The organism is Nocardioides luti, from assembly GCF_014212315.1.
GTDB classification, from domain to species: domain Bacteria; phylum Actinomycetota; class Actinomycetes; order Propionibacteriales; family Nocardioidaceae; genus Nocardioides; species Nocardioides luti.
Window position 1 is genome coordinate 1,014,221 of the sequence record NZ_JACKXE010000001.1, and the last position, 448,197, is coordinate 1,462,417.

A 448,197-nucleotide genomic window follows, 5' to 3' on the forward strand; every position below is an offset into this window, starting at 1 on the left:
TCGCCGTCGTCGACGAGGCCCACCAGGCCCTCGCCCTCGACGGCCAGACCATGCCCCGCCCCTTCGCCGCGTTCGCCCCCGACACCATCACGATCGGCAGCGCCAGCAAGAGCTTCTGGGGCGGCCTCCGCCTCGGCTGGATCCGCTGCCCCGCCGCGCAGATGGACCGCCTGACCCGCGCCCGCGTCGGCCTCGACCTGGGCGCCCCGGTGATGGAACAGCTAGTCCTGACCCGGCTACTCGCTTCCGGTCCCGTGCTGCCCGATCACATCGTCCGCCTGCGCGAGCAGCGTGCCGCCCTGGTCGCCGCGGTGTCCGAGCACCTCCCGGACTGGCGCTTCCACGTCCCCACCGGGGGCCTCGCGCTCTGGTGCGAGCTCCCGACACCCTCGGCCACCGCCGTCGTCGCCGAGGCCGAGACCCGCGGCGTCATCGTCGCCCCCGGCCCCGTCTTCGCCGCCGAAGGCGGTCTCGACACCTTCGTCCGCATCCCCTGGACCCGCCGCCCCGACGAGCTCACCGAAGCCGTACGTCGCCTGGCCGCCGCTTGGTTGGCTGTCCGCGGCCGGTCGGCCGGAGGTGCCGGACGAAGCGCCGCCCGGGTCATGGTCGCCTAGCGGCGCTACGGGGCGACGGCGGGTCCTTCCGCCCAGAACGATGCAGCGGCAACACCGCGATCTGCCCCATGTCGGATCGCCTGCAGCAACTCATTTCACCTCGTTGGCGACACCTTCGACGAGCTCAGTGATCCTTTCGAGTGCAACGGTCAGCTGCTCCACTACGACAACGAACGCCGGAAACGGTGCCAGGCCCTCGATGCCGAGGCGGCTCCTGGCTGCTCCGGCGCTGGACCCGCCCAGGTGAGCGATCCCGCCGGTAGACCTGAACGTCTGTAGCGCACGGAACGGTTCGACGCAGTCGGCACTGCCGCCGATCTTCTGCACGAACCGATCCAGGAGCCCCAAGGATTGCTCACCAGCCTCGGCACCGCCGAGGAACGCCTTGAGCGGCGACGAGTCGATGCCGTCCACAAGGGCCTTTGTTAGGGTGAGGATAGGTGCCGTCAGTGCGGACGGATCAGTACTGGTCGGGCCGTACAGATGCTCGAACTCTGCACTGGTCTGAGCGTCCAACGACCTCCAGACCGCAGCGCCGAGCAGCACCCGGGTGGCATCAGCGGCCCTCGTGCGGCACCGGCGCAGGTCGCCTTGCGGATCTGGCGACGTGACTATTTGGTTGAGGAAGTCGCGACGGAAACGCCCTTCGTCCATCTCTCCGGCCGGGAGGACGTTGTGCGCCAGCCAGTGTGCCTGCTCTCCAGTCGGAAGAGAGCCGATCTCTTCGAGATAGACCTCGATGAGGCCAGCGGTGTTCGTTGAGAAGTCGAGGCCCCATAGGTCAAGGCACGCAAGGCGGCTGGAACTCAGGCTGTAGCGGCGCGGCTCAGCGGTGTACCGGGCGAGAACCTCGCGTGAGAAGTACACCGGGGTGAGCCCGGGAAGCCGCGTCGAGTCGCGAAAGTCGCCAAGCTGGGAGGGGTCGCTGGTATGGGTCAAGGGGCGGCCCGTTTCGGAGTCGAGTCCGTAGATGTACTCGCCGTACTTCTTGGGTTCGGTTCGTTCGTCAATACGGCGCCGACGAGAGGTGATTGATCCGGCGATGACGTACTTGCCCATCAGGTTCGAGAACGCCGGATGCCCCCCGATGCTGTCGTCGTGCAACGCAAACCAATCGAAACGGGCACCCCCTGCATGGAACCGATGGTCTACTCGGTCGAACGACGGATGCTCTTTCAGGGTGGTGTAGTCCATCTGAACGAGGAGTTCGCGCCCTGCCTCGGCCAAGAAGGTGCGGAGCTCGAGGGCGGCGATCTCTACCTTCCAGCTCTCGGCTCCCATCGTGGTGCGGATGAGCTCCACGTCGCGGCCGGCCGCGTTGAGGTACGACCAGCCTCCAGCTGTTTGGAACGCATCCCAGTACCAGAGAAACACCGGGGTGATCTCGAAGCTCGGATCGACGAGTCGATGGTGCTCGCGGACCGCAGTGAAGAAGTGCATGCTCGGCTGCACCGGGTTCGGGCCGGCGACTAGGCCGTCCGTGAACCGGCCATCGGCCCACACCTCCACTGAGCCGACCGAATGGTGACCTGACCAGCGGGTGTCGTCCAGGACGGCTTCGCGTGCGGTGGGCTCGATCATGATGCTGTGCGTGCCGCCGTACTGATCGTCGCGGTAGAAGTGCTCTTCGACGATCAGCCAGTCCGACGGGTCTGATCGGACACGGCGCAGCAGTTCGGCGGGCCACAAGTCGCCCGGGTAGGCGCGCGCGGGTGCTGCCCACTCTGAGGCCAGGGTCGGTTCGCTACTGAGCTCGTACCCCGGGATGCGAGGGAACCCGGGCATCGGTTCAGGCAACTGATGTCACGACCCCGGCGCACGACGCTTGACTCTGCATAAGTCCACCGTAAACAACGGTACCGACATCGATGCGCCAGCCCAGATCACAACGGGGAGGTCGCGGCAGTCGATGTTGAGGAACGACCCGGCCGGGCTCACCTCAACTACATCCGAAGTTCGGCACTCTCAGGCGTCTGACTGCAGCGATAGCTCCGGATCCGTCGATGGGCATCCTCGGCGATCGGCCGTGGGCACCCTCCGAAAGCACGAGTTTGCGCCCGGTGTCGGAACTCACAGTCAAACTGGAACACATGTCCGATGACTTATTCGACGGCTGCTGGCAGCGCCTCGACCGCGCGGCCGAACACCGCAGAGCCGGCACCGAGCTTTGGAACGAGTACCTCGCACCGCATCCATATGGCTACACCATCATCGATAACCAAGACGGCACCTACGTCGTCCGCGTCACCCAGGACACCCCCGTCCCCGCCGAACTCGGGATCCTCATCGGCGAATGGCTGTACAACCTCCGCGCAACCCTCGACCACGTCATCTGGGCAACCGCCGCTCATGTGGCTGGCACGATCCCGCCTCCGAAGGAGCATGTCCTCCAGTATCCGATCTACGACTCCGAGGACGCCTGGACGAAGAACCTGTACCGGCTCAACGGTCTAGCCGACCACCATCGGCAGATGCTCCACCAGATGCAGCCCTGCAACAGCGACGTCGACGCGAACTACCTGGGCTGGGTGAACCGCCTCGCACGGGACGACCGCCACCGCCGACCCAACGCAATGACCTCTTACATCGCTGACCTCAGGCCCGTCGTAGGCCTCCCACCCGGCACGCGCGCAACCATCCAATTCGGCGAACGCATCATCGACGGCGGAAGTGCCGACTGCGTCCGTCTCACGGTCCGCGATTGGACGCCTGACATGGTCGTGAAACTCAACCCACGGTTCGGCATCGACCCGGAGGTGCTCAACTGGTCGCGATCACCCTTCTGGCGCCGATGGAACTTTACTGAACGCCTAAAGATGATGGAGATCTTCATCGCTTGTGAAGTAGCGGTGTACGAGTACGACTGCACCGGCACCTCCCGCAAACAGGACCTCCTCAGCGATGGTTACAAGGCCGAGTGCGACGCGCGCGGCCACGGCACGGCGCCGGCAAGGGCTCCCCGGGGTGACATTGAGTGGACCGAACCTGAAAGCGGTAAGCCAGCAAGCGCGGAGACGATGAAAGAGGTCGGTTACCCCCGCGGATACGAGCGCGACGACCAGGAATGACCAGACCGTGTCCGATCAGCCGCGATCCTCACAGTCATTCCGCCGCGAGTCGGTCGGCGCCAGTTACCGGTGGATATAGAGCGCATCGACGCCGGTCTCTTGTTCAAACAAATCCAACAGTCGCCGTCTCTGCGTGGGCGAGTGCATGGCGAACAGACCCGTGTGGACAAAGGTTGGCGAGACGACTTGGCTGCCGAGCCTGGTGCCGATCGTCGTCAGGCTCTCGAAGTCGATACCAACCGCGTTGTAGTCAAGGTCGTAGACGGTCCTGTAGGTCTTATGCAGGGGGGCGGGGAAGTGGTCCTTGAAAGTCTTGTTGTACAGCGGCTGGAAGTACCGAATCAACGCGGCCTCCGAAAGGGCCGTTAGCTCAGCAGTCGTCAGGTCAGTTTCGTGCACGCGGCTCAAGTGCTGGCGGCTTTCCTCGGTACCGAGGGCTCCCACCCAAGGGCCGAAGTTGCTCACTTTGTTGTAGGTCGCGAACTGCATCAAGACGATCCAAACTTCAAGATGAGGTGTAGTCTGACTGGTCTCCGCCATCACCCTTTGCAGGGTCGCATGGTTCAAGAGCCGGCGCTCGACAGCGCCCCCCTGATCCATTGACTGCCCCACGTAGACAACGTCGAGGTCAATGATCGACTCGTCTACAGCAGTCGCCTCCATCCGAGTTGTGCCCGGCATCGTGAGCTGGAGGTACATCGAAGCCCACATGCCGCTCGGTGCGCCCATAACGAGGTGTCCCTCGTGGTCATGAAACTCGATCATGGTTTGGGCAGCATTGGAGCTCGCATTGACGACTAGCCCCCCGAAGGGGTTCGGGCCTTCGAGATGCACCGATGTAGAGGCACCCTGACCGTCGTCAGCAACGACCTCAAACGCAACCTTCTCCTCGTCGCAGAACCAGGAGGCGGCATCGATCGTTAGCCGAGGTCGCCTTCCAATCAGATACAAGTTGCACACAGGTAGATCTGGCTCGTGACTCACCGATTCGAGTTGAGCAGGCGACAGGATCCCGGCCCAGTCACAACTAACTGTCAGCGCGTGCTCTACGTCGTACTTGAAGGTCGGTCCCGTGGGCTTGGTCATGATTCATTCTGCCGTCTCGATGAGACGACGCAACTGGTGACAGTTCGCCCAGTGATGCGGAGAAACCGTGGCCACTCGCTCACGGTTCCGGGTTGTCAGCCAGCCACTTCTCAAGCCAGGCACGGTCGCGGCGGCTGAGGGGGGTTGGTGGCACCTTGTTGACGGTGCGCATGATATCGACGCGGCCGCTCTCCATGGCGCGTCGGTACTGCTGAAAGTCAGCGATGTACGTGGTCGTGTGCCCGTCGGCGTAGGTGACCCGATTGCCGGACGAGCTCACGGGCATTGGCTTACCGACTTTCCGCGCGCGCTCTGGGACCTGCTCGCGGAGCGTATGCATCTGCTCATTTTCGGCATCCGCCGCCGCTTCATCGGCTTCGGCCGTACCGCGAATCCACCAACGTTGCAGTCGCACGCGCGTGGGCCTCCAGAACCAGGCTGCGAGTGCTGCTACTGCGAGCACGGCCAAGCCGGCGAAGAAGGCAGGCCAAGAGTCATCCATCGTGTGCTGAGGCTACCTATCCTCGGAGAGCGGCGGGGGTCGCTATGCTTGGGCCACTGACTCACCAGATGTGGCCGCGGTCCGGGCGTTCACGAGCCGCGTCCTTCCATCCGCTTATGACCCAAGGCCTATTTGACCGAGCGTGTGCATCGACGACTTCATCATGGGTTCATCCCGCCCGGCGGGCTGACCCATGCCAAGTTGCGTCCGCCTTCCCCGCCGTTCGGCCTCCTCGTTGCGGATCCGCGACCGTGCCGTCGAATGTCGCCATGCCAACTAGTCTTCCGGCATGAATCACCAGTCTCAAGACAAGCTCTATGCCACAACCCTGCAGACGATCGGAGCGGTCTCCAAACTGCCTGTTGTACGAGTTGACCGTGAAGAGTTCCTTCGCAGGCAGTTCGCGGGCTCACCGCACCTCGACGTGATTCTTCTGAGCGGTCCCCAAGCCGTTTACACCGCCGAGTCATTACGTAAGCGAGCCGACTCGATCATCAGGAGTAGCGCCGCGAAAACTTCTCTCGCTTCGTTCGCGACTGGCTTGCCCGGCAACCCCGCAGTCATGGTTGCTGCGGGTGGGGTAGACGTCGCGCAGTACTTCGGTTTCGCCATCAACTTGGCTCAGCAAATCGCCTATCTGTTCGGGGAGGACGAACTGTTCGACGGTGGCGGGCAACTGTCCGAGGCCGCTCAGATCAGGGTGATCGCCTATCTAGGGGCCATGTTCGGTGCTGCCGGGGCAGCAGCACTGGTGTCGCAAACTTCGAAGCAGGTGGGATCAAACCTCGGTAAGAAGGTCGCGGCGCAGGCGCTGACCAAGACCGCTTGGTACCCATTGGTGAAGAAGGTCGGTGCGCTTGTCGGAAAGCAGGTCACCAAGAAAACTGTGGAGAAGACCATTACCAAAGCAGTGCCGATCGTCGGAGGCGTCGTCTCCGGGAGCCTTACTTACGTGACGTTCCGACCCATGGGGAACCGACTGGCGGACACCCTGATGAAGAACCTGAACGGCGAGTTGGACGGCGAGCTGGAGCTGAACGCTGAGTTCGCAGCCAAGTTCAACGAAGTCATCGATGGCAAGGACATCCACGAGATCGAATAGGCCCGCGCAGTCCGGGATGTGAAGTTGACCGGGGTTGGTGACCCGAAGAGCCGCAATCTTCAGACTAGGTCGACGGCCCGCACGGAGATCGCATCCATCGCGACCTGAATCTCCGCGAGCGCCTCGGTGGGGATGGCGGTGTCGACGGAGAGGGCGACGAGGGCGTTGCCGCCCTTGCCGTCGCGGGCGACCTGCATGCCGGCGATGTTGACGCCGGCCGCGCCGAGGATGCCGCCGACGGTGCCGACCATGCCGGGGCGGTCCTCGTAGTGGAAGAACGCGAGGTGCTCGGTGGGCTCGATGTCGACGTCGAAGCCGTTGACCTCGACGAGCCGCTCCTTCTGGTGGATGCCGATCAGGGTGCCGCTGACCGAGACCTGGGAGCCGTCGGCGAGGGTGCCGCGGATCGTGATCAGGTTGCGGTGGTCGGGGCTCTCGGAGCTCGCGACGAGGCGTACGGCGCAGCCGCGCTCGGCCGCGAGGAGCGGGGCGTTCACGTAGGACACCTGCTCCTCGACGATGTCGGTGAAGACGCCCTTGAGGGCGGCCAGCTCGAGCACCTTGACGTCGTAGTCGGTGATCTCGCCGCGGACCTCGACGTCGATGGACTCGGCGACCGAGCCGGCGATGCCGGTGAAGACGCGGCCGAGCTTCTCGGTGAGCGGGATGCCGGGGCGGACGTCCTCGGCGATCACGCCGCCCTGGACGTTCACGGCGTCGGGGACCAGCTCGCCCGACAGCGCGAGACGGACGGACTTGGCGACCGCGATGCCGGCCTTCTCCTGGGCCTCGTCGGTGGAGGCACCGAGGTGCGGGGTGGCGACGACGTTCTCGAGCTCGAAGAGCGGGCTGTCGACGCACGGCTCCTGGGCGAAGACGTCGAGGCCGGCGGCGGCCATCCGGCCCTCCTTCAGCGCGGCGTACAACGCTGCCTCGTCGACGATCCCCCCGCGCGCGGCGTTCACCAGCACGAGGTGCGGGCGGACCTTGGTCAGCGCCTCGGCGTCGATCAGGCCGACGGTCTCGGGGGTCTTGGGCAGGTGCACCGACATGAAGTCGGACTCCGCGAGCAGGGTGTCGAGGTCGACGAGGCGGACGCCCATCTGGGCGGCGCGGCCGGCCTGAACGTACGGGTCGTAGGCGATCACCTTCATGCCGAACGCCGACAGCCGCTGCGCCACGAGGACGCCGATCCGGCCGAGGCCGACGATGCCGACGGTCTTCTCGTACAGCTCGATGCCGGTGTAGCGCGAGCGCTTCCACTCCCCGCCCCGCAGCGCGGCGTGCGCCGGCGAGACGTGGCGGGCCGCGGCGAGCATCAACGCGACGGCGAGCTCGGCGGCGGAGACGATGTTGGAGGTCGGGGCGTTCACGACCATCACTCCGGCCTGGGTGGCGGCACGGACGTCGACGTTGTCGAGGCCGACCCCGGCGCGGGCGACCACCTTGAGGCGCGACCCGGCAGCGAGCGCCTCGGCGTCCACCTTGGTCGCCGAGCGGACCAGGAGCGCGTCGGCGTCCACGATCGCGGCGAGCAGGGCCGCACGGTCCGCGCCGTCGCAGCTGCGGATCTCGAAGTCCGGCCCGAGCGCCTCGACGGTCGCGGGGCTGAGCTCCTCGGCGATCAGCACGACAGGGCGGTCGAGGGGCTTGATCACGGTGTGTCCTCGGTGGTCGTCGATGGCGGAGATGACCGGTGACCGGTCCTGCACGACGCTGTGCCCGGACCGGGAACTCTACCCCCACGAGGTGACGAAAACCGGTGGCGTCCGCGGCCCGGGAGCGCCTACCGTCGCCGGGTCACATCCCCTCACCACGGCAGGTCCCTTGAACCTCTGAGGTCGCGCCCCTCGCCAGTCCCTGGCACCCGCGCCGGTCGCAGCCCACGGGCTCCCGGCGCTCCTCACGCACCTCAGATCCCATCCGGGGAGACCTCATGCCTGCTGCCATCACCCTGTCCTCCGTCGGCTTCGCCTGGCCCGACGGCACCACCGTCCTCGACGGCCTCGACCTGCTCGTCCCGCCCGGCCGCTCCGGACTCGTGGGCGTCAACGGGTCCGGCAAGTCCACCTTGCTCCGCCTCGTCGCCGGCGCGCTGGCCCCGACAAGCGGGCACGTCGGCGTGGCGGGCGAGGTCGGCTACCTGCCGCAGGACCTGACGCTCGACGTCGCCCAGCGCGTCGAGGACTTCCTCGGGATCGGGGAGGTACGCCGGGCGCTGCATGCGCTCGAGGCCGGCTCGACCGACGCCGGGCTCTTCGACACCATCGGCGACGCGTGGGACGTCGAGGACCGCGCCGCGGCCGAGCTGGCCCGCCTGGGGCTCCCGGCCGACGTCCTCGACCGGCACCTCGGCGAGCTCTCGGGCGGCGAGGTCACGCAGCTCGGGCTGGCCCGGCTGCTGATCGAGCGCCCCGACGTACTCCTCCTCGACGAGCCCACCAACAACCTCGACGCCGCCGCCCGCGAGCGCCTCTACGCCGTCGTCGAGGGCTGGAGCCGCACCCTGCTCGTGGTCAGCCACGACCGCGAGCTGCTCGAGCGGATGGACCGGATCGGCGACCTCCGCGACGGCGCGGTGCGGTGGTACGGCGGCGGCTACACGGCGTACGCCGAGCAGGTCGACGCCGAGCAGGAGGCGGCGCGCCAGGCGGTGACCACGGCGAGGTCGGAGGTACGACGTCAGCGCAACGACGTGATCCAGGCCGAGCTGGTCCTGGCCCAGCGCAAGAGGGTCGCGAAGCGGGCCGAGGCGAGCAGCGGGCTCGGCAAGGGCGCGATCGACTTCAAGACGAACCGCGCCGAGAAGTCGTCCGCGAAGTACCGCCAGACCCACGCCGACCGGCTCGCCGCCGCCCGCGAGCGGCTCACTGGCGCCGAGACCCGGCTGCGCGAGGACCGTGAGATCCGGGTCGACCTGCCCGGCACCGCAGTCCCCCGCGGCCGCGTCGTGGTGACCACCCAGGACCTGGTGCTGCGCACCGGCGCCGCCGTCGAGCTCGAGGTGCACGGGCCCGACCGGATCGCGGTCGTCGGGCCGAACGGGTCGGGCAAGACGACGCTGCTCCACACCATCGCGGGCCGGCTCGACCCCGAGTCGGGCGGTGTGACGACCCACGTCCCGGTGGCGCTGCTGCCCCAGCGGCTCGACGTGCTGGACGACCGACTGACGGTCTACGAGAACGTCGCGGCCGCCGCACCCAGCGCCGAGCCGAACACGGTCCGGGCCTCGCTCGCCCGCTTCCTCTTCCGCGGCGGGGCCGCCGACCACCCGGTCGGCGAGCTGTCCGGCGGCGAGCGCTTCCGGGCGACCCTGGCCTCGCTCCTGCTGGCGGATCCGGCCCCGCAGCTGCTGCTGCTCGACGAGCCGACCAACAACCTGGACTTCGCGTCGTACGACGCCCTGGTCTCGGCGCTGGCGTCGTACCGCGGCGCGCTGCTGGTCGCGAGCCACGACGCGGGCTTCCTGGCCGACATCGGCGTGGAGCGCTCGATCGAGCCGACGGCCTGAGGGATGCTCGTGCGCATGAGCGAGCCTCTCGAGCCGACGGCCGCGCCGGTGCCCGGGCGCAGCGCGGTGCTGGCGCCGCTGCCCGTCATGAAGCCGATCTTCGGGGTGGTGGCGGGGCTGTTCACGCTGGCGCTGCTCTACCAGCCCGTCTACTGGCTGCGCGGCGAAGTCGAGTGGGGCTGGGCGTACGCCGCCCAGCTGGCCGCCCTCGTGCTGATCGCGGCCGCGACGATCGTGGGCGCCGCGGCGGCGTGGACCAACCGGACCTGGGTCGACACCACCGACAACACGCTGCACCAGCGGTTCGTCGGGCGCGAGCAGGTGATCTCGCTCGACGAGCCGACCACCGCCGAGCTGACCTACAAGCCGCCGTCGTTCAACGCCTCGCTGTCGGGGACCTGGAAGGTGCTGGTCCGCCGCCAGGGCGAGCTCACGATGTCGGTCAGCACGCCCTGGGTCGCCGACATCACCGACGTGCTCCGCATCCTGCAGCCCAGCCTGGCCCGCAACCCCGGTCTGCCGAAGGACGACCGGACGCGCGAGGCGCTCGCCAGCCTGACCACACCGTCGCTGCGCGATCATCCCGGCGAGCCCTCCTGAGCCCTAGGCTCTGCGCATGGCCATCGGCGACGAGAAGTACATGTCCTTCACGACCTTCCGCAAGAACGGCGACCCCGTCAGCTCGCCGACGTGGGTGGTCCCCGTCAGCGACGGGCGGGTCGGCTTCTGGACCGCGATGGGCAGCGGCAAGACCAAGCGCCTCAAGAACAACCCGAAGGTCACCGTGCAGGCCTCCGACGTCCGCGGCAACGTCAAGGACGGCTTCCCGCTGATCACCGGCGAGGCCGAGATGGTGCAGTCGGGCCGCCTCTTCGACGAGGTGCACGCCAAGGTGCGCGCGAAGTACGGCTTCATGACCAAGCTGACCAAGGTGATGGGCAAGGTCATGGGCCAGCGCAAGGCCGGGCAGACGTACGCCGACACCGTGGTGCTGGTGCGGCTCGACAGCTGAGCGGTCCCCGTAACGTCATCGGATCCGTGGGCTATCGCGCTTGGAACCGATGACGTCCCGCTGGCTCAGCCGGCTCGTCCGGGTCCGCCGATGATCGCGGAGTCTGAGCCGCGCCCGGTGCGCCTCAGACTCCGCCCTCATCGCTGTCCCCGCGCCAGCCTCCGGAGAGTGAGGAGGTCACGCAACGACCGTCACGAACCCGTTGTGTGGTTGATCAGTGTCATCAGGTGACAGCAATCCACCACACAGAGCTCACCGGGAGCCGACTCGGTCCCCGTAACGTCATGGGATCCGTGGGCTATCGCGCTCGTATCCGATGACGTCCCGCTGGCTCAGCCGGCTCGTCCGGGCCCGACGAGCTCGACCAGCGAGGTGACGACGCTCAGGCGAAGAGCGACTGCGCGACGTACTCCCCCGGCTTGACGCCGGGCGGGACGGCGAAGAGGGCGGAGCCGGTGACCTTGAGGTACTCCATGAGCGCGTCGACCTTGGCCATCCGGGTCTGCACGGGGATGAAGTGGGTGCGCGGGTCGCGGACGTAGGCGAGGAAGAACAGGCCGGCGTTGAGGCCGCCGAGCTGGTCGGTGCCGTCGACGAAGTTGTAGCCGCGGCGGAGCATGCGGACGCCGCCGTTCTCGTCGGGGTGGACGACGCGGACGTGGGCGTCCTTCGGGATGATCGGGCCGTCGCTGCCGGGCATGGCAAGGTCGGGCTCGGTGAACTCGTCGCCGCCGGAGAGCGGGGCGCCGGAGCCCTTGGTGCGGCCGATGAACGCCTCCTGGTCGCCCAGCGGCTGGCGGTCCCAGACCTCGATGGTCATGTTGATGCGGCGGGCGACGAGGTACGAGCCGCCGGCCAGCCACCCCGCGGCGGGGTCGTCGGAGGCGCCGACCCAGACGTGCTCGTCGAGGGCCGCGGCCTCCTGGGCCTTGACGTTGGCGGTGCCGTCCTTGAAGCCGAAGAGGTTGCGGGGCGTGGTCTGGGCGGTCGAGGTGCTCGACGTGCGCCCGAAGCCCAGCTGCGACCAGCGCACCGCGACCGTGCCGAAGCCGATCCGGGCGAGGTTGCGGATCGCGTGCACCGCGACCTGCGGGTCCTCGGCGCAGGCCTGGACGCACAGGTCGCCGTACGAGCGTGCCGGGTCGAGGTTGTCGCCCGGGAAGTGCGGGAGGGTCTGCAGCGCCTCGGGCTGGCGGTCGGCGAGGCCGAAGCGGTCCTTGCCGTCGGCGTCGCGGAAGAGGCCCGGGCCGACGCCGAAGGTGATCGTCAGGCCACCGGGCGGCAGCCCGATCGCCTCGCCGGTGTCGTCGGGTGGCAGCCGGCTGTCGCCGTCGACGGCGCCGATCGCGCCGGCGTCGAGCCCGCGGGTCATCCGGTCGGCGGCCTCGGTCCAGGCCTTGAGCAGCGCGATCAGCTGGGCCCGCGACTTGGTGGTGACGTCGAAGGCCGCGAAGTGCAGGCGGTCCTGGGCGGGGGTGACGATGCCGGCCTGGTGGTCGCCGCGGAAGGGGTACGCCGCGCCCTCCCGGCTCTCCCCCGGGCTGGCCTCGCTGGCGCGGCCGGCCACGAACGCGCCGGCCACCCCGGCGGCGGCGACGCCGCCTCCGATCAGCCCACGCCGGGAGAGCCCGCGGCCGCGCGGGGCCTCGGGCGCGGTGTCCTCGCGCAGCTCGTCGGCGGTCAGGAGAGCACCGCCGCGGTGAGCTCGGACAGCGGCTCGGCCAGCGCGTTCACGGCGTCGGCGAGCTGCTTGACCTGGTCGGTGCTGAGGTCGTCGTACGACACGAAGCCGTCGCCCTGGCGCTGCGCGTCGAGCAGCTTCTGCAGCTCGGCGAAGCGGGAGTCGAGGGTCTTCGCCAGCTCGGGGTCGCGCGACTGCAGGACCGGCTCGAGCAGCTCGAAGGCCTCGTGCGCGCCGTCGATGTTGGCCTGGAAGTCGTAGAGGTCGGTGCGCGACCAGTACTCCTCCTCGCCGGTGACCTTGCCCTTCGCGACCTCCTCGAGCAGCCCGCGGGAGCCGTTGGCGATCTGGTCGATCGTGAACTCGAGCTTCTTGATCCGGCCGTCGAGCGTCTCGGTGTTGGCGAGGAGGTCGTCGGCGTACGTCGCGCGCTGCTTCATCGTCAGGGCGGTGTACTCGTCGGCGCGGGCCGGCCAGAGGTCCTTCTCGAGGCGGTGCCAGCCGGTCCACTTCTGGCCGGGCTCGAGGTCGGCCTCGCGGGCGTCCATCTTCGGGTCGAGGTCGCCGAAGGACTCGGCGACGGTCTCGATGCGCTCCCAGTGGGTGCGGACGCGGGGGTAGAGGTTGCGGGCCTTGTCGTCGTCGCCCGCCTTGTACGCCGCCACGAACTGCGCCGTGCCGGTGAGGAGCTGCGCGGACTCGTCACGCACCCAGTCGGCGTACGCCTTCTGCGCGAGCTGGACCTGCTCGTCGTCGCTCTGCGCGGCCACCTTGGCGCCGCTGTCGGTCACCGTGAAGTCGGCGCGGATGCCCTTGCCCTCCATGCCCGGCTTGCACGCGGTGACGTAGGTGCCGGCGGCGGCGCTGACCGTGAGCTCGCGGGAGAGGTTGGGGCCGACGTTCTCGACCTCGGCGACGATGCGCTGTCCGTCCTCGGCGTAGAGGTAGAACTCCGTGACCTTCGAGCCGTCGTTGGTGATCTGGAAGGTCAGGGTGCCCGAGGGTGCCTTCGTCGAGGAGACCTTGCAGGCGTCGTCGGTGGAGCTGACGGTGATGCTGCGGTCGCCGTCGCCGGCCTGGGTGGTGGCGTTCTCGGTGCAGGCGGTCAGCACGGGCGCGGCGATCAGCGCGGCGACGAGCAGGGGGAAGCGCATCGGGATCCTCGGGGTCGGGGAAGCGGTGGCGGTCAGGGGACGGTCAGTGCGACGCGGTGGCCGGCGCGGGGGCGGCCGGCTGCTGCGGCGCCGGGGTGGCGCGGCGGCGGACGCCGAGGATGAACAGGGTCATCGTCGGGACGGCGTACGCGACCCAGGCGACGGCCTCGAGCACGGTCGTGACGGGCGAGAAGTTGAAGACGCCCTTGAGGAGCGTGGCGTACCACGTGCTCGGGTCGATGGTGCCGGAGACGTCGAAGGCGATGCGGTTGAGGCCGGGCAGGATGCCGGCCTCCTGCAGGTCGTGGATGCCGTACGACAGGACGCCGGCCGCGACCACGATGAGGAACGCGCCGGTCCACGTGAAGAAGCGCGACAGGTTGATCGAGATGGCGCCGCGGTAGATCAGGTAGCCGAGGACGACGGCCGTGCCGAGACCGAGGAACGCGCCGAGCAGGGGCTCCCAGGTCGGGGTGACGGCGCCGGCGGCCTCACGGGTGCCGGCCTGCGTCGCGGCCCAGAGGAACAGCGCGGTCTCGAGGCCCTCGCGGCCCACGGCCAGCAGGGCGACCAGCGCGAGCGACCAGCGGCTGCCCTCGGCGGCCTTGTCGATCTGGCCGCGGAGCTCGCCGCCCATCGCGCGCGCGGCGCGGGCCATCCAGAAGATCATCCAGGTCACGAAGACCACGGCGATGAGCGACAGGAAGCCGCCGATCGCCTCCTGGGCGGTGAAGGTGAGGCCGCGCGGGCCGAAGGTCAGGACGGCACCGAAGGCGAGGCTGACGCAGATCGCGACCGCCACGCCGAGCCAGATCCGGCCGAGCAGGTGGCGACGGTCGGACTTCACGAGGTAGGCGACCAGGATGCTCACGACAAGCGCGGCCTCGAGGCCCTCGCGGAGCCCGATCAAGTAGTTCGCGAACACGGCAGTCCTTGTCGGAGTGAGGCAATGCTTAGTTAGGCGTGCCTCACCTTACACCTGCCGTGCCGCCGCGGGAACGGGGTGTGGGTCACACTCCGGTCCCCCCGGCGAGGGTCAGATCGCGCAGCCGTCTGGCCCGCAGGTCTCGCCGCCACCGGCCGGGCTGGCGACCATGTCGAGGACCGGGTGGCTGGCGGCCCAGGCCTGGTCCAGCACCTGGCTGAACGCCTCGGCCGGCTGCGCCCCGCTGACGCCGTACGCCTGGTCGATGACGAAGAAGGGCACGCCCGTGGCGCCGTACGCCCGCGCCTGCGCGATGTCGGCCTGGACGGCGCCGGCGAACTCGTCGCTCTCGAGCACCTCGGTGACCCGGGCCTCGTCGAGGCCGGCCGTGGTCGCCGCTCGGCGGAGCACGTCGTGGTCGCCGATGTCCTCGGCGTTCACGAAGTACGCCGCCAGCAGGGCCTCCTTGAGGTCGCGCTGCAGCGCGGGGCCACCGGTCTCGAGCGCGAGGTGCAGGATGCGGTGCGCGTCGATCGTGTTGGTGTGGACGTTCTCGAGGAGCCGGAAGGCCAGCCCCTCCTCGGCCGCGGTGGCGACCAGCTGCTGCTGCATCTGGCGCATCTCGGCCTCGCTGCGGCCGTACTTCCGCGCGAGCACCGGCGTGGTCAGCTCGTGACCGTGGTGCGGGGCGCTGGGGTCCAGCTCGAAGGAGCGGTAGACCACCTCGACCTCGTCGGCGTGGGCGAAGCCGGCCAGGGCGGTCTCGAGGCGCCGCTTGCCGATGTAGCACCACGGGCAGACGACGTCGGACCAGATCTCGATACGCATGTCTGGCTCAACCGAGGCCGGCCGCCCGATGTTCCCGGCTGCCGAGTCGGCGCATCTGCAGCAAGAACAGGGCGAGTCGGCGCATCTGCAGCAACATTTCCCTGCAGATGCGCCGACTCGGCGATGGCGGGGGTCAGTGCGCGACGGGCTCCATGCCCTCCTCGGGCTCCTCGACCTCGCCGATCATCTCCTCGATCTTCTCGGTGCTCAGGCCGACGGCCATCGCCCAGTAGTAGATGACCAGGCTCCAGACCGCGACGACGAACATGTCCCAGCCGAAGCCGATGAGCGCGTCGTCGCCCTTCGGGCCGAAGTCGCTGACGTAGATGATCACGCCCATGCCGAGGAGGTACGGGATCAGCCAGGACGCGGCCTTCCAGTCGAGCGTCGGCTTGTGCTCGTTGAGCTTGAAGACCCGGTTGGCGACCAGGATCGCGTAGCCGATGAGGATCGAGACGCCGAGCTTCCACACGGTGTCCCAGCCGGTCCACAGGATGATCAGGTTGGCGATCACGAACGCCAGCGGCGACAGGATCTCGGCCGCCGGCAGGCGGTAGGGACGCTCCGCGTCCGGCAGCCGACGCCGGAAGACGCCCAGCGAGAGCGGCGCCCCGCCGTACATCAGGACCGAGGCGCTCGTGATCAGCCCGACCAGCGACTGCCAGCTCGGGAACGGCAGGAAACAGATGCAGCCGGTGACGAAGGCGGCGAGCAGCCCGACCCACGGCACGTTGCGCTTGTTGGTCCACTCGAAGGCGGAGGGGACGTAGCCGTTGCGGGACAGGCCGTACGCCAGCCGCGAGCTGCCGGTCGTGTAGATCAGGCCGGTGCCACCGGGACTGATGATCGCGTCGGCGTAGATGATCGCGGCCAGCCAGCCGATGCTCAGCAGGCTCGCGATCTCGGCGAACGGGCCGGTGAACGTCGTGTAGAGGCCGTCGCCGACCTGGTCCCAGGTGTCGCCGATCGCGCTCTTGGGGAGCGCGAAGAGGAAGCAGAGCTGGAGCAGGATGTAGAGGATCGTGCCGAAGACGACCGAGCCGATGATCGCGAACGGGACGTCGCGCTTGGGGTTGGCCGACTCCCCCGCCAGCTGGTCGGCCTGCTCGAAGCCGAGGTAGCTGAAGATGATGCCGCCGGTCGAGACCGCGGCGAAGATGCCCTTGAGTCCCTCGGGGTTGAAGCCGTTGGCCGCCGTCAGGTTGCTGGTGTCGAAGTTGGCGAGCGCCAGCACCAGGATCGTGAGCAGCGGGATCGCGATCTTCCACCACGTCGCCGCGCTGTTGGTGGCCGCGAGCTTCTTGACGCCGAGGAAGTTGATGGCCGTCAGGACCGCCATCAGGATGATCGCGACCACGATGCCGGTGAAGCTGAGCACGGCCGTGTCCGGGTTGATCCAGCCGTCCGCGAAGCCGTAGTGGCCGGCGTACGTCAGCATCGCGGAGACCTCGATCGGCGCGACGGTCGCGGCGTTGAGCCACGCGAACCAGCCGAACGACGCCCCGGCGACGCCCCCGAAGGCGTAGTGCGGGAACCGGGCGGTGCCGCCGGAGACGGGATACATCCCGCCGAGCTCAGCGTGCACGAGGGCCAGGACCACGATGGCGACGCCACCGACGATCCAGGAGATGATCGCGGCCGGGCCGGCGGCGATGAGCGCCTCCTGCGGGCCGAAGAGCCATCCGGACCCGATGATCGAGCCCATCGAGGCCCAGGTGAGGCCGATGATGCCGACCTCGCGGACCAGCTTGGTGTTGCGTTGCTTCGGCTGGGGAGCCTCTGTGACTGTCATCCGACCTCCGAGGGAAGGGGCTACAACGAACGAAACCTCTCGTTCGTGCCCACTTCCCCGGGAATTCACACCCAGATCGTGATCGTCGGGCGGAGCACGGTTCTGCGACGGGGGCGCCCCTCCAGCGGCATACTCCGTGACCGTGACCGCCCTCGACACCTCGCCGCGCCCGCCCTCATCCGAGGACACCGGACGGCCGACCCGGCTGCGGCGCGTCGCGCTCGGCGCCCTGGTGCTCGCCGTCGTCGCGGCGGTTGTCGCCGTCGGCTGGACGTGGCGGCACCCGACGGCGTTCGAGCCGTACGGCGGGTGGGGGGTCGGGTCGACCCGCGCGACGGTCGGAGAGACGATGTACGTCGGGGTGACCTACCCGGACGGGCGGGGCGAGTCCCGGGTCCACCTCCACGGTGCGACTCCGCACGGCGTGAGCGACTCGGCCGACTCGAGCGGTGCGACCTTCGACTACTACCTGTGCACGCACGTCGCCGGGGCGTCGTACGCCCCCATCGGCGTCGTCGCGGAGGCGGACTTCCGCCAGGACTGCGCCGACCCCGTCGCGGCCACCGACGCGATGGCCTGGGTCGGGACCCAGCAGCTGGTCGTGGCGATCACGCCGACGCGCGCGGGGACGCTGGTGTTCCACGGCTTCGACCTGGACTACAGCGACGGTTGGCAGGACGGCGCCCAGTGGGTCGGCGGGGACGTGAGCCTGCTCGTGTCGCCCGGCCGCTGATGCAGCAACGCCGAGCCGGCACATCTGCACGGAGGAACCCGTGCAGATGCGCCGACTCGGCGTCGGCGGGGTCAGCGGGCGGAGGAGCCCTCGACGTAGTCGGAGTCGTGGCTCTTGACCCAGGCCATCAGCTTGCGGAGCTCGGCACCGGTCTTCTCGATCGGGTGGGCCGCACCCTGCTCGCGGAACTTCGTGAACTCCGGCGAGCCGTTGTCCATGTCGGTGATGAAGCGCTCGGCGAAGGAGCCGTTGGTGATGTCCTCGAGGACGGCCTGCATGTTCTGCTTCACGCGCTCGTCGATGACGCGGGGGCCGGAGACGTAGTCGCCGAACTCGGCCGTGTCGGAGACCGACCAGCGCTGCTTGGCGATGCCGCCCTCGTACATCAGGTCGACGATGAGCTTGAGCTCGTGGAGGCACTCGAAGTAGGCGACCTCGGGCTGGTAGCCCGCCTCGGTCAGTACCTCGAAGCCGTACATGACCAGCTGCGAGGCGCCGCCACAGAGGACCGCCTGCTCGCCGAAGAGGTCGGTCTCGGTCTCCTCGGTGAAGGTGGTCTTGATGCCGCCGGCGCGCAGGCCGCCGATGCCCTTGGCGTAGGACAGCGCGAGGTCCCAGGCGCTGCCGGAGGCGTCGGCCTCGACGGCCACGAGGACCGGGACGCCGCGGCCGTCGACGTACTCGCGACGGACCAGGTGGCCGGGGCCCTTGGGGGCGACCATGAACACGTCGACGCCCTCGGGCGGGGTGATGTAGCCGAAGCGGATGTTAAAGCCGTGGCCGAAGACCAGGGTGTCGCCGGGCGCCAGGTGCGGGGCGATCTCCTCGGCGTACAGCTTCCGCTGGTGCTGGTCGGGCGCCAGGATCACGACGACGTCGGCCTCCTGGACGGCCTCGGCGGGCGTGAGGACGCGCAGGCCCTCGGCCTCGGCCTTGGCGCGGCTCTTCGAGCCCGGCTGCAGGCCGATGCGCACGTCGACGCCGGAGTCGCGCAGGGACAGCGCGTGGGCGTGACCCTGGCTGCCGTAACCGATGACGGCCACGTTCTTGCCCTGGATCAGGGACAGGTCGGCGTCGTCGTCGTAGAACATCTCAGCCACGGGGGCTCTCCTTCTGGTGGGGACTAATCGGATCTGGGTGAATCGGAGGGGGTACGTCGGGGGGGGGGGGGGGGGGGGGGGGGGGGTGGGTCAGGCCGTGCGGGCCGGTGGCGCCGGGACGGGCACGGGCACGGGCCGGAGCGTGCGCTCGCTGACCGACCGGGAGCCCCGGCCGATCGCGACCATGCCGGACTGCACGAGCTCGCGGATCCCGAAGGGCTCCACGACGCGCAGGAAGTCGGCCAGCTTGGCGGCGTTGCCGGTGATCTGGACGGTGACCGCGTCGGTCGCCACGTCGACGACCTTGGCGCGGAAGAGCTGGACGGTGTCGAGCACCTGGCCCCGGGTCTCGGTGGTGGCGCCGATCTTGACCATCATCAGCTCGCGGTTGACCGAGGCCGTCGGGTCGAGCTCGACGATCTTGATCACCTCGACCAGCTTGTTGAGCTGCTTGGTGACCTGCTCGAGCGGGGACTCGTCGACGCTGACCACGATGGTCATGCGGGAGACCTCGGGGTGCTCGGTCGGTCCCACGGCGAGCGAGTCGATGTTGAAGCCGCGGCGGCTGAACAGGCCGGCGATCCGGGCGAGGACACCGGGCTTGTTCTCGACCAGGACGCTGAGGGTGTGGGTGCTCATCACAGGTCGTCCTTGTCGAACTCGGGGGCCAGGTCGCGGGCGTACTTGATCTCGTCGTTGCTGGTGCCGGCGGCGACCATCGGCCAGACCATGGCGTCGCGGTGGACGCGGAAGTCGACGACGACGGGCACGTCGTTGATCTCCATCGCCTTGTTGATGGTGGCGTCCACGTCGGCGGGGTCCTCGCAGGCGAGCCCGACGCAGCCGTAGGCCTCGGCGAGCTTCACGAAGTCGGGGATCCGCTTCGAGTGCAGGTCGGTGTTGGAGTAGCGCTCGTTGTAGAAGAGCGTCTGCCACTGGCGCACCATGCCGAGCGACTCGTTGTTGATGATCGCGACCTTGATCGGGATGTCGTTGATCGCGCAGGTGGCGAGCTCCTGGTTGGTCATCTGGAAGCAGCCGTCGCCGTCGATCGCCCAGACGGTCGAGTCGGGCATGCCGACCTTGGCCCCCATCGCGGCGGGCACGGAGTAGCCCATCGTGCCGAGGCCGCCGGAGTTCAGCCAGGTGTTCGGCTTCTCGTAGCTGATGAAGTGCGCGGCCCACATCTGGTGCTGCCCCACGCCCGAGGTGAAGATCGTGTCGGGGCCGGAGATCGCGCCGAGACGCTCGATGACGTACTGCGGGCTGAGGCTGCCGTCGGCCGGCGTGTCGTAGCCGAGCGGGTAGCGCATCTTGATGCCGGCGAGGAACTCCACCCAGGCCTGGTAGTCGCCGGTGTGCCCGGCGTCCGCCTCGGCCTTGAGGGCCACGACGAGGTCGCTGATGACCTCGCGGCAGTCCCCCACGATCGGGACGTCGGCGACGCGGTTCTTGCCGATCTCGGCCGGGTCGATGTCGGCGTGGATGACCTTGGCGCCGGGGGCGAACGAGTCGAGGTTGCCGGTCACCCGGTCGTCGAAGCGGGCGCCGAGGCTGATGATCAGGTCGCTGCGCTGCAGACCCGCGACCGCGGCGACGGTGCCGTGCATGCCGGGCATGCCGAGGTGCTGCGGGTGGCTGTCGGGGAACGCGCCCCGGGCCATCAGCGTGGTCACGACGGGCATCCCGGTGAGCTCCGCGAGCACCTTGAGCTCACGCGAGGCGGCGGCGCGGATCGTGCCGCCCCCGACGTACAGGACGGGACGGCGGGCCTCGAGGATCAGCTTCGCGGCCTCGCGGATCTGCTTGGCGTGCGGCTTGGTGACGGGGCGGTAGCCGGGCAGCTGGAGCTCGGTCGGCCACGCGTAGTCGGTCATCGACTGCAGCGCGGACTTCGCGACGTCGACGAGCACGGGGCCGGGGCGACCGGTCGAGGCGATGTAGAACGCCTCGGCGACCGTCCGCGGGATGTCGAGCGGGTCGGTGACGAGGAAGTTGTGCTTGGTGATCGGCATCGTGATGCCGCGGATGTCGGCCTCTTGGAAGGCGTCCGTCCCGATCATCGCGGCGCCCACCTGGCCGGTGATCGCGACCAGCGGGACCGAGTCCATGTGCGCGTCGGCGAGCGGGGTCACGAGGTTGGTCGCGCCGGGTCCCGAGGTCGCCATGCAGACGCCGACCTTGCCGGTCGCGGACGCGTAGCCCTGCGCCGCGTGGCCCGCGCCCTGCTCGTGCCGCACGAGGATGTGGCGGATCGAGCTGTCCATGAGGGGGTCGTACGCCGGGAGGATCGCGCCACCCGGGATGCCGAAGATGTTCTCGGCCCCGGCCGCCTCCAGCGACTTGATCAGGCTCTGCGCGCCGGTGATCTGCTCGCTCATCCCCTTGCTTCCTGTTCCGGTCACCCGCCCCGCGGACGACCTGCTCGTGGTGCTGCCCTGCCCAACAAAAAACCCCTCGGCCGGTGGGCAACGAGGGGTGACGCGCGTGCTGTGGGTCGGTGTCGACTCAGCCCGCGCGCCGCGAAAGTACGAGAATCTCCGTCTGCATGCCAGCACGCTAGCCGCCGCGACCCGGGGCCGTCATCCCGCCCCTCGCGCTGTCTCGTCCACTGAGACGACGATCCCACCAAACGGACGGCCACGGGGAGGCAGACGGGAGGTTGCGCGAATCCTGTTAATTCCTGTCGCAGATCCTCCACAACGGGCAATTTCGCGCTTAAGGTGCCACGGGCCGCATGTCATCCACGTCACACCCGGAACACGCGGTCAGCACCCCCCACACGACAGGGATGTCCTGCCGTCCGCCTCATGCTCGAAAGGGGATCTCGGGTGAACCGATCCCGATCCGTCCGCTGGTCAGCGTTGACCGCGTTGGCCCTGGCTGCCACCACCGCAGCCACGGCCAGTCCGTCCCTCGCCGCTCAGGACACGCGTCCTGCGGCGAAGGCGCCTGCTCTTCACCACGGCAAGCTCCAGCCCGGGGCCAAGGCCTTCACCAACCCGCTGACCGTCGCCGACGGTCGTCAGTCCGTCCTCGTGGAGCTCGCCGGTGCCAGTGGCGCCGACGTCGCCAGCCGCGGCGGCTCGGTCTCGGCCCTCCGGGCCCAGGTCGCGCGCGCTGCGGAGGGTGCGCTCGCCTCGGCCCGCTCGGCCGACAAGCGCGCGACGCAGATCTTCACGATCTCCAACGCCCTGCCGGGCGTCGGGCTGAAGACGACCGCCGCCGGTGTGCGGGCCCTGCTCGCCAACGACGACGTCGTCTCGGTGACCCGGATCGCGACGCAGTCGCCGTCCAACGCGAACGTCGCCTCGCTGGTCAAGGCCGTCGACACCTGGAAGTACGCCGGCAACACCGGCAAGGGCGTCAAGGTCGGGATCATCGACACCGGGCTCGACTACACGCACGCCGACTTCGGCGGCGTGGGCACGGTGGAGGCCTACCAGGCCGCGCTGGCCAGCGACACCGACCCGGGCTGGCGTGCCGCGCTGCCGAAGAAGGCCAAGGCCAAGATCATCGGCGGCCACGACTTCGTCGGCGACGACTACAACGCCGACCCGACGTCGGCGTCCTACCAGCCCGTCCCGAAGCCGGACGAGAACCCCCTCGACTGCAACGAGCACGGCACCCACGTCGCGGGCACCGCGGCCGGGTACGGCGTGGGCGGCAACGGCAAGGTCTTCAGCGGCAAGTACAAGAAGCTCAACAAGAGCAAGCTGCTCAAGATGGACATCGGCCCGGGCATGGCGCCCGAGGCCCAGCTCTACCCGCTGCGCGTCTTCGGCTGCGACGGCTCCACCGACGTCACGATCGCCGCCCTCGACTGGGCGCTCGACCCGAACGGCGACGGCAACTTCAAGGACCACCTCGACATCGTCAACCTGTCCCTGGGCAGCGACTACGGCAACGAGGACAGCGCCGACAACAAGGTCGTCGACGCCCTCGCCCGCCACGGCGTGCTCTCGGTCATCGCGATGGGCAACGCGGGCGACATCACCGACATCGGTGGCGAGCCCGGCAACGCGACCAGCTCCCTGGCCGTGGCGAGCACCGTCGACGCGCTCCAGCAGCGCGACGGCATCAAGGTGAACGCCCCGTCCGGCGTCGCCGGCATCGCCGCCGGCCAGATGTCGGTCGCCTACGACTGGCCGAACAACGGCCCGACCGGCCAGCCGGTCACCGGCACCGTCGCGACCATCCCCGGCGCCAACGCCGACGGCTGCTCGCCGCTGTCGGCCTCCGACGCCGCCAAGGTCGCCGGCAAGGTCGCCTGGCTCGAGTGGGACGACAACGACGCCACGCGTCGCTGCGGCTCCGTCGGCCGCTCGGCCAACGTCAAGAACGCCGGTGCCATCGGTGCCGTCTTCACCTCGGGCCTGAACGTCTTCGGCGCCGGCATCACCGGCGACACGCAGATCCCGGTCTTCCAGCTCCCCAAGGTCGGCACGGACAAGCTCCGTCCCGCCGCCGAGGCCGGCACCCTGAACGTCACCTTCGACGGCGCCCTCCAGGCGACGATCAAGGACGTCACGCCGTCCATCTCGGACACGCTGTCGAGCTTCAGCTCGCGCGGCACCCACGGCTCCATCAACTCCGTGAAGCCCGACGTCGCCGCTCCCGGTGACACGGTCAGCTCCGCGGGCGTGGGCACGGGCAACAAGGTCCTCACGATCTCGGGCACCTCGATGGCCACCCCGGTCACCGCCGGTGTCGCCGCGCTCGTCAAGGCCGCCCACCCCAAGTGGTCGCCGCTCCTCGTCAAGGCCGCCGTCATGAACACCGCCGGCCACGACGTCTACACCGAGCCCAACCACAAGGGAAAGCGCTACGCGCCGGCCCGGGTCGGCTCCGGCCGCATCGACGCGCGCGCCGCGTCCGCGACCAAGGTCCTCGCCTACACCAAGGGCAAGAACAACCCGGTCTCCGCGAGCTTCGGCGTCGTCCCGGTGCCCGTCAACGGTGGCAAGGTGACCAAGACCAAGAAGGTCAAGATCAAGAACGTCGGCAAGAAGACGCAGACGATCAAGCTGGCCTACCAGGCCGTCAACACCTCCCCCGGCGCGAAGTACTCCGTCTCGCCGAAGTCGGTGACGATCAAGAAGGGCAAGGCCAAGACCGTCAAGGTCACGCTCACGGTCGACCCCAAGGCGCTGCGCCACACCATCGACCCCACGATGGCCACCACGCAGACCAACGTCTACTACGACCAGGACCAGGCGCGTCAGTACGTCACCGACGCGTCCGGCCGCCTGCTGGTCAAGCCCGGCAAGAAGGCCGCGCTGCGCGTGCCCGTCTACGCCGCTCCGAAGCCCGTCTCCGTCACCAAGGCGACCGCCGGCGCGACCGGCGTCGACCTCGCGGGCGCGGGCGTCAAGCAGGGCTCCGACTCCACGGCGTACACCTCGCTGGTCTCGGTCCTCGAGCTCGGGGCCACCAGCCCCAAGCTGCCGACCTGCACCGACACCGTCACGACCGGTTGCGCCACCACGCGCACCGAGCGCGCCGGTGACCTGCAGTACGTCGGGGCGGTCCGCACCGGCACCGGTCAGGACAGCCTGCTGACCTTCGGTCTGTCGACGTACGCCGACTGGGTGGACGTGGGCACGGTGAACGTGCCGTTCGTCGACTACGACGTCGACGGCGACCAGACGCCGGACTTCGAGACCTACATCCAGCCGATCGCGGACACCGACCTGCTGTACGCCTGGACGGTCGACCTCGCGTCGGGCGACCTGGTGGACCTCGAGCCGGTGAACCAGCTGCTGGGTGACACGGACACCAACGTCTTCGACAACAACGTCGTGACGATGCCCGTGTACCTCGACGCCCTGGGTGTGCCCACGGGCAACGCCAGCACGCCGATCACCTACACCGTGGGCGTGTTCAACGCGTTCAGCGGCAGCAACACCGACAGCTCGACCCCCGTCGTCTACGACGCCGGCCGGCCGAAGCTGGAGATCGACGCGCCGCTGTACGAGGACCAGGGCGGCACGACCGTTCCGGTCGCCAACACCGGCATCACGCCCGCCCAGGCGCTGGTGCTGCACCTCCACGGTGCCTCGGGCAAGCGTGCCGAGGTCGTCGAGATCCCGGCCGCCACGCCGTGATCGACAGCTCCAACTGCTAGAACCGCATGACGGAACGGCCCCGGTGCTCGGCACCGGGGCCGTTTCGCTGCGTCAGGAGCCCGTCAGTCCCGGCCCTGGCAGGTGGTGATGCAGGCCTTGTTGCCCTCGACGTCCGCCAGCACCCAGAAGCGCGGCGCGTGCTCGTCGGTGACCAGCACCCCGCCGGCCGCCACCGCCGCCGCGATCCGGCCCTCCGCCACTTCGGGCGGCACCCGCAGGTCGAGGTGGAAGCGCTGCCGCGGCTCGTCGTGCGGGTCGGTGGCCTGGAACCAGACCGTGGGCAGTGCGCCGTTCAGGTCGACCAGCTCCTCGTCGTACGACGGGGAGTCGGTGAGCCCGAGCACGGCCCGCCAGAAGGGCTGGATCGCGGCACGGTCGGCGGTGTCGAGGGCGATCTCCAGCACGGAGGCGGCCGACGGGTCGGCGCCGACCCCCTCGGCGGCCGCGAGCTCGCTGATCCGCCGGGCCAGCCGGACGTCGCGCTGCGTCACGCCGTGCACGTCGTGGCTGGTGAGCTTGACGTTGAGGTGGGGGTAGCGCAGGTCGAGGTCGGGGTGGTGGTCCATCGCCTCGGCCTCGGCGCCGATCGCGTTCACGAGCCGCAGCCCGGTGGCGAAGTCGCCGGTGAGGAAGCGGGCGTGCAGGGCGCTGAAGAGGATCCGCCAGTCGTCGAGCCCCTCGGCCTCGACGGCGACGTGCCCCATCGTCTCGTCGCTCACGGCAGGACCACCTGCCCGATCGGGCCGGGGTTCGTCGCGATCTCCCAGCGGAAGCCGTCCGGGTCGCCGAAGTAGCCGGTGTAGCCACCCCACTCGCGCTGGACGGCCTCGCCGACCGGCTCGGCGCCGGCGGCGCGGGCGGTCGCGAGGATCTCGTCCACCTCCGCCTCGGTGCGCACGTTGTGGGACAGGGTGATCGGCGCGACGCCCTCGCCACGGCGGATCGGGCCGACCTCGGCCTCGAACTCGTGGGACACCCACAGCGACAGCACGAGGTGCTCCCCCGCCTGGATCATCAGCACCTCCCCGGGGACGTCGAGGGCGGCCTTCCAGCCGAGGCCGTCGAGGTAGAAGGCGCGGCTGGCGTCGAGGTCGCGCACCGCGAGCGTGACGAAGCTGATCCGTTGGTCCATGCCGACCACCCTGCCACGGCGTCGGACAGTGCCGAGGGGCTGCCGGGATCGCGCCGCTCAGTCGCGACGCGTCGTGCGCGTGCGCCGCAGCGCGACGAGCAGCAGGAGCCCGACGCTGAGCGCCTGGAGCCCGAGCACCCAGCGGGTGGTCAGCTCCCCCGGCGGCAACCACACGAACGCGGCGACCCCGGCGAGGAGGGCGAACAGCCAGCCCCAGCGGCAGAGGGTCTCGCGCATGTCGGGGTCCTGTCGCTCGTCGGCGCGTCGGGTAGCGCCGTCGACCCCAGCCTGCCAGAGCGCGGGCCGCACGGCTGGCCTTTCCGGTCAGGCAGGGGCGTCGGCGACCAGCGCGCTCAACCGGGTCCGCTGGGTGCCGTCGTCCTCGAAGTTGGCCGGGTCCAGCCACCGCTCGTTGCGGCCGCGCACCGCCGGCCACTCGGTGTCGGTGATCGAGAACCAGTCGGTGTCGCGGTTGCGTCCCTTGATCACCATGTGGTGCCGGAAGCGGCCCTCGTAGGTGAAGCCGAGGCGCCGGGCCGCTCGCGCGGACGGCTCGTTGAGGCTGTCGCACTTCCACTCGAAGCGCCGGTAGCCGAGCTCTTCGAACGCGTGGCAGGCCATCAGGTGGATCGCCTCGGTCGCGGCCCGGGTGCGCTGCAGGGACCGCGCGTAGATCACGCCGGCCACCTCGATCGTGCCGTGCTGGGGGTCGACGCGGTAGTACGTCGCCATCCCGGCGGCACGTCCCGTGTCGAGCGGGACGATCGCCAGGGTCACGGTGTCCGGCGACGCGGCCGTCTCCGCGACCACCCGGGCCATACCGGCGACGTCCGTCGGCGGGTCCGTGGGACGGTAGGTCCACAGCGGGGCGTCGTCCGGACCGCAGAGCGCCTCGAACAGCGGCTCGGCGTGCTCCGCGGCGAGCGCCTCCAGCCGCACGTAGCGGCCCGCCAGGGTCACCGGGCCCGGCGGCGTCCGCGCGGTCCACTCCGGCACCTCGTCGCCGACCTGCTGCCCGTGCTCGTTCGTCGTCATCCCCGCAACCTACGACGGCGTACGCCGTGAAGCGGTCGGCCGGCCCTACGCTGCGCAGATGAGCCATTCGTGGGCGCGCCGCTGGCACCTGGTCACGGCCGTCGTCGCGGTGGCCGCGCTGCTGCTCCAGCTCGTCCTGGTGGTGTCCGGCTCCGCGGTCCTCGCCGAGCAGGACCCGCCCGGGCTGGCGCTGCGGCTCGGCCGGTTCGCGTCGTACTTCACGATCCAGAGCAACCTGCTGGTCGCGGTCGCCGCGATCACCCTGGCCCGCGACCCGGCCCGCGACGGCGCCGGCTGGCGGGTGCTGCGGCTGGCCGGGGTCGTCGGCATCGCGGTGACCGGGCTGGTGCACTTCGTGCTCCTGCGCCCGCTGCTCGACCTGGACGGGGCGGACTACGTCGCCGACAAGCTGCTGCACGTCGCGGTGCCGCTGCTGGCGGTCGTCGGCTGGGTCCTCCTCGGACCCCGGCCGCGCGCGAGCGTCCGGACCGCGGCGCTGGCCCTGCTGTGGCCGCTGGCCTGGCTCGCCTGGACGCTGGCCGTGGGCGCGCTCAGCGGGTGGTACCCCTACCCGTTCCTCGACCCCGCCGAGGACGGCGCGGGCGCCGTGGTCGTGGCCTGCCTGGGGATCACCGTGCTCGTGGTCGCCTTCTTCGGCGCAGCGCTCGCGGTCGACCGCCGGGCGGCACCGGCTCCACGGAACTGAACGCCGGACTGACGTGCGGGCCGCCGAGGACTAGCGTGCCCCCATGAGCGAGCGCGCCGGCATCGACCCCACCGTCCCGCCGAGCGGCTCCGGCTGCGTCGAGTGCGACGCCGACGGCGGCTGGTGGGTGCACCTGCGCCGCTGCGCGCAGTGCGGGCACGTCGGCTGCTGCGACTCCTCGCCGGCCCAGCACGCGACGGCCCACTTCCGTGCGACCGGGCACCCGGTGATGCGGAGCTTCGAGCCGGGCGAGGACTGGTTCTGGGACTTCGCGGGCGAGCAGGGCTTCCTCGGGCCGCCGCTGGCGCCGCCGACGGCCCACCCCGAGGACCAGCCGGTGCCCGGCCCGGCCGGACGGGTGCCCGCCGACTGGCAGGACCACGTGCACTAGCCGCGGCACGCCCGAGCGGACCAGCCGCTCAGACCAGCCGGTCGAGCTCCTCGCGGACGGCCGCGATGCCGCGGTCGACCTCGTCGTACGACGTGGAGAGCGGCGACAGCCCGAGACGGAGCCCGTGCGGGTCGCGGTAGTCCGGGACCACGTCGCGCGCCCACAGGGCCGCCGTGACCTCGCGCATGAGCGGGTGGTTCACGGTGACGTGGCCGCCGCGCTCGTGGGACGACCGCGGGGAGGCGACGACGACGCCGAGCGGCGCCAGCACCTCGTCGGTCAGCGCGATCGCGTGCTCGGTCAGCCCGACCGACTTCGCGCGCACGGCCTCGATGCCGGCCTCCTCCACCAGCGCCAGCATGTCCTGGATCGCGAGCATGCCGACGATCGGCGGGGTGCCGGAGAGGAAGCGGCGGATCCCCGCGGCGGGGGCGTACGACGGCCCCATCAGGAACGGCTGGTCGGCCCCGATCCAGCCCCGGATGGGCTGGGTGAGCTCGTCGTGGAGCCGCTCCGCGACGTAGACGAAGGCGGGGGCGCCGGGGCCGCCGTTGAGGTATTTGTAGGAGCAGCCGACCGCGATGTCGACGTCCCAGGCGTCGAGCTCCGTCGGCACCGAGCCGGCGGAGTGGCAGAGGTCCGCCAGCATCAGCGCCCCGGCCTCGTGGGTGATCCGGGTGAGCTCGGCCAGGTCGGCCAGCCAGGCGGAGCGGTAGGCGACGTGGCTGACCACGACCAGCGCGGTCTGCGGACCGACGGCGTCGGCGAGCAGCTCGGCGGTGACGCCGGCCGCGGTGTCGACCTCGATCCAGCGGACGGTCAGGCCGAGCTCGTCGGCGATGCCGGCGGCGAGGTACCGGTCGGTCGGGAAGTTGTCGCGGTCGATGACGATCTCGGAGCGACCCGGCCGGGCGGCCACGGCCGCGCGCATCATCTTGTAGAGCAGCACGGTCGTCGAGTCGCCGACCACGGTCTGCCCCGCCGCGGCGCCCAGGCAGACCCGCGCGAGGTCGTCGCCGATCCGCTCCGGCAGCGCCATCCAGGACTCGTCCCAGCCCCGGATCAGCCGGCCGCCCCACTCCTCGTCGACAAAGCGGGCCAGCCGCTCCCCCGTCGCCCGCAGCGGTCGTCCGAGCGAGTTGCCGTCGAAGTAGACCAGCGGGGACTCCGCCCCCACGAAGCGGCCGCGGAGCGGGGACAGGGGGTCGTCACGGTCGAGCTGGGCGGCGTCGGTCACGGGCTCATTCCTACCGCAGCCCCGGTGCCCGGTCGTGTGAGGCGCGTCATGGGGGCACCGTCGCGCCGTCTCACCGGGGTCGGCTGTCGCCGACCGGGCCGACGGAGGGTCGGCCCGCCACTCGGGAGGAACCACATGTCACATCTCGGAAGCACCCTCAGGGGACGGGCCACCGCGCTCGTCCTGCCGCTCATGGTCTGCCTGTCCCTGGTGCTCGCCACCGCGGGCGCGTCCACGGCCGGCGCCACCACGACCCCCACGGCGCAGAAGCCTGTCGCCAGCTCACCCCAGGGGTCCATGACCAGTCGCATCGTCGGCACCACGGCGACCGGCGACAAGGTCAACGGCAAGTTCACCCCGCTGCACTTCACGAAGAAGAACGGTCACGTCAAGGTGCGTGGCCTGCTCCAGGGCGTCGTCCACCAGGCCGACGGCAGCACCCGGACGTTCGCCGCCATGCGGACGCTCAAGGTGAAGTCGATCAACGGCACGCCGGCCTCCGCGCGTGGGGCGGCCGACCGGGCCGCGTGCGACATCCTGCACCTCGTGCTGGCGCCGCTCGACCTGGACGTGCTGGGCCTCCAGGTCCACCTGGACCGGGTCGTGCTCGACATCGTGGCGCAGTCGGGGGCCGGCAACCTGCTCGGCAACCTGCTGTGCGCGGTGACCGGTCTGCTCGACGGTGGACTGGCCGGTGCTCTCGGCCGGCTGACCACCCTGCTCAACGACATCCTGGCCGCACTCGGCCTGGGCGTCTGACCCGCTGACCGACGAGGGCGCCGGACACGCTCCGGCGCCCTCGTCCACGGTCGGGACGGCGCACGCGGAGCACGCCGTACGGCGTGGGGCCGCTCAGCTCGTGACGGCGCCGTGCGCGGCGGACTGCACGACCTTGGCGTACTTGCCGAGGACGCCGCGGGTGTACTTCGGCGGCTTGGGCGACCAGCCCTCCCTGCGGGCCTCGAGATCGTCGATCTCGACGTCCAGGCGGCGGTTCGCGACGTCCAGCGTGATCGCGTCGCCGTCGCGGACGAACGCGATCGGCCCGCCGTCGGTCGCCTCGGGCGCCACGTGGCCGACGCACAGCCCGGTGGTGCCGCCGGAGAAGCGGCCGTCGGTCAGCAGCAGCACGTCCTTGCCGAGCCCGGCGCCCTTGATCGCGCCGGTGATCGCGAGCATCTCGCGCATGCCCGGGCCGCCCTTGGGGCCCTCGTAGCGGATCACGACCACGTCGCGGGCCTTGATCTCGCCGGCGGCCAGCGCGTCCATCGCCGCGCGCTCGCCGTCGAAGACGCGGGCGGTGCCGGTGAAGACGGACTCGTCGAAGCCGGCGCTCTTCACGACCGCACCCTCGGGCGCCAGCGTGCCCTTGAGGATGGTCAGGCCACCGGTCTTGTGGATCGGCCGGTCGAGGGAGCGGATCACGTCGTCGTCGACGGCGGGCGGGGCGATCTGGGCGAGGTTCTCCGCCATCGTCCGGCCGGTGACGGTCAGGCAGTCGCCGTGCATCAGGCCGGCGTCGAGCAGGGCCTTCATCACCATGGGGATGCCGCCGACCTTGTCGACGTCGTTCATGACGTACTTGCCGAACGGCTTGAGGTCGCCGAGGTGCGGGACCTTGTCGCCGATCCGGTTGAAGTCGTCGAGGGTCAGGTCGACCTCCGCCTCACGGGCGATCGCGAGCAGGTGCAGGACCGCGTTGGTCGAGCCGCCGAGCGCCATGACGACGGTGATGGCGTTCTCGAACGCCTCCTTGGTCATGATCTGGCGGGCGGTGATGCCGCGGCGGAGCATCTCGACGACGGCCTCGCCGGAGCGGTGTGCGAAGCCGTCGCGGCGGCGGTCCACGGCCGGCGGCGCGGCCGAGCCGGGCAGGCTCATGCCGAGGGCCTCGCCGACGGCGGCCATCGTGTTGGCGGTGTACATGCCGCCACAGGCGCCCTCGCCCGGACAGATCGCGCGCTCGATGCGGTCCACCTCGGCGCGGGTGATCTTGCCGGCGAGGCAGGCACCGACGGCCTCGAAGGCGTCGATGATCGTGACGTCCCGGCCGTCGACCTGACCGGGCATGATCGAGCCGGCGTACAGGAAGACCGACGCGAGGTCGAGGCGCGCCGCGGCCATCAGCATGCCGGGCAGGGACTTGTCGCAGCCGGCCAGCAGCACCGAGCCGTCGAGGCGCTCGGCCATCATCACGGTCTCGACGGAGTCGGCGATGACCTCGCGGGAGACCAGCGAGAAGTGCATCCCCTCGTGGCCCATCGAGATGCCGTCGGAGACCGAGATCGTGCCGAACTCGAGCGGGTAGCCGCCGGCCGCGTGCACGCCGTTCTTCACGGCCTTCGCGAGGCGGTCCAGCGACAGGTTGCAGGGGGTGATCTCGTTCCAGCTGGACGCGACGCCGATCTGCGGCTTCTCCCAGTCGTCGTCGCCCATGCCGACCGCGCGGAGCATGCCGCGGGCGGCGGCCTTCTCGAGGCCGTCCGTCACGTCGCGGGAGCGGGGCTTGATGTCGATCCGGTCGTCCTGCGCGCGCTCGTCGGTCATGGGTCGAGGGTAATCGCGTGCGGGAGCCGCGGTCGCCACAGGCTCGACCACCGAGAAGGAGGCCCTAGGGTGCGGCCATGCTGGACCCGACGCACGCGGCCGCCGTCGCCGAGGCCTTCGGCCTGCGCGGCGCGGCCCTGCTCGAGGGCCCGGTCGCCGCGGGGCGGCAGGGCCGGATCTGGCGGCTCACCGCCGGGGGCGAGCGGCTGGCGGTCAAGGACACGGCGCTGGCGCTCGACGCCGACCGGGTCGAGCGGGAGGCGGCGTACCAGGACCGCGTGCGCGCCGCCGGCGTCCCGGTGCCCGCGGTGGTGCGGACGGTCGAGGGCCGGGTGCTCGCGGACGTCGGCGGCCCGGTGCGGGCCTACGCGTGGGTGGACCTGCTGCCGCCGGAACGGCGCCTGGACCCCGCCGAGGTCGGCGAGCTCGTGGCGCGCATCCACCGGGTGGTGGTGCCGACGGACGAGGCCGTCGAGGGGTGGTACGCCGCGCCGATCGGTGCCTCCGCGTGGGGGTCACTGCTCGCCCGGCTGCGGGCCGCGGGGGCGCCCTTCGCCGAGCGGCTCGCGGAGGTGCTGCCCGGGGTGCTCGCCGTCGAGGCGTCGTACGCCGTCGCGTCGGACCGCCAGGTGTGCCACCGCGACCTGTGGGCCGACAACGTGCTGCGGGCCGCGGACGGTGGGCTGGTGGTGCTCGACTGGGAGAACTGCGGCCCCGGCAGCCCGTCGCAGGAGCTGGCCGTGCCGCTGCTGGAGTTCGGCCTCGGGGACCCGGGCCGGATGCGGGCGCTGTCCTCGGCCTACGCCGCGGCCGGCGGGCCCGGCCGCCTGCGCGGGCCGGGCGACCTCACCATGCTGCTCGCGCAGTCGGCGCACATCGCGCAGAACGGCTGCGAGCGCTGGCTGGCGGCCACGACCGACGAGGACCGCGCCGACAACGCCGCGTGGGTCGGCGAGTTCCTCGACGAGCCCTCGTCGCCCGCGTTGGTGGCCTCGATCCTCGACGCCGTGGGGTGAGCCCGCTCAGGCGTCGGCGGTCGCTGCGGCGGCATAGTCCGCCACGAATTCGTCGTCCGTGAGGGTCTCCGGCGACAAAAACGTGGCGGACTATCGCAGCGACGGGTGCTCGGCGGCCGCCTCAGGCCTCGGCGGTCGCCTTGAGCTGGGCGAGACCGCGCTCGAAGTCCTTGCCGATCAGCTTGTCCATCGGCACGACCTTGGCGAAGACGGTGGCGACGCCGGTCTGCTCGCCGGACATCGTCCAGGTCACCTCGGTGGCCTCGCCGCGCGGGACGAGCGTGAAGACGACGTCGCTGGTGGACCGGAACGGCTTGAGGAACTCGAGCCGGATGCCGACCTCCTCGGGCGTCGACCGCACGACCTCCATGCTGCCGCGGCCCGCCTTGCGGTTGCCGGACCACGCGTAGTGCGCGCCGACGCCGGCCTCGGGGCCGGTGTAGGTGCGCTGCAGGTCGTCGTCGAGGCCCTCCCAGGGCGACCAGGCCTGCCAGGCCTGGAGGTCGACGACCAGGGCGTGCACGGCGGCCCGGTCGGCGTCGATCGTGGTCGACCGGCTGACGGTGTAGGAGCTCATGGCGACATCCTCTCGTGCACGCGGCGAGCGTCAGACGGCAGCGGCCCGCACGCACATGACGTCGGGCAGGTCGGCGATCAGCTGGCGCCAGGTCTCGCCCTCGTCGGCCGAGCCCCAGACGGCGCCGTTCCGGGCGCCGAAGTAGAGCCCCGCCGAGGCGTGACCGTCGGCCCACATGGCGTCGCGCATCACCGCGACGAAGAACGTCTCGGGCAGTCCGGAGGACAGCTCCTGCCAGGTCTCCCCCGCGTCGCGCGAGCGCCAGACCGCGGCCTTCGCGTCCGGCGGGTAGCGGCGGTCGCCGCCGTTGATCGGGAAGACGAACACCGTGTCGGGGTCGTGCGGGTGCACCACGATCGGGAAGCCGAAGTCGGCCGGCAGCCCGTCGGCGATGGACTTCCAGACGCCGCCCTCGTCGTCGGAGCGGTAGACGCCGCCGTGGTTCTGGAGGTAGAGCCGCTCCGGCATCGACGGGTGCCGGGTGATCTTGTGGACGCACTGGCCGAACTCGGGGTACTGCTGGCCCTCGGGCAGGAACTCCGCGCGGATGCCCTGGTTGCGGGGCTGCCACGAGGCGCCGCCGTCGGTGGTCTGGTAGACGCCGCCCGTCGAGAGCGCGGCCGTCACCGACTGCGGGTCGCTCGGGTGCGGCAGCACGGTGTGGAAGGCCTGGCCGCCGAAGCCGGCCTGCCAGTCGGGGCGGTGCGGGTGGTCCCAGAGCGCCTGCTCGAGCGCGAAGGTCTCGCCGCCGTCGCTCGAGCGGAACACCGCACCCGGCTCGGTGCCGGCGTACACCATGCCGTCCTCGGCGCCGGGCGCCAGTTGCCAGACCCGCTCGAGCGTGGCGCCCGAGCCCTCCGGGAAGCGGATCGCGCCGTTCGGGGTCTCCTGCCAGGTGGCGCCGAGGTCGTCGGAGATGCGGACCTGGGGGCCGAGCCAGCTCGACGAGGCCCCGGCCAGGAGCCGCGGCGTCGCGCCGCGGGTGTCGACCATGCAGGAGTAGACCTCCTCCATGTCGAAGTGCGGCCCGGTGAACTCCCAGTCGAGGCGGGCCTCGTCCGAGCGTCCGATCCAGAGTCCCTTGCGGGTGCCGATCAGCAAGACCGTGTCCACGTGCGTTCCTTCCATCAGGCGTCCGAGGTCCGGGCGCGCGAGTCCGCCCAACTAGATTGACCGGGTGACGCCCCGATTCTCACCGGTCTGGCTGGTGTTGATCGGAATTTTCTCCGTGCAGTTCGGCGCGGGCATCGCCAAGAGCCTCTTCGACGACGTGCAGCCGACCACGATCGTGTGGCTGCGCCTGGTCACCAGCGCGCTCGTGCTGGCGGCCGTGGCCCGGCCGGCGCTGCGCGGGCGTACGACGCGGGACTGGCTCGTGGTCGTCGGGCTCGGGGCCAGCCTGGGGATCATGAACTGGGCGATCTACCAGTCGTTCGCGCGGATCCCGCTGGGGATCGCGGTCACGATCGAGTTCGTCGGGCCGCTGACGCTGGCCGTGCTGGGCTCGCGCCGGCTGCGGGACTTCGCCTGGGTGCTGCTCGCCGCGATCGGCGTCGCCCTGCTGGGCTTCGAGCGCGCGGACCTCACGCTGGCCGGCGTGCTCTTCGCGCTGCTCGCGGGCGCTTCGTGGGCGGCGTACATCCTCCTCAGCGCGCAGACCGGTCGCCGCTGGCCGGGTCTCGACGGGCTCGCCGTCGCCAGCATCGTGGCGACCCTGCTGCTCACGCCGCTCGCACTCCGCCCGGGCGGCGACAGCCTCGCGGACGGGCACCTGCTGGCGCTCGGTGCCGCGGTCGGCCTGCTGAGCTCGGTCATCCCCTACAGCTGCGAGCTCGTCGCGCTGCGCTCCCTCAGGCCGGCCGTCTTCAGCGTGCTGATGAGCCTCGAGCCCGCCGTCGCGGCCCTCGCCGGCATCGTCGTGCTGCGCGAGCTGCTCAGCCCGCTGCAGTGGGGCGCGATGGCGTGCGTCGTCGTCGCCAGCGTCGGCGCCACCCGGAGCGGTGCGACGCTCGCGGAGCCCGTGCCGGACTGAGCCCGCGAGGCGGCGTCTTTCGCCCTGAGCGAGGAGTGTGAGCCGCACCAGGTACGGCTGAGACTCCTCGCTCCGGAACCCGGCCGCCGTGCGACCGAGTTCACGGGACCGTCACACGACGTTGACTCGCACGACGCGGCACGGGCCTAGGTTCGATGACACGAACTCAACCGGGGAGACCAGATGTTCACCACCGCACGGTTCACCAGACTCGGCAGCACCCCCCTCGTCGCGCACTCCGTGACGCCCCTCGTCCACGCCGTCACCCGTTGGCCGGTCGAGTCCCAGCAGCGGGCTCGCCGCAACGCCATGATCGCCTCCACCGCTCTCGCACAACGGCGTGCGGAGATCGACGACGTCGAGGAGTTCCTTGCCTCCCTCGGCGGACTCCCGGCAGCGGAGGTTGCAGCCCAGGCTGCGCACGGCTGAGTTCACCGGGGTCTCCCGCCTCCCTGGGAGCCCCGGTGAACTCAGCCACAGGTCCCTCCGTCGCGTGGTCCGCTGGGGCACAATCGGGGCCATGCCCGCCTCCGCCGCCCGCGCCGCCACCGCCGAGACGCTCACCTTCCACGAGGTCCTCTCCGACGACGGCACCCGCCTGCGGGCGTGGACGAACGACCCCGACGGCACCATCGACGGCCCCACGGTGGTGCTCTGCAACGGCCTCGGGACGAACCCGTGGACCTGGCCGGCGTTGCTCCGCCCGGAGTGCGGCGTCCGCGTCGTGTCGTGGAACCACCGCGGCACCGGCGGCTCCGAGCGCCCCGCCGACCCGCAGCGCGTCGGGATCGCGGAGTTCGTCGAGGACGGCCTCTCGGTGATGGACCACTTCGGCGTGGACCGGGCGGTGCTCATGGGCTGGTCGATGGGCGTGAACACGATGTTCGAGCTCGCCGTCCGCAACCCCGAGCGGGTGTCCGGGCTGTTCGCGGTCGCCGGCGTCCCCGGTGACACCTTCGCCACGATGCTCGGCCCGCTGCACCTGCCGCACCTGTTCGCCCGCACCCTGACGGTGAACATGTCCCGCGCGCTGAAGCTCAGCGGCCGGCTGCTCACGCCGGTCGCCTCGCGGCTGCCGATCGGGCCGAAGGCCATCGACCTGCTGACCCACACCGGCTTCATGTTCCCCGTGCCCGACCCCGAGCTCGCGGCGGTCGCGGTGGCGGAGTTCCTGACGACGCCGGTCGAGTGGTACGCCCACCTCGCGCTCCGCACCTCCGAGCACGCCCGGGTCTCACTCAGCGGCATCCGCGTGCCCACCGAGTTCGTCGCCGGCACGTACGACGTGCTCGCCGGGGCCCGCGACATGTTCTCCGCCGCCCAGCGCATCGACGGGGCGACGTACGTCGAGCTCCGCGCCAGCCACTTCATCCAGATGGAGCAGCCGGACCGCGTGCACGCGCTGCTCTGCGACTTCCTGGAGCGGGTGGGCTGACGTGCGCCGGAGGGCGGCGCGGCCGGCGCTGCCGATCGTCCTGCTGGTCGTCACCGGGCTGCTCGCCGCCTGCAGCGACGACAGCGAGACGCCCAACCTGACCGTCACCGCCAGCCCGTCCGCCGACCAGCCCACCGGCTCCTCCTCCGGCAGCCCCACCCCCGAGTCCGACTCCCCCCAGCCACCGGGCGCAACCGAGGTCGTCGGCACGATCGCCACGGGCCTGGCGGTGCCGTGGGGCCTGGCCTTCCTGCCGAACGGCGACGCGATCGTCACCGAGCGCGACAGCCAGCGGGTGCTGCGGATCCACGGCCCGCAGCACCGGGTGGAGGTGATCGCGACGCTCGACGACGCCGCTCCGGGCGGCGAGGGCGGCCTGCTCGGGGTCGCCGCCTCCCCCGACTTCGCGACCGACCACGAGCTGTTCTTCTACGTCACGACCGCGACCGACAACCGCATCGCGAAGGCGTCGTACGACGGCGGGCGGCTCGGCCCGCTCGAGGTGATCCTCGACGGCATCCCGAACGGCTTCATCCACGACGGCGGGCGGCTGGCGTTCGGGCCGGACGGCTACCTCTACGCCTCGACCGGGGAGACCGGCAACGACGCGCTGGCCCAGGACACCGACTCCCTCGGCGGCAAGATCCTGCGGATCACGACGGACGGCGACCCCGCGCCGGGCAACCCGATCGACGGGTCGCCGATCTGGAGCTACGGCCACCGCAACGTGCAGGGCCTGGCCTTCGACGACCGGGACCGGCTGTGGGCCTCGGAGTTCGGCGCCAGCACCTTCGACGAGCTGAACCTCATCGAGCCGGGCGACAACTACGGCTGGCCGACCGTCGAGGGACGCGGCGGCAAGGCCGGTCTCGTCGACCCGCAGGTCGTCTGGGACACCGACGTGGCGTCGCCGTCGGGGCTGGCGTGGTCGGACGGCTACCTGTGGCTGGCCTCGCTGCGCGGGCGGCGGCTGTGGCGCATCGACGTCGTGGGCAAGCGGGCCACGGACCCGACCGACTTCTTCGTCGGCGAGTACGGCCGGATGCGGACCGTGGCCGTCGCCCCCGACGGCCGGCTCTGGGTCACGACCAGCAACCGGGACGGCCGCGGGTCCCCGGCGGACGGCGACGACCGGATCCTGGTCATCCGGCCCTGACGGCCCCGCCCGGTGCGGGGTCAGGGGCGGGCGCCGGTGCTGGCGCCACGGTGCCGGTCACGGTCGCCCGCCGCGAGGCGCGCCGCAGGGTGGTCAGCACCGCCGGCCCGAGCACCACGATCGCGACGGAGTTGGTGATCGCGCGGCCGGTGTCGAAGCTGCCGGTGGACGTGAGCAGCGTGTAGACGCCGAAGCGCTGGAGGTTCTCCCAGACCGGTGCGCCGGCGACGTACGACAGCGAGCCGGTGTGGCCGGGCACCTCGATGCCCAGCACGAACGGCCAGCCGGAGAGGTTCATGAGCAGGCCGAAGGCGTACGCCGCCACGATGCCGTAGCCGACCAGCATCGCGATCTCGGCCCGGCCGGTGACGCGGCGCGGCAGCAGGCCGGCGCACATCCCGACCCACGCCGAGACGAGCATCTGGAACGGCAGCCACGGGCCGACGCCCGCGGTCATCAGCGCGGACGCGAAGAGCGACGTGCAACCGAGCACGAAGCCGAAGCCCGGGCCGAACACCCGGCCGGCGAGGATCAGCAGGAAGAACACCAGCTCCACGCCGCCGGTGCCGGCGGAGAGCCCGCGCAGCAGGGCGTTGACGGCGCTGAGCACGCCGAGGATCGCGAGCACGCGGGGGTCCATCCCGCCCTCGCTGATCTCGGCGAGCACGACCGCGATCACGATCGGGAGCAGGCCCAGGAAGAGGAACGGCGGGTCGACGCGGGCGTGGTCGGGCACCTGGAGCAGCAGCGGCCAGCAGAGCATCATCAGCCCGGCCAGGGACGCGACCGCCAGCACCAACGCGGAGCGGCGGCTGAGCGGGACGGCGTTCACGCGGCGGGCGTCCACCCGGGGACCGGCCGCGCTCATGCCGACGCCAGGGCCGCGACGACCTCGTCGACGCGCAGCCAGTCGGGGCCCATCACCTTGGTGACCTGGGGCGCGAACGACGGGGACTCGGCGACCACCCGGCGTACCGGCCCGGAGGAGACGATCTCGCCCTCGGCGAGGACGACCACGTCGTCGGCGGCCTGGGCGACGAACTCGACGTCGTGGGTCGCGACGAGGACGGCGTGGCCGTCGTCGGCGAGCTCGCGGAGAATGCCGGCCAGCACCTGCTTGGCGACGTAGTCGAGACCACGCGTCGGCTCGTCGAGCAGCACGACGTCGGGGCGGGAGACCAGGACCAGCGACAGCGCCAGCGCCAGGCGCTGGCCCTCCGAGAGGTCGCGGGGGTGGGTGGTGGCCGGGATGCCGGGCACCAGTCGGTCGAGGATCGCGCGGCACCCGCCGTCCGCGCTGTCGGCACCACCGTCGGCCGCCGCGCACTCGTCGGCGACCGTCTCGAGGTAGAGCAGGTCGGCAGCGTTCTGGGGCACCAGGCCGACCAGCGCACGACGCCCGGCGGGGTCGAGCGCGGCGGGGTCGAGGGGGCCGGAGCCGGCGTGCTGGACGCGTACGTCGCCGGAGTGGCGTCGCCCGCTGCCCTGCAGCGCCCAGAGCAGGCTGGACTTGCCGGAGCCGTTGCGGCCCATCAGCGCGGTCACCCGGCCGGAGGCGAGCGAGACGCCGACGTCGCGCAGCGCCACGGTCGATCCGTGCGTGACGGTCAGGCCCCGGGTGTGTAGCGCGACGCCGTGGTCGGCCGGGACGGGCACGGGCGCGAGCGGCGCGACGAGGCTGCTGAGGTCGCGGGCCCGGCGGCGGGCGTCGCGGACGCTCAGCGGCAGCGGGTGCCACCCGGCGGCCCGGCCGAGCTCGACGATCGGCGGCACCACGGGCGAAGTCGCGAGCAGCTCGGCCGGCTCCCCCACGACGACGCGGCCGTCACCCGTCAGCAGGCACATCCGGTCGGCGAACGGCACGACCCGCTCGAGGCGGTGCTCGGCGAGCAGCACGCTCACCCCGAGGTCGTGCACGAGACGCGTGAGGGTCGCGAGGACGTCCTCGGCGGCGGTCGGGTCGAGCGCCGAGGTCGGCTCGTCGAGCACGAGCAGCCGGGGGTGCATGGTCAGCACGGAGCCGATCGCGACCCGCTGCTGCTGGCCGCCGGACAGGGTGCGGAGGTCGCGGTGGCGCAGCTCGGCGATCCCGAGCAGGTCGAGGGTCTCCTCGACCCGGCGCCGCATGGTGTCGGCCGGCAGCCCGAGCTGCTCCATGCCGTAGGCCAGCTCCTCCTCGACGGTGTCGGTGACGAAGCCCGCGGCCGGGTCCTGGCCGACGTAGCCGACGGCGTGGGCGCGGTCGCGCGGCGGTCGCCGCACCACGCTGACCCCGTCGAGCAGGACGTCGCCCTCGAGGTGGCCGCCGCTGAAGCGCGGCACCAGACCGGTCACGACGCCCAGCAGGGTGGACTTGCCGACCCCGGTCGGCCCCGAGACCAGGACGAGCTCGCCCTCGTCGATCGTGAGGTCGACACCGTCGAGCACCCGGTGGTCGTCGTAGGAGAAGCGGATCCCGCGCAGCTCGATCATGCCGCGACCTCCTGGGGTCGCCGGGCCGGCTGCGGGACGTCGTACGGCGTGAAGGGGGGCGGTGAGCAGAGCGCGCCGACCATCCCGACGACCGCGGCGACGAGCACCACGCCGCTGACGGTCGGGACGGCGAGCAGGCTGGGGTAGGCGACGGGGACCTGGTGGCCGGAGACCCACCAGCCGGCGACTCCGACGAGGACGCCGGACGCGACGACGGCCAGCTCGGGCCACTGCCAGCGGTCGGGGCGGTAGCGGCTGCGCTCGACGCGGCGACCCGCGCTGAGCAGCCCTCCGGCGGCGGCGAGCGCCCCGACGAGCAGCATGGGCAGGGCCAGCCAGCGCGGGGCGGTACGGTCGAGGACGGCGTAGGTGCCGACACAGATGCCGACGAGGCCGAGCAGCATCAGCGCGCCGGTCGCGCGGCGGCGGGCCGGGCCGAGACCGGTGGCGCGGCCGTAGCCGCGGGCGTCCATCCCGGCCGCCAGGGCCAGCGAGCGCTCGAGGGCGTCCTCGAGGACCGGGACGAGGAAGCGGCGCAGCCGGGCGACCCGGCCGGTCGCCCCCGCCCGCAGCGCCTGGGCGGCCCGCACCCGGCGGACGCTGTCGGCGAACTGCGGGAGCACCGTCACCGCGACGACCAGGGCGGTGCCGATCTCGTAGAGCGCGGGCGGCACCGAGCGGAGCAGCCGCTTGGGGTTGGCGAGCGCGTTGGCGGCGCCGATGCAGATCACGATCGTGGCCAGCCGGAGCCCGTCGTAGAGCCCCGCCAGCAGCGACTCCTGCGTGACCGGGCCGAGCAGGGTGAGGCCGGCGACCCAGTCCGGGAGGGGGACGGCGGGCAGGTCGAGCAGCACGTGCCCGCCGTACGTCCCTCCGAAGACGAGGCGGAAGACCACCCGCACGACCACGATCACGACTCCCACCGTGACGTAGAGCCGGAACGAGCGCGCCCACGGCTGGTCCGAGCGGCGCGCCATCACCACGACCGTCGCGACGCCCACGAGCAGCAGGAGCAGCAGCGGGTTCGTCGTGAGCGAGGCCGCGGTGGCGAGACCGATCGCCCACAGCCACCAGGCCACGGGGTGCAGGTCGCGCGGGAGGCGGGCGCCGCCGGACAGGAGGGTCACGGGCCGGTGGCCCCCGCGGTGCCGCGTCGACGACGGGCCAGGGCCGTGCCACCGGCGGCGGCGAAGAGCGCGCCGACCGCGGCCGGGCCGGTCCACGTGGGCAGGCCGCCGCTGCTGCCGCTGCCGTTGGCCGACGGCGGGTCCGCCGACGTGCCGGCAGGGGCGCTCGAGGCGGTGTCCGTCGGGTCCGTCGGCGCCGTTGCGCCGGAGCCGTCGTCGGTCTTCGTGACCCCCTTGCCCTTGTCCGTGCCGCGGCCCCGGTCGCCCTTGCCGTCGGTGCCGTTGCTCTTGCCGTTGCCGCCGGGGGTGTCCGACGCGCCGGCGGAGGGAGTCGCGGACGCGCCGCCGGTGCTCGGACCGTCGGTCGGGTCGGGCGCCGTGGAGCCGTTGCCGGAGGTGCCGCCCGGGTTCGACGGCTGCGACGAGGGGGACGGCTGCTGCGGCGACGAGGAGCCCGAGGACGGGCTCGAGGACGGCGAGGCGGAGGCGTTGGCCGGCGGGGTCGCACCGGGGGGCGACTTGGTGGAGCTGCCGTTCCAGGAGAGCGCGACCGAGCCGCCAGCAGGCACCTTCAGCGAGTCGACTCCGAGGGAGGAGTAGGTCCAGGTGCCGGAGGTGCCGTTGGACCACCACAGGCCCCAATAGGCGTCGGCGGGCGGCGTGTCGACGCACGGGTCGTCGGCGGGCGCGCCGTCGACCCGGCACACGAAGCCGGGCTGGCGCTGCACCCGCGCGAGCGTGAAGCCGGCGTCGCCGAACTGCGCGGCGGCGTACTTCCCCGCGCCGGAGGCGTCACAGACCTGCTGGACGCCACCGCCGAGCTCGTGGAAGTCGACGACCACGGTCACGCCGGTGGAGGTGGAGCACGCCGCAGCCGGCGCCGGGGCCGGGGTGACGGCGACGCCCGCCGCCGCGGCCAGGAAGGCCGCGGCGACGAGCCGGGTGGTACGACGCAGCATCAGCTCGCGCGGCAGGTGGCCGCACGCAGGTCGAGGAGCGCGGGAGCGGCCTGGCTGGTGGCGCGGCGCCACTGGTCCCGGGTCTCCTTGGTGATGCCGTCGGACTGGCCGGCCTTGAACGCGGCGCGGTCGTAGGCGATCGCACCCTTCTCCCCGGCGAGCGGGGTGCCGCTGACGTCGCCGCGGACCTGCAGGCCCTTGACCCACACAGCCGCGTCCTTCGCCCGGGCGCAGGCTCCGGTCGCACCGAAGGCCCATGCGGCGAGGCCGGTGCTGTTGGTGTTGCTGGCCTCGGTCGCGGGACCGCCACCGAAGCTGCCGTTCTTCTTCTGGGCCTCGCCGAGCCAGTCGGTCGCGTTGTCGATCGCGGCGCGCACGGCCTTGCCGGGCTTCGGGATCGCGCTCAGGTTGATGACGGCGAGCGCGGTCACGTCGGTGTCGGGAGCGCTCTGCTCGGCGGTGCCGGCGTCGCAGCCCTGCTTCTTCTTCGACGGGTCGGCGAAGCTGAGGCGGAAGAACCCGGCCGAGCACTGCTGCTTGAGCAGGAACTTCGTGACCTTGCCGGCCTTCGTGGAGCCGGCGAGCGCGAGGCCGCGCGCGGCGAACGACTGGCCGATGGTGTTGGCGTAGTCGGTGTCCGACTTGTCCTGCACGCGACCCACGATCGGGTCGGCGCCGGCGACGCGCTTCTGGAGGCGCTTCACGAGGTCCACGCCGCCGAAGGAGCGCGGGTCGGCGCCGGTCGCCTGCGCGACCACGACGGCCTTGGCGACCGAGCCCGAGTAGATGTCGGAGCTGCCGAAGTCGGCGCCGGTGGTCCAGCTGTCGACGTTCTTGGCGAGCGCGCGGCGGACGTCCTTCACCGCGGCGTCGTGCCCGCCGAGGGCGACCAGCGCGAGAGCGGTGTCGGCGGTCAGGCCGTAGTCGTTGAAGTCGTACTGCGCGTTGTAGACCAGGCCCTTGGTGAGCTGGTCGTCCAGCCACCCGGCGGAGGAGCCGGCCGGAGCGGCCTGGGCCGACCCCGCGGTGGTGAGGACGAGGGCGCCGGCGGCCAGTACGGCGGCGGCGCGGTGGATGAGCGACATGTGAATCCTTCCCGCTGCACAGCGGGAGGCTCCGGAGCGTCTCTCCGGGGGAGCCACCCGCTGCTTTTCCTCGACAGCGTGTGATCAGGACGCGTCGCAGCAGGCGTTCCGGCTCGCCGCCCCGGAAGGCGGCCTACGGTTGCGGGTCAGCGCCGGATTCGGACCGGCTTCCCCCACTGCGGGCGTGATGAGTGTGCGGGCGCAGCCTACCGCGATGCCGAGTCGGCGCGTCTGCAGGCCCAGGATCCACCGAGTCGGCGCATCTGCAGATCCACGGACCGTCGAGTCGGCGCATCTGCAGCTCCGCGTCTGCAGATGCGCCGACTCGGCGCTCTCAGACGTAGCAGATGCGCCGACTCGACGCTCAGGTCAGCTTCTCGAGGACCAGCTCGCGGACCCGGCCGGCGTCGGCCTGGCCCCGCATCTCCTTCATGACCGCACCGATCAGGGCGCCGGCGGCGGCGACCTTGCCCTCGCGGATCTTGTCGGCGACGTCGGGGTTGGCGGCGATCGCGGCGTCCACCGCCGCACCGAGCGCCCCGTCGTCGGAGACCACGGCGAGCCCGCGGGCGGCCACGATCTCCTCGGGGGTGCCCTCGCCGGCGATCAGGCCGTCGAACACCTGGCGGGCCAGCTTGTCGTTGACCGTGCCGGCGTCGACCAGGGCCTGGACGGCCGCGACCTGGGCCGGCGAGACGCCGAGCGCGGTGATCTCGACGCCGGCGTCGTTCGCCCGGCGGCCGAGCTCGGAGAGCCACCACTTGCGGGCCGCCTGCGGGGAGGCGCCGGCGGCGACGGTCTCCTCGATCAGGCCGACCGTGCCCGAGGCGATGACGTCGCGCATCTCGAGGTCGGTGAAGCCCCAGTCGCCCTGGAGCCGGGCCCGCTTGAGGAGCGGGTTCTCCGGCAGGGTGGCGCGTAGCTCGTCGACCCACTCGCGCGACGGCGCGACCGGCACGAGGTCCGGCTCGGGGAAGTAGCGGTAGTCGTCGGCATCGGACTTCTCGCGACCGCTGGTGGTCACGCCGGTGTCCTCGTGCCAGTGGCGGGTCTCCTGCAGGATCGAGCCGCCCCCGTCGAGCACCGCGGCGTGACGCTGCATCTCGTAGCGGACCGCGCGCTCGACCGAGCGGAACGAGTTGACGTTCTTGGTCTCGGTGCGGGTGCCGAGCACGTCGGAGCCCTTCGGCGCGAGCGAGAGGTTGACGTCCGCGCGCAGGTTGCCCTGGTCCATCCGGGCCTCGGAGACGCCGAGCGCGACGATCAGGTCACGCAGCTGGGAGACGTACGCCCGAGCGATCGCCGGGGCCTTCTCCCCCGCTCCCCGGATCGGCTTGGTGACGATCTCGATGAGCGGGATGCCGGCGCGGTTGTAGTCGACCAGCGAGTAGTCGGCGCCGTGGATGCGGCCAGTGGCGCCGCCGACGTGCAGCGACTTCCCGGTGTCCTCCTCCATGTGCGCGCGCTCGATCTCGACGCGGAAGGTCTCACCGTCCACGTCGACGTCGAGGTAGCCCTCGAACGCGATCGGCTCGTCGTACTGCGACGTCTGGAAGTTCTTCGGCATGTCCGGGTAGAAGTAGTTCTTCCGCGCGAAGCGGCACCACTCCGCGATCTCGCAGTTGAGCGCGAGACCGATCCGGATGGCCGACTCGACGGCCTTGCGGTTCACCGCGGGCATCGCGCCGGGCAGGCCCAGGCAGGTCGGGCAGGTCTGGGTGTTCGGCTCGCCGCCGAAGACCGCCGGGCAGCCGCAGAACATCTTGGTGTTCGTGTTCAGCTCGACGTGGACCTCGAGGCCGAGGGCGGGGTCGTACGACGCCAGGACGTCGTCCCAGTCGACCAGGGTCGCGGCGGTGGCACTCATGCGGATGCTCCTTCGAGAGCGGGGGCCTGGTCGAGCAGCGGGCCGCCCCACTGCGCCGCGAGCGCGGCCTCGAGGGCGGCACCGACGCGGTAGAGGCGGTCGTCGGCGAGCGCGGGCGCCAGGATCTGGAACCCGGCCGGCAGGCCGTCCTCCTCGGCGAGCCCGCTGGGGACCGAGATCCCGGGGACGCCGGCGAGGTTGGCGGGGATGGTCGCGAGGTCGTTGAGGTACATCGCGATCGGGTCGTCGAGCTTCTCGCCGAGCTTGAACGCCGTGGTCGGCGCGGTCGGCGAGACGAGCACGTCGGCCTTCTCGAAGGCGGCCTCGAAGTCGCGGCTGATCAGCGTCCGCACCTTCTGGGCCTGGCCGTAGTAGGCGTCGTAGTAGCCGCTGGACAGGGCGTAGGTGCCGAGGATGATCCGGCGCTTCACCTCGTCGCCGAAGCCGGCGTCGCGGGTGGCCCGCATGACGTCCTCGGCGCTGGGGTTGTCGATGTGCTCGGGCAGCACGCGCAGGCCGTAGCGCATGGCGTCGAACTTCGCGAGGTTGCTGGACGCCTCGGCCGGCAGGATGAGGTAGTAGGCCGCCATCGCGTGCACGAAGCTCGGGCACGACACCTCGACGATCTCCGCCCCCGCCTTCACGAGCAGGTCGAGCGACTCCTGGAAGCGGGCGAGCACGCCCGGCTGGTAGCCGTCGCCCCCGAGCTCGGTGACGACGCCGACCCGCAGGCCGGTGAGGTCGCCGGCCGCACCCTGGCGGGCGGCGTCGACGAGGGCCGGGAGGGGCTGGTCGACGCTGGTCGAGTCGAGCGGGTCGTGCCCGCCGATGATCTCGTGCAGCAGGGCCGAGTCCAGGACGGTCCTGGTCACCGGGCCGGCCTGGTCGAGGGAGTTGGCCAGCGCGACGAGCCCGAAGCGGGACACCCCGCCGTACGTCGGCTTCACGCCGACGGTGCCGGTGACGGCACCGGGCTGGCGGATCGAGCCGCCGGTGTCGGTGCCGATCGCGAGCGGCGCCTCGAAGGCCGCCACGGCCGCGGCCGAGCCACCGCCCGAGCCGCCGGGGATCCGGTCGAGGTCCCACGGGTTGTGGGTGGGGCCGTACGCCGAGTGCTCGGTCGAGGAGCCCATGGCGAACTCGTCCATGTTGGTCTTGCCGAGGATCGGGAGGCCGGCGGCGCGGAGCCGGACGACGACGGTGGCGTCGTACGGCGGCACCCAGCCCTCGAGGATCTTCGAGCCGCAGGTGGTCGGCAGGCCCTGCGTGGCCAGCACGTCCTTGACCGCGATCGGGACGCCGTCCAGCGGCGAGGCCAGCTGGCCGTGGGCGCGACGCTCGTCGGACGCGGCCGCCTGCGCCAGGGCGCCCTCGGCGTCGACGTGGAGGAAGGCGTGCACGGCGCCGTCGACCGCGGCGATGCGGTCGAGGTGGGCCTGGGTCAGCTCGACCGAGGTCACCTCGCCGGCCGCGAGGGCGTCGGCGAGCTCGGCCGCGGTGCGGCGGGTCCAGTCGGTGCCGGTCGTGGTGCTGCTCGGCGCGCTCACTGCTCGTCCCCCAGGATCCGCGGGACGGAGAACCGCTGCTGCTCCTGCGCCGGGGCGCCGGAGAGCGCCTGCTCGGCGGTCAGGCTCGGCCGCAGGACGTCCTCGCGGAAGACGTTGGTCAGCGGCAGCGCGTGGGAGGTCGGCGGGATGTCGTCGCCGGCGACGCCCTGGATCGACGCGACCGACTCCAGGATCACCGACAGCTGCGGGGCGAGGTGGTCGAGCTCGGCGTCGTCGAGGTCGATCCGGGCGAGGTTCGCCAGGTGCGCGACCTCGTCGCGGGAAATGTCAGGCATGGGCCCAATCCTAGGAGAGAGCGCCGGGGCGGCCTCGTGCGGCCGTCGCTGCCGGACCCGGCCCCGCGCGGGCAGGTGCCCGAGACCGCTCCCGGGAAGCGCCACGCTCTTCTACAGTGACGCCGTGACCACCGCCGTCCACCCCGACGACCGCGAGGCGTACTGGCTCGCCGTCGAGGCCGCCGACGAGAGCGCGGCGTACGCCGCCGCCGTCGCCGCCCACGGTCGCGGGGTGCCCCTGGACTCCGTGCTCGTCGACCTGGTCTCGGCCGCGCAGCTGCGCGTCGGCGAGCTCTGGGCCACCAACAGCTGGACGGTCGCGCGCGAGCACGCCGCCACCGCGGTGAGCGAGAGCGTCGTACGCCGCCTGGCCGACGACCTGCCCGTCGACCCCGACGCGGAGCTGCTGCTGGTGGCCTGCGTCGAGCGCGAGTGGCACGGCCTGCCCGCCCTGGTCGTCGCCCAGACGCTCCGCTCCTGGGGGCACCGGGTCGACCACCTCGGCGCCAACGCGACCCGGGAGCGCGTCGTCGAGCGGATCCTCGCCACCCGGCCCCGGGCGGTGCTGCTCAGCGCGTCGCTCTCGTCGTCGCTGCCCAGGGTGCACCGCCAGGTGGCCGCGATCCGCGAGACCGGGACGCCCGTCGTCGTCGGTGGCCGGGCGTTCGACTCCGCGGGCGTGCGGGCCCGCCGGCTCGGCGCCACGGCGTACGCCGGCTCCCCGCGCGATGCGGTCGAGGTGCTCGCCACGCTGCCCCACGAGGTGCCGCCGGCCCCGGAGCTCACCCACGCCGGTGTCGCCGAGGCACGCGAGCTGCAGGCCCGCGCCGACGACCTCGCCCGCGACCTCGTGCTCGGCACCGACACCCGCCTCGGGCTGAGCGGCGGCGGCGAGGCCGCCGTCCCGCCCGACGACTGGCGCGTGGTGCTGGCGACCTTCGCCCCGCACGTCGTCGACTGCGTCGTCGGCGCGCTGCTCACCGAGGACGACACCGTGCTCGCGGACAGCCGGGCCTGGCTGGCCGAGGTGCTCGCCGGCCGCGGTGCGGACCCAGCCGCCGCCGACGCGATGTGGGAGACCCTGGCCCGGCTGCTCACGGGCCTGCCCGAGGCGTCCCGGCTGCTGGGGCGGGGCTGACCGTAGGGTCCTGCAGCGTGACCGACTCCGAGCACCGCACCGACGACCACCTGACCGGCACCGAGCGCGAGCAGCTCGAGGCGTTCGTGCACGACGGCCGGCTGGAGATGGCCGGCGTGCTCGAGGGGCTCAGCGACGAGCAGGCCCGCCGGCGGCTGGTGCCGTCGCTCACGTGCCCGCTGGCGATCGTCAAGCACGCGACCTTCGTCGAGCAGGTGTGGTTCCACGTGTCGCTGGCCGGCCGGACCCGCGCCGAGCTCGGGCTGCCCGAGGCCGCGGAGGACAGCTGGGTACTCACCGACGACGACACCGTGGCGTCCGTGCTGGCGGCGTACCGCACCGCCTGTGCCGAGGCGGTCGAGATCGCCGCCGGCTGCGCGTCCCTCGACGACCTCGCGCGGCACAACCGGCGCGGTCCGCTCACGCTGCGCTGGATCTACGCCCACCTGGTCCGCGAGCTGGCCCGGCACGCAGGCCACGGCGACATCCTCCGCGAGCAGATCCTCGCCGCGGACGCCTGAGCCCGCGCGGCGTCAGAGGGCGTCGGGGCCCGACGCGAGCAGCAGTGTGAAGCCGGCCTCGTCGAGGATCGGGACGCCGAGCTGCTCGGCCTTGTCGGCCTTCGAGCCGGCGCTCTCCCCGACGACGACGTAGTCGGTCTTCTTCGACACCGAGCCGGCCGCCTTGCCGCCCCGGGCCAGGATCGCCTCCTTGGCCGAGTCGCGGCTGTAGTCGACCAGCGAGCCGGTCACCACGATCGTCAGCCCCTCGAGGGTCCGCGGGGTCGACTCGTCGCGCTCGTCGGCCATCGTGACGCCGGCCAGCACCCACGCGTCGACGATCGCGCGGTGCCACGCGACGGAGAACCACTCGATGACGGCGGCGGCGATCGTCGGGCCGACGCCCTCGGCAGCGGCGAGCTGCTCCTCGGTCGCGGCACGGATCGCGTCCATCGAGCCGAACTCGGTCGCCAGCGCGCGGGCCGCGGTCGGGCCGACGTGCCGGATCGAGAGCCCCACGAGCACCCGCCAGAGCGGGACGTCCTTGGCCTTGCCGAGGTTGTCGAGCAGACGCTGGCCGTTGGCACTGAGGACGCGGTCGCCCTCCTCGCCCTTCTTCGCCGCCCGGGTGAACAGCTCGGTCGCGAGCAGCTTCGAGGCGTCCAGGTCGAAGACGTCGCCCTCGTTGGTGATCACGCCGGCGTCGAGCAGCGCGACGGCCGCTTCGTAGCCGAGCCCCTCGATGTCGAAGGCCCCGCGCCCGGCCACGTGGAAGACCCGCTCGCGCACCTGCGCAGGGCACTTCTCGTGGTTGGGGCAGCGCAGGTCCTTGTCGCCCTCCTTCTGCTGGGCCAGCGGCGTCCGGCAGGACGGGCACTTCGTCGGCATCCGCCAGGGCCGCAGGCCCTTCGGCCGCAGCGCGAGCACCGGCCCCACGATCTCGGGGATCACGTCGCCGGCCTTGCGCAGGATCACCGTGTCCCCCGGGTTGCCCGGGCGGACGTCCTTGCGCTTGACGTCGTGCGCGTTGTGCAGCGTCGCCATCTCCACGGTCGAGCCGGCGACGCGGGTCGGCTCCATCACGCCGTACGGCGTCACGCGGCCGGTCCGGCCGACGTTGACCCGGATCTCGAGCAGGCGGGCGTTGACCTCCTCGGGGGGGTACTTGAAGGCGATCGCCCACCGCGGCGCCCGCGACGTCGAGCCGAGCCGCCGCTGCAGCGAGACGTCGTCGACCTTCACCACGACGCCGTCGATCTCGTAGGGCACCAGCGAGTGCCGGTGCTCGCCGGCGTTCTCGACGAAGCCCTGGACCTCCTCCAGCGTCGCCAGCACCCGGACCTGGTCCGAGGTGGGCAGGCCCCAGGCCGCCAGGGCCTCGTAGGCGTGCGACTGGGCCTTCGGCTCGAAGCCCTCCCGGGCACCGATGCCGTGGCAGACCATCCCAAGGTCGCGGGTCGCGGTGACCCGCGGGTCCTTCTGGCGCAGCGAGCCGGCGGCGGCGTTGCGGGGGTTGGCGAAGACCGGCTTGCCCGCGTCGGTCATCGACTCGTTGAGCCGCTCGAAGGCCTGCACGGGCAGGAACACCTCGCCGCGCACCTCGAGCAGCGCCGGGACGGGGAACTCGTCGGACTCCTGCAGCCGGTGCGGGACCGACGCGATGGTCTTGACGTTGGGCGTCACGTCCTCGCCCGTGCGCCCGTCCCCGCGGGTCAGCGCCCGGACCAGGCGGCCGTCCTCGTAGAGCAGGTTGATCGCGAGACCGTCGACCTTGAGCTCGCACAGCAGCGCCGGGTCGGTCACGCCGTCGCGGGTCAGCCGGGTGTGCCAGGCCGCCAGCTCGTCGTACGAGAAGGCGTTGTCGAGGCTCTCCATGCGCTGGAGGTGGTCGACCGCTGTGAACTCCGTCGAGACCGCCCCGCCGACCTTCTGCGTCGGCGAGTCCGGCGTGCGGAGCTCCGGCACCTCGGCCTCGAGCTCCTCGAGGCGGCGCATCCGCTGGTCGAAGTCGGCGTCCGAGAGCGTCGGGTCGTCGAGGACGTAGTAGCGCCAGCGCGCCTCCTCGACCTGCTCGGCCAGCAGCCGGTGCTCGTTGCGCTTCTCCAGCCAGAGATCGGACCCGGGCTCCACCGTCGTGCTCATGCCCCGCATTCTGCCGTCTCCCACCGACAACCGTGACGTTCCCCACCTCCGCCAATCCGACCCGTGCGCGGCTCCGAACACGCCACGTGATGCCAGGGACCGAGCGCGACGAGGAGACGAGGGTGCAGCCGGAGAGGGGAGTTCAGGTGCGTCCGCACCTGACCCGGCTCGACACCCCCACCCCTCCCGTCGGGCTGGTGCTCATGCTGCACGGCGGCAAGGAGGCGTCGACGCAGGTCGTCGACGGCCGCAGTGCGTCGTGGCGCCGGTCGGCGCGCATGCAGCGCACGATCACCCCGCGCGTCCACACCGCCGGGGTGAGCACGTGGCTGCTCGGGTACCGGCAGCGCGGCTGGAACGGGGGTTCCGGCCCGATCGCGGACGCCCGCTGGGCGCTCGAGGAGGTACGACGCGAGCTGGGCGACCTGCCCGTCGTACTCCTCGGGCACTCGATGGGGGCCCGCACCGCCGTGCACGTCGCCGACGACCCGTCGGTCGTCGGCGTCGTCGCACTGGCGCCGTGGTTCCCGCCGGGCGAGCCGCTCGACGCCCTCGTGGGCACTCCCCTGGTCGCCGGCCACGGCCGCAGCGACCACATCACCTCCGCCCGCGCCACCGCGGCGTACGTCGACCGTCTCCGCGCCGCCGGCGGCCGGGCCGACCTGCACGACATGGGACGGGTCGGGCACTACATGTTCAAGCGGCCGTGGGCGTGGAACGACCTGGCTGTGCAGGGGGCGCTGCACCTGCTCGAGGGTGGGGCGGTTTCACCGGGTACCCGGTGAAACTGGCGCTCCTGTCATGGAGCTCCATGACAGGAGCGCCAGTTCCGTGACACCAGCACCCCTGGGCCGACTGGTCCAGACCAGCGCAGAAATGTCGATTTGGGCGGAATGGGTGCCGCGCCTACTCTGTTCCGGATGAAACGAAACCGTTTCGTTTCATCTGTGTAACAGACCAGCGAGGACCCCATGACCCCCAGCTCCGAGACCGCCCTGACCCGTCCGCGGGTCGAGGGCGACCGCGAGCAGGAGATCCTCGACGCGACCCTCGAGGTGCTGGCGGACGTCGGGTACGACCGGCTCACCATGGACGCCGTCGCCACCCGGGCCAAGGCCTCCAAGGCGACGCTCTACCGCCGCTGGAACGGCAAGGTCAGCCTCGTCATCGACGCGCTGCTCTCCGTGAAGAGCGCGCCGACGCTGCCCGACACCGGCAGCCTGCGCGAGGACCTGATCGCGTCGTTCTGCGGGATGGGCGGGCTGACCGACGAGCAGTCGGTGGCCACCTTCGCCAGCGTGCTCACCGCGATCACCCGCGACCAGGACTTCGCCGCGGCCTTCCGCCGCGAGGTCATCGGCCCCAAGGCCGAGGTCGCGCACACGATCTTCGTCCGGGCCAAGGCCCGCGGCGAGATCCCCGACCACGTCGACCTCGAGCTGCTGGCGCCCGCGCTGGCCGGGATCGTCCTGCACCGCATGTATCTCATCGGCGACCTCCCGGACGAGGCGCTGATCACCCGCGTGATCGACCAGATCATCATCCCCGCAGCCACCACTCCGACCACCGAAGGAACCCACCATGGCTGACCTCCAGACCGAGGCCGAGGCCCCGGGCACCGGCACCACCAAGCACCTCGGGTGGGCGCTCGTGCTCATCTCGATCGCCCAGCTGATGGTCGTGCTCGACGCGACCATCGCCAACATCGCCCTGCCGTTCATCGGCCAGGACCTCGACATCAGCCAGGCCAACCTGACCTGGATCGTCACCGGCTACGCCCTGTCCTTCGGTGGACTGCTGCTGCTCGGCGGCCGCCTCGGTGACCTCTACGGCCGCCGCAAGGTGTTCATGATCGGCCTGGCGACCTTCGCGATCGCCTCGCTGCTCGGTGGCCTCGCCACCTCCGAGACGCTGCTGCTCGGCGCCCGTGGCCTGCAGGGCTTCGGTGCCGCACTGGCCTCCCCCGCCGCCTTGGCGCTGATCACCACGACCTTCCCGGCCGGCCCGCAGCGCAACCGCGCGTTCGCGATCTACGCCGCGATGTCCGGTGCCGGCGCGGCCGTCGGCCTGATCCTCGGTGGCTGGCTCACCGGGCTCGACAGCGTCTTCGGCCTCGACATGAGCGGCTGGCGCCTGACCTTCCTCATCAACGTCCCGATCGGCCTGATCGCCGCCGCCCTCGCGCCGCGCGTCCTGGCCGAGTCCGAGTCGCACCCCGGCCAGCTCGACATCCCCGGCGCCGTCACCGGCACCTTCGGCCTGCTCGGCGTGGTCTACGGCCTCTCCCGTGCCGGCCAGGCCGCGCACGGCTGGGACGGCTGGACCTTCGCCGCGCTCGGCGCCGGCATCGCCCTGCTGGTGCTCTTCGCCGTCATCGAGTCCAAGGTGGAGCACCCGCTGCTCCCGGTCCGGATCTTCCAGAACCGCACCCGGGCCGCCAGCTTCGTCGTGATGATGCTGGTGCCGGCCGCGATGTTCGCGATGTTCTTCTTCCTGAGCCTCTTCATCCAGCAGCTCGTGGGCTACAGCCCGCTGCGCACCGGCTTCGCGTTCCTGCCGTTCTCGGTCGGGATCGTCCTCGGTGCCGGCGTCTCGTCGAACCTCGTCAGCCGGGTCGACCCGCGCTTCATCGCCGGCATCGGCACGCTGTTCGCCGCCGGCGCGCTCTTCGGCTTCTCGCGCCTCTCGATCGACGACTCCCCGACCTCGGTCGTCGCGTCGCTCGCCAAGGGCGTCACGGCCGGTGCGGACGTGAACTACTGGACCTCGATCCTGCCGTTCATCGTGATGATGTCGTTCGGCATGGGCCTGGTCTTCGTCCCGCTGACGTTGACGGCCGTGCACCATGTGCGCGCCGAGGACTCCGGCATCGGCTCGGGCGTCCTCAATACGATGCAGCAGGTCGGCGGCGCGCTCGGCCTGGCCACGCTCAGCACGGTCTCGCTGCACTACGTGAACAGCCGCGTCGACCAGGTCTCGCCGGCGCTGCTGGCCGCGACCAAGTCGGCCGGCGTCGACCCCACCGCGCCGATCCCGGGCTCGTCGCTGAACTTCATCCAGGCGGCGTCCTTCCAGTCGACGTTCACCACCGGCGCCACCCACGCGTTCCTCGTGGGGGCGGTGATGATCCTGCTGGCCTCCGCGGTCGTCTGGGCCTTCCTGGACGTCAAGCACACCGAGCTGGCCACCGACGGCCCCGAGGGTGCCCCCGTTCACGTCGGCTGACGGCGTACGACGCAACGCCGGGCCCGGTCACCTCTTGGTGGCCGGGCCCGGCTGCGTGCGGGGGCTGTCGGTTTCCCCGGATATCCGGGGAATTTGGCGCTTTCCGGGTGTTGCAATACCCGGAAAGTGACAGCTTTCCCCGAAAGGTTGGGCCGGGACCCGGCGAATACCAGGCCGAAAGACGCCGGCGCCGACGGACCGGCGCCGCCCTACTTCGAGTACGACGGCCGCGGGGTCCAGTCGCTGACGTCCTCTCCCGCGGCCACCGCGTCAGGACTGGTCCGCACCCGCAGCCACGGGTCCTCGAGCACGGCGACCATGTCGTCAACGGTGACGGCGAGGTCCTCCATCTCGCGCGGGTCGCCGGTGATCTTGGCGCCCGACTGCAGGATGTACGACGACTCGCCCGCCCGCTCCAGCACGGCGTACAACGACCCGGGATCCTCCTCGGTCACCTCGGACCAGTGCAGGTAGATGCGCCCGCCGGGGACATCGGTGTCGAGCACCTCGCAGCCCTCGTCCTGCTTCTGGCAGTGGACGTACTCCTCGCGTCCCGGCCAGACCGCGACGCGCACCAGGTCCCCGTCCTCACCGGGCGACGCCCGGTAGCGCAGGTCGGTCCACCGGATCCCCTTCGGGTCCGACCCGTCGGTGTAGGTGCCCTCCCGGCTCGACGTGTCGTCGGACAGGTGCGCCAGGGCGATCGCCGCCACGGCCCGGTCCGTGATCGGCACCCGGTCAGCCTTCTCCGGCAGCGTGTGGGCGGCGGGGTCCGGGCCGTCGCCAGGGCCCTCCTCCCCGCAGCCGGCGAGCGCGACTGCGGCCGCCGCCACGAGCGGTACGACGACAGTCCAGCGCCGCCGGGACCTGGTCGAGAAGATGGTCATTCCGTGGATCCTTCCGCCTGCAGCGCCTCGAGGTCGAAGTCGACCAGCTCGCGCTGGGTCGTGAGCCCCAGCGTCCTGGTCCGGTTGAGCAGCCCGCGGTCGAGGAACCACTCGGACCTCACCACGACACCGTACGCACGCTCGGAGACGCGGTAGCCACTCTGGTGGATCGCCACGACCTCGTCCGGGCGCACCGCGATCCCCCAGACCTGCCCGTCGTCGCCGGGCTCCCACGCCAGGTAGCGCGCCCCCTTCGGACCGGGCGGCAGCGCGCGGCAGTGGCCGGCGAAGCGGGGCGTCGCGCAGACGTCCCGGCTCATCCAGGCCGGCAGCTGCGGCGAGGCGAGGACGTCGATGGTCGCGGTGTAGCCGCCGAGGTCGCGCTCCAGACGGCTGCCGACCGCCCCGTCGCCGAAGTCCGCCTTCAGCGGCGACGGGCGCTGGCCGCTGAAGGCGAGGTACCCGCCGTGACCGGTGACGTAGACCCCGGCGAGCGCGGCGTCGGTCGCCGGCACCCGGTCGTACGCCGTCGGGTCGTAGTCGCCGGGGTCGAACCCGTCCAGGGACTCCCCCGCGTCGACGACCTCCTGGGTCGCGGCCAGGTGCAGGCGGTCGTCCTGCGCCAGCTCCTGCATGACCTCGACCGGCACCGCGAGGTCCTGCTCGCGCGGGTCGCCCTCGATCTCCTGCCCGGCGGTCAGGACCACCACGTCCTCGGCTGCCCGCTGCAGCACCACGACGACGATGCCGGGGTCCTCCTCAGGCTCGACCTCCTGCCAGGTGAGGAAGACCCGCGAGCCGGCCGGTGCGCCGTCCAGCTCGACGCAGCCGTCGTCGTAGGTGTTCCCGCAGACCTGCTCGTCACGGTGCGGCTGCAGCGAGACGCGCACCAGGTCGCCGTCGTCCACCCCGTCGGCGCCGTAGCGCAAGTCGGCACCGACGTACCCCTTCGGCGAGCGCTGGTCGCGGTACGACGCCACCATCGACGACGCGCTCCGGGGCAGGTGGTCGACCGCGACCGCGGCGATCGCGGCCGGCGTGATCGGGACGTCCCCCTCCCCGCCGGCCGGGCGGCCGGCACCGGCACCGGTCTCGGTGCCGCAGGCGCTCAGGGCCCCGCCCACGGCGAGCACCCCCAGCAGGGTCAGGGTCGTCAGGCGTCGCATGGGTCTCCCCGGGTCGGCGTCGGTCGGTGTCGGCGCCTCAGGTGAGCTCGGCCGCGCTGGCACGCAGCAGGGCGAGCACCCGTCGGCTCCACCTCTCTGACGCCCCTGCCAACCCGCAGGTTGGGCTGACCGCCAGCGAGCCGCCGATCGATGCCGGATCGAGACCGAGCATGTCGAGCCACCGGGTCACCGCCTCGACGACCTGGCCCTCGCCGGGCATCGAGGCGCCGGCCGCATCGGTGGAGGGTACGACGCCGAGCACGACCGACTCGCCGGCCTCGAGCGCCTCGGCGAGCACGTCGTGGTCGGCCGCGCCGAGCTGCGCGACGTCGACCGCGAGACCGCGGGCGCCGGCTCCCCGCAGCAGCGCGAGCGGCGTGCCGGGCGCGCAGCTGTGCACCCACGGCTCGGCGCCCTCGTCGGTGATCGCGCCCAGCACCCAGCCGAGCGCGTCGGACGCCTCGGGCGGGTGGACGGTGCGGTGCCGGCCCCAGCCGGACGCTGTGGGGACCTTCCCGCCCAGCACGGACGCGAGCCCGGGCTCGTCCACCTGGACGACCAGCCGGTCGACGCCGGGCAGCCGTCGGCGTACGTCACGGACGTGGGTGCGCACGCCCTCGGCCAGCGCCTGGGCGAGGTCGAGCCGGGCGCCGTGGTCGCTGAGGACCTTGTCGCCGCGCGGCTTCTCGACGGTGGAGGCCAGCGTCCACGGCCCGGTCACCTGGATCTTGAAGGCGCCGGTGTAGCCGTCGGTCTCCTCCTCCAGCACGTCGAGGTCCTGCGCCAGCAGGCTCCGCGCGCGCCGGTGGTCGACCCCGGAGCCGCCGCCGGTCCCGGTCAGCCGCCAGCCCGCGGGCTGCAGGTCGGCCGCGAGACCGCTGACCACGGCGAGCGCGCGGCCGGTCATCTGGGCGGTGGCGCCACGACCGGGTACCTCGACGAGGTGGGGCAGGTCGGGCAGCCGCTCGAGGACCACGCGGGTGGCCTGGAGGAAGGCGTCGGCGTCGTCGCCGGGCATCGACCCGATGCCGGTGGCCAGCGTCATGCGGTCGCGCCCACGGCGGCGCGCACGGTGGCCGAGATCGTGGCCGAGCCGACGACGCGGGTGCCGTCGTAGATCACAGCGGCCTGCCCCGGCGCGATGCCGTACGCCGGGTCGAGCAGGTGCACGGTCACCTCGTCGCCCCGGCGCTCGACCACCGCGCGGTGCTCGTCGCCGTGGGCGCGGAGCTGGACGGTGACACCCGGGCCGGCGAGCCGGTCCGGCACGGTGCCGCACCAGCGCGGCCGGATGCCCGTGAGGCCGTCGACGGCGAGCCGCTCGCGCGGGCCGACCGTGACGGTGCCGGAGACCGGCTCGATGTCGAGCACGAAGCGCGGCTTGCCGTCGGGGGCGGGCGTGCCGATCCGCAGGCCCTTGCGCTGGCCGATCGTGAAGCCGACGGTCCCCTCGTGGCGTCCGAGCTCCTCGCCGGAGGAGTCGTCGACGATCGGGCCGCCGTGGTTCGGGGCACGGTCGCCGAGCTTCTCCTTCAGCCAGCCGGCGTTGTCGCCGTCGGCGACGAAGCAGATGTCGTGGCTGTCCGGCTTGTCCGCGACCAGCAGCCCGCGCTCCGCCGCCTCGGCGCGGACGGCGGTCTTGGTGGAGTCCCCGAGCGGGAAGTACGAGTGCGCGAGCTGGCCCTGGTCGAGGACGCCCAGCACGTAGGACTGGTCCTTGCCGTGGTCGACCGCCCGGTGCATCTCGATCAGGCCGTCCGCGCAGGTGCGCAGCTGCGCGTAGTGCCCCGTCGCGACCGCGTCGAAGCCGAGCCCGAGGGCGCGGTCGAGGACGGCGGCGAACTTGATCTTCTCGTTGCACCGCAGGCACGGGTTGGGCGTGCGCCCGGCGGCGTACTCGTCCATGAAGTCCTCGACGACGTCCTCGTGGAAGCGCTCGCTGAGGTCCCAGACGTAGAACGGGATGCCGATGACGTCGGCCGCACGGCGCGCGTCGTTGCTGTCCTCGATCGTGCAGCAGCCGCGGGCGCCGGAACGGTAGGACTGCGGGTTGCGGGAGAGGGCCAGGTGGATGCCGGTGACGTCGTGGCCGGCCTCGGCGGCGCGGGCCGCCGCGACCGCGGAGTCCACGCCCCCGGACATGGCGGCGAGGACCTTCATCGGGCGCTCACCGTCGTGACGTCCGCGCACGGTCGACGACCGGGGCGATCGCCTCCACGAGCGCGTCGACGTCGGCCTGCGTCGAGCTGTGGCCGAGCGAGAAGCGCAGCGAGTGGCGCGCGGCCTCGTCGGTGCAGCCCATGGCGAGCAGGACGTGGGAGGGCTGGGGTACGCCGGCGGAGCAGGCCGACCCGGTCGAGCACTCGATCCCGCGGGCGTCGAGCAGCATCAGCAGCGAGTCGCCCTCGCAGTCGGGGAAGCCCAGGTGGGCGTTGCCGGGCAGCCGGCTGTCGCGGTCGAGCGCGGCGCCGTGCAGGTGGGCGTCCGGGACCGCGGCGACGACCCGGGCGACGAGGTCGTCGCGCAGCGCGGCGACCCGCTCGGCGTGGTCGGCCTGCTGCTTGACGCTCAGCTCGACGGCCTTGGCGAAGCCGGCGATGGCGGGGGTGTCGATGGTGCCGCTGCGGATGTCGCGCTCCTGCCCGCCGCCGTGGGCGAGCGCGGTGACGGCGACCTCGCGGCGTACGACGAGGGCGCCGACGCCGTACGGACCGCCGACCTTGTGCCCGGTCACCGTGAGCGCGTCGAGGCCGGAGGCGGCGAAGTCGACCGGCACGGAGCCGAGCGCCTGGACGGCGTCGGAGTGGACCGGGATGCCGTGCTCGGCGGCGAGCGCGACGACCTCGGCGACCGGCTGCAGGGTGCCGACCTCGTTGTTGGCCCACATGACCGAGACCAGGGCGACGGACGCCGGGTCGCGCTCGACGGAGGCGCGGAAGGCGTCCAGGTCGAGGCGGCCCTGCCGGTCGACCGGCAGCAGCTCGACGTCGGCGCCCTCGTCGGTGGCCAGCCAGTGCAGCGGGTCCAGCACGGCGTGGTGCTCGACGGCGGTGGAGAGGATGCGGGTGCGGCGCGGGTCCGCGGCCCGGCGCGACCAGAAGATGCCCTTGAGGGCGAGGTTGTCGGCCTCGGTGCCGCCGGAGGTGAAGACCACCTCGCCGGGGCGGCAGTTGAGCGCCTGGGCGATGGTCTCGCGCGACTCCTCGACCACCCGGCGGGCCTTGCGGCCGGACGCGTGCAACGAGCTCGGGTTGCCGACGTCGAGGAGGTGGGCCGTCATCGCCTCGACCGCCGCGGGGACCATCGGGGTGGTCGCGGCGTGGTCGAGGTAGACGGTGCGGTCAGGCGTGTTCATCGCACCGACCAGCGTACGGCGTGTCCCGCGCGCCACGCGCATCGTCCCGCCCCGGCGGTGGGCCGGGACGGGACGGTGGCGTGCGGGGTGAGCGAGCGATCAGCTGGACACGGCCGACGCGAGGTTGCCGAGCGAGTCCTCGAGCTGGGACTTCTGGACGAGCGGGAAGGGGATCTTCTCCAGCAGCGCCTTGTCGGTGACCTTGCTCCAGTCGTAGGTCAGCGTGACGTTCGTGGCGTCGGTGCCCTGCGCCTCGAGCTGCCAGACCCACTCCCAGCCAGGCGGGTCGGTGTCCGCCGGCGCGGTCTGCCAGGCGAGCAGGTGGTTCTTGTCGTAGCCGGTGACCGTGTTGTCGGTCTGGTAGTCCCCACCCATGTGCGGGCCGGTCATGTTCATCCGGAACACCTGCCCGGTGGCGGTGATGCGGTCGGTCTTCTCGTCGCTGACGACGAAGCCGGAGCCGTCGAGCTCGGTGTGCCGGGCGGGGTTGGAGAGGACGTCGAACACCGCGGTGGACGGGGCGTCGATCGTGCGCTGGACCTGGATCTTCGTGTCGTCGGTCATGCCTCCACCCTGCGTCGCGATCGGCGCCAACTCAAGGCCGACCGTGGCGGGCTCACTTGCGGGCGACCTCGGCCACGACGGCACGGTGGTCGGTGCCGGGGACGTCGACGGTGTGCGTGCCGAGCGCCGCGAGGCGCCGCCCGACCAGGACGTGGTCGATCTGCACCAGGGGCGGCAGGCCGACGCCGAGCAGCCCGCGGATGCCGTTCGAGGGCCAGGTCGGCTGCCAGCCCTCGTTGGCCAGCTCGGCCACCGACCGCAGGCCGAGGTCGCCGAGCGCCCGCATCGGCGGGTGGTCCAAAGTGGCGTTGAAGTCCCCCACCACGAGGTCCGGGTCCGCGTCCTCGACCGCCGCCCGGATCGCCGCGTGGTCGGCGCGCCACTGGGCGGGCTCCGTCGGGGCGTAGGGGTGCACCACCAGCAGCGTCAGCGCGTCGCCGACGTCCGGGTCGGTGACCCGGACCAGCCAGGACTCGTGGCCGGTGTCGACGGGCTCCGCGGTGCCCAGCAGGGTCCGCGAGAAGACCATCGTCCCGTCCGCGTCGAGCGCGTGCGCCTCCCCGATGCGGAACGGGAAGAGGTCGGCGAGCCCCGCCGCCTCCATGTCGGCCAGCTCCTCGGTCGTGACCTCCTCGACGACCAGCACGTCGACGTCCTCCTCCGAGGCCGTCCGCACCAGCTCGATCCCGTCGGCGTGACCGGCGTACAGGTTGGCCGTCATCACGACCAGCGTCCGCGCGCCGTCCGCCGGCGGCGGGTTCGCCCCGAGCAGCCGCGGCGCGAACCACACGGCGTGCAGCACCAGCCCGACGAGCGCCACCAGGGCGACCAGCGCCGGACCCGCCCCCGCGACCCCACGCCCGCGTCCCCCACCGCGCCGGCGGGCGAGCACCAGCACCAGAAGCGCGACGACCAGCACCACGGCGTACGCCGGGAGCGCCAGCGGCGTGAACGACTCCGCCCGGATCAGCCGCCCGGAGCCCGGGTCGGTCGCGCGGACCACCGTCAGGAAGGCGGCCGGGGCGAGGACCACGAGCGCCGCGAGCCCCAGGACCACCCCCCGCGCTCGCATGGGCGCCAATCTAGCGACGCGAGCGAGGTCCCGGACGTCCAGCACCTCCCGGGCGCTGCGGTCTACGCTGCGGCGTGCCCGAGTTCACCTGGCGACCGGCCAACGAGGCAGCACCCGAGGACGTCGAGGCGGTCCTCGGCACCGGCGGCGCCCGCAAGTGCCGCTGCCAGGCGCTCAAGTGCGCCGGGTGGATCTGGAGCGACACCACCCAGGAGCAGCGCGAGGCCGCCCTCGTCGAGCAGACCGCGTGCGGCACCGACGGGCCGACGTCCGGCCTGGTGGGGTACGTCGACGGCGAGCCGGCCGGGTGGGTCGCGGTCGAGCCGCGGGAGAACTACCCCCGCGTGTGGAGCCGCAAGAAGGACTGGATGCGCCGCGACCCCGAGCTCGCGGGCGTCTGGTCGGTCACGTGCTTCGTGGTCCGCCCGGGCTTCCGGCGCCAGGGCCTGACCTACGAGCTGGCCGCAGCGGCGGTGACCCACGCCCGGCAGGCCGGTGCCCACGTCCTCGAGGGCTACCCCACCGAGCCCGCGCCCGGCCGGACGGTCATCTGGGACGAGGCGTCGGTCGGGCTGCTGCAGGTCTTCCTCGACGCGGGGTTCGAGGTCGTCGCCTCCCCCACCCTGCGCCGCCGGGTGGTGCGGCACCGGTTCGACGGGTCCTGAGGGGCCTCAGAGCAGGACGAGGTCGTCGCGGTGCACGACCTCGCGCTCGTACGCCGCCCCGAGCTCGCGCTTGAGGTCGTGGGAGTTCTTGCCGACGAGCCCGGGGATCTCCTCGGCGTCGAAGTTCACCAGACCGCGGGCGACGGGGACGCCGTCCGGGCCGGCCAGGTCGACGGGGTCGCCGGCCGAGAAGGTGCCGGTCACCCCGGTGACGCCCGCGGCCAGCAGCGACGCCCGGCGCTCCACGACGGCCCGCACGGCGCCGGGGTCGAGCAGCACGGTTCCCTTGGACTCGGTCGCGTGCGCCAGCCACAGCAGTCGCGTGGGGCGCCGGCGGCCGGTCGCGTGGAAGAGGGTGCCGACCTGCTCGCCCGCCAGGGCCTGCGGCGCCTGGTCGGCGGCGGTGAGGACGACGGGGATGCCGGCGCCGGTGGCGATCCGCGCCGCGTCGACCTTGGTCTGCATGCCGCCGGTCCCGACGCCCGCGGCGCCGGTGCTGCCGAGGCGTACGTCGTCGAGGTCGGCCAGCGCGGTGACGTCGCTGATCAGGGTGCTGGCGGGGTCGGCCGGGTCCGCGTCGTACAGCCCGTCGACGTCGGACAGCAGCACCAGCAGGTCCGCGTGCACGAGGTGGGCGACGAGGGCGGCGAGCCGGTCGTTGTCACCGAAGCGGATCTCGGTGGTGGCGACGGTGTCGTTCTCGTTGACGATCGGGAGCACGCCGAGCTCGAGGAGCTTGGCGAAGGTCTGGGAGGCGTTGCGGTAGTGCGAGCGCCGGGTCACGTCGTCCAGCGTCAGCAGCACCTGGCCGGCGACGACGTCGTGGCGCGCCAGCTCCTCGGTGTAGCGGTGCACGAGCAGCCCCTGGCCCACCGAGGCGGCCGCCTGCTGGGCGGCCAGCGACCGCGGACGGCGGGTGAGGCCGAGCGGGCGCAGCCCGGCCGCGATCGCGCCGGACGAGACGAGCACGACCTCGACCCCGCGGGCCCGGAGCGCCCCGAGCGCGTCGACGAGGGCACGGACCCGGTCCGGGTCGATCCCCCCGGCGGCCGTGGTGAGCGACGACGACCCGACTTTGACCACGACGCGCCGCGCGGCGGTCACCGCAGGGCGCGGCGACCGGCTCCCCGCGGGGGCCTCGGACGGGGCGTCGGGCAGGCTCATGCGTCGGGGTCGTTCTCGGCCCAGTCGGGGTCGTTGCTCGAGCCGACGACGTACGCCTTGGGACCGTAGGTCTCGGGCTTGTCGAGGCGGCGGGCGACGTCGGCGCGGGTCTCGTTCTCGGCGCGGTCGGGCAGGGCCTCCTGGATCGCCTTGCGACGACCGTGGGCCGGGCGCTGCTCGTCGAAGCGCTGGTCCTCGCCACGGCGGCCGAGCATCTCGGCGCCGGCGTCGATCCCGGGCTTGAAGTCGAAGACGACGGCGTTGTCCGGGTCACCGATGAGGACGGTGTCGCCCTCCTGGCAGCCGAGCTGGACGAGGCGGGCCTCGACGCCGAGCTTGTTGAGCCGGTCGGAGAGGAAGCCGACGGCCTCGTCGTTGCTGAAGTCGGTCTGGCGGATCCAGCGCTCGGGCTTCTCGCCGCGCACCCGCCAGCCCTCGCCGGTCTCGGTGACGGTGAAGGCGTCGCTGCCGTCGGCCGACGGCGGGCGGAGCACGATCCGCTTGGCCTCGGTGACGGGCTTCTCGGCGCGCGCCCGCGCGACGATGCCGGCCATCGCGAAGGTCAGGTCGCGCATCCCCTCGCCGGAGGCGGCGGAGACGGGGAAGACGGTCAGGCCGCGCTCGCGCAGGTCGTCGATGACCATGTCGGAGATGTCGCGGCCGTCCGGGACGTCGATCTTGTTGAGGGCGATCAGGCGGGGGCGGTCCTCGAGGCCGCCGTACCGGCTGAGCTCGTTCTCGATGATGTCGAGGTCCTCGGCGGGGTTGCGGCCGGGCTCCATGGTCGCGGTGTCGAGCACGTGGACCAGGGCGGCGCAGCGCTCGATGTGGCGCAGGAAGTCGTGGCCGAGGCCGCGCCCCTCGCTGGCGCCCTCGATCAGCCCGGGCACGTCGGCGACGGTGAAGGTCGTCTCACCGGCCGTGACGACGCCGAGGTTCGGGACGAGGGTGGTGAAGGGGTAGTCCGCGATCTTGGGACGGGCCCGGCTCATCGCGGCGATCAGGCTGGACTTGCCGGCGCTGGGGAAGCCGACCAGGCCGATGTCGGCGACGACCTTGAGCTCGAGGCGGATCTCCCGCTCGTCGCCCGGCTCGCCGAGCAGCGCGAAGCCGGGGGCCTTGCGCTTGGAGGACGCGAGGGCGGCGTTGCCGAGCCCGCCGCGACCGCCCTGGGCGATCACCATCTCGGTGCCGGCACCGGTCAGGTCGGCCAGCACGTTGCCCTTGGCGTCCTTGACGACCGTGCCGTCCGGGACGGCCAGCACGAGGTCGGCGGCGTGCGCGCCGTTCTTGTGCGAGCCCGCGCCGTGCCCGCCGTTCTCGGCCTTGCGCTTGGGGCTGTGGTGGTAGTCCACCAGCGTGGTCACGTCGGGGTCGACCCGCAGGATGATCGAGCCGCCGGGGCCGCCGTTGCCGCCGTCGGGGCCGCCGAGGGGCTTGAACTTCTCCCGGTGCACCGACGCGACACCGTGACCGCCCCGGCCCGCGGCGACGTGCAGCGAGACCTGGTCGACGAAGGTCGGGACAGCCATGGGGGTTCCTACTCTCGGTGGTGGAGGTGGTTGCCTGGCAACCGTCTCGCCCGGTGGTTGAGGAGGTTGCGAAGCAACCGTCTCACCCGGTGGTTGAGGAGGTTGCGAAGCAACCGTCTCGCCCGGTGGTTGAGGAGGTTGCGAAGCAACCGTCTCGAAACCACGAAAGGCGCCCCGATCACGGGACGCCCTTCGTGTGAAGTCTGCTGAGGGAGCGTCAGGTCACTCGCCCGGGACGATGTTGACGACCCGGCGACCACGACGCGTGCCGAACTCGACGGCACCGCCGACGAGCGCGAACAGGGTGTCGTCACCGCCGCGGCCGACGCCGCTGCCCGGGTGGAAGTGCGTGCCGCGCTGGCGCACGATGATCTCGCCGGCGTTGACCAGCTGACCGCCGTACCGCTTGACACCGAGACGCTGGGAGTTCGAGTCGCGCCCGTTCTTGGTGGACGCGGCGCCCTTCTTGTGAGCCATGAGTTCAGTCCTTCTTCGCTGTGAGCCTGACGAGATCCGAGCCGGGGCTCAGAGCGAGATGTCGGTGACCTTGACCTGGGTGTACTTCTGGCGGTGACCCTGGCGCTTCTTGTAACCGGTCTTGTTCTTGTACTTCTGGATGATGATCTTGGGGCCCTTGGTGGCACCGAGCACCTCGACGGTCACGGAGGCCTTGTCGAGCGCCTTCGCGTCGGAGGTGATGGTCTCGCCGTCGACGGCCAGCACCACGGGAAGCGTGATGGTCTCGCCGACCCCGGTGGTCACCTTGTCGATCTCGATGACGTCGCCCACGGCAACCTTCTGCTGCTTGGCGCCTGCGCGCACGATCGCGTACACCGCGGTCTCCTTCATCTTTGCGTTCAACGTCCGGGTCTGCGGCACGCCTGAAACCCCTTCTCGGGGCCGGATGCACTGCAGGAGGCGCGCGTGTCCGCGCACCGAGGGTCAATACTACGGATCCGGCGCCCCCACCGCAAAACGGTGTCCGGGGGCGCCGGTCCGGGGAGCTCAGCGCTTGCGCGAGCCCTTCTTCTTGATCGGGACGTGGCCCACGGGGTGGCCCTCGCCGTTGTCGCCGGGCTCGTGCACCGCGGTGCCGGGCTCGACGGTGCCGGACACCGGCGGGGCGCCCACGGTGCCCGTGGTCGCCGCGCTGGTCGCTGCACCGGTCGAGGCGCTGGCCTCGGGAGTGCTCGCGGGCGGTCCGGCCGGACGGCTCGCGCTGCGGCCGCGGGTCCGGGTGATGACCTTGGGCGGCTCGGGCGCCGTCGCCGGGGCGACGGGCTCGGGCGCCACCGGGGCCGGCTCGGCCACCGGCACGCTGACGGTCATCGGCTCCGCCGGCGAGGTGGTGGTCGTCGTCGGGCGGCTGGCGCTGCGGCGCCGCGAGCGGGTCACGACCTTCGGCGGCTCGCTCGCGCTGCCGGCCTCCGGGGACGGCTCGGCGGCCGGGGCGGCCTCCTGCCTCACCGGGGCGGCCGCGGCGGGAGCCTCGGTCAGGGTCTCGGGCGCCTCGGAGGGCGGGGCCACGGGGGTGCTGTCGGCCGGGGCCTCGTCGACCGGGCGCGCCTTGTCGGCGTTCTCCGGCTTCGCCACCGAGGCGACGTACGACGGGGAGGGCACCGCGCCCTTGTCGGCGGGGCTGTCGGCGCGCTCCTGCGAGCCGCGCTCCTGGTCGCCACCGCGGCCACGACCGCGGCCGCCGTCGCGACCACCGTCACGGCCTCCGTCGCGACCGCCACGGTTGCCGTTGTCGCCGCGACCGCTGTCGGAGCGGTGGTCGCCCTTGTCGGACGAGCCCTGGTCCTGCTGGCCGCCCTGGTTGCCCTGGTCGTCGCCGCCACGGCCGCCGCGGCTGCGGCGTCCGCCGCCGCTGCGCCGGCCACCGTCGTCGTCGCCCGACCGGCCCGGGTCGACGGGCGTGTCCTGGATGACGACGCCACGGCCCTGGCAGTGCGAGCAGTTCTCGCTGAAGGACTCCACGAGCCCGGTGCCGATCCGCTTGCGCGTCATCTGCACGAGGCCGAGCGAGGTCACCTCGGCGACCTGGTGACGGGTCCGGTCGCGGCCCAGGCACTCGACGAGGCGCCGGAGCACCAGGTCGCGGTTGGACTCGAGGACCATGTCGATGAAGTCGATGACGATGATGCCGCCGATGTCGCGGAGCCGGAGCTGGCGCACCATCTCCTCGGCCGCCTCGAGGTTGTTCTTGGTGACGGTCTCCTCGAGGTTGCCCCCGGAGCCGGTGAACTTGCCGGTGTTGACGTCGACGACGGTCATCGCCTCGGTGCGGTCGATGATCAGCGAGCCGCCGGAGGGCAGCCAGACCTTGCGGTCGAGGCCCTTGGCGATCTGCTCGTCGATCCGGAACGCGCCGAAGCTGTCCTTGCCGTTGTTCGCGCCGCGGTCGTAGCGCTCGAGACGCTCCTCGAGGTCGGGCGCGACGTGCTGGACGTAGCTCTGGACCGTGTCCCAGGCGTCCTCGCCCTCGATGACCAGCTTCGCGAAGTCCTCGGTGAAGAGGTCGCGGACGACCTTGAGGGTCAGGTCCGGCTCGCCGTACAGCAGCTGCGGGGCGCTGCCCTTGACCTTGCCCTCGATGTCCTCCCAGCGCGCCTTGAGCCGCTCGACGTCGCGCGTCAGCTCGTCCTCGCTGGCGCCCTCGGCGGCGGTGCGGACGATGACGCCCGCGGTGTCCGGGACGATCTCCTTGAGCAGCGTCTTGAGGCGCTGGCGCTCGGTGTCGGGCAGCTTGCGGGAGATGCCGCTGGTGGTGCCGTCGGGCACGTACACCAGGAAGCGGCCGGCCAGGCTGACCTGGCTGGTGAGCCGGGCGCCCTTGTGGCCGATCGGGTCCTTGGTGACCTGCACGAGGATCGGCTGGCCCGAGGTGAGGACCGACTCGATCTTGCGGGGCGCGCCGTCCTTGTGGCCGAGCGCGGACCAGTTGACCTCACCGGCGTACAGCACCGCGTTGCGGCCCTTGCCGATGTCGATGAACGCCGCCTCCATGGAGGGCAGCACGTTCTGGACGCGGCCGAGGTAGACGTTGCCGATGATCGACGTCTGCGACTCGCGGGCCACGTAGTGCTCGACGAGCACCTTGTCCTCGAGGACGGCGATCTGGGTCAGGTCCTCGCGCTGGCGGATGACCATGACGCGCTCGACGGCCTCGCGGCGGGCGAGGAACTCCGCCTCGCTGACGATCGGGGCGCGGCGGCGGCCCGCCTCGCGACCGTCGCGGCGGCGCTGCTTCTTGGCCTCGAGGCGGGTCGAGCCGGAGATCGCGGTGATCTCGTCCTCGGCGTTGCGCGGCCGGCGGACGCGGGTGGTGGTGTTCTCCGGGTCGTCGGAGCCCCCGTCGTCGTCACCGGTACGGCGCCGGCGACGGCGGCGACGGGACGAGCCCTCGCCCCCGGGCTCGTCGGAGTCGCCGTCAGCGTCCTTGTCCTCGGCGCCGCGGTTGCCGCCCTGCTTGGCGTCCTGCTTGCCGTCCTGGCCGGACTGCTTGGCGTCCTGGCGACCGCCGCCGTTGCCCTGCCGGCCGTCCTGGCGGTTGTCGTCGTCGTTGGTGTCGCCGTCGCCGGACTTGCGGCGGCGGCGTCCCCCGCGACGGCGGCGACGGCGGCCGGTGCCGCCCTCGTTGTCGTCGCTCTCGTTGTCGTTGTCGCCCTCGGCGTCGTCCGCGCTGTCGTCCGCGGTGCCGTCGGCGTCGTCGGTGTCGTCCGACGCGGCGTCGGCCTGCGGGGCGTCGTCGGTGGCGGCGGCCTCGGCCGGCGTCTCCTCCTCGTCCTCGACGGGCTTCGCGGCGGCGCGCTTGCGCGGCTGCGAGCGCTTGCGGGCCGGGGCCTTGGTCTCCTCGGCGGGCGCCTCGGCAGGCGTCTCGTCCGACGCAGCCTCGGCCGCGGCGGTCTCGTCGGCCGTCGCGTCGGCGGGGGCCTCGACCGGCGCAGCCGCCTTCTTGCGGGTGCGGCGGGCCGGGCGGGTGGTGACCTCGGGAGCCTGGAACAGCACGCTCGGGGCGCCGGCGGCCTCGCCGGTCGCGGCGGCCGGGACCTGGGCCGCGACGGCGTCGGGTGCGACCTCGACGGAGGTCGGCTGGCCGGTCGTGTCGGTCTGCTCGGCCGGGGCCTCGGCCTTGGCGGCCGCGGTCTTGCGCGTGGTGGTGCGCTTCGCCGGGGCCCGCTTGACGGCCTTGGTGACCGGCGCGGCGTCCGCGGCGGGGGCCTCGGCGGCCGGGGCGTCGACCTCGGGCAGCGGCTCGTCGGCGACGGCGGCCTTCTTGGCGGCGGCCTTCTTCGCCGGGGCCTTCTTGGCGGCGGCCTTCTTCGCCGGGGCCTTCTTCGCAGCGGTCTTCTTCGCGGCGGCCTTCTTGGCCGGCGGGGCCTCGCTGGTCACCGGTGCGGTGTCCGGTGAGTCGGTGGTGGGGGTCGATTCGTCGACCGGGTTGTCATCGAGCATGGTGCGCTCCTCGGCCCGCCGCACGGGGCGGCGGACGGTCCGACGTCGCAGACCCGGGAACTCAAGACCGGCGACGCAAAGCCTTCTGGTGGCGGCGACAGTCTCCGCTGCGCGTCACTGGCGGCGAGTCCGTCACCTGCCGCGGTCAGCGAGCCCACGCGGCAGGTCGCTGTCACCGAACCTGCCTGGCCGCGTCGCGGTCTGGCGACGACCTGCCCCCACTGTGCCGGACCGCTACGGTCCGGCGAGAACGTCGTCGGGTCGACGGCCTGCTCGCTCCTTCGACCGTGCTGGGCACGAGCTCGGGAAACCACTTGACGTCAACCACGGCGAGTATCGCACACCGCGCGGCGATCGCGGCCACGACGACACCGCGACGACGCGCGACGACGCCGCGGCGACCTAGGGGGTCGGGGCGGCCGGGCGCAGCGGATCGCCGATCGAGCCGTCGGTCTCGTCGAGCGGGCCCTGCGCCAGCCGGGTCAGGAGCGGCGCCTGCCCGGCGTCCAGGCCGGCGACGCTCGCGAGCCCGGTGAGGACGTCGTCGGGACGGACGGCGGGCACGGCGTGTCGCAGCACCAGGTCCAGGCGCGAGCCGGTCCCCTCGGGGGCGGGCTCGACCGCGAGCGCGAGCACGGCGGCCCGGCAGTCGAACTCGCGCAGGCCCTTCTTCGTCATCCGCTCCACGCTGACCGACGCGGTCGCGAGGAACGTCTCGACGGCGGTCCGGGCGACCTCGGGGGTCGCCGGCACGTGGATCTGCCAGTGGCTGGCCTCGAGCCGGTCGGCGAGCGAGCCGCCCGGCGACTCGACGACCTCGACGACGTCGAGCCCGTCGGGCAGCGCCTCGTCGAGGAGCGCGTGCACGGCCGCCGGGTCGACGACCTCGGCGAGGCCGATCTCGAGGTACTCCGCCTCGCTGGCCGACCCGGTCGGCGAGGCGCCGGCGTACGAGATCCGGGGGTGCGGGTTGAAGCCCGAGGAGTAGGCCATCGGGATCCGGGCGCGGAAGACCGCGCGCTCGAAGGCCCGGCTGAAGTCGCGGTGGCTCGTGAAGCGGAGCCGGCCGCGCTTGGCGTACTGGATCCGGAGTCGCTGGACGGGCGGGGCTTGTTGCTCGGGCTGTTCACGCACCGGCCAACCTTACGGCGCGAGGGCCTGCTTCATCCCCATCGACGGGTAGACCGTGCTGACCCGCACCCCGCCCAGCCAGGCCGTCAGCCGGTCCGCCTCGACGCGCAGGGCGGCCACGGCCTCCGCCCCGACGTCCTCGAGGAGGGACAGCACGACCACGCCGTCGGGGTCCTGGACCCAGCAGCCGACGATCCGGCCGTCCCACCACGCGGTGGTGCCGGCGTTGCCGTTGCGGTCGAAGAGCAGGTCCGTGTGCGGGCCGAGGTAGAAGTCGCGCTCCTTCCACCCCATCACGGTCGGGTCGAGGACCGGCAGGAGCGCCGCCCACGGCTCGACCGGGTCGACCGCGTCGAGGTCGTCGGCGAGCACCCAGCCCGTCCCGCCCCCCTCGAGCGCGACCTCGACGGCCCCGACGTCCTCCAGTGCCGTGCCGACGGCGCCCTTGGTCCCGCCGAGCCACCACTGCAGGTCCGCGGCGGTGCCCGGGCCGAAGGTGCGCAGCCACCGGCCGACCAGCTCGGCGTACCCGGCGCGCGGGGTCCACGGCTCCGGCAGCGGCTCCCCCAGCCAGCTCTCCATCGCCGTCCACTGCGGGCGGGACGTGCGCCAGTGGCCACCGTTGCGGCCCCGCACGATGTCGCCCTCGACGCCGAGCTGGGTGAGCACCCGCGGCGCGATGGCGACGTTCGCGCCGTACGCCGTGCCGGCGGCCAGGTCCATGCGCGCGTCGACCTCGGGGACGGACTCACGGATCGCCTGGGCGCCGAGCTCCACGCCACCGTCCAGCCGGGCCTTCACCGCAGCGCACGCGGTGTCGAGCCAGGCGGCGCCGTCCTCGGCGATCCCGGCCATGGCGACCTCCTTGGCCAGCCGGGCGCGGAGCGCGGCGGCGACCCGGGCCGAGGCGCTCCCCCAGGCGGCGGGCAGCAGGTCCCGGGGGAAGACGAACAGCGTGCGGCGCATCGCCAGCTGCTTGACCAGGCTCCGCTGCTCGTAGAGGGCGGCGTCGACGTCGGCCACGCCCAGACCGTCGACCCGCGCGTGCAGGGAGAGGTAGACCGTGGCCGGCTCGGTCGCGTGCAGCACCGTCATCGCCCGGGTCGCGGCCACGGGGTCCGCGGCCCGGCGGCCGGGCGCGATCGCGTGCCGCCGGGCGATCCGGGCGCGGCGCTCGTCGTCGCTCAGGTGACGCATGCCGCCATCCTGCCGGAGCCCACCCCCACCGCCCGCTCGCCGCCCGCGGCGCGCCTGAGAGGATCGGGCGAGTGACCGCCCGCCGTACCTCCCTCGTGATCCTGACCGGGCTCGTCCTGCTCTCTCTCAACCTGCGCCCCGCCGCCGTCAGCGTCGGCCCCGTGCTCGCCGAGATCCGCGCGACCCTGGGGATGTCCCCGGCCGCGGCCGGGCTGCTCACGTCGCTGCCGGTCCTGGCGTTCGCCGTCTTCGGGGCGCTGGCGCCGACCGCCGCGGCCCGCCTCGGCGTGCACCGGGTGACGCTGCTGGCGCTCGTCGCCGCGGTCGTCGGGCTGGCCGGGCGCGCGGCGACGAGCAGCGAGGCGCTCTTCCTGGCGCTCTCGATGCTCGCGCTCGGCGGGATGGCGATGGCGAACGTGCTGCTCCCCTCCCTGGTGAAGCTGCACTTCCCGGACGCCGTCGGCCGGGTCACCGCGATCTACTCGACCGCCCTCGCCGTCGGCCTGACGAGCTCGCTGCTGCTGACCGTGCCCGTGTCCGACGCCGGCGGCAGCTGGCGCTGGGGGCTCGGGCTCTGGGCCGTGCTCGCGCTGCTCTCCGCGCTGCCGTGGATCGGGCTGGTCGCGCACGACCGCACCCTCGAGAGCGGCGAGCGCAGCGTCCGGTGGTCCGACGTCGCCCGCACCCGGCTCGGCTGGGCGATGGCGGCGTTCTTCGGGCTGCAGTCGATGCAGGCGTACGCCGTGTTCGGCTGGTTCGCCCAGCTCTGGCGCGACAACGGCTACTCCGCCGGCCAGGCCGGCGCCCTCGTCGCGCTGCTCGCCGGCGTCTCGATCCCGCTCTCGCTCTGGGCGCCCGCGGCCGTCGCGCGGCGTGACGACCAGGCGCGGATCCTGCTCGCCGTGATGCTCTGCTACCCCGTGGGGTACGTCGGCCTGATGGTCGCCCCGCACGACCTGGCGATCCTCTGGGCGCTGTTCGTCGGCGTCGGCGCGGTCACCTTCCCGATCGTGCTCGTCCTGATCGGCCTGCGCGCCCGCACCCCGCAGGGCACCGCCGCCCTGTCGAGCTTCACCCAGTCGACGGGCTACCTGCTCGCCGCGGTCGGACCCTTCGGCGTCGGCACGCTCTACGACGCCACCGGCGGCTGGACCGCGCCGCTCGTGCTGCTGACCGCGCTGATGGTGCCCCAGATCGCCGCGGGGATGTACGTCGCGCGTCCGGCGAAGATCGAGGACCAGCTGCGGTCCTGAGGCGTCATGCGGCGCCGCCTCGACGGCCAGCACTCAGCCGGGCAGCGGCCGCACCATCAGCGACGTGGCCGGCGCGAAGCCGCCCCGGGCGTAGAACGGTACGGACCGCTCGCTGGGGCTGAGCACGACCCGGGCGAAGCCCTCGGCGTCGGCGTACGCCGTGCAGGCGGCGAGCAGCCGGGACCCGAGGCCCCCGTCGCGGTGGGCGGGGAGGACGTAGAAGTTCGCGAGGTAGCCCCAGCGGTTCCCGGCCGGGTGCCCCGGTCGGGGCATCCGCGTGAAGACGAGCAGGTTGAGCATCGCGACGGGCTCGCCGGCCACGAGCCCCAGCCAGGTCACGCGCTGGTGCTGCTCGACCTCGAGCCACGCCTCGAAGCGCTCGGTGAACCCGTCGTCCTCGATCGGCCCGCCGGCCAGCTCCTCGGTCCACACCCGGCGCAGGCCCGCGACCGCGTCCCGGTCGTCCCAGGTCGCGCGGCGGATCTCGACGGGCACGGGGTCGGGCACGGATCGACGAGTCGCAGCCGGACTCAGACGACCGACAGCGGCAGCAGCTGCTTGCCGGTGGGGCCGATCTGGATCTCGGTGTTCATCTCCGGGCAGACGCCGCAGTCGTAGCAGGGCGTCCAGCGGCAGTCCTCGACCTCGACGTCGGTGGACGGGTCGATCGCGTCCTCCCAGTCCGCCCACAGCCAGTCCTTGTCGAGCCCGGAGTCGAGGTGGTCCCAGGGCAGGACCTCGTCGTACTCCCGCTCGCGGGTGGTGTACCACTCGAGGTCGACACCGGTGCCGGCCAGCGCGGTGGCGGCGGACTCGGCCCAGCGGTCGTAGGAGAAGTGCTCGCTCCAGCCGTCGAAGCGGCCGCCGTCGCGCCAGACCTGCTCGATCACGGCGCCGACGCGGCGGTCGCCGCGCGAGAGCAGTCCCTCGATGGTGCCGGGCTTGCCGTCGTGGTAGCGGAAGCCGATCGCGCGACCGAACTTCTTGTCCTCGCGGACGGTGTCGCGCAGCTTCTTCAGGCGCGCGTCCGTGGTCTCATGGTCGAGCTGCGAGGCCCACTGGAACGGCGTGTGCGGCTTCGGCACGAAGCCGCCGATCGAGACCGTGCAGCGGATGTCGTTGCGCCCGGAGACCTCGCGGCCCTTGGCGATCACCTTGCGCGCGAGGTCCGCGATCTGCAGGACGTCCTCGTCGGTCTCGGTCGGGAGGCCGACCATGAAGTACAGCTTCACCTGGCGCCAGCCGTGGGAGTACGCCGTGGCGACGGTCCGGATCAGGTCCTCCTCGGTGACCATCTTGTTGATCACCTTGCGCATCCGCTCGGAGCCGCCCTCGGGGGCGAAGGTCAGCCCGGAGCGGCGGCCGTTGCGGGAGAACTCGTTGGCGAGCGAGATGTTGAACGCGTCGACGCGGGTCGAGGGCAGCGAGAGCGAGACGTTCGAGCCCTCGTAGCGGTCGGCGAGCCCCTTGGCGAGGTCGCCGATCTCGGTGTGGTCGGCACTGGAGAGCGAGAGCAGGCCGACCTCCTCGAAGCCGGACTTGCGGATGCCGTTCTCGACCATCGCGCCGATCGTCTCGAGCGAGCGCTCGCGGACCGGGCGGGTGATCATGCCGGCCTGGCAGAAGCGGCAGCCGCGCGTGCAGCCGCGGAAGATCTCCACCGAGAAGCGCTCGTGGACGGTCTCGGCGAGCGGGACCAGCGGCTTGGCGGGGTAGGGCCAGGCGTCGAGGTCCATCAGCGTGTGCTTGCGGATGCGGTAGGGGATGCCGGGCCGGTTGGGCACGACGGCCTCGATCGAGCCGTCCTCGGCGTACACGACGTCGTAGAACTTCGGCACGTAGATGTTGCCGGTGACCGCGAGCCGGCGCAGCAGCTCGTCGCGACCGCCGGTGCGGCCCTCGGCCTTCCACTCGCGCACGACCTCGGAGATCGCGAGCACGACCTCCTCGCCGTCGCCGAGGACGGCCGCGTCGAGGAACGCCGCGACCGGCTCGGGGTTGAACGCCGCGTGGCCGCCGGCCAGCACGATCGGGTCGTCGTCGCCGCGGTCGACCGCGTGCAGCGGGATGCCGGCCAGGTCGAGGGCGTTGAGCATGTTCGTGTAGCCGAGCTCGGTCGAGAAGCTCAGGCCGAAGACGTCGAAGTCGCGGACCGGGCGGTGCGCGTCGACCGTGAACTGCGGGATCGGCCCGTCGGCGTCGCCCTGCCGCATCACGGCCTCCATGTCAGGCCACACGGAGTAGGTGCGCTCGGCGAGGATCCAGTCGCGCTCGTTGAGCACCTCGTAGAGGATCTGGACGCCCTGGTTGGGCAGCCCGACCTCGTAGGCGTCGGGGTACATCAGCGCCCAGCGGACGGTCTCGCCGTCACCCGTGGCGTCCGCGCCGCAGTCCCACTCCTTGACCGTCGAGTTGAGCTCGCCGCCGACGTACTGGATCGGCTTCGAGACCGACGGGAGTCGGGGCTCGAGACGGGCGAAGACGCTCTCGCCTCGCTGTCGCAGGTCGGAACCCAGTCCGGGCACGGCGGAACCTCTCACAAGCGGGGAACGGAATCCCCAAGGGTACGTCGGGCGCCGCCCGCGGGGCCAACCGGAGAAGCCACCCCGCCCCTTGCGGGCGGTGGGCCGGCGCGGGAGCATCCGGGGCATGGGTGACGTGAGGCAGGGGCGCTGGGGCGCCCGCATCGACGGGGACTTCGTGGTCTTCCTCATCGGGGCGCAGATCGACCCGCGCCACCCGGTCCGGACGCTGCGCGACCTCGGGGGCATGCGCGGGATGCCCTACATGCTCCAGCACCTCACCGAGCACCCCGAGAAGGGGCTGCTGCACTACGAGACCTACGGCCTCACCTTCAACGTGCAGTACTGGCGCTCCTTCGAGCACCTCGAGCGGTTCGCGCGCGACGACAGCGCCCCGCACGTCCCGGCCTGGCGCAACTACTGGCGCCGCGTCGGAAGCGACCCGCGCTCGGGCATCTGGCACGAGACGTTCCTCGTGCGCGACGGGGAGTACGAAGCGGTCTACGCCAACACCGAGCCCCGTGGCCTCGGCCGGGCCGGCGACCTGGTCAGCCTGCGGGAGGACTCCCGCGCCCGCGGCCGCCTCAAGCGACTGACCACGACCGACGGGCCCGGCGACCGGGCGGCGGACCGGGCGGACTAGCCGACGCCGGGACCGGTCTCGTCCAGCTCCGCGAGCTCGGCGTACGCCGCCCGGGCGCGCGCGAGCTCGACGGTCGCCGCCTCGATGAGCTCCTCGAGTCCGAGGACGCCGAAGCGGTTCGAGACCGCCTGGACGGCCTCCGAGATGGCCGGGTCGATGGGGTGCCCACTCGTGGTCGCGGTCATGGCTCCATCCCAGCACACCGCGACGCCGGGGTCAGGGAGCGACGTCCGCGGAGCGTGCCGCGGCCGCGGCCGACGTGGCCCGGAGCTCGACGGCCGGCATCAGCAGCAGGATCAGGAACGCGAGGACGCCGACGCCCGAGGCGATCAGGAAGACCCGGGCCATCGAGTCGGCGAACCCGACCTTGAAGGGGTGCGCGAGCACCGGGTCCATCCGGTCCACGATCGACGAGTCGTCCTGGACCTGCCCGAGCACGCCACCGTCCGCGGTCGGGTGCTGGAGCGAGTCGATGACGGCGCCGTCCAGCGGGTCCGCGCGGACCTCCGGGTCGCGCACGGTCTGCTGCCAGGCCGCGGTCTGGGCGTCGGCGCGCACGGCGGACTGGATGTTGCCGCCCACGCTGCCGAACAGGATGGACAGGAAGATCGCGACGCCGAGCGTTCCGCCGATCTGGCGGAAGAAGGTCGCCGAGCTCGACGCGACCCCGATCTCGGTGGGCGGCACCGCGCTCTGCAGGATCAGCAGCAGCGGTTGCATGCAGCACCCGAGGCCCAGGCCGAGCACGAACATGGACCCGCTCACCAGCGGCAGCCAGGTGTCCGCGCCCACCTGCGACAGCAGGAAGAGCCCGACGACGACGAGGGCGGACCCCACGATCGGGAAGAGCCGGATGCGGCCCGTCCGCGAGATCACCTGGCCGGACCCGATCGACGCGGTCATCATCCCGAGCACCATCGGGAGCATCAGGAAGCCGGAGACCATCGGTGAGGCCCCGTGCACGATCTGCATGTAGAGCGGCAGCAGCATGATGCCCCCGAACATCGCCATGCCGACGATGACGCTGGCCGAGATCGTCACGGCCGCCGCCCGGATCCGGAAGAGCCGCAGCGGGATCAGCGCCGCGTCGCCCATCCGGGCCTCGGCCACGACGAAGCCGACCAGGCCGAGCCCGCCGACGACGTACGCCGTGAGCGAGCGCGGGTCTCCCCAGCCCCACTCGCGCCCCTGCTCGGCCACGGTCAGCAGCGGCACCAGCGTGACGACGAGGAACGTCGCGCCCCACCAGTCGATGCGCACCTCGCGGCGGTGGTGGTGCACGTGCAGGGTGCGCGCGACGACGAACAGCGCGGCGATGCCGATCGGCACGTTCACGAGGAAGACCCAGCGCCAGCCGGAGACGCCGAGCAGCGTCCCCTGCCCGGCGAAGAAGCCGCCGACGACGGGGCCGAGGACGCTCGACGTCCCGAACATCGCCATGAAGTAGCCGGTGTAGCGGGCCCGCTCGCGCGGCGACACGATGTCACCGATGATCGCGAGCACCAGCGTGAAGAGGCCGCCGGCACCCAGGCCCTGGAAGGCGCGGAACGCCGCCAGCATGTACATCGACGAGGCGAACGAGCACAGCGCGGAGCCGAGGATGAAGACGGTGATCGAGAACATGAAGAGCTTCTTGCGCCCGTACAGGTCGCCGAGCTTGCCGTAGATCGGCGTCGTGATCGTCGAGGTGATGAGGTAGGCCGTCGTCACCCAGGCCTGGACGCTGAGACCGTTCAGGTCGTCGGCGATGGTCCGGATCGCGGTGCTCACGATCGTCTGGTCGAGGGCGCCGAGGAACATGCCCATCATCAGGCCCGACAGGATCGTCAGGATCTGGGCGTGGGAGTACTCGCCGGTCTCGGCAGGCTGGGCGGGTACGGCGCTCGTGGTCATCGCCGAGCAGCGTAGACCCGTGGCCACGGCGAGTCCGTAGGGTTTCGGCATGGACGCGACGACCCGGCCCCGGATCACCTGGACCACCCTGACGCCCCCGCTGGCGCTGGTCGTCCTCGCGCTCAGCTGGGGCCGGCACCCCGGCACCCCGGTCGTGGCCCTGATCGCCGTCGTGCTGATCGGGGCGGTGCTGGCCGCCGTGCACCACGCCGAGGTCGTGGCGCACCGGGTCGGCGAGCCCTTCGGCTCGCTGGTGCTGGCGGTCGCGGTCACCGTGATCGAGGTGGCGCTGATCGTCACGCTGATGATCACCGCGGACAAGGACACCTCCGGGCTCGCCCGCGACACCGTCTTCGCCGCCGTGATGATCTCGATGAACGGCATCGTCGGGCTGGCGCTGCTCGTCGCGGCGCTGAAGCACCACCTGGCGGTCTTCAACCCCGAGGGCACCGGCTCGGCCCTCGCCACCGTCGTCACGCTGGCGGGCGTGGCGCTGGTCCTCCCCCGCTTCACGACCACCGAGCCGGGGGCGGAGTTCTCCTCCTCCCAGCTGGCCTTCGCCGCGGTGGCGTCGCTGGCGCTCTACGCGATGTTCGTCTTCACCCAGACCATCAGGCACCGCGACTTCTTCCTGCCCGTCGCGACCGGCAAGGGGCCGGTCGACGCCGACGGCGACGGGCACGCCGACCCGCCCTCGAACCGCGAGGCGTGGACCAGCCTGGCGCTGCTGGTGGTCGCCCTGGTGGCCGTCGTCGGGCTGGCCAAGGTGGAGTCCCCCGCCATTGAGGACGCGGTCGCCGCGCTGGGCTTCCCCCAGGCGTTCGTCGGCGTCGTGATCGCCCTGCTCGTGCTGCTGCCGGAGTCGATCGCCGCCGTGCGCGCCGCCGCCCGCAACAACACCCAGATCAGCCTGAACCTCGCCTACGGCTCCGCGATGGCCTCGATCGGGCTCACGATCCCGACCATCGCGGTGGCCAGCATCTGGCTCGACGGTCCGCTGGCGCTGGGCCTGGACTCGATGCAGATCGTGCTGCTGTTCCTCTCCGTGATCGTCTCCGTGCTGACGGTCGTCCCCGGCCGGGCCAAGCCGCTGCAGGGCGGGGTGCACCTGGTGCTGCTCTCGGCGTACCTCTTCCTCTCGATCAAGCCCTGACCTCTCGCTCCTTCCTCCCCACCCGCCGCGGTGACGGGTTTCACGTCCGGCGAGCCGGGGCAGGGTCGCCGTAGACGATCCAGCGCCACGGGGGCGCGAAGGGGGAGACCATGAGCGAGCTCCAGGTGGAGATCCCGCAGCTGCGCGGCTTCGGGCACAAGTTCGAGACGTTCGGGACCGGCAACGTCGGCCAGACCGGTGGGAACACCCGGTTGCAGGCCGGCATGACGTCCGACATGGACGGCCTGCTGGACCTGATCGCGCCGGCCATCAAGGCCACGGCGGACCGGTTCGCCGACCACTACGACGACCTGGCCAAGGTGGTCGAGGCCACCGGCACCGCGCTGGTGAAGACGGCCGACGACTACGCGAAGGTAGACATCGCCGTGGCCCGGGCGATGGACAAGTCCGCGGTCTCGACCGGTGGGGTCACCGAGAGCCCGATGGGCTCGGGCGGTGCCTGGCAGGAGACCAGCGTGCTGGGCCAGTGCCACGGCGCGGAGGCGGACCCGGCGGCCGAGATCCGCAGCCACATGGATGCCGACGTACGCGCCATCGACTGGGTCTTCAGCAAGTTCACCGGCCACCACATCACCGAGCCGATCGACTCGATCGTCGGCAACTGGACCACCCTCACCGCCCGCGGGCTGGCGTGGGAGGACACCTCGAAGATGCTCAAGGCGCACGGCGACGACGTGCTCGCCAACACCGCCAACATCGACGGCGTCTGGGACGGCGTCGCCGCCACGTCGTTCAAGGCCTACGGCACCAAGCTCGGCGACGGGCTGCACGCCGAGTCGGAGATCCCGCTGGCCATCAAGATGGCGCTCGACAAGCTGGCCTCCAGCTGGAAGGAGCTCTACCAGAGCTGCGTGGACCTCCTCCAGGAGGTCATCCACGACGTCGAGATCGGCGCCGCCGCGCTGGCCGCCGGCTGGTGGTGCGGGGTCGGCGAGGCGGTCGCCGCCAAGAAGTGCGAGGAGGCGCTGGTCGCTTTCTACCGCGCGTACAAGATCGTGAAGATGGTCAAGCGGGTCATCACCGTGGCCAACCTCGCGGTCAAGGGCTTCGAGAAGCTGGTCGACGCCTACGACCTCGCGACCCACATCCCCCAGGCCATCGAGGGCGAGATCCAGGACCTCAAGGACCTGATGAGCGAGCTCGGCTCGATCCCCGACCACCTCGACAACCTGTCGCACCTCGGCGACACCCCCACCTCGCCCTACGGAGGTCCGCGTGCCCCCCACGTCCCCGCATGAGACCCGCCCCGACCCGTCGGCGCTGATCCGCGAGACCCTCGCGCCGCTCGAGGACGAGATCGCCGAGGCCGACCAGGTGGTCGCCGACAACCGGGCCTACCTCGCCGAGAAGCGGTCCCGCGGCCTCGACCCGGAGACCAAAGAGCTGCTCGAGCAGGCCGCGCGCAGCCCCGAGGCGCCCGACTCCCTGCGCAAGCTCGCGACCCAGGTCGAGCGCGGCCAGATCACCTGGGACGACGTCTTCCGCGGCGGCGCCGGCGAGCTGGGCCGGGAGTTCCTCAGCGACGCCTTCCGGGTCGCCTCCGAGCACGTCTCCCCCGAGCCGGTCACCCCCGTCGAGCCGCCGCCGGAGGCCCTGGCGCAGGGTGTGGACCCCACCGCGGTGCAGGATGAGATGTCACAGACGCTCGAGGAGGCCCGCATGGAGCACGACCGGATCTGGCGCGAGGCGCTGGAGTGAACGGCGCCGACGTCCTGCGTGACCGCGAGGAGCTGCGACCGCGGCTCGAGCCGTTCCTCGAGGACGGTGAGTCGCTCGACGTGGCGATCCGCGCCTCCTCGCGGCCGGCCAAGGCCGTGAAGATGGTCGCGATGGAGGCCTGGCCGTTCTTCCACGAGAAGGACAAGTTCCTCCTCGTCGCCACCGACCGGCGCTGGCTCGTGCTCGAGTCGGCCAAGGAGAAGTTCGAGGGCGACCTGCACGTCCGCGGCACCTTCGACCGGTCGATCCGCGTCGAGACCTCGTGGCTGACCCGCTTCGACGGGTTCGACCAGCCGTACGCCGTCGACCCGATCTACGAGCTCTGGGCGGTCGCCGCCAACGACGCCCTCGAGACCCGCGCCGCGGGTGGCTCCTGGGACCTCGCCACCGCCGCCGACGGCCTCACCGCCGACGACAACGACCGCGTCACCGAGGCCCTCGGCGACGTGGTCATGAAGGTCGGCAAGCTCGTCCCCCGGCGGCGCGCGAAGTCCTGAGGCCCGGTGGTTGAGGAAGGCGCGCTAGCGCCTGTCTCGAAACCACCCCATGCGGTGGTTGAGGAGGTTGCCGCCTCCGGTGGTTGAGGAGGTTGCGCTAGCAACCGTCTCGAAACCACCCCAACGGTGGTTGAGGCGCCTCCCGGTGGTGGAGGAAGGCGCCGCCTTCGGTGGTTGAGGAGGTTGCGCTAGCAACCGTCTCGAAACCACCTCACCCCTCTACGACTCGAGGCCGCCGGTGGTCCGGCCTCTGCCCGCCTGGACGTAGTTCCGGTGTAGGGAATTGATAGAGGATGTGGTTGCCGTGGGTGCCGGGGCTACTCCTCCTTGCGGCTGCCTTCACAGTTGCCATGGGTGCCACTTGCCCGCTTGGGTCACCGTTCGAAACTTCGTCCGAATATTTTACTTTCAGGATCGCTTTCCGGCTCGATCTGACCCCTGGACTGTCGGTGGTCCCTGATTGACTTTCCCCATGAAGACGTTCACCGACGACGGCCCGCGCCACGCGATCTCGCGTGCCGTGCGCGATGTCGGCGAACGCATCAGCGAGGTCGCTGAGACCCCCGTCTGGTCCATGACACCGGACGAGGCCGGTGCCACACTCGTCGACATCACCCGACAGATCGCCCGGTTGACGGAGCTCGAGGCCCGCGTCGCGTTGCACGCTGCCTCCGTCGAGGTCGGCTCCTCCGTCGGGGCCACGTCGACCCAGGCGTGGTGGGCGACCCAGACCGCCCAGACCCACCGCAGCACGGCGGCGAAGATCCACCTGGCCCAGGCCCTGGGCCGCTGGCACGTCGTCCGCCAGGCCTTGTCCTCCGGGGCGATCCTGACCGAGCAGGCCCAGGTCATCGTGCGGGCCCTGGACGACCTGCCCGATGACGTCGACCCCGAGACCCGGGTGCTCGCGGAGAAGCACCTCGTCGACCTCGCCGCCGACCACGACGCAGTCGACCTGCGCCGACTCGGCCGCGGACTTCTCGACGTCATCGACCCCGCCGCGGGTGAGGAAGAAGAACGTCGCCGCCTCGAGGAAGAGGAGCGCAAGGCCCGCCAGAAGATGCGCCTCACCATGTCCGATGACGGGCACGGGTCCTGCCACGGCCGCTTCACCATCCCCGCCGCCCAAGGCGCCATGCTGAAGAAGATCCTCCAGGGCATCGCCGCCCCCAAGCACCAGACCGCCGTCCACGGCGCCGGCGCCACCATCGAGCGGAAGCCCAGCCCCGAACGGCTGGGTGCGGCGCTCTGCGAGCTCATCGAGCGTTACCCCACCGATCGGCTCCCCAACGCCGGCGGAGTGAACGCGACGGTGGTGATCACGATGCCGTTGGAGACGCTCCTCGGTGCCGAAAGAGCCGCGACGCTGGACACCGGCGACAAGATCACCGCCTCCCAGGCCCGCCGCCTCGCCTGCGAGGCCGGCATCATCCCCGCCGTGCTCGGCGGCAAGTCCCAGGTCCTCGACCTCGGCCGCACCCGCCGCTACTTCTCCAAGGCCCAGCACCTCGCGCTCGGCATCCAGCAAGGCGGTTGCACCGCCGACGGGTGCGACTGGCCACCGAGCATGTGCCACGCCCACCACGACCAGCTCTGGTCCGAGGGCGGCAACACCGACCTCAAGGACGGCCGCCTGCTCTGCCCGAAGCACCACGCCCGAGCCCACGACCCCACGTTTACCATGACCAAGCTCCCCGGCGGGAAGGTCGCCTTCACCCGGCGGACCTAGGCCGACCCCTCTGGGTGCGTGGGATCAAGATTTCCGGACCCAGTTCTTGATCTGACGCACAACCACGCGCCGCCACGCCGGCAACCCCTCGGCGTAGCCTGTGCCCGTGCGGGAACTCGTCGTGCTCCGACAGCCGCCGACTTCGTTCGGCGGGATCCGCTTCCTGCGCCGACCATGACGCGGGTGGTGTTCATGTGCGGGCCGTCGGGCTCGGGCAAGTCGACGTACGCCCGCCGACTCGAGGCCGCGGGGATGGTCCGACTGTCCTTCGACGCCGAGCTGTGGCAACGCGGCGTCACCGAGGTGCCACCCCCGGCCGAGGTCCGTGGCGAGATCGAGGCGGCGCTGCGGAAGCGGCTGCTGGCGCTGGTGGGGGCCGGACGGGACGTGGTGCTGGACTTCTCGTTCTGGTCGCGCGCGATGCGCGACGACTACCGGGGCCTGCTGGCGCCCTGGGGGGTCGTCCCGGAGACGGTCTACCTCGCCACCGACCGGGAGACCGTGCTCGCGCGGGTGCGCGACCGGCGCGGCAGCCATCCGGACGACTTCGTGCTCAGCGACGAACTCGCCGCGTCGTACGTCGACCACTTCGAGCCGCCCACCCAGGACGAGGGCCCGCTCACCGTCGTCACGCCTTCGTGACGACCGGTCACGCCGGGCGGCCACGGGACCGCTAGGGGCGGTAGTCCTCGCGTCGCTGGGGAGGGTCGACCGGGCGGATCGACGACGCCGGTTCGCCCGAGGCGCACCGGACCCCAGCCCGACCCGCGGGCGCCCGGCTCAGACGTCGATGGTCAGCCGCACGGTCACGTGGTCGCCGATCTCGACGCCCTCGGGCTTCCGCAGCGCATCCTTGAGCGGGACGACGTAGCCGCCGTCCTTGGGCCACAGCGACGTCATGGCCTCGGTGCGGCCGAGCCGGACGCTCACCGGGATCATCCCCCAGCCGTAGCTGACGGCCGTGGCGGTCGCCCGGATCAGCTCCACGTCGTCCTCGGGAACGCTGACGAAGTGGTACGGCGCCGGGCCGCGCCACGACCAGACCTCACCGTCGAACTCGAGCTCCATGCGGGTGAGGATAGGCGCCCGCGGGGCTAGCCTCGACCGGGTGAGCAGCTTCGGGAGCCAGCACCGGCACGTGATGCCGGACGGTGTCGTCGTGGAGCGGCTGCCGCTGGGGTACGCCGCGGGGCGCTGGTGGGCCACGTTCGTCTACGCCCCGCCCGCCGGGCGCACGTTCGAGGCTGCCGAGTCGCGGCGGATCGGCTACACCGCCTGGGTGCACGAGCCGGACGGGCTGCTGGACTGCGTGTCGGGCGCCGGCGGCGGCAACGACGACCAGTTCGAGCACACCTGGGAGCTCGTCGACAAGGGGGCGACCCGGGTCTCGGTCGGCTACGGGACCGGCGAGGCCGACGAGGTCGGGAGCGAGCAGCTGGTGCTCGAGCCGGGCGACCGGGACCCGGCCTTCGCGGTCCGGCTCCCCGACGGCTCCCTCGTCGAGCGGCTGCCCCTGGGGCACGCCCGGGGCAGCTGGCGGCTGCGGTGGGTCCGCAGCGACGTGCCCGCGGCCGAGGTCGCCCGGGCCTACGACCAGGACGAGGACGACGACGGTTCGATGATCCGTCCCGGCGACCGCTTCGTCCGCCTGCGCTACGTCGACGCTCCGCGGTGGATGGGTGCGGGCGGTGCCGTCGGAGGAGCCGTCCAGCCGTTCTTCACCTCGGTGCCGGACTCGGTCACGCACGTGGAGGTGGACTACCTCCTCGACGACGAGCTGGTCGCCACTGAGGTGGTGCCCCTTCCCCCGTCGCCCTGAAGCGAGCGGGTCAGCGGATCAGCGGGAGGCGAGCACCCGCACCGGCATCGTGTAGCGGGTGGGGACCTGGGCGGTCGAGCGCAGGTGGATGTTCTGCAGCAGCCCGATGGCGAGCATGCCGGCGAACATGGAGCTGCCGCCGTACGACACGAACGGGAGCGGGACGCCGGTGACCGGCATGATCCCCAGGCACATGCCGACGTTCTGGAAGGCCTGGAAGCCGAACCAGCACGCGATGCCCGCGGCCGCGACGCGGCCGAACACGTCCTCGCTGTGGGCCGCGATCGACAGCGCGCGCCAGATGACCAGGCAGAGCAGCCCGATCAGGACGCCGGCCCCGACGAGCCCGAGCTCCTCGCCGGCGACGGTGAAGATGAAGTCCGTGTGCTGCTCGGGGACGAAGCCGGCCCGGGTCTGCGAGCCGTGGAAGAGGCCCTGGCCGAAGAGCCCGCCGTTGCCGACGGCGATCCGGGCCTGCTCGACGTTGTAGCCGGCACCGCGCGGGTCGAGGTCGGGGTTGGTGAAGGCCATGAAGCGGTCCACCTGGTACTGCTTGAGGAAGCCCGCGGCCACGGCGGCGGCCGCCGCGGTGACCCCGCCACCGGACAGCAGGAGCAGCCAGCGCCGCGGGGCCCCCGAGACGGCGAGCACGCCGAACACGGTGGCCGAGAGGACCAGCATCGTGCCGAGGTCGGGCTGCAGCATGATCAGCGTCGCCGGGACGCCGGCGATGACGAGCATCCCGACCACCTCCGCGGTGCCGACCTGGCTGCGCCAGCGGCCCTCGGCCCGCTCGGCGAGCAGCAGCGCCATCCCGATCACCACGGCGAGCTTGGCGAACTCCGAGGGCTGGATCGACATGCTGCCGAGCTCCAGCCACGAGCGGGAGCCGTTGATCGTGCTGCCCATGGTGAGCACCAGGACCAGCCCGCCGATCGAGGCGAGGTAGACCAGCGGGGCCATGATCCGCACCCACCGGTGGTCGGTCGCCATCACGATCACCAGCAGCACCAGGCCGATGGCGACGTTGACCAGCTGCTTCTTGACGTACGCCGTGGAGTCGCCCGCCGTGAGGTCCTGGCGGTGCGAGGTGGCCGACCACACCAGCAGCGTCCCGACGACCACGAGCGCCAGGACGGCCAGCATCAGCACCCAGTCGAGGCCGGGCGCCCGCAGCGCCGGCCGGGCCTGCGGAGAGCGCGCCTGTGCCGGACGGGCCGCCATGGATCGGGTCTGCATCGACCGGGTCTGGGCCATCGTCAGTCCTTCCGCGCGGGCGGCAGGATCGAGCCGTCCTTCATGAACGTGGGCAGCCCCGCGGGCGGGGTGGTGCCGGGGATGGCGGAGCGGGCCGGGTTCACCGACATGCCCGTGATGCCGTAGAGCGACTCCCAGATCTTGCGGACCGCCGGGCCGGAGGTGCCGGAGCCGGTGCCGGCCTGGCTGACCATCATCACGACGACGTAGTTCTCGTCGTACGTCGCGACCCAGGACGTGGACTGCTTGCCGTAGACCTCGGCCGAGCCGGTCTTGCCACGGATGTGCACCTTGTCCAGCGGGAAGTCGATGAACTTCCAGGCCAGGGTGCCGACCTTGGGGGTGCCCTGCAGGGCGGTGTCGACGTACTTCAGGCTCGCCGCCGACGCGTCGACCTTGCCCTCGGGCTGCGGTGCGAACTGGTGCACGACCGTGCCGTCGGCGTCGACGATCGCCTTGGCGATGCGCGGGGCGTAGAGCGTGCCGCCGTTCGAGAGGGCGGCGTACGCGCGAGCCAGCTGGAGCGGGGTGACGATGGTGTCGCCCTGGCCGATCGCGTAGTTGACGGCGTCGCCGGCGCGGTAGTAGCTGCCCTCGAGGCAGAACTCGTGGGCGAAGAGCTTGAGGAACGCGTTGGGCGCGGTGCCCTTCTCGTCCATCGTGCAGTAGTAGCCCTTCATGGACTTCCAGTACGACAGCTTCCAGTGCCGGTCCGCGATCCGGCCGCTGGCCTCGCCGGGGAGGTCGACGCCGGTCTCGCTGCCGAAGCCGAACTTCTTGGCCTCCTCGACCAGCGGGTCGCGGGCGTCGACGTTCGCCGGGTCCGAGCCGTACTTCTGCCAGTAGTGCAGGCCGACGCGGTAGAAGAACGTGTCGCAGGACAGCTCGAGGGCACGGGCGAAGTCGATGTAGCCGTACGCCTCGGACTCGTAGTTCTTGAAGACGCGGTTCCCGACCTGGAGGTTCGACGAGCAGTCGAGCTTGGTGTCCTGGCGGTAGCCGTTGTTGAGCGCGCCCACCGTCATGATCGGCTTCCACGTCGAGCCGGGCGCGAACTGGCCCTGGGTCGCGCGGCCGAGCAGCGGCGTGCCGGCCTTCTCGGAGTAGAGCCGGGCGAGCTGCTTCTTGGTGATGCCGCCGACCCAGACCGAGGGGTCGTACGTCGGCTGGCTGGCCATCGACACGATGCGACCGGTCTTGGCCTCCATCACCACGACCGCGCCGGAGTCGGCCCGGTAGTTGCGGTGGGTGACCTTGTCGTAGGTCTGGCGGGCGAGCTTGATCGTGGAGGCCAGCTGGTGCTCGACGACCCCCTGGACCCGGGCGTCGATGGAGGTGACGAGGGTGTCGCCGGGCTTGCCCTCGATCTCGCTGTCGTCGCCGAGCACGCGGCCCATCGAGTCGACGGCCACGCGCTTGTAGCCGGGCATCCCGCGCAGCCACTTGTCGTACTGCTTCTCGACGCCGGCACGCCCGACGGACGAGGCACCGTTGAGGGAGGTGTCGTCGTCGGCGCGGGCGGTGTCGTACTCGTCGGCGGTGATCGGGCTCAGGTAGCCCAGCACGTGGGCGAGGTTCACGCCGAACGGCTGGGGGTAGGCGCGGACGCTCTGCTGCTCGGCGAGCACGGCCGGGTAGTCCTCGGGCTGCTCGAGGATCCGGAGCGCGGTGGCCTGGCGCACGTCCGTGGAGACCGGAACGGGCTGGTAGGGCGAGCCGTTCCAGCAGACGCCGACGACGCTGCCCTCCTCGCCGCAGGTGACCAGGCGCCGGGCGATCCGCGCGGGGCTCTGGTCGACCAGTGCCGAGACCCGGCCGATCAGCACCTTGCGCTGGTGGGCGCCCATCTTGTCGAGCATGGTGCGGTCGACCGAGACGACCCACGAGGTGCGGTTGGCGACCAGCGGGCGGCCCATGTCGTCGACGATCAGGCCGCGCTGGGGCTGCACGACGATCTCGCGCACGGACTGCGAGGCGGCCTGGGCGTGGTACTCGTCGCCGCTGACGACCTGGAGGTAGTAGAGCCGGGCGAAGAGCGTCGCGAACAGCGAGAAGACGAGCGCCTGGATCACGATCAGCCGCAGCCGGCTCTTGCGCGAGCCCGTCACGGCACCGCCCGAGCCGCGGCCGGGGCTCGAGGTCGAGGCCATCAGGCGGCCCGGGCCGGCTCGAGCCGGTGGAACATCGCCATCACGAGGGGCAGCACGAACGGCGTCAGCAGGATGTCCCAGAGCACCGCCACCAGGATCACCTGGAGCAGGTCGGGGATCGCGAGCGCGGGGTCGCGCAGGAGCAGCCCGCTGATCGCGAAGACGGAGGTGCCGATGAACGACGAGGCGGCGACGGTGGCCACCACGGCCGACGCGGTTGGCTTGGCCTCCTGGCTGACCCGCCCGGCGACGTACCCGACGACGACGAGCGCCAGCGCCCAGCGGCCGGCGACGTGGTCGGCCGGCGGGGCCAGGTCGAGCGCGACGCCGGCGACGAAGCCCAGGACCGCGGCGGACTGCGCACCGCGGGTCAGGGCAGCACCCACGACGACCAGCAGGCAGAGGTTGGGGACGATGCCCTGCCAGGCGAGGTGCGGGAAGACCGACACCTGCAGGACCAGGGCGACGCCGATCGCCACGACGGCGACGAGGCTGCGGAGCGCGGTCACTGGAGGCTCCCGTCGGCCTCGATGACGGCCCGGTCGCTGGAGGTGCCCGAGGGCACCACCACCCCGACCAGGTCGAGCGAGGCGAAGTCGACGTACGGGTCGATGACGGCGCGCTGCGAGGTCTCGCGCAGCGAGCTGTAGACGCTGGTGACCTTGCCGACCGGGATGCCGGAGACGTACGGCGCGCCCGAGTCGCTGCCCCAGGTGACGACGGTGTCGTCCTTGGCGGGCACCACGGCGTCGTCGATCAGCTCCAGGTCCAGTCGGCCGTCCTTGCCGAGCACCCCGCGGCCGTGCAGGAAGCCGACCTCCATGCTCTCCCCGACGCGGCCGCCCACGACGGACTCGCCGTCGACGATCAGCAGCACGGTGGCCGTGGTGTTCGTGACGCGCAGGATCCGGCCGACCAGGCCGTCGTTGTTGATGACGGTCATGTCGGGGCTGAGCCCGGCACGCGAGCCCGCGTCGATCGTGACCGTGCGCGAGAAGGACTGGGTGGAGCCGAGGCCGACCACGCGGGCCGGGACCAGGGCGTAGCCGAGGTCGTCGGCGGCCGCGGTGAGGCCCTCGAACTCCGCGAGCCGGTTGCGGTCGTAGTCGGTGGTCGCGGCCTCCGACTTGAGGCGGGAGTTCTCGGCCTGGAGCGTGGCGAGGTCGTGGTTGAGCGAGCTGCGGGACTTGAACCAATGCGGGACCGCGGTGAACGGGCGGATCGCGGTGGTGGTGCCGGTCTCGATCGGGCCGAACACCTCGCCGGCGACGCGGCGCGCCGGCTCCATGGGCGAGTCGGCACCCCCGTGGTAGTCGAGGGTGATCAAGGTCAGGCAGGCCAGCACGAGGGCGGCCATCAGCGCCCGGGACGGCCGGCCGCGCTCCTCGAAGCGCTCGGAGCCGCGCCACCGCTTCTCGCGGTCCACCATCAGAACCGCCGGGGCTCGGAGACGAGCACCTGCTGGAGGGCCTCGAACTCCTCGACGCACTTGCCGGCACCCAGCGCGACCGAGGTCAGCGGGTCCTCGGCGACGTGCACGGGCATGCCGGTCTCGTGGCGCAGCCGCTCGTCCAGGCCGCGGAGCAGGGCGCCGCCGCCGGTGAGCACGATGCCGCGGTCCATGATGTCGCCGGCCAGCTCGGGCGGGGTCTGGTCGAGGGTGGCGCGGACCGCGTCGACGATCGCGTGCAGCGGCTCCTCGAGGGCCTGGCGGACCTCGGCGCTGGAGACGACGACCGTGCGGGGCAGGCCGGAGACCATGTCGCGGCCGCGGATCTCGGCCTCGGGCTCGTCGGGCAGCGGGAAGGCGGAGCCGAGGGTCATCTTGACCTCCTCGGCGGTGCGCTCCCCGAGCATGAGGGAGTACTCCTTCTTCATCCAGGCCACGATCGCCTGGTCGAGGTCGTCGCCGGCCGTGCGGATGGACAGGCTGGTGACGATGCCACCGAGCGAGATGACCGCGACCTCGGTGGTGCCGCCGCCGACGTCCACGACCATGTTGCCGGTGGCCTGGTGCACGGGGAGCCCGGCGCCGATCGCGGCGGCCATCGGCTCCTCCACGATGTAGACCCGGCGGGCGCCGGCCTGGTAGCCGGCCTCCTTAACCGCCCGCTGCTCGACGGCGGTGATGCCGCTCGGCACGCAGATGACCATGCGGGGCTTGGCGAAGTAGCGGCGACGGTGCACCTGCTGGATGAAGAAGCGCAGCATCTGCTCGGTCGCCTCGAAGTCGGCGATGACGCCGTCCTTCAGGGGACGGATCGCGGTGATGTTGTCGGGGGTGCGCCCGATCATCCGCTTCGCCTCGTGACCGACCGCGAGGATCTCGCCGGTGGTGGAGTTCAGGGCGACGACGCTCGGCTCGTCGAGGAGCACGCCCTTGCCCCGGACGTAGACGAGCGTGTTGGCGGTGCCGAGGTCCACGGCCATGTCACGACCGATGAAGCTGTTCGCCATGTGCTGTCCCTGTCGAGGTGATGCTGGTGGGGAGGATGTGACACAAGGCTAGGGAGCGCAGGCGGGAGTCCCCGGCAGGACACGCGGGCCCGCCGGGCGATGTTGGGGGTCAGGTGTGCAGATGCGCCGACTCGGCGTCCCCACGTCTGCAGATGCGCCGACTCGGTGGCTCTGGGATCTGCAGATGCGCCGACTCGGTGGTTCAGGCGAGGTGGGGGAACCAGATCGCGGTCTCGCGGGCGGCGGACTCCTCGGAGTCGGAGCCGTGGACGAGGTTCTCGCGGTTCGACAGCGACAGGTCGCCGCGGATCGTGCCCGGCGCGGCCTTGCGGCCGTCGGTGGAGCCGTTCAGCGCCCGGACGACCTCGATCGCCTCGTCGCCCTCGAGCACCAGCGCCACGAGCGGGCCGCTGGTGACGAAGTCGCGCAGCGGCGGGTAGAAGTCGCGCTCGACGTGCTCGGCGTAGTGCTGGTCGGCGACCGAGGCGTCGATGGTGCGGTGCTCCATCGCGACGATCGTGAGGCCCTTGGCCTCGAAGCGGGACAGCACCTCCCCCACGAGCCCGCGGCGGACCGTGTCGGGCTTGAGGAGGACGAGGGTGCGCTGGGTCGACGGCTGGCTCATGCGCCGCACCCTACCGAGCAGCGAGCACGTCCGCGCGACGGCGTACGTCGTCCGGGACCGCCCCGGTCGCGTCGACGTCCGCGACCGGCTCGCCGGCGACCAGCCGGAGCGGCACGTGACCGCCCCACACCCCGGCCGCGACGTCCTCCGGCTCGTCGACCGGGCCGCCGCCGCGCACCTTGAGGGAGGCCTCGTGCAGCGGCACCGCGAGCACCGCCGTGGCCGCCAGCTCCTTGCGGGTGTCCGGCCGCAGGGTGGCCGAGCGGCCCGGGACCATGTGGTCGACGATCAGCCGCAGCGCGTGCTGCTTCTCCGCCGGGTCCTCGACCAGGCGGGCGGGCCCGATCACGACCGCCGAGCGGTAGTTCATGGAGTGGTGGAAGGCCGAGCGGCCGGCGACTAGGCCGTCGAGCTGGGTGACGGTGACGCAGACCGTCGCGTCGGTCGCACCGCGCAGCCACCCCGCGGCGACCGAGCCGTGGACGTAGAGCGTGCCGTCCTCGTCCGGCCCGTCCGGGTCCGCCGCGAACGCGGCCGGCAGCACGACCGGGTGCTCGCCGAGCGTGACGCCGACGTGGGCGACCAGCGCGTCGTCGAGCAGCGCGTGCAGCTCGGCGCGGTCCACGACCATGCGGTTGCGGCCGCGGGTGACGGTGGTGCGGGCAGTGGGCGAGAGCGGTGGCAGCGAGGTGGTCACGCGTCTATCCTCGGACCGGAGTGGCCCGGCGTCACGGGCCACTTGGCGCTCAGATGAGCAGGCCACTCGATCGGAGAGCACCGTGCCCACCACTCCCCTGCCGCTGCACGTCGACCGCACGCTGCCCGAGCCGCTCGGCGTCCAGCTGTCCGGCCAGGTCCGGTCGCTCGTGCTGGAGGGCGTGCTCGCGCGCGGCGACCGGCTGCCCAGCACCCGGGCGCTCGCCGCGGACCTCGGCGTCTCGCGGGCGGTCGCCGAGCAGGCCTACGAGCAGCTGCTCGCCGAGGGGTGGCTCGAGACCCGCCACGGGGCGGGGACGTACGTCGCCTCCGCGGGCCCGGGCGCCGCCGCCCCGGCCACCGGGCGCCGCCCCGTCCGGGCCGCCCGGCGCACCGCTCCCGCTCCTCCGCCGCTCGTCCGGCTCGACACCGGCACTCCGTGGATCGACCCGCGGCACGCCGCCGGGTGGCGCCGGGCCTGGCGCGAGGTGTCCGCGGCCCGGCCGCCCCGCGGGTACGACGACCCGCGCGGGATCCCCGAGCTGCGCGTCGCGCTGGCCGACCACCTGGCCCGGACCCGCGGCCTGGTGGTCGACCCGGACGAGGTCGTCGTCACCCACGGCACCACCGACGGGCTGCGCAACGTCCTCACCGTGCTGCGCCCGGGCGCCGTCGCGATGGAGGACCCGGGCTACCGCGCCGCGGTCGCCACCGTCCGGGCCGCCGGCCGCGAGGTCCGCGACCTGCCCGCGGTCGCGCCGGTCACGACGCTGGACGGCTGCGCGGCGGCGTACGTCACCCCGGCCCACCAGCACCCCCTCGGCCGGGTGATGCCGGCCGCGGACCGGCTCACGCTGCTCGACGCGGCGCGGACGGCCGACGCGCTGGTCCTGGAGGACGACTACGACTCCGAGTTCCGCTACGACGTCGCGCCGGTGCCGGCGCTGGCGACCCTGGACCGCGCCCGGGTGGCCTACCTCGGCACCGCGTCGAAGTCGGTGGCGCCGAGCCTGCGGCTGGGCTGGCTGGTCGCGCCGCCGACGCTCCTCGAGCCGCTCCACCGGCACCGCACGGCGACCCACGACGCGGCGCCGTGGCCGAGCCAGCGGGCGTTCCTGGCGCTGCTCCGGGACGGGTACGTCGACCGGGTGGTCCGCTCCGCGCGCCGGGTGTACGCCGAGCGCGCGCCGCGGGTGGCGGCCGCGCTGTCGCCGCACGCGACGCTGGCGGGCCCCCTGGCGGGGATGTACTCCACCTGGCTGCTCCCCCAGGCCGACGCCGTCCGGGCGCGCGACGCCGCCCGGGCGGCCGGGTTCGAGGTGAACCTGCTCGCCGACCACTGCCGCTCGGCGGCGCTCACCGGGCTGGTCGTCGGCTTCGGCGGGGTCACCGACGCCGAGCTCGACGCGGCGCTCGCCGTGGTGGCCCGGGCGCTGGGCGGCCGGGCGGGCTAGGAGGACTGCTGGGCGTGGTAGGCGGCGTACGCCGCGGCCCGCTCCCGCTCGATCTTGCGGCCCAGGAAGTAGGCCGTGCCCCAGAGCAGCGCGAAGACCGCCCCGAGGAAGAACATCAGCGGCACCAGCAGGCCGAGGCCGATCGCGGCGACCTGGACGACCCAGCCGACGGCGTAGGCGCCCTCGCTGCGGAGCATCCCGGCGAGCAGCAGGCACACGACCGTGAGGCCCAGCCCGACGGCGAGCGCGGTGCCGGTGTCGACGTCGGAGACCGAGATCATCACCGGCGTCGAGAGCCCGAGGGTGATGCCCTCCAGGCACAGCACGGCGGCGCACATGCCGCGCCGCGGCGAGCGCCCGGAGGCGGGCGCCGGGGCGGGCGTCGGCGTGGGGGTGGTCGGCTCGCTCATCGGCGGTCCCGGGGGCGGGTGAGGAGGGTGCGGGCCTCCCCGACGGTCACGACCGAGCCGGTGACGAGCACGGCGCCGGCCCCGAGCGGTTCGCCGAACGCCTCCCCCGCCTCGGCCAGCGCCATCGCCTGGTCGACCGCGTCGGAGAGCCGCGGGGCGACGCTGACGCGGTCCTCGCCGAAGATCTCGGTCGCGGTGATCGCGAGCGCCTGCGCGGACAGGGCCCGGGGCGCGGAGTTCTGGGTGCACACGACGTGAGCGAGGCCGGGCTCGAGCGCGGCGAGCAGGCCCTCGGTGTCCTTGTCGGCCATCACGCCGATCACGCCGATCAGCGGCGAGAAGGCGAAGGAGTCCTCGAGCGCGGCCGCGACGGCCTGGGCTCCGTGCGGGTTGTGCGCGGCGTCGAGGACGACGGTCGGCCCCCGGCGTACGACCTCGAGCCGGCCGGGTGAGGTCACGGTCGCGAACGCGGCGCGGACCAGCTCGTCGTCGAGCGCGCGGCTCTCGTCGTCGCCGGCGAGGAACGCCTCGACCGCGGCGAGGGCCACGGCGGCGTTCTGCGCCTGGTGGGCGCCGTAGAGCGGGAGGAAGACCTCGTCGTAGCGGGCGCGCAGGCCCTGGAAGGTCACGACCTGGCCACCGACGGCCGGCACCCGGGAGACGACCCCGAACTCCATGCCCTCGCGGACGATCGTCGCGCCGACCTCGACCGCGCGGCGCAGCAGCACCTCGGCCACCTCGGGCCGCTGCTGGGCGAGCACCGCGACGCTGCCGGGCTTGATGATCCCGGCCTTCTCGGCGGCGATGTCGACGGGCGTGTCACCGAGGTACTGCGCGTGGTCGACCGCGATCGGCAGCACCACGGCCACGGTCGCGTCGGCGACGTTGGTGGCGTCCCACGAGCCGCCCATCCCGACCTCGACCACGGCCGCGTCGACCGGGGCGTCGGCGAAGGCGGCGTACGCCATCCCGACCACGGTCTCGAAGAACGACAGCGGGTGCTCCTGGCTCGCGTCGACGAGGTGGGTGTACGGCGCCACGTCGTTGAACGCGCGCACGAACTCCTCGTCGGTCAGCGGCTCGCCGTCGACGGAGATCCGCTCGGTCATCCGCTCGACGTGCGGGCTGGTGAACCGGCCGGTGCGCAGGTCGAGCGCCCGGAGCAGGGTGTCGATCATCCGCGACGTCGACGTCTTGCCGTTCGTCCCGGTCAGGTGGATGACGGGGTAGGACGCCTGCGGGTCGCCGAGCAGCTCGGCGAACGCGCGGATCCGGTCCAGGGACGGCTCGAGGCGGGTCTCCGGCCAGCGGGACAGCAGGGCGTCCTCGACCTCGGCGAAGGTCTCGGCGAGGCGGGGCGCGTCGGGGGTCTGGGTCATCGTGCCCCAAGTCTAGGGACCGCCCGCAGCCACGGCTCGGGGGACCGGACGCTCAGTCGACCCGGAGGTTCGCGAGGTCGGCGACCGGGCGGAAGCCGATCGCCGCGTAGATCTTGTTCGACGTCGGGTTGGCCTGGTCGGTGAAGAGGCAGACCCGGTCGCCGGCCTCGCGCAGCCGGCGCGAGACCTCCGCGACCGTCGCGCTGGCGTAGCCGTGGCCGCGGTGCTCCGTCGGCGTGAAGACCGGGCCGATCCGGCAGACCCCGAAGCTCGGGAGGTTGAAGCCGGTGAGGTGCACGACGGTGCCGTCCACCTCCCACAGCACGATCCGCTGCTCGGCGATGCGCTCGTGCATGTCCTCGAGCGTGTGGTGCTCGTCGGCGTGGCCGCTGTGCTCGCGGGCCGCCTGCTCCGCCGCCGCGTCGCCGAACGCCCGGAACCACGCGAGGCAGAGCTCGGCATCGGCCGGCGACGCGAGCCGGGCGCGTCCGGGCACGGGCGCCGGCGCGACCAGCTCACCGAGCTCGTGGAGACGGGTGTGCTCCCAGACCGACGCGCTGCCGCCGCTGAGGCGGGCCACCTCGTCGGCGAGCACCCGGGCCGCGGGCAGCGCGCCGTTGACGCCCGGCACCTCCTCGCCCCGGCCGTGCAGGGCGCCGGCCAGCGCCCGGGCGGCCCCGTCCGGCATCGGCAGCACGAAGAGCGGGTGCGGCACGAACGGTGCGGTGCGCATCGCCGCGCCGACGACCTCGCCGTCGCCGTCCCGGACGACCGCCCACCACTGCGGGTGGGCCGGGCGGGCGGCGCCGGCGGTGCGCTGGCGCTCGATCCGGTGCGTCACCGACGACACGACGGTCGTGAGCACCGGGTCGAGCGCCAGGCGGTCCTGCGCCACGGCGAGGAAGGCGGCCGGGTCCTCGGTGAACCAGACGTCGTACGGCGTCGCGGTGGTGTCGTCCATGCCGACAAGTCAGCCGGGTCTGGTCCGGCCGCACAACCGGTTTCCGGACGTGGGTGGCCGCAAACTAGGATTTCTCCATGACCGAGACCCAGCACGACCAGGCCCCGAACACGACGACCGCGGACCAGCGGCCCGTCGTCGTACCGGACAAGCCTGCCCTCGAGGGTCTCGAGGCGACCTGGAGCGAGCGGTGGAAGGCCGACGACACCTACCGCTTCGACCGCACGCAGCCGCGCGAGAACGTCTTCTCGATCGACACGCCGCCGCCGACGGTCAGCGGCAGCCTGCACGTCGGGCACGTCTTCTCCTACACGCACCCCGACCTGATCGCCCGCTTCCAGCGGATGCGCGGCAAGACGATCTTCTACCCGATGGGCTGGGACGACAACGGCCTGCCGACCGAGCGCCGGGTCCAGAACTACTACGGCGTCCGCTGCGACCCGAGCCTGCCGTTCGACCCCGACTTCACCCCGCCGGAGAAGCCGGACGCCAAGAAGCAGGTCCCGGTCAGCCGGCCCAACTTCATCGCTCTCTGCGAGCAGCTCGTCGAGCAGGACGAGCAGGTCTTCGAGTCGCTGTGGCGCACGCTCGGCCTCTCGGTCGACTGGAAGGAGCACTACACGACGATCGGCGCCAAGGCGCAGACCGTCAGCCAGCGCGCCTTCCTGCGCAACTTCGCCCGCGGCGAGGCCTACCTCCAGGAGGCGCCGACCCTCTGGGACGTCACCTTCCAGACGGCGGTCGCGCAGGCCGAGCTCGAGGCGCGCGACTACGCCGGCGCGTACCACCGGGTCGCCTTCCACCGCCCGGATGGCAGCCCGGTCTTCATCGAGACGACGCGGCCCGAGCTGATCCCCTCGGTGGTCGCGCTGATCGCGCACCCCGACGACGAGCGGTACGCCGACCTGTTCGGCACCACCGTCACCTCGCCGGTCTTCGGCGTCGAGGTCCCGGTCCTGGCGCACCCCCTGGCCGAGAAGGACAAGGGCGCCGGCATCGCGATGTGCTGCACGTTCGGCGACCTGACCGACGTCACCTGGTGGCGCGAGCTCGACCTGCCGGTCCGCACCGTCATCGGCCGCGACGGCCGGCTCACCCGCGAGACGCCCGAGTGGCTCTCCGGCGAGACCGCCGCCGCGGCGTACGACGAGCTCAAGGGCAAGACCGCCTTCTCCGCCCGCGAGGCGGTCGTGGCCGCGCTCCGTGAGAGCGGTGACCTCGACGGCGAGCCCAAGCCCACCCAGCGGATGGCCAACTTCTACGAGAAGGGCGACAAGCCCCTCGAGATCGTCGCGACCCGGCAGTGGTACATCACCAACGGCGGCCGCGACACCGCCCTGCGCACCGAGCTCGTCGAGGACGGCGCCGAGATCACCTGGATCCCGGCCCACATGAAGCACCGCTACGACAACTGGGTCGGCGGCCTGAACGGCGACTGGCTGATCTCGCGCCAGCGCTACTTCGGCATCCCCTTCCCCGTCTGGTACCCCCTCGACGACGAGGGCGAGCCGGACTACGCCCACCCGCTGATGCCGAGCGAGGCGGAGCTGCCGATCGACCCGTCGACCGACGCGCCGCGGGGGTACGACGAGGCGCAGCGCGGCAAGCCCGGCGGCTTCATGGGCGACCCCGACGTGATGGACACCTGGGCGACGTCGTCGCTCACGCCGCAGATCGCCGGCGGCTGGGAGTCCGACCCCGACCTGTTCGAGCGGGTCTTCCCGATGGACCTCGCCACCCAGGCGCACGACATCATCCGCACCTGGCTGTTCTCGCGGGTCGTGCGCGGCCACTTCGAGAACCACGCGACGCCGTGGTCGCACGCGATGATCTCCGGCTTCATCCTCGACCCCGACCGCAAGAAGATGTCGAAGTCCAAGGGCAACGTCGTCGTCCCCACCGAGATCCTCGACAAGTTCGGCGCGGACGCCGTCCGCTGGCGCGCCGCCATGGCGCGCCCGGGCCTCGACTCGCCGTTCGACGAGAGCCAGATGAAGGTCGGCCGACGCCTGGCGATGAAGGTCCTCAACGCCTCGAAGTTCGTCCTCGGCGGGGTCGGTGCGACCACGCTGAACCATTTCGAGGTCTCCGAGCCGATCGACTGCGCGCTGCTCGGCCGGCTCTCGAAGGTCGTCAGCAGGGCCACCGACGCCTTCGAGGCCTACGACTACACGACCGCGCTCGAGACCGTCGAGAAGTTCTTCTGGGAGTTCTGCGACGACTACCTCGAGCTGGTCAAGGAGCGGGCGTACGCCGAGGACGGCGGCCAGGCCACCGCGTCGGCCCGCGCGACCCTCGCGATCGCGCTGCAGGTCCAGCTGCGGCTGCTCGCGCCGTTCCTGCCCTACGTGACCGAGGAGGTCTGGTCGTGGTGGCAGGAGGGCTCGATCCACCGGGCCCCGTGGCCGACGCAGGCCGAGCTCGGCTCCGCCGCGGCCGCCGACCCGGCCATGGTCGACGCCGTCGCCGCCGCCCTGATCGGCATCCGCGGCGCCAAGTCGCAGGCCAAGGTCTCGATGCGCGCCGAGCTGTCCCGCGTGGAGATCGCCGGCCCGGAGGCGCTCGTGCGCGCGGCCGAGGGTGCCGCGTCCGACCTGCGTCGCAGCGGCAAGATCACCGGCGACCTGGTCTTCACGGTCGTCGAGGACCGTCAGGACCTGGCCGTCACCGCGGAGCTGGCGCCGACCGAGGCCTGAGCCACCGCCTCACCCGCCGGTCAGTGGTGGCCGTGCGGGTGATGGCCGTGCTCGAGGTGGCTGCGCGGGTGGTGGCCGCTGTGAGCGTGCCCGTGCCCGTGGCCGTGCGCGCCGTGCGCGTGGCCGCGCCCGTGCGAGCCGTGCTCGTGGCCGCGCCCGTGGCCGGGTGACGGGTGCAGTCGCGCGTGGTGCCCGCGCCCGACGTGGGCGCTCCCCCGCGGGTGGTGCACCCGCGGTCCGGCATGCCCCGAGGTCCGGACAGCCGGGACGGCGGCGACCCGGGCGCGGGACGGCGCACCGGAGGTGGCGGTCGATCGGGGGTGCGCGGGGGCTGCGGGCGCCGCGGGCGCCGGGGCCGGCTGCAGCGGCGTCCCGGCCACGACGTGCTGGACCCCGCGGTGCAGGAAGCCGACGACGGCCTGGCTGCGCAACCCGTTGGCGACGATCAGGCCGCACGCCAGGGCGACGATCACGAAGGCCACGAGCGGCCTGCGGTGGTCGTAGCGCACGGGACGTCCCATCAGTACGAGGAAGGGTGTGGGGCGGTGAGGCTCGGGACGCACGCCGCCCCACGTCCAGTCAACGAGGACGTGCAGATGCGGACATGGCCCGAACGGACCGATCCGTACTAGTCACTTCGGGCTATCCGCGGCTGGTCGGCGCCGCTCGCTCGACCTCGCCTCGACGGACCGGCTCCGCCGGTCCGCTAGGCAGACTTCTTCTTCTTGGCCTCGGCCTCGCGGGGGATCATCGTGGGCGCCTCGCCGTGCAGGACGACGTCGTCGGTGACGATCACCTTGGCGATGTCGCCGCGCGAGGGGACGTCGTACATCACGTGGAGGAGGACCTCCTCGATGATGGCGCGCAGCCCCCGCGCACCGGTGCCGCGCTCGAGCGCGGCGTCGGCGATCGCGGCGATCGCCTCCTCGGTGAACTCGAGCTCGACGCCGTCGAGCTCGAAGAGCTTCTGGTACTGCTTGACCAGCGCGTTGCGCGGCACGGTGAGGATCTGGACCAGGGCCTCCTGGTCGAGCTTGCTCACGCTCGCGATCAGCGGCAGCCGGCCGATGAACTCGGGGATCAGGCCGAACTTCGTGAGGTCCTCGGGGCGCACCTGCTGGAGCAGGTCCTCGGCCTCGCGCTCGGCCTGGCCACGCACCTCGGCGGTGAAGCCGAGGGTCTTCTTGCCGACCCGCTGCTCGATGATGTGCTCGAGCCCGGCGAAGGCGCCGCCCACGACGAACAGGATGTTCGTGGTGTCGATCTGGATGAACTCCTGGTGCGGGTGCTTGCGGCCGCCCTGCGGCGGGACCGAGGCGGTGGTGCCCTCGATGATCTTCAGCAGCGCCTGCTGCACGCCCTCGCCGGAGACGTCGCGCGTGATGGACGGGTTCTCCGCCTTGCGGGCCACCTTGTCGATCTCGTCGATGTAGATGATGCCCGTCTCGGCCTTCTTGACGTCGTAGTCGGCGGCCTGGATGAGCTTGAGGAGGATGTTCTCGACGTCCTCGCCGACGTAGCCGGCCTCGGTGAGCGCGGTGGCGTCCGCGATCGCGAAGGGGACGTTGAGCATCCGGGCGAGGGTCTGGGCGAGGTAGGTCTTGCCGCAGCCGGTGGGGCCGATCACGAGGATGTTCGACTTCGCGACCTCGACGACCTCCTCCTTGCTGTGCTTGCCCGCGACGGGCTGGAGGCCGGCCTGGACGCGCTTGTAGTGGTTGTAGACCGCCACCGCGAGCGACTTCTTGGCGTGCTCCTGGCCGATCACGTAGGAGTTGAGGAAGTCGAAGATCTCCTTCGGCTTCGGGAGCTCGTCGAGGCTGACCTCGGCGCCCTCGCTCAGCTCCTCCTCGATGATCTCGTTGCAGAGGTCGATGCACTCGTCACAGATGTAGACACCCGGACCCGCGATCAGCTTCTTGACCTGCTTCTGGCTCTTCCCGCAGAAGGAACACTTGAGCAGGTCCCCTCCGTCACCGATACGTGCCACGGGCGGTCATCCTCCGGTTCGGCCGGCGGCGGTGCGTGCCGGCGGTGCTACGTCGATCTGGGCAGTGCAGGGCGTACGTCGTGCAAACCCCTCGACGGTACCCCGCGCCGCCACCCGATGGGGTGACGGACACGAGGATCGCGTCCGGAGAGCGCACGGGTCCATACCGGCGTCAGCCGGCGAGGGCCGGCGCCGCCTTGCGGGACTCGACGACGGCGTCGATCAGGCCGTACTCGACGGCACCCGCGGCGGTGAGGATCTTGTCGCGCTCGATGTCGCGGCTGACCTGCTCGAGGTCGCGGCCGCTGTGGTCGCTGATCATCTTCTCGAGCAGCTCGCGCATCCGCAGGATCTCGTTCGCCTGGATCTCGATGTCGGAGGTCTGGCCGAACGTGCCCTCGGTGTAGGGCTGGTGGATCAGGATCCGGCTGTTCGGGAGCGCCAGGCGCTTGCCGGCCGTGCCGGCCGCGAGCAGGATCGCCGCGGCGGAGGCCGCCTGGCCGATGCACACCGTCTGCACGTCGCACTTGATGAAGTTCATCGTGTCGTAGATCGCGGTGAGCGCCGTGAACGAGCCGCCGGGGCTGTTGATGTAGATCTGGATGTCCTGGTCGGGGTTCATCGACTCCAGGCACATCAGCTGCGCGATGACGGCGTTCGCGACGTCGTCGGAGATCGGCGTGCCGAGGTAGATGATGCGGTCCTCGAAGAGCTTGCCGTAGGGGTCGATCCGGCGGAAGCCGTACGAGGTGCGCTCTTCCCACTGGGGGATGTAGTAGTTCATGTGTCAGTCCTTGCTCGAGGAAGAGGATCGGGCGGGGCGTCCTTCATCCGCGGCTTCGCGGGCGTTCTTGATGACCTGGTCGACCAGGCCGTACTCGAGCGCCTGGTCGGCGGTGAACCAGCGGTCGCGGTCGGCGTCGTTCTCGATCTGCTCGACCGACTGGCCGGTGTGCTCGGCGATCAGGTCGAGCAGCACCTTCTTGATGTGCAGCGACTGCTGGGCCTGGATCTTGATGTCCGAGGCGGAGCCGCCCATGCCGGACGACGGCTGGTGCATCATGATCCGCGCGTGCGGCAGGGCGTAGCGCTTGCCCTTGGTGCCGGCGCAGAGGAGGAACTGGCCCATCGAGGCGGCCAGGCCCATGCCGACGGTGGCGACGTCGTTGGGGATGTAGTTCATCGTGTCGTAGATCGCCATGCCGGCGTCCACGGAGCCACCGGGGCTGTTGATGTGGAGGAAGATGTCGGCCTCGGGGTCCTCCGCCGAGAGCAGCAGCAGCTGGGCGCAGATCGCGTTGGCGTTCTGGTCGCGGACCTCGGAACCGAGGAAGATGATCCGCTCGCGGAGCAGGCGCTGGTAGATGTGGTCGTCGAGGACGTTGAAGCCCGCGCCGCCGTTCATCTCGGTCGAGAATGAGGTGCTGGAGTTCTGGGTCACGTGGCGACCCTAGCCCGTGGTCCCGACACTTCCACGCCTTATCCACCCCTGTTCGCCGACAGCGGACACCGGCTCGACGAGTTGGCCTCAGGAGGCCTCCGCGGCCGCCTTCAGGCGCGCCACGGTGTGCCGCATCCCGGCCTCGAGCTCGTCGGCGTGGCTGTCCGACCCGCCCAGCGCGAGCGGGGCGAAGACCCGGCTCAGCACGGTGAGGTGGTCCGGCACGGGACGCCGGTGCACGACGCGGGTGCCGCTGGCGCCGTCGGGCTCGATCTCCCAGATCCAGCGGGCGCCGCTGGAGCGGGTGTCCCACGCCAGCGAACGGCCGGGCTCGAGGACGGCGACGACGCTGCGCGTCGGCCAGACCACGGCCTTGCGGCGGTTCAGCCCGAGGTACCACTGCCCCACCCGCAGGCCGCCCGGCTTGAGCGGCAGCATGGTCAGCAGCTCGGGGCTCCAGTCCGCCATCCGGCGTACGTCGCTCAGCAGCGCCCACACCTGCGCCGGGGGCACCCCGACGGTCGTCTCGGCACGGAGCTCACGGTCGGCGGTCATGGCGCCCAGTGTGCCGTGCCCGCGGGGCCGCGGGAACCCGTGGATGCGCCGGACGCGGCTCAGGCCAGCCAGCGGGCGAGCGAGGCCTGGATGTCCGGGTGGTTGAGCAGCCCGAAGTGGTCGGTGCGGCCGACGTGCAGCACCTCGGCCCCGGGGAACAGCTCGGCGCCGTACCGGTCACGGCCGTACGCCGACGGGGTGCGCACGAGGTAGTCGCCGACCACGTGCCCCACCGGGTGCCGCTCGGAGGCGGTGACGGTGCCCGCGACGAGCCGGTAGCGGGCGTGCGGCAGCGGGGCGACGTCCTCGGCCAGGCCGGCCACGAGGTCGTGCACGCCGACGGAGCGCCAGTCGAGGATCCGGCCGAACGCCGAGGTCTCGGGGAGCCGGGCCATCCCCCGGCTGCCGTGGCCGATGCCGCGGGCGATGGGGGCGCCGAGGTGCGGCGTCCCGAGGGTGACGACGTCCGAGACCAGCCGGGTCCACGGCTTGTCGACGACGGAGGCGACCGCCCCGGCCGCGCGGATGATCAGGCCACCCATCGAGTGCCCGACCAAGGCGATCCGGGTGACCTCGACGGGCCAGTCCTCGACGAGCCGCTGCAGCAGGGCGGAGAGGGCGACGCCGTTCTCGCGGAGCGGGAGGCCGGTGTTGGCGCGCAGGTAGACCGGCGTCCACCCGCGCTCGGCCAGCGCCTCGCCGTACGTCTGGCCGGTCCGCTCGCGGCCGATCCTCCAGTAGTCCTCGTTCTCGCACAGCCCGTGGAGGAAGACCACGACCTGCCCGGTCGCGGCCGGGAAGGCGGCGTCCAGGCCGTCGGTGTCGAGGGGGACGTCGCGCCCGTGGGCGCGCACGCCCATCGGGATCGCGAGCTGGGGCCGCTCCCGCAGCAGCCGGTCGCCGATCAGGCCGTTGACGGCCGAGCTCACGAACCTGCCGCGCTCCCCGTCCTCGAGGCGCGGGCCGACCCCCGTGGCCGCGGCCGCATCCAGGCCCTTCGAGGCGGCGCGCAGGCCGAGGCTGAGGCCGCCGTACACGGCCGTGGCGATGCCGCGGTGCAGGACGTCGCCGACGCCCGAGGCGCCGCCGGTGCCGCGGCGGACCAGGCCGTTGATGCGGTCGGCGACGGCGAAGTGGGTGTCGCGCGCGGTGCGCACGACCAGCTCGTCGGCGACCTCGGAGAGCAGCGAGAGCGCGTCGAGCACCGTGGGGCCGGGGGCCGGCGCGGTCGCCCGGGACGCCGCGGGGGCCGTCCCCTGGGAAGTCGTGGTCATGGCGCGATCATACGCATATCAGTGCACATGTGTGCACTCAACTGGACCGCGTGGCGGCCCGGGAACGCGACCGCGCCCCGGACAGCCAGGCTGTCCGGGGCGCGTACGTCGTGCGGTGCTGCGAGCGGGCGGAGGCTCAGGCCTCGTCGTCCGCGGTGGCCTCGTCGGTCGCCTCGGCGGCCTCGTCCTCCGGGGCACCGATGCTGCCGTCGGGGCGGAGGTTCTTCAGCTCGACCACGTTGCCGGAGGCGTCGGTGACGGTCGCCGACTCGACGATCGTCGCGAGCGCCTTGCCGCGCAGGATCTCCTGGACCAGGTCCGGGATGTGGTTGTGCTCGAACATGTGGTTCGCGAACTCCTGCGGGTCCTGGCCGGACTGCTGCGCCCGGCGGACCAGGTGCTGCGAGAGCTCGGCCTGGTCGACGCCCAGCTCCTCGGACTTCGCGATCTCGTCGAGGATGAACTGCGCGGCGACGGCGTCGCGGACGCGGCGCTCGAGGTCGGCCTCGAACTCCTCGACGGTCTGGCCCTCGTCCTCGAGGTACTTCTCCATCGTGATGCCGGCGAACTGCAGCTGCTGCTCGATGTTCTGGCGACGGGCGTTGAGCTCGTCGGTGACCATCGTCTCGGGCAGCGGGACCTCGACCTGCTCGAGGAGCTTCTCGAGCACGGCGTCGCGCGCGGCGGCGGCCTGCTCGAGGCGCTTGCCGCGACCGAGGCGCTCGCGCACGTCGGCGTTGAGCTCCTCGACGGTGTCGAACTCGGAGGCCTGCTGGGCGAAGTCGTCGTCGAACTCGGGGAGCTCCTGCTCCTGCACCTGGCTGACCGCGACCTCGACCTCGACGGCCTCGCCGAGGAGGTCACCGCCGACCAGCGTGGAGCTGAAGGTCTTCTCGTCACCGGCGGACATGCCGGTGAGGGCCTCGTCCAGGCCGTCGAGCATGCCGCCGCGACCGACCTGGTAGGACATGCCGGCGACCTCGGCGCCCTCGAGCACCTCGCCGTCCTTCTTGGCCTTGAGGTCGAGCACGACGAAGTCGCCCTCGGCGGCCGGGCGCTCGACGTCGCTCAGGGTGCCGAAGCGCTCGCGCAGGGCCTGGACCTGCTCCTCGACGTCGGCGTCGGTGATCTCGAGGTCGTCGACCTCGGCCACGAGGCCGTCGTACGCCGGGAGGGTGATCTCGGGGCGGACGTCCATCTCGGCGGTGAACTCGAGGGTCTCGTTGTCCTCGAACTTCGTGACCTCGATCTCCGGCTGCGTGAGCGGCTGGAGGGAGTTCTCCTCGAGGGCCTCCATGTACTTCTTCGGGAGGACGTCGTTGATCGCCTCGTCGAGGACCGCGCCGCGGCCGACCTGGCGGTCGATCACGGACGCCGGGACCTTGCCGCGGCGGAAGCCGGGGACGTTGATCTGCTGGGCGATCTTCTTGTACGCCGCGTCGAGGCTCGGCTTGAGCTCCTCGAAGGGCACCTCGACGGTCAGCTTGGCCCGAGTCGGGGTCAAGGTCTCGACGGCGCTCTTCACAGGTGGTCTCCTCATCAAGTTCATGGTGGTGGTGCGTCGGGGCGACAGGACTCGAACCTGCGATCTCCTGCTCCCAAAGCAGGCGCGCTAGCCACTACGCTACGCCCCGCCAAGTGGCCTCTTGCCCCTTGAGAGCGGATGACGGGAATCGAACCCGCGTAATCAGTTTGGAAGACTGGAGCTCTACCATTGAGCTACATCCGCGCGCACCAAAATGCGGGTGTCATCGTGCCACACGGCGGGCACCGGACCCCAAACGAGGCACCCCGGTGGACCACCTGCCGGCACGCGGGACCGCGCTCAGCGCCGGTGCACCAGCAGCAGCGCACGGTCGTCGTTGTGCGAGCCCAGCGCGTCGACCAGACGCGCGGCTCCCCCGTCGAACTCGCCGCGGAGCAGCCGCTCGGCCTGGCCGAGGAGCCGGTCGATGCCCAGGCCGATGTCGCGGGTGGGCGTCTCGACCATGCCGTCGGTGTAGAGCAGGAGCGCGTCGCCGCGGCCCAGGCGGCCACGGGCGACCTCGAAGTCGGCGTCGTCGAGGAGACCCAGGATCGGGCCCTCGGTCTCGCGGACGGTCCAGCGTCCCGAGCCCGCGGTGAGGTGCACCGCCGGCGGGTGCCCGGCCGTGCGGACCTCGTAGTCGCCCGTCGTCAGGTCGAGCGAGAGGTGGACCGCGGTGGCGAAGCCCTCGGCCCAGTCCTGGCGCATGAGGTAGCGGTTGGCGGCACCGAGGAAGTCGGCGGGCGCCAGGGCGGTCAGCAGGCCGCCGAACGCGCCGGAGAGCAGCAGCGCCCGGGTCCCGGCCTGCTCGCCCTTGCCGGACACGTCGACGACGGCGACGTCGAGGCGGTCGGCCGCGCGGGCCCCACTGGTCACGACGAAGTCGCCGGCGAAGGGGGTGCCGCCGGCCGAGCGCAGCGCGGACTCGACGTACCACCCGTCGGGCAGCACCGGGATCGAGCCCTGCGCCAGGATCCGGTCGCGGAGGTCGACGAGCATCGACTCGCCGAGCGCGCCGGCGACGCCGAGGCGGGAGCGGCGGAACGACGTGAGCAGCGTGATGAACGCGAGCAGGAAGAGGATCGCGACCGCGATCACCGTGCGGGTGCTGATCTCGGCCTGGCCGGTGAGCGCCAGCATCAGCATCACCAGCAGGAAGACCACGAACCACGGCAGGTGCCGCGGCCCGAGCAGCAGGCTCGCGAGCAGCAGCGGCACCGTGAACGACATCAGCGGCACGGTGTCCGGCCAGACCAGGATCGCGCCCGCGATGGCGACGGAGGCGACGACCAGGCCGACGAGGAGCCGGCTGGTGGGCGAGGCGCCGCGACGCGCGAGCGATCGCCACGCGCGGCGCGCATCGGAAGGCCCGGCTGGCCGGGCCGGCTCACGGAGAGCGGTCATGGTCGTCGGTCCTCGTCCTCAGTGGGTCTGGTCACTGTACGGCGCGGGAGCGGAACCTGCGCTGGCATTGGGGACACCAGAAGAGGTTCCTGCCCTGCAGCACCTCGGTGCGCACGGTGGTCCCGCAGACGTGGCACGGCTGGCCGTCGCGGCGGTAGACGTAGACCTCTCCCCCGTGCTTGTCGGCGCGGGGCTCGCGCCCCATCGCCTCCGGCAGGTGCTCGGGGCGGACCGTGTCGATCCGGCCGGTCCGGACCCCGTCGGCCATCAGCACGACCAGGTCCTCCCACAGCGCGGTGAACTGGCCGACGCGGAGCGTGTTGCCGGGGCGCAGCGGGTGGAGCCGGTGACGGAACAGCACCTCGGCGCGGTAGATGTTGCCGACGCCGGCGAGCACCGTCTGGTCCATCAGCAGGCCCCCGATGGGGGCCCGGCTGCGGCGGATCCGCTCCCAGGCCCGCAGCGGGTCGGCCTCGGGGCGGATCGGGTCGGGGCCGGACCGCTCGACGACGGCGTCGCGTCCGGCCCGGGTCAGCAGCTCGCACGTGGTGGCGCCGCGAAGGTCGGCGTACGCCGCCGGGCGGACGCCGACGGGCGGTGCGACCAGCCGGAGCCGGACCTGGCCGACGGGCGGCGGCACCTCCGCGACCTCGTGGTGGACGGGGAACTTGCCGTAGAGGCCGAGGTGCACGTGGACGTAGCGCTCGCCGGGGAACTCGACGAACAGGTGCTTGCCCCACGACTCGGCGCCGAGCAGCTCGCTGCCGTCGAGGAGGGCAGCGGACTCGGCGAAGCGGCCCTGGGGGCTCCCCACGCGGACCGTGCGGCCCCCGAAGACCGTGGTCAGCTCACCGGCGAGCCGGTGGAGGGTGTGTCCCTCAGGCACGGGGGCTGTCGGACCCGGCCGCGGTTCCCGGGTCCGCCGAGCCCTGGAGGGCGGAGGCGGGCAGCGGGGGGAGCTCGTGGTCGGTCTCGTACGCCGCCAGCTGGCCGATCCGGCGGACGTGGCGCTCCTCGCCGGAGAAGGCGGTCTGCAGGAACACCTCGACGAAGCGGGTCATGTCCTCGAGGGAGTGCAGGCGACCGCCGACCGACACGACGTTGGCGTCGTTGTGCTCGCGGGCCAGCACCGCGGTCTCCTCGGACCACACCAGGGCCGAGCGGACGCCGACGACCTTGTTGGCCGCGATCTGCTCGCCGTTGCCCGAGCCGCCGATGACGACACCGAGGCTGTCGAGGCCGTCGGCCTGCTCCGCCGCGACCGCCTGGGCGGCCCGCAGGCAGAAGACCGGGTAGTCGTCGAGGGCGTCGTAGACGAACGGCCCGTGGTCGACCGGCTCGTAGCCGTGGTCGACCAGCCAGGTCGCGAGGTGGTCCTTGAGGTCGAGGCCGGCATGGTCGGAGCCGAGGTGCACGCGCATGCCCGCGATCCTCCCAGACGGGCCCGTCAGCGGTGCAAACCGAGGAAGGCGGCGGTCTGCGTCAGCAGGGGCTCTGTGGCGGGAAACACGCTCGGGTGCCGCCAGAAGCCGTGGATCTGGCCGAGGTAGCGGGTCGCGGTGACCGCCACGCCCTGCTCCGCGAGCAGCCGCGCGAGGTGCTCGCCCTCGTCACGCAGCGGGTCGTGCTCAGCGGTCACGACCAGCGTCGGCGGCAGCGTGCCGAGCCGGTCCGACCGCAGCGGCGCCAGGTCGGGGTGCTCCAGGTCGGCCGGCGTGGCGGCGTACTGCTGCCAGTACCACGCCGCGTCGCGCGGGTCGAAGCCCTCGGCGGCGCTCTCGTAGGAGTCGAAGCCGGCGCTCGGGTCGAGGAACGGGTAGACGAGCACGAGCGCCCGGAAGCGCCCGGGGTGCCGGAGCGCGGCGACCAGCGCGAGGTTCGCGCCGGCGCTGTCGCCGTGGGCGTACGTCGGCCCGTCGACGCCCAGGTCGGCGGCGTGGTCGTCGAGCCACCGCACGACCGTGGACACATCGTCGGGCGCGGCCGGGAAGCGGTGCTCGGGCGGGCGGCGGTAGTCGACGCTCAGCACGTTCAGCCCGGTGCGGTTGGCCAGCCGGCGTGCCCCGGGGTCGTGGACGTCGACGTCGTGGAAGACGAAGCCGCCGCCGTGCACGTGCACCAGCAGCCCGGTCCCGGCGCCCTCGGGGCGGTAGAGCCGGGCGGGCACGCCGTCGCAGTCGAGGTCCTCGACGGCGGCGACGTCCTCGCGCTCCTCGAGCGCCGCGGCCGCGCGGGCCTCGGCGCGCGCGGCGTCGATGTCGTAGCCGTCGGTCCGGATCGGGACGTCACCGGCCGCGGCCTCGACGGCGCGACGGGCCTCGGGGAAGAGCACCACGCGATCAGCCCCGGGTCAGCGCTGCATGAGGGCGTCGAGCCCCACGGCGATGGCCGCGGCGACGCGGAAGTCGACGCGCTGGTCGGGCACGTGGACGGTGTACTTGTCGCGGATCGAGCCCTGCCGCTCGACGCCCAGCAGCGGCTGGCCCTCGGCGGAGACGAAGTCGAAGTGGATCGGCAGGAACGGGATCTCGGTGAAGCGCCGCAGGATCGCGACCAGCTGGCTGCGCTCCTGGCCGGTGCCGGCGTACCCCGGACCCTCGACGTGGAAGGTCGAGCGCATCAGGCTGGCGCCGAAGTCCTTCTTGAAGAAGCCGATCTGCTGGCCGCTCTCGTCGGTGATGTCGTAGCCGGAGCCCAGGTCGACGACCTTGCGGGCCTTGAACGCGAAGACCGGGCGCGTCTTCGTCTCGTCGCTGAAGAAGGTGACCTGCTCCTTGAAGCCCATCTTCTTCTGCTCGGCCAGGCCCATCAGCTGGCCGAAGCTGCCGTCCGGGTTGGCGGCGTAGAGCTCGTAGCGGTTCGTCATCATCGCGAACTTCTGCTTCACGTAGAACGTGGGCAGGTACATGGCGGCGGTCATGGGCGGAGCCTACTGATCCGGTGGAGCCCGGCGGGGTGGTTTCGAGACAGGCGCCAGGGCGCCTTCCTCGACCACCGAGCAGCACCCGGTGGTCGAGGAGGTGGCGTGGCCCGGTGGTTGAGGAGGTTGCGCAGCAACCGTCTCGAAACCACCCGGGTGGCTCACCCGTGACAGCGCTCGAAGGGGCGGCTGCTGCCCTCGAACAGGACGACGTTGTCACCGAACAGCGGCCGGCACGCCGCCGACGTCAGCTCCCGGACCGTCGTCCCGTCGTCGAAGCCGTTGTGGATGCACGAGTCGAAGTACACATACAGGTCGTGGGCACCGGATCCGTCGTCGAGGCGCAGGTCGATGGCGGTCCGCCCGGCCTCCGAGTGAAGACAGGTCTGCGGGGTGTCCGGCCCACCGCCAGCCGGGGCGGCCCTGATCGCCTCGAGCACGGAGGACGCGGACGCGCCGGTGAGTCGCCTCGACCCCACCAGAGCCCCCGCGTCGGCCGGGATGCCGCGTGCGTACTGGCAGATAGCGATCGAGTCGACGCGCGGCACTGCTGCCACGTCGAAGGGCTGCGGCCTCACGAACTCCTGGGCCTGCACCGGCGACGAGGCGTCGCAGCCGTTGTCATCCGTGTCGAACGTCCGGGCCGAGTCCAAGATCCGATCGGTGAGGGAGGCGGTCTCCTCGTCGGTCAGCAACGAGATGGGCACTCCCGCGACCAGCTTCGTGGTGAGCGTCCAGCCGCGGAACCGCAACGGGCCGTCCTCGGTCGCCCTGCTCGAGGACACCGCGAACGACAGGTGCGGCGCCCAGAAGCGGGCCGGCGCGGGCCCGAACTCCTCGGGATGGTGGTCCGGGCTCTCCCCAATACAGCCGACACCCGCGATGGCGAGGTTCGTCGCGTCGAAGGCGACGTAGGGCGCCCGCTCGACCCGGGACGTGTCGTCGTACATGCACCACGGGTTCGCCGGCTCGAAGCCGTAGTCCCAGCGTTGCGGCACCTGGACCGCCACGCCGCGAAAGGACACCCACCTCCAGCCGGCGTCCGCCCGGGGCAGCGTGCCGCCCTTGGTGGCCCCCTGCGACGAGGAGGCATTGCGCCCGACCAGGCCCGTCCCCACGGCGCCGAGCACCCCGATGACGACCAGCAGTGCCGCTACTGCGGCGACCGCGAGCCAGGCCCTCCGCGGGTGTCGGTCCCGACTGGACACGGGCTGCACCTCCTGCGTCATCCTCACACCACCTCCCCCGTGGTGGACAGTGCACGCGTTGCGTCGGTTCCCCTTGCTCGAACCGCGTGGTTTCTTCGGCCGGGTGGTTTCGAGACAGGCGCCAGGGCGCCTTCCTCAACCACCGGAGGGGTGGTTTCGAGACAGGCGCCAGGGCGCCTTCCTCAACCACCGAGGCGTGCGCCTGCCTCGACCGCCGGAGGGCTAGCCGCCGAGGCGGGCGAGCTCGTCGTCGACGATCGACGGGTCGAGCTTGGTGAAGATCGGGGTGGGCTTGCCGACCGGCGTGCCGACGACGACCGGGTGCCGCTGCCAGGACGGGGCGCCGGTGTAGTCGCCGGTGATGACGGGGTACGGCGCGCCGCCGTCGAGGTCGTCGACCTCGTCGATGCGCGGCAGCGCCGCGATCTCGCCGGTGCCGCCGTAGGTCCGGTCGACCTCGTTGGCGCTGAACGGCAGGAACGGCGACAGCACCAGGTTGAGGTCGGTGACGCACTGCGCCATCACGTGGAGGATCGTGCCGAGGCGCTCGCGGTCGGCGGGGTCCTTGGCGAGCTTCCACGGCTCGTGGTCGGAGACGTACTTGTTGACGTCCGCGACGGTGCGCATGGTCTCGCCGATGGCGGCCTTCATCCGGTTGCGGCCGATCAGGTCGCCGACGGTCGCGAAGGCGCCCTCGACGCGGTCGAGGACCGCCCGGTCCTCGGCCGTCAGCTCGGCGGCCGGCGGGATCTCGCCGAAGTTCTTGGCGATCAGGGTGGCGGTGCGGTTGACCAGGTTGCCCCAGCCGGCGACCAGCTCGTCGTTGGTACGGCGGACGAACTCCGACCACGAGAAGTCCGAGTCCTGCGCCTCCGGGCCGGCCACCGCGACGAAGTAGCGGAAGGCGTCGGGCTGGTAGCGGCTGAGCATGTCGCGGACGTAGATCACGACCTTCTTGGAGGACGAGAACTTCTTGCCCTCCATGGTGAGGTACTCCGAGCTCACGACCTCGGTCGGCAGGTTGAGCCGGCCGTACTCGTGCTCGGTGCCGCCCTTCGAGCCCTGGCCGTTGTAGGCGAGCAGCTCGGCGGGCCAGATCTGGCTGTGGAAGGTGATGTTGTCCTTGCCCATGAAGTAGTACGACAGGGCCTCGGGGTCGTTCCACCAGTCGCGCCACGCGTCCGGGTTGCCCGACCGGCGCGCCCACTCGATCGACGCCGAGAGGTAGCCGATGACCGCGTCGAACCAGACGTAGAGCTTCTTCGCCGGATTGTCGCGCCAGCCGTCCAGGGGCACCGTGATGCCCCAGTCGATGTCGCGCGTCATCGCCCGCGGCCGGATCTCCTTGAGGATGTTCTGGCTGAAGCGGATCACGTTCGGCCGCCAGGTGTCCGAGGCGGCGCGCTCGTCGAGCCACTCCCCCAGGGCCTCGGCCAGCGCCGGCAGGTCGAGGAAGAAGTGCTGGGTCTCGATGAACTCCGGCGTCTCGCCGTTGATCTTGGAGACCGGGTTGATCAGGTCCGACGGCTCCAGCTGGTTGCCGCAGTTGTCGCACTGGTCCGCGTCGGCCTTCTCGTAGCCGCAGATCGGGCAGGTGCCGGTGATGTAGCGGTCGGGCAGGGTGCGCCCCGTCGACGGCGAGATGGCGCCGTACGTCGTCTGCTCGACGAAGTAGCCGTTCTCGTGGACCCCGCGGAACATCTCCTGCACCACCGCGTGGTGGTTGCGAGTCGTGGTCCGGGTGTAGAGGTCGTAGGTGCACCCGAGCGCGGCGAGGTCCTCGGCGATCAGCCGGTGGTTCTTGTCCGCCAGCTGCTGAGGGGTCACGCCCGCCTCGTCGGCCGCGATCAGGATCGGCGTGCCGTGCTCGTCGGACCCCGAGACCATGAGCACGTCGTGGCCGGCCATCCGCATGTAGCGGCTGAAGACGTCGGAGGGCACGCCGAAACCGGCGACGTGGCCGATGTGGCGCGGGCCGTTGGCGTACGGCCAGGCGACTGCCGACAGGACTTTGCTCATGCACTGATCCTAGGGATGCGAGCGCCCGCCCCACGACCCGGTTAGGGGCATGGGACGGGCGGTGGCGCGCAGCGAGCGGTCAGCTGAAGTCGAGGTCCAGGTCGCGCGCCCGCTTGAGCTCGTGGAAGTTCGGGAAGGACGCGACGGTGACCACGCCGTCCCAGAGGCGGCCGGCGTCCTCGCCCTTCGGGGCCTTGGTGAGGACCGGCCCGAAGAAGGCGGTGCCGTCGACGGAGATGGTCGGCGTGCCGACCTCGTTGCCGACCTGGTCCATGCCGCGCGTGTGCGAGGCCCGGATCGCGTCGTCGTACGACTCGTCGTCCATCGCGTCGGCGAAGGAGGCGTCGAGGTCGACCTCGGCCAGCGCGGCCTCGATCATGGCTCGGTCCTTGTCCTGCTTCTCGATGTGGATGCGCGTGCCCATCGCGGTGTAGAGCGGCAGCAGCGCCTCCTTGCCGAGCTTCTGCTCGACGGCCATCAGCACCCGCACGGGCTGCCAGGCGGTGGTGAGGAAGGAGCGGTACTCCTCGGAGATGTCCTTGTCCTCGTTGAGGAACGCGAGGCTCATGATGTTCCACTGCACCTCGATGTCGCGGACCTTCTCGACCTCGAGGATCCAGCGCGAGGTGATCCAGGCGAACGGGCAGGCGGGGTCGAGCCAGAACTCGGCAGTCGTCTTCGTCATACCCGGTCCAACGCCTCTCCGCAGCCGACCATTCCCCCGCACGGGACCCGGCGGCGTCAGGTCAGCAGCGAGAGCCCGAGCCCGGCGAGCGCGCAGACGCCGAGCGTGCGGAGCACCGACCAGCGGAGCCGGAGGACGAGCAGCAGCGCGAGCCCGGTGACGAGGAACGCCTCCCAGACGTACGACGACCACACCGGCAGCACCAGCGCCAGCGGGCCCTGGTCGAGCACCCGGGTGCGCGCGAAGAGCGTGTGCACGGCGAAGTAGAGCGCCAGGTTGGCGATCACGCCGACCACCGCGGCGGTCACGCCGGTCAGCGCCGCCGACAGCGCCTTGCTGTCGCGCAGCCGCTCGACGTACGGCGCCCCCAGGAAGATGAAGAGGAAGCACGGGACGAACGTGACCCACACGGTCAGCAGCGAGCCGAGCACCGCCGCCACCCACGGGTCCAGGTCGCCCGGGTTGCGGTAGGCACCGAGGAACGCCACGAACTGCACGACCATGATGAGCGGGCCCGGCGTGGTCTCGGCGAGGGCCAGCCCGCGGACCATCTCGCCGGCGGACAGCCAGCCGAAGGTCCCGACCGCGGCCTGCGCGACGTAGGACAGCACCGCGTAGGCACCGCCGAAGGTCACCAGGGCCATGCCGCCGAAGAAGACGCCCTGGTCGGTGAAGACCGTGCGCTCCCCCGAGGACAGCACCCACGCCAGCGCGACCGGGGCGACCCACACGACCAGGCCGGTCCCCAGGATCGCGAGGTTGCGGCGGGCCGACGGCGCGGCCCGGTGCAGGGCGTCGTCCGGAACCAGCGGCGGCGGGCCGTCGTCGGCGCCCTCGGCGCCGGCCGGGCGCTCCATGACCGTGGGGCGCCACCGGCCCAGCGCCCAGCCGACGACCCCGGCGCCCAGGACCACCAGCGGGAACGGCAGCCCGAGCACGGCGAGCAGCAGGAACGCCGCCACGGCCAGCGCGACCAGCGCACGGTGCTTGAGCGCCCGGCCGGCGATGCGGGCCACCGCCTGCACGACGATCGCGACGACGGCGGGTGCCAGGCCGAGGAAGAGGCCGGCCACCACGGCGGTGTCCCCCTGGGCGACGTACACCCACGAGAGCGCGAGGATCGCCAGCAGCCCCGGGAGGACGAACAGGACGCCCGCGACCAGCCCGCCCAGCCAGCCGTTGAGCAGCCAGCCGGTGTAGATCGCGAGCTGCTGGGCCTCGGGGCCGGGCAGCAGCATGCAGTAGCTCAGCGCGTGCAGGAACCGGCGCTCGCCGATCCACCGCCGCTCGTCCACGAGCTCTCGCTGCATGACGGCGATCTGGCCCGCCGGGCCGCCGAAGGTCTGCAGCGAGATGAGGAACCAGGCACGGGTCGACTCCCGCAGGGGAACGACGTCTCGGGGGCGGTCGGGCACGCGCCCCATGATGGGACACAACCCGTTGTCGCCGCCGCCGGGTCCAGTGACATGATGCGCCAATGCCTGGAACCAACCTCACCCGGGACGAGGCCGCCACCCGCGCCGCCCTCCTGGACGTCACGTCGTACTCCATCGACCTGGACCTCACGACCGGCGCATCGACCTTCGGCTCGACCACCACGATCCGGTTCACCTGCGCCGAGCCGGGGGCGTCGACCTTCGCCGACCTCGTCGGCGCCACGGTCCACGAGATCACCCTGAACGGCGAGGCGGTGGACGTCGCGGCGTACGCCGACTCCCGCATCGCGCTCGACGGCCTGGCCGCCGACAACGAGCTCGTGGTGCGCGCCGACTGCACCTACTCGCGCACGGGTGAGGGCCTGCACCGCTTCGTCGACCCCGTCGACGACCGCGTCTACCTCTACTCGCAGTTCGAGGTGCCGGACGCCCGCCGCGTCTACACGACCTTCGAGCAGCCCGACCTCAAGGCGCCGTTCACGTTCAACGTGACCGCCCCGTCGCACTGGAAGGTCGTCTCCAACTCCCCGACCCCGGAGCCGACCGAGGTCCGCGAGGGCGTCGCGCACTGGGCCTTCGAGCCCACCCAGCCGATGTCGACCTACATCACCGCGATCGTCGCGGGTGAGTACCACGAGGTCCAGCACACCTACGTCGGCAAGCACGGCGAGATCCCGCTCGGCCACTACTGCCGCCAGTCGCTGGTGCCGCACCTCGACGTCGAGGAGCTGGTCAAGGTCACCGAGCAGGGCTTCTCGTTCTTCGAGGAGGCCTTCGCCTACCCGTACCCCTTCGGCAAGTACGACCAGCTCTACGTGCCGGAGTACAACATGGGCGCGATGGAGAACGCCGGCTGCGTGACGCTGCGCGACGAGTACCTCCCCAGCAGCCGCCAGGACCGCGCGTTCTACGAGTTCCGCGCCGAGGTGATCCTCCACGAGATGGCCCACATGTGGTTCGGCGACCTCGTGACGATGCGCTGGTGGGACGACCTCTGGCTGAACGAGTCGTTCGCCGAGTGGGCGTGCTACCACGCCGCCGTCCGCGCGACCGACTACACCGAGGCCTGGACCGGCTTCACCAACGCCCGCAAGAACTGGGCCTACCGCCAGGACCAGCTGCCCAGCACGCACCCGATCGCGGCCGACAACGTCGACCTGCGCGCGGTCGAGGTCAACTTCGACGGCATCACCTACGCCAAGGGCGCCTCGGTGCTCAAGCAGCTCGTCGCGTGGGTCGGCCTCGACAACTTCCTCGAGGGCATCCGCGGCTACTTCCAGGACTTCGCCTTCGGCAACTCCGAGTTCAGCGACCTGCTCGCGGCGCTCGAGAAGTCCTCCGGCCGCGAGCTCGAGTCGTGGGCCCAGGAGTGGCTCCAGACCTCGGGCGTCAACACCCTGGCGCCGCGGTTCGAGCTGGGCGAGGACGGCACCTTCACGTCGTTCGCCGTGCACCAGTCGGCCGCGAACCCCGACTACCCGACGCTGCGCCGGCACCGCCTGGGCATCGGCCTGTACGACGAGGTCGACGGCCGCCTGGTGCGCCGCACGTCCCTGGAGATCGACGTCGAGGGCGAGTTCACCGAGGTCCCCGCGCTCGTCGGCGTCGCGCAGCCGGCCCTCCTGCTGCTCAACGAGGGCGACCTGGCCTACGCCAAGATCCGCCTCGACGAGCGCTCGCTGGCCACGGTCGTGGCCGGCCTGGCCACGCTGGACGACTCGCTGGCCCGCGCCCTGTGCTGGGGTGCCGCCTGGGACATGACCCGCGACGCCGAGATGACGGCCACCGACTTCGTGGCCCTGGTGCTCAGCGCGATCGGCACCGAGACCGACGCGTCCGGCGTCAGCCGGATCCCGAGCTACGCGCTGTCCGCCGCGACGTCGTACTCCGCCCCGGAGAACCGCACGGCGCTCCGCGCCAGCTGGGAGCAGGGCGTCCGCGGCCTGCTCGAGCAGGCCGAGGCCGGCAGCGACCACCAGCTGACCTTCGCCCGCGCCTACGCCCAGGTCGCCCACAGCGACGCGGCGCTGGACGAGCTCGAGGCCCTGCTCGACGGCTCGCTCGAGCTCGAGGGCCTGGCGGTCGACACCGACCTGCGCTGGTCGCTGCTGACCGCGCTGGCGCGCAACGGCCGGGCCGACGAGGCCCGGATCGACGAGGAGCTCGCGCGGGACAACACGATCTCCGGCCAGGAGCACGCGGCCGCCGCCCGGGCCTCGCGCCCGAGCGCCGAGGCCAAGGCCGCGGCGTGGGAGATCGCCACGGTGCGCGACGACGTCGCCAACGAGACCCAGCGCAGCGTGGTGCTCGCCTTCCAGTGCTTCGGCCAGGACGAGCTGCTGGCGCCGTACGTCGAGAAGTACCTCACCGCGGCCGACACGCTGTGGGAGGACAAGGGCACGCACCGGGCCTCGACGGTCATCGAGTACATGTTCCCCAAGCAGCTGGCCAGCCAGGAGCTGCTCGACCGCGTGGACGCGTGGCTCGAGTCGTCCCCGGCCAACCCGGCCGCCAAGCGCTACGTGCGCGAGGGCCGCGACGACGTCGCCCGGGCGCTGGCCGCCCAGGCGCGCGACGCCCGGGGCTGACCCACCCGAGACGCAGAGGAGCCCCGCCGGTGATCCGGCGGGGCTCCTCGCACGTGCGGGCGGCGGTGACTCAGCCGGCGTGCAGGGTGTTCTGGGGCCGGGCGTGGTCGGCCAGCATGGCGATGCCGTGCTTGAGGCCGCCGACGAGGTCGCCCTCGGCGAACGACGACTGCATCTGCGCGGCGGTCAGCTCGACCTCGGTGTCCGAGAGCGTGCGGCGGACGTAGCCGCCGGTGACGATCTCGAGCGCGCGGGCCGCGGGGTCGACCATGATCAGGATGCTGCGGGACGGCGCGACCAGCGAGTTGTGCAGCTGGGTCGCGAACGCCCGGGGCTCGCCCTCGGCGGAGCCCACGAAGAGCGAGAACTCCACGCGGGAGGCCTGCTCGGCCTTGCGGATCGCGTCGTCGAGGGCGAACCGCTCGGCGCTGCTGAACTCACCAGCGGCCACTTGCGCCACCGGCCTTGGACTCGTCGGTGTCGGGGCCCGCGAGCTCCGCGGTGCCCTTGCGGGGACCGCCGAACCACTGGTCCTCGACCTCGGCGCCACCGGGCGTGACGCTCTCGCCGCGGATCAGGGCCGGGACGTAGACCGCGGCGACGATCAGCAGGAAGAGCAGGACCGGGATCCCGCCCAGCACCAGCAGGGCGTGCAGCGTCGAGACGTCCTCGGGGTTCTGGCTCCAGCCCTCGGGCACGTCGGCGCCCGCGGGACCGGCGAGTGCGAGAGGCGCCGCCAGGGCGACGAGGACGACGGCGGTCCGGCGAGCGAAGGTCGCGAGGGTGGCAGTCACGAGGACGAGGATATCGGCTCCGGGACCCTGCTCCTGCATGCCCGGCGTCGCCTCCGTCACATCCGGCGCGCGCCCGGTCGGAATCGGACGGCGAGGTGGGCATAGTGGGGGCCATGTTCGGACTGGAGACGACCGCTTCCTGCACCGCTGGGGAGACCATCTGCGAACACGTCCTGAGGTGGACGGACAACGCCGCGCTGGCCGAGGCGAGCGACATCCTGATCGGGAAGCCGCTGGCGCTCGTCGGCCTGCTGCTGCTGGGCCTGGTGATCCGGTGGGTGCTGCACCGTCTCGTCGACCGCATCGTGCTCCGCGCCGGCACCGGCGTGCTGCCGAGCACCCGCTTCTCCCGCGGCCGGGCCGGGCTCGCGGACGCCCACGAGATGGTCAACGCGACCCGTCGCGTCCAGCGCGCCAAGACCATGGGCGACCTACTGAAGAGCATCGTGACCGGGGTCCTGGTCGCGATCGTCGGGACGATGATGCTCAGCGAGCTGAGCGTCAACATCGCCCCGATCATCGCCAGCGCGGGGATCATCGGCCTGGCGCTCGGCTTCGGCGCCCAGTCGCTCGTGAAGGACTTCCTGTCCGGGATCTTCATGATCTTCGAGGACCAGTACGGCGTGGGCGACGTCGTCGACGTGGGCGAGGCGAGCGGCACCGTCGAGGCCGTCAGCCTCCGGGTCACCCGGCTGCGCGACCTCAACGGGACGGTCTGGTACGTCCCCAACGGCGAGATCCTGCGCGTCGGCAACATGAGCCAGAACTGGTCCCGCGCCGTCGTCGACATCGCCGTCGGCTACCGCGAGGACCTCGCCCGCGTCCAGAGCGTGCTCCGCGACGTCGCGCACGACATGTGGGACGACGAGGACTACAAGGGCGTGATCATCGAGGAGCCGGAGGTGACCGGAGTCGAGATGTTCAACACCGACTCGGTGACGCTGCGCGTGCTCATCAAGACCGCCCCCATGGAGCAGTGGGCGGTGGCCCGCGAGCTGCGACAGCGCCTCAAGGCCCGCTTCGACCACGAGGGCATCGAGCTGCCGCTCCCGACCAGGGTCGTGTGGCAGCGCGAGGACAAGCGCGACCAGCAGGCCGCCCCCGACGTCCCGCCCGTGGCCGGCTGAGCCCGGCGGTCCTCACCCCGCTGACCACCCGCTAACGCAGCAGGGCCCCGACCGTCACGGTCGGGGCCCTGTCGTACGTCGGGGTCGGGCTCAGGCGAGCGCGGCGTCCAGCGTGATCGTGGTGCCGGTGAGCGCCTGGCTGACCGGGCAGCCCTCCTTGGCGGCCTGGGCGGCGGCCACGAAGTCGTCGTTGCTCATGCCCTCGACGACGCCGCGGACGGTGAGCGTGATGCCGGTGATGCCCGTGCCGGGCGTGAACTCGACCGCGGCCGTCGTGTCGAGCGAGGTCGGCGCCGTGCCGGCCTGGGCCAGCCCGTTGGACAGGGCCATCGAGAAGCAGGCGGAGTGCGCCGCCCCGATCAGCTCCTCGGGCGAGGTCTTGCCGTTGGCCTCCTCGGCGCGGGAGGGCCACGAGACGTCGTACGTCCCGAGTCCGGAGGACTCGAGCGTGACCTTGCCGGCGCCCTCGAAGAGGCTGCCTTCCCAGTGCGTCGAGGCGGTGCGGGTGGTGGCCATCTGCAGATCAGCTCCTGTGCTCGGGGTCGGTGTGCTCCGAGTGTTCCACGCCGGTGTCGGGCGGCCGCGGGCGTCTCGGCACAATGAGGGCGTGACCACCTACTACGAGGAGATCGGCGGCTTCGACACCTTCCGGACGATCGTCGCGACGTTCTACGAGGGCGTGGCGACCGACGAGGTGCTGCGCCCGCTCTACCCGGAGGAGGACCTCGGCCCCGCCGAGGAGCGCTTCCTGCTGTTCCTCGTGCAGTACTGGGGCGGGCCGACGACCTACTCCGAGGCGCGCGGCCACCCGCGGCTGCGGATGCGGCACGCGCCGTTCGCGGTGACGCCGGACGCCAAGGACCGCTGGCTGCTGCACTTCCGGGCCGGGCTCGACGCGGTCGACCTGACCCCGGAGCAGGACGCGCAGTTCTGGGACTACGTGACCCACGCCGCGCAGTTCATGGTCAACACGCTCGAGTGAACCCAATCCGTCGCGGGACCGTGTAACACCCGCGGGGGCTCGTGACAGGTAGGGAGCGCACGGGTGGGCCGGCACCGGCCTGCCCGCACCAGACCGCCCCGACGGTGACGCTCCCCCCGCGTTACCGTCGGGGCGTCATCCGACCGGAGGGACCACCATGGCCGCACCCGCTGCGCTGGACCTCCGCCTCGACCCGCCGGCCCTCGAGCCGGCGCCGGACCTCGTCCACCGCCTCGCCTCGCTGGCTGCCGCCTCGGGGGCGGCCTCCGCGCCCGCCGGCGCCCCCGGGCCCCGGCCCGGGTGGCAGGTCGGGCTCGCCGCGGCCGGTGTCGCCGGCATCGTCGGCGGTGCCGCACTCCTCGCGGCCCACCTGGGCGGGGACGACGGCTCCGTGCCGCCGACCTCGCCGGCCACGACCCCGGGTCGGACCGTCAGCCCGCCGCCGGCGCCGCAGGAGCGGGTCCGCCGCGACGGCACCCTCCAGCCGGTCCCCGAGGAGCAGGACGACGACGCCTCGGCGGGGCAGCCCGGGGTGCCCGGGGACGACGACGCGACCGACGGCACCGGCACCGGCACCGCGCCGGCCGCTCCCCCGGACGAGACGGGAGCACCCTCCGACGACGGCACCCGGGAGCCGGGCGACGACGCGACCGACGACCCGTCCGACAGTCCCTCGGACGACTCGTCCGACGGCCCCTCGGGCGACGACGACGGCGACAAGGACGGCGAGAGCTCCGGGTCCGGCTCGGACGGCGGCGGCGGCTCGGACGACGGTGGGGGGTCCGACGACGGTGGGGGCCGCGGGTCCGACGAGGGGTCCGGCGACGGCGGCGCGACCGTCCCGCCGGGCGTGGACGACTGAGGCACCGTGCCCGCGGACGACGAGCTGGTCCGGCGCGCCAAGCAGGGCGACCCGGACGCCTGGCGTGACCTCTACCGGGCCCACGCGGCCCGGCTGGTGCTGTGGCTCGGCACCCGACCGAGCGGCGACGCCGCGGTCGCGGCCGAGGACCTGGCCAACGAGGCCTGGCTGGTGGCGGCGGGCAAGGTCGCCGAGTTCACCGGCAGCTCGTCGGACTTCGCCGGCTGGCTGTTCGGCATCGCGCGCAACCTGTCGACCAACACGCACCGCCGCAGCCAGCGGCGGCACACCGACCCGTCCGCCGAGCCGGACGCCGGCGCCGTACCCGCCACCGAGGGGCCGGAGTCGCTGCTGGTCGCCCGCGACTGGGTGACCCGCCTGCTGCGCCACCTGCCGCCGCGCGAGCGCGACGTGGTCGCGTGCCTGGAGGTCGTGGGCCTCGACGTCGAGGGCACCGCCCGCGCCCTGGGGATCAGCCCCGTCGCCGTCCGTGTCGCCCGGCACCGCGGCCTGAAGAGGCTGCGGGCGCTGGCGCCCGAGCGCCCCGGTCAGCCCAGGACGGCGAGCAACGCCGCACGGTGAGCGTCTGACATCGGCGCCGAGCGCTGGGTCGCGCCGTCGAAGAAGACGATCGTGACGCGGGCCCGCGACAGCACGGTGTCGCCGTCGCAGATCTCGGACTCGATCGTGACCGAGCGGTCCCCGACGCGCGAGACCCAGGACCACAGGTCGTAGGGCTCGGGCCGGAACAGGATCGGCACCTTGTAGTCCACGTCGGTCTGGGCGACCACGACCTGCGGCACCCCGTCCGGCACGTCGCGCCAGATCCGGGCGTTCAGGAGGATGCGGGCCTCCTGGAAGTACTCGAAGTACTTCACGTTGTTGACGTGGCCGTAGACGTCGACGTCCGAGAAGCGCACGTGCACCGGGTAGTGGTTGAGCCCCTCGCGCCGCGCGGGGCTGGGCGCGGTCCGCGGCGAGCGCTCAGCCGGCTCGAGGAACTCCCCCAGCGTCTCGCGCTCGACGGGCGTGAGGCGACGCGGGCGCTCCGTGGCGAAGACGTACGGCGTCAGCACGGTCGTCGCGCGGAGGTAGACCCGACGCCCGTCCGGCGCCTGGGGGTCCTCCTGGAAGATCTCGTAGGCCATCGTGAACGAGGCCGCGCGGATCTCGGTGACCCAGCACTCGATCTGCACGGGCCGGAAGCGGTACTCCAGCGGGGCGAGGTACTGCACCTCGTGGCGGACCACGACGACCCCCTCGGCCAGCTCGCCCGTGTGGGCGGCCGGGCCGTGGGTGCGCAGCATGTCGACCCGGGCCTCCTGGAGGTAGTCGACGTAGACGACGTTGTTGACGTGGCCCAGGAGGTCCAGGTAGCCCATCGCATCGGACACTCGTAGACGTGGCGCACGGCCACGATGCTGCCAGACCCCGACCGGGGCCGTGGATCAGTGGCTGAGCGCGAGACCGCGGTAGTAGGTGCGCACCGTCTGGTGGCGGGCCACGCGGGTGCGGCGGTTGCTGACGACGAACTCGGCGACGGCGGCGAGCGCGACGACCGCGCCGACGGCGGCGAGGGCGAGCACGGTGACGACGAAGAAGCTGATGGTGGTGGCGTCCAGGATGAACATGGCGGCCGATCCTTTCTACAGGTGTAGAATCTCTACACATGTAGAAGGTACGCCGCTCCCCCGAGGCTCGCAAGCCGGCCGGTAGTGTCGCCGCTCACAGCACCGAAGAGGACCGGATGCCCACCACCCGCACCGCCAGCCCGACCACCACCGACGCGCCGCTCAGCCCGCGCCGTCGGCAGCTGCTCGACGCCGGGCTGCACGTGGTCGCCGACGAGGGACTGCGCGGGCTGACGCACCGGGCCGTGGACCGCCGCGCCGGGCTGCCGCAGGGCAGCTGCTCGGCGTACCTCCGCACCCGCAAGGCGCTGGTCTCCGCCCTCACGGAGTACGTCGCCGGCACGCTCGCCGCCGACGTCGACGCGCTCGCGGTGGACCTGCAGCAGTGCGACGGGGCCGCCGAGCGGGCGATCGAGCTCACGCTGCGGCTGTTCCAGCGCTGGGTCGACGAGCGCGAGCTCCTGCTCGCCAAGCTCGAGCTCTCGCTCGAGGCCTCCCGGGACCCCGACCTGGCGGCCCTGCTCGCCGCCTGGCGGGCCCGCCTGGTCGACGTCGTCGACGGGATCATGGCGGCCCGCGACACCGAGCACAGCACCGAGCGCGCCGAGGCCCTGGTCTCGTCCTTCGACGGCATCCTCTTCGCCGCGCTGCTCAAGCCGGCGCGGGGTCGGGCCGCCTTCCTGGCCAGGTCCCTGGAGCTGCTGATGCGCTCGCTCGCCGGCCCCGGCGACGCCTGAGCCGTCCGGCCCGCAGCGTGACGTACGCCTCCTCCGCGCCGCCGGGCCAGCGTCTAGGGTGGCGAACGCACCGCCCACCCCGAGATCGGAGTTTCCATGCCCGAGGCCGTCATCGTCTCTGTTGCCCGTTCGCCCATCGGCCGCGCGAACAAGGGGTCCCTCAAGGACTTCCGCCCCGACGACCTGAGCGCCCTGATCGTCAAGGCCGCGCTGGACAAGATCCCGGACCTCGACCCGAACACGGTCGACGACCTCTACCTCGGGTGCGGACTCCCCGGCGGCGAGAGCGGCAACAACATGGGCCGGGTCGTCAACGTGCTCAACGGGATGGACGACGTCCCCGGCGCCACGATCACCCGCTACTGCGCCTCGTCGGTGCAGACCACCCGGATGGCCTTCCACGCCATCAAGGCCGGCGAGGGCGACATCTTCATCTCCGCCGGCGTGGAGACGGTGTCCCGCTTCGCGAAGGGAACCTCGGACCACTGGCCCGACACCCACAACCACCTCTTCGACGAGGCCAAGGCCCGCACCGACAAGACCGCCGAGGGCGGCGTCGACTGGCACGACCCGCGTGAGGACGGCAAGCTCCCCGACGCCTACATCGCGATGGGCCAGACCGCCGAGAACGTCGCCAAGCTGCGCGGCCTCTCCCGCCAGGAGCTCGACGAGTTCGGTGTCCGCTCGCAGAACCTCGCCGAGAAGGCGATCAACGACGGCTTCTGGGCCCGCGAGATCACCCCGGTCACCACCCCCGACGGCACCGTCGTCAGCACCGACGACGGCCCCCGCGCCGGCGTCACCTACGACGCGCTCAAGGACCTCAAGCCGGTCTTCCGCCCCGACGGCGTCGTGACCGCCGGCAACTGCTGCGCGCTCAACGACGGGGCCGCGGCGGTCGTCATCATGTCCGACACCAAGGCGGCCGAGCTGGGCCTGACCCCGCTCGCCCGGATCGTCTCCACCGGCGTCAGCGGCCTCTCCCCCGAGATCATGGGCCTCGGCCCGGTCGAGGCGACCAAGAACGCGCTGAAGTACGCCGGCATGAGCATCGGCGACATCGACCTGGTCGAGATCAACGAGGCCTTCGCGGCCCAGGTCGTGCCGTCGTACCAGGACCTCGGCATCGACCTGGACCGCCTCAACGTCAACGGCGGCGCGATCGCGGTCGGCCACCCGTTCGGCATGACCGGCGCCCGCCTGCAGAACACGATGATCAACTCGCTGGACTGGCACGACAAGACCACCGGGCTGATCACCATGTGCGTCGGCGGCGGTCAGGGCATGGCCCTGATCCTCGAGCGCCTGCGCTGACCCGGCGTCCGTGCGCGCGGGGGCGTGCCCGTTAGGGTGCTGCCCATGACGGAGGCGCGCACGGCCCGGTGGCTCGACGACGGCCAGCAGCAGTCGTGGCGTGCCCTCCTCATGGGCACCACGCTGCTGCTGGACCGTCTCGACGACGACCTTCGGCGGCACTTCGACATCTCGCTCACCGAGTACGAGATCCTGGTCCGCCTCTCCGAGCGCGACGGCCGCCAGATGCGGATGGCCCAGCTCGCCGACGCCACCGCGCACAGCCGCAGCCGCGTCACGCACACCGTGGCCCGGATGGAGAAGGCCGGCCTCGTCGAGCGGGCAACCTCCCCCGAGGACGGCCGCGGCATCGTCTGCTCGATGACCGAGCACGGCTACGCCCTGCTCACCAAGGTCGCACCGACGCACGTCAACGGCGTCCGCGACCACCTCGTCGACCTGGTCAGCGACGAGGACTTCGCCGCCCTCGGCCGCGTGATGAACGCCGTGTCCGACCACCTCGTCGCCGGTCACCCCGAGATGGAGATGCGCTGACCTCCGCACAGGCGAGGCACGAGCCCGGGCGGTAGGTCAGCCACGTCGAGTAGAACGGCGCGACTGAGGAACGAAGTCGCGGCGGGCGTATCGAGACCCGGTCGCGCAGAGGTCTCGATACGCTCGCTGACGCTCGCTACTCGACCAACGAAAACGTCGCTGCTCGACCAACGAACATCCTCGTCGGTCGAGTAGAACGGCGCGACTGAGGAACGAAGTCGCGACGGGCGTATCGAGACCCGGTCAGCGCAGGGGGTCTCGATACGCTCGCTGGTGCTCGCTACTCGACCAACGAAACACGTCGCTACTCGACCAACGAACGCGAGCTCAGGTCTCGATACGCTCGCTGGCGCTCGCTACTCGACCAACGAAAACGTCGCTACTCGACCAACGAACGCGAGCCCAGGTCTCGATACGCTCGCTGGCGCTCGCTACTCGACCAACGAGCGGCCTCGGTGCTCGACCAACGAACACCCTCGTCGGTCGAGTAGAACGGCGCGACTGAGGAACGAAGTCGCGATGGGCGTATCGAGACCCGGTCGCGCAGGGGTCTCGATACGCTCGCTGACGCTCGCTACTCGACCAACGAAAACGTCGCTGCTCGACCAACGAACATCCTCGTCGGTCGAGTAGAACGGCGCGACTGAGGAACGAAGTCGCGACGGGCGTATCGAGACCCCGTCGCGCAGGGGTCTCGATACGCTCGCTGGTGCTCGCTACTCGACCAACGAAACACGTCGCTACTCGACCGACGAAAAACGTTGCTACTCGACCAACGAACAGCCCGATCAGTCGCGGGTGAGGCGGCGGTGCGTGACGCGGTGGGGCCGGGCCGCCTCGATGCCGAGGCGCTCGATCTTGTTCTCCTCGTAGGCCGCGAAGTTGCCCTCGAACCAGAACCACTTGGCGTCGTCCTCGTTGTCGCCCTCCCAGGCGAGGATGTGGGTCGCGACGCGGTCGAGGAACCACCGGTCGTGGGAGGTGACCACGGCGCAGCCGGGGAAGTCGAGGATCGCGTCCTCGAGCGAGGACAGGGTCTCGACGTCCAGGTCGTTGGTGGGCTCGTCGAGCAGCAGCAGGTTGCCGCCCATCTTCAGCGTCAGCGCGAGGTTGAGGCGGTTGCGCTCGCCACCGGAGAGCACGCCGGCCTTCTTCTGCTGGTCGGGGCCCTTGAAGCCGAACGACGCGACGTAGGCGCGGGAGTTCATCTCGAAGTTGGCGACCTTGATGAAGTCCAGCCCGTCGGAGACGACCTCCCAGACGTTCTTGGTCGGGTCGATGCCGCCGCGGCTCTGGTCGACGTACGACAGCTTCACCGTCGTGCCGACCTTGAGCTCGCCGCTGTCGGGCTGCTCGCCGCCGGTGATCATCCGGAACAGCGTCGTCTTGCCGACGCCGTTGGGACCGATCACCCCGACGATGCCGGCGCGCGGCAGCGTGAAGTCGAGGTCGTGCATGAGGGTGCGGCCCTCGAAGCCCTTGGTCAGGTCGCGGGCCTCCAGCACGATGTCACCGAGGCGCGGACCGGCCGGGATGTTGATCTCCGAGGTGTCGATCTTGCGCATCCGGTCGGCCTCGGCCGCCATCTCCTCGTAGCGCGCGAGCCGCGAGCGGCTCTTGGTCTGGCGGGCCTTGGCGTTGGAGCGGACCCACTCCAGCTCCTTCTCGAGCATCTTGGCGCGCTTGGCGTCCTTCTGCCCCTCGATCTTGAGCCGGTCGCGCTTGGTCTCGAGGTAGGTCGAGTAGTTGCCCTCGTAGGGGTGCGTCTGGCCGCGGTCGAGCTCGAGGATCCACTCGGCGACGTTGTCGAGGAAGTACCGGTCGTGGGTGATGGCCAGGACGGCGCCCGGGTAGTCCTTGAGGTGCCCCTCGAGCCACTGGACCGACTCGGCGTCGAGGTGGTTGGTGGGCTCGTCGAGGAGCAGCAGGTCGGGCTGCTGGAGCAGAAGCTTGCACAGCGCGACCCGGCGGCGCTCACCACCGGAGAGGTTGTCGACCATGGCGTCCGGCGGCGGGCAGCGCAGCGCGTCCATGGCCTGGTCGAGGCGGCTGTCGAGGTCCCACACGTTGGCGGCGTCGAGCTCGCTCTGCAGGTTGCCGGCCTCCTCGCCGACCTTGTCCTGGTCGGCGTCCGGGTCGCCCATCAGCATGTAGAGCTCGTCGAGGCGGGCCATCTTGCCCTTGATCTCGGAGACGGCCTCCTCGACGTTCTCGAGCACGGTCTTGCCCTCGGTCAGGGGCGGCTCCTGCTGGAGCATGCCGACCGTGGCCCCGGGGTCGAGGATCGCGTCGCCGTTGTTGGCCTTGTCGAGCCCGGCCATGATCTTGAAGAGCGAGGACTTGCCGGTGCCGTTGGGGCCGACGACGCCGATCTTGGCGCCGTGCAGGAACGACAACGTCACGTTGTCGAGCACGACCTTGTCGCCGTGGGCCTTGCGGACATTGCGCAGGGTGAAGACATATTCCGCCATGCGGTCGAGCCTAGTTGAGCAGAGGCCTCCCGACCCAGACGGGGTCGCAGGCGGGCGGCCGCCTGCGACCCAGGTCTCAGGCGGCGGCTTCGGCGTCGGCGACCCGGTCCGGGTCCCGCACCGGCTCCGCCGCGGCCGCCGGTCGGGGCGGGCGCACGAAGGTGGTGGTGCCGCGGTTGAGGTCGTGGCCGACGAAGGTCGCCTCCACCTCGAGGGTGAAGACCGGCTCGCCGTCGCGGTTCTTCCAGGTGGTGGCGTCGAGCCGCCCGTGCACCACCACCGCGTCACCCCGCCGCAGGGACCGGTCGCAGTTGGTGGCCAGGCCGCGCCAGGCGGTGACGGTGTACCACTGGGTCTCGCCGTCGGACCAGGTGTCGGTGGCCCGGTGGTAGCGCCGCGGCGTGCAGGCCAGCCGGAAGCTGGCGACGGGCACGTCGCTGGCCCCCGCCCGGCGCAGGGTCACGTTGCTGCCGAGCCAGCCCTGCAGGGTCACGGTGGTGTCGTTCATCGGGGTCTCCTGTCGTTGCCGTGTGTGGGACACGACGAGACTCCGCGGCGGCGCCGACGGTCGCGGACGCGGCGCCCGGCCCCTGTGGAGGGAGAGGGCGCGGACCGCGCCTGTGGACGGTCGGTGGGCTACTTGAGGGCGCGGGCGAGGCCCGAGCGCACCGTGGCGTACGCCGTGAGCTCGGCCTCCACCGGCTCCACGACGAGCTCACGGGCGACCGAGCGGACCGCCTCGCGCAGCCGGCGGTCGGCCGCCCGGGCCCGCCGACGGGCCGTGGCGGAGACCAGCAGCCGGCACACCAGGGCGAGCAGCACCCCGAGCACGACGCCCCCGAGGAGCATCAGCGTCGGGACGGGCAGGCCCAGCGCGCGCGGCGTGGACGGCTGGGGCATCTGGAGGTAGCCCATGGCGGCGAGACCGGCCAGCCAGACCGCGCCGAGCAGGGCCGAGACGATGAGCACCCACTGGACCACCCGGACGGCTCCTGCCCAGGCGGGGATCTTCGTCGCGCCCAGGTCGGTCTCGGCGAGCGCCCCGTCGAGGCGGTCCCCGAGGTCGGAGAGCCGGGAGATCGAGGCCCGGCGCACGGCGTCGGCCCACGGGCGGGCGAGGCCGCCGGAGACGTCGTCGGCCAGCGAGCGCACCGCGGTGTCGACGCGGGCGCGCTGCACCTGGGTGGCCTGCGGGACCGAGGTCCGCGAGCGCCCCGTCAGCTGCTTGCCCTCGGCGCCCAGCGCGAGGTGGAGCCGCTTGAGCGGGTCCGGCTTGAGCTTGGAGAACCACGACGTGACCGGCCAGCCGGTCGCCCGGCCCGCCCGCTGGCGCGTCGAGCGCTCGACGGCGTCCACGACCGTCGGGACGCCCGCAGCCTCGGCGAAGGCGTCGTCGAGCGCCGCCACGCGGTCCTTCGGGACGTCGCGGGTGCGGGCGCTGCCGGACGCCTCGTCGAGGCGCGTCGCGGCGGTGCGCAGGTCGGCCTCGAGCCGCTGCTTGGTCATCTTCTTGGCCGAGACCCGCGAGGCGATCTGCTCGCGCAGCGCGTCGACGCCGATGCCCTGGCGCGCGCTGACGGCCAGCACCGGCACCTTGCCGAGGCCGTCCTGGGCGAGCAGGCGGCGTACGTCGTCGACCATGCCCTGGCGGCGGTCCTCGGGGACGGTGTCGATGTGGTTGAGCACGACCAGCATCACGCCCTCGTGGCTGGCCAGGGGCTTGAGGTAGCGGTCGTGGATGGCGGCGTCGGCGTACTTCTGCGGGTCCAGCACCCACACGAGCAGGTCGGCGAGCTGCACGAGGCGGTCGACCTCGAGGTGGTGGCTGACCTCGGTGGAGTCGTGGTCGGGCAGGTCCAGGAGGACCACGCCCTGCAGCGCCTTGTCCTCGCGACCGGTGTCGAGCATCGAGTCGCGCGTGGTCTGGTGCCGCGGCGGGATGCCGAGCCACTCGAGCAGCTCGTCGGCGCCCTCGGCGCCCCAGACGCAGGCGGTCGCCCACGACGTCGTGGGACGGCGTACGCCGACGGCCGAGAGCTCCAGCCCGGTCAGCGCGTTGAAGGTGGAGGACTTCCCGGAGCCGGTCGCGCCGGCGATCGCGACGACCGTGTGGTCCGCCGAGAGGCGCAGGCGGCCCGAGGCGCGGTCGACGACCGCACGGGCCTCGTCGACGACGGTGTCGTCGAGACGCCCCCGGGCGGCCTCGGTGGCGGTGTCGAGCCCCTCGATCCGGGCACCGATGTCGGTGCCGCGGGTGACCAGCTTCTTGGCCCCCTCGAGCAAGGCAGTCATCTTCTCCCTCGACCCGTCCTCGGACGGTGGTGGCGAACGGTGTGCAGGCGCTCAGACTAGTCGGGCGGGACTCACGACTCGGCGTCGCCTCCGCGCGGCAGCGCGGCGAAGCGCAGGTCGTCGACGCGGCGCGACGCGGCCCGCAGCAGCTCCGGCGTGGTCGGCGCGAGGTCGAGGGTGGCGAGCAGGTCGACGTACCGCGCCCGCTCGGCCTCCATCAGGTCGCCGACGCGGATCTCGAGGGCCTTGCGGGACCGCTCGGCCAGGGTCCGGACCGCCTGGTCGCCGAAGACGGCCTCGAGCAGCTTCTGGCCCAGGACGGCCGAGCCGCCGGCGATGCCGACCTCGGCACCGGTGAGCCCGGCGGTCGAGGCGAACACGACGACCATCAGCGCGACGGAGAGCCCGTTGACGCCGTACGCCAGGAAGCGCGCGGTGCCGCGCTTGTCGGCGCCCTCGGTGCGGACCATCTCGAGGACGTCCTGCTGCCAGTCGCGGACCGCGCGCTCGGCCTTGCGGCGCAGGTCGCGCGACGCGCGGCCGAGGTCCTCGCCGGCGTCGGCGAGCAGCGCCTTGCCGGGGGCCACGGACAGCCAGGACGCCTCGGCGCGCTCGGCGGCGGCCTCGGCGTGCTCGAGGATCAGGGTCTCGAGGCCGGACTCGACCGCGACCGTGACCCGCTCGGCCTGCTGGGGCTTGCCCTTGACGGTGTTGACGATGCGGTCGCGGAGCCAGCCGACGCGGTTCTCGAGCGACTTGAGCAGCTCGCCGGTGCCGACGAACTCCTGCCAGCGGGCGAGCACCTCGCCGCGCAGCAGGGTGCCGTCGGCGGAGGCGAGCGAGATCGCCGCGATGGCGGTGTCGTACGCCTTGTCGGCGTCCTCGCGGAGACTGCGGGCGACCACGAGCTGCTCGGCGGCGGCGTCGGCCACGCCGTGGGTACGCCGGGTGAGGGTGCGGATCGCCCCGTCGAGGGTCTGCTTCACCACGGCGCCGCGGGCGTCGCTGTCCTCGGCGAGCGACTCGAGCCAGCCGCGGATGTCCGCGACCTCCTCGGCCGGGAGCAGGCCGTCCTCGGAGACCGGGACCTCGTTGACGGTGAACAGCGGCGAGTCCTTGAGCCCGCGGCTCGCGAGCATCCGGGCGAGGTGGGTGGCCACGGTCTGCACGGCGTCGGCCGGGGTGCGGTCGAGCACGATCGCGACCGCCGTCGAGCGCTCGGCGGCCTGGCGCAGGAAGCCCCACGGCACCTGGTCGGCGTACCGCGCGGCCGAGGTGACGAACAGCCACAGGTCAGCCGCGGCGAGGAGCTGGGCGGCGAGCGTCCGGTTGCGCTCCTCGACCGAGTCGATGTCGGGGGCGTCGAGGATCGCGAGGCCGGGCGGCAGCGTCGTGGACGGCACCAGCTGGAGCGCCTCGGGGTCGGTCGTGGCGTGGCTGACCCGCTCGAGGTCGGGCAGCAGGCGGTCCTGGCCGAACCACTCGGCGTCGTCGGGGTGGTGGACCAGCACCGGCGAGCGGGTGGTCGGGCGCAGCACGCCGGGCTCGGTGACGCGGTGCCCGACGACGGAGTTCACCAGCGTCGACTTGCCCGCGCCGGTCGAGCCGCCGACCACGGTCAGCAGCGGGGCGTCGATCGTCATCAGCCGCGGGATGACGTAGTCCTCGAGCTGGTCGACCATCTCCTGCCGGGCGGTGCGCTGCTCCTCCACCCCGGGGATGTCCAGCGGGAGGCGGGCCTCCTGGAGGGACCCCCGCAGGCGCACCAGCGCGGTCAGCATCCGGGTGCTCTCGGCACTCGGGGGCGTCGTGGGGTCAGTCATCGGGTGGGTACCACCTGTCCGGGGAAGGCGATCGAGGGGCGTACGGCGCCGATGCGGGCGACGTACTCCTGGCCTCGCGCGGCGAAGTCGGGCGGGGGCGTGCCCCGCAGGAAGCGGTGGTGCAGGAAGCCGAGCTCGATGGCGGCCTGCTGGTAGTCGCGCATCGCCCGCTCCCCTGCGCGCCCGCCCTGCTGGCGGGCGTGGCGGCGGCTGCGGCGGCGGGCGCCGAGGTCGACGACCCAGCCGATGTCGGTGGCGGGGATCAGCCCGCGCGCCGCCGCGTCGCCGAGGGCGGCGGTGAGCATCCGGCGCTCCGAGCGGCGCGACCAGATCGCGAAGCAGGCGATCGCGATCAGCGCCGGGGCCATCAGCAGCACGTAGACGCCGACGAACGAGTCGAAGCCGTAGACGGTCGAGGTGTTCCAGGTGGCGTGGGCGAGCACCGCGAGGGCGTAGCCGACCAACGGGGCGAGCACCCGCACCCAGCCGCGGCGCGAGCCGACCGCGATGCCGACGCCGATGCCGGTGAAGGTCGTGAAGAGCGGGTGCGCGAAGGGGCTGAAGAGGCAGCGCACCACGAAGGTGCCGGTGAGCGCCTCGGTGCCGCCCGGGCCGGCGGCGTCGGTGCCGTTGTAGGCGGCCGCGAGGTAGAGGATGTTCTCGACGAAGGCGAAGCCGACCCCGACCATCCCGGCGTACACGATCCCGTCGAGGACGCCGTCGAGCTCGGCCCGGCGCCACCACAGCAGGAGCAGCAGGAACAGGCCCTTGCTGAACTCCTCGCTGACCGGCGCGACGATCTCCAGGCTCTGGTCGTCGGTGAAGCCGACCACGAAGCCGCCGAGGCCCTGGATGAGCAGCGCGGCCGCGGTGGCGACGAAGCCGCCCCACAGCAGGCCCAGGGCCAGCAGCCGGCGCGGCTCGGGCTCGTAGCGGTCCAGCCAGAGGTAGCAGCCGACCAGCGGCCCGACCGGCAGCGCGGCGAGCGCGGTGGCGAGGACGAGCGAGCCGGGAGCCCCCGACAGCGCGATCACCAGCAGGATCGGGAGCGCCCCCAGCACCACGAGAACCGTCACCACGACCGTGAAGACGAGGCTGTCGCGACGGGGTCCGGGCATGGGTCGAAGCCTATCCGGCCGAGGCGCCCGGACCCGCTTCCGGCGTACAGTGACCGACGTGAGCGAGCAGACGAACGAGACCGACCAGGCCGCCCTGCACACGGAGTCGCACGACCCCAAGGTGCCCGAGGCGTGGAGCGCCTTCATGCGCACCGGCTGGGGCGAGCGGGAGCTCGACCTGCCGACGCACCCGATCGCGGAGCACGCCGCGCGCCGGCGTACCTCCCTGGGGGCGGCGTTCCCCGGCGAGCGCCTGGTGCTGCCCGCGGGCACCTACAAGGTGCGGTCGAACGACACCGACTACCGCTTCCGCCCGGACACCGCCCACACCTACTTCTCCGGCAACCAGACGAGCGACGCCGTGCTGGTCGTCGAGGACGGCGAGTCGGTCCTCTACGCCCGGCCCCGCTCCTCGCGGGAGACCGACGAGTTCTTCCGCGACCGGCAGTACGGCGAGCTGTGGGCCGGCCGCCGCCCGTCGCTGAACGAGATGTCGAGCTCGCTCGGCCTCGAGGTGCGCCACATCGACGACCTCGCCGGCGCGCTGTCCGGCACCGGCAAGACCCGGGTGCACCGCGGCCTGTCCGCGACCGTCGACGGGCTGGTCGCCGGGGACGCCGGCCGCGACGCCGAGCTGGCCCGGGTGGTCTCCGAGATGCGCCTGGTCAAGGACGCCTGGGAGATCGGCGAGCTCCAGGAGGCGTGCGACATCACCGCGCTCGGCTTCGAGGACAGCGTCCGCGAGTGGGACGACGTGCTGAAGTACGGCGAGCGCTGGATCGAGGGCACCTTCTTCCGCCGCGCCCGCGCGATGGGCAACGACATCGGCTACGACTCGATCGTCGGCGGTGGCCGCCACGCGACGACGCTGCACTGGATCGAGAACTCCGGCCCGATCACCCCCGGAGAGCTGGTCCTGCTGGACATGGGCGTCGAGGGGCACAACCTCTACACCGCCGACGTCACCCGGACCATCCCGGTCGACGGCACCTTCACGCCGCTGCAGCGCGAGCTCTACGACCTCGTGTACGCCGCCCAGGAGGCCGGCAACGAGGCCGTGCGCCCCGGGGCGCCGTTCATCGCGGCCCACCAGGCCGCCATGACGGTGCTCGCCCACGGCCTCGGCGACCTCGGCCTGCTGCCCGTCTCCGTCGAGGAGGCGCTGGACCCGGAGAGCAAGGTCTACTCGCGCTGGACCCTGCACGGCACCAGCCACATGCTCGGCATGGACGTGCACGACTGCGGCGAGGCCTCCCCCGAGGCCTACAACCAGGGCACCCTCGCCGAGGGCATGGTGCTGACCGTCGAGCCCGGCCTGTACTTCCAGGAGGACGACCTCCTCGTCCCCGAGGAGCTGCGCGGCATCGGCATCCGGATCGAGGACGACATCCTCGTCACCGCCGACGGCCACCGGAACCTCTCCGCCTCCCTGCCCCGCACGTCCGCCGACGTCGAGGCGTGGATGGACGCCACGCGTCGCTGAGCACCGTGCCCCGGGTCGGGCACGCCGGCTTGCCGTTTGTGTGGTTGATCAGTGTCACCTGGTGACACCGATCAACCGCAGAAGCGCCGCTGCGGTTGATCAGTGTCACCTGGTGACACCGATCAACCGCAGAAGCGCCGCTGTCCGCCGGGCGGCCGCCGGATGTGCCGTTGTGTGGTGGATCCGGTCCACCTGGTGAACCGGATCCACCACACAAGCCGCACGCACGGGCCGACACGTGCCCGCCTGGACGCGACCCATGCGTCACAATGGTCCCCGCCCAGCCTCCGTAGCTCAGCTGGATAGAGCAGCGGCCTTCTAATCCGCCGGTCGCAGGTTCGAGTCCTGCCGGGGGCGCCACGACACCACCCAGGGGATGCCCGTGCCCGACCTCAGCCCGGCCTGGCGCACCGCGCTCCGGGACGCCGGCCACGAGCCGGGCGAGGTCCTCGGGTCCGGGATGGAGGGGACGGTCGTCGCGCTAGGCGGCGACCGGGTCGCCAAGGTGTGGCAGCGACGGTCGGCCGGCGAGCTGGCGCGGCTGCGCACGTTCTACGACGCGGTCGGGTCGACGCGGCTGCCGTTCGCGACGCCCGCGATCGAGGACGTGGTCGTGCTGGGCGACGCCTGCGCCAGCATCGAGCCGCGGCTCGCCGGGACGCCGCTCTGGCAGCCCGGCCCCGGGGCGAGCCGACCCACCGACGACCAGCTCGCGGCGGTCGTCGACGTGCTGGCGGCGCTGGCCGCGACGGCCGGTGCCGCGACCCCGGGGTTGGGCGCGCTGCCCGTGCTCGAGGGCGAGGAGGCGTTCGACGCCGGCATCCCCTTCGAGCACAACCTCGCCGCCCTGGTCGTACGCCGCGTGGCGGCCTCGCAGGGCCCGCTCGCGCGGGCGCTGCCCGACGTGGAGGGGCTGGCTGCCCGGGGGGTCGAGACGCTCCGCACGCTCACCCCGAGCAGCCCGGCGCTAGTCCACGGCGACCTGATCCCCGCGAACGTCCTGGTCGACGACCGGGCGCGGCCGACGGCGCTGCTCGACTTCGGCTTCCTGTCGACGCTCGGCGACCCGGCCTTCGACGCGGCGGTGGCGGCGAGTGTCTTCGACATGTACGGCCCGGACGCCCGCGCGACCGAGGCGCGGCTCGACGCCGCGGTCGCGGCCCGCCTCGGTCACCCGCCGGAGCGGCTGGGCGTGCACCGGGCGGCGTACGCCCTCGTGACCGCGACCTGCTTCAGCGCGTCCGGCAGCGACGGCCACTTCGCGTGGTGCGTGCGGATGCTGCAGCGCGACGACGTCCTCGACGCGGTCGCGGGCTGACGGGACGCCGGGGCTCAGTCGCGCAGCGCGGCCGTGTCGACGATCCGGGTGCGGTCCGGCTCGAAGCCGTGGTGCATCCCCCACACCACGGCCTGGGCGCGGCGGGTGACCCCGATCTTGCGGTAGGCCGTGCGGATGTAGGTCTTCACCGAGTTGATGGAGAGGTAGCTGCGCTCCGCGATCTCCTGGTTGCTCAGCCCCTGGGTGATCAGCGCGAGCACCTCGCCCTCGCGGTTGGTGAGCCCGGCCTCCTTGCCGGGCCAGTCACCGACGACGCCGCGGTCGACGGTGCCGGTCGAGGCCGGCACCACGACGGAGCCGGCGCGCACCGCCTCGAGCGCGTCCACGACCTCTTGGCCGCTCAGGCCCTTGGAGAGGTAGCCCGCGGCGCCCTTGCGGATCGCCCGCGCCACCAGCTCCTCCTGGAGGTTCCAGCTGAAGATCACGACCTGCGCGTCGGAGCCGCGCACCAGGTCCTCGAGGTCGACGCCGTCGCCCTGCACCTGCCCGAACGTGTCGTAGAGGATCACGTCCACGTCGGTCATCACCGGCAGGCCGGCGTCGAGCTCCACCACCGCGATCCGCTCGTGGTGCGGCGCGAGCATGGCAGCGACGCCGGCGACCACGATCTCGTAGTCGTTGACGATCGCGATGCGCAGCTGGTGCCGCGGGGCGGAGGGCATGGACCCACCCTATTTCACCCAGCGGGAGGAGGTGGCACATGCGGCGAACTCGTACGGTCGGCCGTGCCCGGTCAGCGGGCACCTCGGCTGCCGAAGGAATCGCGTGTCCCACGACCCCGTCTCCTCCTCGTGGCGCGCCGACCCGCGCTGGCGCGGCGCGCCGCGGCTCGACCTGGCCGACGCCGCCGACGGCTGCACCCGCCTCGTGGTCGTCGCCGCCCACCCGGCCGACGCGGCGGTCGGCGCCGGCGGGCTGATCGCCCGCGCCCACGAGCAGGGGATGGCGGTGTACGTCGTCCAGCTGACCGCCGGCCCGCCCGACCAGCACCGGCTCGGCGCGGCGAGGGCGGCGCTCGCCGAGCTGGTCCCGGACGCCCCGCTGGTCTTCCTCGGCGCCGAGGACGGCCGGGTGGAGGCCGTGGAGGGCACGGTCACCACCGCGCTCGTCGAGACCATCGGCGACGGCCGCGGCACCCTGCTGCTCGCGCCCTGGCCCGGCGACGGGCACCCCGACCACGAGGCGGCCGGCCGTGCGGCGACGGTCGCCGCCCGGCGTACCGGCGCCCGGCTGCTGCACTACCCGGTCCACCTCTGGAGGACCCGCAGCCCGGAGGACGCCCCGTGGCCGCAGCTGCGCGGGCTGGAGCTGGCCCCCGACGAGCTCGACCGCAAGCGCCGGGCGGTGGCCGCGCACGACGCCCGGGTCCACCCGCTGCCCGACGAGCCCCTCGAGCACCTGCTCGCGGCCGTCCCCGCGGTGGACGACGAGCTCGACGTGCTGCACCGCGAGCGCGAGGACCCGTGGGGGGTCGAGGAGCGGTGGTACGAGCACCGCAAGCGCGACCTGACACTGGCCGTCCTCCCCCGCCGTCGCTTCCGCCGGGCGCTCGAGGTCGGCTGCTCGCGCGGTGCCCTCGCCGAGGCGCTCGCGACCCGCGCCAGCGCGACCGTGGCCGTCGACCGCAGCCCGATGGCGGTGCACCTGGCCCAGCAGCGGCTGGGCGGCGACCCGTCCGTCACGGTGGCGGAGTACGACGTCCCGACGGCGTGGCCGGCCGGGGAGTTCGACCTCGTGGTGCTCTCCGAGGTCGGCTACTTCCTCAGCCCGGCCGACCTCGACCTGCTCATCGAGCGGATCGCCGGCGCCCTGACCGACGACGGCGTCGTCCTCCTGTGCCACTGGCGGCACCCGATCCACGGCTGGGTCCTGGACGGGCCCGACGTGCACGAGCGGTTCCGCGCCAGCACCCTGCCCGCGGAGGCCGCGCGCTACCGGGACCGCGACGTCGAGATCGTCGTGCTCTGCCACGACCGCAACTGGCCCGACCCGGCGCACTGAGCGCCGGACGCGACACGCCTCACAAATGCTCGGCCGCGCGGCCGGCCCGCGCCACACTGGCGGTGGCCCCGCAGGGTATGAGCTTGCGGGGCCTGTGCATGCCCCCAGGACCAGGGGCCCGGCCCGGGCCGTCGGGGGTCAGCCGGCGACGTACGCGTCGATCTCCGCGAGGATCCGCGTCTTGTCCGCGTCGTCGGCGTACGACGCCCGCACGGCCGTCCGCGCCAGGTCGGCGACGCCGGACTCGTCGAGGTCGAGCAGGTCGGCGGCGACGGCGTACTCACGGTTCAGCGTGGTGCCGAACATCGGCGGGTCGTCGGAGTTGACCGTGACCGTGACGCCCGCGTCGACGAAGGCCCGGATCGGGTGCTCCGCGAGCGTCGCGACGGCGCGGGTGGCGATGTTGGACGACGGGCAGACCTCGAGCGGGATCCGGTGCTCGGCGAGGTAGGACAGCAGCAGCGGGTCCTGGGCCGCCGACGTGCCGTGCCCGATCCGCTCGGCCCCCAGCAGCCGGAGCGCGTCCCAGATGGTGTCCGGACCCGTGGTCTCGCCGGCGTGCGGCAGGCTGCGCAGCCCGGCGGCGCGAGCGGCGTCGAAGTGCGGCTGGAACTGCGGGCGGGGCACCCCGATCTCGGGGCCACCGAGGCCGAAGCCGATCAGGCCGTCGGTGCGGTGCTCGAGGGCGTAATCCAGGGTCTTGTCAGCGGCCGGCAGACCGGACTCCCCGGGGATGTCGTAGATCCAGCGCAGCACCAGGCCGAAGTCGCGCTCGGCGGCGAGGCGCGCGTCCTCGATCGCCTCGGAGTAGGCCTCGATCGGCATCCCCTTGCCCTCCTCGTGCGGGCGCACGGAGGTGTACGGCGTGCACGTCAGCTCGGCGTACCGCAGCGACTGCGAGGTCGCCATCTCCCGGGCCACCTCGTAGGTCAGGTAGCGGATGTCCTCCGGCGTACGCACCAGGTCGACGACGGCGAGGTAGACCTCGACGAAGTGGGCGAAGTCGCGGAACTCGAAGAACCTCGCCAGCGCGGCCGGGTCGCTGGGCACGGTGCCGGGGTGTCGCTCGGCCAGCTCGCTCACGATCCGCGGCGACGCGGACCCGACGTGGTGGACGTGGAGCTCGGCCTTGGGCAGGCCGGCGATGAAGGCGTCGGTCGGGGTGCTCATCCGACGGATCATGTCAGCGGCCGGCCGGGAAGTCCCAACCGGCGACGCCCCTCACTTCAGCTGCGCCAGCAGGTTCGTCGCGAGGTCGTCGATCGTCGTGCCGTCGGTGAAGCGCTTGCCGTCGAGGAGGACGGTCGGCGTGCCGGTCACACCGGCCGCGTCGGCCGCCTTGGTGGCCTTCTCGACCCAGGCCTTCTGGCTGTCGTCCTCGATGCCCGGGCGGACGTCGCTCTCGGTGGCCCCGGCCGCGACGGCCTTCTCGACGAGCCAGTCGGCGTCCGGGTAGGGGCCGGACTCGTCGGGCTGGTCGGCGTACAGCTCGTCGTGGAACTTCTTGGCGACCTCCGGGCCGGAGGCGTCGAGGACCACCTTGAAGGCCGACGCCGCCGCCACCGAGTAGTCGGTGCGGAGCAGGTCGAAGGGGCGGTACTCGACGTACACCTTGCCGGCGTCGGCCAGCGACGCCAGCTCCTCGTGCGTGGCCTTCTCCAGCTCGCCGCAGTAGGGGCAGAGGAAGTCCTCGTAGACCACGACCGTCCGCGGCGCCGTGCGGTCGCCGACCGTCACGCCGTAGTCGCCCGAGCCCGCCGCCGGCGCGGAGACGTCGTTGCTGGTGTCGCGCGCGCGGTTGACCAGGAAGCCGGCCGTCACGATGAGGACCATCGCGAGCACCACCCCGCCGATCATCAGCACCGAGCGGCGGCGCTCGGCGCGTTGCTGGTCCCGGAGGGCGAGGGCGGCGCGCTCGGCGCGGGCGTCCCGGCTGGCTTTGCTGGACATGGTCACGATCCTTCGGGAGCAGGGGTACGGCGGAACAGCAGGTCGTCGACCGCCCAGCGGGTGCGGGGCAGCGCGACGAGGAGGGCGGAGAGCAGCAGCAGCCCGACGTCGCGGGCGATCTCCCAGGGGTACCTCGAGGCGGCGTCCGGGTCGAAGCCGCCTCCACCGAAGCAGCCGCAGTCGATCGTGATGCCGCGCGCCCACACCGAGGCGATGCCGACGATGAACGCCACGAGGAGGACGGCGGAGACGACGGCCGCCCCGCGCGTCAGGATCCCCGCGACGAGGGCCAGCCCGACCACGATCTCCACCGCGGGCAGCAGCTGGCCCACGGTCGGGACGACCGAGGACGGCAGCAGCTGGTAGGCGCGGACCGCCTGGACGCTGATCGCCGGGTCGGGCAGCTTGACCAGCCCGGCCCCGATCCAGACACCACCGGTCACCAGGCGCGCGAGGAGACCCAGCCACTGCTTCACGCGTCCGACCCTAGACACGCCGGCTGAGGGAGCCCTGAGAGCGGCGGCCCGCACGAGGGGCGGCCGCGGCCGGTGGGCAGTAGGGTGACCTCTCGTGAATGAGCGACTTGTCTGGATCGACTGCGAGATGACCGGGCTCGACCTCGGCGCCGACGCCCTGATCGAGGTCGCGGCCCTGGTCACCGACTTCGACCTGAACGTCCTCGGCGACGGCATCGACATCATCATCAAGCCCGCCCCCGAGGCCTTGGACCAGATGAACGACTTCGTCCGCGACATGCACGAGAAGTCCGGCCTGCTCGAGGAGCTCGACGCGGGGCTGACGATGGGCGAGGCCGAGGAGCAGGTGCTGGCCTACATCAAGGAGCACTGTCCCGACGGCAGCCGCCCGCCGCTCGCCGGCAACACCGTCGCCACCGACCGCTCGTTCCTCGCCCGGGACATGCCGGCGCTGGAGGGCTTCCTGCACTACCGGATCGTGGACGTCTCCTCGATCAAGGAGCTCTCGCGCCGCTGGTTCCCGCGGGCCTACTTCCAGGCGCCCGCCAAGCGCGGCAACCACCGCGCCCTGGCCGACATCCAGGAGAGCATCGAGGAGCTGCGCTACTACCGCGAGGCCGTCTTCGTCGACTCCCCCGGCCCCGACAGCGCCACCGCGCGCGGCATCGCCGAGAAGCACGGCGGGGCCCTGACCGGCCTCACCGGCGAGGAAGCCGCCCCGGCCGAGGCCGATGCGGGAACTGCCGGGGAGAACTAGTACACTCCTCTCCGGTCCGGCCGATGAGCCGGACGCGATGGTGGGTATAGCTCAGCTGGTAGAGCGCCGCCTTGTGGTGGCGGATGTCGCGGGTTCAAGTCCCGTTACTCACCCCAGTTTCATCAGGCCCCTGACCTGCAGCGATGCGGTCAGGGGCCTGATGCGTCCCGGGCTCAGGCCAGCAGGCCGTCGACGACCAGCAGGACGCCGAACAGCGCGAACAGCGCCGCGGCGCCGTACTTGATCACGCGCTCGGGCAGCTTCTTGCCGAGCACGGCGCCCACGACGATCGCGAGGGCGTCGGCGGCGACCATGCCGACGGTGCTGCCGATCCAGGTGCCGAGCCAGCCCTCCTGGGTGGCCAGCGTGATCGTCGCGAGCATGGTCTTGTCGCCGAGCTCGGCGAGGAAGAAGGCGATGCCGACCGCGAGGATCGCCGCGCCCTGGCTGCGCCGGGCCTTGTCGGCCTCCTCCTCGCTCAGCTCGTCGCCGCGCAGGGTCCAGGCGGCGAAGGCCAGGAACGCGACGCCGGCGACGACCTGGATCACGTCCTGGCTGTCCGCGAAGGCGTCGCCGACGTAGTAGCCGATGCCGACGGAGGCCAGGTGGACCAGGGCCGTCGCGGCGGTGATGCCGATCAGCACGTCGCGCACGCGGTAGCGCGCGGCGAACGTCATCGCCATCAGCTGGGACTTGTCGCCGAGCTCGGCCACGAAGATGACCGCGGTGCTCAACAGGAAGGCGTACATGGGATTTCCTCTCCGGCCCGGCCGGAGAGCGTCCACACCAACCTGGACGCGCCTTCGACCAGGCACGTCCTCATCAGGGGTGGTGTGCTGGTCGAAAGTCTCGTCCGCCACCCGAAGGTGGCCGGTCGCGCCGGGCCCGAGGGCCAGCATGTCGACACGACTGTTGGGGACTACTCCCTTTCGCCGCCCATGCTACCGGGCCACCGAGCGAGGGCCGGCCCCCCTCACTCCGCCGTGAGACGGTCCCAGTCCGTCACGATCGGCGCCAGCTCCCCGGCCGCCCAGGCGGCGTGCTGGTCGAGGTGGTGGGGGTCGCGGGGGTCGCCGGCCGCGCCCATCGGCACCACCCAGCCACCGGCCTGCCGGTCGTCGAGGTCCCAGACGTAGCGGGCCACCGACCCGCGGTAGCACGCGTCGGTCACGCCCGGCAGCGAGCCCGCGCAGCGCACGCAGTCCAGGTCGCCGTCCAGCGCCGTGGCCGGCACCGCGGGCGCGACGAGGTCGTCGGCTGCGAGGTCGAAGCCGTGCAGCGGCGCGAAGACGTGGGTCTCGCCCCAGGTCGCGGCGTGCCCGACGGCGTCGTCGAGGGCGGCGGCGGCCAGGCCGGCCAGGTCCAGTCCGTACGGCGTCCCGCGGGCCACCAGGGTCTCGAGCCCGAGACCGATCCGACCGGTCAGGTCCAGCGAGGGCGCGAAGGCCGGGTCGTGGCCGTGCGGCTGAGCGAACCCGGCGAAGACCGGCGCGGCGGCGATCCGGCGGACGAACGCGTTGCGCCACGCGGCGTACGCAGCGGCCGCGGCCGAGGACGCCTCCATCCGGCCGTCGAACCCGACCACGAGCGCCTGCACCGCGGCGGCCGGGCCGGACACGGCGAGCCCCGCGACCAGCCGCTGCTGGGCCGCGGCCGGCAGGTGGAGGGTGTCGCGGTGGAAGGCCGCGAAGTCCGCGGGGACCAGGTCGTCGCGCCCGTCGAGCAGCGCGTGCAGCCGGTCGGCCCGGTGCGGCGGCGCGAAGGCGACGCCGATCGGCTCGCTCTCCGGACCACGGCGCTCGTTGGCCGTCACCACGGCGTCGTCGTCCGCCACGTCGTGGCGCGGGACGTCGGTGAGCCACCCGGTCCAGGCGCCCCCGGGGTCGGCGGCGTCGACGATGCCGTGCCGGTTCGCCTCGGCCCGGACCGGCACGCGTCCGGCGATCCGGTAGCGCACCGCCCCGGCCCGGTCCGCGACCACGACGTTGTTGACCGGCTCGACCCAGTGGTCGAGGGCGGCATCGACGTCGGCGACCGACCGGGCCCGCAGCAGCGGCAGCAGGGCGGCGAGGCCCAGGTCGCCCAGCACGTCGCTGGCCGCGCGCAGGCTCAGCCCGGTGCCGGCCGCGACCGAGCCCTCGAAAAGCGGTCCCCGGGCCGTCACGACCACCTCGACGGACGCGGCCTCGGCACGCCCGCGCACCGGGACCGACTCGGTCCACGCCTCGGCCGGCTCCCAGCCGTCGGGGCCCAGCGCCTCGGTGCGCTCCCCCACGCGGCGCAGCCGCTCGGCGTAGACGTCCTGGTAGTCGGCGGACGCGTTCGTGATCGCCCACGCCACCTCGCCGGCGTGCGCGAAGTGCTGCACCCCGGGCACGCCCGGGAAGGCGAAGCCGACCACGTCGAACGGGTCGTCCGGGTCCTCGCAGGCCAGCCGCACCTGCTGGTAGACGCCGGGCGACTCGAGCACCCGGTGCGGGTCCCCCGCGACCAGCGGCCGCCCGGACGCCGTGCGCGCGCCGCCCACCACCCACGCGTTGCTGCCCGGGGTGAGCGGCCCCTCGTGCGACAGCAGCGCGGCGTCGTCGCCGAGCAGCGCCCGGGCCCGGTGCTCCCACAGCTTGCCGGCCAGCCCCGCGAAGAGCAGGTGCTGCGCGAGGAACACCGCCAGCGGGGTCCACGGCTCCCACGGGGCCGGCGCGATGCCGAGCCGCACCAGCTCCGGGGCGTCGGCGTGCAGCCCGTCGTTGACGCCCCCGACGTACGCCGCCACGAAGGCCCGGCTCTCGTCGTCGAGCGCCTCGTGCGCACGCCGCGCGGTGGCCTCGATCCGGGTCCTGCGGGCCAGCCGGTCCCAGGCGAGTGCGGGCTCGCCGAGCACCTCGGCGCAGGAGCCGGCGGCCCGGCGGCGCAGGTGCTCCAGCTGCCAGGCCCGGTCCCGCGCCGTCACCTCGCCCTGACCGTGCGCGACGTCGAGCACGGAGGTGCCCCGCACGTGCGGGACGCCCTGCGGATCGCGGTAGATGCGGGCCACGCCTGCTCCTTCGGTCGGGTCAGGCGACGCTAGCCCACGCGTCAGCCGGGGACGTGCCCGAAGCGGCCCTTCTGGAAGTCGTCGTACGCCGTCAGCACCTCGGCCCGGCTGTTCATCACGAACGGGCCGGCCCAGGCGAGCGGCTCGCGGATCGGGCGGCCGCCGACGACGATGACGTCGAGCTTCGGCGAGCGGCTCTCCTGGCTGCCGTCCGCGGTGATCGTGAGGTAGTCGCCCGCGCCGAGGACGGCCGACTGCCCGGTGTGCACCGGTCGGGCCTCCGTGCCGACGGTCCCGTGACCGTTCAGGACGTAGACGAGCGCGTTGAAGTCGACGTCCCAGGGCAGCTCGAGGCGGGCGCCGGGCTCGATCGTCGCGTGCACGAGCGACATGGGGGTGTGCGTCGAGCCGGGGCCGGCGTGCCCGTCGACGGACCCGGCGATCACCCGCACCAGCGACCCGGCGTCCGGCGAGGTGAGCAGGGCGACCTCGCCGGAGCGGAGGTCCTGGTACCTCGGCGCGGTCATCTTCTCCGCACGCGGGAGGTTCACCCAGAGCTGGATGCCGTGGAAGAGGCCGCCCGCCTGCACGAGCCACTCGGGCGGCGCCTCGATGTGCAGCAGGCCGGACCCGGCCGTCATCCACTGGGTGTCGCCGTTGGTGATGGTGCCGCCGCCCCCGTGGCTGTCCTGGTGGTCGAAGGTGCCGTCGATGATGTAGGTGACGGTCTCGAAGCCGCGGTGCGGGTGCCAGGGCGTGCCCTTGGGCTCGCCGGGGGCGTACTCGACCTCGCCCATCTGGTCCATCATCACGAACGGGTCGAGCTGCGCGAGGTCGATGCCGGCGAACGCCCGGCGGACCGGGAAGCCCTCCCCCTCGTAGCCCTGCGGGGCGGTGGTCACCTGGCGCACGGGTCGGGGCTGGTCGCCCAACCCGGGGGTGCGCACACGGTCCAGCACGGTCAGGTCGTCCACGGTGATCGCGGGCATCTCGCCCACCTCCTCGCTCGTGCCGACGGGTCGCGGCACCGGTTCCAACAGTAGTTGAACGTTGGATGTTCCGGGCCGGGTCAGACCACGGCCGGCAGCCAGACGTGGAAGGTCGTGCCCTCGTCGAGCACCGACTCCACCCGGACCGAGCCCCCGTGCTTCTCGACGACGGCCTTGGCGATGGACAGGCCCAGGCCGCTGCCCGGGATCGCCCGCTGCTGGGCGACCGAGGACCGGAAGAACCGGCTGAAGAGCTGCTCCTGCTCGCTGGCCGGGATGCCGATGCCGGTGTCGCTCACCGCGATCTCGGCACCGTCGTCGACCCGCTCCATCCGGATCCCGACCCGGCCGCCGTCGGGGGTGAACTTCACGGCGTTGCCGATCAGGTTCACCATCACCCGCTCGACCATGTCGCGGTCCCCGAAGAACGGGATCGGCTCCTCGGGGAGCTCGAGGGTGACCGCCAGGTCCCGGGCGACCCAGGCCGGGGCCACCACGTCGTGGCCCTTGCGGACCACCTGGCGCAGGTCGAAGGCCCGGTCGGTGACGGTCAGCCCCTCGTCCTGGACGCGCGAGAGCGTCAGCAGGTCGTCGATCAGCGCCAGCAGCCGGTCGCTGTTGTCCGAGACGCGGCGTACGGCGTCGGCCTGGTCGGCGTTCAGGTCGCCGAAGGCGCCGTCCGAGAGCATCTCGAGGTAGCCCACGATGCTGGTGATCGGCGTGCGCAGCTCGTGGCTCACGCTCGAGACGAACGAGTCCTTGACCTGGTCGACCTCGCGCAGCCGCTCGACGGCGCGTCGCTCGGTCTCGAGCGCCTCGACGAGCGCCTCCTGGGCCTGGACCCGCTCGGTGACGTCCTCGGAGGTGCTGACGTGCCCGGTCACGCGGCCGCGCTCGTCGGTCATCCGGGTCAGCGTCATCGAGTGCGTGCGCTCCTCGCCCGACTTGGTCAGGAACTTCATGTCGCGGCCGGCCGACTCCGGCGCGGCCATCGCGAGGGCCACCGCGATGAAGTCGTCGGCCACGCCCAGCTCGCGGGCCTTCTCGCGGATCCCCGCGGGGCTGTGCAGCATCGTGGTGAAGCGGCCCAGCACCTCGTCGTGGGTGTAGCCCAGCAGCTGCTCGGCGCCCGGGTTCCACAGCGTGATGCGGCCGACCTCGTCGGTGCCGATGATCGCGACGCCGGTCGCGCTGTTGACGATGTTCTGGACCTTGTCGCGCTCGGCCGCGGCCTGGCGGGCGTTCTCGAGCTGCCGGGCCACCGTGAGCATCAGCGGGATCGCGATCATCGCGCAGTCGATGGCGTACGTCGCCAGGATCACGCCCCGGGCGTCGACCGGCATGCCGTACTGCTCGGGGACGTGCGCGAGCGGGCCCAGGCCGGCGGTGGTGAAGAAGACCGCGATCCCCAGGACCGCCAGCATCTGCAGCAGCGCCTCCCACTGGGTGTTGCGCAGGGCGCCCCACCCCAGCAGCGGGATGACGACGAAGACGACCGAGGGGAAGTCGTTGGGCCAGAACACCAGCGGGGTGACGACCAGGATCAGCGTCCACTGCGCGATCCGCTCCCCGAGCGGGGCGACCGCAGGGTGCGGGAGGAGCTTGGCGAAGAAGGGCAGCAGCGTCAGCTCGGAGGCGAGGTGCGCGGAGCCCAGGGCGAGGGCGACCAGCCACGGGTTCCCCCACCCGGTCAGCGCACTCGTCACCAGCCCCGCAGTGGCGGCCACCAGGGCCCCGAGCGAGGTGGCGCCGAAGAACCAGCGCATGTCGCCGTCGTCCTGCAGGCTCGGCTGCTGGGTCCCGTTGCGGGTGAGCAGGCGCCAGATCAGCCAGACCTCGCCGACGGTGCCGAGCGAGTAGCCGACCGCGACCTCCAGGGGCCGGCCGCCGGCCCAGATCGTCACCACCGCGACGGACAGCACCACCAGGAGCACGGGGAGCAGCCAGCGCCGTCCGGCCAGGATGGCGGCGCCCGTGGCGACCCCGACCGGCCAGATGCCCGTCACCTTGCCGTCGTCGGGCGCGCCGAACACCGCGAAGAAGCCGGTCACGACCATGACCAGCCCCAGCGCGGCGAGCAGGACGAGCCGCTGCCTCGACATCACCCTGCCCTCCCGAGCCGACGGTTTCCGGTCCTCGAATCCAACCACCCGCGGCGGCCCTCGGGAGGCAGCGTCGCGACATTCGCCCGGTGTCGTAGGTTGGCCCGGTGACCTCCGCGAAGAAGAAGTACGACGTCGTCGTCGTGGGCGGTGGCCACAACGGCCTCGTGTCTGCCGCGTACCTCGCCCGCGCGGGCCTGTCGGTCCTCGTCCTCGAGCGCCTCGACCACACCGGCGGCGCCGCCGTGTCGGCGCAGGCCTTCCGCGGTCATCCGGCGCGGCTGTCGCGCTACTCCTACCTCGTCTCGCTGATGCCGACGCAGCTGGTCGACGACCTGGGCCTCGACATCGCGCTGGCCTCGCGCACCACCGCGTCGTACACCCCCACCCTGCGCGACGGGAAGCCCGGCGGGCTGCTCGTCGAGCGCCCCGAGGGCGAGGCCACCCGTCGCTCGTTCGCCGAGCTCACCGGCGGCGAGGCGGAGTACGACGCCTGGCGCGAGTTCTACGCCGACATCGCCGACCTGGCCCACGTGGTGGCCCCGACGCTGCTCTCGCCGCTGCCGACCGAGCGCTCGATCCGCGAGCAGGTCGACCCCGGCATCTGGCGCGACTTCGTGACCGCCCCGCTGGGCGCAGCGATCGAGTCCCGCTTCACCGACGACACCGTGCGCGGCGTGGTCGCCACCGACGGCCTGATCGGCACCTTCGCGTCGATGCACGACCCGTCGCTGATCCAGAACCGCTGCTTCCTCTACCACCTGATCGGCAACGGCACCGGCGAGTGGCGGGTGCCGATCGGCGGCATGGGCGCGGTCACCGACGCCCTCGCCCGCGCGGCCCGAGCCGCCGGGGCGGAGATCCTCACCGGGGCCGGCGTGAGCGCGATCCGCACGGCCGGCGCGGCTGGCGGGGCGGGTGCCGGCACCGGCGCCGAGATCGAGTGGCACGACGGCGCCACCCGGCACACCGTCGAGGCGACGTACGTCCTGGCGAACGTCGCCCCCTGGGTGCTGCGCATCCTGCTCGGCGAGCCGGAGGACCCGGCCGGCAAGCCCGAGGGCTCCCAGCTCAAGATCAACTTCCTGCTCGACCGCCTGCCACGCCTGCGCTCGGGCGTCGACCCGGCCGTCGCGTTCTCGGGCACCCTGCACCTGGGCGAGGACTACACCCAGCTCGAGACGGCCTACCACGACGCCGCCGCCGGGCTGGTGCCGTCGGTGATGCCCGGCGAGGTCTACTGCCACTCCCTCACCGACCCCTCGATCCTCGGGAACTCCCCGGCCGGCACGCACACGCTGACCTACTTCGGCCTGCACACGCCCGCGTCGCTCTTCGCCACCGACCCGGCCGGCGCCAAGGAGCTCGCCGTCGCCCGCGCGCTGGCGTCGCTCAACGAGCACCTGGTCGAGCCGATCGAGTCCTGCGTGGCCCGCGACGCCGACGGCAAGCCGTGCCTGGAGGCGAAGATCCCGCAGGACGTCGAGGCCGACCTCGCGATGCCCGGCGGCCACATCTTCCACGGCGACCTCGACTGGCCCTGGGCCTCGAACCGCGCCCGCCTCGACTCCGCCGCCCAGCAGTGGGGCGTGCAGACCGACGACCCGAGCGTGCTGCTGTGCGGCTCCGGCTCGCGTCGCGGCGGCGCGGTCTCCGGCCTCGGCGGCCACAACGCGGCGCAGGCCGTGCTGGCCTCGCTCTGAGCGACCCCTCGATTTTTCCCGACAGCCCCTCGCTGGTATCGTTCACGTCGCTTCACCACGCGCGGCATTAGCTCAATTGGCAGAGCAGCTGACTCTTAATCAGCGGGTTCGGGGTTCGAGTCCCTGATGCCGTACCACCCAGCGAGCCGGTCCTCCTCGGAGGACCGGCTCGCTGCATTTACTCCGCGCCACCGAGCCGGTCACTGCGTGTGAAGCCCGCGGCCGCGACAGTCACTCATCTCCACCAAAACCACATCGGTGCCACAACCGTCGTTTACCGTCTGGTGATGGCGTCCAGAATGAAGTCTCTCCGCAAGCCAATCGTGATCGAGTTCGCGGAACCGGTCAGCGACGACCTCTACCTCGGTCTCGCGGCGGCGATCATGACCGTCGTCGACCTGGCGGGCACTCCCGGTTCGTTGCATGCGTCGATGACAATCGATCCCGACCTCGACGACGAGTACGACCTTGTTGACCCATTCGGCCAGGCACGTTCGCGACGGGGAAGATCGGTCAAGCGCGAGTCCTGACCCTTGAAGCAGCTATGGCGGGGGCGGGCTCGGCACCGATGCGCCCGCCGTCGAGATGCTAGGAAACAGTCTGGTCCTCGCTGCTTAGACCTCATTCTCGGAGGCAAATCGCCTATTCGATCGCCTCAAGAATTCCGATCTCGCATTGTGTGGTTGATTGCTGCCACCAGGTGACCGCAATCAACCACACAGTGACCGAGGCTGGCACCCGCCGGTCCCAGCGGGCCCCGGGCACCGCCCCGCGAGGCTGGCCCGGTCCTCAGCATCTGGCATCGTGCGGGATGTCGAGGACGCGCGTCGTGCTCCGACGTACCCACAGACCCGGCGACCGGCCGGGTGCGACACGAAGGAGAGCACCGTGAAGTACGTCGTCCTCATCCACTCCCACCCCGAGCCGTGGGGGCACCCCACGATCGACTACACGCCCGAGGGCCGGGCCGCCCAGCGCGAGCAGGCTGAGCAGGGCGACGGGTCCGGGGGTGACTTCGACGCGTTCCTCGCCGAGATCTCGGCGTCCGGCGAGCTCGTGACGGCCGAGGCGCTCGCCGACCCCCGGTCGTCGACGGTCTACCGCTGGGGTCCCGACGGGCACGTCGCGACCGACGGCCCGTTCGCGGAGGCCAAGGAGCAGCTCGCGGGCTTCTTCCTGCTCGAGTGCGCGACCCGCGAGCGGGCCGAGGAGCTCGCCCGGCACTTCGCCGGACCGGGCGACACGATCGAGCTGCGCCCCGCGATGTGGCCGGGCGCCGACGACCAGTGACCCCGCCGGCGGCCGCGGGCACCGACGACGCCGACGTGTGGCGCGCCTGTGCGCCGCACGTCGTGGCGGCGCTCGTGCGGCGGTACGCCGACTTCGACGCGGCCGAGGACGCGACCCAGGAGGCGCTGCTCGCCGCGTCGCGCCAGTGGCCGGTGCAGGGCCGGCCCGACGACCCGCGTGCCTGGCTCATCCGGGTCGCCTCGCGGCGGCTGGTCGACCACTGGCGGTCCGAGGGCGCCCGGGCCGACCGGGAGGAGCGGGTCGCACGGCGCGAGGTCCGGCACCCGGCCCCGGACGCGGACGAGGCGCTGCGGGGCGACCGCGACGACTCCCTGACGCTCCTGCTGCTCTGCTGCCACCCGGCGCTGAGCCGCAGCTCGCAGGTGGCGCTCACGCTCCGGGCCGTCGGTGGGCTCACCACCGGGCAGGTCGCGCGGGCGTTCCTCGTGCCGGAGAGCACGATGGGCCAGCGGATCAGCCGGGCCAAGGCCACGCTCGCGGGCGTCGGCGCGCCGTTCGCCACCCCACCCCGGCACGAGCTGCCGGCGCGGGTGGCGGCGGTCGCGCAGGTGCTCTACCTCGTCTTCACCGAGGGCCACACGGCGACGACGGGCACGGGGCTGAGCGACACCACGCTGGCCGACGAGGCGATCCGGCTCACCCGGCAGCTGCACGCGCACCTGCCCCGCGAGAGCGAGGTGACCGGGCTGCTGGCCCTGATGCTGCTGACCGACGCCCGGCGCGCGGCCCGCACGGACCGCGACGGCGGGCTGGTGACGCTGGCCGAGCAGGACCGGTCCCGGTGGGACCGGGCGCTCGTCGACGAGGGCGTGCGCCTGGTCGAGGCCGCCCTGCCGGTCGGCCCGGTCGGCCCCTACCAGCTCCAGGCCGCGATCGCAGCCCTGCACGACGAGGCGGCCACCGCCGCGGAGACCGACTGGGCGCAGATCGAGGTGCTCTACGGGATGCTCGCGGAGGTCGCGCCCGGACCGGTCGTCACGCTCAACCGGGCGGTCGCCGTCGCCGAGGTCCACGGCGCGCCCGCGGGGCTCGCACTGCTGGAGCCGCTGCTCGCGGCCCGTCGTCTGCGCCACCACCACCGCCTGCACGCCGTGCACGCCCACCTGCTCGAGCGGGAGGGCCGCCGGGAGGACGCTCGTACGGCGTACGCCGAGGCGGCCCGGCTCGCCACGAGCATCCCCGAGCAGCGCTACCTCAACGCGCGGGCGGCGTCCGTCTGAGGGCGGCCTCGTCCGGCGCGTCGTCCCAGAGCTCGTGGGTCTGCAGACCCCAGAAGACCGCGAAGAGACCGATGAGCAGCACCTCGACGACCAGGACCGCGTGGTCGACGCCGAGGAGCAGCAGCACCCCGAAGACGACGAGGCTGAGCACCATGGCGAGCGCGACGGCGCCGTACCGCGTCCTGGCGGCCCGCATCGACGACGAGCCCGCCCGGCGGGTGGCGTTGAACCACACGACCCGCACGATGCAGGCGAACATCACGATCGCCGCGGCGTAGTGCGCCCCCGCGAGGAAGGCGCCGCGCGCGAGCAGGAAGACCCCGGCCCCCGCCGCGAGCAGCAGCGTCGCCAGGCCGAGGCCCAGGACCCGGGTCCGCCGCTGGCGCCCCTCCCCCGGGTCGCGCGCGAGCAGCACGCCGGTGACCAGCAGCGCCGTCGCGCCGACCACGAGCAGCGCGACGACGTTGTTCTCGACGGCGGCGACCCGCTGCGCCTGCGACACGTCGACGGACGCGCAGCCCCCGGGGTCCGGCACCGGCACCACGGCCACGACCGGGGCCGCCATCCCGGCGATGTTGAGCAGGATGTCCTCCTCGTCGGTCTGCCCCTTGAGGGCGACGAGGCACACCCCGATCGCGACGAGCGTGCCGACCAGCGCGGCCTGGGCGGGCGTGTAGTAGTAGGCGCTGATCGAGGTCTGCAGGCAGGCGCCGTGCACGTGCGCGACCTCGGTCAGCACCGAGGCCGCGAGGAAGAGCACCAGCAGCACCATCGCCAGCCGGAGGTACCGGTAGGTCTTCAGCACGTCGTCCCGAGACATCGCCATGCCTCCAGCGTGCTCCACGCGCGGACCGGGTGGCTGGTGCCGCGCCACGGCACGACCTAGGTTCGGGGCATGGAGATCGAGCAGGCCCTCGCGGCCGCACGCGCACGCCACGAGTCGGTGCTCACGACGGTGAAGAAGGACGGCAGGCCGCAGCTGTCCAACGTGCTGCACGCCGTTGACGACGCCGGCGTGCTCCGCATCTCGACCACGGCGGACCGCGCGAAGTACGCCAACCTCGCGCGGACGCCCTGGGCCGCGCTGCACGTGAACGGCCCGGACTTCTGGTCCTACGCGGTGCTCGAGGCCGACGTCACGCTGTCGGCCGTGGCGGCGGACCCGGAGGACGCGGCCGTCGAGGAGCTCGTGGAGCTCTACCGCGCCCTCCAGGGCGAGCACGCCGACTGGGACGAGTACCGCGCCGCCATGGTGGCCGACCGGCGCGTCGTCGTACGCCTCACCCCGACGCACGCGTACGGCGCGCTGCGCTGACCCCGACCGCTCAGGCGACGTCGCTGAGCGCTGCGAACTCCTCGTCGGTCAGCTCGATGGCCGCCGCGGCGGTGTTCGACTCGAGGTGGTCGACGCTCTTCGTGCCCGGGATCGGCAGCATCACCGGCGAGCGGCGCAGCAGCCAGGCGAGCGCCAGCTGCGACGGTGTCGCGTCGTGCTCCTTCGCCGCGGCCGCGAGCGGACCGTCCTCCTTGGACAGCTCGCCGGTCGCGAGCGGGAACCACGGGATGAACCCGATGCCGTGCTGCTCGCAGTGGTCGAGCAGCGGCTCGGCGTCGCGGTTGGTCAGGTTGAAGAGGTTCTGCACGGTCGCGATCGTCGCGACCTCCTGGGCCGCCTGGAGCTGGTCCACGTCGACCTCGGACAGACCGATGTGGCGGATCTTGCCCTCGTCCTGCAGCTTCTTCAGCTCGCCGACCTGGTCCTCCAGCGGGACGTCGGGGTCGATGCGGTGCAGCTGGAAGAGGTCGATCGTGTCGAGGCCGAGGCGGCGCAGGCTGAGCTCCGCCTGCTGGCGGAGGTACGCCGGGTTGCCGACCGGCGTCCAGATGCCGGGGCCCTGCCGGGTCAGGCCGGCCTTGGTCGCGATGACGACGTCGTCGGCGTACGGGTGCAGCGCCTCCTTGAGCAGCTCCTCGGCCACGACGGGCCCGTAGGAGTCGGCCGTGTCGAAGAACGTCACGCCGACCTCCACGGCCCGCCGCAGCACCCGGATCGCGCCGTCGCGGTCGTCCGGCTCGCCCCAGACGCCGTCGCCGGTGAGCTGCATGGTGCCGTAGCCGAGGCGGACGACGGGGAGGTCGCCGCCGATCGAGAACGAGCCGGACGGTGCTGCGAGGTTCTGGGTGTCGGTCATGACATCTCCTTCTCGGTGAGGTCGCCCGCCCAGAGGGTGTGGAAGGTGCCCTCCCGGTCGGTGCGGCGGTAGGTGTGCGCGCCGAAGTTGTCGCGCAGCGCCTGGATCAGGGCGGCGGGCAGGCGCTCGCGGCGCAGCCCGTCGAAGTAGGACAGCGACGAGGCGAACGCCGGGACCGGCACCCCGGCCCGGGCGGCCGTCGCGACGACGCGGCGCCAGGCGTCGACGCCGTCCTTGACCGCGTCGGCGAAGTACGGCGTCGTCAGCAGCGTCGTGAGGTCCGGCTCGTCGGCGTACGCCTCCTTGATGCGGTCGAGGAACTGCGCGCGGATGATGCAGCCGCCCCGCCAGATCGTGGCCATCGAGCCGAGGTCGATGGCCCAGCCGTTCTCCTCGGCGCCCGCGGCGATCTGGTCGAAGCCCTGCGCGTAGGCCACCACCTTGGAGGCGTAGAGCGCGGCGCGGACGTCGTCGACGAAGGCCTCGCGGTCGATCTCGACGGTGTCCGCCTCGGAGGTGGTCGAGAAGACCGCGCGCGCGGCCTCGCGCTGCTCGGTGTGGCCGGAGAGGCTCCGCGCGAAGGTGGCCTCGGCGATGCCGGTGATCGGCACGCCCAGGTCGAGGGCGCTCTGCACGGTCCAGCGGCCGGTGCCCTTCTGCTCGGCCGCGTCCTCGACGACGTCGACGAACGGCTGACCGGTCGCGGCATCGGTGTGGCTGAGCACGTCGGCGGTCATCTCGATGAGGAAGCTCTCGAGGTCACCCTCGTTCCACTCGCGGAACACGTCGGCGACGGCACCGGGCTCGAGGCCGCCCACGCTGCGGAGCAGGTCGAAGGACTCGGCGATCAGCTGCATGTCGGCGTACTCGATGCCGTTGTGGACCATCTTCACGAAGTGGCCGGCCGCGTCGGGGCCGACGTGGGTGCAGCACGGGGTCCCGTCGACCTCGGCGGCGATCGCCTCCATGATCGGGCCGAGCCGCTCGTAGGCGTGCTCGGAGCCGCCGACCATGATCGACGGGCCGTTGAGCGCGCCCTCCTCGCCGCCGGACACGCCCATCCCGACGAAGTGCAGGCCCTTCTCCTCCAGCGCCTGCTGGCGGCGCCGGGTGTCGGTGAAGTGCGCGTTGCCCGCGTCGACGACGATGTCGCCCTCGTCGAGCAGCGGGACCAGCTCGTCGATGACGGCGTCGGTCGGCTCGCCGGCCTTGACCATCACCAGGATCGCGCGCGGCTTCTCGATCGAGGCCACGAAGTCCTCGAGGCTCTCCGAGCCGACGAACGCCCCACCGTGCTCCTCGGCCTCGCCGCCGAACGCGTCGATGAGGTCGGTCATCCGCGACGTGGTGCGGTTGTGGACGGCGATCCGGTGGCCGTGCCGCGCGATGTTGCGGGCCAGGTTGCGGCCCATCACCGCGAGGCCGGTCAGTCCGATGGTGGCGAGCTCGTCGCTCATGCGGGGTCCCTCCAGAGGTCCGTTGCGGGGTGCTCGTGCGGCGTACCCAGGGACAACCAGCGGCATCCGCAGGCATTCCCCCGGCACCTCCGCTGAGCGTGAAATCCGTGTTTCCGGTCGATTTCGGCGTCCAACCTCTGGATTGCCTCAAGGTCTGTTGAAGGTTGGTTCAGGAACCGGTTCCGGGGCCATTCCGGCTGTCAGGCTTCGTCTTGTCCCACCGAACCGTCAGAAATCGGAGCCCACCGTGCTCAAGCGCATCGCCACCCTCGCCGCCCTCGTCGGCCTGCTCGTCGCCGCGCTGCTCGCGCCGACCGCAGCCTTCGCCGGCAGCGGCAGCCCCGCCGGCAACAACGGCACGGTGAAGATCGCCGAGGACGGCGACTTCGACACCCCGAGCAACGACCCGCACGTCGGCTGCACCTTCACCGTCGAGTGGTACGGCTTCGACAAGGGCAGCGACATCATCTCCACGGTCAGCTTCGAGATGCAGGCCCCCACCGCGGACGTGGCCCTGACGGTCACCGGCGACACCACCGTCTTCGTGGGTGGCGACGACAACTCCGGCGGCGGCAGCGCCGCCGGCCTGGACGGCCGCGAGCCGTACACCCTCGCCTTCAAGGGCGCGGCGCACCCGCAGCAGGGCTACCACATCAAGATGACCATCAACACGCCCGGCTCCAACGGTGCGGACAAGAAGTCCAAGGTCTTCTGGGTCACCGGCTGCGCCGAGACCGTCACCCCCGCCCCCAAGATGACGATGACCAAGACGGTCGCCGACTCCAACGACGCCGACACGCTCGCCTCGCAGGGTGAGGTCCTCACCTACTCCTTCTCGGTCACCAACACCGGCAACGTGCCGCTCACCAACGTGAAGATCACCGACGCGATGATCCCGGCCCTGGCCAACGGCGCCGTCTGCGCCGCCACGCTCGCCGTCGGCGCGACCACCACCTGCCCCGGCATGGCACCGGCCACCCACGTGGTCACCGCAGCCGAGGTGGCGGCCGGGAAGGTCCTCAACACGGCCACCACCACCGGCACTCCGCCGAGCGGCGCGAACGTCACCGCCCAGGCGACCGCCAAGATCACCAGCTACGCCCCGCCGGTCGTCACGCCGCCCGGCGACACCGTGACGCCGGCGCCGTCGATCTCCCTGACGAAGGCAGTCGCGGACTCCGACGACGCCGACTCGCTGGCCTCGCAGGACGAGACGCTGACCTACAGCTTCTCGGTGACCAACACCGGCAACGTCGCCCTCACCAACGTCACCCTGACCGACGCGATGATCCCGGCCCTCGCCAACGGCGCCCTCTGCGTCGCCGATCTGGCCGTCGGCGCCACGACCACCTGCCCCGCCCTGCCGGCCGCCACCCACCTCGTCAGCGCGGCCGACGCGGCGCACGGCACCGTGGACAACACCGCGACCGTCACCGGCACCTCGCCGGCCGGCACCCACGTCAGCGACCAGGACTCGGCCACCATCACCACGGTCGCCCCGGTCGTCACCCCGGACCCGACGCCGGCCCCGGCGCCCTTCACCTGGGACTGGACCTACGCCGACCCCAGCTGCAGCGCCCTCACGGTCGTCTACCCGTCGAACATCCCCGACGGCCAGGCCAACGACGTCAACGTCCGGATCCTGACCCACAAGGGCGAGGTCACCCTGAACTTCCACAACAACGAGGGGTTCTGGGGCGGCACCACGCTGTTCGACTTCCTCAGCCACCCGAAGTGGCCGGCCGGCGTGACGTCGTACTCCGTGGTCTGGACCCAGGTCGGCGGCACGAACTACCACTGGCAGGGCAACGTCAAGTGCCTGATCAAGGACGACGGCAACCCCGCCACGGCCGACGCCCCGGTCGGTGTCACCACCGTCAGCGGCTGGCGCAGCAGCACGGTCACGGTCCGCAAGGGCCAGACCGTGTCGGCCGACACCGTCAGCGTCTCGCAGGCCGGCGACCAGGACCTGGTCCTGCAGGTGCTCCGTGCCGGCAGCGCCCGCGGCGCCTCCACCTGGCAGGACGTCAAGACGGTCGCCACCGACGGTGACACCGCCAAGGTCACCTTCGGCCGCCAGCTCCGCAAGGGCACGTTCAAGTACCGCCTCGTCGTGGCCGGCTCGGACACCGTCACCGGTGCCGCGACCAAGAGCTTCACCGTCAAGGTGAAGTGACCGCACGACCCGAGCACGTACGCCGTAGGCCGGCTCCCCCCGCGGGGGAGCCGGCCTTCGGCTTCGTGGGTGAGGGCCGTCAGCCGCTGACGCGGTAGCTGCTGACCAGGTCCTTGCGGATCTGGGCCCGGGTCCACGCGAAGTGCACCCACTTCTTCTGCGAGAACATCCGCGTCTGGTCGGTCGACCACGGCGAGCGGGGGTCCTCCGACTGGCCGTAGGTCAGGATCGTCCGGGCGTTGACCCGGCCGCCGGACAGGAACGCGATCGCCTGGATGTGCGACGAGCCGTAGGTGATCGGCCGGTAGCGGCCGTGCGCCTTCGTGTAGCGCGAGGCCAGCGCGTTCGCGTTGCCGGCCGCGTCACCCGTGCCGCCCCCGAGCGGGATCCGCGGCGCGCCCCGGTCCCCCGCGACCTGGAGCTTGCCCCAGGGCGCGTCGAAGGCGATCTTGCGGTCGCGCAACGCACCGATGGCGTCGCTCATCGCCTGCACCAGCTGCGGGTTGCTGGTGTTCAGGTCGCGCGGGGTGTTGAGCGGGTCGCTCGGGTCGAACGGCGTGAGCCAGACGCCCTGGGCGGGCAGCCGGGCGATGAACTCCTCGAAGATCGCGTAGCCGCGCGACGTGGTGTTCGAGTGGCCGTCCCAGTCGTGCAGCGCGGCGCAGGCCTTCGTCTCACCGGTCTGGTCGCACAGGGTGTCGAGGTCGCCGTTCTGGCGCATCACCTCGCCGGCGCGGACCCGGTTGGCGTGCTCGTGGCCGCGCAGGCTCCGCGGCGACTCCTTCTTGCCCGACGCGAGCCGGTCGATGACGTACTGCGAGACCATCCGCGTGCGCATCGTGCGCTCGCACTGCTCGCAGCCGATGATGCCGGCGTAGCCCTCGATCGGCTGGGCCGGGTTGGGCAGCCAGTAGGAGTCGTTGGCGTTCATCACCCAGTCGCGGCGGATCTCCGAGGGCAGGTTCTTCGCGCCGAAGACACCGGGGCGCTGCGAGTCCTCGTCGGTCCCCCAGGCGCACGAGGAGTCGGCGAAGGTGCCGTCGAGGCCGGGCAGGCCGGCCGCCTGGTCGAGGATGCGCCCGGTCGGGGTCATGCACTGCTCGGCCAGGGCGTCCGGGACGTTCGGGACGACCGAGTGGTCGGCGTACAGCGCGTCGCCGTTGCGGTCCGCCGCGGTCGTGTTGACCCACGGCATCCCGCCCGCGGCGTCCTGGCGCCGCAGCAGGTCGCGCACGTTCTTCGCCTTGCCCATGTTGAGGAAGGTGTCGACCGTGCGGAGCTGCTCGGCGTTCGCGTCACGGATCGCCCAGACGCTGCTCGGCGACCAGCCGAGGAAGATGGCGGGGGCGTCCACGACGTAGCCCTGCGGCGTGCGGTAGAGGTCCTCGGAGACCCGCTTCAGCGAGCCGTCCTTCTGCTTGACGGTCACCTTGACGGTGCGGTGCTCGAGCGTCTTCGGGCCGGGGTCGGTGGCGTACGTCGTGGCGCCGTCGACCAGCTTGTACTCGTACGGCGTGAAGCGGTACGCCGTGGACACGGTGTGGCTCCACGCCACGTTGTTGTTCCACCCGATGTTCACGACGGGCGAGCCGATCAGCGAGGCGCCGGCCACGTTGTAGTGACCGGGGATCGTCAGGTGCTGCTGGGTGAAGCGGTAGCGGCCGTTCCACGGGAAGTGCGGGTTGCCGAGCAGCATGCCCTTGCCGGTGGTGGTCGCGTCGCCGCCGATGGCCGTGGCGTTGGAGCCGAACGGCGACTCGGGGTCCTTGCCCAGCGCCTTGAGCAGCGCGTCGCGGTCGATCGAGGCCGCGGTCGGGTTCGGGGTGCCCGGGTCGTCCGGGGCCGGCGGGTCGGCGTCGACGATCTCCTTGACGAAGACGCCGCTCGACGCGAGCAGGTTGGCCAGGTAGACGCCGTACCAGAGGTCCAGCGGGGTGGCGCGCTTCTTGAGGTAGCCGGCACCGTGGCAGGCGGGGTCGGTCACGCCCTGCGGGCCGACCTTCGCGAGGTAGCGGTTGAGCCCGGCGGTGTAGCCGCGCACCATCGCGCGGGCCTGCTTGCCGGGGCCGCGCACCTTGTCCGCGAGCAGCTTCTCCACGACGTGGCGGTTGCGCAGGTCGGTGACGAACGCGTCGACCTGGAGGTTCGAGGCGTCCAGGGTGACCTGGTCGTTGTAGGTGCCGGTCGGGCCGAACCAGCGCGAGCGCTGCCCCCGGCCGGTCAGCAGCGTGTCGGCCAGCGTGCAGGTCGACGTCTCGGCGGCGGCGTACCCGCTGCCGAAGCCGAGGTCGCCGAAGTTGTCGGCGGTGATGTGCGGGATGCCGTGCGTGGTCCGCTCGATGCGGGCGTGGTACGTCGGCCGGTGGCGGGCGTCCGCGCCGGCGGAGGTCGTCGGGGCCGCCGCGGCGACCTGCGGGGCGGCGGTGGCGCTGCCGCCGGTGGCCGTCGAGACGGCGGCCCCGACCGGGACGAGGGCGAGGGTGGCGACGAGGGCCCCGACTCGTTGAGCAGGGCGTCGCGCTGGGCGTGGACCGCTACGGGAGAACATGTTCTACCCAACGGACCAGCACGGCGCCGGTTATGGGTCGTTAACCGACGCGCGCGACGCTCAGAGGTAGAGGCCGGTCGACTCGTCGGCGAGCCGCTCGGCGGCGACGGCGTGCACGTCCCGCTCGCGGAGGACGACGTACACCTCGCCGTGCACCTCGACCTCGGCCTTGTCCTCGGGGTCGAAGAGCACCTTGTCCCCCGCCTCGACCGCACGGGCGTGCGGCCCGACGGCGACGACGGTCGACCAGGTCAGGCGACGCGCGCCCATGGCGGCGGTCGCGGGGATCACGATGCCGCCCGAGGAGCGGCGCTCGCCGGCCTCGCGGTCCACCTCGACCATGACGCGGTCGTGGAGCATCTTGATGGGGGTCTTGTCGCTCATGCGGGGGGGCCGATCCAGGGAGCCCGGAGGCTGCGTCAGCTCGCGACCTTGCGGATGACGGCGAGCAGCACGATCACGCCGACGACACCGCCGACGGTCTTGAGGATGTTGTCGGTGCGGGGCTGGCCCGTGGCCTCGTCGACGTAGTGGCCCTTGATGGCGCTCACCTCGCGGCTGACGATGGTCTTCGGGTGCGAGCGGTAGAGCAGCTGGTCGATCGTGGTCGCCAGGCGCTCGCGCGTCTCTTCGATCTCGCGCTCGAGGTCCGTCAGTTCCTTGGTCACCCGCGCAGGCTATCAATGCACCCGGCTGCCGGGGGGTGCGCCCTCCCGCGGCCGGCCCTCCTATCCTGTCGGGCATGGATCGTCTCGCCGCCGGTGACACCGCACCCGACTTCACGCTCACGGACGACGCGGGCTCGGAGGTCACGCTCTCCGACCTCCGCGGCCGCAAGGTCATCGTCTACTTCTACCCCGCCGCGATGACGCCGGGCTGCACCAAGCAGGCCTGCGACTTCACCGAGTCGCTCGACTCGCTGCGCGGTGGCGGCTACGAGGTGCTCGGCATCTCCCCCGACAAGCCCGAGAAGCTCGCGAAGTTCCGCGAGAAGGACGCCCTGTCGATCACCCTGCTCTCCGACCCGGACAAGGCCGTCATGACGTCGTACGGCGCGTTCGGCGAGAAGAAGCTCTACGGCAAGGTCGTCCAGGGCGTGATCCGGTCGACCTTCGTGATCGACGAGCATGGCGTGGTCGAGCTCGCGCAGTACAACGTCAAGGCCACCGGCCACGTCGCGAAGCTGCGCAAGGACCTCGGCCTCGCGTCCTAGGCTGCACGGCGCTCGTAGCCGCTGAGCCCCGGGGGCGCTGCTTCATCACGGGATGCAGGTGAAGCCTCGCATCCCATGGTGAATTCGCCGTGGGAAGCAGCGGCTCGACTGCATCCCGTGATGAAGCAGAGGCGGGTGGGACAGCACCGCCACCCGCCGTAGGATGACGCGCCAGCCGAAGTGGTGGAACTGGCAGACACGCAGGTTTTAGGTACCTGTGCCTTCGGGCGTGGGGGTTCAAGTCCCCCCTTCGGCACTGACCCGGTGACACAATCGCGTCCCATGCGGACCAGTCGCCTCGAGGCGTTCAGCGACGGCGTGCTCGCGATCATCATCACGATCATGGTGCTCGAGCTGCGGCCGCCCGACGGCGACCACCTCGGCGACCTGCTCGACTCGTCGACGAGCTTCCTGACCTACGTCCTGAGCTTCGTCTACATCGGGATCTACTGGAACAACCACCACCACATGTTCCAGCTCGTACGCCGGGTGGACGGGCGGGTCCTGTGGGCCAACCTGCACCTGCTCTTCTGGCTGTCGCTCTACCCGTTCACCACGGCCTGGATGGACGAGAGCGACCTGGCCCGCACCCCGCTGATGGTCTACGGGGTCAACCTGCTGGCAGCCGCCCTCGCCTACTACGTCCTGGTGCTCGTCATCAAGCGCGCCGAGGGCCCGGGCGGCCCCTTCGCCGAGGCGATCGGGAGCGACGTCAAGGGCAAGATCTCGCCCGTGCTCTACCTCGCCGGGATCGGCTCCGCGCTGGTCGCCGGCTGGCTGGCGCTGCTGTTCTACGCGGTGGTCGCCGCGCTCTGGCTGGTGCCGGACCGGCGGATGGAGGCCTACGCGGCCGCGCACGACCTCGTGGAGTAGGCCCTCCAGCCCGCTAGCCCTCGTCGCGCAGCCGCGGCTCGGTCATCAGCTCGGGCTTGAAGCCGGTCTTGTCGGCGTAGAACGCCCGGATCCGGTCCATGTCCGCACGCACGTCGCCGGTGACGGCGAACGTCGGGCCGAAGCCGACCGTGCGGGACGGGGCGTCGAGGAAGGCCAGGGTGATCGGCAGGCCGGTCTGCTGGGAGATCCGGTAGAAGCCGCCCTTCCAGAAGTCGACCTTGCTGCGGGTCCCCTCGGCCGCGATGCCCAGCAGGAACGGGTCGTCGGAGTCGGCCTCCTCGAGCAGCGCCCGGATCGTCGCCCCCGGGCTCTCGCGGTCCAGCGGGACCCCGCCGGTCGCGCGCAGCAGCGGGCCGAGCGGGCCGCGGAAGAACTCCTTCTTGACCAGCAGGCTGATCTGCACGTCGTTCGTCCAGGCCAGGAGCATCGTCAGTACCCAGTCCCAGTTGGACGTGTGCGGCGCCCCGACGAGCACGCCGCGGCGCGGGCACTCGCCGACCGCGCGCCAGCGCGCGAGGCGCAGCAGCAGCCGGGCGAGGTTCCGCCGGACGAGGAAGTGCCGCCTCACGACGGGGCCCCCGCTCCGGACAGGACCGCGGCGACGGTCGGGGCGATCTCGCGCAGGGCCCGGCCGCGGTGCGAGATCGCGTCCTTCTCCTGCGGGGTCAGCTCGGCGGAGGTCCGGCCGTCGCCCCCCTGGTCGGTGGCGTTCTCGTCGGCGACGAAGAGCACGTCGTACCCGAACCCGCCGCTCCCCCGCTTCTCGCGGATCACCCGGCCCCGCATCTCGCCGTGCACGACCTCGACGCCACCGGCGTGGCAGAGCACCACGGCGCACGCGAAGCGCGCGGTCCGCCGCTCGTCGGGTACGTCGGCCAGCTGGGCCAGCAGCAGGTCGTTGTTGCGGTCGTCGTCCTTCGGGGGGCCGGACCAGCGCGCCGACAGCACGCCGGGCATCCCGTTGAGCGCGTCGACGCACAGCCCGGAGTCGTCGGCCAGCGACGGCAGCCCGGTGACGTCGAAGCCGGCCCGCGCCTTGAGCAGCGCGTTGCCCTCGAAGGTCGGCTGGTCCTCGACCGGCTCGTCGTACGCCGTCACGTCGTCGAGGCCGAGCACCCGGAGACCCGGGGCGTGCTCGCGCAGGAGCCGCTCCATCTCCTCGATCTTCTTGCGGTTCCGCGAGGCCAGGAAGACCTGCGGACCCTCAGCCGCGGAGCTCACTGCGACAGCGCGTCGGACTGCAGGCGGGTGAGGTCGGCGCAGCCGCCCTCCGCCAGGGCGAGCAGGGCGTCGAGCTCGGCGCGGTCGAAGGGCGCGCCCTCGGCGGTGCCCTGGACCTCGACGAAGCGACCGTCCCCGGTCATCACGACGTTCATGTCGGTCTCGGCGCGCACGTCGTCGTCGTAGTGCAGGTCCAGGCGCGGGGTGCCGTCGATGATGCCGACGCTCACGGCGGCGATCGAGCCGGTCAGCGGCTCGCCCTTGAGGGCGCCGATGCCGCGCAGGTGGGTGACGGCGTCGGCGAGCGCGACGTACGCGCCCGTGATCGCGGCGGTGCGGGTGCCGCCGTCGGCCTGCAGCACGTCGCAGTCGAGCACGATGGTGTTCTCGCCGAGGGCCTGGTAGTCGATGACCGCGCGCAGCGAGCGCCCGATCAGCCGGCTGATCTCGTGGGTGCGGCCGCCGATCCGGCCCTTGACGGACTCGCGGTCGGAGCGGGTGTTCGTCGACGCGGGGAGCATGGAGTACTCCGCGGTCACCCAGCCCCGGCCCGAGCCCTTGCGCCAGCGCGGCACGCCCTCGGACGCGGAGGCGGCGCACAGGACCTTGGTCTTGCCGAACTCCACCAGCACCGAGCCGGCCGCGTGGTCGAGCCAGTGGCGGGTGATCGTGACCGGGCGGAGCTGGTCGTCGGCGCGGCCGTCGCTGCGGCCACCGGTGGGGGCAGCGGTGCCGCCGGCTGGTGTCGTCATGGGGCCGACCCTAGTGGGCCCGGACGACTGCCCGGGCCCCCGGCTACTTCACCTCCGCGCGCAGCACCCGGCGCACGCCGAGGGCGAGCGGGAGCACCAGCCAGATCAGCCCCGACACGACCAGGTGGCTCCACTCGGACCCGTCGACGGTGAGGTCGTAGACGGGGCCCTGCGCCGCCTGGAAGTCCAGCCACGGGGCGAGGTCGCCGAACCAGCTGATCAGGGCGGTGCCCAGCGCGAAGAGCCCCGGCAGCACCCACTTGTAGACGAAGAACACCACGATCGCGGCCGGGGTGTTGAGCAGCAGCGTCGCCAGCGCGAAGCCGCCGATCATCGCGAAGGACTGGGTGACCAGGAAGCCGACGAGGTAGTTCCAGCCGAAGTCCCACGTCGGCGACTCCCCCTGCAGCGCGGCGTACAGCAGGATGCAGACGAGGCCCACGACGATCGCGAAGACCGCGGTCGCGAGCGTGAGCACGAGACCGGTGACCAGCTTCGCCAGGATCACCCGCGGCCGTCGCGGCTCGAGCGCGAAGGTCACCATCGCGGTGCGCTGGCCCCACTCGCTGGTCACGACCATGATCCCCAGCACGGGCAGCACGATCGAGGTCATGAACGCCGCGGCGCCGATGAAGTCGCCGAAGGACATCGGCTCGTCCTGCACCGTCGTCACGGCCAGCACCACGCCCTCGACCAGGAGCGTCAGGCCGCCGATCGTGAGCAGCAGCCACAGGCCGGCGCGGGTGTCGTAGGACTTGCGCAGCTCCACGCCGACCAGCCGGCCGAACGGGATCGGGCGGGTGCCCGAGACGTCCAGCGTGAGCGCCGGCGCGGCCGGCATGGTCGTGCTCATGCTCACTTCACCTCCGCGCGCAGCACGCGCCACAGGCCGATGGAGAGGGGGAGGACGAGCCACAGCACGCCCGAGACCGCGAAGTGCGCCCAGTCCTCGCCGGTCATGCTGGCGTCGATGAGCGGGTTCTGCGCGGCGTTGAAGTCGATCCAGGGACGCAGGTCGTGGAACCAGCCCATCAGGTTCGAGCCCAGCTCGAAGAGACCGGGGAACACGAAGCTGTAGACCATGTAGACGACGATCGCGGCCGCCGAGTTGAGCAGCAGCGCCGCCAGCGCGAAGCCGGTCAGGATCCCGATCACCTGCAGCAGCAGGAACGACAGGATCTTCAGCAACGACAGGTCCCAGGTCGGCGAGACGCCGGCGAAGGCGCCGTAGAGCAGGTTCGCGACGGCGCCGAGCACCAGCGCGACGACGACGGCGGCGAAGGCGAGCAGCACGCCGACGGTCAGCTTGGCCAGGATCACCCGCGGGCGCCGCGGCTCGAGCGAGAAGGTCACCATCGCGGTGCGCTGGCCCCACTCGCTGGTCAGCAGCAGGATGCCCAGCACGGGCAGCAGGATCGCGATCGAGAAGCTCGTGGCGGTCATGAAGTCCGCGTAGCCGACGCTGAGGTCCTGGACCACGACGACGGCCAGCTGGATGCCCATGACGAGCGCGGTCAGCGCGGCCATCGAGATGAGCAGCCAGCGCCCGGCCCGGGTGTCCGCGGTCTTGCGGAGCTCGACCGAGACCAGCCGGGAGAACGGGATCGGCGCGGTGCCCGAGACGTCGAGCTGCGGGCCCGGGTGGGTCCCGGCCACGGGGGCGCTCTGCGGGGCGCTCACGCCGTCGCTCCGGCGACGGACTCGCGCTGGGTGTCGGAGGTGAGCTCGAGGAAGAGGTCCTCGAGGCCGCTCTCGTTCGAGCGCAGGTCGGTGAGGACGACGCCCAGCTCGAGCGCGGCGCGGCCGACCTCGACCGGCTCGCACTCGACGCGCAGGCCGTCGCCCGCCGCAGCGACCGTGTGGCCCCGCGACGTCAGCCCCTCGCCCAGGCGGGCGTTGTCGAGGCTGGTGACGAACGAGGTCGCCCCGGCGCCGGCGCCGGCCAGCAGCGACTTCTTGTCGCCGCGGGCGACGATCTTGCCGCGCCCGATCAGGATCATCTCGTCAGCGATGATCTCGACCTCGTGCAGGAGGTGGCTGGACAGCAGCACGGTGCCGCCGCGCTCGGCGTACCCCTTGAGCAGCCCGCGCATCCAGCGGATGCCGGCCGGGTCGAGGCCGTTCGCGGGCTCGTCGAGGATCAGCACCGACGGGTCACCGAGCAGCGCGTGCGCGATGCCGAGGCGCTGCCGCATGCCGAGCGAGTAGTTGCGCACCCGCCGCTTGGACTCCTTCTCGTCCAGCGACACCAGCGCGAGCATCTCGTCGACGCGCGAGGGGTCGAGGCCCATCGTGCGGGCACCGAGCGTGAGCACCTCGCGGCCGGTGCGGCCCGCGTGCTGGGCGGAGGCGTCGAGCAGCACGCCGACGTGGCGGCCGGGGTTCGGGATGTCCTGGTAGAGGTGGCCGCCGATGGTGACCCGCCCCCTGGTGGCGGGGGTGAGACCGACCATGACGCGCATGGTGGTCGTCTTGCCGGCGCCGTTGGGACCGAGGAAGCCCGTCACGCGGCCCGGCTGGCACTCGAAGCTGATGTCGTCGACGGCGACGAAGTCGCCGTACGTCCTGGTGAGTCCTTCGACCTTGATCATGGCGCCAGCCTGACGCAGCCGGCGGCGGCCCGCATCGGTCCCGGGGCTCGACACGCCGCGACCAAAGTAGGGGCGGGTCGTCGCAAGGTACGACGCGTCGTGGACCGACGCACCCTGCGCGGGCACCCCACGGCGCCCTAGCCTTGCCGCGTGGACAGGCCGAGCCCCGAGGAGTGCCAGCCACCGCTGACGCGGTGGTCGCACCTGTGGCGACTCGCGCTGATGCTGCTGATCAGCGCGGTGGCGTGGGGCCCCGTCCTCCAGCGCCAGTGGACCGACCACCACGCGCTGCTCTGGGCCGACGTGCTCATCGGCGTGCCGGCGTACGTCCTGGTGACGTGGCGGCGCCGCTGGCCGCTGCCGATGGCCCTGGTCCTGGGGGCCGTCAGCTCGTTCTCCGGTCTGGCGGCCGGACCTGCGACGCTGGCCGCGGTCTCGCTCGCGACCCGGCGGCGGCTGTGGCCGATCGCGGCGGTCGCCGTCGTGACGCTCTGCGCGGGACAGACCTTCTCGACGATGCAGCCGGCCAACGGCGCGGATCCCTACTGGGTCACGCTGTCGATCAACGCGGCGTTCACCGCCGGGATCCTGGGCTGGGGCATGTACATCGGCTCGCGCCGCGAGCTGCTGTGGACGCTGCGCTCGCGCGCCGAGCGGGCCGAGGCCGAGCAGGAGCTGCGGGTGGCCCGGGCCCGCGGCAACGAGCGCGCCCGGATCGCCCGCGAGATGCACGACGTCCTGGCGCACCGGATCTCGCAGATCTCGATGCACGCGGGGGCGCTCGGCTACCGCGAGGACCTGACGGCCGACGAGATGCGGGCCAGCGCCGTGGTCATCCAGGAGAAGGCGCACGAGGCCCTCACCGACCTGCGCGGCGTGCTGGGCGTGCTGCGCGACACCGAGACCGGCGAGCTGCTGCACACCCCGCAGCCGACGTACGCCGACCTGCCGGTGCTGGTGCAGGAGGTGCAGGAGACCGGGCTGCACGTGGAGTATCACGACCTGCTCGAGCGGGACGACGTCGCCGTGCCGGACGCCGCGGGCCGCACGGTCTACCGCATCGTCCAGGAGGGCATCACGAACGCCCGCAAGCACGCACCCGGCGCGCTGCTGACGATCCAGGTCAGCGGCTCCCCCACCGACGGCATCGACATCCTGCTCCGCAACCCGCTCGGCTTCGGCCGGTCGCGTACGCCGGGTGCGGGGCTCGGCCTGGTCGGGCTGGCCGAGCGGGCGGTGCTGCGCGGCGGACGGCTGGAGCACCGGCGCGACGGCTCGACCTTCGTGCTGCACGGCTGGATACCGTGGACCGCATGATCACCCCACGAAAAGCCTCGCTGCGCTCCCCTTTCCGCGGGGACCCCGACACGGCATGACGATCTCGGTGCTCATCGTCGACGACGACCCGCTGGTGCGCTCCGCGCTCACGCTGATGCTCGGCGGGCAGGGCGACGTCGAGGTCGTCGGCGAGGCCGACGACGGGCGCACCGGGATCGCCGCGGTCGACCGCCTGCAGCCCGACGTGGTGCTGATGGACATCCGGATGCCCGGGCTCAACGGGCTCGACGCGACCCGGGCGCTGCACTCCCGGCCGGACCCGCCCCGGGTGATCGTGCTGACGACCTTCGACGCCGACGAGCACGTCGTCGGCGCCCTCGCCGCGGGGGCGGACGGCTTCCTGCTCAAGGACACCCCGCCACCGCTGATCCTCGACGCGATCCGCAAGGTGGCCGACGGCGAGCCGATGCTCTCCCCGTCGGTCACGGCCACCCTGATCCGGCGGCTGCGCCGGGACTCGGCGACCGACCGCACGGCCGAGGCCGGCGACCGGCTCGCCCTGCTCACCGACCGCGAGCGCGAGGTCGCCCTGGCGGTCGGGCACGGGCTCAGCAACGCCGAGATCGCCGGCCGTCTGCACCTGTCGGTGCCGACGGTGAAGGCGCACGTGTCCCGGCTCTTCGACAAGCTCCAGGTCACCAACCGCGTCCAGATCGCGATCTGCGTGCACGACGCCGGGCTCGCCTAGGTCCGCCCGCGACGACGCTCAGACCTCGTAGACCGCCCCGGCGCGCGCGAGCTCGCACGGGCCGTCGTACAACCCGGTCGCCTCGCGGAGCGCGACCTCGGGGTCGTGCCACGGCGGCACGTGCGTGACCAGCAGCGAGCGCGCTCCCGCACGGCTGGCGACCGCGCCGCAGTCGGCGCCGGTGAGGTGCAGGCCGTCGGGGTTGTCCCCGCCGACCACGAAGGACGCCTCGGCGAGCAGCACGTCGACGTCGCGGGCCACCTCGTCGAGCCCCGGGCAGGGGCCGGTGTCGCCGCTGTAGCCCAGCGTGACGCCGTCCGCCGTCACCCGCAGGCCGTACGCCGGCACCGGGTGGTCCACGGCCACCGGCTCGACCGCGAACGGGCCGATCTGCACGGGGCCGTCCCAGGCCCGGAAGTCGAACTCCTCGTGCATGCCGGGGTCGAGCGGCAGGTCGTAGGCGCGGGCCATCCGGTCCGCGGTGCCGTCCGGGCCCCACACGGGGATCCGCGGCTGCGGGCCGTCGGGGTGGTACTTCCGCATCACGTAGTAGCCGGCCAGGTCCAGGCAGTGGTCCGCGTGGAGGTGGCTGAGCAGCACGGCGTCGACCTCGAGCGGGTCGGCGTACCGCTGCAGCGCGCCGAGCGCACCGCTGCCGAGGTCGAGCAGCACCCGCCACGTCCGGCCGTGGTGATCGGCCTCCAGCAGGTAGCAGCTCGCCGGCGACTCCGGGCCCGGGAAGGACCCGCAGCAGCCGACCACGGTCATCCTCACGCCAGACCGCCCGCGAACTGGGAGGCCGCCACCATCTCCGGCCCCAGGAAGCGACGCCCGATCGTCTCGAACTCCGCCGGGGCGCCCGTGGTGAGGAAGGAGTACGACGGCTCGCCGGACTCCCGCATCAGGCCGGTGCTCGCCAGCATCTTGTAGACGTCCTTGGCGCACTCCTCGGCGCTGCTCACGAGGGTCACCTCGTCGCCCATGACGTAGGAGATGACGCCGGTCAGCAGCGGGTAGTGGGTGCAGCCGAGGATCAGCGTGTCGATGCCGGCGGCCGTCAGCGGGTCGAGGTACTCGTGCGCGACGGCCAGCAGCTCCTCGCCGCCGGTCACCCCGGCCTCGACGAAGTCGACGAAGCGCGGGCAGGGCTGGGTGAAGAGCTCCACGTGCGGGGCGGCGGCGAAGGCGTCGTCGTACGCCATCGACTCGGCGGTGGCGCGGGTGCAGATGACGCCGATCCGGTTGCTGTGGCTGGCGGCGACCGCACGCCGGGTCGCGGGGTAGATCACCTCGACGACGGGGACGTCGTAGCGCTCGCGCGCGTCGCGGAGCATCGCCGCGCTCGCGGAGTTGCACGCGATGACGAGCGCCTTGACGCCGCGCTCGACCAGGTGGTCGAGGCACTCGAGGGCGTACTCGCGGACCTCGCCGATCGGCTTGGGTCCGTAGGGCTGACGGGCCGTGTCGCCGACGTACACGATCGACTCGTGCGGGAGCTGGTCGATCACCGACCGGGCGACCGTCAGGCCACCGAACCCGGAGTCGAAGATGCCGACGGGGGCGTCGTTGGTGGCGGCTGGCACGCCCGCAAGGCTAGTGCCCCGGTTCGTCCCCGACGCTGGGTAGGGTCGCGACATGTCCCGGGCCCCTCATCTCCGCTCGTCCGCCGTGGCGGTCGCCACCTCGCTGCTCGTCCTCGTCGGGGGCGCCTGCAGCGCCGCCACCACGGACCAGGCGGCCGCGCCGGCCACCCCGGTCACCCCGGGCCAGCCGGCGGGGGCGGTCACCCCGCGGGTGCTCGCGATCTCCGTCGACGCGCTGAACCCGGCCGCGATCCGGCAGCTCGGCCGGGACGGCGCACCGACGCTCCACCGCCTGCTCGACGAGGGCGCCTCGACCCTCAACGCCCGCACGGAGCGCGAGCAGACGATCACCCTGCCGAACCACGCCAGCATGATGACCGGCCGCCGGATCGAGGCCTCCCGGGGCGGTCACGGGGTCACCTGGGACGACGACCGGCCGCGCAGCACCGTGCAGCAGGCCGCCGGCCACGCGGTCGCCTCCGTCTTCACCGTGGTGCACCGCGCCCAGGGCACGACCGCGCTGTTCAGCACCAAGCCGAAGTTCTCCCTCTACGAGCGGTCGTGGGCGCGGGCCGTCGACGAGTTCCACGTCGACGAGAACCAGGCCGCACTGGTCCGGACCGCCCGCCGCGACCTCGTGGAGAACGCCCGGACCTTCACGTTCCTCCACGTGTCCCTCCCGGACCGGGCAGGTCACGCCGAGGGCTTCATGTCCCCGGCGTACGTCGCCGCCGTCCAGCGCACCGACGAGCTGCTCGGCACCGTCGTCGCCGCGATCGAGAAGCACCCGCGCCTCGCGGAGTCGCTGACCGTCGTCCTGACGGCCGACCACGGCGGCGCCGCCGGCGGCACGTCGCACTCGGCCGCCGGACGGCTCGCGAACTACCGCGTCCCGTTCCTCGTGTGGGGCGCCGGGGTCACGGCCGGCGACCTCTACGAGCTGAACCCGGACTACGCCGACCCGGGCCGGACGCGGCCGTCGTACGCCGGCACGCAGCCGGTCCGCAACGGCGACGTCGCCAACCTGGCGACCGGGCTGCTCGGCCTGGGCGCGGTGCCCGGCAGCGAGCTGGACGCCGAGCAGGACCTCGACGTCCGCTGACCGGAGCCGTCCGGTTTGCGTGTTGCGCAGACACGGACGCCGCGGGGGGCGACCCTTGCACCATGGACACCCCCGCGTCCGACCTCCTCGAGCTGGCCCGCCTCTGCGCCCAGGCCACCAAGGGACCCCAGCTGCTGGCGGCCGCCGCCGACACCCTGACCAGGATCGCGGGGCGGTCGGCCAACGAGCTCCTGGGCGGCACGGCCGAGCCGCCGAACCCGGAGACGGAGGTGGCGCTCGCGATGCTCGACGCCGCGCTGACCCGGCTGGACCTGGAGGAGAACCTCCGCGACCTCACGCTCCGCGTCGACAACGCGCAGTCCCTGGCCAACATGGGCGACTACGACTGGCACATCGCGACCGACACGAACCGGTGGTCGGACCAGCTGTTCCGGATCTACGGCCACGAGCCGCAGGCGTTCAGCCCGACCTACGACAAGTTCGTCTCGTTCCTCCACCCCGACGACCGCGACAAGATCACTGCCATCCACCAGCACAGCTACGCCACCGGTGAGCCCTACGAGATGATCGAGCGGATCGTGCGGCCCACCGGCGAGGTGCGCTACCTGTCGTCCAACGGCCAGGTGGTGACCGACCAGGAGGGCACCCCGGTCCGGATGCGCGGCACCTGCATCGACATCACCGACCGGGTGCTGGCCGAGGAGGAGCGCGAGCGGGTGGCCGCCCAGGTGCAGGAGCACCAGATGCGGCGCCAGCAGGCGCTCGAGATCAACGACAACGTCGTGCAGGGGCTGACCGCGGCGCTCTACGCGCTGGAGATGGACGAGACCGAGGCGTCGGCGTCATACCTCCGCCGCACGCTGAACTCCGCGCGCCACATGATCACGGACCTCGTCAGCCCGCTGACCGGCGACGAGCTGCACGCCGGCGACCTGGTGCGGACGACGGCGTCGAGCCTGCGGACCGACGGCACGCCACCGCAGGCCTGAGCCACTAGGCCCAGAGCTGGCCCTCGAGGCGGTCCTCGGCCTGGTCGATGGTGCCCTCGTAGGCGCCGGTGGAGAGGTACTTCCAGCCGCCGTCGCAGACGACGAACGCGATGTCGGCCGGCTCCCGCGCCTTGACCGCCTTGGCGGCCTGGCCGAGCGCCGCGTGCAGGATCGCGCCGGTCGAGATACCGGCGAAGATGCCCTCGAGCTCGAGCAGCTCACGCACGCGTCGTACGGCGTCGCGCGGGCCGACCGAGAAGCGCGAGTCGATCAGGTCGGCGTCGTACAGCTCCGGCACGAAGCCCTCGTCGAGGTTGCGCAGCCCGTAGACCAGCTCGCCGTAGCGCGGCTCGGCGGCGACGATGCGGACGTCGGGCTTGGCGGCCCGGAAGAACCGGCTGACCCCCATCAGGGTGCCGGTGGTGCCGAGCCCGGCGACGAAGTGCGTGATCGAGGGCAGATCCGCGAGCAGCTCGGGACCGGTGCCCTCCTCGTGCGCGAGCGCGTTCGCGGCGTTGCCGTACTGGTAGAGCATCACCCAGTCGGGGTGCTCCGCGGCGACCTGCTTGGCGACCCGGACCGCCTCGTTGGAGCCGCCGGCGGCGGGCGAGGAGATGATCTCCGCGCCCCACATCCGCAGCAGCTGGCGCCGCTCCTCGGAGGTGTTCTCCGGCATCACGCAGACGATCCGGTAGCCCTTGAGCTTGGCGGCCATCGCCAGCGAGATGCCGGTGTTGCCGGACGTCGGCTCGAGGATCGTGCAGCCGGGGCGGAGCAGGCCGTCCTTCTCCGCCTCCTCGATCATCTTCAGGGCCGGGCGGTCCTTGATCGAGCCGGTCGGGTTGCGGTCCTCGAGCTTGGCCCACAGCCGCACGTCCGGGCTCGGCGACAACCTCGGCAGGCCCACCAGCGGCGTGCCGCCGACGGAGGCGAGGAGGTTGTCGTAGCGGGTCATCAGGTGCCTTTCGGTGGTCGATTGCCCGAGCCCCTAGGCGAGGGTGTCTCTGCTCTCGTTGGTCGAGTGCCCGAGCCGCTAGGCGAGGGTGTATCGAGACCCACCGGCGACGGCCGGCAGCACGACGACCTGGTCGCCGTCGCTGAGCTCGGCCTCCAGGCCGCCGATGAAGCGCACGTCCTCGTCGTTGATGTAGACGTTGACGAAGCGGCGCAGGTCGCCGTTCTCGATCAGGCGGTCCTTGAGGCCCGGGTGGTTCGCCTCGAGGTCGTCGATCAGCGCGCTCAGGCTGGCGCCGTCACCGTTCACGGCCTTCTCGCCGTTGGTGTAGGTGCGCAGGATGGTGGGGATCCGGACCTCGATCGCCATGCGGGGAACTCCTCGGTAGCTCGTCGGGTGGTGCTGGCTCAGTCGTCCAGGGACGGGACGACGATGACCTCTTCCTCGGTCACCTGGCCGTCGGTGATGCTGTAGGACCTGAACTCCACGGGGCCCTCGATATTCCCGTGCTCACGTGTGCTGACCAGCACATAGTGGGCGTTCGGCTCGCTCGCGAGGCCGATGTCGGTGCGGCTGGGGTAGGCCTCGGTGGCGGTGTGCGAGTGGTAGATCACCACCGGCTCCTCGTCGTTCGCGTCCATCTCCTTGTAGAGCTGGAAGAGGTCGGTCGAGTCGAACTCGTAGAACGTCGGGCTGCCCGCGGCGTTCACCATCTCGACGAGCCGCTCCGCGCGGTCGCTGCCCTCCGGGCCGGCGACGATGCCGCAGGCCTCGTCCGGGTGGTCACGCTTGGCGTGCGCGACGATGGCGTCGTACGTCGCCTGGTCGATGGTCAGCACGCCTCCAGCGTAGGGGCTCAGCGCACGAACCTCGTCGCGGTCTCAGCCGCGAGGACGCTGGCGATCCGCTCCTCGAGGAACGCCTCCATCGGCGGCAGCCCGTCGAGCGGCCACCACCGCACGTCGACGTTCTCGTCGTCGGCGACGTGCGCCTCACCTGCCACCCAGGTGCAGGCGAAGGTGAGGTCGAGGTAGACGCCGAGGTCGCCGTTGGCGTGGGTCACCTGCGGGCTGACGCTCACCGAGGCGAGGCGGTCGACGGTGATCTCGACGCCGGTCTCCTCGAGCGCCTCGCGCCGGGCGGCGACCCCGGGCTCCTCACCGGGGTCGACGATCCCGGTGACCGGCGCCCACGCGTCGTTGTCCGCCCGACGGGTCAGCAGCAGCTCGTCCCCGCGGCGTACGACGGCGGTGACGGCCGGCAGCCAGAGCTCGTGCGTGCCCACGAGCTTGCGGAGCTCGACGACGAACGGCGGGATCGGCATGGTCTCTCCTGGGGTGCGGCGGTCGGCGTCGGTCGGGTCAGCGCCGGTCGGACAGGGCCTCGACGAGCGTCTCCTGCAGGTAGCCGACCCACTCGTAGATGTCGTGCGCCTGCGCGCGGGGGTCCTCGTCGGACAGCGCGTGCCAGACGTCCTCGTCGCCGTCCTCGATACCCAGCCGGGTGGCCAGGGCGAGGCGCAGGTCGGTGAAGGAGCGCATCCAGGTCTCGGCCGTCGCCTCGTCGAGCTCGACGTCGATCATCAGGCCGTCCTCGCTCAGCTCGGCCGGCAGGCCGGCCTCCTCGAGGCGGTCGATGATCGTCACCGCGGCGTTCGCCTTGCCGTCGCGCAGCGCGCCCTCGGTGAAGCGGCGAAACTCGGCCGAGGCCTCCTCGTCGCCGGGGTAGGCCGTCGGGAAGAGCCGCGCCAGCACGGGGTCCTCCGGCTCGGACGTCGGCCCGGAGAAGTCCATCATCGCCTCGAACGGGTCCATGTCCTCGCGCGGGACGGCCGCCTCGTTGCGCAGCAGCTCGACGAGCTGCGAGGCCAGCGACCGCAGCAGGTCGGCCTCGAAGCCGGTGAAGTTCGCGATGACCAGCCGGCTGCGCCGGTGCCGGGCGAAGCCGCTCACGAGGCCTTGTCCATGGTGGCCCAGAGGCCGTACTCGTGCATCGCCTGGACGTCGCGCTCCATCTCCTCGCGCGTCCCGGTGCTGACGACGGACTTGCCGTCCTCGTGCACCTCCATCATCAGCTTCTCCGCCTTCTTCTTGTCGTAGCCGAAGTACTTCTGGAAGACGTAGGTGACGTAGGACATCAGGTTGACCGGGTCGTTCCACACGATCGTCACCCAGGGGGTGGCGAGGAGGGTGCTGCCCTCCGGAACGGTGGTCGGCTCGACCTCGACGGGACTGGCGGCGGACACTCGCCCATGTTGGCACACTGGCCTGCGTGCCCCCACCGCCCGCACCCTCCACCGCCCTCCTGACCGACCACTACGAGCTGACGATGCTGCAGGCCGCGCTGCGCTCCGGCACCGCGCACCGGCGCTCGGTGTTCGAGCTGTTCCCGCGGCGGCTCCCCGAGGGCAGGCGGTACGGCGTCGTGGCCGGCGTCGGCCGGGCCCTCGACGCCCTGGAGGCGTTCACCTTCGACGACGCCGCGCTCGCGGCGCTCGACGGCGTGGTCGACGCCCCGACGCTCGACTGGCTCGCGGGCTACCGCTTCACCGGCGACGTCTGGGGCTACGCCGAAGGCGAGACCTACTTCCCCTACTCCCCCCTGGTCACGGTCGAGGCGAGCTTCGCCGAGGCGGTGCTGCTCGAGACCGTGCTGCTGTCGATCTACAACCACGACGCGGCGATCGCCTCGGCGGCCTCGCGGATGACGCTCGTCGCGGGCGACCGGCCGTGCATCGAGATGGGCTCACGGCGTACCCACGAGGAGGCGGCGGTCGCGTGCGCCCGGGCGGCGTACGTCGCCGGCTTCGCGACCAGCTCGAACCTCGCCGCGCGCCAGCGGTACGACGTCCCGACGGCCGGCACCAGCGCGCACAGCTTCACGCTGCTGCACGACACCGAGGAGCAGGCGTTCCGCGCCCAGGTCGACGCCCTCGGCGTCGGGACGACGCTGCTCGTCGACACCTACGACATCCGCGAGGCGGTCCGGCTGGCCGTCGAGGTGGCCGGGCCGGGGCTGGGCGCCGTCCGCCTCGACTCGGGCGACCTCGGCGTGCTCGCCCACGAGGTGCGCGCCCAGCTCGACGACCTCGGCGCCACCGGCACCCGGATCGTGGTGACGAGCGACCTCGACGAGTTCGCCATCGCGGGCCTGGCCGCGGCCCCCGTGGACGGGTACGGCGTCGGCACCCAGCTGGTCACCGGCAGCGGCCACCCCACCTGCGGCTTCGTCTACAAGCTGGTCTCCCGCGAGGGGCCCGACGGGTCGATGGTGTCCGTGGCCAAGCGCAGCCACGACAAGATCTCGATCGGCGGCCGGAAGTTCGCCCTGCGCCGCCGCGACGCCCGCGGGACCGCGGAGGCCGAGGTCGTCGGCATCGGCGTACCCCCGCACGACGACGGGGACGACCGCCCCCTGCTGGTGCCGCTGGTGCGCGACGGCGAGGTGGTCGGCCGCGAGTCGCTGGACGCCGCGCGCGCCCGGCACCTCGCGTCGCGCGCCGAGCTGCCGGCGGCCGCGCAGCAGATGTCCCGCGGGGAGCCGGTCATCCCGACGCTGCACGTCGAGGGGACGGTGGAGGGCTGATGGCCGCCGTCACCTGCGACTTCTTCTCCGACGAGCTCGAGATGGGCACGTCGGTCTCGGTGGTCCTCCCCCAGGTCACCCGCGAGCAGATCGGGGTGTCGGGCGACGCCGGGGACGCCGGCGCCGGTCGCGACCTGCCGGTCCTCTACCTCCTGCACGGGCTCTCCGACGACCACTCCGCGTGGACGCGCTACACGTCGATCGAGCGGTACGCCGCCGCGGCCGGGATCGCGGTCGTGATGCCGGCCGTCGGGCGCAGCTTCTACGCCGACGAGGCGCACGGGCACCGCTACTGGTCCTACGCCTCCGAGGAGCTGCCGCAGGTGATGCGGTCGTTCTTCCGGATCTCGGACCGGCCGGAGGACACGTTCGTCGCCGGCCTGTCGATGGGCGGGTACGGCGCGCTCAAGCTCGCGTTGACGCACCCGGAGCGGTACGCCGCCGCCGCGTCGCTGTCGGGCGGGCTCGACGTCGCCACCCTGGCCGGCTTCCCCCACCGCAAGGCGCTCTTCGAGCGCGTCTTCGACGGCACCCCCGGCCCCGGCGACGACCTCTTCGCGCTGCTGGCCGCAGCCGACGTCGCGGCGCTGCCGCCGCTGCACGTCTCCTGCGGCACCGACGACCCGCTGCTGCCGATGAGCGAGCGGATGGTCGCGGAGGCGCGGGCCGCCGGCGCGGACGTGACCGACGACTTCCGCCCGGGCGCCCACGAGTGGGGGCTCTGGGACGCGGTCGTCGCGGACGTGATCGCCTGGCTACCGGTGCGTCGCGGGACGACGCCCTAGGGTCGGGGCATGAAGCGCGCGCTGATCGTCGTCGACGTCCAGAACGACTTCTGCGAGGGCGGCTCGCTGCCGGTGCCCGGGGGCGCCGAGGTGGCCCACGCCGTCGCGGACGTCCTGCACCGGTGGTCGTCCCGCTCGCCCGACGCCCCGGACTACGCCCACGTCGTCGCCACCAAGGACCACCACGTCGACCCCGGGTCGCACTGGTCCTCCGAGCCGGACTTCGTCGACTCCTGGCCCGTGCACTGCGAGGTCGGGACCGACGGCGAGGCCTTCCACCCCAACCTGGACCCCCAGCCCTTCGACGCGGTCTTCCTCAAGGGGCAGCACGCGGCGGCGTACTCCGGTTTCGAGGGCAGCACCGCCGACGGGACCGGGCTGGCCGACTGGCTGCGGCAGCACGAGGTCACCGAGGTCGACGTCTGCGGGCTGGCGACCGACCACTGCGTCCGGGCGACCGCGCTGGACGCCGCCGGGGCGGGCTTCGCGACCCGCGTGGTGACCGCGCTCAGCGCCGGCATCACCCCGGCGACGACGGCCGCCGCCCTCGACGAGCTGCGGGGAGCGGGTGTCTCCGTTGCCTGACGCCGCCTCCTCCGAGCCCGTCTCCGGCACCTCCGGGACCGACCTCGAGGTGCGCGTCGAGGACGGTGCGCTCTGGCTGACCCTGAACCGGCCGCACGTCTTCAACGCCCTGACGGCCGACATGGCCGACGACCTGGCCCGGATCGTGGAGGAGGCGACGGCCCGCGACGACGTACGCGTCGTGGCCGTCACCGGCACCGGCCACGCCTTCAGCACCGGCGCCGACATCTCGGGTGCCGACGCGCACGAGCACTTCGACGTCTCCGCGCTGGACCGCGCGAACCGGATCATCCGCGCGATCACGTCGCTCGACAAGCCGGTCGTCGCCGGGGTGAACGGCGTCGCGGCCGGGGTCGGCTGCTCCGCCGCGCTCGCCGCCGACCTGGTCGTCGCGGCCTCGTCGGCGTCCTTCCTGCTCGCCTTCGCCCGGATCGGGCTGATGCCCGACGGCGGCGCCACCGCCACCGTCGCCGCCTCGATCGGCCGGGCCCGCGCGATGCGGATGGCCCTGCTCGCCGAGCCGCTCACCGCCCAGGAGGCGTACGACGCCGGCCTGGTCACCCACGTCGCCCCCGACGACGAGTTCCCCGACGTGCTCGCGAAGCTCGTGCGCCGCCTGGCCGCCGGCCCGCCCCTCGCCTTCGCCGCCACCAAGAAGGCCGTCAACGCCGCGACCCTCACCTCCCTCGAGCCCGCCCTCGAGCGCGAGCGCACCGGCCAGAGCGTCCTGCTCCGCACCGCCGACGTCGCCGAGGGGATGCGGGCCTTCTCCGAGCGCCGGCGGCCGGTGTTCCGCGGGGAGTGAGCGCGCGGTCCCGCTTGTAACGCCCGGTTAGGGGCTCTGGGAACCCGTTCGAACGGGTCCCCAGAGGCGATAACCGGGCGTTGCAGCCGACGCACCCCACCCTCCAAGAACCCTTTGACAGTCGCACCGGCGCGTGCTGAACTACTCCCCAACACACCTTGGGAGGTCAGCATGGGCGCGAGCAGGGGCACCGCCGACGGCGACGTGGCGGCGCTGCGGGCGGTGGCGCACCCGCTGCGGCTGCAGATCCTCTCGCTGCTCACCGGGGCGGCGATGAGCGCGGCCGAGCTGGCGCGCGAGCTCGGCACGACGCACGCGAACGCGTCGTACCACCTGCGGGTGCTCGCGGACGCGGGCGAGGTGGTCGAGGCCGGCGAGGAGACGATCCGGGGCGGGGTCGCCAAGCGCTACCGGCACGTCTGGGACGCCCGCACGAAGGACCCCGACGCGACACCCCGCCCCGAGGGCGACCTCACGCCCGACGTCCAGGCGATGGCGACCGAGCTGACCCGGCGGTTCGCGGGGCGCGGCCACCCCACCGGCGTCGCGCTGTGCGACGCCGAGCTCTGGGTCGACCCCGAGGTCTGGGAGTCGGTCCTGGCGCTCACCGCGCAGGCCTCCCGACTGATCCACGAGAGCGCCCGGCCCCCGCACGCCGACGGCGCGGTGCACGTCAACCTCACGATGGCGGCCTTCGGGATGAGCCGGCCGACCGACCCAGACACTCACACCGAGCCCGCCACTGCGGCACCGGAGGAGACCCGATGAAGTGGTCCGAGTCGTTCGCCCCGATGCGCGAGCGCAACTTCCGGTGGTACTTCCTCTCCCGCACCGTCAACATGACCGGCGGCGCGATGGCGGCCGTGGCGCTCGCCTTCGCGGTCCTCGAGGTCAGCAGCTCCCCCAGCGCGCTCGGCACGGTCCTGGCGGCGCACAGCATCCCGATGGTCGTCTTCCTGCTCGCCGGCGGCGTGATCGCCGACCGCTTCGGCCGCAAGCTCGTCATCCAGGTCTCGAACGTCGCCTCCGGGCTGAGTCAGCTCGCCATCGCCGGCCTGGTGCTCGGCGGGCACGCCCAGCTGTGGCAGATCGTCGTCCTCAGCGCCGTCAACGGCGTCGTGATGGCGGTCAGCTTCCCGGCCCTCGTGAGCGTGCTCCCCCAGCTGGTGCCGCGCCACCAGCTCCAGCCCGCCAACGTGCTGATGGCGATGGTGCGCAACTCCCTGACGATCGTCGGTCCGAGCGTGGCGGGCCTGCTGGTCGTCACCGCCGGCGCCGGCTGGGCGCTGGCCGTCGACGGCATCAGCTACCTCGTCGCCGCCCTCCTGCTGCTGCGCGTCACGCTCCCGCCCCCGTCCCGCCAGGAGAAGTCGTCGGTCGTCACGGACCTGCGCGAGGGCTGGACCTACTTCCGCAGCACCACCTGGCTCTGGGCCGTCGTGCTCGCCTTCTGCCTGATCTGCGCGATCCACCAGGGCGGCTACTTCACGCTCGGCCCGGTCCTCGCCAAGCAGGGCGACATCGGCGAGAGCGGCTGGGGGCTCATCCTGTCGGCCGAGGCCGTCGGCCTGCTCGTGACGACCCTCGTGATGCTCCGCGTGAGCCTCCAGCGCCCGCTCTTCTGGGGGATGATCGGCACCGCGGCGTACGGCCTGCCCCTCATCGCCCTCGGCGCCGACGGCCACCTCGTCACGGTCGTCGTCGCGTCGTTCCTCGCCGGCGTCGGGATCGAGGTCTTCGGGCTGGGGTGGAACCTCGCCATGCAGGAGAACGTGCCCGAGGACATGCTCTCGCGCGCCTTCTCGTACGACGCCTTCGGCTCGTTCATGGCGGTGCCGATCGGCCAGCTGGTGGCCGGACCACTCGCGCTGGCCTTCGGGATCGAGCGCGTCATCCTGGTGGCCGGGATCGCCCTGATGGCCGTCGCGCTGCTGACCCTGCTGTCGCGCGCGGTGCGCGACCTGCCGCGCGTGTCGACCGTGGAGCCCGCCACGACCACGCCCGCCGGCGCGCCGGGCACGGCCTAGCAGCAGGTGAGGGAGCCGGCGCTCAGCACCACTTCTCGGCGAGCGTCCGGATGACGGTGACGTTGCGGTTGGTGGCGACGCCGAGGTGCTTCTCGACGAGCGCGTTGGTCAGCCTGGCCTCGTGGTAGTTGTCGCCGAGCAGCAGGTGCACGGCGCGCCCGCCGACGCGGGCGGACTCACCGTCGCGGGTGCCGAGCTCCTCGACCTTCGCGACGGCCGCCGCGCTCGGCGCCTCCTTGAGCAGCGAGACGTAGTGCTTGCCGGGGTGGTCGAACGACGCCGCCTCCTCCGCGATCGCCGCGAGCTCCTTCGGGGTGAAGACGATCGTCGGCACCTCGAAGCCTGCCTCGGCCCGGAAGGCCTTCTCCAGCGCGGCCTCGATCTTCGAGCGCGAGCGCAGCTTCGTGTCGAAGCGGACGTTGCCGGTGTTGATGTACGTCGCCACCTCGGTGAAGCCGGCCGCCTCGACGGCCGTCACGATCGCGTCCTTGGGGAACTTGCGCTTCGCCCCGAGGTTGATCGCCCGCAGGAAGCCGATGTAGGTCGCCATGACCACATCATGCCCCGCCAGCGCGCCCCGCGCGTGGCCCACCTCACGCCCACCTCGCTTCACTTGCATAGGTTTCCTATGTAATATCGGAGGCGTGCCCACCACCGACCCCCACGACGTCCAGGAGCTCAGCAGCGACCTGGTCGTGTACGCCGCCCGCCTGGTGCGCGCGGTGCGCCGGATGCACGAGCTGCCGCCCGGCTTCCGGGTGCTGTCCCTCCTCGACGAGCACGGCCCCCTCGGGATCAGCCAGCTCGCCGCGCTGGACCGCTGCTCGCAGCCGACCATGTCCGGCGCCGTCGCGTCGCTGGTCGAGCGTCGCCTGGTCGACAAGCGGCCGAACCCCGCCGACGCCCGCAGCAGCGTGATCACGTTGAGCGAGCACGGACGCGAGGAGCTGACCCGGGTCCGGCAGAGCTACGGCGCCACCGTGGCGGGCCGCCTCGACCAGCACCCCGAGCACTCCCCCGAGGACCTCGCCACGGCCGTCGCCGTGCTCCGCGACCTCCTCGACACCCCGACCGACTCCACGAGAGGAACGCTGTGACCCACGCCGTCACCGACACCCGGACCACCCACGAGGCCCCCACGGACTCCCCCGGCGGCGGCTTCTTCGACCAGCCCCGCGCCGTCTGGGCCGTGGCGTTCGCCTGCGTCATCTCGTTCATGGGCATCGGCCTCGTGGACCCGATCCTCAAGTCGATCGCCGACCAGCTCGACGCCACACCGAGCCAGGTCTCGCTGCTGTTCACGAGCTACATGGCCGTCATGGGCGTCGCCATGCTCGTCACCGGCGTCGTCTCCAGCCGGATCGGCGCCAAGAAGACGCTGCTGTCCGGCCTGGCCCTGATCATCGTCTTCTCGGCCCTCGCGGGGATGTCCGACTCGATCGGCGCGATCGTCGCCTTCCGCGCCGGCTGGGGCCTGGGCAACGCGCTCTTCATCGCGACCGCCCTCTCGACCATCGTGACCGCCGCCCGCGGCTCGGTCGCGCAGGCGATCATCCTGTTCGAGGCCGCGCTCGGGCTCGGCATCGCGGCCGGCCCGCTGCTCGGCGGCGCGCTCGGCTCGATCTCGTGGCGCGCGCCGTTCCTCGGCGTCGCCGGCCTGATGACGATCGCCTTGGTCGCGACGACCTTCCTGCTCCCGAGCACACCCGCCGTGGGCCGTCGTACGTCGCTGGCCGACCCGTTCCGCGCCCTGCGCTACCCCGGCCTGCTGACGATCGCGCTGACCGCGCTGTTCTACAACATGGGCTTCTTCACCCTGCTCGCCTTCACGCCCTTCCCGCTGGACATGAACGCCCACCAGGTCGGCCTGATCTTCTTCGGCTGGGGCCTGCTGCTCGCGATCACCTCGGTCTGGGTCGCCCCGGCCCTCCAGCGCCGCTTCGGTGCGGTCCCGACCGTGCTCGGCTCGCTGGCGCTCTTCGGTCTCGACCTCGCCGCGATGGCGATCTGGACCGACGACAAGACCGTCCTGGTCGTCGGCGTGATCGTCGCGGGCGCGTTCCTCGGCGTGAACAACACCGTCATCACCGAGGCCGTCATGGGCGCCGCCCCGGTCGAGCGCCCGGTCGCCTCCGCGGCGTACTCCTTCGTCCGCTTCTCCGGCGGTGCCGTCGCGCCGTACGCCGCCGGCAAGCTCGGTGAGAACGTCTCCGTGCACGCGCCGTTCTGGATGGGTGCCGGCGCGGTCGGCCTGGCCATCGTGGTCCTCGCTGTCGGCGCGAAGCACCTGCGCGGCGAGCACGCCCCGGCCGCCCACAGCGAGGCGGAGGCCGAGGCCGAGCTCATCGGCGACGCGAGCTGAGCGCGCGGACGCCCCCGGGGATCAGAGGTTCCCGCGGGCGTCCTGCTCGCGCTCGATGGCCTCGAAGAGCGCCTTGAAGTTGCCCTTGCCGAAGCCCAGCGAGCCGTGCCGCTCGATCAGCTCGAAGAAGACCGTCGGCCGGTCGCCGAGCGGCTTGGTGAAGATCTGCAGGAGGTAGCCGTCCTCGTCGCGGTCGACGAGGATCGCGCGCTTCTGCAGCTCCTCGATCGGGACCCGGACGTTGCCGATCCGGGCGCGGAGCTCGGGGTCCTCGTAGTACGAGTCCGGGGTGGCGAGGAACTCCACGCCGTTCGCGCGCAGCGCGTCGACCGAGGCGATGATGTCGTTGGTCGCGACGGCGAGGTGCTGGGCGCCGGCGCCGCGGTAGAACTCGAGGTACTCGTCGATCTGCGACTTCTTCTTCGCGATCGCCGGCTCGTTCAGCGGGAACTTCACGCGGTGGTTGCCGTTCGCGACGACCTTGCTCATCAGCGCGGAGTAGTCGGTGGCGATGTCGTCGCCGATGAACTCCGCCATGTTCACGAAGCCCATGACGCGGTTGTAGAACTCGACCCACTCCTCCATGTGACCGAGCTCGACGTTGCCGACGATGTGGTCGAGCGCCTGGAAGAGCCGCTTCGGCTGGCCGTCGCGCTTCTGCCACGAGCTGGTCTTCGTCACGTAGCCGGGCAGGTAGGGGCCGTCGTACCGGCTCCGGTCGACCAGCGTGTGCACGGTCTCGCCGTACGTCGCGATGCTGGCGATCCGCACGGTGCCGTGCTCGTCGGTGACGTCCTCGGGCTCGCGCACGACGCGGGCGCCGGCCCGGCGGGCCTGCGCGATGCAGACGTCGACGTCCGGCACCTCGAGGGCGATGTCGACGACGCCGTCGCCGTGGCGGCGGTGGTGGTCGGCCAGGGTGCTGTCGGGGTCGACGGCGCCGTTGATGACGAACTTGATCGAGCCGGAGCGCAGCACGAAGGACTTGTGGTCGCGGTTGCCGTTCTCCGGACCGGAGTAGGCGACCAGCTCCATGCCCCACGCGGACTGGTAGTAGTGCGCGGTCTGGGTGGCGTTGCCGACGACGAAGACGATCGCGTCCCAGCCGGTGACCGGGAAGACGTCGCCCTGCTGGTCGTACTCCACGAGCCCGACGAGCTGCTGCAGCTGCTCGAGCGTCAGGTCCGCCTTCATCTCGTCGGCGGTGAGCCCGCCGCCGGTGCTGGGCGCGTCGGTCGTGGTGGTGGTCTGCGACGTCATGGCGTCAGCCTGTCGGGGACGCGCAGGGTGTGCAACAGTACGACGAAACCCTGTGCAACCTGTCCAGCATCGGAGCGACCATGGACGATCTCGACGGCAGAGTGATCGAGCTCTTCGCGCACGACCCCCGCATCGGGGTCCTCGAGGCGTCCCGGCGGCTCGGCGTGGCCCGCGGGACGGTCCAGGCGCGGCTCGACAAGCTCGTGAGCGGCGGCGTGATCACCGGCTGGGGCCCGGACCTGTCGCCGGAGGCGCTGGGCTACCCGGTCACGGCGTTCCTCACCCTCGAGATCCGCCAGGACACCACCGAGCACCAGGGCCAGCGCGGCGGCCACGACGCCGTCGGCGCGCACCTCGCGGCCATCCCCGAGGTGATCGAGGCGCACACGATCACCGGCGCCGGCGACATGTGGGCCCGGGTCGTGGCGCGCTCCAACACCGACCTCCAGCGGGTCATCGACCTGGTGCTGGCCAACCCCGCCATCGTCCGCAGCTCCACGGTGATCACGCTGGCCACCCAGGTGCCCCACCGGGTGCTGCCGCTGGCGCGGGTCGCGACCGCGGGCCGCCTCAGCTGAGCCGGGCCGCCACCTGCGCGGCGGCGTCCGCGACCAGCGGGCCGATCGTGTCGACGTCGAACTCCCCCAGCGTCACGATGCCCACGCTCGCCTCGAGCCCGTCGACGCCCGTGACCGGCGCGGCCAGCCCCCGCGCACCGGCCTGCAGCTCACCCGCGGTGACGGCGTACGCCGGGGAGTCGGCCTCGCGGCCGTTGAGGATCGCCTTGCCGGCCGCTCCCTGGCTCAGCGGGTGCCGCGAGCCGACGCGGTAGCTCACGTGGAAGTCGGTCCACGACGGCTCGACGACCGCGAGGGCCAGCGCCTCGTCGCCGTCGGCGACCGTGAGGTGGGCGGTGCAGCCGACCCGCTCGGCCAGCGCGCGGAGCACCGGCACGGCGAGGTCCCGCAGGACCGGCTGCACCGCCGAGGCGAGGTGCAGCACGCCGAGCCCGACGTGCAGCCGCCCGCGGGCGTCCTTGCGGACCAGCGCGTGCTGCTCGAGCGTGCTCACGAGGCGGTAGACGACCGTCCGGTTGACCGCGAGCCGGCCCGCCAGCTCGGTCACCGTCAGCCCGCCCGGCGACGAGGCCAGCACGTCGAGGACGCGGAGACCACGGTCGAGGGTCTGCGAGGTCTCGGCTGGCACGAGCCGAGTGTAGGGCTGGGCCGACCCGTCAGGAGGTCTTCCGGGCAGCCCAGTCCCGCACGCGCACGATGCGCTCGTGCAGCTGCTCGGAGGTGGCCACCGCGGCGGCCGGCCCGCCGCACTCCTTGCGCAGGGCGGCATGGGTGATCCCGTGCGCCTGGCCGGTGCGGTGGTACCACGCGGCGACCAGCCCGTTGAGCTCGCGCCGCAGCACCGCCAGCTGCTCGTGGGTCGAGACCTCGGCGACGCTGTCCGCCTCGGGCGTCGGCGCCGCGGCCTTCTGCTTCTTGGCCCGGTCGCTCTGGCGCTGCTGGAGCAGCTCGCGCATCTGCTGGGGCTCGAGCAGGCCGGGGATGCCGAGGAAGTCCATCTCCTCCTCCGAGCCGACGTGCACCTCGCCGGCGTGGCCGAACTCGCCGCCGTCGAAGAGCACCCGGTCGAAGCGCGCCTCGGAGCCGAGCGCCTCGAACGACTGGTCCAGCTCGTCGGAGCCCGACTCGGTGGCGTTGGCCGCCGCGATCAGGGCGTCCTCGGCGGCGAAGATGTCGCCCTCGTCGGTGATCTTGCGGCCCAGCACGTGGTCACGCTCGACCTCCATCTCGGAGGCGAAGCCCAGCAGCGACGGCACCGACGGCAGGAAGACCGAGGCGGTCTCGCCGCGGGTACGGGCCCGGACGAAGCGGCCGACGGCCTGGGCGAAGAACAGCGGCGTCGCGGTGGTGGTGGCGTAGACGCCGACCGCCAGGCGCGGCACGTCGACGCCCTCGGACACCATCCGGACCGCGACCATCCAGCGCTGGTCGCTGTCGGTGAACGCGGTGATCTTCTTGGATGCGGCCTTCTCGTCGGAGAGCACGACGACCGCGGCCTCGCCGGTGATCGCGCGCAGCGTCTTGGCGTAGGCCCGGGCGGAGTCCTGGTCGGTGGCGATCACCAGGCCCCCGGCGTCGGGCACGTGGCGGCGGACCTCGGTCAGCCGGCTGTCGGCCGCGGCCAGGACCGACGGGATCCACGACCCGGAGGGGTCCAGGGCGGTCCGCAGCGCCTGGGCGGTGAGGTCCTTGGTGAGCGGCTCCCCCAGCCTCGCGACGATCTCGTCGCCGGCGCGGGTCCGCCAGGTCATGTCGCCCGAGTAGGCCATGAAGAGCACCGGCCGGACGACGTGGTCCTCGAGCGCGTGGGCGTAGCCGTAGGTGAAGTCCGCGACCGAGCGCGGCACCCCGTCGTCGCCGGGCGCGTAGGTGACGAACGGGATCGGGTTGATGTCGGAGCGGAACGGCGTGCCGGTCAGGGCCAGGCGCCGGGCCGCCGGCTCGAAGGCCTCGCGGACGCCCTCGCCCCAGGACAGCGCGTCACCGGCGTGGTGCACCTCGTCGAGGATCACCAGCGTCTTGAAGTTCTCGGTGCGGATCCGCATCGCGAGCGGGTTGACCGCCACCCCGGCGTACGTCACGGCGATGCCGACGTAGTCCTTCGACGTCTTGCCCTTGCCGGCGGCGTACGTCGGGTCGATCGGGATCCCGGCACGGGCGGCGGCCTCGGCCCACTGCAGCTTGAGGTGCTCGGTCGGCGCCACGATCGTGACCCGGTCGATCAGCCGGCGTCCGAGCAGCTCGGCCGCGACGGTCAGGGCGAAGGTCGTCTTGCCGGCGCCGGGGGTGGCGACGGCGAGGTAGTCACGCGGGGTGGCGGAGAAGTACTGCTCCATCGCCGCGGTCTGCCACGCGCGCAGCTTGGTCGCCGTGCCCCACGCGGCGCGCTCCGGCCAGGCCGGGGGCAGTGCGGGGGTGAGGCTGAGCTGGGCGTCCGGGTCGGGCCGTCCCGTCACGCGTCGCCATCCCCGTCACCGGGCTGCATGCTCTCCCACATGTCCTTGCAGTCGGGGCACACGGGGAACTTCTCCGGGGCGCGGCTGGGGACCCAGACCTTGCCGCACAGGGCGACCACGGGGGTGCCCATCACCATCGCCTCGGTGAGCTTGTCCTTCTCGACGTAGTGCGAGAAGCGCTCGTGGTCACCCTCGTCGGTCGGGACGGTACGGCGGTCCTCGCGGACGTCCGCCTCTGTCGAGAATCCGATGCTGGTCACGGGCCCCACTCTAGATCAGGTCGAGGTCAGTTGAGGTCCGGGTCGACCGGACGTGTGGAGTGCCACGCCAGCTCCCCGGGCTGCCGGCGGAGCACGTCGCGCCACAGGTCCGTGGGGTCCAGGCGGAAGACGTCGGGGGCCTGGCCGGGGACGACGTACCAGCTGCCCTCCTCGATCTCGCCGTCCAGCTGGGCGGCTCCCCAGCCGGCGTACCCGGCGAAGATCCGCAGCCCCTGGAGGCTCCCGTCGATCAGCTCGACGGGGGTGTCGAGGTCGACCAGGCCGAGCTGGCCCGAGACCTCCCGGAAGCCCACGGGGACGTCGTCGTCGGAGGCCAGCAGGGCCACCGCGAGCGCGCCCTCGGTGCTCACCGGGCCGCCGTGGAAGAGCACCTCCGGCTCGGCGACGACGTCGCTCCAGCCGGCCAGCACCTCGGCGACCGGCACGGCCGAGGGGCGGTTGAGCACCACACCGAGCGCGCCGTTCTCGTCGACGTCGAGCAGCAGCACGACGGTGTCGGCGAAGTTCGGGTCGACGAGCGCCGGTGTCGCCACCAGCAGCATCCCCGCCCGTACGTCGCTCATGGGTCCATCATGACGGACCCGTGAGCGACGCGCGGTCAGGCCGCGAGGGCGGCCCGGATCCGGTCGAGGAAGCCGGAGGCGTGGCGCGGGGCCGGGATCCGGCGGACCGGGCGGTACGACGCGCGGGCGGCGTTCTCGATCTGCTCGCCGACCCGCACGGCCGCGTCGTCGCGCGCGCTGACCTGACCGGCCATCACGGCCAGCAGGATGCGCTCCTTGGCGGCGGCCTTGGCCATCGCGTCGGCCATGGCCGCGTCGAGCGGCTCGGCCCGGTGCCGGTCGATGACGGCGCGGATGCCGGGGAGGTCCTCGGCGGTCAGCTGCCAGGCGGTGACGACCGCCTGCTCGATGTCCAGCGGCTGGTGCATCAGCTCGCGCTCGATGCGGCCGGCCAGGCGGGTGTGCCAGCGCAGGCTGAGCGCGCCGAGCAGCGTCAGCTCGTCCCCGAAGGTCTCGGGCACGCCGTCGACGTCCATCGGCAGGTGACCGTCGAGGCGGGCGTCGGCAGCGGCGATCACGGCGCGGAGGGTCTCCCCGCGGCGGTGGAAGGCAGTCCAGGTCATGGTGTGGCTCCTGTTCGTGATTCACATACCGGAAGTACGTACTCACGGTACGTCGTCATACTGCGAGTATGCAAACGCGCCACGCGTGATCCCGGCCACCCGTACCGCCGGTCGGTCCTACACTCCCGGGATGAGCAAATCCTCGGTGAGCAAGCTGGTCCCCAAGGTGCCCGGCGTGCCGGGGGGCAGCCGGCGTCAGCAGTACTCCGCCTCGACCAAGCGCGCGCTGGTCGACGTGGCCGAGGAGCTGTTCACCGACCACGGGTACGCCGCCACCTCGCTCGACGCGATCGTCGCGGGGGCCCGGGTCACCAAGGGCGCGCTCTACCACCACTTCAGCGGCAAGCAGGCGCTGTTCGAGGCCGTCTTCGAGCGCGTCGAGACCGACGCGGCCAAGCACATCCAGAAGGCCCTACGGGGCAACCGCGACCCCTGGGAGAAGGCCCGGGCCGGCCTGCGGGCGTTCCTCGGCGTCGTGCAGGAGCCGCGCTACCGCCGGATCGTGATCCAGGAGGGCCCGTCGGTCCTCGGCTACGAGCGCTACCGCGAGCAGGAGGAGCGCTCGACCTTCGCCAACGTCGTCGACATCGTCCGGGCCGTGCTCAGCGCCGGCACCTGGGACCTCGACGAGGACATGCTGCAGACCTTCGCCCGGATCTTCTTCGGCGCGATGTCGTCGGCCGGCGAGTCCGTGTCGAGCGCCGAGGACCCGATCGCCGCCGCGCTGCGCGTCGAGACGGCGATCGGGTTCATCCTGGCCGGCTTCCAGGCCCTGGCGGACACGGGCGTGGAGCTGCCGACCGGGGTCCCGCCTACTTGAAGGTGACGTTGCCGTTCGCGGCGGGCACCAGCTCGATCCAGGTGTGCCCGGCGGGCACGTCGAGCTTGCCGGCCGCGGTCGACAGCGTGAGGTTCGAGGTCAGGTCCTTCTTCTCCCAGGTGCCGCGCACGAGGCGGCCGCCGTGGAAGAGCAGGGCCTGGCCCTTGCCGGTGAACTTCGTCTCCGGCACCGGGTTGCCGGCCGGGTCGAGGTAGCCCGCGTCACCGACCTGCACCCGCAGCACCAGCACGGTGTCGGCGGGGAACTCGTCGCCCTTCGCGGCGTAGGTGTTCTCGTTGACGTAGCCGTCGCCCTGGTAGGTCCAGTTCGTCGTGTGGCCGCCCGAGAACGTCGCCGCGATCGTCTTCGCGGGCTGACCCTTGGGGAAGTCCTTCTCGGAGCCCCACGGCAGGTAGTCGTCCGGTCGCGCGTCGTCCTGGTCGATCCCGGCCGCGACGTCGGTGAGGTTCGCGAAGAGGTTGTACGGCGCGCTGCGGCTGCTGTCGCGGTGGAAGCCCTTGGCCCCCTCCTGGAAGAACGGGATGCCGGCGTCCTTGATCCGGGCGATGGTGCGGCCCGCGGCGCCGCTGGTCACGACGGTCGCGTCGGCCGGCGAGACGATGCCGATGTCGCTCGCGCGCATCGAGCGCACGGGGCCGACGTCGCCGGGGATGTCCTGGTAGTAGAACGCCGCGAGGCGGGTCAGCCCACCCTCGACGAGCTCCTCCACGACCATGTCGGCGTGGCTGAGACCGAGCTGCGGGGCGCTCGAGTAGGTGTTGTCCATCTTGGCCACCAGCACGGGGTGGTCCTGCGACGCGCTCGCGTCGCCGCTCACCGGCAGGCCGGTCAGCGGCCAGGTTGAGTCCAGCGTCGAGCCGCCGGCCACCTTCTGGGCGTCGGGGGTCGTGTCGCCGGAGGACGACGAGTCGTCACCGCCGCCGCAACCGGCGAGCAGCAGGGAGGCCGAGACGAGGACGGCGGCAGAGAGGCGGAGGCGGCGCACGGGGGCTCCTGATCGTGTAGTGAAATGCTCGACTTCAAGTGTGCGGCGAGGTTCGCTCGCCCGGGGGGAGGCGCGCCCGAACGGGTGAGCGCACGACCGACGAGTGTGGCAGGCCCGGGGACTCAGCGGCCCCGGAGGGTGCCGGCGAACCAGGACCGGGTCCAGGGCGCGTCGCGGTGGACCCGCTGGCCCGACCCCGGCGCGTGCAGCATCACGGCGTGGCCGTGGCTCCAGCGCAGGAAGATCGCGACGTGGTAGACCCCGCCGCCGTCGTGGAAGTACATGAAGTCACCCGCACGGAGGTGGCTCTTGCGGATGTGGCGGGCGTGGGCCGCCTGGGCCGACGAGGTCCGCGGGACCGAGAGGCCGGCCTTGCGGTAGCTGTAGTAGACGAGGCCCGAGCAGTCGAACCGGCGCGGCCCGGCGGCGCCGTAGGCGTACCGGTCGCCGATCTGGTGCAGCGCGATTGAGCGGGCGTGGTGGATCTTCTCGCGGCGGGTGGCGGCGTCCGCGCCCGGCGCGAGGCCGAGCGTGGTCGCGAGCAGCGCGACGACGATCAGGGGGAGGAGCACGGGCAGGGCGAGGAGGCGCAGTCTCGGGGCAGACATGGGCGGAGACGCTAGGCAGGATCCGTCCGCGAAGTCCAACCCGGAAGCGCCCGCCCAGCGGGGCGACGTGACGCGTCACACGCTCCGGAGGTGGGGCGGCGTGGAGGTCCCGGCCGGGCCGGGCCCCCACGCCGACCCGGGGTCAGCCGAGCTTCGCGCCGCCGTCGACGTACAGCGTCTGGCCGGTGATGTACGACGCCTCGTCGCTGCACAGGAACGCCGCGGCGGCCGCGATGTCCTCCGGGAAGCCGACGCGCTTGACGGGGTTGGCCTCGGCCGCGGCGGCCCGGAAGTCCTCGACGCTCATCTTCACGCGGGCGGCCGTGGCGTCGGTCATCTCGGTGGCGATGAAGCCGGGCGCGATCGCGTTGGCGTTGATGCCGAACGGGCCGAGCTCGATGCCGAGGGTGCGGGTGAAGCCCTGCACGCCCATCTTCGCGGCGGAGTAGTTCGCCTGGCCGCGGTTGCCGAGCGCGGAGACGCTCGAGAGGTTGAGGATCTTGCCGTACTTCTGCGCCACGAAGTGCGCCTGCGCGGCCTTGGTCATCAGGAACGCGCCCTTGAGGTGCACGCCCATGACGAGGTCCCAGTCGTCCTCGGTCATCTTGAAGAGCAGGTTGTCGCGGGTGATGCCGGCGTTGTTGACGAGCACGTGGATGCCGCCGAGCTCCTCCACGACGCGGGCGACCGCGGCCTCGGCCGAGGCGCCGTTGCTGACGTCGGCGCCGATGCCGACGGCCTTCGCACCGCCGGTGACGGGCAGCTTCGCGGCGGCCTCCGCGGCCGCCGACTCGTCGAGGTCGATGATCGCGACCGACGCACCCTCCTCGGCGAAGCGGGTGGCGGTGCCGAACCCGATGCCGCGCGCGGCTCCGGTGACGACGACGACGCGTCCGTCGAAACGACCCATGGTGTGACTCCTTCGGTAGCCGGCGTCGTGCCGGGGCTTGTCGAGACCTGCGCCACGATAGGGCAGCGCCACGCAGCCGTGACCGCGGGTCAGCCGGCCAGGTGCGCCCAGTCGCCCTCGAGCGCGTGCCACGGCCCGTCGGCGGCGACCCGGCCCTCGACCAGGACGACGACCCGGTCCGCCCGGGAGAGCGCGGCGCGCTTGGTGGTCGCGCCGATGACAGTGCTCCCCCGCGCCCGCAGCGACTCCCACAGCTCGACCTCGGTGCTGGCGTCGAGCGCGGACGAGACGTCGTCGGCGACCAGGAGCTCCGCGTCGGCGGCGAGCGCCCGCGCCAGGGCGAGCCGCTGGACCTGGCCGCCGGACAGCCGCACGCCGCGGTGCCCGACCAGCGCGTCGGGACCGCCGGCGTCGTCGACGTCGCGACCGAGCCGGGCGTCGGCGATCGACGACCCGACGGCGCGGTCGTGGTCGAGGCGGATGTTGTCGGAGAAGGTGCCGGACAGGACCCGCGGGACCTGGGCGACGTGGGCCACCCGGCCGGGGCGCAGGAAGGTCTGGGGGTCCTCGACCTCGCGGCCGTTCCACGCCAGGGAGCCGGTGTAGGTGACCAGCCCGGCCAGGGCCGAGAGCAGGCTGGACTTGCCCGAGCCGATCTGGCCGAGCAGCAGCACCAGCTCGCCCCGGCGCACGGTCAGGTCGACCTGCTCCGCCCCCAGGGTGCCGTCGTCGTGCACGGCGCTGAGGCCGCCGAGCCGCAGCTCGCGGAGCGGGTCGGAGGCGGGGACCTCGACGGCCGGCGAGGCGCCCGTGACCAGGTCCAGGCCCGGCGGGAGGTCCATCAGGTCGGTGCCGCCGGCGTACCGCGTGGCCGCGACCTGCCAGGCGCGGGTGCCGGGACGCTCGGTGATGACGGAGCCGGCGACGCGACCGAACCAGTCGAAGCCCGCGACCGAGCCGGCGACGAGCAGCGCGGTGGCGAGCCCCCAGCCGCCGGCGACGTGGACGGCCCAGGTCGCCACGACCGCCGTCTGGACGAGCACGATCGGGACGCCGTCGAGCAGCGCCTGCACCCGGTGCTCGCGCACCGCGGCATCGACGCGGCCGCCGTCCACGCGGCGCAGGTGCGCGTGCACGTCCTCGGTGGCCGCGGCCAGCTTGACGGTGCGCACGGAGTCGAGCGTCGAGACCAGCGAGCGGCCGAAGCGCGCCCGCGCGGCCGACGCGGCGGCGGCCGAACGCCCGGCGACGGGTGAGCCCAGGGTCGAGACCAGCGCGGTCACGCCCATCACCGCGAGCAGGAGCGACCCGGCGAGCAGGCTCCGGCTGACGGCGGTCGTGACCGACACGATCGTGAGCCCGATGAAGACGTCGACCCAGCGGTCGGCGTAGCGGGCGAAGCGGTCGGCGTCCATCGCCCGGGCGACGACCTCACCGGGCGGCGTGGGGTCGAGCCGGTGCTGCGAGGTCTGGCCGAGCAGCACCGACGTGCGGGCGCGGAGCATGACGGCGATCCACCAGCGCGGGTAGCGCGCGATGGCGCCGGCGAGGAAGAGCGGGGCGGCGACGAGTGAGGCCGTCAGGCCGCCGAGCAGCAGCCAGGGGGTCCGGCCCTCCTGCAGCTGGACCACGAGGTTGCCCCAGAGCCAGCCGGTGACGGCGCCGTACGAGCCGACCAGCGTGGCGGCCAGGAAGAGCAGCACGCTGACCATCCCCCAGCGCGGGTGGATCCACAGCGCGTGCCAGATGCCGCGGGCCAGGCCGGGGCCGGGCGGCACCTCGATCGGCGGCGGCGGGGTCCCGGCACGGCGGGCGGTGCCGACGACCGTGCTGTCGTCCGTGGTCGCCGGAGCGACCGCCTCGGGCGGCACGTCGACCTCGTCGGAGGCCAGCAGCAGCTCGCGGAAGCGGCCCGGGACCGAGGCCAGCTCGGCCCGGGGCCCGTGCTGGACGAGCCGGCCCCCCTCGAGCACCGCGACGTGGTCGGCACGGGCGGTCGTCGTGAGCCGGTGGGCCACGAGCAGCCCGGTGCGGCCGACGAGGAGGCGCTGGGAGGCGGCGACCACGCGCGCCTCGGTGACCGGGTCCATCCGGGCCGTGGCCTCGTCGAGGATCACCAGCCGGACGTCGCGCACGAGCAGCCGGGCGAAGGCGACGAGCTGCTCCTCCCCCGCGGACAGCGTGGTGCCGCTCGGCCCGAGCAGCGTGTCGAGGCCCTCGGGCAGGCTCTCGACCCAGTCGGTGATGCCGAGCTCGTCGACCGCGGCGCGGATCCGCTCGCGGGGCAGGTCGGCGAACAGGGCGATGTTCTCGGCGAGGGTGCCGGCCAGGATCTCGGTGCGCTGGGTGACCACGCCCACCGCGGAGCGCAGCCGGGCGAGGTCGAGCTCGCGGACGTCGCGGCCCCCGAGCAGCACGGTGCCGGGCTCGGGCTCGACCGCGCGGGAGACCAGCGAGGCGAGCGTGGACTTGCCGGACCCGCTGCGGCCGACGAGCGCGCAGGTGGTGCCGGCCGGCACGAGCAGGTCGATGTCGCGGAGCGCGAAGGAGCCCTCCTCGTAGACGAACCGGAGGCCGCGCATCTCGAGGCCGAGCGCGCCGTCGGGGAGGGCGGCGCCACCGACCGGCTCGGGCTCGGTGTCGAGCAGCCCGCGCAGCCGCACCAGGGCGCCGACCCCGGCCTGCAGGTCGGGGATGTGGCGGGCCACCTGGTCGATCTGGCCGACGAAGGTCGTCGTGACGAGGAAGAGCGTGACGAAGGAGGCGGTCGACTCGTGGCCCCCGGTCACGAGGAAGACGCCGATGATCGCGACGGCGGCGAGGACGGCGTGGAGCAGCACCCCGGTGCGCCGGCTGATCCGGCTCTCGAGGCCGACCACCACGTGGAAGCGCTCGTGCACGCTGGCGGACAGCTCGGCGCAGCGGCGGACGAGGTAGGACTGGCCGAGGCTGGTGCGCAGGTCGTCGCGCGCCGCGACGCCCTCCTCCATGGCGGCGGCGTGGTCGGTCCAGGCCATCTCCTCGACGACCTTGCGCTCCGCGAGCTCGCCGAGCAGCGGCCGGATGGCGACGTACACGCCGCCGGCGGCGACGGGGAACAGCAGGAAGGCGGGCCACCAGGTCAGGCCGGCGACGACGAGCAACGGCCCGGCACCGAGCCCGAGGCGGATGACCATCCAGGCGTTCTGCCGCAGCAGGGCGCCGATCTCGTGGGTGTCGTCGTCGACCCGGTCGAGCACCTCGCCCACGGCCTGCTCGCTCAGCGCGGCCAGCGGCTGGTGCATGACCGCGTCGAGGAGGTCCGAGCGCAGCACGCCCTCGGCCCGGTCGACGCCGATCGTCCAGATCGTGCGGCCGAGGGTGTCCAGGGTCGCGGCGCCGACGATGCACAGCGCGAGCAGGCCGACCAGCGCGGCCGTCGGGTCGTCGGCCAGCCGGCCGGCCACGACGGCGCCGAGGGCGGTGCCGAGACCCGCCAGCGCGGCGGAGGTCAGCGCGAACGCGGCACCCGGGCTGCGGAGCCGCCGGGCGCCCAGCTCGCGCGAGGCCGCCCGGGGACCGGTCGTGGTCGTCGGGGCGGCATCGGCTCTGACCTGCGTCACGGTGACCACGGGTCCACGCTAGGCGTCGGCGGGGACAGTGCGCCTCCCATTAACGGCGGGGACGAGCCGACGGCGGGCCTCAGACCGAGGCGCCCGGCGACTCCGTGGGCTGGTCGTCGGGGGCGACGCACTGACCGAGGGTGATCGCCTTGTACCTCGCGAAGTCGGGCGAGCTCTCGCTGGCCTCGAGGTAGTCCTCCGGCGGGAGCTGGGCATACCACGTCACCGCCTCCAGGAGGTCGTCCGCCTCGGCCGAGCCGTCCAGCTGGTCCTCGGCGAGCGGCACGGCCTCGACGAAGTGCGCGACGGTCTCCTCGTAGTCCCCGGCGTTGAAGGCGTCGATGCCGGCCCGCACGGCGGCGCAGGCCGGGGTGGCGGCCGGGTTCGCGGCACCCGGGGACGGGGATCCGGACGGGGAGCCCGATGGCGACCCGGAGGGCGACGCGGACGAGCCCGGGGCCGCGTCGGGCGTGGCGTCCCCGGTGCTGCACCCGGACGCGAGCACGAGCAGCAGCAGCAGCGCGGCGACCGTCGACCTCATGCCCCCGAGGCTAGGCGACGGCCGGTGGCGCCGGCTCAGGTCAGGGCGGCGCGCAGGGTGGCGGCGTACGACGCGCGCTCGCCGTCGGCGTACTTCGTGCGCGGCCAGAAGAAGCCGCGCAGGCCGTCGCCCTTCGTGCGCGGCACGACGTGCAGGTGCAGGTGCGGGACGGACTGGCTCACCGTGTTGTTGATCGCGACGAAGGAGCCCTGGGCACCGAGCCCGTCGACGACGGCCCGGGCGAGGCGCTGGGAGGCCTCGAGGAAGCCGTCGCGCAGCTCGGCCGGCAGGTCGGGCAGCGTGTCGACGTGCTCGCGCGGGACCAGCAGGACGTGGCCCTTGAAGACCGGCCGCTGGTCCAGGAAGGCGACGTACGACGGCTCGTCGAGCACCAGGTCGGCGGGGACCTCCCCGGCGACGATCGCGCAGAAGACGCAGCCGGTCGCGGGGGCCATCAGGCGCGCCCGGCCCGACCCTCGACGAGCCCCAGCAGCACCATCGGGACGAGGCAGGCACCGGTGAACGCCCAGCGGTTGAGGTCCGTGACCGGGTCGCTGATCAGCAGGTTGATGCCCGCGCCGCCGATCGCGGCCCCGACCATCCCGACCGCGAGGGTCGTGAGCAGGGACGGCGCGTCCGGGCCGTGACGGAGCACCCGGGCGAGCACGCCGACGATCACACCGGCGACGAGGAACGCGAGCATGCGCCGAGGCTAGCGGGCACGGAGCCGGTCGACCGGCAGGTCACTCGCAGACCTCGCTCTCGCAGCCCGTCGGGCGGGCCAGGAAGCGGCCGTTGCCGGCCACGGCGTCGAAGTGCTGGGTGTCGCCCAGGCCGTAGGTCCAGCGCAGGCCGTGGCGCGCCATGATCGCGACCACCCGGTGCGAGCGCGAGCGCCACGCGACGCGCGGGTGCTCGTGCGGCTGCCACCAGGTGTTGGGCACGGTGCCGCGGGCGGAGCGGTAGGGGTTCTCCCAGGTGTTCAGGTCGAGCGCGCGGCCGTAGCTGTGGGGCGAGCGCACGCCGGGGCTGTTCACGACGTCGCGGCAGTTGAAGACCGAGGTGTTGCCGGCCGCCATCGAGCGGTAGTCGTTGGCGCCGCCGAGCCGGGCGGACCAGCCGAAGCGGTCGGCGCGGTACATCGACCGGATGGGCAGCTGGGCGTTGTACATCTCGGCGAGCGCGCCGGCGATCCGGCCCGCGGCGTCGGCGTTCGCGACGAACTCGCCGCGGCGGCGGTAGCCGCTGTAGTCCCAGTAGTTGATGCGCACGTAGCGCAGCGAGGCCCGGCCCACCGGGCAGCCCTGGTGCCAGGTGCGGCCGGTCATCTGGCTCCACACGCCGTTCGGGACGCGGCGCACCACGATGTTCGGGCCGTCCCCCACGGCGTGCGGCTGGACGGGGACGCGGACCCGCGGTCGCGGTGCTCCGCGCGGCAGCACGACCCGCTCCCCCGGCGGCAGGTTGTCGACGGCGTGCGCGGGGCTGCGGTCGGAGGTGACCCACGACAGCCGGTCGACCCGGGCCTGCCAGCGGGTGTCGCTGCGCGGACGGGAGGTGTACGTCGCCCGGCCGTCGTCCCCGGTCACGACCGAGCCCACCTTGCGCCACGCGCCGCCGGCGACCTTGCGGTAGATCCGGACCCGGCCCGCGACCGGGTCGCCCCCGGCGGTCCGCCAGCGCACGTCCAGGCTCAGCTGCTGCTCGTCGACGACGGTGCTCGGCCCCCCGATCCGGAGCACGCTCGTGCGTCGCTCGAGCGCGACCGCCACCGGACCGGCCGTCGAGCCCGTGTGCAGCTCGTCGCCGGCGTACGTCGCACGGAAGGTGTTGTCGGCCGTCGTCCGGCTGAGCGTGACCGGGAGCTCGGCGTGCCCCGCGTCGTCGGTCGTGACGCTGGCGAGCGAGACCCACGCGCCCGCGCTGCGCCGCTCCACCAGGACCGAGGCCGCGGCGACGGGCGCGCCGTCGGCCTGCAGGAGGTCGAGCGTCAGGGGCGTGTCGGTGTCGGCGTACGCCGGGGAGCCGGCCAGCGCCAGCGTCGTGCCGACGGGCTCCGCCGCCCGGGCGGGACCGACCAGTCCGGCCGCGAGGCCGACGGCGAGGAGGAGTGCGAGCGCATGACGTCCGAGAGGCCCGAGGTGCATGGCGGCATTCTGCCTCGCGCCCCCACGCGGATCGGGCACCGCACGCGGAGCGGCCGGCGATACGGAGCGACCCGCCATCCGGATGGGTGCGCGGGAGCAACGGGTGCGGAGACCGTCGTCACACGCCTCGCACCCATCCGGATCAGCGGTGCCGTCGAACCACTCGTGTCAGAAACACCACCGCCGAAAACAGAAGGATGTGTCGCGATCATGCGCACCTCGAACACCTCCAAGCGCACGCTGGCCTCCATCGCTGGTCTCGCGCTCCTCGCCGTCCCGCTCGCCGCCTGCAGCTCCGACAACGGCTCGTCGAACAGCTCCAGCGCGTCGCAGTCGGCCCCCAAGCCCGTCGCCTCGCTCGACGACCTGAGCAAGGGCAAGACGACCGCCATCAAGCTCGACGCCGGCTTTGTCAACGCCCTGAAGACGCTCAAGCTCACGCCCGGCGTCGTCGGCACCGCGAAGCTGACCGCCGGCTCGCTGGTCTTCCCGATCACCGGCGGCAACGTCACGATCTTCAAGCCCGGCAAGGTCTCGCCGTACGTCATCGGCCAGGTCCAGCACGAGGGCTCCGGCCTCTCGCTGACCGCCGGCGGCACCAAGGTCGAGCTGACCAACTTCAACGTCGACCCGGGCGTCTCGCGCGTCTACGGCGACGTGACCGTCAACGGCAAGGTCGCCGCGACCAGCGCCTACCTCTTCAAGCTGGACGGCCGCACGCTCAAGCCGCTCTCGATGAAGGGCACCGACGCGGTGCTCCAGGGCACCAAGGTCGAGATCTCCGACGTGGCCGCGCCGCTCCTGAACCAGACGTTCAAGACCGACGCCGTGAAGCCCGGCCTGCTGGTCGGCATCGCGACGATCACCGTCGCCACGAAGTGACCCCCAGACCCCTTCCGTTGGGGTGATGCGGACGCCCGGAGCCTGCTGGCTCCGGGCGTTCGTCACGTCAGGGGACGTCGACCAGCGTGCTCAGCGTGCTGGTGTTGCCGCCGTAGTCGACCAGCGCGAGGTCGGCCTGGATGGTCGTGCCGGAGTCGAGCGGCACGAACTCGTAGGTCAGGTTCGCCACGTCGGCGTAGAGACCGACGTCCGTGGTGGGCTCCCACACCTGCTCGCCGTTCCCCGAGATCGTGAGCACGTCGGGCACGAGGATGCCCTCCGGATCGGGCGGCAGCTCGCCGTACCCGCCCGACTCCTCGTCGTAGAGGTAGAGCGTCTCGCTGTCGAACTTCCCGGAGTCGATGTCCAGCACCAGCGACAGCAGGGCGTCGCGCGGGTCCTCGCCGTCCGGGTCGGTCGAGGCGTAGTACGTCATCGGGACGTCGAAGAACGCCGTCCCGAGGTCGTCGCTGAGGTCGAGGTCGACATAGGCGTACGCCGAGTCCTCGCCGTCGGTGATCTGGAGGAACGTCAGGTCGTAGGTGCCGACCGCGTCGGCGCTGGCGCCGTTGTCGGAGAAGTCCGCGATCTCCTCGCCGAGGTAGGTGATCGAGTCGTCGTCGTTGACCAGCGCGTAGCTGATCGTCGCCTCGGTGATGTTGTCGAGCGAGGCCGGGTCGAACGTGCCCGTCAGCGTGATGCCGCCGTCGTCGTCGAAGGTGACGTCGGGGCCGGCGGCCGGGTCGGTGAAGGCGGGCAGCTCGGCCTTCGGGATCTGGTCGCCCGCCGTGTAGTAGGCGTCGAGGAAGCCGGCCCACGGGCCCGCGCTGGACACGTCCAGGTAGGCGCCGTCCGCGAGGTCCCGCACCGGGGGCAGGTAGATCGACAGGCCGGTCGCGCCGTCGGTGCCGACGCCGTCGACGTTGTCGAGCACCGCGGCGTCGAGCGCGCTGACGACCGCGTCGGCCTGGTCGGTCACCGCCGGCGCGGACGCGCCGATCGCCCCGGCCAGCAGGCCGAGGTCGCTGAGGTGCTTGTCCTGGGACTCGTCGGGGCTCTTGCCGAAGGCCAGCGTCGTGGCCTCGGACTGGCCGACGGCCGGCGCGACGGTGCTGGAGTCCTCGGCCAGCGCGGCGGCGAAGTCGGAGACCGCGTCGTCGACCGCCCCCATCTTGGTGAGGTCGATCAGCGCGAGCGTGATCTGGTCCTGGGTGCCCTGCTCCTGGGCCTGGCCCTCGAAGCCGTCGATGATCGCGCTGCCGAGCTCGTCGGCCGTGGCCGCCGGGTCGTCGGCCAGCACCTGCAGCGAGCCGTAGTTCCAGCCGTGCCCGGGCTCGAGCTCCTGCGAGGCGACCAGGCGGTCCGCCAGCGGGGCGACCGCGCTGGCCACCTCGTAGTTCGCCATCAGGCAGGCGTCGAAGCCGAGCAGGTCGAGCTTGTCGACGCCGGCCTGCTCGAGGCCGCTCGAGATGGCGTCGGTGAGCTCGGCCAGGTCGAGCACGTCGTAGTCGCTGCCCTCGTCGGGACCGATGCCGGGCCACGAGGCGCCGTGGTCGGAGATGATCAGCGCGTAGTGGCCGGCCCGGTGCGCCTCGATGCCGTCCGCGATGAACGACGCGAGCAGCTCCGGGTCCGCCGAGTCCACGTCGCCCAGGTCCTCGACGACCTCGGTCGCCCCCGCGGCGCCGAGGTCGAGCACCCGGCCGCCGACCCAGGCGCCCTGGTCGAGCAGCTCGTCGTCGCCGTACTCCACGGAGCGGTCCATGAACTCGCGGACCTGCAGGTTGTCGTTGGAGCCGACCGACCCGAGCTCGTTGACGTCCGCGACCATGAACGGCTCGAGGTTCGTGTCGGCCATCGAGTAGTGCAGCACCGTCCAGCCGTCACCCTCGCGGCCGGTGTGCTCGGCCGCCGTCGAGCCCTTCGCGTCGGGCTTCTTCTCCTCGGTGTCGCCGCCGCTGCAGGCGGCGGTCAGGAAGAGGACCGCCGCTGCCGCGGCGACCAGGCGGGGTCGGGTCAGCGTCGAGGTCATCCTCGGACGGTAGTGACGCTCGCTCCCCCGCGTTCGGCGAACGAGGAGGAGCGGGGCGATGGGCTAGGCCGGTCGCTCCTCCTGCCGGTCCGTACTGCCCGGTCACGTCTGCCCGGTCACTTCTGGTGGTACTCGTGCTCCTCGTTCGCGTCGTAGTCGTAGCAGGTGTCACCGGCGATGTCGCTCGGCACGGTGTACTGCTTCAGCACCTTGCACTCCCAGGAGTCCTGGGTGCCCGCGATCTCCTTCCAGCTGCCGTCGACGACCGCCCACAGGGCCGCATATCCCCCGCACTCGTTGACGCCGCCGACCGCGTAGCCGTCGGTGCGCACGGCATCCACCGTGATGCCCTTCGCGGCGGCGTCGCAGCTCTCGCTGTCGGTGATCTTCTCGGCGGTGTCGCCGACGAAGCGCTTGAACGCCGCCGGCGCGCCGGTCAGCCGCCGCGCCTGGGCCCGGGTGTGCACGGTGACGCCGGGCGACTCGCCCCCGGCGTACGAGATCAGGCGGGGCTTCTCCGCCGGCGCGGCCGTCGGGGTCGGGGCGGGCGGCGCCGACGCGGACGGGCTCGCCTCGGACGTGGCGGCCGAGGGGCTGGGTGACGGGCTGGGTGACGTGCTGCTGGTGGCCGAGGAGGCGCTGGGCGACGCGCCGTCCGTGGCCGCCGACGGGCTGGGCGACGGGCTGCTCGACGCGGCCGAGGTGGCGTCGGTCGGGTCCTGGGCCGGCGCGGCGGCGTTGCTGCCGCTGCTGCAGGCGGCGAGGGCGGCGAGCGCGGTGGCGCCGACGGCGAGGCGGAGGGTCGGGTGCGTGGTTCCGAGAGTGGTCATGCCCCAGAAGACGCAGGCGGGGCGGGGTTTGTTGCGGGTGGGGCGCGACTCGCTGTCCGGCCGTGTCACGATCGTGCCCGGACGCAGCACGGCCCGACAGGAGGGCGATGACCCGCTGGCGCAACACCACCCACGACTGGGCGGCCGTCACGGACGTCGAGCACCTCGCGACCATCCGCGAGCGAGCTGATCACTACGCGCCCGGCGGCGCCCTGCATCTCGTCCTGGAGGTGGTGGCGTACGCCGCCGACGAGGCGGCCGACGCCGGCGCCGGGCGCTGCCGGGTCGCACTGCAGTCCGACGGATCGGTGTGCGTCAGCGACGACGGTCGCGGCACGGACACCCGACGCTCCGAGGCGGGCGTGACGATCAAGAAGCCGGTGATGTCGACGCGGGACCTCCGGTTCTTCGACGCCCCGTCGCCGCCCGACCTGGCCGACGGTCACCCACGTCGAGGGATCTCGGTCGTGGCCGCCCTCAGCACGTGGCTGGTCCACACGAACCGCCGGCGCGACGGGTCGTGGACCCAGCGCTACGAGCGGGGCGTCCCCGTCACCGACCTCGTGCCCGTCGAGGACGACGGCAGCACCGGCACCACGGTCGAGTTCCTGCCGGACCTCGCCGTTCTGATCTCCGACCCGGCGCTGCGCGAGCGGCTCGAGGTGCTGGCGTGGCCTCCTCCGCTCGTAGTGGACGTCACCGGCGACGGGCCTCTCGCCACGTAGGACACTCCCCCGGACGCACGACAGCCGCCCCGACGAGGTCGGGGCGGCTGGCGTTCAAGAGGTGATCGTGTGGTGGAGCTGGCGGGAATCGAACCCGCGTCCTCGAGCGTCGAACCAGGTCTTCTCCGGGTGCAGTTCGCGATGTCGCTTTTCTCGGCCCCGGAGCTCGCACGAACACGTCTCCGACAGGCCCAGTCAGGAAAAAGTCCCGCTCAACCCTCCTGACAGGAGTTGAACAGCAAGTCTCCTAGATGACGCCAGGGTCCGGGACGGAGACGGATGCCCGGTCTGACGCTTCGATCACTGCTCAGGCAGCGAGAGCGAAGGAACTGCGCTTAGCGTTGGCAGTTATAGGTTTCCAGCGATCGTTTACGAGATGACGCTGGCTTCTCGACCCGCTTCTCCTGGAACTAACGTCCCAAGTCGAAACCGATCAGCCCCTCTTGAGTTGTCAACGACGGTTGCCCGCCGCTCATCAGTCTACGCGTACGGCGGTGGTGGGCTCGACCGCCTTTCGCAGGGACCGACCGAGATCGCAGTTCGCGGCCGCTTGTCATCGAACATGTGTTCGGTTATCATGTGGTATGGCCATCGATCTCGTCACCGAGCTCGACCCCGGGCAGACGTTGCGGGGTCTGGAGCTGATGGTGGTGCGCCGCCGGGCGGTCGAGGTCGACGAGCTGATGCTGGTGGCGCGGTGGTGCGAGCTGCAGTCCACCGACCCGCGTGACGACCCGCGGCCGCACCCGGAGCGGCCGTTGCCGCCCGGCTCGGACCGGCTGGTCCGGTTGGGTGGGGTCGGGACACCCTCGGTGCGGGAGCTGACCCTGGCCGAGCTGGGGATCGCCCGGGGTGTGCACGTGTTGTCCGCCCGTGCGGTCGCGGCCGACGTGCTGGACCTGCGGTTCCGGCTCCCTCGGGTATGGGAGGTGTTCCTCGGCGGTGGGTGTGACGCGTGGGTGGCCCGGAAGGTCGCATCGATGTCCCGAAAGCTGTCGCCCGAGGGTGCGGCGTTGGTGGATGCCGCGATCGCACCGGTGATCGGGTCCGAAGCGCCCGGCCGGGTGCTGACGATCGCGGAGGCCAAGGTCGTCGAGGCCGACGTCGCCGCCCACGAGGAAGCCGTCACCGCGGAGAAGCGCCGTCGGTACGTCTCCCTGACCCGCACCGACGAGCACGGCCTGCGGACCGTGATCGCCCGCATCGGGGCCGGGGACGCCGCCTACGTCGACGCCGTCGTGACCCGGGTCGCCGACATCCTCGCCACCCGCCCCGAGCACACCGACACCACCCGCGACGTCCTCCGCGCACTCGCGTTCGGGTGGCTCGCCCGCCCCGCCGAGCTGCTCACCCTCCTCCTCGAGCACACCGACGCCCCCGCCGAAGATCCAGCCGAGCCAGAGGAGCCCGCAGATCCCGAAGAGGACCCGGGAGTGCCGGCGCGGGCGCTGGCGTTCCCTGCGGACCTCCTGCCTGCCCTGCGGGCCGTGGACCCGAAGCAGCTCCGCCCGAAGACGGTGCTCTACGTCCACCTCCACGAGGCCGCCCTCACCGGCACCCCCGCCGTGGCCCGGGTCGAGGGCATCGGCCCCCACACCCTGACCCAGGTCAAGGACCTCCTCACCGACACGGACGTGGTCGTGAAGCCCGTCATCGACCTGACCGACCGGGTCAGCGTCAACTGCTACGAGCACCCCACCCGGATCGCGGAACGCGTCCACCTCGAGCAGCCCGGGGACACCTTCCCCCACGCCCGGACCATCAGCCGGAACCTCGACCTCGACCACCGCCGCGCCTACCGAGCCCAAGGACCACCCGGCCAGACCGGGCTCGACACCTCACAACCCCTCGGCCGCACCGCCCACCGGGCCAAGACCCACCTCGGCTACCAGGTCACCCCCGTCCCCGGCGGCGGCACCCTGTGGCGCACGCCGCACGGACTCGTCCGAGTCACCGACCGGCGGGGCACCCACTGGATCACGGCGTCGGACGCCGCCGCACTCACTGGACCCGACCCGCTGCAGCGCGTCCTCGTGCAGCTGATGATCGAGCACCGGGTGCGTCCGCTCCCCCACTGAGTCGCGCGACCCCGGCCCTCGGGCTCCGGGCTAGGCCGTCGCCCACGCCCGCAGCGTCTCGGCACCGGGGCCCGCGAGGTCGCCGAGCCGTGGCGTGCGGCGCATCAGGGCCAGGCCGAGGGCTGCGCCGGGACCCTCCACGACCGGCCCGTCCCCGTGCGACCAGTCGAGGTCGGTGGCGACGTACCGCAGCGCGGGCGCGGCCCGGGGCAGGAAGCCGACCCGGGCCCGCCACGACAGCAGGAAGTCGAGCGTGGGCCGCCAGCGCTCGGCGGGACGGTGGTCGGTGAGACCGAGCGGGATGACGATGTCCTGCACGTGCACGAGCGCGTCGGTGTAGGGACCGAGCACGCCCACGACCGGCGGCGCGGTGCGCGCGGCGGCGTGCTCACGGAGCAGGGCCACCAGCGTCTCCGGCGGGTGCACGGCGCGGCGCGAGGCCATCTCCACCGACACCCGGTCGAGGTCGGCGCGCGTGCGGACCAGGGTCGTGACCATCTCCCGGGTCGAGAACGTCGCCGGCGTGAGCAGGTGGGCCGCCATGCCCTGCACGTCCCACGCGGGGCACAGGGTCTGCACCCGCCACTGGGCCGGGGTCAGCCCCTCGAGCAGGTCGGCGATCCCCCGCCGCTCCTCGGCCAGGGCCTCCCACAGGTCCACGGCGCTCACGCCCGCTCGGCACCGAACAGCGCGACGCCGTTGTGCCAGCACACGTCGCGCAGCCAGTCGTCGCCGAGGCCCAGCCGCTCGAGGCCCTCGAGCTGGTGGGCGTAGGGGTACGGGATCGTCGGGAAGTCGGTGCCGAGCAGCACCTTCGGCTGCAGGTCGAGCAGGCGCGGGACCAGGTCGGGCGGGTACGGCGCGGCCTCGTCGAAGAAGTCGGTGAACATCATCGTGGTGTCCAGCCGGACGCGTTCGTACGTCGCGGCGAGCTCGTGGAACTCGGCGTACTCCGGCGCCCCCATGTGCGCGACCACGACGGCCAGCCGCGGGAAGCGGGCGAGCACGTGGCGCAGCGGGTCGGGGCCGGTGAACTCGTTGCCGACCGGCCCGGAGCCGGCGTGGATCACGATCGGCGTGCCCGCGTCCTCGAGGATGCCCCAGACCGGGTCCAGCAGCGGGTCGTGGAGGTGGAACTCCCCCACCTGCACGTGCACCTTGAAGACCTCGACCCCCGCCGCGACCAGCTCGGCGACGTACGACGGCGCCTCGGGCTCCGGGTAGAACGTGGCCGACCACAGCGACTCCGGGACGTCGCCCGCGAAGCCACGGGCCCAGTCGTTGAGGTAGCTCGCGATGCCCGGCCGGTGCGCGTAGGGCAGCGCCGAGAAGCGGCGCACCCCCATCGCGCGGAGCAGCTCGACCCGCTCCTCGTGGCTGCCGCGGTAGCGGATCGGCCACTCCCGGCCGATCTTCGGGCCGGCGTTGTCGAACTGCTCGTAGACGCGGCGCTGGATGTTCGGCGGCAGGAAGTGCACGTGCGCGTCGAACAGCCCGGGCAGGCCGAGGCCCTCCCAGAACGCGCGGACCGGCGCGACGTCGGGGTTTCGAGACGGTTGCTGCGCAACCTCCTCAACCACCGGTGGTCAATCCATGCCCTTGAGCCGGCGACCGACCGCCTGCTCGGTCTCGCGGTTGGCCTGCCGCTCGGCCAGGGCGGCCCGCTTGTCCCACGACTTCTTGCCCTTGGCGAGCGCGATCTCGATCTTGGCGCGACCGTCGACGAAGTACATCGCCAGCGGGACGATCGTCAGGCCCTTCTCGTTCACCCGGCGCTCGATCTTGTCGATCTCCACGCGGTTGAGCAGCAGCTTGCGCTTGCGCCGGGCGGCGTGGTTGGTCCAGGTGCCCTGGGAGTACTCCGGGATGTGCACGTTGTGCAGCCAGGCCTCGTGGCCGTCGATGTCCACAAAGCCGTCGACCAGCGAGGCGCGCCCCATCCGCAGCGACTTCACCTCGGTCCCCACGAGCACCATGCCGGCCTCGTAGGTGTCCTCGATGTGGTAGTCGTGCCGCGCCTTCTTGTTCTGCGCGACGAGCTTGCGCCCCTGTTCCTTCGGCATCCCACCAGTCTCTCAGAGCGGGCAACGTGGTTTCGAGACGGTCGCTGCGCGACCTCCTCAACCACCGGGCGAGACGGTCGCTGCGCGACCTCCTCAACCACCGGGCGAGACGGTCGCTGCGCGGCTCCGCTCAGAACCAGTTCATCGGGTCCACGGGCTTGCCGTTGACCATCACCGTGAAGTGCAGGTGGCAGCCGGTGGACCAGCCGGTGGTGCCGACGTACCCGACGACGTCGCCGCGGCCGACGCTCGCGCCCCGGCCGACGTTGTAGCGCGAGAGGTGGTTGTAGATGACCGTGACGTTCTTGCCGTTGACGGTGCCGACGTTGAGGTAGAGCCGGTTGCCCCAGACGGAGGAGTAGTACTCCGACATCACGGTGCCGCCGCCGACGGCGTAGAGCGGCTGGCCGCAGCCGGCGCCGAAGTCGGTGCCGTCGTGCAGGCCCCAGTAGTGGTAGATCGGGTGGATGCGGTAGCCGAACGGCGAGGTGACGGGGCCGGAGACCGGGCGGGCCAGGAAGCCACCGGTGTCACCGTGGTAGCCGCCGCGGGCGTTCCGGGCGGCCCGACGGGCCTGCGCCAGGATCCGCTGCTTGATCTGGTTCTCCTTGTGGCGCAGCCGCACCAGCGCGGCCCGGTCCTTGCGGCGGGCCTCGCGGGCGCCGGCGCGGGCGTCGCGGCGCTGATCGACGACGGCGACCACGGCCTCCTTGGCGGCGACGGCCTCCTCGCTGAGGTCCTTCATCGTGACCAAGTGGGCCGCGGCCTCCTGGCGCTGGACCTCGACGGCGTCCTTGGCGGTCTCGACCTGGTTCTCCCGGACCTGGAGCAGCACCTCGGCGGCGTGCAGGTCGTCGTACGCGCGAGTCTCGCGGCCGACGATGACGTTCTGCGCCTCCATCCGGCGCGACAGGTCGGCCGGGGTCTGCGCGTCGAGGAGCGAGGCGAAGGCCAGCAGCTGCGGGTCGCCCTCCTCGTAGATCGAGGTGACGGTGTCGGTGACCTGGAGGCGCTGGGTCTCGAGGTCGGCCTGGCCCTGGTCCAGGTCGGCCTGCGCCTGGGCGAGCCGGTCCTCGGCCTCGACGAGCTTCGCCTGCATCTCGTCGTCGCGGATCCGGGCGGCGTGGAGCTTGGCGCGCGCGTCCTGCAGCACGGCGCGGGCGTCCTGGAGCTGGGCGCGGGCCGCGTCGAGCGCGGCCGTCGCGCGCCGCAGCCGGCCGCTGGACTCGTCGAGGTCGTGGGACTTCGACTTGATCTGGCCCTGGACCTGGTGCTGCCTGTGCTTGAGGTGGTCTTCTGCGTTCGCGAGCGGGGCCAGGACGCCGACGGAGAGTGCGCAGGCCGCAGTGGCCGCCACCAGTCGAGGGCGTGTGGCGCTGGGGAAGTAGCGCACCGGTCTGCCTTCAGTGTTCGGGGAAGTGAACGGCTCGACCGTAACCCGTGCGGGTCAGACTTTGAGGTATTTGCGGGTCAGCACGAGTGTCGGCAGCAGCGTGAGGATCGGACCGAGGATCGCGATGGCGATCACGGCGACGCCGTACTCCGGCAGACCGACCCACGGGATGAAGTTCAGCCGGCCCTCGATGCGCTGGTGCACGCCGAAGTACATGAAGGCCCCGAGGCCTCCGGCGGCGAGCGCGACGCCGATCAGCGCGGTGACCAGTGCCTCCAGGAGGAACGGCAGCGCGATGTAGAGCGTGGAGGCGCCGACCAGGCGCATGATGCCGATCTCGCGGCGGCGGGCGAACGCCGCCAGCCGGATCGTGTTGCCCACCAGGAGCAGCGCGGCGAAGACGAGGAACGCCGCCGTGCCGAGCGCTCCCCACTGCAGGGCCTTGATCGAGCCGTAGATCGGCTTGAGCACCTCGTGGAGGTCCTGGATCCGGGAGACGCCGTTGAGCCCGACGAGGGCGCTCTTGATGCCGTCGTACTGCTCGGGGTTCTTCAGCGTGATCCACACCGACTCGGGCATGTCGTCGGCGGTGGCGGCCGGGTTGGGGCCGTCGAACTTCTCCGGCCCGAGCAGGGTCTTGACCTTCTCGAAGGCCTGCTCCTTGGTCTCGGTGTAGTAGCCCTGGACCTCGGGGTTGTCCTCGACGACCTTGGCGATCGCCGCCTTCTGCGCGTCGGTGACCTCACCGGTGCAGGACGGGTTGTCGTCGTTGGCCTTGCAGAGGAAGGCGGTGATCTGGAGCTCGCTGCCCCACTGCTGGGCGGCCTTGTCGGCCTGCTGGTTGAGCAGCACGCCCAGCCCGACGAGCGTCAGGGAGACGAACAGGGTCAGGATCACCGCGATGTGCATCGACAGGTTGCGGCGCAGCCCTTGGCCGAGCTCGGAGAAGACGTAACGCAACTGCATGGGGGAAAGGCTCTCTTCGGGGTCGGGGACCGTTCCGGTGGGTCAGGAGGGTGCAGGTCAGTGCTGGAAGCCGTAGACGCCCTGCGCCTGGTCGCGGATCACGCGGCCCTCGTCGAGCTCGATGACGCGCTTGCGCATCTGGTCGACGATCCCGGCGTCGTGGGTCGCCATGACCACGGTGGTGCCGGTGCGGTTGATCCGGTCGAGCAGCTTCATGATGCCCACGGACGTCGTGGGGTCGAGGTTGCCGGTGGGCTCGTCGCAGATCAGGATCTGCGGCCGGTTGACGAACGCGCGGGCGATCGCGACGCGCTGCTGCTCGCCGCCCGACAGCTCGTCGGGCATCCGGTCGCCCTTGCCCTCGAGACCGACCAGCTCGAGCGTCTCGGGGACGACGGAGGCGATCTCGGAGCGCGACTTGCCGATGACCTGCAGCGCGAACGCGACGTTCTCGCTGACGGTCTTGTTGGGGAGGAGCCGGAAGTCCTGGAAGACCGTGCCGATGGAGCGCCGCAGCCGCGGCACCTTCCACGCGGCCAGCCGGTTGATCTCCTTGCCGGCGACGTAGACGCGGCCGGAGGTGGCGCGGTACTCCCGCAGCACCAGGCGGAGGAACGTGGACTTGCCGGACCCCGAGGTCCCGACGAGGAAGACGAACTCGCCCTTGTCCACGTCGACCGAGACCTGGTCGAGGGCAGGGGCCGCCTGGCCGGGGTAGGTCTTGGAGACCTTTTCGAAGCGAATCACCGGATCGAGGGTAGTCGAGTCACCTGAGAGCCACCGGGACCCCGCGTGGAGCGCCCCGCCAGGGTGTCGTGACTCACCCCGGTGCGTCGACCACCCACCACGCGGCGTACGCCGGCAGCCAGACGACCCCGTCGGAGCCGGCGGTCACCGGGTGACCCCCGAGGGCATCGTGCGGAGCGGTGAGCCCCGCCTCGGCGAGCCGGTGCAGCGGGAACGGGCGCGGCTCGCCGGTCACGTTGTACAGCCCCACCATCGGCCCGCTGGCGTGGGCGCGGACCGTGGCGAGGACGCCGGGGTCGGTGTCGAGCAGCACCCGGCTGGGCGCCGACGCGTGCAGCTGCGGCAGCCCGGCCCGGACCCGGGCGAGGTGGGCGAGCCCGGTGAAGACCTTGCCGGGGACGGTCCGCAGGTCGTGGCGCTCCGCGGCCCGGGCCTCGTCGAGCCGGGGCCGGTGCGCCCAGCGGTTGTCGTCGCCGTGGCCGGGCTCGTCGGCCCAGTCGGGGTCGTTGGGCTGGCCGAGCTCGTCGCCGCTCCAGACGACCGGCACGCCGCCCCAGCCGGCGACGATCGCATGCGCCAGGAACAGCCGGGCCAGGCCGCCGGTCCGGTCGGTGTCCAGGCCGACCAGCGCGGCCGCCGTCCCGCTGATCCGCCGGTCGCCCGTCTCGGGGTTGGCCTGGAAGACGAGGCCGTCGGCCCACGAGCCGGGGAACTCGCCGGCGTACCAGTCGGCCAGGAAGCGCCGGTGGTCGTGGCCGTTCAGCCCGACCGCCGCGGCGTCGCCGTCGTCGATGGCCCAGCCGATGTCGTCGTGGCAGCGCACGTAGGCGATCCAGGTGCCGGTGCTGGGCGCCGCGGGCAGCGACGCGAGGGCGTGCCGGGCCAGGACGGTGTCCCGGGTGGCCAGCATCGACCAGACCTGCACCATCAGGCTGTTGTGGTAGGCGAGGTCGCTCACTCGGCCGGCGTGGTGGCCGGTGCCGAGGTACTGCACCAGGTCGCGCGGCCCGACGATCGCCTCGGCCTTGAACACCAGCGCCGGCGCGGCGAGCCGGGCCACGCTGCGCAGCACCTGGGTGATCGCGTGCACCTCGGGCTGGTTCTGGCAGCTGGTGCCGAGCCGCTTCCAGAGGAACGCGATGGCGTCCAGCCGCAGCACCTCCACCCCGACGTTCGCCAGCGCCAGGATGATGTCGGCGAACTCCAGCAGGACCTCGGGGTTGCCCCAGTTGAGGTCCCACTGCCAGGAGTTGAAGGTCGTCCAGACCCACGCGCCGAGCTCCTCGTCGAAGGTGAAGCTGCCGGGCGCGAAGTCCGGGAACACCTCCGGCAGGGTCTGCTCGAAGGCGTCGGGCAGGGTGCGGTCCTCGTGGACGTGGAAGTAGTCGCGGTACGCCGGGTCGCCGGCGCGCGCCTTGACCGCCCACTCGTGCTCGCGGGCGACGTGGTTGAGCACGAGGTCGACGACCAGGCTGATCCCCCGGCCCCGCAGCGTGGTCGCGAGGTCGCGGAGGTCGTCCATGGTGCCGAGGTCCGGCCGCACCGAGCGGTAGTCCTGCACGGCGTAGCCGCCGTCGTTGTCGCCCTCGCGGGGCTGCAGCAGCGGCATCAGGTGGAGGTAGGTGACCCCGAGCTCCTCGAGGTAGTCCAGCCGCTCCCCCAGCCCGGCCAGGTCGTCGCCGAACCGCTCGGTGTAGCAGGCGTAGCCGAACATCCCGGGCTGCTGCAGCCAGTCGGGCGCGAGCAGCCGCCGCTGGTCCAGCCGGTGCAGGTCGGCCGGGCGGTCGGCGTACGCCGTGGCCGCGAGCGTGACCAGGCTCCGCGCGACCCGCTCGGGGTGCGGGTAGACGCCGGCCAGGCCGTCGAGGAGGTCGTCCCACCAGCGGTCCAGGCGCAGCGCGAAGGCCTCGCGGCGGTCGTCGCCGAGCCCGGCGAGCACGGCAGCGGCGGCGGCATGGACGTCATCGGGGGTAGCCATCGGGTGTCATTCAAGCGCACCGGGGGTCGTATGTTGAGGCCCATGTCCGACGTACGGCGCCCCGCGCTCGCCACCGCGCTGACGGCACTCCTGCTGCTCGGCGCGACGGCCTGCACCGACGACGCCCCGAAGGCCCCGGCCGCCGCCCCGTCCGACCCGGCGACGCCGCTGGAGGACCTCGACACCGGGAGCCTGGTGATCGTGCGCGACGCCTTCTGCGACCGGGTCTCGCCGGCCGAGGTGGAGGCGGTCCTCGGTGCCGAGGTCGACACGTCCACGTCGTACGACAACGGCCAGCCGGCGCAGCTCAGCGACCGCGTCAAGGACGTCGCTCACGAGTTCGGCTGCACGTGGACGGCCACCGACGGCACGGTCGGGCGCGCCTGGGTCTTCGCTCCCCCGGTGACGCCTGCCCGGGCGCGACTGCTCGTGAAGGCGGCCCCGGACGAGGCCGGGGACGGGTGCACCCGGGCCGGGGACGCGGCGGACTTCGGTGCTCCGTCCGTGGCCGTCGTCTGCGACGGGCCGAAGCGGCACGAGGCGTCCTTCCACGGCCTCTTCGGCGACGCCTGGCTGTCCTGCTCGCTCACCCTGCCCGCGGACGGGGCCGGCGCCGGGTCCACCGACCGCCAGGCCCTCCTCGACCGCACCGGCACGTGGTGCGTCGACGTCGCGCAGGCGGCCGCCGCCGGCTCCGGCTAGTTGTTCTCGGCCTGGTCGGCACCGCGGCGCCAGCGGATGCCGGCCTCCAGGAAGCCGTCGAGGTCGCCGTCGAAGACCGCGGTCGGGTTCCCGACCTCGAAGCCGGTCCGCAGGTCCTTGACCACCTGGTAGGGGTTGAGGACGTAGTTGCGCATCTGGTCGCCCCAGCTGGCCTGGACGTCGCCGCGCAGGCCGTCGAGGTGGGCCTTCTCCTCGGCCTTCTTGAGCGCCAGCAGCTTGGCCTTGAGCACCACCATGGCGCTGGCCTTGTTCTGCAGCTGGGACTTCTCGTTCTGGCAGGAGACGACCGTGCCGGTCGGGATGTGCGTGAGCCGCACCGCGGAGTCGGTCGTGTTGACCGACTGGCCGCCGGGGCCGCCGGAGCGGTAGACGTCGACGCGGATCTCCTCGTCGGGCACGTCGATCTCGTCGGTCTGCTCGAGCACGGGCACGACCTCGACCGCGGCGAAGCTGGTCTGGCGGCGGCCCTGGTTGTCGAAGGGGCTGATCCGCACGAGGCGGTGGGTGCCGGCCTCGACGCTGAGCGTGCCGTAGGCGTACGGCGCGTGGATGGCGAAGGTGGCCGACTTCAGGCCGGCCTCCTCGGCGTACGACGTCTCGTAGACCTCGACGGGGTACTTGTGCTGCTCGGCCCAGCGGACGTACATCCGCATCAGGGTCTCGGCGAAGTCCGCGGCGTCGACACCGCCGGCGCCGGCGCGGATCGAGACGAGCGCCTCGCGGGCGTCGTACTCGCCGTTGAGCAGGGTGCGGACCTCGAGCACCTCGACCGACTTCTTGATCCGGGCGAGCTCGCGGTCGGCGTCGGCGAGCGCCTCAGCGTCGCCCTCCTCCTGGCCGAGCTCGACCATGATCTCGAGGTCCTCGATGCGGCCGGTCAGCGAGTCGAAGCGGTCGACCTCGCCCTGGAGGGCGGAGAGCCGGCCGGTGACGCGGGTCGCGTTGTCCTGGTCGTCCCAGAGGTCGGGCGCGGCGACCTGCTCGCCGAGGTCGGCGATCTCACGGCGCATCTCAGCGATGTCGAGCACCTGCTCGATGGTGAACATCGTCGCCTGGAGCGTCTTGATCTGCTGGTCGTAATCAGGTCCTGCCACGAGAGTCGAGACTACCGGCACCCCCCGCCGCGACCGAAACCGATTGCTTCCCCCATGGGTCGGTCGCAGCGAGGGGTGACGAGCGGGGGCAGCTCAGAAGCTGCAGAGGACCTCGGGCGAGCCGACCGCCGGGCGGGCCTGGGCGTCACCGAGGGCGGTGTACTGGAACGCGAGGCGGAAGACGCCGTGGATGTCGGTGGTCTTCTTCTGCGACTCCAGCAGCGCGAAGGTGCCGGTGTAGAGCTCGGTCCCGTCGCCGACCACGTCGATCTTCGCCGAGGCGTCGGTGTCGGCGTCGTCGGACATGCCGTAGGTCGCCTTGAGCGTGATGCACTCGCGCGCGAGGTTGAAGTCGATGAAGCCCGTCGGGTCCTGGGCACTGTAGTAGCCGCCCTCGAACGACTTGGGGAACTCGACGGTGGCGATGCTCAGCGTCCGCTGCTTGTACATGAACGACTGGTCCCGCACGGACAGGTCGAAGAGCTTGTGCCACTTGTAGATCGTCACGGCGACCGCCTTGCTGACGCCCTTGCGGTGCTGGCCGCTCGCGGCCTTGACGACGCGGTACTTCCGCTCGAGCATCGTGCTCGGCTTGTCCGAGACCTCGTAGCGGCCCTTCTTGTTCAGCGTCGCGGTGCCGGTGGGCTTCCAGCCCTGGTCGCCGATCTTCTGCTGCAGGACGACCGTCTGGCCGGCGGCCTTGGGCGAGACCTGGCCCTTGAAGGTGATCTTCTTGCCGGACACCAGCTCGGTCGTGCTGGGCTTGATCGTGACGTCGTACGCCGTCGCGCGGTGCGCGGGCGCGGCGGTGGCCGTCGTGACGGCGGTCGTGGTGAGCACGCCGGCCGTCAGGGCGACGGTCGCGGCGGCCGAGAGCAGGCGGTGGGTGGTGCGCATGGTGAGTCCCCTTGGTCGAACGGGTGGGTGCTGGTGAAAGGTCCGATACCGGGGAGCACGGAAAGGTTCGCGGGTGTTTCTGCCCGTCAGTCCGCGGTGGCGACGACGGCCGACCCGGTCGCGCCGATCGAGGCCCGCTCGGGTGAGCCGGGGACGGTGAGCGGCAGGTCGAGCGGCGCCCGGACCCGGACGGTGACGCTGTCGACTGTGGGATCGAGGGCGACGGTGTAGGCGAGACCGGGGTACTTCCGGTAGGCGCCGATGTCGACCAGGTAGGCGTGCACGGAGGCCCGGGCCGCGGCCGCGGTGAGCTCGAGCCGGTCGTCCGGAACGCCCTCGGTGTAGGTCTCCTCCCCCGTCGCGCCGAGGTCCGCGCCGCGCAGGGCGGCGCCGTCGGCGATGGTGTCGAGCCCGGAGCGCTGGAGGTACGCCGCGGACGCGTCCACCACGAGCGCCACGGCCATCGCGAGCACGATCGCGAAGCCGATGATCATCACCGTGGCCTGACCCCGCTCGTCAGGGCGCCGCACGGGAGGTCTCCTGGAACTGGCCGATCGGCACCGTGTGCGTCGCGTCCAGCGCGAAGCTCGGCGCCTGTCCGCCGAGCGCGCTCGGCATCATCGGCAGGTCCACGCGGGAGCGGACGACGACCGTGATGACCGACGTGCCGCTGTGGCAGTCGTGGGGGTACGGCGTGCAGCTGACGCGCACGTCGAGCGGGGCGTCCTCCAGCCCCTGGTCGGCCAGCGCCTGCCGCGCCGCGACCTCGGCCCGCGCGCGGCCGACCGCGTCGCTCGGCGCCAGCGCGTAGGCCCGTCCCGCCGCCCGGGCCGCGGCGCTCACCCCGAACGCCCCGCGCTGCACCTCGAAGACCGACAGCACGATCCAGAGCATCGGCACCAGCAGCAGGATGCCGAGCCACACGAGCTCGACCAGGGCGCTGCCGTGCTCGTCGCGGACCCGCCGCCTCACGGCTGGTCCTCCGGGGTCTCCTCGATCGCCCGGCCGGACACGTGGAGCTCGACCGCCGGGCCGCCGAGCCCCAGCGCGGGGACCCGGGCGTGCACGGTCACCTCGATCGCCGGCGCCCCGTCGACGAGCACCCGGCGTACGTCCACGTCCTGCGCGAAGCGCCCGGACACGGCGCCCTGGATCTGGCTGCGGGTGCGGGCCGCGCCGTCCTCGGGCCCGCGGTCGACGGTGGCGGCGTACCGCGCCCCCTCCGACGCGGCCGCCGCGAGCGTGTTGCGGACGAGCAGCACCAGCCCCACCTGGAGGATCCCGAGGAAGAGCGGCACGAGGACGGCCAGCACCAGCACGAAGTCCACGACCGCGGACCCGCGCGCGGTGCGGCGCCGGCGCTGCATGGGGCTAGTCGTGGACCGAGTCGAGCGCGTCGCGCAGCATCGAGGTGAGCTGCCCCTTGGCGACGCCCCAGATGACCATCACGAGACCGGCCGTCATCACCGTGATCAGCACCCAGCCGGGCACGTCGCCGCGCTCGTCCCGCCGCCGGGGCGCGACGAGCGCCAGGTGCACACGCGTGATCGCGAGGAGGAGGTTGTCCATCGTCATTCCGTTCTTCCGAGGGGTCAGGGAGTGGTCAGGTGGAGGCCCACGACGCCGGGCCAGAACGCGAAGAGCACGGTGATCGGCAGCACCAGGAAGACGACGGGGACCATCATCAGGACCTCCTTGCGGGCGGCGATCTCGATCAGCTCGCGCCGGCCCGCCTCGCGCACGTCCGCGGCCTGCGCGTGCAGCACCTCGGCCAGCGGGGTCCCGCGCTCGACGGCCACCGCGATGCCCTGGGCGAACCGCGCGACCAGCGGGAGCCCCGTGGCCGCGGCCATCCGGTCGAAGGCGGCGCCCACGGGCTCGCCGGTGCGGACCACGGCCAGCACCCGGGCGAGGTCGGAGGAGAGCGCGCCACCGCTGCGGCGTACGACGCGGTCGAGCGCGCCGACCGGGCTCTCCCCCGCCGCGACCGCGAGGGCCAGCAGCTCGGCGACGGTCGGGAACTCGGCGAGGATCCGGCGCTCGCGGGTCTTCACCTGGTTGGACAGGTGGGTGTCGCGCGCGAGCACGCCGGCGACGAACGCGATGACGCACACCACCAGCGACGACAGGGCGCTGCCGGGGTCGTCCAGGGCCTTGACCAGGGAGTACGCCGCGGCCGCGGCGAACGCCACCAGCCCCCACAGCACCTGCTCGACGCGGAACTCGTGGACGGTCCGGTCGAGGTCCGCGCGCTCGAGCCGACGGCGTACGGACGTGGCGCCGCCCAGCACCCGCTCCACCGTGTCTGCGGCCGAGCGCAGCACCGGGCCGAAGACCCCGGCCGCCGCCGACGTCGGCGAGGACGAGGCCACCCGGAGCGCCGGGGTGCGGCCCACCTGCGGCAGGTCGCGGACGTAGGGCAGGACCCGGACCGCCAGCTGGGGCCGGTGGATGACGCGCAGCCTGCTGAGGACCAGCGCCAGGCCGGTCCCCGCGACCGCGCCGAGCACGGCACCCCACCACGCCAGCGTCATGACAGGATCCGCCGCTCGGTGGGCAACCGCCCGATCCGCATCATCAGGCGGTAGGACACGACGCACGCGGCGGCACCGAAGGCCAGCACGAGGACGCCGCCGGGCGAGGCGTAGCGGTGGATGACCTCGGACTGGAACGACATGAACAGCAGCACCAGCCACGGCGCCGCGACCGCGAGCCGCGCGCCGTTGACCGTCCAGGCCTGGCGGGACTCCATCTCCGAGCGGGTCCGGGCCTCGTCGCGCAGGTAGCCCGACAGGTTGCGCAGCAGCCGCCCGAGCTCGCCGCCACCCACCTCGCGGGCGATCCGGAGCCCCTCGACGACCCGGTCACCGACCGGGTCGGCCAGGCGGTCCTTGAGCCGGTCGAGGCACTCGCCGAAGCGGCCGGTCACCTGGTAGTCGAGCGCGAACTCGTCGAACGCCTCGCGCAGCGGCTCGGGCCCGCGGGTGCCGAGCCCGGCGAGGGCCTCCGGGAGCGAGAGGCCGGCACGGACAGCGGAGGACAGGTTGTCGACGGCCTCGGGCCAGACCTCGGCGAACTCCCGCTGCCGTCGGCGCGCCCGACCTGCCACGACCGCCACCGGCAGCCACGCGCCCATCGCCCCGAAGGCGACGGCGACCGGCGGCGTGCGGGAGACGACCTGCACCACCAGGGCGGCGGCCACGCCGAGGACGGCGCAGAGCAGCACGAAGCCGGTCGTGGACACCTGCCCGAGCCCGGCGCGGGCGAGCAGCCGGTCCACCCGGCCCGCGGTCGGGGACGGGTCCCGCGGCCGGCGCGGCAGGAAGAACGCCGACCAGATCAGCAGCAGGCCGATGCCGGCCCCGAGACCGACCAGCGCGCCCATCAGTCGACCCCCCTCACGACGACGGCCCTCACGACGACTCCGTCAGGATCCGGTGCACGTCGATCCCGACCCGCTCGTAGAGCTCGGGGCGCGGGGGCATGCCGTTCGCCCGGCGCAGCTCACCGCCGCCGCGGACGAAGATCGGCTCGGTCTCGATGATGTCGTTCTCGACGCGACCGGGCACCCCGACGACCTCGTTCACCCGGCGTACGCCGTGCTGGTCGATGCCCAGGTGCACGACCAGGTCCACCGACGACGCGACCGTCGGGACCACGAAGCGGGCCGAGATGTTCTCGCCCGCGAGCAGCGGCAGGGTGCACATCTTCACCAGCGCCTCGCGCGCGCTGTTCGCGTGGATCGTGCACATGCCCGGCAGCCCCGCGTTGAGCGCGAGCAGCAGGTCGAGGCACTCCTCGGCGCGCACCTCCCCCACGATGATCCGGCTGGGCCGCATCCGCAGCGACTCCTTCACCAGGTCCCGCAGCCGGATCTCGCCGGTGCCCTCGAGCCCGGACTGGCGGGTCTGGAGCGGGACCCAGTCCGGGTGCGGGAAACGCAGCTCGAAGACCTCCTCGGCGGAGATCACCCGCTCCCCGCCCGGGATCGCGGCGGCCAGGCAGTTCAGCATCGTGGTCTTGCCGGCCTGGGTGCCGCCGGCGACCAGGATGTTGAGGCCGGCGCGGATCGAGGCCTCGAGGAACGCCGCCGCCTGCGGGGTCAGCGAGCCCAGCTCCACCAGGTCGTGCAGCCGGGCGGCGCGCAGGACGAACTTGCGGATGTTGACGGCCGAGAAGCCCCGGCTGATCCCTTCGAGCACGACGTGCAGCCGGTGCCCCTCGGGCAGCATCGCGTCCACGAACGGCTGGCTGATGTCGATGCGGCGGCCGCTGGACTTGAGCATCCGCTCGACCAGCTCCTGGACCTGGGCGGTGCTGAGCATCAGGTTCGTCAGCTCGTGACGGCCGTGGCGGGCGATGAAGACCCGGCTGGGGTCGTTGATCCAGATCTCCTCGACGCTCGGGTCGTCGAGGAACGCCTGCAGCGGCCCGAACCCCGACACCCGCGCCACCAGCTCGCCGACCACGGAGTCGATGTCGGGCACCGGCGCGACGATCCCGGTCAGGCTGCGCTCGTCGTGGTCGCGGACCACGCCCTCCGCGATCCGGCGCACCAGCCCCGCGTCCCGCTGCGGGTCGACGCCCTCGCGACGCACGAGCTCGCGCACGTGCTGGTCGAGCTGCTCGACCAGCTGCGCGTGCGCGTCCGCCTGCTTCACCGCCATGAGGACCCCCGTCCGAGTGAGGCTGCGTCCGAACCTAGACGCCCCGACGCCTACCCGACAGGGGTCGCGGCGAATCTGTGGACAAGGCAAAGAAATCCGGGTCGACCTCGACGAAGGAGGATCTCCGGCACCAGGTGCCGGAGATCCACCCTTGATCGGCACCGCGCGGGGCACCTACGCTCGGCGGCGTCGCGACCCCGGCGGGAGAAGCCTGCGCGGGATGACACGTCGACTTCTCACCGAGAGGACGACGCCATGTCGCCTGACCTGCACCCCACGCTCACCCGGCTCGACGACCTCGCCCGCAGCCTCGCCGAGGACCCCGGCGTGCTCGCCGTGCTGGGCCTCGGCTCGGCCGGGCAGGAGACCGACCGGTTCGACGAGCACTCCGACATCGACTTCTTCGTCGTCGTGGACAGCGCCGCGACCAAGGCGCGCTACGTCGCGACGACGGACTGGCTGTCCGGCTTCGGCGGCACGCCGGCGTACACCTTCCGCAACGACCCCAACGGCCGCAAGGCGCTGATGGCCGACGGCCTCTTCCTGGAGTACGCCGTGTTCACCGAGCCCGAGCTGAGCGGGATCCCGTTCGCCGGTGCGCGCGTGGTGTGGAGCCGCGCCCCGCTCGCGTTGACCTCCCACCCGGGTGAGGCGGCTGGCGCCTTCGACACGGTCGACTTCCACCTCGGCGAGGCGCTCACCAACCTCTTCGTGGGCCTGCACCGCGAGCTGCGCGGGGAGCGGCTGACCGCGCTGCGCTTCATCCAGATGTACGCCGTCGACCACGTGCTCGCGCTGGTCCGCCTGACCGCACCGGAGCGGCTGAGCCAGCCCGACGTCTTCGAGGGCACCCGCCGGGTCGAGCGGGCGCGCCTCGACGAGCCCCTCCCCCTCGACAGGATGTGCCCCGGCTACGGGCGCAGCACGGAGGCCGCCGCGGCGGTCCTGGGGTGGCTCGAGGCCCACCACGACCCGGACCCGGTCATCGCGGGCGCCGTCCGGGCGCTGCTGGACGGCCGAACGACCGATTTCCGGCCCGGGCCCGACCGCCGGGGCTAGGCTGCCGTCACCCGGGCCACAGGGGTGGCCCGGCACCGTCTGCGCACCAGGAGTCCGCATGAGCAGCACGTCCCACAGCCCCGAGGAGATGCTCGGCCAGGTGGACCTCTTCTCGGGTCTGTCCAAGCGGCAGCTCAAGAAGATCGTCGACGCCGGCCGCACGGTCGAGCACGCCGCCGACCGCGAGGTCGCGACCGAGGGCCTGGGCGCCCTCGCCTTCCACCTGATCCTCAGCGGCGCCGCGAAGGTGTCGTCCAAGGGCACCGAGCTGCGCACGCTCGCGGCGGGTGACTACTTCGGCGAGATGAGCATGATCGACGGCAAGCCGCGCTCGGCGACGGTCACCGCGACCGAGCCGATGACGACGCTGGCCGTGCCGCACGAGAAGTTCGAGTCGCTGGTCGAGCACGAGCCGCAGGTCGCGCTCGGGCTGCTCAAGGTGCTCAGCACCCGCGTGCGCGAGGCCGAGGCCCGCTAGCCAGTCGGCTCGGCGCTGACCTCGGCCCCCACGAGGTCGACCAGGTCGGCGATCGAGTCGACCACCCGCGTCGGGCGGTAGGGGAACAGCTCCACCTGGTGCGGCTGCGTCGAGCCCGTCGTCACCAGCACGGTCCGCAGCCCCGCCTCGAGGCCGCTGATGATGTCGGTGTCCATCCGGTCGCCGATCATCACGGTCGTCTCGGAGTGCGCGTCGAGGCGGTTCAGCGCGCTGCGCATCATGAGCGGGTTCGGCTTGCCGATGAAGTACGGCGTGCGCCCGGTCGCCGTGCTGATCAGCGCCGCCACGGAGCCGGTCGCCGGCAGCGTGCCGTTGACGCTGGGCCCGCTCACGTCCGGGTTGGTCGCGATGAAGCGCGCGCCGCCCTCGATCAGCCGGATCGCCCGGGTGATCGCCTCGAACGAGTAGGTCCGGGTCTCCCCCAGCACCACGTAGTCCGGGTCGCGGTCGGTCATCACGTAGCCGATGTCGTGCAGCGCGGTGGTCAGCCCCGCCTCGCCCACGACGTACGCCGTCCCGTGGGGGCGCTGGTCGGCGAGGAACTGCGCGGTGGCCAGCGCGGAGGTCCAGATGGCGCTCTCCGGGACGTCGATGCCGCTGCCGAGCAGCCGGGCCCGCAGGTCGCGCGGGGTGTAGATCGAGTTGTTGGTCAGGACCAGGAACGACAGGCCCGACGACTTCAGCTTCTCGATGAACTCCTGCGCCCCGGGGATCGGGACCTCCTCGTGCACGAGGACGCCGTCCATGTCGGTCAGCCAGGTCTCCACGGGGCGCGGGTTCGTCATGCCCCCATTGTGGCGGGTCAGCGGCGCGGGAGCAGCACCTCGAGGCCGCGGGCGGGGTCGTCGCCGGAGATCCGGCCCCCGAGCGCCTCGACGACGGTGCGGGCCTGGTCGAGGCGGGGCTCGAGCTCCACGGCGGTGCCGGGGCCGGCGCCGCGCGACTTGCCGGCGGGCCGGCCGTCGGCGGAGACCTTGACCCGCAGGTGGCCGCCGTCCTGGCCCTGGAAGACGATCCGGACGGCGCCGGTGCCGCGGCGCACGACCTCGGCGAGGACCAGGTCCAGCACGTGCTCGACGGGGCCGGGCGTGTAGGTCAGCGTCAGGTCGCCCTCGGCGGAGGCGGTGAGGACCCGGTCGCGGGCCGAGAGCCGGTCGGCCCAGCGCTGGGCCAGCTGGGTGGCCAGCTCGACCAGCGGCATCTCGGCGCCCTCGACCAGGCTGCCGCTGCGCGAGAGCTGCACGAGCTCGCCGGCGACGGCGTTCATCTCGTCGACGCTGCCCATGCCCCGGCGGGCGCCGAGCTTGGCGTCCTCGGGGATGTCGTCGCGCAGGGTCAGGTCCTCGAGCTCGAGGCGCAGGCCGGTCAGCGGGCTGCGCAGCATGTGGGAGGCCTGCTCGGCGAAGTCGCGCTCGCGCCGCAGCCGGTCCTCGAGCTGGCCGGCGCTGGTGGCGAGCGCCTGGGACAGCGCCCGCGCCTCCGGGATCCGGCTGCGCGGCAGGTCGAGGTCGAAGCGCCCGCGGCCCAGCGCGGCCGCCGCCACCGCGAGCTGGCGGAACGGCGCCGACAGGGCGCGCGAGATGAGGAAGCCGATGAGCCCCGCGACGATGGCGATCAGCAGGAACAGCACGACCAGCGAGCCCACGTCGCGCGTGAGGATGTCCTTCACGACCTCCGGGGACTGGCTGACGGTCACCGTGCCGCCGTACACCTCCGACGTCGCGGAGAGGTCCTCGGACGGGTCGTCGGTGCCGTCGTACGACGACCCGCGCACGACCGTGGAGGTGGAGCCCTCCGGGGCGTACTCCAGGCGGCTGTCGCCGCCGACCAGGCTGGCGAGGAACGCCTCGTCGATGCTGCCGCCGGAGCGCTGGCGGTCCGCGACGATCTCCTGGATGAGCACGACCTCCTGGTGGACGTGCGCGCTCTCGCGCTCGCGGATCAGGTCGCGCAGGGTGTACGACCGCACGACACCGGCCGCCAGCAGCAGCAGGACCGTCAGCAGGATGAAGGAGAAGGTGAGCCGCTCACGCATCCGGGGGGCCGCCTTCGAGGCGGAACCCCACGCCTCGAACGGCCACGACGCGCTCGGTGACACCTTGGCTCTCGAGCTTCTGGCGCAACCGACCGATCGTGACGTCGAGCGTCTTGGTCGAGCCGTACCAGTTCTCGTCCCACACGTCGGCCATCAGCCGGCCGCGGGAGACGACCTTGTCCCGGTTGGCGGCGAGGATGTTCAGCACCTCGAACTCCTTGCCGGTCAGCGGGACCTCGTCCTCGCCGGCGTAGACACGCCGGGCCGCGACGTCGATCCGCAGGCCACCGTGGCCGTTGGCGTTCGACGTCGTGGTGGTCCCAGGACCGGTGGTACGGCGCAACAGGGCGCGGACCCGCGCCTGGAGCTCGGCCAGCCCGAAGGGCTTGGCCAGGTAGTCGTCGGCTCCGTAGTCGAGCCCGACGACGCGGTCGAGCTCGCCGGCCCGCGCGGTGACGATCATGATCGCCCCCGAGAAGCCGGCCTCGCGGGCTCGCTTGCAGACCTCGAGCCCGTCGAAGTCAGGGAGCCCGAGATCGAGGATGACGACGTCCGCTGGCTCGGCCGAGAGGCTGTCGAGGGCCTTCTGGCCGTTGTCGACCCAGTGGACGGAGTACCCCTCGCGCTCCAGCGTCCGGACGAGGGGGAACGCGATGTCCTCCTCGTCCTCGACCACCAGAACTCGTTGCGCCATGGCACGCAGCATAGGGCCAGCAGCCCACCGGCCCGCGTGAATACGGACAAGGTGGTGTCGGGGCGCCGACGACGGTGGTGCAGGTGGCGCAGCAGGAACGGCCCGCCCAGCACCAGCAGGGACAGCGCGAGCACCGCCGCCCACACCGGCGGGTCCCCCGCGCCGACGTAGAGGTGGCCGACGTAGGGCACCGAGGCGACCACCTTGGACTGGGTCGGCTCGTCGAGGCGGAGCTGCCAGTCGTCGGGGACGATCTCGGCGTCGCCCTGGGTGCGCACGAGGTCGCCGTCGACGGCGACGATGCGGTGGGTGACCGGGCCGGTGACGCCGGACGAGGCCGGCGGGTCGTAGGTGATGACGTCCCCCACGCGCAGCGAGCTGACCGGGACCCGGCGCTCGAGGAGCAGGGTGCCCCGGCCGAGGCTCGGTGCCATGGAGTCGCCGGTGACGACGTACCGGTCGAGGCCGAGGCTGATCGGGAGCAGGGCGAGCAGCGTCACCGGTGCGCACACCAGGATGCCGACCAGCAGGCGGCTCCACATCGAGGGGGCCGGCTGGTACGGAGAAGTGACGATCTCCATCTCTAGCCTCAGTTTTCCGAGAGGGTGGGGCGGGTCGGGGACACGAGGGTGCCCGTCCGGTGTTCCCCCCCAGGACACCGAACGGGCCGAACCCCCGTGGTGAACGACGTGCAGGCATTCCCTCCCCGGACGCCTGACCGTCGCTCTTCCCCATGCAGTCCCGTGGCCCGCATCCCCCCCAGGTGCGCGGATCACGGGAATTCCGTGTGTCGTCTCCTCAGCTGCCGTCGCTCGCGGTGTAGCCCGGCGCCGTCTCCCAGGCGTACGACGCCGTGGCCGGCGTCCCCTGGTTGGCGAACGGGGCGTCGTCGGGGAGCGACACCGTGAACAGGAACGTGCTCGACCCACCGGGTGCGAGGTTGCCCATGTCCTGCGCGAAGTCGCTCATGCCGGCGAACGGACCGTCGTACACCGGCTTGCCGTCCTTCTCGATGGCGAGGTGGAGCTCGCCGTCCGCGAAGGTCGATGGTTCCCCTGTCTCCTGGAACGACAGCCGCGAGGACGTCCCACCCGAGTTGCGGATGGTGACGCTCCTCGTCTCCGACTCACCCGGCTTGATGTGGGTGATCGTGAGGGTCGCTCCGTGCTCGTCGTCGGCGGAGAGCCGGATGCCTCCGGCGCCCTCCCCCGAGCTCGTCCAGGGAATGCCGAGCGCCATGACCATCCCGCCGGCACCGAGCAGCGTCCCCAACGGGAGGATCACCTTTCGGCCGATCGCAGCGGTCACCGGGTTCATCGCACTGTCCTGTCTGAGCGTTCCGACAGCCTCACGGTAGGACTCGCGCTGCCACGCCGGATCCACACGGCGTGCACGGGAGCCCCACTGTTTGGTAACAGGGCAGCGGGTCGCTCAGGCGAAGAGGTCGCCGTGCTCCTCGACCCGGTCGAGCACCTCGTCGAAGCGGAACTGCTCGAGGCCGAGCGGGTCCTCGGCGCCCGCCTCGACCTCCGCCCAGGTGACCGGCGTGGCGACGTACGGCCGCTCGCGCCCGCGCAGGGAGTACGGCGAGATCGTGGTCTTCGAGCCGGCGTTCTGCGACCAGTCGAGGAACACCTTGCCGGAGCGCTTGGCCTTGGTCATCGTGGCCGTGACGTCCTTCGGGTGGGCCTGCTGGAGGGCCTCCGCGACCTCCTTGGCCAGGGCAGTCGAGTCGTCGGACGGCATCCGGCCGGGCAGGTCGGCGTAGAGGTGCAGCCCCTTGCTGCCGCTGGTGACCGGCTTGGTCTCGAGGTCGCGCGCGTGCAGCGCCTCGCGGACCAGCAGCGCCACCTGGCAGCACTCGTGCAGGCCGGCCGGGTCGCCTGGGTCGAGGTCGATCACGAGGCGGTCGGCGTTGCGGGGCCGGCCGTTGCGCCCGACCGTCCACTGGTGCACGTGCAGCTCCAGCGCGGCCAGGTTGACCAGCCAGGTGAGCGTCGCGAGGTCGTCGACGATCGGGAAGACCAGGGTGTCGCCGTTCCTCGACGGTCCGCGGGAGCCGGTCGTCGGGACCTTCGCGGTCCGCACCCACGACGGGGTGCCGGCCGGGGCGTTCTTCTCGAAGAAGCTCTTGTCCTGCACGCCGTGCGGCCAGCGGATCCGGGTCACCGCCCGGTCCTTCAGGTGGGGCAGCAGCACCGGCGCGATCCGGGCGTAGTAGTTGAGCACCTCACCCTTGGTCGTGCCGGTCGCCGGGAACAGCACCTTGCCGAGGTTGCTGATCTTGAGGGTGCGCCCCTCGACGTCGACGTGCAGCTCCTCGCCGGTCGGGCTCACGACGCGGTCACCGGCCGATCGCGATCACGGGGACGCGGTCGGCGTCCAGACGGCCGAGCAGCCGGCGCAGGAACCAGCGCGGCGCGCTGACGCAGCCGGCGGTGGCCCCGCGCCCGTTGACGTGCAGGAAGATCGCGCCGCCGCGGTGCCGCACCTGGGTGTGGTTGAAGCTCGTCGTGACGGCGTACTCGTACTGCTGCGGGTAGTCGCGCAGGTGCTCCGAGGCGTTCGGGTCGCTCGCCGGCAGCCGCCAGCGGAAGCCGCCCTGGCGGCGGCTGCGCCACTCGTTGTAGTGGTCGGAGGCGTTGTCGAGCACCCAGTAGTCGTCCCGGCCGATCCGGCGGTACGACGTCTCCCAGCCGTCCCGGCGGGCGTGCGTGCCGAACGCCCACGGCAGGCGGTGGGTGCCGAGCGGCGTCTTCCCCGACCCCTGGACCCGCTCGGTCGGGGCGACCAGGCCGGCGTAGCCGATCCTGCCGTCCACCGCCCGGAAGCGGGCCACCCACTCCCCGTGGCTGAGCGCCCAGAACGTGACCCGGGCGTGGTGGCCGCGGGTGTGGTTGACCGTCACGACCTGCGTCGTGCGCGGCTTGAGCCGCACCGTCACGCCGTCCAGGCGGACCAGCTCGGTGGTCGCGGCGGCGGCGGGGGCAGGGGCCGCGACCGAGGCCGGCAGCGGACCGGTGACCAGGGCCGTCGCGAGCAGCAGGAGCGGGAGCAGGCGCTTCACAGGAGGTCCTCGGGGCTGAGGTCGGGGCGGACCCCACGGTACGACGGCTGGCGGAGGCGCTGCTGCGAGGACAGGCCGAGCGACTCGACGTCGACGACCAGGACGGGGTCGACCCAGTGCGTGCCGAGCGCGTCGAGCCGGGGCACCTCGTCGACGAACGGGCTGGCCCCGCGCGCCAGCGGCCCCAGCGCCTCGAGCAGGACCGGCCCGACCTTGCCGGCGATGCCGCTGCCGACCCGGCCGCGGTAGACGAGCCCCTCCGGTGTCGGCTCCCCCACCAGCAGCGCCCCCAGGCGGTGCGCGCTGCCGGTCTCGGGTCGCCAGCCGCCGACCACCCACGAGGTCCGGGCCCGGTGCGGGAACTTCAGCCAGTGCTTGCTGCGGGCGCCGGGCTCGTAGCGCGAGGACAGCCGCTTGCTGACGATCCCCTCGAGCCCCTGCTGGCGGGTCGCCTCGAAGAGCATCGGCCCGTCGTCGTACGTCGGCGGCGTCTGCCAGCGGTCGTCCTGGAGGTCCAGCCCAAGAAGCACCTCACGGCGCTCGGCGAGCGTGAGCCGGGTCAGGTCGCGGTCGCCGGCGCGGAGCACGTCGAAGACCAGCAGCGTGACCGGGTTGGTCCGCGCCAGCGCGGCCGCCCGGGTCGCGCTGCGCACGTGCATCCGGTCCGCCAGCGCGCCGAACGTCGGCAGCCCGTCGGCGAAGGCGACCACCTCGCCGTCGAGCAGCAGCCGCTCCCCCGGGATCCCCTGGAGCTCGGGGAAGCTGACGGTCACGTCGTTCTCGTTGCGCGAGAAGAGCCGGGCGACGCCGCCGTCCGCCTCGACCAGCACCCGCATGCCGTCCCACTTCACCTCGTGGGACCACTCGCTCCCGGCCGGGACGTGGGTGCCCTTGGTGGCCAGCATCGGACGCATGCGGACCATCCTCCCTCGTCGCGACCCGTGCCACACTGGCACCATGCGTGCGATCTGGAAGGGTGCCGTCTCCTTCGGGCTGGTGAGCGTCCCCGTGAAGCTCTACTCCGCCACGGAGTCCCACGACGTGTCCTTCCGGCAGGTGCACGCGAAGGACGGCGGGCGGATCAAGTACCAACGCGTCTGCTCGATCGACGGCGAGGAGGTCGCGTTCGCCGACATCGCCAAGGGCTACGAGACCGAGGACGGCGAGATGGTGATCCTCACCGACGACGACATGGCCGAGCTGCCGTCGACGTCGTCGCGGGAGATCGCGGTCGAGAAGTTCGTCCCCAGCAACCAGATCGACCCGATGCTGTTCGAGAAGTCGTACTACCTCGAGCCCGAGAAGACCGGCGCCAAGCCCTACGCCCTGCTGCGCCAGGCCCTCCTCGACGCCGACCGGATGGCGGTCGTCACCGTCGCCCTGCGCCAGCGCACCTCGGTGGCCGTGCTCCGCGTCCGCGACGACGTGATCGTGCTGCAGACGATGATGTGGCCCGACGAGATCCGCACGCCGGACTTCTCCGTCGAGGTCGACGAGGTCAAGCCCGCCGAGGTCAAGATGGCCAACATGCTGGTCGAGACGCTGGCCGGCGACTTCGACGCCTCCGAGTTCGAGGACGACTACGCCGGCGCGGTCGAGACCCTGGTCAAGACCAAGATCGAGGGCGGCGAGGTCAAGCGCACGCCCACCTCGACCAAGTCGTCGGGCGAGGTCGTCGACCTGCTCGCGGCGCTGCAGCGCTCGGTCGACGCCGCCAAGACCGCCCGGGGCGAGGACGCGCCGTCGGCCGAGGACGAGAAGCCGGCGAAGAAGTCGGGCGCGAAGAAGGCTCCGGCCAAGAAGGCCGCCGCCAAGAAGGCTCCGGCCAAGAAGGCGACGAAGTCGACCACGAAGAAGGCCGCCGCCAAGAAGGCCAGCTGAGCGTCGTCCGACGTGCTCAGAGGCCGCTGAGGTCGCGGAGCTCGGCGAGCATCTCGTCGAGCCGGCTGATCAGCGACAGGTGACCCTCGTCGTCGAAGAGGTGCACCCGCGCCCCGGGGATCCGGGCGGCCAGCCACTGGCCGTGCGCGAACGGCACCATCTTGTCGTGGGCGCCCTGCCACACCGCGACCGGCACGGTGATCGCGGCGACGTCGAAGCCCCACGGCCGCATGATCTGGAGGTTGTCCTCCAGGAGCCCCACCGCCCCCTGGGCCATCGCGTGCCGGAAGTCGGCCGCGAGGTGGTCGGCGAACGCACCCGTGAGCGCGGCGGCGTCGACCTCGTCCACGAGCTCGCCGAAGGCGGCCACGATCTGCTCGCCGGTCACGGCACCGAACTCGGCCGCCTGCTCCTCGACGACCGGCCGCAGCGCCTCACGGCCCCGCGCGGCGAGGTCGAAGTCGCGCACGTTCTCCGGGCCCATGCCGGCGGTGAAGTCGAGGTCGTCGGCGTCGGCCGGTGCCACCCCGGCGAGGCTCAGCGCCGCGAGGCAGCGCCCGGGCAGCAGCGCCGCACAGCCCAGGGCGCGCGGGCCGCCGCCGGACCAGCCGAGCGTCACGAACCGGTCGATCCCCAGCGCGTCCAGCAGCTCGACGCTGTCGGCGACGTCGGCCGCGACGGGCACCGGGTCGCCGACCGGGCGCGGGGTGGAGGCGCCGTACCCGGGCCGCGAGAAGGTCACCAGCCGCAGCCCGACCCGCTCGGCGGCCGCCCACATCGCGTCGTCCCGCACGGCTGCGCTCGGGGTGCCCGCGTGGTAGAGGTAGGGGATCCCGTCCTCCGCCCCGCCGGTGAGGTACTCGAGCGTGCGTCCGTCGGCGAGCGTCAGGTGGGCCACGAGCCGATGCTCGCACAGCGATGAGTTCCCGTCGGCCCCGGAGTCGACTCCCTGACGACGTACGACGACCCCAGGAGATGACATGTCCCGCACCCCGGTCACCGGAGAGCCCTGCTACATCGAGCTGTTCACCCCCGACACCGACGCCGCCGCGGCGTTCTACGGCCCGCTGTTCGGCTGGACCGCCGGCGAGGGCAGCCCGGAGTTCGGCGGCTACCGGATGTTCCTCAAGGACGATGTCCCGATCGCCGGGCTGATGGCGAACGACGGGACGTCCGGCAGCCCCAGCATGTGGTCGGTCTACCTGTCGACGGACGACATCGAGCGGACGCTGGCGCGGACCACGCAGGCCGGCGGCACCGTCCTGCACGGCCCGATGCAGATCGCCGACCTCGGCTCGATGGCGATGCTCGTCGACCCGGCCGGCGCCGTCGTCGGCGCCTGGCAGGCCGAGACCTTCGCCGGGACCGGCCTGATCGCGGAGCCGGGTGCGCCGGGGTGGTTCGAGACGCTCAGCACGGACTACGCCGCCTCCGTCGGGTTCTACACCGACGTCTTCGGCTGGGACGTGACGACGATGAGCGACAGCGACGAGTTCCGGTACTGCACGCTCGGCAAGGACGACGACGCGCGCGCCGGGATCATGGACGCCGCCGGCTTCCTCGGGGACCAGCCGTCGCGCTGGCAGCCCTACCTGATGGTCGAGGGCACCGACGCGGCCGTCGCGCAGGCCGTCGAGCTCGGCGGGAGCGTCGACACGGCGCCCCAGGAGACGCCGTACGGCCGGCTGGCCGTGCTCGTCGACCCGGCCGGCGTCGCCTTCTCGGTCATGGGGCCGAGCGCCGAGGCCGCCTGAGGCTCAGCGCTCGCCGCGGGCCGCGGCGGAGTCGGGGAAGGCCCGGTCGAAGCGCCAGAACAGCGCGTCGCTCAGGCGGGGCGCCACCAGGTTGAGCACCTCGCCGACCCGGCCGGGCCAGCCGCCCACGGTCACCGGACGGTCCTCGAGGGCGCGCACCACGCGGGCGGCGGCGTGCTCCGTGGTCTCGCCCCGGCCGGCGTAGGCCTCGGTCGGCGCCGACATCGCGGTCCGCACCAGGGAGAAGCGCATGTTGGTGAAGGTCACGTTGTCGCCGTACGCCTCCCGCGAGGCGATCCGCGACCACGTGTCGAGCGCGGTCTTGGAGGCGATGTACGCGGAGAACTTCGGGGCCTTCATCTGCACGCCCCACGTCACGATGTTGACCACGTGGCCGAAGCGCTGGGCACGCATCGCCGGCAGCAGCCCCATCGTGAGGCGGACCGGGGCGAAGTAGTTGATCGCCATCGTGCGCTCGAAGTCGTGGAAGCGCCCGTGGGTCAGGTGCAGGGAGCGCCGGATCGAGCGGCCGGCGTTGTTGACGAGGAGGTCGACGGTGCCGTGGTCGGCGAGCACGCGCTCGACGAGGACGTCGACGGCCTCGAGGTCCGTCAGGTCGCAGGGGTACGCCGTCGCGCGGCCGCCGTCGGCGACGATCTCGGCCCGCAGCTCCTCGAGGGCCTCGGCGCGGCGTGCCACGAGCAGGACGTGCGCACCTCGGGCCGCGACCGCGCGGGCGGTCGCCTCGCCGATGCCGGAGGAGGCGCCGGTGACCAGCACCGTGCGGCCGGCCAGCGGGCTCGTGGGGTCGTGGGTCAGCCGGCGCCGCAGCCGCTGCGCCCGGGCGCGCGGGGTCTGGAGCAGCAGGGTCCTGCGGCGGGTCACGCGTCGTCGCCGGCGAGCAGCGGCCAGGGCCGCGCCTTCTCGACCTGGGCGGCCAGGCTGAACAGCGTCGCCTCGTCGTCAGTGCGTCCGACCAGCTGCACCGAGGTGGGCAGTCCGTCGGGGCCGGTGCCGCAGGGCACCGCGGCGGCCGGGTTGCCGGCGACGTTCCACAGGGCGGCGTAGGCGATCGCGGGCATCGCCCGCAGCGAGGCCAGCACCGTCCCGGCGCCGTCGAGCTGCCCGACCGGCGGGGGCCGGTGGGCGATGGTCGGGGTGAGGAGCACGTCGACGTCCTGGAAGACCAGGTTGGCCTTGGCGGAGATCTTCTCGGTCTCCTTGAGCGCCCACCGGACCACCCCGGGGCGGACCCACGAGCCGAGCCGGTAGGTCTCGCGGGTGCGTCGCTCGAGGCGCTCGAAGTGCTCGACCTGGTCGGCCTCGGTGCGGATCCCGGCGAAGAACTGCGGCACGAACGCGGCCGTCGGGTCGGGGTAGCGCGGGTCCACCTCGACCACGTCGTGGCCCAGCTCGGTCAGCAGCCGGACGGTGTCCTCGAGGACCTGCACGTGCAGCGGGTCGGGTTTCACGCCGAGCGTGACCGGCTTCGTGGTCCAGCCGATCCGCAGCCGCCCGGGCTCGCGCTGCGCGGCCTCGGTGAACGACTCGGTCCCACCCGCGCGGTAGAGGTCGGTGTCCAGGTTGCCGCGGATGGCGTCGTACACGACCGCGCTGTCGAGGACGGTCCGGGTGAGCGGGCCCGCGGTGCCGAGCGCCCACCACAGGTGCGGCTCCGGCGAGGTCGTCACCCGGCCGCGCTGCGGCTTGAGGCCGAAGAGGCCGCAGCAGGCGCTGGGGATCCGGATCGAGCCGCCGCCGTCGCCGCCGATCGCGACCGGGACCAGGCCGGCGGACACGGCCGAGGCGGTGCCGCCGCTGGAGCCGCCGGGCGTCCGCGCGTGGTCCCACGGGTTGCGGGTGAGGCCGCGCGACGCCGACTCGGTGTAGGGGAACGCCCCGAACTCCGGCATCGTGGTCTTGCCGACGATGACGGCGCCGGCGGCGCGCAGCCGGCGCACCAGCTCGGCGTCGGCCGCCACCGGGGTGGAGTTGGCCTCCCCGCCGTACGTCGTGACCGTGCCGGCGACGTCGATCTCCTCCTTGACCGCGATCGGCACGCCGTGGAGCGGCCCGGGCGCCGCTCCCCCGGCGAGCTGGTCGTCGCGCGCGGAGGCCTCGGCCCGCGCCTCGTCGGCCAGCACCCGCGAGAAGGCGTTGAGCCGCGGGTCGGCGTCGGCGATGCGTCCCAGGGCCTCCTCGACGACCAGCCGGGCGGTCAGGTCGCGCTGGGTGGTCAGGCGGACGGTCTCGGTGACGCCGAGGCGGGAGAGGTCGGTCACGGCCGCAGACTAGTGGCCGGGCCGGCGGCCGTCAGGCCAGGGACTCCAGCCAGGCGTCGTGCAGGTCGGAGTAGCGACCACCACCGCTGGCGACCAGGTCGGCCGGGCTGCCGTCCTCGACGATCCGGCCGTGCTCCATCACCAGCACCCGGTCGGCGATCTCCACGGTGGAGAGCCGGTGGGCGATGATCAGCGCGGTCCGGCCGGCCAGCACGGTGCGCAGCGCGTGCTGGACCAGGCGCTCCGAGGGCGAGTCCAGCGACGAGGTGGCCTCGTCGAGGATCAGCACCGACGGGTCGGCGAGGAACGCCCGGGCGAAGGCGACCAGCTGCCGCTGACCGGCGCTGAGCCGGCCGCCCTGGTTGGCGACGTCGGTCTCGTAGCCGTCCGGCATGGCCGTGATGAAGTCGTGCGCGCCGAGGGCGGTGGTCGCCTCGACGATCTGCTCCATCGTGGCGTCCGGCCGCCCGAAGCGGATGTTGTCGGCGATGGTGCCGGAGAAGAGGTAGTTCTCCTGGGTGACCATGACGACCGAGGTGCGCAGGTCCGTCGAGGTCAGGTCGCGCAGGTCGATGCCGTCGAGCAGGATCCGCCCGCCGTCGGGGTCGTAGAACCGGGTCGACAACTTGGCCAGGGTGGTCTTGCCGGCACCGGTCGTGCCGACCAGCGCCAGCGTCTGCCCGGCCGGGACGGTCAGGTCGAGGTCCGGCAGCACGTCGCGGCCCTCGACGTAGCCGAAGCGGACGTCCTCGAAGCGCAGCTCGCCGTGCGCCTTGGCCAGCGGGGTGGGGCGCTCGGGCTCGGGGACGCTCGCGGGGATCTCGAGCACGCCGGCGAGCTTCTCCAGCGCGGCCGACGCTGACTGGAAGGTGTTGTAGAACTGCGAGATCTCCATCATCGGCTCGAAGAACTGCCGGAGGTAGAGCAGGAACGCCGCGAGCACGCCGACGGTCACGTCGCCGTGGTAGGCCCGGTAGGCGCCGTAGAGCAGCACCACCGCGATCGTGACGTTGCCGATCAGCCGGATGCCCGGCATGAACCACGCGACCAGCCGGAAGGCGACCAGGTTGGCGGCGCGGTACTGGTCGTTGACGTCGTCGAAGATCTCCTGGTTGCGACCCTCGCGGCGGAAGGCCTGGACCGCGCGGATCCCGCCCATCGACTCGACGAAGTGCACGATCACCAGCGCGACCTTCTCGCGGGTGACGCGGTAGCTCTTCGAGGACTCCTTGCGGAACCAGTTGGTCAGCCAGGCGAGCACCGGGCCGCACAGCAGCGCGACCAGGCCCAGCTTGAGGTCGAGGAAGAGCAGCAGCCCGGCGGTGCCGAGCAGGGTGAGGGCAGCGGTGACCAGCCCGTCGAAGCCGGTCTCGAGCATCTCGTAGATCGCGTCGACGTCGGAGGTCTGGCGCGAGATCACCCGGCCGGAGGTGTAGCTGTCGTGGAAGGCCGGGCTCAGCACCTGGAAGTGGCGGAAGACCCGGCGCCGGATCGAGAACAGCACGTCCTGGCCGATGCGTCCCGACCGGACGAGGAACAGCTGCCGCGCCACCGCCTGGGTGATCGTGGCCACCAGCATGATGCCGACGACCAGCAGCAGCGGCTCGAGGTTGTCGGACTCGCGGATCGGCGGGATGCCGGTGTCGATCCCCTCCTTGACGAGGTACGGGATCGACAGCCGGGCGGCGTTCTCGACGACCACGATGACGACCAGCACCTGGATGGCGCGCTTGTACGGCGCCAGCAGCTCGCCCAGCAGGCGGCGCGAGCCGCCACCGAGGCGCGCGGCGCTCTCGCGCTCCTCGGCCTCCTCGTCGTCGACCTGTGCGACACCGCGCCAGCCGGTGGACCCGCTCATGCGGACACCTCCTCGGACTCGGTCTCGGCGGCGAGGAGGGAGCGGTACTCGGGCACCGTCGCCAGCAGCTCGCGATGGTCGCCGACGTGGGTGATCGTGCCGTCCTGGAGCAGGGCGACCCGGTCGGCGAGCAGCACGGTCGACGCGCGGTGCGCGACGACCAGCCCGGTGGTGGCCGACAGCACCCGCTGCAGCGCCTCCTCGACGAGCTTCTCGGTGTGCACGTCGAGCGCGGAGAGCGTGTCGTCGAGGACCAGGACCCGCGGCTGCGCCAGCACGGCGCGCGCCAGGGCGAGCCGTTGGCGCTGGCCGCCGGACAGGGCCATGCCCTGCTCGCCGATCCGGGTGTCGAGCCCCCAGGGCAGGTCGTGCACGAAGCCGGCCTGGCTCACCTCGAGCGCCTCGGCGATCTCGGCCTCGGTGGCGTCGGCGCGGCCGAGGGTGAGGTTCTCCCGGGCGGACATCGAGAACAGCGTCGGGTCCTCGAAGGCCGTCGCGACGAGCTGGCGCAGGTGCGGCAGCTGCAGCTCGCGCACGTCGACGCCGTCGAGGGTGACCCGGCCGCCGGTGACGTCGTACAGCCGCGGGACGAGGGCGGTCAGGATGGTCTTGCCGGAGCCGGTGGCGCCGACCAGCGCGACGGTCTCGCCGGGGCGGACGTCGAGGTTGACGTCGCGCAGCACCGGCTCGTCGAGGGCGTCGGGGAAGGCGAAGTCGACGTGCTCGAAGCGCAGGTGGCCGCGCGGCTGCTCGACCACCCGGGTGCCCGAGACGATGTCGGGCTGGGTGTCGAAGATCTCCAGGATCCGGGCGCTGGCGGTCATCGCCTCCTGGGCCATCGCGAGGATCACGCCGAGCGAGGCGACCGGCCACACGAGCGAGAGCATCAGCGTGATGAAGGCGACCAGCTCGCCGGGGGTGAGCAGGCCCTTGCCGACGCCGATCGCGCCGAGCAGGAGCACCACCACGACGGCGAAGTTCGGGATGACCTCGAGGAAGCTCCAGAACCGCGCGGACAGGCGGACCTTGTCCATGCTGGTGTCGTAGAGCTTGCGGGCGGCGGACTCGTACTGCTGGGCGACGTGCTCGCTGCGACCGAAGGACTTGATCACGCGGATGCCGACGGCGCCCTCCTCGGAGAGCGTCGCGAGGTCGCCCTGCTCGTCCTGCACCCGTCGCGAGACGACGACGTAGGACTTCTCGAAGCGCATCGAGAGCCACACGATGGGGGCGGCCGTCGCCGCGACGACCAGGCCGAGCGGCCAGTACATGTTCAGCAGCACGATCGTGACGACCGTGACCTGGAGGATGTTGATGACCAGGAACAGCAGACCGAAGCCGCTGAACCGGCGGATCGCGGAGAGGTCCGTGGTCGCGCGCGAGAGCAGCTGGCCGGACTGCCACTTGCTGTGGAAGCTCATCGGCAGCTGCTGGAGGCGCTCGTAGAGGTCGTGGCGCATCGCGGTCTCGATGCCGAGCACGGCGTTGGACTGCACCCAGCGGCGCCAGAAGATCAGCACCGCCTCGAGCACCCCGAGCGCCAGGGCGAGCAGCCCGAGCGGCAGCACGGGACCGAGCTCGCGGTCGGTGATCGGGCCGTCGATCAGCGCCTTGGTGACGAGCGGGATCGCGATCGACAGCGCGACGCCTCCGAGGGAGGTGCCGAGCATGATCGCGAGGGCGGGGACGTGGGGCGCGAGGTAGGAGCGCAGCCGCCACAGCGAGTGGACGCCCGCGGGCGGGTCCGAGGCAGGAGTGGTTGACATCGTCATCCACCCTAGGCGGCGGCGCCGACAATCGGTAACCGGTTAACGGCTCCGCGGTGCTTACGCCCGCTCCCCCGCTCAGCCGGTCGCCAGCAGCCCCCGGACCACCCGCAGGCCGACCGACATCCGGGCCAGGTCGGCCGCCTCGTCGGCGCAGATCTCGCGCAGCGTCGTCGTCGCCCGGGTGACCACGACGGCCTCGTCGTCCTCCCACGCGGCGATCCGCGCGGTCGCCGACTCGTCGGCCGACGTGGTGCGCAGCACCTGCGCGGTCAGCTGGACGTGGACGGCGTACAGGTCGTCGCGCAGCGCGGCCCGCGCCATCGTCTGCCAGCGGTCCTCGCGCGGCAGCGCCAGGATCCGGCCGACCAGCGCCGAGAGCCCCAGCCGCTCGCCCAGGGCGAAGTGCAGGCGGGCGACGTCGAGCGGGTCGAGCTCCTCACGGGTGGCGACCTCGATGATGCCGAGGAGCTGGTACGCCGGGGGCAGCACCGCCACGCGGGTCGCGAGGTCCTCGGGCACCGACTCCGCGACGAGCGCGTCGCGGCGGCTCTCGAAGGCGGCTTGCTCGCGGCCGGTCATCACCTCGGGCAGCGCCGCCATCACGCGCTGCACCTGCTCGGAGAAGTAGGCCACCGTGCCGTGGGTGTCGAGCGGCGGTCGGCGGTTCGTGACCAGCCAGCGCGAGGCGCGCTCCACGAGCGTGCGCATCTCCACCCGCATCCGGGTCTGCACGGCGGCGTCGAGGACGTTGTCGTAGGTCGTGAGCTCCTGGCGCAGCGGCAGCGACGCGAAGATCTCGCGGGCCACGAAGTTCGCCCGGGTGAGCTCGGCGGGCGTCGAGCCGGTCTCCCCCGCGAGCCGCGGCCAGTAGGTCATGCCGGCGCCGTTGACCAGGTCGTTGACGACCTGGGTCACGATGATCTCGCGGCGCAGCGGGTGGGCGGCGATCTGGTCCTCGAAGCCCTCGCGCATCTGGCGGGGGAAGTAGGCGCGCAGGTCGATCGCGAGGTAGGGGTCGTCGGGCAGGTCGGAGGCGAGCAGCTCCTCGGCCAGCACGATCTTGGTCCAGGCCAGCAGCACGCAGAGCTCGGGCAGGGTCAGCCCGTCACCGCGGTCGAGCCGGCGCCGGACCTGGCGCGAGGTCGGCAGCCCCTCGAGCTCGCGGTTGAGGACACCGTCGCGCTCGAGCCGCTTCATCCAGTCCTCGTGCACGTGCAGCAGCGACGGCGCGTGGGCGACCGCGTTGGCGAGGGCGAGGTTCTGCTCGTAGTTGTCGCGCAGCACCAGCGCGCCCACCTCGTCGGTCATCTCCGCGAGGATCCGGTTGCGCTGCTTCTGGGTCAGGTCGCCGTCCTTGACGACCCGGTCGAGCAGGATCTTGATGTTGACCTCGTGGTCGGAGGTGTCCACGCCGGCGGAGTTGTCGATGAAGTCGGTGTTCATCCGGCCGCCGCGCCCGCCGCAGCCGGCCAGGGCGTACTCGATCCGCCCGAGCTGGGTGAAGCCGAGGTTGCCGCCCTCGCCGACGCAGAGCGCCCGCAGGTCGCGCCCGTCGATCCGGATCGTGTCGTTGGCCTTGTCGCCGGCGTCCGCGTGGCTCTCCTCGGTCGCCTTCACGTAGGTGCCGATGCCGCCGTTCCAGAGCAGGTCGACCGGCGCCCGGAGGATCGCCTTCATGAGCTCGGCCGGGGTGAGCGCCGTGACGTCGTCGGCGAGGCCGAGCGCCGCCCGGACCGGGGCGGTGACCGGGATCGACTTCAGGGAGCGCGGGAAGACCCCGCCGCCCTCGGAGATCAGCGCGGCGTCGTAGTCCTGCCAGGACGAGCGGGGCAGCGCGAAGAGGCGCTGGCGCTCGGCGTACGACGTGGCGGCGTCGGGCGTCGGGTCGAGGAAGATGTCGCGGTGGTCGAAGGCGGCCACGAGCCGGGTGTGCTCGGAGCAGAGCAGCCCGTTGCCGAAGACGTCGCCGGACATGTCGCCGATGCCGACCGCGGTGAAGTCCTCGGTCTGGCAGTCGATGCCGCGCTCGCGGAAGTGCCGCTGCACCGAGACCCAGGCGCCGCGGGCGGTGATGCCCATCGCCTTGTGGTCGTAGCCCACCGACCCGCCCGAGGCGAAGGCGTCGCCGAGCCAGAAGCCGTAGTCCTGGGCGACGCCGTTCGCGATGTCGGAGAACGTCGCGGTGCCCTTGTCGGCCGCCACCACGAGGTAGGAGTCGTCGCCGTCGTGGCGCACGACCTGGCGGGGCGGCACGGTCTCGCCCTCGACGAGGTTGTCGGTGATGTCGAGGAGGCCGGAGATGAAGGTCTTGTAGCAGGCGATGCCCTCGGCCAGCCACGCGTCGCGCTGGCCGGGGTCGGGCAGCTGCTTGCAGAAGAACCCGCCCTTCGCGCCCACGGGCACGATCACGGTGTTCTTCACCATCTGCGCCTTGACCAGGCCCAGCACCTCGGTGCGGAAGTCGTCGCGGCGGTCGGACCAGCGCAGGCCGCCTCGGGCGACGGCACCGAAGCGCAGGTGCACGCCCTCGACGCGGGGCGAGTAGACGAAGATCTCGAAGCGCGGCCGCGGCTCGGGCAGGTCGGGGATGACCGAGGGCTCGAGCTTGAAGGACATGTACGGCCGCACGCCGCCGCCGTCGTGCGCGTCGAGCGGCTGGAAGTAGTTGGTCCGCAGGGTCGCCTTGATGTGGGTCAGGTAGGACCGCAGGATCCGGTCGTGGTCGAGGCTGGCGACGTCGTCGAGGGCGCGGGCGATCCGGCCCTCCACCTCCTCCGTGCGGGCGGTCCGGGCCTCGGCGTCGGCCGCCAGCCCGTTGCTGCCCGGGTCGAAGCGCGCCTCGAAGAGCTGCACGAGCAGCCGGGTGATGTCGACGTTGTTGCGCAGCGCGTCCTCGATGTAGTCGAGGGCGAAGGGCGAGTTCCCCTGGCGCATGTACTTCGCGTAGGCGCGCAGCACCGTGGCCTGCCGCCAGGTCAGCCCGGCACCCAGCACGAGCGCGTTGAAGCCGTCGATCTCGTTGAAGCCGTCCCACACCGCGCGGAGCGCGTCCTGGAACAGCTCGCGGGCCTGCGCCGGCAGCGAGCGGCCGTAGCGCAGGCCGAACTCGTAGATGTACGTCGGGCGCTCGAGGCCCTCGAGGCCGTAGGGCCGCTCGTCGACGACCTCGACCCCCATCGACGACAGCATCGGCAGGATCTCCGACAGCGACAGCGCCGGGCCGATCCGGAACACCTTGAGCCGGGCCTCGCCCCGCCCGGCGTCGAGCTGCTCGTAGAGCGAGAGGTCGATGCCCTCGTCGCCCTCGATGCCCTCCAGCCGGCCGAGGTCGAACGCGCCGATGCGGGCGGCGAAGTCCTCCTTGTAGGCCTCGGGGAACGAGTCGAGGTAGCGCCGCCCCAGCGACGTGCCGGCCTCCTCGCCGTACTCCGCCATCACGGCCGAGGTGAAGTCGTCGCGCCAGGAGCGGGACGCCTCGCTGAGGCGGCGCTCGAGGTCCCCGGTGTCGACCTCGGGGATGGTCGCGCCCTTGGCGGGGTGCACGACGAAGTGCACGCGCGCGGTCGTCGACTCGGTCAGCCGCACCGTGAACTCGACGGAGTCGCCGCCCAGGCGCTCCTTGAGGATCTCCGAGAAGCGCTCGCGGACCGCGGTGTTGTAGCGGTCACGGGGCAGGTAGACGAGGACGGAGACGTAGCGGCCGTAGGTGTCGCGGCGGACGAAGACGCGCAACTGACGGCGCTCGCGGGCGTGCATGGCCGCCTCGGCCATCGGCGCCAGCTCGTCGACGCTGGTGTGGAAGAGCTCGTCACGCGGGTAGGTCTCCAGCGTGTCCATCAGCGCCTTGCCGTCGTGGCTCTGCGGGGAGAACCCGATCCGCTTGAGCACCGCCGTGGCCCGCTCGCGCAGTAGCGGGATCCGGGTCAGGGACTCGGTGTAGGCCGCGCTGGAGTAGAGCCCGAGGAAGCGGCGCTCGCCGACGACCTCGCCGTTCTCGAACTTCTTGACGCCGACGTAGTCGAGGTACGCCGGGCGGTGCACCGTCGAGCGGGAGTTGGCCTTCGTCAGCACCAGCAGGGTCTTCTCGCGGGCCTTGGAGCGGGCCAGGTCGGGGAGCCGGCCGGACGTCGACGACATGTCCTGGTCCGCGCGCAGGATGCCCAGGCCGGTGCCGGGGACGCCGCGGAGGTACTCGTCGTCGCCGTCGCGCTCGAGGCGGTACTCGCGGTAGCCGAGGAACGTGAAGTGCTGGTCGCCGAGCCACTCGAGCAGGCCTCGGGCCTGGCGGACCTCGTCGGGGTCGACGGGGAGCGCGGCCCCGTCCGCGCCACCGAGCTCGTCGACGATCGCGTCGACCTCGGCGTGCATCTTGTCCCAGTCCTCGACGGCCTCGCGGACGTCGCGGAGCACCCGCTGGATCGACTCCTCCATCGCGGCGTGGTCGGTGGCCTCGGGCAGCCGGTCGATCTCGACGTGCATCCACGACTCGCGCACGACGGTGCCGTCGGTCTCGGCCAGCGGCTCGCCGTCGGCGACCGGGCGGACCTCCTGCAGGGCGCCGGTGATGTCGCGGACGACGTCGAAGTGCGGGTGGATCACGACGTGCACGTCGCGCAGCTGGCGCGAGAGCTCCATCGTCAGGGAGTCCACCAGGAAGGGCATGTCGTCGGTGACGACCTCGACGACGGAGTGCCCGCCGGCCGACCAGCCCTGCTCGTTCTGCCCGGGCGTCGACACGCGCACCTGGGCCGTGCCCTGCGGCCGCTGGGCCGCGAGCTTCCAGTGCGAGGCGAGGGCGCCGTACACGTCGACCTCGTTGCGGTCGACGACGTCCTCGGGGGCGACGTGGCGGTAGTACGCCTTCAGCAGGCTCCCGACCGCGTCGTGCGGCGGACCTCCCGAGCCCTTGCGGGCGAGGGCCAGGTCGATGGCCTTTGTGAGGAGGGCGGACTTGTCCTGATCCAGCGTCGTCGTTGACACCCTCCGACCCTAGGACCCCGCGTGTGACGCCCACAACACGGGGGCTCGGGGGTCGATCTCGACGCCGTCAGAGCTCCGAGCGCAGGTCCCACAGGAGCGGGTAGTACTGCAGCGGCAGCCGCGAGCGCAGGTAGCCGGCGCCGCTCGAGCCGCCGGTGCCGGACTTCGCGCCGATCATCCGCTCGACCATGACGACGTGCCGCGCGCGCCAGCTGGCGGCGAGCTCGTCGTGCTGCAGCAGCGCCTCGGCCAGGGCCCAGACGACCGCGTGCTGGGAGCGGTCGTGGGCCGCGGTGCGGACCGACGCGGAGATCTCCTCGTCACTGCCGGCGGCCATCCCCTCGGCGCGGAGCACGTGGAGGAAGCCGTCCCACAGCGTCGGCTCCTCGAGGCGGGCACCGAGGCGCGCCTGCTCCGCCTCGGTCAGGCCCTTGAAGCGGTCGACGTACGACGGGTCCTTGGCGCCGGAGAGGAACTCCAGCTCCCGGAACTGCACGGACTGGAAGCCGCTGGCCGGCGCGAGCCGCTGGCGGAACTCCAGGAAGTCCTGCGGGGTCATCGTCTCGAGCACGTCGACCTGCTGGACCAGGACCCGCTCGATCACGTGCACGCGGGCCAGGAGGTGCTGGGCCCACCACAGGCTGCGGCCCTCGATGCGGCCGAGCATCGCGTCACGGGCGGCCCCCACCTCGTGCAGGAGCTGCTTGAACCAGAGCTCGTAGACCTGGTGGATCGTGATGAACAGCAGCTCGTCGTGCGCCGGCGGGTCCGACTCGAGGTGCTGGGAGTCCAGGAGCTGCGGGAGGCGGAGGTAGCTGCCGTAGGTCAGCTGGGCGCCCTGCTCGCCGAACGACACGAAGGTCTCAGTCATGGGGGGACGGTATCGCTGGGTCGTCGCTTCCGGCCGGTGAGCCGCCGTAGCCACGGCCGGACGGCTCGGCCATGATGTGCGCCATGAAGTTCCGACACGAGCTGGCCTACGACGCCGCGCCCGACCAGGTCTTCGAGATGCTGGCCGACCCGGCCTTCCGCGAGGCGGCCTGCGCCGCCCAGGACGTCATCTCCGCGGACGTCTCCGTCGAGCGGTCGGGCGGTGGCTTCACGCTGACCGTCGACCAGCTCCAGAAGACCGACGACCTGCCGTCGTTCGCCCGCACCTTCGCCGGCGAGTCCACCCGCGCCATCCAGCGTGAGGTCTGGGCCGACACCACCGGCGGCACCCTGGACATCGAGGCGCCCGGCAAGCCGTCCTCGATCTCCGGCACGATCACGCTGCGGCCCGAGGGCAGCGGCACCGTCGAGATCGTCGAGCTGGACGTGAAGATCAAGGTCCCCCTCATCGGCGGCAAGCTCGAGAAGCTGCTCGCCGACAAGGTCCGCAGCGGCATGGACGCCGAGCACGGGGTCGGCGTCGCCTACCTGGCAGGAGAGCGCTGATGAGCAAGAGGATCACCCACGAGCTGACCTACGACGCGCCGCTGGCCGACGTCGCCGCGATGCTCGCCGACCCGGCGTTCCGCGAGCAGGTCTGCGACGACCAGCACGTGCTGCGCCACGAGGTGTCGGTGTCCGGCTCCGCCGAGGACGGCGACCTCGAGGTGACGATCGACCAGGTGCAGGCCGCCGACGGCATCCCGTCGTTCGCCAAGAAGTTCGTCGGCGACGAGATCAACATCGTGCAGGTCGAGACCTGGACCTCCCCCGAGGCCGGCGACATCAGCGTCACCATCCCCGGCAAGCCCGGCCAGATGAGCGGCACGGCCGTGCTGGCCGAGTCCGGCGGCACGACGACCGAGACCGTGACGCTGGACATCAAGGTCAACATCCCGCTCGTCGGCGGCAAGATCGAGGGCCTGGTCGCCGACCTGCTGCTCAAGGCGCTGAAGTCCGAGAACCGCACGGGCCGCGCCTACCTGTCGAGCTGACCGTCCCGCGGCTCCTGCGGGGACTCCTCGCCGCGCCGGCGTACCGCCACCACGATCCCGAGCACCACGAACGGCCCGAAGGCCAGCACGTAGACCAGGGCCTGCTCGGCGGGGTGCAGCGCGCCCAGGTGGAGGGGGATCACGGGCCCATCCTCCCGCACGGGGCGGCCGGGGCGCCGACGCTGCTCCCTGCTCCTGCCGGCGGGAGACATGGTTCACATCGCGCCCTGATCCGGAATGGGTACGCACCCGGTCGAGGTTGATCCAGTGTTCAACCACCCCCGACGCGAGGAGCCACGCCCATGCCCGACCTTTTCGACAGCCTCACCGCCCAGTCCTGGGAGCTCCCGAACCGCCTGGTCATGGCGCCCCTGACGCGCAACCGCTCGAAGGGCACCGTCCCCGGTGACCTCGCGGTGGAGTACTACTCCCAGCGCGCCTCCGCCGGCCTCATCATCACCGAGGGCAGCCAGCCCAGCGCCCGCGGCCAGGGCTACCTCGACACCCCCGGCTTCCACTCCCCCGAGCAGCTCGCCGGCTGGAGCCGCGTCGCCGACGCCGTGCACGCCAAGGGCGGCCGGATCGTCGCGCAGCTCATGCACGCGGGCCGGATCTCGCACCCCGACAACACCGGCGGCGAGGAGATCATCGCCCCGAGCCCGATCGCGGCGCCGAACGAGATGGTCACCGCCGAGGGCCCCAAGCCGCACCCGGTCCCCCGCGAGATCGAGACCTCCGAGATCCCCGCGGTCATCGAGGAGTACGTCTCCGCCGCCCGCAACGCGGTCGAGGCCGGCCTGGACGGGGTCGAGGTGCACGCCGCCAACGGCTACCTGATCCACCAGTTCCTCGCGCCCGGCTCCAACGAGCGCACCGACGAGTACGGCGGCTCGCCCGAGAACCGCGCCCGCTTCGCCATCGAGGTGACGAAGGCGGTCGTCGACGCCATCGGCGCCGACCGCGTCGGCATCCGCATCTCGCCCGCGCACAACATCCAGGGCGCCACCGAGCAGGACCCGGCCGACGTCGAGGCGACGTACACCCACCTCGTCGACGCGATCGCGCCGCTCGGCCTGGCCTACCTCTCGATCCTCGCCGACCCGCGCGCCGAGCTGACCCAGCGCCTGCGCAAGGACTTCGGCGGCGTCGTCATCGCCAACGACGGCTTCGGCTCGGTCACGACCCGCGAGTCCGCCCAGGCGATCCTCGACGAGGGCCTCGCGGACGCCGTGGCCGTCGGCCGGCTGTTCATCGCCAACCCCGACCTCCCGGCCCGCTGGGAGCAGGGCGCGGAGCTCAACGAGCCGAACCCCGACACGTTCTACGGCGGCGGCGCCGAGGGCTACACGGACTACCCGTTCCTCAACGCCAGCTGATCCACCCGGCTGACGAGCGTCGTACGCCGAAGCCCCCGCCTGCTCCTGCAGGCGGGGGCTTCGTCGTCGTGCGGGGTGTGCGGGGACAGGTCAGCCCATGTGCGGGTAGCGGTAGTCCTTCGGCGGGACGAAGGTCTCCTTGATCGAGCGCGGGCTGGTCCAGCGGAGCAGGTTCACCGCGGCGCCGGCCTTGTCGTTGGTGCCGGACGCGCGCCCGCCGCCGAAGGGCTGCTGGCCGACGACGGCACCGGTCGGCTTGTCGTTGATGTAGAAGTTGCCGGCCGCGAAGCGCAGCTCCTTGCGGGCCCAGGCGATGGCGCCGCGGTCCTGCGCGATGATCGCGCCGGTCAGGGCGTACGGCGCGAACGACTCCATCTGCGCGACGACCTTCTCGAAGTCGCGGTCCTCGTAGACGTGCACGGCGAGGATCGGGCCGAAGTACTCGGTCGAGAACATCTGGTCGGTCGGGTCGCTGGACTCGACGACGGTCGGGCGGACGAAGTAGCCCACCGAGTCGTCGACCTGGCCGCCCGCGAGCACGGTGAGGTGCTTGTTGCGCTTGGCGCGCGCGATGGCCGCCTTGTGCTTGGCGAAGGCCCGGTCGTCGATGACGGCGCCCATGAAGTTCGACAGGTTGGTGACGTCGCCCATCGTGAGGCCCTCGACCTCGGCCAGGAAGTCGTCGCGCATCTTGTTCCACACCGACCGGGCGACGTACGCCCGCGACGCGGCGGAGCACTTCTGGCCCTGGAACTCGAAGGCGCCCCGGAGCAGGGCGACGCGGGTGACGTCCGGGTCGGCCGACGGGTGCGCGACCACGAAGTCCTTGCCACCGGTCTCGCCGACGATCCGCGGGTAGGAGCGGTAGTTCGCGATGTTCGCGCCGACCTCGCCCCACAGGTGCTGGAAGGTCGGCGTCGACCCGGTGAAGTGGATGCCGGCGAGGTCGGGGCTCGCGAGCGCGACCTTCGAGACCTCGAGGCCGTCGCCCGGGAGCATGTTGATGACGCCCGGCGGCATGCCGGCCTCCTCGAGCAGCTCCATCGTCAGCGACGCCGCGAGCTGCTGGGTGGGCGACGGCTTCCAGATGACCGTGTTGCCCATCAGCGCCGGGGCCGTGGGCAGGTTGCCCGCGATCGCGGTGAAGTTGAACGGCGTGATCGCGTAGACGAAGCCCTCGAGCGGGCGGTGGTCGGTGCGGTTCCAGATGCCGGGGCTGTTCGCGATCGGCTGGTCGGTGAGGATCTGCTTGGCGTAGTGGACGTTGTAGCGCCAGAAGTCGATGAGCTCGCAGGCGCTGTCGATCTCGGCCTGGTAGGCCGTCTTCGACTGGCCGAGCATCGTCGCGGCGTTGATCCGCTGGCGCCAGGGCCCGGCGAGCAGGTCGGCGGCCTTGAGCAGGATCGCGCAGCGCTCGTCGAAGGCCAGCCCGCGCCACTCCGGCGCGGCGTCGGCCGCGGCCTTGAGGGCCGCCTTGGCGTCGGCCTGGGTGGAGTTCTTCAGGACGCCCAGCACGTGCTGGTGGTCGTGCGGCTGCACGACCTTCACCTCCGCACCGCCACCGGCCTTCCGCTTCCCACCGATGTGGGCCTTGAGGTCGTGCTGCGTGCGCTCCAGCTTGTCGATCTCGACGACCAGGGCGTCGCGCTCGGGGCTGCCCGGCGCGTAGGTGAGGTTCGGCTCGTTGGTCGGTGCCGGCGGGAAAGTGATCGCGTCCATGGGCCGACCTTATCCACCGGTCCGGGTCGGGGCCGATTCGGACGAGCGGAGCGGCTCAGTCGAGCAGGTGGCGGATCTCCTGGGTGGCGAACCACGCGAGGTCGTCGTCGTCCGCGGCGTCGTCGGTGGTGTCGACGTGGGCGGAGGCGACGTTCTTCCACGGGACGTCGGCGGCGACGTCGACGAGGGTGGGGTCGTCGCCGGGGACCGGGACCACCGAGGGGACGTCGGCGGCGAGGACGTAGCGGCGCGGGGCGTCCCCGTCGGCGCGCAGGGTGGCCGAGGTGCCGGCGGCGGCCATCAGGGCGGCGTACTCCCAGCCGTCCTCATCCCCGTCGGACCACTCGGCGCGCAGGGCGTCGGTGACGGCGTGGGCGCGGAGCGGGCCGTCCAGGCGGCCGTCGGCGACGAGCGCGCGCAGGGTGGTGGAGGTGAGCGGGACGTAGACGCGCTCGGTCACTTCGGCGCCGCCTTCTTCGCGGCCCGGGGTGCCGCCTTCTTGCGCCCGCGCGGCACCTTGGGCCGGGCGCCGGTGACGGTGTCGAGCAGCTCCTCGAGCGCCTCGCGCAGGCAGGTGCCGAGCACGTCGACGTCCGGCAGCAGCTCGCGGTCGGCGGTGATGCCGTAGTACACGCCGCCGTCGTACGACGTCACGCCGATCGCCAGCGGGTGCCCGGGGTGCAGCGGGTGCACGGGGTAGGTCGCGACCATGCGCGCGCCGGCGGCGTAGAGCGGCGACTGCGGGCCGGGCACGTTGGTGACCGAGAGCTGGTAGCCGCGGCGCAGCTCGGCGGCCGCGACCCGGGCACCGATGGCGTGGAAGGTCGTGGGGGCGAAGCCCGCGATGCCCGCGAGCCGGTTCGCGGCGACGGCCCGGCCGGTGTCCTTGTGCGCCTGGAACGAGTAGGACACCTGGTGCAGGCGCACCACGGGGCTGGCCTCGCCGATCGGGAGGTCCACGAAGTGCGCGGCGATCTGGGTGCCCAGCGAGGTGGCCTCGAGCTCGCGGTCGATGACCGAGATGGGGACCACCGCGTGGATCTGGCGCAGGCCGTACATCGCCTCGCTGCGCGTCATCAGCCACGCGCGGAGCGCGCCGGTGACGGTGGCCAGGATGACGTCGTTGATGGTGCCGCCGTGCCCGGCACGCACCTTGCGGTAGTCCGCGAGGTCGGTGCGGACCGCGACGAAGCGGCGCTGCTGCGACAGCGGCCCGGTGACCGGCGAGGGCCCGGAGCCGCCGCGGCCGGTGAGCGCGCCGACGACGCGGCCGGTGCGCTGGGCGGCCTGGTCGGCACCGCGGAGCACGGCGCCGGTGCGGCTGCGGACGGTGTCCATGAGCGTGGTGTGGTGGGCGACCGAGTCGCGGAGGGCGTCGATCACGAGGCCGCCGGGGCTGACCGGGCGACCGGGCGTCCACTCGTCGCCGCCGAGCTCCTTCGGGGTGGGGCCGACGTCGAGCAGCACCTGGCCGAGGTCGACGGTCTCGACCCCGTCGACGAGCACCTGGTGGGACTTCGAGAGCAGCGCGACCCGGCCCCCCTCGAGACCCTCGACGAAGTACATCTCCCACAGCGGGTGGGCGCGGTCCAGCGGCCGCGACACGATGCGGGCGACCAGCTCGCGGAGCTGGTCGAGGCTGCCCGGCCGGGGCAGCGCCGAGCGACGGACGTGGTAGGTCAGGTCGAAGTGCTCGTCGTCGACCCAGACCGGGTTGGCCAGCCGCCCGGGCACCGACTGGATGCGCTGGCGGTAGCGCGGCACGAAGGAGATCCGGTCACGGATCAGCTCGACGAGCCGGTCGTAGTCGAAGTCGGAGCCGGCGGGGTCGAAGATCTCGACCGTGCAGTTGTGCATGGGCGTCGCAGGGGACTCGGCGGCCAGGAAGGCCAGGTCCCGCGGCCGGAGCCGCTCCGTCATCTGCTGCCCTTTCGTCTCGTGCACCCGGGGTCCCGAGACGCACGGTTGGCACAACGTGGGATTCTGGCAGAGGTGACGGCCCCACCGGGGCCGATCCCACGTGCGACCGACGTGCGCTTGCGCACGCCCCCGACCGTAAAGGATCCCTCCATGCGCCGGCTCATCGCCACCGCGGCCGTCCTGCTCACCGTGCTCGGCACGTCCACCGCCTGCGGGGGTGACGACTCGGGCAGCGGCTCGGGCTCGGGGGGCAGCGGGACGAAGGTCATCACGATCACCGTGAAGGGCGACTCCGTCACGCCCAACGGCGACCGCGTCGAGGTCGCCACCGGGCAGCCGATCGAGCTGAAGGTCACCGCGGACGCCCCCGGCGAGATCCACGTGCACTCCACGCCGGAGCAGGAGTTCGAGTACGACGCCGGCAGCACCACGTTGAAGCTGACGATCGACACCCCGGGCGTCGTCGACATCGAGTCGCACACCCTGGACAAGACGATCGTCCAGCTCGAAGTCAGCTGACGTGTCACCGGACGGGATCACGCTGGCCCACGGGATCGGCGGCGCCAAGGACCTCCCCATCTCGCCCGAGCTGGCGATCGCCGGCGCGAGCGCGGCGCTGGTCGTGTCGTTCACGGTGCTGGCGCTCGCCTGGCGCACGCCGCGGTACGACGCCGCCACCAGCGGGCGCCCGGCGCCGGCGTGGCTGGCCGCGGTGGTGGACTCTGCTGCCTGGCGGATCGGCCTGCGCGTGCTGGGCGTCGTCGTGGCGGCGTACGCCGCGGTGGCGGCGGTGCTCGGCAAGGACCTGCTCACCAACCCGATCTTCGGGATGTTCTACGTCTGGTGGTGGGTCGGCCTGGTGCCGCTCTCGCTGCTGCTCGGCCCGGTCTGGAAGGCGATCAGCCCGGTCCGCACGGTCAACCTGCTCTTCGCGAAGCTGTCCGGCAGCGACCCCGACGACGGGGTCTTCACCTACCCCGAGCGGCTGGGCCACTGGCCGGCCGCCGTCGGGCTGTTCGCCTTCGTGTGGCTGGAGCTGGTCTACCCCTACTCCACCGAGCTCGGGCCGGTGCGCCTGTGGTGCGCGGCGTACGTCGCCCTGATGCTGCTGGGCGGCGCACTGTTCGGCAGCACGTTCTACGCCCGCGCCGACCCCTTCGAGGTCTACTCCAGCCTGGCTGCGAAGATGTCGGTCTGGGGCCGCCGCGACGGCGTGCTCCTGGTGCGCAGCCCGCTGGCCAACCTCGACACGGTCGCCGCCCGCCCGGGCCTGGTGGCCGTCGTCGCGGTGCTGTTCGGCAGCACGGCGTTCGACTCGTTCCGCGACTCGGTGCGCTGGGTGAAGTTCGTCCAGGGCTCCTCGATCTCCACGACCGTGCTCAACAACGTCGCGCTGCTCGCCTTCTGCGTGCTGGTCGGCGGCGTCTTCGCGCTCGGGTGCGTGCTGACGGGGATCGGCGACGACCTGCGGCGCTCCGAGCTGCCCAACCGGCTGGCGCACTCGGTCGTGCCGATCATCATCGGCTACATCGTGGCGCACTACCTGAGCTACCTCGTCGAGGTCGGCCAGCAGACGCTGATCCAGGCGAGCGACCCGCTCAGCGACGGCAGCAACCTGCTCGGCACGGCGGACTGGTCGGTGAGCTACTGGCTGTCCTACCACCCGACCCTGCTCGCGAACACCAAGGTGATCGCGGTGGTGCTGGGTCACGTGCTCGGCGTCGTCGCCGCCCACGACCGGGCGATCCGGATCCTGCCGGCGCGGCACCAGCTCACCGGTCAGCTGCCGCTGCTGTTCGCGATGGTGGCCTTCACCGTGGGTGGGCTCTACCTGCTGTTCGCCGCCTGAGCAGGCCGGGCCGCAGCGCGGAGCCGGGGGCGGGGACCGCGGCCGCCGCCGGAACGAGCGCGTCGACCACGGCCGCGACGGCCCGGCCCACCGGGGTGTCGCCGAGCTCGGGCAGCGTCCGCCCGGCCACCAGGGCGCGGTCCACACTGGCGCGGTCGTCGGGCAGGAAGTGCAGCCCGCCCAGGCGGGCGAAGCCGGCCACCATCCCGGCGATCTCCTTCTCCGACCAGCCCAGGGTCGGGCGCATCCGGTTGACCACCACGTGCACCGGACGGCCGGCGGTGTGGTCGCGCAGCTCGACGAGCGCCCGGGCCAGCCGGGACAGCCCGACCGGGTCGGCGGTGCCGACCACGACCAGCTCGTCGGCGACCTCCAGAGCTCCGAGCGTCATCTGGTTGCGGCCGGGCCGGGACCCGAAGTCCGAGCCCGGGTCCTCCTCGAGGCTGAAGCCGGTGTCGACCACGACGTGCCCCTGCTCCCGGGCCACCTCCAGCACGTGCTCCACCGCCCCGGCGCGGATCTCCACCCACCGGTCGGCCCGGGGCAGGCCGGTGACCACGGTGAGGTGGTCGCCGACACCCCGCTGCACGCTCGCGAACCGGTCGGCCAGCTCGCCGCTCGTCGCCAGCCGGGCGGCCGCGAGCAGCCCCGAGACCTCGTCCATGATCCCCAGCTGCTGGGCCACGGCACCGCCGTACGGGTCGGCGTCGACGAGCACGGTGCGCCACCGGCGCCGGGCCAGCTCGGCCGCGATCCCGGCGGCCAGGGTGGTCCGGCCGGGAGCGCCGGAGGGCCCCCAGACCGCGATCAGCCGTCCGTCGACCACGGGCGCCGGTGCGGGTGGCCCGGGCGGTGGGACCAGGGCCTCGGGCGCCACGGTGTCCGGGTCGTCCTCGACCGCCGTAACGGCGTCGGGGAGGTCGGCCAGCGCGTCCTCGGCCACCAGCGCGGGCACGCCGAGCCGGGCGGCCCGCAGCCGGGCGGCGTCACCGGCCGCCCCGGACGGCACGACGGCGACCGGCCGGACCCGGTGCTTGCGCAGGTGGTCGGTGGCGGCGAGGTCGAGGCCCGGCGCGTCCAGGCCGACGACCGCGACGTCGGCCTGACCGGCGCTGGCCGCGGCGAGCAGGTCGTCCACGTCGACGCACCGCTTGAGCACGACGATCCCGGGGTGGTCGTTGAGCAGCGTGAGCGCCGGGGACTCCCAGCCCGCGCCCGACGCCACGACGAGGACCACCACCGCCATCGCGTCAGCCCCGGCGTACGACGGTGACGACCGGGCTGTCGTAGGACCCGAGCAGCGCGAAGAAGCGGCGGGCGTCGGCGTCGGCGACCGCGAGCACCAGCTGCCGCTTGCCGGTCGCGGCGAAGCCCTCGTCCAGGGCCGGCGCGTCCACGACCGTCACGGCCGCCAGCGCCGGCTCCGACGTGGCACCGCGGCCGGCCTTGCCCCCGGCCGAGGACGGCACGAGGTAGACGTCGACGACCGAGCCGGACTGCACGGAGCCCGGCACCTGCTCGGCGTCCACCGCCAGCGGCACCTGGAGCGTGTCGCTCTCCCCCGCCGTGCCGACCGCGGCGCGCGGCAGCAGCTCGCCGGCGCCGATCCCGCGGGTCAGCTCGAGGTCGGCCGGCAGCTCGTCGTCGACGGTGAAGTAGCCGTCGAGGGCGCCCGCGTCGCCGAAGCGCACCCGGGTCGCGACCAGGTCGTCGGCGCCCACGAGGTCCCCGGCGCCGAGGTCGCCCGCGGCCGCCCAGACCGCGACGGTGTCGTCCGCGGAGCCGACCAGCTTGGCGCCGGCCACGACCGAGACGGCCACGAGCAGGACGCCGACCCACAGCCGGGGGTCCCGCCAGCCGGGCGTGCTCGCCCGCACCGCAGGGGGTGCCGTCGTGGGGGTCCCGGGATTCCTGGCCACGGGGACATCATGCCCAGCACGGCCCGTCCGGTCACCCCCTTCTCCACAGGCCCCGGGGAGGCGTCGCCGGAGCGGGAGGGCGGAGTGGGACGATGGGGGCATGCCCGGAACGCCCCGCTTCCTGACGCTCGCCGACGTCGCCGAGGTCCTCAACACCTCCAGCGCGCAGGTCTACGCGCTGGTCCGGCGCGGCGACCTGGCGGCGATCAAGATCGGCGGGCGCGGCCAGTGGCGCGTCGAGTCGACGCAGCTCGAGGAGTTCATCCAGCGGATGTACGCCGAGACGCGCACGTTCGTGGACGAGCACCCCTACGTCGAGGCCGAGCAGCGGCCCGAGGCCTGATCTCGATACGGGCGCTGCGCGCCCTACTCGATCAACGAGACCGTGGTGCGGGCGCTGCGCGCCCTACTCGATCGACGAGACCGGGCCTAGCCCACCTCGGAGTCCAGGGTGACCTGGACCTTCTGCTCCTCGCCGCCCCGCTCGACGGTGAACTCCAGCGTCTCGCCCGGCTGGTGCGCCCGGATGGCGACGATCAGCGCGATCCCGTCGGTGACCCGCTCGCCGTCGACCGCGGTGACCACGTCGCCCTTCTTGAGCCCGCTCTTCTCCGCAGGCGTCCCGGAGAGGACCTCGTCGATCTCCGCGCCGGTGCCGTCGTCGCGACCGGTCTGCACCTTCGCGCCGATCACCGGGTAGCGCGCCTCGCCGGTGCGCAGGATCTGATCGGCGGTGATCCGGACCTGCTCGATCGGGATCGCGAAGCCGACGCCGATGTTGCCGGACTCGCCGCTCGAGCTGCCGCCCGTGGTGGCGATCGCGGAGTTCACGCCGACCACGCGGCCGCGCAGGTCGACCAGCGGGCCGCCCGAGTTGCCGGGGTTGATGGCGGCGTCGGTCTGCACCGCGTTGATGTACGACGAGTCGTCGGCCGACTCGCCGGTCGTGACCGGCCGGTGCAGCGCGCTGACGATGCCGGCGGTCACCGTCGAGCTCAGGCCCAGCGGGGAGCCGAAGGCGACGACGCCCTCGCCGACGCGCAGGCCCTGCGAGGCGCCCAGCGAGGCCGGCTTGAGCCCCTTGGCGCCCTCGGCGTACAGCACGGCGAGGTCGTAGACGGGGCTGCGGCCGACGATCGTGGCCTCGAAGCGGTTGCCGTCCTGGTCGACGATCTCGATCGGACCGTCGTCGGCCGCGGCCTCGGCGACCACGTGGTTGTTGGTGATGACGTGACCCTGGCGGTCGAGCACGAAGCCGGAGCCGGTGGCGCCGCCCTTGGTGCCGTCGTACTCCGCGGAGATCTGCACGGTGCTGGGCAGCAGCTCCTGCGCCACCGCGGCGACCGAGCCGTTGTCGGCGGCCAGCGGTGGGGTGGAGACGGTGTCGACGCCGTCGAGGCCGCTGGCGACCGCACCGACGGTGTCGTTGTCGGTGACCTGGTCGTAGACCGCGCCGCCCACGACCCCGCCCATCACGCCGAGGACGAGCGCGAGGACGGCGATGACCGGCCAGATCCAGCCGGGCACCCGGCCCGCGGGACTGGCGTGCCGGGCCGGCGGCGCGGGCATCGACTGCGTGCCCGGGGGCGGGAAGCCCGCCCACTGGCCGGGCGGGGCCTGGCTGGTCGGCGGGACCCAGGACGGGGCCGTGGCGTACGGCTGCGTCGGCTCGTCGGGAGACTCGGCGGGGGGCTCGGTGGGACCCGGCTCACGGCCCTGGGCGTCGTCGTTCACGCCCCTATCTTGACCCAAGCCCGAAATCGGGGCTCAGCGGTGGTGCGCGCGGCGGGCCGGTGTGGCCACCGGCGCGATCGACGGCGTCAGCACCCGCGGGGCGTCCGAGGGCCGCACCAGGTGGGTCACCGGGGCCCGGCGGTCGTTGGTGGGCACGTCGCCCGACGCGACACCGAGCGCCAGCACCCCCATCACGGCGGCACCCACGGCGCCGCCGCCGATGGCGACCAGGCCGGTGCTGCGGCGACGGGGCGAGCCGGACATCGCGAGGTAGGCCTCGCCGGGCGGCATCGCCCCCGGCCCGCCGAGCAGCGAGCCCTTGAGGTGGTCCGGAGCGGTGCCGGCGCCGTCGTACGACAGGCCGGCGAGGCGGGTCTTGACCCAGCCCTCGCGCTCGACCTGGTCGCGGCAGGCGTGGCAGCCGTGGACGTGCGCCCAGGCGCGCTCCGCCTCGTCCGGCGGCAGCTGGCCGTCGAGCAGGGCGCTCACGCGGGGACCGAGGTGACCGATCACGTGCTGGACCCCCAGGCGAGGACGGGGTCGGAGGCGGGGCCGGAGTAGCGGGCGCGCCCGGCCTGCGGCGCGCGGTGGGCCAGCGCGGTGCGCAGCATGGCGCGGCCGCGGTGGATCCGCGAGCGGACCGTGCCGAGCTTGGCGCCGAGGATCTCGGCGATCTCCTCGTAGGACAGGCCCTCCACGTCGCACAGCACGACGGCCGCGCGGAAGTCGGGCGGCAGGGTGGCCAGCGCGCGCTCGATGTCGTCGTCGAACGTCGTGTCGGCGTACGCCACGTCGGGGGTCGGGCCGGCGCTGGTCAGGCGGTCCGCGCGCTCGTCGGACAGCGCGTCGAAGCGGATCCGCTGCTTGCGGCGGGCCTGGTCGAGGAAGAGGTTCGTGGTGATGCGGTGCAGCCAGCCCTCGAAGGTGCCGGGCGTGTAGGTCGACAGCGAGCGGAAGACCCGCACGAAGACCTCCTGCGTGAGGTCCTCGGCGTCGTGCCGGTTGCCGGTCAGCCGGTAGGAGAGCCGGTAGACGCGGTCGGTGTGGCGCTCGACGATCTCGTCCCAGGTGGGGACGGTCTCGTCCGGGGTGGGGGTGCCTGCCTCAGCGTCCACCGGGTGCTCCTTGCCGCGCGGGGCCCGCGCCTGTGATCCGAACAGCGTCCTGACCCCTCTCAACCTAGGAAACCCGCCTGAGAGAACCCTGTGAAGGTCGCCCCACGCATGCTGTGATCCGCCTGCTGCTGCCGGCGGCCTCTCTGACGGGGACAACGAGCCGCGGTCCCGCGGTGTTCCCGTCCGTTCACGATACGGTGTCCCCGCTGCGCACCACTCGTCCCAGGAGGCCACCATCACCACCCCGATCAAGCCCGCGAGCTGGTCCTACGCCGAGGAGTTCGTCGCCGAGGACGAGGTCCTCGCCGCCGCACGGGCCCGCGCCGACGAGGTCGGCGTCACCGCGATCGGCTCCGGCGGCGGTGCCGCCCTGCGCTTCCTCGCCTCCGTCCTGGACGCCCGGGCGGTCGTCGAGGTCGGCACCGGCACGGGTGTCTCCGGCCTGTGGCTGCTGCGCGGCATGCGCTCCGACGGCGTGCTCACCACCGTCGACATCGAGGCCGAGCACCAGCGCCTGGCCCGCCAGTCCTTCACCGAGGCCGGGATCCCCGCCCAGCGCGCCCGCACCATCTCGGGTGCCGCGCTCGACGTGCTCCCCCGCCTGACCGACGGCCACTACGACCTGGTCTTCTGCGACGGCGACAAGGCGGAGTACGCCGCCTACCTCAAGGAGGCGCTGCGCCTGCTGCGTCCCGGCGGCGTCGTGGCCTTCGACAACGCGCTGTGGCACGACCGGGTGGCCGACCCGGCCCAGCGCGACGAGGAGACCGTCTCCATCCGCGAGCTCGGCCTCGCGATCGCCGCCCACGACGACCTCGTGCCGGCGCTGCTCCCCGTCGGCGACGGCCTGCTCGTCGCGAAGAAGGAGTGGTCCCCGGAGGCGTAGGTCAGTACGCGGGGGCGGCGACGAAGCCGTCCCAGCCCTCGGCGACGGCGACGATGTCGCACGCCTCGATGACCACCGGGTCGCTGCCGATGATGGTGGAGCCCGGCGAGGAGCTGACGCCCTCGGTGAAGGTGCGCTGGAACTCCGCGCGGGCCTCGTCGGTGGCGAAGACGTAGCAGCCCTCGAACCACTCGCCCGGGCGGGTGCGCCACGTCTTGAACCGCAGCCCCGACAGGCCGGTGAAGCGCGCGTGGGAGGTGCCGGCGACGTACGCCGCCAGCTCCTCCTCGACCCCGTCCGCGGCGTCGACGAGCGACCAGCGGACCGTCAGGCCCTTCACGCGAGGACCCCGACGGGGTCCTCGCCGCCCAGCCACGCCAGGAGCGTGCGGGCGCCGAAGCCCGTGGGGCCGGTCGTCCACTCGTGGTGCTCGGTCGGCGAGTCGCCGGCCGAGGCCACGTCGAGGTGGGCCCAGGGCACGTCGCCGACGAAGTGCTGGAGGAAGAGGGCGGCCGTGATGGCGCCCGGCCCGCCGCCGGCGTTGTCGGCGTCGGCGACCTTGGAGGCGAGCTTCTCCTCGTAGGCCTCGGCCAGCGGGAAGCGCCACATCGGCTCGCCCGCGGCGGTGCCGGCGGCGCCGATCGCGGCGGCGAGGCCGTCGTCGGTCGCGAAGTAGCCGCCGGTGCGCTGGCCCAGCGCGACCTTCATCGCGCCGGTGAGCGTGGCGATGTCGACGATGATGTCCGGCTCGATCTCGGCGACGGCGTACGCGAGGGCGTCGGCCAGGACCAGCCGGCCCTCGGCGTCGGTGTTGGTGACCTCGCTGGTGCGACCGCCGTAGTGCCGCAGCACGTCGCCGGGACGCAGGGCGTTGCCGCCGACGGCGTTCTCGGCGGCGGCGACCAGGCCGACCACGCGGACGGGGCAGCCCACGGCGGACAGTGCGGCGAGCACGGACATGACGACGGCGCCGCCGGTCATGTCGCGCTTCATGGTGGTCATCGCCTCGGCGGGCTTGATGGAGAGGCCGCCGGTGTCGAAGGTGATGCCCTTGCCGACCAGCACGACCGTCGGGGTCTTGCGGTTCGCGCGCGGCGGGGCGTAGTCCAGGCGGATCAGCCGGGGCGGGCTCACGGAGGCCTGCCCGACGCCGAGGATGCCGCCGAAGCCCTCCTTCGCGAGGCGCTGCTCGTCCCAGACGGTGATGCCCAGGCCGGACTCGTCGGCCAGGGCGCGGGCCTGGTCGGCCAGCCAGGCAGGGTTCTTGAGGTTCGACGGCACCGTCGCGAGCAGGCGGGCGCGCCAGCCGGCGCCGCCGATCGCCAGGGCCCGGTCGAGGGCCGGCGCCAGGACGTCGGGGTCCGGGAGCCCGGCCAGGACAACCTTGCCCACCGGGACGTGCTCCGGCGGGGTCGAGCGCCAGCTGAACCCGAAGGAGCCCAGCATCGTGCCGACGACGAACGCCTCGAGCCCCTCGGCCGGGGCCAGGGCGGGGATCGAGGTCGCGACCGAGGAGCGGTCCCGGGTGGCGCGGGCGAGCGCCGCACCGGCCCGGCGGAGGTCGAGCGGACGCTGCTCCCCCACGCCGACGAGCAGGACCAGGCGCAGGGCCTGGTTGTCCGGTCCCCCGAGGGGCACCGGGAACGTCGTCACCTCGCCCGCACGGCCCGTGGCGTCGTTCGCCTCGAGCAGGGCGAGCAGGTCGGTGCCGAGCTGATCGGCGACCTCGTCGCCCCCCGGCCCGAGCAGGAGCCCGCCGTCCCCGTCGCCCGGGAGGACGGGGAGAGCCAGCGCCTCGGCGCCGAGGATCGCGTGCGGCCGGAGCGCGCTGAGCGCGAACTCCGGTGGCGAGACCTGCGGCGGGAGGGTCGGGGTGTTCGTCGAGATCACGCCGTCAGCCGGCCATCAGCCGACGACGTCCTTGAGCGCGCTACCGAGAGCGCCGGCCTCTTCGGCGTTCAGCTCGACAACGAGACGACCACCGCCCTCGAGCGGGACGCGCATCACGATGCCTCGTCCCTCCTTGGTGACCTCCAGCGGACCGTCGCCAGTCCGCGGCTTCATGGCCGCCATCCGCGCACCTCTTCCTTGTGCAGTTCCCCAGTGCCCGGATCGGACCTGGGCGGGGTCCGAGCGACCCCGCGCGTCGTACGCGCGAACCATTATCCCCCATGGCGGAGGTGACTCCGACCACAGGCCGCCCCCGAGCGTCGCCGCCGGGTGTCGGGACCGGCTGGCACACTCACCCCATGCACGCGCGCTCGGCCCTCTTCGACGTCTACGGGGACCACCTGCGCGCCCGCGGCAGCCAGGCGCCGGTGGCGGCGCTGGTGCGGCTGCTCGACCCGGTCGGGATCGCCGCACCCGCCGTGCGGACGGCCATCTCGCGGATGGTCATGCAGGGCTGGCTGGAGCCCGCCCAGCTCGCCGGCGGGCGAGGCTACCGCGCCACCGAGCGCGCCGGGCAGCGCCTCGACCAGGCGGCCGACCGGATCTACCGCCGCGCCGAGCCGGAGTGGGACGGCACCTGGCACCTCGCGTTCGTGGACGCGCCGGCCGCCCGCAGCGCCCGGTCGAGGCTGCGGGCCGACCTCGCGTTCGTGGGGTACGCCGAGCTCGTCGACAACGTCTGGGTCAGCCCGTTCGAGCGGGCCGAGCTGCCCTCGCTGCTCGAGCGGGCCGGGGCGACGGTGCGCACCGCCCGCGCGCAGGACTTCGACCCCGTCCCGACCGGGGCCTGGGACCTGGAGGCCCTGCACACGGCGTACTCCCGCTGGCTGGCGACGGCCGACGACCTGATCGCCGCCCAGCTCGACGCCCACGACGACGAGGACGAGGCGGCCTTCGCGGCGCGCTTCCACCTCGTGCACGAGTGGCGCAAGTTCCTCTTCGCCGACCCCGGCCTGCCTGCGGCGCTGCTGCCGGACGACTGGCCGGGCCGCGCCGCAGCCGAGCTGTTCGCGAGCGAGGCCACCCGTCTCAAGCCGGGGACGGACCGCTTCGTGGCGCGCTGCCTCGACGCCTGACGACCCGCCGCGGGCGGGATCGTGCAGACTGCCCCCATGACGGACTCCACCGCTGCCCCGGCCGTGCTGCTCGACCTCACCGACGGCGTCGCCACGATCACGCTGAACCGCCCCGACGCGATGAACAGCCTCGACATCGCGACCAAGGAGCTGCTCCTCGCGACCGTCCGGGAGGTCGCCGACGACCCGGCCGCCCGCTGCGTCGTGCTGACCGGCACCGGGCGGGCCTTCTGCACCGGGCAGGACCTCAAGGAGCACATCCAGCTGCTCGAGAGCGGCTCGAGCGACGCGCTCTTCACGACGGTGGACCTGCACTACAACCCGATCGTCACGGCGCTGGCCGGCATGGAGAAGCCGGTGCTGGCCGCGGTCAACGGCGTCGCCGCCGGCGCGGGCGCCAGCCTGGCCTTCGCCTGCGACCTGCGGGTGCTGGCCGACACGGCCGGCTTCAACCTGGCCTTCGCGAACGTCGCCCTGTCCTGCGACACCGGGGCGAGCTACCACCTCCAGCAGCTGGTCGGCCGGGCGAAGGCGATCGAGCTGCTCTACCTCCCCCGCACGATCAAGGCCGAGGAGTCGCTCGCGCTCGGCCTGGCCACGCACGTCGTCCCCGCCGACGAGCTGGTCGACCACGTCCGTGAGCTCGCGACCCGCCTCGCGGCCGGTCCGACGGTGGCGCTGGGCGCGATGCGCCAGTCGGTGGCGTACGCCGCCGGGCACTCCTTCGCGGAGGCGCTGGAGTTCGAGAGCGCGATGATGACGCGCACCGGGGCGACCGAGGACCACCAGCGGGCCGTGGCGGCGTTCGTCGCCAAGCAGAAGCCGGAGTTCGAGGGGCGCTGACGCGCCTGCACCTGTCCCCGCGTCTGCGTCTGCGTCAGCCGTCGTGGCCGACGCTGGGCACGCCGCGGAAGGCGTCCCAGACCGACAGCACCTGGCGGGGCGCCTTCGCGCGCATCAGCCGGCGCTTCGGGTGCGCGCCGTACTCGACCGTGACGGCGGTGCCGTCGAAGCGGTGGTTGAACCAGCCCGTCATCGTCCCGTGGCAGACGCCCCCGCAGGTGAAGGACTTGCGGGGCAGGTCGAGGTGGCGGGCCACCCGGCGGGAGAACGCGGGCCGCTTCGTGTCGGTGTCCACGCCGTGCAACGGCTGGTGGAAGCTGAGGATCCAGTCCGGCCGCACCTTGCGCAGGAAGCGCATCATCGCCCGGGTCTCGGGCTCCGAGGCGGCCTGCGGACCCGACTCGTAGTTGCCGTCGAGGTCGACCCAGTGGAACGGGTAGTTGCGGTTCAGGTCGACGCCGTGGGCGTTCGCGCGGGTGTGCGCAGCCCGGCCGTCGGGGTTGTACGTCGGCACCACCCACAGGTCGACGCCCCTGATCGCCCGGCCGTCGCGCAGCGAGCGCAGGATCTGGGCCGGAGCCGCCTCGTTGCCGTGCATGGTCGCGATGAGCACGACCTCGGGCTGCCCGACCTCGCCGAGGTGCCAGGCCCGGATCGGGCGGTCGTCGACGGAGTGACCGAGGACGCGGGTGCCGAGGATCGTGCTGCCGGGGCCGCGGCGGGTGCGCTCGTGGCGGTGGCCGGGCTGCGCCGGTCGGCGCCGGTCGCGGTCGGGGCGGCGCCCGCGAGGAGCGCGAGGACGGCCGCGGTCGTCCCGAGACGGCGGAGCACGGGGGCTAGACCTGGGCGGCCAGGTAGGCCCAGGTGAAGACCGCGACACCGATCAGCAGGCCCACGTGGGCGAGGACCGACAGACCGGGGCCGCTGGACCAGGTGTCCTCGGTGCCGGACGAGGCGTGCTTGCCGCGGGTGGGCAGCCAGCGCAGCAGGATGAGGAGCCCCGCGAGCACCGTGATCCACCAGAAGGCCAGGGCGATGATCCCCGCGGTGGGGCTGCCGAGCGCCGACTCCTCGTCGGCGATCAGGAAGAGCAGCCAGACCACCAGCGCGATCGCGCCGGCCGTGGTGTGGACGTCGACGAGCCGTCGGCCGACCTGGAGCCGGCCCGCGGCCCCGTCGTCCTTGGCGAAGCGACGCCTCGTGAGCACGACGACGACCGCCGCGAGGGCGGTCAGGAGGTAGACGATCACCTGGGTCGACACGACGCGAAGTGTGCCCTACGCGGCTGGTTCACCGCCACGACGCTCCGGAGCCTCGGAGGGTTCACGTGCGGCGGCCTCGGCGGCCAGCCGGTCGAGCAGCGCGTCCACCTCGGACATCCGGTAGCCGCGGAGCGCGATCGAGAAGCGCACCCGCCGCAGGTCCTCGGCCGCCAGCGGACCCTCGGCCGGGACGCTGGCGTCGGGGCGGTCGTCGTACACGTCGGCGAGCGGAGCGCCCTTGCCCGCGGCCAGCAGCGCCACGCCGCCCATGGCGAGGACGATCAGGATCGCGAAGAGCCACATCACGAGGCCGCACCTCCCCCGTCCTGGGCGCTCACCATCAGCGCCACGGCCTCGTGCACGTCGTCGGTGAGGATGAGCCGGTCGAGGTCGACCTCGCTCAGGGTGCCCGCGGCGAGCGCCGTGTCGCGCAGCCATGCCAGCAGGCCGCTCCAGTAGTCGACGCCGACGAGCACGATCGGGAAGTCGGTGACCTTCTGCGTCTGCACCAGGGTCAGCGCCTCGAACATCTCGTCCAGGGTGCCGACGCCGCCGGGGAGGACGACGAAGCCCTGGGAGTACTTCACGAACATCGTCTTGCGCGCGAAGAAGTAGCGGAAGTTGATGCCCTTGTCGACCCACTGGTTGAGGCCGGACTCGAAGGGCAGCTCGATGCCGAGGCCGACGCTCACGCCCCCGGCCTCGCAGGCGCCCTTGTTGGCCGCCTCCATGGTGCCGGGGCCGCCGCCCGTGATGACCGCGAAGCCGGCCTCGGCGAGCAGCCGCCCGGTCTGCTCGGCGAGGGCGTACGTCGGGTGGTCGCTCGCCGTGCGCGCGGAGCCGAAGACGCTGATCGCGGGCCCGAGCTCGGCCAGGGCGCCGAAGCCCTCGACGAACTCCGCCTGGATCCGTAGCACGCGCCACGGGTCGGTGTGCACCCAGCCGGCGTCCCCGCGGGAGTCGAGCAGCCGCTGGTCGGTCGTGGTGCTCTCGGTCGCCTGGCCGCGGCGACGCAGGATCGGGCCGGTGTACTTGTCCTGCACGTCGTCTCCCCCGTCGCGCCCGCTCATGCGGTGAGCCAGGTCCGCAGCTGCTCCTCGCACCGGACGATGTGCTCGACCGGCACGAACTCCTCCTGCTTGTGGGCCAGCATCGGGTTCCCGGGACCGAAGTTCACGGCCGGCACGCCGAGCCCGGTGAAGCGGGCGACGTCGGTCCAGCCGAACTTCGGGTTGACCCGGCCGCCGACGGCCTCGATGAACGCCTTCGCTGCCGGCACGTCCAGCCCCGGGAGCGCCCCGGGCGCCATGTCGGTCACCGTGACGTCGTACCCCTCGAAGAAGTCGCGGACGAACGCCTCCGCGTCGGCCTCGTCGCGGTCGGGGGCGAAGCGGAAGTTGACCTCGACGACGCACTCGTCGGGCAGCACGTTGCCCGCGACCCCGCCGCGGATGAAGACGGCGTTGAGCCCCTCGTGGTACTCCAGCCCGTCGATGACGGGCGTCCGGGCGACGTACTCCTGCAGGCGGGTCAGGATGCCGGCGGCGCCGTGGATGGCGTTGACGCCCTTCCAGCTGCGGGCGGAGTGCGCGCGCTCGCCGGTGGTGCGGACGTCGACGCGCATGGTGCCCTGGCAGCCGGCCTCGACGACCGCGTCCGAGGGCTCCATGAGGATCGCGAAGTCGCCGCGCATCAGGTCGGGGTCGGAGGCCGAGAGCTTGGTGAGGCCGTTGTACTCGGCGTCGATCTCCTCGGCCTCGTAGAGGATGTAGGTCACGTCTCGCACCGGCTCGGTGACGGTCGCGGCGAGCCGCAGGATGACCGCGTCGCCGCCCTTCATGTCGCAGGTGCCGAGGCCGTGCAGCAGGTCGCCGTCGGGGCGCTGCTCGCGGCGGGCCGGCAGGTTGTCGTTGAGCGGCACGGTGTCGAGGTGCCCCGCGATGACCACGCGCTCGCCACGCCCGAGCTCCGTGCGGGCCACGACCGTGTGCCCGTGCCGGGTCACCGTCAGGTGGTCGAGGGTGCGCAGCGCCTCCTCGACGGCGTCGGCGATCGCCTGCTCGTCCTGGCTCACGGACTCGATGTTCACGAGCTGCTCGGTGAGCGTGACGGCGTCGGTGCTGAGGTCGAGGTGCGGCATGGTCCTAGTCAACCAGCCGTCTCGGACGGTGGTTGAGGAGGTTGCGCAGCAACCGGCCCTCCCGGTGGTTGAGGAGGTTGCGCAGCAACCGGCCCTCCCGGTGGTTGAGGAGGTTGCGCAGCAACCGGCCCTCCCGGTGGTTGAGGAGGTTGCGCAGCAACCGTCTCGAAACCACCTTCCGAGAAACTGGAACGTGTTCTAGTCTGCGGGGATGCGCAACGGCCTCGTCCTGTTCACCTCCGACCGCGGCATCACCCCGGCCGCGGCGGCCCGGGCGGCGGAGGAGCGCGGCTTCGACACGTTCTACGTGCCGGAGCACACCCACATCCCGGTGCGGCGCGAGGCAGCCCACCCGGGCACCGGCGACGAGACCCTGCCCGACGACCGCTACAGCCGGACCCTCGACCCGTGGGTGTCGCTCGCGACGGCGGCGGCGGTGACCTCGCGGATCCGGCTGGCCACGGCGGTCGCGCTGCCCGTCGAGTCCGACCCGATCACGCTCGCCAAGACCATCGCGACCCTCGACCACCTCTCCGGCGGCCGGGTCACCCTCGGCGCGGGCTTCGGCTGGAACACCGACGAGCTCGCCGACCACCACGTGCCGGCGGGGAAGCGACGCACGGTGCTGCGCGAGTACCTCGAGGCGATGCGCGCCCTCTGGACGCAGGAGGAGGCGTCGTACGACGGGGAGTTCGTGTCGTTCGGAGCCTCGTGGGCGCACCCCAAGCCGGTGCAGGCCCACGTCCCGGTGATCATCGGCGCCGGCGGCGGCCCGCAGACCTTCGCCTGGATCGCGGCGCACGCGGACGGCTGGATGACCACCCCGACCCAGACCGACATCTCGGGCAACATCACCGCCCTGCAGACCGCCTGGCGCGAGGCCGGCCGGGACGGCTCCCCCGACATCCGGGTGCTGATCGCCTTCCGCCCCGACCCCGCCGACCTGGCCGCCTGGGCCGAGGCCGGCGTCACCGAGCTGATCTGGGGCGTCCCCGACAAGAGCGAGGCCGAGGTGCTCGCCCACCTCGACAAGATGGCTGCCCGCCTCGGCCTCTGAACCCCGCCGAGTCGGCGCATCTGCAGATTCCGTCTGCAGATGCGCCGACTCGACCCTCAGGCCTTGGCCACCGACACGGTCGCGGGCTCGTTGTCGCCGACCACGACCTCGGTGACCGGGACGTCCGACGATCCGGTCGCCGGGGCGACCACCTCGTAGGACGTCGCGAGGGTCTCCGCCGTGATCAGCGCCTCGTGGGCCCGGGCCGCGGCCTGGACGGCGTCGGAGCCGCCGACGGTGAGCGAGATCCGGTCGGAGACGTCGAGGCCGGCGTCGCGGCGGGCCTGCTGGACCGCGCGGACGAGGTCGCGCGCCAGGCCCTCCGCGGCGAGCTCCGGCGAGACCTCGGTGTCGAGGACCACGAAGCCGCCGCGCGGCAGCATGCCCGTAGCCGAGCCGCCGTCGGCGGACGCGGCGACGGTCTCGAGGGTGAACTCCCCCTCCACCAGCGCGAGGCCACCCGACGTGACCGTGCCGTCCTCGGCGACCGACCAGTCGCCGGACTTCGAGCCCTTGATCGCGGTTTGCACCTCGCGGCCCAGCCGCGGGCCGGCCGCGCGGGCGTTGACGGTCAGCCGCTGCTGGACGCCGTACGACGCCGCCTCGGGCGCCTCGAGGTCGAGCAGCCGGACCGCCTTCACGTTGAGCTCGTCGGCCACGAGGCCCTCGAAGCCGGCCAGCGCCGACGGGTCGGCGACGACGACCGTCAGCGACGACAGCGGCAGGCGGTTGCGCAGGCTCGCGGCCTTGCGCAGCGCCGAGCCGGCCGAGCAGACGTCGCGCACCAGGTCCATGCCGGCGACGAGGGCGTCGTCGGCGGGCAGCAGGTCGGCGGACGGCCAGTCGGTCAGGTGCACCGACCGCTCGCCGGTCAGCCCGCGCCAGACCTCCTCGGTCGTCAGCGGCAGCAGCGGCGCGGTGACCCGGCAGACGACCTCGAGCACGGTGTAGAGCGTGTCGAAGGCCTCGGTGTTGTCCCCCCAGAAGCGGTCCCGGGAGCGGCGGATGTACCAGTTGGTCAGCACGTCGAGGAACGACCGCGTCGAGTCGCACGCGTTCGCGACGTCGTAGTTGTCGAGCTGGTCGGTCATCTGCGCGACGTACTGCCGGCACTTGGCCAGCAGGTAGCGGTCGAGCGGGTCCGTCGACGAGGTCGACCACTGCGCGTCGTACCCCGCGCCGTCGTTCGCGGCGTTGGCGTAGAGCGAGAAGAAGTACCAGCTGTTCCACAGTGGGATCAGCACCTGGCGCACCGAGTCGCGGATGCCCTGCTCGGTGACGACGAGGTTGCCGCCGCGCAGGATCGGGCTCGACATGAGGAACCAGCGCATCGCGTCGGCGCCGTCGCGGTCGAAGACCTCGCGCACGTCGGGGTAGTTGCGCAGCGACTTCGACATCTTGTTGCCGTCGGAGCCGAGGACGATGCCGTGGCTGACGCAGGCCTCGAAGGCCGGGCGGTCGAAGATTGCGGTCGCCAGGACGTGCATCGTGTAGAACCAGCCGCGGGTCTGCCCGATGTACTCGACGATGAAGTCGCCCGGGAAGTGGTGGTCGAACCAGTCGCGGTTCTCGAACGGGTAGTGCACCTGCGCGAAGCTCATCGAGCCCGAGTCGAACCACACGTCCAGGACGTCCGGCACGCGCCGCATCATCGACGCACCCGTGGGGTCGTCGGGGTTCGGGCGCACGAGCTCGTCGACGTACGGCCGGTGCAGCTCGTCTACCGTGACACCGAAGTCGCGCTCGAGCTCCTCGAACGAGCCGTACACGTCGAGGCGGGGGTACGTCGGGTCGTCGCTCTTCCACACCGGCACCGGGGAGCCCCAGAAGCGGTTGCGGGTGATCGACCAGTCGCGGGCGTTCTCCAGCCACTTGCCGAACTGGCCGTCCTTGATGTGGTCGGGCACCCAGCGGATGTCCTGGTTGAGCGCGACCATCCGCTCCTTGATCTTCGTGACCTCGACGAACCACGACGACACGCCCTTGTAGATCAGGGGCTCGCGGCAGCGCCAGCAGTGCGGGTAGGAGTGGTCGTAGGTCTCGCGGCGCAGCAGCACCGTGCCGGGGCTGACGGCACCGGTCTCCCCCTCGCCCCGCGTCGCGGCCTTGAGGTGGTCGATGACGTGCAGGTTGGCGTCGAAGACGAGCATGCCCTCGTACTCCACGACGGGGAACGTGAAGCGCCCGTCCTTGCCGACCGGCATCACCGCCTCGATGCCCTCACGGTCGGTGACGACCTTGTCGTCCTCACCGAAGGCGCCCGCGGTGTGCACGAGTCCGGTGCCGTCGGTGGTGGTGACGAACTCGGCCGGCACGACGCGGAAGGCGTTCTCGTGGCCGGCGTAGTAGCTGAACGGAGGCGTGTAGGTGAGGCCGAGCAGGTCGGAGCCGGTGCCGCGCCAGGTCACCTCCGGCTCGTCGCCGAGCTCACGGGCGTACGACGCCACGCGGGCCTCCGCGAGCAGGTAGCGCACCCCGTCGACCGCGACCACGACGTAGTCGATGTCCTCGCCGACCATGACCGCGAGGTTGCTCGGCAGCGTCCACGGCGTCGTCGTCCAGACGAGCAGCTTGGCACCGAGGAACTCACCCGGCGTGGTGACGTCGTACCCGACCGTGACGGCCGGGTCCTGCCGGACCTGGTAGACGTCGTCGTCCATGCGGAGCTCGTGGTTCGACAGCGGCGTCTCGTCGTTCCAGCAGTAGGGCAGCACCCGGAAGCCCTCGTAGACCAGGCCCTTGTCGTAGAGCTGCTTGAAGGCCCAGATGACCGACTCCATGTAGTCGGGGTTCATCGTGCGGTAGTCGTTCTCGAAGTCCACCCAGCGCGCCTGGCGGGTGACGTACTCCTGCCAGTCGCCGGTGTACTTCATGACCGACTCGCGGCACGCCGCGTTGAACTTCTCGATGCCCATCTCGACGATCTCGTCGGTGGTCTTGATGCCGAGCTGCCGCATCGCCTCGAGCTCGGCGGGCAGCCCGTGGGTGTCCCAGCCGAAGCGCCGCTCGACACGCTTGCCGCGCATCGTCTGGTAGCGCGGGATCAGGTCCTTGACGTAGCCGGTCAGCAGGTGGCCGTAGTGCGGCAGGCCGTTGGCGAACGGCGGGCCGTCGTAGAAGACGAACTCGTTGGCGCCGTCCTCGCCCGCGTCGCGCTGGTCGACGCTGGCCTGGAAGGTGCCGTCGGCCTCCCAGTAGGCCAGCACCCGCTCCTCGAGCGCGGGGAACTTCGGGGAGGACGGGACGGTCGTCGTCTCGGACGTGGAGACCTTGGGGTAGGTCATCGTGGCTCTCCTGCTGGTCGGTCGTGCTCGTGTCCCTGACACGAGGACGACCCCTGCGGGCCGCGGTACCACCTCGCTTGCCGCGTCGTACGACGCGACCGCTCGTTCACGGCTGTGACGGGCCACCCGTCCGGTTCTACTGGGCCACGGATCCCGACCCGGGCGCTGCGCGCCCTGCTCGATCACCGGAGGCTGTTCTTCCGGAGGCTCGCCGCTGATGACGGCTCAGACGCCTGTCCGACGATCATAGGACGTCGGCGCCAGAACTTTTCCTCCCGCCTCGGCATCGGACCCCACGTCCAGCTGATCGACCCTCGGGGGAACCACGATGCGCACCACACGCCTGCTCCTGCCCACCGCCACCGCAGTCCTGGTCACCGGCCTGCTCGTCGCCGCACCCGCCCACGCCGCGCCGGACGACCGGGCGGGTGGACCACGGACGAACCTCGCGCCGACCAGGGTCGACCTCGGCACGCTCGGCGGGGCGACGAGCAGCGTCAGCGCCGTGTCGGGCACCGTCGTGGTCGGATCGGCCGAGAAGGCCTCCGGCCGCTCGCACGCGTTCGCCTACGACCTGGCGGCGTCGCGCCCCCACATGATCGACCTCGGCACGCTCGGCGGGGCGACCAGCTCCGCGGGGGCGGTGACGGGGTCGATCGTCGTCGGCACCTCGGAGACCGGCGGCGACTACTCCCACGCCTTCGCCTACGACCTCGCCGCGGACCGTCCCCACATGGTCGACCTCGGCAGCATCCGCGGCCACAGCGTGCCCACCCTGGTGGACGGCAGCGTGGTCGTCGGGGAGTTCGGCGTCCCCGGGGCCGACCGCGACGGGGCCTTCGCCTACGACCTCGCCGCGGACGACCCGCACATGATCGACCTCGGCAGCCTCGGGGGCCAGGACACCCACGCCCGCGCCCTCGACGGCAGCGTCGTGGTCGGCTTCTCCGAAGCAGCGAACGGCACCTGGCACGCGTTCGCCTACGACCTCGCCGCGGACGACCCGCACATGATCGACCTCGGCAACCTCGGCGGGGCGTCCGACCTCGCCGATGCCGTCGACGTGGACGGCAGCATCGTCGTCGGCTACGCCGGCGCCCCGTCGGGCAACCAGCAGCACGCCTTCGCCTACGACCTGAGCGCTGACCAGCCCCACATGACGGACCTCGGGACGCTGGAGGGCGGTCCGGACAGCAGCGCCTCGGCGATCCACGGCACCGTCGTCACCGGCATGGCGCGGACCGCCGCCGGCGACTTCCGTGCGTTCTCCTACGACCTCGCCGCAGCGGACCCGGTCATGCGTGGCCTCGGGGCCGACGGCGTGGACACGTTCATCACGGACGCCGAGGCCGGCGTCGTCGTCGGTGATGAGACCAACTACCGGATGGACTTCAAGCACAAGAAGAACCGTGCGGTCGCCTTCGACCTGGCCGACGGCGGGCGTCGGATCGACCTCGGCACGGTGCCCGGGGGCGAGAGCAGCGCGGTGGCCACCTCCGGCGTCGACGGCGACCTGGTGCTCGGCTACTGGAACGACACCCTCGACCAGCGCGGCAACCCCCGGAACCGCCACCCCTTCGTCTACGACCTCAGCGCCGACCGGCCCCGTCTGGTCGACATCGACACCTACGACAGCGGCGCGGAGGTGGTGGGGCTCGACGGCACGGTGGCCGTCGGCACGACCCAGCACCGCCAGGGCCGTCGCGCCACCGCGTGGATCCTGCGACGCACGACGCGTCCCGTGATCGCCTTCCGCAGCCTCGACCAGGTCGTCGAGGAGGGCGCGCGTCGCGCCACCGTCAAGGTGACCCGCTACGGACGCACCGACCGCGCCGTCACCGTCCGGTACCGCACCCAGAACGGCGTCGCCCGCGCCGGCCAGGACTTCCGGGCCACCTCCGGCACGCTCCGCTTCGGCCGGGGCGTCACCACCCGCACGATCACGGTGCGGATCCTGGACGACCGGCGCCGCGAGCCGGAGGAGGGACTCCTCCTGCGGCTCTCGAGCCCTGGTGGCGGCGCGCTGCTCGGCACCCCCGACTTCGCGCACCTGCGCATCCAGCCCAGCGACCGCTGACGGCGCACGGCCTCTCACCGGACTCTCACGACGCCCTCAGCCCGTGCTCATCAGGGACGCGCAGGCTGCGGTCGTGAGGACCCTCCGGTGGCGCGGTGCCACGGCGCGCACGACCGACCCGGTCCTGGTCGGGCTGGTCGCGGCCGTCGTCTACGCCCTGCACGGGCACGACGGGCCGCTCGGGCGCGACCTCGGCGTCTTCGTGTACGGCGGCGAGCAGGTCGCCCGGGGCGTGCCGCCGTACGTCGGCATCTTCAACTCCGTCGGGCCGCTCGCCGACGCGGTGCCGGGCCTCGCGATCCGCGTCGGGGGGCTGGTCGGCGCCGACCCCGTGGTCGCGGCCCGGACGCTGTTCCTCGTGCTGTCGGCCTGCTGCTGCGCGCTGGTGTCTGTGCTGGCCCGCGACGTCCTGGCCAGCCGGGCGGCCGGCTTCCTGGCACCCGCGGTGTTCCTGACCTTCCCCGAGTTCCTCGACCTGGCCTCCAACGGACCGCGCGAGAAGACGGTGATGGTGCTGTTCCTGCTGGGCGCGCTGATCCTCGCGGGCCGGCGGCACTGGGTGCTGGCCGGGGTCTCCACGGCGCTGGCCACGCTGACCTGGCAGCCGGTGCTGGCCGTCGCGGTGGCCGGCGCGGCCGTGCTCGTCGCGGCCCTCCCGGAGCGACGCCTGCGGGCCGCCGCCGGCTTCGTCGCCGGAGGCCTGCTCACCCTCGGCGCCACCGTCGCGGCCTACGCCGCGAGCGGCGACCTCCGCACGGCCGTCGGCGGCTTCGTCCTGGTCAACCTCGAGGACAAGCAGCAGCCGTCGGTGTTCAGCGCACCGGCGGCGACCTGGCGCCTGCTCGAGCGCGGCTACGGGGCGTCGATCTGGCTGGTCCTGCTCGGGCTCGTGGCCGTGGTGGTCCTGGCCGTGCGCGTGCGCTCCGCACGTCTCCTCGCGCTGGCGGCGGCCACGCTCGCCGGGACGGCCTGGACGGCCAGCGCGATCAACGGTGCCCCCGACCTCTTCGAGCTGCTGCCCCTGGGGGCGGTCGGGGTGGCCGGGGCCGGCCTCGCCGCCACCCGGCACCTGCCCGTCCGGGCCGGGCGGGTGCTGCTGGTGGGCGCGACGGCGGCCGCGGTGCTCGCCGCCGGGGTCACCTCGGTGACCACCCGCAGCGACCTGCTCGACCAGGAGCGCGCCGACGTCGCGGCGGTGCTGGCCGCGGGGCCGGCGGACGCGTCGGTGCTGTCGATCGACGCCCCCGAGGTCCTCGCCCTCGCCGGGCGCCGCAACCCGACCGGGCTGCAGCTCTTCGACCCGGCCATGGAGCACTACCTCGACACCCACCGCCCCGGCGGGATGGCGGGCTACGCCCGGGAGGTCGAGCGCCTGCACCCGACGTTCATCGTGGTCGGCCGCCACTACGAGCGGGCCTGGCCGCTGGCGCTGCTGGAGCGCGACTACCGCGAGGTCGGCCGCGGCACGGCGTGGACGTGGTACCTCGCCCGGTCCGCCGGCCCCGCCGCCCTCGCCGCGTGCATCACCGCCAACCGGCGGGCGATGGGGGGCTGAGCGGTCCCGTCAGCCCAGCCTCGTCAACCCAGCCTCGTCAACCCAGCCTCGTCAGCCCAGCCTCGTCAGCCCAGCCTCGTCAGCCCAGCCAGGTCAGGATCGCCGTCGCCGCGCGCTCGGGTGACAGGTCGGTGTTGTCGAGGCGCAGGTGCGGGAAGTCGGCGAGGTAGTCGGTGGCCGGCGTGGGCCGGTCGGGGTCGGTGTTCATGACGTACTCCGCCTCCATCTCGCGCACGTGCGCGTCCGACCAGGCCAGGTCCCGCTTGGACCGCTTGTCCGCGATCCGGCTCTCCCCCACGTTGCGCTCCAGGCGTGTCGGGAAGTCGGCGTACAGCTCGACGAACGACACGGGCAGGCCGGCCTCGACGTACGGCGCCACCAGGCGCCGCACGTCCTCGGTCTCCTCGGGGAGGTCGACGGCCCAGACGAACGTGAAGACCAGGCGGGTGCCCGACGCCGCCGCCTCCTCCATCACCCGCCGGCGGAACTCCCCGTTGAGGGTGCGGAAGGCCGGCGTGCCGTAGCCGAAGATCTCGAGCAGCGGCTCGATTGTGTGGTGGTTGTGGAACAGCCGGAAGTCGGACGCCGCGCACACCGCCCGCCCGACGGTCATCTTGCCGGCCGCCGGCGGTCCGATGACGAGCACCAGCTCGCCCCGCTCCTCGTCTCCCACGGGTCGGACGCTAGGCGGTTCCCGCTCCCGGCGCGACCGGTTTCGGCGCGAGCCGATGAGGGTGGCTGGGGCGGTTCCTCCTACCCTGTCCGTGTGACCAACGCAGCCTGGGGCCACGGCCTCGCGACCCTCGACCGCACCGGCGCCGTCCTCGACGTCTGGTTCCCCTCCCCCGCCCTCGGCACGCCGGACGGGGCCGAGGCGCCCGCGGACCTGACCGCGCTCGAGGGCAGCGACGAGGCCCGCGCCGTACGCCGTGAGGTGCGCCTCGTCGAGATCGCGGACCTGTCCGCCGCCCCCGCGTCGGCCGAGGACGTCTGGCTCCGGCTGCACCTGCTCTCGTCGCGGCTCGCGGCCCCGCACACGCTGTCCATGGACGGCGTCTTCGGGCTGCTCACCAACGTCGTGTGGACCTCCGCCGGTCCCTGCGCCGTCGACGGGTTCGAGGACACCCGGCTGCGCCTGCGGGCGACCGGTCAGCACGTGACCGTGCTCGGGGTCGACAAGTTCCCCCGGATGGTCGACTACGTCGTGCCGACCGGTGTCCGGATCGCCGACGCGGACCGCGTCCGCCTCGGCGCGCACCTCGCCGAGGGCACCACCGTCATGCACGAGGGCTTCGTCAACTTCCACGCGGGCACCCTGGGCGCCTCGATGGTCGAGGGCCGGATCTCCGCCGGCGTCGTGGTCGGCGACGGCTCCGACGTGGGCGGCGGCGCGTCGATCATGGGCACCCTGTCGGGCGGCGGCAAGGCCGTCATCGCGATCGGGCAGCGCTGCCTGCTCGGCGCCAACTCCGGCATCGGCATCTCCCTCGGCGACGACTGCGTGGTGGAGGCGGGCTGCTACGTCACCGCCGGCACCAAGGTCACGCTCGTGGGGGGCGAGGCCGGCGAGGAGCCGCGGGTCGTCAAGGCGCTGGAGCTCTCGGGTGCCAGCAACGTGCTCTTCCGCCGCAACTCCGTGACCGGCGCCATCGAGGCGGTGCCGTGGAAGAGCAACGGCATCGAGCTCAACGCCGCCCTGCACGCGAACTGACCGGCGTCCCCGATGGACCGGTCCCGATGAGGCGGCGTACGGCCGTGGCCCTGGTCGGCGTGCTCGCGCTCGGGGGCGTCGGCATCGCCGGCTACGCGCTGCGCGACCACGTCGGGCCGCTGCTCCCGACCGAGGAGTGCACCGCCACGGTCAGCGGCCGCGAGGTCGCGCTCAGCACCGAGCAGGCCGAGAACGCCGCCCTCATCACCGCGATCTCCGTCCAGCGCGGGATGCCCGCCCGGGCCGCCTCGATCGCGCTCGCGACCGCCTACCAGGAGTCGAAGCTCTACAACCTCGAGCAGGGCGACCGCGACTCCGTCGGCCTCTTCCAGCAGCGCCCGTCCCAGGGCTGGGGCAGCCGCAGCGAGATCCTCAACCCCGTCTACGCCACGAACGCGTTCTACGACGCGCTGCAGAAGATCGACGGCTACGACTCGATGCGCATCACCGAGGCCGCGCAGGAGGTGCAGCGCAGCGGCTACCCCGAGGCGTACGCCGACCACGAGGCCGACGCGCGGGTGCTCGCCTCGGCCCTGACCGGCAACTCGCCGCACGCGTTCTCCTGCGTGGTCGACGACGACGTGGACGCGGCCTCCGACAAGCTGAACGACGCAGGGCTCACCCGCCGGGCCGAGACGGTCTGCCGTGACGTCGAGGCGGCCTTCGGCGACCTCGCGCTGGGTGGCTTCGAGCCCGGCGGCGTCACCACCGGGCACATGAAGGGATCGACGCACTACGAGGGGCGGGCGATCGACATCTTCGTGCGACCGATCAGCGCCGCGAACAAGAAGCGCGGCTGGGCGATCGCGCAGTACCTCGTCGCGCAGGCCGACCGGCTCTCGATCCAGACGGTGATCTTCGACGACCGGCTCTGGAAGGCGGGGTCACGCTCCGAGGACGGCTGGACCGACTACGACCCCCCGGACAGCCCCGGCGACCGCCGGATCCTCGAGCACCGCGACCACGTCCACGTCGACGTCTTCGACTAGCGACGCCGCGGGTCCTCGCGGTAGCCCCGCCGGAACGCACGACCGCTCGTCGTCAGCAGCGGGATCCAGAACGCGACCGCCATCAGGGCGTAGATGCCGACCAGCACCGGGGTCGACACCGGCACGAACGCCATGAGCACGGCGAGCGCCACGAACCACCAGATCGAGCGGCCGCGTACGCGGGCGATCGCGCGCGAGTAGGTGCTGTCCTGCCGGGCGGGCTCCATGTCTCGATGGTGTCACGACTCGCCGCGGCTCCCTGCCACGGCACCGTCGGCCGACCTAGGGTGACGGCATGCGACTCACGCGGGGGACCCTGGTCGGACTGCTCGTGAGCGGCGGACTCGTCGCCGTCGGGGTGAGCTCCGCCCAGGCGGCGCCCAACCCGTGCGCCGGCGCCACGATCGTGGGCACCGACCAGGACGACGTCCTGCGCGGCACCGACGGACCGGACGTCATCGACGGGCTCGCGGGGGACGACACGCTGTTCGGCCTCGGCGGCGACGACGTGCTGTGCGGTGGCTACGGGCAGGACGAGCTCCAGGGTGGCGACGGTGCCGACGTTCTGCACGGCGGGCGCGACGCCAAGGTGCAGGAGGACAGCGACTACTACGTCTACTACGGCGACTCGCTCGAGGGCGGCCCCGGTGACGACACCCTGGACCCGGGGCTGGACAGCCGGCACGAGGGCTCGGTCGACGCCGTCACCTTCGAGCACTCCCTCGGCCCGGTCACCGTGGACCTCGCGCTCGGCAGCGCCACGGGCGACGGCACGGACACGTTCACCGGACCGTTCACCCGCGTCACCGGCACGCCGTACGACGACGTCCTCCTCGGCAGCGACGGGAGGGAGACCCTCGCCGGCGGCCGGGGCTCCGACCGGCTCGAGGGCCGCGGCGGCGACGACGATCTCGCCGGGCGGGACCTCTCCTTCCACCGTGGGTGGAACCACGTCGACCGCGACGTGGTGCTGGGGGGCGCCGGCAACGACTACGTCGCCGGGGGGAACGGCGACGACCTCCTGCGCGGCGGCCGCGGCAACGACTCGCTCAACGGCGACCGCGGCGTGGACCGGTCCTACGGCGGCCCCGGCAAGGACAACTTCGTCGACCTGCTCGAGTCCGCGGACGGTCAGGTGATGGCGGGCGGCCCCGGCGTCGACAACCTCTACGACCTCCACCTCTACGACGCCGACGGCCGCTACCAGCGCCACTCCGTCGGTCGGATCGACCTGGCCGCCGGGACCTTCCGTGCGAGGTTCGGCGGCACGACGACCCGGGTGTCCGTCCCCGGCAACGAGGGTGCCGGCACCCCGCGCGGGGACCTGTGGACGGTGTACGGCACCGACGGCCCCAACCAGCTCATCTCGGGCTACGACGACCCGGTCCGGCTCTTCGGGCTCGGCGGTCGCGACAGCCTCTTCGGCTCGATCCGCGACGACGTCATCGACGGCGGTCCCGGCTACGACTCCGGCACCGGGTACACCGGCCACGACCGGATCATCTCGATGGAGAAGATCTACCGCTGACGCACGGCGGGGATGGCCGGTCCGCCCGCCCACCGGTGGCACCATCGGGCGGTGCCCAAGGTCTCCGAGCCGGTCGACGACACGACGCCGCTCGCCGCGGCGCGCATCGACGTCCCGGCCCGGATCGGCTGGTTGCTGCGCTCCCACCGCACCGTCGGCGGGCTGTCCCTGCGCCAGATGTCGGGAGCGCTGCTGGAGCACGGCGTCCAGCTCTCCAGCACCACGCTGGGCCGCATCGAGAGCGAGGGCCAGCGCTCCTCCGGGGCCCTCGACGGGTACGCCGCGGTGCTCGGGCTGCAGGACGGCTCCCTGCGCGCGACCGTCGACCTGCTGTGCCGCACCTTCGCCTACGCACCCGACGCCCCGGTCGAGGCGCCGCCCGACTCCCTGGCCGACTTCAGCGCCGCCTGCGAGGCCGTCGAGACCGACCGCCCGACCGGCGGCGAGTGGCTGGCCTTCGCCCGCCAGCACGCGCACCCGGAGGGCTTCGGGCTGCCGACGCACCTGCTCGAGCCGCTGGTCCGGCGCCTGGCGATCGAGGACGGCCGGGCCCTGGGGGACGCCGAGCGCACGCGGTACGACGCGCTGACCGAGCTGCGCTGGAGCGCCTACGCCGATCTCGTCCACGAGGTGCTGGAGGGCCTGGTGCACGTCCCGGAGACCATGACCGTGCAGCGGGCTCTCGGCGCGCTGTCCGAGCGGCCGACCCCCGCGCTGCTGCGCTGGTGCGGCGAGCTGCTGGCCGACCCGTCCGTCGCGGTGGCGCGAGGGGCGTCGTACGCCCTGCAGAACATGCTGGTCATCGGCGGGCTGGGCCCCGCCGCGTGGTTCGAGCTGGTCCCCCTCGTCGAGCGGGCGGCCCGGCTCGGGCAGGACGACGGCACCCGTCTCGACGTCCTCGCCCAGCTCTGCGCGGCCCTCCCGGCACCGCTCGCCACCGCGGTCCGCCGCGTCTGCGTGCTGCCCCCGGATCCCCCGATCGCGCCGCGCACCTGGGCGCGGAGCCGGCACAACGAGCACTACGAGTTCGCCCGGGCGGTCGCCCGCGACGCGTGCCGCCGCGTCGCGCACCCCGACGAGCCGCTGCTCGAGCGGTTGCTCTTCGAGGCGATGTTCGACCCGCGGGGGGTGCGGATGGGGACGTCGACGCACCTGATCGGCACCTCGGCCTTCGCCCACCCGGTGGTGGAGAGCCTCGCCGAGCGGTACGCCGACGGGCCCGACGCCACCAGCCGGGCCGCGGCGATGCGCGTCGTGTCGGCCGCCTACACCGGAGGCCCGCTGCCGGCGATCGCCCCGTGGCTCACGACGCCGTCGACGACCGAGCTGCACAACGCGCTGACGGTCTACGGCCGCAGCGGGACCGCCCTGCCCGCGACCGCCGTGGCCCGCGGGCTCGCCGGCGACGACGTGCTGGCGCGGCGTACCGTCTTCGCCCTCGGCATGGCCGAGGACCCCCGCCTCGAGGACCTCGTCACGACGGGACCGACGGCCGACGTGCGCGCGTCCGCACGCTGGTGGCTCGACCACGGCGGACGCGTCCTGCACTGAGCGCGGACCGGCCCGCGCGGCGGGCATGGGACGGGCTGCGCGGACCCCGCGGGTGCGCGAGGATGGGCAGGTGCCCAGGGTCTCCGAAGCGGTCGACGATACGACCCCCCTCGGCGGCGCGCGCATCGACGTCCCCGCCCGCATCGGCTGGCTGCTGCGCTGCCACCGAACCGTCGGGGGGCTCTCGCTGCGCCAGATGTCGACGTCCCTGCGCGAGCACGACATCCGGCTGTCCAGCACCACGCTCGGCCGCATCGAGAGCGAGGGGCAGCGCTCCTCGGCGGCGCTCGACGGGTACGCCGCGGTGCTCGGCCTGCCCGAGGGCGTGCTGCGGGCCTCGGTGGACTCGATGTGCCGCGCCTTCGGCTACGCCCCCGGGGCGCCGTCGGACTCCGCGGCCCGCTCCCTCGAGGGGTACGGCGCCGCCGTGGACGCCGTCAGCGACGGGGCGCCGGTCGGCGGCGCCTGGCTCCGCTTCGCCCGCTTCCACGCGGCCCCGAACGGCTTCGGACTGCCCACGGGGTTGATGGATCCCCTCGTCCGTCGCCTCGTCCACGAGCTGCTCAGGTCCACGACCACCGCGCACATCACGCGGTACGGCGCCCTGCTCGAGCTGCTCGGCAGCCCCTACCGCCCGCTCGTCGAGACCTTCGTGCGGGCTCAGGTGCTCGCCCCCGGCACCCCGCGGATCGACTGGCTGACCAGCGTTCTCTCGGACGCCCCCACGGCCCCCACGCTCGCGTGGTGCGCCGGGCTCCTGGACCACGAGGCCGACCACGTCGTCCAGGCCGGCTCCTGGGCCCTGCAGAGCATGCTCGTGGCCGGCGGACTGAGCGCGGCGGACTGGGCGACCGTCGTCCCCGCCTTCCACCGCGCCTGGCACGACGGGGCCGCCGACCCGGACGTGCGGCGCACCGCCCTGACGCAGCTCTGGCAGGCCTTCCCCCCGCCCCTGCGGCTCGCCACCGGGCGCACCTGCAACGTCGCGGTCGATCCCGTCCCCACGCCGCACAGCTGGGTGCGGGGGCGCGACAACGCGCACTACGAGTGGGCGAGCGCGGTGTCGCGGACCGCCTGCCGCCGGATGTCGCAGTCGGAGGAACCGCTGCTCGAGCGCCTCGTGTTCGAGGCGGCGTTCGACCCGCGCGGGGTTCGCAAGGTGATCGCCCGGTTCCAGCTGCTGGCCTCCCCGTTCGGCGACACGATCGTGGAGGTGATGCTCGAGTCCGCGGACCGGGCGCCCGACGCCGAGGCCCGACGCTCGATCCTCCAGGCCGCTGCCTTCCTCCACCGCGGTCAGCCGGTCCGCACGGTCGACCGGCTGCTGGCCTCGGCCGACGGCCACGACTTCATCGCCGGGCTGACCCTGGCCGGGCAGGCCGGTCTGCGACTGCCGGGGTCGGCCGTCACCCGCGGGCTGTCGGCCGACGGGGCCACGGTGCGCAAGACGCTCGGCGCGCTCGGCCAGGCCGAGGACCCGCGGCTCGCCGATCTGGCCACCGGCGAGGCGGACGCCGAGGTCCGTGCCGGGGCCCGGTGGTGGCGCGAGCACGGCGGCCGGGTCGTCGTCTGACCGCCCGCCTGCGCGCTCGGGCGAACGCAGGCGGGGCGGCTGCCTGTCCCCCGCACAGGCAGCCGCCCCAGCGCTTCACCGGTGGGACCGGCCTCGCGCGGCGCCCACCCCCGTGCGGCGCCGGCCGACCCCTGCGGCGTGCCACCACGGTACGAAGTCGGCGGTGTCCGTGCGGCTATGTCCCGAACATCGTCGCGGGCGGGACAACGGGGCGGCGGGATCAGGCGGTGAGCCGGGCGACGGCGGCGGCCACCCGCTCGTCGGTGGCGGTGAACGCCACCCGGACGTGCCGGTTGCCGGCGCGCCCGTAGAACGACCCGGGCGCGACCAGGATCCCGCGCTCGGCGAGCCAGGCCACGGTGTCCCAGCAGTCCTCGTCGCGCGTGCACCACAGGTAGAGCGACGCCTCGGAGTGGTCGACGCGGAAGCCCGCGGACTCGAGCGCCGTGCGCAGGACGGCCCGGCGGGCGGCGTACCGCTCGTGCTGCTCGGCGACGTGCGCGTCGTCGTCGAGCGCGGCCACCATCGCGACCTGCTGGGGCTCGGGCATCTGCAGGCCGAGGTTCTTGCGGACGGCGAGCAGCTCGCCCACGACGGCGGGGTCGCCGGCGACGAAGGCGCAGCGGTAGCCGGCCAGGTTGGAGCGCTTGGAGAGCGAGTGCACGGCGAGGATGCCCTCGTGCGAGCCGCCCGAGACCGAGGGGTGCAGCACCGAGACCGGCTCGGCCTCCCAGGCGCACTCGAGGTAGCACTCGTCGGAGACGAGCAGCGTCCCGCGCTCGCGGCACCAGTCGACGACCTTCTTCAGGTGCTCGGGCGGGAGCACCCGTCCGGACGGGTTCGACGGGGAGTTCAGCCAGAGCAGCGCCGGCGTCTCGGGGCCGAGCGACGTCAGCGAGTCGGTCGCCACCGCGCGGGCGCCGGCGAGGGCGGCGCCGACCTCGTACGTCGGGTAGGCCAGCTCCGGGTAGGCGACCAGGTCACCGGGGCCGAGGCCCAGGTGGACGGCCATCGACCCGATCAGCTCCTTGGAGCCGATCACGGGGAGCACGCCGTCGAGGCCGAGCCCGGTGACGCCGTGCCGGCGCGCCAGCCAGTCGATGCAGGCCTGCCGGGTCGCGACCCGGCCGATCGTGACGGGATAGCCGGGCGCGTTCGTCGCGCCCGCCAGCGCCGCCTGCGCCACGGCGGGCGTGTCGTCGACGGGCGTGCCGACCGAGAGGTCGACGATCCCGTCGGCGTGGGCACGCGCCGTGGCGGCGTACGCCGTGAGGTGGTCCCAGGGGAAGTCCGGGAGCCGACTCGAGACCGGTGAGGTCACTCGTCGTGCGGCTGCGGCGGGAGCGCCTCGATCAGGGCGTGGTCCTTCTCGATGACGCCCATCTTGGCGGCGCCACCCGGCGAGCCCAGGTCGCTGAAGAAGTCGACGTTCGCGGTGTAGTAGTCCTTCCACTGCTCCGGGGTGTCGTCCTCGTAGAAGATCGCCTCGACCGGGCAGACCGGCTCGCAGGCGCCGCAGTCGACGCACTCGTCGGGGTGGATGTAGAGCATCCGCTTGCCCTCGTAGATGCAGTCGACGGGGCACTCGTCGACACAGGCGCGGTCCTTGAGGTCGACGCACGGCTGGGCGATGACGTAGGTCACCAGTTCCTCCTGGAGGTCACGCTGAGAGCAAGTGAGGGCGGTCGCGGCACAGCCTAGTATCCCGACGTGCCCCCCTCCCCGGAAGCCCATGGTCTGGGCCCCCACGTCGTCGGTCAGCGGGTCGTCGTGCGGCGGGTCCTGCCCGGCGAGACCGGCCCCTCGGGCGGCCCGGCGATGACGGACCTGCTCGGCGTGTGCACGGCGTGGGGCGACGGCCGCTGCGTCGTGCAGCCCGAGTCCGGCGAGCCGGTCACCATCGCGCTGGCCGACGTCGTGTCCGGCAAGCCGGTGCCGCCGCGCCCGCCGGTGCGGCACCGCGTCTCGCCGCTCGCGGCCCAGACACGGGCACTGGCGCTCTGGCCCGACCTCGAGACCGAGCCGGTCGGCGACTGGCTGCTGCGCCGCTCCCCCACGGCGTCGGCCCGGCGGGCGAACTCCGTCCTCGCGTTCGAGCCCTCCGGGGTCGAGGGCGACTACGAGCGGGTCGTGGCGTTCTACGCCTCCCGGACCGGGCGGCCGATCGCGGCCGTGCTGCCGGAGTCGGCCGAGGACGCGCTCTTCCGCGGGCACGGGTGGGTGCTGGAGAGCCACGACGCCGACACGCTCTTCCAGCTCGCCGGGGTCGCCCAGGTGCGGCGCGGGCTGCGCGCGGGCGGGTCGGGCTCGCCGGGCTCGTCGGGCTCCGCCGGGGGCTCGGTCGAGGTCCGCGAGGAGGGCGGCCTCGCCGTGGCCCGGCTCGACGACCGGGCGAGCGGCGTGGCGGCGTACGCCGACGACTGGGTGGGCTTCCGCAGCATCGAGGTGTCCCCCGAGCACCGGCGTCGGGGGCACGGGCTGGCGATCATGGCGGCGCTGCTCGAGTGGGGCGCCGAGCAGGGCGCGACCACGGCGTACCTCCAGGTGCTGGGCGACAACGTCGGCGCCCGGGCGTTGTACGAGCGGCTGGGGTTCGCCACGCACCACGCCTACCGCTACCTCGCGCCGGCGTCCGAGCCCGTCTGACGCCGCTGGCCTCGCTGGCCGGTGGTGCCCGGGTGCGGTCCGCGCCAGCCGGGCAGCCGCTCCGAGCGGACCGTCAGCGTCGGCCAGAGCACCCGGACCAGGGCCAGGACGACCGCGCCCGAGACGACCATGCCGGCGACGTTGAGGCCCAGCTGCTCCAGCGAGCCGACGATCTCGTGCTGCTGCCAGAGCGCGAGCCCGAGCGCCAGGTTGCCGGCGGCCGGCACCGTCGTCACGCTGATGAAGACGCCCACCATCGTCGCGGTCTTCTCGATCGCCATCGCCAGCACGCCCGCCGCGCCGGCCACGATCGCGACCACGAAGGACCAGACGTCCGGGTGCCAGATGAAGCCGGTGTTGGGTCGCGCCTTCGTGATCATGGTCGCGTCGACCAGGCCCCCGGCGCGGGCCAGGAGCGCCAGCACGGCGACCACCGCGACCGCGAAGGCAAAGCTGAGCACGAGCAGCCGCAGGCTGCGCCCGACCAGCCGCCACCGGCCGAGCACGATCCCGGCCGAGACGGCGGCGACCGCGCTGAACTCCGGGCCGACGACCATCGCGCCCACCACGAGGATCGCCGAGTCGGTGACGACCGCGATCGCGGCCAGCACGACCGCCAGGACGAGGAACACGTGGAAGCTGACCGTCGGCGTACCGCCGTCCTCCGCCTTGGCCTCGACCGCCTCCCAGATCACCGCGTCCTCCGGATGACCCGGCGCGACCGCCTCGAGGTGGTCGGCCCGCGCGAACGGCGTGCTGATCGGCGTCGTGACCACGATGCCGCCCCGCTCGTCGAGGCCGGTCCCGTTCAGCTCGCCGAGCAGCACCCCGGCCTTCTCCCGCGCCACGTCGCACTCGACGAGGTCCCCGGCCGGGTCCAGGCACGCCCCCCGCTGGACGGTCACGTTCGTCGTCCACTCGCGGTCGACGAGGAGCGTCTCGACCGTCCGGGTCAGGTCCTCGGGCACGGTCAGGCGGAAGTGGACGAGCACGGCGTCAGCGTACGGCGGCGGCGGGCTCTCGGGGTCGTGCGCGTGCCCCTGCGTCGGGGTGCGGTTCGTGACCGATCGTGAAACGGGATTCGCGGTTGGTGACCAAACCGCAATCTCGGAGGCCCTTCGGCGTGCGGTTCGTGACCAATCGCGAGATCGGCAACAGGTTTGGTCAGAAACCGCAGGTTTCGCGGAGATTTTCTGCGGTTGGTGACCAAACGTGAATTCGGATCCGCGGTTGGTGACCAAACCGCAATCCGACGGCCGCGAAAACCTGCGGTTTCTGACCAAACCCGGAGAATCCTCCCGAAACCCGCTGTCGCCGACGCCGGACGGTTGCCTACGATGTCCCCGGCGGCGCGAGGCCTGACACCCCTCATGACAGCGGCCCCCGCGCGTCCGGCGTCACCGACGAGAGGCCGGCGCCCTGCCAGCAGCACCGACAGGGTTCCCGGCGAAGGTGTGGTGGCACCGCGACCTTGCCCCCGCCCACACCTCCAGGGCCACATCACTCCTGGAGGTCACCATGGTTCCACCACGCCCGTCAGCCGTCGCGCCCCGCACCCTCGCCGCGGACCTCACCCGGGCCACGCCCGGCTCACCCGTCCGGCTGCAGGGCTGGGTGCACCGGCGCCGCGAGCTCGCGGCGCTGACGTTCCTCGTCGTCCGCGACCGCACGGGACTCGCCCAGGTCGTGGTGAAGGACGGCCCCGACGGACGGCCCGCGGTGCCGCCGGAGGAGACCACCGTCGAGGTGGTCGGGACCGCGACCGCGAACCCGCAGGCACCCGGTGGCGTCGAGATCACGGACCCCGTGATCACCGCCCTCACCGAGCCCGCCGCCACGCCGCCGGTCGAGCTCTGGCGGCCGAGCCTCAACGCCTCCCTGCCGACCCTGCTCGACCACGCCCCCGTGACCTGGCGGCACCCGGCGCAGCGGGCGAAGTGGGAGCTCGCGGCGGCCTCGCTGCGCGGCTTCCGGGCGACGCTCGACGCGGCCGGCTTCACCGAGATCCAGACGCCGAAGTTCGTCGCGTCCGCCACCGAGTCCGGGGCGAACGTCTTCGAGGTCGACTACTTCGGCCGGCCGGCGTACCTCGCCCAGAGCCCGCAGTTCTACAAGCAGCAGATGGTCGGCGTCTTCGAGCGCGTCTACGAGGTCGGTCCGGTCTTCCGCGCCGAGCCGCACGACACGGTCCGGCACCTGGCGGAGTACGTCTCCCTCGACGCCGAGCTCGGCTTCGTCGAGGACCACCGCGACGTGCTCCGGGTGCTGCGCGACGTGGTCGCGGGCATGGTCACCGCGATCCACGAGTACGCCGGCGGCGCGGTCGCCCTGACCGGCGCGCGGGTGCCGGTGGTGCCCGAGGAGATCCCGGTCCTGCACTTCCGCGACGCCCTGGCCCTGGTCGGCGCGCCAGAGGACGAGCCCGACCTGGCGCCCGAGCACGAGCGCGCGCTCGGCGCCTGGGCGCTGGAGGAGCACGGCAGCGACTTCCTCGCCGTCGAGGGCTACCCGATGGCGAAGCGGCCGTTCTACACGCACCCGCAGCCGGACGACCCGCGCTGGAGCAACAGCTTCGACCTGCTCTTCCGCGGGCTGGAGCTGGTCACCGGCGGTCAGCGGCTGCACCGCCCGTCGGCGTACGACGAGGCGATCCGCGCCCGCGGCGAGGACCCGGCGACGTACGCCGCCTACCTCCAGTCGTTCGAGCACGGGATGCCGCCGCACGGCGGCTTCGCCATCGGGCTCGAGCGCTGGACGGCGCGCCTGGTGGAGGCGACCAACGTGCGCGAGGTCACCCTCTTCCCGCGCGACCTGCACCGCCTGACGCCCTGACCCGGCCCCGGCGCGACGCGGCGCGGCCATTCGACTAAGGCGTGTTTCTTAGTATGGTTACAGCATGCTTCGCGACCGCCACGACCGACCTGTCGACGGTGGGGACTGGTTCATCCAGCACGGCACCGACGTCGAGACCCGCTGGAACGCCGACGTCCCGCACCTGACGCCCACCGACCACTTCTTCGTCCGCAACCACACCGAGCCGCCGCACGTCGACCCCGAGACCTGGCGGCTCGTGGTCAGCGGCGACGGAGTGGTCGGTGAGACGTCGTACTCCCTCGACGACCTGAAGTCGTTCACCAGCCACACCTACGAGCGCGCCCTCGAGTGCACCGGCAACGGCCGCAGCCTCTTCGGCAGCCAGCAGGGCACCGAGCGCCCGGGCACCCAGTGGCAGATGGGCGCCATCGGCGTCGCGCGCTGGACCGGCGTCCCGCTGCGCACCGTGCTCCGCCACGCCGGCCTCACCGGCGACGCCGTCCAGGTGATGCCGGTCGGCCTCGACGCGCGGTACGTCGACGACGGCATCGACCACGGTCACGTGCGGCGTCCGCTGCCGATCGGGAAGGCCCTCGACGACACGCTCGTGGCCTGGGAGATGAACGGCGAGCCGCTGCCCCTCGACCACGGCTTCCCCGTGCGCCTCGTCGTGCCGGGGTGGGTCGGGATCGCCAGCATCAAGTGGCTGGGCGAGCTGCAGGTGACGACCTCGGTCGTCGACTCCCCGTGGAACACGCGGTGGTACCGCATGCACGGCGAGGGCTGGAGCGGCGACGCCGCCGTCCTCGACCGGATGCCGCCCAAGAGCATCGTCGACGTGACCGGCGACCCCGAGGTCGGCCGGATGGCCGTCCTGCGCGGCCGCGCCTGGTCCGGCGAGGCCACGATCCGCATGGTCGAGGTCAGCACCGACGGCGGGCGGACCTGGGAGGAGGCCAGCCTCACCGGCTCCAACGAGCCGTCGAGCTGGGTCGAGTGGGAGCACCCGTGGACGCCCGTCGCGAGCGGTGAGCAGGTGCTCGTCACGCGCGCGACCGACAGCCTGGGCCGCACCCAGCCCGAGGTCGCCGCGGACAACGACGACGGCTACTTCTTCGGCGCCGCCGTGCGGCACCGGGTCACGGTCCGTGCCGAGGTCAGCACGCCGGCCGGAGCGTCGGGTCGGCCGGCCCCCGTCGGCTGAGTGCGTCCAGCGTCCACGCGATCACCGCGCGGCTCTGCGGGATCCGCACGTGCTCGGACCAGTCGTCCGGGCACGCGTCCTGCAGGGTGAGGTTCGTGGTGCGGCGACCGGGCGCCAGGAAGCCGGAGGTGTACGGCGTCACGACCTCGTCGTGCTCGGTGACGATCTGGGTGTAGCTCACGCGGCCGGGCGTCTCGTCGCCCTCGTTGAGCCGGCGCAGGAACGCCGAGCCCGCCTCCTGCTGCGCGCAGGCGTCGCAGAACGAACCCGTCGGTGACACCGCGGACCCGCTGCCGCCGCCGTCACCACCCGTGCCGTGGTTGCTCGGCGCGATCCCGACCAGGTCGTCGACCACGCGGGCCCCGCCGAGGAACCTGATGAAGTAGCGCGGCATCAGCCCGCCCTGCGAGTGCCCCACCATCGAGACCCGCTCGGCGCCGGTCGCCTCGAGCACGCGTCGGGTGAAGGCCTTCAGCTCACGTGCGGAGCGCTGGATCCGGTCGGTCGCGCGGTTGCCGTAGTCGAGGGAGAACACGCAGTACCCGTCGCCGACGAGCGCCGTCGAGAGGTCCTCGAGCAGGTTCTTGCGGTCCCCGAAGGTGCCGTGCACCAGGACCACCGGCTCGGGCCGCTCGGCGCTCGGGCGGCAGGACCAGTCGTTCGCGCCCGGCGGGTCGCCGAAGGGCGACGTCGGCAGCGGCACCGGGACCGGGTCGGCCTGCGCCCGCACCGGTGCGAGCACGACCAGCAGGGTCAGGGCGAGGGCGACGGTCCAGGTGCGTAGCGTGCGCATACGGGCCCAACGAGGCACCCGGCGGACGGGCTACGCCAGGGCCTACGCCGACGACGCCGACGCCGACGTGCGGCTCAGCCCCTCGGCGGCTTGCAGATCACGGTGTCCGAGGGCGTGTAGGTGGTGTGGAAGACCTCGTCGTGGTCCAGCGCGCTCTCGCCGGCCTTGCGGAAGTAGCGCGTCACGTCGACGTCGAACCCGCCGTAGCCGGTGTTGGGGTAGCAGTCCGGCGTCCGCAGCACCCGGGTCGCCGGCTCGGTCAGGTCGTAGCGGTCCGACGTCGAGGTGGTGATGTCCCAGACCTTCGTGGAGTACATGCTCACGGTGACGACGCCCTGCGAGGAGGGAGTGCTCGGGGTGACCTGGGCGTGCACGAGGACGCCGTACGGCGTGTCGTTGCGGAAGCGGAGGTCGACGGCGCCCCACGCGACGGTCGCCTCGCGGCCGACCGGGTAGCGGTCGATGTAGAACGAGTGCGGCTTGTGCTCGACATCCTCGAGCCCCGCGAAGAACATCGCGTTGAACGTCGTCGTCGCCATCTGCGAGACGCCGCCGCCGAGGTCTTCCTTGAAGATCCCGTCGCTGATGATGAAGCCCTCGGTGAAGCCGTTCTCGCGGGTCCGCTCCCCCACGGTGTCGTTGAGGGAGAAGGTCTCGCCGGGCTTCAGCAGGGTGCCGTCGACGAGCTCGGCGGCGCGGCCGATGTTGGTGTTGCGGTACTCGGCGTACGGGTAGTACGTCGTGAACGTCGAGACGCGCTCGCGCACCTTGAGCGCGCGGGCGTCCTTGGTCGTGAAGTCGGGCTCGGCGACGCTCGCCTTGACGGTCATCTCGCGCTTGCCGTCCGGGCGCGTCACCAGGGTCAGGAACGCGTCGCTGACGTCGGCGGGGTCGTAGGCGACGCCCGGCTTCGCGGGCACGACGCGGGGCTTGCCGTCGACCAGCGCCACCGAGGCGTCCACCGGGGCACCGTTGTCGCTCACCGCGCCGTCGACGAGCTTCTCGAGCGCCTTCTCGTCGAGGACGGGGACCAGCTCGCCGTCCTGCGCCTCCATGCCGAGGGCGTCGGCGTAGTCGCGCGGCTGGAGCCGGACCCGGGAGTCGCCGAAGACCAGCGTCACCGGCGCGGACAGGGCGGGATTGGCGAAGTCGTCGAGGGCCTCCTGGAGGTCGGCGTCGTCGACGTCCGGGGCCTGGGCGCTGAGTGGGAGGTCGACGCGTGGCTCGTCGGAGAGGTACGCCGCCTGCAAGGCCGTCCGGGCGGCGTCGAGGTCCAGCGCGCGGCCCGTGCGGGCCTTGGTCGTCACGATCCGGGCGCCCTCGAACCGCAGGGAGGCATCGGTGGCCGGCCGCCCGATGCCGGCGGCGAGCGACTGCACGGCCGCGTCGAGGCGGTCCTCGTCGACGGTGAGGACGGGGTCCAGGTCGTCGCCGCCGGTGTAGTAGTCCCAGAGCCGCTGGGGGTCCCAGCTCTGCTCGCCGCCGGCGGCGGCGACCGAGGCCGCGTAGTCCACCGCGAGCCCCGCCTGGGCCGGCGTGACGGACACCGAGGTGCCGCCCACCGTGACGTCGATCGGGCGACTCGAGCGCTCCGCGAGCCCCTCGGCCAGCACCTGGGCGGCGGCCTCGGGGGTCCGGCCGCCGATCGCGACCCCGGCGACCGAGGCACCCCGAGGGACCTTGTCGCCGGACAGGACGTACGCCGCGGCGTACCCGCCCCCGAGGAGCAGCGCGAGCCCCAGCAGCAGGCCGAGGACGACCCAGCCGCCCTCCTTCTCGCGCCCCTGCGGCGGGGTCGGCTGGTCGCGGCCCGTCTTGCGCGTCATGCGCCTCATCCTAGGTGCGGGCCCCGGCCGGACCGGCGCACCAGCGGCTCAGGACCGCGCGCGCCGGACCGGGCGCGTCGGCCGCGGCAGCGTGGCCACGCCGGTCACGAGCACGACGAGTCCCAGGGCCATCAGCGCGTAGCCGGGGGTGTCGGCCCCCACGACGAAGCCGCCCTCCGGGCGCGGCAGCACCAGCCGGGCCACGAGGAGGAACCAGCCGAGCGCGAAGGCCAGCCGTCCCCACCAGCCCGGCGGCAGCGCGACGAGGGCCGTCATGGTCGCCGCCGCGCCGAGGGCCAGGCCCCACCACCAGTGGTGCAGCGCGGTCGTCGCCAGCCCGGTCCCCGCGCCCCCGAGCAGCAGCAGGGGCGCCAGCAGGAAGCGCATCAGAGGCCGGCGAAGAGGTCCGTCTCGAGCCCGTCCTCGCCGAGCGGCCCGAGCTCGCCCTTGACGATGCGGTAGTACTCGATGCCCCAGGCGGTGCTGCCGACGTTGTTGGACAGCGCGAAGAACGGGCCGTCGGTCGTGATCTGGGTGGCGTGCGCGGCCAGCGCGGCCATCTTGCGGTCGACGACGTCCTGCGCGTCGACGGCGGCGGCGAGGTTCTCGTCGCTGGTCACGAACGGCGGCAGCGGGCCGTCGGGGTCCATGCCCTCGAAGGTCGTGGTGTCCCCGGAGTCGCGGATCAGCCGCAGCCCGGCGCGCATCCGCGACTCCGACATGGCGCCCCAGTAGATCTTGGCGATGTCCCAGTGCTCGCCGAGGTCGTGGCGGTACGACGGCACGGCAGCCAGCTGGGCGGCGTACATCGCGACCCGGTGCGCCTGGATGTGGTCCGGGTGGCCGTAGCCGCCGAACGGGTCGTAGGTGACCAGCACCTGGGGTCGGACCTCGCGGATCACCGCGACCAGGTGGTCGGCCGCCTCGGTGAGGTCGGCGTGCCAGAACGCGTTCGCGTGGATGTCGTCCGCGGCGACCGCGTGGCCGTCCTCGTGCCACTTCATGCCCGAGTCGCGGTAGGTGCCGAAGCCGCCGAGCCAGCGGTGGTCGGTGACCCCGAGCTCCTTCATCGCGGCGGCGAGCTCGCCCTTGCGGTGCAGGCCGAGGCCGTCCTCGCGGTCGGCGGCGAGGTGCTCGAGCTCGGGCACCAGGATCTCGCCCATCTCACCGGCGGTGCAGGTGACCAGGGTGACGCCGCGGCCCTCGGCGACGTACTTCGCCATCGTGGCGCCCTGGCCGATGGACTCGTCGTCGGGGTGCGCGTGGACGAGCAGGAGGCGGTGGTCGGCGGTCATGGGGCAATCCTAGGGAGACGCGGGGAGCTCGCTGGTCGAGCCCGTCGAGAGGCCCAACACCTCACTGCGGCCGTTTGATCCGCCGCGGGGCGTCCGGCAGCGGCAGCGGCGCCGGCGCGGCGGCCGGGCCCGGGTCGGGGACGCCGTCGTCCAGCCACCCGTCGTACTCCTCCACGAGGAGCTCGAGGACCAGCACCGGCGCGTCGGTCAGGACCGCCCAGGGGTGTCCCTCGTCGTCGTCCTCGCCGGCCAGCCGCTCGCGCACCAGACGCGCGTCGTAGCCGTCGCGCACCAGGCGGGCCACGGCTCGCCGGGCGTCGTCCTCGTCGAAGAAGATGCCGCGCATCAGGCCAGTCTCTCGCGGAGCTCGGCCAGGAACGGCCGGTCCGGCTCGAGCCAGTCGACGTCGTCGAGCTCGTCGTGCGCCAGCCAGCGGACCCGGTCGTGCTCGCGGGGCTGCGGCTCCCCCGCGACGAGCATCGCGCTCGCCACCGTGAGCACGTGGGTGCTGCCGATGGCGGCCTCGCCGGCGAGCCACCCGGTCACCTCGACCGTGCAGGCCAGCTCCTCAGCCACCTCCCGGACCGCAGCGGCGGCCGGGGTCTCGCCGGCCTCGACCTTGCCGCCGGGCAGCTCCCAGCGGCCGGCCGTCTCCGGCGGCGCCGTACGACGGGCGGCGAGCACGCGACCGTCGCGCAGGACCGCGACGCCGACGACGGGGATCATGGGCCCGACGGTAGCGGGCGCCGGCCCGCGGCTAGCGTGACGGCATGGTCGACGACAGCGGGATCCACCTCACCCGCACCGACGAGAACGCCGCCGAGATCGACGAGCTGGCCGCCCTGCTGGGCGGCCGGGTCGGACTCGACGGCGTGCTGGGCGACCTGGACCGGCGCGGTCGTCGCGGGCTGGCCCCCGGCCTGGCCGTGACGCGCTCGCTCACCTGGGACGCGGAGGACCGACGGACCACGCAGTGGTGGCCGCAGGGCATCTCGACCTCCGCCGACGCCTCGGACACCGGGGAGATCGGCGACCGACGGGTGCTGGCGGTGTCGTGGTACGCCCAGGGCGCCGGCGCCGCCGGCCACCAGGGGGCCCGGATCAGCTTCCTCGACCTCGCCACCCGCCGGTACCGCCACGTGCTGCTCGTGATGCCGGTGCGGGCCGCCGACGGCACCGTGGCGCTCGAGCCGCTGCGCGTGCACGCGGGCGGGATCGTCTGGTGCGGCCCCTACCTGCACGTCGCCGCCACCGCGCGCGGCTTCCACACCTGCCGCCTCGACGACCTCCTGCGCGTCGACGACGACGCGGCCGGCTCCGACCGGACCACGCTCGGCGTCGAGGCCGGCCGTGTGTCGGCGCACGGCTACCGCTACGTGCTCCCGGTGCGCTTCTCCTACCGCGCGCACGCCGGCAGCACGGACCAGGGGCTGCGCTACTCCTTCATGTCGCTGGACCGCAGCGCGACGCCGCCCGACCTCCTCGTGGGTGAGTACGGCCAGCGCGGCCAGAGCCAGCGCCTGGCCCGCTTCCCGCTGGACCCCGGGACGCTCCTGCTCAGCGAGGACGAGGAGGGCCGCTCGGTCCCGCTGCTGCTCGAGGGCGGCGGCGTGCAGCAGACGCAGGGCGCGGCGGTGGCCGGCGACACCTACGTGCTGACGGTCTCGCACGGGACCCGGACGCCCGGATCGGTGTACGTCGGGCGGCCCGGCCGCTTCCGGCGGCGGCGCTGGGCGACCCCGATGGGGCCCGAGGACGTCGCCTACTGGCCCTCGAGCGACCTGGTCTGGTCGGTCAGCGAGCACCCGCGCCGACGCTGGATCTTCGCCATGAAGCGGTCCCGGCTGACCCGGTAGCGCAGCTCAGCGGGGCTGGCGCGCCAGCTGCCGGCTCTGCGCCACGAGGCGGCCGGCGGAGTCCCAGACCTCGCAGTCCTCCTCGAACATCCCGCCCGCGAGGTTGCGGGTCGCGTGGCGCACCTTGAGCCAGCCGGGAGCGGGCCGGGCCCGCACGTGGGCGGTCAGCTCCAGGGTCGGCGCCCAGCCCGGCATGCCGAGCTCGAAGGTCACCGGCGGCAGCGCGTCAACGACGGTGAGCAGCGAGATCGGGTCGGGCTCGCGACCGCCGGCCAGGCGGAACCACGCGCTGATCTCACCGGTGCCGCCCGGCTCCCCCACGGCCCAGCCGATCCGGTCGGGGTGGAAGAGCATGTCGAAGCGGTCCAGCAGCGGCGCGGTCGCGCGGAAGGCCGCCGGTGCCATCGTGCTGGGCACGCAGCGCTCGCGCGGGGGCAGGTCGGGCTGCTCGGCGGTGGTGCGCACGTCGTCGCCCAGCCGCGTCAGGTCGCCGTACGACGCCAGCGCGGTGATCCGGGCCTCGTCGCCCTGACGCAGGTCGGCCGCGACGGTCGCGACGCTGCCGCCGTCACGGCGGACGCTCACGTCGACCGTGGCCGGGCCGGGGACGGAGGCCGCGAGGTAGTAGGCGCTGATCGAGAGCGGGTCGGGCTTCCCGGGCAGCTCGGCGCGGATCGCGTTGCCGATCACGGCGAGCAGGTACCCACCGTTCACCCCGCCGCCGACCACCCAGCCGCCCGCCAGGTCAGCGTCGTAGCGGCCGCTCCCCGCGGGCCGGACGGCGATGTGGTCGTCGTACTCGTGAGCCATGAAACGAGCCTAGGGGGCGCGGACTCCGGCAGAGTGGGCGCATGGACGAACGACGGCCGCGCTGGATCTACGGCGCAGGCCACGAGCCCGACCCCCGCTTCAGCCTCGCCAACGAGCGCACCTTCCTGGCCTGGGTCCGGACGGCGCTGGCGATCCTCGCCGGCGCCGTGGCGCTCTACTCCCTCGGCGTGCCGGACCCGCGCTGGGTGCGGGTGACGGTCGTGGTGGCCCTGGTGCTCGCCGGCGGGCTGATCACGCTGCTCGCCTTCGTGCGCTGGGCCCGCGTCGAGCGGGCGATACGCACCGCCACGCCGCTGCCGGCGTTCACCCTCGGCCTCGGCGCGACCGTCACGGTCGTGCTGGTGGCCGTGCTGCTGGCCGTGGCGCTGGCGCTCGGTCCGGGCTGACGGCGCCTGTCACGCTCCCGCCAGCCCCGCCGCGGCCCGCGCCAGGTCGTCGACCCCGCGGGCGAGCTCCTCGGGCCGGTCGGTGGCCAGGTCCAGGTGGAAGCCGTAGAGCGAGGAGTCCACGAGCGTCACGATCCGGCCGACCACGTCCGCGGGGGCGCCGCAGCGGCCGAGGTAGCCGGCCAGCGCCGTCGCCCAGCGCTCGTTGCTGGCGCGGGCGTCGCTGAGGTAGGGCTCCTGGCCGATCAGCCCGGTCGCCGCCGCCTGGCAGTAGACGTGCAGGCAGCGGTGCAGCGGCTCGGTGCGGTAGGCCGCCCACAGCGCGTTCACCCCGGCGCGGACCCCGGCGGCGGCCGGGAGCGCGTCGACCTCGTCGATCGCCCGCTGCGTGGCGGCGTCGACGACCGCCGACACGAGGGCGTCGCGGCTGCCGAAGTGGTAGATCAGCATCCGGTCGCTGGTGCCGATCGCCGCGGCGACCGGACGGAGGGTCAGCCCGATCAGGCCCTGCTCCAGCACGTGGTCGGTGACCCGCTCCAGGAGGTCGTCACGACGATTCATGGCGTCAGCGTAGCGAGTGCTACATTGACGTGTGTAGCGACTGCTACACGCACGACCTGACGACGAGGACAGTGAGCGAGATGTACGGCGCAGTGGTGCTGCTGGCGGCGGCGATCGGGATCGAGGTGGCCGCGACCGCCCTGCTCCCCCGGGCGCAGGGCTTCACCGACCCGCTCTGGAGCGCCGCGGTGCTCGCGGGGTACGGCGTCTCGATCTGGATGCTGTCGGTCGTGGTCCGCTCGATGCCGGTCTCGGTGGCCTACGCCATCTGGGCCGGCGTCGGCACCGCCGCCGTGGCCGCCGCTGGGTACCTCTTCCTCGACGAGCCGATGGGCTGGCTCAAGGCCGGGTCGCTGGCCCTGATCGTGCTCGGCGTCGTGGGGCTGAAGGCCTCCGGCACGCACTGAGCCCGCGCCCGCGGCCGCTCAGACCGCCGCGGCCGCCGCCCGGCCGGCAGTCCGCCCGGAGAACACGCAGCCACCGAGGAAGGTGCCCTCGAGGGCGTTGTAGCCGTGCATGCCGCCCCCGCCGAAGCCGTTGACCTCGCCGGCGGCGTACAACCCGGGCAGCGGCTCGCCGGCGGAGGTCAGGCAGCGGCCGGAGAGGTCGGTCTCGAGGCCCCCGAGGGTCTTGCGGGTCAGGATGTTGAGGCGTACGGCGATCAGCGGGCCGGCCGCCGGGTCGAGCAGCTTGTGCGGGGTCGCGACCCGGATCAGCTTGTCGCCGCGGTAGTTCCGCGCCCCGCGGATGGCGGTGACCTGGGCGTCCTTGCTGAAGTCGTTGTCGAGCTCGCGGTCGCGCGCCTGGATCAGGCGCCGCAGCGACTCCTCGTCGACGCTCACGCCCTCGTCGCCGACCCGGTTCATGCCCGCCACGAGCTCGGCCAGCGTGTCGGCGACCACGAAGTCCTCGCCGTGCTCCTTGAACGCCTCGACCGGTCCCGGCGCCCCGGGCTTGACCCGCGACAGCAGCAGCTTGATGTCCTTGCCGGTCAGGTCCGGGTTCTGCTCGGAGCCCGAGAGCGCGAACTCCTTCTCGATGATCTTCTGGGTCAGCACGAACCACGAGTAGTCGTGGCCCGTGGTCCGCAGGTGCGCCAGCGTGCCGAGCGTGTCGAAGCCGGGGAAGCACGGCGCGGGCAGTCGTCGGCCGGTCGCGTCGAGCCAGAGCGAGGAGGGGCCGGGCAGGATCCGGATCCCGTGGTTCTCCCAGATCGGGTCCCAGTTGCGCAGGCCCTCGACGTAGTGCCACATCCGGTCCGGGTTGATCACCCGGGCGCCCGCGGCCTCGGTGATGCCGAGCATCCGCCCGTCCACGTGGGCCGGGACGCCGGCCACCATGGTCCGCGGCGGCCCGCCGAGACGGGCCGGCCAGGACTTGCGGACGAGGTCGTGGTTGCCGCCGATGCCGCCGCTCGTGACGATCACGGCCTGGGCGCGGAGGTCGAACTCGCCGGTCTCGTCGCGGCTGCTGGCCCGGCCCCGCTCGACCGAGCTCGGCGCGAGCGTCGCGCCGCGGACACCGACCACCGCCCCGCCCTCCAGCACCAGGTCGTCGACGCGGTGCCGGAAGCCGAAGCGGATCCGCCCGCCGTCGACGTGCTCGCGGACCCGCCGCTCGAACGGCGCGACCACGCCCGGTCCGGTCCCCCAGGTCAGGTGGAAGCGCGGCACGGAGTTGCCGTGCCCCTCAGCACGGCCGTCCCCGCGCTCGGCCCAGCCGACCACGGGGAAGACGCGCAGCCCCATCGCGTGCAGCCAGGACCGCTTCTCCCCGGCCGCGAAGTCGACGTACGCCTCGGCCCACTGCCGCGGCCAGAAGTCCTCCTCGCGGTCGAACTGGGCGCTGCCCATCCAGTCCTGCAACGCCAGCTCGTGCGAGTCCTTGATGCCCATCCGCCGCTGCTCGGGGGTGTCCACGAGGAACAGCCCGCCGAGGCTCCAGAAGGCCTGCCCGCCGAGCGACTGCTCGGGCTCCTGGTCGAGCAGCAGCACGCTGCGGCCCGCGTCGGCCACCTCGGCGGCGGCGGCCAGTCCGGCGAGGCCGGCTCCCACGACGATGACGTCAGCATCCATGGCGCACGTTCTACCAGTACGCCGCGGCCGCCGACGGCTCTTCCGTCCAGCGGAACCGTCCGGTGGGCGGCGGGTGTGACGACTGCCACCATGACGCCTTCTCGTCTCGGCTAGGAGAGCGCATGTCCGTCACCACCCGATCCACCCCCGACACCCGCACCAACGGCCTCTGGCCGGTGGTCCTCTGCTGGGTCGCCGTCGCCCTCGACGGCTTCGACCTCGTCGTCATCGGCGCCGTCATCCCGACGCTCAGCAAGACCGGCGACCTCGGCTTCACCGACGCCTCGCTGACGATGGCCTCCACCGTGGGCCTCGTCGGCGTCGGCATCGGCGCCGTGGCGATCGGTCCGCTGACCGACCGGTTCGGCCGGCGGCTCAGCCTGATCGCGTGCATCGCGGTGTTCTCGGTCCTGACCGTGGCGGTCGCCTTCGCACCGAACGTCGCCGTCTTCACCACCCTCCGCTTCCTGGCCGGTCTCGGGCTCGGCGCCTGCCTGCCGACGGCCCTGGCCTTCATGTCGGAGCACGCGCGTGCCGGGCGCGGCGGCACGGCCGTCACCCGGATGATGACCGGCTACCACGTGGGCGCCGTGCTGACCGCCCTGCTCGCGCTCTGGGTGATCGAGGACCACGGCTGGCGCGCGATGTTCGTCATCGGCGGGGTCGCGGGCCTGCTCACCCTCCCCCTCCTGTGGTTCAAGCTGCCCGAGTCGGAGACCTACCTGCGGGCCGTCGCCGACCGGCAGGAGGGCCGGGTCGCCCAGGTCCGCAGCAGCGAGGTGGTGCGCGGGGCCTACCTCCGCGTCAGCATCGGCCTGTGGGTCGCGTCCTTCATGGGGCTGCTCCTGGTCTACGGCCTCAACACCTGGCTCCCGAAGATCATGGGCGAGGCCGGCTACTCCATCCAGGCCGGCACCGGGCTGCTGCTCGTGCTCAACATCGGCGCGGTCATCGGCCTGCTGGTCGCGGGCACGATCTCCGACGCGCGCGGCAACAAGCCCACCGTGCTGCTCTGGTTCGGCCTCGCGGCGCTGTTCCTCGCGCTGCTGAGCATCAAGCTGGACAGCTCCGTGCTGGTGTACGCCGCCGTGCTGCTCGCCGGGGTCTTCGTCTTCAGCGCGCAGGTGCTCGTCTACGCCTTCGTCGGCCACCTCTACCCGCCCGAGATCCGCGGGACGGCGCTCGGCGCCGCCGCCGGCATCGGCCGGGTGGGCGCGATCGTCGGTCCGTTCCTCGGCGGGGCGCTCGTGACCGCGGGCATCGCCTACCCCTGGGGCTTCTACGCGTTCGCCGTGGCGGCCGTGCTCGCGGTCGTCGCCCTGGCGACGGTGCCTGCCCACGTGCACGGGGAGCGGGACGCGGCACCGACCCGCTGAGTCGCGGCGTCCGGGACAGCACGCCCGGCACTAGGTCACACTGTCCTCATCCGCCGTGCAGAGGGGCGACCTCGGGGGACGAGGAGGCAGCATGACGTCGCAGCCGTGGCGACCACACGCGAGCGCGGGCGCACCCGCGCTCGCCCTCGTGGCGTTCGCGGCTGTGTGCATCGTCGTGCACTTCGTGTCCCCGTTCGGCCCGGTCGGGGACACGACGTACCTCGCCCTGATCGTCGGCGCCCCCGTCGTCGCCTGGCTCGGCGTCCGCCGGGCCCCGGCCGAGGTGCGCCTGGTGGCGCTCCTCATCACCCTGGGCCTGGCGTCGTCGGCCCTCGGCGACGTGATCTGGCTGGCCTACCAGTGGTCCGGCCGCGAGCCCGACGTCTCGCCCGCGGACGTGCCGTACCTCCTCAGCTACGTCGGGCTTGGCGGCGCGCTCTGCGTCCTGCTCAGCCGGACCAGCCCCCGGGGACGCCTCGACGTGGACGCCGTCATCGACGCGCTCACCGTGGTGACCGTCAGCGTGCTCGTCTTCTGGACGCTCTCGATCGAGGCGATCGTCGCCGACGACACCCTCTCGCCGACCGTGCGCCTCGTCTGGGCGACCTACCCCGTCGCCGACGCCGTGCTGCTCGCCCTGGTCCTGCGCTGCCTGGTCGGCGCACGCTCGCGGGCCGCCCTCGGGCTGGCCTTCGGCGCCGGCGTCGCCTGCTGGCTGGTCTCGGACCTGGGCTACCTGCTGCTCGAGATCTCGTCGCGGGTCTCGGCGCTGCTCGACATCGGCTGGATGATCGGCGCCTGCCTGATGGCCTCGGCGGCGTGGCGCTACGCCCGCCGCGGCACCCCGCTGCCCGTCCCGGCCGCGACGGCCAGCGACGCGGTCGACGAGCACGAGCTCAGCGGCTCCGGCCTGGGCAAGCTGGGAATCGCGATCGTGCCGCTCCTGGTGCCGCCCGCACTGGCGCTCGTGACGTGGGCACGCTCCGGCGACGCGAACCCGGTCGCGACCTTCGTCGGCATGCTCGCCCTGGTGCTGCTGGCCTTCGTCCGCACGGCCCGGCTGCTGCAGTCCGAGGCCCGGGCGCGGGCCGACGCCCGGGCCGGCCGCGACGCCGCCCTGGAGGGATCCCGCGCCAAGTCGGCCTTCCTCGCCACGATGAGCCACGAGATCCGGACCCCGATGAACGGCGTCATCGGGCTGACCGGACTGCTGCTCGAGACGCCGCTGGACGCCCGGCAGCGGCAGTACGCCCAGGGCGTGCGCGGCGCCGGCGAGGCGCTGCTGACGATCATCAACGACATCCTGGACTTCTCGAAGGTCGAGGCCGGCAAGCTGGCCCTCGAGAGCATCGACTTCAGCCTCGTGCAGGTCGTCGAGGAGGCCGCCGAGATGGTGGCCGACCCGGCCCAGAACAAGGGCCTCGAGCTGCTGGCGTACTGCTCCCCCGAGCTCCCCCTCGACCTGCGCGGCGACCCGTCCCGGATCCGTCAGGTGCTGCTCAACCTGGTCTCGAACGCCGTGAAGTTCACCGAGAGCGGCGAGGTCGTCCTGCGGGCGCAGCTCGAGGACCGGACCGAGGGCGGCGTCGTGGTCCGCTTCGAGGTGACCGACACCGGGATGGGCATCGACGAGGAGCACCGCGCCCGGCTCTTCGAGCCGTTCTCGCAGGCCGACTCGTCCACCACGCGCCGCTTCGGCGGCACCGGGCTGGGGCTCGCGATCTCCTCGCAGCTGGTCGCGGCGATGGGCGGCGAGATCGGGGTCGACAGCACGCTCGGCGAGGGCTCGACGTTCTGGCTCACGCTGCCGCTCGAGCTCGCCCACGACGCGACGGTCACCCCGCCGCGGCACACCGGCGAGCTGACCGGGCGGCGGGTGCTGATCGTCGACGACAACCGCACCAACCGGCTGATCCTGACCGAGCAGCTCGGGGCGTGGGGCATGCGCCCCGCGGACGTGCCCGGGGGCGACGCGGCGCTCGAGGCGCTGACCGAGGCCGCGGCGACGGGGCAGCCGTTCGACCTCGTCGTGCTCGACATGTGCATGCCGGGCATGGACGGCGCGGAGCTGGCCCGCCTGGTCACGGCCGCGCCGCTCGGGTCCCCGGGGATGCTGCTGCTGACGTCCGGCCCCGACCTCACGGCCGCCGAGGCCGAGGAGGTCGGCATCCGGGCCCGACTGACCAAGCCGGTGCGCCTGGCCCATCTGCACGACGCCCTGCTGGACGCGCTCGAGGCCCGCCCCGAGCCGTCGGCCCCGACCCCGCGCGAGCGTCGACCGGTCGACACCCGGGGCCACGTGCTGGTCGTCGAGGACAGCGAGACCAACCAGCTCGTGGCCGAGGGGATCCTGGCCCACCTCGGCTACACCGTCGAGATCGCCGACGACGGCTTCGCCGCGGTGGCCGCGGTGCAGCGCGGCCGCTTCGACGCGGTGCTGATGGACTGCCAGATGCCGGGCATGGACGGCTACCAGGCCACCGGGGAGATCCGGCGGCACGAGGGCGAGGGCCCCCGGACCCCCATCATCGCGATGACCGCCGGCGTCATCGAGGGCGACCGCGAGCGCTGCCTGGCGGCGGGCATGGACGACTACGTCTCCAAGCCGGTCAGCCCGAACGAGCTGCGCACCACCCTGGCCCGCTGGGTCGCGACGCAGCAGGACTGAGCGCAGCAGGACTGACCGCCGCCAACCACGCCCCGGCTAGATTCGGGACATGATTGGTTTTCTCGTGGCCGGCCTCGTCATCGGGGCACTCGCTCGACTCATCAAGCCCGGGAAGCAGAACCTCGGCCTCCTCGCGACGCTCGGCCTCGGCCTCGTCGGCTCGCTGATCGGCGGCTTCATCGCGCACCTGCTGGGCACCGGCAGCATCTGGGAGCTCAACGTCCTCGGCTTCGTGCTCGCCGTGGTCGCCGCCGTGCTGCTCATCGGTGTCGCCGAGAGCGTCGCCGGCAAGAACAAGACCCGCGTCTGACCGCGGCCGCCGGTCGCCGGGGGCTCAGTCCCCGGTGATCAGGTAGCTGTCGCCGCTGCGCTCGACCGTGATCCTCCGGGTCTCGGTCTGGGGCTTGCCGTCCTTCGTGTAGGTGATCGTCGCGTCGACCGCGTCGGCGCCGGCCGGGGCCGTCTCGACCGACACCGCGTCGATGGTGCTCCAGAAGCCGGAGTAGCTGCCGTAGGACGTCTGGCTCTGGTACGACGGCGAGAGCATCGCCCAGCCGGACTCGGTGTCCGCGGGCAGGACCGCGTAGTAGCCCTCGACGAAGTCGGCCGGCGACGACGCCGCCGGCGGCTGCTCGGGGGTCGGTGACGGCGTGGGTGTCGCCTCCTCGGTGGGAGCGCTGCTGCTGGACTCCTCCGACGGCGAGGGCGACGGCTTCTTCGAGGCCTTCCTCGACGGGTCCTTGCCCGGCGACGTCGAGGCGCCGGCGGTCGTGCCGTCCGTACTGTCGTCCCCGCCGCTGAGCAGCAGGTAGCCGCCGCCGAGCACCGCCACCAGGAGCAGCGCCGCCAGGGCCGCGAAGAGCCCGCGCCTGCCACCGCGGCTGTCGTCGCTCCCGGACGCCACCGGCGCGGCCACCGGCGCGGCGTACGCCTCCTGCGGCGTGGGCGTCGGGTCGACGGGCAGGCGGGTGGTCGCGGCCGCGACCGGCACGGACTCGCGGGTGCCGCGGTCGTCGTGGTCGCGGTGGATCCGGTGGAGCGCGCGGGCGACCTCCGTCATCGACCAGCGGGCGTCGGGATCGCGGTCCAGCATCCGCTGCAGCGGCCCGTCCAGCACGCCGGCATCGCGGGCGGGACGCGGCTCGTCGGAGATGATCGTGCTCAGGGTCGCGAGGTTGTTGCTCTTCTCCGGGAACGGCGGGCGCCCCTCGACCGCGGCGTACAACGTCGCACCGAGGGCCCAGACGTCGTCGGCGGGCGTGGGCTCGAGCCCGCGCGCCACCTGCGGCGAGAAGTACGCCGGGGTGCCGGACACCAGCCCGGACTGGGTGAGCGCGGCGTCACCGGTCGTGCGGGAGATGCCGAAGTCGGAGATCTTCGCGACGTCGTCGTCGGTGACCAGGATGTTGCCGGGCTTCACGTCGCGGTGGACCGTGCCCCGCGCGTGCGCGGCGGCCAGCCCGTCGGCGACCTGGGCGCCGATCCCGGCGGCGCGGCCGGGCTCGAGCGGACCGGAGGCGATGATCTCGGCGAGGGTGCGTCCGGGGACGTACTCCATCACCAGCCAGATGTGGTCGCCCTCCTCGATCGCGTCGTAGACCGAGACCACGTTGCGGTGGTTGAGCGGGGCCGACGAGCGTGCCTCGCGCATCGCGCGGGCCAGGTCGGGGGTGGTCTCCCCCGGCATCAGGCCCACCTGCTTGGCCGCGACCGTGCGGCCGAGGAGCTCGTCGTGGCACAGCCACACGCTCCCCATCCCGCCGCGGCCGACCTCGCGCTCGACGCGGTAGCGGCCGGCGATGGACTCGGGTGGCATGGTGCCCCTCTCGTTGGTCACCCCGGTTCGTTACCCAAAGCCGCCGAGAGTACGCCACACCCCCTGACCCACCTAGATGTCACCCGGGGGTCAGAGGCCGGTCCACCACGCCCCGGTCGGCAGCTCGCCGGACGCCTCGAAGCGCTCGCCCGGGCGCGGCTGCGCGAGGCGTACGCCGTGCTCCTCGGCCGCAGCGCGGGTCCGGTCCGCGGGCTCCGCCCACGGGTGGAAGGCCAGGTCGAAGGTGCCCCAGTGGATCGGGACGAGCACGTCGCCGCGCAGCTCGAGGTGGGTCCGCACCGCCTCCTCGGGGTCCATGTGGACGTCCGGCCAGCGGGTGTCGTAGGCCCCGACCGGCAGCACCGTCAGGTCGAAGGGCCCCTCCCGGCGACCGACCTCGGCGAACGCCTCGGTCCAGCCGCTGTCGCCCCCGAAGAAGGCCCGTCGCCCGTTGCTGGCGACCGACCACGCCGACCACAGGGTCGGGTTTTGCGCGAACAGGCGCCCGGAGAAGTGCCGCGCCTCGGTGCAGGTGAGCACCAGGCCGTCCAGGTCGACCGACTGCCCCCAGTCGAGCTCGACCACGCGGTCGCGGGGCACGCCCCAGCGACGCAGGTGCGCGCCGACGCCGAGCGGGACGACGTACGGCATGGTCTGGGTGCGGGTCAGCACGTCGACGGTGGCGGTGTCGAGGTGGTCGTAGTGGTCGTGCGAGATCAGCACCGCGTCGATCGGCGGCAGGTCCTCGAGCGCGACCGGGACGGGGTGGCTGCGCCGCGGGCCGACCGTGGCCGAGGGCGAGACCCGGTCGCTCCAGACGGGGTCCGTGAGGATCCGCCTGCCGCCGACCTCGAGCAGCACCGTGGAGTGGCCCAGCCAGGTGGCCGCGCAGTCGGACGCCTCGGCCGGCCACGACGGGGTCACCAGCGGCACCGGGCCCGACGGCTTGCCGACCGCGCCCTTGGTCGCGAACTCGCGCGCCATCGAGCCGCGGCTGCCGGGCTCGACGACGCGCATCGGGCGGCTGTTGTGGAACTCGCCGTCGCGGAACTGCGGCGAGACGTAGGTGTCGCGGGGCCGCGCACCGAGGGAGCGGCGGACGCCGACGAACGCGTTGGCGACGGGGATCGAGCGCAGGGACGGAGGCACGCGCCCATTCTGTCCGGTCGCCCCGAACGGCGAGATCCGCGTCACGATCCCTGCCGATCTAACTGTAGTGAGTTTATGGTCTTTGGGTGCGCCTCCTCCTCCGCCGCCCGCTGGGCCTGCTCGCCCTCGCGTCCGTCGTGACCGCCCTGACGGTGGTCGCCGGTCTGGTGCCCGGCGCATTCGCGGGGTCCACAGGCGCTCCCGCCGGGCACGGGGTCCCGCCGCACAACCGGTACGCCGGCCCGGACGGCACCTCGTCGATGCACGGCGACAGCGGCGCCTCCGACACCACGCCGTACGCCGGTCCCGGCGCCGACCCGGCGACACCGGTCTCCGTCCCGCTGGCCGGCGTCTGCCCCACGATCCTCGCCGGCGTCGACGGCCTGCCCCAGGCGCTGTGCACCAGCTACGCCGACCGCGCGCCGACGCTCTACCTCCTCGATCCCGCGACCGGGGCCCCGCTCGCCCGGCTGGCCCTGCAGAAGGGCAGCCTGCTCGGCGGGGTCTACGCCTACGTGGACGCGCACGGGCGGATGGTCACCGCCGACGGGTCCGGCGACCTGCTCCTCGTCGGCCACCACGAGACCGCCACCGGCTGGGAGCTGACCGTCGACGACCGCGTGCCCCTGCGCCCGGCCTTCCGGCGCGCCTGCGGGGCGCCGGACTGCGACGCGATCAGCACCGTCGCGCCGGGCTTCGACGGCCGGGTCTGGTTCGCCACCGCGGCCGGCCGCGCGGGGTACGCCGATCCCGCGTCCGGGCGCGTCGTGATGCGACGCCTGGGCCACGGCGAGATCGTCGCCAACTCGATCGCGACGTCCCCCGACGGCGTCTCCGTGGTGACCGACCACGCGACGTACCTCCTGCGCGCCGGCGCGTCCGGGGCGGTGCACCAGGTCTGGCGGCGTGCCTACGCCCGCGGCAAGGCCCGCAAGCCCGGGCAGCTCAGCCACGGCAGCGGTGCCACGCCGACGTTCTTCGGCCCGCGCACCGGCCACGAGCTCGTCGCGATGACCGACAACGCGCGGCCGCGCGAGCACCTGCTGGTCTACCGCGCCGACACCGGGCGGACCGTCTGCTCGGTCCCGCTCTTCGGCCGCCGCAACAGCGGCACCGAGAACTCCCCGATCGGCTGGCGCCGGCAGGTGTACGTCGCCAGCACGTACGGCTACCCCTACCCGGCAACGCCCGACGGCGCGGGTGAGGCGCAGCCCGCGAGCGCCGACTTCGTCGGCGGCATGCAGAAGATCCACGTCGGCCGGCACGGCTGCCGCACGGTGTGGCGCACCCGGACGGCCTCGGCCGCGGTGCCGCGGCTCTCGCGCGCCGAGGGCGTGCTCTACACGGTCACGCGCACGGGTGCGGCCCCGTCGTACCGCCTGGCCCGGATCTCGCCGCGCACCGGCCGGGTCCTCAGCGAGACCGACCTCGGGGCCGGTCCGGGCGCGGACACGCTGCAGATGGTCGGCACGATCCTGCCCGACGGCACGCTGCTGCAGGGCTTCGTCACCGGCCTCACGCTGGTGGGAGCGGGCTCGTGACCGGGCCGACCACGGGGCCGGACGAGGTCGCGGCGGCCAGGCGCAACGCGGACCTCACGGCACTGCAGCGCGAGCTCGACGAGCTGCTCGACCGGCGCGACGACCTCGCGGGCGTCAGCGGCCTGGCCGACCCGTTCCGGCAGGCGGTCCGCTGGTCGGCGTGATCGTGGCGCTCGAGGCTCAGCGGCGGCGCAGCGGGAGCAGGTGGGTCTTGCCCTCGCGCTCGGCGACCATGCGGGTCGCCTCGACGTCGTAGACCTGCGCCAGCTCGACGGCGCGGACGAGGTCGCCGCCCTCGACGGCACGGTTGATGCCCTCCACGAAGGAGGAGTGCAGGACGTTGAGGTCGTCGATCAGGCGGGGGGAAGCGGTGGTGGTCATACCGGTTCAACGAACGGCGGGCCGGTTCGCATCCCCACGGACGCCGAATGTGATGCGACTCAAGTCGTGACGGGCCCGTCCCACGACCAGTGCGGGAGCGCGAGCCCGGCCGGCACGTCGTCGGGCGAGTCCGGGTGGCGGGCCATCAGCCCGGTCCCCCAGCGGAAGTACGCCGCCAGCGTGGCGTGCAGGCGCGGGTCGTCGGGCAGGTCGGCATCGCCGAGCGCGGCCTCGAAGCAGGCGATCGCCCGCTCGTCGAGGTCGTGGTGCTCGCCGTTGCCCGCGTGCAGCCGCTCCACGTGGCTCTCGTCGCCCATCGCGGCGGAGTAGTCGGCGGGACCGCCCAGCGCCTCGGCCCAGTACGTCGCCAGCCGGGCCAGGTGGTCCGGGTGCTGCCCCGGGTGGCCGAACGGGTGGCTGGCCACCGGGTCCGCCAGGCAGCGCTGGTGCCACGCGTGCGCCAGCCGCACGAGGGCGTCGTACCCGCCCACGGCCTCGTAGATCGTCGGCTCCATGGCTCGATGCTGCGCGGTGTCCCGCCGACGCGCAAGGGGCGCGGTCCGCTCAGCGGCCGCCGGCGAGCAGGGTCTCGAGCACCAGGTCGGGGTGGTCGCGCTCGACGACGCTGATCCGCCAGGCGTCGGGCGCCAGCACCATCAGCGTGCCGTCGGCGCGGGAGAGCACCTCGAGACCGCGGATCGCCTCGAGCGCCGGCGCGGAGGCGGCGTCGGTGCGCCGGGCCTGCGTGTAGGACAGCCGCTCGAGGCGGATCGGCGCGCCGAACTCGCTCTCCATGCGAGCCTCGGCGACCTCGAACTGCATCGGGCCGACGGCGGCGAGCACCGGCATCTGGTTGCCGCGCAGGTCGGAGCGGAGCACCTGGACGACACCCTCGCTGTCGAGCTGCTCCATGCCGCGCCGGAACTGCTTGAAGCGGCCGGCGTCCTTCGAGCTCGCGACCGCGAAGTGCTCGGGGGCGAAGGTCGCGATCGGGGGGAACGAGACCGGCTCGTCGAGGAAGATCGTGTCGCCGACGGTCAGGGCGTTGGCGTTGACCAGGCCGATGATGTCGCCGGGGTAGGCCTGGTCGAGCACCGCGCGCTCGCGGCCGAAGAGCGCCTGGGCGTACTTCGTCGCGAACGGCCGGCCGGTCTGGGCGTGCGTCGCGACCATGCCGCGCTCGAAGACGCCCGAGCAGACCCGGGCGAAGGCGACCCGGTCGCGGTGGTTCGTGTCCATGCCGGCCTGCACCTTGAAGACGAAGGCGCTGAACGGCGCGGCCACCTCGCGGACCTGCAGGTGCCGGCCGGTCTCGTCCTCCTCGCCCCACCCGAAGGCCGGGGGCGACGGGGCCAGCTCGACCAGGGTCTCGAGCAGCGCCGCCACCCCGAAGTTGGAGATCGCGGAGGCGAAGAGCACCGGGGTGGTGAACCCGCTCAGGAACAGCTCCTGGTCGTGGTCCGAGCCGTCCGAGGAGAGCAGCTCGGCCTCCTCGACGGCGGCGGTCCAGGCCTCGCCCTCGCGGGCGGCGGCGGCGTCGGCTCCCATCCGCTCCTCGGGGGCGCGGGTCGCGCCGCCGGCGGTGCGGGTGTAGGCGATGTACTCCCCCGTGCGCCGCTCCAGGACGCCCCGGAAGTCGCCGGCGATGCCGACCGGCCAGGTCAGCGGCGTGGGCTGCAGCTCGATCTGGTTCTCGATCTCCTCGAGCAGCGTGAGCGCGTCGAGGCCGGGGCGGTCCCACTTGTTGATGACGGTGATGACCGGGATCCCGCGCGCCTTGCAGACGCGGAAGAGCTTGAGGGTCTGCGGCTCGAGGCCCTTGGCGGCGTCGATGAGCATGACGGCCGCGTCGACGGCTGACAGCACGCGGTAGGTGTCCTCGGAGAAGTCCGAGTGGCCGGGGGTGTCGACCAGGTTGATCACGTGCTCGCCGTACGCGAACTGCAGGGCGGCCGACGTGATCGAGATGCCGCGGGCCTTCTCCATCTCCATCCAGTCCGACACCGTCGAGCGGCGCCCGGCCTTGCCGTGCACCGCGCCGGCCTCGGTGATCACCTGCGCGTGCAGGGCGAGCGCCTCGGTGAGCGTCGACTTGCCGGCGTCGGGGTGGCTGATGACGGCGAAGGTACGCCGGCGCGCGGCCTCGCGGGTCACCTCGGACGCGCGACGGCCGTCGGCGGCGCTCGGGGAGTCGGTGGTGCTCTCGGCGGGCGTCGCGGCGGGGCTCTCGGCGGGGCTCTCGGTGGAGGAGGTCACGGGGTCCTGGGATCGGGGTGGTGGGGCGCCCGGCGGGGATCACGGGCAGGGCCCGAGTCTACGAGCAGATCGGCCGGGGAGCGTTGTCGGCGGCTCGTCCTGGCGTGCAGGCTGTCCGGATCCGCAGTCCCAGGGGCTGGCCGAGGGCAGCGACGGCTGGCAGTACGTCCCCGAGCTCGTCCCCGCCGCCGACGAGGCGCTGGTCCACAAGGCCTACCCGGACTCCTTCGAGGACACCACCCTCGAGTCCGTGCTCGCCGCGGCCGACGTGGACTTCGCCGCGCCGGCCGGGTCGGTGGGCTAGGGACCGATGCTGTACCTCGACCGTGGCGACAGGTAGTACGTCCGCCCCATCCGGCCGAGCGTGACGCTGCTGCCGGTCGCGGCGGCCACGGCGCCGTTGACCGTCACGTCGACCGGCTGCCGCCAGGTCACGTCGACGTCGTCGCTCACCCCGCCACGTCGGCCCACGCGGAACGACACCCCGGCCACCGCGGCGTGGTCGGCGCCCGGCCGGTGCCGGACGTAGGCGATCGCGCCGTGACCATTGGGGCTCATCGACAGGTCCATCGCCCGGCCGGTGCGGGCCGCGGGTGTCAGGGTGGTGCGCCACCTGAGGTCGTAGGCCTTCGGGGTCGCCCGGTCGGGCGCCCAGGTGGCGAACCACGCGCCGGCCGTGCGGCGGCCGTGGGCGGACTGCCACCCGAAGACCCCGACCCCTGCCCGGGTGATCGCCGCGGAGGAGTGCAGGACCTCCCGCTGCCAGCGCGGCGTCGTCCACTCCTGCGGCGCGGTCGCAGTGCCGGCCAGCAGGCGCACCCGGTGCGCGAGGCCGTGCAGCTCGCCGGTCGAGCGCGACTCGACGACGCTCGCGACGATCCGCCCGGCCGCGAGGTCGACCCCGGCCGGGTCGATGCCGCCGTCGGGGTACGCCTCGTCGAGGCGCTGGGTCCAGGTGCGGGTCGTCGCGTCGTAGGTCTGCAGGCGCAGCCGGCCGCCGAACCAGTAGCCCGGCTCGTCCTCGAAGCCGGCACCGCGCAGCGCCACGAGGTCACCGGCGTCGTTCACGGCGCCGACCAGCCGGTCGCCGTACGACCCCTGCTCGCGTCGCGCGAGGTCCCGCCAGCCCAGGTCCGCGTGGTAGGTCGTCAGGTGGTGCGGGCGGCCGTAGCCGCTGTTCGTGGTGAACAGGACGTACTGACCGCGGGGCGAGTAGTCCAGCGACCCGAGCTCGCCCTCGGCCTGCACGTGCGACACCCAGCCGTCGTCGGCCGTCCACACGAGCTCCGCGAGCCGGGTCGGCGGGTCCTCGAGGTCGGTCCGCTTCTGGCACTCGACGGCCACCGCGAGGTTGCCCCGCGCGGTCGCGGCCTCGACCGGCCGGCAGTACGCCGCGCCCGCCACCGACGTGATCGCGGTGCGCGGGCCGAGACCGGCTGCGGTGCGGCGCTGGTCGTAGACCGTCGCGTCGTGCGGGCCGCCGATGCTGATCAGCGCGGTGGTGGTGCCGCTCAGCGCGACCGCGAGGGTGTTGCCCTGCGCCTCGCGCAGCGGACCCCACCGTTCGGCCGCCGCCCCGGCCGGCGCCGGCGCAGCCAGGGTCGAGGCGGCGAGGACGGTCAGGCACACGGTGGCCAGGCGGCGGTTCAGCATCGGCGGTCTCCCCCGAGTCGTCGGTCGTGTCCGGGCCTCAGGGTAAGCCTCATGGCGTCCTCACAGGCGCGTCCGAGGGTCCTGCCAGTTCGCGCCGCGACGCTGTCCTCCCCGAACCCGAGGAGCACCGTGAGCGAGCACGACGAGACACGCCCCACCACCGTCCAGCCCCCCGTGGAGGGACCGGCCGGCCCTGCGGACGCACCCGCCGACACGACGTACGCCGCCGAGAGCGCCCCGGCGGCCACCTCCGCGCCCGAGAGCCGCTGGCGCCGCGCGGCCGCGCGCGTCCCCCGCGGCCGCGGCGTGCTCGCCGGCGTCGCGACCTTCGTCGGCGTGCTCGCCCTGCTGGGCAGCTTCGCCCTCGGCCGGGTCACGGCCGACGGCCACGACCAGCGCGGCGGTCGCGACGACCACGGCCAGCGCTTCGAGCCCACCGCCGACCGCGACGGCGACGGCGTCGGCCCCGGTGGTGCGGCGCCGGGTGGCGTCGCCCCCGGCGGTGAGGGCGGCGGTCCGGAGGGCCACCGCTGACCCCGAGGCGGCGTTCGTGTCTGAGCCGGTCCGGGACGTCATCGGTTCCGAGCGCGATAGCCCTCGGAACCGATGACGTCCTGCTCGGCTGATCATCAGCACCCGGACGTCGATCGTCCGGGACCGGTCCTACAGTGCTGCGCATGACAGGCACGGGGGCTGACTGGCGGACCATCGACGGCGTGACGACGGCATGGTTCGACGCCGCGTCACTGACCGAGGGCGCGGCCCTGGCCGCACGCGTCCTGGAGGTCGCGCCGGACAGCGCGGTCGACCTGCGCACGACCGGCCTGCGCGTCCGGCTCGCGGCGGCGACGTACGCCGAGGCGGTCGCGGCAGCCGCCCGCGACCTCGGACTGCGGGCCGCCCCGGGCGCGCTGCAGCAGCTCGACGTCGTCCTGGAGTCGCCCGACCCGTCTGCGGTGACGCCGTTCTGGCAGGGCGTGCTCGACCACGTGCCGGCGGGTGACGACCTGGTCGACCCGCTGCGACGCCACCCGGAGCTGCGGATCCGTCCGTCGGACGAACCACGCCCGCTCCGGAACAGGATCCACCTCGACGTCGTGCGCCCGGCCGCGGTGGTCGAGCGACTGGGTCTCGGGGACGGCGCCGGGCCCTGGGAGGTCCGGCACGCCGACGCCGACGGCAACGAGGTCGACCTGGTGCCCGGCGACCCGCTCGGCGAGACCGGGGCGACGGCCGACTGGCAGACGGTCTTCGGCTCGATGGCGTGCTACCGCACCACGTCCCCGGCGCAGCAGCGCGACCTGGCCGCGGCGGCGGCACGGCTGGCGGACGCCGCGGGCTTCCCGCTTCTGGTGGATCTCCGCCCCGGGCTCGTGGTCCTCGACAGCGGCAAGGACCTGGCGGACGCCGACGCCCACGGCCTGGACCTCGACTTCGCCGACCTCGCTGCCGACCTCCAGGCTGCCGCCCGTGACCTGGGGGCGACGGCGGATCCGGACCTGCCGCGCTTCGTCCAGGTCTTCCTCGACGCCGCCGACGTCGAGGCGGTGCGCGCGTTCTGGCTCGCCGCGCTGGGCTACCTCCCCGACCGCCGCGACGGCGTCAGCGACATCGTCGACCCGCGCCGGCTCGACCCCGAGCTGGTGTTCCAGCAGCTCGACACGTCGGACACCGAGCGCCGTCGCCAGCGCAACCGCCTGCACGTCGAGCTCACCGTCCCCTCCGACGTCGCCGGGGCACGCGCAGACCGCGCGGTGGCGGCCGGCGGCCGCCTCCTCGACGACGCGGACGGCCGTTGGCGGGTCGCCGACCCCGAGGGCAACGAGCTGGTCGTCGTCGCTGGCTCCTGAGCGCGACGGACCTACGCCCGGTCAGTCGGCCAGGAAGGCGAGCACCTCGGGCACGAACTTCTCGTGGTGCTGGAAGACGCCGCCGTGGCCCGAGTCGGGGTAGACGACGAGCTTCGCGTCCGGCAGCCGGCGGGCCATGTCGGCCGAGTGCTCGCTGGCGACCATGAGGTCGTGGTCGCCGTTGGCGACCAGGACGGGCACCGTGATCGCGGACAGGTCGTCGGGCGCATGGAGGCCCGCCGTGGTGATCGCGCGCAGCTGCGCCAGGGCCGCCTGCCGTGAGATCGGGCGGTCGCGGTCCTGGGTGCGCTCGCCCAGACGGGCGAAGTACTCCTCCGCCGCGGCCCTGCCCGCGCGGTCGCGCGGGAAGAAGAGGAAGTGGCGGGGGTCCTTGCGGGTCGCGAAGGCCTTGGCGTAGGCGCCTCCCACGATGAACGGCATCTTCCAGATGCCACCGCCGCCGCGCGGGCCGGTGCCGGCGAGCACCATCCGACGCACCAGGTCGGGGGCCTGCAGCGCGACCATCTGGGCGACCGCGCCGCCCAGCGAGAACCCGAAGAGGTCCACCTGCTCGAGCCCGAGCGCCCTGATGAAGGCGATCGCGTCGGCCCCCATCCGCTCGATGTCGTGCGGGACGCGGGAGCCGGTCCCACCGACGCCGCGGTTGTCGAAGGCGATCACGCGGTGCTCCGCGGCGAGGCCGTCGACGATCGCCGGGTCCCAGTCGTTTAGGACGGCAGTGAAGTGGTGCAGGAGGACCACCGGTACGCCGGATCCTGCTCCGAGCTCGCGGTAGGCGAACGTCGTGCCGTCGATCGCGATGGTCGTGGTGGGCGTGTCGCGCCAGGTCGTCATGTCGGTTCCTTCGTGGGTGGTGGATCAGGGGCGGGTGGGGGTGGGGCGGGTGGGGGTGGGGCGGGCGTCGAGGCGGGCGAGGACGTCGAGGACGCGGCGGTCGCCGGCGAAGCGGGCGTCGAGGGCCGGTCCGACCAGACCCCGCAGCGCCGAGACCGGACGCCACACCCCGGGACGCACGACCCGGGGCGAGCGGCGCTCGAGCCCGTCGGCGATGGCCGTCGCGGCGGCGGCCGGGCTGATCCGGGCGAGCATGGGCGCGGGCAGCGTCGCGAGCAGCGCGGTCACGACGTCGTCCTCGTCGACGCCGTGCCGGATCATCTCCGTCTCGACGAGCGAGAAGTACGCCGTCAGCACCGTGACGCCGTGGTCGGCGAGCTCCACCCGGAGGCCGCGTCCGAGCTGCTCGACGGCGGCCTTGCTCATGGCGTAGGGGATGGTGCCCATCCCGTTGACGAAGGCGAAGACCGAGCTCATCAGCACGACCTGGCCCTCGTTCCGGATGACCTCGTCGAGCCCGGCGGCGACCGTGTTCACGACGCCCGTGACGTTGACGGCGAGCGTCGTCTCGACGTCCGCGACCGGCGTGTTGCGCAGGGTGGCCGCCGTCGCGAGCAGGCCGGCGTTCGCCATCACGACGTCGACCCGACCGAAGCGCCCCACGGCCCGGGCGACCACCTCGTCGAGCGAGGACCGGTCGCGGACGTCGGCGACGCAGCCGAGGACCCGGTCGGCACCGAGGGCTTCCGCCCGCCGGGGCGTGCCGGGGTCGAGGTCCGCGACCACGAGGCGGGCGCCTCGCCGCAGCAGCTCGCGCCCGGTCGCGGCGCCGATCCCGCCGTTGCCGCCGGTGACGAGGACGACCTTGTCCGTGAGGTCGTAGGGACGACGTCGGCGTTCGGTCATGGGGACTCCCGGGTTCGTGGTGAGCATTACGGTCATACTATTATGATCATACTGTTATGATGGGCGCAAGCACGCCGACGAGAGGAACGCCGATGGCCAGGTACGCGCCCGACCACAAGGACCAGACCCGACAGCGGATGGTCGAGACCTCCGCGCGCCGGTTCAAGCGCGACGGCTTCGACGGCTCGGGCATCGCCACGCTCGTGGCCGACGCCGGACTGACCAACGGCGCCTTCTACGGCCACTTCGCCTCCAAGCACGACCTGATCGCCACCGTCGTCGCCGAGCAGCTCGCGGCGCAGGTCGCGCGGGTCGAGACACTGCCCCTCGGTCTCGCCTCGGTCGAGGTCGTCGTCGACGAGTACCTCTCCCCCGGGCACCGCGACGACCCCGGCGAGGGCTGCCCCTCGGCCGCGCTGCTCGACGAGATCACCCGGCAGGAGCCGGCCGCGCGGCAGGCCTACACGGACGGCGCCCGGGCACTGATCGACGCGATCGCCCGGCACCTCGCGGCCGACGACGTCCCGCAGGCCCGGGACCGCGCGATCGGGCTCTACAGCCTCCTGATCGCCTCGCTCCAGCTCGCCCGCGCCGTCACCGACCTCGACCTGTCGGACCAGGTCCTTGCCTCCGCCCGCGACAACGCGATGCGGATCGTCACCGGCCCGGCCCCGACCTCCGGCACGCCCTCCTCGTCGCGGGCCGCGTCGTGAAGGCGTTCACGGTCGCGCGGTACGGCGCCGACACCGTGCAGCCGAGCGAGCTCCCGGCTCCCCCGGTCGGGCCGCGGGACGTGCTCGTCGACGTCCGGGCCGCCAGCGTCAACCCGCTCGACACGATGCTCCGCAAGGGCGAGTTCAAGCAGCTGCTGAAGTACCGTCCGCCGTTCGTCCTGGGCCACGACGTCGCGGGCGTCGTCACGCAGGTCGGCGCCGACGTGCGCGGCTTCGCGGTCGGCGACGAGGTCTGGTCCCGCCCACGCGACCTGCGGATCGGCACGTTCGCCGAGCTCATCGCCATCGACGCCGACGACGTGGCGCTCAAGCCGCGCTCGCTGTCCTTCGCCGAGGCCGGCGCCGTACCCCTCGTCTCCCTGGCCGCCTGGCAGGCCCTCGTCGACGTCGCCGACGTGCAGCCGGGCCAGAAGGTGCTCGTCCACGCCGGCGCCGGCGGCCTCGGCTCGACGGTGGTCCAGCTCGCCCGCCACCTCGGCGCCCACGTCGCCACCACCGCCAGCACCAAGGACCTCGACAAGGTCCGCGGCCTGGGCGCCCACGAGGTCGTCGACTACACGCAGCAGGACTTCTCCGAGGTGCTGGGCGGCTACGACGTCGTGCTCGACTCCCTGGGCGGCGCCAACCTCGACAAGTCCCTGGCCGTGCTCGCGCCGGGCGGCCTGGCCATCAGCGTCGTCGGCCCGCCCGACCCGGCCTTCGCCCGGCAGGTGGGCCAGCCCCTGTTCGCACCCGTCATGGCGCTGCTCAGCCGCAAGGTGCGCCGACGGGCGAAGAAGCTCGGCGTCCGCTACTCGTTCCTGTTCATGCACGCGAGCGGCGCCCAGCTCGCGACGCTCGCCGGCCTGTACGACGACGGAACCCTGCGCCCGGTGCTCGACCGCACCTTCCCCTTCGACCAGACGCCCGAGGCGATGGCGTACGTCGAGCAGGGCAAGGCGCGGGGGAAGGTCGTCGTCACCCGCTGAGGCGAGCCTCAGACGTTGAAGCGGAACTCCACGACGTCGCCGTCGGCCATGACGTAGTCCTTGCCCTCCATGCGCACCTTGCCGGCCTCCTTGGCCTTCTGCATGGTGCCGGCGGCCATCAGGTCGTCGAAGGAGACGATCTCGGCCTTGATGAAGCCGCGCTGGAAGTCGGTGTGGATGACGCCGGCCGCCTCGGGGGCGGTGTCACCCTTCCGGATCGTCCAGGCGCGCGTCTCCTTGGGCCCGGCGGTCAGGTAGGTCTGCAGGCCGAGGGTGTCGAAGCCCACGCGGGCGAGGGTCTCGAGGCCGGGCTCGGTGACGCCCATCTCGGCCAGCATCTCGCGGGCCTCCTCGTCGTCGTCGAGCTCGACCAGCTCGGCCTCGAACTTCGCGTCGAGGAAGATCGCCTCGGCGGGCGCGACGATCTCCTGCATCTTGGCCTTGAGGGCCTCGTCGGCGAGCTCGTCGGCGTCGCAGTTGAAGACGAAGATGAACGGCTTGGCGGTCAGCAGCGACAGGTCGCGGACCAGGGCGCGGTCGATCTTCGTGGAGCTGATGGGGGTGCCGGCCTCGAGGTGCGCGAGCGCCTCCTTGGCGGCCTCGAGCTGGGGGGCGACCGCCTTGTTGCCGCGGGCCTCCTTCTCCAGGCGGGGCACGGCCTTCTCGACGGTCTGCAGGTCGGCCAGGATCAGCTCGGTCTGGATCGTGGAGATGTCGTTGGCGGGATTGACCTCGCCGTCGACGTGGGTGACGTCCTCGTCGCGGAAGACGCGGGTGACCTGGCAGATCGCCGAGGACTCCCGGATGTGGGAGAGGAACTTGTTGCCCAGGCCCTCGCCCTGGGAGGCACCCGCCACGATCCCGGCGATGTCGACGAACTCGACGGTCGCGGGCAGCACCTTCGCGGACCCGAACACCTTCGCGAGCTGCGGCAGCCGGTCGTCGGGGACCCCGACGACGCCGACGTTCGGCTCGATGGTGGCGAAGGGGTAGTTCGCCGCGAGGACGTCGTTCTTGGTGAGGGCGTTGAAGAGGGTCGACTTGCCCGCGTTGGGGAGACCGACGATGCCGATGGTGAGTGCCACGGGCGGCGAGTCTACGGGCGCGGCGGGATCGCCACGAATCAGCGCGGACGGCCGCCGGCGGTCACTCCGACGGGGCCGCCGGGCACGCGCCCCGCTCGAGCTCCTTGGTCTGCGCGTAGTCGCCGCTGCCGGCCCCCCGCACCAGGTAGTGGGTGCGCACGCCGCCGCGCGACGTGGTCAGGCAGAAGTCGTAGGTGCTGCCGTCGGAGTGGAACCACGCGAGGTCCGCCTCCCCCGCCGGCACCCGCGGCTCCGAGCCCGCGTCGTAGCCGAAGTTGCTCGCCACCAGGTCGCCGTCCTGCTGCTCGACCTGCTGCGGGAGCACGCCCTCCGCCTCGCGGTAGGAGACGACGGCCGCGGCCAGGGGGCCGACCGACCGGGTGTACAGGGAGACCACGGAGGACAGCGCGGGGTCGGGGTCGTCGTCGGCGCACGCGGCGAGCAGGGGCGACGCGGCCAGGGCCGCGGCCACGGTGATCGGCAGCGCGCTGCGCACGGGACTCCTCGGGATCGGTCCCGCTCACCGGAGAGCGGGGCAGCCGGACGATGCCCACCCGGCGCGCCGCCCACACCTCCCGGCCCGGGTCGGGGACGGCGTACGACGCCCCTGTCCACCCACGGAGACGCCGGCGGTCCAGACGTGTGACGGGGGCCACAGGGGGTACGGGACGAGGGTCCGAGCACCACGACACCACGACGATGCCGGAGGCACCGTGAGCAACCTGGCCGACAACCTGACCCGGACCGCGCAGGACCACCCGGACCGCCCCGCGGTCCGACTCGACGAGCACGTGCTGACCTACGCGGAGCTCCAGGAAGGTGCGCAGCGGGTGGCCGCGCTCCTCAAGGACAAGGGTGTCGAGCCCGGCGACCGGGTCGGCCTGGTGCTGCCCAACGTGCCGGCGTTCCCCGTCGTCTTCTACGGCGCGGTGCAGGCCGGCGCGGTCGTGGTGCCGATGAACCCGCTGCTCAAGGGCCGCGAGGTGGAGTACTACCTCAAGGACTCGGGGGCCAAGGTCGTGCTCGCCTGGAAGGACATGGCCGAGGAGGCCGGCAAGGGCGCCGAGGCCGTCGGCATCGAGTGCATCAGCGTCGACCCCGCCGACTTCGAGGAGCTGCTCGGCGCGCACGAGCCCGACACCGAGGTGGTCGAGCGCGACGACGAGGACCTCGTGGTGCTGCTCTACACGTCCGGCACGACCGGCCAGCCCAAGGGCGCCAGCCTGACCCACCACAACATGATGACCAACGCCGCGACCAGCGCGGAGACGCTGCTCGAGCTGGGCGAGGAGGACGTGGTGATGGGCTGCCTGCCGCTCTTCCACGTCTTCGGCCTGACCTGCGGGCTCAACGCCTCGGTCCTCACCGGCGCCTGCCTGACCCTGATCCCCCGCTTCGACGCCGCGAAGGCGCTCGAGGTCGTCGGGCGCGACCGGGTCACCGTCTTCGAGGGCGTGCCGACGATGTACGCCGGGATGCTGCACGCCGACGGGGCCGCGGACGCCGACATGTCGAGCCTGCGCACCTGCATCTCCGGCGGCTCGGCGATGCCGGTCGAGGTGATGAAGAAGTTCGAGGAGACCTTCGGCTGCGACGTGCTCGAGGGCTACGGGCTCTCGGAGACCTCGCCGGTCGCGTCGTTCAACCAGCCCGGGCAGGAGCGCAAGCCGGGCTCCATCGGCACCGCCCTGCGCGGGGTCGAGATGAAGATCGTCGACGACGACCGGAAGGAGGTCGAGCAGGGCGAGGTCGGCGAGATCGCGATCAAGGGCGAGAACGTCATGCGGGGCTACTGGGAGCGCGACGACGCCACCGAGGAGGCCATCCAGGACGGCTGGTTCCTCTCCGGCGACCTCGGCAAGGTCGACGAGGACGGCTACTACTTCATCGTCGACCGGAAGAAGTCCCTGATCATCCGCGGCGGCTACAACGTCTACCCCCGCGAGGTCGAGGAGGCGCTCTACGAGCACGACGACGTCGCCGAGGTGGCCGTGATCGGCATCCCGGACGACGACCTGGGCGAGGAGGTCGGCGCCGCGGTGGCGCTCAAGGGCGACGCCTCGGTGAGCGGCGAGGACCTGCAGGCCTTCGCGAAGGAGCGGCTGGCGGCGTACAAGTACCCCCGCGCGGTCTGGATCGTCGACGAGCTCCCGAAGGGGCCGACCGGCAAGATCCTGCGCCGCGAGGTCGAGGCCCCGGAAGGAGCGCTGCAGAAGTGAGCGCCACGACCAGCGTCGAGAAGGCCGCCCAGGACCGGCTGCACGCCGTCGACGGCGACACCGGCACGGACGCGAACGGCCGCGAGGACGACGGCACCCTGTCCACCCCGCTGGACATGCTGCTCTCCGAGGCCTCCCGCAGCCCGCTGCGGCGCTTCGTGCCCGGCATGTCCGGCGTGCGGATGACCGCCGCCCTTGCGCGCCGGCCCCAGCGCGTCGTACGCCGTGGGCTCGGCCTGACCGCCGACCTGGCCCGGATCGGGGTCGGCCGCTCCGACCTCGCGCCGTCCGAGAAGGACCGCCGCTTCGCCGAGGAGGCCTGGTCGCGCAACCCGCTCTTCAAGCGCACGCTGCAGGGCTACCTCGCGCTCGGGCAGGCCGCCCGCGGGCTGGTCGAGGACGCCGAGCTCGACTGGGGCGACGGCCAGCGGATGGGCTTCATCGTCGACAACCTCGTCGAGGCCACCGCTCCGAGCAACAACCCGTTCCTCAACCCCAAGGTGCTCAAGCGCACGCTCGACACCGGGGGCGGCAACCTGCTCGAGGGCGGCCGCCGGCTGGTGCGCGACTTCGCGACACCACCGCGGGTGCCCTCGATGGTCGAGTCGGACGCGTTCGAGGTCGGTGCCGACCTCGCGGTCACGCCCGGCACCGTGGTGCTGCGCACGGACGTCTTCGAGCTCATCCAGTACACCCCGCAGACCCCACAGGTCCGCGAGGTGCCGCTGCTCGTCGTCCCGCCCACGATCAACAAGTACTACGTGATCGACCTGGCCGAGGAGCGCAGCATGGTCGAGCACCTGGTGCGCGGCGGCCAGCAGGTCTTCGTGATCTCGTGGCGCAACCCGGACGCCCGGCACGCCGACTGGGGCTTGGACACCTACGGCCAGGCGATCATCGAGGCGATGACCGCCTGCGAGAAGATCTCGCGCCAGGACCGCACCTCGGTGCTCGGCATCTGCTCCGGCGGGATGATCGCCTCGATGCTGGTCGCGCACCTGGCCGACATCGGCGAGGCCGACCGGGTCGCGTCGTTCAGCCTGATGGTGACCGTGCTGGACCAGGAGCGCGCCGGCGTCACCAGCGCGCTGCTCTCGCACAAGACTGCGGCAGCCTCGACGCGGGCGTCGAAGGAGAAGGGCTACCTCGACGGGCGCGCGCTGGCCGAGATCTTCGCGTGGCTGCGCCCCAACGACCTGATCTGGAACTACTGGGTCAACAACTACCTGATGGGGCACGCGCCCAAGGCCTTCGACATCCTGTACTGGAACGCCGACCCGGTGCGGATGACGGCCGCCATGCACCATGACTTCATGGACCTGGCACTGCGCAACGCGCTCGTGACCGCCGGCGAGTCGACCATGCTCGGCTCGAAGGTCGACCTGGGCAAGATCGACCGCGACACCTACGTCGTCGCCGGCATCGCGGACCACCTGTGCAAGTGGGAGTCGTGCTACCAGTCGACGCAGCTGTTCGGCGGCGACACGAAGTTCGTGCTCTCCACCAGCGGGCACATCGCCGCGATGGTGAACCCTCCGGGCAACCCCAAGGCGAGCTTCCAGACCGCGCCGGAGAACCCCGCCGACGCGGCGGCCTGGCTCGAGGGCGCGCACAAGGTCAAGGGCAGCTGGTGGGACGACTACGTCGCCTGGCTGGACGCCCGCTCGGGTGCGGAGCGGAACAAGCCCCGCAAGGCCGGCAACGCGGCGTACGCCCCTCTCTGCGAGGCACCCGGGACCTATGTCCACGACCGCTGAGGGCCGCGACGCCGTCCGGTCCCGCGACCGGGTCCGGTCGGTGTCGGTGCGCGGGCTCCAGGCCCGGGTGTCGGTGCGGGCGGCGCGCGGCGACCGGGTCGGCGAGCCGCCGCTGCTGCTCTGCAACGGCATCGGGATCAGCCTCGAGGCGCTGCAGCCGCTCGTCGACGCGCTGGACCCCGACCGGGGCGTCGTGCGCTTCGACGTCCCCGGTGTCGGCGGCAGCCAGGCGCCGCCGTTCCCCTACCCGATCGCGGCCCTCGCGTCGTGGGTCGGCGCGCTGATGACGAAGCTCGGGCACCGCGAGTACGACGCGCTCGGGCTGTCGTGGGGCGGCGGGCTCGCCCAGCAGCTGGCCGTGCAGTCGCGCAAGCGGGTGCGCCGCGTCGTGCTGGTCGCGACCGGGACCGGGATGCTGATGGTGCCGGCACACCCCCGGGTGCTGCGGATCATGTCGACGCCGCGGCGCCACCGCGACCCGGCGTACGCCGCCACCGTCGCGCCGCTGATCTACGGCGGCTCGATGCGCACCGACCCCGCGCGGGGCGCGGCGCTGCTGCACGCGACGACGCGGTCGGGGCCCAAGCGCGGCTACTACTACCAGCTCGCCGCGATGACGGGCTGGACCAGCCTGCCGTTCCTGGGGCTGCTCAGGCAGCCGACGCTGGTGATGGGCGGCGACGACGACCCGATCATCCCGGCGGCCAACCCGCGGATGCAGGCGGCGCTGATCCCGAACGCGCGGCTGCACCTCTACGCGGGCGGGCACCTCGGCGTGCTCACCGAGGCGGACGAGCTGGTACCGGTGATCGAGGCGTTCCTCGACGAGGACCGCGGCTGAGCGACCGGGTCAGCGCTTGGCGGCGTCCTCGACGCAGAGCGTGGCCCACGGGAGCGCCTCGAGGCGACCCTCGGGGATCGGCTTCCCGCAGACGTCGCAGGTGCCGTAGGTGTCCTCGTCCAGCTTCACCAGGGCGCGGTCGACGTCGACCATCGTGACCTGGAGCTGGTCGTGGACGGCGACCTGCGAGAGCCGGTCCACGGCGATCGACGTGCCCTCGCCGATCCGCTTGCCGAAGGAGATCTCACCCGGCGAGCCGGGCGGCTCCTCGAGCACCGCCATCTGCTCCTCCAGCTCGGACTTCTTGTCGGTCAGGAGGGTGCGTGCGTCGGAGGCCATCTCACCAGTCTGCTTCGCTCGCCAAGCCCGCGGGTCGGCGGGAGGTCAGGGGCTTGTCCGCCGGGCCGCTCCCCGCTGGCTCCACCCGCTGGCTGCTCCTGTCATGGAACTGGCGCTCATGTCATGGAGTTCCCTGACAGGAGCGCCAGTTTCACCGGGTACCCGGTGAAACTTCCGCCCACTGACGCCACGCGAAGCGCAGCACGACCACCGAGAACACCAGCGTGACCGCGACGATCGCCGCCTCGATGGCACCGCCCGCGCCGGACGTGAAGATGCCGTGCTCCACGTCGTAGAGGAAGTCCATGCCGAAGAGGTAGAGCCCGGCCGACCCCGCCGCGGTCAGCCAGAAGGTCGCCGACGGACGCCCGGCACGCAGCGCGAGCAGGGCCAGCAGGCAGGCGACACCGAGCCACAGGTCGGCGAGCGGGAAGGCGTTCTCGAACTCGTAGTACGCCGCGCGGTGCTCGCTCGCGAGGACGTCCCGGTCGACGAACCAGATCGTCCAGTAGGCGACGTCCAGCACGATCGCCCCCACCAGCAGCCACTCGACCGTGCGCCTCATGACGCCGATCCAAGCACCTCGGCCCGCGGCGCGTGCCAGAGTTCGTCCATGAGCTCCGAGGCCACCGCCCGCGAGGTCGTCGCCCTGCTCCAGGCCGCCGTCGACAGCCGCGACGTCGACCGCCTGACGGCCCTGTTCGACGACGACGCGGTGCTGATCGGCACCGCGGCGTACAACCACGGACCGGAGGCCGTGCGGGCGTACCTGGCGGCCGTCGTCGGTCAGCCGGGATCCCTGCGCTGGGACCTGGCGGAGGTGCACGTCGTGCTGGAGACGGCCGACGTGCTCGGCTTCGCCGCGGTCGGGCAGGTGGTGTTCACCGAGGACGGTGTCGACGACGCGGCACCGTTCCGGCTCGCCGTCACCGCCCGGCGTACGCCGGCGGGCTGGCGGCTGCTGAGCTTCCACGGCTCGCTCCCCAGCGACTGGTGAGCACCGGCGTCGGGTCGACTGAACTATGTTGCTGAGGTGAGCGCTGACCTCGAGGACCTCGACCTGACCGACTCGCCCTTCTCGGACTTCCTGGGCTTCGAGCTGCTGCTCGAGGACCGGGACCGCGAGCTGCTCAGCAGCGTCCGGGCGCACATGACCCGCGTCGTCGAGCCGGTGATCAACGAGCACTGGACGCGCGCGACGTTCCCCCACGACCTGGTCCCCGGGCTGGCCGAGCTCGGCATCGCCGGCCTGGCGTACGACGGCCCGGGCTGCCCCGCGCGAGGCGCGCTCGTCGACGGCATGGTCGCGATGGAGCTCGGCCGCGTCGACCCGTCGATCGCCACGTTCATGGGCGTGCACGGCGGGCTGGCCATGGGCTCGATCCACCTCTGCGGGTCGGAGGAGCAGAAGGAGCGCTGGCTGCCCGCGATGGCGCGGATGGAGCTGATCGGCGCCTTCGGCCTCACCGAGCCCGACACCGGCTCCGCGATCGCCGGCGGGCTCGCGACCTCCGCGAAGCGCGACGGGGACGGCTGGGTCCTCAACGGCGAGAAGAAGTGGATCGGCAACGCCGACTTCGCCGACCTGGTGATCATCTGGGCGCGCGACGAGGACGACGGCGAGGTCAAGGGCTTCGTGGTCGAGAAGGACACGCCCGGCATGACCTTCGACGTCCAGCAGGACAAGATCGCGCTGCGCGTCGTGCAGAACTCCGAGATCCACCTCGCCGACGTGCACGTCCCGGAGGAGAACCGGCTCCAGGAGGGCAACGGCTTCCACGACACCGCCCAGGTCCTCAAGGTGACCCGGATGGGCGTCGCGTGGCAGGCCGTCGGCTGCGCGCGCGGTGCCTACGAGCACGCGCTGCGCTACACCAAGGCGCGCGAGCAGTTCGGCAAGCCGATCGCGTCGTTCCAGATGGTCCAGGACCTGCTGGTCAAGATGCTCTCCAACGTCACCGCCGCCACCGCGATGAACGTCCGCGCCTCGCAGCTCCAGGACGCCGGGCTGCTCAAGGACGAGCACGCCTCGCTGTGCAAGGTGCACGCGACCGTCCGGATGCGCGAGACCGTGGGCTGGGCCCGCGAGGTGCTCGGCGGCAACGGCATCCTGCTCGAGCACCACGTCGGCCGGTTCGTGGCCGACGCGGAGGCGATCTACTCCTACGAAGGGACCCGCGAGATGAACACCCTGATCGTCGGCCGCGCCATCACCGGCGAGAGCGCATTCGTCTGATGGGCGGCACGACGTACGACGTCAGCGCGGTCCGCGCGCAGTTCCCGGCCCTCCGGCACGGGGTCGCCCACTTCGACGGCCCCGGCGGCTCGCAGGTCCCGTCCGCGGTGGCGCAGGCCGTCGCCGACACGATGACCGGCGGGCTGTGCCAGCGCGGCACCTTCAGCGAGACCGAGCGCCGCACCGACGCCGTCACCCTCGGCGCCCGTGCGGCGGTCGGCGACCTGCTCGGCGTGGACCCGCGCGGCGTGGTCTTCGGCCGCTCGATGACGCAGCTGACCATGGACATGGCCCGCACGCTGGCCTCCTCGCAGGAGTGGGGCCCGGGCGACGAGGTCGTCGTCAGCCGGCTCGACCACGACTCCAACATCCGCCCGTGGGTCATCGCCGCCGAGTCCGTCGGCGCGACCGTCCGGTGGCTCGACTTCGACCCGGTGACCGCCGAGGTCGACGACATCGAGTCCGTGCTGACCACCCAGACCAGGCTGGTCGCGATCACCGCCGCGTCGAACCTGTTCGGCACCCGCCCGGACGTCGCCGCCGTGGCCGCAGCCGTGCACGAGGTCGGGGCGCTGGTGTACGTCGACGCCGTGCACCTCACGCCCCACGCCCCCGTCGACGCCGCGGCCCTGGGCGCGGACCTGATCGCCTGCTCGCCGTACAAGTTCTTCGGCCCGCACCTCGGCGTCCTCGCCGCCGCGCCGTCCCTGCTGGAGTCGCTGCACCCGGCCAAGCTGATGCCGTCGACGGACGCCGTGCCGGAGCGCTTCGAGCTCGGCACGCTGCCCTACGAGCTGCTCGCGGGCGTCACGGCCGCGGTCGACTTCATCGCCGGGCTGGCGCCCGGGGACGGTGGTGACGACCGGCGCGCCGGCGTGCTCGCGTCGATGGCGACCGTCGAGGCCTACGAGGACGAGCTGCTCGAGCGGCTCCTGGCCGGGCTCGGCGCGCTCGACGGCGTGACCCTGCACGGCTCCCCCGCCCGTCGTACGCCGACCGCGCTGTTCTCGGTCGCCGGCCACGCGGCCCGGGAGGTGCACGAGAAGCTCGCCGCCGACGGGATCAACGCCCCGGGCGGGTCGTTCTACGCCCTCGAGGCGTCGCGGCACGCCGGTCTGGGCGACGAGGGCGCCGTGCGCGCGGGCATCGCGCCTTACACCTCCGCCGAGGAGGTGGACCGCCTCGTCGAGGCCGTCGCGGCGCTGGTCGGCGCCGCCCGTTAGCGTGGCGCGGTGCGCATCGCGACCTGGAACGTCAACTCACTCCGCTCCCGCATCGACCGCGTCGAGGCGTTCCTGGAGCGCCACGACATCGACGTGCTGGCGCTGCAGGAGACCAAGGCCCGCGAGGACCAGCTGCCGCTGATGGGGCTGCAGGGCCGCGGCTACGAGGTGGCCGCCGCCGGCACGAACCAGTGGAACGGCGTCGCGATCATCAGCCGCGTCGGCCTCGAGGACGTGCAAGTCGGCTTCGACGCGATGCCCGGCTTCGGCGACCCGGTCGCGGCCGAGGCCCGCGCCATCGGGGCGGTCTGCGGCGGCGTACGCCTCTGGTCGCTCTACGTCCCCAACGGCCGCAAGGTCGACGACCCGCACTACGCCTACAAGCTGGCCTGGCTCGGTGCGCTGCGCGAGGCGGCTCGCAACTGGCTCGGCGAGGACACCGCGCTCGTCGGCGACTGGAACATCGCCCCGCTCGACGAGGACGTCTTCGACATCGCGCAGTTCCGGACCTCGACGCACGTGACGGCCCCCGAGCGGGCGGCCTTCCAGGCGTTCCTCGAGGACGGGTACGCCGAGGTCACCCGCGCCCACGCGCCCGGCTACACGTACTGGGACTACTACCGCCAGCGCTTCGAGCGCGACCGCGGCCTCAAGATCGACTTCGTGCTCGGCTCGCCCTCCTTCGCGTCCCGGGTGACCGGCGCCTTCATCGACCGCGACGAGCGCGCCGGTGCCGGCGCCTCCGACCACGCGCCGGTGGTCGTTGAGCTGGACTGAGGCGGCCCGCTCCTCTGGGTGACGCTTCATCACGGGATGCAGGCGAAGCTGCGCTTCCCACGGTGAGCTCGCCCCGGGAACCTCCACCCCGCCTGCATCCCGTGATGAAGCAGTGGCTGGTGTGACGAGCACCCGCCCCCCGCCTGTCGCGACCCGGACTGTCGGCGGTCCCCGCCATGCTCGTGCCATGCAGATGCTGACGGTGTTCCTCACGCTCCTGGTCGGGCTCGTCCTGGGCGCGGTGCTGGGGGTGCTCTGGGTGCGGTCGCGGCCGGCGCACGTGCTGGAGGTCGGGCAGGGGATGGTCGACCAGGCCGAGGTCATGCAGGGGCTGGACCGCCTCCACGACACGATGCGCGACTTCGAGCACACGCGGGTCTCGTGGCAGAGCCAGCTGCACCAGCAGGTCGACGACATGCGGCACACCACCGACACCCTGCGCCGCGAGACGCAGTCGCTCTCGACCGCGCTCCGCAAGCCGCAGGTCCGAGGCCGCTGGGGCGAGCTGCACCTGCGACGGGCCGTCGAGCTCGCCGGGCTGGTGGACCGCTGCGACTTCTCCGAGCAGGTCCGCCTCGACGACGGCGCCCGGCGCCCCGACCTGGTGGTGAACCTCGTCGGCGGCCGCCAGGTCGTGGTCGACGCGAAGGTCCCGCTGGACGCCTACCTCGACGCCACCTCCACCGACGACGAGGACGAGCGCGCCGCCCACCTGGCCCGCCACGTCCGCCAGCTGCGCACCCACGTCGAGCAGCTGTCGTCGAAGACCTACTGGCGCTCGCTGCCCGAGTCCCCGGAGTTCGTGGTGCTCTTCGTGCCGGCGGAGTCGTTCCTCGCCGCGGCGCTCGAGACCGACCCGGGCCTGATCGAGTACGCCGCCACCCGGCAGGTCGTCCTCGCCACCCCCACCACGCTGATCGCGCTGCTGCGCACCGTCGCCCACGGCTGGAGCCACGAGGTGCTGGCCGACCAGGCCCGCGAGATCCACCGGCTGGGCCGCGACCTGCACGACCGGCTCGCGACCTTCGGCAGCCACGTCGACCAGGTGGGGCGCTCCCTCAACGCCGCGGTCGGCCACTACAACCAGGCCGTCGGCTCGCTGGAGTCGCGCGTGATGGTGTCCGCCCGCCGCTTCCACGAGCTGGCGGTCACCGACGACCCGCTGCCCTCGCCGCGGCAGGTCGAGTCCACGACCCGCTCCTTCGGCACCGTCGAGCTCCGCTCCGTCGACCGGCGCGCCGCGGACGACGACGGTCCCGCGGAGAATACGGTGGCGCTGTGAGCCACACCCGGACTCTCTGGGAAGAAGGGCACGAGCCCGGCCGTCAGGTCGTCGCGCTCGGGCTGGCGGTCGCCCTGACCGCGGTGGTCCTCGACCTGCTCATGGTCGGCCGGATCAGCCTCTTCTTCGACCTGTGCTTCGTCGCGCTGTGCGTCGTGATCGCCCTGGCCGTCCGCCCGCGGGACTTCTTCACCGTCGGCGTGCTGCCGCCGATGATCATGGTCGCGGTCTTCACCCTGCTCGGCTTCACCCGCCCCGCCATGATCGCCGACCGCGGCGACGGCGTCGTCCAGGCCGTCGTGTCCGGGCTGTCGCACCACAGCGTCGCGCTCGTCGTGGGCTACGCCCTGTGCCTGACCTGCCTGGCGGTCCGCCAGCGGGTCGGCAACCGCTGACCGCACCCGCCCGCCGCAGCGGCCACCCACCGCCTACTCGAAGCGGTCCGGATCGCCGGCGCCGCGGCGGACGACCTCGGGAGCGCCGCTCGACCAGTCGACGACCGTGGTCGGCTCGGCAATGGTCTCGCCGGCCTCGATGACCAGGTCGACCTGGTGGTCGAGCTCCTCCTTGATCTCCCAGCCCATCGAGCGCGGCTCGGTCTCGCCGGGGAGGATCAGGGTGCTGGTGAGCAGCGGCTCCCCGAGCAGCTCCAGCAGGTCCTGGACGAAGCGGTGCTCGGGGATGCGGACGCCGACGGTCTTCTTCTTCGGGTGCATCAGCCGCCGCGGGACCTCGCCGGTCGCGGGGAGGATGAAGGTGTACGGCCCGGGTGTGGCCGCCTTGATGGCGCGGAACGCCGAGTTGTCGACGTGGACGAACTGGCCGAGCTGCGAGAAGTCGCGGCACATCAGCGTGAAGTGGTGCTTGTCGTCGAGCCCGCGGATCTTCAGGATCCGGTCGCGGCCGTCGCGGTTGCCGAGCTGGCAGCCCAGCGCGTAGCCCGAGTCCGTCGGGTAGGCCATCAGCTCGTCCGCCCGCAACGCGTCCACCACCTGCGCGAGGACGCGCGGCTGGGGGTTGTCCGGGTGCAGGTCGACGAAACGGGCCACCTGCGGAGTCTAGGTCGTCACCCGGCTCATGCCGCGCCCACGGCACATTCACAGGTCCGTCGCAGGTGGCGTTCCTAGAACTGACCCATGACGCCCCACGAGCCCGGCCGCACGATCGGCCCCGGACGCCACGTCGCCTACGTGCTGCCGGTCTTCAACGAGGCCGACAACGTCGCGGTCTTCCACGCGGCCCTCACCGACGCCACCGCGGCGCGGCCCGACCTGACCTTCGAGTTCGTTTACGTCGACGACGGCAGCACCGACGGGTCGCTGGACGAGCTGCTCGGGCTGCGCCAGGCCGACCCACGGGTCACGGTGCTGAGCATGTCGCGCAACGTCGGGCACCAGGTGGCGGTCACCGCCGGGCTCGACGCGTCCACGGAGGCCGACGCGGTCATCGTCATGGACACCGACCTCCAGGACCCGCCACGCGTCAGCCTCGAGATGCTGCGGATCTGGGAGCGGGGCGTCGACGTGGTCTACGCCCAGCGCCGGACCCGGCGCGACAGCACCTTCAAACGCGCGACGGCCTACGCCTTCTACTGGCTGCTGGACCGGCTCGCCTCGATCGAGATCCCCCGCAACGTCGGCGACTTCCGGCTGATGGACCGCCGGGTGGTCGCCGAGGTGGTCCGCTACCGCGAGCACGACCGCTTCCTGCGCGGCATCGTCGCGCACGTGGGCTTCACCCAGGAGGCGCTGCTCTTCGACCGCGACGCCCGCCACGCCGGCACCACCGGCTACCCGCTGCGCAAGATGCTGGCCTTCGCGAGCTCGGGCATCCTCGGCTTCTCGACGGTGCCACTGCGGATGATCACCCGGCTCGGCTACCTCATCTCGTTCGCCAGCGTGCTGGGCGCGGCGTACGTCGTGGGCGTCCGGCTGTTCGCGCCCGAGACGACCGTGCCCGGGTGGGCCTTCCTCGGCGTCGCGATGTTCCTGCTCAGCGGGCTGCAGCTGATCATGATGGGCGTGATCGGCAGCTACGTCGGCCGGGTCTACGTCGAGGCCCAGCAGCGGCCGCTCTACTCGCTGGCGCTCGCCGCGCGAGGCCGTACGGCGGGAGCCGCACCGCTCCCCGTCGCGATCCGCACCGCGCAGCAGGCGTGAGCACCGGCACCCGCTTCGCGGCGGTGGGCGTGGTCAACACGCTCCTCGACGTCGGGCTGTTCCTGCTGCTGCACGACCGGCTGGGGATCGTGGCCGCCAACCTCGTCTCGACCAGCGCGGGCATGGCCTTCAGCTTCGTCGTGAACGGCCGCTTCACCTTCGGCGCGCGCCGCCTCACCCTGCGCCAGGCCGCGCTCTTCCTCGCGACCACCGGCACCACGATGTGGCTGGTGCAGCCGCTGGTCATCCAGGCCCTGCTGCGCGCCGGGGACGCGATCGGCACCTACCCGGGTGCGCCGGTGGTGCTCATCGCCAAGCTGCTCGCGATCGGCGTCTCGGTGGCGCTGAACTTCGTCGCCTACCGCCACGTCGTGTGGCGGCCGGTGCCGCGGGACGAGCAGGTCAGGCGCGGGCGGCCGCAGCCGCAGCCTTGAGGTCGCGGCGCAGCTCCTTGGGCAGCGAGAAGATCAGCGACTCCTCGGCGCTGTGCACCGCGCGCGCGTCCGGGTAGCCCCGCTCCGAGAGGAACGACAGCACCCCGTCGACGAGGTCCTCGGGCACGCTCGCGCCGGACGTGACGCTGACCGTGCGCACGCCCTCGAGCCAGGCCTCCTGGATCTCCGAGGCGTCGTCGACGCGGTACGCCGCGTGGGCACCCGCCTCGAGGGCCACCTCAACGAGCCGTACGGAGTTCGACGAGTTGCCGGAGCCGACCACGATCACCAGGTCGGTGTCCGGGGAGATCTCCTTGACGGCGAGCTGGCGGTTCTGGGTGGCGTAGCAGATGTCGTCGCTGGGCGGGTCGAGCAGCAGCGGGAACCGCTGGCGGATCGCGTCGACGGTCGCCATCGTCTCGTCGACGGAGAGCGTCGTCTGGGACAGCCAGGCCACCTTGGCCGGGTCGCGCACGACGATGCCGGCGACGTCGTCGGGGCTCTGCACGAGCTGGATGTGGTCGGGCGCCTCGCCCGCGGTGCCCTCGACCTCCTCGTGCCCCTCGTGGCCGATCAGCAGGATGTCGAAGTCGTCGTCGGCGAAGCGCTTCGCCTCGTGGTGCACCTTGGTCACCAGCGGGCAGGTGGCGTCGATGGTCTTGAGCGAGCGGACCGCGGCCTGGGCGTGCACCTCCGGGGAGACGCCGTGGGCGGAGAACACCACGGTCTGGCCCTCGGGCACCTCGTCGAGCTCCTCGACGAAGATCGCGCCGCGGGACTCGAGGTTCGCGACGACGTGCTTGTTGTGCACGATCTGCTTGCGGACGTAGACCGGGGCGCCGTACAGGTCGAGCGCCTTCTCCACCGTCACCACGGCGCGGTCGACGCCGGCGCAGTAGCCGCGCGGGGCCGCCAGGAGCACGGCCTTCTCGGCCTCGTCCGGCGACAGGATCTGCGGGGTGCCCAGGTCGGTCGACATGCCTTCGAGTCTAGAGGTGTCCCCTGTGTGCCCTAATCTCGCGGCCATGGCCCTCGACACGTCCCCCCAGGCACCGGCACCGGTGCGGCAGATCGCCAACGCGATCGCCGGGTGGGTCGACCGGCTCGGCCCGGTGTGGGTCGAGGGCCAGATCGCCCAGGTCAGCCGGCGCCCGGGCCTCAACACGGTCTTCATGACGCTGCGCGACGCGATCGCCGACATCTCGGTGCCGGTCACCTGCTCGCGCACGCTCTTCGACTCGCTCAACCCGCCGCTCGTCGAGGGCGCGAGCGTGGTGCTGCACGCCAAGCCGTCGTACTACGCCAACCGCGGCACCCTCTCGCTGCAGGCCCGCGAGATCCGGATGGTCGGCCTCGGCGAGCTGCTGGCCCGGCTCGAGCGCCGCCGGCAGCTGCTCGCGGCCGAGGGCCTCTTCGCGCCGGAGCTGAAGCGGTCGCTGCCGTTCCTGCCCGGCTGCGTCGGCCTCGTGACGGCTCCCAACTCGGCGGCCGAGCGCGACGTCCTCGAGAACGCCCGCCGCCGCTGGCCGGCCGTGGACTTCGAGGTCGCGTACGCCGCCATGCAGGGCACCCGCGCGGCGACCGAGGTGATGGAGGGGCTGGACCGCCTCGACCGCGACCCCCGCGTCGAGGTGATCGTCATCGCCCGGGGCGGCGGGTCCGTCGAGGACCTGCTGCCGTTCAGCGACGAGGCCCTGATCCGCGCGGTGCACCGCGCCCGCACGCCGGTCGTCTCCGCGATCGGGCACGAGCCGGACACCCCGCTGCTCGACCTGGTGGCCGACGTCCGGGCCTCGACGCCGACCGACGCCGCCAAGCTCGTCGTCCCCGACGTGGTCGAGGAGCTGCGCCGGGTCGTGCAGGCCCGCGACCGGCTCCGCTCGTCCGTGCACGCCCGGCTGGCCCGCGAGCAGGCCGGCCTCGACGCGCTCCGCTCGCGCCCCGCGCTCGCGGACCCCCGCACCCTCCTCGACGCCCGCGCCGACGAGGTCGGGCAGCTGCGCGCCCGCGCCCGCCGCACCGTCTCGCACGCGCTCGACCGCGCCGCCGACGACATCGGGCACCAGCGGGCCCGCGCCCGGGCGCTGTCGCCGCTGGCGACCCTCCAGCGCGGGTACGCCGTCCTCCAGGACGCCGACGGCCACGTCGTCACCTCCGTCGAGGCCGTCACCGACGGGGCGGCGCTCAGCGTCCGCGTCGCCGACGGCCGGATCCGCGCCACCACCACGGGCGTCGAGCGCGACCCCGTCACCGACCCTGCCAGCGACCCCGAGGAGCAGCCATGAGTCCGAAGGCCCCCGACGCCGAGAAGATCTCCTACGAGGACGCCCGCGAGGAGCTCATCGACGTGGTCCGCCGCCTCGAGGCCGGCGGCACGACGCTGGAGGAGTCGCTCGCGCTGTGGGAGCGCGGCGAGGCCCTCGCCACCACCTGCCAGGACTGGCTCGACGGCGCCCGCAAGCGCCTCGACGCGACGCTCGAGGCCGACTCCGACGACTGACCGGCGGCCCCGTCAGCCCGGTCACGCCCCCGTCAGCGCGGGTCGGTGCTGAGCGCGTCCAGGACGGTCCGCAGGTCCTGCACGTCGGCCGAGCCGTAGACCAGGACGGTGTCCTCGCCGACCTCGGCGGCGTACGCGTGGTCGCCGCCCTCGTCGGAGAAGCTGCGCCACTCGGGGGCGACCGAGCCGGAGACCGAGATCGGGTCGCCCTCGGTCGCGTTCTCGTCGACGTACGTCGCCAACAGGTCGTCGACCGAGACGTCCTCCTGGCGAAGGCCGACGTACTTCCCGGCGTCGGTCAGCATGCCGATGCCCCAGGCCGGGCGGTCGCCGGGGACGTACTGCACGCTGTCGGCGATCCACCCCTGCGGCAGGTCGGTCGGGTAGACGAGCTCGACACCCCCGGCCTGCGCGTCCTTCACGAGCCCGAGGTAGTCGACCGCCGTCGGCTTCACCTCGAGGTCGTCGCGGTTGAGCGCGCGCAGCGCCACGAAGGCACCGATGACGAGCAGGGTCACGACGAGGGCGCCGATCAGCCCGTTGGTCGTCCGCGGGTAGCGGCCGGGACGCTGACCGGCCGGCGCGGACGCGCCGTCGGCCGACGGGGTCGTCGGCTCGGTCTCGGGTCCGGGCTCGCTCACGGGACCATCCTCACAGGTGCCGTACATTGCGCGCGTGCCGCCCCTCGTCGACGCCGTGCCCGTGGTGGCGCTCCTGGTCCTGCTCGCCACGGCGTACCGCCACCCCTCCGGCCGGGTCGAGGCGCTCGTCGCCGTGGTCACGGCGGCCGCCACCCTGGCGACCGGGATCGTGAGCCGGGACGAGACCGAGGCGGCCGTGCGGCATCTCGCACCGGTCGTCGTCTTCCTCGCCACGATCCTCGTCGTCGCCGACGTCTGCGCGCGGGCCGGGCTGTTCCGGGCCGCCGCCCAGGTCGTCCGCGACGTCAGCCACGGGCGGGCGGACCGCCTGCTCGGCGGCGTCTTCGTGCTCGCGGCCGCGGTCACCGCCGTGCTGAGCCTGGACGCGACCGTGGTCCTGCTGACCCCGGTCGTCATCGGCGCGGCCCTCGCGATGGGCACGTCCTCGCGCCCCGGCGCCTACGCCTGCCTGCGGATGGCGAACTCCGCCTCGCTCCTCCTGCCCGTCTCCAACCTGACGAACCTGCTCGCGATGCGGCACCTCGACCTCACCTTCGGCGGCTTCGCGCTGGTGATGGCGCCGGTGCTCGCGGCGGTGCTCGTCGTGGAGTACGTCGTGCTGCGGCTGCTCTTCCGTCGCGACCTCGCCGCCCGCACGGAGCCCGCCGCCCCGACCCCGGACGTGCCGCTCCCCCGGGTGCCGCTGGTGGTCGTGGCCGCGATGCTGGTCGGCTTCGCCGCGCTCTCGCCGCTCGGGGTCGAGCCGTTCTGGGTGTCCACCGCGGCCGCCCTCGTGCTCGTCGCCTGGGCCCGTCGCCGCGACCTGCTGACCCTCGGCGACGCGGTCCGGGCCGCGCACCCGTCGTTCGCCGTGTTCGTGCTGGCGCTCGGCGTCGTCGTGGCCGCGCTGGCCGTGGGCTTCCTCGGGGACGCCGTGGCCCGGGTGCTCCCGGACTCCACGTCGTACGCCGCCCTGCTGGTCATCGCCGTCGTCGCGACGGTCCTCGCCAACCTCCTGACCAACCTGTCGGCGACCCTCCTCGTCGTGCCCCTGGTCGCGCCGCTGGGCGACGCCGCGGTGCTGGCCGCCCTGCTGGGGCTGAACATCGGCTCGGGGCTCACCTACACCGGCTCGCTCGCCAACCTGCTGTGGCGCCGCGGCCTGACCCACCAGGGCGAGCGGATCTCGATGCGGGAGTTCCACCGGGTCTCGCTCGTCGCGACGCCGGTCACGCTGGTGGCCGCCGTGAGCGTGCTGGCCCTCGTCACCTGACCGGCGGGCCGCCAACGCATCAGCGCGAAGGCGCATCCGCGGACGCTGCTCGCGCATTTCACCGCAGATGCGGCATGATCACCGGGTGACGACCTACCGGATTGCGGAAGCCGCCGAGCTCCTCGGCGTCAGCGACGACACCGTGCGCCGCTGGATCGACGCGGGGCGGGTCCGCTCCGAGACCGCCGAGGGCCGCACGACCGTCGCCGGGCGCGACCTGGCCGCGCTGGCCGAGTCGCTGGCCGACCACCCCGACCGCGAGCGCACCCGCGCGGCCAACGTCAGTGCCCGCAACCGCATGCACGGCATCGTCACGAAGGTCACCAAGGACGTCGTCATGGCCCAGGTCGAGATGATCTGCGGTCCCTACCGGCTGGTCTCGCTGATGAGCTCGGAGGCCGCCGAGGAGCTCGGCCTCGAGCCCGGTGTGCGGGGCATCGCCTCCGTCAAGTCCACCAACGTCATCGTGGAGCGCCCGTGAAGATCCTGCCGTCCCGAGCCCTGACCGGCCTGTCCCTGCTCGCCCTCGCCCTCCCGCTCGCCGCGTGCGGCGGGGGCGACGACGGCGCCCCGAGCGCGGACGGGGACGGCACGACGATCACCGTGCTCGCCGCCGCCTCCCTGACCGGGACGTTCACCGACCTCGCGAAGCAGTTCGAGGACGACCACCCGGGCGTCACGGTCAAGCTCGCCTTCGACTCGTCGGCCACGCTGGCCCAGCAGGCGCTCGACGGCGCCCCGGCGGACGTGCTGGCGACCGCCGACGAGGCGACCATGGACAGCGCCGCGGACGCGCTCGCCGCCGACCCGCAGGTCTTCGCGACCAACACGATGGTGCTGGTCACCCCGGCCGACAACCCGGCCCAGATCACCGACTTCGGCGACCTCGACACCGGCGGCGCCACCTTCGTGGCGTGCGTCGACACCGCCCCCTGCGGCAAGGTCGCGGCCGCCCTCTTCCAGGACAACGACCTCACCGCGAAGCCGGCGAGCCTCGAGGTCGACGTCAAGGCGGTCCTGGCCAAGGTGACCAGCGACGAGGCCGACGCGGGCTTCGTCTACCGCACGGACGCGGTCGCGGCCGGCGAGGACGTCCGGAGCGTCGACATCCCGCACGCGGAGGACGAGGTGACGACGTACCCCATCGCCCCGCTCGACCAGTCCCGCGCCAGCGGCCTGGCCGGCGAGTTCGTGGACCTGGTGCTGTCGACCGAGGGGCAGCAGGTGCTCGCCGACGCGGGCTTCGGGAAGCCGTGAGGGAGACCCCCCGCACCCTGGGGCGGCCGCCGATCGCCCTCGTCGTGCCGGGCGCGCTCGCGGCCGCCCTGCTGGTCGTCCCGCTGGTCACGCTCGTCCTCGACACCCCGTGGGGCAGCTTCCTCGACGAGCTGCGGACCCCCGCCGTGCGCGACGCGCTGTGGATCACCGCGCTCGCCTCCACGATCACGGTCGTGGTCTGCGTGGTCCTCGGCACCCCGCTCGCCTGGCTGCTCGCCCGCGTGGACTTCCCCGGCCGGACGGTGCTCCGCGCCGCCGTGGCGGTGCCGCTCGTGCTGCCCCCGGTGGTGGCCGGCGTCGCGCTCGTCACCGCGCTGGGGCGCAACGGCCTGATCGGCTCGGTCCTGCGCGACACGACCGGCCTCACGCTCCCCTACACGACCACCGCGGTGGTGATCGCCCACACCTTCGTCTCGATGCCGTTCTACGTCCTCAGCGTCGAGGGGGCGCTGCGCGCCTCCGGCGAGCAGTACGACGTCGTCGCGGCCACCCTCGGCGCGGACCGCTGGACGACCTTCCGCCGGGTGACGCTCCCGCTGGCGATGCCGGGCCTGATGGCCGGGGCGATCCTGGCGTGGGCCAGGTCGCTCGGCGAGTTCGGGGCCACGATCACCTTCGCCGGCAACTACCCCGGCACCACCCAGACGATGCCGTCGCTGATCTACCAGGCCCTGCAGTCGGACCCCGAGGTCGCGCGCACGCTGAGCATGATCCTGCTCGTCGTGTCGGTCGCGATCCTGGCCGCGCTGCGCAACCGATGGCTGACGACGCCGTGAGCGCCCCTCCCCGGCCCGGGCCGACCCCCGGCGGCCTGGTCGCCGACGTCCGCGTCCCCGGCCGCCTGGACGCGCACCTGGAGGCGACGCCCGGCGAGGTGATCGCCGTCATCGGGCCGAACGGCGCCGGCAAGACCACCCTGCTGCGCGCCCTGGCCGGCCTGGTGCCCGTCGAGGGCGCGGTCGAGGTCGACGGCGCCTCGTGGACCGATCCCCCGCGGCTGGTCCGCGAGCGGAGCCTCGGCTTCGTCTTCCAGGACCAGTCGCTCTTCCCCCACCTCAGCGCCGTCGACAACGTCGCCTTCGGGCTGCGCTCGCGCGGCACTCCGCGGGCCGAGGCCGAGGCCACCGCCCACGCGTGGCTGGACCGCTTCGGCATCGACGACCTCGCCGGGCGCCGCCCCCGCGAGCTCTCCGGCGGCCAGGCCCAGCGGGTCGCGATCGCCCGGGCCCTGGCGGCCGGGCCGGACCTGCTGCTCCTCGACGAGCCGTTCGCCGGCCTCGACGTCGGGGTCGCGACGGCACTGCGGCTCGAGCTGTCGCGCCACCTGGCGTCGTACGCCGGGATCGCGCTGCTGGTCACCCACGACGCCCTCGACGCCCTGACCCTCGCCGACACCGTGCTGGTGCTCGACGCCGGGCGGGTCGCCCAGACCGGGACGCCGCAGGACGTCGCCGCCCGCCCCCGCACCGACCACGTCGCCCGCCTCGTCGGGCTCAACGTGATCCGCGAGGACGACGTGTTCCGGTCGTTCAGCCCGAGTGCCGTCACCGTGTCGGCCGCCCGCCCGGAGGGCTCCGCCCGGCACCGGTGGCAGGGCCGGGTCGTGAGCGCGGCGCCGCACGGCGACGCGGTCCGCCTGCTCGTCGACGCGGGACAGGAGCTGATCGCCGACGTGACGCCCGCGGCGACCAGCGAGATGGGGCTGGTCCCCGGCGCCGAGGTGTGGCTCTCCGTCAAGGAGACGGCCGTGCAGACGTACGCACACCGCAACCCGTGACCGTTACCATCACGCCATGACGGACAGCCGCGCGCAGGACATGCCCACCTCCTCCCCCGAGACGCCGGACCGGAACCTCGCCCTGGAGCTGGTGCGCGTCACCGAGGCCGCGGCGATGGCCGCCGGTCGCTGGGTCGGGCGCGGCGACAAGAACGGCGCCGACGACGTCGCGGTCAACGCGATGCGCGTGATGATCTCGACGATCGGCATGAACGGCACCGTCGTGATCGGCGAGGGCGAGAAGGACAACGCGCCGATGCTCTACAACGGCGAGCAGGTCGGCGACGGCACCGGCCCCGAGTGCGACGTCGCCGTGGACCCGATCGACGGCACGACCCTGACGGCCAAGGGCATGAGCAACGCCGTGGCCGTGCTGGCCGTGTCCCCGCGCGGGTCGATGTACGACCCGTCCGCGGTGTTCTACATGGAGAAGCTGATCACCGGCCCCGAGGCGGCCGACGTCGTCGACATCCGCAACTCGGTCGCCGAGAACATCCACCAGGTCGCCAAGGCCAAGGGCTCCAGCACCTCCGACGTCACCGTCGTGGTGCTCGACCGGCCGCGCCACCAGCAGCTCGCCGACGAGATCCGCGCGACCGGCGCCCGCATCAAGTTCATCGTCGACGGCGACGTGGCCGGCGCCATCTCCGCCGCCCGGCCGGACTCCGGCGTGGACCTGCTGCTCGGCATCGGCGGCACCCCCGAGGGCATCATCGCGGCCACCGCGATGAAGTGCATGGGCGGCGTGATCCAGGGCCGGCTGTGGCCGCAGGACGACGACGAGCGGCAGAAGGCGCTGGACGCCGGCCACAACCTCGACCCGAACTTCGTGCTCTCCACCGACGACCTGGTGACCGGCGACGACTGCTTCTTCGTCGCGACCGGCATCACCGACGGCGACCTGATGCGCGGCGTGCGCTACCGCGCCGGCGGCTGCACCACCGAGTCGCTGGTGATGCGCTCGCGCAGCGGCACGATCCGCAAGATCAGCTCGGAGCACCGCCTGCAGAAGTTACGCGCTTTCGCCGCGATCGACTTCCACGGCTGAGGCCAGCGCCTGGCGCCGCAGCGCGCTGGTGACGTGGTCGATGACCCGCGGGTCGAGCGCCATCCCGACGTGGGACGTGCTCACCTCGACGGGCACGGCCAGCGGGTCGACGCAGGCCCGCCAGTCGACGATGCCGTCGCGCCTGCTGTAGATCGCGGTGAAGCCGACCCCGGGCGGCACCGGCAGCTGGCTCTCGTCGAAGCTCTGCCGCGCGCACGGCCCGGCCACGCACTCCTCCGACATCAGGCCCGGCACGCCGGCCCGGCTGAGCCGGACCAGCACGTCGACGCTCGCGGTCAGCGAGATGTGGTGCGCCCCGGGGGCGAGCATCGGGCTGCCCATCGTGACGATCCCGGACACGAGGTCGGGACGGCGTACGGCGATCCCGCGCGCGAGCATGCCGCCGAGGCTGTGCCCGACGATCTGCACGCGGGTGCCGCGGCGGATCACGATCGACTCGAGCCGCGACTCAAGCTGGGCGGCCGCGTTGAGCGTGCAGCCGACGTTCGCGTGGATGTGCGAGCGGTAGGTGCGGAACCCCTGGCGCCGCAGGGACCTGGCCATCAGGGCGAGGGTCCCGTCGCCGGCGAGGAAGCCGGGGACCAGGATCACGGGGTCGACGGCCCGCTCGGTGGTCCGGCCGGTGTAGGGGGTGCGACGGCGGGCCCGGCGGTCCTCGAGCGAGCGCACGGCGTACCGCCCGGCCTCGGTGACGACACTGCCCTCCCGCAGGACCGCGGCCGCGGCAGGGCGTTCGAAGCCCTCCGGGCGGAGGAAGGACGCCAGTGTCGAGTCGCTCACAACTCCTGACGGTAAGCCCAGAACGCCCGGATCACGGGCACATACGGTCAAATCATGTCCTTTTCAACCGGATGCGGTTGACTGGAGCGCATGCCGTCGCGACCTCGTCCCGTGCCCGACGTCACCGTGTCCGAGGAGCTGTTCGCCCCGGTCCACCAAGGTGTCGAGCTCTGCTACCAGACCTTCGGGGACCCCGACGACGAGCCGCTGCTGCTGGTGATGGGCCTCGGTGGCCCGATGAACTGGTGGGACGAGGAGCTCTGCCGGATGCTCGCGCGCCAGGGCTTCTTCGCGATCCGCTACGACAACCGGGACACCGGGCGCTCGACGCGCATCGCCCAGCGCGTGGGCCGCTCCGCCGTGGTCCGGGCGTTCGCGGGCACCAAGGTGCGCGCGCCGTACTCCATCACCGACATGGCCCAGGACGCCTTCGGCCTGATGGACCACCTCGGCCTGGAGTCTGCGCACGTCGCGGGCGTGTCGATGGGCGGGATGATCGTGCAGACGATGGCGATCGACCACCCGGAGCGGGTGCGCTCGATGACCAGCATCATGTCGACGACCGGCAAGCGCAGCGTCGGCTGGCAGCACCCGTCGCTGCTGCCGGCCCTGATCGGCTCGCGCGGCCCCGGCCGCGACGCCTACATCCGCACCAGCGTGACCACCTGGAAGATGATCGGCTCGCCGGGCTTCCCCCAGACCTACGACCAGACCGCCAAGCGCGCCGGCGAGACCTTCGACCGCGGCGTCAGCGCCAGCGGCGTGATGCGCCAGATGCTCGCCGTGCTCACCCAGCCCAACCGCGGCAGCCGGCTGCACTCCCTGCACGTCCCGACGCTCGTGATCCACGGCCTCGCGGACAAGATGGTGCACGTCTCCGGCGGCCGCGCCACCGCCGCCGCCGTCCCCGGCGCCGAGCTGCTGCTCATCGACGGCATGGGCCACGACATGCCGCACGAGCTGTTCGAGACGTTCGTCGCCGGGATCCGGCGGACCGCTGACCGGGCTGCGCGGAGCAGCGGCGCCTGAGGGACGAGGGCGGCGCGTGGGCTCCGCCAGATCGAGCAAGCCCCGCGGCTGAGGGACGAAGCCGCGACGGGCGCGTCGAGATGAGCAGACCAGCGGCGCCTGAGGGACGAGGGCGGCGCGTGGGCTCCGCCAGATCGAGCAAGCCCCGCGGCTGAGGGACGAAGCCGCGACGGGCGCGTCGAGATGAGCGGAGCAGCGGCGCCTGAGGGACGAGGGCGGCGCGTGGGCTCCGCCAGATCGAGCAAGCGTCGCGGCTGAGGGACGAAGCCGCGACGGGCGCGTCGAGATCCGGTGAGACGCACAAGGGCGGTGACCACGGAGGTCACCGCCCTTGTCATCTGCTGGGTTTCGACGCGCCCGTCGCGCCCTCGCAGGCTCGGGCGCGGGGCTTGCTCAACCTGGCCGACCGACGCCGCGGGCTCGTTCCTCGCCCGCGACTGGTCGCCTCATCAGTCGCTGAGGCGCTCGCCGGTGTCGGTGTCGAAGACGTGGACGCTGCGCGGGTCGGTCGTGACGTGGATCGTCTCGCCCTTGTGCACGTTGTCGCGGCCGTTGACCCGGACGATGATGTTGTTCGGGGTGCCCTCGATGCCGCTGGTGCCGTAGACGAACGCGTCGGCGCCGAGCTCCTCGACGACGGTGACGCGCACGGGCAGGCCGCCGTCGTTCTCGCCGACGACGCGCCAGGCCTCGGGCCGGACGCCGACGGTGGTGTTGCCGCGCATCTTCTTGGCGGCGGTCGGGTCGACCGGCACGGTGAAGCTGCCGATCTTGGCCTCGCCCTCGACGGCCGTGGCCTCGAGGAGGTTCATCTGCGGGGAGCCGATGAAGCCGGCGACGAAGAGGTTGACGGGCTTGTCGTAGAGACCGAGCGGGGTGTCGACCTGCTGGAGGATGCCCTCCTTCATCACCGCGACGCGGTCGCCCATCGTCATGGCCTCGACCTGGTCGTGGGTGACGTAGACGGTGGTGACGCCGAGGTCGGCCTGCAGCTTGGCGATGTCCGTGCGGGTCTGCACGCGCATCTTGGCGTCGAGGTTCGACAGCGGCTCGTCCATGCAGAACACCTGGGGGCTGCGGACGATCGCGCGACCCATGGCGACGCGCTGGCGCTGACCACCGGAGAGCGCCTTGGGCTTGCGGTCGAGGTACTCGGTGAGGCCGAGGATCCGGGCCGCCTCGTCGACGCGCTTCTTGCGCTCGTCGGGCGAGACCTTCGCCATCTTGAGCGCGAACGCCATGTTGTCGGCGACGCTCATGTGCGGGTAGAGCGCGTAGTTCTGGAACACCATCGCGATGTCCCGGTCCTTCGGCGGGGTGTGGGTGACGTCGCGGTCACCGATGAAGATCTTCCCGTCGTTGACCTCCTCCAGGCCCGCGAGCATGCGGAGCGAGGTGGACTTGCCGCAGCCCGAGGGCCCGACGAGCACCATGAACTCGCCGTCCTTGATCTCGAGGTCCAGGGCGGGGACCGCAGGGCTGTCGGCCCCGGGGTACCAGCGTTGCGCCTTCTGGAAAGTCACAGATGCCATGATTTCTCTTCTCCTTCACCGGCAGGTACGTGCCGGACGATCCGTTGTGAAGTGACGCCGCTCACACTACGGGGTGGGACGCGGCGGGTGTACTCGTCATCTCAGAATTCGCGCGCCTCCGCCGGCAACCACCTCCTGGGTACGCCGTCGAGGACGAGACCGGTGCCGTCGGACGACCAGGCGACCGGGACCGGCTCGATGACGCCGCCGGTGAAGCCGCCGGTGGCGTCGTGGTTCTGGAACGCCAGGAACCGGTGCTCGCCCGCACGCGTGCGGGCCAGCTTGCCGACGTACAGGTCCTCGCTCGTGATCCGGGTGGCGCGGTCGAGGTCGACCGGTGCGCCGGGACCGTCGACGGGCACCGCCCAGACGCCGCCCGCGCCGTCGGGGGCGCCGGGCATCTGGTCGGCGAGGCAGGAGAACACCAGCACCCAGCGGCCGTCGAGCTCGTGCAGCGAGATCACCTCGGCCCAGGTGAAGCGGGTGCTGGGCGGGCTCAGCGGGGGCCGGACCTCCCAGGACCAGAGGTCCTCGGAGACCGCGTGGGCGACCACGGCACCGTCACCCTCGAGACCTCGGGCCGTCGCGTAGAGGTGCCAGAGCCCGGTGGCGTCACGGCAGACCCACGGGTCGCGCCAGTGCGTCTCGGCGGCGCCGGCCGGGCGGGTGGAGTACCACTGGGGGTCGGCCTCGAGCAGAGGACCGGCCTCGCGCTTCCAGGTCACCAGGTCGTCGGAGGACGAGACGCCGACGCGCTGCACCATCCCGTCCTCGGCTCGGGACAGGCCGGTCGAGAACAGCCGCCAGCTGCCGTCGTCGGCGCGCACCACGCAGCCGGTCCACGTCGCGAGGTCGTCGAAGGCCGGCGAGGGCTGCGGGTCGAGGGCGTCCGCGACGCGGGTCCACGACCGCAGGTCGGTCGAGACGGCGTGCCCGGTCGAGGCGTTGCGGTGCCGGAGCTCGGGGTCGCCGAGCGAGCGCGGGGCCTTGAGGAAGAACAGGTGGTGCGCCGCGCCGTCGTCGGCCAGCCAGAAGTCCCAGACCCAGTCGTCGGCGAGGTCGAACGCCACCCCCGCGACCTCAGACACGACCGGACTCCCGACGCCGCCCTCGCACCGCACGCTCCCCCGTCGAGGCAGCGGACGACGCCCGCGCGGGCCGCGGCGCGGTGCGCACGGACTCGCCGGGGATCAGCGGCATCGGCACCAGGACGGGCGCACCGGGTGCGGTCTCGTCCGCCAGCAGCAGCTCGACCGCCCGGGCGCCCATGGCGACGAACGGCAGCTCGACCGAGGCGACCCGCGGGCGCAGCCAGCCGGCCAGCTCGGAGCCGTCGAAGGACACGATCGACACGTCGCCGGGCACGTGCAGCCCGTGCTCGGCGAGCGCCTGGTAGGTCCCCATCGCGACGCGGTCGTTGAGGCAGATCAGGCCGTGGGCCCGGTGCCCCGCCTCCAGCCAGGGCCGCAGCGCGCCGTAGGCCGCGTCGACCGACCACTCGCACGGCAGCACGCCGCTGAGCTCGACCCCCTCCTCGGCGAAGCGCTCGGTGATCCCGGCGAGCCGGAGCGGGCCGGCCAGCGCGTGCGGCGTCGGGTCCTCGCCCACGACGAACACGCCCTCGCGCACGCCGGCGGCGAGCAGGGCGTCGGCCGCGACCCGGCCGCCGGAGTGCTCGTCGGGCAGCACGGCGGGCGCACGCCCCTCGGGGTCGACGCAGTTCAGCATCACCGTCCGGCCGGCCATCAGGCGGTCGGGCAGCGGGGTGGTGAGGGTGGTGCGGGTGATGTAGATGATCCCGTCGACCTGGCGCTCGAGCATCTCGTCGACGAGCAGCTCACGGACCGCGGGGTCGCCCTCGGTCTCGCCGATGACGAGCAGGTGGTCGTGGGCGCGGGCGGCGGCGTTCGCGCCGCCGAGCATCCGGCTGGCGAACATGCCGCTCGCCACGAAGTCGGTGATCACGCCGATGGTGCTGGTGGTCGACGTGCGCAGGCTGCGGGCGTTGCGGTTCGGCCGGTAGCCGAGCTCGACCACGGCCGCGCGCACCCGCTGCTCGGTGTCGGCGGCGATCCGCATCTGGGCCGAGCGGCCGTTGACGATGTACGACGCGGTGGTGGTCGAGACCCCCGCGCGCGCAGCGACGTCGGAGAGCGTCACCTTGCGGCTGATCGGCACGACTCGTCACCACCTTCAGGGCTCGCACGGACCGACGCACGGGCGTCGGTCTCGATTTGTCCGCGTTTCGACCGTTGTGCTTGACAGTGACGTGAGTGACGTCACATGATCCTTGCTGATTCGATTCAGCATATGACCAGCATCACAGTAGGCCCCGAATCCCCGATCGTCCAGCGTCGCACCACGAACCAACACACGAGGAGAACCGATGCGCACTCCCTTCCGAGGTCGCACAGCACTGATCGCGGCAGCCGCCGCATCCATGGCCCTGATCGCGTCCGCCTGCGGCTCGGGGGGTGACAGCAGCTCCAGCAACAGCAAGACGGTGACCATCTGGAGCAGCATCGACCAGCCGGTCCAGGACGGGCTCAAGAAGTCCCTGGAGTCGAAGCTCGCCAGCACCGGCATCAAGATCGACTGGCAGAAGGTCGAGAACATCAACCAGCTGATCATCACCAAGATCCAGGCCGGTGACACCCCCGACATCGCGCTCGTCCCGCAGCCCGGCGTCGTGAAGCAGATGAACCAGCTCGGTGCGATCAAGCCCCTCGACGACGTCGTGGACATGAGCGCGCTCGAGTCGAGCATGGTCCCCGGCTCGCTCGACTCCGGCACCGTCGACGGCAAGCTCTACGGCCTGCTCGTCAGCGCCAACGTCAAGGGCCTGGTCTTCTACCCGAAGAAGCCCTGGGACAAGGCGGGCTACCAGGCCCCCGAGACCATCGACGAGCTGAACACGCTCACCGAGCAGATCAAGTCCGACGGCAACACGCCGTGGTGCATGGGCATCGAGTCCGACACCGCCACCGGCTGGCCCGCCACCGACTGGTTCGAGACGCTCGTCGCCAAGTACGGCGGCGCCGACGGCTACAACTCGTGGGTCAGCCACGAGACGCCGTTCGACTCCGACCTCGTCAAGGAGGCCGGCGCCGAGTTCGAGAAGCTCCTCTTCACCGAGGGCAACACCCTCGGTGGCCAGGAGGCCATCGCCAGCACCAACTTCGGCACCGCGGGCAACCCGATGTTCGAGAGCACCCCGAAGTGCTGGATGTACAACCAGGGCTCGTTCATCACCGGCTTCTTCCCGAAGAGCGCCACGAGTGACCTCGACGCCAACGTCGGTGTCTTCGGCTTCCCGGCGGCCACCGCCGGCGGCGAGAACCCGGTCGAGGGTGGCGGCGACCTGCTGACCATGCTCAACGACAGCGAGAACGTGAAGACCGTCGTCAAGGCGATGTCCGAGACCGACATCGGCAACGACGCGGCCCCGAGCAGCTCCTTCATCTCCCCGCACAAGGACTTCGACGTCTCGCTCTACCCGAACGAGCTGACGAAGCAGATCGCCCAGGTCGCCTACGACTCGACGGCGTTCCTGTTCGACGGCTCCGACCAGATGCCGGCCGAGGTCGGCACGGGCTCCTTCTGGAAGGAGATGACCGCCTGGATCAGCGGTCAGGAGGACCTCGACACGGCCCTGAAGAACATCGACTCGAGCTGGCCCAGCTCGTAGTCACCGCTCCACCCCGCCGGGCGCGGGCCTCACGGCCCGCGCCCGGCGTACCCCCACCCCATCATCTGAGCTGAAAGGGAGGTCGGCCCCGTGGGATTCAAAGCACTGAGCGCCCTTCTCACCGTGATCGCCGGAGTCGGGGGGGCCCTGGCCCTCTACTGGATCCTGAACAAGCTCGCCGAGATCCTCCCGGGGAAGCTCGAGCACAAGGTCAAGCCGTACCTCTACATCCTCCCGGCGTTCGCCGCGATCGTGCTCTACCTGATCTACCCCGCGATCCTGACGATCAACAACAGCTTCAAGGACAACCTGTCGCTGAAGTACGTCGGCTTCGCGAACTACACGAACCTCTTCAAGTCCAGCGAGTTCAAGGACACGCTGTTCAACACGCTCCTGTGGATCGTGATCGTGCCCGCGGTGACCGTCGTGGTCGGCCTGCTCGTCGCCGTCCTCGCCGACCGGCTCAAGCCCTCGGGCGAGAAGCTCACGAAGACGATCATCTTCCTGCCGATGGCGATCAGCATGATCGGTGCGGCGACGATCTGGCGCTTCATCTACGACGCCCGCCCGAAGGGCCAGCCGCAGATCGGCCTGCAGAACGCCCTCATCGGCACCCTCGACTGGGGCCCGATCGCGTGGCTGCAGAAGAGCGACTTCCACCTCAACAGCCTGCTGCTGATGCTGATCCTGCTGTGGGCGCAGGTCGGCTTCTCCATGGTGCTGCTCTCGGCCGCCGTCAAGGGCGTCCCCGTCGACACCCTCGAGGCCGCCCGCATCGACGGCGCCGGCGAGCGGGCGATCTTCTTCCGCGTCGTGGTGCCGCAGATCAAGGGCACCGTGATCACGGTGTTCATCACCGTGACCATCGGCGTGATGAAGGTCTTCGACATCGTCTACGTCAACACCAACGGTGACTTCAACACGAACGTGCTCGGCAACCTCTTCTACAACAACATCAGCACGTTCCTGAACTACGGCGCCGCGTCCGCGATCGTCGTGATCCTGATGGTCGCCGTGCTCCCGATCATGTGGTACCAGGTGCGCCACTTCAAGGCAGAGGAGGAAGCGGCATGACCGACGCCGCCACCACGACCGCGGCCGCCACGCCGACCACGAAGAACCGGCGCAAGGCCACGGCGTTCGACGCCAACCCCGCGAGGGCGGGCTGGCTCACCAAGGTCGTCCTGGGCATCATCTGCGTGCTCTGGCTGGTCCCCCTGCTCGGCACGTTCGTGACGTCGTTCCGCACGCTCGACGACGTCAACGCCAGCGGGTGGTGGACCGTGTTCACCCACCCGTCGGGCCTGGGCAACCTCACCATCGACAACTACGACAAAGCGCTCACCGGCAACGCGAACATGGGCCGGGCGTTCGTCAACAGCCTCGCCATCACGCTGCCGGCGACGTTCATCCCGATCCTGATCGCCGCCTTCGCGGCGTACGCCTTCACGTTCATGGAGTTCAAGGGTCGCGACGCGCTGTTCCTCACCATCGTCAGCCTGCTGGTGGTGCCGAACTACGTGGCCTTCGTGCCGATCCTCAAGCTCTACCGGAACTTCGGCCTCAACGGCACGTTCCCGGCGGTCTGGCTCGCGCACATCGGCTTCGGCATGTCGTTGGCGATCTACATCCTGCGCAACTACATGGCGACGCTGCCGAAGACCGTGATCGAGTCGGCCAAGATCGACGGGGCCAGCCACTTCCAGACCTTCTACAAGCTCGTGCTGCCGATGTCGGTCCCCGCGCTGGCGTCGTTCGCGATCTTCCAGTTCCTCTGGGTCTGGAACGACCTGCTCACCGCACTGGTGTTCATCGGGCCGGGAGAGAACGAACCCGTCACCGTCGGTCTGACCCACCTCAAGACCCAGCTGGGCCAGGGCTGGGAGCTCACCACGGCCGGCGGCTTCATCACGATGATCCTGCCGATCATGGTCTTCCTCGGCCTGCAGCGCTTCTTCATCCGCGGCCTCACCGCAGGAGCCGTCAAGGGCTGATCCGCAGCACCGCGTCATCCTCGAGCGCCCGGGCGGGTCCCCCGCCCGGGCGTTCGTGCACCCACCCCTAGGCTCATCCGCCGGACCACCCGACACCCCCAGGAGTCCCCCCGCATGCTGTTCCCGAACGGGACGTCCACCGGACCCCGCACCACCCTCGAGCTCGACACCGCCGGCGACGCGATGCCGCGCGTGCTGTGGGCCGGCCTGGCCCCCGCCGGCGGGCCCGGCCCCGGCGGCGTGCCGGTGCTGCCGAACGGCCCCGGCATGCCGCTGCTGGGCGAGCACGCGCACGCGCTCTACACCCGCCCGCACCTGCGCGGGCACCGGATCGACCCCGAGCGCGGCACGACCGGCCACGGCTGGACCACCCGCTTCTCCCCCACGGGCACCGAGGTCACCGACACGACCTTCCGGCTGACGGCGAGCGACCCGGACGCGGGGCTCGACCTCGTCCTCGAGCTCGAGTCGCTGGTCGGCGGCGGGCTGCGGGGCCGCTGCTCGGTCACGAACACCGACCCCACGCCGTACGTCGTGGACGGGCTGGAGGTCGTGCTGCCCGTCGAGGACCGGCTGGTCGAGGTCCTCGACTTCACCGGCCGGCACGAGCGCGAGCGCACCCCGCAGCGCCACCAGGTCACCGACGGCCTGTGGCTGCGCGAGGGGCGCGGCGGGCGCCCCGGGCTGGACGCCGCGACCATGGTGGTCGTCGGGACGCCCGGCTTCTCCTTCACGCACGGCGAGGTCGTCGGCGTGCACGTCGCCTGGAGCGGCAACAGCGTGCTGCGCGTCGAGCGGGACGCCGCCACCGGCACCACGGTCGGCGGCGGCGAGCACCTGCTGCCCGGCGAGGTCGTCCTGGCGCAGGGCGGGACCTACACCAGCCCGTGGGTGCACGTGGCCGCCGCGGACGACGGGCTCGACGGCCTGGCCGCGGCCTGGCACACCTGGCAGCGCTCGCTGCCCGCGCACCCCGGGCCGCAGCCGGTCCTGCTCAACGTCTGGGAGGCGGTCTACTTCGACCACGACCTGGAGCGGCTGCGCTCGATCGCGGACCGCGCCGCGGGCGTGGGCGTCGAGCTGTTCGTCCTGGACGACGGCTGGTTCCGCCACCGCCGCGACGACACCGCCGGCCTCGGCGACTGGTGGGTCGACGAGACGGTCTGGCCCGACGGCCTGACCCCGCTGGCCGACCACGTCCGCGGCCTCGGGATGAAGTTCGGGCTCTGGTTCGAGCCCGAGATGGTCAACCCGGACTCCGACCTGTACCGCGAGCACCCCGAGTGGATCCTGTCCGCCGGCGCGCACCGGGTGCCGCGCGAGCACCGGCAGCAGCAGGTGCTGGACCTGACCCGGCCCGAGGTCTTCGACCACCTCTTCGAGCGGGTGTCCGCGATCCTCGACGCGCAACCGGTCGACTACGTGAAGTGGGACCACAACCGCGACCTCCTCGAGGCCGGGGGCGGCGCCCGCGGCGGCTCCCCCGCGGCGCACGACCAGGCGATCGCCTTCCACCGCCTCCTCGACGCGCTCCGCGCGGCGCACCCCGGGGTGCTGTGGGAGTCCTGCGCGTCGGGCGGCGGCCGGATCGACCTGAGCGTGCTGGAGCGGGTCGAGCGGTTCTGGACCTCCGACATGACCGACGCCGTGGCCCGCCAGTCGATCCAGCGCTGGGCCACGCAGCTCGTGGCGCCGGAGTACCTCGGTGCCCACGTCTCTTCCACCACCTCCCACACCACGGGTCGCACCCTGTCGGTCGACTTCCGGGGCGCCACCGCGCTCTTCGGCTCGTTCGGCATCGAGTGGGACCTCACCACCGCCTCCGACGACGAGCTCACCGCGCTGGCCGGGTGGGTCGAGCGCTACCAGCGCTTCCGCGGGATGCTCCAGGCCGGCCGCACGGTCCGCCCCGAGTCGACCGACCCGACCGTGCTCCTGCACGGCGTCGTCGCCGCGGACCGCTCCGAGGCGCTGGTCGCGCACGTCGCGCTGGACGAGTCGGCGCACAACCGCGGCGTCACGGTCCGGGTCCCCGGGCTCGACCCCGCGGCGACGTACCACCTGGCCTGGGAGGGGCCGGTCGCCCACACGCACGTGAGCATGTCCGCGCCGCTGCCCGAGGTCGGGCCGACCGACGGCGTCGACGTGAGCGGCGAGGTGCTGGCGCGGCGCGGGTTCTGGATGCCGCGGCGGCGTCCCGAGACCGTGACCCTGGTGCACGTCACGCGGGTGGGCTGAGGCCGTCCCCGGCGGTGCGTCCCTGCGTGGCTGGGCGTGCCGTCAGGCGCCGAGGATCCTGCGGCGCAGCGTGCCGGGCGGGTTGCGCCGCTTGACCGAGACGCCGCCCCAGACGGCCACACCCCGGATCCGCACCGTGGGCGAGTGCTCGTCCAGCTCGGCGCGGACCAGGCTGGACGGGCCGGAGTAGCCACCCATGATCCCGGTGCCCTCGATGACGACGTTGACGTGCGGGCCGACGACGATGTCGGCCCCGCCCATGAAGGCATTCACGGTGATGACGACCTCGCGGGCGGCGAACTGCGCCTCGCGGAGGTCGAGGTTCGCGCCGCCCATCACGGCAGTGACCACCAGGTGCTGCGGCACCACCCACACGCCCTTGCGCTCCATCCCGCTCATGAAGGCGAGGTGCCGCTCGTCGGCGGCGCCGCCGGGCACGACCTGCGAGGTGGGACGCGGGGCGGGCGCGTGCGGGTGCTGCGTCGGTGCGGGGGCGCCGGGGGCACCCGGGACGCCCGGCCGGGTGCGGTGGGCCGGCAGGTCGACGGTGATGGGCACCAGGTCGGCGTACGTCCGCGCGGCGTACGCCGCCTCCAGCCGCTCGTCGAGCTCGGCGAGGTCGATGCGGCCCTCGCCGGCGGCCTCGCGCAGGATCTCGGCGACCTGGTGGCGCTCCGCGTCGGAGACCCGGAGCTGCGCCGGGTCGGTCGGGCGGTCGGGTTCGAGCTGTCCCTCCATGGTGCGAGCGTAAACCGCTCGACTAGCCTCGGGGCGTGAGCACCGAGCCCGAGTTCCGCTACTCCGACCTCCTCCCCACCGGCCGCGATGACACGCCGTACCGCCTGGTGACGACCGAGGGGGTCTCCACCTTCGAGGCCGACGGCCGCACCTTCCTGCAGGTCGCGCCCGAGGCGATCCAGCAGCTGACGGCCGAGGCGATGCACGACATCAGCCACTACCTGCGGCCCGCGCACCTCGCCCAGCTGCGCAAGATCATCGACGACCCCGAGGCCTCCGGGAACGACCGCTTCGTCGCGCTCGACCTGCTGAAGAACGTCAACATCTCCGCCGGCGGCGTGCTGCCGATGTGCCAGGACACCGGCACCGCGATCGTGATGGGCAAGAAGTCCGAGGGCGTGCTCACCGGCGCCGACGACGGCGAGGCGATCTCGCGCGGCGTCTACGACGCCTACACGAAGCTGAACCTGCGGTACTCCCAGCTGGCCCCGCTGACGACGTACGACGAGAAGAACACCGGCACGAACCTGCCCGCGCAGATCGAGATCTACTCGACGCCGCAGACGTCCGGGAAGCCGGAGTACAAGTTCCTCTTCATGGCGAAGGGGGGCGGATCGGCCAACAAGTCGTTCCTCTTCCAGGAGACCAAGGCGATCCTCAACCCGGCGCGGATGCTGACCTTCCTCGACGAGAAGATCCGCTCGCTCGGCACGGCTGCCTGCCCGCCGTACCACCTCGCCGTGGTCATCGGCGGCACGTCGGCGGAGTTCGCGCTCAAGACCGCAAAGTACGCCTCCGCGCACTACCTCGACAACCTCCCGACGTCCGGGTCGATGGACGCGCACGGCTTCCGCGACCTTGAGCTCGAGGAGGAGGTCTTCAAGCTGACGCAGTCGTTCGGGATCGGTGCGCAATTCGGCGGGAAGTACTTCTGCCACGACGTCCGCGTGGTCCGGCTGCCCCGCCACGGGGCGTCCTGCCCGGTCGCGATCGCCGTCTCGTGCTCCGCCGACCGCCAGGCGCTCGGCAAGATCACCCCCGAGGGCGTCTTCCTCGAGCAGCTCGAGACCGACCCCGCGAAGTACCTCCCCGCCACCGGCGCCACCCAGCCCGCCGACGAGTCCGAGGTCGTCGCGATCGACCTGAACCAGCCGATGTCGGAGATCCTCGCGACGCTGTCGTCGTACCCCGTCAAGACGCGGCTCTCCCTCACCGGCCCGCTCGTCGTCGCGCGCGACATCGCGCACGCCAAGATCCAGGAGCGCCTCGACGCCGGCGAGGAGATGCCGCAGTACCTCAAGGACCACCCCGTCTACTACGCCGGCCCGGCCAAGACCCCCGAGGGCTACGCCTCCGGCTCCTTCGGCCCCACCACCGCTGGCCGGATGGACTCGTACGTCGAGTCCTTCCAAGCCGCGGGCGGCTCGATGGTGATGCTGGCCAAGGGCAACCGCTCCAAGCAGGTCACCGAGGCCTGCCACACCCACGGCGGCTTCTACCTCGGCTCGATCGGCGGCCCCGCCGCCCGCCTGGCCCAGGACTGCATCAAGTCCGTGTCGGTGCTGGAGTACGAGGAGCTCGGCATGGAGGCGGTCTGGAAGATCGAGGTCGAGGACTTCCCCGCCTTCATCGTCGTCGACGACAAGGGCAACGACTTCTTCACCGACCCCTCCGGCGCGGTCACCGTGCCGATCTCCGGCATCCGAGTGCGGTCGGCCGAGTAGCGCGGTCCGCCGGCGGACGTCATGCGATCTGGTCGCCAGGGCAGCCACATCGCCTGACGTCCCGCGCCACGTCGTACGCCGTCAGGCGGAGCGCTCGAGGGGACACCCGCCGTCGCGCAGCGCCTGCTCGATCTGCTCGAAGAAGTCGTCGGGGGCGACCCGCAGGCCCAGCAGCGGGAGCCGCAGGACTCGCGCGTCCTGCAGCGTCACGGCGTTCTGCCGCAGGGCCTCGTCCACGACCGAGACGGCCCACTGGTGCTGGATGCCGTCGATCTCCACCACGACGCGCCACTCCTCCCAGCTCACGTCCAGGTAGTAGCGCCCGTTGCGTCCCCGCCTGACGACCTGGCGTGACGGCTCGGGCAGCCCGCGGCGACGACACTCCCGCGCGAAGTCGATCTCCCCGAGCGACCTGGCCCCTCCCAGCAGGTCCAGCAGCACATCGTGGATGAGGAGACGCCTCCGGTCGCGCCGCACCCGGAGCATCTCCGCGCCGAGCTGCTCCGCAGTGGCGAGACCCTGCTGGACCGTCATCGCCAGGAGCAGTGCGGCCTGCTTGTCCGAGCGCGCCCAGAGCGCCGCACGGATGGCCGCGACGGCCGGCCGCGTCCTCGGGACGCCGCTGGCAGCGAGGTCGTCCGACGACCAGCGCCGGGTCTGGCGGATGTTGAGGCCGGCGCCGCGCCGGACCCGTGCCCCTCGCGGCACGGACACCCGGATCGTGCGGGACTCGTAGTTCGCCAGGCCCGCGGCGATCAGGGCGGACTCACCGTCGAGGTGCGCACGCGGGCCCGCCTCCTGGACCGCGGCCCAGAACCGCGCCTCCTGCGTGAGCGGACCGTTGTGCGTGACGACCGACTGGGTCCCGTGACGGCGCCACCGACGGGAGGCCACGGCCGCCCGCACCTCGCCGCGGGTCAGCCCCAGCGCATAGGCCTGGACCAGCGAGATGACACCCGCCTGGTCGGCAGCGAGCCGCTCCGCCCTGCGTCGGCGCAGCTCGCGCAGCTGGGGGGTGGGACGGTCGGTCATGCCCGTTCCCTCCCCCACCTGGCAGCGGCCAACCGTCCCACTCGCGACCCTGTGGACAACGGCCTCGCGGGACGTCATACGTTGTGGTCGCCAGAGCAGCCAGATCGCAGGACGTCCCGGGAGCAGCCACATGGAGTACGTCGAGATCGCGCGCGCGGAGTCGGAGCGCGGCGAGCTGGTGCTGCGCGAGCGGCGCCCCGAGGGCGCGCCGACCAGCCTGGAGCTACGGGCGAACGGCGTGTTCGTGATGGACACGGTCGAGGTCAGCACCGAGCGGGCGCTGGCGTCGGCGGCGCTGGAGCTGGTCGAGGACCCGCGGGCCGTGGTGGTCGGCGGGCTCGGGCTGGGGTACACCATGCACGAGGTCCTCGCCGACCAGCGCGTCGAGAAGTGCGCGGTCGTGGAGATCGAGGAGGCGCTGGTCGGGTGGATGCGGGACGGGACGATCCCGCACGGTCCGGCGCTGCTGGCCGACCAGCGGGTCGTGGTGGTGGTGGCCGACATCGCGCACGCGCTCGCCGAGGCCCGCCCGGCGACGTACGACCTCGTGCTGCTCGACGTCGACAACGGCCCCGGCTACCTGGTGCACGAGGCCAACGCGGCGCTCTACGCCCCGCCGTTCCTGACCGCGGCCCGCGCGGCGCTCCGGCCGGGCGGCGCGCTGGTGATCTGGTCCGCGGACGAGGCGCCCGAGCTCGCGGCGGCCCTCACCGAGACGTTCGGCGACGCGGAGGCGCGCCCGCTCGAGGTGCTGCTGCAGGAGCGGGAGGAGCACTACTGGCTCTACGTCGCGCGGGTCCGCGGGTAGCGTCGCGGGCATGAGCGACTTCCGCACCGAGCACGACAGCATGGGCGACGTCCAGGTCCCCCGCGACGCCCTGTGGCGCGCGCAGACCCAGCGCGCGGTCGAGAACTTCCCGATCAGCGGCACGCCCCTCGAGCCCCGCCTCCTCCACGCCCTCGGGCTGGTGAAGGGCGCCGCCGCCCGCGTCAACGGCGAGCTCGGCATCCTCACCGACGAGCAGGCCGGTGCGATCGCCGACGCCGCCGCAGCGGTCGCGGCCGGCGAGCACGACGGGGAGTTCCCCGTCGACGTCTTCCAGACCGGCTCGGGCACCAGCTCCAACATGAACGCCAACGAGGTGATCGCCTCGCTGGCGGCCCGTGCCGGCACCGAGGTCCACCCCAACGACCACGTCAACGCCAGCCAGTCCAGCAACGACACCTTCCCCACTGCCATCCACGTCGCGGCCACGCTCGCCGTCGCCGAGGACCTCCGCCCCGCGCTCGCGACGCTCGAGGCCAGCCTCGCCGCGAAGGCCGAGGAGTTCGCCGGCCTCGTGAAGTCCGGCCGCACGCACCTGATGGACGCCACGCCGGTCATGCTGGGCCAGGAGCTGGGCGGCTACGCCGCCACGGTGCGGTACGCCGGGGAGCGGCTCGACGCCGTCCTCCCCCGCGTCCGCGAGCTCCCCCTCGGCGGCACCGCCGTCGGCACCGGCATCAACACCCCGCCCGGCTTCGCCGCCCGCGTCATCGAGGTCCTCGGCGAGCTGAGCGGCGAGGACTTCACCGAGGCCCGCAACCACTTCGAGGCCCAGGGCACCCGCGACTCGCTGGTCGAGCTGTCCGGGGTGCTGCGCACGATCGCCGTCGGCCTCACCAAGATCTGCAACGACCTGCGCTGGATGTCGTCGGGCCCGACGACCGGCCTGGCCGAGATCCACCTGCCCGACCTCCAGCCGGGCTCGAGCATCATGCCCGGCAAGGTCAACCCGGTGCTGCCCGAGGCCACGCTGATGGTCTGCGCGCAGGTGATCGGCAACGACACGACCGTGACGGTCGCCGGCGCGAGCGGCAGCTTCGAGCTGAACGTGATGATGCCCGTCCTCGCGCGCAACCTGCTCGAGTCGATCAGGCTGCTGTCGACCTCGACCACCCTGCTCGCGACCCGCTGCGTCGACGGGATCACCGCCGACGCCGAGCGGATGCGGCAGTACGCCGAGTCCTCCCCCTCCGTCGTCACCCCGCTCAACCGCCACCTCGGCTACGAGAGCGCGGCGAAGATCGCCAAGCAGGCCCTGGCCGACGGCGCCACCATCCGCGAGACCGTCGTGGCCCTGGGGTTCGTGGAGCGCGGGGAGATCAGCGAGCAGGAGCTCGACCAGGCTCTCGATGTCGAAGGAATGACCCACCCGTGACCAGCGACGACATCATGACGGACCGCGACGAGGTCCGCGCGCAGTACGCCACCGAGGGCAACCTCCTCACCCGCCAGTCCGTGTGGCAGCCCGCCGAGGACGGCCGCGACCCCACCGAGATCGCACTCGCGGTCGTCCGCGCGTCCGCGCCCGCCGACATCCTCGAGATCGGCTGCGGCACCGGCGCCTTCGCCGCGCGGATCGCGCAGGCACGTCCCGGGGCCGCGCTCCTGGCGACCGACCAGTCGCCGCGCTTCGTCGAGCTGACCGCGGCCCGCGGCGTCGAGGCGCGCGTCGCGGACGCCACCGAGCTGCCGTTCGAGGACGACGCCTTCGACCTGGTCGCCGCCATGTGGATGCTCTACCACGTGCCCGACCTCGACCGGACGCTCGCGGAGGTTCGCCGCGTGCTCCGACCCGGCGGCCGCTTCCTCGCCGTGACGAACGGCGACGAGCACGTGGCCGACCTGCGTCGCGAGGGCGGCGACGGACCGGTCGTGACGCAGTTCAGCAGCCAGAACGGCGAGGACGCGCTGCGCCGCCACTTCGACGTCGTACGACGTGAGGACGTGCGCCCGCGGGCGGTGTTCCCCGACCACGCGGCTGCGGTGGCCTACCTGGAGTCCTCGCGCGAGGACATCGCCTGGGACCTGCCGGCCTTCGAGGGCCCGCGGACCTACCTCGGCGAGGGGACCGTGTTCGTCGCGAGCTGAGTCTCGATACGCTCGCTGGCGCTCGCTACTCGACCACCGAACCGGCTCGCTGGCGCTCGCTACTCGACCACCGAAACCGGCTCGCTGGCGCTCGCTACTCGACCACCGAAGCCGGCTCGCTGGCGCTCGCTACTCGACCACCGAAGCCGACTCGGGGTCGGTCAGTACCAGCCGTGGCTGGACTTGAACGCCTGGGCACCGCAGGGCGAGCCGTAGCGGTCCTGGATGTAGCCCAGGCCCCAGCGGATCTGGGTGACGGGGTTGGTCGCCCAGTCGGCCCCGGCGGAGGCCATCTTGGAGCCGGGCAGCGCCTGCGGGATGCCGTAGGCCGACGAGGACGGGTTGTCGGCGTCGACGCGCCAGCCGCTCTCGCCGGTGTAGAGCGAGTCGAGGCAGCCGAACTGGCTGGTCGAGAAGCCGAACTCCGGCAGCAGCGCCATGGCGATGTCGCGGGGGTCCTGCTGGGAGAGGTCGACGGTGCGCGTGATCGCGGGGCCGTCGGACTGCTTCAGCGCCGCCTCCTTGGTCGGGTCGGCCGCGTCGCGGCGGTCCTCGGACCGGGAGGTCGGGGCGTCGGCGGCCCGCTCGGCGAGCTGCTCGTCGGAGAGCGGCTTGACCGTCGTGGCGCCCACGCCGGCAGCGGCGGTGCTGATGCTGCCGGGAGCGCTCAGGACGCCGCCGGAGACGGCGACACCGGTCGCGGCGACGGCCACGGACGACAGCATCAGCGTCGTGCGGAGCGCCTTCTTCGGCGCGTCGACGAGGGTCGCTTCGGGGACATGACGGTGCTTCGGGACGTACTTGGCACGCTTCGGCACAGGGGAGCTCTCGGGGGTGGACAACAAGGAACGATCTCCCCGGACCCGCTTCACTCACCCACGCAGGTCACGAAAAGATCACGACCTACCCTGCATGACCGATCGGGTGGTTGCAAACCGAACGACCGGATCCGTGAGCCGGATCTCGTCACTCCAGCCCCATCGACCACCCTCTCCCCGCACAGCACACCGGCCCCGCGACGTACCAGGAGTACGACGCGGGGCCGGTGACGTGCGAGTGCGGGACGGGCCGGTCAGACCACGACGTTCTCCAGCATCTCGGTGACCAGCGCCGCGATCGGCGACCGCTCGGAGCGGGTCAGGGTCACGTGCGCGAACAGCGGGTGCCCCTTGAGCTTCTCGATGACCGCGACGACCCCGTCGTGGCGCCCCACCCGCAGGTTGTCGCGCTGGGCGACGTCGTGGGTCAGGACGACCTTGGAGTTCGCCCCGATCCGCGAGAGCACCGTCAGCAGCACGTTGCGCTCCAGCGACTGCGCCTCGTCGACGATGACGTAGGCGTCGTGCAGCGAGCGGCCGCGGATGTGCGTGAGCGGCAGCACCTCGAGCATCCCGCGGTCGAGTATCTCCTCGATCACGTCGCGCGAGGTCATCGAGCCGAGCGTGTCGAAGACCGCCTGGCCCCACGGCGACATCTTCTCGGACTCCGAGCCGGGCAGGTAGCCGAGCTCCTGACCGCCCACCGCGAACAGCGGGCGGAAGACCACGACCTTCTTGTGCTGGCGGCGCTCGAGCACGGCCTCGAGCCCGGCGCACAGCGCCATCGCCGACTTGCCGGTGCCGGCCCGGCCGCCCAGGGAGACGATGCCGACCTCGGGGTCGAGCAGCATCTCCAGCGCGATCCGCTGCTCGGCGGAGCGGCCGTGGATGCCGAACGCCTCACGGTCGCCGCGCACCAGGTGCACCTGCTTGTCGGCGCCGACCCGGCCGAGGGCGGTGCCGCGGTCGGAGAGCAGCACCAGGCCCTGGTGGCAGGGCATGTCACGGGCGGCGTCCAGGTCGAGCACGCCGTCGTCGTACAGCTCGTCGAGCTCGGTGGCGGCCACCTCCAGCTCCGCCATGCCGGAGTAGCCGGTGTCGGAGTCGTTGATGCCCTCGGCGCGGTACTCCTGCGCGTCCAGGCCGACCGCGGCCGCCTTGATGCGCAGGGGCAGGTCCTTGGAGACCAGCGTGACCGCGTCGCCCTCCTCGGCCAGGTTGAAGGCCACCGCGAGGATCCGGGTGTCGTTGTCGCCGAGGCGGAAGCCGGACGGCAGCGCCATCGGGTCGGTGTGGTTCAGCTCGACGCGGAGCGTGCCGCCCTCGTCCCCGATCGGGACGGGCTCGTCAAGCCGACCGTGGATGACCCGCAGCTCGTCCAGGCTGCGCAGCGCGGAGCGGGCGAAGTAGCCCAGCTCCGGGTGGTGCCGCTTGCCCTCGAGCTCGGTGATCACGACCACCGGGAGCACCACCTCGTGCTCGGCGAACCGGCGGATCGCACCGGGGTCGGCCAGCAGGACGCTGGTGTCGAGGACGTAGGTGTGCACGGACTTCTTGACGCGGGACTTCTTGGGCTGCGACGGCACGATGTCACCCCTCACGGGCCAGCGCGCGCACTCGTCGCCCGGCCCTAGTTCACACAGGTGGACCGGGCACTGACCTGCAGGCCGGAGTGCCGGCCTCCGTCCGCGCGGCAGGGATCGTCCTGCCGTGCGATACAGCCGTGAATGCTCACGAGCGGGCCTCCCGATACGACGAGCTTCCCCACTCGTCGTTGATCGGAAAGTACGCCGCGGAGCACGCCGGATCGGGGCGACACGCCAGACCGCGGGGTGAAGGGATTGTTAACGGGTTCAGGTGCCGAAGCGACGGTCGCGCTGGGCGTAGGCCCGGATGGCGCGAAGGAAGTCCACGCGGCGGAAGTCGGGCCAGTAGGCCTCGCAGAAGTAGAACTCCGACTGCGTCGACTGCCACAGCAGGAAGCCGCCGAGGCGCTGCTCGCCCGACGTGCGGATCACGAGGTCCGGATCGGGCTGGCCCTTGGTGTAGAGGTGCTCGGCGATGTGGTCGACGTCGATGACCTCGGCCAGCTCCTCGAGCGTCATGCCCTTGTCGGCCTGCGCGTGGAGCAGCGAGCGCACGGCGTCCGCGATCTCGCGCCGGCCGCCGTACCCGACCGCGATGTTGACCAGGATCCCCTCGACGTCGCGGGTGGCCTCCTCGGCGGCCTTGAGGCGCTCGGCGGTGTGCGCCGGCAGCAGGTCCAGCGCGCCGACCGGGTGCAGCCGCCAGCGGCGCTGGTCGGCCAGCGAGTCCACGGCCTCCTCGATGATCTGCAGGAGGGGGGTGAGCTCGGCGGCCGGGCGGTTGAGGTTGTCGGTGGAGAGCAGCCACAGCGTGACGTGCTCGATCCCCGCCTCCTCGCACCAGCCGAGCAGCGGCTCGATGTTGGCGGCGCCGGCACGGTGGCCCTGCGCCGTGTCCGCACCGACGGCCCGCGCCCAGCGCCGGTTGCCGTCGAGCATCACGCCCACGTGCTTGGGCAGCGACTCGGTGGGCATCCGACGGAGCATCCGGGCTTCGTACGCCGGGTAGAGCACCCGCCTGATGCCACGCTTCCAGTCCGCCACCCCTCGATGTTAGCGGCGGTCCGGCCCCGCGGGGGCGCGTGACGTACGCCGCCTTCCCGGCCGTGTCGCCCGGGGGCCCGGTACGGTCTCTCCATGTCCCACTCGATGAACGAGGCGATCCGGTCCGGCCTCGACACGCTGGCCGAGCGCGTCGACGAGGTCAAGCCGAAGCTGCGCGGGTGGATCCACCTCGGCACGGCGCCGCTCGCCCTGGCCGCCGGCATCGTCCTGGTGGCGCTGTCGCCCACCTCCCAGACGCGCCTGGGCTCGGCGGTCTTCAGCCTCAGCGCGCTGATCCTCTTCACGGTCTCGGCGATCTACCACCGGGGCACGTGGTCGCCGCGCACGTGGGCGTTCCTGCGGCGCTTCGACCACGCCAACATCTTCGTGCTCATCGCCGGCTCCTACACGCCGCTGACGCTGATCCTGCTCGAGGGCCGCCAGCGCGTCTGGCTGCTGTCGACCGTGTGGACCTGCGCGATCCTCGGCGTGCTCTTCCGGGTGTTCTGGACCGACGCCCCGCGCTGGCTCTACGTGCCGCTCTACATCGGCATGGGTTGGGCGGCGCTCTTCTTCCTGCCCGGCTTCATCGACGGGGCCAGCTCGGTCCTCGGCGTCGGCGTCGGCACCGCGGTGCTGGTGCTCGTCGGCACGGGCGGGGCGCTCTACACGCTCGGCGCCGTCGTCTACGGCTTCAAGCGCCCCAACCCGTGGCCGCAGTGGTTCGGCTTCCACGAGATCTTCCACAGCTTCACGATCCTGGCGTTCGTGACGCACTACGTCGGCATCTCGATGGCGACGTACGCCTTGCGGTAGGTCTCGATACGCTCGCTGCGCTCGCTACTCGACCAACGAGCAGCAACGCTCGCTGCGCTCGCTACTCGACCAACGAGAAGCGAGGGACGCACGGGACCGGCTCAGCCCCTGCGACGGCGGCGGCGGTTGAGCCCGCCCTGCGGCGCCTGGGGCCCCTTCGGGATCGTGGTCCCGCGCCCGTGCAGCATCGTGATGAGCTGCGCGAGCTGCTGGTCGGCCTTCTCGGTGCGCGTGAACGTCGTGAGGGCCAGCATCGGCTTGAAGCGCTGCCGGGCGATCGCCTTCGGGTAGGTGAACTCCTTGAGCCCGTCCGGCCCGTGGATGCGCCCGAAGCCCGAGTCCCCGACGCCGCCGAAGGGCAGGCTGGGGATCGCGGCGAAGGTGATGACGCCGTTGACGGCGGTCATGCCGGAGCGGATCCGGCCGGCGATCTCCATGCCGTGCTCCTTGGCGAACACGGTCGAGCCGAGGCCGTAGCGGGTGGCGTTCGTCCGCGCGATGGCCTCCTCCATGTCGCGCACCTTGGCGATCGTCACGGTGGGCCCGAAGGTCTCCTCCTGCACGGCCAGCGAGTCCTCGGGGACGTCCACGAGGACGGTCGGCTGCACGAAGCGCTCCCCCACGGCGTCCACGCCGCCGATCAGCGCGCGGCCGCCGCGGTCCAGGGCGTCCTGGATGTGCGAGCGGATCACGTCGAGCTGCTTGGGCATGGTGATCGGGCCGAGGTGCGAGCCCGGGCTGTCGTCGGCACGCAGGCCCTTGGCCTTCTCGAGCAGGGCCGCGACGAACTCGTCGTACACCCGCTCGTGGACGTAGACCCGCTCCACGCCGGTGCAGGTCTGGCCGGCGTTCGAGCAGGCGCCCCACAGCGACGCGTCGGCGGCGGCGTCGATGTCGGCGTCCTGGTCGACGATGACGGCGTCCTTGCCGCCGGCCTCGATCACGACCGGGGTGAGGGTCTCGGCGCAGGCCGCCATCACCCGCTTGCCGGTGGCGGTCGAGCCGGTGAAGGCGACCTTGTCGACACCCGCGTGGCACAGCGCGGCCCCGGTCTCGCCGAAGCCGGTGACGACCTGGAGCACGGGGTGCCCGACCGTCTCGAGGAAGGTCTGGGCCAGCCACTCGCCGACGCCGGGGGTGTACTCGCTGGGCTTGAAGACGACGGCGTTGCCCGCGGCGAGCGCGTAGGCGATCGAGCCCATCGGGGTGAAGACGGGGTAGTTCCAGGGACCGATGACGCCGACGACGCCGAGCGGGGGGTACTCCACGGTGGCGGCCTGGTTGGCCATCACCAGCCCGGAGGCGACCTTGCGGCGCTTGAGCACCTTGCCGGCGTTGCCCGCGGCCCAGGCCAGGTGGTCGATGGCCAGCGAGGCCTCGAGGGTGGCGTCGCCGTGCGGCTTGCCGGTCTCGCGGTGCATCAGGTCGGCGAGCTGGGCCAGCCGCCGGGTGATGACGCCCTTCCAGGCCGACAGGTGGGTGTCGCGCTCGTCGTACGACAGCGCCGACCACCAGCGGCCGGCCTCGCGGGCCCGCTCGACGGCCGCGCGGACCTCCTCGTCGGTGTGGATCGGGTGGGTGCCGACGACGTCCCCGGTGGTCGGGTCCAGCGAGTCGAACGTCCGGGTCGCCTCGGTGCTCGCGAGGGGGTTCTCGGTGAGGGTCATGACGACTTCCTGATCTCGTCGGCCGCCTTCTCGGCGAGCATGATGGTGGGGGCGTTCGTGTTGCCGCGCGGGACGGCCGGCATGACCGACGCGTCGACCACGCGCAGGCCCTCGACCCCGCGCACCTTGAGCTGCGCGTCGACCACGGCGTCCTCGCCGGAGCCCATCGCGCACGTCGAGGTGGGGTGGTACAGCGTCTGGGCCCAGGTGCGGATGTGCTCGATGAGGTCCTCGTCGGAGGGGTCGGCGGGCAGGTTCCACGGCTTGTCGAGGTACGACGCCAGCGCGCCCTGGGTGACCATCTCCCAGGTCTGCTTCGCCCCACTCAGCAGCGCGTCGAGGTCCGTCTGGTCCTCGAGGTAGGCCGCGTCGATGGCCGGGTGCCAGGCCGGGTCGGCCGAGCGCAGCCGCACCGAGCCGCGGCTGGCCACCGACACCAGCGTCGGCGCGGCCGTGAACATCCGGCTGGTGGGCTCGTGCATGCCGTTGTCGTAGAAGCCCGACGGCGCGGCGTGGATCTGGATGTCCGGGGCCACCAGCCCGTCCCGGCTGCCGAAGAACGCGCCGGCCTCGCCGACGTTGGAGGACAGCGGGCCGGTGCCGCTGATCTTCCAGCGGGCGAAGTTGCGGACGTTGTTGAGCTGGGCCAGGTCCGTGATGCCGCGGGTGTACCAGAGCAGCGGGACGACGGGGTGGTCCTGCAGGTTGGCACCCACGCCGGCGAGGTCGACCTTCGCGGTGATGCCGACCTCGGCGAGGTGGTTGCCCGGGCCGATGCCCGAGAGCATCAGCAGCTGCGGGCTGTTGATCGAGCCGCCGCAGAGCAGCACCTCACGCGTCGCGTGCACGGTGTGCTCGACGCCGTCCTGGCGGAAGGTGACGCCGGTGGCGCGCTCGCCGTCGAGCTCGATCCGCGAGGCCAGCGCCCCGGTCGTCACGGTCAGGTTGGGGCGTGAGCGGGCCGGCTTGAGGTAGCCCTCGTTCGTCGACCAGCGGCGCCCACCCTTGCAGGTCACTTGGTACTGCCCCGCCCCCTCCTGGGACGCGCCGTTGAAGTCGTCGGTGCGCTTCAGCCCGTGGCTCACGGCACTGTCGACGAAGAGGTGGCTGAGCTCGTGGGTGTAGCGCCGGTCCTCGACGTGCAGCGGACCGCCTCGGCCGTGCAGCGGGCCCGCGAGCCGCTCGTTGTCCTCGGACTTGCGGAAGTACGGCAGGCAGTCGTCGTACCCCCACCCGGTGGCGCCGTACTGGTCGCGCCAGCTGTCGTAGTCGGCGCTGTTGCCCCGGATGTAGATCATCGCGTTCATCGACGAGCAGCCGCCGAGCGCCTTCATCCGCGGCCAGTAGGCGCGACGGTTGTTGAGCTGCTTCTGCTCGGTGGTGTTGTAGTTCCAGTCCCACTTCGTCTTGAACATCGTCGGGAAGGCGGCCGGGATCATCACCTCGTCCCCCTCGGCCTCCCCGCCGGCCTCGAGGAGGACGACGCTGACGCCGGGGTCCTCCGTGAGGCGGGCCGCGAGCACGGCGCCGGCGCTACCGGCGCCGACGATGACGTAGTCGAACGTGTCCTGGGTCACGCCTGCGAACCTACTCCGGAGTACCCGACGCGGAACAGGGCCGTTCCAGCGCTCAGACGCTGACGCGCTCCTTCATCCGCGACACGACCTGGTCGCCGATGCGCACGATCTCCTCCTGGTACGGCGTGTCCGACAGGATGAAGTGCGTGACGCCGAGCGCCTCGTAGGCCCGCAGCGCCGCCGTGACGTCGTCGGGCGAGCCGACCAGCCACGTCGTGCCGGCACCGCCGCCGCCGACCCTCCCGGGCGCGGTGTAGAGGCAGGAGTCCAGCACGTCGCCGCGCTCCTGCAGGTCGAGCAGGCGCTGCAGGCCCACGGCGCGGCCGCGGTGCCGGTTCCCCACGGCCGACCAGTCGTCGGTGCGCTCCCCCAGCGCCCGGACCTTCTCCTCGGCGTCGTGCCACGCCTCCTCGGTGGTGTCGCGCACCAGCGTGGTGATCCGCAGCCCGAACTCGAGCGGCGCGGTGCGGTCCTGCTGCTCGCTCAGCGGCCGGAGCCGGGCGATCCGCTCCTCGATGCCGTCGAGCGGCTCGCCCCAGAACAGCTGCACGTCGGCCTCGGCGGCCGCCACCTGCTCGGCCGCGGGGGACGCGCCGCCGAAGTAGAGGCGCGGGTGGCGGCCCTCGTCGGCGGCGTACGGGCGCGGCGAGACCGTCGAGTGCTCGACGCGGAAGTGCTCGCCCTCGTAGGTGACGTCCTCCTCGGTCCAGAGCCGGCGGACGATCTGCATGAACTCCCGCGTGCGTCCGTAGCGGGCGGCCTGGTCGCCCTCGACGTCGCCGTACGCCGCCAGGTTGTCGAGGCCGCTGACGATGTTGACCAGCAGCCGACCCCCGCTGAGCTGGTCGAGCGTGGCGGCGGCGCTGGCGAAGTGCGCCGGGTGCCAGTAGCCGGGCCGGATGGCGGCCAGCGGCTTGAAGGTCGTGGTGCGGGCGGCCAGCGCGGTGGCCACCGTGAAGGTGTCGGGCCGGCCCCAGCTGGTGCCGATCAGGGCGCCGCCCCAGCCGTGCTCCTCGGCCGCGGTCGCCATCCGCGCGGAGAAGTCGAGCGTGCCCCAGCCCTCGGAGGTGTCGTCGCCGCGGTGACCGGGCTCGACGGTGTTCGGGATGTACCAGAGGAACTCAGATGTCATGCCGACACCATACTCGACCACATCACTTGACTTAGGTGACATTGCCGCGTCGAGACGATCAGCAACGAGATGCCGCGCGGAGCCGCAGGCTGGCGAAGACGTCGTCGAGCAGCGGGCCGCCGGGCGCGCGACCGACCTCGCGGAACCACTCGCGTCCCAGCACCCGGCGAGCCAGCGGGCGGGGCAGCCGCAGGAGCAGGGCCAGCGTCCGCGCGCCCTCGTCGGCGCTCGCCTGGCTGGCGTGGGCGCGCATCGAGGCGCGCTTGGGGCCCAGGAAGGGGCGCACGTCCACGACGTGCGTGAGGTCGGCGCGACCGGTGAACGCGTGCTCCAGGTCGGGGATCTCGGGCAGGGGCAGCACTCGGGCGAGACGACGGAGCAGCCGCACCGGGCGGAGCAGGGTCGTGCGGTCGAGGGTCGCCTCGAGGACGAGCGGCGTGCCCGCGAGCCGGGCGGCCTCGCGCGCGACCAGGTGGACCTGGACGTGGTCGCGGTGGCCGTAGCCACCGGCCAGGTCGTACGACGTCAGCGCGTCGGCCCGCTCGTCGTCGAGCACGGTGGCCAGCGCACGGGCGGCGGCCCCGACGGGCACCGTGCTGAAGGCTCCGGGGCGCGGCGCGTCCTCCCCCCAGCCGGAGTCGGCGTACCCGAGCACGACGACCCGGGCGACGCCCAGGGCGCCGGCCGAGGCCTCGAGCTCCGCGAGCCGCCGGGACGCGAGGCCGCCGGCGTGGTGCTCGCGGGCGGCCAGGCCGGCCTCGCCGGCGGTCGCGACGACCAGCACGACCCGGTGCCCCTCGGCCGCGGCCCGGGCCAGGGTGCCGCCGGTCAGGAGGGCCTCGTCGTCCGGGTGGGCGTGGAAGGAGACCAGCGTGAAGGGACCGGTGCTCACGACGACGCCGCCGCCCGGGCCGGTGCCGCGGCGACGCGGGTCCGCGACCGACCGGCCGCGAGGTCGTAGGCGGCCAGGGCCCGCCCGCAGGCGGCGTCCCAGCCGAACGGTGGTGGCACCGACCGGTTGTGGGCGGTCATCCGGGCGGTCGTCACCTCGTCGGTCAGCAGCCGGACGAGGTGGGCGACCAGGGCGTCGTCGGAGTCACCGAGCAGGCCGTCGACGCCGTGGGTGATGAAGGTGCCGACCCCGCCGTGGCTGCTCGCCACCACGGGCAGCCCGGCCGCGCGGGCCTCCAGCGCGGCGATGCCGAACGACTCGAGCTCGGCGGGCGCGAGGTAGACCGTGGACCGTGCGAGGACCTCGCGGATGGCGGGTCGGTCGAGCCGCCCCCGCAGCTCGACCCAGCCGTCCAGGTCGTGGCGGCGCAGGTGTCGCTCGAGCCCGGGCCGCTGGGGCCCGTCACCCACCACGACGGCCCGCAGGGGCAGGTGGTCCGGGACCTCCTCACGGGTCGCGCGCAGGATCCGCGCGAGGGGCAGCGGCCGCTTGGTCCGGGCCAGGCGCATCACGCTCACCACGGTCGGCACCGCAGGCGCCCCGCCCGGGACCTGCCAGGCCGCGACGTCGACCGCGTTGGGGAGCACGAGCACCTCGACGGAGGGACCGAGCACGCGGCGTACGGGCTCGGCGGCGGCGTCGCTCACCGCCGACCAGAGGACCGGCCAGCTCCGGAGCCCGGCCGCCCGGCTGCCCAGCGCCGGCAGCGGCCCGAGCCGGGTCCACAGCGAGTGCACGGTCACGAGGGTCGGCCGTCCCAACGACCCCGCGAGGCGGGCGGCTCCGAACGCGAACGGCGAGACGACCGAGACGTGGGCGTGGACCGCGTCGGCGGAAGCGAGCAGGGCGCCCACCTGGGGGCCCAGACCGAGCTGACGGGGCACGGTCACGGCCGGGTTGGCGACACGGTGCAGCCAGGGCGGGTCCGGCTCCGCACCGGGGCCGGAACCGGGCGCGGTCGCCGTCACCACGTGGACGTCGTGGCCGTCCCGGCGCTGGCGGACGGCGAGGTCGTGCACGTGCATCTCGATGCCGCCCAGGCGCGGCAGGTAGACGTCGGTGACGTGGACGATGCGCATCAGGCGGTCCCGCCCGTCACGGCGGACGGCGCCGCACCGGCGCGGCGGAGGCGGAGCCACACGAGCAGCCCCAACCCGCCCACCGGGATCTCGAGGCCGTAGGTGAAGACGCGGTAGAGCAGCGTGCCTGCGACGGTGCCGACCGGGTCGCCGCCGAGCGCGACCAGCAGGCCGACCAGGCCGACCTCGACGACGCCGGCGCCGCCCGGGGTCACGCCGACCAGGGTCAGCACCCGCTCGACGGCGAAGCCCGCGAAGACCGCTGCCAGCGGGAGACCCGCGCCGGTCACGGCCAGGCACCCGGCCAGGAGCGCCAGGAGCAGCGCGGAGTAGAGGAGCATCCCCAGGGACAGGCGGCGCCACGAGCCGCTGAGCAGCTCGCGGCACTCGCGCCTGACCCGGTCCAGCCCGTCGGCCACCGCCGGTCGGCGCGAGCAGCGCAGCACCCGGAGGACCCCGCCGACGAGGCCCTCGCACGCCCCGCCCAGCCGACGCGCCAGCGGGTCGTGCACCAGGAGCGCACCCCCGGTCGCCGACAGGAGGGCCAGGACCACGGTCGCGGCCACGGCGGCGCTCACCACCGGCCCCAGCACCAGGTGGCCGGCGAGGGCCAGCCACCCCAGCGCCAGCGCCGGGAGGGTGAGCTTGAAGAGGACGTCCCAGACGTTGGTGACGACGGTGTACGCCGCGAAGGCCGCCCGGTCGTGGCCCCAGGCCCGCGTCATCCGGTAGTTCAGCGCGATGCCCGCCGCACCTCCGAACGGCAGCACGTTCGACACCGCGCTGCCGGTCAGGCTCAGCAGGAGCGCGCGGCCGTGGGTCAGCCGGGGCAGCGCCGCGGTCAGCGTGATCGTGTGGGCGAGCAGCCCCGCCAGCCAGAGCACCCCCAGCCCCGCCACGACCGGCCACGGCACCTGCGCCAGCGTGCGGCCCACCGCCGCCCACGGCGCACCCGCCACCAGCGGCACGACCACGACCAGCAGGACCGCGACGCCGGCCACGGAGCCCAGCGCGCGGAGCCCCCGCAGCCCGCGGAGCCCGCGCCGGTGTCCCGCGGCTGCCGGGGCGACGGCCGTGCTCATGTCAGCACCCGGGGCCTCGGCGCGCCGGAGGGGTGGCCGCCGCGCAGCTCGTGCCAGCGCCACACGAGCACCCGTCGTACGGCCTCGAGGACGATGTCGCCGGACATCTTCGAGCTCCCGCGGGTCCGGTCGGCGAACGCGATCGGGACCTCCACGACGTGGAGGCCGCGGCGCACGGCGCGCCAGGTGTTCTCCACCTGGAAGCAGTAGCCGTCCGAGGCCGTCCCGACGGCGTCCACCGTCAGCAGGGCGTCGCGCCGGAAGGCCTTGAAGCCCGCCGTCGCGTCGCGGACCGGGAGCCCGAGCACCAGCCGCACGTACGCGTTGCCCGCGCGCGAGATCAGCCGGCGCGACCACGACCAGTCGTCGACCCGGCCGCCCGGGACGTAGCGCGAGCCGACCGACACGTCCGCGTCCGCGAGCGCGCCGACGAGTGCCGGCAACCGGCCGGGCGGGTGCGACAGGTCGGCGTCCATCTGCACGACCACGTCGTAGTCACGCTCCAGCGCCCAGCCGAAGCCGGCCCGGTAGGCCGCGCCGAGGCCGCTCTTGCCGGCCCGGGAGAGCAGGTGGACGTCCGGTGCGGTGGCGGCGTACGCCGTGACGAGCGCCGCCGTGCCGTCCGGGCTGCCGTCGTCGACGACGAGCACGTGCACGGCCGGCACGGCCGCTCGCACGGCATCCAGGAGGGGGACGATGTTGTCGGCCTCGTCGTAGGTCGGGACGACGACGAGCACACGGGAGGCGGGCGAGAGGGCGGGCATGCCTCGATGGTCGGTCGCCCTTCCTGCCCGTCACCTGACGATCGTGGACGCTCTGCCGCTGGAGGCAGCCCCGGGCCGGGGTGGTTCAATCCCGCCATGACGACCGCCCGCACCGTCCCCGTGACGATCGAGATGGACGGCGACGAGCTGGACGCCGAGGACGCCTGGCGGCTGACCCGGAAGTTCGGCCCCCGGCGGATCCTCGTGGAGTCGTTCGTCCGGTTCCGGTACGGCGACGGCTTCACCAACAGCCGGGCGCTGGCGCTCCAGGCCTCGCTCGCGGTGGTGCCCTTCATGCTGGCGCTCACGGGCCTGGCCGACGGGATCGACGAGGCCCGGCCGGCCCGGGTCGTCGCCCGGACGATCCAGACCGTCTCGCCGGGCCACGGCACCGGCGACGCCCTCGCCAACGCCGTCTCCGGCCCCAGCAGCAGCGAGCAGGCCGGCGAGCTCGCGCTGGTCCTGGGGCTGCTCTTCGCGCTGGTCTCGATGACCACCGCGATGGCGCAGGTCGAGCGTGGCGCCAACCGCATCTACGGCATCCGCAGGGACCGCCCCGCGCTCGCGAAGTACGGCCGCGCCGCCGTCCTCACCGCGGTCCTCGCGGTCCCCGTCGGGATCGGCTTCCTGCTGCTGGTCGCGGGCGGGGCGTTCGCCGACGCCATGCGCATCGACTACGGCTGGTCCGACGACGTCGTCCTGGCCTTCCGGGTCGCCCGCTGGCCCGTCGGCACCGCGCTGCTGGTCTTCGCGATCGCGGTCCTGCTCGACCACTCCCCCCGGCGCCGCCAGCCGGCGCTGTCCTGGCTGGCGCTGGGGGCGGGCGTCTCGGTGCTGCTCACGATGCTCGCGACCGGCGGGCTGGCGGCGTACGTCCACGTCAGCTCGTCCTTCGGCAGCACCTACGGCCCGCTCGCGGGCATCGTGGCGCTGCTGCTGTGGTCGCTGCTGTCCGCGATCGCGCTGTTCTACGGCATCGCGGTGTGCGCCCAGCTCGAGGCGCTGCGGGCCGGCGACACCGACCCGGTCTACGACGACCCCGGCCGGCCGCACGGGCACGTCACCGGCGACTGAGCGGGCTACCGTGGCCGGCATGGACGCGAGGGACTGGGACGAGCGCTACGCCGCCCGCGAGCTGGTCTGGTCGGCGACGCCCAACCAGTTCGTCGAGGCCGAGCTGGGCGACCTGCCGCCGGGCCGGGCCGTCGACCTGGCCGCCGGCGAGGGCCGCAACGCGATCTGGCTGGCCCGCCGCGGGTGGGACGTGACCGCGCTCGACTTCTCGCAGGTCGCGCTCGACAAGGGCGCGACGCTCGCCGGCGATACCGCGGTCACCTGGGTGTGCGCCGACGCGACGCGGTGGAGCGAGCCGGCGTCGTACGACCTGGCCGTGCTGGCCTACCTCCAGCTGCCCGCCGAGGAGCGCCGGGCCGCGGTCCGGAGCGCCTTCGCCGCGCTGCGCCCGGGCGGCACGCTCCTGCTGGTCGCCCACGACACGACCAACCTGGCCGAGGGCACCGGCGGGCCGCAGGACGTGCGCGTGCTGATGACCGCCGAGGACGTGCTCGGCGACCTCGCCGACGAGGCGGGCGTCGTCGTGGAGCGGGCCGAGCGGGTCAGCCGCGTGGTCGGCGACGGGCACGGCGAGGAGCCCGCGCGGACGGCGTACGACTGCCTGGTGCGGGTGCGGCGGGCCTGAATCCTCAGAGCGCCGACGAGGCGACGGCGGAGCCGTCCTCGTCGAGGATGACGACCTCGGTGACGGCGTCGCGCAGGGCGGCGGACTGCAGGTTGCACGTCATCGTGGCGGCGCCGACCCCGAGGAACTCGCCCGCCGGGACCAGCTCGCCGTCCGCGGTGCGGAACTCGGCGTGGAAGACCTCGCCGGCGTGGAAGCCCTCGCCGACGATCCGCAGCTCGGTGCCCCAGGTGTGGTTGACCAGGCCCGCGCTGTCCACGGTCACCCCCGAGCCGGGAGCGGCCGCGAGCCGGATCTGCTCCATCGGCACGGTGGGCGGGGAGGGCGCGGTCGCGCGGCCCAGCCCGAGGCCCGCGCCGACGCCGACGACGGCGAGCACGGCGGCGGCCGCCACCAGGCGGGTACGCCGTCCCCGCGCGCGCCGGGCCGCGTCCCGTCGCGCCCCCAGCTCGTCGTCGTCCCGGGCGACCCGCTCCGCGGCCACCTGGCGGCGGATCGCGTCGCCGAGCCCGGGCGGCGGCGTCGGGGGCGTCTCGAAGGACGCGGGATCGACGGCACCGAGCAGGCCGGCCAGGGGCGTGATCTCCTCCAGCTCGGCCCGGCAGGCCGCGCAGCCGTCGAGGTGCGCCTGCACCCGGTCGGTCTCGGCGCTCGTCAGGTGACCCAGGACGAGGGCGCCGAGCATCTCGCGCAGCGCCTGGTGCGCGGGGTCGAGGTGCCCCCGGTCCTCGTTCACAGCGTCACTCCCATCTCGTCCATCGCCGACCGCAGGGCCCGCAGGCCGTAGAACACGCGGCTCCTGAGCGTCCCCACCGGCACGCCGAGCTCGGCCGCCACCTCGTCGTACGGACGCTCCTTGAGGTAGGTCTGCACGATCGCCTCCCGATGATGCTCGCTCAGCCGCCGCAACGCCTCCTCGACGAGCCACTCGCGAAGGATCCCGTCCGCGGGGTCGGCCACCGCGCCGCTCAGCTCCTGCGCCGTCGGCGGGTCCAGCAGGTGCCGCTGCCAGGGCCGGGCCTGCGCGGCCCGGGCGTGGTCGATCATCGTGTTGCGCGCGATCCCGAAGAGCCAGACCCGCAGGGAGGCGAGGTCGGGGTCGTAGCGGTCGGCGAAGCGCCAGGCCTTGAGGAACGTCTCCTGCGTGACGTCCTGCGCGGCGCCCGGGTCGCCGAGGCCGCGGAGCACGAAGCGGTAGAGCTCGGGGCCGTAGAGGAGGTACGCCGCGTGCACCTCGTCCTCGTCGCCGAGGCCGGCCACGACGGCTCCGGCTGGTTCCTCGCGCACGCGGTCGCCCGCCTCCTCGTCGTCGGTGCGGCGGTGCCGGCCGACCGTCCGGCCGCCCGCGCCCACCACCCCGTCGTTCGTCACGACGGTGCTTACGGATGTCGGGCGGCCTGCGTTCATCCGTGGTGAACGCGGGTCCGGCGGGCGCCGTACACACCCCCGAGGCCGCCCCGAGCGGCCGGACCTGCCGCACCAGTGCGGCGCGACCGCAGAGAAGGGTTGGGCAAGATGACCACACCGAGGACCCGCAGGGTCCGCACCATCGGCGGAGGGGCCGTGGGTGCTCTCGTGCTCGCCGTCGTCCCGCTCTCGATCGGGACGGCCGAGGCCGCCGTGGCCGGCGCGAAGCGGACGTCTGCTGCGGCGACGGCCGCGACAGCCGCGACGAGCGCCCGGCCTCGCGTCACCCACGTGAGCACCGAGCGCCAGCTGCGCAAGGCGCTCGCGCGGGCCAACCACCGCGCCGGCGCCGACCGCATCGTGCTCGACCGCTCGATCTCCTTCGACGGCACCCGGCCGCTGAAGGGCGGCGCCTGGCGCGGCGACCTCGACGTGCGCGACGACCTCGTGCTGCGCGGGCAGGGCCACACGATCAACGCCCGCGGCCTGGACCGCGTCCTCGACGTGGACTCCGGCGTGGCGCTCGAGATCGTCGGGATCCGCCTCACCGGCGGGTCGCCCGCGGCCACCACGAGCGGCGGTGCCGTGCGCAGCGCCGGCACCCTGGTCGTCACGGACTCGGTGCTCCGGGCCAACGAGGCGACCGGCACCGGCGGGTCCGGCGGCGCGATCGCCAACGAGGGCGGCTCCCTCACGGTGACCGGCTCCCGGCTCGTCGCCAACACCGCGACGCGGGCCGGCGGCGCGATCGAGGCCGTCGGCGGCGACACCACCGTCCAGTCCTCGCAGCTGCGCCGCAACCGCACCGGCGAGGAGCCGGGCAACGGCGGCGCGCTGCACCTGACCGGTGCCGGCACGGTCGCCGTCGTCAACAGCACGGTCGCCGACAACGCGGCGACCGCCGAGGGCGGCGGCCTCTGGAACTCCGCCGAGGGCACGCTCACGGTCACCGGCTCGGACGTCTCGGGCAACGTCGCGGCCGGCCCCGCGGCCGACCAGGGCGGCGGCGGCGTCTACAACGACGGCGGCACCCTCTCGGTCGTCCGCTCCACCGTCGACGGCAACAGCGCCACCGGCGCGGCCGGCTCGGGAGGCGGCATCCTCAACAACCTCGGCACGACCACGGTCGAGAAATCCCGGGTCGCGGGCAACACCGCGCCGCGGGCCGGCGGCGGCGTCGAGGCCGTGGGCGGTACGACGACGCTCACCGGCACCGAGCTCGCCGACAACGCCGCGGGCACCGCGCCCGGCAACGGTGGCGCGCTGCACCTCACCGGCGCCGGCACGATCGACGTCCGCAACGGCTCGGTCACCGGCAACACCGCCGGCGCCGAGGGCGGCGGGCTCTGGAACTCCGCCACCGGCACGATGACGGTGCGGGGCACCACGGTCGCGGGCAACACCGCGGCCGGCGCGGCGGCCGACCAGGGCGGCGGCGGGCTCTACAACGACGGCGGCACCCTCGAGGTCCGCGGCTCCGAGGTCACCGGCAACACCGCGACCGGCGCCGCCGGCTCGGGTGGCGGCGTCCTCAACAACCTCGGAACGCTCCGCGTCGACCGGACCGAGCTGAGCGGCAACACCGCCCCGCGGGCCGGCGGCGCCATCGAGGCCAACGTCGGCACCACCGAGGTGACCCGCTCGCAGCTGCTGCAGAACACCACCGGCGCCGCACCCGGCAACGGTGGCGCCCTCCACCTCACCGGTGCGGGCGACGTCACGGTCGCCGGCAGCGAGGTGGTCGGCAACACGGCCGCCAACGAGGGCGGCGGGCTGTGGAACAGCGCGTCCGGCACCCTCGACGTCACCGACACCGTGCTCCGCGGCAACACCGCGGCCGGCGCGGCGGCGGACAGCGGCGGCGGCGCGCTCTACAACGACGGCGGCACGATGACCGTCACCGGCGCCACGATCACGGACAACGACGCGACCGGGGCCGCCGGCTCCGGTGGCGGCATCCTCAACAACCTCGGCAGCCTGACCGTGCGCTCGTCGACGCTCGAGGGCAACACGGCGAAGCGGGCGGGCGGCGGGATCGAGACGAACGTCGGCACCGTCGGCCTCACCGACGTCGACCTGACCGCCAACAGCACCGGGGCGGCCCCGGGCAACGGGGGCGGCCTGCACGTGACCGGCGCCGCCGTCGTCCAGTGGCTGCGCGGCACGGTCACCGGCAACAGCGCCACGAAGGAGGGTGGCGGCCTCTGGAACAGCGCGACCGGCACGATCGTCGCCGACCAGCTGAGCGTCAGCGGCAACACCGCCCCGACCGGGCCGGACGTGTTCAACCAGCCTCCGGGCGGCACCTTCGTGCTCAACGGGGCCCCGGTCCCGCCGGGCTGAGCAACCGGCAGCACTGCGCAGCACTCCTCATCGTCCCCGGTGACCTCGGTCGCCGGGGACGCGTGCGTTCAGAGGCGCTGCGGACCCTGGTGCTGGTCGGCGTCGCCGGCCGACCCGGTCGGCCGCGGCTCCGTCGCGTCGTCGTCCGGACCGAAGAGACCCGCGTCCTTGGCGGCCTGCGCCTTGCGCAGCTGCTTGACCAGGCTGAAGCCGAGCAGGACCACGGCCAGGACGAGGAGGAGGAACAGCGCAAAGGCCGTCCAGCCGGCCTTGACGTCCTCGGGCTTCGGGCTCGGGTCGGCCAGCACGGTGAGCAAGGCGTGGATCGGGACGAGGAGCATGGGACCAGTCTCTCAGGCGGGGTTCTCGATGCCGGCGAACAGGTCGTCCTCCGGGGTCGAGGAGGCGACGTGGCTCACGACGAGCTCGAAGTCCTCGGTCGGCCACGTCTCCGCCTGCAGCTCGCGCGGGATCGCGAACCAGAACCCGTCGGGGTCGATCTGGGTGGCGTGCGCCAGCAGTGCCTGGTCGCGGACGCCGAAGTAGTCCGAGCACGGCACCTTGGTGGTGACCCGGGCGTCCCACTCGGGCTCGTCCTTCCACTCCTTGAGGCGCTCGGCCCACGGGGACTCCAGCCCGTGCGCGATCATCGCGTCGTGGGTGGCCTGGATCCGGGCCTTGTTGAACGAGTGGTGGTAGTACAGCTTGAGCACCTGCCAGGGCTCCCCGAGCTCGGGGTAGCGCTCCGGGTCGGCCGCCGCCGCGAACGCCTCGACGCTGATCTCGTGGCATTTGATGTGGTCGGGGTGCGGGTAGCCGCCGCGCTCGTCGTACGTCGTCAGCACGTGCGGCCGGAACTCGCGGATCAGCTTGACCAGCGGTGCGGCGGCCTCCTCGAGCGGGACGAGGCCGAAGCAGCCCTCGGGCAGCGGCGGCTTCGGGTCGCCCTCGGGCCAGCCGGAGTCGACGAAGCCGAGCCAGTCCTGCCGGATGCCGAGGATGTCGCGGGCCCGCTCCATCTCCTGCCGGCGGATCTCGGTGATGTTCTCGAGGATGTCGGGCCGGTCCATCTTGGGATTCAGGATCGACCCGCGCTCACCACCGGTGCAGGTCGCGACGTGGACGTCGACGCCCTCGGCGACGTACTTCGCCGTCGAGGCCGCGCCCTTGCTCGACTCGTCGTCGGGGTGGGCGTGCACGTGCATGAGCCGGAGGCCGGCCCGCGGGCCGGTGGAGGGGTGCTGCGCCATGGGTCGATCGTAGATGTCACCCTTGACGGGTGAGCGCGCAGGCATCCCCCGGCACCGGCCGACCGGCCGATCTGGGCGACCGGTACGGCGCCCCCGCGCCCTGGCGCCGGCGGGCGGTGCTGGTCGCGAGCGTGGTCGTCGCCGTCGCGTTCCTCGGGTGGCTCGGCTGGACGACGTACGTCCACGCGACGCCGGACGTCGACTCCGCCATCGTCGGCTACGACGTCGTCGACGAGCACACGGCCACCGCCCAGGTGACGGTGCGCCTCAAGGACGACACGGTCGCGGCCACCTGCCTGCTCCGGGCCTACGCCGAGGACCACACCGTGGTCGGCGAGCTGTCGTTCACGCCGCAGTACGCCGCGAAGCAGCCGCTCGAGGAGACCGTGCGGACCGAGCGGAGGGCCACCTCGGTCGAGCTCGTCGGGTGCACGGCGCCGGGCGAGCCGCGCCCGCGCTGACCCGGGCTCACGCCGCGCTGACCTGCACGATCGGCGCCCTGTTGTTAAACTCGTCCTCCTGACCGTCCCGCAGGGCCGCCAGTGCCAGGCCCGTGACACTCGTGCCGAGACGGCCCTGTCGCTCTGGCTCGTCCGACGGACACCAGCCCAGACCCACTCGGTGGGCACACCGACGTATCCCCGTGTCCCACCCGATGCAGTGCAGGAGTACCCCATGACGCAGTCGACCGAGCAGGCCACCATCTGGCTCACCCAGGAGGCCTTCGACAAGCTCCAGGCGGAGCTCGAGAACCTCAAGGGCCCCGTCCGCCAGGAGGTCATCGCCCGGATCAGCGCCGCGCGCGACGAGGGCGACCTCAAGGAGAACGGCGGCTACCACGCCGCCCGCGACGAGCAGGGCAAGGTCGAGGCCCGGATCCGCCAGCTCGAGGACATGCTGCGCCGCGCCCAGGTCGGCGAGACCCCGGAGGACGACGGCACCGTCTCCCCCGGCATGAAGGTGACCTACAAGTTCGTCGGCGACGACGACGACGAGGCCGAGACCTTCCTGCTCGGCGCCCGCGAGATCGAGGACTCCGTCGAGGGCCTCAAGGTCTACTCCCCCCAGTCCCCCCTCGGCTCCGCGATCATCGGCGCCAAGGTCGGCGACACGGTCTCCTACGAGGCCCCCAACGGCAAGGCGCTGAAGGTCGTCGTCCTCGAGGCGCACCCGTACGCCGGCTGACCCCACCACCGAGTCGGCGCATCTGCACGCCCCAGGAGCATCGACTCGGCGCATCTGCAGATCCTGGGACCGCCAGATTCTGCAGACGCGCCGACTCGACCTGTTTTCCGTCCGCAGATGCGCCGACTCGGCTGATGCTCAGTCGAAGACGCGGTAGCCGCGCTCGCGCAACCGGCCCTTGACCTGCTCCGCGTGCGGCTCGCCGCGGGTCTCGAGCTGCAGGTGCACCTCGACCTCGTCCAGGTGCAGGGACGGCGAGATCCGCTCGTGCACGACCTCGAGGACGTTCGCGCCGACGGAGCTGACCTCGCCGAGCAGGGTCGCGAGGCCGCCGGGGGTGTCCGGGATGCAGACGCGCAGGTTGAGGTAGCGGCCGGCCGCGGCCATGCCGTGGCGGATCACCTTGCCGAGCAGCAGCGGGTCGATGTTGCCGCCCGACAGCAGCGCGACCGTGGGCGTCCGGAAGGCGTCGGGGCGGTCGAGGATCGCGGCGACGGCGGCGGCACCGGCGGGCTCGACGACCATCTTGGCCCGCTCGACCAGCGCCAGCAGCGCCCGGGAGAGCGAGTCCTCGGAGACCGTGACGATCTCGTCGACATGGTCGCGCACGGCGGCGAACGTGATGTCGCCGGGGCGACCGACCGCGATCCCGTCGGCCATCGTCTTCATCGACGGCAGCGGGACCGGCACGCCCTGGGCGAGCGACCCGGGGAACGCCGCGGCACCCTCGGCCTGCACGCCGATGACGCGTACGTCGGGGCGCAGCGCCTTGACCGCGATGGCGATGCCGGCCAGCAGGCCGCCCCCGCCGGTCGGGACGATGACGGTCTCGACCTCGGGCACCTGCTCGAGGATCTCCAGGCCGACGGTGCCCTGCCCCGCGACGACGTCGACGTGGTCGAAGGGGTGGATGAGGGTGGCACCGGTCTCGGCGGCGAACGCGTGCGCCGCCACCAGGGCGTCCTCGAGGTAGCGGCCGTGGAAGACCACGTCCGCGCCGTACGCCCGGGTGGCCTTCTCCTTCGGGATCGGCGCCCCCTCGGGCATGAAGACGGTGGACGGGATGCCGATCAGGGACGCGGCGAGCGCGACGCCCTGGGCGTGGTTGCCGGCGGAGGCCGCGACCACGCCGTGCGCGCGCTCGGCCTCCGAGAGGCGGGAGATCCGGACGTAGGCGCCGCGGGCCTTGAAGGACCCGGTGCGCTGGAGGTTCTCGCACTTGAGGCTGACCGGGCCCCCGGCCAGCGCGGAGAGCCAGCGGGACTCCTCCATGGGGGTCTCGATGGCGACGCCGCGCAGCACCTCGCGGGCGGCGCGGATGTCGTCGAGCGTCACGCCCGTCCCGGTCGCGGTCGGGTCACTCACGGAGGTCCTCCTCGGTCGGTGGCGACTCACCCAGCTCGGCGTAGTCGTCCTCGAGCTGCTCCTCGGGATCGTCGCCGGGAGCGGTGTAGCTGGCCAGGTGCTGGACCACGGCGTTCACCGCCGCGGCGAGGGGTACGGCGACCAGCGCGCCGGGGATGCCGGCGACGAGCACGCCGCCGCCGATCGCGAGGATCACGCCGAGCGGGTGGACCGAGACCCAGCGCCCCATCAGGAACGGCTGCAGGACGTGGCCCTCGATCTGCTGGACGACGATGACGCCGCCGAGCATGAAGAGCGCGGTGATCGGCCCCTGGTCGACCAGGGCCACCAGGATCGCGACGGTGCCGGCGACCGTGGCGCCGACCATCGGGATGAACGCGCCGAGGAAGACCAGCACCCCGATCGCGAGCACGAACGGCACCTGCAGCACGGCGGCCACGATCATGATGCCGATCGCGTCCGTCGCCGCGACGATCACCGTCGCCCGGACGAACTGCGTCAGCGAGACCCAGGCGACGCGGCCCGAGGTGTCGACGTGGTTCCGGCCGGCGCGCGGGGCGAGCCGCACCAGCCAGGCCCAGATGCGCTCGCCGTCGGCGAGGAAGAAGTACGTCGAGAACAGGATGATGAAGAAGCCCGCCAGCACGTGGCCGAGCGCGGTGCCGACCTCGGTGACGCGGCTGAGCACCGACTCACCACCGGCCGACGGGGTGATCGCCTCCTGCGCCTTGTTGATGTAGTCGTTGATCTGGGAGTCGCTGGCGTGCAGCGGCCCCTCCTGGAGCCACCGCTTGACCTCGTCGAGGCCCTTGACGGTCTGGTCGGCGAGGTCGTTGGCGCCATTGGCGACCTGCTGCCCGGCGAAGGTCAGCAGGGCTCCGATGAAGCCGATGCCGAGGATCACGACCAGGATCGAGGCCAGCCCGCGGGGCAGCCCGATGCGGTGCAGCAGGGCCACCACCGGCTGCACCAGCGCGGTGATGAGCAGCGCGACGACGACGGGCAGCACGACGACCGAGAAGAAGCCGATCGCCCAGAACACGACCCAGCCGGCGGCCACGATGACCAGGAAGCGCCAGCCCCAGGCGGCGGCCAGGTCGAGGCCCCACGGCACCTGCGCTCGGGTGAAGTTGGAGGGGCCCGCGGCGACCGGGGCGGGCTCGGGACGGCGTACCTCCCGCATCTGCGCCCACTGGTGGGCGAGCCGCTGGGCGAGGCCCTCGTCGTCCTCGGCCGGGCGTCCGCGCCGGCCCGGCACGGGGAGCCTCCGTCGGCTCTCGGCGCGGTCCTGGTCGCTCTCGTCGGGGACGTCACCGACGGCCCCGTCGACGGCCGGGCCGTCAGCCTCGTTGGTCACCGCGTCAGGCTATGCCACCGGGGTCGTCGAGCACGCGTCGCACCAGCCGGTACGCCGCCTCGGGGTGCGCCTCGGCGAGCAGCCCCGCCGCCGCGAGCACGTAGTCGGCGTCGACGACCACGCGGGGTGCGCGCGGCAGCTGCCACCCGCCGTCGAGGTCGGCGCCGGTGCTGCCGGCCAGGACTCGCTCCGCGACGCCCGGACGACCGTGCCGCAGCACCCCGCCGGAGCCGATGAGCACGTCCACCTCGCGCAGGTCCTTGCCGGTGCGCTCGACGACCCGGCCCTCGGGGCTCATCACGACGCGCGAGCGGCCCGCGTGCCGGCGCAGCGCCAGCCCGACCGCCGCACGGGCGATCGCCTCGTCGTCGTCGCGGCCCGCGTCGTCGTCGGGGAGGTACGACGGGTCCTGCTGGCGCCGCGCGGCGGCCTCCGCGAGCGCCGGGGTCGCGTCGTCGGCCTGCTCGACCGTCGTGACCGCGGACCAGCGCATCCCGAGGTCGCCCTCGACGGTGCGCGTGACGGGGGTGGTGGCGACGACCTCGCGGGAGAGGTTCGCGTCCTCCGGGTCGACCTCCACGACGCTGTGCACGTCGGTGGTCGCCCCGCCGATGTCGACCACGACGACGTCACCGGTGCCGGGGTGGGCGTCGTCGAAGCCGCGGGCCAGCAGCTCCACGCCGGTCAGCACCACGTCGGGGGTCGCGCCGCGGACCATCGCGACGAAGTCGGCGCGCGCGCTGAGGTGCTTGCCGCCGATCACGTGGGCCAGGAACATCGCCCGGATCGCGGCGCGGGCGGACTCGGGGGCCAGCACGCCGATCCGCGGGACGACGTTGTCGGCGAGCACGTGCGGGACGTCGCCGAGGACCGCGGCGACCTCGTCCTGCGCCTCGACGTTGCCGGCGACGACCACGGGTCCGGTCCAGCCCGAGGCGACGAGGGCCCGGGCCGCGTCGAGCAGCACCTCGCTGTTGCCGCCGTCGGTACCGCCGGTCAGCAGCACCACGTCGGGGCGCGCCGTGTGCCCGAGGTCGCGGTAGGGCGCGTCGTCAGGCACACGCGGCGAGCGGCCGGCGTGGGCGATCACGGCCACCACCTTGCCGCCGCTGCTCAGCGCCACCCGGCGACCGGCCTCGGCCGTGACCAGCTCCTCGTTGCCGACGACGGCGATCCGCAGCCCGCCGCCCGCGGACGAGCAGGCGAGCACCTGCGCGTCGCGCGCGCGGGGGTCGACGGGCGCCAGCTCGGCCAGGCAGGCGTCGTACCCGTCGAGCACGTCGGTGTCGATCGTGGTGCGGTGGCTGGCGCCGGCGAGGATCCGGCCCTCGGTCAGGTCGACCAGCGCCGCCTTGGTGAAGGTGGAGCCGAAGTCGACGCAGACCGCGAGGTCAGCCGAGGGCACGGTCGAGGTCGGCGACGAGGTCGTCGGCCGTCTCGATGCCGACGCTGAGCCGGATCAGGTCGGCGGGGACCTCGAGGTCGGTGCCCGCGACACTGGCGTGGGTCATCCGGCCGGGGTGCTCGATCAGCGACTCGACGCCGCCGAGCGACTCGCCCAGCGTGAAGACCTCGGCCTTCGCGCACGCGTCGAGCGCGGCCTGCTCGCCGGCCTTGACGCGGAAGGAGACGATCCCGCCGAAGCGCTTCATCTGCCGGACCGCGACCTCGTGGCCGGGGTGCTCGGCGAGGCCCGGGTAGATCACCTGGGCCACGGCCGGGTGGCCGTTCAGGAACTCGACGACCTTCTCGGCGTTGTCGCAGTGGCGGTCCATCCGGACGCCGAGCGTCTTGAGGCCGCGGTGCGTGAGGAACGCGTCGAACGGGCCGGCGACCGCGCCCATGGCGTTCTGGTGGAAGGTGATCTGCTCGGCGAGGTCGAGGTCGCGCACCACGAGCGCGCCGCCGACGACGTCCGAGTGCCCGCCGACGTACTTCGTCGTGGAGTGCAGCACGACGTCGGCGCCGAGGGTCAGGGGCTGCTGGAGGTACGGCGAGGCGAAGGTGTTGTCGACGACCAGGACCGCCCCGGCCTCGTGCGCGACGACGGCGAGCGCCTCGATGTCGCCGATGTTCAGCAGCGGGTTGGTGGGCGTCTCGACCCAGACGATCTTCGTCTTCCCGGGGCGGATCGCCGCGGCGACGGCGTCGACGTCGGAGACGGCGGCCGGGCTGTGCTCGAGGCCCCACGCGGTCGCGACCTTGTCGAAGAGGCGGAAGGTGCCGCCGTACGCGTCGTCCGGGATCACCACGTGGTCGCCCGGCCGGCACAGCGCCCGGATCACGGTGTCCTCGGCGGCCAGGCCGGAGGCGAACGCGAAGCCGCGCTCCCCCTCCTCCAGCGCCGCGATCGCGCCCTCGAGCGCGGTGCGGGTCGGGTTCGCGGAGCGACTGTACTCGTAGCCGCCGCGCAGGCCGCCCACGCCGTCCTGCTTGTAGGTCGAGGTGGCGTAGATGGGCGGGATCACCGCGCCGGTCATCGGGTCGGGCTCGTAGCCGGCGTGGATCGCACGCGTCTCGAAACCGGACTTGCTCCTGTGCTGCTGCTCGCTCATGCGTCGAGGCTAGCGACCCCGGTCCCTGACGACGTCATACGGTCGGAGCCGACGGGTGCTCCGCCCGTATGACGTCCTCGGATGCTGCCCGGACGGGAACGGATCGCTCACCGGGGTTGTTGCAGACTGGTGAGAGCCCCTTCGACACCCGGGAGTTGACGCATGTCGATCTTCAGTCGCACCAAGTCCGAGCTCGTCGCCGAGGACCAGGCCCTGCCCGGTCGCAGCGAGAGCCCCTTCCACCAGTCCGCGAAGCACCGCGTGCTCGACGCGCCCGTGGTCACGGACGAGGCCCCGGCCGGCTACGAGGTCGCGGTGTTCGGGCTCGGCTGCTTCTGGGGTGCCGAGGAGATCTACTGGCAGCTGCCCGGCGTCTGGTCGACGTCGGTCGGGTACGCCGGCGGCACGACCCCGCACCCGTCGTACGAGGAGGTCTGCTCGGGACGCACCAACCACACCGAGGCGATCCGGGTCGTCTACGACCCCGCGCGGGTGTCCTACGCCGACCTGGTGAAGCGCTTCTTCGAGGTCCACGACCCGACGCAGGGCATGCGCCAGGGCAACGACGTCGGCACGCAGTACCGCTCCGCGATCTACTACACGACCCCGGAGCAGGAGCAGACCGCGCGCGAGCTCACGAAGGTGTACGGCGACGAGCTGGCGCGCCGCCGGCTCGGGGCGATCACCACCGAGATCCGTGAGGTGCCGACGTACTACTACGCCGAGGACGTGCACCAGCAGTACCTCGCCAAGAACCCGAACGGCTACCGCTGCCACGCGAACACGGGCGTGAAGTTCCCCGAGACCGCCTGATCGGGGTGTCCTAGCCTGAGGTCGTGATCACCTCGGGACTCGTCAATGTCTTCACCCACGACATGTCAGCAGCACTGGACTTCTACCAAGGCGCGCTGAGGCTTCCCGAGACGTTCCGAACGCCAGCCGACGGCACACCCGAGCACGTGGAGATGACGGCAGGCGGCTTCGTCTTGGCCCTCAGCACCGCCGAGGCGGCTCGACGCGTGCACGGGCTGGACGCCGAGGTCGGGCGCCCCGCGATGTCCCTGGTGTTCTGGGTGGACGACGTCGACGCGGCGTTCGAGTCCGTCACCGGAGCCGGAGCGCCCGCCGTCACACGGCCGCACGACGCGGGCAACAACAACCGCAACGCCGTCGTACGTGATCCGGACGGCACCCTCGTCGAGCTGGTCGCCAAGCGCTCGTGACCGTGCAGGTCGCCTCCGGGAACCGCCCGACTCGTCACAGGTCCTTGCGCATCAGGTGGTTGGTGTGGCCGGGCGGGAAGTCCGTCTCGCGGCCGTAGGTGACGTAGCCGCACCGGGCGTAGAAGTCCGGCGCCTGGAAGTCCCAGGTGTTGAGCTTGGACCAGCGGCAGCCCCGGGCGCGGGCCTGCTCCTCGACCGCGTCGAGGAGTGAGCGGCCCAGGCCCTCGCCGCGCCGGTCCGGGCTGACCCACATCAGGTCGACGGTCAGCCACTGCCAGACGTCGACGGTGTTCCCCACGCACCCACCCAGCAGCTCACCGTCGTCCGCGACCGCGTAGGCCGCGACAGGTCGGGAGGGGAGGTTCTCGGGCTCGAAGCGCTCGCGGATCGCGGCCGAGGCCTGCTGGTTGTGGGCGACCAGCCGCTCGGTGACCTCGTCCTCGCGGGCCTGCTCCAGGTCGACCTCGATGCGCCACGTCACCGGGCGAACCTCTCGCGACGCCGACGAGCCGGTCAACCGAAATCGGGTCCGCGTCGCGCACAATGGTCGACCGGGCGGCCCGACCGCCCGGTCGACCATCCGGGTGGCGGAAGAGGACTTCGTGCGGGCAATCCTGCTGAGCAGCGGGCTGGCGGTGATCTGCTCCCTCCTGGGGACGCGGGCGGCCATCGGATGGTTCACCCGCCACGGGTTCGGCCAGCCGATCCGGGACGACGGCCCCACGACGCACCACGTCAAGCGCGGCACCCCGACGATGGGCGGCCTCGTGATCCTGGCGAGCGCGACCACGGCGTACCTCCTCGGCACGTTCGCGACCGGGCGGCAGCCCAGCGCCAGCGCCTGGCTCCTGCTGCTGCTGTTCGTCGGGTGCGGGGTGATCGGCTTCCTCGACGACTTCATCAAGGTCTACACGCAGAACAACCAGGGGCTGACCAGCCGGGCCAAGATGGCCGGGCAGACCGTGGTCGCCCTGACCTTCGGGGTGCTGGCCACGCAGCTCTTCGCCGACGAGAACGGCGTCCTGCCGGCCTCGCAGCACATCTCGACCACCCACGACTGGGGCATCAAGCTGCCGCTCGTGGTGGTGCTGCTGGTGATCTGGTTCATCGTCACCGCGACGTCGAACGGCGCCAACCTCGCCGACGGCGCGGACGGGCTGCTGGCCGGCACCTCGGCCATGGTCTTCGGTGCCTACATGTTCGTCGCCTTCTGGCAGAACGGCCACGGATGTGCGCCGGGCGGGCCCACCGCGACCGGCGCCCAGTGCTACGAGGTGCGCGACCCGCTCGACCTCGCGGTCCTGTCCGCGTCCATCGCCGCCGCGTGCATCGGCTTCCTGTGGTGGAACGCGAAGCCCGCGCAGATCATCATGGGCGACGTCGGCTCGCTCGCCATCGGCGGCGCCCTGGCCGGGCTGGCGATCATGTCGCGGACCGAGCTGCTCATGGCCGTCATCGGTGGGCTCTTCGTGATGGAGACGATGTCGGTGCTCCTGCAGATGTCCTACTTCAAGCTCACGCGGCGGCTCACCGGCACCGGTCGCCGGATCTTCCGGATCGCCCCGATCCACCACCACTTCGAGCACCTCGGCTGGGACGAGGTGAACGTCGTCATCCGCTTCTGGATCATCGCCGGCCTGTGCGTGGTGGCCGGGCTGGCGATCTTCTACGCCGACTGGCTCGGCTGAGGTCGCAGAAACTCGTCGGCCCGACGTCGTAGGAATCGTCGTCCGCCGTTCGTAGGTTGGGTGAGAGCGGACGCCCGGTCCGCGCCAGCCGAGGGAGCAGCGATGCCCGAGTACCTCCTCTACTTCAACCAGCAGTGGGTCGGAGACCACGACGAGGAGTGGTTCCGACCGCGGGGGCCGCTCGCCCGCGCGGTCACCGAGGAGATGAAGGCGGCGGGGGTCTACGTCTTCGCCGGCGGCCTCGAGGAGGAGGACGGCCCGGTCTACAGCGCCGACCCGACCAGTGGCGAGGTGCTCGTGACCGACGGGCCGTACGTCGAGACCAAGGAGTTCCTCGGCGGCTTCGCGATCGTCGACGTCCCCGACGACGAGACGGCGAAGCACTGGGCCGCCAAGATCGCGGAGGCCTGCGGCTGGCCGCACGAGGTCCGTCGCTTCAAGAACTACCCGCCGCCGCCCAGCGAGGACTGAGCCCGTCGGCGGCGTCCGGCCCGTGCGGGGCCGGGGGCCGGGGTCAGCGCAGCCAGGCCTCGATCGCCCGGTGCACGGGCCGGGCGCCGTCGATGGTGTTCGCCACGACCGTCCAGGTCAGCCGGCGGGTCGCGTCGTGGACGCCGTAGAACGACGAGCCCGCGTCCGACCCGTGCAGCGCGGCCTCGCCGGTCCGGACGTCCAGCCACAGCCCGAAGCCGTAGCTCAGGCCGTCCTCGTCGGGGTCGCTGCGCGGGCGCAGCATCGCCTCCACCGCCGTGTCGGACACGATCCGGCGGGCGAGCAGCGCCCCCCACAGCCGGTGCACGTCGTCGACGGTCGTGAAGACCCCGCCGTCGCCGCTGCCCCGCACCGGCAGGTGGAAGACGGTGGAGCGCCAGGCGCCGTGCACGTCGACGTACCCCAGCGCGGCGTCGCCGGGCAGGTCGTCGGAGCGGAGGTACGCCGTGTCGTCCATGCCGGCCCGGGCGGTCACCCGCTGCCGCACCAGCTCGTGGAAGCCGACGCCCGAGGCCCGCTCGGCGAGCAGCGCGAGGAGGACGTAGCCGCCGTTGCAGTAGGAGAAGCCCGTGCCCGCGGGGAACTTCGTGGCGTGGCCGTCCAGGATCGGCAGGTAGTCCTCGGTGTCCACGAGCTCGTGGACCGGGCGAGGCATCAGGTAGTCGCCGACGTCGAAGCCGGTGTCCTCGTCGAGGTAGTCGCCGATCCCGGACCGGTGCGCGAGCAGGTGCTCGACGGTCACGTCGTCGGCGACCAGCGGCAGGTCGTCGCCGAGGAGCGACCGCGCGGTCGTCGCGAGCCCGAGCACCCCGTCGTCCACCAGGGACAGCACGGCCAGCGCCGTCAGGGTCTTCGCGCCGCTCGCGATCGCGAGCCGCGTGCCGACGGTCATCGGGATCGCCCGGGCCCGGTCGGCCAGGCCGTACGCCGCCCGCAGCACCGGCGTGCCCGCGACGTCGACCCGCACCACGCCCGCGAAGCCCGCCGCCGCCAGCGCCTCGATCTCGCGCTCGAGCGCCGCAACGTCCCTCGTCATGGCCGGAGACTAGTCCTGCCGCGCGGGCGGCGCCGCTCGATTCAGGGCGCCCAGCCGGGCGGCGGGTCCTCCCCCGTCAGCCCGTCGACGGCCTCGCGGAGCAGGTCCGCGTGGCCGGTGTGGCGGCCGTACTCCTCGACCAGGTCGAACAGCATCCGCCGCAGGCTGGCGTGGTTGCCCGCGCCGTCGCTCACGTGGATCAGCTGGTCGAGGCCGCCGTCGGCCAGGACCGCGTCGAGCCGGCTGCGCGAGCGCACGACGGCGGCGTCGTACGTCGCGTAGAGGTGCTCGGGAGTGTCGTCGGCGGCCGAGGTGAGCTCCCAGTCGTTGCTGCCGTCCCAGCCCCACCCCGTCCAGGGCTCGCCGAGCGGCTCCCCCGTGAGCTTCACGGTGTGGTGGAAGTCCTCGGCGGCGGCGAGGTGCTTGAGCAGCCCGCCGAGCGTCAACGTCGAGGCGCCGACCGTCGCGCGCAGGCCGGCGGCGTCCAGGTCGTCCGCCTTCCAGCGGAAGGTGGCGCGGAGCCGGTCCAGCGCGCCGGTCAGGTGCTCGGTCTCGGTGCCCGCGAGCGGGGGCTCCCAGGGGGTCTCGTCGTCGGTCATGCGGGCACCGTACGACGGGTCCCGGACGGATCGCTTCCGCAAGTCCCGCGCGGATCCGGAATCGGCTTGGCGCGCCTGCGAGACTGGGGCCATGACCGAGCTGCCACGCAAGGCCGCGGCGCGCACGGCCCGTCTGGCGGCCCTGCCGCTCGGGTACGCCGGCCGCAGCGCGCTCGGCTTCGGCAAGCGGCTCGGGGGCCGCAACGCCGACCTGGTCATGTCCGAGATCCAGCAGCGGACCGCGGAGCAGCTCTTCCGCACCCTGGGCGAGCTCAAGGGCGGGGCGATGAAGTTCGGCCAGGCGCTGAGCGTCCTCGAGGCCGCGCTGCCCGAGGAGATGGCCGGGCCGTACCGCGAGGAGCTGACCAAGCTCCAGGACTCGGCGCCCCCGATGCCGACCCAGCAGGTGCGCGAGGCCCTGGCCCGCGACCTCGGCCCGGACTGGAAGGACCAGCTGGTCTGGCTCGACGGCGGCCCCACCGCGGCGGCCTCCATCGGCCAGGTGCACCAGGGCCGCTGGCACGACGGCCGCGAGGTGGCCGTGAAGGTGCAGTACCCCGGCGCCGGGGAGGCGCTGCGCTCCGACCTCAAGCAGCTGTCCCGGCTGGCCCGCACGATCGGCCCGCTCGTGCCCGGCATCGACATCAAGCCGCTCATCGCCGAGATGCAGGCCCGCACCGAGGAGGAGCTGGACTACCGCCTCGAGGCCGACGCCCAGCGCGCCTTCGCCGCGGCCTTCCGCGACGACCCCGACTTCGCCGTGCCCGACGTGGTCGCGGCCGGCGACACCACCCTCGTCACCGAGTGGATGGACTCGACCTCCTCGCTCGCGAAGATCATCGCCGAGGGCACCCAGGAGGAGCGCGACCACTACGGCGAGCTGTTCGTCCGCTTCCTCGTCAACGGCCCGATGCGCACCGGCATGCTGCACGCCGACCCGCACCCCGGGAACTTCCGGATCATCCCGGCCGCGGACGGCTCCCCCGACCGGATGGGCGTGCTGGACTTCGGTGCCGTGGCCCGGCTCCCCGAGGGCGAGCTGCCGCTGGCGATGGGGTCGCTGATCCGGATCGCCGCGATCGAGGACGACGAGCAGCTGCTCGAGGGGCTGCGCCGCGAGGGCTTCGTGAAGGACCGCGTGAAGATCGACGCGCGGCTGCTGCTCGACTACCTCTCGCCGTTCGTGGAGCCGACCCAGGTCGAGCGGTTCCGCTTCACGCGGGCCTGGATGCAGGGGCAGTTCCAGCGCGTCAACAACCCGCGCGACCCGGCGTACACCGTGGCGCTCAAGATCAACCTGCCCCCGTCGTACCTCCTCATCCACCGCACCTGGCTCGGCGCGATCGGGATCCTCAGCCAGCTCGAGGCGGAGGTGCCGTTCCGCCAGATCCTGACGGAGTCGCTGCCGGGCTTCGCGGAGCCGGGCGCCGACCCGAGCTGAGCACGACGGCCGCGGCGACGGCGCAGGCCCCCAGGCACAGCGGCCAGAGCAGCGCCGGCGCGAGCGCGTAGACCGCCGTGCCGACCGGCGCCGCCAGCATCGTGCCGCTGGTGGCGGCGCCCATGTAGAGGCCTTGGTACTGCCCCACGAGGTGGTCCGGCGCCGCGTCCAGCACGTGCGCGGTCGCGGTCGTCTTGTAGAGGATCTCGCCGGCGGTCAGCACCACCATCGCGACCACCACCGTCAGCGGCGACACCGGCAGGCCGAACAGCACGAAGCCCAGCCCGACCAGGGCGTAGCCGGTCGCGATGACGGGGTACGACGACACCGCGCGCAGCCGGCGCGCCACGGGGATCTCCAGCAGCAGGATCAGCCCCGAGCCGATCGCGATGATCGCGGTGTAGAGTCCTACCGGGCTGCCCTGGTCGCGCAGGTGCAGCGGCACGGTCGTGTAGAGCTGGCGGTAGACGAGGTCGACCAGCACCACCGCCGGCAGCAGCCGCACCAACGCCCGGTCGGCCCGCAGCGCCCGCCACAGGCTCGGAGCGTCCGGGTCCCGCGTCACGTGCGGCTCGTCGCGCGGCAGCAGCGGCGCGACCGCGAACCGGACCGCCAGCGTCATCAGCCCGTCGACCACGAACAGCGCGTCGTAGCTGTGCGCCACGATCAGCGCGCCCACCGGCGGGCCGATCACGAAGCCGGCGTTGGACGCGGCCCGGCCGATGGCCACGGACGTACGCCGGTCGCCGCGCGCGACCGCGAGTGCCGAGAGCGCCCCGGTCGAGACCGCGGCGGTGGTGCCGAGGTAGGCCGCGACCGGCAGGACCACCGCGAGCAGCGGCAGCGGGAGCCACGGCACGGCGGCCACCCCGAGACCCGAGGCCGTGGAGCACAGCAGCAGGGTGCGGCGGTGACCGAAGCGGTCACCCCAGCGCCCGCCCGTGAAGTTGCCCAGGAGCATCCCGACGCCGTAGCCGCCCGCGACCAGCCCGGCCGTGGCGACCGCGAGCCCGCGTGGGCCGGTGAGGTAGAGGGTCAGGAACAGCATCAGGAACGAGGTCACCGAGCTCACCAGCCGGCCCGCAGCCAGCACCCACACCAGTCGGGGGACGTCCCACACGGTCACACTCCTGCTCCTCCGGACCCCGGCCGCACCTCGTCGCAGAGTCAGTCTCTTATCGAAACGCACTGTAGGCTACGGACATGGTCCCGCGCACCCTCGACGACGACTGCGGCGTCGCGCACGCCGTCGGCGTGCTGGGCGACGCCTGGTCGGTGCTGGTGCTGCGCGACGTGGCCCGCGGCCGGACCCGCTTCGAGCAGCTGCTCGCCGGGACCGGCATCTCCCGCAAGGTGCTGACCCTGCGGCTGCAGGCCCTGGTCGGGTCGGACGTGCTGGAGCGGGTCCGCTACCAGGAGCGCCCGGACCGGTACGAGTACCTCCTCACCGCGCGCGGGCGGGCCACCCTGCCGGTGCTCGCCGCGCTCCAGGACTGGGGCGACACCTGGCTGCTCGGCGACGGCACGACGAGCGCCACCGCCGGCGCGACCAGCGCCGAGGCGCACCGCGTCGCGGCCCTCGTCGGCACCGCGGTGCCGCCGGTGGCGCCCGACCCGCTGGCGCCCGACCCGCTGGCGCCCGACCCGTCGGCCGGGGCCGAGGCCGCCGACGCGGCGGCGTACACCGTCCTCTACTGCTACCCCGGCTCGGCGCTGACCGGCATCGACGACGTGCCGGGCGGGGCCGGCTGCACGCTGGAGTCCTGCACCTACCGCGACCGGCTCGCGGAGTTCGCCGCGCTCGGCGCCCGGGTGGTGGGCGTGAGCACCCAGGAGGCCGCGGACCAGGCGGCCTTCGCCGCGCGCAACGGCATCCAGTTCCCCCTCGTCTCCGACGTCGACCTGGGCCTCGCGACCGCGCTGCGGCTGCCGACCTTCCGGCTGCAGGGGGTGCCCCGGCTCAAGCGGCTGACGCTGGTCGTCGACCGGCAGCGGGTCGTGCGGGGCACGCTCTTCCCGATCCGCGACGTCACCGGCAGCGTCGAGGACGCGCTGGCTCTGGTGCGGGCGGCGGTGGCGGAGGACGCCGCGGCGACGACGGTCGCGTCAGGCGAGCGGCAGGTGCATCACGTGCAGGCCGACGGGCCCGTGCGCCGCTGAGCGGAACGCCCCCGGCACCGTCCCGACGATCGTGAAGCCGAGCGACTGCCACAGCGCCACGGCGACGGTGTTGGTCTCCACGACGGCGTTGAACTGGATCGCCGCGAAGCCGGCGTCGCGGTGCCACTGCACGACGTGCTCGCCGAGGCGCCGTCCCACCCCGCGCCCCCGCGCCTCCGGCGCGACCATGAAGGAAGCCGTGCCGACGTGGCTGCCGCGACCGGGACGGTTCGGCCCCATCTTGGCGCTGCCCAGCAGCACGCCGTCCTCCTCGAGCACGACGGTCGCCCCGGGAGGCCGCTCCATCCACCAGCCGCGTCCGGTCTCCTCGGTCAGGTCCTCGGGGAACGCGTAGGTCTCCCCCGCCCGCACCGTGGCGTCGAAGAACGGCCAGATCCGGGGCCAGTCGGCGTCGGTGGCCGGCCGGATCGAGGGATCGCTCACTCGCCGGTCGTCCCGTCGAGCGCCTCGCGGAGCAGGTCGGCGTGGCCGTTGTGACGGGCGTACTCCTCGACCATGTGCACCAGGATCCACCGCAGCGAGAACCGGTCGCCGGCGCGCCCGGCGCGCTGCGACAGGGCGCCGAGGTCGGTCGCGCCCGCCACGATCGTGTCGGAGTCGGCGACGGCCTCGTCGAGGATCGCGCGCAGCTGCTCGGGCGTGTCGTCGACGGCGCTGTGCCAGTCCCAGTCGGCGTCGGCCCGCCAGTCGACCGAGGCCCAGGGCTCGGCGTACTCCTCGCCCAGGAAGACGCAGCGGAACCACCAGTGCTCGACGAAGGCCAGGTGCTTGAGCATCCCACCGAGGGTGATCTCGGACGGCGCGTGCGTCGCGGCGAGCTGGGCGGCGTCGAGGCCGGCGGTCTTCTGCCGGAGTGTCTGGCGGTGGTAGTCGAGGAAGCCGAGCAGCGTGGCCCGCTCGTCCGCGTCGAGCGGTGGGTCGCTGCGGAGGTCGGGCGGGAGGTCGGGCTGGGGGTCCGGCGCGTCGGTCATGGCGGCGACGCTAGTGGCCGGGACCGACAGGAAGCGACCCGGTTTCGGGGTCGCGGTCGGTGATGCAGTACGCCGAGCCGGTGGCGTCGGCCAGCACCGTCCAGCGCGGGTGCTCGCGACGGACCCGGGCCCCGAGCGCCACGTGGCGGGCGACCTCGGCCGTCCGGTCGTCCGTCGCGAGGTCGAGGTGGGCGCGGACCCGGCCCTGGCCCTCGCCGAGCCGCTGCAGGAGGAAGCGGAACGGCTGGCCCTCGGGGCGCTGCAGGACGCTGAAGTCGGCCGAGACCGACGAGGCGGCGGGCTCCCAGCCGAGCAGCGCTTGCCAGAACGCGGTCTCGGCGTCGTGGATGTCGCGCGGGATGTCGAGGCAGACCTGGTCGACCAGGCTGCGGTGGCCGCCGCGCCACGACTGCGGCCGGGGCCGGACCGCCCCGTGGTGGCCCACGAAGCAGAAGACCAGGCCACCGGGAGAGGCCAGGACGACGTAGCCGTGCTCGCTCTCGGTCGTGACCGTCGCCCCCAGCTCCTGGGCCGCGGCGGCGGCCGCGGCGGGGTCCGGCACGTGCAGGTCGAGGTGGATGCGGGACCGGCCGTCGCCGAGCCGCTGGACCCGCAGGAAGTCGTCGCCGTCGCGCGGCACGAGCGTCGCGAACTCCTGCTGCTCCCCGCGCGGGGAGGAGACGCGGTAGCCGGTGACCAGCCCCCAGAAGACCACGCCCCGCTCGTAGTCGGGGTGGGCGAGGTCGAGGAACGCGCTGATCCAGGTCGGCGCCGTGGCGGTCATGCTCGAAGGCTAGTGGTGGGCGGCGACATCGTCGGCGTCCTCAGCGGTCGACCCAGCGCTCGCCCGCGGGCTCGGCCACCGCGGTGCCGCCGGTGAGCTCCGCGAGCAGGGCGTGGAGGCGGGGCACGTCGTGGGGCGCGACGCCGAGCCGGAGCACCACGCGAACGGCGTACGCCGTGTCGAGCACCGCGATCCCGCGGGTGCGCAGCTCGCTCTCGACCCGACCGGCGTCGCCGTGGCCGACCTCGAGGGTGAGCTCGCTGAGCAGCTCGCGGCGGCGGGTCCCGGCCGAGGCGAGCGCGGCGCGGACGGCGTCGCCGTACGCCCGCACGAGCCCGCCGGCGCCGAGCAGGGTGCCGCCGAACCAGCGCGTCACGACCGCGACGACGTCGCCGACCTCGGCGCCGCGGAGCACCTCGAGCATGGGCGCGCCCGCGGTGCCGGCGGGCTCGCCGTCGTCGGCGGCGCGCTCGACGCGGGCCGGTCCGGGCGGGCCGAGGACGTACGCCGAGCAGTGGTGCCCGGCGTCCGGGTGCTGCCGCCGCAACCCCTCGACGACGGCCCGGGCCGCCTGCTCGTCGGCGACGCGGGCCAGGGTGCAGAGGAAGCGGGAGCGGCGTACCTCCGTCTCGACGGCGGCGTCTCGGCGCGGGACCAGGTAGTGGGCGCTCATCCCCAGAGGCCCAGGACCTCGCCGCCGATCCGCACGATGAACGCGGAGACGACCAGGATGAAGAAGACGCGGACGAAGGCCGAGCCGCGGGCGACCGCCGTGCGCGCGCCGACGTAGCCGCCCACGAGGTTCGCCACGCCCATGACGAGGCCGACCTTCCACAGCACCGCGCCGTGGGGGACGAAGACGCAGAGGGCGGCGAAGTTCGTGGCCCAGTTGGCCAGGCGCGCCTTGGCGGAGGCCTCGAGGAAGTTGTAGCCGAGCAGGCCGACCAGCGTGAAGACGAAGAAGCTGCCGGTGCCGGGCCCGAGCGCCCCGTCGTAGAAGCCGATGACCAGGCCGGTGCCCATCGCCGCGAGCGTGTGGTGGTGACCGGCGAAGCGGAGCGCGGTGGCGCCGCCGAGGGACGGCTTGAGGAGGACGTACGCCCCGACGACGACCAGCACCACGAGCACGATCGGGTCGAAGGCCTCGCGCGGCAGGTGGGAGGCGACCACCGCCCCGGCCGCCGAGCCCGCGAAGGCGAGCAGCATCAGCGGGAGGAACGTGCGGGGGTCGGGGCGGACGCGGCGGTAGTAGGTGACGGAGCTGATCGACGTGCCGCAGATGCTGCCCAGCTTGTTGGTGGCGAGGATCTGGACGGGGGCGGCGTTCGGCAGCCCGAGCAGCAGCGCCGGCAGCTGGATCAGCCCGCCGCCGCCCACGACCGCGTCGACGAACCCGGCGGCGAGACCCGCCAGCGCCAGCAGGGCCAGCACGGTGGTGGACGGGTCGGCCATGCGGCGACCCTAAGCGGCGCGGGCCGGGCTCGTAGGGTCGGGCCGTGCGCATCGTCTCCCTGCTCCCGTCCACCACCGAGATCCTCTTCGCGATCGGGGCGGGGCCCGACGTCGTGGGCGTGACCTTCGAGTGCGACCACCCCGCCGAGGCCCGGACCCGGACGATCGTGTCGACGTCCGCGATGCCCGAGGGGCTGTCGTCGGCGGAGATCGACGCCTTCGTGGTGGGCGCGATGGAGCGGGGCGAGGACCTCTACCACCTGTCCGCGGACGCGCTCTCCTCTCTCGACGCCTCCCTCGTCGTGACACAGGACCTGTGCGCGGTGTGCGCGGTCGACGTCTCGGTGGTCGACGACGCGCTGGCACACCTGGGCTGCACGGCGGACGTGCTGACGATCGACCCGCACACGCTGGACGAGGTCTTCGCCTCGATCGAGGAGCTGGGCCGGGCGACCGGGCGCGCCGAGGCCGCCTCGTCGCTGGTGGTCTCACTGCGGGACCGGCTCGCGGCGGTGCGGCGGGCCGTTGCCGGCCGCTTGCGCCCGCGGGTGATGCTGCTGGAATGGACCGACCCGCCGTTCGCACCGGGCCACTGGGTGCCGGAGATGATCGAGGCCGCGGGCGGTGAGCCGCTGCTCGGCACGCCGGGGGCGCCCTCGCTGAGGACGACCTGGGAAGCCGTGCGGGCCGCTCGTCCCGACGTGGTCATCGCCGCGCCGTGCGGCTTCGACCTGGCCGGCGCGCAGTCGCTCGCGGACGACCTGGTCGCCTCGGGCGTCCTGCCCCCCGGCGTACCCGTCCACGCGGTCGACGCCAACGCCGCCTGGGCCCGCCCCGGCACCCGCCTCGTCGACGGTGTCGAGGAGCTGGCCCGGATCCTGCACGGGGTCTGACGCCGAGTCGGCGCATCTGCAGACGCCAAGGGTGCCGAGTCGGCGCATCTGCAGACGCCAGGGTGCCGAGTCGGCGCATCTGCAGATGTTGCGGGACGCGGCAGCCCGGCGCGGCGGTGCGTGGTCAACCACCTCGATGGCCGGAACGGTTGACGGCTCACTGCTCCCCGGCGGCACCGCGACCCAGCGGTGCGTCGGCCACCGTCTCCTCGCCGGGAACGGTGGCCGGCCCACCGCTCACCCCGGACCGGCCGCGCGCGCGGAGCAGGCCGACCGAGCCGATGCCGACCCAGACGAGGTTGAGGACGGCGGAGGGCCAGGCGCCGTAGTACGCCGAGTTGACCATCAGGAAGCCGCCGCCGAAGAGGTTCATCAGCTGGAAGGGCAGGCCGCTGGCGTGCACGCGGCCGGCGGTGACCAGGGCGTAGGCGCCGATGAGCAGGGCCATCCCGACCCAGCCGAGGACGTTGACGAGCAGCACGGTGAGGTCCACCCGGCCATCCTGCCTGCCACCCCCAGCGGCGACCGAGAGCGGCCCCGCGCGACTGTCGGCGCGCCCGGGTAGACACGGTCCGTGGACGACCTCAGCCGCGACGGGCTCACCCAGCCGATCTCGGGCGAGTGCCTGCCCTGCTACGTCGCGCGGATGCTCCGCACCGAGGGCTGCGACCACACCTGGCGCTGGGCCTCACGGTTCCGCGAGCTGCGCTCGCCCGACGCCGCAGGCATGCAGCGGCGGCTGAGCCGTCGCGGCGCCGCGTGCGACTGCGGGATCTTCGTGAGCGAGCTGACCCTGGCGCGCCACCAGCTCGTGCGCGACCTCGACACCGACGAGCTCGAGCAGCCGGCGGTGGCGCCGGACTGCTCGGCCGTACGCCGCACCTCCACCCATCCGTGCGCGAACTGGGAGCGGATCCGGTGACCCGCCCCGCGGCGAGGCGTCAGTCGTCGCCGACCCAGAAGCCGCGGCCGCCGAACATCTCGCCGAAGCCTCCGTAGCCGCCGAAGCGACCCGCGTCGTTGCGGCGCGAGCCCAGGTAGGACCCGATCACCGCAGCCCCCAGGTCGTCGAGCTCGGGGGCGACGACCAGGCCGTCGACCCGCTTGGCCATGGAGTCGATGAAGCGCGCCAGGCCGGGGTCCTCGCCGAGGCGGAAGAACGTCGTCCGCGCACCGAGCCGCATCGAGTTGTCGAGCTCGCGGACGGCGTAGGCCACCGTCAGCGGGTGCGGCGGGTAGGAGAAGTAGACCTCCCCGTCCGGCTCGAGGTGCGACGTCGGCTCGCCGTCGGTGACGATCAGCAGCACCGGCTGGGCGTTGGGGTGCTTGCGGAAGTGCCGGTTCGCGAGCAGCAGCGCGTGGTGCAGGTTCGTGCCCTTGTCCCACATGGCGTCGAGCCCGGTGAGCTGGTCGATCTCCATCACCTCGGCGTGCCGGCCGAAGCCGATCAGCTGGAGGTCGTCGCCGCGGAAGCGCGACCTGATCAGCGTGTGCAGCGCGAGCGCGGTGCGCTTCATCGGCACCCAGCGGCCGTCCATCGCCATCGAGAACGACGTGTCGACGAGCAGCGCGACCGCGGCCTGGGTCCGGGCCTCGGTCTCCTGCACCTCGACGTCCTCGATCGTCAGCCGGAGCCCGCCGGCGGTCGAGCCGCCCTCGGAGACGGTGCGGACGATCGCGTTGGTCATGGTGCGGGTGACGTCCCACGGCTCGGTGTCGCCGAAGGCCCACTCGCGGGTGGCGCCGGAGCGCTCGCCGGCGGCCCCGGCGCGGCGCAGGTCGCGCTGGCCCTGGCGCCCGGACATCCGGTCGGCGACGTCGCGCAGCAGCGCCTTGCCGAGCTGGCGCATCGCCTTGGGCGTCAGCCGCAGCTGGCCGTCGGTGCCGCGCTTGATCGTGCCGGAGTCGCGCAGGGCCTGCTCGAGCTGCTGCAGGGTGCGCGCGTCGACCGCGGCCTCGTCGCCGAGCTGTCGGGCCAGCTTGTCGAGGTCGAGGTCGTCCATGCGGGCGCCGCCGTACGACTGCGAGAGCTGCTCGGACAGCTCGTCGAGGTCGGCGAGGTCCTGGAAGACGCCGGTCCCGTCACCGAGACCCAGCCCTTCGTCACCGTCCATCCGCTCGGAGCCGCCCCAGTCCTCACCGGGACGCAGCGCCTGGAGGTTGCCGTCGAGCTGGGACAGCGACTCCATCAGCTCGGGAGAGCCGAACGCCTGGGCCGCGAGCGCGTCGAGCTCGTCGCGCTGCTCCTGCGTCATCGAGTTGCGCATCCGCTGGGCGGCCGCGGCGCGCTGCGCGAGGGAGTCGAGCAGCTCGTCGATGTTCTGCGGGTTCTCGGGGAAGAAGTCCCCGTGCTTGTCCATGAAGGCGTCGAAGTCCTCCTGCGAGCCCTCGCCGCGACGGTGCTGGTCGAGCAGCGTGTTGAGGTCCTGCAGCATCTCGTTGATCGCCGCGCGGTCCTCGTCGGTGGCGTTCTGCAGCGCGTCCTTCATGCCGGCGAAGCGCTGGTCGAGCATCTCGCGCCCGAGCAGGTCCTTGATCTTCTCGTAGTCCTCGCGCGCCTCCCGGCTGCTCCAGTCGTACGACGTCAGCTCGCTCACCGCGGCGGCGGTGGACGCCGGCAGGTTCTCGAGCTGCATCTCGCGGAACGCCCGGTCGCCGTCGTCCATCGTGACGTCGCGCGCCAGCTGCTTGCGCTCCTCGAGCAGCGCGTGGTCGAGCAGCTCCCTGACCTCCTGGAGCGTGCCGTCGAGGTTGTGCCGCTGCAGGAGCTCGCGCCGCCGCTCGGCGACCCGGCGGGCCAGGTCGTCCAGGCCGCTCTGGTCCTTGCCGCCGCGGCGCAGGAACTCCCGCATCGCGCGCTCGGGCGAGTAGCCCGCCATCACGTCCTCGCCGATGGCGTCGAGCGCCTCGGCCAGGTCGACGGGCGGGGCGAGCGGGTCGCCGCCCTCGTAGCGTTTGAAGCGCGAGGCCCTGGTCCTGCTCATCGCCGACCCTCCTGCGTCCGGCTCACGCGATCACCCGTACACCGTCTCCGCGCCGTCGCTGTCCTTGCCGATCTTGCGGGCGAGGTAGAGCCCCTCGAGCGCGAGCTCGATGGCCCCGGCGCGCTGGCCGTCGTTGGTGGCGTGCAGGCGGTCGCAGATGTCGTCGTACAGCTCGGACTCGCCCAGCACGGGCAGGCCGGTGAGGAAGTCGCGCGCGGTGACTTGCTCGCCGGTCGTCACCATCACGCCGGTCTCGATCCGGTCCACGAGCACCGCGAAGTCGAGGCCGCGGAAGTGCTGCCGCACCGCCTCGGCGGTGGCCGTGCGCAGCAGGTGGGCGAGGATCTCGCGCTCGCGACCCTCCTCGCCGGACTCGAACTCGATCTTGCCGCCGAGCACGTCGACCGCGGTCTCGAGGTCGACCACGCGGGCGACCGCCTCGTCCTCGCCCTGGACCGTCGCGCGGTGCAGTGCGGCGGCCGCGATGGTCTCGGCGCCGGCGATCGCGAAGCGGGCCGAGACGCCGGAGCGCTGGTCGACGGCGCTGGACTCGCGCAGGGCGCGGGTGAAGCGGGCCAGGATCTCGACCAGGTGGTCGGGCACCTCGGCGACCAGGTCCGCCTCCTGGCGGATCACGCGCACCTCGTCGTCGAGCTCGGTCGGGTAGTGCGTGCGGATCTCGGCGCCGAAGCGGTCCTTGAGCGGGGTGATGATCCGGCCGCGGTTGGTGTAGTCCTCGGGGTTCGCGCTGGCGACGACGAGCACGTCCAGCGGCAGCCGCAGCACGTAGCCACGGATCTGGATGTCGCGCTCCTCCATGACGTTGAGCATCGCGACCTGGATCCGCTCGGCGAGGTCGGGCAGCTCGTTGATCGCGACGATGCCGCGGTGGCTGCGCGGGATCAGGCCGAAGTGGATCGTCTCCGGGTCACCGAGCGAGCGCCCCTCCGCGACCTTCATCGGGTCGACGTCGCCGATCAGGTCGGCGACCGAGGTGTCGGGGGTGGCCAGCTTCTCGGCGTACCGCTCGTCGCGGTGCCGCCAGGTCACCGGCAGGTCGTCGCCGAGCTCGGCCGCGCGCCGCTTCGAGGCGTGCGTGATCGGCTCGAAGGGGTGCTCGCCCAGCTCGGAGCCCTCGATGACCGGCGACCACTCGTCGAGCAGGCCGACCATGGTCCGCAGCAGCCGGGTCTTGCCCTGGCCGCGCTCGCCGAGGAGCACGATGTCGTGCCCGGCAATCAGGGCGCGCTCGAGCTGCGGGATCACCGTGCCCTCGAAGCCGTGCAGGCCGGGCCACGGGTCACGCCCCTCGCGCAGGGCCGCGAGCAGGTTGTCGCGGATCTCCTCGCGGAGCGTCCTGAGGGTGTGGCCGGCGGCCCGGAGCTCGCCGACGGTGCTGGAGGTGGGTGCGGACGTGGGTGCAGAGGTCACGCTTTCCACGCTACTCAGCGCGACAACCCCGCGGGTTTCCGGCAGGTTGCGCCCGCCCCGTCAGGCCGAGGGAGCCGGCGGGCCGTCCCCCGCCCCGGGCGCGACGCTCTGGTGGATCTCGCGCACCAGCCGCTCGATGACGCGGGTCAGGTCGGTGTTGACGTGCAACTCCTGCTCCTGGGCGACGAAGTCGTGGTCGGCCTTGATCCGCTGGAAGCGCGCCTGCCGGTTCTGCCCGATCATCACGAACGTCGACAGGAAGATCGCCTCGAGCGACACGATCAGCGTCAGCGTCGGCCAGGGGCTGCGCTCGACCACCAGCATCCAGACGGCGAACGCCGCCACGTGCACGTAGACGAACGGCATCGATCCCGCGAAGCGGGTGATCAGGTCGGCGATCCGCAGCTGGACGTCGCCGGCGAGGGCGAGCTCGTGCGCGACGGCCGGGTGGTGCGCCGTCCGGGTCGGGTGGGGTGCCGGGTGCGGGGCCGGGGACGCGGGTTCGGTCATGGCTCGTTGTACACCCGGGCCCGGCCCGGAGCCGCACGTCGGGGGTCGCCGGTAGCGTGCAGGCGTGCCTCTCCAGCAACCCTGCCCGTGCGGCTCCGCCACGTCGTACGACGCCTGCTGCGGGCGCCTGCACCGCGGCGCCGTGCCGGCGGTGACGGCCGAGCAGCTGATGCGGGCGCGGTATGCCGCCTACGCGCTCGGCGAGCAGGACTACCTCTTCCGCTCCTGGCACCCGCGCACGCGACCGGACGACCTCGAGCCCAGCCCGGGGATGACCTGGACGGGGCTCGACGTGCTCGACACGGTCGCGGGCGGCCCGGACGACCAGGAGGGCGAGGTCGCCTTCGTCGCGCACTACCGGACCGCGGGCGGGGCCGGCGAGCTGCGCGAGCGGAGCCGCTTCACCCGGCGGGCGGGGCGCTGGGTCTACGTCGACGGCGACGCACAGGTGCCGCTCCGATGAGCGACCCGGTGGCGACCGCCCGGGTCCGCGACCGCGTCGTCCTGCGCCCGCGCACCGACGCCGACCTGCCCGCGCTGGCCGAGGCGCTGGCCGGGCAGCAGCCGTCGTCGCGCTACCCGTTCCGCTGGCCGCTGCCGTTCCCGGTCGAGCAGTTCCTGGTGCGTCCGAACGAGCAGGTGGCGTGGGTCGCCGAGCTCGACGGCCTCCCCGTCGGGCACGTGATGGTCGGCCGGGTGACGGGCGCGGAGGCCGCGCTGTTCGCGGCGACGACCGGACGCCCCACCGAGGAGCTGGCCATCGTCTCGGTCCTGTTCGTGGCCCTCGAGCTGCAGGGCACCGGGGTCGGCGGGCTGCTGCTCGACACGGCCGTCGCGTGGATTCGCGAGCACGACCGGCTCCCCGTCCTGGACGTGATCCAGAGCCACGGCACCGCGGTGCAGGTCTACCGGCACCGCGGCTGGACGGTCGTCGGTGAGATGACGCCGCCCTGGATGCCGGACCACGAGGAGCCGATGCTCCTCATGGCCCTGCCCGGCTGACCCGCCTGACCCAGACCCTCAGGCGTCGTCGTCGCTCCGGCTCGGCACGACCGCCACGGTCGTGCGCGCGTGCTCGACGACCGAGGACGCGACCGAGCCGCGGGTCAGCTGGGTGCGCACGCCGCCAGCGTGCGCCCCGACCACGACCAGGTCCATCCGGGCCGATGCCCGCACCAGGCAGTCGTCGGCCAGCCCGTGGGCGAGCTCGGCCCGGGCCCGGACCTCCGGGAACTTCTCGGCCATGCCCGCGACCGTCTCGGCGAGCAGCAGCCGCTGCTCCTCCAGCTCGGACTCGGAGGTCAGCCCCTGCGGGATGCCCTCGACGAGGACCGCGCCGTACCAGTAGCTGTGCAGGACCGTCAGCGGCAGGTCGCGCGCCGCGGCGATCCGGTAGGCGAACTCCAGCACCTCCCGCGACCGCGCCGTGCCGTCCACGCCGACCAGGACGCCGTTGCGGACGGTGCCGCGCTCGGCCGGGCGCAGCACGACCACGGGGCAGTGCGCGTGCTTGGTCACGCTGACGCTGACCGAGCCCAGCAGCAGGCTGCGCAGGGTGCCGCGCCCGCGCGAGCCGAGGACGACCATGCCGGCCTCGCGGGACATCTCGAGGAGCACCTCGCGCGGGTCCGAGATGTGCAGGACCTCGTGGACCTCGACGTCCGGCGCCTTGGTGCGCACGTGCTCCCGGGCGGCATCCAGGATCGCGGTGCCGTCCTGGCGCAGGGCGTCGAGCAGCACCCGGTGGTCGAGGCCGACCTGCCCGGCCCACGCCGTGCCCGCCGGCCCGAGCCCGTGGACGAGCGTCAGCGCCCGGTGCTCCAGCAGCGCCTGCGCGGTCGCCCACGTGAGGGCCCGGAGCGAGCCGTCGGACCCGTCGACGCCGACGACGATGGTGCCGGCCGGCACGTGGGAGTGGGGTGTGGTCATGGCGGTCCTCCTGCTCGGTGGCGCCCGGACGGGCGCCGGGCCGCGGTCCTGCGGCCTCACCCCGACTCTCGTCGCGCACCGCGCGGTCCGGCAGGGCGCAACGGTCCGCCCCCTCGGGACCATCGGCCCTGCTGCGCAGCGCGCTGAGCCGTGAGGATCGAGGGGCAGCAAGAACCACCCGACCGACCGGAGGTGCGCCGTGCACGAATCACTCGACCTGAGCCAGCAGGAGTGCGAGACCCTGCTGCGCTCCGGCGTCGTGGGGCGCCTCGCGCTGTCCACCCCGGACGGACCGCACGTCATCCCGATCAACTACTCGGTCGTCGACGACGCGATCATCGTGCGGACCTCGCCGTACAGCCTGCTCGGCACCTACGGCCGGGACAGCACCCTGGCCTTCGAGATCGACCAGTTCGACCACGAGTACCACCGCGGCTGGAGCGTCGTGGCGCGCGGCCGCGCCGAGTTCGTGACCGACCCCGCCGAGCTGGAGCACATCCGCGCCGTCTGGCAGCCGCACCCGTGGGCGGCGGGCGCCCGCGGGATGCACCTGCGCCTGGCCTGGGACGAGCTGACCGGGCGACGCCTCGGCGCCGCCGGGAACCCCGTGGCCGAGCTGCGCATCCGGCGCGCCCTGTGACGTACGCCGGGAGCCACGCCGACCCGCTCGACGCCGACGTCCTCCTCACCGACGGCACCGTCGCCGTGGTGCGCGGCGTCCGGCCCGACGACCACGACGGCCTCGCCGCCCTGCACGAGGGCGCCTCCCTGGCCAGCCTGCGGATGCGCTTCTTCGCCGTCGGCCGCAAGGCCGGGCAGGACTACGTCGAGCACCTCTTCGACGCCGCGCGCCCGACGGTGGCGGCCCTGGTGGTCACGGTCCGGGACCGCATCGTCGCGCTCGGGACGGCCGAGCCGGTCTCGGCCGACACCGCCGAGGTCGCCTTCCTCGTCGACGAGGAGCGTCACGGCCAGGGCCTCGGCAGCCTGCTGCTCGAGCACCTCGCGGCGACCTGCCGCGACCGCGGCATCCGGCGGTTCGTCGCCGAGGTGCTCACCGAGAACCGCGCCATGCTCGGGGTCTTCCTCGACGCCGGCTTCGAGGTCACCCGCCAGGCGGACGCGGGCACCATCCACGTCGAGATGGGCATCGCCGCCTCAGCGCGCGCCGTGGCGGCCGCCGACGTCCGCGAGGGTCGCGCGGAGACCCGCTCGCTGGCACCCCTGCTCCACCCGCGCAGCGTCGCGGTCACCGGCGTACGCCGCGACGGCAGCGGGATCGGCGCCGCGGTGCTGGCCTCCCTCCGCGCCGGTGGGTACGCCGGCGACCTGTACGTCGTCCACCCCACGGCCCCCGAGGTCGCCGGGCTGGCGGCCTCCGCCCGGTTCGTCGACCTGCCCGGGCCGGTCGACCTGGCGGTCGTCGCCGTGCCGGCCACGCGCGTGCTCGAGACGCTCCGCGACGCCGCCGAGGCCGGGGTCCCCGCCGCGGTGGTGATCTCGTCGGGCTTCGAGGAGATGGGCGCCGAGGGGGCTGCCCTGCAGCGCGCGATGCTCGACCTGGCCCGCCGCCACAGCATGCGCCTGGTCGGGCCCAACTGCCTGGGCGTGATGGTCAACGACCCGGACCTGCGGCTGAACGCGACCTTCAGCCACGGCGTACCCCCGCCCGGCGGCCTCGCGATCGCCTCCCAGTCCGGCGGCGTCGGCATCGCGCTCATCGACCTCGCCCGGGACCTCGGGCTGGGGGTCGGCTCCTTCATCTCGCTCGGCAACAAGGCGGACGTGTCGGGCAACGACCTGCTCGCCGCCTGGCTCGAGGACCCGCGCGTGACCTCGGCCGCGCTGTACCTCGAGTCGTTCGGCAACGCCCCGAAGTTCGCCCGGACGGCCCGCCGTTTCGCCGAGCGCAAAGCCCTGCTCGCCGTCGTCGGAGGCCGCTCGCAGGGGGGCCGGCGGGCCGGTGCCTCGCACACGGCCGCCGCCGCGGCCTCCGGCGTCGGCGTGGACGCCCTCTTCACCCAGGCCGGCGTGATCGCCTGCCGCAGCGCCGAGGAGCTCGCCGAGACCGCGCTGCTCACCGACGGCCGGCCGCTGCCGGGCGGCCCCCGCCTCGCGATCGTCAGCAACGCCGGCGGGCTCGGCGTGCTCGCGGCGGACGAGGCGGACCGGTGCGGCCTCGTCGTCCCCGAGCTCTCGCCCGCCCTGCGCGCCACGCTGGCCGGCCACGTGCTCGGCACGACCGGCACCAGCAACCCCGTCGACGCCGGCGCGGGCACCGCGCCCGCGGACCTCGGCGCGATCGTCGCGGCCCTGCTCACCTCCGACGAGGTCGACGCCGTGGTGGTGGTGCTCGTCCGCACGAGCGTCGGCGACCCCGCTCCCCTCGTCACCGCGCTGGTCGACGCCCGCGCGGCCCACCCCGGCAAGCCGCTCCTCCTGGTCCCGATGGGCGGGTTGAACCCGCGCCCCGACGACCTCCCGGGCATCACGCGCTACCGCTCGGTCGGCACCGCCGTCCAGGCGCTCGCGCGCGTGACGAGGTACGCCGCCTGGTTGCGCGTCCCGCGCGAGGAGCCCGAGCCGCCGGACGAGGACCGCGCCGCCGTGGCCCGCCTCGTGGGCGCGCGGCTGGTGGCGGAACGGTCCGCCGACCGTCCTGCCGGCGGCTGGCTGGACCCGGCCGAGGCGATCGAGCTGCTCGGCCCCTACGGCCTGGCCCCGGCCGGGCGCAGCGCGCGCGGCGGCGAGGGGGCGGGCCGGGCCGCGGTGGACCTCGGCTTCCCGGTCGTGGTCAAGGTCGCGGAGCCCGGGATCGTGCACAAGACCGAGCGCGGCCTGGTGCGCGTCGGGCTCACGTCGTACGACGAGGTGGTGGCGGCGGTCCGCGGGTTCGGCCTCGAGCTCGGGCAGGACGGGGTCCCGGTGCTCGTGCAGCCGGTCGTCGCCGGGGTGGAGCTCGCGCTGGGCGTCGTGCGCGACCCCGGCTTCGGCCCCCTGGTCATGGTCGCGGCCGGTGGCGTGACCACCGACCTCCTGGCCGACCGCGTGTTCCTCCTGCCGCCGCTGACCCGCGCCGACGCCGGCCGGGCGCTGCGCTCGCTGCGCAGCTGGCCGCTGCTGGACGGCTTCCGGGGCAGTCCCCGCGTCGACGTCGCCGCCCTCGAGCAGCTGGTCGTCGACCTGGGCGCGCTCGCCACCGACGTGCCCGAGGTCAGCGAGCTGGACCTCAACCCGGTCCTCGTCACGCCCACGGGCTGCAGCCTCGTCGACGTCAAGGTGCGGCTCGCCCCGGCGACCCTCCTCGACGCCGGGATCCCCCGCCGGCTGCGCCGGCCCCGCTGACCCGGCCCCGCCGTCCCGCCCCGCTGGCACCGCCCGTGCCCCACACTGGCCCGATGACGACCTCCCCGCGTCCCGAGCTGCCCGGCACCGCCCAGGCCCTGCTGGACGCGGTGATCGCGATCTCCTCCGACCTCGACCTGCGCAGCGTGCTCACCCGGATCGTGGAGGCCGCCTCCGAGCTCACGGGCGCGCAGTACGCCGCGCTCGGGGTGATCGGCCACGACGGCTCCCTGGTCGAGTTCGTCACCACCGGCCTCACCGAGGAGCAGCGCGCGCTGATCGGCGACCTGCCCCGGGGCCAGGGCATCCTCGGCCTGCTGATCGAGCAGCCCCGCGCGCTCCGGCTGCCCTCGCTCAGCGCGCACCCGCACTCGGTGGGCTTCCCCGCGAACCATCCACCGATGACGACGTTCCTGGGCGTCCCGGTGCGGATCAGGGGCACGGTGTTCGGCAACCTCTACCTGACCGAGAAGGCCGGCGGGACCGAGTTCACCGAGCAGGACGAGCTGCTCGTCGGGGCGCTCGCCAGCGCCGCGGGCTTCGTGATCGAGAACGCCCGCTCCTACGGCCTCAGCGAGCGCCGGCGCCAGTGGCTGGAGGCCTCGGCCGCGCTGGCCGACGCGCTGCAGCCCCCCGTCGACGTCGTCCGGGCGCTGCGGCTGATCACCCAGGCCGCACGCTCGGTGTCCGGGGCACGGGCCACCGCCGTGCTCGGGTACCGCTACGACACCGCACGCACCGTCACCTCCGACCCGGCCGACGCCGACCGCGCCACCGCCGCGCTGGACGAGCTCGCGACGAGGCCCCGCTCCGGGACCGACATCGCCGCCGTGGATCTCGGGCCCCTCACCGCGCTGGTGATCCCGCTGCGGGCGCACCTGGCCGAGCGGGCCGCGCTGGTGGCGCTCTTCGACAGCGGCCGCGCGCCCCAGGACGTCGAGGAGCGCGAGCTGCTCGCGTCCTTCGCCGACCAGGCCGCGCTGGCCCTCGACCGGGCCCAGGCCCTGGCCGACCGCGAGGAGCTGGTGCTGATCTCGGACCGCGAGCGGATCGCGCGCGACCTGCACGACGTGGTGATCCAGCGCCTCTTCGCCACCGGCCTGCACCTCCAGACCGCCGCCCTGCTCGCGGCCAGCCCGGACATCGCCGAGCGGCTCGACCGCGCCGTCACCGACCTCGACCAGACGATCAAGGACATCCGCGGCACGATCTTCGAGCTGCAGCTCCAGCGCTCCGACTCGCTGCGGGCGGAGCTGCGCGCGCTCGTGCAGGAGTACGCCTCCGTCCTCGGGTACACCCCCACGGTCCGCACCAGCGGTCCCGTCGACACCGCCGTGCCCGACCCGGTCCGCGAGCAGCTCGTGCCGGTGCTGCGCGAGGCACTGTCGAACCTGGCGCGGCACGCGCAGGCGTCGTACGCCGAGGTCGTGCTGCTCGTGACCGGCGAGGACGTGCGGCTCACCGTGCTCGACGACGGGGTGGGGGTCGCGGCCGGTCCGGCCGAGAGCGGGCTGCGCAACGCCCGGCGCCGGGCCGGCGCCCTCGGCGGTGGGCTGGAGCTGACGGCGCGCGAGCCGCGGGGCACGTCGTTCAGCTGGTGGGTCCCGCTCGGCTGAGCGACGGTCCCGGACGTGGCAGAGCGGCCACCCGGCGTGCCGGGTGGCCGCTCACTGCGGCGAGTGGGATCACCGCAGGACGGGGTGCTCCTGGACGACCTTCTGGCTGCCCCACCAGTGGCCGAGGCCCCAGGTGTCGCCGGCGTTGAGGAGGGCCAGCGCGACCACGCTGAGCGCACCGAGGATGTGGTCGTCGAGCACGGGGTTGGTCTCCGGCGGCAGGGCCACGCTCCACATGAGGAGGTACATCGTCGCGCCGGCGACGGCCGCGAAGCGCATGCCGATCCCGAAGGTCAGCGCCGTCCCGATGCCGAGCAGGCCGAGCATGAAGAGGGTGTCGGCCCAGGCGGTGCCGCCGATGCTGTTGTAGAAGCCCTTGAAGGGGCCGTCGGCGCCGAACTTCAGGAAGCCCTCCGTCGGGCTGCCGCCGTTGATCCAGGCGGCGGGGCCGAAGCGGTCCAGCGTGGCCCCGGTCGGGTCGTAGCCGGTGTGGAAGCCCAGGGCCAGCAGCTTGTCGAAGAACGCCCACAGGAAGGTCAGCCCGAAGGCGATCCGCAGGGCGGCCAGGACGCGCCGGGTGGTCGTGACGTGGGTGGCGGAGACGTCGCCCGCGACGCTCTCCACGTTCGTGTGCTGGTGCATGACAGCCATGGCGGCGGCCTCCTCGAGTAGTGGACTTCTTCTGACTCGAGCCTCCCGCGGGGAGGGGGGTCACCGGCAGGGGCGGATGGTCCCCCGGTGGGTGCTGATGGTCCTCAGTGTCCGGGACCGTTCGGCCCGCCGCCGGGGCCCTGACCGGCCGGGCCGGCCTGACCGGCCGGGCCGAGGAGCTTCGAGGCGAGCACGGCGGCCTGGGTGCGGCGCTCGAGGCCGAGCTTGCTCAGGATGCTGGAGACGTAGTTCTTGACCGTCTTCTCGGCGAGGAACATCCGCTCGCCGATCTGCCGGTTGGTCAGGCCCTCGGCGATCAGCGCGAGCAGCTTGAGCTCCTGCTCGGTCAGCTCGGCGAGCTCCGGCGCCGTCGCCGGGCCGTTGCGCACCCGGTCGAGGACGCGCGCGGTCAGCGCCGGGTCGATCAGCGAGTTGCCGGCCGCGACCTGGCGCACGGCCCCGACGAGGTCGGAGCCCTTGATCTCCTTGAGCACGTAGCCCGACGCCCCGGCCATGATCGCCGCGAAGAGCGCCTCGTCGTCGTCGTACGACGTCAGGATGAGCGCCCGGATCGACGGGTCCACCGCCCGGACCGCCCGGCAGACCTCGACCCCCGAGCCGTCCGGCAGCCGGCCGTCGAGGACCGCGACGTCGGGGCGCAGCGCGGGAATCCGCGACGTGGCCTCCTCGGCCGACCCCGACTCCCCCACGACCTCGATGTCACCGGCGGCCTCGAGCAGCGCCCGGAGACCCTGGCGGACCACCTCGTGGTCGTCGAGGAGGTAGACCGTGATGCGCTGGGGATCCGTCATGCGGCCACTGTCCCACCTCGGGCGGTTCGTCGGCGCCGGTCACACGAGCAGCGCGGCCCGGTGGCCGGGCGCCTGGTCGTGGCCCTGGTCGTGCCCGTGGGCGCGCACGGCGCGGTGCGGGTGCGGCGCGACGAGCAGCACCGGGCAGGCCGCCTCGCGCAGCACCGCCCGCGCCACGGGCCCCAGGTGCGAGCCGGTCGGCACGAGCGGGTCGTGGCGGCCGACCACCACGAGGGCGGCACCGGTCGAGGCCTCGACGAGCGCGTCGGCCGGTCGGGCGTGGCGGACCTCGACCTCGACGGGGACGCCGGGGTGCTCCGCGACCGCCTCCGCCAGCGCGGCCTCCACCTGCACGCGGGCCGCGGCCGAGAACGCCTCGGAGGTCTCGCGGGACATGACGAGGTCGTCGTACCCGCCGGGGAACCACCACGTGTGGACCACCCGCACCCCGACGCCGCGGGCGGCGCCGACGGCCAGGGCCTGGACGAGGATCGCGTGGCTGCGCTCGGGGACGTCGACGCCGACCACGACGCGGCCGAGCGGCCCGTGCGGGCCGCGGCGGGGCACGACGACGACCGGGACGGACGTGCGCGCCGCCACCCCGCTGGTGGTCGAGCGGGTCGCGATCCGCGCCAGGCGGGTCTCGTCGCGGCGCTCTAGGACCAGCAGCCGGGCCGGCTCCGCCGCCTCCACGATGCCGCGGACGACCGGCAGCCGCACGAGGCGACCGCGGACGGCGACCCGCGAGGCGACGAGCTCGGCCGCGCGCTCCAGCGCGACCTGCAGCGCCCCGGCGGCGATCCGCTCGGCGCGGGCGACGTCGTCCAGCCCGGTCTGCGGCGCGTGCGGCACCACGTCGTAGGCGTGCACGAGCTCGAGGGGCGCGCCCTGGCGGACGGCCTCCTGGACGGCGTACGCGAGCGCCGCCTCGGGCACGCACTGCTCGCTGACGGCGACGACGACGGGCCGGTGGTCGGTGGTCATGGGGTCCTCCTGGACGTCTGGGTCACGTCCAGCGTGGCCCCGTGCGGCCATCCCGCGGCAGGGACCAAGGTCCCGTCCCGGCGCCCGTTCGGTCCTCCGGTCAGGTGCTGAGCAGCACCGACGACCCGTGCCCGAAGAGCCCCTGGTTGGCGGTGATGCCGACCCGGGCACCCTCGACCTGGCGGCCGGTCGCCTGCCCGCGCAGCTGCCAGGTGACCTCGCAGACCTGGGCGATCGCCTGCGCCGGGACCGCCTCGCCGAAGCAGGCCAGCCCGCCGGACGGGTTCACCGGGACGCGGCCACCGATGGTGGTGTCGCCGGCCCGGAGCATCGCCTCGGCCTCGCCGGGCTTGCAGAGCCCGATGTCCTCCATCCAGTCCAGCTCGAGGGCGGTGGAGAGGTCGTACACCTCGGCCAGGCTGACGTCCTCGGGGCCGATGCCGGCCTCCTCGTACGCCGCGTGCGCGATCGACTGCTTGAAGGTCCGCTCCGGGACGCCGGCCACGGCGCTCGAGTCGGTCGAGAGGTTCGGCATGTCCAGCACGGTGTTCGGGAAGGTCGGGGTGACCGTCGAGACGGCCCGCACCCGGACCGGCGCGGCGATCCCGTGGCGGCGCGCGTAGTCGACGCTGGTCAGGACGACCGCCGCCGCCCCGTCGGAGGTCGCGCAGATGTCGAGCAGGTGCAGCGGGTCCGAGACCACGGCGCTGGTCAGGACGTCCTCGGCACTGACCTCCTTGCGGTAGCGCGCGTTCGGGTTGGCCAGCCCGTGCCGGGCGTTCTTGACCTTGACCGCCGCGAAGTCCTCCGAGGTGGCCCCGTGGAGGTCCATCCGGCGGCGGGCGTACATCGCGAAGTACGCCGGGTTCGTCATCCCGAGCAGCCGGAAGCGCAGCCAGTCCGGGTCGTCCCAGCGCTCGCCGGCGTTCGGGGCCAGGAAGCCCTTGGGCGTCGTGTCGGCCCCGACTACGAGCGCGACCTCGCAGAGCCCGGCGAGGATCCGGGCGCGCGCGGTGTCGATCGCCTGGGCGCCGGTGGCGCAGGCGGCGTACGACGTGGCGACGCGGGCGCCGTTCCAGCCCAGGGCCTGGGCGAAGGTCGCGCCGGCGACATACCCGCCGTAGCCGTTGCGCACCGTCTCGCCGCCGACCACCAGGTCGACGTCGGTCCAGGCGACGTCCGCGTCGGCGAGGGCGGCGCGGGCGGCGTGCACGCCGTACGTCGTGAACGGCCTGCCCCACTTGCCCCACGGGTGCATGCCGACCCCCAGGACGGCGACGTCGGTGCTCACTGGTCGGCCTCCTCGCCCAGCTCGACCACGGGCTTCCAGCGCCAGATGGTGCGGTCACCGGTCTCGTCGGCGTACAGCGTCTCGACGACCAGCTCGACCTCGGCGCCGACGTGCAGGTCGCGGACGCCGTACCCCTGCGCGACCTGCCCCAGCACGACCAGGCCCTCCGGCAGCTCGACCGCCGCGAGCGCGAACGGCTCGTAGGCGTCGCCGGGGCTGCCGGGCGCGAGGTAGGGCGGCGGGGGTTGGTACTGCGCGTCGGTGTACGACCAGACCCGGCCGCGCCGCGACAGCTCGACGTCCTCGAACTCCTCGCCCGCGCACGCCGGGTTGCGGCAGAAGCCGTGCCCGTCGGGGCCGGCGCCGCTGCTGCTCCGCGGGAAGAAGACCGTGGTGCACGTGGTGCACCGGGCGCCGACCAGCGCCGCGGCCGCCCCGGTCGTGAACCATCCCTCGATCGCGGGTGTCGCCGGGGTCGCCGTCATGTCGCTCCTCGCGCCGGAACTAGAACAGGTTCTGATTCTAGCCGACGCGGGAGCGGTCGCTTCATCACGGGATGCAGGCGAAGTGGAGCTTCCCACGGCGAATTCACCGAGGGAAGCGCTGCTTCGCCTGCATCCCGTGATGAAGCAGGGGCCAGTGGGCCCGCCCTCAGCCCCGCGCGAGGAACGCCAGCAGGTCCTGACGCGTGAGCACGCCGACCGGCTTGCCGTCCTCCTGGACAAGCACGGCGTCGGCGTTGCCGAGCAGGGTGACGGCGTCGCGGGCGGCCTCGGTCGAGCCGATGGTCGGCAGCGCCGGGGACATGTGGTCCTCGACCTGGTCGGTCAGCTTGGCGGAGCCGGCGAAGAGCGCGTCGAGCAGCGTGCGCTCGGAGACCGACCCGGCGACCTCGGCGGCCACGATCGGGGGCTCGGCGCGCACGACGGGCATCTGCGAGACGCCGTACTCCTGCAGGATCTGCACGGCCTCGGCGATGGTCTCGCCGGGGTGCGTGTGCACGAGGTCGGGCAGCCGGCCGTCCTTGCCGCGGAGCACCTCGCCGACGGTCTGGGAGTCGCGGGCGGCGAGGAAGCCGTACTGCCCCAGCCACTCGTCGTTGAAGACCTTGGTGAGGTAGCCGCGGCCGGAGTCGGGCAGCAGCACCACGATGACGGCGTTCTCGCCCTCGGGGGTGCCGGCCAGCTCGTGGGCCAGCTGCATCGCGGCGTACGCCGCCATGCCGGACGAGCCGCCGACGAGCAGCGCCTCCTCGCGGGCCAGGCGCCGCGTGTAGTGGAAGGAGTCCGCGTCGGAGACCTCGATGATCCGGTCCGCGACGGTGCGGTCGTAGCAGTCGGGCCAGAAGTCCTCGCCGACGCCCTCGACGAGGTAGGGCCGCCCGGAGCCGCCGGAGTAGACCGAGCCGGCCGGGTCGGCGCCGATCACCTGGACGTCCGGGTTCTGCTCCTTGAGGTAGCGGCCGATGCCGCTGATCGTGCCGCCGGTGCCGACGCCGCAGACGAAGTGGGTGATCTTCCCCTCGGTCTGCGCCCAGATCTCCGGGCCGGTGGTCTCGTAGTGAGAGCGCGGGTTGTTCGGGTTGGAGTACTGGTCGGGCTTCCACGCGCCCGGCTGCGAGGAGAGCCGGTCGCTGACGTTGTAGTACGAGTCGGGGTGCTCAGGGGCGACCGCGGTCGGGCAGACGACCACCTCGGCGCCGTACGCCTTGAGCACGTTGCGCTTGTCCTCGCTGACCTTGTCCGGGCACACGAAGACGCATTTGTAGCCCTTGGCCTGGGCGACCATCGCGAGGCCGACGCCGGTGTTGCCGGAGGTGGGCTCGACGATCGTGCCGCCCGGCTGGAGCTCGCCGGACGCCTCGGCGGCCTCGATCATCCGGGTCGCGATCCGGTCCTTCACGGACCCGCCGGGGTTGAGGTACTCGACCTTCGCCAGCACCATCGGCGCGGTCGCGGGGTCGAACGTGGGCTCCTCGGGGGTGATGAGGGCCCGGGACAGCCTCAGCAGCGGGGTGTTGCCGATGAGGTCCAGGAGTGAGTTCACATACTGCATCCCGTCAATCTAGAGGCCCCCGTCCACAACCCACCAAACCGCGTGCAGGCGGCTCGCCGGCCCTCCGTAGACTGGGGGTGTGGGGAAAGCCGGAGCAGCGCGCAAGCTCGCCTCCGCTGCCGCCTTCGGTGGTGGCGGGCTCTCCGCCGTCGGCGCCGGGTTGTACGGCGTCCTGACCCTCGAGGCGAAGCTCGCCCGCAAGGCCATCGGCGTCGTCTCCAGCGAGCCGCCGCCGGACGCGACCGGGTGGTACGGCCGCGGCCGCCCCGGCCCCGCGCTCAAGGTGGCGCTGCTGGGCGACTCCAGCGCGGCCGGGTACGGCGTGGACCGCGTCGAGGAGACCCCGGGCGCGGTGCTCGCCAGCGGGCTGGCCGAGCGGGCCGACCGCCGGGTCTACGTGCGCGAGTTCGCCGTCGTCGGCGCCCGGACCGCCGACCTGGCCGCCCAGATCGACCGCACCCTGCCGATCGAGCCGGACGTCGCGGTGATCCTGATCGGCGCCAACGACGTCACCCACGGCACCTTCCCGTCGGCCTCGGTGCGCCAGCTGTCCGAGGGCGTGCGCCGCCTACGCGAGGCCGGCATCGCCGTCGTCGTCGGCACCTGCCCGGACCTCGGCACCATCAAGCCGATCGCTCCCCCGCTCAAGCAGGTCGCGCGCACCTGGTCGCGCCGGCTGGCCGCCGCGCAGACCATCGCCGTCCTCGAGGAGGGCGGCCGCACCGTCTCGCTCGGCTCGATCCTGGGCCCGGAGTTCGCCGCCGCGCCCGCGCTGCTCTTCGGCCCCGACCAGTTCCACCCGTCGGTGGACGGCTACCGCTCCCTGGCCGCGGTGCTGCTGCCCTCGACGATGGCCGCGCTCGGGCTGATCCCCGACGACGAGGCCCAGCCGGAGGCGTTCCGCGGCGAGGGCGTGCTGCCGGTGGCCACCGCGGCCGTCCGCGCCGTCAACACCCCCGGCACCGAGCTCGACGGCACCGAGGTCGGCGGGTCCCGCCGCGGGGTCCGCGGCATGTGGGTCGAGCTGCGGCACCGCCGCCGGCACCCCCACTCGGAGGTCGAGGCGCCCGACGACGAGGACGAGCAGGCCGCTGCGGTCGAGCAGGACGCCGGCTCGCGCTGACGCCGTACGACGCGCCCCGGACATGACGACGACCCCGGGGCGTACCCGGGGCCGTCGTGTTCCGCGCCGACCGTTGCGGGGCCGGAGCTCGGTGGGGCTAGTTGTCGCTGAAGATCGCGAGCAGGCGCAGCAGGTTGGTGTAGATCCAGACCAGGCTGACCGTCATCGCGAACGCGGCACGCCACGACTCCCGCTCGGGGATGCCGTTGGCGATGCCCTGCTCGACGAAGTCGAAGTCCATGACGAGCATGAACACGCCGAGCACGAGGCCGGCGATCGCGGTGAGCATGCCGAGCGTGCCGAAGCCGAAGAGGCCGATGCTGGCGTTGAACATGCTCAGCACGAGCTCCATCAGGCTCAGACCGATCATCCCGAAGACGGCAGCCATCACCATCATCTTGAACTTCGCGCCGACCTTGATGTTGAAGACCTTGTACGCCGCGAGCGTGCCGGCGAAGGCCGCGAACGTGCCGATCACGGCGCCGGAGACGACCCCGTCACCGAACTGCACGTCGAAGAGCTTGCTCAGGCCGCCGAGGGCGATGCCCTCCGCGACCGCGAACGCCATCACGAGGGCCGGGCTGATGACCTTCTTGAAGGAGTTCACCATCGACAGCGCGAAGGCCGCGAGCGAGCCGATCATCACGGCGGAGATGAGGCCGCCGCTGATCGCGCCGTTCTCGATGTCCGGCGTCATCACCCAGGTGGCCAGGGCGGAGACGATGACGATGCCGAGCGTGATGCCGGTCTTCTGGACGACCGAGTCGATCGTCATCGGGCCGGTGGAGGCCGGGGTGTGGGTCGGGGTGCCGGGCGTGCCGGTGCCCCAGGTCGAGGGGTCGGACTGGCCGGCCTGCCCGTAGCCGGGGTAGGCCGCACCGTTGCCGGCGTACGTCTGGTTGCCGTAGGTGTTCGCGCCGGGGCGGTTGAACTCCTCCGAGCGGCGGAACACCGGGTTGTTGCTCTGCATGGTCTCCTCCTTGGAGGCCGGGTGGTGGCCGTCCATCTGACGACTCACCGGTGTGTGCCCCAGTCTAGAAGGGCTCACCGGGTTCAACGCTCGGCCGGGCCGTGGCGTTCCCGCTGGTGACGGCTCATTTGGCAGGTTCCGTGCAGGGTGCCCCCGCTGGGACTCGAACCCAGACTGAGCCGCTTTTAAGGCGGTTTCCTCTGCCGATTGGGATACGGGGGCCGGGTGCTGCCAGGGGACGTCATGCGATGTGGTCGCCCCGGCGACCAGATCGCATGACGTCCGTCAGGACCGGATCATAAGTACGTCTTGCGGGCGTAGATCGCGTGCGCGCCGGCCGCCCGGTCCACGAACAGCAGCCCGGCGCAGTGGTCGATCTCGTGCAGGAGCGCGCGGGCCTCGAAGGCGTCGGTGGTCACGGTGACCTCCTCGCCGGTGCCGGGCAGCTGGCCGCGGACGACCAGGCGGGTCGGGCGCTTCACGTCCCCGGTCAGGTCGGGGACGCTCATGCAGCCCTCGCGGGCCTTCTCGTTGCGGCTCGACTCGACGACCTCCGCGTTGCAGAGCACGAAGGTGCCGTGGTGCGTGCGCGTCTTGGGGTGGGCGGAGACGTCGACGCAGAAGAGGAGTACGCCGACGCCGACCTGCGGCGCGGCCAGCCCGACGCAGCCGGGGCTGACCCGCATCGTCGCGACCAGGTCCGCCGCGAGCTGCATGGTCGCGAGGTCGGTGGGGTCGACGCGCTCCCCCGGCGTCGACAGCACGGGGGCCGGCGCGCGGACCACGTCGAGGACCCGGCCCTCGACCCCGAGGTCGGCCTCGGTCCAGGCGGCGACCGGGTGCTGCTCCTCGCTCACAGGTCGTCGGCCTCGGCCTCGCGCAGGGTCGCCCCCACGCCGAGCCCGGAGGCGACCTGCTGGATCGCGGCGTCGACGGCGGCCGGGTCGACGCCGGCGGGCAGGTCGATCTCGGCGACGAGGAGGTACAGGTCGCCGGCCAGCCGGGTGGTCAGGTCGGTGATGTTGCCGCCCACGCGGGCGATCTCCTCGACGATCGAGGAGACGATGCCGGTCCGGTCGCCGCCGTGCACGGTCAGCACCCACGGCGTACCCCCGCCCGCGGCCGCGTCCTCGGTCGGCACCTCGCGGACGGTCACGGTCAGCGACCCGTCGTCGGCCAGCGGCGCGAGCGCGGCCTCGATCTCGGCGTCGGTGGCGGACCCGGCGCAGACCAGCGTCATCGCGAAGTGGCCGCGCAGCAGCGTCATCGACGAGTCCTCGAGGTTGAGCCCGAGGCCGGCGAGGCGGCCGGTGGTCTCGGCGATGATGCCGGGGCGGTCGTGGCCGAGGACGGTGATGGCGTGGAGGGTCACCGGGGCATTCTCGCAGCGGCGGCCGCGCGGCCGAGCACGTCGTCCAGCATCGGCTCGGTGAGCTTGCCGGTGAAGGTGTTCTGCTGGCTGGGGTGGTAGCTCCCGAGCAGCAGCACGTCCCGCCGCGGCTCGTCGGTGGCAGGCCCCTCGAGGACGGCCTCGGCGCCGTGGCCGAAGCGGGGCTTGGGGCGGGGTACGCCGTGGCCTGCGGCCGCGAAGGACCGCAGCGCCGCGTCCCAGCCGAACGCGCCCAGCGCCACGACGACCCGGACCTCGGTGAGCAGCCGGATCTCGGCGGCGATCCACGGGGCGCAGGTGTCGCGCTCCTCGGTGGTCGGCTTGTTCTGCGGCGGGGCGCAGCGGACCGCGGCCACCATCCGGGTGTCGAGCAGCTCCTGCCCGTCGCCGGCGTGGACGCTCGTCGCCTGGCGGGCCAGCCCGACCCGGTGCAGGCTCGCGAAGAGCCAGTCCCCCGAGCGGTCCCCGGTGAAGATCCGGCCGGTCCGGTTGCCGCCGTGCGCCGCCGGCGCCAGGCCGACGACCAGCACCCGCGCGTCGGCCGGCCCCCAGCCCGCGATCGGGCGGCCCCAGTACGGCTCCCCGGCGTACGCCGCCCGCTTGTCGCGCGCCACGTCCTCGCGCCAGGTCACCAGCCGCGGGCACGCCGAGCAGACCGAGATCCGGGCCGTCAGCTCGGCCAGGGACGTTGCGGATTGGTCACCAACCGCACGTTCCGGGGTCTCCGACGTGCGGTTGGTGACCAATCCGCGCACGTCGGCGGCCGTCCGGGCGACGGGCGTGCCGGGCCCGGCAGGGTCGTCGGACCAGCCGGAGCCGGGCGGGACGGGCGAGGCGAAGGGCTCGCCGGTCAGCGGGTGCGGCAGCGGCTCGGTCACCCCCTCACCGTGCCAGACGCGGGGGTGGGACGTCGGGGCACGACTCGGCCCCCGCACGCGACGAACGGGGGCCGGGTCGCGCCGGACGAGCCGGCGGTCTGGGGTGGGGTGGGCGTCAGGACAGCGGCGGGGCCGTGGTCCCGGCCGGCCGGGCCGCGGCGTGGGCGCCACCGACACCACCCGCGGTCGAGGACGAGGTCGACGAGTCGTCGCTGCGGACCTTGTCGGCCACGGTCGAGGCCACGGCGGACGCGGCCTCCTTGGCCGTGGTGGCCGCGGCGTCCTTGGCGACGGCCGCCTGCTCGGCGACGACGCCGGTCGCCTGCTGCTTGGCCGACTGCACGCGGGGGTTGCGGGCGACCTGGCGGGCGCCGGCGGCGATCTGCTCGTAGCGCTCGCGGCCGGCGCGGGCGCCGAGGACGTAGCCGATGCCGGCGGCGGTGAGGAGGGACAGCTTGCTCATGGGGACTCCTGGGGTGGGTCGGGGTGGGCGGGAGGTCAGTGGGTACGCCGGCGCCACACGAGCAGCGCGACGACCGCGAGCACGGCGACGGCGCCGCCGACCAGCTCGGGCCGCGGCGAGCCGGTGGACGTGGTGGCGCGGTCCTTGAGCTCGGCGGCCTTGTCCTGGGCGCGGGCCTTGACGTCGAGCTTGGCCTGCAGCTGGCCGACGGTCGCGGCGAGCTCCTCGCGCTGGCGCGCGATGTCGGCCTCGATCTCCTCGGGCGTCTGGGCGGCGGGCGTCTGGGCGGACGTCTGGGCGGGTGTCGTGCCGTTGGTGCTCACAGGTGCTTCCCCTTGATGGTCTCGACGTCGTCGTGCAGGCCGGCGATCGCGCGCTCGGGAGCCGGCGGCGTGGCCGCCTTGACCTCCCTGGTGCCGACGAAGGCCACGAGGGCGGCCCCCGCCAGCAGGGTCACCGCCACGACCAGCCCCGCCGCCCACGCCGGCAGCACCATCGCGAGGCCGATGACGGCGGTCGCGACCAGGGTGGCGATGGCGAAGAACGCCAGCAGGCCGGCGGCGCTGAACATCCCGATGCCGACCCCGGCCTTCTTGCCCTTCTGGGCCAGCTCGGCCTGGGCCAGGCGCAGCTCGCTGCGCACCAGCTCCGGGATCTGCTCGGAGAGTCGGTGGACGACCGCTCCGAGTGGTTCGTCGGTCGTACGCGTCGTGTCGGTCATCTGCGTCCCGTGCCCGATGCGCCCCCGCACAAACCGCCCGTCGGGGTGGGATGACCTGTGAAACACCTGCCAGCGCGCTCAGCGCCCGATCGACCAGGCGATCCCGTCGAGGATGTCGGACTCGGACACGAGCAGGGACGGGACGCCGGCGCGGCGCAGCACCCGCGACAGGATCAATGCACCGGCGTCGATCACGTCCGCACGGCCCGGGTGCATCCACGGCAGCTCGAGCCGCTCCGCGACGGTCATCGCGACCAGCCGGTCGACCAGCGCGTGCACGTCGTCGGCGGCGAGGACGGCCTGGTCCGTGTCGGTACGGTCGTACGCCGCCAGGTCGAGCACCCCGGCGGCCACGGTCGTGACGGTGCCGGCGACCCCGACGACCGTCGCCGCGTCGCCCGGTGCGACGGGGCAGGCGTCGAGGTGCGCGTCGATGTCGGCCACGCAGGCCGCGACCTCGGCCGCGGTCGGCGGGTCGGAGTGCAGGTGCCGCTCGTGCAGGCGAACCGAGCCGATGTCCATCGAGTGCGCGGTCTCGGGCGCCGACGACCCCAGGATCAGCTCGGTCGACCCGCCGCCGATATCGACGACCAGGACCGGCTCCTGCGGCGGGACCCGCAGGTTGCGCACCGCGCCGTCGAAGGCCAGGGCGGCCTCCTCGGCCCCCGCGATCACCTCCGGCTCGACGCCCAGCCGGGCGCGGACCCCGGCCACGAAGTCGGCGGCGTTCGAGGCGTCCCGCGACGCCGACGTCGCGCAGAACCGCACCCGGTCGACCGGCACCTCGTGGGCGGTGATGAGGGCGGCGTACTCGTCGAGCGCCGCGAACGCCCGCACCAGCGCCTCGTCCGCGATCCGTCCGGTGCGGTCGAGGTCCTGCCCGAGCCGGACCATCCGCATCTCGCGGACGGCGACGTCGGGCAGGTCGCCGATCAGGAGCTTGATGGTGTTGGTGCCGCAGTCGATCGCGGCGACGGTGCTCACGCGTCCGGGGTCACGCAGGGGCCGGACTCCCACCAGGCGCCGAGCGCGTCGAGCACCTCGTCGCCGAGCGGGTTGACGCCGCGGCCCTGGGCCAGCGACTGCCCGGCGAGCACGTGCAGGCACTTGACGCGGTCGGGCATGCCGCCGGCCGAGATCCCCTCGATCTCGGGGACGTCGTGCCCGGCCCGGGCGGCGATCTCGGCGCGGGCGGCGAGGTACCGCTCGTGGGCCGCGCGGTAGGCCGCCGCCAGCTCCGGGTCGGTGCCGAGCCGGTCCTGCATCTCCTTCATCAGGCCGGAGCCCTCGAGGGTGCCGATGCGGGAGGCGGCGCGCGGGCAGGTGAGGTAGTACGTCGTGGGGAACGGCGTGCCGTTGGGCAGGCGGGGCTCCGTGGTGGCGACGTCGGGGTTGCCGCAGGGGCAGCGGTGCCCGACCTCGTGGATGGCGCGCGGCGGCCGGCCCAGCTGGGCGGCGATCGCCGCCTCGTCGGCGGGATCGATCACTGCTGCGAGCCGTCGATCTTCGACAGCGGCGGCGCGGTCGGCTTCGGCGGGTTGCCGGCGAGCTGCACGGACTTCCACTCCTGGGTCCACCACGCGGTGGGGGTCTTGGGGTCGACGGTCGAGGGGTCGCTGAGCGAGGTACGGCTCTCGAGGGGCTTGCCGTCCGCGCCGATCACGACGTACGACGTCTCGCCCGGCATCAGGTAGCCGAACCGCTCGCGGGCCTGCTGCTCGACGTACGCCGGGTCGTTCCAGCGCCGCTTCTCCCGCTCGAGGTCGGTGATGTTGGCCTCGCGCTGGGCGATCTGGCTCTTGAGGTCGGTGATGTGGGAGCGCTGCTGGAGGTAGGCCCGCATCGAGGAGGCGTAGGACACCGTCAGCACCGCCAGGACGAGCAGCAGGATGGCCGCCCGCCCGGTGAAGCGGGGGCGCCGCGGCCCGGTCGCGGGGTCGACGACCGAGGTCGCCTGCTCCACCGACCGGACCCGCGGGACGCTCCGCTGCCCGGGTCGTCTGCCGCCTCCGGGCCCGCCCCGGTTGGTCTTTCGCTCCGCCACAGGAGAAGTGTCTCCCGATCAGGCCCGGTATCGCGGGAAGGCGGCCGCACCGGCGTAGCGCGCCGCGTCGCCGAGCTCGTCCTCGATGCGCAGGAGCTGGTTGTACTTCGCCACGCGGTCCGAGCGCGCCGGGGCGCCGGTCTTGATCTGGCCGCAGTTCGTGGCGACCGCGAGGTCGGCGATCGTGGTGTCCTCGGTCTCGCCGGAGCGGTGGCTCATCATGCAGCGGTAGCCGTTGCGGTGCGCCAGCTCGACGGAGTCGAGGGTCTCGGTCAGCGAGCCGATCTGGTTGACCTTGACCAGCAGGGCGTTCGCCTGGCCGCCGGAGATGCCGCGCTGCAGGCGCTCGACGTTCGTCACGAAGAGGTCGTCGCCGACGATCTGGGTCTTCGTGCCGAGCTGGTCGGTGATGGCCTTCCAGCCGTCCCAGTCGTCCTCGTCGAGCGGGTCCTCGATGGAGACGATGGGGTACGACGCCACGAGGTCGGCGTAGTAGGCCGTCATCTCCTCGGCGGACTTGGTGCCGCCCTCGAAGGCGTAGGACCCGTCCGTGAAGAACTCCGAGGCCGCGACGTCCATCGCCAGGGCGATGTCGGTGCCGAGCTTCAGGCCGGCGGCCTCGACGGCCTCCGCGATCAGGTCGAGCGCGGCGCGGTTGGAGTCGAGGTTCGGGGCGAAGCCGCCCTCGTCGCCGAGGCCGGTGGAGAGGCCCTTCTTCTTCAGGACCGACTTGAGCGCGTGGTAGACCTCCGCGCCGTGGCGCAGGCCCTCGCGGAAGGTCGCGGCGCCGATCGGCGCGATCATGAACTCCTGGATGTCGACGTTGGAGTCCGCGTGCGAGCCGCCGTTGAGGATGTTCATCATCGGGACGGGCAGCAGGTGGGCGTTGGGGCCGCCGACGTAGCGGTACAGCGGGAGGCCCGCCGAGTCCGCCGCCGCCCGCGCCACGGCGAGCGAGACGCCGAGGATCGCGTTGGCGCCGAGCTTGGCCTTGTTGGGCGTGCCGTCGAGCTCGAGCATGGTCTGGTCGACGAGGCGCTGGTCGTCGGCGGCGAGGCCCTCGACCGCCGGGGCGATCGACTGGACGACGCCGTTGACGGCGTTCTGGACGCCCTTGCCGAGGTAGCGGTCCCCGCCGTCGCGCAGCTCGACCGCCTCGAACGCTCCCGTGGAGGCGCCGCTGGGCACCATCGCCCGCGCGAAAGCGCCGTCGTCGAGGAGGACCTCCACCTCGACCGTGGGGTTGCCGCGCGAGTCGAGGATCTCGCGGGCGCCGACTGCTTCGATGGATGCCACGGGCTGCTCCTGGTGCGGTTGCTGGTGCGGTGCTGGGGCGGGTGCGGGGCTGTGCGGGGGCGTCGCGCGACGGCCACCGGCCGCCGGTCTCGGGACGGCACCACCCTAGCGCCGGACGGCTCGGCCCCGTCCCGGGTGGCTGGGGCGTGGGCGGTCCGCGGGACGTCATCGGATCCGTGGGCCATGGCGCTCGGATCCGATGACGTCCGGTGTCGCCGTCAGTCGCCGGCGGCCTCGAGCAGGCGGCGTACGGCGTCGCGCAGCTCCTGCTCGGGATCGACCCCGGCCGCGCGGGCCTCCGCGACCAGCGCGAGCAGCCGGTCGCCCAGCGGCGCCTCAGCCACCGGTCCCGGACCCGATTCGGTGGCAGCCTCACCGCTCCCCGCCAGCAACCCGCGCCGGTCGAGCCGGTCGAGCACCTTGTCGGCGTACAGCAGCGCCGGCAGCCCCATCGGCAGGCCGGAAGTGACGCCGGAGTCCGGCTTCTCGGCCGCCTTGATCGCCTGCCAGACCTCGTTGATCTCGGCTGCGGAGCCGCCCTCGGCACCACCGAACACGTGCGGGTTCCGCCGGCGCATCTTGGCGATCAGCCCGCGCGCGACGTCGTCGAGGGTGAAGTCGCCGCGCTCCTCGGCGATGGCGGCGTGGAAGTACACCTGCAGCAGCAGGTCGCCGAGCTCCTCGCTCAGGTGCTCGGGGTCGTTGACCGCCCCGGGTGTCTCGTCCCAGGCGTCGAGGAGCTCGAGGGTCTCGTGGGTCTCCTCGAGGAGGTAGCGCGCCAGCGAGCGGTGCGTCTGCCCGCGCTTCCAGTCGCACTCGGCGCGCATCCGCCGCATGTCGGCGAGGAACGCGACCAGCGGCTCGCCGGTGGCCGGGTCCACGCGGGACCCCTCAGCCGCAGCGGTGCGCGTCGGGCAGCGCGGCGGCGTACACCTGGTCGGGGCTGTCGGCCTGGCCCTTCTTGGCGGCGTCGCCGACGGCGTACGACAGCGACGTGTCGGTCGGGACCGCCTTGCCGTCCTTGATCGCGAGGCCGAACTGCGGGTCGATCGACACGTCGTGGTCGTCGAGCCAGGCGGTCAGTGCCTTCTGGCCCTCGGCGGCGGAGGCGGTCGGCTCGGGGTTCTTGGTGCCCTTCTCCTCGAGCCGCTGGCCGCCGACGGCGGTCAGGACGTCGGTGAGGTACGCCGAGGAGGACTCGATCTCGATGACGGCCTTCTGCTCGTCGGGCGAGAGGGCCGCGACGGCGCTGCGGAGCTCGGCGACCTTCTGCTCGTACTGCGCGCCGGTGCTGACGCCGTACTCCGCCGCGAGCTGCTTGGCCGCCTCGACGAGCGTGAGCTGACCGACGACCCCGCTGCGGAGGTAGCCGAGCGGGACGACGTTCTTGGCCTTGGTCAGCTGGTCCTCGATCGCCGAGCAGTAGCTGTCGGTCAGGCTGTCGACCTCGTCCACGCTCACGGTCGCGTCGCCCACGCGGGCGGCCACACCGGGGTGGAAGTCGGTGCCGGCGACGCCGCACCCCGAGAGCCCCGAGACGAGCAGGGCGGACCCGGCCACCAGGCCGGCAAGCGATCGACGGGTGGTGCTCACGAGGACTCCTTGGAGGGCTGCGCGTCGGCGGGGTCGATCACCTGGTCGATGACGCCCCGGGCCCATTCAAGCAAAGCCACGCCCGCGATGGGCTTTCCCCCCACCACGGCGGTCTGCGGGCGCGGCACCAGGATCGTGTCGACCTGCGGCTTGACGATGGCGCGGGGGTACATCCGGGCCAGGCGCACGGCACGCGACTCCGGCAGCGAGACCGGCGCGAAGCGGACGTTCTTGCCCGCGATCGTGACCTCGCCGATGCCGGCCCGGCGGGCGCGGGCCCGGAAGCGGGCGACCAGGAGCAGCGAGGCGACCTCCTGCGGCGGCTCGCCGTACCGGTCCAGCAGCTCCTCGTTGATGAGGTCGACGTCCTCGTCGGCGCGGACCTCGGCCAGGCGCTTGTACATCTCCAGGCGCAGCCGCTCGCTGGGGATGTAGCCGTGCGGCAGGTGCGCGTCGACCGGCAGCTCGATGCGGACCTCCTTGAGCTCCTCGTCGACGCCGCCACCCTTGAACTCGTTGACGGCCTCGCCCACGAGCCGGACGTAGAGGTCGAAGCCGACGTCGGCGATGTGGCCGGACTGCTCGCCGCCGAGCAGGTTGCCGGCCCCGCGGATCTCGAGGTCCTTCATCGCGATCGCCATGCCGCCGCCGAGGTCGGAGTGCTGCGCCAGCGTCGCGAGCCGCTCGTGCGCGGTCTCGGTGAGCGGCTTCTCGGCGGGGTAGAGGAAGTAGGCGTACGCCCGCTCCCGCGAGCGCCCGACCCGGCCGCGCAGCTGGTGCAGCTGGCTCAGGCCGAGGGTGTCGGCGCGCTCGATGATCATCGTGTTGGCGTTGGAGACGTCGAGCCCGGACTCGACGATCGTCGTGCAGACGAGGACGTCGAACTCCTTCTCCCAGAAGCCGAGCATCACCTGCTCGAGCTGGTGCTCGCCCATCTGCCCGTGCGCGGTCGCGACCCGCGCCTCGGGCACCAGCTCCTTGATCTTCTGGGCGGCCTTCTCGATGGAGTTCACCCGGTTGTGGATGTAGAAGACCTGGCCCTCGCGGAGCAGCTCACGGCGTACGGCGGCCACGATCTGCCGGTCCTCGTAGGCGCCGACGTAGGTCAGCACGGGGTGGCGCTCCTCCGGCGGGGTCGTGATCGTCGACATCTCGCGGATGCCGGTCACCGCCATCTCGAGGGTCCGCGGGATCGGCGTCGCGCTCATCGCGAGCACGTCGACCGACGTCCGCAGCCGCTTCATCTGCTCCTTGTGCTCGACGCCGAAGCGCTGCTCCTCGTCGACGATGATCAGGCCGAGGTCCTTGATCCGGATGTCGGGGTTGAGCAGCCGGTGGGTGCCGATCACGATGTCGACGGTGCCGTCGGCGAGCCCGGCGAGGACCTCCTTGGCCTCCTTGTCGCTCTGGAAGCGCGAGAGCGGCTTGAGGTTCACGGGGAAGCCGCTCATCCGCTCGGCGAAGGTCGAGAAGTGCTGGGTGACGAGCAGCGTCGTCGGGACGAGCACGGCGACCTGCTTGCCGTCCTGGACCGCCTTGAAGGCCGCCCGCACCGCGATCTCGGTCTTGCCGTAGCCGACGTCGCCGCAGACCAGCCGGTCCATCGGGACGGTCCGCATCATGTCGCCCTTGACCTCGTCGACCGTGCTGAGCTGGTCCGGGGTCTCGTTGAAGGGGAAGGCGTCCTCGAGCTCGCGCTGCCACGGGCTGTCCGGGCCGAACGCGTAGCCCTGGGTGGCCTGCCGGGCGGCGTACAGCTTGATCAGCTCGGCCGCGATCTCGCGGACCGCCTTGCGGGCGCGGCTCTTGCGCTTGGTCCAGTCGCCGCCGCCGAGGCGGTCCAGCGAGGGCTGCTCGCCGCCGACGTACCGCGTGACCTGGTCCAGCGCGTCCGCCGGCACGTAGAGGCGGTCGGGCGGGCCGCCGCGCTTGGAGGCGCCGTACTCGAGGACGAGGTACTCGCGGGTGGCGCCGCCGACCTCGCGCTGCTTCATCTCGACGAACCGGCCGACGCCGTGACCCTCGTGGACGACGTAGTCGCCGGCCGCGAGCTCGAGCGGGTCGATCTGGCGCTTGCGGCGCGCCGGCATCTTGCGCATGTCGCGCGTGGAGGACTTCTGCCCCGACAGGTCGTCGCCGGTGAGCAGCACGATCCGGTTCACCTCGTCGACGAACCCGTGGTCGAGGGCACCGCAGGTGACGGTGACGACCAGCGGGTCGAGGGTGAGGTCGTCGGGCTCGACGAGGCGGGCCGCGACGTCGCGCTCCCCCAGCGCCTCGACCATCCGCTGCGCGGGGCCGTGGCCCGGGTGGACGACCGCGATCCGGTAGCCGTCCCTCACCCACTGCTCGATGTCGCCGATCGCGCGCTCGATGTCGCCGCGGTAGGCCTCGGCGGGCTTGGCGGGCAGGCTGCGGCTCGGCACGGCACCGACCTGGACGTCGATCCCCGCGCTCACGACGTCGCCGAGCTCGTCGTGCAGCGGCGCGGCGGGCGCCGCGCCGTCGTCGTCGATGCCGAACGGGCTCATCGTCCACCACGGCTTGTCCTGCTCGAGGCTGCGCTCGCGCACGTCGGCCAGGGAGCGGTACGACGCGGGGCCGAGGTCGATCGGGGCGGTGCCTCCCCCGGCGGCGGCCGCCCAGCTCGCGCCGAGGAACTCCTCGCTGGTGGCGACCAGGTCGTGCGCGCGGCTGCGCGCGCGCTCGGGGTCGAGGACCAGCACGTGGGTGTCGCCCGGCATCAGGTCGATCAGCAGCTCCATGTCGTCGACGAGCACCGGGGCCAGCGACTCCATGCCCTCGACGGCGATGCCGGCGGCGATCTTGTCGGTCAGCTCGAGCAGGTTCGGGTGGGCCCGACCCAGCTCGGCGGCGCGCTCGCGGACCTCCTCGGTCAGCAGCAGCTCGCGGCACGGGGGCGCCCAGAGCCGCTCGACCTTGTCGAGGGTGCGCTGGTCGGCCACCGAGAAGGTGCGGATCTCCTCGACCTCGTCGCCCCAGAACTCCACGCGCAGCGGGTGCTCGTCGGTCGGCGGGAAGACGTCGACGATGCCACCGCGGACGGCGAACTCACCGCGCTTCTCCACCAGGTCGACGCGCGAGTAGGCCGCGTCCGCCAGCCGTCGTACGACGTCGTCGAGGGGGGCGGTGCCGCCCGGGACCAGCTCGACCGGCTCGAGGTCGCCGAGGCCCTTGACCTGCGGCTGCAGCAGCGAGCGGACCGGCGCGACGACCACGCGGACCGGGCCGTTGGCGGCGTCGGTGCCCGGGTGGCAGAGCCGCCGCAGCACCGCGAGGCGGCGCCCGACGGTGTCGCTGCGGGGGCTGAGCCGCTCGTGCGGGAGGGTCTCCCAGGAGGGGTACTCCACCACCGTGTCCGGGTCGACGAGGTCCGCGAGCGCGGCCACCAGGTCCTCGGCCTCGCGGGCCGTGGCCGTGACGGCGAGGACGCTGCGCCCGGCGCGCACGAGGCCGGCGACGACGAACGGGCGCAGGGCCTCGGGCCCGGTGAGGTCGAGCGCGCGGACCCGGCCACCTCCGGCGTCGGCGAGGGCACCCGCCATCGTGGGGTCGTCGAGGACGGCGTCGGCGAGGCCGGTGAGGCTCACGGGTGGCTCCTGGGGTGGGACGGCACAACACGACAGCCCCCGGCCAGGCTTGGCAGGGGGTGATGGGTCGAGTCTACGGTGGCCCGGTGATCCGCCTGCTGCTCGCTCTCGTCTGCGCGACGACCCTCAGCGGCTGCAGCGCCGACGACGCGGAGCCTCGCGCCGGCGGTGACCCGGGCGCCGGCTCGTCCGCGTCGTCGACGCCCTCCCCCGGCGCCGACCGTCCGACCCGCCCCTCCGGCCCCGGCGCCGTCGCCGAGTCCCTGACCCGGGCCGAGCAGGCGATCGCCGACCCGGCCACCGACGACCGGGCGCTGACCGCGGCCGCGCGCCAGCAGCAGGTGAGCTACCGGACGTGGAGCGACCACCCGGGCTGGGACCGGCGCGTGCTGGCCGCCGTCCCCGCGACGCTGCGGCCGCTCGTGCGCGACAACCTGGCGGCGCGCCGTTCGCTGCGCTCGATCTACCCCACCTCCGACGCCGACCTGCCGACCACGCTCCCGGCCTGGCGCATCGACCCGCCCGACCCGCTGCCCGCCCTGGTCGCGGACTACCGCCTGGCCCAGCGCCGCACCGGCGTCGACTGGCGGCTGCTGGCCGCGATCAACTTCGTCGAGACCGACTTCGGCCGGATCACCGGCGACTCCGAGGCGGGCGCCCAGGGCCCGATGCAGTTCATCCCCGCCACGTGGGAGTCGTACGGCGCCGGCGGCGACATCCGCGACCCGCACGACGCGATCCTGGCGGCCGGCCGGCTGCTCGCGGCCAACGGCTTCGCGGACGACCCGTTCGCGGCGCTGCACCACTACAACAACTCCGACGGCTACGTCCGCGCCGTCCTCGTGCTCGCCGACATCCTGCGCGAGCACCCGCGCGAGCTGCGCGGCTGGCACGAGTGGCAGATCTACTACCTGACCCACCGCGGGCCGGTGCTGCTGCCCGAGGGGTACGACGCCGATCGGCCGGTCCCGGTCGACCGCTGGCTCCGCCAGCACCCCGCCAGCTGAGCGCGTGTGCAGATTCGCCGACTCGGCGGGCCCGGTGTCTGCAGACGCGCCGACTCGGCGGTCCCGGCGTCTGCAGACGCGCCGACTCGGCGGGCCCGGTGGTCAGCCGGCGCGCTGGGCGTAGGTGACCGCGGCGGCGTGCACGGCGTCGACGTAGGCCTGGTCGTGGTTGTAGGAGAAGATCGCGGCCGCCCAGCCGTCGCCGGTGGTGAGGTCGTGGCCGTCGGCGCAGAGGTAGCGCGCGGTCGCCGCCGCGGCGTCGTCGAGGTCGAGCGGGCTCGTGCGCCCGTCGCCGTCTCCGTCGGTGGCCCAGGTCGCCCAGGTGCCGGGGAGGAACTGCATGGGGCCGACGGCGTGCTCCCAGCGCGGGTCGCCGTGCCAGGCCTGCGACCCGGGGGTCGAGCGGATGGCGGCGAACCTCCGCCCGTCGAGGGCCGGCCCGAGGATCGGGGTCGACGAGCGGCCGCCGGGCCGCAGGGTGCGGCCGCCGAGGGTGCCGTGCTGCGACTCGACCCAGCCGACGCCGGCCAGGGTGGTCCACCCGACGTCGCAGCCGCCCGCGTCGGACAGCTGCGCGACGGCGTACGCCCGCAGGGCCGTGGGCGGGATGCCGGTCCTGGTCGCGGTGCGCGCGAGCCAGTTCGGGTCGACGCGCGGCCGGCCGAGCGGCTGGCCGGGCGCCACCGAGGGGGTGGTGCGGGCGGGCACCGGCGCGGCGACGTACGCCGGCAGGTCGCCCGGCACCAGCGGCGGCCGCGCCATCAGCGTCTGCGAGGCGAGGTAGCCGAGCCCGGAGACGGCGACCAGCATGAGCGCCAGCACCCCGATGAGGCGAGGTGCCGTCACCCGAAACGACCGTTGACGTAGTCCAGCGTGCGCTGGTCCTGGGGGCTCTGGAACATGGCAGCAGTATCCCCGTGCTCGACGATCACCCCGGGGGTGCCCTGGGCCGCGAGGAAGAACGCGCACTGCGTGGAGACGCGGGCGGCCTGCTGCATGTTGTGCGTGACGATCACGATCGTGACCTCGCGGGCCAGCTCGAGCATGGTCTCCTCGATCACCCGGGTGGAGGTCGGGTCGAGGGCGGAGCACGGCTCGTCCATGAGCAGCACCCGGGGCTTGATGGCCAGCGAGCGGGCGATGCACAGCCGCTGCTGCTGGCCGCCGGATAGGCCGCCGCCGGGGGCGTCGAGGCGGTCCTTCACCTCGTTCCAGAGGCCGCCCTTGGTCAGGCAGGACTCGACGAGGTCGTCGCGGGTCGAGCGCGAGGCCTTGGTGCCGGTGAGCCGCAGCCCGGCCAGCACGTTCTCCCGGATCGACATGGCCGGGAAGGGGTTGGGCTTCTGGAAGACCATCCCGATCGAGCGACGGGCGTCGATGAGGCGGCGCGACGGGTCGTAGATGTCCTGCCCGTCGAGCAGCACCTCGCCCGCGAGCTGCGCCGAGGGCACCAGCTCGTGCATCCGGTTCAGGATGCGGAGGAAGGTCGACTTGCCGCAGCCCGAGGGACCGATCAGCGCGGTGATCCCCCCGGCGCGCATGGTGAGCGAGACCCGGTCGAGCACCTTGTGGCTGCCGAACCAGGCGGTCAGCTCGCGGGCCTCGATCTCGGCCAGCGGGGCGGCGCCGTCGGCGAGCGGCGCGGCGGACCAGGCCGGCTCGGCGGTCACGGCAGGCAGGGTCGTGGTGGCGGCCTCGTCGGCGAAGAGGGGCTGGGTGCCGCGGGGTGCGTCCATGGTGGTGGTGTCCGTCTCGGTGCTCGGTGGGGCGGGAACAGGGGCGGTGCGCGTGCAGGTGCCGGGCCGGGCGGCCGCCCCGGGAGGGCGACCACCCGGCACGGGTGGTGCGGTGGTGCGGTGGCGCTACTTCTGCTTGATCGTGAAGCTCTTCGACGAGCCGGCGGCCACGGCGTTGCCGGCCCAGACGGCCTTGAGCTTGTTCTTGCCCTTGGTGAGCTTGGCGAGCTTGATCTTCACGACGCCGTTGGACAGCGTGCCCTTGCCGACCGTCTTGGTGCCCTTGAGCACCTTGACGACGCCGGTGGCCTTGTCGGAGACGCCCGCGAGGGTGACGGTGACCTTGCCGGTCGCCCGCTTGCCCTTCTTGACCGTCGCGGGGAAGGACTCCGTGATCGACGAGGAGGTCGTGACGAGGACCGAGTCGCTGGCCTGCGACGGGTCGAAGCCGGCCGCCGGGCGGAAGATCGCGGTGTAGTCGTGCGTGCCGGGCTCCGCCGGGGCGTCGTACGTCGCCTGACCGGAGACCAGCGGGACGCCGGACGTCAGCAGGGTCTCGCCCTGGTAGAAGTCGAAGGTCCCCTGCGGGGAGGTCGAGCCGCTGACCGCCGCGACCAGGTGCGCGACCCGCGCCCGGGGGCTGGTGGCGTCCAGCGTCGAGGTGGTCACGACCTGCTGGTTGAGAGCGAAGTTGCCGGTCGGCGTCTGGGTCGCGGCGCCGCAGGCGCCCCCGTTGGCGGGCGTGGCGAGCTGCTTGAAGCCGGCCTGCTCGATGAGCGGACGGGCCGCCGTCGAGCAGACGAAGCCGTTCTCGGCGAAGGCGGCCTGGACGGCCGCGTTGCCGACGTCCGTGCCGCGCACGACGTTGTAGAGGGCGCGGTTCGCCCGGAAGCCGTCCTCGATGCGCAGCGTGGTGCCCAGCAGCCCGGCGCGGCCCACCGAGAACGGTGCGACGGCGTCGGGGTTGCTCTTGATCGTGCTGTCGTCGTGCTCCTGGACCTCGGTGACCGCGGCGCCGAGCGCCACGTCGGCGCCGCCGTTGGCGGCCTTGAGCTGCGCCACGAAGAAGCTGCGCGTGCCCGAGCCGGCCTGCGGGATCTTCGGGGCGATGACGCCGTCCTGGCCGCCGACCTGGCTCCAGTTGGTGATGTTGCCCTTGTAGATGTCGACGATCTGGCCGGCGGTGAGGCTGACCGGCGCGTGCGAGGGGACGCTGTTGGAGACGGCCATCGCGAGGGTGTCGAGCGCGAAGGGGAAGGTCTGGAGGCCGGCCTGCGTCTCCGCGGTGCTGAGCGCCGAGGAGGAGCGGGCGAAGTCGACGTCAGGGTTGTTGGCCGAGCCGTACAGCAGGGCCTTGCCGGCACCGGAGCCGTTCGGGCGGTTGATGGCCCCGCTCGGCAGGGTGATGGTGCCGCCGCCGGTCGCGGCGAAGCTGGCGAGCTTGGCGGTGGGCGCCGGCGACTGGGCGTTGAAGGCGTCGGCGAGCAGCTTGAGGGCGTGCTGGCTGGTGTCCGAGCCGACGCCGATCAGGTCGCCGGCGACGGGCGTGAAGGTCGTGTCGTCGACGTCGGTGGCGGCCAGGGCCGGGGCGGCGGAGAGGGCGAGCGCCGAGCCGGCGACGGCTGCCGCGACGAGGCCCGACAGGGTCTTTCGTACGAACATCTGCGTGTGCTCCTGAGGTTGGGTAGCGCTGACATGAGGTGGTGCGGTGGTGCGGTCGTGAGGTGGAGACGTGGAGCGGTCGAGGGATCGGACCGGGGTCAGATCAGGTTGGGCAGGAGGCGCATCACCACGTCGGTGGTGGCCCAGGACAACGCCAGCGCCAGCGGGCTCGCGACCACCCAGACCAGGGCGGTCGACCAGCGTTGTCGTGCGGCGATGACCCCGAGCGTCAGCGCCAGGAGGAGGGCCAGGCAGAGCGTGAGGAGCGGGATCGCACCCCGGTCCGCGGCCATCGCCTTCTCCGTCTCGGGCACCGCGGTCGGTCGACCGGGCGGTGCGGGGAACGCCTTCTTCGCGTCGGCGTCCACGTAGACCGCCGACTCCGGGGCCAGGGCGGCGAGCCGCCCCGTCCCCTCGGCGGTGACGAGCGTGAGCCGGGCGGCGCCGGCCTTCGGCGGGGTCGGCAGCGGGTCGCCCGCGCGCCGGATCCCGCTCACGACGAACTTCTTGGTGCCCTGCGCCATCACGACCTGGATCGCGTCGCCGACGCGCAGCTCGGGCAGGTGGCCGAAGGGACCGCCGTACGTCGACGCGCGGCCGTAGACCACCGAGGTGCCCTCCTGGCCGGGCAGCACGGTGTCGCGGCGGTGCCCGGGCCCGGCCAGGGTGTCGCCGGAGGCCGTGCCCTCGACGACGACCTGCTGCAGCCCGAGGTGCGGGATCGAGAGCAGCGCCACGGGGTCGCCCACCGGCACGATCGGCCCGATCGGCGCGGTCGCGCTGGCGAGGTCGGTGCGGAAGCGGCCGTAGAGCAGGTCCTGCTCCCGGTGCTGGGACACGACGCCGAGGACGAGCATCTGCGCGGTGGTCCAGAGGCAGACGATCGCCACCATGGTCGCGACCGACGAGACCAGGACGGAGGTGCGCTCGGCGGCCCCGGGCGGTCCGGCCGCGGGCGCACGGCGCGGGAGCCGGGCGCGTCCGACCGTGGTGCGGACCCGGGTGAGCCGGCGGGCGGCGGCGACGCGGGCGCGGGCTCCTGCTGCCGGGACCCCGCCGCCGCTGCGTCGCACGGTCACGGTCTTCTCCTCGGGGCTGAGCACGGTCGTCACGGCGTGCTCCGCGGGGGGCGCACGAAGAAGCGAAGGCCGCCACCGACGGCGAGCGCGACCAGCCCGAAGATCAGCAGCGTCGGCAGGAACCCACCGGCCAGGCCCGAGCTGACCGGCTGCGTGGCCGGCATGGTGACGGCCTCGGCCGGGGCGGTGGGCGCCGCGGAGGGGGGCTTCGTGGGCTTCGACGCCGGGGCGTCACCGCCCGGCGGGGACGACACGGCGGGCGGGCCGACGGGACCGGTGGACCCGCCGGGCGCGCCGCCCGGCCCGGAGGGCGGACCGGAGCCGGGACCTGCCGGGGCGGGCGTCTGCTTCTCGATCGCGGTCGCCACGGCCAGGGCCGAGGCGTGCAGCTTCTGGGTGACCCCGCTGCTCCGGATCGGCAGGAAGCCGCCGGGCAGCTCGCCGTTCCCGCTGCCGGGGCGCTGGCCCTCGGAGGTGGAGACCCGGACGAACTGCGCGACCTTCGCGGCGTCGGCGGCGTCGAGGTTCCGCAGCCGGGCGGCGGTGTAGACGACCATCGTGCCCGGGTAGGCCGCGCCGGAGGACCGCACGGCGCCCTGGTCGAGGGTGAAGGGCTGCAGCGGCTCGTCCTGCTTCGCCAGGCCGACGGCCGCCCCCAGCGAGCGGTCCGTCGGGGCGACGTACGTCCCCGGCTTCGTCTCGAGGGCGGCGGAGCGCAGCCCGTAGCGGTCGGCGTCCCCGAGGCTGACGACACCGAGCATGAAGCGGGCGCCGAAGGACTGCCGGTCGATCCGGCCGAGCTTGTAGAGCTGCGTCGACTGGTCGAACTCGCACCGGGTCTGCACGTTCGGCCACGAGTCGAGCAGCGCCTCGGCGATCTTGCGCATGGTGGTCACCGGCGCCGCGAGCTGGCTGAAGTAGACGGCCGGGTTCTTCTGGCGGCAGGTGTTCTCGGTCTCGGGGATGTAGGAGTCGAGCAGCGGCCACTCGGCGGTGGGCACCGCGATGTCGCGGTACTCCGGGTTCACCTTCATGCCCCACGGGTCGGCCTTGCCGTGCAGGAACGCCATCGCGTCCTTGTCGTGGGCGATGTAGTCCGTGAGCTGCTCGATCACGTCCGAGGAGTTCGACAGCGACAGCAACGTCGCGCCGGCCTCCTGGGCGTTGCTGCTGAGGCCCGGGTTGAGCTGCTGGAACTCGGGGTCGCTCATGATCGCCAGCGGGTTGCCGCCGATCCCGGGGTGCCCGCGACCGAGGTCGGAGCCCAGGTAGCTCTCGGTCATCAGCTTGGCGATCAGCCGCGCGTTGAGCCGCAGCCGGGTGAACTCACCGGCGTTGTCGGGCCGGTCGATGACGTAGCCGATCGAGAAGCCGGTCACCGCGGTCGGCGCGTAGCCGACCGGGTCGGTCCCCCGCTGCTCGTGCTCCGAGGACACCTCGGCCGCGGCCCCGCCGCCGCTCTCCATGAGGTTCCAGCCGGCCTCGTCGGACATCTGGTTGAGCTGGAACTTGAAGCGCCCGTCGTTGAGGCAGTACGCCGGCGACCACTGCAGCGCGGCCTGGGCGAGCAGCTCGGAGCCGTAGAAGCCCGTCGGCGGCCGCGGGTCGAGGATGTCGCAGGCGTCCGGCGGCAGGCCGAAGGTGATCGGGATCGAGAAGCGGTTCTCCCAGTTGGAGGCCGACCACCACAGCGCCGGGGAGACCGCGGCGTCCACGCCGTCGTTGGCGAAGTTGCTGGAGCCCGGGGTGAAGCGGCCGCCCTTGCGGCACGCGAGGTCGGCGTTCGTGGGCGGCGTCGACGGGGCGTCGCAGCTGAGCCCGTTGATCGGGATCACCACGACCGAGCAGGCGACGGTGTGTGAGCAGCCGAGCGACTCGTTCTCGACGTCGCTGCGGACCTCGAACTGCGCCGAGCCGGCGCCGTTCTCGTCGCTGAAGGCGGCGAGCTCGGCGGGCGGGAAGGCCGCGCCGACGGCCGCCTCGGGCGGCATGTTCTGGGCGTCGCAGGCCGGGAAGACCGTGCCCTTGGCGGCGACGAACGGCGTCAGCCGGGTGGCGTACGGCGCGATGTCGGCCGTCGGGCACTGCTCCGCGGACGGGAACGGGTCCGCGCCCGAGACCCGCTCCTTGTCGGCCGGGGCCGCCTCGAGGTCGTGGGTCCAGACCGCGTCGCCCTCGGACCGGGTGATCTGCGAGCGCTGGGCGACCGACGCCGTCCAGCACGTCTGCGGCGAGAGCTGCTTGGCCTTCGGCAGCGACGGGTCGTCGGTGCCGCGGCACTGGAGGATGACGACGGGGTACTCCTGCAGCAGCCCGTTCTCGCCGTACGGGTTGCTCGCCCGGCCGGCGCTGGGCTGCGCGCCGGTCCAGCTGACCTGGATCCGCTGCCGGCCGCGCAGGTTCTGCGTCTGGTCGGCGGTCACCGTGACCTGGTGGCTCGGGAAGGAGTACGTCGACCCGTCGGCGTTGGTGAGCACGCGGGTGAGGGTCTTGGTCGCGCGGTAGCCGTCCTGGCCGGCGCGGGCCGCCGGGGCGCTCGAGGCCGTGGACGCTGTCGACGAGGTGGCGGGCACCCAGGCGAGGACACCGGCCGCGACGACCGCCAGCAGGGCCGCGACGAGCGGGCGCCGGGTCGGGGCCCTCATCGCCGGCCACCCGTGGCCGTGCGCCGGCGCCGCAGCGAGGCGGCGAACAGGCCGGGGAGGAGGACCAGCGCGAGCAGCTCGACGGCGGCCAACCACCCGAAGGCGGTGCTGTCGATCGGGCGGGCCGAGACCAGCTCGGTCGGGTTGGCGTAGATCGCGTCGCCCGACGTCGTGGTCGTGGTGCCGCCGACGACGGCACCGGTCTCGGGGTCGACGACCGGAGCCGCGCCGGGGTCGGTGGTGCCGGGGGCACTCCCCCCACCACCGCCGGACCCGCCGCCGCCACCGCCGCCGGACCCACCGCCGGTCGTGCCGGGGGCCGCCGACGCCGGGGCGTTGCCGTCGTCGGTCGAGGGCTGGTTGTTGCCGGTCGCGGTGCCGCAGGGGCCGTCGCCGAGCTTGTCGCAGGCCGCCGGCTGCGGCGCGATCTGGGCCAGGTGGTTCTGCGACAGGTTGCCGGCCACGAAGGTCGGGTTGTTGCACTTCGTGACGTCGCGGTCGGTCAGGTCGACGTCCGGGTCGGCCTGCTTCAGCTTCGCCAGCTGGGTGAAGCCGGCCTGCACGAGGTTCAGCGGCAGCGGCGAGTAGCCGTACGGCCCGGCCTTGGACTGGCCCGCGCACAGCGAGTAGTACATGAAGTCCGCGAGCGTCTGCCGCTTGGCGGTCGTCATCCGCGGGTCGTCCGCCCCGGTCGGGATGATCATGTAGGAGTACGACGACAGCGGGTAGGCCCGCGGGTCGGTGGCCGTGTAGACGCCGTCGAGGATCTGCGTGAGGTAGAGCGGCGAGGACTTGTCCTGGTTGATCCGCGCCTTGGTCAGCGCGACGGCCACGTTGTACTGCGTCGGCTCGACGTAGTAGCCGCCCTTGTTGAGGACCTTGACGACCGGGTAGTCCTTGTTGACCGGGTAGGAATACTCGACGTACCCGATCGTGCCGTTGCCGGCGAAGCCGGAGATCGTGTTCATCACCTGGTCGGAGCCGGCCTGGCCGACCGCGCGGCCCTTGCGGGGGTAGTACGACGTGAGCCCGGACCGCCCGAAGAACGGCCGCCAGATCGAGGGGTACTCGTGGTCGAGCCAGGTGGTGAACTGCGCCGTCGTGCCCGAGCCGTCCGAGCGCACCACGGGCGTGATCGCCAGCGCCGGGAACTTCCGGCCGTTGTTGTCCTTGGTGATCGCCGGGTCGTCCCAGCTCGTGATCTGGTTGGTGAAGATCTTCGCCAGCGTCTCGCCGGAGAGCCGCAGGTTGCGGACCAGCTCGTTGCCGATCTTGAGCTGGTAGGTGAAGGCCGTGCCGCCCGCCACGATCGGGAGGTAGGCGAACTCGCGGCCGTTGCTGGTGTCGGCGTTCCCCTGCTCGTCGGTGCCCTGGTAGGGGATCTCGGAGATGGCGAAGTCGGTGCTGTCCTGTGAGAAGTCCTTGCGGCCCTTGGAGGAGCCGCCGCCGGTGTAGACGACCTTCATGCCGTTGGCGTCGACGTCCGCGATCCACTGCTGGACGATCAGCTCCGACCAGGTCGAGCCAGTGCCCTCGATCTGGGCGTAGACGGTCGCGCTGGCGGTCCCGGGCAGGCTGAGCACGAAGCCCAGGGAGATCAGGAAGGCGAGGGCGTTGCGGGCGGTTCTCAACGGGTCTCCCGGTTCGGGGCGAGCGCCTGGGTCAGGCGGCTGCGGAGGGTGCGGCGGTTCCCGCGGGGGCGGGCGAGCAGGCGGGCGACGACGAACAGCACGAGCACCAGCGCGAGCAGGACGGTGGCGGCGCCGAAGCCGCGGGCGATCGCGTTCGGCTCGCCCGAGCGGACGGTGCTGAAGATGAAGAGCGGCAGCGAGTTCATGACCCCGTCGGTCGGGTTGGTCACCAGCGACGGCGCGGCTCCGGAGGTGAGCAGGACCGGGCTGGTCTCGCCGATGCCGCGGGCGACGCCGAGGATCACCGCGGTCGCGAGGCCGGGCCGGGCGGTCGGGAGCACCACGCACCAGACGGTGCGCCAGCGGCTGGCACCCAGCGCGAGGCTGGCCTCGCGGAGACCGCCGGGCACGACGCGCAGCACGACGTCGGCGGCCCGCGCGATGATCGGCAGCATCATCACCGCGATCGCCATCGAGGCGGCCAGGCCGGAGCGCGGGTAGCCCAGCGCCACGATCAGCACGCTGTAGATGAAGAGGCCGGCCACGATCGACGGCAGGGCGGTCATCGCCTCGACGACCGTGCGGACGACCTTGGCGAAGCGGCCGCCGACCTCGGTCATGAAGACCGCGGTGCCGATCCCGAGCGGCAGGGTGACCAGCAGGGCGATCCCGAGCTCGATGAGCGAGCCGACGATGGCGTGCAGCACGCCGCCCTTGTCGAAGCCGTCCTTGGGGCCGACGCCGCTCATGTCGTGGGCGAAGAAGTTGAGGTGGGTCATCGGGTGCCAGCCGCGCAGCGCCACGAAGACGATCGTGCTGAGCAGGGCCGCGCCGACCACGACCGCGGCGCCGGTGATGACCGAGGCGGCGACGCGGTCCTTGACCTCGGTCGCGCCGCCGGTCATGGCCGCGGTCACGGCGGTCACGAGGATCCCGCAGACGAACCACGCGATGAGGAACCACGGGACGCCGGCCAGCGGCAGCAGCCGCTGGGTGAGCAGCCAGGCCAGGCCCAGGGCGGCGACCCAGGAGCCGATCCGGGTGAAGCGCTCGTCGGGGCTCGGCCCGCCGAGGGAGCCGCGCGGGACGGCGGGCGGGGCGTCGTCGTCGAGGACGGGGCGGGTCGTGAGGGGGGCGCGGGTGTCGCGGTCGGCGGTCGTCGTCATCAGTCCGTCTCCGCCCCGGAGCGGCTGCGGTTGACCACGATGGCGGCCAGCGTGTTCACGACCAGCGTGATCACGAAGAGCACGAAGCCGGCGGCCAGCAGCGCCGAGAGCTGCGAGGCGCTCGCCTCGCCGAAGCGGCCGGCGATCAGCGAGCTGACCGTGCTCGCACCGATCTCGAGGATCCGCGGCTTGATGTCGAAGGCGGGCGAGACGATCAGCACCACGGCGATGGTCTCGCCGAGCGCGCGGCCCATCCCGAGCATCGTCCCGCCGATGATCCCGCCGCGGCCGAAGGGCAGCACCACCGAGGTGATCACGCCCCACTTGGTGGCGCCGAGCGCGAGCGCGGCCTCCTTCTCCCCCACCGGCGTCTGCGAGAAGACCTGCCGCATCACGGCGCAGGCCATCGGCATCACCATCATCGCGACGGCGATCCCGGCGCAGAAGGCGCTGGCGATGTAGCGCGAGGTGTCCCACACCGCGGCGTTCGGGTCGCTGCCCTCCACCTGGAAGATCGGGATCCAGCCGAGGTGCTTCTGCAGCCAGAGCGCCAGCTCCGCGGCGTACCGCATGATCAGGTAGGCACCCCAGAGGCCGTAGACGATCGACGGCACGGCGGCCATCAGGTCGACGAGCGAGACGAGCGTCGGCCGGATCCGGGCGGGGGCGTACTCGCTGATGTAGAGCGCGGTCAGCAGCGCCAGCGGGAAGGCGAAGAACATCGCGACCAGCGCCACCGACAGGGTGCCGGTCAGGACCGCGGCGATGCCGATGACGTCCTGGTCGGGCTGCCACTGCGTCTCGGTGAAGAAGCTCCAGCCGTAGCGCTGCAGCGTCGGGTAGGCCTGCCACGCCAGGAAGATCGCGACGCCGCCGGTGATCACGAGGACCGAGGCCCCGACGGTGCGGGCGCCGACCTGGAAGACGGCGTCGGCGCCGGTGCTCTTGCGGGAGATCCTGCGGGGGTGCACGTCGGGTGCGTCGTGCGGGGCGTCCGTGAGCGGAAGCGTGGTCACCTGGTGTCCTGGCTGAGAAGGGGCGGAACGCCTCGAAGTCTCAGGAGGTCACGGGAACGAGAAGGGCCGGTTCAGGTGAACGACCGGGGAACGTCCGAGCGGCCTTTCCCCAACAGGCCAGGGCAACTTCTCCGGGGTAGTCCGAACGGGCTACTCGCCGACTGGTTCGGGTGGCCCGGACGGGCCAGGGGTCACTCCGGGGGCGTGGCGGGGGCCGGCGCCGCGGCGACCTCCGCCTCGGACCGCAGGATGCAGAACTCGTTGCCCTCGGGGTCGGCCAGCACCACCCAGGCGGTGCCGGGGCCATACTTCCCGCGGTGGTCCTCGACCACCGTCGCGCCGTGCGCGAGCAGCACCTCGAGCTCCTCGTCACGGGTGGCCGTGCGGGGGCGCAGGTCGAAGTGGATGCGGTTCTTCGCGGCCTTGTCGTCCGGCACCTCGATGAAGAGGATCCGGTGGCCGGTCTCCACGTCGCGGATCATGCACTCCTCGTGCCCCGGGAGGTTCGGGTCGTCCTCGAGGTCGGCGTAGCCGAGCACCGGCTTCCACCACTCGGAGAGCTCGAAGGCGTTGGCGCAGTCGACGGTCGTGTGCGAGATGAAGGACGTCATGGCGCCACTGTGCTGACCCCTCGCAGCCGGGGCAACCGCTTTCCCGGACCGGTCAGAGGACGAGACCGTGCCGCTCGACCAGCGCGTGGAGCGCCGGGAGCCCGTCGTCGAGGTGCCAGCGCTCGGCCGCGAGCCCCACCTCGCGCGCCGCCACCACGTTCGGCTCGTGGTCGTCCACGAACAGGACCTCGGGCGCCGCAGCGGCGAGCCGGTCGAGCGCGCGGGTGAAGAAGGCCGGCTCGGGCTTCGCGGCCCCCAGGTCGCAGGAGTAGAACGACTCGTCGAAGAGCTCGTCGTAGCCGAGGTCGCCGCGCATGTACGCCGCGCGGCCGGCCTCCTGGTTGGTCGCCAGGTGCACGCCCACCCCGACCTCGCGCAGGGCGTGGACGAGCGCGCGCGACGACGCGGCGACCTCCACGTCCAGCCACACGGCCGGGTAGACCTCGTCGACGGGCGCGTCGACGGCGTACCGCTCGAGGTGGTCGGCGAGCACGGCCCGGAAGTCCCCGGCGCCGCGCAGGCAGGGCTGCTCGTCCATGCCGAGCGCGGTGAGGAACTCCCCCGCACGCTCCCCGAGGTACGGCGCCACCGCCGCTGCCCATCCGCCGGGCAGGCGCTGCACCACGCCGTCGGCGTCGAGCAGCACGTGGTGGATCACCGGGTCGGCGCGCCGCTCAGGCGTCCGTGCCGTGGCGCTGGACGAAGGCGACGATCCGCTCGGCCAGCTCGGGCCGGCACACGATCAGGTCCGGGAGGTAGACGTCCTCCTGGTTGTAGCGCAACGGGCTGCCGTCCACGCGGGACGTGAACAGCCCGGCCGCCGCGGCGACCGCGACGGGGGCCGCGGAGTCCCACTCGTACTGTCCGCCGGCGTGGACGTAGGCGTCGGTGAGGTCGCGCGCCACGGAGAGCACCTTGACCCCGGCCGACCCCATCGGGACCAGCTCGGCGTCGAGCTCCTCGGCCAGGGCGTGGACGAAGGCCGGCGGGCGGCTGCGCGAGACCGCGATCCGCGGACGGGGCGACGTGCTCGGCGGGACCACGGGCGGGTGGCCGGTGTTGAACGTCTCGCCCAGGGCGGGCTGGGCCACGGCCCCGGCGGTCAGCTCGCCGCCCTCCCACAGCGCCACGTGCACCGCCCAGTCGTCGCGGGGCGGCTCGGAGAACTCCCGGGTGCCGTCGAGCGGGTCGACGATCCAGACCCGCTTCGCGTCCAGGCGCCGCTTGTCGTCCTTCCCCTCCTCGGACAGCACCGCGTCGTCCGGCCGGTGCTCGGCGAGCAGGCGCATCAGGAGGTCGTGGGCGGCGAGGTCGCCGGCGTCCTTGAGCTCCTTGCCCTCGAGGCCCTCCCCGCGGACCTCCAGCAGCCGGCCCCCGGCGGCCTCCGCCAGCCAGGTGGCGAGGACGTGGTCGTCGGTGGCGGCGTCGGGCGGCGGGGTTCCGGGATCGAAGGTCACCGGGGCAATGTAACGGGGACGCCCCCGCCGGGGCACATCAGGAGTTGAAGCGCTGCTGGGTCCGCTCGAGGCCCTCGGTGACCAGCGTCTCGACCGCGTCGGCCGCGTGGTCGACCTGGAAGGGCAGCTCGCGCTTCTCGACCGTCGAGTAGTTCGACAGCACGAAGTCGGCGACGTCCTGGCGCCCCGGGGGGCGGCCGATGCCGGCCCGGACCCGGTAGAAGTCGCCGGTCCCCAGCGAGGAGCGCATCGAGCGCAGGCCGTTGTGGCCGTTGTCGCCGCCGCCGAGCTTGACGCGCAGCGTGCCGAAGGCGATGTCGAGCTCGTCGTGGATCGCGACGATGCGCTCCGGCGGCACCTTGTAGAAGGTGGCGAGCGCCTTGACCGGTCCCCCGGTCTCGTTCATGTAGCAGCGCGGCCGCGCCAGCACGAGCCGCGGGCCGGGCGTGCCCGGCGCACCGAGCCGTCCCTCGACGACCTCGGCGCGGCCGGACTTGTGCGCGCGGAAGGGCGAGCCCATCCGGCTGGCCAGCTCGTCGGTGACGAGGTAGCCGATGTTGTGCCGGTGCCCGGCGTAGGAAGGGCCGGGATTCCCCAGACCGACCACGAGCCACACGGGTGTCCCGGTGGGTTCTGCGGTCACGGTGGAGTCCCGGCCCTCTCTGGTGCTGCGTGGGGGTGGATCAGCCCTCGTCGGACTTCTCGTCGTCGTCCGACTTCTCGGCGTCGTCGCCCTCGGTGGCCTCGGCCTCGGCGTCGGCGATCTCCTCGTCGGACGGGTCGCGCTCGATGCCGGCCTCGGCCTCGGCCTCGGCGAGCTCGGCCTCGATCTCCTCGGTGGTGGGCGCGTCGGTGATGTTGACGACGAGCGCCTCGGGGTCGAGCAGCAGCGTCGAGCCCTCGGGGAGCGTGAGGTCGGAGGCGAGGATCTGGGTGCCGGCCTCGAGGCCCTCGATGTCGACCTCGATGTGCTCGGGGATGTGCGTGGCCTCGGCCTCGATCTGGATCGTGGCGTTGTCGAGGACGACCAGGGTCTCCTTGGCGGCCTCGCCGGTCAGCTGGACCGGGACGTCGACGGTGACCTTCTCGCCCTTGCGGACGATGACGAAGTCGATGTGCTCGAGGTGGCGGCGGATCGGGTCGATCTGCACCTGCTTGGTCAGGGCCAGGACGGTCTTGCCGTCGACCGACAGCTCGAGCAGGGCGTTCGCGCCGGCGTGCTTCAGCGCCATCATGGTCTCGTGACCCGGCAGGGTGACGTGCTGCGGCTCGGTGCCGTGCCCGTAGACGACGGCGGGGACCTTGTCCGCGCGGCGGATGCGGCGGGCGGCGCCCTTGCCGAACTCGGTGCGGGACTCGGCGGTGATCTTCTCGGCGGCCATGCGGCTCATCTCCTCGTACGGTGCGGTGCAGGTCTGGTCCCGGACGTGTGACGGTCCGGCGGTTGCGCTGCGCTCGAGGTGTGCGGCCGGCCCGTCACATGACGAACGCCGCGCACTCGGATCGAGCAGCGCGGCGCACCAGTGGTCTGCCAGCCCTGTCGATCACGGACCCCCTCGCGGGGTTCCCTCGCCGAGGCAACCGCAGCAGTCTAGCCCCGGGGAAACTCCCGCGCGAATCGTCGGCACCCGTGCCTAGGCTCGGGCGCGTGTCCCTGACTCTCGTGGAAGCCCGCGCCCGCGCCGCCCAGCTCTCCGACGTGTCGTACGCCGTCGAGCTCGACCTCACCGACGAGGGCTCGTTCCGCTGCCGCACCACGGTCCGCTTCGCCTCGTCCGGTCCCACGACCTTCCTGGAGCTGGCGCGTGCCGAGGACCTGGTCGTCCGGGTCAACGGGAGCGCCGTCGAGCCGTCGTACGCCTCGGACCGCATCGCGCTGGAGGGCCTCCTCGAGCGCAACGAGGTGGTCGTGGAGGCCCGGCTGCCCTACGTCAGCGACGGCGACGGCATGCACGCGATGACCGACCCGGCCGACGGGGAGCGCTACGTCTCGGCGTACTGCGGCATGGACATCGCGCACCGCGTCTTCGCCTGCTTCGACCAGAACGACCTCAAGGCGCCGGTCTCGCTGACCGTGACCGCCGACCCGGCGTGGACCGTACTGGCCAACGGCCTGCTGACCTCCGTGTCCGACGACGGGGCGACCCGGACCTTCGCGACCACGCCCCCGATCCCGGTCGCGCTGTTCGTCGCCTGCGCCGGGCCGTGGCACTCGGTGACCTGGGAGCACGCGGCCCTGCCCTTCGGCTGGCACGCGCGCCGCTCGCAGGCCGCCGAGCTCGACCGGGACGCCGCCGAGCTCCGCACCACCACGAACGACTGCTTCGACCACTTCGCCGTGCTCTTCGAGGAGCCCTACGCGTTCGACTCCTACGACCAGGTCTTCGTCCCGGGGCTCAACTGGGGCGCGATGGAGCTGCCCGGCTGCGTGCTCTGGGCCGACGAGCTCCTCCCGCGCGGCGTGATCACCGACGGCGAGCGGACCGACCGTGCCACCGTCGTCGCGCACGAGATGGCGCACATGTGGTTCGGCGACCTGGTGACGATGACGTGGTGGGAGGACACCTGGCTGCAGGAGAGCTTCGCCGACTACATGGGCTATCGGGTCGCGGAGGACGGGGCCGGCTTCGCCGGCACCTGGGTCTCGCACGAGGCGTCGCGCAAGCCCGGCGCCTACGAGGCCGACGAGCGCCGCTCGACGCACCCCGTGGCCCCCGAGGCCGAGGAGATCGTCGACGTCGCGACCGCGATGACGAACTTCGACGCGATCTCCTACTCCAAGGGCAACTCCGTCCTGCGCCAGCTGGTGACCTGGCTCGGTGACGAGGCGTTCCTGGCCGGGGTGAACCGCTACCTCGCCCGGCACCGCTTCGGCAACGCCACCCTGCGCGACTTCGTCGCGGCGCTCGACGAGTCCTCGGACCGCGACGTGCACGGCTGGGTCGACGTGTGGCTGCGCGCCTCCGGCTTCGACACGCTGCGCGTCACGCTCGACGGCGACGTCCCCGTGCTCGCCCGGGAGGGCCGGCGGCCCCACCGCCTCCGCGTGACGGCGTACGACGACGAGCTGGTCGAGCGGGACAGCCGGATGGTCGACCTCGGCGACGAGCCCGTCCGGCTCGACGACTGGGCCGGGCTGGTCGTGGTCCCCCACGCCCAGGGCGAGTCGTTCGCCCGGCTGCGCCTGGACGAGCGGTCCTGGTCGGCGGTCGCCGGCGGGCTGCACCGGATCGACGACGCCCTGACCCGTGCGGTGCTGTGGAGCGCCGCTCTCGACCTCGCGCACACGCGCGAGCTCTCCCCCGACGACTTCCTGGCCCTGGTCGCGACCAACCTGCCGCACGAGACGAACGCGACCATCGTCGGGTCGGTGCTGCGGCGGGTGCACCGCGGGCTGCTCGTGAGGCGGGTCCCCGCCGACCGCACGGCCACGGCGGTCGACACCCTCGCCGCCGCCTGCGACGCGGGCCTGGCCGCCGGTCCGGACGCCGAGCTCACCACGGCCTTCACGCGCGGCCTGGCGGCCACGTCGCGGGACGCCGACCGGCTGCGCGGCTGGCTGGCGGACGGCCGCGCCGACTCCGACGTCGACCTCGACCCCGCCCTGCGCTGGACGGTCGTGCACCGGCTCGCGGAGATCGGGGAGCTCGACGAGGCGGAGATCGCCGCCGAGGAGGCACACGACACGTCGGCCTCCGGCGCCCAGGCCGCGGCCACCGCCCGGGCGGCCCGGCCGACCGACGGGGCCAAGGCGGCCGCGTGGGCCGCGATGACCGCGCCGGACGTGTCGAACCGGATGTTCAGCGCGCTCGCCCAAGGTCTCTGGTCACCGGAGCAGGCCGGGCTGCTGGCGCCGTACGTGCAGCGCTACCTCGCCGAGGGTCCCGCGCTCGCCGCCCGCGGCCAGGCCTTCTCGCTGGTGATCGGCTGGTCGTTCCCGACGGTGGCGTTCGACGCCGAGCAGGTGGCCGCGCTGCGGCACACCCTCGACACCGCCGAGGTGCCGACGGTGCTGCGGCGGTCCTGGGAGGACCGCTACGACGACCTCAGCTGAGCGGAGGTCCGTCGGATCCGGTCACTGGTCACTGGTCACTGGGCGCGATCATCACCTGCGCCCAGCGTGGGCTGCCGAGCAGTGCCCTGCCGCTCGGGTGGGACAGGTTGAGCAGGAAGGCCTGCTGCCCCTCGCGCCGGCGGTCGTCCAGGATCCTGACGGTGAACGACGCCTTCCTGGCACCGCGGGCGAAGCGCACCGTCCCCGAGGCGGGCACGAAGTCCTGGCCCGCCTCGGCCTGGCCGCTGCGGGTCGCGTACCGCACGGTCACGGCACGGTCCGCCCGTCCGTAGCGGCGCAGCCGGATCGTGACCCGACCGTCGTCCTCGTCCACCGTGTGGTCGAACCCGCGGAAGGCGACCTGGGGTCGGGAGGTGTCCCGCAGGACCCACACGGTGGCGCGGTACCTGCGGCCGTGCCTGACCGCGCCGACAACCACGTCGCCCGAGACATCGGCGGGCTCGGTGTGGTCCCAGGAGCCCAGGTCGACCATGGTCGGCTTCGCCGCGCCCAGGTCGTAGACGAACGCCGAGGGCTCGTCCTTCCTCTGGAGCGCACGCCAGGTCCCGACCACGACGTCGCCGTCGATCTCGGTGCCCGACACGTAGGTCGAGGCCGCTCCGGCGACGTTGCCGAGGTCCTGCATGACCGGCTGGGGGGCGTCGAGGTCGTAGGCGAAGGCACGCAGCCTGCGCGGTGAGTAGATGGTCGACGTCCCGGCGACCACGCCGTCGTCGATCCGCACCCGGGTCCCGGTCCCACCGCGTTCGGGACGCTCCAGGGTGCCGAGGTTCTCCATGACTGGCGTCGGCGCGGCCAGGTCGTAGGCGAAGGGGTACGAGCGACCCGCCGCGTCGTAGGCGTTGCCGACGACGACGCTCCCCTCGACGTCCGTGGCCTCGCTGCTGAGCCCACCCAGGGTGCCCAGGTCCCGCATGACCGGGTGGTCGGCGGCCAGGTCGTAGGCAAAGGCGTGGACGTCGCCCGAGACGGTCGCGGAGCTGCCCACCACGATGGTGCCGGACACGGCCGTGGCCTCGCTGTGGCTCCCTCCGAGGGTGCCGAGGTCCTGCAGGTGGGGCTCGGCGGCGGTGGCGTCGTAGGCGAACGCGTGCGGAGCGAGGGCGGCAGCGTCCACCGACTCGACCGTGTCGGACTGGCCCACCGCGATGCCCTGGTCCAGGTCGGCCACCTCGGTGGTGCGCCCGCCCAGGGTGCCGAGGTCCCGCATCACCGGCTCGGCGGCGGCGAGGTCGTAGACGAACGCGTGGAAGACACCGGAGGGAAGCCTGGCCGACCCGACGACGAAGGGCCCGTCCACGTCGACGGCACCCGTGGCTCCCCCGCCCAGGGTGCCGAGGTCACGCATCACCGGCTCGGCGGCGGCGAGGTCGTAGGCGAACGCGTGACGCCGCCCGTGGTCGGCGGTCGCGGAGCCCACGACGACGGAGCCGTCCACGGCGGAGGCCTCGCTGTTCCTCCCCCCGAGGGTGCCGAGGTCGATCCTCGTGGCGGTCGGGTGGGACGGCCGGTCCGGACGGCCGCCGGGTGCGGCTTGCGCGGGTGAGGCGAGCGCGAGGCCGGTGACGACCGTGGTGAGGACGACCGCGGACGCGAGACGTGGGTGGATCAGCACAGGAGCTCCCCGAGGGTGGTCGAGCGGGACATGGTGTCCGATGCCGGCCGTCGGGGAAAGGTTCGCGGGAGGTGGGACGCCTACGCGTGCCCGTCGAACATGCTGGTGACCGAGCCGTCCTCGAACACCTCGCGGATCGCGCGGGAGAGCAGCGGCGCGATCGAGAGGGTCGTGAGCTTGTCGAACTGGCACTCGGGCGCGATCGGGAGCGTGTTGGTGACGATGACCTCGACCGCGGGGCTGTTCTTGAGGCGGTCGACGGCGGGGTCGGAGAGGATCGCGTGGGTGGCGGCGATGACGACGCCTGCGGCACCGTCGGCCATCAGGGCCTCGGCGGCCTTCACGATCGTGCCGCCGGTGTCGATCATGTCGTCGACGAGCACGCAGATGCGCCCCTCGACCTGGCCGACGACGCGGTTCGCGACGGTCTCGTTCGGCCGGTCGGTGCGGCGGGTCTTGTGGATGAAGGCCAGCGGGGCGCCGCCGAGGCGGGCCGACCAGCGCTCGGCGACCTTGATCCGGCCGGCGTCCGGGGAGACGACGGCGAGCTTCTCGCGGCCGTACTTCTCCTTGACGTAGTCGGCGAGGATCGGCAGCGCCATCAGGTGGTCGACGGGGCCGTCGAAGAAGCCCTGGATCTGGTCGGCGTGCAGGTCGACCGTGATCAGCCGGTCGGCGCCGGCCGTCTTGAAGAGGTCGGCCATCAGCCGGGCCGAGATCGGCTCGCGGCCACGGTGCTTCTTGTCCTGGCGGGCGTAGCCGTAGAACGGCATCACGACCGTGATCCGCTTGGCCGAGGCGCGCTTGAGCGCGTCGACCATGATCAGGTGCTCCATGATCCACTCGTTGATCGGAGCCGTGTGGCTCTGGATCACGAAGGCGTCACACCCGCGGACGGACTCCTCGTAGCGGATGTAGATCTCGGAGTTCGCGAACTCGTACGCCGACTGCGGCACGAGTCCGGTGCCGAGACCGGCGGCCACTTCCGCGGAGAGCTCGGGGTGGGCCCGGCCGCTGAAGACCATCAGGTTCTTCTCGGTGGTCCGCTTCATTCCGGTCACGGTGCGTGGCTCCCTGGGTCGCCGGACGGGTGCGTCAAGGATTCTGCACCCACTTGGCCGCTCGGCCCAACTCAGGAGCCGTCGTCGTGAGACACGTCTCGTTCACCCTCCGTTGCGGCCGCGGCCGCCTGGCCCTGGGCGGTGTCGGCGCGCTTGCGGAGCGCCCAGCCCTCGAGGTTGCGCTGCGGTCCGCTCGACACCGCGAGGGCCCCCGGCGGCACGTCCCGGCGCACCACGGTGCCCCCGGCCGTCCCGGCGCCGTCCCCGAGGGTCACGGGGGCGACGAAGGTGTTGTTGGAGCCGGTCTTGGCGTGCCTGCCGATCGTGGTGCGGTGCTTGGCGACCCCGTCGTAGTTGGCGAAGATCGTGCCGGCGCCGATGTTGGTGCCCTCGCCGATCTCGGCGTCCCCGACGTACGACAGGTGCGGGACCTTGGCGCCGTCCCCGATGACGGCGTTCTTGGTCTCGACGAAGGTGCCGATCTTGCCGCCGGCGCCCAGCTGGGTGCCGGGGCGGAGGTAGGCGAAGGGGCCGACGGTGGCGCCGCCGCCGACGACCGCGAGCTCGCCGTGGGTGCGGACCACGCGGGCACCGGCCCCGACCTCGCAGTCCTTGAGCGTGGTGTCCGGGCCGATCACCGCGTCCTCGGCGACGACGGTGGCCCCGAGGAGCTGGGTGCCGGGCAGCAGCGTCACGTCCTGGGCGAGGACGACGTCGGCCTCGATCCACGTCGTGGCCGGGTCCATGACCGTCACACCGTCGCGCATCCAGCGGTCGACGATGCGGCGGTTCATCTCGGCGCCCGCCCGGGCCAGCTGGGCCCGGTCGTTGACGCCCTCGGTCTGCATGACGTCGTCGAGCGCGTAGGCGCCGACGGTCAGGCCGTCCTCGCGGGCGATCCCGATCGCGTCGGTGAGGTAGTACTCCCCCTTGGCGTTGTCGTTGCCGATCCGCGGCAGCACCTCGGCGAGGAACTCGGCGTCGAAGGCCAGGATCCCGGAGTTGATCTCGCGGATCTCCCGCTGCTCCGGGGTCGCGTCCTTCTCCTCGACGATGGCCTCGACGTCGCCCTCGTGGTTGCGGATCACGCGGCCGAGGCCGAACGGGTCCTCGACGATGCCGCTGAGGATGCTGACGGTGCGCTGGGCGGCCTCGTGGTTCGCCGCGAACGCCCGCAGGCTCTCGCCCTGCAGCAGCGGGGTGTCGCCGTACGCCACCAGCACGGTGCCGCGCGCGGCGCCGCCGTCGAGCACGGCCTCCATCGCCATGCGGACCGCGTGGCCGGTGCCGTCCTGCGTCTCCTGGACGGCCAGGACGACGTCGGGCACCAGCGACCGGATGTGCGCAGCGACCTGCTCGCGCTGGTGGCCGACGACGGCCACGATCCGGCGCGGCTCGACGGCCTGCGCGGCGGCCAGGACGTGGCCGACCATGCTGCGCCCCGCGACGGGGTGCAGCACCTTCATGGTCTTCGACTTCATCCGGGTGCCGCCCCCGGCGGCGAGGACGATGACGGTCAGGTCGTGCGGGGCAGGACGGGCCATGCTCACTACCTTGGCTCAGGAGGCTCGGACCTCGACTGGTTGCTCGCTGCGGACTCTCGCTCCCCGGGTAGGAGTCGAACCTACGTCGCTAGTCCTGATTCAAAGTCAGGCGGGCCCTGCCGGCAGACCAACCGGGGATTGCTCGGGGCAACCCTAAGGCGTGGGACGTCGGGCGGAGCGCCCACCGCCGGGTCGGCGCACCTGCAGACGCGCCGACTGGGCACGGCTCCGCGGCTAGGGTCGGCTCGTGGACCTGCCCGTGATGCCTCCCGTCCAGCCCATGCTCGCCAAGTCGGTGGCCGGGATCCCCGACCCGGCCAAGCACGGCGGCCTGTCGTTCGAGCCCAAGTGGGACGGCTTCCGCTGCCTGGTCTTCCGCGACGGCGACGAGGTCGAGCTCACCTCGCGCAACACCAAGCCGCTGACCCGCTACTTCCCCGAGCTCGTCGCCGCGATCAAGGAGCAGCTGCCGGAGCGGTGCGTGCTCGACGGCGAGGTGTTCGTGGCGCTGCCGACCGAGGACGGCGGCGAGCGCCTGGAGTTCGAGGTGCTGCAGGAGCGGATCCACCCCGCGAAGTCGCGCGTCGACATGCTCGCCGAGAAGACCCCCGCCGGCTTCGTCGCGTTCGACCTGCTGGCGCTGGGTGACGAGTCGTACGCCGAGCGACCGTTCGCCGAGCGCCGCGCCGCGATGGAGGAGGCGCTGACGGGGCTGGACGGCCCCTGCTTCCTGACCCGCACGACCACCGACCCGGCCGAGGCGGAGGCGTGGTTCACCGAGTTCGAGGGCGCCGGGCTCGACGGCGTGGTCGCCAAGCCGCTGGGGGCGCCGTACCAGCAGAACGCCCGCACGATGCTCAAGATCAAGCACGAGCGCACCGCGGACGTGGTGGTCGCCGGCTACCGCGAGCACAAGACCTCGACGCCCGAGCGACGGCTGCTCGGCAGCCTGCTGCTGGGGTTGTACGCCGACGGCGAGCTGCAGCACATCGGCGTCAGCGCCAGCTTCACCGAGAAGCGCCGCCACGAGCTGTTCGAGCAGCTGCAGCCCCTCGTCTGCGACATCGCCGACCACCCGTGGGGGCGTTGGCAGGAGTTCCTCACGGCCAACCCGGACCGGATCCCCGGCACCCAGAGCCGC

440 protein-coding genes, 8 tRNA genes, 1 other RNA gene, 1 pseudogene and 1 riboswitch (2 of these 451 only partly in view) are annotated in these 448,197 nt (G+C 72.8%); of the genes and pseudogenes, 163 read left to right on the forward strand and 287 right to left on the reverse strand.

What is annotated here, in order from left to right:
* Positions 1-617 carry the final stretch of a MocR-like transcription factor YczR gene (yczR, locus tag H5V45_RS04810; RefSeq protein ID WP_185251891.1) on the forward strand. It extends 820 nt beyond the left edge of the window, so only the last 617 of its 1,437 coding nucleotides appear in the window; its start codon lies off the left edge, out of view; it ends in the stop codon at positions 615-617.
* Between the two features lie 90 nt (positions 618-707).
* On the opposite strand, the gene H5V45_RS04815 is transcribed toward yczR, so the two are convergent.
* A complete protein-coding gene (locus tag H5V45_RS04815; protein WP_185251892.1) occupies positions 708-2,402 on the reverse strand; it encodes a hypothetical protein in 1,695 nt (564 codons plus the stop codon).
* Between the two features lie 305 nt (positions 2,403-2,707).
* Between H5V45_RS04815 and H5V45_RS04820 the strand changes: the two genes are divergently transcribed.
* Positions 2,708-3,685: a hypothetical protein gene (locus H5V45_RS04820; RefSeq protein ID WP_185251893.1), complete on the forward strand. Its 978-nt coding sequence runs from the start codon at positions 2,708-2,710 to the stop codon at positions 3,683-3,685.
* Between the two features lie 63 nt (positions 3,686-3,748).
* On the opposite strand, the gene H5V45_RS04825 is transcribed toward H5V45_RS04820, so the two are convergent.
* Both H5V45_RS04825 and H5V45_RS04830 read right to left on the reverse strand, forming a co-directional pair.
* A complete protein-coding gene (locus tag H5V45_RS04825; RefSeq protein WP_185251894.1) occupies positions 3,749-4,771 on the reverse strand; it encodes a hypothetical protein in 1,023 nt (340 codons plus the stop codon).
* Between the two features lie 79 nt (positions 4,772-4,850).
* A complete protein-coding gene (locus tag H5V45_RS04830; protein WP_185251895.1) occupies positions 4,851-5,273 on the reverse strand; it encodes a hypothetical protein in 423 nt (140 codons plus the stop codon).
* Between the two features lie 289 nt (positions 5,274-5,562).
* On the opposite strand from H5V45_RS04830, the gene H5V45_RS04835 reads away from it, so the two are divergent.
* On the forward strand, positions 5,563-6,375 hold the full coding sequence (locus H5V45_RS04835) for a hypothetical protein (protein ID WP_185251896.1): 813 nt from the start codon (positions 5,563-5,565) through the stop codon (positions 6,373-6,375).
* Positions 6,376-6,434: 59 nt separating this feature from the next.
* On the opposite strand, the gene serA is transcribed toward H5V45_RS04835, so the two are convergent.
* Positions 6,435-8,033: a phosphoglycerate dehydrogenase gene (serA, locus tag H5V45_RS04840; RefSeq protein ID WP_343061420.1), complete on the reverse strand. Its 1,599-nt coding sequence runs from the start codon at positions 8,031-8,033 to the stop codon at positions 6,435-6,437.
* Between the two features lie 278 nt (positions 8,034-8,311).
* Between serA and H5V45_RS04845 the strand changes: the two genes are divergently transcribed.
* The 3 genes from H5V45_RS04845 to H5V45_RS04855 are packed head-to-tail and all read left to right on the forward strand — an operon-like array spanning position 8,312 to position 10,898.
* Positions 8,312-9,886: an ABC-F family ATP-binding cassette domain-containing protein gene (locus H5V45_RS04845; protein WP_185251897.1), complete on the forward strand. Its 1,575-nt coding sequence runs from the start codon at positions 8,312-8,314 to the stop codon at positions 9,884-9,886.
* Between the two features lie 15 nt (positions 9,887-9,901).
* On the forward strand, positions 9,902-10,486 hold the full coding sequence (locus tag H5V45_RS04850) for a hypothetical protein (protein ID WP_185251898.1): 585 nt from the start codon (positions 9,902-9,904) through the stop codon (positions 10,484-10,486).
* Positions 10,487-10,502: 16 nt separating this feature from the next.
* Complete coding sequence (locus tag H5V45_RS04855; protein ID WP_185251899.1) at positions 10,503-10,898, forward strand: PPOX class F420-dependent oxidoreductase; 396 nt, start codon at positions 10,503-10,505, stop codon at positions 10,896-10,898.
* A 382-nt stretch (positions 10,899-11,280) separates the two neighbouring features.
* Here the strand turns inward: H5V45_RS04855 and efeB are convergent, their stop codons facing one another.
* From efeB to H5V45_RS04880, 5 genes are all read right to left on the reverse strand, one after another.
* Positions 11,281-12,582: an iron uptake transporter deferrochelatase/peroxidase subunit gene (efeB, locus tag H5V45_RS04860; protein WP_221634215.1), complete on the reverse strand. Its 1,302-nt coding sequence runs from the start codon at positions 12,580-12,582 to the stop codon at positions 11,281-11,283.
* Entirely contained in the window at positions 12,579-13,733 is a 1,155-nt protein-coding gene (gene efeO / locus H5V45_RS04865; protein ID WP_185251900.1) for an iron uptake system protein EfeO, read from the reverse strand. The genes efeB and efeO overlap by 4 nt, the downstream gene beginning before the upstream one ends.
* 43 nt (positions 13,734-13,776) lie before the next feature.
* On the reverse strand, positions 13,777-14,658 hold the full coding sequence (gene efeU / locus H5V45_RS04870) for an iron uptake transporter permease EfeU (RefSeq protein ID WP_185251901.1): 882 nt from the start codon (positions 14,656-14,658) through the stop codon (positions 13,777-13,779).
* A gap of 111 nt (positions 14,659-14,769) precedes the next feature.
* Positions 14,770-15,486, reverse strand: a complete 717-nt coding sequence (locus H5V45_RS04875) for a DsbA family oxidoreductase (protein WP_185251902.1) — start codon at positions 15,484-15,486, stop codon at positions 14,770-14,772.
* A 133-nt stretch (positions 15,487-15,619) separates the two neighbouring features.
* Positions 15,620-17,278, reverse strand: coding sequence for an APC family permease (locus H5V45_RS04880; protein ID WP_185251903.1), 1,659 nt, complete (start codon positions 17,276-17,278; stop codon positions 15,620-15,622).
* A gap of 142 nt (positions 17,279-17,420) precedes the next feature.
* Here H5V45_RS04880 and H5V45_RS04885 point away from each other — a divergent pair, with 142 nt between their 5' ends.
* Complete coding sequence (locus H5V45_RS04885) at positions 17,421-18,011, forward strand: hypothetical protein (protein ID WP_185251904.1); 591 nt, start codon at positions 17,421-17,423, stop codon at positions 18,009-18,011.
* 71 nt (positions 18,012-18,082) lie between these two features.
* Here the strand turns inward: H5V45_RS04885 and ilvC are convergent, their stop codons facing one another.
* From ilvC to H5V45_RS04900, 3 genes are all read right to left on the reverse strand, one after another.
* Complete coding sequence (gene ilvC, locus H5V45_RS04890; protein ID WP_343061421.1) at positions 18,083-19,111, reverse strand: ketol-acid reductoisomerase; 1,029 nt, start codon at positions 19,109-19,111, stop codon at positions 18,083-18,085.
* A 90-nt stretch (positions 19,112-19,201) separates the two neighbouring features.
* Positions 19,202-19,750 (reverse strand): acetolactate synthase small subunit, encoded by a 549-nt coding sequence (ilvN, locus tag H5V45_RS04895; RefSeq protein ID WP_185251905.1) that lies wholly within the window; start codon positions 19,748-19,750, stop codon positions 19,202-19,204.
* On the reverse strand, positions 19,750-21,492 hold the full coding sequence (locus H5V45_RS04900) for an acetolactate synthase large subunit (RefSeq protein ID WP_185251906.1): 1,743 nt from the start codon (positions 21,490-21,492) through the stop codon (positions 19,750-19,752). Before H5V45_RS04900 ends, ilvN begins: the two co-directional genes overlap by 1 nt.
* Before the next feature lie 492 nt (positions 21,493-21,984).
* On the opposite strand from H5V45_RS04900, the gene H5V45_RS04905 reads away from it, so the two are divergent.
* Positions 21,985-25,218: a S8 family serine peptidase gene (locus tag H5V45_RS04905; RefSeq protein ID WP_185251907.1), complete on the forward strand. Its 3,234-nt coding sequence runs from the start codon at positions 21,985-21,987 to the stop codon at positions 25,216-25,218.
* A gap of 83 nt (positions 25,219-25,301) precedes the next feature.
* Here the strand turns inward: H5V45_RS04905 and H5V45_RS04910 are convergent, their stop codons facing one another.
* The 4 genes from H5V45_RS04910 to H5V45_RS04925 all read right to left on the reverse strand — a co-directional run bounded on the left by H5V45_RS04910 (position 25,302) and on the right by H5V45_RS04925 (position 27,406).
* On the reverse strand, positions 25,302-25,958 hold the full coding sequence (locus H5V45_RS04910) for a 4a-hydroxytetrahydrobiopterin dehydratase (RefSeq protein ID WP_343061422.1): 657 nt from the start codon (positions 25,956-25,958) through the stop codon (positions 25,302-25,304).
* Positions 25,955-26,371: a VOC family protein gene (locus tag H5V45_RS04915; RefSeq protein WP_185251908.1), complete on the reverse strand. Its 417-nt coding sequence runs from the start codon at positions 26,369-26,371 to the stop codon at positions 25,955-25,957. The genes H5V45_RS04910 and H5V45_RS04915 overlap by 4 nt, the downstream gene beginning before the upstream one ends.
* Positions 26,372-26,428: 57 nt before the next feature.
* Positions 26,429-26,608, reverse strand: coding sequence for a hypothetical protein (locus tag H5V45_RS04920; RefSeq protein WP_185251909.1), 180 nt, complete (start codon positions 26,606-26,608; stop codon positions 26,429-26,431).
* 87 nt (positions 26,609-26,695) lie between these two features.
* Positions 26,696-27,406: a GNAT family N-acetyltransferase gene (locus H5V45_RS04925; protein WP_185251910.1), complete on the reverse strand. Its 711-nt coding sequence runs from the start codon at positions 27,404-27,406 to the stop codon at positions 26,696-26,698.
* 58 nt (positions 27,407-27,464) lie between these two features.
* Here H5V45_RS04925 and H5V45_RS04930 point away from each other — a divergent pair, with 58 nt between their 5' ends.
* Positions 27,465-28,112, forward strand: coding sequence for a Pr6Pr family membrane protein (locus tag H5V45_RS04930; RefSeq protein WP_185251911.1), 648 nt, complete (start codon positions 27,465-27,467; stop codon positions 28,110-28,112).
* A gap of 43 nt (positions 28,113-28,155) precedes the next feature.
* Positions 28,156-28,503: a UBP-type zinc finger domain-containing protein gene (locus H5V45_RS04935; protein ID WP_185251912.1), complete on the forward strand. Its 348-nt coding sequence runs from the start codon at positions 28,156-28,158 to the stop codon at positions 28,501-28,503.
* A 28-nt stretch (positions 28,504-28,531) separates the two neighbouring features.
* Here H5V45_RS04935 and H5V45_RS04940 read toward each other — a convergent pair whose 3' ends face one another.
* Positions 28,532-29,740 carry an aminotransferase class V-fold PLP-dependent enzyme gene (locus tag H5V45_RS04940; protein WP_185251913.1) on the reverse strand — a complete coding sequence of 403 codons (1,209 nt, stop codon included), beginning with the start codon at positions 29,738-29,740 and terminating at the stop codon, positions 28,532-28,534.
* Between the two features lie 135 nt (positions 29,741-29,875).
* Between H5V45_RS04940 and H5V45_RS04945 the strand changes: the two genes are divergently transcribed.
* Positions 29,876-30,499: a hypothetical protein gene (locus H5V45_RS04945; RefSeq protein WP_185251914.1), complete on the forward strand. Its 624-nt coding sequence runs from the start codon at positions 29,876-29,878 to the stop codon at positions 30,497-30,499.
* Positions 30,500-30,592: 93 nt separating this feature from the next.
* Here H5V45_RS04945 and ilvD read toward each other — a convergent pair whose 3' ends face one another.
* Positions 30,593-32,287, reverse strand: a complete 1,695-nt coding sequence (gene ilvD, locus H5V45_RS04950) for a dihydroxy-acid dehydratase (protein ID WP_185251915.1) — start codon at positions 32,285-32,287, stop codon at positions 30,593-30,595.
* Positions 32,288-32,364: 77 nt separating this feature from the next.
* Here ilvD and H5V45_RS04955 point away from each other — a divergent pair, with 77 nt between their 5' ends.
* A complete protein-coding gene (locus H5V45_RS04955) occupies positions 32,365-33,303 on the forward strand; it encodes a phosphotransferase enzyme family protein (RefSeq protein ID WP_185251916.1) in 939 nt (312 codons plus the stop codon).
* A 121-nt stretch (positions 33,304-33,424) separates the two neighbouring features.
* Here H5V45_RS04955 and H5V45_RS04960 read toward each other — a convergent pair whose 3' ends face one another.
* Together H5V45_RS04960 and H5V45_RS04965 are read right to left on the reverse strand one after the other, a co-directional pair.
* Positions 33,425-33,880: an SRPBCC family protein gene (locus H5V45_RS04960; protein WP_185251917.1), complete on the reverse strand. Its 456-nt coding sequence runs from the start codon at positions 33,878-33,880 to the stop codon at positions 33,425-33,427.
* Positions 33,881-33,910: 30 nt separating this feature from the next.
* Entirely contained in the window at positions 33,911-34,993 is a 1,083-nt protein-coding gene (locus tag H5V45_RS04965; protein WP_343061423.1) for a WD40/YVTN/BNR-like repeat-containing protein, read from the reverse strand.
* Positions 34,994-35,057: 64 nt separating this feature from the next.
* On the opposite strand from H5V45_RS04965, the gene H5V45_RS04970 reads away from it, so the two are divergent.
* The 4 genes from H5V45_RS04970 (at position 35,058) to H5V45_RS04985 (ending at position 38,503) form a co-directional block, all read left to right on the forward strand.
* Complete coding sequence (locus H5V45_RS04970) at positions 35,058-35,912, forward strand: EamA family transporter (protein WP_343061424.1); 855 nt, start codon at positions 35,058-35,060, stop codon at positions 35,910-35,912.
* A gap of 183 nt (positions 35,913-36,095) precedes the next feature.
* Entirely contained in the window at positions 36,096-36,341 is a 246-nt protein-coding gene (locus H5V45_RS04975; RefSeq protein WP_185251919.1) for a hypothetical protein, read from the forward strand.
* 91 nt (positions 36,342-36,432) lie between these two features.
* The gene (locus tag H5V45_RS04980) at positions 36,433-37,347 is read left to right on the forward strand and encodes an alpha/beta fold hydrolase (protein WP_185251920.1); all 915 of its coding nucleotides are present in this window, start codon (positions 36,433-36,435) and stop codon (positions 37,345-37,347) included.
* A gap of 1 nt (position 37,348) precedes the next feature.
* A complete protein-coding gene (locus tag H5V45_RS04985) occupies positions 37,349-38,503 on the forward strand; it encodes a PQQ-dependent sugar dehydrogenase (RefSeq protein ID WP_185251921.1) in 1,155 nt (384 codons plus the stop codon).
* Here H5V45_RS04985 and H5V45_RS04990 read toward each other — a convergent pair.
* The 8 genes from H5V45_RS04990 to gatC form a co-directional block, all read right to left on the reverse strand.
* Entirely contained in the window at positions 38,490-39,371 is an 882-nt protein-coding gene (locus H5V45_RS04990) for an ECF transporter S component (RefSeq protein ID WP_185251922.1), read from the reverse strand. The genes H5V45_RS04985 and H5V45_RS04990 overlap by 14 nt on opposite strands.
* Positions 39,368-40,975, reverse strand: a complete 1,608-nt coding sequence (locus H5V45_RS04995) for an ABC transporter ATP-binding protein (protein WP_185251923.1) — start codon at positions 40,973-40,975, stop codon at positions 39,368-39,370. Before H5V45_RS04995 ends, H5V45_RS04990 begins: the two co-directional genes overlap by 4 nt.
* Positions 40,972-42,102, reverse strand: coding sequence for a CbiQ family ECF transporter T component (locus H5V45_RS05000; protein ID WP_343061425.1), 1,131 nt, complete (start codon positions 42,100-42,102; stop codon positions 40,972-40,974). Before H5V45_RS05000 ends, H5V45_RS04995 begins: the two co-directional genes overlap by 4 nt.
* Positions 42,099-43,061, reverse strand: a complete 963-nt coding sequence (locus tag H5V45_RS05005) for a hypothetical protein (RefSeq protein ID WP_185251924.1) — start codon at positions 43,059-43,061, stop codon at positions 42,099-42,101. Before H5V45_RS05005 ends, H5V45_RS05000 begins: the two co-directional genes overlap by 4 nt.
* Positions 43,061-44,146, reverse strand: a complete 1,086-nt coding sequence (locus H5V45_RS05010) for a prenyltransferase/squalene oxidase repeat-containing protein (protein ID WP_185251925.1) — start codon at positions 44,144-44,146, stop codon at positions 43,061-43,063. Before H5V45_RS05010 ends, H5V45_RS05005 begins: the two co-directional genes overlap by 1 nt.
* 81 nt (positions 44,147-44,227) lie before the next feature.
* Positions 44,228-44,342: riboswitch (cobalamin riboswitch) on the reverse strand.
* Between the two features lie 168 nt (positions 44,343-44,510).
* Complete coding sequence (gatB, locus tag H5V45_RS05015; RefSeq protein ID WP_185251926.1) at positions 44,511-46,013, reverse strand: Asp-tRNA(Asn)/Glu-tRNA(Gln) amidotransferase subunit GatB; 1,503 nt, start codon at positions 46,011-46,013, stop codon at positions 44,511-44,513.
* On the reverse strand, positions 46,010-47,560 hold the full coding sequence (gene gatA, locus H5V45_RS05020; RefSeq protein WP_185251927.1) for an Asp-tRNA(Asn)/Glu-tRNA(Gln) amidotransferase subunit GatA: 1,551 nt from the start codon (positions 47,558-47,560) through the stop codon (positions 46,010-46,012). Before gatA ends, gatB begins: the two co-directional genes overlap by 4 nt.
* Positions 47,557-47,856 (reverse strand): Asp-tRNA(Asn)/Glu-tRNA(Gln) amidotransferase subunit GatC, encoded by a 300-nt coding sequence (gene gatC / locus H5V45_RS05025; protein WP_185251928.1) that lies wholly within the window; start codon positions 47,854-47,856, stop codon positions 47,557-47,559. Before gatC ends, gatA begins: the two co-directional genes overlap by 4 nt.
* A gap of 124 nt (positions 47,857-47,980) precedes the next feature.
* On the opposite strand from gatC, the gene H5V45_RS05030 reads away from it, so the two are divergent.
* Both H5V45_RS05030 and H5V45_RS05035 read left to right on the forward strand, forming a co-directional pair.
* Complete coding sequence (locus tag H5V45_RS05030) at positions 47,981-48,994, forward strand: cobalamin-dependent protein (protein WP_185251929.1); 1,014 nt, start codon at positions 47,981-47,983, stop codon at positions 48,992-48,994.
* Between the two features lie 17 nt (positions 48,995-49,011).
* Positions 49,012-49,515 (forward strand): DinB family protein, encoded by a 504-nt coding sequence (locus H5V45_RS05035; RefSeq protein WP_343061426.1) that lies wholly within the window; start codon positions 49,012-49,014, stop codon positions 49,513-49,515.
* A gap of 12 nt (positions 49,516-49,527) precedes the next feature.
* On the opposite strand, the gene ligA is transcribed toward H5V45_RS05035, so the two are convergent.
* A complete protein-coding gene (gene ligA, locus H5V45_RS05040) occupies positions 49,528-51,636 on the reverse strand; it encodes an NAD-dependent DNA ligase LigA (RefSeq protein ID WP_221633912.1) in 2,109 nt (702 codons plus the stop codon).
* Positions 51,637-51,782: 146 nt separating this feature from the next.
* On the opposite strand from ligA, the gene H5V45_RS05045 reads away from it, so the two are divergent.
* From H5V45_RS05045 to H5V45_RS05055, 3 genes are all read left to right on the forward strand, one after another.
* On the forward strand, positions 51,783-52,421 hold the full coding sequence (locus tag H5V45_RS05045; protein ID WP_185251930.1) for an alpha/beta fold hydrolase: 639 nt from the start codon (positions 51,783-51,785) through the stop codon (positions 52,419-52,421).
* A gap of 186 nt (positions 52,422-52,607) precedes the next feature.
* Positions 52,608-53,225, forward strand: coding sequence for a TetR/AcrR family transcriptional regulator (locus H5V45_RS05050; RefSeq protein WP_185251931.1), 618 nt, complete (start codon positions 52,608-52,610; stop codon positions 53,223-53,225).
* The gene (locus tag H5V45_RS05055; protein ID WP_185251932.1) at positions 53,218-54,861 is read left to right on the forward strand and encodes an MFS transporter; all 1,644 of its coding nucleotides are present in this window, start codon (positions 53,218-53,220) and stop codon (positions 54,859-54,861) included. The genes H5V45_RS05050 and H5V45_RS05055 overlap by 8 nt, the downstream gene beginning before the upstream one ends.
* A 209-nt stretch (positions 54,862-55,070) precedes the next feature.
* Here H5V45_RS05055 and H5V45_RS05060 read toward each other — a convergent pair whose 3' ends face one another.
* The 7 genes from H5V45_RS05060 to H5V45_RS05090 form a co-directional block, all read right to left on the reverse strand.
* Positions 55,071-55,748 carry a hypothetical protein gene (locus H5V45_RS05060; protein WP_185251933.1) on the reverse strand — a complete coding sequence of 226 codons (678 nt, stop codon included), beginning with the start codon at positions 55,746-55,748 and terminating at the stop codon, positions 55,071-55,073.
* Positions 55,745-56,914, reverse strand: coding sequence for a hypothetical protein (locus tag H5V45_RS05065; protein ID WP_185251934.1), 1,170 nt, complete (start codon positions 56,912-56,914; stop codon positions 55,745-55,747). Before H5V45_RS05065 ends, H5V45_RS05060 begins: the two co-directional genes overlap by 4 nt.
* A 37-nt stretch (positions 56,915-56,951) precedes the next feature.
* Positions 56,952-57,959 (reverse strand): uroporphyrinogen decarboxylase/cobalamine-independent methonine synthase family protein, encoded by a 1,008-nt coding sequence (locus H5V45_RS05070; protein WP_185251935.1) that lies wholly within the window; start codon positions 57,957-57,959, stop codon positions 56,952-56,954.
* On the reverse strand, positions 57,956-59,074 hold the full coding sequence (mnmA, locus tag H5V45_RS05075; RefSeq protein ID WP_185251936.1) for a tRNA 2-thiouridine(34) synthase MnmA: 1,119 nt from the start codon (positions 59,072-59,074) through the stop codon (positions 57,956-57,958). The genes H5V45_RS05070 and mnmA overlap by 4 nt, the downstream gene beginning before the upstream one ends.
* A gap of 7 nt (positions 59,075-59,081) precedes the next feature.
* Complete coding sequence (locus tag H5V45_RS05080; protein WP_185251937.1) at positions 59,082-60,269, reverse strand: cysteine desulfurase family protein; 1,188 nt, start codon at positions 60,267-60,269, stop codon at positions 59,082-59,084.
* Positions 60,270-60,368: 99 nt separating this feature from the next.
* Positions 60,369-60,833, reverse strand: coding sequence for an SRPBCC family protein (locus H5V45_RS05085; protein WP_185251938.1), 465 nt, complete (start codon positions 60,831-60,833; stop codon positions 60,369-60,371).
* A gap of 52 nt (positions 60,834-60,885) precedes the next feature.
* Entirely contained in the window at positions 60,886-61,905 is a 1,020-nt protein-coding gene (locus tag H5V45_RS05090; RefSeq protein WP_185251939.1) for an endonuclease/exonuclease/phosphatase family protein, read from the reverse strand.
* A 74-nt stretch (positions 61,906-61,979) separates the two neighbouring features.
* Here H5V45_RS05090 and H5V45_RS05095 point away from each other — a divergent pair, with 74 nt between their 5' ends.
* The gene (locus tag H5V45_RS05095) at positions 61,980-62,570 is read left to right on the forward strand and encodes a GNAT family N-acetyltransferase (protein WP_185251940.1); all 591 of its coding nucleotides are present in this window, start codon (positions 61,980-61,982) and stop codon (positions 62,568-62,570) included.
* A 6-nt stretch (positions 62,571-62,576) separates the two neighbouring features.
* Here the strand turns inward: H5V45_RS05095 and proB are convergent, their stop codons facing one another.
* The 7 genes from proB to H5V45_RS05130 all read right to left on the reverse strand — a co-directional run bounded on the left by proB (position 62,577) and on the right by H5V45_RS05130 (position 72,052).
* Positions 62,577-63,734, reverse strand: coding sequence for a glutamate 5-kinase (gene proB / locus H5V45_RS05100; protein ID WP_185251941.1), 1,158 nt, complete (start codon positions 63,732-63,734; stop codon positions 62,577-62,579).
* Positions 63,731-65,266, reverse strand: coding sequence for a GTPase ObgE (gene obgE / locus H5V45_RS05105; RefSeq protein ID WP_185251942.1), 1,536 nt, complete (start codon positions 65,264-65,266; stop codon positions 63,731-63,733). Before obgE ends, proB begins: the two co-directional genes overlap by 4 nt.
* Positions 65,267-65,488: 222 nt before the next feature.
* A complete protein-coding gene (rpmA, locus tag H5V45_RS05110) occupies positions 65,489-65,743 on the reverse strand; it encodes a 50S ribosomal protein L27 (protein ID WP_185251943.1) in 255 nt (84 codons plus the stop codon).
* Positions 65,744-65,791: 48 nt separating this feature from the next.
* Complete coding sequence (gene rplU, locus H5V45_RS05115) at positions 65,792-66,100, reverse strand: 50S ribosomal protein L21 (RefSeq protein WP_185254476.1); 309 nt, start codon at positions 66,098-66,100, stop codon at positions 65,792-65,794.
* Positions 66,101-66,271: 171 nt separating this feature from the next.
* Positions 66,272-69,724, reverse strand: a complete 3,453-nt coding sequence (locus tag H5V45_RS05120; protein WP_185251944.1) for an Rne/Rng family ribonuclease — start codon at positions 69,722-69,724, stop codon at positions 66,272-66,274.
* A 402-nt stretch (positions 69,725-70,126) separates the two neighbouring features.
* On the reverse strand, positions 70,127-70,858 hold the full coding sequence (locus H5V45_RS05125) for a TIGR03936 family radical SAM-associated protein (RefSeq protein WP_185251945.1): 732 nt from the start codon (positions 70,856-70,858) through the stop codon (positions 70,127-70,129).
* Between the two features lie 9 nt (positions 70,859-70,867).
* Positions 70,868-72,052: a winged helix DNA-binding domain-containing protein gene (locus H5V45_RS05130; RefSeq protein ID WP_185251946.1), complete on the reverse strand. Its 1,185-nt coding sequence runs from the start codon at positions 72,050-72,052 to the stop codon at positions 70,868-70,870.
* A gap of 71 nt (positions 72,053-72,123) precedes the next feature.
* On the opposite strand from H5V45_RS05130, the gene H5V45_RS05135 reads away from it, so the two are divergent.
* Positions 72,124-73,305: an MFS transporter gene (locus H5V45_RS05135; protein ID WP_343061427.1), complete on the forward strand. Its 1,182-nt coding sequence runs from the start codon at positions 72,124-72,126 to the stop codon at positions 73,303-73,305.
* Between the two features lie 33 nt (positions 73,306-73,338).
* Here the strand turns inward: H5V45_RS05135 and H5V45_RS05140 are convergent, their stop codons facing one another.
* Positions 73,339-73,812, reverse strand: a complete 474-nt coding sequence (locus H5V45_RS05140) for a GNAT family N-acetyltransferase (protein WP_185251947.1) — start codon at positions 73,810-73,812, stop codon at positions 73,339-73,341.
* 23 nt (positions 73,813-73,835) lie between these two features.
* Entirely contained in the window at positions 73,836-75,821 is a 1,986-nt protein-coding gene (locus tag H5V45_RS05145; RefSeq protein ID WP_246416087.1) for a TIGR03960 family B12-binding radical SAM protein, read from the reverse strand.
* A gap of 133 nt (positions 75,822-75,954) precedes the next feature.
* Between H5V45_RS05145 and H5V45_RS05150 the strand changes: the two genes are divergently transcribed.
* Positions 75,955-76,470 carry a DUF4188 domain-containing protein gene (locus tag H5V45_RS05150; RefSeq protein ID WP_185251948.1) on the forward strand — a complete coding sequence of 172 codons (516 nt, stop codon included), beginning with the start codon at positions 75,955-75,957 and terminating at the stop codon, positions 76,468-76,470.
* Here H5V45_RS05150 and H5V45_RS05155 read toward each other — a convergent pair.
* Together H5V45_RS05155 and H5V45_RS05160 are read right to left on the reverse strand one after the other, a co-directional pair.
* The gene (locus tag H5V45_RS05155; protein WP_185251949.1) at positions 76,467-76,655 is read right to left on the reverse strand and encodes a hypothetical protein; all 189 of its coding nucleotides are present in this window, start codon (positions 76,653-76,655) and stop codon (positions 76,467-76,469) included. The genes H5V45_RS05150 and H5V45_RS05155 overlap by 4 nt on opposite strands.
* A gap of 31 nt (positions 76,656-76,686) precedes the next feature.
* On the reverse strand, positions 76,687-78,363 hold the full coding sequence (locus H5V45_RS05160; RefSeq protein WP_185251950.1) for an MDR family MFS transporter: 1,677 nt from the start codon (positions 78,361-78,363) through the stop codon (positions 76,687-76,689).
* 49 nt (positions 78,364-78,412) lie between these two features.
* Here H5V45_RS05160 and H5V45_RS05165 point away from each other — a divergent pair, with 49 nt between their 5' ends.
* The 6 genes from H5V45_RS05165 to H5V45_RS05190 all read left to right on the forward strand — a co-directional run bounded on the left by H5V45_RS05165 (position 78,413) and on the right by H5V45_RS05190 (position 84,124).
* The gene (locus tag H5V45_RS05165) at positions 78,413-79,516 is read left to right on the forward strand and encodes a calcium:cation antiporter (RefSeq protein ID WP_185251951.1); all 1,104 of its coding nucleotides are present in this window, start codon (positions 78,413-78,415) and stop codon (positions 79,514-79,516) included.
* A gap of 110 nt (positions 79,517-79,626) precedes the next feature.
* Positions 79,627-80,775, forward strand: coding sequence for a type 1 periplasmic-binding domain-containing protein (locus H5V45_RS05170; protein ID WP_185251952.1), 1,149 nt, complete (start codon positions 79,627-79,629; stop codon positions 80,773-80,775).
* Positions 80,753-81,235, forward strand: coding sequence for a hypothetical protein (locus tag H5V45_RS05175; RefSeq protein ID WP_185251953.1), 483 nt, complete (start codon positions 80,753-80,755; stop codon positions 81,233-81,235). Before H5V45_RS05170 ends, H5V45_RS05175 begins: the two co-directional genes overlap by 23 nt.
* Positions 81,232-81,753 carry a hypothetical protein gene (locus H5V45_RS05180; protein WP_185251954.1) on the forward strand — a complete coding sequence of 174 codons (522 nt, stop codon included), beginning with the start codon at positions 81,232-81,234 and terminating at the stop codon, positions 81,751-81,753. The genes H5V45_RS05175 and H5V45_RS05180 overlap by 4 nt, the downstream gene beginning before the upstream one ends.
* 472 nt (positions 81,754-82,225) lie before the next feature.
* Complete coding sequence (locus tag H5V45_RS05185; protein ID WP_185251955.1) at positions 82,226-83,482, forward strand: HNH endonuclease signature motif containing protein; 1,257 nt, start codon at positions 82,226-82,228, stop codon at positions 83,480-83,482.
* Positions 83,483-83,656: 174 nt separating this feature from the next.
* Positions 83,657-84,124 carry a P-loop nucleotide/nucleoside kinase family protein gene (locus tag H5V45_RS05190; RefSeq protein WP_221633914.1) on the forward strand — a complete coding sequence of 156 codons (468 nt, stop codon included), beginning with the start codon at positions 83,657-83,659 and terminating at the stop codon, positions 84,122-84,124.
* A gap of 138 nt (positions 84,125-84,262) precedes the next feature.
* Here the strand turns inward: H5V45_RS05190 and H5V45_RS05195 are convergent, their stop codons facing one another.
* Positions 84,263-84,550, reverse strand: coding sequence for a DUF1905 domain-containing protein (locus H5V45_RS05195; protein WP_185251956.1), 288 nt, complete (start codon positions 84,548-84,550; stop codon positions 84,263-84,265).
* A gap of 40 nt (positions 84,551-84,590) precedes the next feature.
* Here H5V45_RS05195 and H5V45_RS05200 point away from each other — a divergent pair, with 40 nt between their 5' ends.
* A complete protein-coding gene (locus H5V45_RS05200; RefSeq protein ID WP_185251957.1) occupies positions 84,591-85,301 on the forward strand; it encodes a hypothetical protein in 711 nt (236 codons plus the stop codon).
* Between the two features lie 18 nt (positions 85,302-85,319).
* Here H5V45_RS05200 and rodA read toward each other — a convergent pair whose 3' ends face one another.
* From rodA to H5V45_RS05235, 7 genes are all read right to left on the reverse strand, one after another.
* Entirely contained in the window at positions 85,320-86,558 is a 1,239-nt protein-coding gene (gene rodA, locus H5V45_RS05205; RefSeq protein ID WP_246415862.1) for a rod shape-determining protein RodA, read from the reverse strand.
* Positions 86,559-86,560: 2 nt separating this feature from the next.
* A complete protein-coding gene (gene mrdA, locus H5V45_RS05210) occupies positions 86,561-88,708 on the reverse strand; it encodes a penicillin-binding protein 2 (RefSeq protein WP_185251958.1) in 2,148 nt (715 codons plus the stop codon).
* Positions 88,708-89,217, reverse strand: coding sequence for a rod shape-determining protein MreD (mreD, locus tag H5V45_RS05215; protein ID WP_185251959.1), 510 nt, complete (start codon positions 89,215-89,217; stop codon positions 88,708-88,710). Before mreD ends, mrdA begins: the two co-directional genes overlap by 1 nt.
* The gene (gene mreC / locus H5V45_RS05220; protein WP_185251960.1) at positions 89,214-90,137 is read right to left on the reverse strand and encodes a rod shape-determining protein MreC; all 924 of its coding nucleotides are present in this window, start codon (positions 90,135-90,137) and stop codon (positions 89,214-89,216) included. The genes mreD and mreC overlap by 4 nt, the downstream gene beginning before the upstream one ends.
* Positions 90,137-91,165, reverse strand: a complete 1,029-nt coding sequence (locus tag H5V45_RS05225) for a rod shape-determining protein (RefSeq protein WP_185251961.1) — start codon at positions 91,163-91,165, stop codon at positions 90,137-90,139. Before H5V45_RS05225 ends, mreC begins: the two co-directional genes overlap by 1 nt.
* 202 nt (positions 91,166-91,367) lie before the next feature.
* Positions 91,368-91,790: a nucleoside-diphosphate kinase gene (gene ndk, locus H5V45_RS05230; RefSeq protein ID WP_185251962.1), complete on the reverse strand. Its 423-nt coding sequence runs from the start codon at positions 91,788-91,790 to the stop codon at positions 91,368-91,370.
* 10 nt (positions 91,791-91,800) lie between these two features.
* Positions 91,801-92,487 (reverse strand): pyridoxamine 5'-phosphate oxidase family protein, encoded by a 687-nt coding sequence (locus tag H5V45_RS05235; protein WP_343061428.1) that lies wholly within the window; start codon positions 92,485-92,487, stop codon positions 91,801-91,803.
* Between the two features lie 82 nt (positions 92,488-92,569).
* Here H5V45_RS05235 and pdxR point away from each other — a divergent pair, with 82 nt between their 5' ends.
* Positions 92,570-93,940 (forward strand): MocR-like pyridoxine biosynthesis transcription factor PdxR, encoded by a 1,371-nt coding sequence (gene pdxR, locus H5V45_RS05240; protein WP_185251963.1) that lies wholly within the window; start codon positions 92,570-92,572, stop codon positions 93,938-93,940.
* On the opposite strand, the gene H5V45_RS05245 is transcribed toward pdxR, so the two are convergent.
* The 3 genes from H5V45_RS05245 to H5V45_RS05255 are packed head-to-tail and all read right to left on the reverse strand — an operon-like array spanning position 93,937 to position 96,690.
* A complete protein-coding gene (locus H5V45_RS05245; protein ID WP_246415864.1) occupies positions 93,937-94,350 on the reverse strand; it encodes a DUF4233 domain-containing protein in 414 nt (137 codons plus the stop codon). The two genes, pdxR and H5V45_RS05245, sit on opposite strands and share 4 nt — an antisense overlap.
* Entirely contained in the window at positions 94,347-95,729 is a 1,383-nt protein-coding gene (gene folC, locus H5V45_RS05250) for a bifunctional tetrahydrofolate synthase/dihydrofolate synthase (RefSeq protein ID WP_185251964.1), read from the reverse strand. The genes H5V45_RS05245 and folC overlap by 4 nt, the downstream gene beginning before the upstream one ends.
* Positions 95,730-95,781: 52 nt before the next feature.
* The gene (locus H5V45_RS05255; protein ID WP_185251965.1) at positions 95,782-96,690 is read right to left on the reverse strand and encodes a GNAT family N-acetyltransferase; all 909 of its coding nucleotides are present in this window, start codon (positions 96,688-96,690) and stop codon (positions 95,782-95,784) included.
* A gap of 77 nt (positions 96,691-96,767) precedes the next feature.
* On the opposite strand from H5V45_RS05255, the gene valS reads away from it, so the two are divergent.
* Positions 96,768-99,386, forward strand: a complete 2,619-nt coding sequence (gene valS, locus H5V45_RS05260; protein ID WP_185251966.1) for a valine--tRNA ligase — start codon at positions 96,768-96,770, stop codon at positions 99,384-99,386.
* Positions 99,387-99,406: 20 nt separating this feature from the next.
* On the opposite strand, the gene H5V45_RS05265 is transcribed toward valS, so the two are convergent.
* From H5V45_RS05265 to chrA, 18 genes are all read right to left on the reverse strand, one after another.
* The gene (locus H5V45_RS05265) at positions 99,407-99,907 is read right to left on the reverse strand and encodes a hypothetical protein (RefSeq protein ID WP_185251967.1); all 501 of its coding nucleotides are present in this window, start codon (positions 99,905-99,907) and stop codon (positions 99,407-99,409) included.
* 185 nt (positions 99,908-100,092) lie between these two features.
* Positions 100,093-101,376, reverse strand: a complete 1,284-nt coding sequence (clpX, locus tag H5V45_RS05270; RefSeq protein ID WP_185251968.1) for an ATP-dependent Clp protease ATP-binding subunit ClpX — start codon at positions 101,374-101,376, stop codon at positions 100,093-100,095.
* 172 nt (positions 101,377-101,548) lie between these two features.
* Complete coding sequence (locus tag H5V45_RS05275) at positions 101,549-102,160, reverse strand: ATP-dependent Clp protease proteolytic subunit (protein WP_185251969.1); 612 nt, start codon at positions 102,158-102,160, stop codon at positions 101,549-101,551.
* 3 nt (positions 102,161-102,163) lie between these two features.
* Positions 102,164-102,781: an ATP-dependent Clp protease proteolytic subunit gene (locus H5V45_RS05280; RefSeq protein ID WP_185254483.1), complete on the reverse strand. Its 618-nt coding sequence runs from the start codon at positions 102,779-102,781 to the stop codon at positions 102,164-102,166.
* A gap of 123 nt (positions 102,782-102,904) precedes the next feature.
* Entirely contained in the window at positions 102,905-103,372 is a 468-nt protein-coding gene (locus H5V45_RS05285) for an SRPBCC family protein (RefSeq protein ID WP_185251970.1), read from the reverse strand.
* A gap of 59 nt (positions 103,373-103,431) precedes the next feature.
* On the reverse strand, positions 103,432-104,646 hold the full coding sequence (locus H5V45_RS05290) for a lipase family alpha/beta hydrolase (RefSeq protein WP_185251971.1): 1,215 nt from the start codon (positions 104,644-104,646) through the stop codon (positions 103,432-103,434).
* A gap of 136 nt (positions 104,647-104,782) precedes the next feature.
* A complete protein-coding gene (tig, locus tag H5V45_RS05295) occupies positions 104,783-106,171 on the reverse strand; it encodes a trigger factor (RefSeq protein WP_185251972.1) in 1,389 nt (462 codons plus the stop codon).
* 36 nt (positions 106,172-106,207) lie between these two features.
* A tRNA-Pro gene (locus H5V45_RS05300) sits at positions 106,208-106,280 on the reverse strand.
* A 24-nt stretch (positions 106,281-106,304) separates the two neighbouring features.
* Positions 106,305-106,375, reverse strand: a tRNA-Gly gene (locus H5V45_RS05305).
* Positions 106,376-106,471: 96 nt separating this feature from the next.
* Complete coding sequence (locus H5V45_RS05310; protein ID WP_185251973.1) at positions 106,472-107,575, reverse strand: PP2C family protein-serine/threonine phosphatase; 1,104 nt, start codon at positions 107,573-107,575, stop codon at positions 106,472-106,474.
* 31 nt (positions 107,576-107,606) lie between these two features.
* Positions 107,607-108,461, reverse strand: coding sequence for an Fpg/Nei family DNA glycosylase (locus H5V45_RS05315; RefSeq protein ID WP_185251974.1), 855 nt, complete (start codon positions 108,459-108,461; stop codon positions 107,607-107,609).
* Positions 108,454-108,996, reverse strand: coding sequence for a ribose-5-phosphate isomerase (locus H5V45_RS05320; protein ID WP_185251975.1), 543 nt, complete (start codon positions 108,994-108,996; stop codon positions 108,454-108,456). Before H5V45_RS05320 ends, H5V45_RS05315 begins: the two co-directional genes overlap by 8 nt.
* A gap of 26 nt (positions 108,997-109,022) precedes the next feature.
* On the reverse strand, positions 109,023-109,910 hold the full coding sequence (locus H5V45_RS05325) for an alpha/beta hydrolase (protein WP_343061429.1): 888 nt from the start codon (positions 109,908-109,910) through the stop codon (positions 109,023-109,025).
* A gap of 15 nt (positions 109,911-109,925) precedes the next feature.
* Positions 109,926-110,495, reverse strand: coding sequence for an LURP-one-related family protein (locus H5V45_RS05330; protein WP_185251976.1), 570 nt, complete (start codon positions 110,493-110,495; stop codon positions 109,926-109,928).
* 161 nt (positions 110,496-110,656) lie between these two features.
* Positions 110,657-111,703 carry a hypothetical protein gene (locus H5V45_RS05335; RefSeq protein WP_185251977.1) on the reverse strand — a complete coding sequence of 349 codons (1,047 nt, stop codon included), beginning with the start codon at positions 111,701-111,703 and terminating at the stop codon, positions 110,657-110,659.
* A 222-nt stretch (positions 111,704-111,925) separates the two neighbouring features.
* Complete coding sequence (gene metG / locus H5V45_RS05340) at positions 111,926-113,722, reverse strand: methionine--tRNA ligase (protein WP_185251978.1); 1,797 nt, start codon at positions 113,720-113,722, stop codon at positions 111,926-111,928.
* Between the two features lie 79 nt (positions 113,723-113,801).
* Complete coding sequence (locus tag H5V45_RS05345) at positions 113,802-114,407, reverse strand: mycothiol-dependent nitroreductase Rv2466c family protein (protein WP_185251979.1); 606 nt, start codon at positions 114,405-114,407, stop codon at positions 113,802-113,804.
* Between the two features lie 56 nt (positions 114,408-114,463).
* A complete protein-coding gene (gene chrA, locus H5V45_RS05350) occupies positions 114,464-115,822 on the reverse strand; it encodes a chromate efflux transporter (protein ID WP_343061430.1) in 1,359 nt (452 codons plus the stop codon).
* A gap of 62 nt (positions 115,823-115,884) precedes the next feature.
* Here chrA and pepN (H5V45_RS05355) point away from each other — a divergent pair, with 62 nt between their 5' ends.
* Positions 115,885-118,431 carry an aminopeptidase N gene (pepN, locus tag H5V45_RS05355; protein ID WP_185251981.1) on the forward strand — a complete coding sequence of 849 codons (2,547 nt, stop codon included), beginning with the start codon at positions 115,885-115,887 and terminating at the stop codon, positions 118,429-118,431.
* A gap of 70 nt (positions 118,432-118,501) precedes the next feature.
* On the opposite strand, the gene H5V45_RS05360 is transcribed toward pepN (H5V45_RS05355), so the two are convergent.
* Positions 118,502-118,882 carry a DUF5130 family protein gene (locus tag H5V45_RS05360; protein WP_185251982.1) on the reverse strand — a complete coding sequence of 127 codons (381 nt, stop codon included), beginning with the start codon at positions 118,880-118,882 and terminating at the stop codon, positions 118,502-118,504.
* Complete coding sequence (locus H5V45_RS05365; RefSeq protein WP_185251983.1) at positions 118,869-119,225, reverse strand: hypothetical protein; 357 nt, start codon at positions 119,223-119,225, stop codon at positions 118,869-118,871. Before H5V45_RS05365 ends, H5V45_RS05360 begins: the two co-directional genes overlap by 14 nt.
* A gap of 113 nt (positions 119,226-119,338) precedes the next feature.
* On the opposite strand from H5V45_RS05365, the gene H5V45_RS05370 reads away from it, so the two are divergent.
* Complete coding sequence (locus H5V45_RS05370) at positions 119,339-120,352, forward strand: mechanosensitive ion channel family protein (RefSeq protein WP_185251984.1); 1,014 nt, start codon at positions 119,339-119,341, stop codon at positions 120,350-120,352.
* Between the two features lie 90 nt (positions 120,353-120,442).
* Here the strand turns inward: H5V45_RS05370 and H5V45_RS05375 are convergent, their stop codons facing one another.
* Positions 120,443-120,868: an OsmC family protein gene (locus H5V45_RS05375; RefSeq protein ID WP_185251985.1), complete on the reverse strand. Its 426-nt coding sequence runs from the start codon at positions 120,866-120,868 to the stop codon at positions 120,443-120,445.
* Between the two features lie 91 nt (positions 120,869-120,959).
* Between H5V45_RS05375 and H5V45_RS05380 the strand changes: the two genes are divergently transcribed.
* The 3 genes from H5V45_RS05380 (at position 120,960) to H5V45_RS05390 (ending at position 122,778) form a co-directional block, all read left to right on the forward strand.
* On the forward strand, positions 120,960-121,334 hold the full coding sequence (locus H5V45_RS05380; RefSeq protein ID WP_185251986.1) for a globin domain-containing protein: 375 nt from the start codon (positions 120,960-120,962) through the stop codon (positions 121,332-121,334).
* 157 nt (positions 121,335-121,491) lie between these two features.
* On the forward strand, positions 121,492-122,196 hold the full coding sequence (locus H5V45_RS05385; protein ID WP_185251987.1) for a hypothetical protein: 705 nt from the start codon (positions 121,492-121,494) through the stop codon (positions 122,194-122,196).
* Between the two features lie 6 nt (positions 122,197-122,202).
* Positions 122,203-122,778 (forward strand): sigma-70 family RNA polymerase sigma factor, encoded by a 576-nt coding sequence (locus H5V45_RS05390; protein WP_185251988.1) that lies wholly within the window; start codon positions 122,203-122,205, stop codon positions 122,776-122,778.
* Here H5V45_RS05390 and H5V45_RS05395 read toward each other — a convergent pair.
* Both H5V45_RS05395 and H5V45_RS05400 read right to left on the reverse strand, forming a co-directional pair.
* Entirely contained in the window at positions 122,745-123,578 is an 834-nt protein-coding gene (locus H5V45_RS05395; protein WP_221633917.1) for an acyl-CoA thioesterase, read from the reverse strand. The genes H5V45_RS05390 and H5V45_RS05395 overlap by 34 nt on opposite strands.
* 66 nt (positions 123,579-123,644) lie before the next feature.
* Positions 123,645-123,827: a hypothetical protein gene (locus tag H5V45_RS05400; protein ID WP_185251989.1), complete on the reverse strand. Its 183-nt coding sequence runs from the start codon at positions 123,825-123,827 to the stop codon at positions 123,645-123,647.
* 116 nt (positions 123,828-123,943) lie between these two features.
* Between H5V45_RS05400 and H5V45_RS05405 the strand changes: the two genes are divergently transcribed.
* The 3 genes from H5V45_RS05405 to H5V45_RS05415 all read left to right on the forward strand — a co-directional run bounded on the left by H5V45_RS05405 (position 123,944) and on the right by H5V45_RS05415 (position 126,412).
* Complete coding sequence (locus H5V45_RS05405) at positions 123,944-124,564, forward strand: TetR/AcrR family transcriptional regulator (RefSeq protein ID WP_185251990.1); 621 nt, start codon at positions 123,944-123,946, stop codon at positions 124,562-124,564.
* 96 nt (positions 124,565-124,660) lie between these two features.
* Positions 124,661-125,878 carry an acetyl-CoA C-acetyltransferase gene (locus H5V45_RS05410; RefSeq protein ID WP_185251991.1) on the forward strand — a complete coding sequence of 406 codons (1,218 nt, stop codon included), beginning with the start codon at positions 124,661-124,663 and terminating at the stop codon, positions 125,876-125,878.
* A gap of 45 nt (positions 125,879-125,923) precedes the next feature.
* A complete protein-coding gene (locus H5V45_RS05415) occupies positions 125,924-126,412 on the forward strand; it encodes a MarR family winged helix-turn-helix transcriptional regulator (protein ID WP_185251992.1) in 489 nt (162 codons plus the stop codon).
* A gap of 788 nt (positions 126,413-127,200) precedes the next feature.
* Here H5V45_RS05415 and ettA read toward each other — a convergent pair.
* The 5 genes from ettA to H5V45_RS05440 all read right to left on the reverse strand — a co-directional run bounded on the left by ettA (position 127,201) and on the right by H5V45_RS05440 (position 134,116).
* Positions 127,201-128,883, reverse strand: a complete 1,683-nt coding sequence (gene ettA / locus H5V45_RS05420; RefSeq protein WP_185251993.1) for an energy-dependent translational throttle protein EttA — start codon at positions 128,881-128,883, stop codon at positions 127,201-127,203.
* A gap of 76 nt (positions 128,884-128,959) precedes the next feature.
* Positions 128,960-129,391, reverse strand: a complete 432-nt coding sequence (locus H5V45_RS05425; protein WP_185251994.1) for a single-stranded DNA-binding protein — start codon at positions 129,389-129,391, stop codon at positions 128,960-128,962.
* A gap of 128 nt (positions 129,392-129,519) precedes the next feature.
* Positions 129,520-131,145, reverse strand: coding sequence for a YfjP family GTPase (locus H5V45_RS05430; RefSeq protein ID WP_425491455.1), 1,626 nt, complete (start codon positions 131,143-131,145; stop codon positions 129,520-129,522).
* A gap of 101 nt (positions 131,146-131,246) precedes the next feature.
* Positions 131,247-132,998 (reverse strand): dynamin family protein, encoded by a 1,752-nt coding sequence (locus H5V45_RS05435; RefSeq protein WP_246415866.1) that lies wholly within the window; start codon positions 132,996-132,998, stop codon positions 131,247-131,249.
* Positions 132,995-134,116, reverse strand: coding sequence for a PrsW family intramembrane metalloprotease (locus H5V45_RS05440; protein ID WP_185251996.1), 1,122 nt, complete (start codon positions 134,114-134,116; stop codon positions 132,995-132,997). Before H5V45_RS05440 ends, H5V45_RS05435 begins: the two co-directional genes overlap by 4 nt.
* 58 nt (positions 134,117-134,174) lie before the next feature.
* Between H5V45_RS05440 and H5V45_RS05445 the strand changes: the two genes are divergently transcribed.
* From H5V45_RS05445 to H5V45_RS05455, 3 genes are all read left to right on the forward strand, one after another.
* Positions 134,175-135,599 carry an aminopeptidase P family protein gene (locus H5V45_RS05445; protein ID WP_343061431.1) on the forward strand — a complete coding sequence of 475 codons (1,425 nt, stop codon included), beginning with the start codon at positions 134,175-134,177 and terminating at the stop codon, positions 135,597-135,599.
* Between the two features lie 283 nt (positions 135,600-135,882).
* Positions 135,883-135,959, forward strand: a tRNA-Arg gene (locus tag H5V45_RS05450).
* A gap of 22 nt (positions 135,960-135,981) precedes the next feature.
* Positions 135,982-136,917 (forward strand): phosphotransferase, encoded by a 936-nt coding sequence (locus H5V45_RS05455; protein WP_185251998.1) that lies wholly within the window; start codon positions 135,982-135,984, stop codon positions 136,915-136,917.
* A gap of 14 nt (positions 136,918-136,931) precedes the next feature.
* On the opposite strand, the gene H5V45_RS05460 is transcribed toward H5V45_RS05455, so the two are convergent.
* Positions 136,932-137,600 carry a response regulator transcription factor gene (locus H5V45_RS05460; protein ID WP_185251999.1) on the reverse strand — a complete coding sequence of 223 codons (669 nt, stop codon included), beginning with the start codon at positions 137,598-137,600 and terminating at the stop codon, positions 136,932-136,934.
* A 103-nt stretch (positions 137,601-137,703) separates the two neighbouring features.
* On the opposite strand from H5V45_RS05460, the gene H5V45_RS05465 reads away from it, so the two are divergent.
* Positions 137,704-138,939, forward strand: a complete 1,236-nt coding sequence (locus tag H5V45_RS05465) for a PIG-L family deacetylase (RefSeq protein WP_185252000.1) — start codon at positions 137,704-137,706, stop codon at positions 138,937-138,939.
* Positions 138,940-139,077: 138 nt separating this feature from the next.
* On the opposite strand, the gene H5V45_RS05470 is transcribed toward H5V45_RS05465, so the two are convergent.
* Genes H5V45_RS05470 through H5V45_RS05480 form a run of 3 tightly spaced genes read right to left on the reverse strand, consistent with a single transcriptional unit; the run spans position 139,078 to position 141,365 of the window.
* A complete protein-coding gene (locus H5V45_RS05470) occupies positions 139,078-140,109 on the reverse strand; it encodes an adenosine deaminase (RefSeq protein ID WP_185252001.1) in 1,032 nt (343 codons plus the stop codon).
* Between the two features lie 51 nt (positions 140,110-140,160).
* Complete coding sequence (locus tag H5V45_RS05475; RefSeq protein WP_185252002.1) at positions 140,161-140,889, reverse strand: DsbA family protein; 729 nt, start codon at positions 140,887-140,889, stop codon at positions 140,161-140,163.
* 2 nt (positions 140,890-140,891) lie between these two features.
* Positions 140,892-141,365: a DoxX family protein gene (locus H5V45_RS05480; protein ID WP_343061432.1), complete on the reverse strand. Its 474-nt coding sequence runs from the start codon at positions 141,363-141,365 to the stop codon at positions 140,892-140,894.
* Between the two features lie 94 nt (positions 141,366-141,459).
* Here H5V45_RS05480 and orn point away from each other — a divergent pair, with 94 nt between their 5' ends.
* The gene (gene orn, locus H5V45_RS05485) at positions 141,460-142,122 is read left to right on the forward strand and encodes an oligoribonuclease (protein WP_185252004.1); all 663 of its coding nucleotides are present in this window, start codon (positions 141,460-141,462) and stop codon (positions 142,120-142,122) included.
* A gap of 40 nt (positions 142,123-142,162) precedes the next feature.
* A tRNA-His gene (locus tag H5V45_RS05490) sits at positions 142,163-142,238 on the forward strand.
* A 57-nt stretch (positions 142,239-142,295) separates the two neighbouring features.
* Here H5V45_RS05490 and H5V45_RS05495 read toward each other — a convergent pair.
* From H5V45_RS05495 to H5V45_RS05510, 4 genes are all read right to left on the reverse strand, one after another.
* On the reverse strand, positions 142,296-142,871 hold the full coding sequence (locus tag H5V45_RS05495; RefSeq protein ID WP_185252005.1) for a TMEM165/GDT1 family protein: 576 nt from the start codon (positions 142,869-142,871) through the stop codon (positions 142,296-142,298).
* A 224-nt stretch (positions 142,872-143,095) separates the two neighbouring features.
* On the reverse strand, positions 143,096-145,156 hold the full coding sequence (locus tag H5V45_RS05500) for a penicillin acylase family protein (protein ID WP_185252006.1): 2,061 nt from the start codon (positions 145,154-145,156) through the stop codon (positions 143,096-143,098).
* Positions 145,157-145,197: 41 nt separating this feature from the next.
* A complete protein-coding gene (locus H5V45_RS05505; RefSeq protein WP_343061433.1) occupies positions 145,198-146,184 on the reverse strand; it encodes a pirin family protein in 987 nt (328 codons plus the stop codon).
* A 41-nt stretch (positions 146,185-146,225) separates the two neighbouring features.
* A complete protein-coding gene (locus tag H5V45_RS05510; RefSeq protein ID WP_185252007.1) occupies positions 146,226-148,247 on the reverse strand; it encodes an ATP-binding protein in 2,022 nt (673 codons plus the stop codon).
* A gap of 107 nt (positions 148,248-148,354) precedes the next feature.
* Between H5V45_RS05510 and H5V45_RS05515 the strand changes: the two genes are divergently transcribed.
* From H5V45_RS05515 to H5V45_RS05535, 5 genes are all read left to right on the forward strand, one after another.
* Entirely contained in the window at positions 148,355-149,950 is a 1,596-nt protein-coding gene (locus tag H5V45_RS05515; RefSeq protein WP_185252008.1) for an FAD-dependent oxidoreductase, read from the forward strand.
* A 61-nt stretch (positions 149,951-150,011) separates the two neighbouring features.
* Positions 150,012-150,087, forward strand: a tRNA-Lys gene (locus H5V45_RS05520).
* A 150-nt stretch (positions 150,088-150,237) separates the two neighbouring features.
* Positions 150,238-150,480, forward strand: coding sequence for a hypothetical protein (locus H5V45_RS05525; RefSeq protein WP_185252009.1), 243 nt, complete (start codon positions 150,238-150,240; stop codon positions 150,478-150,480).
* 358 nt (positions 150,481-150,838) lie between these two features.
* Positions 150,839-151,240 (forward strand): YciI family protein, encoded by a 402-nt coding sequence (locus H5V45_RS05530; RefSeq protein WP_185252010.1) that lies wholly within the window; start codon positions 150,839-150,841, stop codon positions 151,238-151,240.
* Positions 151,237-152,481: a DUF6596 domain-containing protein gene (locus H5V45_RS05535; protein WP_185252011.1), complete on the forward strand. Its 1,245-nt coding sequence runs from the start codon at positions 151,237-151,239 to the stop codon at positions 152,479-152,481. The genes H5V45_RS05530 and H5V45_RS05535 overlap by 4 nt, the downstream gene beginning before the upstream one ends.
* Here the strand turns inward: H5V45_RS05535 and H5V45_RS05540 are convergent.
* Complete coding sequence (locus tag H5V45_RS05540) at positions 152,456-153,307, reverse strand: hypothetical protein (protein WP_185252012.1); 852 nt, start codon at positions 153,305-153,307, stop codon at positions 152,456-152,458. The genes H5V45_RS05535 and H5V45_RS05540 overlap by 26 nt on opposite strands.
* Before the next feature lie 69 nt (positions 153,308-153,376).
* Here H5V45_RS05540 and H5V45_RS05545 point away from each other — a divergent pair, with 69 nt between their 5' ends.
* Positions 153,377-153,796 (forward strand): PPOX class F420-dependent oxidoreductase, encoded by a 420-nt coding sequence (locus H5V45_RS05545; RefSeq protein ID WP_185252013.1) that lies wholly within the window; start codon positions 153,377-153,379, stop codon positions 153,794-153,796.
* A 10-nt stretch (positions 153,797-153,806) separates the two neighbouring features.
* On the opposite strand, the gene H5V45_RS05550 is transcribed toward H5V45_RS05545, so the two are convergent.
* Both H5V45_RS05550 and gndA read right to left on the reverse strand, forming a co-directional pair.
* Positions 153,807-154,673 carry an aldo/keto reductase gene (locus H5V45_RS05550; protein WP_185252014.1) on the reverse strand — a complete coding sequence of 289 codons (867 nt, stop codon included), beginning with the start codon at positions 154,671-154,673 and terminating at the stop codon, positions 153,807-153,809.
* Positions 154,670-156,130 (reverse strand): NADP-dependent phosphogluconate dehydrogenase, encoded by a 1,461-nt coding sequence (gndA, locus tag H5V45_RS05555; protein WP_185252015.1) that lies wholly within the window; start codon positions 156,128-156,130, stop codon positions 154,670-154,672. The genes H5V45_RS05550 and gndA overlap by 4 nt, the downstream gene beginning before the upstream one ends.
* A gap of 247 nt (positions 156,131-156,377) precedes the next feature.
* On the opposite strand from gndA, the gene H5V45_RS05560 reads away from it, so the two are divergent.
* Positions 156,378-158,306 carry a DUF7507 domain-containing protein gene (locus H5V45_RS05560; RefSeq protein WP_185252016.1) on the forward strand — a complete coding sequence of 643 codons (1,929 nt, stop codon included), beginning with the start codon at positions 156,378-156,380 and terminating at the stop codon, positions 158,304-158,306.
* A gap of 79 nt (positions 158,307-158,385) precedes the next feature.
* Here the strand turns inward: H5V45_RS05560 and H5V45_RS05565 are convergent, their stop codons facing one another.
* From H5V45_RS05565 to H5V45_RS05575, 3 genes are read right to left on the reverse strand one after another with little or no spacing between them, the layout of a single operon-like run.
* Positions 158,386-160,854 carry a penicillin acylase family protein gene (locus H5V45_RS05565; protein WP_185252017.1) on the reverse strand — a complete coding sequence of 823 codons (2,469 nt, stop codon included), beginning with the start codon at positions 160,852-160,854 and terminating at the stop codon, positions 158,386-158,388.
* A 60-nt stretch (positions 160,855-160,914) separates the two neighbouring features.
* Positions 160,915-161,238, reverse strand: coding sequence for a GroES family chaperonin (locus tag H5V45_RS05570; RefSeq protein WP_185252018.1), 324 nt, complete (start codon positions 161,236-161,238; stop codon positions 160,915-160,917).
* Between the two features lie 35 nt (positions 161,239-161,273).
* A complete protein-coding gene (locus H5V45_RS05575) occupies positions 161,274-161,522 on the reverse strand; it encodes a DUF3618 domain-containing protein (RefSeq protein WP_185252019.1) in 249 nt (82 codons plus the stop codon).
* A gap of 74 nt (positions 161,523-161,596) precedes the next feature.
* On the opposite strand from H5V45_RS05575, the gene bcp reads away from it, so the two are divergent.
* The 3 genes from bcp to H5V45_RS05590 all read left to right on the forward strand — a co-directional run bounded on the left by bcp (position 161,597) and on the right by H5V45_RS05590 (position 162,940).
* Positions 161,597-162,067, forward strand: a complete 471-nt coding sequence (gene bcp, locus H5V45_RS05580) for a thioredoxin-dependent thiol peroxidase (protein WP_185252020.1) — start codon at positions 161,597-161,599, stop codon at positions 162,065-162,067.
* 174 nt (positions 162,068-162,241) lie between these two features.
* Positions 162,242-162,323: transfer RNA gene (locus tag H5V45_RS05585), tRNA-Leu, on the forward strand.
* Between the two features lie 26 nt (positions 162,324-162,349).
* Positions 162,350-162,940, forward strand: coding sequence for a TMEM175 family protein (locus H5V45_RS05590; RefSeq protein WP_185252021.1), 591 nt, complete (start codon positions 162,350-162,352; stop codon positions 162,938-162,940).
* Between the two features lie 13 nt (positions 162,941-162,953).
* Here the strand turns inward: H5V45_RS05590 and H5V45_RS05595 are convergent, their stop codons facing one another.
* From H5V45_RS05595 to H5V45_RS05620, 6 genes are read right to left on the reverse strand one after another with little or no spacing between them, the layout of a single operon-like run.
* Entirely contained in the window at positions 162,954-163,529 is a 576-nt protein-coding gene (locus H5V45_RS05595) for a 1-acyl-sn-glycerol-3-phosphate acyltransferase (RefSeq protein WP_185252022.1), read from the reverse strand.
* A complete protein-coding gene (gene rdgB / locus H5V45_RS05600; RefSeq protein ID WP_343061434.1) occupies positions 163,526-164,182 on the reverse strand; it encodes an RdgB/HAM1 family non-canonical purine NTP pyrophosphatase in 657 nt (218 codons plus the stop codon). The genes H5V45_RS05595 and rdgB overlap by 4 nt, the downstream gene beginning before the upstream one ends.
* Positions 164,179-164,934 carry a ribonuclease PH gene (gene rph / locus H5V45_RS05605; RefSeq protein ID WP_185252023.1) on the reverse strand — a complete coding sequence of 252 codons (756 nt, stop codon included), beginning with the start codon at positions 164,932-164,934 and terminating at the stop codon, positions 164,179-164,181. The genes rdgB and rph overlap by 4 nt, the downstream gene beginning before the upstream one ends.
* A 43-nt stretch (positions 164,935-164,977) precedes the next feature.
* Positions 164,978-165,787, reverse strand: coding sequence for an ABC transporter permease (locus tag H5V45_RS05610; protein ID WP_185252024.1), 810 nt, complete (start codon positions 165,785-165,787; stop codon positions 164,978-164,980).
* A gap of 2 nt (positions 165,788-165,789) precedes the next feature.
* Positions 165,790-166,614, reverse strand: coding sequence for an ABC transporter permease (locus H5V45_RS05615; protein WP_343061435.1), 825 nt, complete (start codon positions 166,612-166,614; stop codon positions 165,790-165,792).
* The gene (locus H5V45_RS05620) at positions 166,611-167,525 is read right to left on the reverse strand and encodes an ABC transporter ATP-binding protein (RefSeq protein ID WP_185252025.1); all 915 of its coding nucleotides are present in this window, start codon (positions 167,523-167,525) and stop codon (positions 166,611-166,613) included. Before H5V45_RS05620 ends, H5V45_RS05615 begins: the two co-directional genes overlap by 4 nt.
* 150 nt (positions 167,526-167,675) lie before the next feature.
* Between H5V45_RS05620 and H5V45_RS05625 the strand changes: the two genes are divergently transcribed.
* Together H5V45_RS05625 and H5V45_RS05630 are read left to right on the forward strand one after the other, a co-directional pair.
* Positions 167,676-168,842, forward strand: coding sequence for a histidine kinase (locus tag H5V45_RS05625; protein ID WP_185252026.1), 1,167 nt, complete (start codon positions 167,676-167,678; stop codon positions 168,840-168,842).
* Between the two features lie 55 nt (positions 168,843-168,897).
* Positions 168,898-169,551, forward strand: coding sequence for a response regulator (locus tag H5V45_RS05630; RefSeq protein WP_185252027.1), 654 nt, complete (start codon positions 168,898-168,900; stop codon positions 169,549-169,551).
* Positions 169,552-169,569: 18 nt separating this feature from the next.
* Here the strand turns inward: H5V45_RS05630 and H5V45_RS05635 are convergent, their stop codons facing one another.
* On the reverse strand, positions 169,570-170,319 hold the full coding sequence (locus tag H5V45_RS05635; RefSeq protein WP_221634234.1) for an MBL fold metallo-hydrolase: 750 nt from the start codon (positions 170,317-170,319) through the stop codon (positions 169,570-169,572).
* A gap of 2 nt (positions 170,320-170,321) precedes the next feature.
* Positions 170,322-171,134: a glutamate racemase gene (gene murI / locus H5V45_RS05640; RefSeq protein ID WP_185252029.1), complete on the reverse strand. Its 813-nt coding sequence runs from the start codon at positions 171,132-171,134 to the stop codon at positions 170,322-170,324.
* 52 nt (positions 171,135-171,186) lie between these two features.
* On the opposite strand from murI, the gene H5V45_RS05645 reads away from it, so the two are divergent.
* Entirely contained in the window at positions 171,187-172,236 is a 1,050-nt protein-coding gene (locus H5V45_RS05645) for an alkaline phosphatase family protein (protein ID WP_185252030.1), read from the forward strand.
* A 62-nt stretch (positions 172,237-172,298) separates the two neighbouring features.
* On the forward strand, positions 172,299-173,186 hold the full coding sequence (locus H5V45_RS05650; RefSeq protein WP_221633919.1) for a PAS domain-containing protein: 888 nt from the start codon (positions 172,299-172,301) through the stop codon (positions 173,184-173,186).
* Between the two features lie 4 nt (positions 173,187-173,190).
* Here the strand turns inward: H5V45_RS05650 and H5V45_RS05655 are convergent, their stop codons facing one another.
* From H5V45_RS05655 to clpS, 6 genes are all read right to left on the reverse strand, one after another.
* Positions 173,191-174,141: a PLP-dependent cysteine synthase family protein gene (locus H5V45_RS05655; protein WP_185252031.1), complete on the reverse strand. Its 951-nt coding sequence runs from the start codon at positions 174,139-174,141 to the stop codon at positions 173,191-173,193.
* 78 nt (positions 174,142-174,219) lie between these two features.
* Complete coding sequence (locus tag H5V45_RS05660; protein WP_185252032.1) at positions 174,220-174,510, reverse strand: MoaD/ThiS family protein; 291 nt, start codon at positions 174,508-174,510, stop codon at positions 174,220-174,222.
* Between the two features lie 38 nt (positions 174,511-174,548).
* A complete protein-coding gene (locus H5V45_RS05665) occupies positions 174,549-174,980 on the reverse strand; it encodes a Mov34/MPN/PAD-1 family protein (RefSeq protein ID WP_185252033.1) in 432 nt (143 codons plus the stop codon).
* A gap of 17 nt (positions 174,981-174,997) precedes the next feature.
* Positions 174,998-175,465 (reverse strand): NUDIX hydrolase, encoded by a 468-nt coding sequence (locus H5V45_RS05670; protein WP_185252034.1) that lies wholly within the window; start codon positions 175,463-175,465, stop codon positions 174,998-175,000.
* Positions 175,466-175,502: 37 nt separating this feature from the next.
* Complete coding sequence (locus H5V45_RS05675) at positions 175,503-176,093, reverse strand: DUF2017 family protein (protein WP_185252035.1); 591 nt, start codon at positions 176,091-176,093, stop codon at positions 175,503-175,505.
* A complete protein-coding gene (gene clpS, locus H5V45_RS21505) occupies positions 176,090-176,386 on the reverse strand; it encodes an ATP-dependent Clp protease adapter ClpS (RefSeq protein ID WP_185252036.1) in 297 nt (98 codons plus the stop codon). Before clpS ends, H5V45_RS05675 begins: the two co-directional genes overlap by 4 nt.
* A gap of 26 nt (positions 176,387-176,412) precedes the next feature.
* On the opposite strand from clpS, the gene H5V45_RS05685 reads away from it, so the two are divergent.
* The 6 genes from H5V45_RS05685 to H5V45_RS05710 all read left to right on the forward strand — a co-directional run bounded on the left by H5V45_RS05685 (position 176,413) and on the right by H5V45_RS05710 (position 181,928).
* Positions 176,413-177,726 (forward strand): nicotinate phosphoribosyltransferase, encoded by a 1,314-nt coding sequence (locus H5V45_RS05685; protein WP_343061436.1) that lies wholly within the window; start codon positions 176,413-176,415, stop codon positions 177,724-177,726.
* Positions 177,726-178,511: an alpha/beta hydrolase gene (locus H5V45_RS05690; protein WP_185252037.1), complete on the forward strand. Its 786-nt coding sequence runs from the start codon at positions 177,726-177,728 to the stop codon at positions 178,509-178,511. Before H5V45_RS05685 ends, H5V45_RS05690 begins: the two co-directional genes overlap by 1 nt.
* A gap of 9 nt (positions 178,512-178,520) precedes the next feature.
* Complete coding sequence (locus tag H5V45_RS05695; protein WP_185252038.1) at positions 178,521-179,096, forward strand: isochorismatase family protein; 576 nt, start codon at positions 178,521-178,523, stop codon at positions 179,094-179,096.
* Complete coding sequence (locus tag H5V45_RS05700; RefSeq protein ID WP_185252039.1) at positions 179,089-179,901, forward strand: enoyl-CoA hydratase; 813 nt, start codon at positions 179,089-179,091, stop codon at positions 179,899-179,901. Before H5V45_RS05695 ends, H5V45_RS05700 begins: the two co-directional genes overlap by 8 nt.
* Positions 179,902-180,072: 171 nt before the next feature.
* Positions 180,073-180,669, forward strand: coding sequence for an ArsR/SmtB family transcription factor (locus H5V45_RS05705; protein WP_185252040.1), 597 nt, complete (start codon positions 180,073-180,075; stop codon positions 180,667-180,669).
* Positions 180,666-181,928 (forward strand): MFS transporter, encoded by a 1,263-nt coding sequence (locus H5V45_RS05710; RefSeq protein WP_185252041.1) that lies wholly within the window; start codon positions 180,666-180,668, stop codon positions 181,926-181,928. The genes H5V45_RS05705 and H5V45_RS05710 overlap by 4 nt, the downstream gene beginning before the upstream one ends.
* A gap of 22 nt (positions 181,929-181,950) precedes the next feature.
* On the opposite strand, the gene H5V45_RS05715 is transcribed toward H5V45_RS05710, so the two are convergent.
* Positions 181,951-182,478, reverse strand: coding sequence for a DUF1697 domain-containing protein (locus H5V45_RS05715; protein WP_185252042.1), 528 nt, complete (start codon positions 182,476-182,478; stop codon positions 181,951-181,953).
* A gap of 94 nt (positions 182,479-182,572) precedes the next feature.
* On the opposite strand from H5V45_RS05715, the gene H5V45_RS05720 reads away from it, so the two are divergent.
* A complete protein-coding gene (locus tag H5V45_RS05720; RefSeq protein WP_343061437.1) occupies positions 182,573-183,025 on the forward strand; it encodes a MarR family winged helix-turn-helix transcriptional regulator in 453 nt (150 codons plus the stop codon).
* Complete coding sequence (locus tag H5V45_RS22580; protein ID WP_343061438.1) at positions 183,022-184,290, forward strand: MFS transporter; 1,269 nt, start codon at positions 183,022-183,024, stop codon at positions 184,288-184,290. The genes H5V45_RS05720 and H5V45_RS22580 overlap by 4 nt, the downstream gene beginning before the upstream one ends.
* 21 nt (positions 184,291-184,311) lie before the next feature.
* On the opposite strand, the gene hppD is transcribed toward H5V45_RS22580, so the two are convergent.
* Entirely contained in the window at positions 184,312-185,550 is a 1,239-nt protein-coding gene (hppD, locus tag H5V45_RS05730; protein ID WP_221633920.1) for a 4-hydroxyphenylpyruvate dioxygenase, read from the reverse strand.
* Between the two features lie 80 nt (positions 185,551-185,630).
* Between hppD and H5V45_RS05735 the strand changes: the two genes are divergently transcribed.
* Entirely contained in the window at positions 185,631-186,128 is a 498-nt protein-coding gene (locus H5V45_RS05735) for an Lrp/AsnC family transcriptional regulator (protein ID WP_185252044.1), read from the forward strand.
* Here H5V45_RS05735 and H5V45_RS05740 read toward each other — a convergent pair.
* Genes H5V45_RS05740 through H5V45_RS05760 form a run of 5 tightly spaced genes read right to left on the reverse strand, consistent with a single transcriptional unit; the run spans position 186,121 to position 189,991 of the window.
* A complete protein-coding gene (locus H5V45_RS05740) occupies positions 186,121-186,756 on the reverse strand; it encodes a helix-turn-helix domain-containing protein (RefSeq protein ID WP_185252045.1) in 636 nt (211 codons plus the stop codon). The genes H5V45_RS05735 and H5V45_RS05740 overlap by 8 nt on opposite strands.
* 28 nt (positions 186,757-186,784) lie before the next feature.
* Entirely contained in the window at positions 186,785-188,584 is a 1,800-nt protein-coding gene (locus tag H5V45_RS05745) for a DEAD/DEAH box helicase family protein (RefSeq protein ID WP_185252046.1), read from the reverse strand.
* Positions 188,581-188,844 carry a DUF3039 domain-containing protein gene (locus H5V45_RS05750; RefSeq protein WP_185252047.1) on the reverse strand — a complete coding sequence of 88 codons (264 nt, stop codon included), beginning with the start codon at positions 188,842-188,844 and terminating at the stop codon, positions 188,581-188,583. Before H5V45_RS05750 ends, H5V45_RS05745 begins: the two co-directional genes overlap by 4 nt.
* Before the next feature lie 26 nt (positions 188,845-188,870).
* Entirely contained in the window at positions 188,871-189,428 is a 558-nt protein-coding gene (locus H5V45_RS05755; RefSeq protein ID WP_185252048.1) for a YqgE/AlgH family protein, read from the reverse strand.
* 35 nt (positions 189,429-189,463) lie between these two features.
* Positions 189,464-189,991, reverse strand: coding sequence for a hypothetical protein (locus H5V45_RS05760; RefSeq protein WP_185252049.1), 528 nt, complete (start codon positions 189,989-189,991; stop codon positions 189,464-189,466).
* A 130-nt stretch (positions 189,992-190,121) separates the two neighbouring features.
* Here H5V45_RS05760 and H5V45_RS05765 point away from each other — a divergent pair, with 130 nt between their 5' ends.
* A complete protein-coding gene (locus H5V45_RS05765) occupies positions 190,122-190,811 on the forward strand; it encodes a TetR/AcrR family transcriptional regulator (RefSeq protein WP_185252050.1) in 690 nt (229 codons plus the stop codon).
* Here H5V45_RS05765 and H5V45_RS05770 read toward each other — a convergent pair.
* From H5V45_RS05770 to H5V45_RS05805, 8 genes are all read right to left on the reverse strand, one after another.
* Positions 190,804-191,817 (reverse strand): DUF3048 domain-containing protein, encoded by a 1,014-nt coding sequence (locus H5V45_RS05770; protein ID WP_185252051.1) that lies wholly within the window; start codon positions 191,815-191,817, stop codon positions 190,804-190,806. The genes H5V45_RS05765 and H5V45_RS05770 overlap by 8 nt on opposite strands.
* 122 nt (positions 191,818-191,939) lie before the next feature.
* Positions 191,940-192,425, reverse strand: a complete 486-nt coding sequence (locus tag H5V45_RS05775) for a C40 family peptidase (protein WP_185252052.1) — start codon at positions 192,423-192,425, stop codon at positions 191,940-191,942.
* A 142-nt stretch (positions 192,426-192,567) separates the two neighbouring features.
* Positions 192,568-193,335 (reverse strand): SDR family NAD(P)-dependent oxidoreductase, encoded by a 768-nt coding sequence (locus H5V45_RS05780; RefSeq protein WP_185252053.1) that lies wholly within the window; start codon positions 193,333-193,335, stop codon positions 192,568-192,570.
* Positions 193,336-193,424: 89 nt separating this feature from the next.
* Positions 193,425-196,946: an ATP-binding cassette domain-containing protein gene (locus tag H5V45_RS05785; RefSeq protein ID WP_185252054.1), complete on the reverse strand. Its 3,522-nt coding sequence runs from the start codon at positions 196,944-196,946 to the stop codon at positions 193,425-193,427.
* 70 nt (positions 196,947-197,016) lie between these two features.
* Positions 197,017-197,478 carry a hypothetical protein gene (locus tag H5V45_RS05790; RefSeq protein ID WP_185252055.1) on the reverse strand — a complete coding sequence of 154 codons (462 nt, stop codon included), beginning with the start codon at positions 197,476-197,478 and terminating at the stop codon, positions 197,017-197,019.
* Between the two features lie 35 nt (positions 197,479-197,513).
* Positions 197,514-197,933 (reverse strand): HIT family protein, encoded by a 420-nt coding sequence (locus H5V45_RS05795; RefSeq protein WP_185252056.1) that lies wholly within the window; start codon positions 197,931-197,933, stop codon positions 197,514-197,516.
* Positions 197,933-198,181 carry a GlsB/YeaQ/YmgE family stress response membrane protein gene (locus tag H5V45_RS05800; protein WP_185252057.1) on the reverse strand — a complete coding sequence of 83 codons (249 nt, stop codon included), beginning with the start codon at positions 198,179-198,181 and terminating at the stop codon, positions 197,933-197,935. Before H5V45_RS05800 ends, H5V45_RS05795 begins: the two co-directional genes overlap by 1 nt.
* A gap of 40 nt (positions 198,182-198,221) precedes the next feature.
* Positions 198,222-199,625, reverse strand: coding sequence for a M15 family metallopeptidase (locus H5V45_RS05805; RefSeq protein WP_185252058.1), 1,404 nt, complete (start codon positions 199,623-199,625; stop codon positions 198,222-198,224).
* Positions 199,626-199,835: 210 nt separating this feature from the next.
* On the opposite strand from H5V45_RS05805, the gene H5V45_RS05810 reads away from it, so the two are divergent.
* Entirely contained in the window at positions 199,836-200,507 is a 672-nt protein-coding gene (locus H5V45_RS05810; RefSeq protein WP_185252059.1) for a hypothetical protein, read from the forward strand.
* A 67-nt stretch (positions 200,508-200,574) separates the two neighbouring features.
* Here the strand turns inward: H5V45_RS05810 and H5V45_RS05815 are convergent, their stop codons facing one another.
* Both H5V45_RS05815 and H5V45_RS05820 read right to left on the reverse strand, forming a co-directional pair.
* Positions 200,575-202,539: a clostripain-related cysteine peptidase gene (locus H5V45_RS05815; protein ID WP_185252060.1), complete on the reverse strand. Its 1,965-nt coding sequence runs from the start codon at positions 202,537-202,539 to the stop codon at positions 200,575-200,577.
* A gap of 116 nt (positions 202,540-202,655) precedes the next feature.
* Positions 202,656-203,369: a hypothetical protein gene (locus H5V45_RS05820; RefSeq protein WP_185252061.1), complete on the reverse strand. Its 714-nt coding sequence runs from the start codon at positions 203,367-203,369 to the stop codon at positions 202,656-202,658.
* A 107-nt stretch (positions 203,370-203,476) separates the two neighbouring features.
* Here H5V45_RS05820 and H5V45_RS05825 point away from each other — a divergent pair, with 107 nt between their 5' ends.
* Complete coding sequence (locus tag H5V45_RS05825) at positions 203,477-204,094, forward strand: ATP-binding protein (RefSeq protein ID WP_185252062.1); 618 nt, start codon at positions 203,477-203,479, stop codon at positions 204,092-204,094.
* A 70-nt stretch (positions 204,095-204,164) separates the two neighbouring features.
* Here H5V45_RS05825 and ssrA read toward each other — a convergent pair.
* Positions 204,165-204,535, reverse strand: a transfer-messenger RNA (tmRNA) gene (gene ssrA, locus H5V45_RS05830).
* Between the two features lie 143 nt (positions 204,536-204,678).
* Between ssrA and H5V45_RS05835 the strand changes: the two genes are divergently transcribed.
* Positions 204,679-206,172: a hypothetical protein gene (locus tag H5V45_RS05835; RefSeq protein ID WP_185252063.1), complete on the forward strand. Its 1,494-nt coding sequence runs from the start codon at positions 204,679-204,681 to the stop codon at positions 206,170-206,172.
* A gap of 30 nt (positions 206,173-206,202) precedes the next feature.
* Here H5V45_RS05835 and H5V45_RS05840 read toward each other — a convergent pair whose 3' ends face one another.
* The 7 genes from H5V45_RS05840 to H5V45_RS05870 all read right to left on the reverse strand — a co-directional run bounded on the left by H5V45_RS05840 (position 206,203) and on the right by H5V45_RS05870 (position 213,319).
* On the reverse strand, positions 206,203-206,841 hold the full coding sequence (locus H5V45_RS05840) for a maleylpyruvate isomerase family mycothiol-dependent enzyme (RefSeq protein ID WP_185252064.1): 639 nt from the start codon (positions 206,839-206,841) through the stop codon (positions 206,203-206,205).
* Positions 206,838-207,752, reverse strand: a complete 915-nt coding sequence (locus tag H5V45_RS05845; RefSeq protein ID WP_185252065.1) for an amidohydrolase family protein — start codon at positions 207,750-207,752, stop codon at positions 206,838-206,840. The genes H5V45_RS05840 and H5V45_RS05845 overlap by 4 nt, the downstream gene beginning before the upstream one ends.
* Before the next feature lie 6 nt (positions 207,753-207,758).
* On the reverse strand, positions 207,759-208,235 hold the full coding sequence (gene smpB / locus H5V45_RS05850; protein ID WP_185252066.1) for an SsrA-binding protein SmpB: 477 nt from the start codon (positions 208,233-208,235) through the stop codon (positions 207,759-207,761).
* 130 nt (positions 208,236-208,365) lie between these two features.
* A complete protein-coding gene (locus tag H5V45_RS22585) occupies positions 208,366-209,592 on the reverse strand; it encodes a peptidoglycan DD-metalloendopeptidase family protein (RefSeq protein WP_185252067.1) in 1,227 nt (408 codons plus the stop codon).
* A gap of 90 nt (positions 209,593-209,682) precedes the next feature.
* Positions 209,683-210,594, reverse strand: a complete 912-nt coding sequence (ftsX, locus tag H5V45_RS05860) for a permease-like cell division protein FtsX (protein WP_185252068.1) — start codon at positions 210,592-210,594, stop codon at positions 209,683-209,685.
* 57 nt (positions 210,595-210,651) lie between these two features.
* Entirely contained in the window at positions 210,652-211,341 is a 690-nt protein-coding gene (ftsE, locus tag H5V45_RS05865; RefSeq protein WP_185252069.1) for a cell division ATP-binding protein FtsE, read from the reverse strand.
* A 73-nt stretch (positions 211,342-211,414) separates the two neighbouring features.
* Positions 211,415-213,319, reverse strand: a complete 1,905-nt coding sequence (locus H5V45_RS05870) for an alpha-amylase family protein (RefSeq protein WP_185252070.1) — start codon at positions 213,317-213,319, stop codon at positions 211,415-211,417.
* 42 nt (positions 213,320-213,361) lie between these two features.
* Between H5V45_RS05870 and H5V45_RS05875 the strand changes: the two genes are divergently transcribed.
* Positions 213,362-214,021 carry a hypothetical protein gene (locus H5V45_RS05875; protein ID WP_185252071.1) on the forward strand — a complete coding sequence of 220 codons (660 nt, stop codon included), beginning with the start codon at positions 213,362-213,364 and terminating at the stop codon, positions 214,019-214,021.
* Here the strand turns inward: H5V45_RS05875 and prfB are convergent.
* The 9 genes from prfB to H5V45_RS05920 all read right to left on the reverse strand — a co-directional run bounded on the left by prfB (position 214,018) and on the right by H5V45_RS05920 (position 220,700).
* Complete coding sequence (gene prfB, locus H5V45_RS05880; RefSeq protein WP_185252072.1) at positions 214,018-215,136, reverse strand: peptide chain release factor 2; 1,119 nt, start codon at positions 215,134-215,136, stop codon at positions 214,018-214,020. The two genes, H5V45_RS05875 and prfB, sit on opposite strands and share 4 nt — an antisense overlap.
* A 93-nt stretch (positions 215,137-215,229) precedes the next feature.
* Positions 215,230-216,033 (reverse strand): NPCBM/NEW2 domain-containing protein, encoded by an 804-nt coding sequence (locus tag H5V45_RS05885; protein WP_185252073.1) that lies wholly within the window; start codon positions 216,031-216,033, stop codon positions 215,230-215,232.
* An 86-nt stretch (positions 216,034-216,119) separates the two neighbouring features.
* Entirely contained in the window at positions 216,120-216,563 is a 444-nt protein-coding gene (locus tag H5V45_RS05890) for a Tad domain-containing protein (protein WP_343061439.1), read from the reverse strand.
* On the reverse strand, positions 216,550-217,005 hold the full coding sequence (locus H5V45_RS05895; protein ID WP_185252074.1) for a hypothetical protein: 456 nt from the start codon (positions 217,003-217,005) through the stop codon (positions 216,550-216,552). The genes H5V45_RS05890 and H5V45_RS05895 overlap by 14 nt, the downstream gene beginning before the upstream one ends.
* Positions 217,002-217,400, reverse strand: a complete 399-nt coding sequence (locus H5V45_RS05900; protein WP_185252075.1) for a TadE/TadG family type IV pilus assembly protein — start codon at positions 217,398-217,400, stop codon at positions 217,002-217,004. Before H5V45_RS05900 ends, H5V45_RS05895 begins: the two co-directional genes overlap by 4 nt.
* Positions 217,401-217,404: 4 nt before the next feature.
* Entirely contained in the window at positions 217,405-217,602 is a 198-nt protein-coding gene (locus H5V45_RS05905; RefSeq protein ID WP_185252076.1) for a hypothetical protein, read from the reverse strand.
* Positions 217,603-217,625: 23 nt separating this feature from the next.
* Positions 217,626-218,567 (reverse strand): type II secretion system F family protein, encoded by a 942-nt coding sequence (locus H5V45_RS05910; protein WP_185252077.1) that lies wholly within the window; start codon positions 218,565-218,567, stop codon positions 217,626-217,628.
* Entirely contained in the window at positions 218,564-219,418 is an 855-nt protein-coding gene (locus H5V45_RS05915; protein ID WP_185252078.1) for a type II secretion system F family protein, read from the reverse strand. Before H5V45_RS05915 ends, H5V45_RS05910 begins: the two co-directional genes overlap by 4 nt.
* A 28-nt stretch (positions 219,419-219,446) precedes the next feature.
* On the reverse strand, positions 219,447-220,700 hold the full coding sequence (locus H5V45_RS05920) for a TadA family conjugal transfer-associated ATPase (RefSeq protein WP_185252079.1): 1,254 nt from the start codon (positions 220,698-220,700) through the stop codon (positions 219,447-219,449).
* Positions 220,701-220,955: 255 nt separating this feature from the next.
* Here H5V45_RS05920 and H5V45_RS05925 point away from each other — a divergent pair, with 255 nt between their 5' ends.
* Entirely contained in the window at positions 220,956-221,759 is an 804-nt protein-coding gene (locus H5V45_RS05925) for a hypothetical protein (RefSeq protein WP_185252080.1), read from the forward strand.
* A 58-nt stretch (positions 221,760-221,817) separates the two neighbouring features.
* Positions 221,818-222,237, forward strand: coding sequence for a Crp/Fnr family transcriptional regulator (locus H5V45_RS05930; protein ID WP_185252081.1), 420 nt, complete (start codon positions 221,818-221,820; stop codon positions 222,235-222,237).
* Here the strand turns inward: H5V45_RS05930 and H5V45_RS05935 are convergent.
* The 8 genes and pseudogenes from H5V45_RS05935 to ligD (H5V45_RS05965) all read right to left on the reverse strand — a co-directional run bounded on the left by H5V45_RS05935 (position 222,234) and on the right by ligD (H5V45_RS05965) (position 228,968).
* Positions 222,234-223,043: an HAD-IIA family hydrolase gene (locus H5V45_RS05935; RefSeq protein WP_185252082.1), complete on the reverse strand. Its 810-nt coding sequence runs from the start codon at positions 223,041-223,043 to the stop codon at positions 222,234-222,236. The genes H5V45_RS05930 and H5V45_RS05935 overlap by 4 nt on opposite strands.
* A gap of 17 nt (positions 223,044-223,060) precedes the next feature.
* Positions 223,061-224,293, reverse strand: a complete 1,233-nt coding sequence (locus tag H5V45_RS05940; protein WP_185252083.1) for a sensor histidine kinase — start codon at positions 224,291-224,293, stop codon at positions 223,061-223,063.
* Entirely contained in the window at positions 224,286-224,987 is a 702-nt protein-coding gene (locus H5V45_RS05945; RefSeq protein WP_246415869.1) for a response regulator transcription factor, read from the reverse strand. The genes H5V45_RS05940 and H5V45_RS05945 overlap by 8 nt, the downstream gene beginning before the upstream one ends.
* 269 nt (positions 224,988-225,256) lie before the next feature.
* Positions 225,257-225,568: pseudogene (locus tag H5V45_RS22820) on the reverse strand (S26 family signal peptidase); the annotation flags it as partial.
* Between the two features lie 217 nt (positions 225,569-225,785).
* The gene (locus H5V45_RS05950) at positions 225,786-226,304 is read right to left on the reverse strand and encodes a COG1361 family protein (protein ID WP_185252085.1); all 519 of its coding nucleotides are present in this window, start codon (positions 226,302-226,304) and stop codon (positions 225,786-225,788) included.
* Between the two features lie 114 nt (positions 226,305-226,418).
* Positions 226,419-227,324 carry a non-homologous end-joining DNA ligase gene (gene ligD, locus H5V45_RS05955; protein WP_185252086.1) on the reverse strand — a complete coding sequence of 302 codons (906 nt, stop codon included), beginning with the start codon at positions 227,322-227,324 and terminating at the stop codon, positions 226,419-226,421.
* A gap of 7 nt (positions 227,325-227,331) precedes the next feature.
* Positions 227,332-228,054: a L,D-transpeptidase family protein gene (locus tag H5V45_RS05960; protein ID WP_185252087.1), complete on the reverse strand. Its 723-nt coding sequence runs from the start codon at positions 228,052-228,054 to the stop codon at positions 227,332-227,334.
* Complete coding sequence (ligD, locus tag H5V45_RS05965) at positions 228,051-228,968, reverse strand: non-homologous end-joining DNA ligase (protein ID WP_185252088.1); 918 nt, start codon at positions 228,966-228,968, stop codon at positions 228,051-228,053. The genes H5V45_RS05960 and ligD (H5V45_RS05965) overlap by 4 nt, the downstream gene beginning before the upstream one ends.
* 43 nt (positions 228,969-229,011) lie before the next feature.
* On the opposite strand from ligD (H5V45_RS05965), the gene ku reads away from it, so the two are divergent.
* Complete coding sequence (gene ku / locus H5V45_RS05970) at positions 229,012-229,935, forward strand: non-homologous end joining protein Ku (protein WP_185252089.1); 924 nt, start codon at positions 229,012-229,014, stop codon at positions 229,933-229,935.
* 16 nt (positions 229,936-229,951) lie between these two features.
* Here the strand turns inward: ku and H5V45_RS05975 are convergent, their stop codons facing one another.
* The gene (locus H5V45_RS05975) at positions 229,952-230,833 is read right to left on the reverse strand and encodes an alpha/beta fold hydrolase (RefSeq protein WP_185252090.1); all 882 of its coding nucleotides are present in this window, start codon (positions 230,831-230,833) and stop codon (positions 229,952-229,954) included.
* Between the two features lie 82 nt (positions 230,834-230,915).
* Between H5V45_RS05975 and H5V45_RS05980 the strand changes: the two genes are divergently transcribed.
* Positions 230,916-231,689: a VOC family protein gene (locus tag H5V45_RS05980; protein WP_185252091.1), complete on the forward strand. Its 774-nt coding sequence runs from the start codon at positions 230,916-230,918 to the stop codon at positions 231,687-231,689.
* Positions 231,690-231,692: 3 nt separating this feature from the next.
* On the opposite strand, the gene H5V45_RS05985 is transcribed toward H5V45_RS05980, so the two are convergent.
* From H5V45_RS05985 to H5V45_RS06010, 6 genes are all read right to left on the reverse strand, one after another.
* Complete coding sequence (locus H5V45_RS05985) at positions 231,693-232,574, reverse strand: SDR family NAD(P)-dependent oxidoreductase (RefSeq protein ID WP_343061441.1); 882 nt, start codon at positions 232,572-232,574, stop codon at positions 231,693-231,695.
* Positions 232,571-233,971, reverse strand: coding sequence for an amidase (locus H5V45_RS05990; protein WP_185252092.1), 1,401 nt, complete (start codon positions 233,969-233,971; stop codon positions 232,571-232,573). The genes H5V45_RS05985 and H5V45_RS05990 overlap by 4 nt, the downstream gene beginning before the upstream one ends.
* A 31-nt stretch (positions 233,972-234,002) precedes the next feature.
* On the reverse strand, positions 234,003-235,829 hold the full coding sequence (locus H5V45_RS05995) for an ABC transporter ATP-binding protein (protein ID WP_185252093.1): 1,827 nt from the start codon (positions 235,827-235,829) through the stop codon (positions 234,003-234,005).
* Entirely contained in the window at positions 235,826-237,595 is a 1,770-nt protein-coding gene (locus H5V45_RS06000; protein ID WP_185252094.1) for an ABC transporter ATP-binding protein, read from the reverse strand. The genes H5V45_RS05995 and H5V45_RS06000 overlap by 4 nt, the downstream gene beginning before the upstream one ends.
* A gap of 78 nt (positions 237,596-237,673) precedes the next feature.
* Positions 237,674-242,578 (reverse strand): NAD-glutamate dehydrogenase domain-containing protein, encoded by a 4,905-nt coding sequence (locus H5V45_RS06005; protein WP_185252095.1) that lies wholly within the window; start codon positions 242,576-242,578, stop codon positions 237,674-237,676.
* A gap of 67 nt (positions 242,579-242,645) precedes the next feature.
* Positions 242,646-243,449 carry a tryptophan 2,3-dioxygenase family protein gene (locus H5V45_RS06010; RefSeq protein ID WP_185252096.1) on the reverse strand — a complete coding sequence of 268 codons (804 nt, stop codon included), beginning with the start codon at positions 243,447-243,449 and terminating at the stop codon, positions 242,646-242,648.
* 83 nt (positions 243,450-243,532) lie between these two features.
* Here H5V45_RS06010 and H5V45_RS06015 point away from each other — a divergent pair, with 83 nt between their 5' ends.
* Together H5V45_RS06015 and H5V45_RS06020 are read left to right on the forward strand one after the other, a co-directional pair.
* Positions 243,533-244,015, forward strand: coding sequence for a DUF2505 domain-containing protein (locus H5V45_RS06015; RefSeq protein ID WP_185252097.1), 483 nt, complete (start codon positions 243,533-243,535; stop codon positions 244,013-244,015).
* Positions 244,015-244,503: a DUF2505 domain-containing protein gene (locus H5V45_RS06020; RefSeq protein WP_185252098.1), complete on the forward strand. Its 489-nt coding sequence runs from the start codon at positions 244,015-244,017 to the stop codon at positions 244,501-244,503. Before H5V45_RS06015 ends, H5V45_RS06020 begins: the two co-directional genes overlap by 1 nt.
* On the opposite strand, the gene H5V45_RS06025 is transcribed toward H5V45_RS06020, so the two are convergent.
* Entirely contained in the window at positions 244,488-244,646 is a 159-nt protein-coding gene (locus tag H5V45_RS06025) for a hypothetical protein (protein WP_185252099.1), read from the reverse strand. The genes H5V45_RS06020 and H5V45_RS06025 overlap by 16 nt on opposite strands.
* A 159-nt stretch (positions 244,647-244,805) precedes the next feature.
* Here H5V45_RS06025 and H5V45_RS06030 point away from each other — a divergent pair, with 159 nt between their 5' ends.
* On the forward strand, positions 244,806-245,879 hold the full coding sequence (locus tag H5V45_RS06030; RefSeq protein ID WP_185252100.1) for an alkene reductase: 1,074 nt from the start codon (positions 244,806-244,808) through the stop codon (positions 245,877-245,879).
* A gap of 90 nt (positions 245,880-245,969) precedes the next feature.
* On the opposite strand, the gene pruA is transcribed toward H5V45_RS06030, so the two are convergent.
* The 3 genes from pruA to H5V45_RS06045 are packed head-to-tail and all read right to left on the reverse strand — an operon-like array spanning position 245,970 to position 249,518.
* On the reverse strand, positions 245,970-247,598 hold the full coding sequence (gene pruA, locus H5V45_RS06035) for an L-glutamate gamma-semialdehyde dehydrogenase (RefSeq protein WP_185252101.1): 1,629 nt from the start codon (positions 247,596-247,598) through the stop codon (positions 245,970-245,972).
* 55 nt (positions 247,599-247,653) lie between these two features.
* Positions 247,654-248,058, reverse strand: a complete 405-nt coding sequence (locus tag H5V45_RS06040) for a DUF6912 family protein (RefSeq protein ID WP_185252102.1) — start codon at positions 248,056-248,058, stop codon at positions 247,654-247,656.
* The gene (locus tag H5V45_RS06045; RefSeq protein ID WP_185252103.1) at positions 248,055-249,518 is read right to left on the reverse strand and encodes a WS/DGAT/MGAT family O-acyltransferase; all 1,464 of its coding nucleotides are present in this window, start codon (positions 249,516-249,518) and stop codon (positions 248,055-248,057) included. The genes H5V45_RS06040 and H5V45_RS06045 overlap by 4 nt, the downstream gene beginning before the upstream one ends.
* 150 nt (positions 249,519-249,668) lie before the next feature.
* On the opposite strand from H5V45_RS06045, the gene H5V45_RS06050 reads away from it, so the two are divergent.
* Complete coding sequence (locus H5V45_RS06050; protein ID WP_185252104.1) at positions 249,669-250,037, forward strand: hypothetical protein; 369 nt, start codon at positions 249,669-249,671, stop codon at positions 250,035-250,037.
* A 1-nt stretch (position 250,038) separates the two neighbouring features.
* Positions 250,039-251,367: a hypothetical protein gene (locus H5V45_RS06055; RefSeq protein WP_185252105.1), complete on the forward strand. Its 1,329-nt coding sequence runs from the start codon at positions 250,039-250,041 to the stop codon at positions 251,365-251,367.
* On the opposite strand, the gene H5V45_RS06060 is transcribed toward H5V45_RS06055, so the two are convergent.
* Positions 251,330-252,613 carry a CpaE/TadZ family protein gene (locus H5V45_RS06060; RefSeq protein WP_185252106.1) on the reverse strand — a complete coding sequence of 428 codons (1,284 nt, stop codon included), beginning with the start codon at positions 252,611-252,613 and terminating at the stop codon, positions 251,330-251,332. The genes H5V45_RS06055 and H5V45_RS06060 overlap by 38 nt on opposite strands.
* A 4-nt stretch (positions 252,614-252,617) precedes the next feature.
* A complete protein-coding gene (locus H5V45_RS06065; RefSeq protein ID WP_185252107.1) occupies positions 252,618-253,286 on the reverse strand; it encodes a hypothetical protein in 669 nt (222 codons plus the stop codon).
* Between the two features lie 100 nt (positions 253,287-253,386).
* Here H5V45_RS06065 and H5V45_RS06070 point away from each other — a divergent pair, with 100 nt between their 5' ends.
* Positions 253,387-253,629, forward strand: coding sequence for a helix-turn-helix domain-containing protein (locus tag H5V45_RS06070; protein WP_185252108.1), 243 nt, complete (start codon positions 253,387-253,389; stop codon positions 253,627-253,629).
* Between the two features lie 86 nt (positions 253,630-253,715).
* Here the strand turns inward: H5V45_RS06070 and H5V45_RS06075 are convergent, their stop codons facing one another.
* From H5V45_RS06075 to sigE, 3 genes are read right to left on the reverse strand one after another with little or no spacing between them, the layout of a single operon-like run.
* Entirely contained in the window at positions 253,716-255,020 is a 1,305-nt protein-coding gene (locus H5V45_RS06075) for a trypsin-like peptidase domain-containing protein (RefSeq protein ID WP_185252109.1), read from the reverse strand.
* Positions 255,021-255,053: 33 nt separating this feature from the next.
* Positions 255,054-255,509 (reverse strand): zf-HC2 domain-containing protein, encoded by a 456-nt coding sequence (locus H5V45_RS06080; protein ID WP_185252110.1) that lies wholly within the window; start codon positions 255,507-255,509, stop codon positions 255,054-255,056.
* Between the two features lie 20 nt (positions 255,510-255,529).
* Positions 255,530-256,135, reverse strand: a complete 606-nt coding sequence (gene sigE / locus H5V45_RS06085; RefSeq protein WP_343061442.1) for an RNA polymerase sigma factor SigE — start codon at positions 256,133-256,135, stop codon at positions 255,530-255,532.
* 346 nt (positions 256,136-256,481) lie between these two features.
* Between sigE and H5V45_RS06090 the strand changes: the two genes are divergently transcribed.
* Positions 256,482-257,021, forward strand: a complete 540-nt coding sequence (locus H5V45_RS06090; protein WP_425491457.1) for an O-methyltransferase — start codon at positions 256,482-256,484, stop codon at positions 257,019-257,021.
* 1 nt (position 257,022) lies between these two features.
* Here the strand turns inward: H5V45_RS06090 and H5V45_RS06095 are convergent, their stop codons facing one another.
* From H5V45_RS06095 to H5V45_RS06105, 3 genes are read right to left on the reverse strand one after another with little or no spacing between them, the layout of a single operon-like run.
* Complete coding sequence (locus H5V45_RS06095; RefSeq protein ID WP_185252111.1) at positions 257,023-257,361, reverse strand: hypothetical protein; 339 nt, start codon at positions 257,359-257,361, stop codon at positions 257,023-257,025.
* Positions 257,358-258,911, reverse strand: a complete 1,554-nt coding sequence (locus H5V45_RS06100) for a leucyl aminopeptidase family protein (protein WP_343061444.1) — start codon at positions 258,909-258,911, stop codon at positions 257,358-257,360. The genes H5V45_RS06095 and H5V45_RS06100 overlap by 4 nt, the downstream gene beginning before the upstream one ends.
* A gap of 15 nt (positions 258,912-258,926) precedes the next feature.
* Positions 258,927-259,094 carry a DUF3117 domain-containing protein gene (locus H5V45_RS06105; protein WP_120059084.1) on the reverse strand — a complete coding sequence of 56 codons (168 nt, stop codon included), beginning with the start codon at positions 259,092-259,094 and terminating at the stop codon, positions 258,927-258,929.
* A gap of 176 nt (positions 259,095-259,270) precedes the next feature.
* Between H5V45_RS06105 and H5V45_RS06110 the strand changes: the two genes are divergently transcribed.
* Both H5V45_RS06110 and H5V45_RS06115 read left to right on the forward strand, forming a co-directional pair.
* Entirely contained in the window at positions 259,271-260,047 is a 777-nt protein-coding gene (locus H5V45_RS06110) for a PaaX family transcriptional regulator (protein WP_185252112.1), read from the forward strand.
* 36 nt (positions 260,048-260,083) lie between these two features.
* Positions 260,084-260,890: an enoyl-CoA hydratase/isomerase family protein gene (locus tag H5V45_RS06115; protein ID WP_185252113.1), complete on the forward strand. Its 807-nt coding sequence runs from the start codon at positions 260,084-260,086 to the stop codon at positions 260,888-260,890.
* 34 nt (positions 260,891-260,924) lie between these two features.
* On the opposite strand, the gene H5V45_RS06120 is transcribed toward H5V45_RS06115, so the two are convergent.
* The 6 genes from H5V45_RS06120 to H5V45_RS06145 are packed head-to-tail and all read right to left on the reverse strand — an operon-like array spanning position 260,925 to position 264,467.
* On the reverse strand, positions 260,925-261,770 hold the full coding sequence (locus H5V45_RS06120) for a M14 family zinc carboxypeptidase (protein ID WP_185252114.1): 846 nt from the start codon (positions 261,768-261,770) through the stop codon (positions 260,925-260,927).
* Entirely contained in the window at positions 261,727-262,152 is a 426-nt protein-coding gene (locus tag H5V45_RS06125; RefSeq protein WP_185252115.1) for a hypothetical protein, read from the reverse strand. The genes H5V45_RS06120 and H5V45_RS06125 overlap by 44 nt, the downstream gene beginning before the upstream one ends.
* Positions 262,153-262,167: 15 nt before the next feature.
* Positions 262,168-262,422: a DivIVA domain-containing protein gene (locus tag H5V45_RS06130; RefSeq protein ID WP_425491458.1), complete on the reverse strand. Its 255-nt coding sequence runs from the start codon at positions 262,420-262,422 to the stop codon at positions 262,168-262,170.
* 32 nt (positions 262,423-262,454) lie between these two features.
* The gene (locus H5V45_RS06135; protein WP_185252116.1) at positions 262,455-263,222 is read right to left on the reverse strand and encodes an LOG family protein; all 768 of its coding nucleotides are present in this window, start codon (positions 263,220-263,222) and stop codon (positions 262,455-262,457) included.
* A complete protein-coding gene (gene dapE, locus H5V45_RS06140) occupies positions 263,219-264,292 on the reverse strand; it encodes a succinyl-diaminopimelate desuccinylase (RefSeq protein ID WP_185252117.1) in 1,074 nt (357 codons plus the stop codon). Before dapE ends, H5V45_RS06135 begins: the two co-directional genes overlap by 4 nt.
* 4 nt (positions 264,293-264,296) lie before the next feature.
* Complete coding sequence (locus tag H5V45_RS06145; RefSeq protein ID WP_185252118.1) at positions 264,297-264,467, reverse strand: hypothetical protein; 171 nt, start codon at positions 264,465-264,467, stop codon at positions 264,297-264,299.
* Between the two features lie 36 nt (positions 264,468-264,503).
* On the opposite strand from H5V45_RS06145, the gene H5V45_RS06150 reads away from it, so the two are divergent.
* Positions 264,504-265,349, forward strand: a complete 846-nt coding sequence (locus tag H5V45_RS06150; RefSeq protein ID WP_185252119.1) for an LLM class F420-dependent oxidoreductase — start codon at positions 264,504-264,506, stop codon at positions 265,347-265,349.
* Between the two features lie 56 nt (positions 265,350-265,405).
* On the opposite strand, the gene ileS is transcribed toward H5V45_RS06150, so the two are convergent.
* Complete coding sequence (gene ileS / locus H5V45_RS06155) at positions 265,406-268,633, reverse strand: isoleucine--tRNA ligase (protein ID WP_185252120.1); 3,228 nt, start codon at positions 268,631-268,633, stop codon at positions 265,406-265,408.
* Positions 268,634-268,961: 328 nt separating this feature from the next.
* Between ileS and H5V45_RS06160 the strand changes: the two genes are divergently transcribed.
* On the forward strand, positions 268,962-270,710 hold the full coding sequence (locus H5V45_RS06160) for a Calx-beta domain-containing protein (RefSeq protein WP_185252121.1): 1,749 nt from the start codon (positions 268,962-268,964) through the stop codon (positions 270,708-270,710).
* Positions 270,711-270,783: 73 nt separating this feature from the next.
* The gene (locus H5V45_RS06165; protein ID WP_185252122.1) at positions 270,784-272,265 is read left to right on the forward strand and encodes a DolP-mannose mannosyltransferase; all 1,482 of its coding nucleotides are present in this window, start codon (positions 270,784-270,786) and stop codon (positions 272,263-272,265) included.
* Between the two features lie 79 nt (positions 272,266-272,344).
* Here H5V45_RS06165 and H5V45_RS06170 read toward each other — a convergent pair whose 3' ends face one another.
* A complete protein-coding gene (locus tag H5V45_RS06170; RefSeq protein ID WP_343061446.1) occupies positions 272,345-272,938 on the reverse strand; it encodes a P-loop nucleotide/nucleoside kinase family protein in 594 nt (197 codons plus the stop codon).
* 93 nt (positions 272,939-273,031) lie between these two features.
* Between H5V45_RS06170 and dapD the strand changes: the two genes are divergently transcribed.
* Both dapD and H5V45_RS06180 read left to right on the forward strand, forming a co-directional pair.
* A complete protein-coding gene (dapD, locus tag H5V45_RS06175) occupies positions 273,032-273,976 on the forward strand; it encodes a 2,3,4,5-tetrahydropyridine-2,6-dicarboxylate N-succinyltransferase (RefSeq protein WP_185252123.1) in 945 nt (314 codons plus the stop codon).
* Between the two features lie 26 nt (positions 273,977-274,002).
* Positions 274,003-274,965 (forward strand): VldE C-terminal domain-containing protein, encoded by a 963-nt coding sequence (locus tag H5V45_RS06180; RefSeq protein WP_185252124.1) that lies wholly within the window; start codon positions 274,003-274,005, stop codon positions 274,963-274,965.
* Here the strand turns inward: H5V45_RS06180 and H5V45_RS06185 are convergent.
* Entirely contained in the window at positions 274,962-275,192 is a 231-nt protein-coding gene (locus tag H5V45_RS06185) for a hypothetical protein (protein ID WP_185252125.1), read from the reverse strand. The two genes, H5V45_RS06180 and H5V45_RS06185, sit on opposite strands and share 4 nt — an antisense overlap.
* Positions 275,193-275,260: 68 nt before the next feature.
* Here H5V45_RS06185 and H5V45_RS06190 point away from each other — a divergent pair, with 68 nt between their 5' ends.
* The 3 genes from H5V45_RS06190 to H5V45_RS06200 all read left to right on the forward strand — a co-directional run bounded on the left by H5V45_RS06190 (position 275,261) and on the right by H5V45_RS06200 (position 279,617).
* Positions 275,261-276,493 carry a calcium-binding protein gene (locus H5V45_RS06190; RefSeq protein ID WP_185252126.1) on the forward strand — a complete coding sequence of 411 codons (1,233 nt, stop codon included), beginning with the start codon at positions 275,261-275,263 and terminating at the stop codon, positions 276,491-276,493.
* 51 nt (positions 276,494-276,544) lie between these two features.
* Positions 276,545-278,044: a hypothetical protein gene (locus H5V45_RS06195; protein ID WP_185252127.1), complete on the forward strand. Its 1,500-nt coding sequence runs from the start codon at positions 276,545-276,547 to the stop codon at positions 278,042-278,044.
* 70 nt (positions 278,045-278,114) lie between these two features.
* Positions 278,115-279,617 carry a hypothetical protein gene (locus tag H5V45_RS06200; RefSeq protein WP_185252128.1) on the forward strand — a complete coding sequence of 501 codons (1,503 nt, stop codon included), beginning with the start codon at positions 278,115-278,117 and terminating at the stop codon, positions 279,615-279,617.
* A 220-nt stretch (positions 279,618-279,837) separates the two neighbouring features.
* Here the strand turns inward: H5V45_RS06200 and dapC are convergent, their stop codons facing one another.
* Together dapC and fdxA are read right to left on the reverse strand one after the other, a co-directional pair.
* Positions 279,838-280,938: a succinyldiaminopimelate transaminase gene (gene dapC, locus H5V45_RS06205; RefSeq protein ID WP_185252129.1), complete on the reverse strand. Its 1,101-nt coding sequence runs from the start codon at positions 280,936-280,938 to the stop codon at positions 279,838-279,840.
* Positions 280,935-281,261 carry a ferredoxin gene (gene fdxA / locus H5V45_RS21765; RefSeq protein WP_185252130.1) on the reverse strand — a complete coding sequence of 109 codons (327 nt, stop codon included), beginning with the start codon at positions 281,259-281,261 and terminating at the stop codon, positions 280,935-280,937. Before fdxA ends, dapC begins: the two co-directional genes overlap by 4 nt.
* Positions 281,262-281,327: 66 nt before the next feature.
* Here fdxA and H5V45_RS06215 point away from each other — a divergent pair, with 66 nt between their 5' ends.
* Positions 281,328-282,263 (forward strand): GNAT family N-acetyltransferase, encoded by a 936-nt coding sequence (locus H5V45_RS06215; RefSeq protein ID WP_185252131.1) that lies wholly within the window; start codon positions 281,328-281,330, stop codon positions 282,261-282,263.
* Here the strand turns inward: H5V45_RS06215 and H5V45_RS06220 are convergent.
* Complete coding sequence (locus H5V45_RS06220; protein WP_185252132.1) at positions 282,233-283,255, reverse strand: DUF389 domain-containing protein; 1,023 nt, start codon at positions 283,253-283,255, stop codon at positions 282,233-282,235. The genes H5V45_RS06215 and H5V45_RS06220 overlap by 31 nt on opposite strands.
* A gap of 526 nt (positions 283,256-283,781) precedes the next feature.
* Here H5V45_RS06220 and aspS point away from each other — a divergent pair.
* Both aspS and H5V45_RS06230 read left to right on the forward strand, forming a co-directional pair.
* Entirely contained in the window at positions 283,782-285,095 is a 1,314-nt protein-coding gene (gene aspS / locus H5V45_RS06225; RefSeq protein WP_185252133.1) for an aspartate--tRNA(Asn) ligase, read from the forward strand.
* Between the two features lie 64 nt (positions 285,096-285,159).
* On the forward strand, positions 285,160-286,281 hold the full coding sequence (locus H5V45_RS06230; RefSeq protein WP_185252134.1) for a sulfite oxidase: 1,122 nt from the start codon (positions 285,160-285,162) through the stop codon (positions 286,279-286,281).
* Here the strand turns inward: H5V45_RS06230 and H5V45_RS06235 are convergent.
* The 6 genes from H5V45_RS06235 to H5V45_RS21775 form a co-directional block, all read right to left on the reverse strand.
* A complete protein-coding gene (locus H5V45_RS06235; protein WP_185252135.1) occupies positions 286,235-287,074 on the reverse strand; it encodes an esterase/lipase family protein in 840 nt (279 codons plus the stop codon). The genes H5V45_RS06230 and H5V45_RS06235 overlap by 47 nt on opposite strands.
* 74 nt (positions 287,075-287,148) lie before the next feature.
* Entirely contained in the window at positions 287,149-288,900 is a 1,752-nt protein-coding gene (locus H5V45_RS06240) for a VanW family protein (protein ID WP_185252136.1), read from the reverse strand.
* Between the two features lie 48 nt (positions 288,901-288,948).
* Positions 288,949-289,287: a hypothetical protein gene (locus H5V45_RS06245; protein WP_185252137.1), complete on the reverse strand. Its 339-nt coding sequence runs from the start codon at positions 289,285-289,287 to the stop codon at positions 288,949-288,951.
* On the reverse strand, positions 289,287-290,195 hold the full coding sequence (mshB, locus tag H5V45_RS06250; RefSeq protein WP_185252138.1) for an N-acetyl-1-D-myo-inositol-2-amino-2-deoxy-alpha-D-glucopyranoside deacetylase: 909 nt from the start codon (positions 290,193-290,195) through the stop codon (positions 289,287-289,289). Before mshB ends, H5V45_RS06245 begins: the two co-directional genes overlap by 1 nt.
* Before the next feature lie 61 nt (positions 290,196-290,256).
* Positions 290,257-290,541 (reverse strand): hypothetical protein, encoded by a 285-nt coding sequence (locus H5V45_RS21770; protein WP_185252139.1) that lies wholly within the window; start codon positions 290,539-290,541, stop codon positions 290,257-290,259.
* On the reverse strand, positions 290,541-290,921 hold the full coding sequence (locus tag H5V45_RS21775) for an NUDIX domain-containing protein (RefSeq protein ID WP_185252140.1): 381 nt from the start codon (positions 290,919-290,921) through the stop codon (positions 290,541-290,543). Before H5V45_RS21775 ends, H5V45_RS21770 begins: the two co-directional genes overlap by 1 nt.
* A gap of 44 nt (positions 290,922-290,965) precedes the next feature.
* Here H5V45_RS21775 and H5V45_RS06265 point away from each other — a divergent pair, with 44 nt between their 5' ends.
* Positions 290,966-292,051: a hypothetical protein gene (locus H5V45_RS06265; protein WP_185252141.1), complete on the forward strand. Its 1,086-nt coding sequence runs from the start codon at positions 290,966-290,968 to the stop codon at positions 292,049-292,051.
* Between the two features lie 6 nt (positions 292,052-292,057).
* On the opposite strand, the gene H5V45_RS06270 is transcribed toward H5V45_RS06265, so the two are convergent.
* A complete protein-coding gene (locus H5V45_RS06270) occupies positions 292,058-292,861 on the reverse strand; it encodes a thioesterase family protein (protein WP_185252142.1) in 804 nt (267 codons plus the stop codon).
* 41 nt (positions 292,862-292,902) lie between these two features.
* Between H5V45_RS06270 and H5V45_RS06275 the strand changes: the two genes are divergently transcribed.
* Positions 292,903-293,268: a YidH family protein gene (locus tag H5V45_RS06275; RefSeq protein ID WP_185252143.1), complete on the forward strand. Its 366-nt coding sequence runs from the start codon at positions 292,903-292,905 to the stop codon at positions 293,266-293,268.
* A gap of 9 nt (positions 293,269-293,277) precedes the next feature.
* Here H5V45_RS06275 and H5V45_RS06280 read toward each other — a convergent pair whose 3' ends face one another.
* Positions 293,278-293,829, reverse strand: a complete 552-nt coding sequence (locus H5V45_RS06280; RefSeq protein WP_185252144.1) for a TetR/AcrR family transcriptional regulator — start codon at positions 293,827-293,829, stop codon at positions 293,278-293,280.
* 80 nt (positions 293,830-293,909) lie between these two features.
* On the opposite strand from H5V45_RS06280, the gene H5V45_RS06285 reads away from it, so the two are divergent.
* Positions 293,910-294,236, forward strand: a complete 327-nt coding sequence (locus H5V45_RS06285; RefSeq protein ID WP_185252145.1) for a DMT family transporter — start codon at positions 293,910-293,912, stop codon at positions 294,234-294,236.
* An 18-nt stretch (positions 294,237-294,254) separates the two neighbouring features.
* Here the strand turns inward: H5V45_RS06285 and H5V45_RS06290 are convergent, their stop codons facing one another.
* Positions 294,255-295,904 carry an FAD-binding dehydrogenase gene (locus H5V45_RS06290; protein ID WP_185252146.1) on the reverse strand — a complete coding sequence of 550 codons (1,650 nt, stop codon included), beginning with the start codon at positions 295,902-295,904 and terminating at the stop codon, positions 294,255-294,257.
* Positions 295,905-296,026: 122 nt separating this feature from the next.
* Between H5V45_RS06290 and H5V45_RS06295 the strand changes: the two genes are divergently transcribed.
* The 3 genes from H5V45_RS06295 (at position 296,027) to H5V45_RS06305 (ending at position 300,258) form a co-directional block, all read left to right on the forward strand.
* Positions 296,027-297,280, forward strand: a complete 1,254-nt coding sequence (locus H5V45_RS06295) for an MFS transporter (RefSeq protein WP_185252147.1) — start codon at positions 296,027-296,029, stop codon at positions 297,278-297,280.
* Between the two features lie 91 nt (positions 297,281-297,371).
* Positions 297,372-299,948, forward strand: a complete 2,577-nt coding sequence (locus tag H5V45_RS06300) for a response regulator (RefSeq protein ID WP_185252148.1) — start codon at positions 297,372-297,374, stop codon at positions 299,946-299,948.
* A 49-nt stretch (positions 299,949-299,997) separates the two neighbouring features.
* The gene (locus H5V45_RS06305) at positions 299,998-300,258 is read left to right on the forward strand and encodes a hypothetical protein (RefSeq protein ID WP_185252149.1); all 261 of its coding nucleotides are present in this window, start codon (positions 299,998-300,000) and stop codon (positions 300,256-300,258) included.
* 24 nt (positions 300,259-300,282) lie between these two features.
* On the opposite strand, the gene H5V45_RS06310 is transcribed toward H5V45_RS06305, so the two are convergent.
* Complete coding sequence (locus H5V45_RS06310) at positions 300,283-301,764, reverse strand: serine/threonine-protein kinase (RefSeq protein ID WP_185252150.1); 1,482 nt, start codon at positions 301,762-301,764, stop codon at positions 300,283-300,285.
* Positions 301,765-301,854: 90 nt separating this feature from the next.
* Complete coding sequence (locus H5V45_RS06315) at positions 301,855-302,913, reverse strand: MBL fold metallo-hydrolase (protein WP_221633925.1); 1,059 nt, start codon at positions 302,911-302,913, stop codon at positions 301,855-301,857.
* Between the two features lie 86 nt (positions 302,914-302,999).
* Between H5V45_RS06315 and H5V45_RS06320 the strand changes: the two genes are divergently transcribed.
* Together H5V45_RS06320 and H5V45_RS06325 are read left to right on the forward strand one after the other, a co-directional pair.
* Complete coding sequence (locus H5V45_RS06320; RefSeq protein ID WP_221633926.1) at positions 303,000-304,454, forward strand: hypothetical protein; 1,455 nt, start codon at positions 303,000-303,002, stop codon at positions 304,452-304,454.
* Complete coding sequence (locus tag H5V45_RS06325) at positions 304,451-304,618, forward strand: hypothetical protein (protein WP_185252151.1); 168 nt, start codon at positions 304,451-304,453, stop codon at positions 304,616-304,618. The genes H5V45_RS06320 and H5V45_RS06325 overlap by 4 nt, the downstream gene beginning before the upstream one ends.
* Before the next feature lie 16 nt (positions 304,619-304,634).
* On the opposite strand, the gene H5V45_RS06330 is transcribed toward H5V45_RS06325, so the two are convergent.
* The 3 genes from H5V45_RS06330 to H5V45_RS06340 are packed head-to-tail and all read right to left on the reverse strand — an operon-like array spanning position 304,635 to position 307,091.
* Positions 304,635-304,835, reverse strand: a complete 201-nt coding sequence (locus H5V45_RS06330) for a hypothetical protein (protein ID WP_185252152.1) — start codon at positions 304,833-304,835, stop codon at positions 304,635-304,637.
* 59 nt (positions 304,836-304,894) lie between these two features.
* Complete coding sequence (locus H5V45_RS06335) at positions 304,895-305,350, reverse strand: globin domain-containing protein (protein ID WP_185252153.1); 456 nt, start codon at positions 305,348-305,350, stop codon at positions 304,895-304,897.
* A gap of 49 nt (positions 305,351-305,399) precedes the next feature.
* A complete protein-coding gene (locus H5V45_RS06340; protein WP_185252154.1) occupies positions 305,400-307,091 on the reverse strand; it encodes a peptide chain release factor 3 in 1,692 nt (563 codons plus the stop codon).
* Between H5V45_RS06340 and H5V45_RS06345 the strand changes: the two genes are divergently transcribed.
* Entirely contained in the window at positions 307,078-307,395 is a 318-nt protein-coding gene (locus H5V45_RS06345; RefSeq protein WP_185252155.1) for an isochorismatase family protein, read from the forward strand. The genes H5V45_RS06340 and H5V45_RS06345 overlap by 14 nt on opposite strands.
* On the opposite strand, the gene H5V45_RS06350 is transcribed toward H5V45_RS06345, so the two are convergent.
* Positions 307,392-308,744, reverse strand: a complete 1,353-nt coding sequence (locus H5V45_RS06350) for a hypothetical protein (protein WP_185252156.1) — start codon at positions 308,742-308,744, stop codon at positions 307,392-307,394. The genes H5V45_RS06345 and H5V45_RS06350 overlap by 4 nt on opposite strands.
* Before the next feature lie 129 nt (positions 308,745-308,873).
* Here H5V45_RS06350 and H5V45_RS06355 point away from each other — a divergent pair, with 129 nt between their 5' ends.
* On the forward strand, positions 308,874-309,278 hold the full coding sequence (locus tag H5V45_RS06355) for a hypothetical protein (RefSeq protein WP_185252157.1): 405 nt from the start codon (positions 308,874-308,876) through the stop codon (positions 309,276-309,278).
* Positions 309,279-309,421: 143 nt separating this feature from the next.
* Positions 309,422-310,594 carry a VOC family protein gene (locus tag H5V45_RS06360; RefSeq protein ID WP_185252158.1) on the forward strand — a complete coding sequence of 391 codons (1,173 nt, stop codon included), beginning with the start codon at positions 309,422-309,424 and terminating at the stop codon, positions 310,592-310,594.
* 21 nt (positions 310,595-310,615) lie between these two features.
* Here H5V45_RS06360 and H5V45_RS06365 read toward each other — a convergent pair whose 3' ends face one another.
* A complete protein-coding gene (locus H5V45_RS06365; protein ID WP_185252159.1) occupies positions 310,616-311,449 on the reverse strand; it encodes an alpha/beta fold hydrolase in 834 nt (277 codons plus the stop codon).
* Positions 311,450-311,473: 24 nt separating this feature from the next.
* Complete coding sequence (locus tag H5V45_RS06370) at positions 311,474-312,355, reverse strand: SDR family NAD(P)-dependent oxidoreductase (protein ID WP_185252160.1); 882 nt, start codon at positions 312,353-312,355, stop codon at positions 311,474-311,476.
* Positions 312,356-312,447: 92 nt separating this feature from the next.
* Between H5V45_RS06370 and H5V45_RS06375 the strand changes: the two genes are divergently transcribed.
* A complete protein-coding gene (locus H5V45_RS06375; RefSeq protein WP_185252161.1) occupies positions 312,448-313,068 on the forward strand; it encodes a TetR/AcrR family transcriptional regulator in 621 nt (206 codons plus the stop codon).
* The gene (locus H5V45_RS22590; RefSeq protein ID WP_185252162.1) at positions 313,065-314,057 is read left to right on the forward strand and encodes a zinc-binding dehydrogenase; all 993 of its coding nucleotides are present in this window, start codon (positions 313,065-313,067) and stop codon (positions 314,055-314,057) included. Before H5V45_RS06375 ends, H5V45_RS22590 begins: the two co-directional genes overlap by 4 nt.
* An 8-nt stretch (positions 314,058-314,065) precedes the next feature.
* Here H5V45_RS22590 and ychF read toward each other — a convergent pair whose 3' ends face one another.
* Complete coding sequence (gene ychF / locus H5V45_RS06385) at positions 314,066-315,142, reverse strand: redox-regulated ATPase YchF (RefSeq protein ID WP_185252163.1); 1,077 nt, start codon at positions 315,140-315,142, stop codon at positions 314,066-314,068.
* A gap of 61 nt (positions 315,143-315,203) precedes the next feature.
* Positions 315,204-315,638 carry a hypothetical protein gene (locus tag H5V45_RS06390; protein WP_185252164.1) on the reverse strand — a complete coding sequence of 145 codons (435 nt, stop codon included), beginning with the start codon at positions 315,636-315,638 and terminating at the stop codon, positions 315,204-315,206.
* A gap of 217 nt (positions 315,639-315,855) precedes the next feature.
* On the opposite strand from H5V45_RS06390, the gene H5V45_RS06395 reads away from it, so the two are divergent.
* The 3 genes from H5V45_RS06395 to H5V45_RS06405 are packed head-to-tail and all read left to right on the forward strand — an operon-like array spanning position 315,856 to position 319,959.
* Complete coding sequence (locus H5V45_RS06395; protein ID WP_185252165.1) at positions 315,856-317,361, forward strand: long-chain-fatty-acid--CoA ligase; 1,506 nt, start codon at positions 315,856-315,858, stop codon at positions 317,359-317,361.
* On the forward strand, positions 317,358-319,118 hold the full coding sequence (locus tag H5V45_RS06400; RefSeq protein WP_221633928.1) for a PHA/PHB synthase family protein: 1,761 nt from the start codon (positions 317,358-317,360) through the stop codon (positions 319,116-319,118). The genes H5V45_RS06395 and H5V45_RS06400 overlap by 4 nt, the downstream gene beginning before the upstream one ends.
* Positions 319,102-319,959 carry an alpha/beta fold hydrolase gene (locus tag H5V45_RS06405; RefSeq protein ID WP_185252166.1) on the forward strand — a complete coding sequence of 286 codons (858 nt, stop codon included), beginning with the start codon at positions 319,102-319,104 and terminating at the stop codon, positions 319,957-319,959. The genes H5V45_RS06400 and H5V45_RS06405 overlap by 17 nt, the downstream gene beginning before the upstream one ends.
* A 9-nt stretch (positions 319,960-319,968) precedes the next feature.
* On the opposite strand, the gene H5V45_RS06410 is transcribed toward H5V45_RS06405, so the two are convergent.
* Complete coding sequence (locus H5V45_RS06410; RefSeq protein WP_185252167.1) at positions 319,969-320,298, reverse strand: TraR/DksA family transcriptional regulator; 330 nt, start codon at positions 320,296-320,298, stop codon at positions 319,969-319,971.
* A 151-nt stretch (positions 320,299-320,449) separates the two neighbouring features.
* Positions 320,450-320,863 (reverse strand): hypothetical protein, encoded by a 414-nt coding sequence (locus H5V45_RS06415; RefSeq protein WP_185252168.1) that lies wholly within the window; start codon positions 320,861-320,863, stop codon positions 320,450-320,452.
* Positions 320,864-320,911: 48 nt separating this feature from the next.
* Here H5V45_RS06415 and H5V45_RS06420 point away from each other — a divergent pair, with 48 nt between their 5' ends.
* The 6 genes from H5V45_RS06420 (at position 320,912) to H5V45_RS06445 (ending at position 326,211) form a co-directional block, all read left to right on the forward strand.
* Positions 320,912-321,295, forward strand: coding sequence for a nuclear transport factor 2 family protein (locus H5V45_RS06420; RefSeq protein ID WP_185252169.1), 384 nt, complete (start codon positions 320,912-320,914; stop codon positions 321,293-321,295).
* Between the two features lie 36 nt (positions 321,296-321,331).
* Positions 321,332-322,534 carry an acyl-CoA dehydrogenase family protein gene (locus H5V45_RS06425; RefSeq protein WP_221633929.1) on the forward strand — a complete coding sequence of 401 codons (1,203 nt, stop codon included), beginning with the start codon at positions 321,332-321,334 and terminating at the stop codon, positions 322,532-322,534.
* On the forward strand, positions 322,534-323,757 hold the full coding sequence (locus H5V45_RS06430; RefSeq protein ID WP_185252170.1) for a cysteine desulfurase-like protein: 1,224 nt from the start codon (positions 322,534-322,536) through the stop codon (positions 323,755-323,757). The genes H5V45_RS06425 and H5V45_RS06430 overlap by 1 nt, the downstream gene beginning before the upstream one ends.
* Positions 323,758-323,766: 9 nt before the next feature.
* Positions 323,767-324,534 carry an exodeoxyribonuclease III gene (locus H5V45_RS06435; protein ID WP_185252171.1) on the forward strand — a complete coding sequence of 256 codons (768 nt, stop codon included), beginning with the start codon at positions 323,767-323,769 and terminating at the stop codon, positions 324,532-324,534.
* Positions 324,535-324,721: 187 nt separating this feature from the next.
* Positions 324,722-325,816 carry a DNA recombination protein RmuC gene (locus H5V45_RS06440; protein ID WP_185252172.1) on the forward strand — a complete coding sequence of 365 codons (1,095 nt, stop codon included), beginning with the start codon at positions 324,722-324,724 and terminating at the stop codon, positions 325,814-325,816.
* Positions 325,813-326,211, forward strand: coding sequence for a DUF6542 domain-containing protein (locus tag H5V45_RS06445; protein ID WP_185252173.1), 399 nt, complete (start codon positions 325,813-325,815; stop codon positions 326,209-326,211). Before H5V45_RS06440 ends, H5V45_RS06445 begins: the two co-directional genes overlap by 4 nt.
* A gap of 33 nt (positions 326,212-326,244) precedes the next feature.
* On the opposite strand, the gene H5V45_RS06450 is transcribed toward H5V45_RS06445, so the two are convergent.
* Positions 326,245-326,865, reverse strand: a complete 621-nt coding sequence (locus H5V45_RS06450; protein ID WP_185252174.1) for an L-threonylcarbamoyladenylate synthase — start codon at positions 326,863-326,865, stop codon at positions 326,245-326,247.
* An 87-nt stretch (positions 326,866-326,952) separates the two neighbouring features.
* Between H5V45_RS06450 and H5V45_RS06455 the strand changes: the two genes are divergently transcribed.
* A complete protein-coding gene (locus H5V45_RS06455) occupies positions 326,953-327,975 on the forward strand; it encodes a glycosyltransferase family 2 protein (RefSeq protein ID WP_185252175.1) in 1,023 nt (340 codons plus the stop codon).
* The gene (locus H5V45_RS06460; protein WP_185252176.1) at positions 327,972-328,409 is read left to right on the forward strand and encodes a GtrA family protein; all 438 of its coding nucleotides are present in this window, start codon (positions 327,972-327,974) and stop codon (positions 328,407-328,409) included. Before H5V45_RS06455 ends, H5V45_RS06460 begins: the two co-directional genes overlap by 4 nt.
* Here H5V45_RS06460 and H5V45_RS06465 read toward each other — a convergent pair.
* Positions 328,378-329,388, reverse strand: a complete 1,011-nt coding sequence (locus tag H5V45_RS06465) for a 4-hydroxy-3-methylbut-2-enyl diphosphate reductase (RefSeq protein ID WP_185252177.1) — start codon at positions 329,386-329,388, stop codon at positions 328,378-328,380. The genes H5V45_RS06460 and H5V45_RS06465 overlap by 32 nt on opposite strands.
* 46 nt (positions 329,389-329,434) lie before the next feature.
* Here H5V45_RS06465 and xseA point away from each other — a divergent pair, with 46 nt between their 5' ends.
* Positions 329,435-330,694 (forward strand): exodeoxyribonuclease VII large subunit, encoded by a 1,260-nt coding sequence (gene xseA / locus H5V45_RS06470; RefSeq protein ID WP_185252178.1) that lies wholly within the window; start codon positions 329,435-329,437, stop codon positions 330,692-330,694.
* Positions 330,691-330,909, forward strand: coding sequence for an exodeoxyribonuclease VII small subunit (locus tag H5V45_RS06475; protein ID WP_185252179.1), 219 nt, complete (start codon positions 330,691-330,693; stop codon positions 330,907-330,909). The genes xseA and H5V45_RS06475 overlap by 4 nt, the downstream gene beginning before the upstream one ends.
* A gap of 32 nt (positions 330,910-330,941) precedes the next feature.
* Here H5V45_RS06475 and H5V45_RS06480 read toward each other — a convergent pair whose 3' ends face one another.
* Positions 330,942-331,550: a DUF4245 family protein gene (locus tag H5V45_RS06480; RefSeq protein ID WP_185252180.1), complete on the reverse strand. Its 609-nt coding sequence runs from the start codon at positions 331,548-331,550 to the stop codon at positions 330,942-330,944.
* Between the two features lie 34 nt (positions 331,551-331,584).
* Here H5V45_RS06480 and H5V45_RS06485 point away from each other — a divergent pair, with 34 nt between their 5' ends.
* The 6 genes from H5V45_RS06485 (at position 331,585) to glpX (ending at position 336,926) form a co-directional block, all read left to right on the forward strand.
* A complete protein-coding gene (locus H5V45_RS06485) occupies positions 331,585-332,823 on the forward strand; it encodes an SLC13 family permease (RefSeq protein WP_221633930.1) in 1,239 nt (412 codons plus the stop codon).
* Between the two features lie 85 nt (positions 332,824-332,908).
* A complete protein-coding gene (locus tag H5V45_RS06490) occupies positions 332,909-333,304 on the forward strand; it encodes a TOBE domain-containing protein (protein WP_185252182.1) in 396 nt (131 codons plus the stop codon).
* Positions 333,301-334,080: a molybdate ABC transporter substrate-binding protein gene (modA, locus tag H5V45_RS06495; protein WP_343061447.1), complete on the forward strand. Its 780-nt coding sequence runs from the start codon at positions 333,301-333,303 to the stop codon at positions 334,078-334,080. Before H5V45_RS06490 ends, modA begins: the two co-directional genes overlap by 4 nt.
* Positions 334,077-334,877 (forward strand): ABC transporter permease, encoded by an 801-nt coding sequence (locus H5V45_RS06500; RefSeq protein WP_185252183.1) that lies wholly within the window; start codon positions 334,077-334,079, stop codon positions 334,875-334,877. The genes modA and H5V45_RS06500 overlap by 4 nt, the downstream gene beginning before the upstream one ends.
* The gene (locus H5V45_RS06505) at positions 334,874-335,878 is read left to right on the forward strand and encodes an ABC transporter ATP-binding protein (RefSeq protein WP_221633932.1); all 1,005 of its coding nucleotides are present in this window, start codon (positions 334,874-334,876) and stop codon (positions 335,876-335,878) included. The genes H5V45_RS06500 and H5V45_RS06505 overlap by 4 nt, the downstream gene beginning before the upstream one ends.
* A 16-nt stretch (positions 335,879-335,894) precedes the next feature.
* Entirely contained in the window at positions 335,895-336,926 is a 1,032-nt protein-coding gene (gene glpX / locus H5V45_RS06510) for a class II fructose-bisphosphatase (RefSeq protein ID WP_185252185.1), read from the forward strand.
* Here the strand turns inward: glpX and H5V45_RS21780 are convergent.
* Positions 336,891-337,727, reverse strand: coding sequence for an alpha/beta fold hydrolase (locus tag H5V45_RS21780; RefSeq protein ID WP_185252186.1), 837 nt, complete (start codon positions 337,725-337,727; stop codon positions 336,891-336,893). The genes glpX and H5V45_RS21780 overlap by 36 nt on opposite strands.
* A 90-nt stretch (positions 337,728-337,817) precedes the next feature.
* Here H5V45_RS21780 and H5V45_RS06520 point away from each other — a divergent pair, with 90 nt between their 5' ends.
* Positions 337,818-338,756 carry an alpha/beta fold hydrolase gene (locus H5V45_RS06520; RefSeq protein ID WP_185252187.1) on the forward strand — a complete coding sequence of 313 codons (939 nt, stop codon included), beginning with the start codon at positions 337,818-337,820 and terminating at the stop codon, positions 338,754-338,756.
* A 449-nt stretch (positions 338,757-339,205) separates the two neighbouring features.
* Here the strand turns inward: H5V45_RS06520 and H5V45_RS06525 are convergent, their stop codons facing one another.
* The 3 genes from H5V45_RS06525 to H5V45_RS06535 form a co-directional block, all read right to left on the reverse strand.
* Positions 339,206-340,288 (reverse strand): ABC transporter ATP-binding protein, encoded by a 1,083-nt coding sequence (locus H5V45_RS06525; RefSeq protein ID WP_185252188.1) that lies wholly within the window; start codon positions 340,286-340,288, stop codon positions 339,206-339,208.
* Positions 340,289-340,389: 101 nt separating this feature from the next.
* On the reverse strand, positions 340,390-341,376 hold the full coding sequence (locus H5V45_RS06530) for a glycoside hydrolase family protein (protein WP_221633933.1): 987 nt from the start codon (positions 341,374-341,376) through the stop codon (positions 340,390-340,392).
* Positions 341,369-342,466, reverse strand: a complete 1,098-nt coding sequence (locus H5V45_RS06535) for a LacI family DNA-binding transcriptional regulator (protein WP_221633934.1) — start codon at positions 342,464-342,466, stop codon at positions 341,369-341,371. The genes H5V45_RS06530 and H5V45_RS06535 overlap by 8 nt, the downstream gene beginning before the upstream one ends.
* Positions 342,467-342,674: 208 nt before the next feature.
* Here H5V45_RS06535 and H5V45_RS06540 point away from each other — a divergent pair, with 208 nt between their 5' ends.
* From H5V45_RS06540 to H5V45_RS06555, 4 genes are all read left to right on the forward strand, one after another.
* Positions 342,675-343,976, forward strand: a complete 1,302-nt coding sequence (locus H5V45_RS06540; RefSeq protein ID WP_185252189.1) for an ABC transporter substrate-binding protein — start codon at positions 342,675-342,677, stop codon at positions 343,974-343,976.
* 90 nt (positions 343,977-344,066) lie between these two features.
* Positions 344,067-345,050 carry an ABC transporter permease subunit gene (locus tag H5V45_RS06545; protein WP_185252190.1) on the forward strand — a complete coding sequence of 328 codons (984 nt, stop codon included), beginning with the start codon at positions 344,067-344,069 and terminating at the stop codon, positions 345,048-345,050.
* On the forward strand, positions 345,047-345,970 hold the full coding sequence (locus H5V45_RS06550; protein WP_185252191.1) for a carbohydrate ABC transporter permease: 924 nt from the start codon (positions 345,047-345,049) through the stop codon (positions 345,968-345,970). Before H5V45_RS06545 ends, H5V45_RS06550 begins: the two co-directional genes overlap by 4 nt.
* A gap of 114 nt (positions 345,971-346,084) precedes the next feature.
* Entirely contained in the window at positions 346,085-348,208 is a 2,124-nt protein-coding gene (locus H5V45_RS06555) for an alpha-galactosidase (protein WP_185252192.1), read from the forward strand.
* 42 nt (positions 348,209-348,250) lie between these two features.
* On the opposite strand, the gene H5V45_RS06560 is transcribed toward H5V45_RS06555, so the two are convergent.
* A complete protein-coding gene (locus H5V45_RS06560) occupies positions 348,251-348,946 on the reverse strand; it encodes a DUF1707 SHOCT-like domain-containing protein (protein ID WP_185252193.1) in 696 nt (231 codons plus the stop codon).
* 35 nt (positions 348,947-348,981) lie between these two features.
* On the opposite strand from H5V45_RS06560, the gene H5V45_RS06565 reads away from it, so the two are divergent.
* Positions 348,982-350,670, forward strand: coding sequence for a FumA C-terminus/TtdB family hydratase beta subunit (locus tag H5V45_RS06565; protein WP_185252194.1), 1,689 nt, complete (start codon positions 348,982-348,984; stop codon positions 350,668-350,670).
* 81 nt (positions 350,671-350,751) lie between these two features.
* On the opposite strand, the gene H5V45_RS06570 is transcribed toward H5V45_RS06565, so the two are convergent.
* Positions 350,752-351,702: a DUF559 domain-containing protein gene (locus H5V45_RS06570; RefSeq protein ID WP_185252195.1), complete on the reverse strand. Its 951-nt coding sequence runs from the start codon at positions 351,700-351,702 to the stop codon at positions 350,752-350,754.
* 130 nt (positions 351,703-351,832) lie between these two features.
* Between H5V45_RS06570 and H5V45_RS06575 the strand changes: the two genes are divergently transcribed.
* The 3 genes from H5V45_RS06575 to H5V45_RS06585 are packed head-to-tail and all read left to right on the forward strand — an operon-like array spanning position 351,833 to position 354,616.
* Positions 351,833-352,510, forward strand: coding sequence for a spermidine synthase (locus H5V45_RS06575; protein WP_185252196.1), 678 nt, complete (start codon positions 351,833-351,835; stop codon positions 352,508-352,510).
* 10 nt (positions 352,511-352,520) lie between these two features.
* Entirely contained in the window at positions 352,521-353,903 is a 1,383-nt protein-coding gene (locus tag H5V45_RS06580) for a class II fumarate hydratase (protein ID WP_185252197.1), read from the forward strand.
* Positions 353,900-354,616, forward strand: a complete 717-nt coding sequence (locus tag H5V45_RS06585; RefSeq protein WP_343061448.1) for a class I SAM-dependent methyltransferase — start codon at positions 353,900-353,902, stop codon at positions 354,614-354,616. Before H5V45_RS06580 ends, H5V45_RS06585 begins: the two co-directional genes overlap by 4 nt.
* A gap of 161 nt (positions 354,617-354,777) precedes the next feature.
* On the opposite strand, the gene H5V45_RS06590 is transcribed toward H5V45_RS06585, so the two are convergent.
* The 3 genes from H5V45_RS06590 to H5V45_RS06600 form a co-directional block, all read right to left on the reverse strand.
* Positions 354,778-355,434, reverse strand: coding sequence for an aggregation-promoting factor C-terminal-like domain-containing protein (locus H5V45_RS06590; protein ID WP_185252198.1), 657 nt, complete (start codon positions 355,432-355,434; stop codon positions 354,778-354,780).
* Positions 355,435-355,688: 254 nt separating this feature from the next.
* On the reverse strand, positions 355,689-357,020 hold the full coding sequence (phoH2, locus tag H5V45_RS06595; RefSeq protein ID WP_185252199.1) for an RNA 5'-3' helicase PhoH2: 1,332 nt from the start codon (positions 357,018-357,020) through the stop codon (positions 355,689-355,691).
* Between the two features lie 267 nt (positions 357,021-357,287).
* Complete coding sequence (locus H5V45_RS06600; protein WP_185252200.1) at positions 357,288-358,064, reverse strand: isoprenyl transferase; 777 nt, start codon at positions 358,062-358,064, stop codon at positions 357,288-357,290.
* Positions 358,065-358,157: 93 nt separating this feature from the next.
* On the opposite strand from H5V45_RS06600, the gene trhA reads away from it, so the two are divergent.
* Positions 358,158-358,880, forward strand: coding sequence for a PAQR family membrane homeostasis protein TrhA (gene trhA / locus H5V45_RS06605; protein WP_185252201.1), 723 nt, complete (start codon positions 358,158-358,160; stop codon positions 358,878-358,880).
* A 101-nt stretch (positions 358,881-358,981) separates the two neighbouring features.
* Here trhA and H5V45_RS06610 read toward each other — a convergent pair whose 3' ends face one another.
* Genes H5V45_RS06610 through H5V45_RS06640 form a run of 7 tightly spaced genes read right to left on the reverse strand, consistent with a single transcriptional unit; the run spans position 358,982 to position 367,133 of the window.
* Positions 358,982-360,547 (reverse strand): aldehyde dehydrogenase family protein, encoded by a 1,566-nt coding sequence (locus H5V45_RS06610; protein WP_185252202.1) that lies wholly within the window; start codon positions 360,545-360,547, stop codon positions 358,982-358,984.
* Positions 360,544-362,124, reverse strand: coding sequence for a GMC family oxidoreductase N-terminal domain-containing protein (locus H5V45_RS22595; RefSeq protein ID WP_185252203.1), 1,581 nt, complete (start codon positions 362,122-362,124; stop codon positions 360,544-360,546). The genes H5V45_RS06610 and H5V45_RS22595 overlap by 4 nt, the downstream gene beginning before the upstream one ends.
* 52 nt (positions 362,125-362,176) lie before the next feature.
* The gene (locus H5V45_RS06620; RefSeq protein ID WP_185252204.1) at positions 362,177-363,256 is read right to left on the reverse strand and encodes an LLM class flavin-dependent oxidoreductase; all 1,080 of its coding nucleotides are present in this window, start codon (positions 363,254-363,256) and stop codon (positions 362,177-362,179) included.
* Positions 363,257-363,314: 58 nt separating this feature from the next.
* Positions 363,315-364,148 carry a PIG-L family deacetylase gene (locus tag H5V45_RS06625; RefSeq protein WP_185252205.1) on the reverse strand — a complete coding sequence of 278 codons (834 nt, stop codon included), beginning with the start codon at positions 364,146-364,148 and terminating at the stop codon, positions 363,315-363,317.
* A complete protein-coding gene (locus H5V45_RS06630) occupies positions 364,145-365,287 on the reverse strand; it encodes a glycosyltransferase family 4 protein (RefSeq protein ID WP_185252206.1) in 1,143 nt (380 codons plus the stop codon). The genes H5V45_RS06625 and H5V45_RS06630 overlap by 4 nt, the downstream gene beginning before the upstream one ends.
* Positions 365,287-366,369 carry a lysylphosphatidylglycerol synthase domain-containing protein gene (locus H5V45_RS06635; protein WP_185252207.1) on the reverse strand — a complete coding sequence of 361 codons (1,083 nt, stop codon included), beginning with the start codon at positions 366,367-366,369 and terminating at the stop codon, positions 365,287-365,289. The genes H5V45_RS06630 and H5V45_RS06635 overlap by 1 nt, the downstream gene beginning before the upstream one ends.
* On the reverse strand, positions 366,366-367,133 hold the full coding sequence (locus H5V45_RS06640; RefSeq protein ID WP_185252208.1) for a polyprenol monophosphomannose synthase: 768 nt from the start codon (positions 367,131-367,133) through the stop codon (positions 366,366-366,368). Before H5V45_RS06640 ends, H5V45_RS06635 begins: the two co-directional genes overlap by 4 nt.
* 96 nt (positions 367,134-367,229) lie before the next feature.
* Here H5V45_RS06640 and H5V45_RS06645 point away from each other — a divergent pair, with 96 nt between their 5' ends.
* Together H5V45_RS06645 and H5V45_RS06650 are read left to right on the forward strand one after the other, a co-directional pair.
* Positions 367,230-368,207 carry a YihY/virulence factor BrkB family protein gene (locus H5V45_RS06645; protein WP_185252209.1) on the forward strand — a complete coding sequence of 326 codons (978 nt, stop codon included), beginning with the start codon at positions 367,230-367,232 and terminating at the stop codon, positions 368,205-368,207.
* 19 nt (positions 368,208-368,226) lie between these two features.
* The gene (locus H5V45_RS06650; RefSeq protein WP_185252210.1) at positions 368,227-368,832 is read left to right on the forward strand and encodes a class I SAM-dependent methyltransferase; all 606 of its coding nucleotides are present in this window, start codon (positions 368,227-368,229) and stop codon (positions 368,830-368,832) included.
* 4 nt (positions 368,833-368,836) lie between these two features.
* Here H5V45_RS06650 and H5V45_RS06655 read toward each other — a convergent pair whose 3' ends face one another.
* Positions 368,837-369,568 carry a zf-HC2 domain-containing protein gene (locus tag H5V45_RS06655; RefSeq protein WP_185252211.1) on the reverse strand — a complete coding sequence of 244 codons (732 nt, stop codon included), beginning with the start codon at positions 369,566-369,568 and terminating at the stop codon, positions 368,837-368,839.
* Positions 369,565-370,203 (reverse strand): sigma-70 family RNA polymerase sigma factor, encoded by a 639-nt coding sequence (locus H5V45_RS06660; protein ID WP_343061450.1) that lies wholly within the window; start codon positions 370,201-370,203, stop codon positions 369,565-369,567. Before H5V45_RS06660 ends, H5V45_RS06655 begins: the two co-directional genes overlap by 4 nt.
* Positions 370,204-370,347: 144 nt before the next feature.
* On the opposite strand from H5V45_RS06660, the gene H5V45_RS06665 reads away from it, so the two are divergent.
* Entirely contained in the window at positions 370,348-372,582 is a 2,235-nt protein-coding gene (locus tag H5V45_RS06665; protein ID WP_185252213.1) for a hypothetical protein, read from the forward strand.
* A gap of 68 nt (positions 372,583-372,650) precedes the next feature.
* On the opposite strand, the gene H5V45_RS06670 is transcribed toward H5V45_RS06665, so the two are convergent.
* Entirely contained in the window at positions 372,651-372,923 is a 273-nt protein-coding gene (locus tag H5V45_RS06670) for a hypothetical protein (protein WP_185252214.1), read from the reverse strand.
* Positions 372,924-372,935: 12 nt separating this feature from the next.
* Positions 372,936-373,832 (reverse strand): mycothiol conjugate amidase Mca, encoded by an 897-nt coding sequence (mca, locus tag H5V45_RS06675; protein ID WP_185252215.1) that lies wholly within the window; start codon positions 373,830-373,832, stop codon positions 372,936-372,938.
* A 29-nt stretch (positions 373,833-373,861) separates the two neighbouring features.
* Between mca and H5V45_RS06680 the strand changes: the two genes are divergently transcribed.
* Positions 373,862-374,293 (forward strand): DUF4307 domain-containing protein, encoded by a 432-nt coding sequence (locus H5V45_RS06680; RefSeq protein WP_185252216.1) that lies wholly within the window; start codon positions 373,862-373,864, stop codon positions 374,291-374,293.
* A 214-nt stretch (positions 374,294-374,507) separates the two neighbouring features.
* Complete coding sequence (gene greA / locus H5V45_RS06685) at positions 374,508-375,017, forward strand: transcription elongation factor GreA (RefSeq protein WP_185252217.1); 510 nt, start codon at positions 374,508-374,510, stop codon at positions 375,015-375,017.
* A 138-nt stretch (positions 375,018-375,155) separates the two neighbouring features.
* Here the strand turns inward: greA and ilvA are convergent, their stop codons facing one another.
* The 4 genes from ilvA to H5V45_RS06705 are packed head-to-tail and all read right to left on the reverse strand — an operon-like array spanning position 375,156 to position 380,294.
* Positions 375,156-376,382 (reverse strand): threonine ammonia-lyase, encoded by a 1,227-nt coding sequence (ilvA, locus tag H5V45_RS06690; RefSeq protein ID WP_343061451.1) that lies wholly within the window; start codon positions 376,380-376,382, stop codon positions 375,156-375,158.
* Positions 376,375-377,739 (reverse strand): AI-2E family transporter, encoded by a 1,365-nt coding sequence (locus H5V45_RS06695; protein WP_185252218.1) that lies wholly within the window; start codon positions 377,737-377,739, stop codon positions 376,375-376,377. The genes ilvA and H5V45_RS06695 overlap by 8 nt, the downstream gene beginning before the upstream one ends.
* A 4-nt stretch (positions 377,740-377,743) precedes the next feature.
* On the reverse strand, positions 377,744-379,144 hold the full coding sequence (locus tag H5V45_RS06700) for a glutamate mutase L (protein ID WP_185252219.1): 1,401 nt from the start codon (positions 379,142-379,144) through the stop codon (positions 377,744-377,746).
* Positions 379,131-380,294, reverse strand: coding sequence for a cystathionine gamma-synthase (locus H5V45_RS06705; RefSeq protein WP_185252220.1), 1,164 nt, complete (start codon positions 380,292-380,294; stop codon positions 379,131-379,133). Before H5V45_RS06705 ends, H5V45_RS06700 begins: the two co-directional genes overlap by 14 nt.
* Before the next feature lie 162 nt (positions 380,295-380,456).
* On the opposite strand from H5V45_RS06705, the gene msrA reads away from it, so the two are divergent.
* Together msrA and H5V45_RS06715 are read left to right on the forward strand one after the other, a co-directional pair.
* Entirely contained in the window at positions 380,457-381,107 is a 651-nt protein-coding gene (gene msrA, locus H5V45_RS06710; RefSeq protein ID WP_185252221.1) for a peptide-methionine (S)-S-oxide reductase MsrA, read from the forward strand.
* A 23-nt stretch (positions 381,108-381,130) separates the two neighbouring features.
* Positions 381,131-381,517, forward strand: a complete 387-nt coding sequence (locus tag H5V45_RS06715) for a VOC family protein (RefSeq protein ID WP_185252222.1) — start codon at positions 381,131-381,133, stop codon at positions 381,515-381,517.
* A 34-nt stretch (positions 381,518-381,551) separates the two neighbouring features.
* Here the strand turns inward: H5V45_RS06715 and H5V45_RS06720 are convergent, their stop codons facing one another.
* On the reverse strand, positions 381,552-381,998 hold the full coding sequence (locus H5V45_RS06720; protein WP_221633936.1) for a GNAT family N-acetyltransferase: 447 nt from the start codon (positions 381,996-381,998) through the stop codon (positions 381,552-381,554).
* A gap of 121 nt (positions 381,999-382,119) precedes the next feature.
* On the opposite strand from H5V45_RS06720, the gene mraY reads away from it, so the two are divergent.
* Positions 382,120-383,205 carry a phospho-N-acetylmuramoyl-pentapeptide-transferase gene (gene mraY / locus H5V45_RS06725; protein WP_185254509.1) on the forward strand — a complete coding sequence of 362 codons (1,086 nt, stop codon included), beginning with the start codon at positions 382,120-382,122 and terminating at the stop codon, positions 383,203-383,205.
* A gap of 102 nt (positions 383,206-383,307) precedes the next feature.
* Positions 383,308-383,676: a YciI family protein gene (locus tag H5V45_RS06730; RefSeq protein ID WP_185252224.1), complete on the forward strand. Its 369-nt coding sequence runs from the start codon at positions 383,308-383,310 to the stop codon at positions 383,674-383,676.
* 43 nt (positions 383,677-383,719) lie between these two features.
* Here H5V45_RS06730 and H5V45_RS06735 read toward each other — a convergent pair whose 3' ends face one another.
* Together H5V45_RS06735 and H5V45_RS06740 are read right to left on the reverse strand one after the other, a co-directional pair.
* Positions 383,720-384,733, reverse strand: a complete 1,014-nt coding sequence (locus tag H5V45_RS06735; RefSeq protein WP_185252225.1) for a serine hydrolase domain-containing protein — start codon at positions 384,731-384,733, stop codon at positions 383,720-383,722.
* Between the two features lie 41 nt (positions 384,734-384,774).
* Positions 384,775-385,332, reverse strand: a complete 558-nt coding sequence (locus H5V45_RS06740; RefSeq protein ID WP_185252226.1) for a mycothiol transferase — start codon at positions 385,330-385,332, stop codon at positions 384,775-384,777.
* A 91-nt stretch (positions 385,333-385,423) separates the two neighbouring features.
* Here H5V45_RS06740 and H5V45_RS06745 point away from each other — a divergent pair, with 91 nt between their 5' ends.
* Positions 385,424-386,773 carry an ABC1 kinase family protein gene (locus H5V45_RS06745; RefSeq protein ID WP_185252227.1) on the forward strand — a complete coding sequence of 450 codons (1,350 nt, stop codon included), beginning with the start codon at positions 385,424-385,426 and terminating at the stop codon, positions 386,771-386,773.
* On the opposite strand, the gene H5V45_RS06750 is transcribed toward H5V45_RS06745, so the two are convergent.
* A complete protein-coding gene (locus tag H5V45_RS06750; protein WP_221633938.1) occupies positions 386,685-387,899 on the reverse strand; it encodes an MFS transporter in 1,215 nt (404 codons plus the stop codon). The genes H5V45_RS06745 and H5V45_RS06750 overlap by 89 nt on opposite strands.
* Positions 387,900-387,976: 77 nt before the next feature.
* On the opposite strand from H5V45_RS06750, the gene H5V45_RS06755 reads away from it, so the two are divergent.
* Positions 387,977-388,933 (forward strand): winged helix-turn-helix transcriptional regulator, encoded by a 957-nt coding sequence (locus H5V45_RS06755; RefSeq protein ID WP_185252228.1) that lies wholly within the window; start codon positions 387,977-387,979, stop codon positions 388,931-388,933.
* Here H5V45_RS06755 and H5V45_RS21800 read toward each other — a convergent pair.
* The 5 genes from H5V45_RS21800 to H5V45_RS06780 are packed head-to-tail and all read right to left on the reverse strand — an operon-like array spanning position 388,880 to position 392,161.
* Complete coding sequence (locus tag H5V45_RS21800) at positions 388,880-389,377, reverse strand: GNAT family N-acetyltransferase (protein WP_343061452.1); 498 nt, start codon at positions 389,375-389,377, stop codon at positions 388,880-388,882. The genes H5V45_RS06755 and H5V45_RS21800 overlap by 54 nt on opposite strands.
* The gene (locus H5V45_RS21805; protein WP_185252229.1) at positions 389,374-389,925 is read right to left on the reverse strand and encodes a DinB family protein; all 552 of its coding nucleotides are present in this window, start codon (positions 389,923-389,925) and stop codon (positions 389,374-389,376) included. Before H5V45_RS21805 ends, H5V45_RS21800 begins: the two co-directional genes overlap by 4 nt.
* A 10-nt stretch (positions 389,926-389,935) precedes the next feature.
* Positions 389,936-390,709: a VOC family protein gene (locus tag H5V45_RS06770; RefSeq protein WP_185252230.1), complete on the reverse strand. Its 774-nt coding sequence runs from the start codon at positions 390,707-390,709 to the stop codon at positions 389,936-389,938.
* A 40-nt stretch (positions 390,710-390,749) separates the two neighbouring features.
* Positions 390,750-391,382, reverse strand: a complete 633-nt coding sequence (locus H5V45_RS06775) for a YigZ family protein (RefSeq protein WP_185252231.1) — start codon at positions 391,380-391,382, stop codon at positions 390,750-390,752.
* On the reverse strand, positions 391,379-392,161 hold the full coding sequence (locus H5V45_RS06780) for a sulfite exporter TauE/SafE family protein (RefSeq protein ID WP_185252232.1): 783 nt from the start codon (positions 392,159-392,161) through the stop codon (positions 391,379-391,381). Before H5V45_RS06780 ends, H5V45_RS06775 begins: the two co-directional genes overlap by 4 nt.
* A gap of 44 nt (positions 392,162-392,205) precedes the next feature.
* Between H5V45_RS06780 and H5V45_RS06785 the strand changes: the two genes are divergently transcribed.
* Complete coding sequence (locus H5V45_RS06785; protein WP_185252233.1) at positions 392,206-393,054, forward strand: ABC transporter substrate-binding protein; 849 nt, start codon at positions 392,206-392,208, stop codon at positions 393,052-393,054.
* A 157-nt stretch (positions 393,055-393,211) separates the two neighbouring features.
* On the opposite strand, the gene H5V45_RS06790 is transcribed toward H5V45_RS06785, so the two are convergent.
* On the reverse strand, positions 393,212-393,547 hold the full coding sequence (locus H5V45_RS06790; RefSeq protein WP_185252234.1) for a CBU_0592 family membrane protein: 336 nt from the start codon (positions 393,545-393,547) through the stop codon (positions 393,212-393,214).
* An 81-nt stretch (positions 393,548-393,628) separates the two neighbouring features.
* On the opposite strand from H5V45_RS06790, the gene H5V45_RS06795 reads away from it, so the two are divergent.
* Positions 393,629-393,976 carry a DUF2695 domain-containing protein gene (locus H5V45_RS06795; protein ID WP_343061453.1) on the forward strand — a complete coding sequence of 116 codons (348 nt, stop codon included), beginning with the start codon at positions 393,629-393,631 and terminating at the stop codon, positions 393,974-393,976.
* Positions 393,977-393,995: 19 nt separating this feature from the next.
* Here the strand turns inward: H5V45_RS06795 and H5V45_RS06800 are convergent, their stop codons facing one another.
* The 3 genes from H5V45_RS06800 to H5V45_RS06810 are packed head-to-tail and all read right to left on the reverse strand — an operon-like array spanning position 393,996 to position 397,979.
* On the reverse strand, positions 393,996-396,038 hold the full coding sequence (locus tag H5V45_RS06800) for a vWA domain-containing protein (RefSeq protein ID WP_185252235.1): 2,043 nt from the start codon (positions 396,036-396,038) through the stop codon (positions 393,996-393,998).
* 30 nt (positions 396,039-396,068) lie between these two features.
* A complete protein-coding gene (locus H5V45_RS06805) occupies positions 396,069-397,469 on the reverse strand; it encodes a MoxR family ATPase (RefSeq protein WP_185252236.1) in 1,401 nt (466 codons plus the stop codon).
* Between the two features lie 60 nt (positions 397,470-397,529).
* The gene (locus H5V45_RS06810; RefSeq protein WP_185252237.1) at positions 397,530-397,979 is read right to left on the reverse strand and encodes a DUF1003 domain-containing protein; all 450 of its coding nucleotides are present in this window, start codon (positions 397,977-397,979) and stop codon (positions 397,530-397,532) included.
* A gap of 64 nt (positions 397,980-398,043) precedes the next feature.
* On the opposite strand from H5V45_RS06810, the gene H5V45_RS06815 reads away from it, so the two are divergent.
* Positions 398,044-398,442 (forward strand): YchJ family metal-binding protein, encoded by a 399-nt coding sequence (locus tag H5V45_RS06815; RefSeq protein WP_185252238.1) that lies wholly within the window; start codon positions 398,044-398,046, stop codon positions 398,440-398,442.
* Positions 398,439-398,981: a GNAT family N-acetyltransferase gene (locus tag H5V45_RS06820; RefSeq protein ID WP_185252239.1), complete on the forward strand. Its 543-nt coding sequence runs from the start codon at positions 398,439-398,441 to the stop codon at positions 398,979-398,981. The genes H5V45_RS06815 and H5V45_RS06820 overlap by 4 nt, the downstream gene beginning before the upstream one ends.
* Positions 398,982-398,999: 18 nt before the next feature.
* Here H5V45_RS06820 and H5V45_RS06825 read toward each other — a convergent pair whose 3' ends face one another.
* Positions 399,000-399,908 carry a universal stress protein gene (locus tag H5V45_RS06825; RefSeq protein ID WP_185252240.1) on the reverse strand — a complete coding sequence of 303 codons (909 nt, stop codon included), beginning with the start codon at positions 399,906-399,908 and terminating at the stop codon, positions 399,000-399,002.
* 199 nt (positions 399,909-400,107) lie between these two features.
* Here H5V45_RS06825 and H5V45_RS06830 point away from each other — a divergent pair, with 199 nt between their 5' ends.
* From H5V45_RS06830 to H5V45_RS06840, 3 genes are read left to right on the forward strand one after another with little or no spacing between them, the layout of a single operon-like run.
* Positions 400,108-400,548 (forward strand): pyridoxamine 5'-phosphate oxidase family protein, encoded by a 441-nt coding sequence (locus H5V45_RS06830; RefSeq protein WP_185252241.1) that lies wholly within the window; start codon positions 400,108-400,110, stop codon positions 400,546-400,548.
* Entirely contained in the window at positions 400,545-403,253 is a 2,709-nt protein-coding gene (locus tag H5V45_RS06835) for a GNAT family N-acetyltransferase (RefSeq protein ID WP_185252242.1), read from the forward strand. Before H5V45_RS06830 ends, H5V45_RS06835 begins: the two co-directional genes overlap by 4 nt.
* A gap of 53 nt (positions 403,254-403,306) precedes the next feature.
* The gene (locus H5V45_RS06840; protein WP_185252243.1) at positions 403,307-404,869 is read left to right on the forward strand and encodes a GAF domain-containing sensor histidine kinase; all 1,563 of its coding nucleotides are present in this window, start codon (positions 403,307-403,309) and stop codon (positions 404,867-404,869) included.
* Between the two features lie 69 nt (positions 404,870-404,938).
* Here the strand turns inward: H5V45_RS06840 and H5V45_RS06845 are convergent, their stop codons facing one another.
* The 6 genes from H5V45_RS06845 to H5V45_RS06870 form a co-directional block, all read right to left on the reverse strand.
* A complete protein-coding gene (locus H5V45_RS06845) occupies positions 404,939-405,520 on the reverse strand; it encodes a DoxX family membrane protein (RefSeq protein WP_185252244.1) in 582 nt (193 codons plus the stop codon).
* Positions 405,521-405,624: 104 nt separating this feature from the next.
* Positions 405,625-406,332, reverse strand: coding sequence for a response regulator (locus H5V45_RS06850; RefSeq protein ID WP_185252245.1), 708 nt, complete (start codon positions 406,330-406,332; stop codon positions 405,625-405,627).
* Between the two features lie 39 nt (positions 406,333-406,371).
* On the reverse strand, positions 406,372-407,316 hold the full coding sequence (locus H5V45_RS06855) for a universal stress protein (protein ID WP_185252246.1): 945 nt from the start codon (positions 407,314-407,316) through the stop codon (positions 406,372-406,374).
* Between the two features lie 100 nt (positions 407,317-407,416).
* Entirely contained in the window at positions 407,417-408,607 is a 1,191-nt protein-coding gene (locus tag H5V45_RS06860) for a lipid-transfer protein (protein WP_185252247.1), read from the reverse strand.
* Entirely contained in the window at positions 408,604-409,092 is a 489-nt protein-coding gene (locus H5V45_RS06865) for a Zn-ribbon domain-containing OB-fold protein (RefSeq protein WP_185252248.1), read from the reverse strand. Before H5V45_RS06865 ends, H5V45_RS06860 begins: the two co-directional genes overlap by 4 nt.
* Positions 409,093-409,258: 166 nt before the next feature.
* The gene (locus H5V45_RS06870) at positions 409,259-410,662 is read right to left on the reverse strand and encodes a cystathionine beta-synthase (protein WP_185252249.1); all 1,404 of its coding nucleotides are present in this window, start codon (positions 410,660-410,662) and stop codon (positions 409,259-409,261) included.
* A 79-nt stretch (positions 410,663-410,741) separates the two neighbouring features.
* Between H5V45_RS06870 and H5V45_RS06875 the strand changes: the two genes are divergently transcribed.
* The gene (locus H5V45_RS06875; protein WP_185252250.1) at positions 410,742-411,785 is read left to right on the forward strand and encodes a GDSL-type esterase/lipase family protein; all 1,044 of its coding nucleotides are present in this window, start codon (positions 410,742-410,744) and stop codon (positions 411,783-411,785) included.
* 97 nt (positions 411,786-411,882) lie between these two features.
* Here the strand turns inward: H5V45_RS06875 and H5V45_RS06880 are convergent, their stop codons facing one another.
* From H5V45_RS06880 to mfd, 15 genes are all read right to left on the reverse strand, one after another.
* The gene (locus tag H5V45_RS06880) at positions 411,883-412,755 is read right to left on the reverse strand and encodes a Bax inhibitor-1/YccA family protein (RefSeq protein WP_185254513.1); all 873 of its coding nucleotides are present in this window, start codon (positions 412,753-412,755) and stop codon (positions 411,883-411,885) included.
* A 148-nt stretch (positions 412,756-412,903) separates the two neighbouring features.
* A tRNA-Leu gene (locus H5V45_RS06885) sits at positions 412,904-412,977 on the reverse strand.
* A gap of 74 nt (positions 412,978-413,051) precedes the next feature.
* Complete coding sequence (locus tag H5V45_RS22600) at positions 413,052-413,612, reverse strand: peptide deformylase (protein ID WP_185252251.1); 561 nt, start codon at positions 413,610-413,612, stop codon at positions 413,052-413,054.
* Positions 413,609-414,127 (reverse strand): ACT domain-containing protein, encoded by a 519-nt coding sequence (locus H5V45_RS22605; RefSeq protein WP_185252252.1) that lies wholly within the window; start codon positions 414,125-414,127, stop codon positions 413,609-413,611. Before H5V45_RS22605 ends, H5V45_RS22600 begins: the two co-directional genes overlap by 4 nt.
* The gene (locus tag H5V45_RS06900; protein ID WP_185252253.1) at positions 414,124-415,023 is read right to left on the reverse strand and encodes a uracil-DNA glycosylase family protein; all 900 of its coding nucleotides are present in this window, start codon (positions 415,021-415,023) and stop codon (positions 414,124-414,126) included. Before H5V45_RS06900 ends, H5V45_RS22605 begins: the two co-directional genes overlap by 4 nt.
* A 115-nt stretch (positions 415,024-415,138) precedes the next feature.
* On the reverse strand, positions 415,139-415,486 hold the full coding sequence (locus H5V45_RS06905) for a hypothetical protein (RefSeq protein ID WP_185252254.1): 348 nt from the start codon (positions 415,484-415,486) through the stop codon (positions 415,139-415,141).
* Positions 415,487-415,521: 35 nt separating this feature from the next.
* Positions 415,522-415,809, reverse strand: coding sequence for a DUF3618 domain-containing protein (locus tag H5V45_RS21815; protein WP_185252255.1), 288 nt, complete (start codon positions 415,807-415,809; stop codon positions 415,522-415,524).
* Positions 415,806-416,207 (reverse strand): phage holin family protein, encoded by a 402-nt coding sequence (locus H5V45_RS06915; protein WP_185252256.1) that lies wholly within the window; start codon positions 416,205-416,207, stop codon positions 415,806-415,808. The genes H5V45_RS21815 and H5V45_RS06915 overlap by 4 nt, the downstream gene beginning before the upstream one ends.
* A gap of 78 nt (positions 416,208-416,285) precedes the next feature.
* On the reverse strand, positions 416,286-417,191 hold the full coding sequence (locus H5V45_RS06920; RefSeq protein WP_343061457.1) for a Ppx/GppA phosphatase family protein: 906 nt from the start codon (positions 417,189-417,191) through the stop codon (positions 416,286-416,288).
* On the reverse strand, positions 417,188-417,694 hold the full coding sequence (locus H5V45_RS06925; RefSeq protein ID WP_343061458.1) for a DUF501 domain-containing protein: 507 nt from the start codon (positions 417,692-417,694) through the stop codon (positions 417,188-417,190). The genes H5V45_RS06920 and H5V45_RS06925 overlap by 4 nt, the downstream gene beginning before the upstream one ends.
* Positions 417,691-418,170 carry an FtsB family cell division protein gene (locus H5V45_RS06930; RefSeq protein WP_343061459.1) on the reverse strand — a complete coding sequence of 160 codons (480 nt, stop codon included), beginning with the start codon at positions 418,168-418,170 and terminating at the stop codon, positions 417,691-417,693. The genes H5V45_RS06925 and H5V45_RS06930 overlap by 4 nt, the downstream gene beginning before the upstream one ends.
* A 99-nt stretch (positions 418,171-418,269) precedes the next feature.
* Positions 418,270-419,547 carry a phosphopyruvate hydratase gene (gene eno / locus H5V45_RS06935; protein WP_185252258.1) on the reverse strand — a complete coding sequence of 426 codons (1,278 nt, stop codon included), beginning with the start codon at positions 419,545-419,547 and terminating at the stop codon, positions 418,270-418,272.
* Between the two features lie 218 nt (positions 419,548-419,765).
* Positions 419,766-420,428, reverse strand: a complete 663-nt coding sequence (locus H5V45_RS06940; RefSeq protein WP_221633939.1) for a nucleoside triphosphate pyrophosphohydrolase — start codon at positions 420,426-420,428, stop codon at positions 419,766-419,768.
* Between the two features lie 10 nt (positions 420,429-420,438).
* Entirely contained in the window at positions 420,439-421,140 is a 702-nt protein-coding gene (locus tag H5V45_RS06945; protein ID WP_185252259.1) for a hypothetical protein, read from the reverse strand.
* Positions 421,137-424,751, reverse strand: a complete 3,615-nt coding sequence (mfd, locus tag H5V45_RS06950) for a transcription-repair coupling factor (protein WP_185252260.1) — start codon at positions 424,749-424,751, stop codon at positions 421,137-421,139. Before mfd ends, H5V45_RS06945 begins: the two co-directional genes overlap by 4 nt.
* 86 nt (positions 424,752-424,837) lie before the next feature.
* Between mfd and H5V45_RS06955 the strand changes: the two genes are divergently transcribed.
* Entirely contained in the window at positions 424,838-425,758 is a 921-nt protein-coding gene (locus H5V45_RS06955) for a lytic transglycosylase domain-containing protein (protein ID WP_221633940.1), read from the forward strand.
* 102 nt (positions 425,759-425,860) lie between these two features.
* On the opposite strand, the gene H5V45_RS06960 is transcribed toward H5V45_RS06955, so the two are convergent.
* The 13 genes from H5V45_RS06960 to H5V45_RS07020 form a co-directional block, all read right to left on the reverse strand.
* The gene (locus tag H5V45_RS06960) at positions 425,861-426,604 is read right to left on the reverse strand and encodes a lytic murein transglycosylase (RefSeq protein WP_343061460.1); all 744 of its coding nucleotides are present in this window, start codon (positions 426,602-426,604) and stop codon (positions 425,861-425,863) included.
* On the reverse strand, positions 426,601-427,494 hold the full coding sequence (locus tag H5V45_RS06965; protein ID WP_246415873.1) for a phosphate ABC transporter ATP-binding protein: 894 nt from the start codon (positions 427,492-427,494) through the stop codon (positions 426,601-426,603). Before H5V45_RS06965 ends, H5V45_RS06960 begins: the two co-directional genes overlap by 4 nt.
* A gap of 126 nt (positions 427,495-427,620) precedes the next feature.
* Positions 427,621-429,156 carry a substrate-binding domain-containing protein gene (locus H5V45_RS06970; RefSeq protein ID WP_185252262.1) on the reverse strand — a complete coding sequence of 512 codons (1,536 nt, stop codon included), beginning with the start codon at positions 429,154-429,156 and terminating at the stop codon, positions 427,621-427,623.
* A gap of 98 nt (positions 429,157-429,254) precedes the next feature.
* Positions 429,255-430,268: a sortase domain-containing protein gene (locus H5V45_RS06975; protein ID WP_185252263.1), complete on the reverse strand. Its 1,014-nt coding sequence runs from the start codon at positions 430,266-430,268 to the stop codon at positions 429,255-429,257.
* Positions 430,265-432,880: a hypothetical protein gene (locus H5V45_RS06980; protein WP_185252264.1), complete on the reverse strand. Its 2,616-nt coding sequence runs from the start codon at positions 432,878-432,880 to the stop codon at positions 430,265-430,267. The genes H5V45_RS06975 and H5V45_RS06980 overlap by 4 nt, the downstream gene beginning before the upstream one ends.
* The gene (locus H5V45_RS06985) at positions 432,877-434,511 is read right to left on the reverse strand and encodes a phosphate ABC transporter substrate-binding protein PstS (protein ID WP_185252265.1); all 1,635 of its coding nucleotides are present in this window, start codon (positions 434,509-434,511) and stop codon (positions 432,877-432,879) included. The genes H5V45_RS06980 and H5V45_RS06985 overlap by 4 nt, the downstream gene beginning before the upstream one ends.
* Complete coding sequence (gene pstA, locus H5V45_RS06990; RefSeq protein WP_185252266.1) at positions 434,508-435,677, reverse strand: phosphate ABC transporter permease PstA; 1,170 nt, start codon at positions 435,675-435,677, stop codon at positions 434,508-434,510. Before pstA ends, H5V45_RS06985 begins: the two co-directional genes overlap by 4 nt.
* Positions 435,677-436,693, reverse strand: a complete 1,017-nt coding sequence (gene pstC, locus H5V45_RS06995) for a phosphate ABC transporter permease subunit PstC (protein WP_185252267.1) — start codon at positions 436,691-436,693, stop codon at positions 435,677-435,679. Before pstC ends, pstA begins: the two co-directional genes overlap by 1 nt.
* 191 nt (positions 436,694-436,884) lie before the next feature.
* Positions 436,885-437,304 carry a VOC family protein gene (locus tag H5V45_RS07000; protein WP_185252268.1) on the reverse strand — a complete coding sequence of 140 codons (420 nt, stop codon included), beginning with the start codon at positions 437,302-437,304 and terminating at the stop codon, positions 436,885-436,887.
* Between the two features lie 52 nt (positions 437,305-437,356).
* A complete protein-coding gene (locus H5V45_RS07005; RefSeq protein WP_185252269.1) occupies positions 437,357-437,962 on the reverse strand; it encodes an HAD-IA family hydrolase in 606 nt (201 codons plus the stop codon).
* Between the two features lie 16 nt (positions 437,963-437,978).
* Positions 437,979-438,761, reverse strand: a complete 783-nt coding sequence (locus H5V45_RS07010; RefSeq protein ID WP_185252270.1) for an inositol monophosphatase family protein — start codon at positions 438,759-438,761, stop codon at positions 437,979-437,981.
* 37 nt (positions 438,762-438,798) lie between these two features.
* Positions 438,799-439,404: an aminoacyl-tRNA hydrolase gene (gene pth / locus H5V45_RS07015; protein WP_185252271.1), complete on the reverse strand. Its 606-nt coding sequence runs from the start codon at positions 439,402-439,404 to the stop codon at positions 438,799-438,801.
* A gap of 40 nt (positions 439,405-439,444) precedes the next feature.
* The gene (locus H5V45_RS07020; RefSeq protein WP_425491423.1) at positions 439,445-440,152 is read right to left on the reverse strand and encodes a 50S ribosomal protein L25/general stress protein Ctc; all 708 of its coding nucleotides are present in this window, start codon (positions 440,150-440,152) and stop codon (positions 439,445-439,447) included.
* Positions 440,153-440,409: 257 nt separating this feature from the next.
* Here H5V45_RS07020 and pepN (H5V45_RS07025) point away from each other — a divergent pair, with 257 nt between their 5' ends.
* Entirely contained in the window at positions 440,410-442,815 is a 2,406-nt protein-coding gene (gene pepN / locus H5V45_RS07025) for an aminopeptidase N (RefSeq protein WP_185252272.1), read from the forward strand.
* Positions 442,816-442,843: 28 nt separating this feature from the next.
* Here pepN (H5V45_RS07025) and H5V45_RS07030 read toward each other — a convergent pair whose 3' ends face one another.
* From H5V45_RS07030 to H5V45_RS07045, 4 genes are all read right to left on the reverse strand, one after another.
* On the reverse strand, positions 442,844-444,451 hold the full coding sequence (locus tag H5V45_RS07030; protein ID WP_185252273.1) for a Calx-beta domain-containing protein: 1,608 nt from the start codon (positions 444,449-444,451) through the stop codon (positions 442,844-442,846).
* Positions 444,452-444,531: 80 nt separating this feature from the next.
* A complete protein-coding gene (locus H5V45_RS07035) occupies positions 444,532-445,512 on the reverse strand; it encodes a ribose-phosphate diphosphokinase (RefSeq protein ID WP_425491424.1) in 981 nt (326 codons plus the stop codon).
* Positions 445,513-445,583: 71 nt separating this feature from the next.
* Entirely contained in the window at positions 445,584-447,056 is a 1,473-nt protein-coding gene (gene glmU, locus H5V45_RS07040; protein ID WP_185252275.1) for a bifunctional UDP-N-acetylglucosamine diphosphorylase/glucosamine-1-phosphate N-acetyltransferase GlmU, read from the reverse strand.
* Between the two features lie 59 nt (positions 447,057-447,115).
* Positions 447,116-447,194, reverse strand: a tRNA-Gln gene (locus H5V45_RS07045).
* Positions 447,195-447,303: 109 nt separating this feature from the next.
* On the opposite strand from H5V45_RS07045, the gene H5V45_RS07050 reads away from it, so the two are divergent.
* Positions 447,304-448,197, forward strand: the 5' portion of a protein-coding gene (locus H5V45_RS07050) for an ATP-dependent DNA ligase (RefSeq protein WP_185252276.1). It continues 240 nt past the right edge of the window; only the first 894 of its 1,134 coding nucleotides appear in the window; it begins with the start codon at positions 447,304-447,306; its stop codon lies beyond the right edge, outside the window.

Coding starts and splice junctions, on each gene's coding strand:
- H5V45_RS04815 (WP_185251892.1), bottom strand. CDS start 2,402: ATGCCCGGGTTCCCTCGCATCCCGGGGTACGAGCTCAGTAGCGAACCG.
- H5V45_RS04820 (WP_185251893.1), top strand. CDS start 2,708: ATGTCCGATGACTTATTCGACGGCTGCTGGCAGCGCCTCGACCGCGCG.
- H5V45_RS04825 (WP_185251894.1), bottom strand. CDS start 4,771: ATGACCAAGCCCACGGGACCGACCTTCAAGTACGACGTAGAGCACGCG.
- H5V45_RS04830 (WP_185251895.1), bottom strand. CDS start 5,273: ATGGATGACTCTTGGCCTGCCTTCTTCGCCGGCTTGGCCGTGCTCGCA.
- H5V45_RS04835 (WP_185251896.1), top strand. CDS start 5,563: ATGAATCACCAGTCTCAAGACAAGCTCTATGCCACAACCCTGCAGACG.
- H5V45_RS04845 (WP_185251897.1), top strand. CDS start 8,312: ATGCCTGCTGCCATCACCCTGTCCTCCGTCGGCTTCGCCTGGCCCGAC.
- H5V45_RS04850 (WP_185251898.1), top strand. CDS start 9,902: ATGAGCGAGCCTCTCGAGCCGACGGCCGCGCCGGTGCCCGGGCGCAGC.
- H5V45_RS04855 (WP_185251899.1), top strand. CDS start 10,503: ATGGCCATCGGCGACGAGAAGTACATGTCCTTCACGACCTTCCGCAAG.
- efeO (WP_185251900.1), bottom strand. CDS start 13,733: ATGCGCTTCCCCCTGCTCGTCGCCGCGCTGATCGCCGCGCCCGTGCTG.
- H5V45_RS04875 (WP_185251902.1), bottom strand. CDS start 15,486: ATGCGTATCGAGATCTGGTCCGACGTCGTCTGCCCGTGGTGCTACATC.
- H5V45_RS04880 (WP_185251903.1), bottom strand. CDS start 17,278: ATGACAGTCACAGAGGCTCCCCAGCCGAAGCAACGCAACACCAAGCTG.
- ilvN (WP_185251905.1), bottom strand. CDS start 19,750: ATGAGCACCCACACCCTCAGCGTCCTGGTCGAGAACAAGCCCGGTGTC.
- H5V45_RS04900 (WP_185251906.1), bottom strand. CDS start 21,492: ATGAGCGAGCAGATCACCGGCGCGCAGAGCCTGATCAAGTCGCTGGAG.
- H5V45_RS04915 (WP_185251908.1), bottom strand. CDS start 26,371: ATGGACCAACGGATCAGCTTCGTCACGCTCGCGGTGCGCGACCTCGAC.
- H5V45_RS04920 (WP_185251909.1), bottom strand. CDS start 26,608: ATGCGCGAGACCCTCTGCCGCTGGGGCTGGCTGTTCGCCCTCCTCGCC.
- H5V45_RS04925 (WP_185251910.1), bottom strand. CDS start 27,406: ATGACGACGAACGAGCACGGGCAGCAGGTCGGCGACGAGGTGCCGGAG.
- H5V45_RS04930 (WP_185251911.1), top strand. CDS start 27,465: ATGAGCCATTCGTGGGCGCGCCGCTGGCACCTGGTCACGGCCGTCGTC.
- H5V45_RS04935 (WP_185251912.1), top strand. CDS start 28,156: ATGAGCGAGCGCGCCGGCATCGACCCCACCGTCCCGCCGAGCGGCTCC.
- H5V45_RS04945 (WP_185251914.1), top strand. CDS start 29,876: ATGTCACATCTCGGAAGCACCCTCAGGGGACGGGCCACCGCGCTCGTC.
- ilvD (WP_185251915.1), bottom strand. CDS start 32,287: ATGACCGACGAGCGCGCGCAGGACGACCGGATCGACATCAAGCCCCGC.
- H5V45_RS04955 (WP_185251916.1), top strand. CDS start 32,365: ATGCTGGACCCGACGCACGCGGCCGCCGTCGCCGAGGCCTTCGGCCTG.
- H5V45_RS04960 (WP_185251917.1), bottom strand. CDS start 33,880: ATGAGCTCCTACACCGTCAGCCGGTCGACCACGATCGACGCCGACCGG.
- H5V45_RS04975 (WP_185251919.1), top strand. CDS start 36,096: ATGTTCACCACCGCACGGTTCACCAGACTCGGCAGCACCCCCCTCGTC.
- H5V45_RS04980 (WP_185251920.1), top strand. CDS start 36,433: ATGCCCGCCTCCGCCGCCCGCGCCGCCACCGCCGAGACGCTCACCTTC.
- H5V45_RS04990 (WP_185251922.1), bottom strand. CDS start 39,371: ATGAGCGCGGCCGGTCCCCGGGTGGACGCCCGCCGCGTGAACGCCGTC.
- H5V45_RS04995 (WP_185251923.1), bottom strand. CDS start 40,975: ATGATCGAGCTGCGCGGGATCCGCTTCTCCTACGACGACCACCGGGTG.
- H5V45_RS05005 (WP_185251924.1), bottom strand. CDS start 43,061: ATGCTGCGTCGTACCACCCGGCTCGTCGCCGCGGCCTTCCTGGCCGCG.
- H5V45_RS05010 (WP_185251925.1), bottom strand. CDS start 44,146: ATGTCGCTCATCCACCGCGCCGCCGCCGTACTGGCCGCCGGCGCCCTC.
- gatB (WP_185251926.1), bottom strand. CDS start 46,013: ATGAGTGCCACCGCCGCGACCCTGGTCGACTGGGACGACGTCCTGGCG.
- gatC (WP_185251928.1), bottom strand. CDS start 47,856: ATGCCTGACATTTCCCGCGACGAGGTCGCGCACCTGGCGAACCTCGCC.
- ligA (WP_221633912.1), bottom strand. CDS start 51,636: ATGAGCACGACGGTGGAGCCCGGGTCCGATCTCTGGCTGGAGAAGCGC.
- H5V45_RS05050 (WP_185251931.1), top strand. CDS start 52,608: ATGACCCCCAGCTCCGAGACCGCCCTGACCCGTCCGCGGGTCGAGGGC.
- H5V45_RS05055 (WP_185251932.1), top strand. CDS start 53,218: ATGGCTGACCTCCAGACCGAGGCCGAGGCCCCGGGCACCGGCACCACC.
- H5V45_RS05060 (WP_185251933.1), bottom strand. CDS start 55,748: ATGACCATCTTCTCGACCAGGTCCCGGCGGCGCTGGACTGTCGTCGTA.
- H5V45_RS05065 (WP_185251934.1), bottom strand. CDS start 56,914: ATGCGACGCCTGACGACCCTGACCCTGCTGGGGGTGCTCGCCGTGGGC.
- H5V45_RS05070 (WP_185251935.1), bottom strand. CDS start 57,959: ATGACGCTGGCCACCGGCATCGGGTCGATGCCCGGCGACGACGCCGAC.
- mnmA (WP_185251936.1), bottom strand. CDS start 59,074: ATGAAGGTCCTCGCCGCCATGTCCGGGGGCGTGGACTCCGCGGTCGCG.
- H5V45_RS05080 (WP_185251937.1), bottom strand. CDS start 60,269: ATGAACACGCCTGACCGCACCGTCTACCTCGACCACGCCGCGACCACC.
- H5V45_RS05085 (WP_185251938.1), bottom strand. CDS start 60,833: ATGACCGACGACACGAAGATCCAGGTCCAGCGCACGATCGACGCCCCG.
- H5V45_RS05090 (WP_185251939.1), bottom strand. CDS start 61,905: ATGCGAGCGCGGGGGGTGGTCCTGGGGCTCGCGGCGCTCGTGGTCCTC.
- proB (WP_185251941.1), bottom strand. CDS start 63,734: ATGAGCCTGCCCGACGCCCCGTCCGAGGCCCCCGCGGGGAGCCGGTCG.
- obgE (WP_185251942.1), bottom strand. CDS start 65,266: ATGGCTGTCCCGACCTTCGTCGACCAGGTCTCGCTGCACGTCGCCGCG.
- rpmA (WP_185251943.1), bottom strand. CDS start 65,743: ATGGCTCACAAGAAGGGCGCCGCGTCCACCAAGAACGGGCGCGACTCG.
- H5V45_RS05120 (WP_185251944.1), bottom strand. CDS start 69,724: ATGCTCGATGACAACCCGGTCGACGAATCGACCCCCACCACCGACTCA.
- H5V45_RS05130 (WP_185251946.1), bottom strand. CDS start 72,052: ATGCGTCACCTGAGCGACGACGAGCGCCGCGCCCGGATCGCCCGGCGG.
- H5V45_RS05150 (WP_185251948.1), top strand. CDS start 75,955: ATGGGTGACGTGAGGCAGGGGCGCTGGGGCGCCCGCATCGACGGGGAC.
- H5V45_RS05155 (WP_185251949.1), bottom strand. CDS start 76,655: ATGACCGCGACCACGAGTGGGCACCCCATCGACCCGGCCATCTCGGAG.
- H5V45_RS05160 (WP_185251950.1), bottom strand. CDS start 78,363: ATGACCACGAGCGCCGTACCCGCCCAGCCTGCCGAGACCGGCGAGTAC.
- H5V45_RS05165 (WP_185251951.1), top strand. CDS start 78,413: ATGGACGCGACGACCCGGCCCCGGATCACCTGGACCACCCTGACGCCC.
- H5V45_RS05170 (WP_185251952.1), top strand. CDS start 79,627: ATGAGCGAGCTCCAGGTGGAGATCCCGCAGCTGCGCGGCTTCGGGCAC.
- H5V45_RS05185 (WP_185251955.1), top strand. CDS start 82,226: ATGAAGACGTTCACCGACGACGGCCCGCGCCACGCGATCTCGCGTGCC.
- H5V45_RS05190 (WP_221633914.1), top strand. CDS start 83,657: ATGACGCGGGTGGTGTTCATGTGCGGGCCGTCGGGCTCGGGCAAGTCG.
- H5V45_RS05195 (WP_185251956.1), bottom strand. CDS start 84,550: ATGGAGCTCGAGTTCGACGGTGAGGTCTGGTCGTGGCGCGGCCCGGCG.
- rodA (WP_246415862.1), bottom strand. CDS start 86,558: ATGGCCCAGACCCGGTCGATGCAGACCCGATCCATGGCGGCCCGTCCG.
- mrdA (WP_185251958.1), bottom strand. CDS start 88,708: ATGGCCTCGACCTCGAGCCCCGGCCGCGGCTCGGGCGGTGCCGTGACG.
- mreC (WP_185251960.1), bottom strand. CDS start 90,137: ATGGTGGACCGCGAGAAGCGGTGGCGCGGCTCCGAGCGCTTCGAGGAG.
- H5V45_RS05225 (WP_185251961.1), bottom strand. CDS start 91,165: ATGGCGAACAGCTTCATCGGTCGTGACATGGCCGTGGACCTCGGCACC.
- ndk (WP_185251962.1), bottom strand. CDS start 91,790: ATGAGCCAGCCGTCGACCCAGCGCACCCTCGTCCTCCTCAAGCCCGAC.
- H5V45_RS05245 (WP_246415864.1), bottom strand. CDS start 94,350: ATGAGCGAGCCGACCACCCCCACGCCGACGCCCGCCCCGGCGCCCGCC.
- folC (WP_185251964.1), bottom strand. CDS start 95,729: ATGACCCAGACCCCCGACGCGCCCCGCCTCGCCGAGACCTTCGCCGAG.
- H5V45_RS05255 (WP_185251965.1), bottom strand. CDS start 96,690: ATGGACGACACCACCGCGACGCCGTACGACGTCTGGTTCACCGAGGAC.
- valS (WP_185251966.1), top strand. CDS start 96,768: ATGACCGAGACCCAGCACGACCAGGCCCCGAACACGACGACCGCGGAC.
- H5V45_RS05265 (WP_185251967.1), bottom strand. CDS start 99,907: ATGGGACGTCCCGTGCGCTACGACCACCGCAGGCCGCTCGTGGCCTTC.
- H5V45_RS05275 (WP_185251969.1), bottom strand. CDS start 102,160: ATGAACTACTACATCCCCCAGTGGGAAGAGCGCACCTCGTACGGCTTC.
- H5V45_RS05280 (WP_185254483.1), bottom strand. CDS start 102,781: ATGAACGGCGGCGCGGGCTTCAACGTCCTCGACGACCACATCTACCAG.
- H5V45_RS05285 (WP_185251970.1), bottom strand. CDS start 103,372: ATGACCGCCGACCGTGAGCTCCGTGCCGAGACGACCGTCGGGGTGCCC.
- H5V45_RS05290 (WP_185251971.1), bottom strand. CDS start 104,646: ATGACCACGACTTCCCAGGGGACGGCCCCCGCGGCGTCCCGGGCGACC.
- H5V45_RS05310 (WP_185251973.1), bottom strand. CDS start 107,575: ATGACCGCTCTCCGTGAGCCGGCCCGGCCAGCCGGGCCTTCCGATGCG.
- H5V45_RS05320 (WP_185251975.1), bottom strand. CDS start 108,996: ATGCGCGTGCACCTCGGCTCCGACCATGCCGGCCTCGACCTCAAGGAC.
- H5V45_RS05330 (WP_185251976.1), bottom strand. CDS start 110,495: ATGACCGCCGCCATGTACCTGCCCACGTTCTACGTGAAGCAGAAGTTC.
- metG (WP_185251978.1), bottom strand. CDS start 113,722: ATGAGCAAAGTCCTGTCGGCAGTCGCCTGGCCGTACGCCAACGGCCCG.
- H5V45_RS05345 (WP_185251979.1), bottom strand. CDS start 114,407: ATGACGAAGACGACTGCCGAGTTCTGGCTCGACCCCGCCTGCCCGTTC.
- pepN (WP_185251981.1), top strand. CDS start 115,885: ATGCCTGGAACCAACCTCACCCGGGACGAGGCCGCCACCCGCGCCGCC.
- H5V45_RS05370 (WP_185251984.1), top strand. CDS start 119,339: ATGTTCGGACTGGAGACGACCGCTTCCTGCACCGCTGGGGAGACCATC.
- H5V45_RS05375 (WP_185251985.1), bottom strand. CDS start 120,868: ATGGCCACCACCCGCACCGCCTCGACGCACTGGGAAGGCAGCCTCTTC.
- H5V45_RS05385 (WP_185251987.1), top strand. CDS start 121,492: ATGGCCGCACCCGCTGCGCTGGACCTCCGCCTCGACCCGCCGGCCCTC.
- H5V45_RS05395 (WP_221633917.1), bottom strand. CDS start 123,578: ATGGGCTACCTGGACCTCCTGGGCCACGTCAACAACGTCGTCTACGTC.
- H5V45_RS05400 (WP_185251989.1), bottom strand. CDS start 123,827: ATGTTCATCCTGGACGCCACCACCATCAGCTTCTTCGTCGTCACCGTG.
- H5V45_RS05405 (WP_185251990.1), top strand. CDS start 123,944: ATGCCCACCACCCGCACCGCCAGCCCGACCACCACCGACGCGCCGCTC.
- H5V45_RS05410 (WP_185251991.1), top strand. CDS start 124,661: ATGCCCGAGGCCGTCATCGTCTCTGTTGCCCGTTCGCCCATCGGCCGC.
- H5V45_RS05415 (WP_185251992.1), top strand. CDS start 125,924: ATGACGGAGGCGCGCACGGCCCGGTGGCTCGACGACGGCCAGCAGCAG.
- ettA (WP_185251993.1), bottom strand. CDS start 128,883: ATGGCGGAATATGTCTTCACCCTGCGCAATGTCCGCAAGGCCCACGGC.
- H5V45_RS05425 (WP_185251994.1), bottom strand. CDS start 129,391: ATGAACGACACCACCGTGACCCTGCAGGGCTGGCTCGGCAGCAACGTG.
- H5V45_RS05435 (WP_246415866.1), bottom strand. CDS start 132,998: ATGACTGACCCCACGACGCCCCCGAGTGCCGAGAGCACCCGGATGCTG.
- H5V45_RS05440 (WP_185251996.1), bottom strand. CDS start 134,116: ATGCCCGGACCCCGTCGCGACAGCCTCGTCTTCACGGTCGTGGTGACG.
- H5V45_RS05460 (WP_185251999.1), bottom strand. CDS start 137,600: ATGCCCTCCGCCCCGCGGCACCAGCTGCGCATCGCGATCGTCAACGAC.
- H5V45_RS05470 (WP_185252001.1), bottom strand. CDS start 140,109: ATGAGCACCCCGACCGACGCCTTCATCGCCGGCCTGCCCAAGGCCGAG.
- H5V45_RS05475 (WP_185252002.1), bottom strand. CDS start 140,889: ATGTCCAGCAAAGCCAGCCGGGACGCCCGCGCCGAGCGCGCCGCCCTC.
- H5V45_RS05495 (WP_185252005.1), bottom strand. CDS start 142,871: ATGTACGCCTTCCTGTTGAGCACCGCGGTCATCTTCGTGGCCGAGCTC.
- H5V45_RS05510 (WP_185252007.1), bottom strand. CDS start 148,247: ATGTCGAGGCAGCGGCTCGTCCTGCTCGCCGCGCTGGGGCTGGTCATG.
- H5V45_RS05525 (WP_185252009.1), top strand. CDS start 150,238: ATGGCGTCCAGAATGAAGTCTCTCCGCAAGCCAATCGTGATCGAGTTC.
- H5V45_RS05540 (WP_185252012.1), bottom strand. CDS start 153,307: ATGGCGATGTCTCGGGACGACGTGCTGAAGACCTACCGGTACCTCCGG.
- H5V45_RS05545 (WP_185252013.1), top strand. CDS start 153,377: ATGGAGATCGAGCAGGCCCTCGCGGCCGCACGCGCACGCCACGAGTCG.
- H5V45_RS05550 (WP_185252014.1), bottom strand. CDS start 154,673: ATGACCGACACCCAGAACCTCGCAGCACCGTCCGGCTCGTTCTCGATC.
- gndA (WP_185252015.1), bottom strand. CDS start 156,130: ATGAGCGACGAGCTCGCCACCATCGGACTGACCGGCCTCGCGGTGATG.
- H5V45_RS05565 (WP_185252017.1), bottom strand. CDS start 160,854: ATGTTCTCCCGTAGCGGTCCACGCCCAGCGCGACGCCCTGCTCAACGA.
- H5V45_RS05570 (WP_185252018.1), bottom strand. CDS start 161,238: ATGAGCGACAAGACCCCCATCAAGATGCTCCACGACCGCGTCATGGTC.
- bcp (WP_185252020.1), top strand. CDS start 161,597: ATGGATCGTCTCGCCGCCGGTGACACCGCACCCGACTTCACGCTCACG.
- H5V45_RS05590 (WP_185252021.1), top strand. CDS start 162,350: ATGCGGACCAGTCGCCTCGAGGCGTTCAGCGACGGCGTGCTCGCGATC.
- rph (WP_185252023.1), bottom strand. CDS start 164,934: ATGACGACACCAGCCGGCGGCACCGCTGCCCCCACCGGTGGCCGCAGC.
- H5V45_RS05610 (WP_185252024.1), bottom strand. CDS start 165,787: ATGAGCACGACCATGCCGGCCGCGCCGGCGCTCACGCTGGACGTCTCG.
- H5V45_RS05620 (WP_185252025.1), bottom strand. CDS start 167,525: ATGATCAAGGTCGAAGGACTCACCAGGACGTACGGCGACTTCGTCGCC.
- H5V45_RS05630 (WP_185252027.1), top strand. CDS start 168,898: ATGACGATCTCGGTGCTCATCGTCGACGACGACCCGCTGGTGCGCTCC.
- H5V45_RS05635 (WP_221634234.1), bottom strand. CDS start 170,319: ATGACCGTGGTCGGCTGCTGCGGGTCCTTCCCGGGCCCGGAGTCGCCG.
- H5V45_RS05645 (WP_185252030.1), top strand. CDS start 171,187: ATGTCCCGGGCCCCTCATCTCCGCTCGTCCGCCGTGGCGGTCGCCACC.
- H5V45_RS05650 (WP_221633919.1), top strand. CDS start 172,299: ATGGACACCCCCGCGTCCGACCTCCTCGAGCTGGCCCGCCTCTGCGCC.
- H5V45_RS05655 (WP_185252031.1), bottom strand. CDS start 174,141: ATGACCCGCTACGACAACCTCCTCGCCTCCGTCGGCGGCACGCCGCTG.
- H5V45_RS05660 (WP_185252032.1), bottom strand. CDS start 174,510: ATGGCGATCGAGGTCCGGATCCCCACCATCCTGCGCACCTACACCAAC.
- H5V45_RS05670 (WP_185252034.1), bottom strand. CDS start 175,465: ATGCCGATCCCGCCGTTCGTCGTCGAGCTCCGCAAGCTCGTGGGCACG.
- H5V45_RS05690 (WP_185252037.1), top strand. CDS start 177,726: ATGGCCGCCGTCACCTGCGACTTCTTCTCCGACGAGCTCGAGATGGGC.
- H5V45_RS05695 (WP_185252038.1), top strand. CDS start 178,521: ATGAAGCGCGCGCTGATCGTCGTCGACGTCCAGAACGACTTCTGCGAG.
- H5V45_RS05705 (WP_185252040.1), top strand. CDS start 180,073: ATGGGCGCGAGCAGGGGCACCGCCGACGGCGACGTGGCGGCGCTGCGG.
- H5V45_RS05710 (WP_185252041.1), top strand. CDS start 180,666: ATGAAGTGGTCCGAGTCGTTCGCCCCGATGCGCGAGCGCAACTTCCGG.
- H5V45_RS05715 (WP_185252042.1), bottom strand. CDS start 182,478: ATGGCGACCTACATCGGCTTCCTGCGGGCGATCAACCTCGGGGCGAAG.
- hppD (WP_221633920.1), bottom strand. CDS start 185,550: ATGACGTCGCAGACCACCACCACGACCGACGCGCCCAGCACCGGCGGC.
- H5V45_RS05735 (WP_185252044.1), top strand. CDS start 185,631: ATGGACGATCTCGACGGCAGAGTGATCGAGCTCTTCGCGCACGACCCC.
- H5V45_RS05755 (WP_185252048.1), bottom strand. CDS start 189,428: ATGAGCGACGTACGGGCGGGGATGCTGCTGGTGGCGACACCGGCGCTC.
- H5V45_RS05760 (WP_185252049.1), bottom strand. CDS start 189,991: ATGACCTGGACTGCCTTCCACCGCCGCGGGGAGACCCTCCGCGCCGTG.
- H5V45_RS05765 (WP_185252050.1), top strand. CDS start 190,122: ATGAGCAAATCCTCGGTGAGCAAGCTGGTCCCCAAGGTGCCCGGCGTG.
- H5V45_RS05775 (WP_185252052.1), bottom strand. CDS start 192,425: ATGTCTGCCCCGAGACTGCGCCTCCTCGCCCTGCCCGTGCTCCTCCCC.
- H5V45_RS05780 (WP_185252053.1), bottom strand. CDS start 193,335: ATGGGTCGTTTCGACGGACGCGTCGTCGTCGTCACCGGAGCCGCGCGC.
- H5V45_RS05790 (WP_185252055.1), bottom strand. CDS start 197,478: ATGAGGTCGACGGTCGCCGCGCTGCTGCTGCTGCTCGTGCTCGCGTCC.
- H5V45_RS05795 (WP_185252056.1), bottom strand. CDS start 197,933: ATGGCCCCCGCGACCGGCTGCGTCTTCTGCGCGATCGTCGCCGGGGAG.
- H5V45_RS05800 (WP_185252057.1), bottom strand. CDS start 198,181: ATGCTCGCGTTCCTCGTCGCCGGTGTGATCGTCGGCGTGCTCGCCCGG.
- H5V45_RS05805 (WP_185252058.1), bottom strand. CDS start 199,625: ATGCACCTCGGGCCTCTCGGACGTCATGCGCTCGCACTCCTCCTCGCC.
- H5V45_RS05810 (WP_185252059.1), top strand. CDS start 199,836: ATGCGCACCTCGAACACCTCCAAGCGCACGCTGGCCTCCATCGCTGGT.
- H5V45_RS05815 (WP_185252060.1), bottom strand. CDS start 202,539: ATGACCTCGACGCTGACCCGACCCCGCCTGGTCGCCGCGGCAGCGGCG.
- H5V45_RS05820 (WP_185252061.1), bottom strand. CDS start 203,369: ATGACCACTCTCGGAACCACGCACCCGACCCTCCGCCTCGCCGTCGGC.
- H5V45_RS05825 (WP_185252062.1), top strand. CDS start 203,477: ATGACCCGCTGGCGCAACACCACCCACGACTGGGCGGCCGTCACGGAC.
- H5V45_RS05835 (WP_185252063.1), top strand. CDS start 204,679: ATGGCCATCGATCTCGTCACCGAGCTCGACCCCGGGCAGACGTTGCGG.
- smpB (WP_185252066.1), bottom strand. CDS start 208,235: ATGCCGAAGGAACAGGGGCGCAAGCTCGTCGCGCAGAACAAGAAGGCG.
- ftsX (WP_185252068.1), bottom strand. CDS start 210,594: ATGCAGTTGCGTTACGTCTTCTCCGAGCTCGGCCAAGGGCTGCGCCGC.
- H5V45_RS05870 (WP_185252070.1), bottom strand. CDS start 213,319: ATGGCTACCCCCGATGACGTCCATGCCGCCGCCGCTGCCGTGCTCGCC.
- H5V45_RS05875 (WP_185252071.1), top strand. CDS start 213,362: ATGTCCGACGTACGGCGCCCCGCGCTCGCCACCGCGCTGACGGCACTC.
- H5V45_RS05885 (WP_185252073.1), bottom strand. CDS start 216,033: ATGCGCACCACCCACCGCCTGCTCTCGGCCGCCGCGACCGTCGCCCTG.
- H5V45_RS05900 (WP_185252075.1), bottom strand. CDS start 217,400: ATGCAGCGCCGGCGCCGCACCGCGCGCGGGTCCGCGGTCGTGGACTTC.
- H5V45_RS05905 (WP_185252076.1), bottom strand. CDS start 217,602: ATGGACAACCTCCTCCTCGCGATCACGCGTGTGCACCTGGCGCTCGTC.
- H5V45_RS05910 (WP_185252077.1), bottom strand. CDS start 218,567: ATGACGCTGGCGTGGTGGGGTGCCGTGCTCGGCGCGGTCGCGGGGACC.
- H5V45_RS05915 (WP_185252078.1), bottom strand. CDS start 219,418: ATGGGCGCGCTGGTCGGTCTCGGGGCCGGCATCGGCCTGCTGCTGATC.
- H5V45_RS05920 (WP_185252079.1), bottom strand. CDS start 220,700: ATGGCGGTGAAGCAGGCGGACGCGCACGCGCAGCTGGTCGAGCAGCTC.
- H5V45_RS05925 (WP_185252080.1), top strand. CDS start 220,956: ATGTCGCCTGACCTGCACCCCACGCTCACCCGGCTCGACGACCTCGCC.
- H5V45_RS05930 (WP_185252081.1), top strand. CDS start 221,818: ATGAGCAGCACGTCCCACAGCCCCGAGGAGATGCTCGGCCAGGTGGAC.
- H5V45_RS05935 (WP_185252082.1), bottom strand. CDS start 223,043: ATGACGAACCCGCGCCCCGTGGAGACCTGGCTGACCGACATGGACGGC.
- H5V45_RS05940 (WP_185252083.1), bottom strand. CDS start 224,293: ATGCGTGAGCGGCTCACCTTCTCCTTCATCCTGCTGACGGTCCTGCTG.
- H5V45_RS05945 (WP_246415869.1), bottom strand. CDS start 224,987: ATGGCGCAACGAGTTCTGGTGGTCGAGGACGAGGAGGACATCGCGTTC.
- H5V45_RS05950 (WP_185252085.1), bottom strand. CDS start 226,304: ATGAACCCGGTGACCGCTGCGATCGGCCGAAAGGTGATCCTCCCGTTG.
- ligD (WP_185252088.1), bottom strand. CDS start 228,968: ATGCGTCCGATGCTGGCCACCAAGGGCACCCACGTCCCGGCCGGGAGC.
- ku (WP_185252089.1), top strand. CDS start 229,012: ATGCGTGCGATCTGGAAGGGTGCCGTCTCCTTCGGGCTGGTGAGCGTC.
- H5V45_RS05980 (WP_185252091.1), top strand. CDS start 230,916: ATGTCCCGCACCCCGGTCACCGGAGAGCCCTGCTACATCGAGCTGTTC.
- H5V45_RS05995 (WP_185252093.1), bottom strand. CDS start 235,829: ATGAGCGGGTCCACCGGCTGGCGCGGTGTCGCACAGGTCGACGACGAG.
- H5V45_RS06000 (WP_185252094.1), bottom strand. CDS start 237,595: ATGTCAACCACTCCTGCCTCGGACCCGCCCGCGGGCGTCCACTCGCTG.
- H5V45_RS06010 (WP_185252096.1), bottom strand. CDS start 243,449: ATGACTGAGACCTTCGTGTCGTTCGGCGAGCAGGGCGCCCAGCTGACC.
- H5V45_RS06015 (WP_185252097.1), top strand. CDS start 243,533: ATGAAGTTCCGACACGAGCTGGCCTACGACGCCGCGCCCGACCAGGTC.
- H5V45_RS06020 (WP_185252098.1), top strand. CDS start 244,015: ATGAGCAAGAGGATCACCCACGAGCTGACCTACGACGCGCCGCTGGCC.
- H5V45_RS06030 (WP_185252100.1), top strand. CDS start 244,806: ATGCCCGACCTTTTCGACAGCCTCACCGCCCAGTCCTGGGAGCTCCCG.
- pruA (WP_185252101.1), bottom strand. CDS start 247,598: ATGGACGCGATCACTTTCCCGCCGGCACCGACCAACGAGCCGAACCTC.
- H5V45_RS06045 (WP_185252103.1), bottom strand. CDS start 249,518: ATGACGGAGCGGCTCCGGCCGCGGGACCTGGCCTTCCTGGCCGCCGAG.
- H5V45_RS06050 (WP_185252104.1), top strand. CDS start 249,669: ATGCGCCGGCTCATCGCCACCGCGGCCGTCCTGCTCACCGTGCTCGGC.
- H5V45_RS06060 (WP_185252106.1), bottom strand. CDS start 252,613: ATGGCGGTGGTGGTCCTCGTCGTGGCGTCGGGCGCGGGCTGGGAGTCC.
- H5V45_RS06070 (WP_185252108.1), top strand. CDS start 253,387: ATGCCCGGAACGCCCCGCTTCCTGACGCTCGCCGACGTCGCCGAGGTC.
- H5V45_RS06105 (WP_120059084.1), bottom strand. CDS start 259,094: ATGGCGGCCATGAAGCCGCGGACTGGCGACGGTCCGCTGGAGGTCACC.
- H5V45_RS06110 (WP_185252112.1), top strand. CDS start 259,271: ATGCACGCGCGCTCGGCCCTCTTCGACGTCTACGGGGACCACCTGCGC.
- H5V45_RS06115 (WP_185252113.1), top strand. CDS start 260,084: ATGACGGACTCCACCGCTGCCCCGGCCGTGCTGCTCGACCTCACCGAC.
- H5V45_RS06130 (WP_425491458.1), bottom strand. CDS start 262,422: ATGGGCGGCGTGGCGCTGCTGGCCGCGGGCAAGGGCGCTCCGCTCGCC.
- H5V45_RS06135 (WP_185252116.1), bottom strand. CDS start 263,222: ATGAGCGGGCGCGACGGGGGAGACGACGTGCAGGACAAGTACACCGGC.
- dapE (WP_185252117.1), bottom strand. CDS start 264,292: ATGCCGCACCTCGACCTCAGCACCGACGCCGTCACGCTCACCGAGCAG.
- H5V45_RS06150 (WP_185252119.1), top strand. CDS start 264,504: ATGCGCAACGGCCTCGTCCTGTTCACCTCCGACCGCGGCATCACCCCG.
- ileS (WP_185252120.1), bottom strand. CDS start 268,633: ATGACCTACCCCAAGGTCTCCACGTCCGAGACGACGACCGTCCCGTCC.
- H5V45_RS06160 (WP_185252121.1), top strand. CDS start 268,962: ATGCGCACCACACGCCTGCTCCTGCCCACCGCCACCGCAGTCCTGGTC.
- H5V45_RS06180 (WP_185252124.1), top strand. CDS start 274,003: ATGAGGCGGCGTACGGCCGTGGCCCTGGTCGGCGTGCTCGCGCTCGGG.
- H5V45_RS06185 (WP_185252125.1), bottom strand. CDS start 275,192: ATGGAGCCCGCCCGGCAGGACAGCACCTACTCGCGCGCGATCGCCCGC.
- H5V45_RS06190 (WP_185252126.1), top strand. CDS start 275,261: ATGCGACTCACGCGGGGGACCCTGGTCGGACTGCTCGTGAGCGGCGGA.
- aspS (WP_185252133.1), top strand. CDS start 283,782: ATGGTTCCACCACGCCCGTCAGCCGTCGCGCCCCGCACCCTCGCCGCG.
- H5V45_RS06230 (WP_185252134.1), top strand. CDS start 285,160: ATGCTTCGCGACCGCCACGACCGACCTGTCGACGGTGGGGACTGGTTC.
- H5V45_RS06235 (WP_185252135.1), bottom strand. CDS start 287,074: ATGCGCACGCTACGCACCTGGACCGTCGCCCTCGCCCTGACCCTGCTG.
- H5V45_RS06240 (WP_185252136.1), bottom strand. CDS start 288,900: ATGACGCGCAAGACGGGCCGCGACCAGCCGACCCCGCCGCAGGGGCGC.
- H5V45_RS06245 (WP_185252137.1), bottom strand. CDS start 289,287: ATGCGCTTCCTGCTGGCGCCCCTGCTGCTGCTCGGGGGCGCGGGGACC.
- mshB (WP_185252138.1), bottom strand. CDS start 290,195: ATGACCGCCGACCACCGCCTCCTGCTCGTCCACGCGCACCCCGACGAC.
- H5V45_RS21770 (WP_185252139.1), bottom strand. CDS start 290,541: ATGCGCGGCATCTTCTTCGACGAGGACGACGCCCGGCGAGCCGTGGCC.
- H5V45_RS21775 (WP_185252140.1), bottom strand. CDS start 290,921: ATGATCCCCGTCGTCGGCGTCGCGGTCCTGCGCGACGGTCGCGTGCTC.
- H5V45_RS06265 (WP_185252141.1), top strand. CDS start 290,966: ATGGTCGACGACAGCGGGATCCACCTCACCCGCACCGACGAGAACGCC.
- H5V45_RS06270 (WP_185252142.1), bottom strand. CDS start 292,861: ATGGCTCACGAGTACGACGACCACATCGCCGTCCGGCCCGCGGGGAGC.
- H5V45_RS06275 (WP_185252143.1), top strand. CDS start 292,903: ATGGACGAACGACGGCCGCGCTGGATCTACGGCGCAGGCCACGAGCCC.
- H5V45_RS06280 (WP_185252144.1), bottom strand. CDS start 293,829: ATGAATCGTCGTGACGACCTCCTGGAGCGGGTCACCGACCACGTGCTG.
- H5V45_RS06285 (WP_185252145.1), top strand. CDS start 293,910: ATGTACGGCGCAGTGGTGCTGCTGGCGGCGGCGATCGGGATCGAGGTG.
- H5V45_RS06290 (WP_185252146.1), bottom strand. CDS start 295,904: ATGGATGCTGACGTCATCGTCGTGGGAGCCGGCCTCGCCGGACTGGCC.
- H5V45_RS06295 (WP_185252147.1), top strand. CDS start 296,027: ATGTCCGTCACCACCCGATCCACCCCCGACACCCGCACCAACGGCCTC.
- H5V45_RS06300 (WP_185252148.1), top strand. CDS start 297,372: ATGACGTCGCAGCCGTGGCGACCACACGCGAGCGCGGGCGCACCCGCG.
- H5V45_RS06305 (WP_185252149.1), top strand. CDS start 299,998: ATGATTGGTTTTCTCGTGGCCGGCCTCGTCATCGGGGCACTCGCTCGA.
- H5V45_RS06310 (WP_185252150.1), bottom strand. CDS start 301,764: ATGCCACCCGAGTCCATCGCCGGCCGCTACCGCGTCGAGCGCGAGGTC.
- H5V45_RS06330 (WP_185252152.1), bottom strand. CDS start 304,835: ATGACCACCACCGCTTCCCCCCGCCTGATCGACGACCTCAACGTCCTG.
- H5V45_RS06335 (WP_185252153.1), bottom strand. CDS start 305,350: ATGGAGCCGACGATCTACGAGGCCGTGGGCGGGTACGACGCCCTCGTG.
- H5V45_RS06350 (WP_185252156.1), bottom strand. CDS start 308,744: ATGCTGAACCGCCGCCTGGCCACCGTGTGCCTGACCGTCCTCGCCGCC.
- H5V45_RS06360 (WP_185252158.1), top strand. CDS start 309,422: ATGACAGGCACGGGGGCTGACTGGCGGACCATCGACGGCGTGACGACG.
- H5V45_RS06365 (WP_185252159.1), bottom strand. CDS start 311,449: ATGACGACCTGGCGCGACACGCCCACCACGACCATCGCGATCGACGGC.
- H5V45_RS06370 (WP_185252160.1), bottom strand. CDS start 312,355: ATGACCGAACGCCGACGTCGTCCCTACGACCTCACGGACAAGGTCGTC.
- H5V45_RS06375 (WP_185252161.1), top strand. CDS start 312,448: ATGGCCAGGTACGCGCCCGACCACAAGGACCAGACCCGACAGCGGATG.
- H5V45_RS06405 (WP_185252166.1), top strand. CDS start 319,102: ATGTCCACGACCGCTGAGGGCCGCGACGCCGTCCGGTCCCGCGACCGG.
- H5V45_RS06410 (WP_185252167.1), bottom strand. CDS start 320,298: ATGGCCTCCGACGCACGCACCCTCCTGACCGACAAGAAGTCCGAGCTG.
- H5V45_RS06415 (WP_185252168.1), bottom strand. CDS start 320,863: ATGAGGCGCACGGTCGAGTGGCTGCTGGTGGGGGCGATCGTGCTGGAC.
- H5V45_RS06420 (WP_185252169.1), top strand. CDS start 320,912: ATGAGCTCCGAGGCCACCGCCCGCGAGGTCGTCGCCCTGCTCCAGGCC.
- H5V45_RS06430 (WP_185252170.1), top strand. CDS start 322,534: ATGGGCGGCACGACGTACGACGTCAGCGCGGTCCGCGCGCAGTTCCCG.
- H5V45_RS06440 (WP_185252172.1), top strand. CDS start 324,722: ATGCAGATGCTGACGGTGTTCCTCACGCTCCTGGTCGGGCTCGTCCTG.
- H5V45_RS06455 (WP_185252175.1), top strand. CDS start 326,953: ATGACGCCCCACGAGCCCGGCCGCACGATCGGCCCCGGACGCCACGTC.
- H5V45_RS06465 (WP_185252177.1), bottom strand. CDS start 329,388: ATGTCGACCGACCTGGGCACCCCGCAGATCCTGTCGCCGGACGAGGCC.
- xseA (WP_185252178.1), top strand. CDS start 329,435: ATGGCCCTCGACACGTCCCCCCAGGCACCGGCACCGGTGCGGCAGATC.
- H5V45_RS06475 (WP_185252179.1), top strand. CDS start 330,691: ATGAGTCCGAAGGCCCCCGACGCCGAGAAGATCTCCTACGAGGACGCC.
- glpX (WP_185252185.1), top strand. CDS start 335,895: ATGACGGACAGCCGCGCGCAGGACATGCCCACCTCCTCCCCCGAGACG.
- H5V45_RS06520 (WP_185252187.1), top strand. CDS start 337,818: ATGCCGTCGCGACCTCGTCCCGTGCCCGACGTCACCGTGTCCGAGGAG.
- H5V45_RS06525 (WP_185252188.1), bottom strand. CDS start 340,288: ATGGCATCTGTGACTTTCCAGAAGGCGCAACGCTGGTACCCCGGGGCC.
- H5V45_RS06540 (WP_185252189.1), top strand. CDS start 342,675: ATGCGCACTCCCTTCCGAGGTCGCACAGCACTGATCGCGGCAGCCGCC.
- H5V45_RS06550 (WP_185252191.1), top strand. CDS start 345,047: ATGACCGACGCCGCCACCACGACCGCGGCCGCCACGCCGACCACGAAG.
- H5V45_RS06555 (WP_185252192.1), top strand. CDS start 346,085: ATGCTGTTCCCGAACGGGACGTCCACCGGACCCCGCACCACCCTCGAG.
- H5V45_RS06560 (WP_185252193.1), bottom strand. CDS start 348,946: ATGGAGGGACAGCTCGAACCCGACCGCCCGACCGACCCGGCGCAGCTC.
- H5V45_RS06570 (WP_185252195.1), bottom strand. CDS start 351,702: ATGACCGACCGTCCCACCCCCCAGCTGCGCGAGCTGCGCCGACGCAGG.
- H5V45_RS06575 (WP_185252196.1), top strand. CDS start 351,833: ATGGAGTACGTCGAGATCGCGCGCGCGGAGTCGGAGCGCGGCGAGCTG.
- H5V45_RS06580 (WP_185252197.1), top strand. CDS start 352,521: ATGAGCGACTTCCGCACCGAGCACGACAGCATGGGCGACGTCCAGGTC.
- trhA (WP_185252201.1), top strand. CDS start 358,158: ATGTCCCACTCGATGAACGAGGCGATCCGGTCCGGCCTCGACACGCTG.
- H5V45_RS06610 (WP_185252202.1), bottom strand. CDS start 360,547: ATGACCCTCACCGAGAACCCCCTCGCGAGCACCGAGGCGACCCGGACG.
- H5V45_RS06620 (WP_185252204.1), bottom strand. CDS start 363,256: ATGACATCTGAGTTCCTCTGGTACATCCCGAACACCGTCGAGCCCGGT.
- H5V45_RS06630 (WP_185252206.1), bottom strand. CDS start 365,287: ATGCGCATCGTCCACGTCACCGACGTCTACCTGCCGCGCCTGGGCGGC.
- H5V45_RS06635 (WP_185252207.1), bottom strand. CDS start 366,369: ATGAGCACGGCCGTCGCCCCGGCAGCCGCGGGACACCGGCGCGGGCTC.
- H5V45_RS06640 (WP_185252208.1), bottom strand. CDS start 367,133: ATGCCCGCCCTCTCGCCCGCCTCCCGTGTGCTCGTCGTCGTCCCGACC.
- H5V45_RS06645 (WP_185252209.1), top strand. CDS start 367,230: ATGACGACCGCCCGCACCGTCCCCGTGACGATCGAGATGGACGGCGAC.
- H5V45_RS06650 (WP_185252210.1), top strand. CDS start 368,227: ATGGACGCGAGGGACTGGGACGAGCGCTACGCCGCCCGCGAGCTGGTC.
- H5V45_RS06665 (WP_185252213.1), top strand. CDS start 370,348: ATGACCACACCGAGGACCCGCAGGGTCCGCACCATCGGCGGAGGGGCC.
- H5V45_RS06670 (WP_185252214.1), bottom strand. CDS start 372,923: ATGCTCCTCGTCCCGATCCACGCCTTGCTCACCGTGCTGGCCGACCCG.
- mca (WP_185252215.1), bottom strand. CDS start 373,832: ATGGCGCAGCACCCCTCCACCGGCCCGCGGGCCGGCCTCCGGCTCATG.
- greA (WP_185252217.1), top strand. CDS start 374,508: ATGACGCAGTCGACCGAGCAGGCCACCATCTGGCTCACCCAGGAGGCC.
- H5V45_RS06705 (WP_185252220.1), bottom strand. CDS start 380,294: ATGAGCGAGCAGCAGCACAGGAGCAAGTCCGGTTTCGAGACGCGTGCG.
- msrA (WP_185252221.1), top strand. CDS start 380,457: ATGTCGATCTTCAGTCGCACCAAGTCCGAGCTCGTCGCCGAGGACCAG.
- H5V45_RS06730 (WP_185252224.1), top strand. CDS start 383,308: ATGCCCGAGTACCTCCTCTACTTCAACCAGCAGTGGGTCGGAGACCAC.
- H5V45_RS06735 (WP_185252225.1), bottom strand. CDS start 384,733: ATGACGAGGGACGTTGCGGCGCTCGAGCGCGAGATCGAGGCGCTGGCG.
- H5V45_RS06740 (WP_185252226.1), bottom strand. CDS start 385,332: ATGACCGACGACGAGACCCCCTGGGAGCCCCCGCTCGCGGGCACCGAG.
- H5V45_RS06745 (WP_185252227.1), top strand. CDS start 385,424: ATGACCGAGCTGCCACGCAAGGCCGCGGCGCGCACGGCCCGTCTGGCG.
- H5V45_RS06755 (WP_185252228.1), top strand. CDS start 387,977: ATGGTCCCGCGCACCCTCGACGACGACTGCGGCGTCGCGCACGCCGTC.
- H5V45_RS21805 (WP_185252229.1), bottom strand. CDS start 389,925: ATGACCGACGCGCCGGACCCCCAGCCCGACCTCCCGCCCGACCTCCGC.
- H5V45_RS06770 (WP_185252230.1), bottom strand. CDS start 390,709: ATGACCGCCACGGCGCCGACCTGGATCAGCGCGTTCCTCGACCTCGCC.
- H5V45_RS06775 (WP_185252231.1), bottom strand. CDS start 391,382: ATGAGCGCCCACTACCTGGTCCCGCGCCGAGACGCCGCCGTCGAGACG.
- H5V45_RS06780 (WP_185252232.1), bottom strand. CDS start 392,161: ATGGCCGACCCGTCCACCACCGTGCTGGCCCTGCTGGCGCTGGCGGGT.
- H5V45_RS06800 (WP_185252235.1), bottom strand. CDS start 396,038: ATGAGCAGGACCAGGGCCTCGCGCTTCAAACGCTACGAGGGCGGCGAC.
- H5V45_RS06810 (WP_185252237.1), bottom strand. CDS start 397,979: ATGACCGAACCCGCGTCCCCGGCCCCGCACCCGGCACCCCACCCGACC.
- H5V45_RS06820 (WP_185252239.1), top strand. CDS start 398,439: ATGAGCGACCCGGTGGCGACCGCCCGGGTCCGCGACCGCGTCGTCCTG.
- H5V45_RS06825 (WP_185252240.1), bottom strand. CDS start 399,908: ATGACCACACCCCACTCCCACGTGCCGGCCGGCACCATCGTCGTCGGC.
- H5V45_RS06840 (WP_185252243.1), top strand. CDS start 403,307: ATGACGACCTCCCCGCGTCCCGAGCTGCCCGGCACCGCCCAGGCCCTG.
- H5V45_RS06845 (WP_185252244.1), bottom strand. CDS start 405,520: ATGGCTGTCATGCACCAGCACACGAACGTGGAGAGCGTCGCGGGCGAC.
- H5V45_RS06850 (WP_185252245.1), bottom strand. CDS start 406,332: ATGACGGATCCCCAGCGCATCACGGTCTACCTCCTCGACGACCACGAG.
- H5V45_RS06855 (WP_185252246.1), bottom strand. CDS start 407,316: ATGACCACCGACCACCGGCCCGTCGTCGTCGCCGTCAGCGAGCAGTGC.
- H5V45_RS06865 (WP_185252248.1), bottom strand. CDS start 409,092: ATGACGGCGACCCCGGCGACACCCGCGATCGAGGGATGGTTCACGACC.
- H5V45_RS06870 (WP_185252249.1), bottom strand. CDS start 410,662: ATGCAGTATGTGAACTCACTCCTGGACCTCATCGGCAACACCCCGCTG.
- H5V45_RS06880 (WP_185254513.1), bottom strand. CDS start 412,755: ATGCAGAGCAACAACCCGGTGTTCCGCCGCTCGGAGGAGTTCAACCGC.
- H5V45_RS06905 (WP_185252254.1), bottom strand. CDS start 415,486: ATGAGCAAGCTGTCCCTCCTCACCGCCGCCGGCATCGGCTACGTCCTC.
- H5V45_RS06915 (WP_185252256.1), bottom strand. CDS start 416,207: ATGACCGACACGACGCGTACGACCGACGAACCACTCGGAGCGGTCGTC.
- H5V45_RS06965 (WP_246415873.1), bottom strand. CDS start 427,494: ATGGACGCACCCCGCGGCACCCAGCCCCTCTTCGCCGACGAGGCCGCC.
- H5V45_RS06970 (WP_185252262.1), bottom strand. CDS start 429,156: ATGTTCGTACGAAAGACCCTGTCGGGCCTCGTCGCGGCAGCCGTCGCC.
- H5V45_RS06980 (WP_185252264.1), bottom strand. CDS start 432,880: ATGAGGGCCCCGACCCGGCGCCCGCTCGTCGCGGCCCTGCTGGCGGTC.
- pstA (WP_185252266.1), bottom strand. CDS start 435,677: ATGACGACGACCGCCGACCGCGACACCCGCGCCCCCCTCACGACCCGC.
- H5V45_RS07000 (WP_185252268.1), bottom strand. CDS start 437,304: ATGACGTCCTTCATCTCGCACACGACCGTCGACTGCGCCAACGCCTTC.
- H5V45_RS07020 (WP_425491423.1), bottom strand. CDS start 440,152: ATGAGCCGCATGGCCGCCGAGAAGATCACCGCCGAGTCCCGCACCGAG.
- glmU (WP_185252275.1), bottom strand. CDS start 447,056: ATGGCCCGTCCTGCCCCGCACGACCTGACCGTCATCGTCCTCGCCGCC.